The following is a 461,373-nucleotide window of genomic DNA, read 5'->3' as shown; positions in this document are numbered from 1 at the left end:
AATGATGGTGAATATCAAATTGATAATAGTTTTACAAACGTTGCCACATTAAATGATGGCAAAAAAGAACTAGCTGAAGATGATGCTTCTGTTAAATTTAGTCGAGACCCACTTTTAGAAAAATCGGGTACTTCTAATGTTGACTATGAAAACAAGACATTAAGTTGGACAATTGATGTAAACAGAGCGAAGCATCCACTTGGAAATATTGTCATCACAGACTTAATTCCAGAAGGACTGAGTATTTCAGAAGAAGACATTGAAATCACTAACCATGATGGAGAAGATTTCGAAGCTGAGGATATTAAGGTGACTGAACAAGATGACGGTAAACAAGAGGTTGTTATCGATCTTGGTGATATTGGGACACAGCATATAACGATAAAGTACACAACAGGGATTGAAGATTTTGATGTTAATAAATTCAGTAACACTGTTGGAATAGGCGGGGACGGCATTGGTGATGGTGACCATGACACTGGTCATGAAATAAGTCCTCGGGGCAATGGTTTCTACAAAGATTTTAAAGGTATTAATTATAGTGAAAGAACGATGGATTGGAGCCTTAAAGTTGATCCGATGAGAGAAGCGATAGAATCTCTTACGATAGAAGATACTTTCCCAAATAAAGGTATGATTCTAGACCCTTCAACTGTGGTGGTTAGTCATTCCAAAAATGGTCTTCTAACAGAAGGAGAAGATTTTACTTTAAAGCCGAGGACTGAAGATGGTTCAACAGGTTATCAAAAAGGTTTTATCATTGAACTTAATGAAGAGTTCTTACCGTTAGACGGCGGATATTTAGTGGTTGAATATACAACTTCTTATGATCCTCAATTTGAAGTTAATGGTAATACATTAGATCCCCATGTGAATTCAGAAGAGGAGCAAAGAGTTTATGTAAACCGTGCAACATATACTGGTACAACAGTAAATGGAAATGAAATCAATGTTAACAAAGAGGCCAAAACTACTGTAAGAGAAGATTCATGGAACAGTGGTAAGAAAGAAGGGCAACTCGTCCACGAAAACAGTGAAGGCAATTTAGTGAATGGTTGGCAAAGTGGTTCAGAAAGAAAAATTGCTTGGCAACTCTACACGAACTATCAACAACAAAACTTAGGTAGCGATGTACAAATCACCGACACTTTAAAGTATGCTGGCACGATCGATGAGGATAGTATCAAAGTATCTATTTATGATGTAAGTGCTGATGGTAAAACGACAATTACTGATAGTGTTTTAGATTCAGCTGCATATAATCTTGTAGTAGACGGTGACCAATTCACATTATCATTTAATGAAGAAGTATCTGACAGATATGTAGTAGAATTTTTAACAACTGTACCGGATATTTCACAGGAAAAATATACTAACGGAGCGACAGTTGAAGTTGGAGAAAAGAAATATCCATATACTGGAACAGTGAGCTATGTAAAACATAATCACTTCTTAGATAAATCAACGATTGGGCAAGAGGGTTCTGATGTCTATATTGGTGATGAGGTAAATTGGCAAGTTGAAGTGAACGATAGCTTATCCATTATCGATGATGCAAAAATAACAGATATCATTAGTGCTGGATTAGAATATGTTCAAGGCACACTTGAAATTTCAACAAGAGATGGTAACACATTAAGTGAAGGCAAAGATTACATCCTATCGAATACAAAAACAGAAGATGGTGAAACGGTTCTTTCAATTGAATTTAATGAAACATTAAACCAGGCGTTGACTCTAAACTATACAACGGTAGTTTCAGCAGAAGATGGAGATACAGTGAACAACGAAGTCATTTTGAGTGGTGAAAACATTGAAAACAAAACTGTAATATCTGAAGAACTCACTGCTGAACAATTCAGTTGGGTAGATGGAGAGTTTAATGTAAATCGTGGAGCATTAAAGATTGTTAAAAATGATTCTGAAACTGGAGAAGCTATTCAAAATAACGCTGCCACGTTTGAGTTGTATTATGATTTGAACGGCGAACGCGTACAATTTGGCGACCAGTTTCAAACGGGTGAAAATGGTGAAATCCTAATTGGCAACTTGCCACTTAGAACATATTACCTACAAGAAGTTCAGGCACCTACTGGCTATATCATCGATGGAGAAGTGCAAGAGATTGATATAACTGAACCATATGGTACTGCAGAACATGTTTATGAGGCTGAGTTTACAAACACGATAAAGAAAACAGACATCTCCGTGACAAAAAAGTGGGATGACGCAAATGATCAAGATGGTATCCGACCTAATTCCATTGATGTTCAATTAACAACTGATAGTGGATCTGTCGGTGAAACTGTCACTTTATCAGAGAATAATAATTGGACACATACTTGGTCAGATTTAGCTAAGCATCACTCAAACGGGGATTTAATTAACTATACTGTCCAAGAAGTTGATGTACCTGAAGAATATAAGCCAACAACAGAAGTGGACGACAGCAATGTTATCATCACGAACACGCATGCACCGGAGACGATTGAAGTTTCAGTTTCCAAAGTATGGGATGATGAAAACAACCAAGATGGTGTTCGTCCGAATAACATTACAGTTAACCTACTGAATGGTAGTGAGGTTGTGAAAGAAGCAGTATTGAATAAAAGCAATGATTGGAAACATACTTTCAGTGATTTGCCAAAATTTGCTGATGGTGAAGAAATTCAATACAGCGTAACAGAAGATACTGTAGAGAACTATTCACCAACGATTGAAACTACTAATACAGATAACGGTTTAAACAGTGTTGTAACGAACTCCTACACACCTGAAGAAACAACTGCAACCGTAACGAAAGTTTGGAAAGACGGAAATAACCAAGACGGCAACCGTCCAGCAACTATTTCAGTGCAATTGTTTGCAAATGGCGAACGTCATGGTGATCCAGTAGATGTTACAGCAATAGATAACTGGACATACACATGGGAAGGCCTTGACCTGAAATCTGGTGGAGAAGCAATCAACTATACGGTTGAAGAGCTGAATGTTCCTGAGGAATATGAAGTTAGTGTTAATAATAAAGACCATGGAAATTTAGTAATTACTAACTCTTTTGAACCAGAAGTAACAGAAATATCAGTAACAAAAGCTTGGGATGACAACGATAATCAAGATGGAGTCCGTCCAAAAAATGTACAAATTAATTTACTAGCTGACGGTGAAATTGATAAAACAGCTGTTGTAGACGAGGAAGGAAACTGGGAGCATACGTTTACAGATCTTCCTGTATATGAAAACGGAGAAAAGATTAAATACACAATTACGGAGAACAATGTTCCGGAATACAGTACTTCAGTTGAAGAGGATCCAGAAGCAGAAAATGGTTATGTTGTCACAAATACACATACACCAGATGAAACAAGCGTTACTGTTACAAAATCTTGGAAAGATGCAAACAACCAGGACGGTAATCGCCCGACTAGTATTGAAGTTCAATTAATAGCTAATGGTGAAGCCCAAGGTGAAAAAATAACCCTAACAGCTAAAGATGATTGGACATATACGTGGTCTGGATTAGATGAGAATGCTGATGGTGAACAAATCAAGTACACAGTAAAAGAACGTAATGTTAATGATGAGTACACTGTTACAATTAATGATACAGATCACGGAAATATCATTATAACTAACAGCTATACACCTGAATTGACTGAAGTTCCTGTTACAAAAATATGGGACGACGCTGATAACCAAGACGGAAAACGGCCTTCACACATTAAGCTTCACTTACTTAATGATAGTGGAAAAATTGTGAAGTCAGTAGTAGTCCAAGAGCAAGATGGCAATAAATGGCAATACACTTTCAAGGACTTACCGAAGTACGAGAATGGTGAAGAAATAAATTACGCTGTACAAGAGGACACAGTTTTAGATTACTCCACAACAGTTGAAAAGAACCAGGAAGTGGAAAATGGATTTGTCGTTACCAATTCTTATACACCTAAAGAAACAAGTGTGTCCGTAACAAAAGGTTGGAATGATGAAAACAACCAAGATGGCATCCGTCCAGAGAGTATTGAAGTTCAATTAACAGCTGATGGTGAACCAGTAGGAGAAACTATTAATTTATCAAAAGATAATAATTGGACACATACTTGGAATGGTCTAGATCTATATGCTGACGGAGAAGAGATTGATTACTCAGTGAAAGAAGTAAATGTTCCTGAAGGTTACACATCATCTATTAATAATGCAAATCATGGAAACATTATTATTACAAATACGCATACGCCAGAGTTAATAGATATACCTGTTACGAAAGTCTGGGATGATGGTGAAGACCGAGATCGTGTTCGTCCAGATAATGTTACAGTAAATCTGTTAAAGGATAATGGTGAAATTGTAAGACAGGCAATTTTAGAAGTTGAAAACGACTGGAAAATAACATTCGAAGATTTACCGAAGTACGATAATGGAAATGAAATCAAATATCGTGTTACTGAATATACAGTAACAGAATACTCTACTTCTATTGAAGCAGATGAAGAAAATGAACATGGGTTTATTATTACGAATGAATACACACCAGGAGAAACAAGTGCGACTGTCACAAAAGCTTGGGATGATGCGAATAACCAAGATGGTATTCGTCCAGATAGTATTGAAGTTCAATTGCTAGCAAACGGTGAAGCAACGGGAGATACAGTTGAACTTAATGTAGAGAACGACTGGACATACACATGGAACGGCTTGCCTTTAAATGAAGCTGGTGTCGCTATTGAGTATTCAATAGATGAAATTGAGATACCTGAAGGCTATGAAGTTAGCATTAATAATGAAAATCATGGAAATCTTGTCATCACAAATACTCATGAACCAGAACTTACTGAAGTAGCAGTAAATAAAATCTGGGATGATGCCGACAACCAAGATGGCATCCGTCCAGAAGCTATTACAGTAAACCTTCTTGCAAATGGTGAGCAAGTTGATTCTGAGACAGTGACTGCGAAAGATAGTTGGGAATATACTTTCACAGAGCTTCCGAAATATGCAGCTGGTGAAGAAATTGTTTATACAGTTGATGAAGCAGCAGTAGAAGGTTACGAAAAGCAAGTTGATGGTTATAATATCACAAATTCTTATACACCAGAGCTGACAGAACTGGTTGTTTCAAAAGTTTGGGATGATGCTAATAATCAGGACGGTGTACGCCCAGAATCTGTAACAGTCAACTTGTTGAATAACAGAGGCGCTATTATCGATGAAGCAACACTCAGCGAGGATAATGAATGGCAGCATACTTTCCCTGACCTGCCGAAATACGAAAACGGGATTGAGATCAACTATAGTGTCACAGAAAACTCTGTTACAGAATACTCAACATCAATTGAGAAAACTGAAACAGAGGAAGGAATAGAAAGTGTGATTACTAATACGCACACACCAGGAGAAACAAGTGTAACAGTGACTAAAGGTTGGGATGATGGAAACAACCAGGATGGCATTCGTCCAGAAAGTGTTCAAGTTCAACTGCTTGCAGATGGTGAAGCAATAGAAGGACAAAAACCTGTTAAGCTTGATGAATCTACCAATTGGACACACACATGGAATGGGCTTCCTGAAAAAGCTGACGGTGTAGCAATCGACTACTCAGTGGAAGAAATTGAGGTACCAGAAGGCTATGAAGTAACTGTACATGATGAGGACCACGGTAATATCATCCTTACCAATGCTCATACACCAGAAGCAATAGAAATAGCTGGCACCAAGACATGGGATGATGCGAATAATCAAGACGGCACGCGGCCAGATTCAATTACAGTAAATCTCTTAGCAAATGGTAAAACCGTCCAATCTGTTAAGGTAATAGAAGCAGATGACTGGAAATACAGCTTTACAAACTTACCGAAATACGAAGCTGGTGTCGAAATAGAATACACCATAACAGAAAATACTGTAGACGGCTATAACACTACAATTAACGGTTATGACATCACAAATACGTTATCTGCTGTAAAAGATGTAGGAGATAAAGGTGATTTAGCAAATTCGCCAACTGACTCCAACGACAAACCAGAAGCTCCTTCAAAAGGAAAATCAGGAACTACAGATTCCGAAACTGCAAGAAATAAATTACCTGATACAGCGACAAATACATTTAACATACTTGCATTTGGAGTTGGATTGTTAATCATTGGAATGGTCCTAGCAATTTACCGCAGGAAAAGAGAATTAAACTAAGCTTAAATTTAAAAGTACCAATCGTCGATTTCATTTCATGACGATTGGTACTTTTTTATTCGAGCTGATTTACTTTGCAACTCGTATCCACAACAAAGCCCATTCTCATCGTGCTATTTAAGTGGGTAAAAAATTAGAAGGTATCAGTTCGGTGGATTTTTTTGCACCAGCTTTTCATAATAACCTATACTTTTTCTTTACAACGGGAAATAATTACCAAATTATCCTGTAACCCCTTTACCAAGATAGAAAAAATGGCTATGCTAGATATATAGGAAATGTTCGGAAAACGTTTGAATAGAAGGCAGGGAAAAACAATGATGAAAGCAGTTCTAGTCGATGATGAACCACTTGCATTAGGCTTTCTTAAGCGGCAGCTTCAAAAGGTAAGCAACATACATATAGTAGAGACGTTCACCTTTTTCGATTCTTCCACCAGTACCGATGTGATAAAAGAAGCGGACATTGTGTTTATGGATATTGAAATGCCTGAGCGAAATGGCTTTCAGTTAGCGGAACAACTATTAGAAATCAATCCCAGCCTAGAAATTATTTTCGTAACCGCCTTTAACCAATATGCTGTGCAGGCCTTTGAAGTCCATGCACTGGACTATCTCTTAAAGCCCGTGCAAATAGATCGCTTAAAGAAAACCATCGAGCGCGCCGAAGCAAAAGTAAAAGCAAAACAACAGGACATCACTGAAGAAACAACAAAACTTCACATAAATGTAAGCAAAGAATTAGTATTCCATCTGACAAACAAGGAAGCCGAGCTCATTACGTGGCGAACGTTACGGGCAAGAGAACTGTTTCTCTACCTACTTCACAACCGAGGAAGAACGGTAAGCAAGGATGAGTTAACCGAATTATTATGGGCTGAAATTGATCAAGAAAAGGCATTTTCTCAGCTTTACACGACGATTTATCATATAAGAAAAACACTATCTAATTTTAAATCATACCTTACTCTGAAAAGTGTGCAGGGCGGATATATGCTTATCCTTTCCAATACGTTTATCGATTTATATGAATGGGAGCGCAGGTTGAATAGCCTTTCCGCAATAGACGAAGGGACCATTTCTCAGGCTGAAGAGAGTATGGCCTTGTATCAAGGGGGCTATTTAGAGGATTATGGTTATCTGTGGGCAGAAGGTGAACGCGTAAGGCTGGAGCAAGAATGGATAGAAACAGCCCAACTGCTTGCCGCACACTACCATGACCAAGGGGATACTTCACGAGCAGAGGACTGGTATCGACGGCTTTGCGATAAGCACCCAGATGATGAAATTGCCAACTACCAATTAATTAAGCTTTATGCACTCACTGGAAAAAATAAATTAGCAGAAAGACAATATACGCTTTTCAAAGAGGCACTCATTGAGGTAGGCACCACCATTCCTCACACCATGGAAAAATGGTATACCAATTGGAAACAGGGCTTGGCACGTAAAACGTCTATTTAAACGGGTAGGTTATCATTTACCATATTATTACTACCTAACCATGCATACCAATTAACAAATAATTGGTATGCATTTTTACAGTTATCAATGTTTATATGCTTATTTCTCATAAGGAAGTAAAAGTTTACACAAAAAAACAGCACGCTCCCAATAAGGAACGTGCTGCTTATTATCATTTATGATTTAATATCTGCAATCATGGAATGAACTTTCTGTATTTCTTCATCTGGCACTAGATAGTAATAAATGCCATCAATAGTGGTCCCACTGCCTTCTAACATGTAGTTATCGACGTTTTTACGGACATTTCGGTAATTAGAAAATAGGTTCTTCATATCCTCGAAGTCAAGGTTTGTCGCCATATTATTGCCAAGCACATCTATCACGCCACCAATTTTATTAACAGAGCCAACCGAAGCTCCTCTATCTACAATTCCTTGAATTACTTGACGTTGACGCTTCGTACGCCCAAAGTCTCCAGCATTATCCTGCTTTCTCATCCGTACATAAGCCATCGTTTTAGCGCCGTCCATCTCTTCAGGTCCTACTGTGAAATTATATTTTCCATCATTCCAGGCAATTTCATTATTCACTGTAATGGTTCCTAGTTCATCAACTAACTCTTCAAGCCCCTCCATGTTCATGCGGACAAAATAATCCAACTCAATGTCCAGGAAGTTTTCTACAGTTGCTACCGACATGTCCGGTCCGCCAAATGCGTATGCATGGTTAATCTTGTCTTCCGTACCTCTGCCAACAATGGTTGTACGTGTATCACGTGGAATACTAATTAATTGCATGCGATCTGAGTCAGGATCAAGTGACAAAACCATAAGAGCATCAGAACGCCCTTTGTCTGCTCCCCTTGCATCCACACCCATTAGCAAAATATTTAAAGGCTCTAAATCTTTCACCTTCTTCTTGGTGACAGCAGTATCAATCGAGTCTACCTGCTCATTCATCTTATCATTCACTGTATTTTTCGCATTATTATATAGCGAAAATGCATAAACGCCTACTCCCAGTACAAGCAACAATATAACAATTAAAGGTATTTTCAGCCACAATCTCCTCGGCTTCTTGCGCTCAGATCTTCTCATTCTCGTACCCCTTCTCTTCCTTTTCTTTTCCTTCGTGATAATATCCCGGCATCTACAAAAACTCTCCTCTATTATACCTACAAAACTAGACAGAATACAACATCAATTTCCAAATTCATCCTATGTTGCTTATGTCTTTCAAGTATGAGGAGTGCGACGTTAGGCGGAGTTCATGCTTTATCAGTGAGTATGCTCATCCTACACTTATTCCGCTGGCTCATCCTCCTGCAAAAATCTCTAGCTCTTCATCAGACTGTCCGAGTGGAGTAAAGCCTTCTAGCATAATTGTCGCACCCATAACTTGCTTACTGTTATACTTACAATTACGGCATCCTAGAGAGTATTGCTCTAGTAAACTCAGTTTGTGTCTTTAGATGAAATAAAGAAAGGAGCGAAGAAATGAATACATATTTAGCATATATTGTGGTTTTTTTATTAGGTGCCACACCTTTTTTTGAAGTGGTTGTAGTTATTCCAATTGGCATAGCAGCCGGATTACAGGCAATCCCTGTTACACTCGTAGCATTTGCTGGAAATATGGCAACCATTCTTATCTTAATTGCGCTTACAGATCAGACGAAACGCTGGTTAGAAAGACGCAAAGAAAAGAAGGGAAAGGGAAATTCGGAGAAAAAGCAAAGGCGTGCAGCCTTCGTATGGAAAAAATACGGCCTGCCAGGTCTTGCGTTAGTTGCACCATTTATCACTGGTAGCCATTTAGGTGCCGTGCTTGCTATGAGTTTCGGTGGTACAAAAAGGCAAATTTCCTTCTGGATGACCATCAGTATTGTCGCCTGGACTATCATTATGGGCGTTGCTTCACACTACGGGATTGATTACGTTTTTGACCGCACAAATAGTAATGGGTTCTTAACGAATTTGCTAGATTAATGACGATGGGATGACTGCTGTCTCCTTCGTCATTTTTCTTTTTTAGCTTGCTTAAATAAACCCCGGATAATTAAATAAAATAATAGAATCATGGAGACAATGACAATCGGAATCGTGACAGCATTCGGCTCACCGAGAACTCTCTCCAGCAACTCGCCACCAGATGGCAACCCTAGCCATTCTAGTATCATGGGTAGTAGAAGCACTCCCATCAATAAACCAACAATAAATATTAGAACGTTTTTCATTATCTGGACCTCCTCCTATCTCCTCTTAACTCTCACTTACAATTATCAGAATAATGATTAAACTAAAGTGTAACAGTATTTATAATCTGTGTCTAATCATTCTATTATTCTAAATAAGAGCGCAACATTTCCTTTTTCACAAGACAATTTTTATCGAAACGTCCTATTGCACTCCCAATACAAAAAGTACACATTACCTTATGTTTAAGGCAACGTGTACTTTTTATTAATATTTACTTAGGGCTTACCAATATTTTACATTCAGACTTATCTTCAATTAATTTATCAAAGCCTTCTTCAATAATGTCATCTAGTTTAATTTTATTTGTGATAACAGGACCAGCATTGATCGAGCCCTTCGCCAGAAGATCAATCACTTCACCAAAGATATGATTATATCCTAAAGAAGCTGTAATTTTCTTTTCCGTAACTAATTGAGTTGCAGGATGATAGGAAACCGGTTTAGAGAAAACACTTACGACCATAAACTCTCCATTCGGTTTTGTGCAATCCAATGCGCTATTGAATGTTACCTCAATACCTGCTGCATCGTAAGCAACATCAACTCCGCCATTTGTCATCTCTTGGATGATCTTCACAGCATCTTCCTTAGAAGGATCGATTACCACGTCAGCTCCCATTTCCTTCGCAAGCTCGCGGCGTTTTTCATTTACTTCCACCACAAAAATCTTGCTCGCACCAGCTGCACGTAATGTTTCAGATAACAACAAGCCAATTGGACCTGCGCCAAATACCGCAACTTTGTCCCCTACTCTAAATTCACTGTTACGCACTGCATGTAGCACAACAGCTGTCGGTTCAACTAATGCTGCAAGCTCATAGCTAAGACTCTCTGGAAGGACAAATACGTTTTCTTCTTTAACAACTATGTATTCAGCAAACCCGCCATCTTCATGGATACCGTAAGATTCCATGTTAGGGCACGTATTGTAATTTCCTTTTTTACAGGATGCACATTCTCCGCATCCCCAAATTGGTTCCACTGCTACACGATCACCTAATTTGAATCTAGTTACACCTTCTCCAGTTTCCACTACTTCCCCAGTAAACTCGTGGCCTAAAATCATTTTGTCAGCTGTAACAAAAGATTTGTGCATGTATTCATGTAAATCTGTACCACAAATACCCGCATATTCCACTTTTACTTTTACTGTGCCTCGTGTTACTTCTGGTGTAGAAATTTCTTCTACCTTGGCATTCTTTGTACCATAATAAACTAATGCTTTCATATTCCGTTCCCCCTATTGATGCTATTTAACTATATATGTTTTGTCTGACTAGGTAAATTTTACCGTTGCAACTGCTGTAGGGCAAGTAGATTGCTCCGATATCTGCCAATCTCCCTACTTCATCTGCCGCTTCTACCAAGATATTTGCTGCCTAGGCAATCTTTCAGCCTTACCCCCGAACACGACCAATCATGCAATTACTGCTTTCTATCACCTGTGTCCATACCCATCAATGTCTTCAATTCTTCCTCATTATGAATCAGGTCCTCAAGCGTGTATTCTTCCAGCACTTTAAAAAAGGCGCCGAGTGCTTTATTAATAATATGCTTCAAACTACAGCCAGGGGAAATCACACAGTGATTTACACCTTGATCAAAGCATTCTAGTAGCACAAAGTCTTGTTCCAACTCACGTACCAACATGCCAATATTGATTTCATTTGCTGGCTTGGCCAGTCTAATCCCGCCACCTCTACCCCTGGTGGATTCTACAAGGCCACGTTTCACTAGATCATGCACGACCTTTCGCACATGCTCTTGTGAAATGTTGTAGACATCGGAAATTTCTTTTATTCTAGCACGTTCCTCGCCATGTTTTAATCCAGTAAAAATTAAGACACGCAAGGAATAATCCGTGTATTTTTTTAAATTCATGGCAAGCACACCTCTTGTTCATCTTTTCACATTATTGTAACATACTTCTGCCTAAACCCCATTGTAAAAGACAGTGGAGCGTTCTACAATAAAGATGTATTCAAAATACACCTTTTAATAAGGAGCGAATTTTTATGACAACTCAAACACAATTATTAGATCAAAAAACGATGGACATTATTAAATCAACAGTACCTGTATTAGCGGAACATGGAGAAAGTATTACCAAACACTTCTATTCAAGATTGCTTGAAGAACATCCTGAATTAAAAAATGTTTTTAACCAAACAAATCAACGAAAAGGGGACCAGCCAAAGGCTTTAGCCAATACGGTGTATGCTGCGGCGGCGAACATTGACCGTTTGGAAGAAATCCTTCCGCATGTAAAGCAAATCGCACATAAACATAGAAGTTTAAACATTAAGCCAGAGCAGTACCCAATTGTGGGGAAATATTTATTGCTAGCTATCAAAGAAGTACTCGGTGATGCTGCAACAGACGACATTATAGAAGCATGGGGCAAAGCATATGGTGTCATAGCGGATGTTTTCATTTCAGTGGAAAAAGAGATGTATGACCAAACCGAGCAAACCCCTGGTGGTTGGCTGGGATTCCGTGATTTTATCGTAGAGAAAAAAGTTGTGGAAAGCGATGTCATTACATCCTTTTATCTAAAACCAGCAGACGGATTACCAATCCAATCCTATGAGCCTGGTCAGTATGTTACCGTAAAGGCACAAATCGAAAATGATCCATACGACCACTTGCGTCAATACAGTTTGTCCACCGCACCGGGCAATGACTATTATCGCATTAGTGTTAAACGGGAAGATGCTTTTGATAACCTTCCAGCAGGTGTTGTATCAACGTTCTTGCACACGCAAGTTCGCGCTGGTGACATTATTCCAATAACCGCGCCATCAGGTGATTTCACATTACAAAAGGATCAAAAACCACTTGTTCTTATTAGTGGTGGTGTCGGTTTAACACCACTAATGAGCATGCTCGAGACAGCTGTAAAAGAACAGCCAGAGCGCGAGGTCATTTTCATCCATGCAGCACAATCAAGCAAGCATCATGCGATGAGAGAACAAGTCGAGACATTAGCTAGCACGCATAATAATGTGACACATTACTTCATATACGATAATCCACAGGATCCTGTTTCTTGTGACAAACATGGTCGTATAGATGAGGAATGGCTAAGAAGCATTATCCCTACAACGGATTCCGCGTTTTATTTCTGTGGACCAAAAGGATTTATGCGTGGCATGTACCATGCACTGAAAAAAATGGACGTTGCAGATGAAGCAATTCACTTTGAAATCTTCGGGCCAGCTGCAGATATTACAGCCTAAGAAGCACAAAGCTGACTCCCGTTTCTAGGCAACTAAATCAAAAGTTGACCTCTTGCTCAGAGGTCAACTTTTTTTCATTTCATAACAGGCAAAGCAGAATAGTTCTTTCCCTTCTTGCACTCCTTCTAAAAATCCACCGTGACAGTAGACAACTTTTCCACAGTTTGCACACTCACTAACGATTTCTTTTTCCATTTCAATTCTCCTTTAGACCCCTTTTTCCCCTTTGAAAAGTGGAGCTAATCCACAAAGCTATTTCCAATACCAGCAAGGCTAGAACAATCCACATCCATCCTTGCATAAATGCATGTTGAAAGCTATATATTGGGCTATCTGGAAAAGCACTATGCATAGCCAAAGTAAACGCATAAAACATACCAAAGGTAAAATTCCTCGACCATTGGCTGATGTTATAAGTGAATATGCCCTTTTTCCAACCATATTTCTTAACTCTCGTTACCGCTCTTACAATTTCTATCCCTTCTACTATTAGTAGAATAGTAGAAACAGCAATCCAAAACACAACCATAACGAAGCCAGATAAAATCTGTGCATAAACCAAGGCGAGTCCTGTTATAGACAAAGCACCATGTAAAATGCAATTCGTATTTGTCCAGTCATCAACAAGGTCCCACTTCTGGCTTGTGTAACGTAACCCAATTAACACAACTCCTATCATGTAAAAACTCACCCCAACTATGATGAAGAGCGTCGCTAATCCTTTTGAAACAATATCAAAAGCCTGGAACCAGGAGATGACGATAGATTGTGTTGCAACGGCTGATAGCAAGATAACTCCATGAATCGTATAGGTTTGATGGTTCTTGAAAAGCTGTATGAACTGGTACAGACATAGAATGACAAAAATTCCCCATGCTACACTGTTAATTATCACGATAGCTTGCGTAAAAAAAGGAAAATTAGGGAAATACTTTATTATCACATCACATATGATGGAGATTCCCGCAATCCAGGATCCCACTATAAAAGAATTCACTGGGTTTTTTATAAATGGTAACAGAAAACCTTTACGAAAAATTTGCAGGGTTAACATGGCGTAAATAACGAACCCAAGCACTAGAAACGCAGTGACCAGTATTAATTGCATGACACGTGGTATTTGGAAGGTTTCTATAACAGAAAAGAGGAAAATCCCCAATGCCATTACAATGGTTCCGGATGCTGGATTGATCATTTTTAAATTGTCTTTAAAATACATGTATCACACCTATTTCTAGTTTTTACAGAAATTATTCTACCATATATATGTACGTTTCGTTTTAACAAAGCTAGATTACAATAGTAATTCTTTCTTTAGGCATTTTTTGGTATGATGATAGAAAGCTCACGTGTAGTTTGTAAAGTAGATGGAGGAATAATTATGACCAAAAACCAAGCTCTCATCGTCGCAAGATTTATCATTGTTATTATTTCCGTCCTGGCCATTTGTTGGATTGTCGCCTGGACATTTAAAATTTCCTATCCTTTTTGGTTCGCTGCCCTGCTTGTATGGATGTTTTATCCGCTTGTAAGGCTTATTCGATCAAAAATTCGCCTACCAAATTCGCTGGCAGTCTTGGTTGTGTTGCTATTCAGTTTAGCTGTAATTGGTGGTGCGATAACAGGCTTGGTCTTCTTAATTATTTGGGGTGTGAAGAGCCTCTCAAAAATATTGCCTGAGTGGGTTCAAAGTACAGCAGGACATGCGCAAGACTTTTTTAACAATTCCATCCTTCCCATATGGCAAAGAATGGATGAGTTAATGGATGTCTTTTCAAACGAACAGCAAGCAGCACTCCAGGAGAGCATCTCCTCGATGGGGACACGCGTCGCTTCCTCCATTACCGAGGTCGGAACGGGGTTAGTTAACGCACTTACGCAGCTTTTCGTCATGGTTCCATCCTTTCTGCTCGCCTTTCTTTTCGTTTTTATCGGTTTTTACTTTATCGGAAAGGATTGGGAGAAATTCACACGGAAGGTACATAACAAATTGCCGAAAAGTGTCTGGGAAAGGGCAAAACTCTTCCGAAATATTTTGAGGTATCGTGTTTGGGGCTTAATCCGTGCACAACTTTTACTAATGTTTGTAGCGTCCATCATTGTGTTTATCGGCCTACTTATCCTTGGCGCAGAGCATACCTTGGCTATCTCTATCGTAGTAGGGATTGCTGAAATTCTACCTTATTTAGGTTCTGGGACCATATTAGGACCTTGGGCACTATATATGATTTTCACCGGAGATATTGGAATGGGCGTCGGACTTGCCATCTTATATGGTGTTACAGCAGCAGTTCGCCAGGCAATTGAGCCGAAGATCATCTCCTCTAGTATGAACCTTGATGCTTTAGCAGTCTTGATTTCCTTATTTGTTGGCTTACAGCTATTTGGAATGGTTGGAGTATTCATAGGTCCGATCCTCCTTGTCATCTTTATAATATTGAAAGACATCGGAGTCGTTAGAGATTTAATCGTTTTTATTAAATACGGATTTAAAGAAGAGCCAGGTAATAAGAAATGAATACTCCCGCCACTTAATTTCCTAACGAAAATTTGAAGTGGGGGTTTCTTTCGTGTCGAACTTAGCGAACGATTAACGAAAGTGGAGTTGACACATTGATGGGCTGACTACCATCCAACCCCTCTATTCCATTTGCAAGTGCATTTGGAAATGCTTTTCTTAAAATATTGCAGGCTCCGTTTACATCTGCGTTTAGTAGTGTTCCGTTCGAAGAACGGTACAAACCTCGCTTGATGCGTTTCCCCGAAAACACAGGTTTGTCCTTTGTTTTCTTTCCATATGTTGGGATAACATCGTTATCCAAGAAACTCGCTTTTGAGGTGTAGGACTCTTCGCGTATTTCAACATTAATACCGTGTTCTGCAGCCTTATATTCGACCATATTTAATAACATTCCGTGCGGAATGCTGGTGAAGGATTGATTGTTCCTTTTGGACATATTTGTTTCCTGTTTCCATTGCTTGTTCAGTCCAATGACAATGGTTGATACATCCTCTCGGAGTGCAAGGTTAACGATATTACGGCTCGCCTTGTGGAACAAATCCTTTATTTTTCGTTGGCGTTTCTGGTACAGCCCTGTGAGGGCATTTGAAGAGAAAGAGCCCTCTTTCGCTCCCTTACCTTGGCGCAGGACGCCATATAAATGAGCTCTTTTTTTATTGTACAATTGATTAATGGATTTGATATTTTTGCCCTTTAACAAAACAGGTCGATGACCTGTGTTTGTAATAATGGTTGCTAAATTATCAATTCCCAAATCGATGGCCATGTACTTATTGTTGTCTGCTTTAGGTTCGTTCTTAGGCTGTGCTTCCTTTATCACTTCCACAACGTAATGGCCGTGTCGAGGGATAACTCGGACCTGTTTTAACTTACCTTCGGTAAGTCCTAACTTGCCAATATTCAAACGATCCTTGGTTTTAGGAAACTTTAAGAAACGTTGGTCTTTCACAACGCAATCTTGATTGCTAAAAACCACTTCTTTTTGCTTGGCCCGGGAGTAGTTTGGAATTCTTGGTCGGCCTTTGTATTTAGAAGGGTTCTTTTTATAGTCTTTCAGACTACTAAAAAACGACTTCCAGTTCTGAAAAACGTTCTTCATGACTGCTTGAGCCGATTGTGTTGGCAAAGAACGGTAATCATTCTGAACCATGGATTTGAACAAAGCATCCAAAAAATTGTAATCAACAAAAGGTTTTTCTTGAGTTGGACCTTCGAAAAGATTACATTTCAACTCTTTTCGTTTTTCTTTTGGTTTCGCCTTCTCTTTTTCTACTTTTCGAAGATAAGCAGCTAGCTGCACATCATTCATTTTAGGTAAGTGTTCTTGGATATTTTCCAGCACTTCGTGTTGAAGAGGTTGAAGTTCTTTATCGCTTTTCAACGCTGTGTAAGCCTGACGAATATAAAAATTAGCAGTGTTATACATATTCTTTGCATTAGAAGTGGCTTGTTCACAATAATTGAACATGCGATGACCTTTTTTAATTAAAATTTGATGTGTTTTGTACTGTTTTTCTGTTGTAGCCATAGCTCCCACCTCCCAATACGAATGTATGTTTGTAAGATAATATTACCAAAAACAAATTAAAAAGTCTTTGCTTTCGCCAGAAAATAAAAAAAGTCCATTCACCCCGCCACTTAGCAAGCTTGAAGTGGGGGTACTCTGGACGGATTTGATAGAGTTGGATGCGCGCGCTCATACGATGGGCGTTCGCTCTCGTCCGACATTTCCCCCTCTCAGACGCTGCTCTCGCCTTTTCTTGAAAAGAAACGAGCACATAATTTTCTCTTTAAAAGCAAAGATCGGTAGTTTATAATAGAGGTGAAATAAGGTGGAATAGCATGAATTAAACGAGATTCTGAAGGCACTTAAACTCTATTCCGAAGAAAACAACAAAAGATTTACTGAGCTGGAAAATCATATGGGTGACATGAAAAGCGGACTTGAAGCTCGAATGGATGAACGGTTTGACCCTCTAGAATAGATGGCATGCGTGTTGAATTGGAAACACAGGAAACGGTTGACTTTCTTTCCAGCAAAAGTGCCCAGCATGAGAAAAAACTTCGCAAGATCAACAATTCCTAATCTTCCTCCTTTACAAGGATATTCTTTCATCATTTATAACTCCCATCCTTCTCTAACAAAACACCCCACTCACACAAAACAAGGAGGACAACACCATGCAAAAACAATTAAATGCCAAGCAAGTTTTCTTTACTGCTGTGTTTGTTATGCTCATCCTATCAGCATTTTTATTTCTTCTACCTGACTTTCCCTATAAAAATATCGTTTTCATAGCCCTTGGTGGAATAGCTGCCTATCTTGGTGGCATCCTTTCCACCGCCATCATTAAAGACAAGTAAAAGACGATACTTCCACGCCCAGCACGGAAGTATCGTCAACTTATTCCTCTTCTTTTCCTGTCTCAGAGGTATGAAAGACAGGTTCTTCTACGGTAAGCCGCTCCATGCGATCTTCCTCCATCGCTCCTGCAGTATCTATTCCTCTAACTATCCATATCTCTTGCTGTTGATCATACGCTAAGTGGTAACGTGTCTCATCGTCTATTTGTTCCATCTCCGTCTCGGAGCCTTTTTCATACATCGCTTCCTCATAGTAAGTGATCGTATCCACTGTTAATTCCCAGAATCCCTCATAAGATTTTTCTAACTCGAAGGAATCTTGATAAAAATCCATACCATGAAAAGCTCCACTGTACACAATATCATTTTCCAGGTTATATGCTGCTTCCTCTACAATCCGCTCCTTTAAATCTGGTACAGCTGTGGTTAAGGAATCAGGATTAGCAGTTGAATAAACTTCCCCAAATTCCTCATTATAAGTCATTAACACATCCTGAATCTGCTGCTTAAACTCATCACTATCACCAAAGTTAAACTCCATGTATCTTTCCGTGAGCGGCTGGTCATTTGTTCGTACCGTCCCCCAAGGGAAATCTGCTTCAAATGAGACATGCATCGAACCATCCGTCAGCAACGGACCAACTCGTTCATCCTTTGTTAAGTCCATACCTGTATCTACTCCATTTACAAATAATTGAACGGAACTTAACTCATCATAGCCTTTCATCATTAAATCAAATGTAACATTATCTCCTTCTAGATAAAGGTCTACATATGACGGAAAACTAGGTTCACCTACTACGGTTTGATCCCTTTCCAGGTTAAAGAAACCTGTATCCAGTGCTGCCGTTATCGTAAGTTCCCCAGGTAAAAAGGGACCGATCTCCTGTCTGAAGTTTTCTGAATCTGCTGTGGTAATAACCTCATCGTTGACAATGATATCCGTATCTTTATAATTCGTCGCAACTTCAACATAAACAGGATTCACAATAAGTTGATAGTCATCAAATAATAGGAACTTTTTCCCGTCTTTTTGAAGATCCAGCGCGTACATTCCATACTGGTCCACCTCGCCACCTGCTTGGTATTCCAAGTGGTTCATTAGGACTTTAAATTCATTGGTTTTCGATTGATAATGCTGAATCATCCCTTTAACAGACGCTTCTGTGATCTCTAACTCATCATTATCTGCAGTTAATAAGGCTGCTAGTTTTTCAGCATCTTCGTCTTGAATTGCGGATCTAAATTCATTCAACACATGCTTTGGTGATGTCATTGTATTACCAACAACATAAGCTCCAATTAATAGTAAAATGAGTGCTGCAGAAGAAAAAAGCATGATTTTAGTCTTCTTATTTAATTTCTTTCGGTTTGCGTTTCCCTTAGGTGCTGTTGCCTGTTCCAATGGCTGCGTGTCATGTTGCCCAGGCTCTTCTTGCCCCTCCTGTTGACTATAATATGTATTGCTTGTGTGCTCACTGGATGCCCCCTCGTTTGATAAGGTTTCTCCACAATGCTTACAAAACCGTGCGTCTGGTGCTACTTCCCCACCACAATGCTTACAATATTCCATTTGCTTCCTCCTGTCATGTACTAAATTGGTCCCGTCAGCTCGGCATGAAAAAGAAACCGCCGCTCAAAGCTTGGTAAATTTTCCATACTTTACTGCTGTAAATCATCATTAGTATACAACAAAAAAACCGCCATTTGGGGGCGGAATGGATTTATGGGGGTTCCATTTTAAAAACAGGAATTTAGACCTATTGTCTGACTAGGAAGTACAAACTTTATCTAGTTATAAATTACCGGTAACATTTTACTAATCCACAATGGATTCACAAACCTAAGGAGCGTAGTAAAATTAAGGCTTTGTTGTTCCATGCAAAATTAAATCTACAAGTAAGGTGTATTGCCCCGTTAATGGCTTGGGTTGATTCTTCCAGTGCGACATGGTTTGACCCATTGTTAGCAAACAAAAACGAGCAGCATCTTCCGGCTGGATCGTTTCTCTTAACATCCCAGCTTCCTGCGCTTCTTCAAAAATTTCGATAAAAGGATCCAAGTACGTTCCTTTCCATAAATTATACACGCGCTTGCGGTTCTCCTCTTTAAATTCAACTAAAATATCATGTACCATCATCATCATGCTTGTAGGATGTTCAGCAGATAATACCTCTAACATTCCTTCCAAACGCTCCGCTATTGTCCCATTGTCAACTTCTTGTAATTTTTCTTTTATCTGGGTAACAAATCTCTCTAACATTGCTATGTATAGTGATTGCTTATCTGAATAATGGTAATAAAGAGCTGGTTGTGTTATCTCACACTGTTTTGCAATTTCTCTTGTGGTTACAGCTCGGTAGCCCTTTTCCATGAATAACTGCTCTGCCACACTTAATATACGGCTTCTCGTCCACTCCGGATCCTTGCGATTCATTTGTGATTTTGTCATCGTACCTCTTCCTTTATCTTTCATGCTACTTTTTATTTTAGCATGAATAAGGGCATTATTATACATTGAGCGACTACACTTAATCTCTCCTCGAGCCTTATTATTTATCATTACTATTTTTAGCTTCCCATCTACCTCTCACTATTCTCCTTCTAGATCATTTAACATCAAAATAGAATAATTATTTATTGTAAAGCGATAAATAATATGGTACATTCAAGTAGACCAAAATTTAGTGAGGTGTTCATTATGAAGCAAGGTTCAACGCTTCTTTTAAAGATTGCAGTAATTCTAATGGGGATACCGATATTTGCAATATGTGTCTTTTTTTTACCGAAAATTGTGCTGGAGGCAATAGATCATGCAAGTGATGGGGCGCAGTTAGGTTATATTGTCCTTGGCATTTTAGCTGTTATGTATTTTTCCGCAATTCCATTTTATTTTGCATTGTATCAGGCTTTCAAGCTTTTACGTTATATTGATCAGAACAACGCATTTTCTGATTTATCCGTAGTCGCTTTAAGTAAAATTAAATATTGTGCCATCACGATTACTGGATTATATATCCTTGTGCTACCCCTTGTCTTTATAGTAGCTCAATGGGACGACGCACCGGGACTTGTCTTAATTGGCATGGTCATTAGTGGCGCTTCCTTGGTAATTGCAGTCTTTGCTGCCGTTCTCAAAAGACTTCTACAGCAAGCAATTAACATTAAATCAGAAAATGATTTAACGGTCTGAGGTGATATTATGGCGATTATAATAAATGTTGATGTGATGTTAGCAAAAAGAAAAATGAGTGTAACTGAACTTTCGGAGAGAGTGGGAATTACAATGGCTAACCTTTCCATCCTAAAAAACGGAAAGGCAAAAGCAATTCGACTTACGACGTTAGATGCAATTTGCAAAGCATTAGAATGTCAGCCTGGTGATATTTTGGAATATCGGGAAGACGAGGAAAAATAAATCATGCGGAAAAAAGCGATAAGTGATTATCCGCTCACTCATGCTGTTAAGTGGAACAGGTTACTCCTGATCCACTTTCTTTTCTGTATTAGAAATTTTGTTCAGTCCTTTTCCATTTAACATAATTATAAGTAACCTCCAGTAAAAAGAGCACCAAAAAGGCCATGCCTAAAATAATGTATTCAGCTGTAGACAAATTGGTAACTAAATAAATGGCTATAGAAGCACCAATTATAATTGGAATCCCCCATACTAAATTCCATATGAACTTTCTTCGATATGATAACTTATTATAATTAAGCACAAATCCCTTATCAATCTTTTCCGTATCTTTATACATAAACACCGCTATTAACTGAAAAATTAGGACCCCTATAAAAGGGCCAATGAGATACGTTAATATATCCATCATGAGCCTCCTCTTAAGATAGGTGTCTGCCGCAACCACAAGCATAGAATGATGGCATTCTTCAATTCATCTCTATTTAATTTTCTTTTGCTGAATCAAACCTATAACAATTGGAATTAACGTGCTTATAATCATAAGTGGTAATAACCATCCCGGCAGACTGCTAATCCAACCTAATGCAATGGTGATGGACTCGATTAGAATGATACCGAAGAGGATAAAGCAAATGTTCTTTATTTGATTTGTCATTTTGCGACTTGATAAATAAAACGCTTTTACATTTTCTTGATTAAGCCGCGCTGGATAATTATGCCATTCTGGGAATCTTTCAAATACCTCCATCATTACTGCAATTAGAACCCCTATTGCAGGCAATAGGATTAATACAAACTTAGATTCCCAGTTATCAACTTCGCCCTGAGCATTATAATGGACTGGCACTTCATTCGGGAGGTTATTCCATTGATAGATTAAAAAGCCTACCGTTCCTAAAAAGAATAGATAGCCGATAATGTCCGCGGCCCATTCTATCTTCGTTTTAGGGATTTTTAGTTTAGGTCTTTTAAAATCTTGGGACATCCTCTACTCCTCCCGCTCGTAATTTTATGTTGTCATAAAATTATGTATTTTTATTTTATATAGTAATCGTACTATACCTGTTGGGAGAATTAAAGTGATTATCGAGTTAACAGGAGTGGGCTGGCCAGGAACTGCATTTTCGCTATGCTCTCTATCCTTTTTGCAGTTCATTAAGCTTCATTCTATGAGCACAAATCAAAAACCCTCCTGACACGGAGGGTTTTTTTCTTCGCTATAATTTAATCCAACTTATTCCAGATAAAATCGAATCTTCTCTAGCTCTTCTTGCGCAAAACCATTTGCGAATGACTGATTTATCCTGACAGCTTTACCGAAATGAAACGCCACGCTTCCTGTCTCCTGCTTGATTCTTTTGATATTTTCTGATGAAAGCCCAGCGCCTGGCATAATAGATGGCCCTTGAAGATCCCTGGCTAAACCAACTAATTTAATTAGTTGCTCTAAGCCCTCTTCACAACTTGCCTTTCCACCCGAAGTTAAAATGCGCTTCACATTCCGCTTATATTTAGATAAAGTTTCATAGGCTTCTACCTGTGAAACCACCTCATCAAAAGCGCGGTGAAATGTCATATCGATATCAGGAAAACGATGAAAAAGTTTACTCAGCATCGCTTCATTTACAGTGTGGTCTCCATTTAAAGAACCGAAGACAATTCGGTTACCACCAAGCTGTTGAATTGCTTGGATATCATCACATATTGCATGAAACTCTTCGTCTGTATAAAAGAAATGACGGCTGTGAGGGCGTATCATAATCTGAACCGGTATGTTCACACTCCCAAGTACGTGCTTGATCGTTCCGTAGCTTGGAGTAAGACCACCTTCTGAGATAGCTGATACGAGTTCCACACGGTCTGCACCCAGCTCCTCTGCCTGAATTGCTTCCTGTTTGTTTTGTACGATGACTTCTAGCTGCATGTTCGTTCACTCCCTCTCTACAAACTATTTCTTTAAGGAGGCGTACACCAAATCCAGCTGCCTCCTTTTTTTAAGAAAGGAGGTAGCCACCACCTTTATTTAGGCCCTATGATTTACTGACATAATAGACCAATTATAATGCTTTCATCCCATCAACAAAACCCTTCGTGATAAGCTGTGGACGCGTTATTGCCCCACCAACCACTACAAAAGCCGCACCAATTTCCAAAGCTTTTTTCGCTTGTTCAGGGCTACCAATATTTCCTTCAGCCACAACTGGGATAGAAACTTCTTGAATCAGTTCCTTCATAAGAGAAAAATCAGGTTGTGCCCTGTTTTGGGTATAAGAGGTATAACCCGATAAGGTCGTACCTATATAGTCACATCCTAAGCTCTCCGCTATTTTCCCTTCGCTTAGTGTCGAGATGTCTGCCATAACCTTTTTCCCGAGCACGTCTTGTATGTATTTCACCAATTCTTCTAGTTTTTCCGGGCGCGACTGATCGGTAGCATCAACTGCTATAATATCTGCACCAGCTTCCGATACGATCCTTGCATCTTCTCTAGTTGGCGTGATAAATGCCTCATATCCTTCATAATGCTTTTTCCATATGCCGATGATCGGTAAATCTACCTTTTCTTTGATTTGCAAAATATCACGAGGACCGTTTGCCCGAATCCCTACTGCACCGCCCTGTTTAGCAGCTAAAGCCATCGCTGCCATATGGCCGTTGCCATGTAATGGTTCATCTTCAAGGGCTTGGCATGAAACCACCAAGCCTCCCTTTAGTTCTTGCATGTAATCCTCCCTCTCCGTAAGCGGTTTTATTTATTCTGCATTATCTACTGACTTAATAATCTCCGCTAAACGCATCTCTTTCATCGAACCAATCTTTAAATGGTGATCCTCAAAAGGTAGACTTTCTGTAACTGGATTCGGCACAATAATTGTTTTAATGTTCGCTTTCCGTGCAGCAACCAAGCCGTTTAAGGAGTCTTCAAATATAATCGCTTCCTCTGGTTGTACATCCAATACCTCAATAGCCTTTAGAAACAAGTCTGGTGCTGGCTTTATTTTTTCCACATCATCTGAAGTTACAAAGTGATCAAAGTAATCAATCAATCCCAGATTGGTAAGGTGTGTTGTAACCCATTTTCGATCAGAGCTAGATGCTATTGCAATTTGGTATCCTGCATCTGAGGCTTCCTTTAGATAATCCTCTACACCTTCTCTGGATTCTGCTTCTTTCAAGCGTTCAGCGTGCATCACACTCACTTTCTCTTGAAAAACATCTGGTTGAAACGTCCCTTCTACTTCCTTTTCTATGTATTCAAGAAGCGCATCGTCTCCACCACCAACACCTTTTACAAACTCAGAAAGCGGAAGATCATAATCATGCGTTTCCTTTAAAATTTGTTTATACGTATCATACCATGCCGTTTCTGTATCCAAAATAAGTCCATCAAAATCAAAAATTACAGCTTTTATCATTGTTGTGCCTCCTTAATTTTCTAAACTATTCTCTTAGAATAACATGTAAACGAGAATTGTTAAGAATCAAAGGCTTGCACCGCTTTACACATCTATATAAATTCTAGTTCTTTATCATTTGAAAAGATACGGAATCATTCGGGGAAATATCGAAATACCGAATAGTGTGAGCTACACTTCCATACCTTCAGGCCAATGTAATGCAACGCCATTATCCTCTAGAATATCCTGGTAGTGTTTTAGATGCTCTGGATTATCTCTTATCTCACGTGTGGAAATATTATGCAACATAGCATATCCTGCTAAGAATCCTGCTGCTTCTCCTATATTCCACTCGACAGGATGTAGCCGACAGCACCCGTTTGTTATATGGGTGGTGCCAATATTTTTACAGGCTGGTAACAAATTTTTAACTCGAACAGTTAGCAAAGCTCCTAACGGGATTTCAAAAGGGTAACTTGGTATATAGAACGCTCTATTGGAATTCGTTGTGTGATGGAGGTCCAAATGATAACAACCAATCCCAACACTATCCTTATATTTCCGTATGCCCTTCTTGCCTCTTTCTTCCTTACTAACGTCCATTTCCGTAATAGTTTGGAGTGCCTTAATTCTTCTTGATTCTCGTATGTAAGGATACTTTGCGAACCCATCTTCTGTACCCAAAACATCTTTTCGCAAACGTAAACCTGGAAACCCTCTGCCGCCATCTAAACGGGGGGCTTCTGTCTGTAACCAATATAACAGGGAAAGGCTTAACTCCTTCGCTCCCTTTAAATGCTTTTTTCGTTCTTCATCTGTAACGTTCAAAATAGACCCTAAAAAGTAATCGTTTTGTGGCCAATTAATCAGGGATATATCTCCATCATATAGACCCTCTTCTACTTTGCTAACATCGAGAATTCGTCGATATGTAAAAAGTGAAGGTATTCCTTCATTATTTGGAAACATCGTAAATTCTTTTAATGTTGTTGTATCAGCTGCGTTCACTGCATGCCAATCAAGTAATGAATAGCTAGAAAAGCTCGGCACATAGTTTTTCCAGAATTCATATTGTTCGGGCTTATCAATGGTGAAATTTTCACCTTTCACATAATCAACTGCAAAAACGTAGGTTATAGCTTGCGTGTCTAAAGGATCCTTCATTTCTCGTGCATGGGGTTCACCAGTCTCTTGTTTAGACTCTGCCCCTACTACATATTCCACTTTTGCTAAAGGTAAGACATCTCCACATTCGGTAGCATCTAAAATATAAGTCCCTACCAATTTTAATTTCTCATTAGTGTGCAAGTGCTGGACGATTACTGACTCAATAATATCATTGTGCAACTCCGCATCATGGGGTTTATATCCGTAGAGAACTCTTATCTTGCCACTATTTATATATGGTGCAAGCATATCACTTAAAACACTTAAAGCAACTTTCGGTTCATGAGCCAACCTAGAAACCCACCCATTTCCGGGGTTTAAATAATCATCACTTAGAGCTTCCGTTGTTAACGGATAATTTTCTTTATAATAGTTACGTACCCGTTGCCGAAACTCTCGATATGATGCTGTTGCGCCAAACTCTTCAATCCATTTGTGTTCATCTGGTGGAACAGCTTGACTAGTTAATTGTCCTCCAAGCCAATCCGTTTCCTCAGTAAGAATGACACGGAAACCCATTTTAGCAACAGATAATGCGGCCATACATCCACCAAGACTTCCACCGAGAACTACAACATTCGCATTTTCTTCACGCATCAATCAACCACCTACTCTCATATTGGACATGTTCCGCTAGTTTCCTATTATAGTACTTACTATTTTCTATAATTTGCTGGGGACTGGCAATCGCTCCACCGACTCCTAAAACTATTCTTCCCACTGTGTTTCTAGTTCAATTCCACATTCAAACATTCTGTTCCAAGGTGCATTTGTACTTATGTTTTTAATACGTATGTTTCTAAAACTATTCTTTATCTCTTCATTAAACCGGCCCTGTAACAATCTTGTTCGTTCAGTGTTCACTCTTTCAGCCTGATTTTTTAAGTCAAAGTAACTGAGTTTATGCTTCATTAAAAGATCATCTACCATTTTCATGCGAATCTCTGCTTGGTAAAAATAATCGTCCATCAAATGATAAATAATATTTTCTTGTACCTTTACCTTATCTCCGGACCGACCAATTACTCCCTGTGAAATTGTTGTTCCTAAGGTATTACAGTTTGTGTTCCATCCCTTGTATGATATGAGTTTATCTAACATTTGCTGTTTATCCAACAGCAAAATTAAATCCCGATCTCCGCCGTTGGCATAAGCAGAATCTGCAACAATTACATCTTTCCCTAGGTTAATAAATTTCTTAATTTGTTCTGTAAACATTAACATATTCCGGAAAGTTGAATAGGTGATATCTTTTCTGGATTGATCCCATGATTCTTGCATGACCTTTCCAGGTGTATTATAGGCAAGAATGATATCAGCAGAATCTTGGTCGTCAACCAATGTACAGCCAGAGGCGAGAATATGGGCCTTCATTGACTCAGCAAATGGGCGATCTTCATACATAGGGATGACTTGAGGGCCGAGAGTACTACTCCAGATTGGATATATTGCAGGGCTATCCCCTGTTAAATCATTAAAAACCCGCGCTAGCAAAGTGGCCCCAACCTCGTCAGCTCCTGGATATATATGGACACTTTCATACAGACGAAGTTCGTCACGTTTTCTTACAATAATGTTTTGATCAATAGTTGTGTAGCCATATTCGGCACTATCATCTTGCGGGATAGAGAGAAAAGTAATTACTCCATCCATTACTAAATCTAATACTCCTTGGTTTATAAGTAAGTTAAAAGCTCTCCTCTTCTCATAATCTTCTACAATTTCTTTTGGCAATTTCTTTTCAATAACACTTAATTGTTCTGATTCTTCCTCTGATAACTTCTCCCGCACGCTTTTATCCTTTAAGTAGGAGTTTAAAAATATTTCTCTTCCCCATGTCCCATAATAATCTGGTTCCTCATCGTTCGAGCTATACTTAGGTGTCCGCATGATTAAATTGGAAGCATAAATAGGAATTCCTGGATACATCTTATGAAACTCACGTAATCTTTCTATCCACACTAAGCCCATTTCTTCTTGTAAATAATGAATCCTTGAAGGTACAATACCACCGTATACCAGCATATCTATACTTAATATAATAGCATCAGCACCCTTCGATTCATGGAATAACCACGCCCATATGCCTTCATTATTGGCTGGTCTCTTTTTTAATCCAAGCAGTTCTGGTGGAGGAGAGACAAAATTAATTTGGGAACAGGAAGAAGCTATTCTCTCTACAACCTGTGTATTGCAAGGGCGTTCATCTAACGGTATATAGATAATTTTCATGCTTTACACCTACTTTATAGCAAATTCATTACTATACTCTTTCATTGCAACCTGCAATTCCTTAAAAAAGACCTCGAGAAGATATAACGTGGAAATTTCATCAATAGAACTGTTTTCATTCTCGAACTCCTCTGTAGAATTTAACAAGACAATATCTGACTGAAGTGAAATAGGAGAATCATTTTGACTCGTAATAGCAATAGTTGTAGCACCCTTTTTCTTAGCCTCTTTTAACATATCGATAATTTCTGCATTATAGCCTGTTGCACTAATTCCGATAACAAGACTTTCTGGTTTTAATAAATGTTGTGACATTTCCATTTGATAGGCATTAGAGAAAGCATCTACTGGTATACCAAACTTCATTAATTTGTACTTAAATTGATTTATTAAAAAAGACATTTCCCCTGAACTATAGAGAAATATTCGATCGGTGAGGACCAATTTCTTTTTAAATAGAGATAAATCATTTGTGTGATTCAATGTTTCCAGCTTACTTAAGATGTTAATATAATCATTCTTCACTTCAATTAGGCTGCCTGAATCCTCTTTATCGTGAATACGTGTTCCAACAATTGCTTCTTTAGACATGAGTCTCAACCTACTATAGGAACCAATATCTAGCTTTTTACAAAAACGTGTAATCATCGACTCTGAAACATTAATTTTTTCAGCCATCTCAGAGATAGTATGATTAGGTACATCACTTAAATTCATCGTAATATAGTTAGCTATCATGCTCTCGCCTTTTGTTAACCTATGTTTATTCGACTCAATCATGGTGGTGATTTTGTTAAATGGCTGTAACGACTCTTGTAGTAAAAAGTAGCGCAGGGCGCCAATAACGCCAGCATCATTTAAATTCCCAGCAATTTCAATTTTTGTTTGATTTAAGATGGAAGGCATAATATCTATTTCAAGCTGCTTCATAATTCGTGGATACAGATAGTCCATTTGATTTGTAATCCCACCACCAATGACGATCACTTCTGGATTCATCATATATGTGATGGTAGCAATTCCCTTAGATAGGTAATAAACCAATCTTTCAATCTCGTTTTTACAAATCTCATCGCCTTCCATAGCTAGTTTAAATATTTTTTTACCATCTAGGGTCTTTTCTGGCATCTCTTTTTGCTTTGCGACATTTTGAATAAGCGTTTTAGTTGATGCTAACTCCTGAAACTGGCTTCCCTCAATTGGAATATAGCCAATCTCCCCTCCACTATAACTGTGACCAGTATGCAGCTTATTATCAATAATGTAGCTACCACCTATCCCTGTACCGATTGTTAAACAGAACATGCTTTTAGCATCTTTCCCTTTTCCGATCCAAGACTCCGCTAAACCTACACAATTCACATCGTTTTCTACCTCTACGGGTAAATTAAAATGATTCTCTAATTCCTTTTTAACATTTGTGCCAGTATAGTTAGGGATAATTGGGGAAGCATACAAAATTTCTCCTTTTTTTGAATCGACTTGCCCAGCTGTACTAATGCAGATACCAGATATATCATAAGTTAGGATTAATTCTTCACCTATTTTTTTAACTTTATTTAAAACCTCTGGTCCTCCAAGATGGGCTTCGGTATTAACTTCATTCTTCTCATGAAAAGTCCCTTTCTCCGTGACGACCCCATATTTAATTAATGAACCCCCTATATCAAAAGCTAAAAATTTTCTCATTTTACCTCTCCTCAGCTGCTAAGTCACACTAACCTTTCACTGCTCCATCTGTAGCACCAGATATAAAGTATTTCTGCAACCAGATAAAAATAAGTAGACTTGGAATGGTTGTTAGGATGGATGCCGCGCTAATTAGTTTCAGATTTCCACCATCAAAATTTTGCGACATTTGCGCAAGCGCAATCGATAATGTATACATTGTACTATCTGTTGTATTTAATAAAGGCCATAAGTAATCTCCCCACGTAAAAGTAAAGGTATAAATTGCTAGCGAAATAATGGTAGGTTTAACCAATGGCACTGCAATCTTCAACCAAACTTGAAAAGGATTTGCACCATCCATATAAGCAGATTCTTCTAATTCCTTTGGGATATTTAAAAAGGCTTGTCGCATAAAATATATACCAAAGGCTGTGGAAATTTGTAGGATTGTTAACCCGACATGTGTATTACGTAATCCCATTTCCCCTGCTATTTGAAAAAGTGGTGCCATGTAAAGTTGGAATGGAACTGTCATAGTTGAGATAATTAATGTTAGTACTAAGGTTCTTCCTTTAAAATTGCTCCTTGCCAACGCGTATCCTGCAAGACTGCTAAATAATAAATTAAGCGGAACAGCAATTCCCGTTACAATGACTGTATTCCATAAATAAAGCATAAAATCTGTCTTCTTAAATGCATCTACAAAGTTTATCAAGCTTGGATCTGTTGGTAATAACCCATCATAAATCCCTTGACTTGGTGACTTTAAGGCAATAAACAATGTATATAAAAATGGGCCAACAGTTATAACTGTAATCACTATCATTAAGAAATAAACAATTATCTTTTTATTTCTAGACTTCCCTTTCAATTTGCTCAACTCCTCTTATGCCCGTAAATCTTCCTCTCGTTTACTTGTCAATTTCATCTGAATTAAGGATCCTACTATTGCTAATCCCAGCAATACGAGTCCAGCTGCAGATGCTATGCTAACATCAAGGTTCATAAATTTATCATAAATATACATGACGAGTGTTGTCGTGGCCCCTGCTGGTCCGCCATTTGTAGTTAAAGCAATTTCTTCAAACACTTTTAGCCCATTTACAATGGTGAGTATGGAAACTAAAGTCATAGAAGGGACAAGCATAGGCATGGTAATTTTCGTGAACTTTTGAATACTGGTAGCCCCATCAATGCTGGCAGACTCATACAATTGATTAGGAATAGATTGTAGGTTTGCCAAATACATAATCATATAATATCCTAGCCCCTTCCATGCAGTAATAAAGGCAACAGCTACTAATGCTGTCGTGGAATTTGTTAGGAAGTTCATAGGTTGATCTAGGATACCGATGGATACTAGGAAACGAGACATGGCACCGTCCTGGGAGTAAAGCATTTTCCACATTAATGCTCCTACCACAATTGGAGTTACTACTGGGACATAATACATTACTCTAAAAGCACCAACAGCCTTAATCTTTTGATTAACTAGTGAGGCTAATACCATTGGAAGAAATATGTTCATCGGAAGTACGATTAGCACAAATAAAATTGTATTTATAAATGCTTTCCAAAACATTTCATCTGCAAATAACTCTCTAAAATTAGCCAATCCTATAAATTCACTTGTATCTGCTATTATCTTGTAATCTAACAAACTCCACCTAAACGCTTCTATAATAGGAATTATAAGAAAGGTAATGAGTATCGCAAGTGATGGTAGTAGGAACAACCAAGGTGTTAATGTTTTCATCATATTGTTCTTCGTTATCTTAGAAGGACTTTCACGCATTATTTTCCCTCCTGAAAGATAGAGACTAGCACTAGATTGCTAGTCTCCTATTTCTATTCATTTTAAAATGTAATATCTTCCCCTGTTTTTTCAAAGGATGCATCCCATTGTTCAGCAATTTTTTCTAATGCTTCTTCAGGAGTTAATTTTCCTTGTAAATTTTCTACATAAGCAATCTTCACCGCTTCCCGTAGTTCTGCACTATTTTCTACTACTGGTACTAATACTTCTGCACGTTCAAGCGATTTGGATGCCTCTAACATACCAGTAGCTTTCGGTGAATCTCCAGGATTTTGAAAATAATCATCCTCTAACGATTCCGTAGTGGACGGAAGTACCGTACCAGCCAATTCAGCAAATTCTAATTGATTTTCAGCATTTGTAACGAATTCCGCTAAAGCAACCGCAGCATCTGGATTTGATGTTTTAGAAGGTATAGAGAAGTTCATTACAGCAACATCCATAGGCGCGTTTACATCATTTAATGGTTGCCCGGCTTTGGAAACCTCATAAATAGCTGGAGCTCCTGACTCCATTGGCCCTAAAAATGTAACACCACTTTCGGTTAAAGATAGATTCCCCGCCATGAAAAGCTCTTGGGCTGTTGAGAAAGATCCTTCTGCATTTTCCTGAGGCATAATACCTTCTTGATACATTTTTTGTGTAAGTGTAAAGAATTCTATGATATCCTCGTTATTTTGTAGAACTGCTTTTCCGTTCTCTACAATTGGTTCACCGTTTGCCAGTGTGATCATTTTAGACATTACAGTGTCACCCTCGTTTATTATTTGATAGAAGGATGGTTTACCTGTTTCTTCTGTGATCGTTTTAGATGTATCGTAAATTTCTTGGGTACTAGTTGGCGTTTCTGTGATCCCCGCCTGTTCAAAATGATCGCCGTTGTACCAGCTAACAGTCGTAGTCAGATACCATGGCAAAGCATATAGTCCATCTTCAAAATGCCCTGATTCAAAAGGACCCTCAAGATAAGAACCTTTCACTTCATCAGATACGAGGTCATTTAATTCTAGCAATCCACCTTGTGCAGCGATATTAACCATGTATCTAGGTGCCAGGTTGACTAGATCTGGTACATCGTCTCCAGTAAGAGATGTTAATACTTTTTGTTCTATTTCATTTTGTGGAATATCTTCTATGATTACGTCTAACTCTGGATGCAAATCTTCAAATGCAGCTTCTAGGTCAGCAAAGTAAGTATCAAACGGTTCACCAGCTAGAGATGCCGTCCACATTGTTACCTCCCCCGAAAGTTCCCCTGAGTCAGCACCACTATCTGTCCCTCCAGCGTCCTCACTTTCACTATTACATGCTACTAACCCTATAAAAAGGCTTCCCATCAGAAAAATGAATAACATTTGCTTAAACTTTCTTTCCATGTTTTATCCCCCTTTTTTAAATAAAACCTTTAAAAAGAAAACGCTTACTTAGTTAAGTTTACTCATTTAACTTCAGAAATACAACACTTTTCTGAAAAATATTTTTATTTTATAGTTTATAATGAAAATTATTTCTAAACTCTTATTCACCTGAGTTCAGCCACTCCACAAACTTTTTTCAACTAGTAAACATGAATGTTGTAAATAGCTTTCTAACTGAAATTACATACTTTCCTAACGTCAAAAAAAGGCTATTGCTCAAATAAACAATAGCCTTTCAAATAACCCTATTTCGGTATCGTAATTATAACTCGACCATCTTTAATCTCCACTTCAGCTCCTAACACTGCATTTTCCAATAACCAATCACTTCCGTGTATGCTTAAAACATAGCCGTTATCAGGAATCTCCGAATTATTCCCGCCTCTTTTTATAACTTTTCCATTAACAACAGTTACTTCATAACCATATATGTTCGTCCTAGTAGTCTCACCATGCTCAGGTGTATATTGAATTAACTCATCAGCACCGCGTCCTTTATTAACACCATCTAACGGGCGTGAAAGAACATATTCTCCATATAATGCTTGAATTAAGAAGGGCTCAAGTGCGAATTCTCCCATCTTCTGTGGTATTTCATCCAATCTGTTCAACATTAAATGAAGTTTTTCTCTATTTTCACTTGACTCATCGTTTCCTTGTTTCTCGCTTGTTAAGAGGTCAACCGCTACAACGCCAGCTTCCCCGTAAAGCGCCAATTTATCCAAATACGGACTAATTTCATCTAAGAATTGCTTATTATCCAGATGAGTCCTTAAATTTTCAGGTGTGGCTTGTAGTTTTTGAAACTCGGATTTCAAGGCATTTGCTTCATCTTGAGCATCAGTATTAGATTCATATGCTTCCCAGAAATCATCCAACAGCGGATCAATGGTTAGCGACTCTTTATCGCTAATCCGTGATGAGTAGGAATTCTCTGCAAAAGTCTTCACATACGCAGTAGCGTCTCCCCCAAAATCCTGAACGCTGTTTTCCCAAGACTCCTCCGCATTATAGTGGTACGGATTCCATGTATAATCGGCAATCGTATATAGTGGGATTTTGGATGCTTCCGCTTCGTTCATCGGATTTGCAATTAAGCCAGTGACACCATTCTCTGTTAAATCCCTATCTCTTTTTACTAATGGTCCTAGAAATAAGCGATTACGATCAAAATCATTAACTGGATAGTTATCCCAAAGTAATAGTTCATGATTAAAAATCTCAGCTACTTGGCTTGCTCCTTCCGACGTGATTGATTCGGATACAACATCAGGTCCTGTCCACATCACAATGATATCCTTTGTTGTTAACGTTGCAAAACGTTCCCTGTACGTATTAGTATGTGTACCTGCATAATCTGTAGGGACTGTTATTAAAGGGTTAGCTCCTTCATGTGTATTAATAAATGCTTCTTTAAAGCGATTTAATAAGAAAGCTTGAGCTGCCGCAGTTGGATTCGGATCATCACCAAACATCTCCTCATCCTGATCACAATGAAGTTCATAACTAATATCATCTAAAAAAATTGCATAGGAACGAACACCTAAATCCCATACTGCTTCCATTTTATTCATTAGCAACTCAAAATCCTCATCGCCGGAATAGCATACGGTATTTCCTGGCGATAGAGAAAAGGTAAAATCAACATGATTTTCCTTTGATTGATCAACCAATTCTTGTAAGTCGTTCAACTTCTCTTCTGGGTAAGGCTCACGCCAACCCTCTCGATGATATGGATCATCCTTTGGGGCATATATATAAGAATTCAACTTGTTATCTCCATAAAAATCAATTTGACTCAATCGATCTTCATGAGACCACGGTGGTCCATAAAACCCTTCAATCGAACCACGAATCGGCATTTCTGGCCAATCGATGATTGCTACACTAGGAACCCAATTTCTTCCGGGCCTTTCTTGAATAAGTTGCTCAAATGTTTGGGTTGCATAATACGTGCCTCTTTTGTCTTTCCCCGCTAATACCATCACCTTCTTATCTGCATCTGTAGCAAGTACATAGCCCTCATCATTTATGGATGCTGGCTCTTTCAAATCAAAGCTTTTCAGTATCTGACTCGTGTTTTCATTTTCAGAGGGTCCTCCAAGAAAAATGGTTGTTGGTGTATGGGGCTTATCCTTCATATTCTCTTTTACTACAATACGTTTTACTTCATTCTCTTTCAACGTCTCCCTCAAATGCTGTAATGCATTTTCATTTGTATTATCCCCAACTACAATACCTACAACTGGTGTTAAAGGAAAACCCTCTCCTGTTACCTGCAAGTGCTGCGGCTTTGGGTTAATGGTTATCTTACCTTTTTCCCCTTCCTCAGCATTTGCTATTATCACCTTATAAAATACCACCGACACAACAACTAACATCATTAATACAAAAATCATCAAGCCGTTTTTCCATATACCAGGATACTTTCTTTTCGAATAATAATACAATGCATCACCTTCCTCCCTCTATTTAAACGCTTTCATCTATGCTAGCACCCTTCTTCTTCTCTTGTCCATGCTTCAATGGTTTTATTTTTTCAATTTTATATATATTTCTTACCATAAAAAAAGGAGACCGTTTGAAGCGTCTCCTTTTAACAAGAATAATAAAATAATCTGAATGTGGTGGGATGTTTCCTCAATTGAAAGTAGTCCTCTAGCGGTATTTTTTGAATTTTTTTATTTTTCGTGAAGGAATTATATATATATTGTCGAATTACTTAATAAGGTCAACTTAGTTTAATTAGAAAGGTAATAAAGAATGAATAATATACAGAATTTTATTGAAGAAAAGATTCCATGGTTGAGTGATGTTTTACTTATAATTGCAATATTACTTGTCTTAGTTTTATTAATAGTAACTATCACAAAGGTTTTAAAAGGTGAAGCAGAATTTTCTATTTTTGGTATTAAATTCTCCAACAATAGAGCTTACGATAAACTACAAAAACAATTTAATGAATTAAACGAACATAGCTCTCATCAACAACAAGTTATAATGTTTCTATTCCAAGTCAATAAGACAGTTTCGGATACTGGAAAGTTAACTAGGGATAAGTTTCAGGAAGGTGTTTCATCTTTTTATGACTTGTTTTTTGGGGGAATAATTAATATACTCAATACGTCAAAAGGAAACAGTTTTAGAGTTGCAATTTTATATAAGGCGACCGATGGATTGCGTATTTTACACGGGATTGGATACTCTCCGGATGGTAAATCGAATTTGTGTCTTGGTTTGAATAACACTAAGGCCGGGTATTGCTACACCAATAATGAAATTGTACATTATGATAAACTGAGTAATGACCCTACATTCAAACGAAATCCTCATTCTTCTAAGAAGAATTACGAGTCATTAATTTGCGTGCCTATCATATATAATAAAGAGGTAATCGGAGTATTAAATGTAGACGCGTATAAAGAAAATTCTTTTAACACCGATGATAAAGATTATTTAACATATTTTGCCACTTCGTTATCCCCTTTACTATATAAAGAATTTTTATATAGAGATATCAAAGACCAATTAGACACTTCTGATAAGGAGGTTAGGAAAAGAAATGTATGAAAAATTCGAGGAAAGAAAAGACGTCGAACTCAGAAGAAAATATGATAATGGAGAGATAAGTGTGGATGAATTTTACAATAAATTATTTTCTTCTAGAGTAGCTGATAGGGACAGAAGAAAAATCGTAAAAAAAAATGAGAAATTAAATAAGGAGTTCCAAAAAGCATAATGTCCCCTCGGGGGCTTTTTATTTTGGCTTCTAAACTGGATTGTTGCAAATCCGAAAATAAAAAAACGGGGTAAAACCCCCGCTGTCTCCTAAAGATATTTTGCTTCGAATTCTTCAGCTGTTTCAATATCCACCTTAAATTTATTGAAACATTTTTGTCAGAACACATGCATTTCTTATGTGTGGGCTTTTTACGACCCAGCTTGATCAAGATGATGTAAGAAATCAACCCATTGATTTGTAAGTGTAAATTGCTTCTAGCCTACCGCTATGAATCTCTAATATAACCTTCGTCAGCACAAAACTCCCGATTTGTCACAAAAACACCCAGATTGGGTGTTTTTTCTCCTTTCTAAAAAAACAGAGAAAATTTTTTCTATGACACCCCCTCCGACTACTTTCTTTCGATAGTAGTTATGGACACCTATATTATCGAAAAAGGAGTTTTTCAAATGAACTATATTAAAGAAATCAACGCATTCCACAAACGCAATATCTTTGATCCACTCTCTAGTTCTGCTGTCTCTCTTTGGTTTACCCTTATGCATTTTCAGAACCTTTGTGGCTGGAAAAAACAATTTTCCGTAGCTGCTAGCCAACTGCAAGCACAAAGTGGTCTGAAAAATACTAGTTTCAAGACTGCACGCAGAGAGCTACAGGACAAAAATCGAATTATCGTTACCAACCGAGGCAGCAATAGAGCTGCCATTTATCAAATGATTTCCCAAGTTGAGGATTACGACCAAGCAACAGGAGAAAATAATCCATTAAATAACACACCGACAAAACCACGCCCTGCAAAGAAACCGAAAGACGAATCAAAGCTATCACCTACTGAAACCACCTCTACTTCAGAAACATCCAACCAGAAACACACCCACAAAACAGACTGCAGTTCCGACCACACTCCCGACCCATTCATTAAACAAAACGAAATAAAAAACAAAAAAGATAAACAAGCCTATACAGCAGCAAGCCATTTCTACAAGACACACTTCAGTGATTTAACGCCCTATATTTCCAAGGAAATAAAAGAGTGGACTACTGCTATGAATGAAGAAATTTTGCTACATGCAATGAAAAAAGCGCTCGACCAGAATAAGATAACGTGGCGCTATGTAAGAGGTATTCTAAAAGCATGGGAAAAGAAAGGAATTCGGACTGTTGAGCAGGCGAGGAATGAAGAAATGCAATTTTCCAGGCAGCGTTCACGCTATACAGGAAACGTCCAAACAGAATTAGTGCCGGATTGGTTTTATGAACAGAAGAAAAAGCCAAAAACAGAGAAACCTGTAGTTGTTGTTGATCCGGAGAAGGAAGCAGCAGAATTGAAAGCATTGCTGGGAAAATATGCAGGAGGCGGGCGGTAGGTATAAAGATGCTTCAGCTTAACAACTTATAGCTTTTATGAATAACAAAAACAAACTACTTCGCAAGGACACAGATTAAGAGCAAAAAAAATAGTCTAATGTTTCTGCTATCCAACAGAAATTAGACTATTATACAATATTTATTTCACCTAATCCGGTCCGACCACACAAATTCTTTGAACCAGGCATGCTCTTATATCGAAATCCCTTATTACTTCCACATTTCCTCCACTGCACGGCATAATACGGACGATAACTGGATTGCCTATTTCGTCCGTACTCCAAACTAGAGTAGGGCAACGCCTTACAATGCCATTTTCATCCATATAGTTAAACAGATGTGCTAGTTGATTTAGTTCGCTTATTGTAGCAAGGCGGTAACCAGATCCTAAGTCTACACACTGATTGACTGCGGTTGCATACGTTACGTTTTCTGGAACGTAGGTATATATTAAACCACTCTCATCATCGTTATTATTTGCAGCAATCTGCATTCTAGTTGCTTGACATTGAGGCCCTTCACATGGTGTTAATTGCTGGGGACAATTTGGAGTTTCCTCTGGCTTACAACAGCACGGATAAGAACAGCAACAACAGCAAAATACCACTGTCTTTTTAACATATCTAGTCATCCTACTTCACCTCCCTACACTTACTATATTCACAGAGGGAGACAAGCGGGTGTGTCCTGCAACCAGACTATAAGTGGAATCCTATTAAATTTCAAATACACTTTCCGCCATTCTCGCAAACCAACCTAGTATAAAGGAACATTTTTCATCGCATGTGCTCATAATGCTTCTTCGTCACCACTAATAAAAGCATTAAAAGTAGCTCAAATCCGTTCGTGACTGCAGAACTCGCAAAATTAAATGGAATCACATTTAACACAAGAATGATACATAGAGACACAAACATCCATGGCCATTTCGTCAATTTCCACAGGATGATACTCGTTACGAGTAACAAGACCATAACCAATAAAATCATGATAGGTGGACCTGAAGAGGATTCTACTGTGTTATAGCGCAGCACTCCATATTCCCACACCGGCTCTAGCGTTTTGTTAAGGATCCCTGTTTGAATTTCATAGACGATTAAACCAACGGTGAACAGGATAAAGCTACCTAAGGCAAGCCCGCTTTTTCTCCATTTAGCACTTGTTAAACGCAATAATCCTAACGCATAAAGGACAAGTGTCGGTGTAATAAAGGCATGAATCCAATAGCGCATTTCGTTTAAGAATGCCAGAAATTCCCCTTCCCCGATAAACTTGCCACTTGCGATGACGGCATTATCAAAAATAAGCCCGATAATTACAAGATGAACGAAAGATCGTAAGGACCAGCGGAACTTAGATGGTGTAGAGCGCAAACTCCAAATAAGGATTATCACATAAGCCATAGTGTAAAAAGTGTAAAGAAACGTATCCATTTCCATCCTCCTTTTAGGCTGAATTAAAGAATACCTATTACATTAGTTTTCTGGTTCCTCTTGTTGGGCTAGCCATTCTGTGATCACCTGCATGATCTCATCCTGCTGCTCATCAACCGAAATCAATGCTTTCTCATCACCTTTTTGCGGCCCGTAAACGCCAAACTGTGCGTGATTTCCTCCCTTAATCTCATGCATGACTGCTTGTTCAGATAGGAGGTGTTTCGTATCATTTATTTTATCTGGAGTTGATAAGCCATCATGCTCTGCATAAATGGAAAGCATCGGCATGGCTACGTCCGAGAAATCTGTATTGTCACTCGGGTAGGATCCTAGTAAGATAACAGCCTTTACTACATCCTGATTGTCCATAGCGAAACTTGTTGCACCAATTCCTCCTAATGAGTGTCCAGCTAGATACCAATGTTCCAGTTTAGGATGCTCTTCCATTATTTGCTCCGCCTTGTTTAAATCCAAAATCGCGAGGTTTAAACGAAGGTTGGGAATGGCCACAAGGTAACCTTGCTCTGCTAATTGCTTACCATAATAGCTATACGCTTCTGGTTCCACCTTGGCTCCAGGATAAAGGACAATTCCTGTGTCGGCTTCTTCTTCAGGCTCGAATAAAAGCCAGTCTTCTTCAGATAGAATGTCCTCTTTGTTCACAAGTTCGTATAACGTATCTGAAGCATCGTAGGTTTGTTGTGCCCAATAATAAAAACCTCCTGCTCCAATTAGGAGTATCGCTAACAAAACTAAGAGGGAATTTTTCCATATCTTTTTCATTTGTATTCTCTCTTTCTTATTATTAGTAGATATTTCTAAGTTGCTTTACCTTCCTTAGTTATATCATAGCCAAAATAGCTTATCAATTGATAAGTTGATTACAAGAAAGAGGTTGGAGTTAATCCGAATTAGCCTACTCCCTTTCTTCGAATAGCCAACAAGACTCATTTTTTCTTTATGTAGGGATTATTACATTTACTTAACAGTAGGTTAATGAAGCTAATTTATACTATAAGGGAATCAAACTTTTGTTAGGAAGGTGATTATGTTGAAAATGAAGAAATTAGCTATTGCATCTTTAACAGCAATCCTATCCACTAGTTTATTAATTGGTTGCTCTGATGATGAGGACAACCAGGAGGACCCAGCAACAGAAGATTCTACAGAACAAGAAGATCAAGAAACAGGCGAGGATACAGAGGAAAACGAAGACGCGGAATAAAGTATAAGATAATAGAAAGGCCTTCACAATTAATGTGAAGGCTCTTTTTTTTAATAGATACAAGTGACTACTAAAATTATAAATACATTCCTGCATCAACGACTGCCACTATCATCAAATTACCATAGAGAGGTTACCAGAATAGTGATTAAAGTGACTAGATACAACTATTCGTTTCCGTTATAATCTAATGAAAAATGTTTGTTGTAACTGCAACTATTAAAGGAGGGAAAGGCTATGAACTATGATGTCATTATAATTGGTGCAGGGTCCATGGGAATGGCAGCGGGTTATTATTTATCCAAGAGTGGGAAAAGGACGCTATTATTAGATTCTTTTAACCCACCACATAATAAAGGGAGTCATCACGGGGACACAAGAATTATTCGCTATGCTTATGGTGAGGGAGAAGAATATGTTCCCTTTATCCTTAAAGCACACGAGTTATGGAATGACTTAGAAAAGGCTTCTGGAAAGCAATTATTCACCCAAACTGGCGTACTAAATGTAGGTAAGGAAGAATCTGCTTTTATCCAAAACATTATCTCTAGTGCTAAAAGTTATTCCTTGCCACTTGATGTAATGGATGCTAGCGCTGTGCACGATCGTTGGTCTAGCATTACGTTACCTGACGATTTTATTGGCTGTTTTGAACCAACTTCTGGGGTACTAAAAAGTGAGGAAATTATAAAAGCATATCGAGAACTTGCTGAATTGAACAGCGCTACCATTCTCACAAATAGTAGAGTAAAAGATATTTCCATTCGAGACGATAGTGTAACAATCAAGACAGACGAACAGACCTATTACTCCGATAAGTTAGTTATTACCGCAGGAGCCTGGTCAGGGGATCTACTTTCCATGGTAGATTTAGATCTCCCTTTGACAGCCGTAAGAAAGACATTTGCTTGGTTTGATGCGAATGAAACGTTCTATAATCATAACAATTTTCCAGCCTTTGCCTTCGATACAGTACAAGGAACGTATTATGGCTTTCCTAGTATCGAAGGGTCAGGATTAAAGGTCGGTCGTCATGATGGTGGAAACCCCATCCGTCCAGATGATTCACTCGTTGATTTTGGAGAAATGGCAGAGGACGAAGGTGATTTGGCACGATTTCTAACTCAATACATTCCTAATATTTCGCAATTGAAGTATGGTAAGACCTGTATGTATACACATACCCCGGATGATAAATTTATTATAGATCTGCATCCTAAGTACTCAAACGTCGCCATTGCAGCAGGGTTTTCAGGTCATGGATTCAAATTTAGCAGTGCAGTTGGACAGGCCTTAAGTAACTTGATTATTTCAGGAAAAAACGATGTAGATATTTCGCAGTTTTCGATTAATCGGTTTAGAGATTGATTTTTTGCTAGTGAATAGAAGGTCTTAATAAAGTGAAACTTCAATCAGTGGGGGTTTTCATTTTTCTCCCCACTGATTATTAGTTGAACGAATCGGGGTGTTAGCGTCCGTTTACTCCCACTTCATGTTTCGAAGTGGGAGTCTTACGGACGGTTGCTCCGGGAGAAATTCAATTACTAGCCCAACACCCACAGTAAGAATATAACTATATAAAGGAATATCGTAAAAAAAATCGAATTGCATAATTAATAATATATAAAGGAGTGGTATTGATGGAGTTGAAAATTTTAAATAGGGTAAGGACAAATAATTTTAATGATAAGCAAGTCCTGCAAAAAATTACAGATCTTTGGAAAGGTGCCTCTACCGATTTATCCAAGCATCAAGGAAATACATACGGTTTGTATCATGAATACGAATCCAATTATAAAGGGGATTATTCATTAGGGATAGCTATTGAAGGAAAAAGCGAAACAACGGTCGTTATTCCTGATGAAGCAAAATACGAGGTATTCCATGTCAATACAGACGAAGAGCAAGGGATTTTTAACAAATGGAATGAAATATGGAAAAAGGAAGAAAATGGCCAATTAAAACGAGCATATACATATGATTTTGAGAAGTATTATCAAGACGGCAAGATTGAAATTTATATTGCGATTGAGGAGGATTAGTCTCTTACAGAAGAGGGCATGGTGGTGACATAAAAAAGTCACCACTGCGCCTTTTAATAATTATCTGAACTCGTCTCCCCTATGTAGCATTACTTTTCCAATGCTTCCAGATTACCGTATATATACTAATCCCATATATTTGTTCTTTCCACACCCGCTGTACGCAAATAATCTAACAGTTGTCCCATGTGAACCGATTCATGATAAGCGATTCTGAGAAGCATATCCCCAAGTGTCCGAATATAACCTGCATCAGACCGATCTATTTGTATGTTTGATAACTCATCGCTACGGAGTGAGTTGATAAAATGCAAGAATTTTTGTCTATATGGCTGAGCAAACTCTAATTCTTCCTCAACTGTGGTAAAATCTTTTGTTCCATATGGATTATAAATGTCATCGAGATTTGAAGATCCTTTATTTTCTAATATGTGGTGATAGAGATACTCCCCCTCCAAGACGTGCCTTATCATTTCTTTGCAAGACATCGCTTCCGAATCTGGGCGCCAGTCTAGCATATCAGCAGGGATAGAGGTCCATACCTTTATACTACGTCGACGAACCTCCTCAAAATTCAAGACAATTAAATCATTACTATTCATTTCTTCTCTCCTCCTTACGTTTCTACTATACTATCATGTAGAAACTTCGGTTATAATCGAAGTATGAATGTTTTTAGGAGGAATGAAGATGGGAAGTAGACCAGATTTTGCCTATGTCGCAAAATTGATGGGAGATCCATCGAGAGCTGCTATGTTAGATGCCCTTCTTGGATTAGATGGACTACCAGCAACGGATTTAGCAAGAAAAGCGAATATTTCATTGCAAACAGCTAGCGGGCACTTAACGAAATTAGTAGAAGGAAACCTTCTTCGTGTCGAAAAGCACGGCCGGCATCGGTATTTTCGTCTTGCTAATGCTGATGTTGCCCAGGCACTAGAAACGTTGACTGTCATTGCCCCACCAGCACAAATTAAATCCTTAAAAGATTCTTCACGTGCAGACAAACTTAAAATTGCCCGTACGTGCTATGATCACTTGGCTGGAAAACTAGGGGTAACCTTGACCGAAGCATTTATGGACAAAGGATATTTGGTCGCGGATCGAGATGATTTCCTTGTGACGGATAAAGGTGAGAAGTTCTTTTATGACCTCGAAATCGACCTTCATGCTTTGAGACAAAAAAGAAGGGCATTTGCCCGAAAGTGCTTAGATTGGAGCGAAAGACGATACCATCTTGCAGGTGCTTTAGGAAATGCTGTTTTGTTGCGATTGTTGGACCAGGAATGGGTGGAAAGACTACCCGATAGAGCTGTAAAAATCACAAAAAAAGGCGAAGCAGCATTATATGAAAAGTTAGGTATAATTGCTGGCCAGTTGTAGGTAGGTAAACGGAAGTGCTATATTCATTAAGAAATAAACGCTTATTTTTTGGTTTCCTTAGAGGTTAGTCTAACGACAGTGAGCCCCTTAATAAAACACCGAAACCAATAGATTATACAAAGAGTGAATAATGATGACAGACCAGAGAGAATTAGATCGTTTGTATATATAACCAAATAACATACTCAACACAAAAGAAGTCGTGATAGCAGTCAAAATATAAGGGAATACAAATAAATCTTTATAAATCCATATGGGAAAATGAATGGAGACAAAGAGTAGACTTGTGACCACATTTGCATTCCAGAACCGGAAGGACTCCCTCAACTTTCTTAGTAAAAAGCCTCTAAATACGATTTCCTCTATAATCCCAACTAGTAAAATGGTATTGAGCCAATCATGAAGGGTTAGATTGAACGTAATACTCTTATTCAGAACTCCAAGATGAACGACAACGAAATAGAGAATTAGTGCTAAAGAAGCCAATCCAGCCCATGTTAACCCTTTTTTCCAATTACGAGATAGCCCTAAATATAACAATGCTTTCTCTCTTTCTACCGTTTTCACTAAAAACACCACAGGGAGAACCCAAATTACTATTTTAATGATAGCGGCTAAAATAGCCCTTGGTATAGGATCCAAAGTGTCTAAATACTGAACAAGCCATAATTCACGAACAGACCATAAAACGAAGAATGCAACAAAATATGCCCATACATAATTTAATTTCGTCTTTGTATCTATTTGGAGTTCCTCCTTATTTGAGAGTATAGTTAAATATTTAATTCTACACTATCTACCAAAATCCTGGTTATGTAATAAGTTATTTCCTCTGAACGAACAATGTAAAAACGAAAAGACATAAGCCCGAACACAATATCGGACTCATGTCTAACAACTGGAATAAATGGGTTAACTTTTTGGTAACTTCATAGATTTACTTGGTTCTCTCTTTATGTATTTCAAATTCATCTTGATTAGTTGCTCAGAAAATTAGGGGACTGCTCCTAATTTCCACCTTTTATTAAAACATCATAGTCTACTGTTTTAAACTTTTAATTAAGCGGAATATCTGGTTCACTGTAAACCTTAAGTTTTGAAAAGCAGTCTCCTCTTCCATCGCTTCTTTCAGAGACATTGGAGCATTTAAAATGGAATAACAAGTGGTAATTCCTTCATTGTTTAGAATGTATTCCTCTGTATTAATACTACCCGCCAAGCCAATAACAGGAATACCATGTTCCTTAGCCAACTTCGCTACACCTATGGGCGCCTTGCCCATTGAAGTTTGCCTATCGAACTTCCCTTCCCCAGTAATAACGAAATCTGCCTTAGATATATAATCACTTATGTTATTAGCTTCTAATATTGTGTCTACTCCTGATTGTAAATCTGCATGAAGAAATCCTAAAAAAGCTGCACCTAATCCACCTGCAGCACCTGCCCCTTCAATATACTGAATATCGATTCCTAAATCTCTTAGAACTACTTCAGAAAAATGTTTGAGTCCATTGTCTAACTCTTTAATCATTTCCTGTGTAGCTCCTTTTTGAGGACCGAATACATGAGCTGCGCCACTTTCCCCATGAAGGAAGTTATTTACATCGCAAGCGATGCGAAATGTGCACTGCTTCAAATGAGGATTTACATGATCTGTGTTTATTTTTTGAATATCTAATAATGCTTGCCCACCTAGACCAACCTCTTGGCCTTGAGCGTCTAGAAAACGAAATCCCAATGCTTGAAGCATACCGATTCCTGCGTCATTTGTAGCACTTCCACCTAATCCAATAATAAAATCACGACATCCTTCATCCATAGCATGGGAGATGAGTTCCCCAACTCCATACGTAGTGGCCTTTAACGGATTGAGTTTTTCTGGTGGTATAAGTGGAAGTCCACAAACCGTTGCTACCTCAATAATGGCTGTCTTACCGTTACCAGAGAGACCATACTTTGCTGAAACTTTTTCATTTAAAGGCCCAGTCACATTTTTTTCTAATATATCACCTGAAGTAGCCTGTACGATAGATTCTACCGTGCCCTCTCCACCATCAGCTAAGGGAAAAGTAAAGATAGTTGCTTCTTGAAAAATATCTCTAACTCCAAGAGAAATCGCTTCGCTCCCTTTAACAGAAGAAATGCTGCCTTTAAAAGAGTCAATGGCGATTAAAATATTCATATTATGCTCTTCCTTACTTCATTTTCGTTCAACAATAGTCCTTATTTAATCAAACAAAACACTAACAGAAGCATTATTGTGAATTCTTAATACCGCCTCAGCCAGAAGTGGTGCAACGGAAAGTATTTAAATTATTTTTCCCGGTAAATGTTGTAGACAGCTAAAAGACCCAAAACAAGAGAAACAAAAGGAAAAAGCCTTCACTCTCCCGAAGACTTTAAACTTATTCGAAAATCATACAATCAAGAAATAAATTTAACTAAATACGTCATAGAAACCCCAAATAAATTCAGAGAACTTCCTCTTTCCTCCGCTCTATCATCTCTAACACAACCTTGGGATTTGTTCCACCTGTTACTTTTCTTCTTTCAATAAAGTGTTTGGGATCAATGATAGACTGCCAATCTCTATCTTCTAATATAATATTCTCTAGCCATTCGTTTACTTTAGATAACGGAATTTCATAGAGTTCTTTATTTTCTCTATCTGACTGTTTTGCTATTATGCTTGCTTTTTTATGTGCCGTTCTAAAAGGGATACCATAATCCCGGGCTAGCACGTCTGCAAGCTCTGTTATTGTAATCAAATTTTCTCTTGCTTGCTGATAAGCTCGTTCTTTATTGAAATCTAATGTAAGAATAACAGCCCTCATTAAGCTTATAACTCTTGTCGCCTTTTCGTACCCAGCATACAAATGGGGTTGCAAATCATCCTCCGTATCGTTTATGTCTCCATAGGGTGTGTTATGAATCATATGAAGTACAGCCATTCCTTCAGCTGCAGCACTGCTGGCAATGGCACGGGAGTGTTCAATGGAAACCGGGTTTCTTTTTTGTGGCATAATGCTACTTACCTGTACGTATGCATTAGAGACTTTTAACAATCCAACTTCCTTTGAAGCCATTCGTAAAAACTCCTGGATCCACCTGCCCATGTTTGTCATAAGACTTATCAGCGTCTGGGCTGCTTCAATTAAATAATCCCCAGTACCGATTGCATCATAAGAGTTCTCTATTAATCCATCAAACTCTAGCAACTCTGCCATTCGTTCTCTATTTATTGGAAAGCCTGTGGTAGTGATGGCAGCTGCCCCCATGGGTGATTGATTTACAGTCTGATATGCGCGTTGCAACCTTGTAATATCTCTGGATAGGTTATCGTAAATGGCAACAAGATAGTGTCCAAAAGTAGTTGGCTGAGCAGGTTGGGTATGGGTGTGGGCAGGCATGATAGACTCTACATGCTGTTCTGCTTGATATAGAATGACGTGTCTTAACTTTTCTGCGTTTTCAATAGTCTGTTTTAGGTAGTTACGGATCACAATGCGATACATTGCTTCTCCCATATCGTTTCTACTTTTGGCGATATGCATTTTACCTGCTAATTCATCACCAATATGTTCGCCAATTTTGGATTCTACTAGAAAAAATAAATCTTCATATTGCGCTGAATACGTTAATTCCTCTTTTTCAAGGTTTTCAACCAGCTTTATTCCTTCTAGTATTTTAGTACATTCCTCTTTCGTAATAATTTTTTGTTCAGTTAGCATGATGGTATGTGCTTTATGTATTTTAAACATCGCTTCGAATAAATAGTCTTTTTGGTCTTGAAAGAGGGGTTTTAATAAATGTTCAACATACGTTTTTCCTGGAAATTCAATTCCTTCCGTCGATTCAAATTCGCTTTTTAAATTATCCATCCAAGCAACACCTCATCACTTTTAAAGAGATTTTAGTTTGTAAGATTTACTTACAAACAATTCCCCACCATTGTATATAAAAGCCCTTACATTGTAAAGAACTAATTATTTAGAAAAATTTATAAATTACAAATGTAAGCGTTGACATAAAATAACCAAACTAGTAATATATATTTTAATTAATAAGTAATCTTTACTAACTTATTAGAAATGAATAGTTAACTAACTTAGAGGGGAGGGAAAAATCATAATTAATCGTAACATCCAAGCAAATTTACCTAACATAAAAAACCTGAACAAAAGAAAAATCTTACATTACATTCAAAGAAATCAAGGAAGCTCACGGTCTGACATTTCTAAAGCTCTAAATATTAGTAAGCCAACTGTATCCAATTTTGTTGATGAGCTCATAGCAGAAGAATGGGTTAGAGAGAAAGAAAGTGAGAAAGGAAGTTCCTCAGGTGGCAGAAAACCATACCAGTTATTCTTTAATGAAAATGCATATTATCTAATTGGGGTAGATATAGGAGGCACCTCAGTAGAGATAGCCATTATGAATTTGGATGGAGTGATTGAAAACAAAATGTCTATTGAAACGCAACGGCATGTAGGTAGCCAACTTATCCCCCTTATAGCTGACACGATTAAAAGCATGATTAAAGATAGCCAACTTACGTATGATCAAATATTTGGAGTAGGTGTCGGCGTTCCCGGTATCACGGATGTAGATAACGGAGTGGTAATTGATGCTCCTAGTGTTGGATGGGAAAATGTACCCTTACGTAACCGACTTGAAGAACTCCTTCCCTTTCCCGTTTACCTTGACAATGATGTGAATATTGCTGCACTTGGCGAGTTATGGAAAGGAGTTGGAGAGACGAATAGCAACTTTTTGATGATAACCCTAGGTACTGGAGTTGGGTGCGGCATCATAATTAATAGCCAGCTTTACCGAGGTTCATCCTATGCTGCAGGTGAGATAGGTTATATGGTTACAGATAAGAAAACAGCCGAAAAAAATTATGAACACACTTTTACTGGGTACGGTTTTTTAGATAACCATGTTGGTGGCCCTTCCATTACAAGAAGAATGAAGAATTATTCTAGCGAAGCTGGTAATAGTGAAACTTGGTCAGCAAAAAAGGTGTTCCAATCTGCAAAAAGTGGAGATGAAATTGCTCTAGAAGCTCTTAATGAGCCTTTATCTCATTTGTCCTTTGCACTAATTAATGCGATTTCTTTACTTAACCCAGAAAGGATTGTTTTAGGTGGTAGGATTTCAAAATCTATGGATCAATTTTTACCATCTATATCTGCAACAATCGATAAACACATACCAATACAAACAGAAATTGAAACAACAAGCGTTACGGATGTTTCATTGTTAGGAGCAGGTTATTTGTTGCTAATGGAACACGAGTCTATATTAAAAATTTAATTATGTCCCACTATATGTGCAAAAAGATCCCCATTGTTACAGTAGAACCTTTCACCACGATCACACCTCTAATTATATAGAAAAAGGAGTACCAAATGCAGTCCAATTGCCCTTTGAAATTCTTGGATAAAAGAGCAGCAAGATTATTACCAACCTGTTAATTCACTAAAGAAAACTACAATCTTATTACCTTCACCCAACAACGTATCTTTGGGCTACAAGTTCAAGATAATGAGAGAGTAATACAGAAAGATTCTAAAGTATCTTTAATTATTTAAGGGAGGTTATTTAATGTTAAAGAAATGGAAATTTGCACTGTTGGGAATCCTTATTTTGCTTATACTGGCTGCTTGTTCAGGTAATGAAGAAGAAACTTCTGGAAGTGGATCAGAAGATGGTGAAGAAATCACTCTGACTTACTGGCAATATGCCTTTGATTCTAAGGTTAGCTTAATGGATGAATTAATTAAGGAATTTGAACAAGACAATCCCGGAATTAAAATTGAACAAACAACCTTTCCTTACGATCAATACAATGAGCAAGTAGCAGCTCAAGTACCAGCTGGAAGAGGACCAGATGTAATAAACTTATTTTACGGCTGGGTACCTTCTTATGTAGACGCTGGTTATTTACAACCTCTACCGCAAGATGCGTTCCCACATGAAGAAATAGAAGATGAATTTTTCCCATTGGTAGATGCTACAAAAATTGATGAAGAATACTGGACTATTCCTACTGCGGTAAGAACATTGGCCTTGTTCTACAATAAAGATCTGTTTGAAGAAGCTGGCCTAGATCCTGAATCTCCACCAGAAACGTGGGATGAACTTCAAGATTATGCAGTTCAATTAACGGAAAGAGATGATAATGACGTTTTAGTAAAATCCGGTATGGCATGGCAACCTGATCAACAAGGGCATCATTGGCTTAGAGACGGCTTAACTTATCAAGCTGGAGGAAGCGTTTTGAGTGATGACCGTAAAGAGGTAGCTTGGGGTGAAGGCTCAGAAGGTTTTGAGGCATTTGAATACTGGTTGAGTTTTCCTGGGGAACTTGGGACATCTGAGCAAGGATTCTATACGGATGATGTAACAGCTTTTGTGACAGAAAATGCAGCAATGAATATTGATGGGTCCTTCCGAGTAGGGACACTTCAAAAAGATGCGCCTGATTTAAATTACGGAATTGCACCACTCCCAGCTCAAGATGAGCAATCAACCAACGCATCATTCTGGACTAATGGTATCACTGCTGGTGTAGAAGGCGAAAAACTGGACGCCTCTGTTAAATTTCTTGAGTTTTTAACTAGTGATGAAGTAATGGAAAGATGGTTAGAGGCTACAGGCGAGTTGCCTGCAAAAGAAGCAGTCGCGATGCAGGATAAATTCGCCAATGACGAAATATATGGTCCATTTATTGAATCTTTACCTTATGCAAATGCACATTTCTTCGTCGATGAATCAAGAGAGCGAGATCTAGTAATTGATGCCGCTAATAAAGTCTTATTAAACGGAGAGGATCCTGAGGAAGCCTTTAATGAATTAGTTGAATCCACGCAGGAACTCTTTGATGACTATTGGAGCGATAAATAAACTTTTTTAAGGGATTGAAGGTCATTACCTTTGATCCCTATTTTCCAAAAGGAGGTGCACTATGGGCCAAGTAAACCCTACACCAGATTATGATGAACAGAAAAAGAAAAAGCCAGAGCGCAAAGACGGGCACAAACCTTCCATCTTCTATAAATTAAGGAATAACTATAAATATCAGAAGTATATTTTCATATTCAGTTGTTTACTGCTGCCGCTCATCTTTTTTATTGGCATACGGATCTTGCCCACTTTGTTCACTTTTAATGTTGGTTTTAGAGAATGGAACCTTCTTTCAACTGGCGATCGTCCCTTCGTTGGTCTTTCAAACTTTGTAACCTTATTTAAGGATGAAGTTTTTCTTAAATCTCTATTAAATACTTTTATATATATTGTAATTGGTGTAATTGGTCAATTAACGATTGGAATAATTGTCGCCCTTTTGCTTCATAAAATTAAGCGGTTTGTTGGTTTGTTTAGGGTTATTTACTTTATTCCATATGTAACAAGTATTGTTGCCATTAGCTGGGTTTTTCAATGGCTTTTCATGAGCAACGGGTTTATTAATGATTTCTTAATGAACTTAGGGTTTTCACAACAACCTTTCTTAAACTCACCAGACCAAGCAATTTTTGTAATATCAGCAGCTATGATCTGGCAGTCTATTGGATTTCAAATGGTTTTATTTTTAGCTGGGTTATCGAATATTCCAGATATGTTATATGAAGCGTCTGATATTGATGGGGCTACTCCTTGGCAGAAATTCTGGCATGTGACAGTACCATTACTCAACCCAACGATTGTATTTTCATCCATAATTGGAATGATTACGTTCATTCAAGTTTCTTTCACGCAAGTTGTAAACATGAGCATGGATGGAAGTGGTGGACCATTAAATTCCACCATATCCGTGGTAGTTTATATTTATCAACAAGCCTTCCGACAATATGACATGGGAACGGCTTCCGCTGCAACTGTAATATTGTTTCTATTTATTATGTCCTTGACCATTTTCCAAATGAAGGTACTAACAAAGAAATTTGATTATTAATAAGGGAGGCGGAGAAAATGAAACCGGGGAAATTTTTACCTTATATAATTCTAATAATAGGTGCAATTGTAATGATTTTTCCATTTATTTGGATGCTATCCACTTCCTTAAAAGCACCAATGGACATCTTTAACCTGAATATAATTCCTGAGAGTCCTACCTTAGCTAACTATATTAGAATCTTAGAAGAGAGTATGTTTGTTAAGTGGTTTTTAAATAGTCTTATCATTGCAGTAATCACGACAATTAGTGTCATTTTCTTTGATACACTTGTCGGTTACATTATAGCCAAATTCAACTTTTTTGGGAAAAAACTATTATTTATTTTAATTCTCAGTACTTTAATGGTACCTGTTGAAATGCTAATTATCCCTTGGTATATGATGAGCTCAGAATTAGGCTGGACAGATACATATTGGGGAATTTTGTTTCCAGGATTAATGACTGGGTTCGGTGTATTTTTAATGAAGCAGTTTATGGAACAGATCCCTGAAGATCTATTGAATGCTGCGCGAATTGATGGGATGAACGAGTTTTCGATTTTCTTTAAAATAGCCGTTCCCCAGGTCTGGCCAGCAATTTCTGCTTTAGGTATATTCTCATTTCTAAGTAACTGGAATGCATTTCTGTGGCCATTAATTGTAACCGAATCTCCTGGTATGCGAACGTTACCTGTCGGATTGTCATACTTTTCTTCAGGTGAAGCTGAGTCACAATGGCATTTAATCATGACTGGAGCGACCATTTCCGTGATTCCTTTAATTTTGGTATTTATCTTTCTACAGCGCCACATTATTAAAGGAATTGTATTAACTGGGATGAAGTAATTTACCAGTTCCCTAAAATAAAAAGGAGCATCTCCCCGGTAAATTTAACCTGGAAGATGCCTTTTTTTGTTACTCTGCTGTGTAGCTGATTAGGTTTGTAAAAATCCGGTAGGCACCGGGGACTTGATTATCAATTTGACGGTAAAATACTAAATTCGTATACGTATACGTACCCTTTCCATAATCCGCTGATAGTATCCCACTAGTAAATGGTTCTTCATTTGGGTCAGACATGCTGACAAAGGTTTCATAACGGTCATCCCAATTCATAGGAAAGTAAAGGCCTCTCTCCTGAACCCAATTATCCCAATCGCTATCCGTTATCGAGTTCGGATAGTTGAAAAACGCATGCTCTGGTTGAGTTACTGTCACATCAGCAGCCTCATCTGTAACACGCCATTCAATGGATGGACTTCCTATCTCTAATGAATATGGTGCCGTATTATCTGGATCCCAGTTATCGCCTGGTTTATGATATTGAACGACAAAATGCCCACCATTTTCTACATATTGTAGTAATCTTTCATTGTTTTGCACGAGATCTTCTCTGGAAAGGTAAGCCCTAATTCCCGAAACAATCGTATCGTATTGTGATAAGTCCCCAGATGCAAGATCCTCTTCTGTGAGTTTGGTTACATCAATACCTGCCTTAGACAAATAATCTGCCACTTCGTCAAATCCACTTTCAATATAACCAACTTTAAGGTTATCTGGCTTTAACAACTCGAACGCTACCGTATTAACAGTAGACGGATATTGATGATAGGCATCGTTAATATGGTCGTATTTTATTTCTTGAACAGTGGTATTATACGTTTCCCCATCTGCATGTGCCACCACATCCAAGGAAAAATCTCCTTCTTCTATATCAGCTGGTGGACTTATATAGAATACAACCTCTTTCTCTTCAAGTCGTTCTGTAAAGGATACTTCTTTATGTGCGGTGTCACTTGTCCAACCCTCAGGCAGACTTAAGGCAACTTGTGCATTCTTCACTCCGTTAAAATAGTTTTTCACATTAATCGTCACAGGAATATCTTGTTGTACGTCTGCTGTATTAATCGTTAGTTTATCTGGATCTGCCTCTAGACTAAGATCTGGAAGGACGGCAACAGTATTATCAAACTCCTGTGTTTTAGTTGTCGTTGTACCTTTTTCTTTAAATGAAATTTTTATTTGCAATACAGATTTTCCATATGGTTTGTAATATTCTTGGTCTTCCGCTACTTTAATGTTGAAAACAACTGTTTCGGACTGTCCAGGATCTAAGTGTTTAAAATTCTGTTCCTTTTCGACCACCCAATTTTCTGGGGTAAGCAAGGATGTATCAACATGTTTTATTTTTTCATTTCCTTCATTAGAGACGATCATGGTTACTTTCGTTTCTTCATCTTGCGTTAAAACGGTTGATTCGATCTCCGTGTTTATATGAAGTCCGGAAGATATAAAGCTTACTTCCTGTAATTGTTCTTTTTTAAGTGCTAGTTTATGAATTAAATCGTTTTTGGCATTCTCATGCATCTTACTTCGTTCCGTTGCTTTCAACAATTTATCTACATCTTTGAGAGCATGCTGGGTAACAGGTAAAATGTCTTCTTTATTTGGATAAAGTTCTACTATTTCATCAAGGTCTTGTTGCAATCTCTCTAGTTTTTTACCTAACCCTTTATTTGGCACTATCTCCGCCCAATCAGCCAAGTTATATGGAACACCAGAAAAGAACTTGCCAGTTTCATGATCTACTGCGGATGTAACGAGCTCTAGGTGGGTTTGCCTAGGTTCTGCTGGTATGTCTCTTCCCATCCCTTGACTCTTATGCATATACCTTGATTCTTCTCCAAGTTGTGGATAAGTCATGCCATAAATAGGGTCGTAATCACCTATTTCAATAGAGGTTGTTGCCGTTTCTTCAGAGGCAGCAGGCAGATATAATTTCTTTACTTGCCAAACATCCAATCCCTCTTCTAGCTGCTCAGGGTATACAGAGGGGTCTGCTGCATCTTCAAATGCCCGATGAGTCAGGACTGTGATTGCTCGATGATGGCCATGCTGACTTTCAACATCTCGGAAAGACGGCATCACAATATCTGGTTTATAGGTCCGGATTAAGCGAATGAATCGTTCATATGTCAGATCTTCTCCCCACTTTTCTAAGGTTTCTTCCGGAGACTTGGAGAAACCGAAGTCATAAATCGGATCAGAGGTGGTTTCACTTAAGTGGTATGCTTTTACTCCGGTTATTTCTGACGCTTCAATCATTTCATTTGATCGAATAATACCGAGTCCATTCCCTAATTCCGTTCCAATTTCATTTTGTCCTCCCTCGCCTCGGTTTGCTATCATACTAGAAGTTTGTACACCTAGACCACGAGATAGGTATGCAAGAAAGTCACTGCGTTCATCATCTGGATGTGCTCCGGTATTCAGGAAGCTAACTGTAGTACTTAGTGGTTTCACTGCATTCCATAGATCTACATCCGGGTTTTCTTGCTCCTCGTTTGCTAGTGAACTTTGCAATGGTAATAGAGATAAAACTAACAGTACGGACAAAAACACTAAGAAAAACTTTTTCATAAAATGAAACCCCTTTCATTTTTATTCACAAAGTAATTCTTATTTATTCTTACCTCCTTTCCTTATTTTTAGTTGGTTAGTAATTTTTATTTACTAAATATTCAAAAATTACCTTGTGCCAGAATCGTACCATTTTTTCGATTATTTAGTAAATATTATAAAAGAACTAATTAAAAAGACATTGTAGTTAGAAAGTGGCGGGGGAATTGGACTGGGGGAAATGTGGGGCACATAATGGGATGGAAAGCATTAAGATCCTCTGATTAATAGCCTATTAGATTACTGTTAATATTAAAAGAACTTCAGTCTCAAACTACTGAAGTTCTTTCTATGATCCCTTTTTATTGGTAACTATCATTAAGCTAACTAATCCACTTAATAATATCTTACTTTACCAATTGCTCTATATGCTCCACAACATTTTCCACAGTAAAGCCATATTCCTCAATCAATTTCTCACCATTCCCTGAAGCCCCGAATGTGTTTATCCCTAGTACTTTTCCTTCTGTACCTACATATCGTTCCCATCCGAACGGAGAGGCCATTTCCACTGCAAGTCTCTTCTTCACATTTGGCAAAATAACAGAGTCCTTGTATTCTTGGTTTTGTTCCTCAAATCGATCCCAAGATGGCATACTCACCACAAGCACATCGATATCTTTGCCTCTTAATTCTTGTTGCGCTTTTATAGCTAAGTGAACTTCAGATCCAGTCGCTAGGACTAATGCGTCTGGTGTATCTTTTTCAGACTCACTTACGACATAAGCCCCTCTTTTGACACCTTCATACGCTCGTTCTTTCGTACTTTCAAGTGTTGGGAGGTTTTGACGAGATAAGACTAGTGCTGTTGGCTTATCCTTCGAAACGACAGCTAGTCTCCACGCTGCTTGTGTTTCATTACCATCAGCCGGGCGAATCAATGATAAGCCTGGCATGGTACGATAGGATGCCAAATGTTCAACTGGCTCATGTGTTGGTCCATCTTCACCAACAGCAATAGAATCATGTGTCCACACGTACGTAACTGGTAATTTCATCAAAGCTGACAGTCGTACTGCTGGGCGTAGGTAATCACTGAAAACAAAGAACGTTCCACCGAATACATTTAATCCACCATGCAAGGCCATTCCGTTTAATGCCGCAGCCATCGCAAACTCGCGGACGCCAAACCAAATATTCCTTCCAGCATAATTATCTTTTGTAAAATCTTCTACATCATTAATTGTCGTTTTGTTAGATCCAGCTAAGTCGGCACTCCCACCAAAAAAGTTTGGTACCGTTTTAGCTATAGCATTTAAAACTTCACCTGAGGAAGCACGACTAGCAAGTTTTTTTCCAATCTCATATGTTGGTAAATCCTTATCCCAGTCACATGCTAATTCTCCATTTATCGCTAATTGAAGTTGTTTTCCTTCTTGGGGATAAATATCCTTATAATCTTCCACTAGTTGGTTCCATTTTGCTTCGGCTTGCGTGCCTTTTTTTACGACTTTTTCATTGAAATCGGTATACACTTCATTTGGAACGTGAAAAGGTTCGTGTGACCAGTTGTAATGTTGTTTTGTAAGTGTCACTTCATCCTCACCAAGTGGTGCACCGTGTGAAGCAGAAGATCCAGACTTATTAGGAGAACCGTATCCAATGACTGTTTTCACTTCAATTAGTGTTGGTTTGGAAGTGTCTTGCTTTGCTTGTAGAATAGCCTCATGGATTGCATCTAAATTATTCCCATCTTCTACGCGTATCACTTGCCAGCCGTAGGAGCGGAAGCGTTCTTCCGTATTGTCGGAGAACGACCTGTCCAAATCTCCATCAAGTGAAATATCATTGGAGTCATATAAAACGACTAGTTTTCCTAACCCAAGGTGACCAGCAAGTGATGCTGTTTCATGAGAGATTCCTTCCATTAAATCACCATCCCCAACAAGGGCGAACGTGTAATGGTCCACTACAGGAAATTTTTCTTTGTTATACGTTGCCGCTAAATGAGCTTCTGCCATTGCCATCCCTACGGCTGTCGCGACACCCTGGCCTAGCGGTCCTGTCGTTGTCTCTACCCCGTCTGTGTGATGCACTTCAGGGTGGCCTGGAGTTCGAGAACCCCACTGACGGAAATTCTTTAAATCATCCACGGTAACATCATAGCCTGACAAATGAAGTAAACTATATAACAGCATTGATCCATGACCTGCTGATAACACGAAGCGGTCGCGGTTAAACCATTTGGAATGCTTCGGGTTATGGGTCATGAAGTCTGTCCATAATGTGTATCCCATCGGTGCTGCACCCATCGGTAGCCCTGGATGCCCGGAATTCGCCTTTTCAATAGCATCTATTGAAAGTGTGCGAATGGTATCAATCGATAATTGTTTAATAGAAGTAGCAGTCGTCATACTCTCTCATCCCTTCTTTAAGAATGTGCATTAGAAGTCTTTGGAACCTTTTCCCAATCAGCTAAAAATTGCGCAATACCATTATCAGTTAATGGATGTTTCCATAACTTAGGTAAAAGTGAACCTGGAATGGTCGCAATATCTGCTCCAGCTAAAGCTGCTTTTTCTAAATGACCGATCGTTCTCACACTAGCTGTAATAATTTTAGCATCGTAACCATAATTATTAAGTGCTACTTTTAAGTTCTGTATAAGTTCTATCCCGTCTTCCCCCATATCATCTACTCTTCCGACAAATGGGCTAACATAGGTCGCACCAGCTTTAGCAGCCATTAATCCTTGAGCAACGGAGAAAATCAACGTGACATTCGTTTTAATTCCTTCATTTGATAAAGTGTTAACTGCCTCAAGACCAGCCTCAGTCATTGGGATTTTCACAACAACATTTGGAGCCCATGTTGCGATATTTCTAGCTTCTGCAACCATTTCTTCTACCGTAAGTCCAATAACCTCCGCGCTTACTGGGCCGTCTATTACACTACAAATCTCTTTTATCGTTTCCTCAAAATCTCGGTTCTCTTTTGCAATAATCGTAGGATTAGTGGTAATTCCATCTACAAGGCCTAAGCGATTAATTCTTTTGATTTCCTCAAGGTCTGCTGTGTCTAAATAAAATTCCATTTTAAAATACCTCCTGTTGTTCTAAAATAGTGTGTACACTTCATCATTCTCTTTTTGCTTACACCTTTAAACCGTCTGTAGTATTGGATACGTACTTTTAACATATCTTACTTGTTTATCCATTCCATTCACGAGTATAGAATGCGTAATATAGTTTTCGTGCTCGGTCTGAATTCCATTAACAATTAAATTATCTGTGATCCCTGTTGCAACAAATACACAATCATCCGTACTTACTAAGTCATTTTGAGTTAAAACGTTTTCAATATTCGTTATCCCCATCTCATGACATCTTCTTATTTCGTCATCGTTTCGGGGCAATAGCTTTGCTTGCATTTCTCCTCCCTGACAACGAACAGCTGCTGCTCCTAGTACTCCTTCAGGTGCTCCGCCGATTCCGAAGAACATATCCACATCAAAATTTTCAATACAAGTAGCTGTTGCGTAAATGACATCACCATCATGAAACAACCTAACCTTAGCTCCAGCTTTACGAATTCTATCAATATATTCTTTATGCCGAGGTCGATCCTGTATGAGAACATTTAATTCTTTCACGTCTTTACCTATTGCGTTTGCTACAGCTTTCAAGTTCTCTTCTATTGGAGCATCAATATCAATTTTCCCTTTTGCTCTCGGCCCTACAGCAAGTTTCTTCATATACATATCTGGGGCGTGGAGCAACGTACCTTTTGGCGCTGCTGCAATAACGGTTATTGCATTCCCTTGCCCATTCACAGTAGGAGTTGTTCCTTCAATTGGATCTACCGCTATATCTACTTCATGACTTCCGCCTTTTCCTAGCTTTTCTCCAATATAAAGCATTGGTGCTTCGTCAATTTCACCTTCGCCGATGACAATCGTACTATGCATTTTCATTTTATTTAAATTCTCTCGCATAGAATTTGTAGCAGCTGCATCAGCTGCAATCTTATCGCCACTACCAACCCATGGAATAGCAGCAACAGCAGCTGATTCGGTTACTTTTAAAAAATCTAACAACAAGGATCGCATATATTTCTCCCCTCAGTTAACAAATTTAGTTGACGCCGCAATTACTACCTGCTACTGCATCTTTATAATTTTGACTAACAAATTGCTGTTCTCTTTCCACAATCTTATCTACTTTGCGTTTAGAACCCTCTGCCCAAGCTACGTTTAGGTATGCATGCACAACTTTTTTCGCAACTTCTGGTCCGACAATTTGTGATCCAAGCGTAAGAATTTGTGCATTGTTACTTAGCTGTGCTCTTTCAGCAGAATATTCATCATGTGCTAAAGCTGCGCGAATTCCTGGATATTTGTTAGCTGTAATACATACACCAATCCCTGTTCCACAAATCAAAATACCACGATCTACCTTTCCTTCACTTACTGCCTCAGAAACGTCAAATGCAACATCTGGATAATCTACTGCATCTTCAGAATGGCATCCAAAATCAACTACCTCATGCTCTGTATCTTTCAAGGACTCTTTAATTGTTTCCTTCAATTGAAATGCGTTATGGTCACTACCGATTGCGATTTTCATTATTTAAAAACTCCTTTCATGATTTCACTAACTTATTTTCATTTTATACCATTTATTATTTTTGTTCAACTTTTATTTTCATTTACTTTCATATTTGACCAAAAAAATAGAACCTGTTTTAAAATAACTAGATTTGAAAGTAACTTAAAAACAACATCCGTTTAATATATTGGAACGAATTATAAATAAGAGAACAATCTATTAGGAGATTATTCTCTTATTTATATGACTTACCTATAGACTTGTGAATTAAGTGTATGAAGAATTACTCGAAAGCTTTCTATATCCCAGGCTGCTCTCCCAATAAACAAACCATTAACATCTTGTAGCTTACTATATTCCAAAAAGTTCTCTTTATTTACACTTCCACCATACAGAATAGGAATGTCGTTCCCCTTACTGTCGAAAAGGTCTTTCAACTTTTCTCGTAAAAAACCATGTATCTCCTCGACGTAGGCAGCATCAGCTGGAGTACCATCTTCTCCTATTGCCCATACTGGCTCATATGCTATCATTACATGTTTGACCTGTTCTGCAGTTAAGCCCTTAAGACAAACTATTAGTTGCGCAGCCAAGGTTTCTTTTGAAATATTGTTCTTTTTTTGGGTTGAATTTTCTCCAATACAAACTAGTGGTTTCATCCCATACTTAAGTGCTGCTATTACTTTTTTATTTATTGATTCGTCGGTTTCATTATAGTACTGTCTGCGTTCTGAATGGCCTAGCTCTACAATATTCATGCCAATTTCGTGTAGCATTGTTGGAGATATTTCTCCCGTATACGCACCTTCGGATTCCCAGTGCATATTCTGTGCCCCTATATGAATCTTGCTATTTTCAGTAAGCTCTTTAATGGATACTAAAGAGGTGTGAGATGGGATGATAAATAATTCAATATTACTGAGCTTCTCAGCAATTTTTTTCAGCTCTTTTGTGTAGAAAGATCCTTCAGCAATCGTTTTGGTCATCTTCCAATTAGTTCCGACCCAAAATTTATTCATGATTACCTACCCATTCTCTCATCGATCTAAAAATAATCCATACAGAGGTAGCTCCCGCATCCTGATGTCCTATCGCTCTTTCACCTAATGATTTCGACCTTCCAAACTTCGCAACATAATCCTTGGTGTTTTCTACACCGTTCGCTGCATTTACTTCCGCGCTCTTTAAGGCTTCTATAAGGCTATCAGAAGTCGTAGCGCTTTCTTTTAGTCCATTTACTGCTGGCTCAAGTGCATCAATCATGGTTTTATCACCAAGATTGGCTTTTCCACGTTCTTTAATCGCTACTAATGATTTTTCAAAGATACCTGCTAAGGTTGTAACATCTAATTTTTCTTTTACTTCTAGCTTCTTAACACCCCCAAGAAACATCGTGCCGAAAATGACTCCAGAAGCTCCGCCCATTGACTGAACCATAGACATTCCAGTTGTTTTAAAAACATCATTAATTGTATGGAATTCTTGCTTCTTTAAATTTTCTTCCGCTTTACTAAAACCAAGCGCCATTCCAATTCCATGGTCTCCATCACCAATTTCACTATCCACCTTAGTTAAAAAAGGTTTGCTTTCTTTCACTTTTTCCCCTACATAAAGAAGCATTTCTTTGACTTGTGAAGCATTTAATGTTTTAACAATTGCATCCGTTTTCATTTATGGCCCTCCCATGTATTATTTTTTATAGTATGGTGCGTTAGCTGGAGCATCATAGTATGCTTTTAACTCTTCATCAACCTTTAATAGACTAATAGAAAAACCACCCATTTCTTGCGTAGTGCAGTAATTATTAACATCCATATCATGGACGCCAATCCCTTTTTCATCTAAAATTTTCCCAACCCTACGGTTAACTATAAATAATTCCATAAGTGTTGTAGAACCAAGACCATTTACTAAAACACAAACCTCATCACCTGTTGTTACCTTGCTCTCTTTCAACAATTTCTCCATTAATTGATCGGTTAACTCATCAGCTGGGAGTAGCTTTGTCCTTTCCATCCCAGGTTCTCCATGAATACCCATCCCTAATTCAATCTCATCATCAGCTAATGTAAAAGTTGGTTCACCTGAGTCTGGAATAGTCCCTGGCGACAAGGCAACGCCAATTGAGAAAGTGTGGTCATTCGCTTTTTGGGTCACATTAGTCACTTCTTCTAACGATAACCCCTTATCAGCTGCAGCTCCTGCCACCTTAATCACAAACATATCACCAGCAATCCCTCTACGCTCGTCTTTTCTTTCAACCGGTGCAGAGACGACATCATCCGTAACCCTTACTGTCGTTGTTTCTACATTATCAAATTCTAACAACTCAGCAGCCATATCAAAATTCAAGACATCTCCTGCATAGTTACCATAGATGAAAAGTACTCCTTTACCAGCGTCAACTGCTTGGGCTACCTCTTGTACCGTATTTGGTGTTGGTGCTGCAAAAACATTCCCAATAGCTACACCATCAGCAAGCCCTTGCCCAACAACCCCGAAGAAAAGCGGCTCATGACCACTTCCGCCACCTGTCACAATAGCAACTTTATCTTTAAGCTTTCTATTGATGATTCCGTTTACATTTTCTAGCTTTTTAAACTGATTTTTATGAGCAAGCATAATTCCTTCCGTCATTTCCTCTACAACATCTGCTGGATTATTTATTACTTTTTTCAAAAAATCCCCCTCCTGCCTAACTATAAATGTTTTTATTTCATATCATTTTCTTTTGTTTTTAATTATAACGTTATTATTTGTTTGTGTCAATTTTCATAAATGCTTTATAACACTGATTTTCTGTTGCTTTTATCACCCTCAACAAGATCGTTTTTTGTTTAAAATGAACATTTTAGGTTGACTTTTTGTTTAAAAATAACATAATGGATGTATAAAGGAAATGTTTTATGTAAGTTGTTAACATAAAGGTAGGTGACATTTTGGGTTCTACTCAACAAAGAAGAGATTGGTTATTAAAAAGGATTGATGAGGATGGAAAAGTCTTAATTGAGAGAATTGCTGATAGCTTGAAGGTTTCGCCCATGACAATACGAAGAGATCTAAAATATTTAGAATCTACCGGAAAAGTTATCCGAATCCATGGTGGGGCAGTCTCCACAAACTCCTTAGTGGCGGAAACTCCCTACAAAAACAAAGAAAGTCTGCAAATCAACCAGAAAAAGAGTATTGCTAATAAGGCACTCTCTTTCGTTCAACAAGGCCAAACCATCATATTGGATGCTGGCACAACCAATTTGGAGCTAGCGAAATTACTTAAGAAACGAGAGAACATAACAGTTATCACAAACGATATTAAAATTGCCACCGAATTAGTAGATTGTTCACTTAAAGTTATTGTAACAGGCGGTGAATTGCAACAGAATGTCGGTACACTTTACGGGCCTCAAACTTATAATTTCATTAAAGATTTGCATGTCGATTTACTATTTTTAGGTGCACATGCAGTTGATATGGAGGCAGGAGTCACTTCTCCTACATTAGAGAAATCTTTGGTTAAAAAGTTGATGATCGACGCAGCGGAAACTAGCTGGTTAATCGCTGATTCTTCTAAATTAAACCAGAAGGCTTTTTCGAAAGTATGTGATTTGTCTCAAGTATACGGCCTGCTTACAGATGATGATATTTCAGTAGAAACAAAAAAGCGATATTCCAATGTACTAAAGGTACTGTAACAAGTTTATCAATAAGGGGGGAATGACATGAAAGTAGGCATAATTGCTGATGATTTAACAGGCGCAAACGCTACTGGGGTCCGTTTAAGTAAAGTGGGATTTACTTCTGCTACCATAGTGTATAGGGATAAAATTCCCGACTCTCATAAACTTGACGCAGTATGTATCGACACAGATACTAGATACCTTCCCAAGCAGCAAATTACCAATAGGATACATAAAGCAATGGAAAGTTTTCGAGAGTGGGATGCTAAAATAATTTGCAAACGGATAGACAGCACCATTAGAGGAAATATTGGGTATGAAATAGATACCGTATTACAGGAAGTTGGTGACGATAGTATCGCCGTTGTCGTTCCTTCCTTCCCTGATTCAGGAAGAATTACCTCGGGTGGTTATTTATTAGTAGATGGCATCCCTGTTCAAGAGACAGACGTTGCACAGGATCCGATAACCCCCATTGTAGATTCATGTGTTCCAAAGGTTATTCAGCAGCAAAGTCATCATAAGGTTGAGCATATTGGATTAGATAAAGTACTAGCTGGGATCGAATCCCTAAATCAATCTCTTTTAAGCGCCATCAATTCAGGTAACCGCATTATTGTAATTGATGCGGTTACGGACGAAGATATAGAGATCATTGCAGAAACAATGCTTACTATTAAGGGATTTAACTTAATTCCAACTGACCCTGGGCCCCTGACGGCTGCTTATTCCCAAGCCTTCTTTAATCAGCATGTGAATCCAGGGAAAGTTATTGTATCAGTTGGTAGCGTGACAGCACTAACGAAGAGTCAATTAAGCTATTTAAAAAGCAAAACAAACTCGACACCTATCTATGTATCAGCGGAAAAGTTAGCAACGTTTGGAGTAAGTTGGGAGGAAGAGGTCGAAAGAGCAACCTTTGAAGCTATGAATAGAATTCATCAAGATGATGTGCTGATCATTACTACAAATATAGAAGGAACAGAAAAACAGATTAACCTGAAGGCTATAGCAGAAAAGTATCATTCCACAGAAGATGCTTTAGCTAAACGCATTACTGATGGTCTCGCTAAAATTACTAGAATCGTGATGCAACAAACACGTTATCTTATTCAGGGCTGCTTTACTAGCGGTGGGGATGTAACAGCTTCTATGTGCGCCGTTTGTAATGCCTCTGGTATAAAACTAATCGATGAAGTTTTACCATTAACAGCCTTTGGTAAAATGATCGATGGGCGATTTCCTAATCTCCCCATCGTAACGAAGGGTGGTATGATAGGTGACAAGAAGTCAATTTACACAGCTGTGAAGTATTTACAAACTACCAAAACTAAAGGGTAAGCAGACATTTCTCCCCCCCAAACTTTTATATTTAAACAAAGGAGCGAATAAATGATGAAAAAAGCAATTGTTGCCATTCCAATGGGAGATCCCGCAGGAATAGGACCTGAGATTACGGCAAAAGCATTAGCAAATACGGAGATATATGACATGTGCAAACCTATCGTAATTGGGGATGCTAAGATTTTTGCAAAAGCGATTGAAATCGTTAACAAAAATATAAAAATTAATGTTATAGAGGAGCCAACAAAAGGTATTTATGAAGCTGGCACCGTCGACTTAATAGATTTAGATAACGTTAATGTGGAAGCTTTTCAATATGGAAAAGTTCAAGCTCAATGTGGAAAGGCAGCGTATGAGTATATTAAGACTGCTGTTAACTTAGCCACGAGTGGAGCTGTTGAAGCACTCGCAACAACCCCAATCAACAAAGAATCATTAAAAGCAGCGAACGTTCCATTCATAGGCCATACTGAAATGTTAGAGTCCTTAACAGATACCAAAGATCCATTGACCATGTTCCAAGTAAATAAATTACGTATCTTTTTCCTTACTCGTCACTTATCTTTAAAAGATGCGATTTCTCAAATGACCCAGGAAAGGGTACATGATTATTTAAATCGTTGTGATCAAGCCCTACGTCGCTTAGGAGTCGACTCTCGTAAACTAGCGGTAGCTGGCTTAAACCCACACAGTGGCGAAGGTGGATTATTCGGGTATGAAGAGGTGGAGGAGATTGGTCCAGGAATTGAGAAGGCTAAGGCTGATGGAATTGATGCGCATGGCCCCGTTCCGGCTGACTCCGTATTCCACCAGGCTTTAAATGGAAAATATGACGCAGTATTATCCTTATACCATGACCAAGGTCATATTGCAGCCAAAATGGCAGACTTTCATAAAACGATTTCCATAACAAATGGGCTTCCTTTCTTAAGAACTTCCGTAGATCACGGAACTGCGTTTGATATTGCTGGCGAAAACATTGCATCCAGTGTGAGCATGGAGGAATGTATAAAACTAGCAGCTCATTACGCACCAAAATTCACTAAGGATACTATGTAATAAAAAGCAGCTAATCACACTACATTTGTTTGGATACGAAAATCCGACCCAGCCAATGAGCATGGGTCGGATTTTTATTTTTTCTCTCGGATAGCATTGAAGATACCAGCTGAACTTTTCGAATAAAGGAAGAACTCTTCTATCCCCTAACAATTGTTCTTACACGTAGGATTTAGTGGTTAATTGGTTCTTTTAGGTGAAGCATATCACCAATTACTTTGTCCAATACTTCATCATCAAATACTCGTTTCCAATCTGGTTTAATAATTGCTTCTTTACCATGATCAATAGCAACCATACAAGCATCGGAAAAAGGATTTGTTCCTTTTAACGCTACAGATAATGCAATTTGAATATGGCCGTATAACATAGCTTTAGCAGCCTCTTCCGGAACACCTTTTTTAACTGTTTCATCAAGGCTTTCCTTAAACACTGTACCAATCATACAAGTAATCACTTCAGCCAAAGTCGGCTCTAAGATCGCCATTTGTTTCACCGTTATACGATGTATAGCACCTACTGGGGCATACATGTTTCTTACAACTTCTTGACCTGCATTAAACTTATCTTCTGCACCAGAATACTTAGCAATCACTACATCTTGTTCTGCTGCTACCCCACCAAAAAAGTCGGCGTGTTCTTCTTCAGTTAAGTATTTTCCGAATACAGAAGGATGGCAAGGGTGGGCTACAACGGACGTAATATCCTCTCGATCATACAATAACCCTGCATAAGCTGCTGCCGGATCTAATGTTAGCAGAACGGCTCCCGACTTCATTTGAGGTACAACTTGTTCTGAAACTTTCCCAATGACCGTGTCCGGAACAGCTAAAATGATAACATCACTTACTTCAACTGTTATTGACATATCTGAAAGTTCAAGACCCTTAGCCTCAATATCTTTTTTCTTCTGCGGAGAGTTTTCAACCAATCTCAACTCGTAATCTTCAACTTTAATAAGGTTATCCGTAATTCTCGCACCCATTTTCCCACCTGCACCGATTACCGCCACTGTTAATCTTTCTTTACTCATTTTATATTCCTCCTTAAATAATCTAAGCTTTTTTTCGTCCAAACTTTCTCTAAAGAAATTGTTTCTTCTATTGTATTTGTATAAGGAACCCAAAGTTCAATAATCGCGTTGACATCTTTGTTCTCTTTTTTTAATTCGCCTAACATATAGGTTAAGTCAAGTAATCCTTTCCCTAAAGGACATCCAATTAAGCTGAATCCAACCCAGCCATCTTTTCTAGAAAAAATAAAATCTTTCACGTGAAGATTGGTTACATATGGTGCCGAAAGTCTAACGACATCATTTGGGTGTTCTAGGGCAGCAATCGTGTTACCAGGATCTAAGCAAATACCTATATATGGACTGTTGATTTTTTCTATTACTTTTACAATATCACTTGTCTTAACCTGTTCATAAGTTTCAATCGCTAACTTGACCTCCACTTCCTCAAGCTTTGGCAAAACTTCCATTAAACGCGTATAAACTGCCTCATTGTCCGGCTTGTCATCCGCTGTATGGAACATCGTTCTAATTAATCTCACGTTTAGAATGTCAGCAATTCGCAGATAATTTAACAAGTGTTCCGGTTTTACCCCACGTGTTCCTAATTCTAATTCAATATCTAATTTTTTTGCAGTTTGAGCAATTGAGACTAGTTCGTCTTCCTGCATGCTCTCAATGAGAGGATAATCGCATATCTGAAAAACATCTCCCCCCAGGGAAGCAGTAGTTTCTAGCATTTCTTCTACTGTAATTGGAGAAGGATTATGTCCAGATATTTGCCAAAAAAACGCATACGTACTTAACCCAATATTCACTGCAAGACCTCCTTATAGATTCTTATAAGTCTTATATTCTACTAATTAGAAAATCATATCCGCAATCAAAAGTTCTACTAAGGCGATTGCCCAAATGATTGTCATTGGAACGGACCAAACCATTATTTGTTCTTTTACATTCTTGATTCCCATCATTCGGGTCATCACATGGAATCCACTATCATTGAAGTACGAGAAAACTAACGCTCCCAATGCTGCTGCCTGCGCAGCAAGAACCATATTTACATCCATAGTGGCCAATATTGGAGCTGTAATGGATGCAGACGTAATCATTGCAACTGTACCACTACCTTGAATCAGGCGAACCAAACTAGCAACAATAAATGGAATCAGGATCGCCGGAAGTGGCCATGACGCGATTACATTTGCTATATAATCACCTGTTCCACTTTCTCTCAGAATTGTTCCAAGTGCACCGCCACCACCTGTTACTAACAATATAATACCTGCTTGGGTAACCCCTTCTTCCATACGATCTAACGCTTCTGATCGCTTAATATCATTAAACAACGTATAAATCGCAACCAATAAACCAATTAAAACAGCTATTACTGGAGACCCTACAAATTGTAAGTATTGATATATACCATCATTCAATTCTAACGCGCTAAGTACGGTATTTATAAAGATTAATAGAATTGGTAATAAAATGGGGAGCACAGAAACAAAAAATGATGGTAGGTTTTTCTTTTCTTCCATTTCTACATACTCGCTAAAAGTTTCTGGCATGTTTGGACGTTTCCACCCAATTCCAGTTTCATCTGGAAGCTGATAGATTTTCTTTCCGATCCATCTAGCATAAAAAACACCGGCAATGATTAGTGGTATCCCAAGAATTATTCCAGATAGAATCATATATCCCATGTCAATTTCAAATATCCCAGCAACCCCTAAAGGGCCTGGAGTAGGCGGAACAGCATGGTGCGTTACGATTAAACCTACACCAAGAGCAATACCTAAGCTAACAATAGATTTACCTGTTTTGGTTGATAACGCTTTAATAAGTGGCGTTAAAATAACAAACGCAGAATCTACAAAGATAGGAATGGAAACTATGTAACCAGCAATAGCCATTGCCCATTCTTCTTTCCTTTTACCTAACCACTTTAATAACGTAAAGGCTAGACGTTCTGCTGCCCCAGATACTTCCAAGATTCTTCCTAGCATAACTCCGAATCCAATCACAATACCAATTGAACTTATAGTAGATCCAAAACCAGATGTTATTCCATTCACAACATCAAGCGCATCCATTCCGCCGATTAATCCAGTTAATGCAGCCCCAATAATTAGTGCAGGAAACACATGGACCTTTGTTTTAATTACAAGAAAAATTAAAACGAAAACTCCAATAACTAACCCTAATATCATTTGACCTTCTGCTGACATGAACTTTCCCCCCTAATTGTTTACTGATGTTTTTTCAAAAGTTAAAATAAATTAATTGTTTTTGGATCCGTACCTCCTCCAATTAAAGACAAACTTAATCATAAATCTTTAAACATTGCAATCGTTTTCAATGCGTAATTTTAATTTTATGTTATCATTTTTTATTTTTTTGTCAATATTGTTTTTGATTATTGTTATTATCTATCAGTTTTGAAAACGAAAATAAAAACAGTTGGAAAGATAAATGTTGATAAATATCCCTATTTGAAATAAAATGTTAATTAACTAGAAAAGTAAGGATGTAGAGTAAATGAAAATGTTTGTGGATGAAAGAAGAAATAAAATATTGCAATTATTAAATGACAAGCAGCGGTTAACTGTAAAAGAGCTTGCAAACCAGATTGGGGTCTCTGAAGCAACTTTGCGTACAGACCTTAATAAAATGGAGAATGAAGGGCTACTTACTAGGACTCATGGTGGTGCAATTTTAAAAGATAATATAGATCAAGAAACTAGCTTTTCTGCACGAGAAAAGAAAAATAAAAAAGAAAAGTCCTTAATTGGAAAAAAAGCGTTCCAGTATGTTGCGGAGAAGCAATGCATTCTACTCGATGCGAGTTCTACGGCCTTAGAATTAGCTCGCTATTTGAACAGCCAGCCCCTTCGATTAACTGTTGTAACCAGTGGTATTCAAACAGCATTTGAATTAAAAGATAACCCTGATATTACAGTTATAATGATTGGTGGAGTAGTAACAAAGAAGTCTACTTCTATTGAGGGAACTTTCGGATTAGGCGTTTTAGACCATGTCAACATTGATGTTATGTTTACTTCTGCTAACGGGTTCTCTATTGAGAAAGGCCTATCAGACTTTAACTTGTATGAAGTAGAGTTAAAAAAAGAAATGATAAAAAGAGCCAAGAAGGTAATTGCAATAATTGATTCTTCAAAAATTGGTAAAACATCAAGTGCTTTTTTTGCTACTATAGACCAAATTGATACGTTAATTACTGAAAAGGCTATTGAGGATGAATTACACTCAAAAATCCAAAACACGGGTATAAAGGTTATTTCAGCCGATTAATATCCGTATGATTTAAAACACCTACTTGATATGCTTTGCACGTATAATAAAATTTATTTTCAAGCCAAAAAAAGAAACCGCTAACAATTATACGGTTTCTCTTTTTTGCTTTTCGATTATGCTAGCAGCACCAAAACTATGACGTAATCTTATCTCTAGCAACTCTCTTAATATGTGGATTGGTAAAGATATCTGATGCGTCATCGCTTGGTGATGAGAACTCGGTAATAACGGCTCCTTCATTACCCGCTTTAAACCAATGCCGTGTATCTGGGTCGATGGTATATTGCTCACCTGGTGTTAACACAATTTCTTTACTTGCAGTATAGTAATCTTTATTTGTTTGAGGAAGTGACACTTGTATTCCATCCTCTTTGAGTTCCTGATCTCCCTCTACATATAAGAATACTTTTCCCCAACAACATCTAAAGGTCTCCTGCTTCCCTAGCCTCCCCTCTATAGAAGGATGCATATGTTCTGGACATGTCTGATTAGGTAACAACACCATTTCTTTTGCACAATATCTCTCATTATTTACATATACTACTAGATTTAGTGCTTCCTCTTGTACGTTATTAAGCCCAAAATCAGCATAGTCAATATTAGCAATCTCATTCTGAGTTAGGGGAATACCTGCTTTTTCATATAAGCTTATTACTCCCTTTTTATATTGTTCATCTACATTTGTCATTTTATCCCTCCACACTATCCGCTTTAAATTATGAGATTTTAACTGAGCTTAAATCAATATCAGCTTCCTTGTCGTCATCAAGTCTTACCTGGTTACGGTCAACAGGCTTCTTCAAAATAAAAAGTACGATTGCGGTCGCTAATGAACCAAGCAATAAAGCACCTAAGAATCCTAATGGGTGGGTCATTGTAACCATTGCGAGCATCCCACCATGTGGTACCGATGAATCTGCACCCCAGAGCATTGATAAAGCCCCACCTACTGCACCACCAACTCCTGTAGCGACAATACATCGAAAGAGATCGTTTAGAATAATTGGGTAACACCCCTCTGTAATCATTACTACTCCCATAGGAAACGCTGTTTTTAAGGTTTCTTTTTCGTTTTGTGTGTAGATATTTTTTCTGAATGGTTTCTGGAAGAAGTATGCCATGGCCATTCCAAATGGTGTAACCATCGATGCTAGCATTAAGACAGTTATTGGCTCATAAACCCCTTCTACTTGTAGACTTAAAACAAAGGCAAACACTACTTTATTAATCGGACCACCATAATCTATAGAAGCCAAGACACCAATGATAACTCCATATAGTATCTTATCTGAAGTATCTAATGAACTAAGATAATCTTGTAAGAATACTGTACCAATTGCTACTGGTTTACCAATAACAAAGTACATGATAAGACCGGATAAAACAGAAGATATTAAAGGGATAAGAAGCATCGGCTTTAATCCTTCTGCCCATTTTGGAACATTTAACTTTTCTGTAATATATTTAGTGAGATACCCGGTAATAAAACCTCCCAAAATACCTCCTAGAAAACCTGCTTGAATATTTATAGCAGCCAAACCAATAACCATACCTGGGGCTATTCCTGGCTTATCAGCAATAGAAAATGCGATTCCAGTCGCTATAACTAAAGGTAATAGCCCTAAAACTAAACCACCCATGGTAGTCAGGGTATCGAAAAAGCCAAAACCCTCTTCAATATCGCTAATTTGAGAACCTCCACCAATATTACCGATCGCCAGCATAAAGCCAGCACCCACTACAATAGGAATCAAGTATGAAATAGCAGTCATGATATGTTTTTTGAGTTGTAAATTTTTCATATCCATCTACCTTCCATTAAAGAGTTAGAATAACAACTTAGGATTGGACTTGGTTTGCTTCATCGATGAGGTTCTCCACTCTTTTAATTAATTTTTTTGGTGCTCTTATTACAATCTCAGTTGGAATTTCAATAATTTTTTTCCCTTCAAAACGTTCCTTCCCAGAAACCTTTACATCTGCGGCAATGATAACCACATCTGCTTCATTTATTTTTTCAGCAGATAACTCATCCTGACGACCAATTGTTCCTTGTGTTTCCATACAAATTTCATGACCTGCTTGTTGAGCTGCTTTTATTAATTTTTCTTTGGCAATGTACGTATGTGCAATACCAGCAGTACATGCCGCGATTCCTACAATTTTCATACGTATTCCTCCATTAGAAAAACATTTTTTATTTCTTTTACACTTTCTGCATTTAATAATGTTTCAACGGCTGCATCATTTCCTAATTTCGTAGCGAATTGTGCAAGTAATTGTAAATGTTCTTCAGCAGATTTACTGCCGTTATTCACAGCAAATAAACAAACTACTTTAACACCTTTGCCGTCAAGAGTCTCCCATTCTATCTCATTTTTGAACTTACCTATAGCAACGCCTATTTTGTATACGCTTTCACTTTGCCCGTGCGGAATAGCGATATAGTTACCTATTCCAGTAGACCCTTGTGTTTCCCTTAAATAAATATCCTTCTTAAAAGCCTCTACATCATGAATATAATTAGCTTCCTTTAGTTTTTGCGAAAGTATTGTAATGGCTTGATCTTTATTTTCTGCATCTAGGTTAACCTCCATTATCCTATCATCTAAGATATCTTCTAATCTCATACTAATTCCCCTAACAGTTTTTCTGAGTAATTCAGGCTGAAACATTTTGCTTTATTTGTTGTATTAAATATATCAAATTTATGGTTTGCTGTTTTCCTAGCCTCCACAATACAATCTGGAAAGATTACATTCGGTTCACGAATCTCCAAGTTATCACCATTTAATATTTCTCTTAATTTATTGGTAAACGAAATTTTTATATCACTGGAAATATTAATCTTAGCAATCCCTAACCTAATTGATTCCATAACTTCTCTATCTGGATTACTTGATCCTCCATGTAAAACTAACGGAATCTCAGTCGCTTTGGAGATCTCTTCAAGAATATCTAATCGTAGCTGTGGTTTTATATCTTTGGGATAAATTCCATGTGCAGTACCAATCGCTATTGCTAGTGAGTCAATATTTGTTCTGCTAACAAATTCTTCAGCTACATCGGGGTCAGTATAAATAACTTCTGAAACACCGCCTTCTACCGTGTTCCCCGTATCACCGATAGTACCAAGTTCTGCTTCAACGGAAACTCCTTCTGCATGCGCGATTTCAACTACTTTTTTCGTTGTTTTAATATTTTCTTCAAAAGATAAGTGAGAACTGTCAATCATAACAGAAGTAAAACCTAACTTAATTGCATGAATTACCTGTTCGATAGTAGCACCATGATCTAAATGAATAGCGATAGGTACTTTCGTATGGTTACACTCATAGATAACCTGTGAAATAAAACTATCACGTAGAAATTCTAATTCTAATGGATGAATTGCCATAATAAAAGGTGCTTGTTTTTCTTCAGCACTTTCCATAACTGCAGTCAACAACTGGCCACTCCCCGCATTAAAAGCAGGGACTGCAAACTTATTCGCTTTTGCCACATCGAGCATTTCTTTCCCAGTAATTAGCATGTAAATCTCCCATTTCTTTTTAGATTTTTAAAACAAACTGTAGAATTCATCTCCTTTCACTTAAAAATTAAAACGCTTTCATAATTCAATTGTTTATTTATCAAAAAATTTAAATTTCTTACTTTCAAGATACCAACCCGACTTTCTTTTGTCAATCATTTTTTTCTTTTTATTTCTTTATTTTTCTATTCATTGTTTTTTATATTTGTAGCGCTTATAATTACCTTAGGTAAGCGGTTAATATAATTTTTCTTAGGAGGAATTTTGTGTTCGCAGAAAAGAGAAGAAAATTAATCTTAGAGTTATTACAAGAGAAAGAATCTATCTCCGTAAACGAATTAGCTGAGTCCCTTAACGTTTCTCTTCCAACGGTGCGCGCTGACTTGGATTTTTTAGATAAAGAGAGAAAATTAGAAAGAACTCACGGAGGGGCAATTTTAATTAATGCTGCTCTTAAAGGACCTCGTGAACAGAGCTATGATACACGTGAGAAAATAAACATAGAAAAAAAGAAAGAAATTGCAAATAAAGCTTATGAATTAATCGGTAATTCGGAATGTATAATTCTTGACTCAAGTACAACTTGTTTTGAATTGGCTACTCTTCTTAAAGAAACCGATAAGGAGCTAACTATACTAACTAATGGATTTAAAACAGCTAACATCCTTAGAGAGAATTTAAACCTTACAGTAGTAATAATTGGTGGTATTATTAGAAAAAATTCAAACGCGATGGAAGGATTGTTAGGAGAAGAGGTCTTCAAAAAACTAAATGTTGATAAAGTGTTTTTCTCTTCTTATGGAGTATCAGTGGAAAATGGATTTTCTGATTTTAATTTATACGAAATTGAACTAAAGAAAAAAATGCTCAACGCCTCGTCCAAGAAGCTAGCTTTAATTGACAGCACAAAATTTAACATGAGTTCAATTGCCAGCTTTGCAGATCTAAATGACGTTTCAACTATTATTACCGATAAAGAGCTCGACTCGCCAGTACTAGATCATTATAAAAACTACACAAATATTGTTGTTTAGCACCGTTTAAGAGACGAATGTATAAAATATTTTCTTTAAATAATTTTGATTAATATAATATGAATTTGTTAAATTGTCACCCAAGTAAGTACCACAGATATATAAGGAAATAAACAGATGAGAATAATTCATGGTTAAAAAAGCTCTCTTTTTAGTGTGAGGGCTTTTAATTTAAGCTAATGTGAGGACTTGACTCAACAAAATAAGCACCCTCAAATGAGAATGCTCTACTACATTTCAATAAGCTTTTTTTATAACCAACTACCAATAAAAATCACCTTTTCTCCGTTAAAGTGTTATGACTGTCGTATAATCCCGCATATCTTTAGAGATGGCTTTTTGTAGCACTAACTAAGTGCATGATCCATTTCTGAGGTTTGAACCAAATTGTACCTTCTCGGCTATTAAAATTCCTTCCACTTCTTTAATTCGTCTTTTACTAAATTAAATTCTAAACCCCATTCAATTACGTTGGTAAATATTTTCTCTCTCCCCACAAATAATAAACAAGAAAGGAGGGAGGGTTTGCTTTGAAAATCAAAGGTGCAGGAGAAATGATTGAAGAAACAGCAGAGAGTTTAATGAAAAAAGGAGTTCCTGCAAGAACAGCAGCATATGCCTCTTCCATGGGATATTTTAGGCAGATGAAAAAGAAGTAAACACTAAAAAGGAGCAAATTTTACTTTTGCTCCTTTTATATGCCGGAGGTTTGTATTCAAGGATGTACCTTGAACAAATATCATAAGAAGTACTTTGAAAGAAACTATCTCTTAGTTGGTGTATTTCCCATTGCAATAGAGATCCTATTCAAATTGTTGATCTGATTAATAATGAGAACAAGGTCCACATATTGTTTCTCATCAAATTGCTCACGTACCCGATTATAAAGTTCTTCAGGAACTCCTTGGGTTGGGATTAACGTAATGTGCTCAGATAATTCTAATGCAACTCTCTCTTCAGGTGTATAGAAAGTACATTCCTTCCAAGCATTTAAACAATAGATTCTTTGCTCCGTTTCCCCCATTTTACGAGCATCAGCTGTATGCGTATCTATGCAAAAGGCACAACCGTTAATTTGGGAAACCCTGATTTTAATAAGTTCTCTTGTAGTACGACTAATGGAAGACTTTTTAGTGTATTTCTCCATATCCATCACAATCTTCATACCATCAGGTGCCGCATCATCGTAGGAAACCCTTTGACTCATATAGCACAACTCCCTTAACTTTGTTTAACCCATTATAACTTCATGCGAATGTTTGTTCCAATTTGCTGTTTGTATGGAAATTTAAATCAAGAAAAAATTCAAAAGCCCCCATCAGCATAATGATTGATGCTTTTAATTTATCCACGTTCTTTTTTACGACTAGTATTGTTAACTGATCAAACTAATCATCTTCATATGCAATTTATTTTGTTAGATCTTGAACTAATTTTCCATCTTTCCGATAATACCATTCTAAATATTCGTTGGGATCACCTTTAATGGTATAGCCAACGACAAAGTATTTTTCTTCGTAGTAGTTCATTTCGTCAATAAATTCTATCTCAAACGTTTCACCTTGAACTTTTTCTTCTATTACATCATACATTTCATTTTCTAATTTGTATTCCTGCAACTTCATAAAACCCAAAATTAGTAAAATAACTAAGCAGACTATTATTAATACCCAATGTCTAGTCCTTGTTTTGATGTTCTTTTTCTTGTTGTACCACGCTATTTCGATTATAGTTATCACCAAACCAAAGATTAAAAAGGGTACATAAATAGCGGTTATAGGAAACTCTAAAACATAAGATAGATATAAGCCAACTAAAAACAACAAAATGAACAGAAAAGTTTTTTCGAGTTTATACTTTTCTTCGTTAAATAAGAATTCAATTATTTTTGTCTTTATCAAAAACCCACTCCTTTTTTTCATTAAGTTAAGTTCTTATTAAACTCATCTCTCCTTATAGCAAGTGGGATTTCGTTAATAATAAATATCTTTCTTAGTTAGTTATAAGCCCAGTATTTAACAGTTTTATTTTACCATATATTTAAAATTTTTAAAAAACAAGCATTGAAATTATTGCAGTTAATAATATCCGGTTCCATTGCACCCTTTATAAAATAAAAATTATGATTCATGAAGCACAACTATTCTTTTTCCATTGTTATAAAAATATGAATATGGTATATTTTTCATCATATTAAAGCGTTTTAATAAGTGCTTATGCGGTGAACGTCATGAGGGTGATTGGAAAAAGGGGCTTTACATAGAAAGAATGGTACAAGAAAGAAACGATAAGGGGTGAGTCTTGAGAAATACTTTTGGTAGATTGCTAGTCCTGTTTGTCCAATTTTGTAAGCGCAGCCTCAACAACACTTCCTTTACAATGTACCCATTACAGAAAACGCAACAACAATTATAGTTTGGAGAAATGGAGTAAACATGACACTATTACTTTTGCTTGTTATTTATTTAGCTTTTATTAGTTTAGGATTACCTGATCCCTTATTAGGAGCTGCATGGCCCGTGATACAAGAGGATATAGGGGCTCCACTTGAGGCAGCAGGATACCTTTTTATGATCATTTCCGGTGGTACCATCGTTTCCAGTTTATTAAGTGGAAAGGTCATAAAACGATTTGGGACTGCGAAGGTTACCTTTGTTAGTGTTTTAATGACGGCAGGTGCTTTACTGGGCTTTTATTTCGCGCCGTCGCTTATTTGGCTGGTTGTATGTGCTATACCGCTTGGATTAGGAGCGGGCGCTGTAGATACAGCACTAAACAATTATGTTGCACTACATTATAAAGCACACCATATGAGTTGGTTACATAGTTTTTGGGGTGTGGGAGCAACCTTGGGACCAATTATCATGGCATCTTTCATTTCAGGACAACACGGTTGGAGAAATGGTTATCTAACCATTGCAGGAATCCAGTTCGCATTAGCAACTATCCTATTACTTTCCTTCCCATTGTGGAAAAAAGTAGCGCAAAACAGGAGTGTGACGCAAAATGAGGAAACAGAAGCAGACCAGGCTGAAGCTCAAGAAGACGCAAAACATGTAAAGCCCCTGCAAATAAAAGGTGTGAAGCTAGCATTGTTGTCCTTTCTGTTTTATTGTGGGGTGGAAACCACAGTGGGGCTTTGGGGAAGTAGTTTTCTCGTAGATGTCAAGGGTTTGTCAGCGGCAACTGCTGCTCAATGGGTTTCCCTTTATTGGGGTGGATTAACAGTTGGTAGATTTCTAACTGGCTTTGTCACATTTAAATTGAGTAGTCGTATGCTGATTCGAGTTGGCCAACTCACCGCATTAGTTGGTGCTGTACTTCTCGTACTGCCATTTCCAACTACATTCTCACTCGTAGGGTTTATCATGATTGGAATAGGTCTAGCACCAATTTTCCCATCTATGTTACATGAAACACCTACACGCTTTGGGAAGAAACATTCCCAGACTATTATGGGCTACCAAATGGCCCTAGCATATACAGGTAACACCTTTCTCCCACCTTTACTTGGTTTAATTGCATCTCATTCAACCATTGCAATCTTCCCGTTTTTTATTGTTTTATATAGTGTAGGGATGCTTCTATGCTCTGAGAAATTGAATACACTACTTCGTAAAAGGAATTTGAGAACGTCTAATTGATAGGAGAATGTGAGCAGTAGAAGTCGCGCGGGAACAACTGAAGTTCGCGTGATAGCTGCTGAAACTCGCGTGACAGCAACTAAAAGTCGTGCTGAGCATCGGCTTCAAAAAAGAGCACTCTCAAATGAGAGTGCTCTAACCATTACTTCATATACTCCTCAACTAATTCAGTGCATCGTTCTATCGTAAGGTCGTTAAGGACTGATCTATATACTAGGTGTTCTGCTGTGCCTCCCTCATATCCCAGGGATGCCTACTCTGCCGTGTTTTCGCGGTACTTGATCCATTCCCGTTGTTCCACTCTCAGCTGCTCCATTTCTTCTGAAGAAAGTTGATCTTCTAGAACTCCGTAAATTTCATTTATTAATCCGTCCCAAAGGTCATATAGATTTCCTTCCACACCTTTTAACTCGACTGTTATGCCATCTGCAGATTCTTCCCGCTGCTCATACGTTTCTTTTTTTACATTACTTAATTTCTGGCGGTATTCCTCCTTCCGGCTTACTAAAGTCGGGATAGTCGAGTCTTCTTCCTCTGTGATATTCACATTATCATTTGCTGCCTGCTCATCTACTGTTGTTTCTTTCCCCACTTCTTCCGTGGTACTTCCCTCCGCGTTGGCTTGAGTCGACTCATCTGAATTGGAATCAGACTCATTGTCTGTTGTAGAGCTAGACTCGGCAGAAGAGCTTTCACATGCTGCTAAAATGAGCAATCCTACTGATAAAATTCCAATTAGAAATCTACGCTTATGATTCATTAAAATCTACCTTTCTATGTATTCGATCTAAAATAGATTTTAAATAATTTAAAAAATTCTGCCATTTTATGAGATCGTTACAAAGTACTATCATGAAGAAACACATTTATAAGGAAATACTTCATTATTACATAACAGCCCCCTATAATATAAATAATTATTCAAATGAATATTGTTAGTGTCTTATTGAATTCGCTATTAATTAATTTGGAGATTATTGGTATTTTCTTATTGCTTGATATAGATTCAGAGGCTTTTACAGAGATTCTAGCAGGCGCCGAAGCTGTTATGAGGTTAATTAAATTATTTGTTGTAGGGAGTGCTGCTTACCAAGTTCTTCACCCAACTTTTATGCCAGCGTTGGACTTTCACCAACTAGCAACTAACAGCATGCGTTGGATCAAACTATACAAAAAAAGCTCACTACCTATTGGTAATGAGCGAATTCAAGTATTAGCAGGTTATAAAGTATTATGAGATTGGTAGCTTGCTAGAAACAAATAACTCTCTTTTTTCCTAGATGAACCAATCCTATTCCTTAAGAAACTTTAAACTAACTATTTCATTAGGCTTAATATTCGATACTTGTATCCTTCCAGTTCTGATCATCTCACCAGCTCCTTCATATTCTTCTCCTACATAATCAGATTTTTTCTCTTCATAAATTCGATCAGTGTCCATATGTTCTTCTAAAAGGTTTACTTCTGAATGTACATTGTATAGATTTTGGTTATATTGGAGTTCAATAGATTTTATTGGTTGATCAGTCATGTTTTTTATTCTCCAAATAATGCCATCCGAAAATTGACATTTCATAAGCGCGCTTGTACTTACTGAACTACTATTAGCAGAAAAAGTAGATAGTTCATCCGTTACATGGCCGGTATTACTCGGCTTGTGAATATAGTGACCAATTAGTCCATTTTGGAAGTCATCACTTGTCTTATAGATATCATCACATTGATTAAACAATAACATACGGAAGTTAAAGTTGTTCTCTCCCATCATAAGAGAGTCAGGTGTATGAATTTTCGCTCCAGACCTTCTTCCAGGCCTATATAATAAGTCTGTTTTCCCCATATAATCCATCGTTGTTAATAGGTGTACCTTTAAATCTTTTCCATTCTTTATTTCATAGCTTGGAATGCCTTTATTAAATACAGCAAGTTTTGAATTTTTGTCATACACATATCGTTGTGTTGAGTAGATAGGGTAATATAGTTCTTTCCATCCCTTTTCTAAAGAATTTGGCTCATCAACATAGTTCTCAGTTAGCACATCGCCAAAACTACCTTCCCGATAATGCATATTCTCTGAAAAATTAGGGATTTGTAAAGATAGTCTGTGGTTATAAGCAGTATTATCAACAAACATATTTACATCTATATACTCACTATCTTCCACAATTGTTAAAGTAATACGCACTTGTAATGGTATTTTTTCTTCACTTCTTTTTTCATGGTTTGTATATTTATTAATCATAAGAATTTGTGTTATCTGCATTTCAGCAGTATACGCATTAATCTTAGTTGTTTTTATTTCCGTTTTAGCATCTGTACTAGAAATACTTTCATCTTTTAGTGGGGGAGAAAAATCATAACTATCCCCTGCATTCCCCTCATCTATAATGCTTAAGAGATTGGTCATCTGCTTGTTTAAATTATGGTTTATATAATTAATTGTCCCATCTGGATTTGCTTGAATTTGGATTATATTATTTCCAATAGAATCATCCGTCACATGAATTGATGAATGTTGCTCGAAATTACGTCTCCTTTTTCCTTCTTGGAGATAGTACGTACGGTATCCAATTCCACCTACCTTCGCTTTAAACAATATCTTTGTTCTTGTTACATAATCATCTGGATTTTCTTTTAACCATAGACGATAATCTTTAAGATTAACAGTGGTCTCGCTGAGTATTTCATAAGCAATTTCATTCCCATAATTGTCTTCTAATGAGAATTTATCATACACATCAACTTCAACTTCTACAAATTCTTCACTACTATGCGAACTAAGGTTAAAAACAATTATTGGCCTTCGTTGAGTTGTATTTTGAAATCTAATTTTTTCTACTAAGTTGTTTACATTAGCCTTGTGTAAAGCTGAAATATTATCGTTTGCTTCACTGATTCGATGAAGCATATCAGAGTGCGTACTATCAACACATACAGAACAAATTGAGTCATGTGCATGATTTTCTATAATTCGTTTCCAGCAATGTGTGATAAGTTCTTGTTCATAACGTTGATCAAATGTATACCCAATCACACTCATAGGCTCCAGTAACTTTTCCATACGTGATTGAACATGATAATTTGCCTGTTTAATATCTGTTCTTGTCCCAGCAATAGAATTGTGAACTCGTTGTTTCTGAGCTTTTCTAAAGTCGCCTTTTAACTTCTTTAGTCCATGCTTATTTTCTTTTACTTTATTTATATAATCTTCTAATCCTACTAGCTTAAAATCATAATTTTTTTCGGAATACTGCTTATTTAATTTATTAAGTAATTTTGGCATGTATTTTTTAACTGTTGTTTGATCTGACCCAGCTAATAAAAGGATATTCTGATTATAAGAAGTATCTTGTAAATCGTTTAGATTTAATTGAATAAATTTATCGGTATGATCGAAGTCCTGTACCAATTGGGAACCATTATTATAACCTGACCAGAGTACGCTACAAAGAACTTGGTTCTCTGCTGTTCCTTCCCAAATAAATTCATTCGCATTAATTTCTTCTTTATTAAAACCTCTCATGGCAACAACGGTATCTATATTGAATTGATTTAGTATTTGGGGAATAAATCGTGATTGACCAAATGAATCAGGGAGATAACCAACATTCATTTTCGGTCCAAATTCTCTGGAAATCTGTTCCCCAATAAGAAGGTTTCGAAGTAATGATTCTCCACTTGGAAGAAATTCATCTGGTTGTACATACCAAGGGCCAATGGTAATTCTTTTATTCTGAATAAGTTCTTTAAGGCGTTGATGCATCTTTGGTTTAATTGACAAATAATCTTCGATGAGTGAAGTTTGCCCATCAAGCATAAATGTATGGAATTGGTCATCTTCTTCTAGAGTTTCGATTAAATTATCCATAAATTTAATTAGTCTCGTGCGATATTCATGAAAAGTTTTCTGCCATTCTCTATCCCAATGGGTGTGGTTAACAACATAAAAAGTTGTGGTATTCATTAGTAATCACTCCATACTTAATTTGTTAAATCTTGTTTGTTCAGGTGTTAACTATTATCCGATTTCTCTATCATTCATAAAAAGAAGGAGGAGCTAGCTTTTTAAAACCAGTCTCTCCACCTCTTTTTTATATTTAAATTGTAATTTCGAAATCTAGATCATCATCATTCTTTTCTTCACTAGAACTTGTTGGTTGTTTACGCTTTTTTAAAGTAATCTGCAATAGTACAGAGATACCTACACCTACAACGATAGATAATATAAACATAAATATGTTGCTAGCCATAGGAAGCCCAAAAATACCAGAAACGCCAGAAGTAGAAACTCCATATCCCATCATGATAGCTCCCCCAACTGCAGCGCCAATCATATTAGAACCAATAACTCTAATCGGGTCTTGAAAAGCATATGGTAAAGTAGCCTCTGTAATACCAACAATCCCCGATAAAATAGAAGGTGGAGCCATTTTAATCTCTTCATCACTAAATTTTGATTTAGCAATTAGTGCTGCTATGCCAACGGATAATGCCGGAACCATAATTCCTGGGAATACTGCGGCATTCACTACAAAGCCAATGCCGCTGGGATCATTCCATACAGCGAATACAAATGTAATAGCTATTTTATTAAGCGGGCCTCCCATATCAAATGCACACATTGCACTCAATATTGCACCTAGGAGAAATGCATACTGAGGTGCTTCAGATAATGTAATCAGATTATTAATAATAAATTCATTTAGTTCACCAATAGTCATTGCAACTGGATAAGTCATTAGCACATATACTATCCACCCGGTGATCACGGGAATAAACAATGTTTTCTTAATAGATTCAAGGAATTCAGGCACCTTAATTTTTTTAGAATAAGCAACTAAATATCCTGCTATAACACCAGCAACCATAGCACCCAAAAAACCACTAGCAGCAGTTCCTTCTATTAAAGGTTGAGATGCGATATAACCCCCTACAAATCCGGGCGCAATCGCAGCCTTATCACCGATTGCATAAGCAACATATGCTGCGAATATAGCTGGAATAAGATCCATAATAGTCCAAGCGAAACCATTTAAAGTATTAATTGCAACTGTATCTGGGTTTATATATTGCGTCCACATACCTGTAACAGCAATTGTCATACCAGCTATAACGATAAATGGGAGCATATAAGAAACACCAGTCATTAATGCTTGTTGTAATTTCTTCAACATAAAAACCTCTCCTCATTAAAAACTATTTTTGTGTATCCTTTAATTTTTCTTCTGTTTTACGAATTAGTGCTTCGGCACTTTTTATTGCTGTTGCAATAGGAATATTGACTTTCTTTATTGTTTCAAATCTCTCTTTCTTAGCTATTCCTACCTCAACTGCTAAGATTAAAATGTCTGCCTTTTTTACTTCTTCTTCCGTTATTTCGTTTTCAATACCTGTTGCGCCTTGTGTCTCTACTTTAATATTATGTCCAAGCTTAAGAGCAGCGTTCTCTAATGCTTTTTTCGCCATAAATGTATGAGCAACACCAGTTGGACAAGCCGTAATAGCAATTATATTCATCTCTTTACTCTCCTTCTTTTTTAAACATTTCTTTTATTAATTGCTTCATTTCATCTTCATTTCTGATTGTTGAAATTTTAGTTTGGTACGTTTCATCCATCAGATTATATGCCAATGTAGAGATTAAACGTAAATGTATATCAGATGAATCGTTGTCAGGCACCAAGATAACGAAAGCGTTTACAACCTTTTCATCATCTAGTGCTTCCCAATCTATTGGGTTAGCAAAATTATAAAATGCTAGGTAAGGTTCTTTAAGTCCATTTACTTTCCCATGCGGTATAGCTATGCCATTACCAAACCCTGTTGTACTTAGTCGCTCTCTTTCGTTGACTGCAGTTATTATGGAGTCTGCTAAATCTTGCACTTTCATTTTCTTAGATAGATCTTGAGCTATTTCTTTTATTAGGTTAACTTTTTCTGTACTACTATTTTCAAAGTTAAGGTTCACAAATGTTTCCACTCCCATTTCATATAGTTCACTCAAGATTGTTCCCCCCTCTTTTTTAATTAGTGCTTACAAAAAAAGTACCACACCGTTTGGCGTAGTACAATGGACCGAGATCTTTTTGAAACATTTGACACGATTTTTAATCCTCATTGATATATCTTATCGACCGTTGATACTTGTTCATATAGTCTTTATTTGCATCAATGAGACAACCTATTACAATATCGATCATTACATTTGTTATAAAAGATGGGTTAATCAGACTACTTAATTTTAGGTGAAGTGTGTTGGGAAGAACAATATAATTGTTGACTAATTTAATTATATTAGGATTGCCAAAGGAAGTGATCAAAAATGTATCAATTTTAAATTCTTTAGCAATGCTAAGTATATTAATGATATTGAAATTTTTAGAACTGTGAGTATTTAGGATTAATAAATCATCTTGGTTTAAATTTCCTAACAGCATTTTCATCTCTTCTACTGAATCAGTAGCCTCAGCTCGAATACCTAATCGTTTTAGTTGAGTTGCAAATAGTTGAGAGGACAGTGCCGAATGCCCTAAACCAAAAAGATAGATGTGATCCTTTTGCATGATAATATTAGCTAGTTTTTCAAATTCATCCATTGCACTGTACTTTGTGTAACGATTCAACAGCACACGATAATCATGAGTTAAATCATCCAATAAATTAGATATTTTTATTGTTTCTTCTTCATCTTCAACGAGCTCGGATCTAAGGCTATTTTTCAACTCTATAAAGCCGTCATAACCAAGCTTTGTGCAAAATCGTGCTAGACTTGATTTAGAAATATATAACTTATGAGCTAACTCTGTAATTTTCATTCTACTCACTTCTTGAGGGTGATTGACAATATAACGAGCAATTATTTCATCACTAGATGTTAATTTATCACTAAACTGATATACTCTCGCATTAAATGTATCTATATTACTCAAGATAACACCTCCCTCTATAAATTAGAATTCTATAATTACTCCGTTTTTCTCCCGTTCACTCCTAAATGAGAAAAAAGTTAGTATTTTCATCCTACAAACATCAAATTCATTTTATCACAAGAAAGTGAGTGTGTTGCAAACACATCTCTTAGGGTTTGCAAATCCCTATATTATACAAAACACAAATGTGAATATGTGACAAATCGATAATGCCGCCCTTTTGAATACGGCTTCGGTGCGACATCTTTACATAATATATTACTCTTTTTCGTTATAAAAGGATTATATAAGATATAATAGATTGAATAGTAATGGATTAATTCATGATCGAAGAAGGGCTAATACACAAAATATGACAAAACTTAACTCGCAAACATCCGAATACCTATACACCTACGCGCATGGTCTCGAAGAAAGGTCTCTCTGTGCATTAGAGCAAAGGGCATTCTTTGCACAAGAATCCGATAACCTGATAAAAAGCACTAGAAACATCGATCCAAGTAGGAGCCCGTTTATAAAGGGGAGGCTCTCGGTTCTTTTCTCAGGAAAATCAATTCAGACAATCGCTGAACAGGTTCCTCAAATCGAGCTTGGTGACCAAACCTTTAAGGTACTCTACATAAAAATAAATGACCTTTCCAATGAACAGAAAATAGACTTTGCAGAACAGCGGATTATTGAAAAAGAAATTGGCTGGAATATCATCGGAAAAGCTAAGATGAGAAATCCTGATGTCCTCTTCGGTATTGTACCGTTTAAAGGACAGTGGTACTTTGGCACATACGAGGAAAGCGAGTCCGTATGGCTTCATCATATGAAAAAACCTCAAGAATACTCGACAGCAATAAGCACACGTTTGGCCAGAGCTGTTGTAAATATCGCAGTTCCAGACCCATCAGGTGTCAGCGTGATTGATCCTTGCTGCGGAATAGGTACGGTACTTGTCGAAGCCCTCTCCATGGGAATCCAAATCGTTGGCTCTGACCGCAATCCCTTAGTAGTAAAAGGATCCAGGGAAAATATCACTTACTTTAACTATGAAGGATTAGTTGAAGTAAAAGATATTGCCGAGGTAGATGGCCATTATGATGTGGCAATCATTGATATGCCTTACAACATTGCTTCCCTAGCTACACCGGAAGAGCAGTTCGCTATTATCAAGCATGCTAGAAGAATAGCTGATAGAGTTGTGATTCTTACAATCGAAGACATGGATGAAGTGATTTTGATGGCCGGTTTTACAATAGTAGATAGATGCGCAGCACATAAAGGGTTAAAGGAGCTTTTCTCACGGCAGGTAATTGTTTGTGAATAGTGGAGGTTGAGACATTGAACTTTATTGATGAGAACCTAAATCAGTCAAGTCGTTCCTATCTTGTAATGCTTATTTCATACTATATATTATGAATAGATTCATAACCATCTCGTGTCAAAGGTAAGGTTTTAAATAAAGTCTTTTGACATATCGGTAAGTCAAGTAAAATATTCCTATTGCTAGGAGTATGATTAATGATGGCAGAGATTCTGTAGCCATCCAGGCCATCACATGTACAGGAGTTTCATGTGCAATAGCTATATCGTTGCTAGAACTCTCTTTTATCTATCCAAAAACCCCTTGTAAACGGAATGTTTACAAGGGGTTTTACATGCGTCCCATTCAGGCATTAAAGATGGCTACAATTATTTCTGTTGTTTAGTAGATTCTTCAACTATACTCTTTATTTTATTCGCTATCATTTTTTCTTGCCCCATTTTCAAATTACGTGGATCGATATCTAGTATTTCCTGTTGTTGCTTGTGATTCCGCAATACAATTGATGGATCATTTTCTTTTAGAGCTCGATATAATTCGTTAGCCGATATATTTATTTCATTTTCAATTACTTCTATACGGCCACGGTATATGTTTCGGCCTGCTTCATCTTGAATAATGGAATACCTTATACCTGGCGTTTCATCAACTATTTCCTTCATAACATCTAAAACTTTTATTTGCTCTTTTCGGGGCATAACTTTGTCTGGGTATTCAAGTAATGCTGCTGCCAAACCTGCCATTCCTTCTTTACCAATTTTCATCGTACGTGCAATTCCGTTATATTGTGCACGGCATGCTTCCATGTAAAATGATCGTCCGCAAATCATACCAGAAGTTGGGCCAGCCAGAGCTTTTGATCCACTATAAATTACAATATCAACACCCATAGAGATATATTTTTGAAAATCATATTCTGCTGCAGCATCGACTATCAAAGGTAAATCATTTTTATGCGCTATGTTAAGTAATTGTTTCATTGAAATCATACTATAGTTCTCTGTAGTATGAGATTTAACATACATAAGTGCCGCAGTCTGTGGTGTAATCGCCAATTCTATATCACGAATCGTAAGGGCCTCTTCTGTGCCGACCACAACTGGTACTCCGCCCCCAACAGCTATCATTTGTCGGATATCAGCACCAAAATTAATAATGTGCCCCCTTGGGATTAAGATTTCATTCTTTAATCCTTTTGAATGCGGCATATATGAGACTAGATCTTCTTTTCCTTCTGTAATAATAGCCGCGGTTGCGATTGAAATTCCCGCAGCCGCTCCCACTGTTGGACAGCCATCTTCTGCGCCGGTTACATCTGCAATTACGCCCCCAACAGCTATCATCATTTCATCTATATGAAAATAGTTTTGTAATGCATACCTAGCTGTTTCTGCCACCTCATCACTAACACCTGAAACACCCAGTTTAGTCATCTTTCCAGAAGCATTAATTACTTCTTTTAACTTTAACCTTTTATAAATATCCATTTTTCACATCTCATTTCATGTTAGGTAATGGGGAAGAAATAACCTAAAAGCATTGCTCCAAGAATTGCACCACCAATAATTGGTTTGTTCATACCATAAAATATTAGTGCTCCCAATATGGAACCGATGCCTATTGGTATTGAAGCTGCACAGGCACTGACTATAATAAGCGGTCCGAAAAAACGACCTGCTTGATTTCCTGCCCCCATCAGAATATCTGCTCCAAATGAAGAGCCACCTTGACCTATAGTATATTTGCGTATGGTTATAATAATTAACCCTATCGCTAACCCTAGTAAAGCACCTGTGATCAAAGCCACTGGAAAACTTGTTAAAGGGAGTGTAAACCCAGCAGCTAAAATAAGAGCTGGGAGACCAATTCCAATTCCGGTCATCATAGAACCGCCAATATCTAATATCCCTACAAGTGAACCTTCTAATATCCTAGCAAAGAGAAAACTTGCTCCAAATGCAGCAGCAGCTCCATATCCTCCACCTTCCATGCCTACTCTCAACATAGCGAGAATGGAAATTTCATTAAAAACACCTGTCCCGTGCACATAATACATATGGGTTCCAGCAAAGATTCCAGAAGCAAGAAGGGTTGTAAATATCGGGAATGACCAATCGGCATACCAAAAATCTTTATTTGCTAATTCTCCATTACTACTTTGATTTCCCATACTATTCCACCTCATATCCGAATATTTGATGTAGATCTTCTAACCAATTAGGAACTGTGATATTTAATGATTGCAACAATTCGATATCAAACCCGCGGAAGAATCCACTGAAAATAAAGAGTAATACAATTGCTGTAATTATTATTTTGGACATCCTGGACCACCCAGTATCATCCACGCCTTTACCAATCAAAATTCCTAATACAAGACCCGGCACTGCATTTCCCATTACAAGATGTGCTAATCCCCCAAATAATGTTCCGTATATCCCTGTTCTTCTACCCCCATCTATTGCCGCTAACCAGAAAATTGCTGGCATAACAGGGTTTAAAAACCAGTCTGCTGCGGGGACCAATACTTCACTAGCAACTTCTTGCAACGATGTTGGTATAGAGGATGCCGTTACATTAAGAAATGCAACCACTAATGCCCCAACAATGGCGCCAGTAATCGCCATCTTTTTTGGATTATGCAAAGTCTTTTCTGGATCCTTACCTTTTAAAAGCACAATTGCGGCTGACCAGTTTGGTATAACACGATGTCCAACATCACCAGTCAAGGCACCTCCTGCAACAGTATTCGCCCAGGCATTAAAGAAAACACCAAGACCAAACGAAAAGTGACTTGCTGGATCACCTTGACAAGCATTTAACTCTCCAAGGGTACGAAATGCTCCCATACCTTGTGTTTTGGGAATGTGATACATTCTAGCTGCACCAGCACTAACAGAAAACCCAACTAGCCCACCAATGATGAGTGACTTTATTAAAATCCAAATAGTCATTTATTCTTACCCCGCCCTTTTTTAGTTATAATCCCATCAAAAATAGGGAAACTGTTACCTTCAACTCGACATTCACACTTGTCTTTTCTCTTTTGAAGAAAAAGAAGAGAAATTTTTCTGTATACTTCTGCTCTTCAATATTAGATATCTCCACATCCATCGGCTCTACCCTAATAATCATGTAATCATGATATTTTCGCATAACTTCTGATTGAATTTTAGCAAGCGCTTGACTAACAGCTTGCTTTTTTGAAGAACCTTTTCCACTTACATAGATATAATCTTCTATCTTTTTATTCACCTTTGTTAACCTTCTTATTATAAGCTTCAACCAATGCTTTTCCTAAATCAGCCGAATCCATAAATCCAAAACCAAGGGCCTTTTTATCATTTTCAATTGCAGTAATTCCTTCTTGAATTGACCTCATGCCATATTTTGCAGGGTACTGATATTTTGTTTGAGCTGAAATCGCTCCAGCACCACCACTACCACAAAACGAAATCCCGAAATCTGCATCATGCTCATTCATGACGTCACCTAGTTTCATATCTGCACCGATCCCAGGCACAAGAATCACATTTGCGCCGGCTTCCTCTGCACCTCTCGCAACATTTTGCCCTTTACCTAATCGATCTGCAATTACAACTGTAATCATTTTCATACCCCTCATCTTTTTATAAAATATATTAATTTATTGATTACTCTTCCAAACTATTATTCCATTACGAATTGTTATTTCAGGCTTCATTAATTTTGAAGTCTTTTTCGTTTTTCCTTCTGCGTCTTTCAAATCAGACTCTTGTTGTATTATTCGGAAAATAGAAACGTCAGCAGTTGTTCCAATAGCAAATGAACCTTGGTCCTTTAACTGAAGTGCCCTCTTTGGCAGTATAGTGACACTCTTAACTATATCTTGCAGTGTGTATCCTAGTTGCAAGAGTTTTGTCATTGTTACCATAAGACTTCCTACCGAATCATTTATATTCTGACTGTGTATATCTGTACTGGTAGTAAATGTGTATGGGTAACGTTTTTTAAATTGCTCCAGTATACTGTAACTGAAACTAGCTGACCCGTGGCCAATATCGAAAAGCACACCGCGATCTAATGCATCTTTTGCTTCTGGAATAAGCTCGTTTTCTTCTAAAATTCCATGAGGTTTCCCATGAAAAGCATGTGTGACAATATCTCCTTTTTTTAGAATTGGAAAGACTTCCGGCAAATAAGGAGGTGGGTTACCAATATGTACCATTAAAGGCACATTAATTTGATCAGCTACTTTTCTTGCATGTAACAATGGTAGAACACCTTGATTTCCAACTACCGATCGACTCAATCTTACTTTAATCCCTACTAATGAAGGATTCCTAGAAAAAGCTTGTTTTGCCTCATAAATGGACATTAAATCTTCGGGATTATGTAATTCATGCGTACCTTCCACTAGCCCTTTACGAGAAATATTTAAAAAAGCCAGTACCTCTGTCTCACTTTTATAAATAACATCTTCTTTAAAAGTATTGTAGTAGTCCACACCTGAACTCCCAGCATCTACTATAGTAGTTACTCCTTGAGAAATCCCCACATCATCTGCCTTCACACCTAAAAAGGTACTATTCTCAAACACATGTACATGAATGTCAATGAATCCGGGAGCCACAAATGCTCCTTTCAAGTCCACTATTTCAGCTGAATCAGTTTCAATTTGAGATGGATCGACGAATTTCCCCTTTTGAATACCTATTACTCCATTTTTTCGTTTAGAGTTATCTGGGTCTATGATAATCCCATTAACCAACAAAAGATCTTCCATTCCAATCACCTCGTTTCTTTATAAGATTTGTTCTATAATGTTCATAGCCTTTTTCACATCCTCGATCTTTGTGAGTTTTGTTTCTTTATCAATTATTGAACTATAAATATGTGGTATAACTTTTGGTACGCCCTCTCTTAAGGCTACTTGTAATATTTCTCCAAGGTTATCCAAACCAATCCCACCAGTTGGCTCAAGTATAAAATCTTGTTCTGCACATTTTGCTGCCACCACGCTATATTCCTCCATCTTTTCTAAACCATTCATCGGAAAATATTTCAACGAGTTTCCACCCGCATCTTTAATCATTCCAATTGCTGTTTCTACAGGTACGATGGCTGGTGTTAATTCACTAGAAATTGCTCCAGTATTTACTTTGACGAACCCCTTCTTACCACTAGGTGAGACTAGAGAATTGATTATTGTACTTTCCTGACCTAGTAAAGATCTCGTAGCACCAACATTTGTAAAAACCTGGTTAACATGTTGCGGTTGTACTAATCCTGCAATATTTTCTACATTCTTTGCTTGGGATGGGTCTCCTGCACCTAATCCAATCGATATACGATTCCCAGTTACTTTTGCATATTCCCTCATAGCTGAGACAGCTTCCTCATTAGATTGATAGTCTCTTGATAAAAGTCCTATCAGGACGTTACCATCTGTTGCTTCACAAATATCAGCTGCATTTTCCTTTGAACCAGCTAGTACATTTAGACAAATTTTTTCTTTATAAAACTGTGGCGAATTTTTAAATGTTCGTTTATTAGGCAATGCTGTCATCTCCTTTTATTACAGTAATGATTCGTTCAGCAATAATGTCTTCTTGACCGATTAGCAATGGACGTGGGTCAACAGATAATACACCAATATTCACATAATGGTCACGCAAATAAATTGCTGGATCACCATTTTTCAGACGATACAATAACTGCTCTGCAGTTATTCCTGCTTTTTCTTTTACTTTTATTTGTGCACGATAAATGGAACGGCCCGCTTCATCCTGTTTGGTGACGCATGATAGTCCCTCTATCTCATTCAATTTCTGGCACATAGACTCCATACGAGAAAGTTGTTCTTCAGCACGAGGGACTTTTAACTGATATTGATTTAAGGCAACAATGAGTCCCAAAATTGATTCCTTTCCAACTTTCATTGCTCTGCCAATTCCTTTATACTGCTCACGACAAGCTTCCATTAAATTCTTTTTCCCACAAATAAAGCCGGATGTTGGACCTTCCAACGCCTTACCTCCGCTATAAACTACGATATCAGCTCCCATCGTAATATATTTACGAAAATCACTTTCTGCTGCGCCATCAACTATTAATGGGATCTGATGTTTCTGGGCGACTCTAACCATATTTTCTACCGTTTGCATTCCTTTTTGCACTGCATGATGAGATTTCACAAAAATTAGTGCTGCTGTCTTATCGGTAATTGCTTGTTCAATATGTTCCCTTTCTACTTTGTTGACACTACCAACTTCGATGACCTTACCTCCACCCATACGAATCATTTGATCAATAGTACCACCAAAATTAATGGTTTGGCCCTTTTGGATAACAATCTCATTTTTTAACCCATCTGAGTTAGGCATTTTTTCAATTAAGCTCCTGTTTCTTCCTGCAATTACTGCTGCAACTGCAATCGCAATTCCAGATGCGGCGCCAATAGTCGGACAACCGTCCTCAGAACCGGTATGATAAGCAATGACTTTACCTGCATATTCAATTAGCTCCTCAATGTCCACATATTCTTTTGCTGCAACCTTCAATGCACTGGCAACTTCTTCAGTGACAGAAGAAGCTCCCAAAGCCGTCATTTTCCCACTTGCATTAATTATTTTTTTTAACCCATATTCCTCAAATACATTTTTTCCCACTTTTTTCACTCCAATTTTTATGGTGAACTCTTCTTTAAACTTAAAATGATTTAAAGAAACCAACTAAGAAAATGGAACTATCTATCCTTTATCTATACAAATTTTCTTTTGCCGCTTCAAAATGAATTGACAATAGATAGATCTCATCCTCTTCCAATCCGTCTAGTAAATCTTTCACTTTTCTTGCTATAGATAATGATTCATCTGAAACACTAGCAAATATTTTGTGATCAAACCCAATTAACTTTTCACCTGTTAAAGAACGATGAACCATAGCAGAAATATGAGAAAGCACTGCCAATAGTTGACTATCTGTCATGTATATCCTTTTCTCTTTACATTGGTTTTGAGCTAGGTCAAATGCATGTTTGCACAATTCTTTATCGCCACTATTTATCATTAATTTTTCCTTTTCTTCGTATAAGCTGTTAATTTTCTTAAACCACCCTTCTTGGTTGTAACGTATAATTCAAAGACATAATGTATGATTTACATTATTTTTTGAAATATTGCAGCAATGCACTTTGTTCAGATTCATTAATATAAATACTATGGCTTTTTAAGATTTCATTTATTTCCCGCAACAAGTCCTCATTTTGATCTCCGTTTCTCTGATATATAAACTGATCATATTGTTTATGAAAATAATAACGATGAATCATAAGAAATAGATGGACAAAAAGCCCTTTCTCACGTTCTTCGATAACTTTATCAGTCAATTTTTCATAGATTTCATAAGATATCTCAAACCCCTTAATAATAATTTCTTGACTAGTTGACTCAAAATCTTTTTCATTCGGGTTATAAACATCCTTTTCTATAACCTTTGCATCGACTCTATCCTGCTGGTATAGGCTATGAACTTTTTCCCTTATAGCTTCGATATTATCTTCAGTCGGCACAGGGTCTACCACAATTACGGGAAAAGTAGTTTTAATCGGAAACATACTAATGATTAAATCAAAATTTTCATTTTTAGTGACGTTAGCTATTTCCATTACAGAACAGTAAGTCGTAATCTTGATATCGTTGATTTGGCTCTCAACTCGATTTTTGATAAATCGAGCAACTCCTCTTCCAGTTGAGCATACATAAAGAGCCCTAATTTCTGGCTTTCTATTTAGTACATTTTCATATGAATTAAGAAAGTGTAATGTAATGAAAGAAATGAATGAGTCCTCTACCGCTTCAGGAAAGTTCATGTGATTTACTACATCTGAAAAAATATTTTTAAAACCCTCTTTCACAGAAAAAAATAATGATGCGTTTTTTTGTTTAATCTCGTTAATAAAGGGGTTTATTTCTGTAACATATGTGGAGTGTTTTTCAAATCGTAATGAAAGATGTAACAATAAATTATTAAATAATCTAGTATCATTAGAATAGGGAGCTTGTTCTTTTTCACTTACGTAATGAATTAATTCTCCCGTTAAAATAAGTAGATCTATATTTTCATCTTCCAACAAAAAGTTACGGTGAATGTAAGAAAACTCATCCTCAAGTAATGGTAAAGCATTTTCTTCACATATAGCTCCTACTATTTTGGTCAAAAATCCAGCTAGATCATGAGATTTGTTTTGGTCGAGTTTTAGTAACCTATAGTTACCAATAGTAAAGCCGTATTCCATCCTTACTAAAAAAATAGTAAGACGTATAAGTGTAGATAAAATCTCTGAATGTGTTATGTCGTTTCTTCTATCGTCTTTCCATATCTTACGGAAGTGGATTATTACCTCGGCAAATTTCACATTAATTTCTGAGGTAAACCCGTGATTCCATTCCACTCTTTTGTCCGATTGAATTTGCGTAATAATGTTATACACATCAAAATTATTTAAATTCCTTTGGATGATATTCTCGAACAATAAACGAATATTAAGCTCTGGTCCCACTAATTTATAACCGACACGTGTTTTTCTCTTTAATTTAATTTCCCAAGGCTGGATGTATTGTTCCAAAAAGTTCAAATCACTCAGGATCGTATTTCTGCTAACTTGTAAATAATTTGAAAGTTGCGCTGCAGTTATATAGTCCCTTTGCGAAAAAAATATATATAGTATTTTTTCGATTCGTGTGTTCTGATCAGCATGAAAGGGTTTACTATCCTCACCCAATAATGTTTGATAGAGCATTAACCGTTCATTTTCTTCCGTATCAATCCAGTAACCTTTATTCGGTTGTGCGCACAACTCGATGTCATATTGCTGAAACCATACACGAACATTCTTTAAATCATTTTTTATTGTCCTTGTGCTAACATCAAGATAATTTGATAAATCCTTTGTCCTCAAAGTTTTTTCTGCTTCAAGTAATTTTGTGACAATTTGAATCTCTCTTGTTGTTAACAATTTTCTTTCACCACTCTTTAATTCGTTTTTTTAACTTAATCAGATTATACATTTATACTGGAAGCGTTTACAGACCAAATTCACTCACTATTATTAGTGCAATATTTTGATAATTAAATTTCCGAAGTAGATTTCAATGAATGTCTCATTCATTAAAAATCCTCTCTTGAAAATAAAAAGACTGCCGTCTGCAAACGACGACAGCCACTATTTAGTTATACTTATTTATACAACGCTCCAAAATTATCACATGCACGGAAATCGGCTGCCTCAACATTTTGCGTTCCAAACATCGACCAAACATGTGGACGGAAAGCACGTGATTCATCAATATTGTGCATATTAACGGGAATTCTTAGCATAGATGCTAATGTTAAAAGATCTGCACCTATATGTCCATAAGAAATAGCTCCATGATTAGATCCCCAATAGTCCATTACATCGTAAGCCGTCTTGAATGCCCCCTCACCTGTAAGTATTGGTGCAAACCATGTAGTAGGCCATGTTGGATCCGTTCTATTGTCAATTGTCTCATAAACTTCATCCGGCAATTCAACAGAATACCCTTCAGCAATTTGCAAAACAGGTCCAAGCCCTTTTACCATGTTCAACCGTGTCATTGTCAGTGGCATTTCTCCTTTTGTATGATAGCGAGTTGAGAATCCTCCCCCACGAAAATATTGCTTATTGGCTGGATGGAATGTAGTATTTTTCATCATTGCATCTACTTCTTCATCCGTGACCTCCCAAAACGGTTTGATTACAGGTTCACCATCTTTTGTTTGCTGGCCTGTTCCATCCAATGCAGAAGCACCTGAGTTTTTCAAATGAATGAGGCCATTCGCCGCTCTACCGGTCAGATCATATCCGGTAACTCGTTTAACTGCCTCCGGGCTCCAGTAGGTCCGAACATCGGCAAATATTTGCGGTGTATTTGTAAGTAGATAGTTAAACAACATCGATACACCGTTATTATTATCATTTTCTGTTGCCATAACATATGGTGCACGCTTTCCATTCCAGTCAAACGAGCTATTCAAAATCGTTTCCATGTAATCCCCATTAGGGGAATAATCAGTCCATTGTCGCTGACCCTGAAATCCTGACAAAATAGCATCATGACCTAGTGATTCTTCATCATACCCAGCCTCTGCCAGTTTTTTATTTCCCACCATCAAATCCCGACCAATCAATGTCATCTTAACAACTGTTTCCCAACTCTTTTCATACTCTTCTGTCGTGAATTTCAATTCATCTGGATTGTTATCAAAGCCTACAATAGCATTTTCTTTCGTCCATTTTAATGCTTTTTCGTATTCAGCTTTATCATAGATTTCTTCGTTTATTCGACGAACAAATTCAGTCATGTCAATGTACTCATTCCGCATTCCCAAGTATTCTTGGAAAAAATCATCTTTAACAATTGATCCAGCGATTCCCATGGATACATTCCCCATAGATAGATATGATTTACCTTTCATCATTGCGACAGTTAATCCAGCTCTTGTAAATTGTAATAACTTTTCAATTACATCTTCGGGTATTTCTTCATCATCTGCTTCCTGTACATGCTCACCATAAATACCGAATGCTGGAACCCCCTTTTGTGCGTACGCTGCTAGAACCGCCGCAAGATAAACGGCACCAGGGCGCTCTGTTCCATTAAATCCCCAGACAGCATGTGGCATTTTATTGTCCAAATCCATCGTTTCTGTTCCATAGCACCAGCATGGTGTTACTGTAATGGTCAATCCCACATTTTCCCGATGAAACTTTTCTTTACAATCTGTCGCCTCCTTGACTCCGCCAATTGTTGAATCTGCAATTACACATTCAACAGGGTTTCCATCCGGATACTTTAATGTTTCTCGAACTAACTTAGCAACATTTTCTGCCATATTCATTGTTTGTTCTTCCAATGATTCTCTTACTCCCTGTCTTCTTCCATCTATTGTTGGGCGTATACCAACTTTCGGCAATCTAGTCATATTTATCCTCTCCTGTTTAAGTAATGTTTCTACTAATCTAGCTAAACCAACCGAGCTCTATCTTTTTCTCAGCTTCTCATACATACTTCCTTTTTAATTCTCCAGTATGGCCTTAATATCATCATAATGTGTATTCCATTTTTCATGCTGTTCTGGATGATAGACTTTCACACCAAAGGATTGTTTAATAATCCCCCTGGCTTCCGGGACACTTTGGATTACGTTTTGTGAAATTAGCTGAACAACAGTATTGCCAATGACAGTCGCCTCAACAGGTCCTGCCAACACTTCAATATTACCTGCGTTCGCCACCATTTGACATAAAATTCCTGCCTGAGATCCACCTCCAACAATGTGCACCTGTTTAAAATGTTTACCTGTACATTCCATGATTTCTTCAAATACAGAACGGTACTTTAATGCAAGACTTTCATAAATAGTTCGGAAAATTTCTCCATCTGATTTTGGGATAGGCTGGTTTGTCTTTTTCGCATATTCCTTTATCTTCAAAGGCATATCTCCAGGCAACTGGAAATCTGGATGATCCGTATCAATGAAAAAGTTGAAAGCCTTTGCTTCTTCTGCTATTTTGGTAATTTCATCATACGAATAATTTCTTCCTTCTTTCTCCATTTGCCTTTTGGTTTCTTGAAGCACCCATAGACCAGTAACGTTTTTCATAAATAGTGATTTGTCGTTGAATCCGCTTTCATTTGTGATATTATAGCCCGCTGTTTTTGGAGAAATGACTGGTTCATCCAATTCAGTACCTACCAACGACCATGTCCCACATGAAATAAACAGAAATTCATCATTTGAGGCAGGCACACTAACAGCAGCACTCGCTGTATCATGTGAAGTTGTAGCGATTACCGGTATTTGTGGAATTCCTAATTCATTAGACAGTTCTTCTGAAACGGTTCCAATTTTTTCACCCGGTTTTACTAGTTCTTGAAAAATATCAATTGGAAAACCAAGTTTACGGATGATTTCTTCATTCCATCTTTTCTTATATGGATCAAAAAGCTGTGTCGTCGAAGCAATTGTCTCTTCCCCACGCATCACACCCGTCAGAAAATAATTAAACAAATCAGGCATCAATAGCAGTGACTCCGCTTCTTCTAATTCTTCTTCTTTATATTTTTTCAAATATGCCAGCTGAAAGATTGTGTTAAAAAAAATTATCTGGTTTCCAGTCATTTCATATAATTTTTTTTGTGAAAAAGACTTCTCTACTTCTTCCAAGATCCCTTCCGTTCTAGGGTCCCGATAATGTACAGGGTTATGGATCAGTTTGCCCTCTTTATTAAGTAAACCGAAGTCAACCCCCCAGGTATCAATACCAATACTGTGAATAGTTGTTTTCTTGCCAATTTCCTTAAGCACCTTCTTCACTTCATCAAAAAGTTTATCGATATCCCAGCAAAGTGTATTATTAAGGATGACTGGTTTATTCTCGAATCTGTGAATCTCTTTTAATTGGATAATATTCCCTTCATATGTCCCTAATATTGCTCGTCCACTCGATGCTCCAAAATCAAAAGATAAAACTTTTTTAACCAAAACATTTCACCTCTGTTTGTGGGGATTATAGATTCTAAACCTAGTACTACTTTTTCAACAGACTTGAACGATATGTTTCAGCCGATAGATTGCGTAAATCATCACACTCTTGTTCTGTTAGGGTTCTGGGATTTCCTACTGCTAAAGAAATTGCGTATACTTTTGCTGCTTCTTCAGTCAATTGCATATAAAAATATGCTTCTTTTACTGTAGTCCCTACTGTTAGAACTCCATGATTTCGCATCACGATAGCCTGACTGTCAGCAACAACTTCACCTACTTTTTCAGCAATAAGGTTTGTTGTTGGAATCACGTAATCAATATATGAAACACTTTTTACCATTGCTGGGTAATCAGGGAACATTGGAGGAATTTCTTTACCAGTTGATGATACTGCAACCGAATATGTCGGATGTGCATGTAGCACTGCTTGAATGCTTTGATCTTTTCTATAACATTCTAAATGCATTTCCAACTCAGAAGAAGGTTTCAAATCACTCAAAACTTTCCCGGAATCAATTTCAACTTTAACCCACTCATTTTCAGTAACTTCTTTTAAATCAAATCCACTTGGAGAGATATACATATACTTTCCTTTACGTGCACTTAAATTTCCACCTGCACCTACAACTAGACCACTATCTACTAGTTTCACGGAATATATCGATAATTCTTGTAAAATTTGTGTCATACTTAATTTCTCCTTATCTAGGTCAACTTTTGTTTACTTTGTTTTATATTGTTTTATTTTTGTTTCACTATTTTGCTTAACAGTATAACAAACAAAAACAAATGATGAAAGGGGTTTCCTGTTAAAAGATAAGTTTATTTTGAAAATTTGGCACATACCTTTTAAATTTAAAAACTCATAGAAATACTCGCTTATCGCAACAATAGAACGCCTCCCTGCCAAAATACAATTATGTTTTTTTCGTTGCTACTTTTTTCTAATTTATTTTTTCTTCCCTTGTTTCTTGCCCTGTAAAAAGTTCTTCTTTGTTTGGATCTATTCGTTTAATACCAAACCAATTTGTATATGGTCCAAGAATGGCCAAGATGGCAGAGAAGACAATACCGAACATATTAAATATCGCCCAAGGTGCATATTCAATAACACTAATACCAAGCGTTGTTGACATATAAATTCCTGCGACTGTCCAGGGAACTAATGCTTCAGGAATCATACCTCCATCTTCCATACTTCTGGATAAGTTTAGCCGATGCAAAGCTCTCTTTTTATATTGCTCTGCAAATGCATCTTTCATTAAGAAAAATGTAACATAGCTATTTCCTGTTGATAGTATAATAGCAAGTCCTGAAACAAGTGAAACTAAGATTGTATTTGTTGCTGACTTTATATATGAAAGAGTTTTAGACAAAACGATCTTTAGTGCTCTGGATACTTCCAAAGCTGCTGCAAAGAAAAATGCACAAAATACTGTTAATACAGGTTGGTGCATGCTGTAAATACCACCCCTGTTGAGTAAGGTTTGTATATTTTCGCTAATCATACCTAGTTGTAGATCAGGAATTACAGCTGTTAACATTTCTAAATTGAAACCTTCTACAGCTGCCTCTATTACTTGTGTTAAAGGCTCTTGTTGCATCAATGAGGATAAAACCATAGCAGATAATGAAGATAGGAACAGCACAATTAGTACTGGTTTTTTCATTAATGATCCAATGATCACAATGAGAGCAGGTATAATCAGCAATAAATTCATGTTAAATAAATCTTGTAGCGTGTTTGACACATTCATAATACTATCAGACTGAAATCCTGAAACATCAATTTTAAGTCCAACAATCAAAAAGACAGTTGCTGCTATAATCATAGAGGGGATGGAAGTGTACATTAAATGCTTAATGTGATCATATACATTCACTTCCGCTACTAAAGAACTCATTATTACCGTATCTGATAAAGGAGATAGCTTATCCCCAAAGTATGCACCAGAAATAACTGCCCCAGCTGTAATTGCCAGGTTTACATCCATCGCTGCTGCAATCCCCATGATTGCTACACCTATTGTACCTGCAGAAGAAAAAGAACTTCCAATACATACAGATACTATTGCTAGTGCCAAGAAGGCCATTATATACAGGTACTGAGGGTTAATTATCTCCAATCCCAAATAAATAAAGTAAGGGATGGTTCCTGACATCATCCATGTACCTATTATCAAACCTATACTATATAAAACTAAAATAGCTATTAACGCTGTTTTGATCTTCTCTGACATGACGTTCATGATACTACTCCAATTAGCACCATGAAGCATTGCGAAGATGGTAGCTAATACCCCTGCTGTGATTAAAACAGATTCAACAGGAAATCCGGCAATCATCACGCCGTAGATCATAACGAATAGAATGACAGCTATCAATAAAGCAGAAGTATAAAAGGATGCTTGTCTCTTTGTCTTCATAAGCATTTCACTCTCCTCATTTATTATTTTTTATAAACGATAGTCTCACTCAATGCACAAAAAGCTTTTTCTAAATCCTCGATTATCAATTCTGGTCCTTCCAAACCAACAGCAAGACGAATAAATCCATGTTTCTGAGTATCCGTTTCATGAGATTTAACAAATGAAATAATTAAGCTCTCATAGCCTCCCCAACTGACGCCTATTTGAATAATTGATAACGCATTCAAAAATGTTTCAATTTGCTTATAATTACCATACTTTATCTCGAAGCTTAGTAGCCCGGCATAACCCTGTAGCTGACTGTCTGAAATTTCCTTCGATTCACCTGTTAGTACACTTGGATGATTAATTTTCACAACTTCTTCTTTTGTTTTTAAGTAATCAATTACAGCTAAAACATTTTCTTGATGCTGCTTCATTCGAACGGGTAAAGTGCGTAATCCTCTTATTAACAAAAAGGCATCTTGTGGAGCAAGCGTTGATCCAAATAACTGATGACCGTATTGGAAAATTGGTTCCACAAGCTCCTTGTTTCCAATCACTGCTCCTGCAACTACATCACTGTGACCGCCGATATACTTAGATAGAGAGTGAATAACTAAATCTATACCAAAAGTTAGGGGTTTTTGAAATAATGGAGTTGCCCATGAATTATCTATTACGGTAATAATTCCTCGACTATTAGCAAATTTACTTATTGCTTTCAAATCAGCAATACTCATATCCATACTTGCTGGACTCTCAATATAGATCAACTTTGTCCGATCATTCACAGTTGCTTCTATAGCATGTAAATGATTTGAAGTTTGGTCAAAAGTTATTCCAAATGAATGAAGATGTTCCAAAAGTTCGACAGTTGGCCCATAGATCTGATTAACAAGTAATACGTGATCACCGCTTTTAAGGAGCGCCATCAATGTTGAACTGATAGCACCCATACCTGATCCGAACGCTTTACACATTTGACCTTGCTCCAAACCGGCAAGTTTTTCCTCTAATAAACGCACTGTTGGATTTAATCCTCTGCTATACACTAAATTTTCCCTTTGGTTATCAAGTGCGATTGAAAACTTTTTATAGTCTCTAAATGTATATAGACTTGTTTGATAAATAGGTGGAATAACTGCACCTTCGTATTTCGTATTATCTTCATAGCCGTGTGCACATATTTCTAAGTCTTGTTTGTTCATAGTTTGTAACCCCTTTCATTTTTATTATACCTATCAGACAGCATGATAGTTATACAGTATCAAATATTTTTCGTAAAATAAAGTGTTTTTTGAAAATTCTTGTATGATATGATTAATATGTGTGAATTTTACTGAAGAAAGTAGTGATTTAAAATGCAGAGAGTTTATTTATCAGATAGTGTGGCTAAAGAAATAAAGTCGTATATAAAAGAGCATAATTTAGAGTCTGGGGATAAATTACCAACCGTTTCTGAGTGGATGGAAATTTTACGAGTTGGTAGGTCCACACTAAGGGAAGGCGTAAAAAAGCTCGAAACAGAAGGAGTAGTTGAAGTAAAGAATGGGAAAGGTATTTATGTAAAAAAGGATAAAGCCTTTAGTATCTATACTTCCTTTCATGTAACAGATGGAGCTAAGCATTTGATGGAAATACTTGAAGTCAGAACAGCGTTAGAAGAAAAAGCTGTAAAACTTGCTGCTAAACATGCAACCGAAGAACAACTAGAAGAAATGCAATTTTATCTAGATAAATATGTAAAATATAGAAAATCTAAAGAATTCGTAAAAGCAAGTGAAGCAGATTCCAATTTTCACAGAGTTATTTATAAAGCAAGTAATAATCATATCTTATATGAAATCATTACAACAATACACGAAGAATTGTATGTGTTATGGGAAAGCCCATTTGGAAAAGAGCAGCTTTATGATGAAAGTTATCCTTACCATTTAAAACTATTAGAAGGTTTACGAGAAAAAGATAAAGATAAATCCATATCCGCTTTCCAAGCTTTAATAGATTCAGTAAGAAAAAACATACTAAAATTAAATAAAGAATAAATGTTCTTGAATATTGGCCTATTGAAGCGGAAGTTAAGGCCTAAATTTTGAGTCAATTGTTTAGGTGAGTGTAAACTAAATTGTTAGTTAAGAGGGTGATTTGTATTTATTCATAAAGGGCATTTACGAAAACAGGCACTCTTCTAAAATAAGAAGGCGCCTTTAGTTGGGTTTGGTATGCTTTTTACAATCCAAAAAAGCTGAAGAAACATCTAATCATCAGCTAACCTCTTAAAATGGAAGTGTTCCTTCCATATAGATTGGAGGATAAGTACATACCGCTACTTAGCCGTACTCGTGAGTTCCACCTGTTAGTGTTCGCCCACTGGGCAAACAAAAAGCGACCAACCAAAGTTGATCGCTAGCCCTATCATTCACTCAAACTTCCCTTCATAATATTCACGTAACTCCGGTCCATTTTCTTCCCATTCTACTGTCTGTCCATTAATTAATTGACCTAGGGCATCCAGACATCTATGCCAACCTGCAGCTGTATATTTAGCCATTGATCTATCATCAAACGTATGTCTAAACGACATAGTTGAGCCTTGATCTGCCGCCTGTATACTTATCTCTAACAGGTCGTCCATTTCCTTAAAACAAAAGGTAGATGGAGGATTGTATTCGGTAATAACCGCCTCATAGTTTGATCCTTCCCCATCATCGAACTTTATCTTTCCACCAACCTTAAGCTCCATATCGCCGGTAGCAAATGGATACCACTGCGTGAAATATTTGGGATTTGTTATAAATGGAAACACTTTTTCAGGAATCACTGGATAATTACGTTCAAAAACCAAAACAAATCTTCCTTCTTTTTCATAGAGATTGCCATCGTTAATCATATGTTCCCTCCTCCTTTCAAATGTTAAGGTATTACAGTTTCTTTTACTATTGTTACTTACAAGATGATTTCCTGTCCATTATTCTAACTTTCATCATGTTAACTATCTAGTAGATATACTTGTTTGTTGTTTAAGTCAAACCGTCCTCTACCGTTTAGATGTACTAAATTCCCCAAATTATTTCAATAAAATTTGGGTTGGATTTCCTCTTAAAGCATTCTTAAATTTTTCTCAAGTAACTTGTCACCATAAAATAAAAAACAATTATTTTAGGGGGCAAGAGGCTCATAACCGTAAATATATTTATCCAATCAACCATTCATAGTTTTTTCAAATAATAGATGGCTAACTGCGTTCGATCCCGTAGCTGAAGCTTTTCTAAAATAACCGATAACGTGTTGCGTACGGTGCCTTCTCCGATATAGAGATGTTCTCCTATTTCACGATTGGAGAGTCCTTGTGCAACTAGTTCTGCGATGTCTTTTTCCCGGGGGGTTAATTGCTCAAGGTTCTCCCCTTCAGTAGGCTGAATCAGTTGTTTAAGTACATCTGCACCTAATACAGTGGAACCGGACATAAGGGTACGCAGCTGTTGGGCCATATCGGATACCTCTGTTGATTTAATTAAATAACCCTCGGCTCCAGCTAGGATAGCTAAGCGTATATTTTTTTCATCCTTAAAAGTGGTTAACATCATGACACGAATGTTAGGCCAATTTTCTTTAATTTGCCTCGTTGCTTGGATTCCATCCATGACAGGCATCTGTATATCCATTAAGACAACATGTGGAACTTTTTCACAGCAGGCTGTAATTGCTTCGGCACCATTATTAGCAGTACCAATGACCTCCATGTCTTTTTCTCGGGAAAGGAGGACTTTTAAACTTTTACAAACTAAAGGATCATCATCTACTACTACAATATTCAACGTACAGACCTCCTCGCTCTCCTTATTCTAAAGGTAGGACACAGATTAATAAAAAGCCGTCGGTTGTGTCAGTGGATATACTTCCACCCACAGCCTTGGTTCGATGTCGAAGGTTACGTAGTCCTATTCCCAATCCTTTGTCGCTATTTTCCTTAAGGACCCCATCGTTATAGACGGATAATCTTAGAATATGAGGGCCCACATCCAACGTAATTTCAATCCCTGTCGGTTTTGCGTGGCGAATCGTATTTGTTAAAGCTTCCTTTAAGCAAGGGTACAGAATACTCCATAAGTGTGCGGGAACTTTGGAAGTATCGCCAAATACTTGGAAGTTAACCGGACATTGGGTGTATAGATCACTAATATTTTGCAATTCATCTATTCCAAGGTCTGTTATTGGCTTGAGGTTATGTACCGTTTCTCTCAGATAATCAGCACTATTATGAAGACGTTGCTGGGCTTCAGTAAACATTTCTTCCGCTACAGATTCGTCCTCTTTTCTTAGCTGTTCATAGGCTTGCAAGGCAAGAACGGAAGCTGTAAGTTCATGACCTACCTCATCATGAAGTTGCTGTGCAATTCGGTTTCTTTCCGACAACTCAGCCATTCGTGTCGCTTGAACATTAGCAAACAAAAGTTCTTCCTTTAAGTTTTCGAGTTCGTAACGATCTCGCCGCTGTTTATCCGCTTCCCGTTGATGCTTCTTTGTCTCCTGTTTCCAACCTCCAACAACTGCTCCCGTACAAGCAACATAAACAAAAATACCAACTAGCAGGAATGATGTTTCAGGATAAACGATAACAAAAATGATTGTGGGTAAGCTAAACAAGGGTTTACGCTGATACATACTTTCAAAAACGGGTAATATCAGAGCAAATGCAGCTAATGGCCAATATATAATTGCAAACAAGCAAGCTACTTGATCAAGGAGAACACTGCTTCCTGGTAGTTGAAATCGCCACCGAGCCAATGTCATTATTAATAGAAACAATAGAAGGATTATTCCAGCTTCTTCTCCACTGCTCTGTAGCCATAGCGAACAAAGTAAGAGTAACCCTAGTAGGCGTAAAAGGAAGGTCGCCGACTCAGAAGTCCAATTTCCCCATTTGTAATCCATACATATTCACGCCCTTATTTATGTTATCCCTATCATAACAAATTGGTGAAGATAATTTGTGCTTGATTACACACTTAAAGAACTATGTTAATCTTCTTCTACTTCCCAATAATAAAAATGCTATGCAAAATAGTATCATGACCACTAGTGGGGTGCCGAGATCCTTTGCTTGCGTTCCATAAGCCACGATAAGTGTGCTTTCTGCTGCCCAATAGGTTGGCAACAGCATTACGGCCTGCTGAAGGTATTCGGGCATTGCTTCGACTGGCCACATGACACCACCAAGCATCCCCATAAGGACGATGACTCCTCCTAGAATACTGAAGGCTGTTTCCATATGACGGAATAATGAATACCAAGCCAATGAAAACCCTAATGCCGTCATGGAAAAAACAGTATAGATAATAAAAAGTAGGATCGGCGATGGTAAATTCTCTCCATGTACGATAACTCCTAGAAAAACGAACACCAGGTTAACAACAGTCAAAATGACCGTGTAGGCTAATAAATTTTGAAACAAGTACTGGAAATGGCTAATAGGTGAGGCACTGAGACGCAATAATGTCTTATTAGTCCGGTCCTCTAATGTAATTCCTCCAAGCCGTGCTGCCAAGAGCAACAATAGTAGACTATAGTAATGAAAACCTAACGGAATTGGTGGCCATGCTGCTGTCGGGATAAATACCGATCCAATGGGTAAAACAAATAAAAAGACGATATTAGATTTTTTTCGAAAGAAACGTTTAAAAACAAAGGTAAATATGGTCATATAAGTTTCCGCCTTCCAAAATACACAGCTGTTATTGCCAAAACAAGAGCTAGGGCAATAAATATGACCAAACTAATGATAGCTTTCTCTATATTTTCACCTGTTATAGTTGCAAATATCATATTTTGTCCAAGAGAAAAGGGGTTGCTATATGTCGATAGAAAGGAAAAAAATGGACCATCCGGCAGTGGAAACCATACCTCGCCAAGCATAAGGCAAGCGAGCCCAAATCCAGTACCTAGTCGTTCAGCCGTTTTATATTTTTTCACCCCTAATACAAAATTAATAAACACGAGTTGAATAACAGCTGTTACAAGCAGAATGATGAAAAAGACAATCCCTAAATTTCCCCAATTAACGTTGTAAACAAAAATGGTATAAAAGACTACTAGTAAACTCTGTAGCACATTAAATAGAGAACACGAAATTAAAATAGCATAAGCATGGTTATGAATTCCATATGGGAGCGAGTAAATTCTCCATTTCATGGAAGACATAAGGTCACCTCTCACATATTCCATGGTATAAAATCCACCAAACATTATAAAAGCGAATACCATTGTCACGGCAACCTCATCCATCATGGGTATGCCAAGCGGTTCACTCACCGCACCATCTGCTATCAGTGCTAGGACAGAGATGAGGGCGATCGGCAATAGTAACAGTATGGCCATGCCAATATAATCACGGAGCATCCGACGAAAGATGAAATAACTAGCTTTCATCAGCATCATTCTTCTTCGCCTCCATCACGAAGTCGTTTTCCCGTTAGCGTTAAGAAAACATCTTCTAAGGTTGGCTTTTCTGCTGAGATGGAATGGATTCCACCAAACTCCCTAGCAATCGAAAGGACGCGATCAAGGTTGCCTGATTCTACTTGAGAAATGATATGAATTTCTTTTTCATTTTTGAGTACTTGTTTTACTCCATCCAACTTACGAAGTCTTTCTAGAAGATCATCCGTTGGCGCCGCTACTTCCAGTTTTATTTTTTCTTCATACTGAATCTTTTTCACTAGCTCGTCAATCGTGCCATTCGCGATGATATGCCCTTGATCCATGATGACGACGCGTGATGCGAGATTTTGAATTTCTTCTATATAATGTGTAGTGTAAAGAATAGTTGTACCTTGCTGATTCAGTTGCCGAATCGTCTCTAAGATATGGTTTCGAGATTGCGGATCAATCCCAACGGTTGGCTCATCCATAATAAGGAATTTTGGTCGGTGGACGAGAGCACAAGCAATATTTAGGCGACGTTTCATCCCTCCAGAAAATTTAGCAGGGAGTTTTCGGGCGTGCTCTGATAACCCTACAAATTCCAACGTTTCGTCAATTCTCTTTTTTAACTTCTCTCCTTTAAGACCATATACCCCACCAAAAAACGCGAGGTTTTCTTTTGCAGTCAGGTCTGTAAATAAGGTGATTTCCTGTGTGACAAGTCCAATTTGTCGTTTGATTTCTAACAAATTAGCTTTCTGTTCCTTGCCAAATACTTCGATAGCTCCAGAGTCAAATCCATGAATTCCTGCTAGCGCATGAATTAAAGTGGTTTTACCTGCTCCATTTGGACCTAATAAACCAAGGATTTCACCATAGGCAATATCCAGATCTATATTGTCCAAGACTATATGAGAACTATACCTTTTTACTATATCTTTCATATGAACAATTGCCATAAAATATCCTCCTTCAACACTTCATATTATCATCATAATTTTTTTATGTATTACCGGGGTAGTTACAAATGTAATGAATAACTAGAGTGTTTATTATACTCTTTGTTACATGCTTCAAAACCATAAAACCTTCCTATTGTTCCAACTTGTCCTATTACCTACTGCTTACCATTTTTCCTTACCCTTCTGCCAATATTAACGAATCGATATTTATTACGTAAAACATGTCGAGTAATTGAAATACTACTTTGCTATCATATAGACAGAAAGGAGGGATAACGTGTTAAAAGAATTAAACCAAGTCATTGAATATATTGAAGAACGGTTAACAGATGATTTGTCGCTTGAAACGATTTCTGATTATGCTGGGGTTTCAGACTATCATTTTAGAAAAATATTCTTTTACCTTGCAGGAATGACACTAAATGAGTATATAAAAAACAGAAGATTATCAGAGGCAAATAAAGAATTATTACAAGGTGAAAAAGTAACAGATGTTGCTTTTAAATATGGATATCAGTCAGTAGATGGCTTTACCAGAGCATTTAAAAAGTGGAATGGTTTTTTACCTTCAGAGGTAGTGAAAAAAGGAGTAAGCAAAACGTTTCCGAAGTTCACGTTTGTCATAACAGTTAAAGGAGGAACAACGATGGAATTTAGAATAGAAGAAAAGCCCGCATTCAACTTAGTTGGTGTAAGTAAACGGGTGCAGATGCAATTTGAAGGTGTTAATGACGCGATTGTCGAGCTGGCTAAGAGCATAACGGAAAAGCAAAAGGAAGAAATGCATGCACTAAAAAATATAGAACCGTATGAAATTGTGAATGCATCCTATGATGCTGATGCTCAGTTTTTAAAAGAAGAAGGCGATTTAACACACTTAATCGGTGTATTAACAACGGAAAATAAAGTCAGTAATCAATTAGATAAAGTAGCAGTTGATGCCTGTACATGGGCGATATTTCCTAACGAAGGGCCGTTTCCATCAACACTACAAGAAACCATGGCAAAGACCTATTCAGAATGGCTTCCCTCTTCCGATTATGAAGTCATCCCTGCCCCAACCTTTTCGTTTACTAAAATGGACGAACAGAAAAAGGATTACGCGTATAGTGAAGTTTGGATTCCAGTAAAGAAAAAAGAATCATGAAACATTTCAACCAATGAAGAGCAACGCTGATATGTTGGCGTTGCTCTTTTTGGATGGTCGAGCCGCTTTTACCTATTGATTAATCAATAGTTCTATAAAGCTAGTAATACATACACCCGTCACCCCTCACCCAGGAATGCGTAGCACATAAAGGACATTCGCAAGGGATATCATCACTTAACATAAAATGGGCTATGCCAATCCACATACTTCGTACTTACTTGATGGTTTTATTTTTGAAGGAAAACGTATTATGATGAAGGAGATCTATGTACTATTTGAAGAAAAATCTTATATGCACATATTGAACAGACCAGGAGAGATAAAGTAAACAAATAGCAAAACAATTGTTGTTTTAAATGCTGTAATCGGGCCATTTTGCGGCACAAGAGTTATATCATTTTTTAGATTGAATGAGGTGAATAAATGCTAAGACACATTATATTTTTCATAGTAGTATTTGGTGTTACTTTGATTCTGAATCTCACACTTCCTTTTTACAACCTAGATATATTAGAAATATTAATTTTCTCAATGGTCGCTACATTTTTTAATTGGCTAATAAGCTTGCCAACATCTAAAAAAAACAAATCGGGTGAAAAATAATTGTTTCGCTCTAAAAACTAAACGTTTTTTGAATCTACTAACCTCCTTCTATGAAAAAAGCCCCCTACAAACTGCAGAGGGGCTCAATTGGCATTAGCATTTCTTCTTTAGTAATTTTTCTGTAACAAGAAAAATGCAGAACGATGAAGTTTAATTAAAAGTAAGTAAGCAAATTTCTTGAATTACTACGCCTTTTTTAGGTGATATGTTGACTATGACATATATAAGTCCTATCTTCGATTTAACTATCCTTTTCCTTGAGATTTAAACCATTGTGCAAAAAACAGTAAAATAATTAACGTAATAACAGGGAAGATAATACTCCAACTGGATAATCCCCCCTCAAATAATATTAATTCCAACAAAATATTTGCTACTAAAGTAATGATGACTCCTAATGTAATTTTTTTAGTAATAAAAGCGCCCAAAAGGCCTAACCCTATAACAATAAAAGGTATTATTACTAATTGTAAAATAAACGGATCAACCCCAACTATCATAAAAATCCACCCTTTTCTAATACTATCTTTAATTGCATAAGAATAATATTTACTTGATTTTGCATCAACTTCTAAATTGTACAACAAAAGAGCAATAAATTATCTGTTTTTCTATAAAATTCCAGTAACAAAAGTACTTCTTAACTACTCTTGTTCTTTTAGCATTTTTTTCATGTTATATAGTAGAAAAATTGTTATTATATTTAAGCCTCCGGAAATCCCACAAATCATTGCTACAGTAGTACCCATTCATATACCTCTTAAATTTAAACTGTTTTCTATTCATCTAACCAATAAGGATTCTTCCGGGACAAGCTTATGCCAGTAACCATAATGGGCTCTTAAATAATCATATAGAGTCCAACTGAAACCACTTTTAAATTTTGAGGTGACCGTTAGATCAGTGGTTATATATTTTTCTTTCAACTATAAAATATGTGGATTCATTTTAGAATTCCTTCTTGACGGCTAAATCATTTTCGTGTATCTTTAATTCTACAAATTACATATCGCGAATTTTCTTATCCAGAGAGGTGGAGGGACTGGCCCTACGATACCTCGGCAACAGCTCTTTAAGAGTAATGTGCCAATTCCAGAAGCGTAACGCTTGAAGATAAGAAGAGTATTTTAACGGTGACGTTTTAAGGTCTCTTCTTGTTAAAGAAGAGGTTTTTTTATTTGATTAATAAAGTACAAGCTTTGCAAAAGGGGGATGTCGGTGTTATCAGGCAAAGCCGGTTTTAATCGACCTACCTCTAATTACCGAATCTATAAAGACTTTCACCGCAAGGGTACCTGTTTCATGAGTATCCACTAAGCAAAAACAAATCAAAGGAGGGTATATTTGATGGCTACTGTGAAAAAAGGTAACCTTTTTGCATTACTTCCATTATTTATTTTTATATCGCTATTTATTGGTACTGGTATTATTTCTGGAGACTTCTCCAATATGCCACTAAATGTTGCGATTATTATCGCATCAGCTTTTGCCCTCGCCATGAATAGAAAAGAAAAATTGTCTAATAAAATTGAGATATTTGCGAAAGGGGCAGGACACCCAAATATTATTTTAATGGCTGTTATTTTTGTAATGGCTGGTGCATTCGCTCAAACAGCTAGGGACATGGGTGCTGTCGACGCTACCGTCAACTTGGGCTTATCGGTTATTCCTCCTAATCTATTAATGGTTGGACTATTTGTGGTTGGTTGTTTCATCTCTGTTGCAATGGGAACATCGATGGGTACAGTGGCTGCACTAGCACCAATTGGAATTGGGATCGCGGAACAAACAGGCATACCGATAGCGCTTGCCATGGGCACCGTTATGGGTGGTGCAATGTTTGGTGATAACTTATCGATGATTTCCGATACAACCATTGCAGCAGTCCGGACACAGAAAACAAAAATGAGTGATAAATTTAAAACGAACTTTTTCATTGTGCTACCTGGAGCTATCGTTACAGCGATTCTTTTATGGACTATTACCGCTGGAGCTCAAATTGATACCATAGGCGTTTACTCGTATGATTTTGTTAAGGTTTTACCTTATATAGGGGTACTTATTGCCGCATTAGCTGGTGTTAATGTGTTAGTTGTATTAATTAGCGGAATCGTTTTTGCCGGTATCATTGGTTTAGTAGACGGTTCGTATACGTTGAGTAGTTTCGTTCAAGCTGTTTCTCAGGGAATCCTGAACATGGAGGATATCGCAATCGTTGCCCTATTAATCGGTGGTATGATTGGAATCATCCAACATAATGGTGGGATTCAGTGGTTATTAAACTTTGTAACGAGTAGAATCAAAACGAAAAAAGCTGCGGAACTTGGTATTGCAGGTTTAGTAAGTGCAACTAACATATCAACTGCCAACAACACCATTTCCATTATCGTCACAGGCCCATTAGCAAAAAATATTTCAGATGAATACAATATTGATCCTAGAAAATCAGCAAGTATACTTGATATATTTGCTGGTGGATGGCAGGGACTCGTCCCATACGGTGGTCAAATGCTTGCAGTATCAGGTTTAGCAGCTATATCACCAATAAGCATCTTGCCATATTCTTTCTACCCGATTGCAATCATCCTAAGTGGAATTGTTGCCATTCTAATTGGCTTCCCTAAATTCAAAGAAAAGAAAGCCAGCTCATAAAAATGGAAAAATAGCGTAACGAAACCCCAAATCTGGTAAAATGTATATAAATTCTGAAAAAATCATAATATTAGGAGTGGAAAACATGGTTAAAAAAATGAACGTAGAAAGTTTTAATCTTGATCACACAAAAGTGAAAGCACCTTATATTCGTCTAGCAGGCACAACAACTGGAGCAAACGGAGACGTTGTTCACAAATACGACCTTCGTCTAAAACAACCAAACCAGGAGTATATGGAAATGCCTGCACTCCATTCACTAGAACATTTAATGGCTGAGAATATCCGCAACCATCATAGTAATGTCATTGATTTAGGCCCAATGGGATGTCAAACAGGTTTTTACTTATCAGTTATTAATCATGATAACTACGATGAAGTATTAGATGCCGTTGAAGCAACGCTAAAAGATATTTTAGAAGCAACAGAAGTGCCAGCATGTAATGAAGTGCAATGCGGGTGGGCAGCAAGCCATAGCCTAGAAGGCGCTAAAGCATTAGCAGAAGAATTTCTTGCTAAACGATCAGAATGGCATATCGTATTTAATGAAGAATAAGAATGAGAGGTGAACAGTCAATTGGCTGTCCACCTTTTTTTGTTTATGTATCTGGGGATGTGTCAAACTAAATAAAAAGGGAAAATGCCAATCACTTAAGGTTAGAGTCAGTTTATCCTTTCATTTAATGAAAGGCTGTATTCATATAGATTGTTGCTTTCTTAAACACATTTTTAAAAGGTTGATATAATGGGGTTTTAAGAGGCGTTCAAGTATGTAGAAAGATGTATATGAAGGGTTGGATGGAACGTTTTCAAAGGGTGGCAACCATATACTTAGATAATTACCTCAACTGGTTCCGTTGGCTTGAAATAGGCAAGCAAGTAGCAATTGATGAAAGAGTCAAACAAATACTTGCTTCTGCCTGTCGAAAATCAAAGTTGAAATGTTGAGATGTACCTAACTAATTATTAGACTTATATTTATTGCTTCCTGGGAGTTTTTTGATGTGGTTCCAGGCTTCAATTGCTTCCTCACGACTTTTCCCTTGATTGTTAGAGTCGGCAAAAAAATCACGAATAAATTGATTGTATTCAAATTGAGGAGCGATTTTTTTCTTGTATGATGGGTCTTTCTTTCGTTCTTCTTCTTTATACCAAGCATCTACAACATCTCGATACGTTTTCCCATTGTTGTTTTTAAAATAGTTTTGAATATAGGTAGAAAAATGAAAATTAGGGATAACTGACTTGAAAAAGGCTCTTACATTTTGACTACAACGATGGTTATCCGAAATAACCGTATTAAGACTTAAATCGACCTGTGGCTCCGACTTATTATTTACCTTTGATTTTCTAATTGGCTTTTTTACCTCTCCCGTTAGAAGAAAGGTTTCAATTCTATCAGAAATCTCTATTTTTGAACCAGAAGCACTTATTCCATTTTCTTTGCAAAACGATTGTAATTCTTCTTTCAACCAATAGAATTCTTTAAAACTACTTACACTAATATCTCTTGTTAGGCTTGGTCTCATATTTCCCACCTCCATATACACTTATTTCCATTATAGAACAATTGTTCCTATTAATCAAAAATAGTTATAAGAAAAAGCAACAAATTTTACGAAAACAGCCTAATGAAACAATTGAATGCGTAGTAGCTTTGTACCCTTTATTGGTTATCGCCCTAAACTTTGTTATAATGCCTATCAATCTACTTAAATCACATAACCTCATCTTACCAGTGTGCTTGAAGTTTATTACCATTTGGATCAAAAAAATGAAAATATGCATGTCCGTTATCTTCCTAAATGCTGATTCATTGTCAATCGTAAAATGTGCAAATATTTCACAGTCGAAACTAAAATGAGTAAAAAATAGTCTTTCATCGCAAATGGATCCTCCGTTATGGATTTATATTGGAGAGGCTCTTATATATAAGTTTCTCCCTAAAATGAAACTTTCATTTTAGCACTACTCAAACTTATACTGCTCATTAAAGATTTACGTATTGAAAGAAACCGCTTAAATTATTGCACCTGTTTAATTAAGTACATTATGGAAATGATACAAATAATCGTTTTAAAAAAGAGGGGTTCCATATGAACTTTACAGTAAATGAGCCAATCAAGCTCTTTGATCAACTAGATGGCTATGGTGGTATACATAACGTATTAGGTTTAGGCGATCCACATGTTGTAAAAATTCAAAACCAATGGTGGATGTTTATTGGCGGGTTTCAGACTAATTTTAAGAATAATGTTTTTACAGCTAGCCTTCCTGAAGGGAAAACGCTCAGCTCTAATGAATGGCGAATTACGACTAAATCAGGGAATCCAAGTATGGCAAATCCAATAGTGGAAAATTCAAAGAAAGGGAGTTGGGATTACTTTGGTTTTCATACACCATTTTATGCTTCTGGAATAGATGCAAATGGGGATATAGTGGAACGTGTGTATTATACAGGAAGAGGCTCAAGAAAAGTGGTTGATAATACATCCCCTTATTCAATTGGACTGATAGAAAAAAGAGGAGGTGTTTGGCAACGTCATCCAACACCAGTTCTAGTGGGAACGACAGAGAGCATCAATGTTCTTGAACCAAAAGTAAGCTATATCGAGGGGAAATGGAGAATGTGGTATGTAACGACAAGGCAAGAAACTGGAAAGAAGGGGACCCCTCAATATAGTGTTAAATATGTAGAAAGCGATGATGGTTTACACAACTGGTCTCAACCTAAAACATTATTTACTGAAGATGAGAATTTCTACGATGCAACTGTCCATAAATCTAATAGGGGCGGGTATGAAATGGCTGTTTGTAGAAGTACAAATTTATATGGTAGGCAACCATTTCCTAAACAAGGTTTGTGGTTATTGGAAGGTTCCAAACCGAATGGAGACCGGGAAAACTGGTCTCGTGTACCTGAGTTAATCTTGGATTGTGATGAAGGTCTGGAATGGTATAGGAATGGAATTGGATATCCTAACGGTTACTATGGTGAATCCGAACATAATCAAGATACTTTATATCTATTCTTTACCGGGCTACACCAAAAACGTAACTGGTTGACTATTTCTTTGTCAAAATTAATAAAAAGAGAACTTCCGCCTTTCCCTTCGCCATTTTACTTTACTATTGGAAAAGTTGAACTTAAAAGGAATAATTCCCCATTGTAATAATCGACTAGTCGCATATCATTTTTGCTACCATTACTTCTACCTTCAAGTAACTGTAGGTTCGGAAATCTATTACGTATCCCACGCCTCCTTTCTATATCTTTTTCAGATGTAACTAATTATTATTTTCGTTTGTTAACTTCAATTATAATGAACTCCGGCATCGCTCAGCTAAAAATTCACCTTTCCCCCTAGCAGTCTATACCTACTTGTATTTTAAAAATATCTAGTGTTTCACTAAAAAGCAAGAATAGTCAAGAAATGTATTATAATGTTTGGTAAACTAATAATGAAAGGTAAATTTAATGAATGCTATCAAAAATAAGCAGTTGGAAGTTATTATCCCTATTCTTTTTTATATACAAGCAAATTTACATGAGATCTTAGATTTGAAGACGGTCTCACTCAAGCAAAGGGTGCTTAAAGAATTTCGCAAACAGAAAAAGTTTCCATTAATTTATTCTGCTTGCTTCACTTTTCAATAAGTAGGACAGTATGCTAATTCTTGTAAAAAATCTATTCTTAAAGAGTTAACATTTTTAACTGGGCAAGTATTATTGACCTTGTACTAAAATACTTAGAAAATAGGAGAGAGTAAATATGTATGAACCGAAGATGAAAGAAACCGAAAATAGTGTAATTAAGTTTATTGAAAGTGTGGAAAATGAGAAGAAGAAGGCAGATGCCTACCAGTTACTAGAGATCTTTGAAGAGGTAACTGGTTACGATGCAAAAATGTGGGGTCCTAGTATTATAGGCTTTGGCAGCTATCACTATAAGTATGCTTCAGGACGTGAAGGAGATGCACCATTAGTGGGTTTTTCACCGAGAAAGGCGAAAATTAGTCTTTATTTGTCTTATGAAAGTGAGGAAAGAGAGAATTTACTAGAATGCTTTGGAAAATACAAGAAGAGTAAGGCTTGTATTTATGTTAATAAATTAGCTGATATCGATACCAATGTATTAAAGGATTTAATTAAACTTACAGTAGAGACATATCAGAATCTTTATCCGGAAGAATAAAAGTTGGTGCATTGTAATAAATCCATACCCTACTAATTCAACAAAAAAGGGCGTAAACCCTTTATTGGTTAACGCCCTAAAAACTTTGTTATTATCTCTATCAAACTACTTAAACCACATAATCTCATCTTACCAGTGTACTTGAAGTTTATTACCATTTGGATCAAAAAAATGGAAATAAGCATGTCCGTTATCTTCTTGTATTTCCTCCACCTTAACACCATTATCAATAAGATGTTGATGGAAACCACTTAAATCTGGACTTGTAAAGCCAATGCTAAATGCTGATTCATTATCAATTGTAAAATGTGCAAATGTTTCATCTTCAGTAGGAACTAAAGTAATCAGAAAAGGCCCTTCATTAACTTTAAAAATCGCAAATGGATCCTCCGTTATGGATAACAACTGAAGCCCTAATACATCTTGATACCAGTGTGCAGACTGCTCTAAATCTCTAACAGGGATTCTAATGTAGTGAACTTGTTCTATAAATGATTTTCTCATCATTATATCTCTCCTTTATTTAATTAGATATAATAAAATATTCAAAATTAGAAGCCTGAATCAACTGATCCTGTGATTTAACACCAACGTCTATAGCAATTACCACTATTAGACGAGTTGAGTTTTTCATAGTTAACTAATTATTCCGCCTTTTGTTAACTTCAATCCTAATGAACTCCGGCAAATAGCTGGGGGTACATCCTTTTGATACTTTTTCATCTTTGTAAAGGCCCGTTTTCTCACCAAGTTTAATACAACGGGCACGATTATTTTCATCATATACGCCTATCCAGCCTGCGGTGAAATTCATAGCCCATTGAACTTCTGGTTCTTCCTGCGTAATATTAGCTTCCAATGCAGATAGCAAGTCTTCATTGTTATCAATTGGGGTTTTTCCAGTCCATCTCAATCGACCTTGATAATACCAGAAAGCTCGTCTTTGAAGAGCAGAAGGGCTATCTTCCCACGTCTCCATCAATGCAATTCTCTTCTTGTCTTTGGTGAGCTGATTAGCCATTAACCAATCAATTAAGTTATTCGCCTCTTCAAAAGTGTGCTTCTGCATATCCTTATCAAGCTGATTTAGCACATCTTCTGAAAGAAGTTTTTTGTCCATAATTAAGATTGCTAGTAGTCTGGGCAAATACGCTTCGGTTGACCAAAGTTCCATAGCTAGCTCGTGATCTTTTTTAATGTCCTTTGCGATTTTTCGTAAGTCGCCTAGCTTCGTTTTACTATTGATCTGAGATAGAATGTATTCTGCTTTTGAAGAGCGTTTTACTTCTGTATCTTTTTTTACATCCATTTTATACAACTCCTTTTTTAAAGCACTGTTTCATTGTGCTTGACGGTATATATAAGCAGTGGTGTGCCTCCAAAGTTTACCTTTTTTAATATTGTAGCATATGTGGGTATTAAAGCTTTCTCCACCTATAATAGATGAGCAACCATCTTTAATATAAAAATATATATTTACTTCCTTTTAATTGGATACGAAAAGAGTATTCCTTTTTAAAGAAACGCTCCCGTTACTTTAATAAAGTATTATCAAACAAAGATGTTAACTCATTAAGACTATGTATTACTTTTACATCACAATGTGTGATGTTATTTTTTCGGTTTAACCATATTCCCATCATCCCCGCGTTTTTACTTCCTATTGCGTCAGTTTCAAGTCTATCACCTACATAATAACTCTCATGAACTTGAACATTAGCTTGATCACACGCTTCTTGAAAGATATTAGGATTTGGTTTAGCCTCTCCTATTTCACTTGAAGTGATAATACATTCAAAATAACTATGTATTTTTATTAACTCTAACTTTTCTAATTGTTGATTATAATCACCATTACTTATAATCCCTAGGCGAATTCCCTGTTGTTTCAATTGCTGTAAGCAAGGAATTACATCTTTAAATGTTGACCAATTACTTTTGTATAAGTTCAAATAATTATTGAATTTAGTATCCGCTTTTTCGTCGTTTAAATGATGACCAAACAAATCTTTAATCCGCATTCTTCTTTGTTCTTGAAAGGACAATTCTTTCTCTAAAAACTGTTCAAAGTATTTTTTAGATAAAATATACCATAGATCAACAAATTCGCTTTCACTATATTCTAAATCCTTTTTATAAATTCTATAAAAATCAATTGCTCCCATTTTCTCTGCTAGGTCATGGTCAAGTAATGTTGCATCTATGTCAAAAAATATCACTATACTACTCCCCTTTGTTCCCATTATGAAAATCATGTTTTCTTCGTTTATTACACTATCTGCCCCGTTAGCTTAATAACCTCTAAACAAACACTAACATAATATTATAGAAATAAAATTTTAATCTTAGCCATAGTAAAAGGTAATTATACTTGAATCACCTTTTTTCAATATTGCACCCGTTAGCACAATAAGAATCGAGCTTCTATTAGCTAGTTTAGTTTGAGTACTTATTTTCACAAACTACAGGACCTAAAATAGAAAGTCCATATTTCACAATTGTTCCATTATTATCTTTTACAACCAAACATTTTTCTGATTGTTTAATTCTGTTCATAAGAAACTGACTTCTTCTGTTGCAATTAGCATAATGGAAGTGCTTCATTTATTTCCCCTCTCATTATGATACAATTTTTATAATAACTAAGAACTAAGAACTAAGAAGGTGATTATGTGAACGCAACAAAATTACTACTAGAAAATAATAACGGAGTTCTCTTATTAAAAAAAGATTTCAGTCAAGAAAGCAACTGGCGTACAGATGATTGTTATAAATTTATTTACTCTTTAAAGGGAACTATAGATTACCAAACGAACAGAAGTCAGATTACTCTTAATAACCAACAATTTATTTTATTTAATCCCCAAGATGAACATAAACAATTAGCAATAGATGATAGGAAGTTCTTAATTGAATTAAACCCTTCTTTTCTTAATAATATTTCTAAATCTCTATATCCCGTTCATACTGATATTCAGTTTGCTACAAATATCCAGAAAAATATTCAGATATCAAATTGGGTCAAGTTCGTATTAGATTTCGCACAACTTGAAAAAGATGATGAAAAATCCTTGGGGATATTTTTAGAACACAGTTTCACTCAATTGGCTTTAATGTTACTGAAAAGTGCTGTTGGAACCCATACACAGGATATAAAATTAAATACCTATAAAACAATAGATCCACAAATTTACAAAACAATACTAGCTTTAAAAGAGGATTATCAGCATTCTTGGACCTTGGATGAAATGGCAAAAGTAGCGAGATTAAGTAAATTTCAATTTGCCCATTACTTTAAAGACATCTTAGGGATTTCCCCATACTCTTGGTTACAAACTTACCGAGTTGTCAGAAGTCAGGAAATGCTTAAAAAAACAAATAAAACCGTATTAAAAATTGCAATGGACTGTGGCTTTTCATCTGTTACTGTTTATAATCAATTATTTAAGCGATTATATGGTATTACTCCTGGTGCTTTTCGAGAGATGTTTAATAGGTAAACTACTGAACAAATAACCATCATAATTCCACATATTACAAACAAGGTTCTTGGGGACAAGAATGAAGAAATGAATCCGAATACACCAAGAGAAATAGCATTTGATAAATATAGAAGAAATGCATTAAAACTAAAGCCCCTACCTAGTTTTTCTGTGGGAAGATATTTCTGTAACAAATATACTCGTGATAAGCCAGATAAAGGTAAGCCTATTGCTGCAACGACTATCCCTATAAAATAAAATGGAATGGTATACGCAAATCCTAAAAGGAGAATACCTATACCCCAAATCAATGAACCTAACAAACACTTAGATTCTTCCAAATTAATGGTATAAGCAGGTTAACTACAATAACGGCAGCACCATACCATCCTAAAAGTAAGCTATATAGTTCCTCTCCATTTGAGGTTGTTTCTATTAGTTGCAATAATAAACCAACTTGCCATACCCATGTATTGAAAAACACAATAATTCCTGTAACTATAAATAGGGTGCGAATTGTCTTTTGTTTTTTTACCCAAATGGAAAAGTCCTTTATTGAGATAAATATATCACTTACTTTTCTTTGGTTTGAACTTTCACTTGTTATACTTTTTTCCGTAAATTGAATTTTATAAATAAGAATCGCACTTATAAGGTATGTTAGTGCATCGAAAGTGAAAAAGTGTATAACATTAACTGTATTCATTAAACCTATGCTAACAATAGGTCCTAATACAGTAATGCCTCTTGTAACTGTGTCAAGCAAACTGTTAACAGAAGACCTTTCCTCTTCCTTTGTAATAATAGGTAATATAGCCCTATGGGCAGGATTAAAAAAACAGCCTAGGCACTGAATAAGAAAGCTCACAACTATTAAATGCCAATAGTTCAGCCACTCTAATTGGTGAAATAGCACTAGTGATAATGTTAGGGGTACTCTTATAAGGTCGAGTATTATTAATATCCTTTTTTTATCTACCCAATCAGCAATTACTCCCCCTACTAATCCAAATAAAAGATAAGGGACTACTTGTGACATTGCAACACCAGTTGTATGTATACTTGATTCCGTCATCTCATAAGCTAAAAATAGAAAGGCTAACCCAGATATAACACTCCCCAAACTAGAAGTCCCAGCTCCTAATAAGTAAAATAATATATTTCTGTTATTTTTTATAACTTTTAAATACACATTAAATCACCTCTTATTGAGTGTACTTTTTATTTGAGGTGATATCCTTACTTATATTGATAGATTTTCTTGCAAGAATATGATGTACTTACCATGTTTATGTAGCTTTAAAATAAAGATTAATCATAAGCACCTCCCAAACCAACATTTTACAATAAATAATAAGAATCCATTTTAAAATCAGATTGATTAAAATAAATTCTTATCCAGCAGATTTAAGTTTATCTCTTACCAGATGATAACGAATTATTGTTCATATTTTCCACCTTTAGGCAATCGTTGCTGCACAGTATCTAGTCTACTAAGAAAGACGCCCACTCAAAAAGTGATCGTCTTCTAGAATTTAAATTATAATACTTATATTGTCCTGCACATATGTAAAGTTGTTCTTCTTAAAGAGAAGCTCCCTACAAATCAAAAAGAGATAGGGGTTCATCCTTTAGATCTCCTTGCATATTCCACTAACTAGTTGCTATAACGCGCTGTTTTCTTTATTTTTCTGTCCAAGCCTATTACAACCGTTTGTTAACTTCAATCCTAATGAACTCCGGCAAATAGCTGGGAGTACATCCTTTTGATACTTTTTCATCTTTGTAAAGACCCGTTCTCTCACCAAGTTTTATACAACGTGCCCGATTCTGTTCATCATAAACGCCTATCCAGCCTGCGGTGAAATTCATAGCCCATTGAACTTCCGGTTCTTCCTGCGTAATATTGGCTTCTAATGCAGATAGCAAGTCTTCAGTGTTATCAGTTGGAGTTTTTCCAGTCCATCTCAATCGACCTTGATAATACCAGAAAGCTCGTCTTTGCAGAGCAGAAGGGCTATCTTCCCACGTCTCCATCAATGCAATTTTCTTTTTGTCTTTAGTGAGCTGATTAGCCATTAACCAATCCATTAAGTTATTCGCCTCATCAAAAGTGTGCGTCTGCATATCCTTATCAAGCTGATTTAGCACATCTTCTGAAAGAAGTTTTTTGTCCATAATTAAGATTGCTAACAATCTGGGCAAATACGTTTCGGATGACCAAAGTTCCATAGCAAGTTCATGATCTTTTTTAATGTCCTTCGCTATTTTTCGTAAATCGCCTAGCTTCGTTTCACTATTGATTTGAGATAGAATGTTTTCTTCTTTTGAAGAGCGTTTTATTTCTGCATCTTTTTTTACATCCATTTTTTTCAACTCCTTTAGTAAAGCACTGTTTCAAAAAACGCCCCCGTTAGTGCAAGCACAAAGTTTCACATACTTTGTACTGAAAAGCAGTAGAGCAGTCAAATCTACGGACATTACTTCATTGCTTTCTCTAATATCATAGCTATAAATTTAGTTTTTCCCTCGGTATACGTAGCTCGGTCTTTTGCAGTCTTTGCCAATTCATTTTTTAGCTGTTCATATTCCGTAACTGCCTCTGGATTGTTACGAAGATAATTTCGAAACAACAAATGTCTAGCTAATTCTTTACTATCTTTATTACACACATATAGGTGATGTTCCATCCAATGTGTATTTTTTCCATCCCAAGGAACTAAATTATCTTTTCTTCCGGAGGCTTCTCTCTCCTCAAAACTCTAATTTTCTTGATAATAATATCCTAGATTTCGGAGTCTTTTTATAACAGAAGGAAGAACGCCATAGCTTTCTATTACAACATCAATATCTAGAATTGGTTTCGCTCCTAATCCTTTCACCGATGTACTTCCTATATGTTCTACACATATTATTCAATCTCCTAAATTATTTTTCAGAATACCCTTTATTAATAAGAATGTTTTTTCCCATTTTTTATCGTATGGGAATATTTCAATACCAGACTGATAATTTTCTTTAAATGACATCTATACATAGCCTCCAAAAACTCTTCAGTGTTTTATTTTGAAAAACTAATCTTCGCCAAATAATAAAGGAATTTATTCTCCAACAATCCTGCCCCGTTACTTTAATAACTCTTATTCAAAGTTTCCCGTAAATTAGCACTTAGTGATATAAATTCTTCATTGAAAACTTCATTCTCTGGTTCCACCCAAGAAAACCCATCATTTAAAAAGCGTGGAATAATGTGCATATGATAATGTTCTACATCTTTAAAAATTCCATTGTTTTGCATTATTGTAATGCCGTCTGTGTTTAATAACTCTTCAAGAGCAGTAGCTATTCTTTGAGATGCAAGTATTACTTGTGTCAAACTTTCTTTATCAACTTCTCTAAACTCTTGATAATGATCCTTAGGAACTACTAAAATATGTCCCTTGTTGATAGGATATTTGTCCAAAAAACAACAAACATAAGCATCTTCGTAAATAATAAAGGCATCTTCTTTTTTAGAGATTATCTCACAAAAGATACAAGTATCCATACTATACCTCTCCTTATCCTCTTCTTCCACTCAACTGCCACTTTACTTCAACAAGAAAGGGTACTACTCCTGTATTGATCAGCCTTGTTGCACATTCGCACCCGATAGTGAAAGCGTGTTTTTGCTTAAAACGCTAGTTGATTTTAGACCTTTCATGTTATCAAAGCGTATTGATTCCCCTTTTAAATCGTGTCTTGGGACTGTTGTTAAATCCAATCGACAAATGAGACTTAACGTTCTACTAGTCTTCTTATTCACCTAGCTGTGTAAAGATTCAATTTACAATTAATTAACACTCTTAAAACATGAATGTGATAACATTTAGTTGAATTATACAGATAGATACAAATAGGGAGGAAGAAAACTGAGAAAGTTGTGAGCTCTATTATCCAACCCTTCGGCATTTACAAACCTAGTAAAACAAAATGAAAGTTAGTATTCGAACTAAACATCAAAGTTACTTGGTGCAGAAAACGATATGAAGTATTCTTGGTTTGCATCTAATCCCATTAGAGGAAGCATATCTGTGCATACCAGGATTCACTATATAATTTTTAACTTCTGTAAATTATTTGTAAAACTGAATTGTCAAAACGCTAAAGTATTGACTTGCTTTAGCGTTTTTCTTTTTACATCACATGGATAGGAGTTGTGTGAATGACTACAACCAAATTAAAAGTAATCGCCTTGATTGCAATGTTTATCGACCATGTTGGATTGTTTATTCCCAATACACCAGAATGGTTTGGGTGGGGAGGGAGAATAGCTGCTCCCATTTTTATTTATTGCGTTGTTATCGGATACAAACACACATCAAATAAAAGAAAGTACCTTACTTGCTTATACATATTTGCTGTTGGAATGGCTTTATTAAATCTGTTTATTAATCACCATGTTTATTACCTCTCTATGAGGGGAGTAATTGAGGATGACCAAGGTTATTATCTTTTAACTAACTTCTTTGCTCCTTTATTTTTTATTGTATTACTGCTGTTCCTTTTAGAATATAAAAAGATAAAATTGATTGTATTGTTATTTATATGGCAAGTTATTACAGCCGTTGTATTTACCTTAATAGTCGAGGTATACCCAATCCTCACTCTAACAAAGCCTATTCCAACATTGCAATTTCTTGGGTCCGTATTTGGAAATGCTTTGTTTATGGAAGGTAGCATAATATTCATTTTACTAGGGGGCATATTTTACTATATTGATAGAGAAAAAATAAATATAACGATTGGATACACATTGTTTTGTGGTATTGTTTTTTTGATTAGCCAAAAAATGAATCCAATGATGCCTATAATCCCTGCTTTATTTCCGTTTGCGGACTATCAGTGGTTGATGATATTAGCAACGCCACTTATCTTGCTATATAACGGCAACAAGGGAATGGGCTTGAAATACTTTTTTTATATATTTTACCCAGCGCACATTGTTATACTTTATTTTATTGGCTATTCGCTAAGGTTTTAAAAAAACTTACGGAATTACTGTCCAATTCACATTAAAGCACTAGTAAAAACACCGAAAAAATTAGTGAAGATTAAACGTTAATATAGACAGAAAGGAAGAGCTTGAATCGTTCTAATGATCCAAGCCTTTTTCTTGTATCCTTCTCTTTATAATCATTTTTTCCACTTCATTTCTTAAGCGAGAAGAGTTGACTAAATAGATCACCTTCTTCAACTCTTCCCCCCTTAAGTACAATTAGAAAAAGGATGCCTCTTTGTTGAAGATCCCACCCGTCAGTAAAATTCTATACAGGAGCAACAAGTTCTACTTTAATTCTATCTGGATCTTCAAAATAAACAGCATAATAATCATTTCCCCCAGCAAATGGGTGTTTATCTAAGTAAAGAATGTTGACTTTTCTTTCTTTCAATTTGTTCGTCATCTCGTCTACGTGTTGACGTGATAATGCGTGAAATGCTAGATGATTAAGGCCTACCCTGCATCTATGATATGGAACGTCTAGAAACCTATCTTCTGCCTGAACAAAAACGATATAAGTGTCACCCAGTTTCCAACTGTGCCCACTTTCCCATTCTTGAAAGGAAGCATAACCTAACTCTTCTAGAAACCATCCCCAAAATTCAACCGTTTGTTCTAAATCTGAAACATATATCTCTATGTGATGCATTAATCCTTGTGGCATATAAATCCCCCCTTGCTAGGTACTTATTAAATTCTCCCTTTAGTTTAATAAGCTAGCTTAATTTTAACATTAACTTCCATTCTATTCATACGAATTATTTAAATAATTAATTTATTTATCTAACTGGAAATACCATGTTATCTTTAACCGTAAAAAAAAGCTGAAGACCCCAGTCTCCAGCAACCTCTCGCTATGGTTTCACTATTTCCATATTCCCATATACTTTTTCTTGTACTTTTTGTCGTCCACCGTTTCAATCAAATCTAAAGCTGTCTGCTTGATAGACTCTTCATTATAATGATCATATAAATTCCGCATGTTTTGCAGGATGTCGTTTCGAATTAACGTATAATTCTTTTCACCTGTTCCTTTAAAGCGGTCCACCAAATATTCCATTACCATCTCTTTTTGCGGTGTACCAGCAATTCCGACCTTCCAGATGGATTGAAGGCTATGTCTAGCTGTCACGAACTTTTCATCCTTCGTTACCACCCATAACATTGGGAAATCATTCATCATTCTCGTCTCTGGATCGCTTTTAGCTAGGTTGGCTAGATATTGTGCTGCACGAGAGCGTTGATGATTATCTTTATGGGTTAAGTCCTCTAAAAGTTGGTCCCATACCTCATATGCCCAATCAACTTTTTGATCTGTTGCCTCTAAAATGGTTTGATAGGCTTCATAACGTTCCTCTTTATCACCTGATTTTGATTTTTCGAATGCTAATTCCATTTGACTATCCATAAATCTCTCCCCATTTTCCAAGTAAGCTTTTACTGCTCTATAATTTGAATCAGATTCCCACAAGTATCATCAAAAACAGCAATCGTGACATTGCCCATTTCTGTCGGTTCCATCGTAAACTGCACGCCTTTTTCCACTAGCTGTTTATACTCATCATGAATATCTGCAACCCCAAACATGGTTACAGGAATACCTTCAGCAAATAACCGCTGTTGATAATCCTTTGCGGCAGGGTGTTCATTCGGCTCAAGTAAAAGCTCTGTTCCGTCTTGGTCATCTTGAGATACAAGGGTGAGCCATCTATGTTCTCCTGCCGGCTCGTCATGCTTTTTTACAAATCCCAAGGTGTCGGAATAAAATGCTAATGCCTTCTCCTGGTCTTCTACAAAAATACTGGTAACAATAATTTTCAAAGTGGTTTCCTCCCTTATATGGTTGATTCTTAAACTACTCCAGCCACCCTTTCAGCAGATCTTTAAGTGGGGCGTTGTTGAAAATAAGTACTCGATATTTCCCCTTTCTTTTCGATTCAACGAGCGCAGCATCCTCTAGTACTGCAAGATGTTTTGCTATCGCTTGTCGTGAGATGGAAAGGTCATGCTTCATAATTAGTCGTGTTGTAAGTTCATACAACGTTAACTCATTACGCTCGGCTAGCTCATCTAAAATAAGCCTCCGTGTGACGTCACTAAGTGCTTTGAATACCGCGTCTTTGTCCCAATTCATGTACCTAGTATAAGCAACCTCACAGTTGCATGTCAATAATAAGCAACTAAATGGTTGCTTATCTAAATAATTACCTGCACTTCCCGTATTAATATTCTTACCATTAATCCCAACAAAAAAGCCCGCTCCCCAAAACTTTGAGAAACAGACTCATCTTATTATGCTCTACTCAACTTATGATCAATCTCCGTTGTATCTACATTCTCGCCAAACAAATCTCTTAATTTATTCTTGGCTTTCCTTTTCACTTCATCATCCACATATATTGCTACTTGAAGCAAGGCGAATATAACAACACTTAAATCATCGACATATCCTACTCCCATTGCAATGTCAGGTATCACATCCAGGGGTAAAATAAAATAACCTAAAGCCCCCACAATGATTGCTTTTACTTTCACCGGGACATCTGGCTTCTGCAGTGTGTAGTACAGTAACAGCACAGCGTAAACTACTGAAGTTCCAGCTTTCTTAGAAAACTTTTGTACCTTCTTCCAAAACTTCTCCTCAGAAAAATGCTCTTCGTGTTGTTTTATTTCTTCCGCATCCAACTTTTCTGCTTCGTGCTTTAAATCATCAACTAGCTCTTCTTCTATTTCAATTTCGCTTGTTTCCTCAATATTAGAAGACGATAATTCGTCTAGATGTTTTTTCTTCTTAAATGGATTCTTAAACATGAAATCCCTCCAAGTGGATTAGTATTGACACATCCATTTTACACCGTAATGATCGAGTTATCATCATTTTAAGTTAAAAAGTCTATTAGATTGATAAGGTATTAACAATGATCTCGCCTCTTTCCTTAATACGTAACTGGAATAATTTACTTTTATTTATTTTTTCTGTCAATAATTCGGTGGAAAGTGGTACCATAAAATAAACGTGCTACTACTACAAAAACATCAAATGTAGATACCTTGTGTGTACCCTAGTCTGCTGGCATGCAACACCCCGAATCACTATCCAACTTCGTAGATAACATGAACGTATAAGAAAGCGATATGCACGTCATTGTTTGATAACTTTTACCAAGGGATAGGAGTGTTTTTATGAACAAAAAGTTTAAAGTAGTTTTATTGTGCACCCTTTTTGTTTTGCTGCTGTTTTTTTTAGTGCCGTGGTTGAGATTTGAGTCATTTATTATAGGGTTGGAAGGTCCGTTTGCAAAACAGGATATTATGATTTCCCCGTTGTATTTGGGTTATTTGATCACACTGATATGTTTACCAATTGCTTATATTTTCAGTATGGGCAGATCAAAGAAAAGCAAATTCAGGATATGGGGAATTTTTATTATGGTACCAATTTCTTTACCCTTAGCCTATTCGCTTGGTATAACCTACTCTTTAATCGTGAGGAATCCTTGGGCAACAATGCTGATGTTCTATATATTCCCTTTGATATTTATCACAGGACTTATTTTGTTAGGTGTAGGGGTTTTTAAGAAAAATGAAGTAAGACAGTTTTAGGTCTACTGTTAACTAATAGAACAATTATCTTTCAACAAAGGAGCTTTCAATGGAAATTAGAAGTTATAACTCAAATGATGAAGTTGGATGGTTGCGTTGTAGGGTGTTGTCATTTCTGGATACAGCCTATTATGATAACGTACTCAAGGAAAAAGAAAAATACGAAAACCCAGCAATTGAATTAGTGGCAGTAGAGAATGATCAGATTGTAGGTCTACTGGACATTGAATATGATGATAAAGAAAAAACAGTATGCACAAAAGGTGAAGGACTTGGTGGTATGATCTGGCATGTTGCAACACACCCTGATTATCAAAGAAGGGGCATTGGAATCAACATGTTAAAAAAAGCAGAGCAGATTGCGAAAGACAAAGGACTGGATTACCTCGAAGCATGGACTAGAGATGATGACTGGGTAAATCAATGGTATGTAAAAAGTGGCTTTGAAAAGGTTAACTCCTATCTGCATGTATTTTTTGAGGGAAATAATGAAATTGAAAAAGTAATAAAAACAAATGAGTCAAAGTTTAAAGTTATACAAGCCTTCGCTCATTATTCAGGGGATGACTCTGACCATATAAAATCAGAATTTAAACGAGTCCACGAATGTCGGTGTTATCAAAAAAGTTTAAAGTGAACGCTTCACAAATTGGGCGCCTTCCTTTAAATAGAGTTAGCTTCAGAATCGGTTCATTTTGTTAATTGGGATTGGAGGGATATTAATGGGAGGTTCATTTATTGGGACTATCGTTCCTTGGATTATAGGTTTAGTTATTCTATATTTTGTGATTTTCACAGCAGTAAAAGATGGAATTAACAAGTCTCTAGTTGGTCAATTTCTCGAGAAGAAATATGATGTTAAAGAGGAAAACAAATCATTTCTCGATAATGATTTGGATAGTGACTGAAAAACGGTTTAGTTTAATAAAAAACGAAATTTAAAAACCAGAAAGGCGTGAAGGACTTGACATTCTTAGTAATATTTTTTTCTTATTTATACAATATCGGAATACCAATCGCTGTCATCCTCTTTTTAATATGGGTTTATAAAATTAAAAAGAACAGTGATTTAAACACTAAACAAAACCAAAGAATCATACAGTTATTGGCGGATAGTAACAGAAAAAATTGATTGCTATAAATGTATGTAATCATGTTAGGAGCATGAGATATGAGGAAAAAGTTAAGAAATTTAGGATACGTTTTATTTATGTCAGGTACCGTCTTATTTGGTATCATGCATCTTGCGATCGCTTTATATATACCTAATTTAGGTGGTTGGAGTGACCCACCCGGTTTGATGGTTACTACTTTATCTGACATTGCTGGGTGGGTTCCGTATACGCTAAGCATTGTTTTTATGATCATAGGGGCATTTTTAATAGTTATGGATTTAAGTAATAACTATAGCTGGTGGCAAAACCAAAACGTGGAGACCAATGAAGGAACTCAGGAGTTAGGTGCAGAACAAAATAAAGAAGGTTAAAATTGACTAAATAATCCGAAATAGTTATAGAACTATACTATTAAGTCACTGTTCTTAAATAGGACCAATTTGTTGACCAGTGAAACCTAAACATAGACCAACCCGTATTAAAGGGTACAATGAACTCTATTTTTACGTGAAGGTGAATGGTTAAATGTATAGAAAGACTAGTGATGATAACATTAAAAAAATAAACAAGACCAGAAAAATATCAATATCGCAAATAGTTATAGTCTTGCTCTCATTTGTTGTATCGGTAGCTATTGTAGTTGGTCTACTTCAATTAGCTAGTTACGTGATTAACGATCGACTACACCTAACAGGGTTGAACAAGTCACTCAGCCAACTTATTGCTGTTATTATTGCTTTGTATCCTGTTAAATTCACATTTGGTAGTATTGTTTATAAAGTAACCCGTGATATAAGAGCTAGCGAATAACTACCACACTCAGGCGCGCATCTGGGACAAGAATCTGCATCCGATTTAAATAATAAGCACAGGGAGTGAAGGTTTATATTTTTTTCTCGTTGGACTTTATTTCAAGTTATTATAATTGCTCTACTGGCCGTTATAGGTTTTATAGCAGATATATTTAAGAAAGATATAGGCATACCAGCTTCTTCAACAGCTGTTCTAAATATACAGCCGATGATGACAGCTTTATTTTTAGTTATCATAATAGGTCTACTGAGTCTTGTCATGTACTTTCAAGTGAAAAAAAGTGACACGTTCCTAAAGCACCGATTATGGGAGAAAATGTACATCGTTATGCCGGTAATCGTTTTTATGTCTTTGGTTATTGTTATGATTTTGTTTTTAACTGGTCCACTAAGTGAGGTAACACAGAGCAATCGATGGCTTATATATGTAGTAATGTATTACATGTTATTTGTTATAAATATAACTGTTTTAGCAGTTATACATAAAGTAAAACAGAATACTATATCCAATGAAAGTAAAATTGGTTATTCATTTGTTTGGACATCATTAGTTCTTATAGTCATTATTTTTATACTGTAACGGTCTTTCAAAAAGACCCGTGATTCAAATAAAGTTGTTGAACATTTTGGAGGGGATCAATATGGAATTTGATTTTTTATGGATTGGATTAGGAATTGCTGCAGCAGGATATTTTATAGGAAATGGGCTCAAAAACTTTAATAATCCGGATGCTACAGATAGTCTCAGCGAAATTTTTAGCGATGACGATGAACACGAATTGATCAAGGAAAATGAGGTCCATTACTTCATGGGAATTTCTAAAGAAGATGCGAAGAGCTTGATTCAGGAATACCCAAACATACCACACGTCTCTATAAATAATAAAATCTATTATCCTAAAGCGAAACTTCGTAAATGGTTATCTGATTTAGGGGCATAAGTTGTAAATCGATCAGTCGGACTTACAGCATAGGCGATTCCACCCATAATCGCAAATGGTTATTTTGGTGAACTTACACCTTTCCAGGAAAGGTGTGTACATATGTCTAAAACTATTACAAAAATATTTCTTCACCCAGTGTTTCGTTTTTTCATATTCTTAGTAGCTACCGTATGGCTTACTATGATGGGGATAGCAGAAAGTGGGTTCTTCCGTTGGGTTGATTTTATATTGGCTTTCATATTGTTGGGGGCAGCGATTGAAAATGGAGTAAGGTCTGTAGCATATTTTCAAAGAGATCAGCATGGCTAAAGTAGCGATTATTAAGCAATCGGGCGCTAATTCGGAAGAAGGGTTGGCGCCTTCTTCTTTTCCTTCCATAAGGAGCAGCATGCTAATTAAGGGGTGAAAAATTGTACAGAACAAAGGAAACACCGAAGTTGAATGGATCTACTGTCCAGCCAAAAGGGAAAGGAATCATCGGCTTATTTATTATTCTATGTGGAGTGTTACTTATGCACGGTTGTAACATAGAAGATGCAAGTAAGAAGGACATCGCAAGCAAAAAGGTAGGAGATTTGTTCCAAGTTGAAGATTTAAAAAAAGTGAAAGAAGACGGTTCCAGTAGGATAAAAGATTCAACAGACCAAGAAAAAATTAATGAAGCATTAGAAGCAATAGAGGAGATTGAAGTAAGTGACGAGGAACAGAGAGAAACCTATGAGTTTATATTCGGCCTTCGATCCGCTGTCGTTATTGCGCAAAATCAATTAAATGTACGGGATGCTGAACCGAAATCATCTGAAAACTTCGAATCACAAGACGAACAAATAGAAGAAGATTTACCAGACTATCAGCCAGATGAAAAGGATGTTGTTTGGAAAACTAATGAACTAAAAAATAAAGATATCCTTGAAGAATTTATGAAAGTCGCTGGAGAAAACGGCAAAAATAATACCAGTGAAATTAGAGTAGTGAAAGATGAAGGCTCACAAGGTGTGCTGATTTATGATTTAAAATCAATGTACGATAAAAATGCGGACCAAAGTTGGATTCGAGTTACGCCAGATGTGAGTCACTATAGGGCATTAGAAAATGAAGTGCAAAATGTTTTTAATAATGCGCCTCAGCAATGTGGATACATGTCAAAAGATGAAGCAGAGGGCTTTTATAAATTGTTTGAATGTCGAACACATTGGGAATATCATTTAATTCCTATTGCAAATCAACAATAAAATATAATAGTTTTCCCTAGTACGATTGAGCGCGTATCTGGAATTGTACGTTTTCACTGAACAAGCTTTGCGCCCAATAATGTTTCATAACTTCATTTAATTGAAAGAGGGAGAAATATGAATAAAAAAATAATATGGATATCCTTGAGGCTACTAATCCTTCTTATCATAGCATTTCCTTTTGGCCTTATTTATGTACTTAATAATGGAAACCCTTATACAAATCATCTAGCAGATAAAAAGGTTCCAGAATATTTACAGGGGATGGGCTACACGGAAGACGATATTGAAGATTCGCATTATGTAGAGCCAAAACACGTTATAAATAATGAATTTTACCATGGTCATTATATGGTCATTTTCAAAGCTGAACCAGACGTCACGTACTATTACGGTATAACTAAAAATGGAAAACGAGTTAAGCAATTTTGTGAAAAAGATAAATTATCATCTGATGGAGTTACGGAAATTATTGAAAATGAAACCATGTATAGTGAAAAAACTTGCGCTAACTCCCTTTAATTCGTAACGTAGTACATTTTTTCACTATGTCATATAAAAGTAGATTTACTGCACAGTTTAAGTCAATTAAGAAAGAAGGTCACCCAAAAAGTGATCTTCTTTTTATTACCAGTATGGTTGAACTGGCCCAACAAAGAGTTCCGTTGTAATAGAAGCTCTTTTTCAGCTAAAGTACTCTTTACTTTAATGATTCCTTTCAAAAGGTTATGCTTCGAAATTATTAATCAAGAATTTCTAACTTCTCCAATTCCAGTACATTTTTCCCCTCGCCTTTTTTAGTAAACCAGGAAACCGATACTTCTAATTCCTTTTCTAAATCTTTGAAATGAATGACATCCTCTAAGTGATTAATCATGCTGCTATTTTCAGTAACACGCAAATTTACTTGACTTGCTTCATCCTTCACCGTGATTTCCTTATCAGTATTTATCTCAGTAACAACACCCTTTAATATAACGTGTTCTTGATCCATATAAACAGTATCCTCTACCGTATTGGAATAACCACATGCACTCAGTAATAAGGATATACCTATTACTAAATGAAAGGTTAATTTTAATCTCACTTTTATTACCTCCTTCATCTAAGCCCATACTCAATCAATTTTGGTCAATCTTTCCCTGATGGCTTAATAACTACTATCTTAATACTAACATAATATTCCAAAAATAATATTAGCAATTAACCACAAGAAAAAGGTGACCTTCTTGGATCATCGTCTTTAAGTATTGCCTCTTTAGTTAATATAATTGCTGAAAAGTAGTAAAAAATGGATGATTTCTTTTTCTAAGCACATTAAAGTTCTTTCTTAAAGTCATTATTTCGTATCAATTCTAAAGCTTTATCAATACTAAGAAATCCAACAATCCGGTTCATTACAGTTCCCGCATTTCAATAAAGTATAGCCTACTTAGTACCAACTAATTGAAAGGAGGTAATTAAATTCAATGATTATTACAAAGGCTGTTTTGTTGCTTTTGTTTATGTTAAATTTTGAATAATAAGAACAAATGTTCTATAATGGAAATAAGTAATATGGAGGTGTAGTTTATTATGAGACCAAATCTAACAAAAGATATTAGTATTGAAAGTTTTAAAGAATTCTATTGGTTAAAGGAAGAATTGCAATCATTTTGCAGAGAAAATGGGCTAAATGCTTCTGGTTCAAAAATAGAGATTTCCGATAGAATCGAAACATTTCTTCGGACAGGTGAGATAAAAAAAACTATCAGAAATTCAAGAGCGAATAAGACGATAGTATCACAAGTAGATTTAAGTCTTGATACAGTTATTACGGAAAATCATCGTTGTAGCCAAGATGTAAGGGCGTTTTTTAAGACAGTTATCCCAAAATTCCACTTTTCCACTTATATCCAAGAATATTTTAAGAACAATGTTGGAAAAACATATCGTGATGCTGTAAATGCTTGGTTTAAGGAAGAAGAACGAAAGAAAGATCCATCGTACAAGAAAAACATTGCACCCCAATTTGAATACAATCAATTCATTCGTGACTTTTTCGCTGACCCGAAAAATCAAGGAAAAAGTCGTGATGAAGCAATTGAAGCGTGGAATGAAATCAAGAAACTTCCTGGGAGCAACAAATATACATCTAATAATTAGTTAAGCACATCGCAACATTTCTACTGTGGTGGGATTTGACTTTCGACAGGCAGAAACAAGCATTTGTTTGACTCGTTCATCAAATGCTATTTGTTTGCCTAATTCAAGCCAACGAAACCAGTAAAGGTAGTTATCCAAATATTTTGTTGCTACTCCTTGGCAACACTCCATCCAACTCTTCAAACGACTATGAGAGTTATTTACGTGTTGAATATGATATATGCCTTTTTTTACACGCTGTTTTTGTCGTTCATTAGACTGTTTCGTGTTGTAGCCCTTTTAGTTTGGCAAATTTCTTGTAATTCGTTGCTGTATCTGTGCATAACAAAACAGACGGGTGAATATACTCACCTATCACAGTGTCAATATCTTCCGCCCTTACACGGCCTGTATCTGCTTTACGAGCAATCATATTGCCATTGCGGTCTTGTGCCACCACAACTGCTATTTTAAGGTTGGAAATTCCTCTTTTCTTGTCTTTTTCCCCACGCTTCTTGGCTTTCCTATGAGCGATTTTTCTACCTTTCATAGACTCACGAAAAAAGGTTTCGTCACTCTCACAATACCTTGAAGTTGATTAAAGCCTCATGTACTCATCTCCCCCAGTATTAATTTTTATTTTTTCATAGACATTCCATGCACTCCAAGTCTCTACTAAATCACCCGTTAGTTGATTTTCTTTATTAATTCAATTTCATCCCTGATGGGGATACCATCATTACCAACTAAGGGTATCTCTGGTTTTATCTTCCTTGCTTTCTCAACCGCATTTTTTAAAATTTGGTACAATATGAAACCTCGTTTTTGATAAAACTTTAATGCTAATAGATTATCGTTAGTTGTTATAAGTTTAACGAGCTTACACTTTCTCTTAATAGCAAGATTTTCTACTTCTTGGACTAAGGTTGTACCTATTCCTTTGCCTTCTTCAATACTATCTAATGATATTATTTCGCATTCGTTATCTTTAATTATGTAAGTAATTAACCCAATAATTTTATTTTCTTTATTTATTATAGTAAAACCCTCTAATTCACTGCAATCATAGACTCCACTTGAAATAACCATTTCTGGACTTCCCCAATGCAGATTAAAAAATTCTATTATTTGATTTTTCGGCAGATCCTCAATTGCGTAGATTTCCATTATTACACTCCAATTCTAATAAAATCTTGTTAAACTCTACTGCCAGTTAAATAACTTCAACAAAAAAGGTACTTCTCCTTCTTAGAAAAGCACCAGTTAATTTACATCTAATAGTTCACATACTTTATCATTCTAAATCATATTCCTTCTACCTCACAAAGATAATACCTAATTTCTTGAATCAAACCAAGAAATTGGGATATTGTTCTACTACTCAAATATTACCTATATGAATTATGTTCTGGATAGAATAAATCTTCTTCTGTATTTCTTACAATGGAAAAGTTTTCAACATTGTAATGTCCATGAAGAGTTTCGTTATGATGATTTATAATTTGTTCAGCACTTAAAACATCCCCATCTGTTGTTGAATGTCCATCTCCAACTAAGGTCACATCCATTCCATTGATAGTTGCAGTTCGGACTGCACTATCTATGCAATGTTGGGTTGCACATCCCATTACAACAATATGTCCAATCTCTTGAGATTTTAAGTGATTTAGAAGTCCTGTACCATGGAAGGAATTCGTTGCAGTTTTTTCAAAGAAATTTGCATTTGAAGGTACATTAATTTTTTCATGAACTTGAAAACCTTTACCTATTCCCTCTGCAACCTCCAAGTCCCTTACAAAGACAATAGGTACATTAGAATTATTTGCTTTTTCAATCACTGCATTGATATTTGTGATGAGCTGTTCCTTTTTGTAAACAGCACTTTCTTCTTGATTCCCTTCAATTAACTCTTGCTGGGCATCAATGACTAACAATATTTGCTTCAAATAATTTTCCCCTCTCAAATTTTGGGAAACGTTTTATTTAATTTGACGTTTTCCCCTTCATGTTTTTAACGTCGATATATTTTTCCATTTTCATAATAACTACCTCCTACACTAAGATTGTCATCTAATTGAGTGTTGAAATTTTCAGATGTTTAAATGTTAACATATTATAGTTTAAATAACACCTTATATCGTCTTTTAGTTATTTCACTATCCTTCCCCTTTTGTACTAACAAGAAAACCGTCACATTGGGATGGCCCTCTTGTCAAAGTAAAGCACTAGTTAGTTTAAGTAAATTCATTCACTTAAATAACTTTCCACCTAAAATATAGATAAAAGGAGCTGAATATCAGCTCTTTTAAAACAATGAACTCATTGTGGTATTTTCACTTTAAAAGATTCAAACTCAACTGGTTGTAAAGAATCCCCTTTAAATTCTAACTCAATTTCCTCACCATTTTTGTCAATTCCTACTCCGCCGCCGCCAGTTGGGAGCGACAAATACGGTGTAATAGTTAGTTCGGTTACATCGGAGTCAATCGGATCAAATTGCTTATTGCTTGTATAGCTCATTTTATCTTTTACTCGTTTTCCTTCTACCCCTCCTGAGTGGCTCTTTATTTCATTTCCATTCTGATCTACCATCTTAAATTCTATTTTAGCTGCCCTGCCTAGTCCGTCATCCACTAATTTTGCGTTTTCCGAACTTTTAAATGAAACACTAGCACCAGAAGCACCATAGGAAAATTCAGTAACATCTAATTTAATTCCGTCAACGATTTCCGTATGTTGAACTGGAACTTTCTTTATATCTTTCACTTGGTTTACAGGGGTAGAGAAATGCCAGCTTTCTCCATTACTGCCTTTCAGCAATAATCCTAAATCAAATTCATTCGGCATTTCATCTGTTACCGTAATTGTTTCAATAGCTGTTCGGGAATTGGAAGATAGTACCTCTTCTCCATATGAACCAGAAGATCCATAAGGCCTCTTACCATCAATGGTAAAATCCATTCCAGCCCCAAAATATTCGTCATCAAGTTCTCTTTCTGATTCCATTTTTAATCCAATTGTTATATTGTTTTGATCATATAGCACTTCATCCAAAGTAATAGAAATACCATTAATCGTTTTCGTTTCCCCTATCTGGCTTGTTAATCCTTTTTCGTGTGCTTGTTTTAGTCCAATTAAATCTGAATCACCAAAGACCGAGCCAATAATAGGTATTTTAGATAAACTGCTTGCCAAAGCCGGGGAATAATGGGAAGTCCATACCAATATAATAAAAGCTGCTGCTACACTGCACACAGAATACAATACTTTGTGATTCCCATTTATGAGTGGACGCCGTTGCCCATTCTTTGATTTGCTGCTGATTTTCGTTTCCGCTTGAGTAATTCCCTGTTGGATCGCTGAACGAACTTGTTCTTTTGGAAATTCATTTAACTGATTATGTGAATTTTTCATTTAATTTATAACTCCTTTCCAACTCATTTTCCAATTTTTTCTTTCCTCTGCGTAAATAGGTTTTTATTGTTCCAACCGGTTTTTCCATAATCTCAGAAATCTCGTTAATTGGAAGGTCATGATAATAAAATAAGATGATAGATGTTTGATAAGAAGAATTAAGCTTTGATAAGGCCTCACCCAAATGAAAAGATTCTATGTCTTCTTCTTGCTTGCTGTCTAATCTCCTTAACAGCTCATTTTCCTCATAAGGAATGATTTGGTCACGCTTTTTCAATAATTTGTAGCACTCTCGTATTAGGATCCTGAACAGCCAAGTTGAAAAATACTCCGGTGTCCGTAATTGGCTTATGGACAGAAACGATTTGCACGAGGTCTCTTGAATCACATCCAAAGCATCTTCTTTGTTCCCCACATAAGAAAGAGCTTTATAATACAGCATCTTTTCTTCCAAAATAAGCAATTCCTCAAAGGCTCGGGCATCTCCGTTAATTGCCTTTTTTACTGTATATATATCATGTTTCACAGTGTAATCCCTCCCTTCATCAATTAGAGTGATCTAGACGTACAAAAAGTTTCAACTCCTTCATTTTTTCTAAGTTATTTTTGATTCTATTATTTATAAAGTTAATTTGTATTGTTACAAGCAGATAAAGATAAAAAAAGCATGCTTTGATTTGTAATCAAAACACACTATAATATTTCAGATTTCCTTGTAAAACCTTGTTCAACTAACCTGCTCTTTAGTTAAATAACTTCAACAAAAAAGGTACTTCTCCTTCTTTTAGAAAAGCTCTGTTACTTTAAGCACATTCTTGCACAAAAATTAGAACAGCAAAGAGTTATTCTAGTTTACTTGATAATTCAAGCAATATTTCTGGCCAGAAATCTACTTTTCCGGTTGTCTTTCCAGTACGAACTATTACAACGTTATTTTTAGGACTAACATAGATAACTTGACCATATTTGCCATGTGCAAAATAATCATAGTCTCCATCTTCACGATCGTATCCTAGCCACATATATTTGTAATATCCCTGGTCACGGTTGAAAAAGTCCCACTCGGTATAACTGTAGTAGGAATCATTTAAATTCTCTTTCCTTTTTGTGGAATCAATTACCCATTGGCTTGATATAATCTGTTCGCCGTTCCAGTTACCTTTATTTAAATACAAGTTTCCAAACCTAGCAAAATCGATAGCCCTGGCATTTATACCACTTTCCATTTTTTCAAATTCATGTTTTTTGCTATCAATACTCCATGTTGCTGAAAATTCCATTCCAACTGGTTTCCATAATGTTTCTTGCAAATATTCAGAAATAGTTTTTTGAGTTGACCTCTCTAAAATTATTCCTAACAAAAGAGGATTATAATTATTGTATAAAAATTTTTCACCTGGTTTATCGACTAATTTGGTTTCCTCTACAGCTAAACGTCTTAGATTAGGGGAATAATATGTTTTAGAATCATCGCCCCACAATAATCGTCCTTCATTATAATGAATTCCAGAGGACATCTTTAAAAGGTGTTCAATAGTAATCTCTTCAAAACCTTTATTACTCAATTCAGGTATATAATTAGTAATGGGTTCTTCAATACTCTCGATATAGCCATCCTCTATTGCTTTACCAATGAGAAACGATACAAACGATTTTGCTACAGAAAAAGACGTATTTATAGACTCTCTACTATAGTCGTTAAAATATTTTTCATATATTACTTTGTTATTTTTAATGATAATAAATGATGTTGTATCATTCTCAATAAAGAACTGTTCAGCATCGCCAATCGTATTACTTTTTTGCTTATAGTAATAGTTAATATCTATCAACAAGTCCTCGATATAACTTTCTTTCAAGTTATATTCGAACGGAAGGCTGTCATTCGCCTTTTCAATCTTCCTATTTGCAAACTTTTGGTGATCGTAAAAATCCGATTCCCCCCAGAGAACACCCCTACCTACATAGGTGAAGGATTTATAATCAGGTAATATTAACATATAAGAAAAAAACAATAGCGATAATACTATCGTTAAGATACCAATCTTTCTTTTCATAAATTCCCCCCTAATTCAGTTTTCTAATTTAGTTTTTATTTTCATTCTATGTTTTGGCGATTGATTTAATCTTAAGGAATATTTGCATAGCTTAAGAGGCAAACGTCTTATTCTACTATCGCGCCCTGTGGTGGGATATAAAATAATATTGTTTCTTTAATATCAATCGGCTCAATTAATAAAACTCACTCCACCATCTACAATTATATTCTGCCCTGTGATATAACTGGCTTCGTCCGACAATAACCAAATAACGGCTGCCGCAGCTTCTTCAGGTTTACCTATTCTCCCAGCTGCATTAAAGTTACTGTACTTATCTTCTAGTAACTTCGCTTGTTCAATTGTTAAATCTTGAAACTTACTTTCAATCATTGGTGTTCTAATTGCACCAGGTGTTAATGCATTTACACGTATTCCGTATGTTCCATATTCTTGAGCAACAGCTCTTGTTAAGGCAATCACTCCACTTTTCCCCGCAGCGTATGCAGTTGTACCTGCTGAGCAAATAAGTGCATCTAATGAAGAAGTGTTTACTATAGCCCCACCACCAGTTTTAAGCATTTCCTGGATCTCGTATTTCAGGCATAACCAGACCCCTTTGATTGTAACTCCCATCATCTTGTCAAAATCATCTTCGCTATACTCGTGTGTAAGAGCCGGTTTTCCTTCAGCATTTCCTGCATTATTAAACGCAACATCTAGCTTACCAAACGACGATACAGTTTTTCTCACCATTTTCTTAACATCATTAGAATTACTGATATCAACTGACAGATACATAACATCAGAGTGAATTTCCTTTAATTTTTGTATTGCTTTTTCTCCCTTTTCCACATTTCTACCAACAATAACAACCTTGGCCCCTTCTTTCATTAACCTTTCAGCAACAGAATATCCAATGCCTGAAGTACCACCGGTAACCAAAGCTACCTTATTATAGAACTTCAAAGATTACCCCCCTTTTAATATAAATTTCTACTTGGCTATCATTACAATTTTCACTAGATTAAAGCACCCGTTTGTTAAAGAAAAAAATAAAGTTTATTCAACAATCCCGCCCGATTCTGGAGTAGGCAGAAGGTCAAATCTAACAATCAAGATCCTCGTACGGTGGATTTAAATAGTGATCCACAAAGTCCTTTTTATAAGGGGTATTTGATTTAATAATTCTTTCTGAAGCTGCCTTTGTATCATATGTAGTAACTTTTAATTAGACTTTGGGGTCAAATAATGCCCAGCAAGCACCGTCTGCTCTACTTTGCAATCCAATACTTCCTGCATTGATAATACGTTTACCATCAATAGTGCGATCAAATTGAATATGGGTATGTCCACAAACAATAATATCTTGTGGTACATTTTCAATCATAGGTCGAATTTCTTCATCTGGAGTATTAATTTTTATCGCTTCTTCATCACTACGGGGGGAGCAGTGTAAGAATAAAACTTCTCCTAGACCATCGATATTTAAAACCTTTTTCTCCGGCAAGTTCTTAAGAAAGTTTATCTGTTCTTCTGTTAATTGATCTGCACACCAATGGTTTAACTTTTCTACAAAATCATCTAATCCCTGTTCTTTACCATGGCGATAAGCAACCTCTCGGTCAGCATTGCCCCTAATAAAAATAAACTCATATTCCTAATTCATTAATAGATCCATGACCTGTCTTTGCTCTGATCCCCAAGCTAGATCCCCACCTACTATAACTTCATCAACATTGCTTTTTCTAACCTCTTCTAAAACAGCCTTTAATGCGCAATAATTCCCATGATTGTCGTAGATAGCAGCTATACGCATTTAGTATGCCTCCCTTAAATCAATTTGTTTTCATACTAATTGAGTTATTTCTACGAAAAGAAACTCTCTCTATAAAATTCGTGTAGTTTACGAATTATCCTTTTTTTCTTATTCCATTAAATAGACCGATTTTTAAACAACATTCTTCAACTAACCTGCCCCTTTAACTTCATAACATCTAAATAAATACTAACGCAATATTCTAAAAACAAAATTTGTATTTTAGCCATAGAAAAAGATGATCATACTTGGATCACCTTTTTTCACTATTGCATCCTTTAACCTTTTAATAACACTTTTCCTTTGGTGCTATTTAAGGAGTCTACAACATGTACTGCCTCTTTTACATTCGATAAGTCATAATAAGAATTTACATTCCTTAAACGTAATCTCTTATCATTTATTAGAGTTATTACATGATTAAAAGTATCTTGCCATATTTCAGTCGAAACATTTTTGTTCCAATGTCTCAAATGAAAAATATTCGCTTTCACTTTCGCCTTATTTGATATTGCTCCCCAATCAACTGGTATCCCTGATAAAAGACCTATCGTTAAAAAAACACCGTTGTGATGAACAGAGAAAGCTAAGTTAGTACCAGGTAATCCCCCAACTGAATCAATCGCAGCATCAACACCAAGTCCATTAGTGAATTCCATAACTGTTTCATATAATGAGTTTTTCGAAGTATCAATTACATCGGAAGCACCAATTTGAAGTAAATCCTCTGTATGCTTATTATTTCTTGTAACTGCAATTAACCTAAAACCAATTACCTTTGATAATTGAGCAAAAATACGCCCAATGGAAGAACCACAAGCATTTACCAGTAAAACATCATCTGGTCTTAACTTTAAAACTTCCGTACATACTACCCACGCTGTAATTGGATTTATATATAACTGTGAAGCAGTAAAATCATCAATAGAATCCGGTACAACAACTGCTAAATCTGATGTTGTCTTAACATATTCTTGCCATGTTCCATCTCCTCGTAAAGGTAAGACACGTTTACCAATAAGACTTTGAGAAACGAAAGTCCCCACATCTTCCACAATTCCGACACCTTCATAGCCAGGGATATTCGGTAAAGATATACGATGAGAATATGACCCTCTAATCGGTATTAAATCAGAAGGATTGATAGGACGTGCTACCATACGGACAAGGACTTCGTTATCTTCTGGTGGTTTTAAGCTAATATTTTCAACTTTTAATACATCATGAGGACTTCCAAATTCGTAAAATTTAATACATTTAGCAACCAAAACTGTAAAAAGCTCCTTTATAAATAAGTATATTTTAATTTAACCATCTTTCACTAAATGCTCCTATTGCAGAAACGCACCCTCTACTGTAAGTACATTAATTCACAAAGTATTTTATTAACAATTTTCCTACGGGAATGCTACCTTGATAGTTTATTTATTTTTTCAAGGAAAACACCTAACTAATGTTAAAATTCAACCTACTCTTTTTTTAGCTTAACCCTTCTATGATTAAATTCCCCATTTCATTAGAAGTCCTACCTTATTGTTGTTTCGTCTTTAACTAGTCATTAGAATAACGATCTGATAATTTCTTTTTGTGTGACTGAAACACTTCTTCTAGTTGAATATTGTACTTGTTGGCAATTACTATTAAATTACCTAGTACATCACCTAATTCTTCCGTTAAATCCTGTTTATTTTCCTCATACGAACCTCTTATTTCGTCCGGCCTATCTCTACCAATCTCAAGAGCTCTTATAGCTCGCGCAACCTCTCCTGTTTCTTCTGCCAGAAAGCCAATACGAATAAATATGTCTAGCTCAGACCAGCCCCTACCTTCATAATAATCCTTTACCCATTGCTGAAATTCAGTTACATTCATAATCTTTTAACCTCCAATTCAATATTTTAAGTTTAACAAAAAAATAAAAATTTTGTATAATCATTAATAGTGTGACTTTCTAGGAGGCGATGATTTGAAAAAATTAGCAGTATTTTGTGGATCGAGTAACGGAGTATCTGATACATATATAGAAGGTGCAAAAATACTTGGTAAGGAACTAGCAATTCGAAATATTGCACTTGTTTACGGTGGAGCAAGTGTTGGTATTATGGGAGCTGTTGCAGATTCAGTACTGAATGAAGGTGGATACGTAATTGGGGTTATGCCAAGTTTTTTAGATAATAGAGAGATAGCTCATAAAAACTTGTCAGAGCTAATCATCGTAGACTCAATGCATGAAAGAAAAGCGAAAATGGCAGATCTTGCTGATGGATTTGTAGCTTTACCAGGCGGACCAGGAACTATGGAAGAATTTTTTGAAGTTTTTACTTGGGGGCAGTTAGGTTTACATAAAAAGCCTTGTGGCTTACTAAATATAGATAATTACTTTGATTTGTTGATTGATTTCTTTAACCAAATGAATAGACAAGAATTTCTTCAAGAGAAATACCTATCAATGCTAATGAATGATTCGGAGCCTGCGTCTTTGATAGACCAATTTCAAACCTATACTCCACCTTCAGTTAAAACCTATATTAAAGCCTCTCAAACTTAATCATTTTAGAAAGAAACCATCGCATTTTAGATGGTTTCTTATTGAACTATCCTGCCCAATTCTGGAGTAGGCAGAAGATCAAATTTAACAATCAAGGTCCTTCGGTGGATTTAAATAGTGATCAGCAAAGTCCTTTTTATAAGGGATATTTGATTTAATAATTCTTTCTGAAGCTACCTTTGTATCATAGTAGTAACTTTTAATTCGACTTTGGGACCAAGTAATGCCCAGCAGGCACCGTCTGCCCGACTTTGCAATCCAATACTTCCTGCATTGATGATACGTTTGCAATCAATAGTGCGATCAAATTGAATATGGGTATGGCCACAAACAATAATATCTTGTGGTACATTTTCAATCATAGGTCGAATTTCTTCATCTGGAGTATTAATTTTTATCGCTTCTTCATCACTACGGGGGGAGCCGTGTATGAATAAAACTTCTCCTAGACCATCGATATTTAAAACCTTTTTCTCCGGCAAGTTCTTAAGAAAATTCATCTGTTCTTCTGTTAATTGATCTGCACACCAATGGTTTAAGTCTGCTACAAAATCATCTAATCCCTGTTCTTTACCATGGCGATAAGCAACCTCACGGTCAGCATTGCCCCTAATAAAAATAAACTCATCTTCGTAATTCATTAAAAGATCCATGACCTGTCTTGGCTCCGGCCCCCAAGCTAGATCCCCACCTACTATAACTTTGTCAACATTGCTTTTCCTAACCTCTTCTAAAACAGCTTTTAATGCAGAATAATTCCCATGAATATCATAGATAGCAGCTATACGCATTTAGTATGCCTCCCTTAAATCAGTTTGTTTTCATACTAATTGAGTTATTTCTACGAAAAGAAACTCTCTCTATAAAATTCGTGTAGTTTACGAATTATCCTTTTTTCTTAGCTACTAAATGGAATAATTGTTAAACAGCACTTTGTACCATTAGCTCAAAAACTTCTCATCGTTAGATATTAACGTAATATTCAAAATACCCATCATAAAAATATAGACCATCAAATTTGATGATCTCTAATTGAACGAACGCATCCTATAGTTTACTTAGCATTTAGATAACTTAAGACAATATCAACTCTTTCATTTACTGTATAGTCCCCTTCAATTTTTAATATTGGACAAGATAAATCTGCCATCCAATGTTCGTGTAAAGATTTACTTCTAACTTCGAGTCCCGCACTATCATATAAAGATGCCCACTCTAAAAATGTCTTCGATTGTTCATATTTACTACCACCAGCTAATACTTCATTTCCATAACGCTGAAATTCTCTCTGTTGTAGCCTCTCAAGCCTTATATCTTGCGGAATCCACAAGAATATAACAAGGTCAAAGTAACTTTTAAACTTATCACCCCAACCACACACTGCTCCAGAAAGAATATAGTTTTCATTACGTGATAAATCTTTTTCAAGCAACCGCCTTCTTTCGGGTACTTCTCTTTGTTTAGTGAATTTAGTAGTCCAAAAATAATCGTCGGTATCAAGATATGTATGAGGCAAAACCTTTGATAATGAAAAGCCAAGTATTGAAGTTCCAACCCCGGAAGCTCCCATTATATGAATCTTTTCTTTCATTATTTCTCCTCCTTAGATATTTTTTCGTAACATTAAATTCACTATGCTTCTTCCACCTTTCTGTCCGACTAGTATAAGAGGGGGCTGATCTAATTTCACAACCGCCCCCTCAATAGACTTTATTTATTAACTATAACGGTTCCCAATTAGGATCTCTCACATCATTTTTATTAGGCTTTCTTACAAACTCAATACACCGTTGTTCACAAGCCCCAAATAAGAAATAGTTTTTCTGTGCTTGTCTTAAAGAAGGGATGTTTGCACCACCGTCATAGTCCGGATCATCATATTGAACTCCATCATCTTCCCAAAAGCAGATACTACATATGTCATATGTTCCAGGAGGTTCTTCATCTAAAGTCTTATAGCCACAACATGGACAAGTATATTTCATTTGATCTAATCACACCTCTCTTCCAAAAACTATTTAACTATTGCACCATAAATACAAGTAGGTTTCACAAAAAAATTAAAAAAGGAACACTATCATTTTAGGAATATAGCTTTAATAATTCCTGTTGAGGCAGACTATTAGTACGATCTGTCTCAATAAAATATTCCAATTGCCATTTTTGTGTTTTAATCGCTTGTTTGCTAGTGGGAGTATCCCATATAGGGTAAACTCTTATTGCCATTTTTCCTTTTGTAGTGGGGGTTTTAAGGATTTTTTGTTGTACAAGAACTTCTTTTGGAAAAACAAACTGTCCAAATCTATCATCTTTATTAGAGAAGGTATTTATAACCAATAAATCGGTAGCTTTTTCATATGAAAAGGCTTGGTTATTATGAGACGTATCTTTTTCCCAAAAAGATACAAACTGCCCTATCTTATTAGGTGTAATCTTTGCTACCCTAAATCTAACTGATTTCGAATTCATCTGAAATACACCAGCACCATAATCTGAATTTTGGCCTTCCTCTTGGATAGCTTCTATGACGAAGTGATTTGGCTCATAGACTTTCTCATTCACATACGTTAATGCCTCATAAAATTCATTCATTATTTCCCCCCCTTTTCATACTACTAGCTCTAATATCTCTTTTATCAATAGTAACTCGTATTTGTATTGTATAGTATAAATACGCCAAAACGGAACGCATGTTCTAGACCATAAGTAACAATTAGACCGCTTAATATTTCACAAACCTGTCCTATTATTTTAAGTCCTTATCACAACACAAAATCATATGTAAGTGAAGATTTAGTTCACAGTAAAAGTCAACTAAGAAAGACGACCACCCAAAAAGTGATCGTCTTCTAGATGTTTATACTATCAAAATTAAGTTTGAACTTTTAGCTCTTATTCAACTAAATCCCCCGGTAGTTCAACAAGGCTATATCTCATTTTCTTATTCTAAGGTGATAGTTAAGTTCTTTAAAAGGAGTAGCATAGGAATCTTTAAATTTCTTAATATGGTTTGTTAACACAGACCAATTACTTTCGTGGGATGGGTGTATCTGAGTGGTATCTGCAATGCCATAGAGTTCAATTAAGAAATAAAGGGTTTCCCATACTAAATAGTCATCATCTAACTTAAATAACATCTCAATTACATTTGGAATATAGTTAAATGCTTCTTCCGAAGTCATTTCCTTAGTAATTGATTCAAAAGAATTACTGAAATACCACTCGTCCTTATCTAATCTATCTTGCCATTCTTCATATACTTCCAATAACCTTTTATCCATTTTAATCACATCCCAATGTGTAATTTAGCTATAAATATTTTATCATTCCTTTTTTCACCAACCTGCCCTTTAGTTAAATAACTTCAACAAAAAAGGTACTTCTCATTCTTTTAGAAAACACCAGTTAGCCTAATAGCGTAAATTAGTAATAATAATTATTGTTAAATAGCTAATTATATTGTTATAAGGTTTATTAGAGGAGGTGATATTTTGAAAAAAGTATTAGTCAGCTTTGTAACATTATTTCTTATTGTGATGCCCTCAACTCCAACAATGGCTTCTAATCAATCCGATTTCGAAAAGGCATTGCTCTCCTTAATGTGGGAAGATATTGATAAAGCCGTTGATAACTACTATGACATAGAAGATGTTCATGTCCAATATTACGATCAAAAAGTAATAGACTTAAAAATGAAAAACGCACTTGATTTTGAGATCACAATCCAACTTAATGCATTTATAGGTGCACATAACACGATCGGCACTGATACACTTACTTTTGTAACAGAAGAACCTAACAAGCTAAAATTAGTTAATTACAAACATACCCCTACAAAAGAAAAAAAGGAAATATTAGAATGGTATCTTAAGAATCGGTAAATAGCCGATTTTTTTATGCTTCTTATTCAACCAACCTGCTCCATTAACTAAGTACATACTTTCAAAAACTCGATTAAAAGTGAATATTAACTGTCCAGCATACTTCAAATAGGAAGAAGGTGATGACACAATAATTTCCTACTTCTGCTTCATCTCCTTACTAAATATGCTAGAATATATTTATAAACTGTTGTTGGGAGAGTTAAAAATGGAGGTATTACACAAGTACATTAAAGCAACAAATACTCACAATTTTGACGAAGTTAGAAAGATACTTCATCCTAATGCTGCATTTTTCTTCTCAGATCAAAGCTGTACCACTTTAGAAGAAATAAAGACATACTTTGAAAATGCTTGGTCCGTAGTAAAAAACGAAAATTATGAAGCACATGATGTTAAATGGCTATACACTGAAAGTCACTCAGCAACCTGTATTTATACATATTTCTATGAAGGTTATGTTAACGGAAAATATATAAGTGGTCGTGGAAGAGCCACAAATGTCTTCGTCAAAGAATCAGATGAATGGCTACTAATTCACGAACATTTAAGCCCATTACCTAAATAATTTTTTGTAAGAGAGACGGTTCTAGGACACTAGACGTCTTTTTTTACTTAATACTTATTGCACCTTAAGAGTAAAATATGAAAAGAAGACCACTTAGAAACTAATTGTCTTTTGGGTAGGTAATTTTTCAAAAATATCCTTGTAGTGCAGTAAATAGAATCGGTTTTTATGGTCATGCTTTTTAAACATCCCCCTCATTAGAGATGATTTGTTACTTTAGAAAAAGATCATAAAAATGTTGCTATAACCTTAAAAGGAAAAATAAAAGTTAGGTTATATTTTTGCATCATTTCTATCTAATTTTTAATATTATTTTGCCTTTCGCCCTTCCAGATTCCGCATATTCCATCGCTTTTTGAGCATCTTCAAATAGCAAGACTCTATCAATTATAGGTTTGATTCTGCCAGTCTCAATATAGTTTGCGATTATACGTAATTGCTCTCCACTCGGCTTCATAAATAAAAATGTATATTGTGCGTTATGCTTTTTTTCAAGTGCAGTCAGTTTACGGCTTGCTGCTGCAAACAACAACGTTTTAAAATAGCCTGAACCATATTCTTTACCAAAACGGGCATTCGGTAATCCCGAAACAGAAACAATTCTTCCTCCACTTTTTATCACTTTGAATGATTTTTCGAGGATCTCTCCACCAAGTGTATCAAATACTGCATCATAGTTTTTCAGTTTCTCTTCAAATTTCTCTGTCTTATAATTTATTATTTCATCTGCACCAAGCGATTTTACTAAATTAGCACCAGCGTCACTGGCAGTTGTTGCAACAGTGGCACCCATTAACTTTGCCAGTTGAATAGCAAATGTACCTACACCCCCAGCCCCAGCTTGAATTAATATCTTGTGGCCCTTTTGTAATTGCAAAATATCTGTTAGGGCTTGATAGGAGGTAAGCCCAATAAGTGGAATCGAGGCTGCTTCTTCAAAGCTCAAATTTTTAGGTTTTAAGGCGATGTCATCTTCATGAATAGCGATATATTCAGCAAAAGTACCGATTTTACTCTTACGTGGACGGGCATATATTTCGTCACCAACTTTAAAACGAGTCACTTTTGAGCCAACCTTTGCAACAATACCAGCAAAGTCATTCCCTAAAATAAGAGGCATTTTATATTTAACTAACAATTTTACTTTCCCATCGCGTATCTTAAAATCAATAGGATTAATACTAGCTGCATGAATTTCTGCAAGCACCTCATTTTCACCAACTTCAGGTGTGGGCATTTCTGCTAAACGCATTGGCACTCGCCCATATTTATCAACAATCATTGCTCTCATAGTCTTTACCTCCAATTAATGTTGTTTCAATTCCCATTATTTTAATAAAAGTCCTGCATGAACTTATCAATATCCAGCACAAGATCTTTTAATAAACCTAATTCTGAACTTACATTAATATAATAAAAGTTTTTTGTCCCTTCCTTACGCATTAAAATAACACCGGCATCACGTAAAACCTTAAGGTGATAAGACACAGCAGGTCGAGAAAGATGTGTTTGTTCAGTGATTTCACCAACACGTAATCCTGTTTGACAATCCGTCCCCATTAGAACTAGCAAAATCGATTGTCGTGTTTCATCACCAATGGCCAATAGTACTTTTTGACAATTAATAAAATCCTCTTTAATCATATTTAGTTGTCCCTGTTTATTCATTCAATAATATTCCTCCAACAATTAGTTTTATGGTTTAATCTGATGAACCATACCGCGGAATACAACAATATACTATTGTTATGCTGGTTGCAATATTGAGAAAGCAAATCGAGACGAAGAATTTATATTACGCAGATCGACCAATAAAAAAAGACGATCACCGAAAAAATGATCGTCTTCTAGATGTTTATATTATTTGATGCGTAGCAAATACGTTGCTCTTCTCAACTATTTAACCATATAATTTAAGTAGATTTCTTCACAAAATGAAATTTAAAAAGGTATGCTATCATTTAGGAATATAACTTTAATAGTTTCGGTTGAGGCAGCTTATTAGCATGATCTGTCGCAACAAAATATTCCAATTGCCATTTTTCTTTTTGTAGTATCTGTTTTTAAGGGTTTTTTGTTGTACAAGAACTTCCTTTGGGAAAACAAAAATAATACCAGTGAAATTAGAGTAGTGAAAGAGGAAGGCTCACAAAATGTGCTACTTTATGAATTAAAATCAATGTACGATAAAACGCAGACCAAAGTGGGATTCGGGTTATGCCGAATGTTAGTCACTATAGGGCATTAGAAAATGAAGTGCATGATGTTTCATCATCGATGTGGATATATGTCAAAATATGAAACAGAGAGCTTTTATAAAGTGAAACTTAAATCAGTGGGAGTTTTCATTCTTCCCCCACTGATTGTTAGTAGAACGAATCGGGGTGTTAGCGTCCGTTTACTCCCACTAAAAACTAACGGTTTCTCTTCATGTTTTGAAGTGGGGGTCTTACGGATGGTTGCTCCGGGATAAATTATTTGAATCGAACACATTAGGAATACCGGTTACTTCCTATTGTTGATGGTAAGGAACATTTAAACTCGTTAAGGCCATCTTCACATGATAATACTTGAACACTATGCAAATTTTCTTCCTAGAAATAATATCAAAAGCATTCAGTCGGAAACCCATTTTTTTCTAATCAAATTCTAATCTTTCTCACATGGGTATTTAACATGATGTATTTAAAATAAAAGTAACTAAAACAAAGGAGAGAAAAGACATGAAAACATTCGTACTAACTACAGCAAGTGCACTACTTCTAACAAGCTTAGGTGTTGGTTACGCTTTTCACGCAAATCCAGACAAAACACCCGTATCAGAGAATGGCACTGAAATGAATCACCAAAAAGCTCAGATGAACACAGAAGACATTAATGATCTCCTTGAATACGACACACTCGATGATGTAGCTGATGCTGATAATTTTAATTCCGAAGTTGTAGAGGACAATCCTCACAAACGTATCATTCTATTAAAAGACGACAATGGGCAGCCACAGTTCAAGAGTATTTTTGTTAAGGACACAAACAGGTTGAAAATCATTAACCTTAATGAAGGACTGGTATTTAACGAAATCATCCAGTAAGAACTCTACCTTTCCTTATCATAGTTAAGATAAAAGCCAAATTCCTCTCTATTTCTAGTAAGGGATTTGGCTTTTATCTTTCGGAAATCAGACTTTAACTAACATCAAGCTGGGAGGTTACCTCTATAGTAAAATTATGCTAGCATCTCGTGCCCACCACATTATATTAAACTATTTTTGTACTGGTTAGGTGTTACCTCCGCAAATTTTTTAAATGTCTTTGTAAAGTAACTCTGATCATAAAAATTTAACAGCGTTGAGATCTTTAATAGTGAGTAATCTGTGAATTGCATTAATGTCTTTGCTTCTTCTATCTTCGCTTTTAGAATGTAATTCCTTAACGTAATCCCCACTTCTTTTTTAAAAATGGAGGATAAATAATTGGGATGGACTCCTGAATTATTCGCAAGTGTATCCAAATTTATTTTGTCATAAAGATGATTAAAAATATAATTGAGACAGTAGTTAACCGGTCTAGAATAACTTAGTTGTTTCTTTTTCTTCACTCGATCTGCAAAATCTCCTAAGATAAATTCTATGAATTGGTCCACATCTTTACTTGTCTGTAATTCTTCAATATTTTGGATATATAAATCACTTAATGTATAAGCCATTTCATGATTAATGCCGCCTTCCATTGCAGCCCTCGTAACTAGAGTAATGATAGATATACCGAGATTTTTTAAATGTCTAACATGACTTTTCCTTGATAATAAGCCTACTTCCCCTTGTGTGTTAGTTGTTCGCCAATTCTCTAGTACCTTTTCTTTATTCCCTTCTATAATACATTGGAATACCTTCTTTTCAGCTAAAAGATCATGATGCAAGCGAACTTCCTGCCGTCTTTTGGAAATATTATAGTTAGGATCCTCTATTTCAACTATTGTCGAGTTAATCGACCTATTCCTATTAATGACCTCTTCAGGTTGAAGCTGTTTTTGATATAACATATAAAATAAATGTAAACTTATATAGATAATTTTCATCTTATTCATATTCGGCAATTCTCTATAATAATTAAAGACTAGCTCCTTTTTATTGCTAGGAACTTTTAGGTCCAATAGGAGTGCTTCTACCATTTCTTCCGTTAAGCGAGAGTCTATTATAGGACCCATGATGATGACTCCATGAAAGCCTGAACTATCACTTAACTTAACAGATATAAAGTTTTCCAGATAAGAATTTATACGTAAAATTGGAAATTCATTACTGTCATCTGGATTAAATAATTGGTCAAAAAAATCCCCTTTTGATTGTAACAATGGGTTTAAGATAAAAGTAGAAAAGGATTCAAATTGTATTTCTCCTTCACTATCTAAAAAAGAAACGGGAATGTCATATGATTTATTTAGAATTTCACAGATATATTCTAACTGCCCCTGATTTGGTAACATATGATAATAGTCTCCTTTATACTTCCTTAACAAATACAAACATCAATACGATTTAACAGTTAAGCATCCCTGGCACAACGGAATCCCATATTTCCTGTGGAACTATCAGCTGTATTAGAACTACGTGCAGCTACACGATAACGATTACAATACGATTTATGGCAAAGATAGGAACCTCCTCGCATTACTTTAGGAGTTTGGCTATTCAGCTGACTTTCATTTATTTTTCGTTCAGGTCGATTTGTAAACCAATCTTCGCACCATTCCCAAACATTACCGGCCACATTATAAAGGCCATAGCCATTTGGAGGGTACGACGTAACTGGTGCTGTACCTACAAAACCGTCTTCCTCTGTGTTCACCCGTGGGAAATCTCCTTGCCATATATTACAATAATGCTCTCCATTTGGAGTCAATTCATCCCCCCAAGGATATTTCTTTTGTTCCAAGCCGCCACGTGCAGCATACTCCCATTCTGCTTCTGTTGGTAATCGCTTTCCTGCCCAATTACAAAAAGCAGCAGCATCATTCCAGGAAACATGAATAACTGGATGGTCCATACGACCTTCTATTGTACTGCCTGGACCTTCTGGCTGAAACCAGTACGCACCCTCCACCCCAAACCACCAAGGTGTATTCGGAACTTGTTGCACTTTACTCTTCAGGTCAGGTGAAATAAACTTGTAAAATACAAAAGACCAGCCAAATTTCTCTGCCTCTGTCTTATAACCAGTTTCCTTCACAAATTGACTAAATTCTGCATTACTAACGGTATAACGATCTATATAGAACGGGGCTACTTCTACCTTCCTTACAGGTCCTTCTCCGTCAGAAGGAAACCCTTCATCCGTATCGGTTCCCATTAGAAATTCCCCACCTGGTAAGTAGACCATATTCTCTTTTAACTTTATATTTTCTTTATTTGGCCTCTTCGTTTCAATAATGTGTTCGACCTGTTTAGGCGTGTTGCTCTCTCTTGTTGCACTACAGCACGGACGAATTTGTTGATCTTTACTCAATATTTCTCCTCCTCGGTAAATCTTTTAAACTATTATTTTCATATCATTACATTATAGGAAGAGGTGACATTCCTACATAATTATTCTATCTTTCACTACTAAATAGGTAGTAATGAATTATTATTATTCTAACAAATTATCATCAAAAATGAATACAAGTGCATCAAATTAAATTACCTGCCCTTTGAAGGGCAGGTAGTTATAGGTTAAACCTCTCTGTTAAAATGGTTTTTCATCATTAATCCTCTAAATGCTTGCTTAGCTGTGCTTTGCTCCTCTGGGAATTCTTGTGGATGCTTTTTCTTCAACTCATTAAATTGAGCTTCTCTCCCAGTTTCTACAAGACGTTTACCGTAATTCTTGAGGTATCCCTTAGCATGATATGGCCCACCTTCTTTTATAACGGTCCATAATGGATCCACATCATCGCCTGTTCGGAACATCATGTCATCATGCCATTCTTGCAAGTAATAGGCACCTTCCATACATTTATCCTTATGTTGTGCTGCAAGGTTGTTCTCTTCTCTTGGATCTTCTGCAAGATTGAATAACATTTCTTTATCAAATAAATGATATCCGTCATGATAGGTTCTCATATATAACCAGTCACCAAACCGTACACTTCTTTGGGCAACATGTGCACATTGTGATACGACTAAGTAGTCTCGTCCACAATCTTCACCGTCTTTTAATGTCGGTGCATAGCTTCTTCCATCCCAATCAGGTGAAGCAGGTAAATCCATCATCTCGGCTAAAGTAACGGGGAGATCCAGATGATAATGCAATCCCTCATCAACTACACCTTGCTTCATCCCTGGCCATTTAATAATCATTGGAATGCGACATGTACCATCGTCTGCAGTACCGTGTTCGCCATAAATTCCTAATTGGCCCATATTCTCTCCATGGTCAGCTGAGATGATGATAATCGTGTCCTCAAGCACGCCTTCCTCTTCCATTAAATCAAATAGTTTTCCTAGGTGCTCATCCACATATTTAATACCTGTATCATACCCATCAATCATTTTCCTATAGTCATCCATATTTTTAATTTCACCAGGGCTACGAGGGTATTTTTCTGATTGTTGATTCGTATATGTCATATTATTATGGTCTATTTCCAATTCATGAACTGTGTGAGGACCAACGGCTTGTTTATGTTTTTCAAGCGTGTCCTCATTTGCCCATTCAGGTAATGGCTCCTCCGCGAAAGGATTTCCAAAACTTTCAGGTGCGCGATAAGGCGTATGGGCATCCCAATAATTAATATACAGGAACCAGTCATCATTTTTCGCGTTCTTCTTCAACCAGTCTTTCGCTACAGGCGTCACTTTTTCAGCAGACTCCATACCGAACCCACCAGTGTTAAAAATTTCATTAAACCCTGCATAAAAGTTAAATGTTGCATGTCGTTGTGGAAAAGGACTAATCAATGCAGTATTTAGTCCTGCACCCATTTGCAAGAAAGAAGGTAGAGACCCACCGGTGGCAAGACTGCCAAACAATTCACGTTCCGCTCCTTCAGCTTTCATATCACCAGCTGTTCCACCATGGCCGACAAGACCGTTTTTAATTCCAAACTGACCAGACATTAACGCTGTTCTAGATGGGGCACACGGTGCATCGGATGTATAGTAATTATTAAATCGCACACCTTTTTCTGCGACTTTATCAATGTTTGGGGATGTATTACGTTCATAGCCATAACATCCTAAATGATGTGGGCTAACTGAATCCAAGTCTAGAAATAATACTCTCATTTTATCAACACTCCATTTCCCTTTTATAAATGTTAGCATTTGATAACCACTTTATCGATTATAAACTGCCTATTCTATGTCCTTAAAAACGCCCCCCCGACACAACCTCTATTTTATTTACTTAAAATTAAGAAACTTTCACTTCTTCATTTAACTGATTAATCATATCTGTCAACATCTCTTCTGTAAAGCTACCACCACTAAAATTAGCTAATGCGCGTAATGGCAAATATTTCATCATAGCTTCCATCATATCTGACATCCCTTCCGAGTCATCAGACATATTAAATAAAGGATTATCTTTATTCGCCTCTTTAAGAAGTTCTTTTGCTAGTGGAGCTAATGTAGGGTTAGACAAAATATCTCCAATATTTGTATTTCTATGAACCTGTTGTACCAGTTCAATCGATGACGTTACGTTAATCGTATCCTTTAAAACGATTTCTTTAGAAGATTTCCCTATTAAAATATCAAATTCCCCTGTTTCTACATGCCAGTCTTTTAAATCTACATTATAATAGGCAAATGCACCTTGATCTAGTGTGAAGGTTACCGTCTTTTCTTCCCCTGGTTGCAATGCTACCTTTTCAAACCCTTTAAGTTCTTTTTCTGGTCTAATCATGGTACTCTCTTGATCTCTTACATAAAGTTGAATCGTTTCTTTCCCAGCCATGTGGCCAGTATTCTTCACTTTAACAGTGACGGTTACAGTGTCTGTATCCTTCATTTCTTTGTTACTAACAGTTAAATTACTATATTCAAAGGAAGTATAGCTTAGGCCATAGCCGAATGGAAATAAAGGCTCTATTTCTTTCGTATCATAATAACGGTACCCAACAAAAATTCCTTCTTTATATTCGACTTTATCTCCCTCTCCTGGGAAATTTAAGTAAGATGGATTATCACTCAATTTGACAGGGAATGTTTCCGCTAGTTTACCGCTAGGGTTTGCGTCTCCGTATAATAAATCTGCAATGGCTCCTCCTAGTGCTTGTCCTCCTAAGTATCCTTCCAGTACCGCTTTTGCCTGGTTTAACCAAGGCATTTCAATCGGAGCACCGTTACTTAGTACAACAGTAATATTTGGTTGTACCTTTGCTACTTCTTCAATTAAATGACGTTGATTTTCCGGAATATGCAAGTGTGTACGATCATATCCTTCCGATTCATAACGGTCCGGTAATCCAATGAATAGAACAGCTGCATCAGACCCTTTAGCTGCATCCTTCGCTTCTTCTATTAATTGTTCATCTAATTTGTCACTGTCTAAGTGGTACCCTTGAGCGTACGTAACATTTGATTGTTTAGAAGCCGTCTTCTGCATTTCTTCATATATATTTTCAAGCTTTGTAGGATTGATGTGTGAGCTTCCTCCACCTTGATATCTAGGCTTACTAGCAAGCGCACCAATTACGGCTACCTTATTATCTTTAGACAGCGGAAGTGTATCATCCTCATTTTTCAAAAGCACCATACCTTCTCTAGCCACTTTCCTAGCAAGCTGATGATGCTCTTCTTTATCATAACTTGCGTCTTCTTTACGATGATCAACCGCCATAAAAATAATTCTAAGTAATCTTTCTACTGCACGATCGAGCTTCTCTTCTGAAAGGTTGCCATTTTTAATAGCTTCTAAGATTTTATTATCTCCCAATCCATTATTAGCTGGCATTTCTAGCTCTAAGCCTGCTTCTAATCCAGGGACACGTTCATTAACAGCGCCCCAATCAGAAACGACAAACCCTTCAAAGCCCCACTCATCTCTTAAAATGTCTGTTAACAATGTTTTATTTTCTGAAGCGAATTCGCCGTTTACCTTATTGTAAGCACACATAACCGTCCATGGTTGTGATTTTTTTACAGTATTTTCAAAACTTGCAAGATAGATTTCTCTTAGTGTACGCTCATCAATTACTGCGTCTGTTGACATACGGCGATGTTCTTGGTTGTTCGCTGCAAAGTGTTTAAGAGAAGTACCTACACCTTGGCTTTGTACACCCTTAATATGGCTAGTTGCCATTTCGGAAGAAAGATAAGGATCCTCTGAGAAATATTCAAAGTTTCTTCCACATAGTGGGGAGCGCTTAATGTTCGCACCTGGCCCTAATAATACACCAACATTCTCTGCTTGTGACTCTTCTCCCAATGCAACCCCGACTTCTTCAATAAGTTCGCGATCCCAAGAACTAGCCAATCCAACCGCGGAGGGAAAGCAAGTTGCAGGAACACTATCACTTAAGCCTAGATGATCTGCACTACCTGCCTGTTTTCTAAGACCATGAGGGCCATCCGTTACCATAATAGATGGGATATCTAAACGTTCTACCCCTTTTAGATGCCAAAAGTCTAAACCTGAACACATGCCTACTTTTTCTTCTAAAGTCATCTCTTCGATCAATTTCTTTATATCTCTTTCCATTTTACAACCCTCCAAATTTTGCATTAATCATTCTGTATATAATCTTAGCCTTTTACTAAAAAGGTTTCTGGGAATAAATTATTGATTTTAGTATTATTTTCATGTCTATTTCGAAATGCCTTCAGGGCCCGGAAATAAACTTTTCACTTTTGCCGTGTCATCTGCATCGTCACTCGCAAGATGCCAATATTTATTATTGATTTGCTTTGTTTGCTCTTCTCTCCGCTAATTCTGCTGAGAACTCTTCTGTACGTTTCTTATTTAACGGATAGAAGAAGAATAGGATAAAGAATACTAGCAAATAAATCAGACCTGGTACGAGTGTCCCAAGCATATAGATGCCATCTTTTACTTCTTCTGTTTGGGATGGAGCACCTGATTTATATCCAATATAAGCAAGCGCAAAACCTCCAAGCCCTCCTGCTAAAGCAGATCCAATTTTTCGTACAAAAGTGAATACGGCATAAACCGTTCCGTCCTCACGTGTACCTACTAAATATTCCTGATAATCAAGGGCATCTGTAACATAGGCCCACAAGATTAAATTATAGTAAGAAAAGCCGATCAAACCGATTGAGTATATTACAAGGAATGGAACTAAGCTAATGCCTTGTATAAAGAATAAGAGAACATATATGAACCCTGCGATAAACAATCCAGCCAGTCCAACTTCTTTCTTACCAAATTTCTTAACCAGTTTTGCTAATGTTGGCATTGCTAAGAACGTCGTTCCACCTTGTAATAAGCCAAATATACTCATTACACCTGCACTGCCAAAGTAATCTTTAAATAAATAAACATTTACCGTCATAACTAATAACATATTCATCATAAATAATAATGACGCAATTAATATGGTGATAAATGGAACGTTTTTCCCAATCCCTTTAAGCGTTTTAAGGATACTTTTTTCTCCTGGTTTGCTCTCCGGGTTGACGATTCTCTCTTGCGTTAATTTCACACAGCCCACATAACAAGCAAACGCTAATACTGCAAACACTACCGTAATCATGAATACGCGGTTCGCAGATAACTCATTATCCACGAATATAATAAGTGGTGCTAAGGCATTAATAGCCAGGTTTGCTGATGTCGCCCCCATTGTTCTCCAACCTGAAAGAGAAGTTCGGTGAACAGAATCTCCAGAAATCACCGCAGCCATGGAACCATACGGAATATTTACCCCGGTATACATCATTCCATATAAAATGTAGGTTACATAAGCATACGCAAGTAAAAATCCGTCGTTCATTCCTCCAATAGGTAAAAACAGTAAGACACATGAAATCACAACTGGAAGTGACATCCTCGCAATCCATGGCTTGAACTTCCCATTTTTAGTATTTTTTCTTGAATCAATAAAACGCCCTAATAAGACGTCTGTTATAGCATCCCAGAAGCGAGCAACCATGAAGAGTGTTCCGACTGCTGCAGGGTTCAGGCCGAAGATATCGGTATAAAATACCATAAGATAACCACTAACAAGTATGAAAGTGAAATCGTTACCAAAATCACCTAACAAATACCCAAATTTATCTTTGTAACCAAACGGGCGTGTTGCTCCGCCGTTTAAATTATTTAATTGTGGTTCTGATTTTTGTGTTTGCATTTTTTATTTCCCCCAATTTTTTGTCGTTCTACTTCTTCATATTGTCTTTACTTATGCGCAGCCCACCTATGTTATATAACGTTATTTCAATTATGAAACGAGTTTCACACACAATCGTTTCATAATTTGCTTCCTTCTTGTTCACTACTCTTTTCTGATCATTAAACTGTACTGTAAAGAGCGCTTGTTTACAATATTAGCTGTATAATCTGATCCTTCTATCAAAAAAGTAAAGCTATCAATGTGATCTATTTCCCTACCTTATATAGCACTTATTAATAAACTGTTTGAAAGCGGTTTTATAAGGGGGTGTTACAATTATATGTAGGTCGTTACTTTTTTTATTGTATTTACTTCATTTTTATAGTAAAAAATAGAGATTATTTGTAGAAAAATCTAACAACTCTTGTTACAACCATACTGTTCAACATGCTAGAGTTATTAATATAGGCCAACTAAAAAAGACGACCACCCAAAAAGTGATCGTCTTCTATACTGCACAAAAAAAGGAACTCATCCTTATTACAGATAATCCCCCGTTAATTTAATAATTCGCTAATCCAGATTTAGTTCCATGTTGTAAATCTTTTGAAACATCATCTAAAAATTCCTTTTCAAATTCTACATAGTAAACTTCATCGACCATTACAGACTTCATTCCATCCGTCATGGATACTGATTGAATGAAAGGAAGTTCTATTTGTTCCTCAAATAATTGCTCCATTGGTATCTTTCCTTCAACATTCGATGTAAGTCCATTTAATTGTTGGTGTTTCCCTTTCATCCATTATTCGATAATAAGCTGATACCCCCTCAGCAAATACTTGCTCAATATCATCACGCCAGCTCCAGTGCCACTTCTAACAAAAGTGAAATGAACTCATGTTTAGTCAAGAGTCCCTTATAACGATCATCTTGAATTAACTCAACAATCCAATTCATCCCACAACTATAGAAAAATTCATCTCTCGTTTCTACATTGCCAAACATAAATTTCAGCAATTGCTCATATACTTCGACTTCTTTAACCTATACAGCATTCTCCAGTGGTTCCTGATCATCCATGTTGACTGCATGGTACTCCAAGAATCTATATTTATAGATTCTACCTGTCCTGTTTCTTTAAAACATAGTATGGATTTTCTACTAATTCGATTCCTGCCGTTTCATACCTAATAAACAGACTTTCATAATCCCATTCCTCATTAACACACATTACCCTTCTGAGCCCTTTTTCATCTAATCTTTTATCTTCTTCTTTAGTTATAAGAGCTGTAAAGTAATACTTTAATAATCTGTTACCGATAGTGTCTTCATCCGGCGACTCTTTTTTTAATTCGTTTATTATGTCCTTGAAATATATGTTTTTGCATACTACGTGTTCCTTTATGTAAGAAGTTTTTTTACTACTTTCATACCTCTCTAACGATATCGGGGTAATATATTTATGTACCCCAATACGATTCCAATTATAATTAAGATCTAAAGTTTCTTTCGCAGCGGACCTTAGGCATCTATACACGAAACCTTGAATAAAATTCGTACTACTTTGGAAGGTATGTATAGATTCAGGATCCATTAATTTTATTGCACTGTAGTTTCTTACTAACCACTCCGCAGCCCTTTTATAAACTATCTTCTCGGCTGTTGTGGTATTATTCTTTAACATATTCACACCTCACTAGTACATAGGAAAATAATACTTACAATGCTCGCTTCATGATTTTAGCTAGATTGATTACATTGTATCTAGATTTCCCTCTTAAATGCTACTTCAAAATCTCTCCCTGATTATTTGCACCTTCTAATTCTAATATGTTAGCTCTGCTATTGACTAGCCCCCATAAAATTTTTGAAATATAACATCATTCCCCACAAATAAAGCCCGCTCCGAAAAACTTCAGATATATCCTGAAAAGATTTAAAAGAGATAGAATACAAAATTCCTACCTTCTTCCATCCTCTATCACACCCAAAACACCCACCTAAACCACAAAAAACACCCAAATTGGGTGTTTTTCCTATTATCCGAATTTTTTGTGGTATTTTCTAGGCGATAGAGAGGTGTTTACAGTGGAAGGGTTAGGTTTAAAATTAGAAAATCTTCGCGAAAAAGCTGGGTATACGCAGCAAGAGATGAGCTTTAAATTGGGGTTTTCCAAGAACACATTTGGAAAATATGAACGAGAAGATATTGATCCTTCCTTGGTAACGCTTGTTAGGATAGCAGACTTTTTTCAAGTACCCATTGAAATGCTTCTGCGAGACAAAGAACCAGCATATCTAAAGAACTACCACGACGTAAAAGAAATCCTTGACCTCTTGGAAGAAGCAGGGCTTAAGACACCATTCCTAACAGATGTAAACAGTTGGTCCCTTCTGGGAAAAAAGGAATTACAAGACCTTCACGAGTACTTCTACCGGCAAGTTCAGCAAGCAGCAAAGAAAGAAGACTAGCATCCCCGCTCTCCCTTCCCCATCAAGGTAGAAATGACATCCTCCCCCTCTCTAATCCACTAAAGGAGGCATTTCATGTCAAAACCCTATACCTTTGAAGAAATTTACGAACAGAACAAGCGACGCATCCATTACCACATCCACAAGCTTAACCTTCATGACCCCCACAAGGAATACTACCAAGAAGGCCTGATCGCCATGTGGCAGGCCTATGAAAAGTACAACCCCGACAAAGGCCCGATGGCCACTTACTTCAATTACACCATCCGCAATAAACTCATCGATATGCTTCGAAAGCAAACGAACGAATCTATGAAAATAACCACCTATCTTCAGCAGCAAGCTCCTTTATTACCCAAAACCACTGCCCCCATAACGTATAACGAAGTCCCACAACTATTAAATGAAATAAAATCCATCCTTACAGAAAAGCAATGGAAATGGTTTTATCATGCCGTTCTAATGGAAATGCCACTTAAAGAAATTGCCAAACAGGAAAATGTTAACATTGAGGCTGTGAAGAGCTGGGCGAAACAAGCGAGGAAAAAATTAAGAGGAACGCACGACTTTTTGCTTATGTAGTGAGTCAGCCCTTTATTATCTAATCGTCATCTTCTATTCGAGCATTTCGCATTGGTGAGAGACTGAACCATAGCCCACATAAAGTAAGTCCAGTTATCGAAATCCATAATGCCGTTGTGAAACCTAGTCCATCAGCAAGGGCACCTCCTAGTGGTGCGCCGATAACGACGGCACTACGGTTGATGGATCGCAGTGTGGCATTCATGCGACCTTGCAGTTGAGATGGCGTGACATACTGCCGATATCCCATTTCAAGAGGGCCCTCGATTCCCATGGCAAAGCCATAAAAGAGCTGCCCTAAAACCACAAAAAGGAGAGCTATATAGTGCGAGTCAGCGTTGTTAACTGCTGGAGCCAGAACCATCAGGATAACTGCTGGACCATAGAGAATTCGAGAAAAGGCCATAGCACGCCCGACTCCAAAGCGCACACCAAATCGCGGAGATAGAGAGGTTCCAGCGACAGCACCAACACCCGCTGCGGCAAGGATATACCCGAGAAGGGAGGCATCAAAGCCAAGCTCAATTAAAACAATCGATACGAGGATCGTTATCGTCATGCTATGAAAGAGAAACCAGGCGTGTGTATTTAAAGCGAGTGTGCGAAGGTATTGGTGTTGGTAGACCCATCGTAAACCTTCCTTGATTTGCTGACCAAGTGGTCCAGTCTTCATTTTTTTTAAGGGCTGATGTTTAATCGATGCCATTAATACACCTGAAAACAGATAGGATAAGGCATCAAAAAGAAGAGCAAATGGGGCCCCGATTAAGGAGACAAGTCCTCCTCCAATAGCCGGACCACTTGTTTCCGCAACAGCTGAACTTTGTTCTAACCGTGCATTCGCACGAGTTAATAAACGGCGTGGAACCAATTGTGGCACAAAGGACTGGTAGGCACTATCATGAAAAAGAGACAAGGCACCAAAAAGCACCAGCAGGAACATTAGCCAGCCAATACTGATTACGCCTGTGATAGACAATAAGCAAATGAAGGTAAGGATAATGCCGCGCCCCATATCTGTTATCACCAGTACAGTCTTGCGGTGAAAACGGTCAATTAAAACTCCCGCTATTAACCCCAAAAGAACGTACGGAATCCATCTAGATGCTGAAACCCAGCCAACATGAACAGCACTGCCTCCCATATTACTAACGACTAATACTTGTAGAGCCAGTGTTGTGATATATGTACCAAAGCTTGAAGTGGTCGATGCAATCCAAAAACGAACAAAGCTCCTGTTCTCTCGTAATTTCATGGGGCTCTCCCCCTCCTGCCCACTTATCCATCTTACAAATATAATAATCTATATTCGACAATCTAGTAATCTATACTCATCTTTTCTGATTTGATACACGTACTAGCAGCAGGCGAGGCGGAATTGAAGACAGGGGTGATTGGGCGTAGAAAATGGATGCTTCATAGGTGTCATACTGTAAATATGTTACTAAAAACAATACTAAAAATTTAGGAGGGCTAGTCATGCCAATTAATAAGGAAGAAAGATCTTTTTACCATGATATAGCACCACTTCCAGTAGAAGGTCATTATGTTGAAAAGAGGTATTTTTTATTAAGATAACGAGGGCATTATTTTGACGAAAGAGGAGCTCTTAAAAGCTAGAAAGGACCTGGCTTATACCATTCACCCCAAAGAGCTTGCTCCGAGGAGTGTGGGCAGCATATATGGAACGAGGTATTTTGAGATTGGATCTACAAAAATAATTATTAAGATGTGTTTGCGTTACATTTGTAATCCCCGTTTTTGTGGCCATTTAAAGAAGCTACGTCATTAGTTATTTAATTAATTGGTTTAGCTCATCTGTCATTTGCTTAACTAATTCAGGTCTCCCATGAAATTGAGCAGGAGTATCTTGAAAGAGCTCGACTTGCCATGCATTATTTTTCTTAACTGCAACCAGCGTTTGATGAGCATTTACCGAGGGCTCAATTTCTGTTTTTCCAGGTGGAATCATCCCTGCAATAGCATGCAAAATTGCAGCCTCCGACCCCAATGCACGAATATCTTTAACTTTCGTTATAAAAGGAGCAGTAGGATGGTTTTCAAAGATAGGTTCGAGGTGCGATAAGATTTCCTCTCTTCCAATTACCTTACTTCCATCAAAACCAATTTGGACTCCTTGTACTGCGAATTGTGCAGCCATTCCTTCTGCATCTCGATTGTTCCATGTATCTATTAGTTTTTGGTAAAGACTCTTTATTTCAACTTGAAATGAATTATTCATATTCTATTCCTCCTCATCCTTCAGCTTCTTTTCTATAGTACTGCTTTTCTTTCTTTGTACTACTAAATGTTTTCTGTGTTGGATAATGAGCTTTTGCAAACGAGCCACCACTCACATCCTTTACTGTATTTACAACAGTAAACGCCTCGTCATCGACCTCACGAACCAATTTTTTTAAATAAAACAATTGCTGTTTTGGAATGACCACATAAATCAGATTCTCGTCTTTTCCATTTTCATCATTTTTACCTTCCAAAATCGTTGTATGGGCACCAAGATTCCCTCGGATAGAGCGAGCTACTGATTCGCTGTAATCTGAGAATATATGAACGATCTTTTTGGACTCAAACCCTTCTAAGACGTAGTCCGTCACTCGTTTTCCAATAAACAAAGCCACTACAGTGTATAATGTTAAGATTGGACCAATAACTAATACTCCACCTGTCACAACTAATGCATCTAGGACAAAGTTTACAGTTGTTAGTTCCCAGCCAAATTTGTAATTTAGCATTTTTGCAATTGTGGACGTTCCACCAATCGTACTTCCCGAACGAAAAACGAAACCAAAACCAATTCCAGTGAATACCCCAGCATAAAGGGCAGCAAGAAGAGGATCACCCATCGCAGATCCTAAATCCTCCATCAGAAACAGAAATAGAGAAAATAATGAAATCGCAGCAATCGATTTTATTATCATCGCATTGGGTAAGTAACGATAACCAATTAATAAAATAAACCCATTTGCAAGAAAAGTCACCAATGCAGGAGACCAACCTAACCCAAAGTAAAGTAAGAGGGATAGCCCGGGGATACCGCCCTCCGCAAGCGAGTTAGGCATTGCAAATATAGCTACTGAAAAAGCAAAGAAAAAAGTACCCAGTACCATGAGTCCAAAATCTCTCATATCGCACTTCCTTTATCTCTCTGATTGATGATTAGTATATAAGTTTTTCCTTTATGTTGCACTAATTTCGTGAAAACTATTTGTGTACTATAATGGCTCTTAGAGAGATTGGAGCTTTAAATAGATTGGTATGGTCAACATTTACGGAGAGAGGAACTTCGGAATTGGGTATATGAAAAGAATTATCAAGACGTGAATAGTTACATAAAACAGCTAAAAAGCATCATAGCATTCACTATAACTACAGCGTCTCATCCAATTTTTGCATCGTTGAATGAGAAAGCAAAAACACATTGCCTACAATGTCGACCTTGTCTCCCTTCACACGCACTGCACAATCTTTGTTTGACACATAAACATCCATTTCTTCCGATAAGGGAGAGAGTTCGTTTTGAACCATCGACATATTATTTTCAAGATCAAAATGAGACAGTATGGAAAAACGGTCAAGACCTATGCCTTCGTAAACAGAGCTTGTTTCAACATTAAATCCAAGCTTTTCAGAGCACAACCATTTAGCGGACATGTTGAACGCACCAGCACTTGCTCCCATTACAACAGCTCCGCTTCTTTTTATCACATCCGACAACTCATAGTCCACCAAAAATTCATTCTGGTTTAACGGATTTCCACCCAGCAAGAAAATGACAGAAGCATGTTGAATTAACGTTTTCGCCTCTTCTTTTTGTACACAATAATTAATCACATGATATTCTTCAAACGTAATACCGGCCTGATCAAGCCATGAGCGTTCAGCAGAACCAATCTCATCATAAAGAGACGGATTCGAACTAATCATAACAAGCGATTTTCGATCCGTTATATCCTCTTGTAGCACCTTGACCAGGTTCTCTGGAAAAAAATGATTAAACCAACCTAAATAATAACGCGATTTCATATGTCCCCCTAGCAAAGTGCTTTCTATTCACGTGTCACCAAGACACTTCTCTGAATATGCACGTTCCAGCTATTTAATCCCTTTTTTTATATAAATTCAAACCCAAGTAAAAAAGCAATAGTAAGAAAGCAAACGGAACAAAATACCATATTGCTCTCCAATCTATTTGCCCATCTCTAATTAGACTCGCAATCATTAGACCTATGACGACGCCCACAATTCCACCAATCAATGACTTCCATCTTTTATTCAAATTACCCCTCCCTTATTTGAATTTTAACATTATTCTCTATTAAAGGTTAGCGCGGGATTGCTGTACAGTCAAATCAAAATGTAGAAGGAACTTAGCCATTTACCGAGAAACATTTTTAGCCATAAATAATAATCCCTCATGCACTCTAGCGGGTATGTGAGGGATTATTTTCCTAGCTACCAACCCCTCTTGTCGGGGTTCAGTCTATTGGCCGCTCATGTACCAGCATGGGCGGTCTTTAATTTTATGAATATTCTACATATAGTATACCACGCTCAATAAGGATGTACACATTTATAATAATAAAAAATAACAACATCTAATCGTAAGAAGATTGACTGCGTACCGCCTATAGTTACTGAATTGACAGGAATACCGATTGCTCAAAATTCCGAAGAAGTATACATATTTTTATAACAAGGGGAATCGACGAATTCGGATCGAGAAAAGTAAAATTTGATAAGTAATCAAAGTCATAGAATAATGGGCATAGTTGATAAAATCATTGCTTAGGAGATTGAATGACCCCCACTTAACGGACGCTTGAAGTGGGGGATTCCTAAGAACACCTTCGTAACCGAAAGTTATATTATTAGGCTATCCCTGCGCCCCCGCAGTTAGAAGTCGTAACGCTTCGTTTTTAAGATTCAAGCTTGCGTTCTTATCCCGGTCATGATGGGCGCCGCAATTTGGACAAACCCATTGGCGCAACCCGAGATTTTTAACGGCTTTATTTTGATAGCCACAATCCGGTGTGGAGCAAAGCTGACTAGACGGAAAATTCCTGGCAACGGTTATCACGTACTTTCCATACCAAGCCGCTTTGTATTCCAGCATCTGTCGAAATTGTGACCAGCTCACTTCGCTAATGGCTTTTGCCAATTTATGATTTTTCAGCATGTTGGAAACCTGCAAGTCTTCGATACCAATAATGTCGTGACTTTTAACAATAGCAGTAGAAATTTTATGCAGGTAATCCTGCCGTGCATTGCTGATACGCTCATGGAGACGCGCCACTTTTCGTTTTTGTTTTTGATAGTTCTTGGCGTCCTGTAAGGCTCGTTTTTGCTTTATCGCCAACTCTTTACGCCGTGATAGAATACGCTGTTCTTTCGCTAATCGGGACGCTAATGTACGAAAATGTTTTGTATTCTTATATACTGTTCCATCCGAAAGCACGGCAAAATCTTTGAGTCCGACGTCAATTCCAACAGCAGAATCTGTTTTGTCTAACGGTTGTACCTCCGTTTCAGCCAAAATAGAGACAAAATACTTCCCACTCGGATTGCGCCTTATCGTAGCGCGCAGGATACGTCCCTCCACTTCACGGCTCTTGGCAAATCTGACAAGACCTAGCTTTGGTAATTTGAGTTTGTTCCCCACAACCGCAATATTATGATTGGTACACTTTGTTGTGTAAGATTGTAAAGGGTTTTTTTTGGACTTAAAGCGTGGCGCTTTATTCTGTTTTTTAAAAAAGCGGTTATACGAATCAGCCAAGTGTTTAAGCGATGACTGCATGGCTATGCTATCCACTTCTTGGAGCCATACCAGTTGCTTTTTAAGTTGTGTCAGCTTGGCGGAACAAGCTTTATATGTCAAGCCTTTTCCCGTCGTATTGTAAGCTTCATTCCATTGATTTAGGAAATGATTAAACACAAAACGGGAGCAACCAATCGTCTTCGCAATGAAGACTTCTTGTGATGCATTTGGATAGATACGGAACTTATAAGCTTTGTGAATAGACATATTTTTCACAACTTTCTCACAGGAATATTACATCTATTATATCAGAAAACAACCATACGCACACCCGTTCGCATTATAATTAATACAGGAAAGTTAGACAATTCATGTCCACCCTAGCTAGGCTTGAGGATGGAGTCTTCTTGTCCAAAACCGATAAAAATATGAAATTAAAAGTATATACAGTAAATTCATTTGCTAAAACATTAGAAGGTGGCAATCCAGCTGGAGTTGTAATTGATGCGGATTCTTTATCAGATGAAAGTATGAAAAAGATTGCAGGTGCAATTGGTTTTAGTGAGACTGCCTTTGTCATGAAGTCAGAATCAGCAGATTTTAAAGTGAGATTTTTCACCCCTGAAGAGGAGGTAGACCTTTGTGGACACGCCACAATCGCGACATTTTATGTACTCTTAAGTAAGGGGTTAATAAAGCCTGGAGTATTTCTTCAAGAAACGAAGGCAGGAATTTTAAGTGTGGAGGTAAAGGAAGATTCATCTATTATGATGGAACAAAACACTCCAAGTTTTTATGAGACCATAAATAAAAAGGAAATAGCTGATTCCTTAAACATTACTGAAAATGAAATGATAGATGGACTTCCGGTGCAAATTGTTTCAACTGGCCTCAGGGATATACTTATTCCTGTAAAAAATATCGACACATTAAATTCAATTGAACCAAATTTTGAAGAAGTATCCCGAATTAGCAGTAAATATAATACGATAGGATACCATGTTTTTACACTTGAATCTCTCTATGGATCCAATGCTTACTGCCGGAATTTTGCACCATTATATGGTATATGTGAGGAGTCAGCTACTGGCACTTCTAATGGTGCCCTTGCAAGTTATCTACACAAGTACGGAAACACCAAAATGGGCAGTAATCACCAATTTGTAATGGAACAGGGTTATTCAATGAAAAAGCCTTCAGAGATAATAGTGGAATTACTAGTTGAAGGTCTAGAAGTAAGTGGAGTCAAAGTTGGTGGGAAAGTAATGAATTTAACGGAAGTTGAAGTGGATATATAAAAGTGTTCAGTTCTATCGAGAAAAGACTGTTTAATTAATAGAATGCTATTATCTTTTTGATGCCGCAAAACAAGATATGGACTCCTTCAGCTCTCCATACAACAAGCTGATCTGTTAATTTTTCATCTTACTTATTCAACAATATCGCCCTTTAATGGAATCATTATTAAACCAATTATTTCTTCCTTCACCAAAGCACCGGCACTTCAATAAGAAAAAGGCGACAGCTTTTAATTAGCTATCGCCCTTTTTATAACCATTTAGATTTTTGACTTTAAATTTTACTTTCCTTCATAAGTTATTACTAATGATGCATTACTTAAATATCTGCTATCGTGGGTTCTACAATATCCTTATTTCGATACACATTTAAAATGAGTCCTAAAACAGCAGCGTAAAAGAGGGTCGCACTTCCTCCATAACTAATAAACGGCAGGGAAACTTCCATGATTGGCACGATTCCAAAGCCCATCAAGATGTTCCAAATAGTAGGAACCGCAAATAATGCAGCACCACCAATTACGATCAATCTCCCAAAAAGGTCCTTTGTTTTAAACGCATTTTTTGAGATTCTTGAAATAAATAGCAGTAGGATCAAACAAAGAACGATTCCGAATATCCAACCAAGGGAATAGACGAGGAAGGGGAAAGCAAAATCTGTATGTGATTCTGGTAACAATTGAAAATTTAAATCATTGTATAGTCCATTACCGATCCATCCCGCTTCTGCAAGTACCCTCTTAACCGCCATATACATATACCCTGTTCCATTTGGGTCAGCATCTGAGTTTATAAAAGCAGATAATCTAGTAAACAAATAACTTTGGCTTGAGGTCATGATGATCATAATTACGAACATGGCACCAGCCATTAGATTAGTTACGACTAGTTTGATAGCTAATTTCTTATGAACTCGGGAAAAAGTAAACATTCCTAGTAAACAGAAGAAGTAAATGATACCAACCATAAAGTCTGGCACCATCATGTAGAGCAACATGGGAACCCAAAATAAAACAAAAAGAAAACCTTGTTTTTTCCAACTACGAAATTCATTAATTTTGCTAAAGATTCCCGCCCAAGCAAGAAATAAGAAAAATAAGCTCATTATAGTGCCATCGACCGTGAGGCCTGAAAGTGAAACCCACTTTTTTGCTCCGTTGACTATATTTCCAAATAAATGGAGATATAAATGGATCAACAAGCCGATAGTATAAAAATACATCCACCAGTTCATTATTTTTCGGTAATTAAAGAAAAGGAACACAATAATTACAGGAACAGATAGGGAGTACCAGATAGCCTGTCGCTCCATAAAATAGGTGCTTGATAAGGAAACTTCGGGAATCCCACCAACTAACGGAAGGAAACTAATACTAGCAAAAATAACAAATAAAACAATTAGAACCCAATCCATTTTTGGCTTATGAAGAGGGTTTAATTTCTCTCCGATGGTAAAAGGATTTCCCATTTCTTGAATGGCCTTTTCATCTGAAGCCTCCTTAGAAAACCCCCTTTCTTTGTAAGATTGGCTTAACTCCTGCAGATGATGAGTAAGCTCTTTTTTTATCATGGTGTGTGCTTGCTTAGATTTCACTTTGGAAGTAACTTTACTTAAAAATTCTTCAAATTTGGGAGAACTCATAAGGATGCCTCCTCTATTAAGTGTTCTAGGGATATCTTTTGTTTTGAGATATCTTCTTTATAAGTAGCTAAGTATTTTTTTCCTTTGGAATTTAAGGAGTAATATTTCTTTTTATTAATCCAATTAGAAGTAAGAATTTCTTTATTTTCTAATAGATGTAGAAGTGTATAAAGCTGCCCTTCGTTTTTTTGAAAAGTGTGTTCGTTCTTTTGAAAAAGTTGGATGGAGATATTGTAGCCATCCTTTGATTCATGCTGAACAGATTCTAATATAGCTATAATGGTTTCGCTATTCCAATTATCAAATTGTGATTGTTGATTCGTACGAATTGCTTCTTTCACGGCACTTTTTCTTTCATTTGAAAAAGAAAGATCCTTAAAAATTGATTTTTTCATCGAACTCTTCAGGTTCATAAATGGATCATTCATCTCCTAAACCTCCTCTTTCATCTTGTCTTTTAGTAATTCTTTCGCACGCTTTAATCTCGTTTTTAATGTATTTATATTTACTGTAGTAATCTTGCTTATTTCTCTTAAAGAAAGTTCTTCATAATAATGCAGAAATACGACTTCTCTGTACTTTAAAGGTAAACTCATGACAGAATTAGTTAAGATATCTTCTTCACTATTTTTGATAATTTCCTCTTCAAGCTGTTTTGTTTTTGAAGGAATATAATCCCATATTTTATCGCTAAGCATTATTTTTCGATAATGCCAGCTTCTTAAATAATCTTTACAATGATTACTAGCAATACGATATACCCAAGTCTTTATTGTTGCTTGCTGATTAAACTGATTTAACTTTTCATAGCACTTTATAAATATCTCTTGCGTTAAATCTTCTGCTGTAGATCGGTTTTTAACATATGTATATACGAGATGCAGGATATCATCGCTATATTCATGCATTAATTGATCAATTATCTGTTCTCTCTCATCCAGCATATCTTCGTCCCTCACTGCCAATTGTATTAGTCCCTTCATAGTACCACCCTCTCACATAGTATAGACGAAGCTAACCTTCATCCGGTTTGAAAAAGTAGAAGATTTTTTATGAGGTCTGTAAACTAGAGTATAAATAAAAAGGAACAACCTCTTATCAGATTGTTCCAACATGTTGAAGGTAGGTTAAATGGCTTATAAAATTTGTTATTAGAGAAGGATCATTGCCTTGTGGCAAGCCTTTAAAAGAACAACTTTGACAAGCTTGAGCGAGAGTTTGAATTTAGGGCACCTAGACTTAACGCAGTTACATAAATATACACGTTCCAAATGAAAAAGCCCCCCTCTTCATTGAGGAGGTACTTTCACCCAAGTCCTTTTCTGTTTTATTGTTTACTTCCTATTTATTATTTTTGTTAGTAAGCAGACTTACAATAATTAAAGTAAGTACCGATAAGGGAAGTGCAAATAATACACTGTTCCAGTCAAACGGTTTGTCCAAAACCACTTCCCAGAATATTGTACCTAATGCACCCATAAGCATAGATCCTAGTATCCCGGCTTTTGTAGCGCGTTTCCAAAAAATTGTAGCTAATATGGCTGGTGTAAGTGCAGCCCCATACATTGTGTATGAATACATTTGAAGTTCTAAAACAGTAGGAAAGTACATGGCTAATGCGTAGGCTAATACTCCAAGTACAACAACCGTAATCCGGTTATACTTTAGTAATTTTTGATCAGAGATTTCTTTTTTACTGTATCTTTTAAATAAATCATAAATAATATTTCCTGAAGCTGATAATAAATAGGAGGTAGCAGTTGTAATTATAAATGCAACTGCTGAACATAAGATAATTATTCCTAATGCTGCGGGTAATCCATTTATAGCTAAATGTAATACCGCTGTATCAGGGGCGATATTCGGGAATAAAACAATTGCAGTAGTTGCAAACACAATTGTTAAAGCGATAACAGAGATGCTTCCAAAGAAAAAACCTATAGTAGACTTTCTAGCAACAGTTGGATTCTTCGCTGCAGCGAAGCGCTGGTACATATTTTGATCTCCTAATACAAGGAGAAATAAAGGTAAGAAATATCCCAAAAGCTGTGGGATGCTAAGTCCACCATTCCATGATTTTGTAGTTTCAGGCAAGGACATTGCTAAACCCGAAAACCCATCAACTGCGTTTAACACAAATGGAAGGCCTAGCAGGAAACCGCCAACTATTAATAAAGCACTTATTGCATCTGTATAGGCAACAGAGAACAATCCGCCACTTACTGTTAAAAAGATTACCAGAATTCCCATAATGATGGCCCCTGTTTCTACAGGTAAACCTGTGGTGATCTGTAAAACATAGGCACCACCAGTAAATTGGTATGCAGTTATACCAATAAAAGCAAGAAGAATAATAATAGAGGAAATTAATCTGGTTGTAGTTCCGAATCTCTTTTCAATAATTTCAGGTACGGTATAAGCTTCTCCCTGTCGTATTCGTCCTGCTAAAAAATATAAAATGATTGCTCCTACAATTCCACCAGATAGGTTAAAAACCGCTGCAAAAGGGCCATATTGATAAATGAAACTAGCTCCCCCAACAATTGTCCCGGAACCCGTAAAGGTAGCTAAAAGTGTACCCGCAACTATCCAAAGCGGTAGGGATCTTCCAGCAGCCATAAAATCTTTGTTATCGCTAATGGACTTTCTGCCAAAATATATTCCTACCAATACCATAGCTAGCAGGTAGACACTAACAGCAACTAAATAAACCATTAATTTTCCCCCTCTCTGTACTTATAAGTCCTAAAAGATTAGAGAATCTAAGTCCCTTGGATATTCAGTAATTAAGTGAGACCCATCATCTTTCAGTACTACAGTATCGGAATGACGAAACCCTCCAACTTGCGGAATATAGATCCCTGGTTCAACACAAAAGACCATTCCTTCTTGAAGAATAAGATCATTATCATACCGTAAAGAAGGTTGTTCATGTAGGCCGATTCCGATGCCATGACCCGTTCGATGGAGATTGTATTCTTCCACACCTGCTTTTTTAAATATTTGTCTAGCAACTTCGTTTACTTCTTTAGCAGTTACACCAACTTTTATAAAATCTAATGCGGCCGCTTGCGCTTCTTGAGCTAATTTAAAAGCATCCCTTTGTTTTTCTGTCGGAGTACCTATAAAGAATGTTCGTTCACATTCAGCACGATATCCGTTTAGCCCTACTTGTCGACTGTGAATTACTATCTCATTTGCTTCAAATTTTCTTGTATTAGAAAAAGCATGCGGCAAAATACTTCTATCTAAGCCAGATGGTGACATTACAAAGAAATCAAGCATTGAATTAGGGTGTTTTTTCGCCACTTCATTAAATAATGCTTCCGTTCCAAATTGGTCAAATTCTATTTCAGTAATACCGTATCTAACATTTTCCAAGGATTTCTTAAGTGCTAAACTTACTAATCTACCAGATTCGGTAATTAAATCAATTTCCTCTTGATCCTTAATATATCTCATTTCTTCAAGATCCCGCTCAATATTAACTAATTCAAACCCTGCCTCTTTCAACATGTTACCAAGTAAAACTGGCATTGAAGAAAACTCCACACCTACTTTAATATTTTTGGGGTATTTAGAAATAAGCTTTTTTAATTGCTCAATATGTGAGCCACCATTTCCATCTTCTTTTAATGTTTCATGATATACATAAAGCTTATCGGCATTTGATTCATTTCTAGCATTTGTTTCTTCTAATGATGGAACGATTAGATTGATTTCCTTTGTATCTACTGTTAACACAATGGGTCTGGAATAAATAATTGCTTTATAACCTGTATAGTAATATTGGTTTTCAAAATTATTGATAATAGAAAGTTCCACTTCTTTGGCTGCCATGATTTCTCTTAACTTAGCAATTCTTTTAGTTACATTCATTCATATACTCCCCTTATAACAAAATTTTGAATTACACTCACTTGATATCGTTTACAATAAATAAGGAATTTAATGTTACATGAGGCAAAACACTAAATTTTTTAATTATTTTGGATTTTATATGATTTAAATAACTTTTTCATTGGTTTGAGGAAACAAAAATATCTACCATTTTTGTTTCTGGGTATAATTTCTATTTTAGAATTAGTAGATTATTAATGAAGCACTACTTATTTCTTTTCTAAAATCATATATAATTTTAAAGATGAGGAAAATAATAAATAGGATTCTGGCTCTTCAAGGTTTCTATCTTTATATAATTCCTTAATTTTATCTATTCGATACTTGACTGTGTTTTTGTGAATAAATAACTCTTCAGCACTTTTTTTGAGGCTGAAAAAGTTATCTAAATATACACTAAGAGTTAGTATTAATTCAGAATTAAATTTTTCATCATGCTCTATTAGGGGTTTTAGAAAATCCAAAGCGGATGTTTGTAGTATTTCATTCTGTTGAACTGCATAAAGATATTTGTCATAGCCAAGATCTTTCCATTCATTAATTTTTTGGCCTTTGTATCTCCCGACTTTCAACCCAAATTGGGCCTGTTCATACTTTTCACGTATACCTTCTTGTGTTGTACGATCAGTTTTTTCACTTATACCAATTAAAATATCCTCAAATCTATTGCTGATATTATTTAACAAATTCACAGGGATGCTATCATTAACTATACAGATTATCTGCTCATTAAAGATCCAAATTAATGAAGAATGACTCCATTTACTTACTTCTTTATAAATGAATTCAAAAGCTTTATGAAGATTCGTGGGGTTATGAAACTCTATTAAATAGATTTGTTGTGTAGTGCAAAATAGAAGTACAGAGATGTGCAACCAAAACGTACATAACTCTGCACTTCTTTTTTAGATAAAAAAAAGCCTTGCCAGCCATCCAAAATAACTCTACTGTAGTTGGTGTCGAATCAAAACAGTGGAGGTCGAGAGGATTGCTAGCAATGACTAAGATTAATCATATCAAAACTTTAAGAAATCATGAAGACATATCTATAAATAAAATTGCCCAAAGGGCTCAAGTGAATTGGCGTACCGCCAAGAAATATGCGGACGAAGACCAGGTTCCCCAAGAGAAACAAGTAATGAGAAAAGGAATGATGTATGAAGAACATTGGGGAGAGATTGTCACGGACTGGCTTATTGAAGATCAAAAACTAAAGCCAAAACTGAGAAGGAGAAACAAGACCATTTTTCAAGAACTTCAAACGCATGGGTTTACTGGTTCCTATAGGACCGTTTCCTACTTCATAGCTGAATGGAAAGAGGGAAAAGGAAATTCAGATGACGTTAAAGATAAGAATAGTGAAAGACTAAATCACCCTCCGGCTGAAGCTCAAGTGGATTTTGGAATAACAGAAGCTGTGAAAGATGGAAAATTCATCGATGTCCACTGTTTAATAATGAGCCTGCCTTATAGTAATGCAGCTTTTACCATCCCTCTTCCAGGGGAAAACCAAGAATGCTTTTTATATGGGTTAAAGAAAAGCTTTGAACTACTGGGTGGCGTACCACGAAAGCTTAGAATTGATAACTTGAAAGCCGCCGTAATAAAAGCAAGGAATAAGGATGGCGAAGCCATTTTTACAGATGAGTTTCTTCAATTCGCTAATTTCTACCGTTTTGAAATCCAAGCATGTAATGTACGTAAGGGCAATGAGAAAGGACACGTTGAAAATAAAGTAGGGTATGTAAGATATAACTTTGTAACTCCTTCTCCAGTCATAGAAAGCTATGAAGATCTAACTACTATTTTAAGTGAAAAACTGGCACAGGATCGGCAACGCATTCATTACGCAAAGGAAGTTCGTATTCAAGAACTACTTGATGAAGAATTGAATCATGCCTTAGCTCTTCCGGAGGAAGATTATCCGATTTTCAAAGAAACGAAAGTAACAGCTAACAAGTATGGAGAAATCACTATAGACAGTATGAAAGAACATATTCCAAAAGGATATAATTTCAGTTATCTTCATTTGATACTCTATTGGGATAGATATAAAGTGGTATCTCCTTACGGAGAGATTCTCCATTCAGACTATCGGCCATATATGAACAAAAACCGAAATATACCTTGGCTTTCCATTATGAGAGCCTGGGCTTCTAAACCAAGATCGGTTCCTTACTCAAGATATAATCCATATTTGCCTGGCCGAATAGCAGCTTATCTAAGCATAGAGCCTCTTACATTAAGGAAAGAGCGTCTACATTGGTTAATCAACTTATTAATTCAGTATGATATGGAAGAGGTTAATGACAAGTTTTATGATCTTCTACAACAACAACCAGAAAGAACCTTTGATTCTACTTCTCACCCGTATGACGTTGATTGGTCTAAATACGACCTACTACAACCAGTTGCGCAAGAGGATGGGGAGCAACGAGTATGAATATAAAAGAGATGTGTAAAAGTCTACGCCTAGCCTATGTAGCCGATATTTATGAAAAAATCCCGTTTGAAAATCAAACGCAATACTTGGAAACATTATTCCAAAGAGAATTTGAATTGAGAGAGGAAGCAAAAGCTGAACGTCTTATAAAAAAAGCAAAATTCTCCAATCACAAAAGTCTTGCAGACTTTCAATGGGGAGATCAGATAAGATTTCCCCCTCAGGTCGACCGTACTGAATTGAAAGAACTTCACTTTATATCTAAGAAAGAGAATGTCGTTCTTTCCGGTTCCCCAGGTACAGGAAAGACTCATTTAGCGACAGGGTTAGGCCGTGAGGCGTGCAAGAAAGGATATGAGGTGCGGTTCTATCGGGTATCCGATCTAGTTGATACGTTAGAAAGAATGTGGAGAGAAGGAAAGCTTCACCAGTTTAGGAATCGTTTTAAAAAAGTAGATCTTATCATCTTAGATGAAATGGGGTACATTCCATTCAGCAAAGAAGGAGCGGAGCTTCTATTTCAACTGATCACCGATTGGTATGAGCAAAAAAGCATCATCATCACTTCAAATTTGGAATTTAGTCAGTGGAATCGGATATTCGTGGACTCGAGGCTTACAGCTGCTTTAGTTGATCGCGTTATACATCACGCTCATGTACTTACCTTTACAGGAGACAGCTACCGTGTAAGCCACGCATTATCAAGACAAAATTAATTGAAAGTACCGGCTGGCAAGCTTATGTATTTTTTATTGCATTATTATGTACTTTTCTATTGCAAAACACATTTGTTTTAAATTTTTACTATATAGGGATGGGTTATTAAAATTTTCCGCTCTTTTACTTGGTGTGTGAAGTATGGTTTCAATTATTTTCATGTCATTATTTATGAAATACTTTTCCATCGTATTGCTTTTGATAGAGTCTAAAAGCAATACAGTTTTACCATGATTTATTACGGAATCCTCCAAAACAGAAAAGTCTTTTCTAAAAAACAAAATTAAACATCCATAAAAATTCATATTATCCATAATAGGTATTACGCGCAGAGAACTTATATTTCGTTTTTCTGAAGGTATATTATATGGAAATGTTCCCTCTTCCCTATAGAAATCCGCTTGTTTACTAGTTAATTGTTCTAGAATATGTTGTACTTCATTTCTTTTTATTAGCCCTTCAGACCAAAGGGATTTAATGTTTAGATACTTGTCTAAATGAATTAGTGGGAGATTTAAATATTTCCCCATTATAGAAACAATATATTGAGACCCCTTATCTAGTGCAACTGACCTTAGCATTTTTATATTTATCTGTTCTAACTCTAAACGTTTTTTGTTAGTATCTTCTACCAGTAGCTCAAAGTAAACTTGCATAATTTGTTGATATGAAACTTCCTCTGGTATCAAAAATATTGGTAAATTATTCGCATTTGAAAAAGAGATTACTTCATCTGGGATTTTCTTAATAAATACACTATGTATTCCAACAGCATGTATCTCTTTAGATAATAACCATTGTAAATGTTCTATGATTTTTTGAGAATCCGCAAATGATGCGAATGTTGTCATCAATACACCGTGTTTTTTTATTCTATTACTTTTCAAGGCAAATTCTTGAATATTGATATATTCCATTTTGTTATTAATTCCGTTTTCACCCGATATTAGTTCTACATTTAGAGGTTCTATTTGTTTTAGAAAAGTACTGACTGTAATTATTGTCTACACCTCATTCTAGTTAGATTACCCTTTAAATATATTCTATATTTTTATTGAAAAATAAGTAAAGTCTAATGTTGGTGTGTTTGAGAATAATTAAACCTGCCACAATATACCGCTGTATTCACTCTCGCTTTTAGTACCCCTTTATGGAATCTTTAATCTCTCTTGGATAATCTTCTTTTTGGATCCACCTTAACTCCTCTTCCGTTATATCAAACCATTCTCCTTTACATCTTTTCTCTCTAAAATATTTGTGAAATAAACTTTCTGTTTTAAATGGATTTTCACTTTTTATGAGGTGAACGATTTCGTGGTTGTGAGCTGAACCGGTGCTTAACTCCTTTTTACGCTGTTCAGGATCATTTGCTTTGCCTATTTTTATACGTTGCATACCTGACTCCCTTATAAAGTAAACATAACTAGTGTTTAACCCTCTTGAATCATACCGCTGACTTAAAGGGGCTAAATGGTGCCATTCTTGCATTTCAGATTTAACGGCTTTCTTTTCTTTAGATGTTGTATAAACTTTATAAATTATAATAATAATCAAAGTGACACTCGCTAAACCTAATAAATCTATTTTATTCATCCTCCTTGAAAAGAACCTGTGGGGAATAAACCCTATCTAAAGGATAGAAGCCACTTCTCTTTTTAAAAGTCACCATATGTTGATGTTTCTCTAGTGTACGCTTTGGACACCTTGTTTGTTTATGTTGCTCTCGTTCTACAACAAAGGATAAAATGGGCTGATGTTTTTCATAAGTACCACTTACACCATTAATAAACACTCTCTCACAAGGTAATACTGCAAACAAATCATTGATTATCTTGTTTAAACAACTGTATACATGATATTGGTATAAATCATAGCGCTTAGTTATCGGCATTTCATGGTAACTAATTTTCCCTCGTTTTGTTGTTTTTTCAACTTTGCTTGGAATTATTTTTTCTATCGTATGAAGAAAAATATCACATTCTACTGTCCTTGAATCGAAAACATATAAACTATAAGCTTGCCCGACATTACCTTTCTTATGGAAAGTAGCATGTGTTTTTACTGCTTCTCTCCATAGTTCTTGATGGCCATCCAACATTCTTTTTGCAAAAAAATAATTCTTTTCCCATTTTTGATATAGTAAAGTATCTCTTTTTCTTGCTTTGTTTCTATTTAATTTGTAATAACTATTAATAATTGAATTTATTCCTACTAATTTGGAAAAAAATATAACTTCAAATTTCTTCTCTTTCTGAATCCAAGTTCGTTCCTCTGGTCCAACAGAACCCCTCGAAAATGGTTCTTTGGTTTTCATTTCCCAATCAATAGTGCGGCACTCATCAAAATGAAATGCTTTTAACTCATCCAAAACCGCTTGTTGTCCTGGTGTTATTTTATATGTCACGATAATTCACCCATCTTAGTTTTGGCAGAAAACAGGAATGATATGTATTTTTGGAACCAATTTGTTCTGAGACAACCTTTATTTCTCATAGATTAAAGTAAATTTTCATTTAGAACGGGGGGGTTATATGGACATTCTGGAGGTCTCCTTGGATCAGATCGTATGGGATTTAGAAAACAGGTTTCATCCTGATATCACAAGCTTGAAGGAAAATATACAGCAAGTAGGTCTTCTTACTCCACTATATGTTGTTGGACCTGATAAACAGGGTAAGTATTATCTGATTGACGGGTTCCGAAGATATACAGCGCTAAAAGAGATAACTCTTTACAACCAGAAGTCTAAGATTGTAAAAGTCCTTCGTTTAAAAGAAATTGTCGGTACAAAACTGGAAAGAGAAACACTGCGATTTCACCTTCATAATACCTCCAAGAGAATAATTGGTGCTGAGATACAAAATGCTATTGAAACTATCCAAGAAGCAGGGCATTATTCTGATGAAGAAGTAATTGAAGTAGTGCAACCAAAACCGTCTCAAATTAAGCGAATGAAAAAAGCTCGAGAAATTGATAAAAGTTTACGTGATGAGGTCGCTGCAAAGAGAGCTAGTCAGCATTCTTTAGGAGTAATCTATAACATGTCAATTCCGGCTAAACAATTTTCAAGACTGTATGATTTATTACTCGACCGTAAATTGACAGGAACTGATGGGGATGCATTGAATAAGCTTGATAAGCATCCTCTTTTTCAGGAGTTAACAGATGTACAAAAATCCAGATCCATAAATAAAACATTACAGCAAGCAAGATTTACAAATAAAGAAGCAGAGTTGATTATTTTATCTGAAATAATGAAAGAAGCTCCAAATGATTATATGGATAATTCGTGGCACTGGATTAACTATTTAACAAGTTCGCTAACCGAGATATCTAGTTATATACATCCGGATATTGAACTTTCAGCTACCAATCTACAAAAACAGCAGTTTCGAACAGCTCTATTAAATTTAAACAACCTATTAGATTGGACTTGGAATCATAACTATAAAGAAAATCGATCCGGTGATGAATCGAACAAGTCTTTTTTAAATTTAGATTTAACAAGTGAAGAAACTCAAACAGGATATAAATTTCGGTTTCATTAATAAAATAAAAGCTAGATAGGAAACTCCTTCTTTCTCTATAAAACCCAACAATACAAGCAGAAACGATAATCCCAATATAATGTGATTTAGGTAATACAAGAAATATGGCTCAGCAGTCAAATGCTTTAATGATTTACAGTTATTATCATAATGAACTTGAGCATGTGTGTGCATATTATTTTTCCTAAGGGCCTAGAGGAAGTAAGAACGGCAAATTGTAATCAAGATAACTATGGATGTTACTATAGGTGTTTTGGGGAGGAGTATCTTGCTCTTCAGAATAATGACTAGGCAGATTAAGTCTTAGGAAAAGTAAAGGGAGCCAGTGCCAAAGTATATACGTAAGAGAAATAGAGGAAAACGATATCTCTATTTCTTTTTTTAATACCTATAGTTAAAAGAAGTTAATACATCCATTCTGGTACTCTCGATAACTTTAACAATCCCCCTGCCATACGAAAAATATAGAGTTTTTTTATCCCAATGGACTTTAACCAGAAAACTTAAATTTGTTAGAGAAACACATAAGAGCGTTTTGAAAATTCCCATCTAAGCTACTATCTACAAAAGGGACGATGATTCATAAGTATAAATATTCACGCCAAAGTTATTTAAATGTTACATGTTAAATATTTTACTATAAACCCCATTTATTAATCTATTGCATAATCGGGGATAAAAGACTTTTTATATTAACATTTCCTTTAGAGCTATAAACTGCCTTAAGCACTTTAATAACTGTTCTTACTTCTGCTGAGTCTTCACAACTAATTGTCACTATCGGCTCTACTTCCTCAAAAGGTTCTTCACCAATGATAATGATGTACTCCTCTTCAAAATAGACAACACTAACCCATTTCGGTATTTCTGAAATTGGCTCTTCAATGTATTCATAATCTCTTTTTAGATCATTGTACACCCACTCACCGTTTGTTGTATCAAGTTTTACTGCATTTTCCTTTCTTTTAATTTCTGAGTGACCAATTAAATAAAATAACTCACAAAATAACGACATACAAGTCCTTTCCATTCAAATTAGTATCTAATTAACTTAACTCCGGAAATAACTTGATTACAAGACGGGCAACGATATTTCAGCCCCATTTTCTCTTGAATCTCCTTTATAATAATTATCCATGGGTATAATTGTATCTCATGCATATTCCAATTACTTATAGCGTGACTATCCCTCAAGGCAGAATCATTTCTTTCACTACATTCTGGGCAATCGATCTGTTCATTAATGTAATATGTATTCCCGACAGCAGAATAAGCATACACGTTTTTGGGACATGCCTCACACATGTGTGACTGTTACGCCGTGAGGCTGAATAGATAAAAATACGCAAAATATTAATTGAATTATCCAACTCTCTACTCTATATCTTAAGGGCACTTGTATTAAGCACAATTACATAAATGTACACACTCTGCTTAACATGTGAAAGGACCTCTCATTTAAGAGGTCCTTTCATGATTCAAATTTGTCAATTATATTTGCATTCTATTAAGCAGTCTCATCTATCATTTCGGAACTCTGAATTTTATATTCTCCGTCTTCACGAACAAGCGTATGTTTAAAATGTCTTGCTGCTTCGTAAGTTGCTCTTTCTTCAAGAACTTCATACGTTGACGTTTGTTCCACTTCAATAACAACTTTATCTTCGGCAGCTTCTAAAACTTTAGTAGAATGAGTCTCATAACTTATGTAATCCGTTTCCTCAAAAGCCTGCGTATAAATATCTCGATTTTTTTCTGTTACATTATCACTAGTTAATGTCTCTAAGTAAGCATCGATGTCTCCATTAAGGGCGCTTTGCTCATTAGCTAGTAAAACTTCATAAGCTTCTTTCCCATAACCACTTTCAACTGTACCAATTTCTTCTTTTTCATCAATGTTTTCCTCAGCAGAATCTTCAACTTCATCAGACATTTCACTGCCTCTATTAATATCATTTTTTACTTCCTCTGTATCTTCTTCCTCTTTATTTTCTGTTTCATTTGCATTCTCAACTTTCTCTACATTTTTTACTTCCTCTTTATGATCTACATTACTTTCTCTTGAGTTTTCAACACTCTCGGCTTCCTCAAGGTCGCCACAAGCTACTAATACCATAGATAGTAAAATTAACACAGTTGTTACCCACATCTTCCCTTTCAAATCTTTCATCCCCTTTTCTAGTCTTTAATTTACTGTAAATAAAGTGAAAATCAATAAGATTTTATATAATAATTGTTCAAAAGTAAAATAGTGCTAAAAATCCATTATTTTTTCTTTTAGAGAAAAATTAACCGTTAACGTTTGAAGAGATTTATGAACTGAACAGAACCCTTCGACCAATTTAGAAAAAGTCTAAAAGTGCACAACTAGCTAAGCAAATTTAGATAGATATGACAAAATATTTATGTTGATATCGATGAAGCACATGTAAATAAAATGAAAATTATTAAGAGTGTATGAAGCTAATAAGGTACAAGACAGCAGAAGGCAGACCATTATTAGGTCTGCTCTTTATAATATTTACTCAAAAGTTACTTGCCCTTTAGTGTCCGCACATTTCAAGAGAGCTAACTTATTAGCAAAATTACACCAAAACAGTTCTACTACCTTTTTTTCTTGGAAATTGTTCTTCAACCATCGGTGATTCATCAAATGATATACCTGCTGGCACTGCCCGTTCACGACCCCAATTTCTAATTTGGTCAATTTGCTCAGGACTTGTTTGTGATAATGGGACAACATTCTCAAAGTTGCTAACAAAAGTTTGATCTGTTATCGACTCATCACCTCTTATAACAGCTTGTTTAACGACATCTCTTACTGCTGCTTCGATATCAGCTCCGGCAAATCCTTCTGAAAGACGCACTAATTTCTCTAATAAACTAGGATTAACTTCCTGTTTTAACCCTTTAGATATATAAATTTTAATGATATCTTCTCTTTCTTTTGGAGTTGGCAAATCAACAAAGAATAATTCATCAAATCGGCCACGTCTAAGTAGCTCTGGAGGTAATTGAGATACATCATTTGCAGTAGCCACAACGAATACTCTTGCTAAGCTCTCTTGAAGCCAATATAAAAATTGTCCAACTAATCGCGTAGATGTCCCCCCATCTCCCCCACCTAGCGCACCTGCTAAACCTTTCTCGATTTCATCAATCCATAAGATGCAAGGTGCTACATGGTCTGCAGTTTGTAAAGCCTCTTTTAATCTAGATTCACTTTGTCCTAAATATTGCCCATGGATTGTAGAAAGATCCAAGCGATAAAGCGGGAGGTTCCATTGAGATGCAATCGATTTTGCCGATAAGGATTTACCACAACCAGGAACACCTACTAATAGAATTCCTCTTGGTGGTCGAATTCCCCTTTTCCGCAAATCAGCTGTTAGCAACTTTTCATTTGCGTCTAACCAGAGCTTCATGCCCTCTAACCCACCTACTTCATAATCTTTTCGAACATACACACGTTCGATCCCTGAAATGTCAGCAAAGATTCTATCTTTCGCATGCATTAATTCTTTTAAATCATCATTTTTAATCTCACCATTAGCTAACAATGTAACAATGACATTTTCTGCTTCTATCTGACTGATCCCCGACAAAATAGCAGCAGCCTGCTTTTCTTCCTCTTCTCCCCATTCAATAGGGATTTCACCACGGTACGGAGAAATTTGACCTTGAATAATTTTCAGCATCTCATCCTCATTTGGGGGGGCCAATTTAATAGACATCCCATGACGCTGCAATGGCCCCCAAACAGGATCGTTGGTAATAACAATGATACTTCCTCCTGTTTCCGTTGCCATCATAGCTAAATCCTGGAATTGTCTGGCAGTTGGAGTGTCATCTCCCAAATCCTGTACTTCGGTAAAAATGTACGTGACATTCTGTTGCTGAGAAATTTTTTGATTAGCAAAATCAAGCCCCCCCATTACCGAGCGATCATCGTTCACTAGTCGATTGGAAACAATATCCCTAGTACCTTGAGAGATTGTGTGGTAAAAAACGGGAATTGTTAATTTATGGGCAATTTCAGCCGCTATTTCCAATGCTCGTGCTCGTTCTGAGGTACGAATAGAAATAAACGGTATTCTAGCTTTTAAATATCTTTCTAATGTCTCTAAACAAGATTGTAAATCATTCATGATAATATAACCCTTCTTCGATTCATTTTCCCATTCATCTGATTGCTTGAATCTTTGATTTGGTTGTCTTCTACCGAAGTTTTTACTGCTCCAAAGAGGTTTTCAACTTTATCAAACGTTGTAATAGGATTATTTCCTATCATCATACGAAGGCGTCCAGTTCGATCAGATTTGGCACTATCTTCTAAGGATTGCTGAGTATTTTTTGCATAGTCGATTAAGAGGTTTTCCATCGTATCTCTAACTTCTTCTGGAAAAGACCGAATAGTTGCTGCCCTATGAATAACGGCCAACCGTTTACGTGCAGATAAAAGTGCTTTTACTACCTCTGTTTCAATATCTCTACTATAATCTAAATCCTTCTGCAGTTGATTTGCAGACAAACGTAGCCGGTAATCAATTGCCTCATACAGACGCTGAGTTAAACGTTCCGCCACACCTTTTGACCAATTGATAACCCCACTCTCCATAGACTGAATGGTCTCTTCATCCTTCGCTCCTTCCTTGAATTGATTAAAACAAACCATCCATTCTGCGTACGTCTTTGGATTACTCATAACAGTTTTGTACTCCTTCTTTTTACTAAATTAACAGGTGGTTTTAAGTCCCACTGTGGAAATTGTGTTACTAAGGCAGTATTTGTTGTTTCTTTTTCTAACTCTTCCATTGCAAGTTTAAACTTTTGATCTCTCGCTTTATTACTGTCCAAAACTTTACTTTCATTATTCATCATTAGTCCTCCTAGTTAACCACAGACCTTGCCACATCGTGACTAGAAAATGTATATTGTTCTGGTGAAATGGAATCTAGAAATTCAGTAAATTTCACTGAATTTTCATCTTCTTTTTTATATTCCTCTCGCCAATCTACTACTTCGACTAAAGAGGCAAGCAATTCTTCTCTACAATATTTTAATAAATTATTATAATCTTTACGAATGTGATCCTTCCGTTTTGCTACATCCTTTTTCCCTATATAAAAATAACCAGCACAAATGAGTGCAAAAACAAATAAAAATGGCGTACTAAATCCAAGATATGCAAACATTAGACCACCTGCTAGACCAATCCAGTATTTTAATTTTAATTTCACTTGAGACAAAGCATCTTTTCTTCTAGTTTCGATATGATAATCCAACGATTGAATTAGCTCGTCTTCATTACTTCCATCCTGAGTGGTACCTTTCCACTGATCAATTTCTAAATCAATATCTACTGGAACTATTGCACGGTTCTTCACAGTAAGATCATCGTAGGCACTCTTAATCCAATTCTTCGATAAAGAAATAGAATACTTCTGTGTCGCTAAAGATGCATTTGAAACGTCTGCATGCATTGCAAAATTAGTAAGCAACTGGTTAAAACTAACCCGTTCCTCCAATGTTTTTTCATCATCAAATAATTGTTGAGCAGCAACCTTATCTCCATCATTCTCAATGATTAAAGATAATAAGCGCTCATCACGGCGATTCGGCAGCTCTTCTTCGTCAAATTTTGAAACCAACGTATCTAGTAATGCATCTACAGCATAGGCAATACCTTTATTCGGGGTGATTTCTTTACTGAAAATTTCTGAAAAATAATCAAAAATTATTTGATAAAGTTTAGCTCCTTCCAGGCTTTCTTGTAGCTTTGGCCATGACGTACTATTTTTCCTTAAATATGTATAATCATTAGCATTCAGCTTTTGTTGTTTTGATTTTAGTGCAATTTTCCATTGTTCATGTTGTTCTTCCACAAACCCTACTCTCTCGGATAATTCATTTATCCAAGTTTCAATTTCCTTACTAATTTTCGCCCGAGAGTCAGCACCAAATATTCCATTAGTGAACCCGTCAATTAATACAACAATTTCTCTTTCTAACTGGTGTGGATCCTGTAATCCAAAATAACGTTCTAACCATGCTCTGCTTGCTTTGTAGCGAGCACCACGTCGAGTAACCAAAGCAAAAAACAAGGACGTTTTTTCATCATCCCGACGAAGCGCTTCCATCATTGCTTTATCAGCAAGTTCATGATTATCATTTAACCATGCGGATAGAGCAATTAAACATGGGGCTAACCAGTATCTTGGTGCTAAAAGCATTTGCTCTTCTGTCGTGTTTTCGATTGTTCCCTTTTTTACAAGACCTACATCTGCCGCTTGAAGAATACCAGTTACTCGGCGGCGTACCTCTCCATAATGTCCAAATTTTGTTTCTAATTCTTGACGTACCTTAACTAACCTTGTTTCTGCAATCTGTATATTTTTTTCTAGTTGATCTTTTCTTACAAATAGATGAAATTCTTCTATTAGTGCATTTAGGCTAGCTTTTGAATCTAGCACTTCTCTATTTACTGTATCAATTTGGTTATATACATTGTCTAAACCATTTTCTAGGACTTCTACTCCATCCTCTAAGACTTTAAGGCCGTTCTCGATTCGTCCTAGATCAGCCTCGTAAATAATTCTCTCTGAAGACATTAGATATTCACTCCTCAATAACGGACACATCACCATGGATGGTCACTGCTCTTATTACATCATTGTAAACCTCTATAAATTCATAACTTGGATGTAATGCTAAGCTTCTGCCCTTTTCTAGTTGTTGAGGAAGACTTTCTCCTTTTTTATAATGCTTAACAATATCGAATATAACATCTAATGTATGAACTTCGTACGTTTTTCCTAAATAGCATCTCGCAATAATACCTATTGGAAACTGATATGGTTTAAGTTCAGGAAATTCGCTCCGTATTGCTTCTTTTAACTCATCAATTTGTGCTTGGTTATTCGTAACACTATGAGCATCCAACTTCTTTATTGATTCTACATAAGAAGACGAACGTTTTTTTCGTAGTCTTCTCTTTAATTCTAAACCTGTTAATTCAACAGTTGTTCGATTCCCTACTTGAGAAAGGACTTGCAAATCCGTTTTACTAGTTTTATCGACCTCAAAAATAGGTCTTCTCACCCTGCTCCCCCTCCTTTATACCTATGTGTAAGTAAATATTACTATAAGGATATTAAGTTTTCAATTAATTTTGGATACTCTTTTTCTTTATAGGGAATTAAAGGCCAATAAAGTTTATAAAACGGCTTCAAATAAATTGCTATATGTTCTAAATGGAAGTAATCACAAATAGCTATAACGTTTAAAGTAGCTTCTAGAGACAACATCCCAGACGAAATAGGGTTTGGTAACTCCTTATTTCTTAAATGGCTTGAATGCAGTATAATGATAATGGGAGTGGACTTCTTGCTTTTATGTCATCTATTATGTGGAATTACCATTATGTTATCTTGAATTCTGCTGGGATTCATGCTACATATAATTCTGTCTTTATATTTAAATGAAGGATGGTGTTAAGTTGATGACCTTGAATAACTTAAAAAAGAAAAAATATTTTATTGATAAATATGTAAATTACATGTTTGTTAAGAAAGCTAATTTAATCAAAGTATACAACTACGATAAAAAACGTTATGAGAAAATACCTCTAGAGGTTTTAACAAAAAAGAAAACCCTGGCATATAGCCATAGCTCCTTGGATAGGCTACACTAAGTTACAGATAGGGAGATTTCAACCAATACTCATCAAGCATACGCATCATAATTTTGTAGCTATTCTATTCAGTAAATGATTAGCTTCATTAATATGGTCTCTTTGACCCTTATTCTTAGATTGTGTTAGAATCTCTTGCAAACACCGTATTTTAATACCTGATTACCGGTTGTTATCCAAACCAAAAAGCAGATTAATTCCTATAACTGCTTCAACAAGTTTCTAGATTATATATATTATTAATAGACTACCCTTCCCTTGTCTATGAAAATCACTATCAGTCATTTGAACAAACTTTCTTACCCTTTCTAATGATGAAATGTCCAAAGACCTTTTGTAACGTCATAACATCTCCATTATTTTTAATTAGTATAGGGTAGGAATTGGGTTCAATACTTTCTTGAATAGCACCCCCGATACCTTCGCCAATCCTTGTTCATAGATTCACCTTTCCCCTACTTCATCCTACAAAAATCTACAAACCAGTCCGAAAACTGCTGTAGACCTTCTTAAATTGTTGCTTCAAGCATAAATCCACCTGCCTTCTTCAACTACATCTCTCAATACCATTTCGCCTAATTCAAAGCCTCCTGTGAGAACCAATCTACAAAGATTATCTCATCAGGAGGCTCCGTTGCATATGTTGGTAATGTGTCCACTTACTTCATTTACAGTATTGAATAGCGAAGAGCGTTATCAATTTAATATGAAATTAATAATAAAAATCTTCTGATAGAACCCAATTTCCTTTGCCAGTTTTTACTAACTCAACTTCCCCAGAATCTTCACCTAATAGAACTTCGACAACTGCTGTTGTATCAGTTTCCATTACGGTTTCTACTCTAACATTATCTACCCAAGTTCTTCCCATCTTTTCCTTGAATTCACTATTAAGTTCAACCAATTCATATTGAAAATCTGCTCTGGTTTCTAAATCCACCATTTTCGATATGTTCTTTGAATCTACACTTGCTATAGCCTCATAGATGTCTTCTGCTACCACACGAGGGTTTTTCCCTTCAATTACAATATCAGAAGCTATATCAAGCATCCATTTTCCGTTATCATCATTTTTAAATAGCATCATTTCATCACTATCATACTTTAAGTCTACTGCAATACTTGCAGTGTCTTCTAATTCTTCTATGGTTTGGATAGATAAATCTTTACTCCAATTATCTCCAAATTCATACGTTAACTCCTCGTTCATATTCCAAGCCCAAGTTTCCATCATAATTTCCGCAAATAGATCTACATCTTCATTAGCAATAGATTCAATAAAACTTTCTACTTTGTCTTCTGGTGAACCTCCACCTGTGAACTTAACAAATACTATTGCTACAATAAGTAAAGCCCCTATCCCAATCATGAAGCTCTTTTTGTTATTCTTGATACGTTGCATAAGGCTGGGTTTTTCTGTGCCTTCACTAATACTCATTTCTTTCCCACAATTAGAGCAAAATTTTTCATTTTCCTTTAAAGGATTTCCACAATTTGAACAAAACAATTTTAAACTTCCCCCTCTAAATAACTTTCTCTTTGTACGTTTCCACCGCATGTTTAAAACGTTAAAATGATATATAATTTCTATTTACGTTCGGCAATTTTCAGGATTTTGTTCTAAGTATTTTTGGCTCTTCGCTATTCAGTTTTTATAAACAAGTATACTAATACACATTTTAATCTATCATCTCTAGTCTTCTTTTCAGATTCTAATATAAATCTAAATTCATGATTGCAGAATGGTTTAATGATTATAGGGAAATTTCAACAATGTTTCTAATCATCCCCTCCAAATTGTAATATATGGATAATTTTGCACAGCAAATAAATATAGTAATATACTACCATGAATTTCAATATAATAGTAAAAAAGACTCAATCCAGTGTACATAAAAAGAAGACTCCCCTTCAAACAATACAAAGAGAGTCTCCTTTTTTATCACAATTTCTTTTAGTAAGCATAAGGTTTTCAGTTCCTTCTACTGAACTCTTTACAACTCATTATGCATGGCCCACTTCCACTCCTCAGTTTCTATTCCAAATAACTAACTTCATTTCCGTCATTTCTTCTACAGCATATTTTATTCCTTCTCGACCTGTACCACTTTCTTTTACCCCACCATATGGCATGTGGTCAACACGGAATGTAGGGATATCATTGATTAAGACACTTCCAACCTGCAATTTCTCTGTTGCATCTAGTGCTGTTTCAATATCTTTCGTATAAATGCCTGCCTGCAATCCATACCTTGAATCATTCACTAAATCAATGGCTTCGCTCACCGATTTCATTTTGTTGATAATGACGACTGGGGCGAACACTTCTTGACACGATACTTTAAGATTACGATCTGCTTCTAAAATAACAGTTGGATTTACAGTATTTCTATTTGCATCTCCGCCTGTTGCAATTGTTGCACCAGCATTTTTAGCTTCTTCAATCCAGTCTAAAGATCGCGTTACATCTTTCTTTGAAATTAATGCGGAAACATCCGTCTCAGGATCTAAAGGGTCTCCTGTTTTTAACCTTTTTGTGGCCTCAGTAAATTTCTCCACAAACGTTTCGTAAACTTCTTCATGGACATAAATTCTTTGTAGTGAAATACAGACCTGCCCGTTATTGGAAAATGCGCCTGTCACACAACGGGAAATTAACTTTTCATCGATAACTGTATCTTTGTCGATAATAACTGCTGCGTTATTTCCGAGCTCTAACGTAACTCGCTTTAATCCTGCTCTATTACGAATCCCAATCCCAACTTCAGGACTTCCAGTAAACGTGATCATATTCACTCGCGGATCCGTTACCAATTTATCCCCAACGAATCTTCCACTTCCAGTTACCACATTCAATACACCTGCTGGAAGTCCTGCCTCTTCTAACAATTGTGAAAGAAAGATAGAAGATAACGGTGTTTGTGTCGCCGGTTTTAATACAATTGTGTTACCAGATGCAATGGCAGGTCCAACCTTATGAGCGACTAGATTTAAAGGAAAGTTAAAAGGCGTTATTGCCCCGATCACTCCTAACGGCTCTCGCATGGTATATGCAATTCTATTTTCTCCTCCAGGCGCAGCGTCTAGGGGGATTGTTTCACCATGAATTCTTTTCGCCTCTTCTGCTGCAAATTTAAAGGTTTGAATTGTGCGGGCTACCTCCCCTTTTGCTAACTCAATGGGTTTTGCAGCTTCTAAGGCAATAATTTCTGCTGCCTTATCAAAGTTGTCATGATATAGCTGTGCAAGTTTTTCTAATATACCAGCTCTTTCATGTGCAGGCTTTTTGATCCAACTCTCCTTAGCTTTGTTAGCTGATTCTATTGCCATATTCACTTCTTCTTCATTTGCTAAAGGTACTTCAGCAATCTTTTCTTCTGAATATGGTGAATAAAGTTTTGCATATTCCTTAGTAGTAATCCAATTTCCATCAATGAGTAATTTGTCTTTTATTTTTCCCACTATTTCACCTCTAACTACGTTTTTCGCTCTTATACTTTAATCTATTTTTCTACGATTTCTCCATCATATGCAGCTTTGTATATTGCAAAAATATCCTGTTTTTCCAACAACATCGGACTGCGATCTAGTAAACGCTTTTGCTTCGTAGCATCGTCTGTTAAACCTTCAAGTGCATCCTCTGTTATTTGGAAGTCTTTTAGATTGGTAGGTATATTAACGTCTTTTACCATTGTTTTTATTTCTGCTACGCATTTGTAAGAAGCTTCTTCAGATGAAAGACCTGTAGCATTGTACCCCATTGCTTCAAATATATCCTTCAGTCGCTCTTCGCAACTTTGACGAATATAGCCCATTACATATGGAAGTAATACTGCATTAGAGTCACCATGAGAAATGTGGAATTGACCTCCGAGTGGATATGCTAAAGCATGTACTCCAGCTACTCCAGCATTAAAAAAAGCCAACCCTGCAAGATAACTGCCATAACTCATCTTAATTCTTGCTTCTTTATTTTCCCCTTCTAATACCGCAGTTGTAATCGAACTGCTAATTAATCGAATAGCATGTAAGGCCATTCCATCCGTAACTGGACTTGAATTTTTCGATACATAAGCTTCTATAGCATGTGTAAGTGCGTCAATTCCAGTAGCTGCTGTAACTTTGGGCGGTAATGATAATGTTAAAGCAGGATCTACGATGGCCACATCAGCCAATAAATAATCATGGGTAACAACGTCTTTCGTTGTCTCCAAAGATAATACCGAAATGTTCGTTACCTCAGAACCTGTACCAGAGGTCGTTGGAATTAATATTTTTGGCAACCCTTTATTCAAAATTTCTTTGGTCCCAGTTAAATTTAAATAATCCTTAACTTCACCTTCTTGTGTTGCTAGTACACCTGCTAATTTCGTTAAATCTAACGCGCTGCCTCCTCCAACACCAATCACCATCTCAAAATTGTGCTCTCGTGTGTACGTAACCAGCTTTTCACCAATTGCTAAAGGAGGCTCTGGAACGACATCTGTATAAATCTCAGTTTTATACCCAGCCTTATCGAGAGGCTTTACTACTTTATCTGTGACACCAATATCAACTAAAAAGGGATCTGAGATAACTAATACTTTGTTGACATTAAACCGTTTTACTTCATTTTCTAAATTAGATAATGAATTCCAACCAGTATAACTAATTGGAGTTAAGGTGATTTTTTCAGACATGTCTATCACTTCCTAGTCTAAGATTATAAAGCTATTTTTCACTAGCTTGACTTTCTTGTTTCTTCACTCGCTTCATCTACGTCTTTTAAGAACGTTTTATCTACTTCTCCTTTAAAGAAATCTTTCCCGTAGATTAAGGCACAAAGTATGATCCCTACTGCGAACGCCCAAGCAGCACCTTTAATAACAAGAACTGCACCAATTATTCCCGCGATTCCTAAATCCCGTTGACTTTTCGATTCTAGTATTCCTACCTTTACGCTTACATAACCTTGTATTAATAGAGTTAATGCCATTGCTACTCCTAATATCGGTTCTACTAAGCTTACGATTGGTAAAAGAAGTAAGCCTGTATTGGTACCCCAACGGAAAGAACCTACTCCACCAAATATAGAGTTCATTGCTTTACGTCCTTTTTTAAATCGTTCAATCATGACAACCTGCATTGCTGACCATAAAGGACCTGCCATGGTTACATCAGGACCAATTATACTCATCGAGCTATTACGGATACCAAAGACTAAGTGCGCTCGACTGGAATTATAATCCACTTTTTCATCTGGACGTCCAGCTACACCTTCGTCTATTAGTGCTTTTGTTTGTAGGACGTCACCGAATAATACAATATAAGCTGCAAGAACAGTTGGCAGCCCTGTTAAAAATAAAATTAATGGAGGGAAACCAATCCCAAACATGGTATATTCACTCCATAATGTAACAAAATCAGGTTTAGAAAATCCCCATTCAATAGTTGGCCAAGCTGCTTCACCAAATAACGGAGCAACGAAAACAGCTAAAAGGATTACGGGAAATACTCCTAACTTGGCTACCGTTTTCCATAAAATATTTTTATTCTGTAAGTTTATAAAGTGCTTTGAAAATAAAAGGTAAAAACCAATACCAATCGTAATTGTTATTGTCCATGGAAAGGATTCAAATCTACCACCAACTTCAAATACAGAGACTACCGCACCTAATCCTGCGCCTAGTATGATGCCTGATTTCAAAGCGGATGGAATCAATTTCACTACTTTGGTCGCTAACCCTGTGGAGCCAAGGACTATTGATAATATCCCTAATGTCATTTGAAAGGCAATTAAGGCATGGACACGTTCCGGCCCCTCAGGAAATTGCTGACAATACAGTATAATAAGAGGGATTGCAGGTGTAATCCATCCTGGCACAGCCGGGTCACCTAAAAGGTGGTGCAGTAAATAAAACAGTCCATTAAGTATGACGATTGCTAAAGCCACTTCAAATGGCATTCCTAACAGTTCAATTAAAATTGGGATTGCTGATAGATCTACCGCACACATTAGCAAGCCTTGCACGTAATCTGGATACTCGAAACGATAATGAACAAACGGCAATCTTACTTTAAAAGGTCCTGCTGGAATATAAGGTGATTCTTCCCCATATTTACGATTTTTCCATTTCATAAACTTTCCCCCTATCGCTTAATTGTAATTGTAACCCCTTACATTCTTGCGTAAATAAAAGCTGCCCCTCCAATGAATACGTAACCATTTTGCGGTATGGTTACGTATTCATTTTACAACAAAAATAACCTAAACTTCTCTTACTGTTTTTCTGTTAAATAGTTTAACAGACTCTGTATGTTTGATGCAACTATTTTCTTTATTTTCAATTAATTCTATTAAACGCTTAATGGCTACGAGTCCTAGATTTTGCTCGCTAATACTACCTACCGTCGTAAGTTGAATGAATTGATGCTTACTTATCCCTACATTATCAATTCCGATGATACTGACATCCTCTGGTACGTTTAAACCATTTTGTAAAGCAATGTCGATCGCATCCAAGGCAATAGAGTCAGAGCCAGCGCATATCGCTGTTGGCACATGCTCCCTGCTAGTTAATTCTTGAAATACATCTCGCATACTTTCAATGGAGGTGTCTGTGATAAATATATCTGAGTCAGCAAGGGAAAGGTGATTATCTTCTATTGCTTTATTGAAGCCCTTATATCGATGAAGGTACGTACTAACGCTTAAAGGCCCACCAATCCAAACAATATGTTGATGCCCTAAATTAATCACATGCTGTGCTGCAAGATATCCTGCTTTGTAATTATCAATTTCAACGAACCATTCATCACTTTTATGCTTTCGGTTATAAGTGATAAAGGGAATCTGCATACGCTTTAATTTATCGAAGATCGGATCATCCAGTAATATACATGACAAAATAACCCCATCTACTTTATTTTCAATGGCAGCTGCGTATGCTTCTGTAATTTGTTCATCATTGATAAATTGTACGTGAACACGGTACCCCAATTCATTTGCATATTTCACAATTGCTGATGTTGTATCGACAAAGAAAGGGTTATGTAATGGACCTGAAATGAGGGCAATCGTATTCGTTTTATTTTGCACAAGCGAACGTGCATGCCCATTTGGTACATAGCTTAATTCTTCTATTGCCTTCATAACTTTATCCACAGTAGGTTTTTTCACTAATTCCGGTGTATTTAATACACGTGAAACAGTCGTTTGAGAAACACCTGCCCGTGCAGCCACATCTTTTGAAGATACCAATTGAATGCCTCCCATGGTGATTGATTTGTTGAGTATTACTTTTTTAAGCAAAAAAGCTCCTTTGCCTCTTTTCTAATTATATTATAGATGGTTTTAATTGTACTAGGAAATGTAGGGAAGTTTTATCTGAAGGGCGGGAGACATTTTTTGTTTATTTATGTATAGAGTTTTCCTTAGCTAGCACCCTTCACTTCTGCTAACATCCAATCCATCAATTCCTTACGATCAACCAACCGAACATGATTAGAACGCGCTAACTTTTTAGCCTGTTCTGTATAAAAGCTGTTCGTCACTACCCAGCATTCATCTACGCTATAATAACTTCTAGCAGACACGACTTCTTGTACGGCTTTCACGCCAACGTTCTTCTTATACCGTTTTGCTTGTACCGCAACTTTATTCCCTTTACCTGTTAAAAGAAGATCTGCCCCATAGTCTCCTCTTGCAGGCGTCAATTTCACGGTGTACCCTTTACTCTTAAACAAGGTATGTAAAAATTCCTCAAACATTCTCCCGGACATTTTATCAACCTCTAGCATGCCGGACCTTCTTAGCTTCTTCTCTCTTATTACTCTTACCGTTAACCCAACTGCCAGTGAACCACCAAAAAACACTAAAAAGCTCACTAACAATATAGGCTCAGCAGTCAGAATAGACCAAAGCAGCTGCAATCCCTGTAGAAAGCCTTCAAAGAATTCTACCATTTCTACCCACTCCTATTCTCTTTTTATTCATATTCGTAGGAGGATTCTCGGGTTGTAATAAGCGCTGTTTTCTCCATTGAATACCTTATCTTTAAATAAAATCCCCACCCTACTATGAAGATGGAGATTTTCCAAACAATTTCCGTTCCTTCTAAGCCTCAACACCAACCAACGCTTCAACTCGACCCATTACATTCTGTTTCATCTCTTCTAAAGCCTTCTTACTAGCTTCCATTGTTTCTTCCTTTACACCAAAATAGAACTTAATTTTGGGTTCTGTTCCGGATGGTCTTAGGCAAAACCAAGCTCCATTGTCCAGTTTATATTTGATAACATTTGATTTAGGCAAGGTGATTTCCTCATACTGATTTAATTTTACATTCAGGCTCTTGCTGCTTTGATAGTCTTCAATCGCAACAACCTGCTTGCCTGCTATTTCTTTCATTGGGTTTGTGCGGAAATCAGTTAAAATAGCACCAATTTGTTCTACTCCAGCTATGCCTTTTAAAGTTAAAGATACTAGATCTTCTTGGTAATAACCGTATTGCTCGTATAGAGCGGTTAAACCTTCATATAAGCTCATTGTCTTGGATTTATAATAAGCTGCTACTTCTGCGATTAGGAGACATGATTGTACAGCATCTTTGTCTCGAACAAAGTCGCCAATTAAATAACCATAGCTTTCTTCGTATCCAAATAGGAATTTTCTATCCTTCTGTTCATGGAAGGCGTTAATCCATGCACCAATGTACTTATAGCCTGTTAACGTATCAATAGTTTCCAGTCCGTGTGCTGCTGCAATATCTCTACCCATTTCTGAAGTAACAATCGTTTTTAACACTGTTGAGGTGGGATGATTTTGTTTTTGGGTGATTAAGTAATGTAGTAATAGTGCACCAACTTGGTTACCAGTTAACACTTCATATTTCCCTTGATCATTCTTAACAGCGACACCAACACGATCCGTATCAGGGTCTGTTCCAAGTAAAATATCTGCATTATATTGCTCACCATATTCAATGGCTAAAGCAAATGCAGCATGTTCCTCGGGGTTAGGTGAAGTGACTGTTGAAAAGTTAGCATCTGGAAGTTCCTGCTCCTTTACTACTTCCACATGGGAAAACCCAATTGCTTCTAATCCTTTTCGCACTGGGATATTACCCGTTCCATGGAGTGGTGTATACACGATACGGAAATCATCTGCTACTTCCTTGATCATATCAGGATTAACAGTTATCGTTTGTAGGTTTCGTAAATAGGCTTCGTCTACCTTCTCTCCTATCATGGCAAGTTTTCCGTCTGCTTTAAGCTTTTCAGCATCTTCAACTGCAACTGTTAATTCGTTATCCACTTCATTTACTTTTGCAATAATTTCATCAGCTATGCTGGAAGAAATCTGCGCTCCGTCTGGACCATATACTTTAAAGCCATTATATTCTTTTGGATTATGACTTGCGGTAATGACGACTCCGCTATAGGCATGTAAATACCTAACTGCAAATGATAACTCAGGTGTTGTGCGTAGTGATTCAAAGACATAAGATTGGATGCCATGTGCACCCAGTGTTCTTGCTGTTTCCATTGCAAATTCAGGCGATTTAAAGCGCGAATCATATGCAATAGCGACACCTCGTTTTTTTGCTTCTTCGCCATTTTGTTCTATGTATCTAGCTAATCCCTCAGCTGCTTTTCGGACTGTATAGATGTTCATTCGATTTGTACCTGGCCCGATTTCCCCTCGCATGCCACCGGTACCAAATTCTAAATGCTTGTAGAAGCTTTCTTCTAATAACGAAATATTGTCTTCATTGTTTGCTAGTTCGAATGCTAATGATTCGTCTAATTGGTTGAACTGTTTCCATTTTGTGTAGCTCTCTTGCCAAGTCATTAAATACTCCCCCTTGTTTTAAAAAAAGACTTCAGAAAATAGGCTGTCGAGAATAACTCGACAGCCTTATCACTGGTTACTTCACACCATAATAATCTACATACCAATTAGCAAACTGCTGCAGACCTTCTTCAATTGTTGTTTCAGGTTTAAATCCAACAGCTTTCTGCAATTGCTCTGTTGATGCATAGGTTGCTGGTACATCGCCAGGTTTAATTGGTTCAAATACTTTCTTAAACTCTACTTCTTTACCTAAAGCATTACCTAAGCATTTCTCTAACGTGGTAATAAAAGTCATGAGCTTTTCTGGACTGTTGTTTCCGATATTGAATACTTTATGCTGTACATCGCCTTCTGGCGCGTTGCTGAGCAATCTTTCAATACCTTCAACGATATCATCAATGTAAGTGAAGTCTCGATATAGATCGTTCTCAAAATCACCGTTATTGAAGATCTTGATTGCCTCACCATTAAAGTATTTATCCGCAAAGCCAAAGTACGCCATATCCGGTCTACCCATTGGGCCGTAAACAGTAAAGAAGCGCAGCCCTGTTGCTGGGATATTATAAAGATGGCTATATGTATGTGCCATAAGCTCATTCGATTTCTTTGTAGATGCATACAATGATACTGGGTTGTCTACAAAATCTGTTTCCTCAAAAGGTACCTTCTTGTTGGCTCCATACACAGAGCTAGATGAAGCATAGACAAGATGATCAACTGGGTGTTGTCTACATGCCTCTAGTATGTTATAAAAACCAATCACATTGCTTTGCATATAGACGTCTGGGTTTTCGATAGAATAACGCACCCCAGCCTGTGCAGCCAGATTGACTACAATATCAGGATTATGAGTCGCAAATAGATTCATAATGCTTTCCTTATCAGCAATATCCCCTTCAATAAAGGTGAACTGCTCGTATGGCCGTAACAGATCAAGACGTGTGTGCTTTAATTTCACATCATAATAGTCATTTACATTATCAATCCCGATTACCTTGCAGCCTTGGTCTAAAAGTTTCTTAGATAAAAAGAATCCAATAAAACCTGCTGCGCCAGAAACAAGATATGTCTTTTGATTATCTAGCGTTTGGTACGGCATGGTTTTTCGTCTCCTTTATATCTTCTTTCGTTACTGTATTTCGACCTACAGAATGATACTCAACACCTGCAATAGCCATCTCTTGTAAATCATAGATATTTCTTCCATCAAAGACTAGAGGGGTACGCATTAATTCGCCATACTGCTCTGGAGTTACAGCTTTAACTTCTCCCCATTCGGTGAATACAAAACATACATGTGCATCTTTCAATGCTTGTTCGGCATTTGAAACATATGTAATGCTTCCTTTTGCTTTAGGCCCTTCTGGATGAACTTTAGCAAAATTCTCAGCACCAACAGGATCATACGCATAAATATCAGCGCCCTGTTCTAATAGAAGAGGAACATTTTCTAAGGATGGTGCTTCTCTTAAATCATCCGTTCCTGGCTTAAACGTTAGTCCAAGCACGGCAACCTTCAGACCATTAAATGTAATAAGACGTTTGCTTGCTTTCTTGTATAGTAGTGTCTTTTGTTCTTTGTTTACATCAATTGCAGCTTTAACTGTTTTTAGTTCGTAGCCATTTTGTTTCGCAATGTTCTCAAGTGCTTTGGTGTCTTTCGGGAAGCATGATCCACCATAGCCAATGCCTGCATTCAAGAATTTACTTCCAATCCGATCATCGAAGCTCATCCCTCTTGCTACATCCTGAACATCCGCACCAATTAACTCACAAAGATTGGCGATATCGTTCATGTAAGATATTTTTAAAGCTAGAAAATCATTGGAGGCATATTTGATCATCTCTGCTGATCTTCTATTAACAGATACGATTGGCAGGTTAAATGGCTCGTATAGACCCAATAACACATCTTCCGCCCACTTACTTTCCGTCCCAATAATAATACGTTCAGCTTGTAAGGTATCCTTCACAGCAGATCCTTGTGCTAAAAACTCTGGGTTAGATGCAACTTCTACTCGTACATCATTAACTAGGAAGTCATTGATGAATTGCTCCACCTTATCATTTGTCCCAACTGGTACAGTGGATTTTACGACAACTAGACAATCCTTTTCAACTGATTCTGCGATTTGTCTTGCAACTGTTGCAATATATGATAGATTAGCAGATCCATCAGCTTGCTCCGGAGTTCCTACTCCAATAAAAATGGCGTCTGCATCCTTATAAGCAGTTTGATAATCTGTCGTGTAATCAATTCTTCCAGCAGCATAATTCTTCTGCATCAATTCTTCCAATCCCTCTTCATAAATTGGAGAAATACCTTGTTTCATTGTCTTTACTTTATTTTCATCAATATCGACACAAGTTACGTTGTGGCCAACCTCTGAAAAACACGCTCCGGCTACAAGGCCTACGTAACCTGTTCCTGCTACTGCTATTTTGTGCATATAAACAATCCTTTCATTATTTTCTCAAACAGATAAATACTCTTAAATAGATGCTGTTCCCATAATTACTAACACAATCCTTTTTCTTAAAGTCTCAAATTAAAATATGTCTAATTAAATATATAATTAAATATATTTCTTAAAATAAATGAGGTAAGAATAATTATCAACGAATTAATTACTACTTTTATCACATAGCTTAATCGATTCACTTTCATTACTTTAAAAAGTACACAAAAATATGATATATGAATAATAGTAAACAGTATTACCATTAGTATTAAAGCTAAATATATACTATCAAATAAGTATTTTCCAACAATGAGTGAAACTATTATTCCAATCACTTGTAATAAATTTGCTATCATTGCATATTTTTGTTTTTCTATTGTTATTGCTAATCCTTGTACCGAACTTTGAAGAAACATAAAAAAGTATTGAAAGGCTAAAATCATTACAAAATGACCTGCAACAACCCATTCTTCCCCTAAAAAAAGAACAGTTACTATATCACCAAATGCTACCAATAGTATTATAGGAAGAACAGAAACCTTCATAGCCTTAAATATATTGTTTAAAACATATTCACCAATTTCTTCCCCTTGGCGCTTCATTTTTGTAACAACTTGGAAAAACACCCTACCTATAGCCTGTCCTAGTAAAGTTACTGGGATTTTTAATATTCTTATAGTTATTGAGTAGTAACCTAATACTTCGGATCCCCATAAAGAATTAATGAGTAATGTGGGTGTCTGACTTTTTAAATTATTACTGAAATTGGTCGGTGTTTGATAAAGTGCGAATTTTCGATTTTCTCTAATATATAGATATATCTCCTTAAAATCAAATGTTACTAAGCCCTTCGGTAATTTACTTTTCATATTTATTAAGGTTACAAACGAACCTAGAATATGTGCAATAAAAAAACCATATTGAACAAATCCTAAAAAACCTAACATTATACCAACTACACTATAAATGCTTTGATTAAGTATAGGATTTTTCATTAAAACATCATACTCTTCTTTTCTATTTAGCCATGTATAACATATTTGAACTTGCTGTGATAGGAAAGAAGTTAAAAATATCAATACAAAGAAAATACTATAACTAACCATTATATCTTCGTTCATAAATACATAAAATAAAGTTAGAATTAGACTTGACAATAGACTTATAAACAGGGATATAGTTGAGATGATTTTATAACCTTTTGGTATTTTATTATCTTTTTCTACCATTAAAGAATAGGATAAGCCAAAGTCAGAAAATGAATTAATAATAAGTGAAAGTGAATGTATTAAAGCCCATATACCAAATATTTCAGCACCGTATATCCGTGTAAGAACTGGTAGTGTTATTAAAGAAATTAGTTGACCTAACATCGTTCCCGTTGAAATCTTTGCAACATTCTTTTTGTTTTTTGAAATATTTACCCTTTTAAGTATTTTTCTAATCATAGTATTCAGGCGTCCGTTTTAAATTGCTTTCTAAGGTATTTATCATATACATATCTGCTGAATTTTTTATTCCTTAGTAACAGCTTTAATTTTTTTAAAGCAAAATATCTCATTCCATAAAAGTATGCTTTTAGCGGTACTTCAATATGTCTTTCTTTTAATTCTATATAAATTTCTTTATAATTTTCGTTCTTTTTATTAGCTATCATAAAACCTAAATATTTTTCTATTTTCTTATTAAATAAATCTACATCAAAAACATCACTATATAATTGTAGTTTATTTATAGAATAAAATTCTAAAATTGTTCTTTTGCACTTTTCACACTTACCACAATTATAATCCCCCTTCGCACAAACATTTAAATATTTATATGATTTCTTATACTCCGAAATTTGTTTTACTTTCTCTAAGCGAGATTCAATTAAACCAGTTGAATAAAAAGAAACATTATTATTTGATAGCGAATAAACATTTAATAAATCATAATAAGCTGTTGAATCTTCCTTTATTGAAAATTGATCTATGGGAAAACCAGAAGAATAATAATATACACCAAACAATTTTTGTAATGCCAAGACAGCAGATAATGACCTGAAAGTGTGAGTTTGAACGAATTCTAGCCTTAATATTTCACTGAGGTTAGAGTCAACAGAAACAAATTTAAACTCTTGTTCTTCAGCAAAAATTTTCGCCTTTTTCATTCTATTCCTGTATAGACTTCTTGCTTCGCTTCCTCCTTTTGACCCATGTGAACCAACATTAAAAAAGGTTAAGTGGGTAATATTATAACTACTTATTTCTAAATTGGTATTATTGTAAAGTGTATGAAATGAATCTACCCCCGCAGAAAAACCTGTACCTACAGCACCTTTATTTGGCAATTTTTTGTAACTAACTTTAGCCTCAACGTTTACAGTATTATAATTGGAAATATATCTTGATAATACTGGTATTAATATAGTCTTAATTTGATAATATAATTTTTCAGAAACCTCGTACTTGGAATAAATATCAAGATTATGTTTTAAAGCATACGGTAGTAATCCAATTAAAAAAGCATCTATTCTTTCAGTGCAAAGATACTTTTCATATTCATTTTCTACCTCATAAAACATTTCATACTTTTTATTATCTATAAAAACATCAGCACATAAACGGGAATATTCCCCATTTCTTTTTATATATGGTTCCTCAATAATAACCATTTATCAATCACTCCACTTATTCCGATTTAAATCATCTATATAATTTAATAATTTAAGCCCAACCAAGTTCTACATAAAAATAACTATTGAATGCCACCGTCTCAATTCTTATTGCTTAAGGGTATCAACATTACATGTAACTGAAGGAACAGATTTTAGACAAAAATTTTGAGTCTGACTTATATCATTTCCACTTACTATTAAGGCAGGTTACAATCCCTAAATTAAAAAGAGCTCTAATCTTAATCATAGGATTTTATAGGTAGTTCAAATAGTTACCAACTCTCTCTTAAAATTCAGGAGGATTAAACTTTCTCATTCCATTTTGATGAAAGAAAGTGACCTCACCAAAGATAACTCTCCTTAGTACTATAAAATTCAATTCTCGTGTGCAGAAATCCAGCAGAAAGCTTTTCAGCTAACCTTATCAAAATATCCAATTTACGTTTTTTTCTAATCTCAGTTTTCGTTTCTTTTGGATAAGATATTTCAGCATCTAAAAGTTTTCATTCCAAGTTATATCTTTCATAATCGTTGAGTCGGAAATAATAAACAGAGATCATCTAAATGTGTGAAACTACCAATGATACTTTTTACTTAACCTAACAATCGTATAGCTAATAACAGTATAATACAAAACTATTATAGGTAGTTTTTTTCTTGACATGTCGTCCCCTACGCTTCCCAAACTATATGACTGCTCTCTTCCATCAATTACCCCGAATCCCAGCAGAGTCATCACACAAGAATATATATAAAGCCCACCTAGTGCTAATAGATAAAATTTACGACTTTGCTTATCATTAATAAACACATAAAACGATAAGGCTAATCCGCCCAAAAGAATCAAAATCTCCACTTCAAGCAAAAAGAATCTATCCCAATTTACTAAACTAAAAGGATTCGGTGATGCAATCAGGTATGCCAGAGTGTTAAATATATTAACAACTCCTTTCACCCCAACATAATATGCTACAACTGCGGTAGAGCCTAATACCCCCATCCACATTAATTTTTTTGAACCTCTGTAAAACACATAGTAAATTGCAATAATAACAATTGAATATGGCCTTAACATGGTTGAATAAACGAGAAACAAAAAAAACAAAATGTATCGTTTGTCTAATAGAAAATACAATGAAATTATCGCTAACAATACACTAAATATGTCTTTTGAAAAAGTGGAACTCCAATACATAAGAGTAGGACTAATCAACAGCCCTGCTATAATTAATCTAGAAAATAAAGTGTTATTTACCTCTTGCCAAAAGTGTCTTTTTGTAATCAAATATGAAAAATAAGAGATTAATATCAAGTTGGTGGAATTAAATAATACGATTAATAATGGGCTATCAGTATTAAATAAAATATACATAGGTAAATAAACAATACCAAATGATGGATACGAAGACATCATTAAGTAATCTGTTGTAAAACTAGCCCAAAAGAAATCTAGAAACTGGTCAAAATTATGTTGATATTGAGCAACTTGGACGTAATATCTTGTAGCATCTAAAGTGGCCAAAGGGTCTAAAATAATAGCATACATTATTTTACCTAATATCATAATTACTCCAGGAATAATAAGAGCAATAATGTTTATATTCCTACCCTTCATTTCGTTTAACATCAAAATAAAGGGTAAGAGTGCTACTGTAAGTATAAGTATAGCAATCGTTTCATCAACCCCAAACAGAACCCTACCAAGTAAAACAAAAAGTATAGAATAAGCAAAAAAGAAAATAAAAGCTGCCGTTTTTAAATGCCTATAATTTTTTTCTATTTTATAAATATATTCCACAAACAAACACTCCTGAGTTGACTTCTGCTGTCATTCAACTTTTTTAGTAATTTTTATCGGTTTAATAGCAAACTTCCGTATTAGCATTATTAAACAAACGATTGCTCTCCGTTTTTTATTAATCGTTTGTTTAATAAGACTCTAAGATGTAAAGTTTGCCTATCTAACCAAGTGATTATGTCAAAACTAGAAGATGGAAAAATCCCCAGTTTTTCTCAAAAAAATATTATTGGGAGTACAAGTGTTATATGATTCCCATTGAGAGATATTAATTATACCATCCATTAAAATAAATATATTGATAAACTGAATTCAAGCTATAACGAAACAAAAATATAGTTAGTGTGAAATCTGCGCAAAAAATATTATAATTAAAATCCTTTGTAACCAAAAGTAACCCTAAACGCATAGACAAGCTATTAAAAAGGCCACTTTTAATTATTTGTATTAATTGAGTGTTTCGCTTATCCTATTCAGAAAGTTACAAGAACAAGACTGTAGATTACGCAATTGCTACCTTTAAATGCCTGTTTTATATAGAGATAAAAACTCATTGAAATAACAAAACATTGGAACCTCGTAATAGACTAATCTTTTTGACAGACGTATGTTAATTGACGGGTAATGAAACATATGAACTTATTCAAAAAGAAGAAAAATCTAAGTGACAGATTGGCACTGTTAATACATTCAGTGGTGAATAGTTTGTAAAAGGCCGTATTAGTCAGATCAAAAATCTAGTTTTAAGTACCAGAAAACCGAATACTTCATTAGCAAGTTACCCTAACAATGACCACAATGTTCCTATTTTACAATAATTAACTCCATTTATTCTTCACCACTATATATTTTCAACAACTTTTTCGAACTAATATTAATATCATATCCTGTATCTTTTAAAGCAGATTCTCTATTATCCCAGCTTGGACTTTCTATTTTTTTAACCTCATCTATTGCTTGCACCCACTCATCATTCTTATCAGAAAGGTTACGTCTCTGGGCTAGACCAATGTTTAGATCGGCTTCAACTGGAATTGTATCGGATATGAGACAAGGCACCCCTGCTGCTTGTGCTTCTATTAAAGCAATACCCAACCCTTCATATAATGATGGAAAAAGAAATAAATCTATTGCTGACAGGATCTTTTCAATATCCTCTCTTAAACCCAAAAAATGTACATTTTCTTCTATCATATTCTCATAGACTAATTGTTCAATACATTTTCTTTCCTCACCATCTCCTACTAATATTAGGTGAGCATTTGCATTTCGCTTTAAGTACTCGGTAAATACTTCTATTAGAAGAACATGGTTTTTTGCCTTTGTAAAACGACCAATATGTCCAATTATCAGCGAATCATCTGGTAATTTAAGTTCATTAGTAAGATAATTACTATCTTTTTTTAATGTTTTAAACCTTTTTGGGTCTATTGCATTAGGAAAGTGTCGCGTAATCCCTGCTTCTAGTGAATTATTTCCAAACAAAAATTCACAAGCTTCACTGGAGCACCCAATCAGGTGAGTAGCATTGTTAATTATTTTTTTTCTCATTATCCTTTTATACATTTTCCTCAAAAGTGAGTTATACTTGCTATTATTGGAAGTATGACTATGTGCAATTCTAATAGGTATATTTTCTTTATTTGCAATATCAATTACTACTCCACTAAAGAAAAGAACATGGCTGTGTATAACATCATATGGACCGTACTTTTTAATAGTTTCCTTAAGGGCCATTTTATACTTTATTAGATTATCACTTGGTTTGGGGTGTGGTATTATTTTTCCGCCTTTTTGAATAATTTCATCATCATAAAAACATTTTTCATTTGTTTGAACAGCAAAATCAAACTGTACCTTACTTCTATCCATGTTCCTGTATAAATTCATTATTAATGTTTCTAATCCACCGGCTGTCATACTCCCTACTACATGTAGAACCTTAATTTTCCTCTCCAAGACCTGCTTTGACAAAGTTTAACATCTCCCTTTTTTTGTCCTGGATATTTTTTGAAACTTTTATATCTAAGTTACCACTCTTTTGAAGTTTATTATGAATTGCTATTGCAATCTCATCTGTGTTCTCTTTAAAGTTAATCAAATAGTCTTCAAGTTCTAACTCTTTAAAAATGCTTTGTACCTTTATATCCCACTTAATTCCAAATGTATGTTTCATAAATGAAATAGAAGGTAGACATGCATGTAATCTTTGTGCAACAACTAAATCTTGCTGGTATATGACATCTATTAGTTCTTCATAATTGCTTGGGTACTTTCTAATAGATACCCCTTTTGTTTTTTCCAACTGTGTCTTTAAAAAATATTCAACAAAACCATTATCTGTGGGAGCTCCATTGGTAAATATATTAACTTCGTAACCATAGGATACTAGTTTTTCAGCTAAAGATGTCCACCACCTAGCACACTCTTTTCTGCTAACAAATGAATCATTACTTTTTTTAAATTCATTAGGATCCATAACTCCTAGTCCAATTTGCGTTTTTGAATTATTATTACTTTTAATAGAACACATTTCATTTAAAAACAAAGCGGGGTCGGACGTAATTATTACTTTTTTATTGAGTCCGGGATCAAGAGAGACTAAAAATGCTTTAGTATCGCTATCTCGGACAGAGATATAACTTGAATATTCTAGCGCTTCTAAAAAAAGGCTTTTAGCCCTTTCTCCCCAAGGTGCTCTTCCTCCTACAAAAGTAAAGATCACAGGTTTATTATACCGTTTAGCCTCATCTATTACATTTTTTATCCCTAGAGGGAAATTAAGACAATTATCGATTAATAATTGTCCCCCACCAATAACCACAATGTCTGATTCCATTACTCTCTTCTTTAGTTCAATCTTTAACCCTGTGTTTTTTTTATAATTTGAATATACTTTAAATCTTCTTAATGTATTAGGTGTAAATTTTTTAATTAGACTTTCCGAGTTTAATTTAATGTTAGGCTTTTTAGGTAAATCATCAATGCTTCCCATAGTAAAATCAAAATTTGTAATCCGGTATTGATTGTTAATCTTTTTTATAATTAGATTAACAGTCTCTGCAATTAAACGATCCCCTAAATTTTTTGAATTTCCTACACCACATACTAATATATTTTTCATATAAACTACCAAATCCTTTATTTTATAATCATCACAACTTAATGCTAATAGAGTTCTTACTAATAGTTCTTTTTTAAATTCTCCCAAAATAATCGTTAATTTCTCTGACAAATCTATTGTTAGAGAAATTTGTTTTACAAAATTCCTGTCCTTTCTGGCTCAGTTTAGATCTATAAACCTTATCCTCTTTTAATAGCTTGATACTGTGTATGAGCTCGTTTGTATTTCCTTTTCTAATTATAATGCCAAACTCATCACTTGGTATCACCTCTTTTGTACCACCAACATCCGTTGCTATTACAGGAAGTTTATGCCCCATAGCTTCTATCACTACTCTAGGCAACCCTTCTGAATTCGATGGTAAAACAAATGTATCCATTGCGCTAAATGCTTGACTCACATTTTTTCTAAAAGGTTGATGTGAAAATGCTACATCTTCGCTTTCCAATTTTTTCGATTGCTGTTCCCAATATTCTTCATAGCCGGTACTCACATCCCCTATTAATAGAAGGTGTAAGTCATTATAGATTTTAGAAACTTCAATATAACTATCAATAAGAACGTCCAGCCCTTTTCTTTCATTTATTGAGCCTAAGTAACCAATAACATGCTTGTTCGTTGATATTCCAAAGTTTATTTTTGATTCTTTTTTCTCATAAATTTTATATTGATCAAAGTCAAAACCCGTATAAATATTTGTTATTTTATAATTAAATTTTTCAATTTTCTCCTGAGGAATATGTTCTAATACCCCATGAGCAATTGTTATAATCTTATTTGAAAATCTAAGACCCAGGTTTGTAAGAAAAGAATTAGTAATATCAGCCCTGATATACCATACATTTTTTTTCCGTAACAATTTTGTTGCTATCACAGAATATAAAAAGGCCCTTAAATCATTTACATATACAATATCAATATTGTTTTTCTTAATATAGTGTATCAACTTTATGTTATATATAATGATTTGAAGAATGACTACAATTTTTTCAAAAATAGAGTAGTCTAAAACCTTTCCTCCAAAAACATTAGCTTTTTCCCCTAATTTCAACACATCAACTGGAACATTATTTTCTTCTAACCCTTTCATTAATTTACCGTCCCCAGTTGTCACTACTTTGTAACTGAATTTATTGCTATCAAGACCTTGTATAAGTTTTAGCATACTTTTTTGCGCGCCATAGAAGGAGTCATACCTTGACTCCAAGAACATGATTTTTTTCATTATTCAATACCATTACCTTCTTAGATATTTATTATTTGTTCTTTATACGCTTCAACAATAATTTGTCGATTAAATTCTGTCTCCACTTTGTTTCTACCACTTAATCCCAATCTTTTCTTTTTTTCATAACTTAAAGATATGAACTTTTCAATTTTAGCTATCAAATCTTTACTATTTTTCTGTTGAACAACAAATCCATTTATAGCTTCATCAACTATTTCTCTACAACCACTCCGATTAGTAGTAATAATTGGCCTCCCGCAAGCTGCGCTTTCAAGCAATACATTGGACATACCTTCGGGATAATAGGTGGGATGAACTGTACAATGCGATATTTTATGGAATTCCCTAACATCATTTTGTTTGCCATGGTATATTATAATACCTTTATTTTGCATTTCTTTAAGTTTATCTTCATATGTCTCCTCACAAAAACCTACTATATGAAAGGCTGTATTTGGATATTTCTTCTTTATATAAGTGGCAGCATCTAAATATTGATCAATCCCCTTTTCTTTCATTACTCGTGAAATAAATAAGAAATTTATATTATCGTCTGGTGGATAATCCAATAAAGAATAATGTTCAAGATTTACACCAGAACCCGGTAATATTTTATAATTGCCTTTAATTATTTTCTGTTCAGTAAGAAACTCTTTATTATCTCTATTTTGAAAGAACACACATTTCGCTTTTTTTAATGATATTTTATATAGGAATAAAGTGACTTTTTGTAATACCCCTCTATTTTCAACAGCAGTCCCTAAGCCTGTAATATTTGCTATATAAGGAACATTAGATAATCTACAAGCCAAGCCACCATAAACATTAGGTTTAATCGTATATGTTAAAACAACATCTGGCCCAATGCTTTTTATTAATTTTATATAATTAAGTAATAGCTTAAATTCTGTTAGTGGATTTGTCCCACGTCTATCTAAATGGATATCTACGAATTTGCATCCTAAACTTTTTAACTTTGGTACATATTCATCCTTAGGTAAAGAAATGTAAACATCATTATTCTGCTTAATCAATTCTTCTAATAACTCTTTTCTAAAATTATATAAACCCATACCAAAGTTTGCTAACACTAGAACTTTCATGCTTTAACTCTCCTCACTGGAACACCAGTATATGTTCCAGGTTCATCAATATCTTTAATTACAACCGATCCTGCACCAACTATACAACCACTTGTAATACTCACATTATTACTTACTACACTACCAATTCCTAACCAGGATCCTTGTCCCACTTTCACAGTACCCGCTAGATGAACTCCAGGTGAAATATGAACAAAATCCTCAATACAATTATCATGATCTATTGTAGAACCAGTGTTGATAATGCAACCTCTACCTATTTTAGTACAGCAGTTAATAACTACTCCTGCCATTACAACTGTCCCTGTACCTATATCCACTTGATTTCCGATTACTGCTTTAGGGTGAATTAAATTAGGAATACTGGTACCAAATGTTTCAAGCATTTCGTAGATCCTTTGTCTCGTATTATTATTACCAATACCTACAAATATTTCATACTCATCTATATGTGTAAAAACATCATTTGAAGTCCCAATGACTTCTAAACCCATTGATGATTTGATGCTCTTGTCGTCATCTAAAAAAGCAATACTCTGCCATTTATTCATTTTTATCGCAATGTCCGCAACAACTTTTCCGTGGCCGCTAGCACCAATTATTAAAAGTTTGTTTTTCATATTTCCATTTTTTCCTTTTTGGTTCCCTTAAAAGGCTCAATTGTTGCAGCAGTTTCTGAATTAATACCCTCTCTAACGAAAACCTTTTTTATGGTCAAAACTATTATCTTCCAATCCTCAATGAAACTTACATTGTGCACATACTCAACATCGAGATTAAATTTATCTTCCCAACTAATCGCATTTCTACCACTAACCTGCGCCAAACCAGATAGCCCTGGCCTGACTTCATGACGTCGTTTTTGATGATTGTTATACAACGGTAAATACTGCACCAGTAATGGCCTAGGGCCAATAATGGACATATCACCCCTCAAAATATTAAGAAGTTCCGGTAGTTCATCAAGAGATGTAGAACGTAGCAACCTACCAAACTTCGTCAACCTAACACTATCAGGTAATAACACCCCTTTATCATCTTTTTCATCAGTCATAGTCCTAAACTTATACATCATAAAAATCTCTTCATTAAGCCCTGGTCTCTTTTGCTTGAAAAGAACAGGGCTACCTAATTTCGTTCTCACAAGAATTGCAACTACTAGAAGTACCGGACTAAGAACAATAATGGCGATTAATGATAGCATAAAATCCATCGGTCTTTTTACAAATCTCCTATAAATACCACCATTGAAATTCTTCATTATTCTAACCACAACCCTTTAATAGTCTTAACCACTCTTTCTAAGTCTTCATCTGTCATCTTCGTATCAGACGGCAAACAAACACCATTTCCAAACAATTTCTCCGATACATCCGTTCCAACAAAATCATACTTCTCAAAGAAAGGTTGCATATGCATTGGTTTCCATACGGGTCTCGACTCGATATTTTCAGCTTCCAATGCTTCAAATATATCAATAGGCCTTACTTTACCAGACAATGTTATCGAGCTTAACCAATAATTTGGTTCATCCCATTCATTGCTAGGCATGAATTCAAGGCCTTCAAGCCCACCAAGCTCTCTTTTATAAAACTCAAAAATGTAGCTTTTCTTGGCAACTCTTTGATCCAACACCTTAAGCTGTCCTCTACCAATCCCAGCCACAACATTACTCATCCTATAATTAAATCCTAATTCACTGTGTTGATAATGTCTCGCTTGATCTCGGGATTGAGTGGCCCAAAATCTTGCCTTTGCAACTCGTTCTACATTATTAGAAACAAGCATCCCACCACCAGAAGTAGTGATAATCTTATTTCCATTAAAAGAGAAGATGCCATAATCCCCAAAAGTCCCAGTATGCTTACCTTTATAGTAAGTGCCCAATGACTCAGCAGCATCCTCTATAACCGCTACACTATGTTTCTTACATATATCCATTATCTTGTCCATATCAGCGGATAAACCATATAAATGAACAACGATAACTGCTTTCACTTCTGGATATTTTTCAAAAGCTTCTTCCAATGCTTTCGGACTCATATTCCAAGTTTCATAATCACTATCGATAAATATAGGAATAGCATTTTGATAGATGATTGGATTTGCAGTTGCAGAGAAAGTAAGTGTTGGACAGAATACAATATCCCCTTCCCCGACTCCTGCTGCTTTAAGAGCTAGATGGATAGCAGCTGTACCTGAAGACAGTGCTGCAGCAGATTTTGAACCGACTTTCTCAGCTAGCTCTCTTTCAAAGCCATTTACATTTTCACCAAGGGGCGCGATCCAGTTTGTATCAAAAGCTTCCTTAACATATTGCATTTCATAACCTTCATCACTCATATGTGGTGAAGAGAGGAATATTCTTTCTTTCACTTTTGTCGATTCCATTTTCCAGACTTCCTTCCCTTGTTAAGTTAATATTTTAGTAGATTAGGACTTAATTAGAAGACCCACCTCCAACCAACTACTAAACCACTAAAAATTGTTATCTACTACTAATAGCCACCTCGTAATATCTATTCAATCTACCAAGTAAATACGAATTAGATATTCCCTAAAAAACCACTCAAAACCGAGTTTCTTCCTATTATATATACCATTCAATCAATCTATAAATCTCACTAAAAACGCCTTAAACCCTTATCCCGCAAGGATCCCAGCGTTCAATCTAACTGCGATACTCAGTTCCTTAACTCCATTCAATATTTTCCATATTTTAGGTCTCTAAAAAGCCCGTTGAATCAACTTCAAAACACCCGATTTTAGACATATATTTTCATATACTAACAAAATAATATTATGTTATATAGATAAACATTTTTGCGATTATCAACTGTTTTCAACACAATATTGTGGTTATTTATAGACCATTTTGACTTCCTATATAATAACCAAAATGAGATAAAGTTGAAAAATCAACATATAGTATATCCCATCATTAAAAACACATTTTTAATATTTCATATTGTGTTTTTTATCGAATTCCAATACTCACACTGGTAATTTCTATTCAATCTATCAGCCATATACGAAATAGATATTCATTTCATAACCACCCAATCAATCTATAATTCTCACTAACAACGCAACAAACCTATACCGTAAAGATTCCAACACTAAATCTCTGTTTCCAATCCCTCCCCATTTTAATCACCGTTTTCACAAGAAAGGCACCCCCTCTTTTAATCCTTGATTAGAATCATCTAGATGCTTACTATAATTAACATCTCCATTCGCATAAGATATCTCACCAAACTGTGGACAAATTACACTATCCAACTTTCTAAAAGTAAACTCACTAAATTTCACTTCAGAATCAAATACACTTTCCAAATCTAAATACAACTCATAAGATCTTTGTAACCCAAATCTGTTGGAAGCACATACCTTCGCTTCACCTTTTTCAATAATTGATGAGATAACAGGAAAAACAATTAATAGAATAATACAGAATATCGTTAGCAGAGCAAGAATTTCAATTAAAGTAAAGCCTTTATACATCTTCATTTCACTTATTAACTTAATCAATTTAACACACCTCACATGATAGGAACTCTATAGCTCAATTCCTCTAGGTGTTAAATAAATTAATTAAAATTCAGGGCATCTAACCCACCTCACGCCACACTACTGACAACAAGTGTCTAAGGTTCTTTAACCCACAGCACAGCCGAGTGCCCCCATTGATAAAGGTAAGGAGACATCACCTTAATGTGAAAAGACTTTGGTAAGCCAACCAATTCTTAAAATAAATGTCACAATTATTAATTAAAGCATAAAAAGGGGGGCTACTTACTTAAAGCCCGACCCTATTGACACTAACCTTTTCTATCAAATACTGCAACAACTCATCTTTAATTTCTTCATTCTGTAAAGCCATCTCTATATTGGTCTTCACAAAACCTAGCTTCTCCCCAACATCATAACGCATGCCTTCAAAGTCATAAGCATAAACATTTTGCAACTCGTTTAGCATTTGTATCGCGTCAGTTAACTGGATTTCGCCACCTGCACCAATTTGTTGCTTGTCCAAGAAATCAAAGATCTCTGGTGTAAATATATAGCGACCCATAATAGCAAGATTAGAAGGTGCAGTACCTTGTTTCGGTTTTTCAACAAAGTTATTAACCTGATAACGACGACCTTCTATGGTGCTAGGATCTACTATTCCATACCGATGTGTTTCACTGTCTGGCACCTGCTGTACGCCTACAATAGATTGTTGTGTTTCTTCGTATTGTTGAATTAGCTGTCTGAGCCCAGGGGTTTCAGCACGAACAATGTCATCCCCTAATAACACTGCAAATGGTTCATTACCAATAAACTTACGTGCACACCATACCGCATGCCCTAAGCCCTTTGGATCTTTCTGACGGATGTAATGAATATCAACATTAGATGCATGATTAACTTTTTCCAAAAGCTCAAACTTCTCTTTTTTCACTAAGTTATCTTCTAATTCAAAGTTATGGTCAAAATGATCTTCGATTGCACGCTTTCCTTTACCCGTCACAATGATAATATCTTCAATTCCAGATTCAATGGCTTCTTCGACAATGTACTGAATCGTTGGCTTGTCCACAATCGGAAGCATTTCTTTTGGCATTGCTTTTGTAGCAGGTAAGAACCTTGTCCCTAACCCCGCTGCTGGTATAATTGCCTTTTTTACTGTTTTCATTACCCTTTCCCCCATCCAAATAAAAAATGACTAATAGTTTTATTGATATGAATTCACCTAACGGCTTAACTCCCTTTTACACTTAAATAAGTTTTCTCCATAAAGACTATGGTCATAAGCTTGTCCTTAAGCTCCTTTTTATCGTAACCTTCAAACCTATCAATCAAATCAAGGAACAGCTGTTTATCAACAACTGCCGTTCTCCCAACATAAATCTTTTCATATACTTCCCCTGGGTGAACTTCATCTTCCCCAAGTAGTTCCTCATACATTTTCTCCCCTGGTCTTATACCAGAAAATTGAATTGGAATCTCTTCTTCACTATAGCCTGATAGTTTAATAAGGTTACGGGCCAAATCTACTATCTTAACAGGTTCACCCATATCAAGGACGAAGATTTCGCCACCCTTAGCAAGCGTTCCTGCTTGAACCACTAATCTTGAAGCTTCTGGTATTGTCATAAAGTAACGCGTCATTTCTGGGTCAGTTACCGTAACTGGGCCACCCTGCTCAATTTGCTTCTTAAATAAAGGAATAACACTGCCTCGACTTCCTAGTACATTACCAAAACGGACGGCAACGAATTTTGTTTTACTTCTACTTGCTAGATCCTGAATAACCATCTCTGCAACACGCTTTGTTGCCCCCATAACGTTTGTTGGGTTAACGGCTTTATCTGTTGAGACAAGTACGAACGTATTAATACCGAATGTGTCGGCTGCTTCGGATACATTTTTCGTTCCAATAATATTGTTTTTCACCGCTTCGTGCGGGTTGTATTCCATAAGTGGCACATGCTTATGTGCTGCAGCATGGTAGATGATCGCTGGGTTATGTGTATTTACAACCTCGAAAATGCGTTCCCTGTCCTGGACATCTGCAATAACGGGCAGGATCTCAATGTCTTTGTCACCGTATTGCTTTCTTAATTCCATATCAATTGTATAAATGCTGAATTCTCCGTGTCCGACAAGGACGATTTTCTTTGGTGCAAACTTCATAATCTGGCGACAGATCTCCGAACCAATCGAGCCACCAGCACCTGTTACCATTACCGTGCTACCTGTTACATATTCTGAGATTGCGTTAATATCAAGTTTTACCGGCTCCCGACCAAGTAAATCCTCGACCTCTACATTTTTCAGATGACTGACAGATACTTTTCCAGTCATCAGATCCTCAATTTTCGGGATCATTTGTACCTTCGCTTTTGTCTTATTAGCTGAAGCAACAATCTTTTCCAGTTCTCCATTTTGTAGAGATGGGATTGCAATAACGATATGCTCGATATCGAGCTCCTCCACTACAGTTGGAATATCTTGCACTCCACCAGCAACGGGTAAATTGAATAGTTGCATCTTTTGTTTATGTGCATCATCATCCACAAAGGCCACTGGCCATAGTTCGGTGTTCTGCTGTTCATTTCTAAGTTGGCGAGCAATCATCGCACCCGCCGAACCAGCACCGACAATTAATGTACGCTTTTGATTCGTTGCTTGTTTTATGTATCTATCTCGGTAAATACGCCATACAAAGCGTGAACCACCAATTAATATAATATGAAGCATCCATGTCACAATAAGTGCTCTTCGGTAGAGTGCGAAGTCATTGAATAAGTACATGACAACCCCTGCTGCTAAAACCGAGAACGTGACTGCTTGTACAATTGTTACGAGTTCGCCAACACTGGCATAGGACCATACTTTGTTATATAGCTTATAAATAAATGCAAATAAATGATGAAATAATAAAAGTGCGATGGCGCTAATTATAATGGCATTAAAATTGATAACGGATGTAAATGGATAAACAACCCAAGATGCGATAAATATTGCAGTACTGACAATGATCGAATCTAATAAAATCAGCAGCAATAAGCGTGTCCGATAATTCATAAGCATGCCCCTTTCTTTTTATGTTTTAATTCCTTAAAGTAATGAATAAGATTTACTCGGCGTTTTATTCCCGTTTTTGTATAAATATGACTGATATGTACTTTTACCGTTCTTTCTTTTGTGTCAAGCAGGTACGCGATATCACGATTCTTTAACCCTTTCGTCATTAAAAAGGCAATTTTAATTTGCTTTGGCGTTAAATTAACACCACATGCAAGTAACCTATGTGCGAACGCTTCTTCTTCTACTTGACTCATTTCGACAATTTTATTCCTCAGTAATTGTAACAAGGTTATGGGCAAAATACTATGGTTCTTTTGTGCATTATTCACTCCTTCAACTATCGCTTGGAGCGAATGCTCTTCCATTATACTCATAAGTCCGGCTTTAACTAGACTCAGCAAATAAAGTGGTTCTTCCTCACCAGAGACGAGTCCAATCACCTTCACGTTTTGCTTATGTAATTCCTCTGTGCTGCTGACACCTTCGGTCGGTGAAAGATTTTCTAGGTCCAAAAATACGAGTTCACAGCATGTAGCCAGCATTTCGATTGATCCAACCATAACTGGTATATCATGTTTCTCTTCCATTTGTGTTGCAGTCTCTCTCACACTATCTCTTGGTTGATAAAACCCCACATAGAACATATCTGTACCTTCATTCTCAGCTGACATTTCGTATGTAAAAACTTTCCCGTAAACATTTTCCTAATCTAGGAAAATAAGCTACTCTAGTTATAATACTAAAGGCCTGGTCATAATAATAGTGACTTTTGGAAATAAAAGTCACAGTTAGCCTAATATATACCTAATTTTTCCTGTTAATAACATTCTGCAAGTAGTTGATAAGCTTCTTACGGTTTGGGATTTCAAACTTATGATAGAGTTCACTAATATAATTTTTAATGGTTCCTTCGCTAAGGAAGAGTTTTTCGGCAATTTGTTTATTAGTATGATAATCCATAAGCAAATAGGTGATATCCAGTTCTCTTTTTGATAAGGTGATATTGCGATTTTGAAGTTTACAGTCAAGGATTTGTTTTTTCGTGTAGGATTGTTCACGGATTTTTTCTGCCAGGATACGAGCAGCAGAACCAGATAAGACGATTTCATTCTCATAGACATCTCGAATACTACGGATCAAACTAGTTGAGCGGAGACTTTTTAATAGGAACCCGTCTGCACCTGCATTTATTCCAGCTAAAATGAGCTCCTCGTCAGCATATGTCGTAAGCAGAATCACCTTTACTTCGGGGTTCTTTTCTTTAATTTTGATCATTGCTTTTATTCCATCCAACTCTGGCATATGTATATCCATTAGGACGACGTCCGGTAAGTATTTCTTAAATGTAGCAATTGCTTCCTCGCCATTTGTAGCAATCCCCACGACCTGAATGTCATCAGTATTGGAGATTAATGCCTCTACCCCTTCGCTAAATAAGCGTTGATCCTCCACAAGCATAACGTTAATCATGATTACTGCCCCTTTTACTACATTAGTTATCTATTGCTTCTATTGTGCACGATGCTTTCAAGTCATGCTAAGAGGAACCCCTTCCCCGATTGCATGCTTGTTTAAAAAGAGAGTACGCTACCTGTACTCCCACCCCTTGTCTGTTAAAACAAGCCTAAAAACTTTTTCTTCTTAACCTTAAAAGGTTCCATTTTATTTACATTACTGTTATCTATTAATAATTGGCTGTTTTCCATAAACATATAAAAGTATTCACTACCGTATTCCTGTTTAATTTCCTGCATTGCTTCCTGTAAGCAAAAGCCACGTGTTGTGGTATTATGTGCATCTGTCGCAACAAAATGGGTTAAGTTAGATTCAATTAGCTGATGGGAGAACTTTTGAATATTTTTCCCGAATTTACCGATTACACTCGCTGCGGTAACTTGCGTTAGCGCCCCCTTGCGGACAAACTCGTACAGTTTATTCGGATCCTGGATTAGTTCAGCGTTTCGTTCTGGATGCACGATAATCGGTGTATAGCCAGCCAGTTGTATATCATATAGCATTTGCGCTGCATAGCGTGGCACACTACTTGATGGAAACTCCACAAACATGTATTTTGTCTCATTTAGCGGAAGGATGATCTGGTTTTCGAGTTCTTCCATCATATCACCATTAATACGTACCTCCTGCCCCGGAAGTACGGTTAACGGGATATCTTTTCTAACTAATAGTTCACTTAGTATCTCCACATTTCGCATAACAGTGTCGCGTTCATTATCGTATTTTCCATTTCTATGATGTGGGGTAGCTATGATCGTATGAATCCCCTGCTCTACAGCAGCCTTTGCCATTTCTATGCTGTCTGACTCTGTCTGTGCACCGTCATCAACACCTGGTAATATATGACTATGAATATCGATCATTCCATTCACTTCCCTTTACTATTTCTTTGGTGTTTTTATTCGTTTGAATTATTCAAATATTACTGTATATTATAGCAGATTTTGTAAGTCTCTACCAAATTAATGAATGTAAAAAATCATTAACTATTTTTAGGACTATTGACCCATTCCGATTGTACCAAAATATAAATGGTCTAGCTATGATTTGTTATTACAGATTTGCTGTTACAAAGAAAAAACTCCCTGCTCTTTTGATTGCAGGGAGTTCCCTCTATTAATTTGTACCATAGTAATAATGATAGTTTGATGCCTTCTTCTCACGATCATTAAGCACAGCACCAAGCAATTTCGCTCTTGCTGGCTCGAGTGCTTCTTTTGCTTTTTCAACCGCTTCGTCTTCAGTATGCTTACTGCGCACCACTAATAGTGCACCATCCACAATATTGGCTAAAATTTGCGCATCTGTTACGGCAAGGACTGGAGGCGTATCAAAAATCACCATATCATAAGACTGTCTTGCATCGATAAGAAATTGTTCCATTTTTCTAGATGCTAGCAATTCTGATGGATTCGGCGGAATTGGACCACATGAAATAACATCTAAATTATCAACATCTGAACGATTAACCGCTTCTTCTATCGTGTTTTCTCCAACTAGAATGTTGCTTAATCCCCGAAGGTTATCGAGACGGAAGGTATAATGTACCGTCGGCTTTCTTAAATCAGCATCGATAAGCAAGACTTTTTTCCCTTGCTGTGCATATACCACCGCTAAGTTAGCCGTAGTCATTGACTTCCCTTCTCCCGGGCCTGATGAAGTAACTAAGATAGAACGTAGTGCTTCATCTACTGATGCGAACTGCAGGTTGGTACGAATGGTACGATACTGCTCGGAAATAGGGGACTTCGGGTTGAGCTTGGCAATCAGGTGCCGCATTTTGTTCGTTTGTCTAGCTTGTTTTTTTCTGCGCGCCATCAAAGCCACCCCTTTTTTGTGATTTTGCCTGGAAGGAGAACTGATCTCCATGCAGGTCATCTGTATCGATATGTGCGATCACACCTAAAACGGCTAGACCATGTTTCTTCTCAAGGTCTTCTTCTGTCGTCACTGTGTTATCCAAGTATTCTAGTAAGAAGGATAATCCTACACCTACCATACCACCCAGCACGATCGCAATTGCAATATTGAGTACTGGATTTGGCGCAACTGGAGAAGGATTTTCGCTTAACTCAGCTTCTGACAAAACTTTTACATTATCAACATTCATAAATTCCGGAAGATTCTCTTGAAAGGTAGAAACAGTCGTATTGGCAATATCTACCGCCAGTTCCGGGCTCTCATCCGTTGCTGTCACGGACACCACCTGTGAATTTTCCGCATTGGAAACTTGAAGCTTGTTTCCTAATGTTGTGGAGCCGTAAGGAAGGTTTAATTCTTCTACTACTTCATCTAAAATAGCTGGACTTTTAATAATAACATTGTATGTATTTATAATTTCAACATTGGCTCGTATATCATTGACATTGTATTGAACTTCCGGATCCTGCTGCCCCTGGTTAACAATGAATTGTGAACTTGATTCATATGTCGGTGTCAGGACAAAATAACTCACTACTGCTGCGATCAACGCTGCCCCAAAAACAAAGGCAAGTATCAATAGCAAGCGTTTCTTGATGACCCCGAATATCTCCTTCAGGGAAATAGTCTCTTCCATGCTGGTACCCCCATCTTCCTCTTAATCTAAGTTTTTTTCTACCGTATTTCGACATTACAATATGAAATTATATCATAAATGCTAGTGTTTAAAATCTTTTTTTTATAATTTTTAACAATTTTAGAAGGGAGGAGGTAGTGCAGGTTACAGCAAGATTGGTGTGGAGAGGGGGGAATTAGGTCGTGACTAAATACCTATAATAGGAGTTTGTGTTTATTTATATTACAGTTACATTACAATGTTTCTAGTTGTCTATGAATCTTTTGTCGAAGGATATATAATAAAATTACTTTCTAGTAGATTATGGAAAGAAAACACAAATTATACAGGGGGATACGACTTTGGCCAATAAGAAAATGATCATGTCGATTACTGCTGGTGCAGCTATAGCAACAGCCATTGTCGGTGCAGAAGAAGCAGAGGCAGCGTCATATAAAGTAAAAGGCGGCGACTCACTTTGGACCATCGCACAGAAATACAACACGAGTGTTTCCGAGTTGAAATCAATCAACAAACTATCAGGTGACATTATCTTCCCGAACCAGGTTCTGGAAACATCTAAGAAATCATCCAATACATCTAATTCTAGTTCTAGTTCTAATTCTACTACTAATACATCTACATCATCTAACTCTACATACACTGTGAAAAGTGGCGACACATTAAGTGGCATTGCCTCGAAACACAACATTTCACTAAAGAATTTAATGGACTGGAATGGCTTGACTTCCACGCTCATCTTCCCAGGCAACAAATTCGTTGTTAGCAAAAATGGAGGATCCAGCTCAAGTTCTAGTGGCTCTAGTTCAAGTGGAAGCAGTTCAAGTTCTGGCGGAAGCAAATCTCCGTCAACAGGATCAGCTACGGTTTATACAGTTAAATCAGGTGATTCTCTATCACGTATCGCATCACAAAATGGTACAACTGTAGCGAACTTGAAAAAATGGAACAACTTAAAATCAGACTTAATCCTAATTGGTCAGAAGCTTAACATCGGATCAAGCAGCTCTTCTAGCTCAAGCAACAGCTCAGCTAGTGAAAAGCCAACTGCTAATGTGAGCTACAATGTTAGTAAACTAGTATCCACAGCGAAAAGCCAATTCGGTGTACCATATGTATGGGGTGGCTCCACTCCAAGCGGCTTTGACTGCAGCGGATTCATTTACTACGCATACAAAAAAGCAGGCATGAGTAATATTAGCCGCCTATCAACAGATGGCTACTATAATCGCTCATTCTATGTAAGCAAACCACAAGTAGGCGACCTAGTATTCTTCTCAGGCACCTACCGCGCTGGCATCTCCCACATGGGAATCTATGTCGGAAACAATGAATTCATCCATGCAGGCTCATCCACTGGCGTTACGAAAACAAGCTTAAACAACTCCTACTGGAAGAGCAAATTTGATGGATTTAAACGGTTTTATTAATATTGATTTTGGTTAATGGGGAACTCCAGCGGGGCTGGAGTTCTTTTTTTTGGGTTGTGGTGAGTTTATATTATTACGGTTCCTCATTTTGTTTTTGTTTAAACATGTTTTTTTGGGTTGGAGGCATTTGGTAGACGGTTTTATTAAATGAGGGGTTGGGTTTGGTTAATGGGAACTCCAGCGTGGCTGGAGTTCTTTTTGGGGGTTGTGGTATTTTTTAGCTGCGTCTCTTCTTGGGTTTGGTGCGTCTCTTCTTGGGATTGCTGCGTCTCTTCTTGGGTTTGGTGCGTCTCTTCTTGCGATTGCTGCGTCTCTTCTTGGGGCTGGTGCGCCTCTTCTTGGGATTGGTGCGCCTCTTCTTTGGGTTGGTGCGCCTCTTCTTGGGCTGGTGCGTCTCTTCTTGGGCTGGTGCGTCTCTTCTTGGGCTGGTGCGTCTCTTCTTGGGATTGCTGCGTCTCTTCTTGGGGTTGGTGCGCCTCTTCCTAAGATTGCTGCGTCTCTTCTTTGGGCTAGTGCGCCTCTTCTTGGGGTTGCTGCGTCTCTTCTTGGGATTGCTGCGTCTCTTCTTGGGACTGGTGCGCCTCTTCTTGGGGTTGCTGCGCCTCTTCTTGGGATTGCTGCGTCTCTTCTTGAGGTTACTGCGTCTCTTCTTGGGGTTGCTGCGCCTCTTCTTGGGACTGCTGCGCCTCTTCTTGGGATTGCTGCGTCTCTTCTTGGGATTAGTGCGTCTCTTGATTTTTACATTTAGTGTTTCCTCCATCTTCTTTTTTTCTTATCATATATTAAATAGTTTTGTAGGAGTTTTGTAGTTATATTCTTTGAAGAGATTCCAAGAAATTTTCTACACTCCCGATTGCTAATGCTGGGTTTAATTAAATAGAAGTAATCCAGCAATGCCCTCTTATGCGCGGCTTTACTTTTCACTTTGCACTTAGGGCACAGCCACGTCCCATAGATTCGTTGCATGCCAAGATATTTACATGCTGGGCAGTGAACACCTGGGAGTATATCTTTGGCTTGTATCCCGTATCGCGTCATGGGAAGATGGTATGTTTGTTTACATGCGCCCAGAATTTTGGCCCCTAGCTTTTGATGCTGAATGGGCGTATTTTTAGCAACCGCATTGTCCTGATGCATAATCTTCCCTGGTATATATGCAGCGTGCGCGACAACTTTGGCGATGTGCTCCTTTTCTCCTTCTACTTTAATAATAGTGCTCGGATTGCTGATCGCAATAAAGCAATAGATTGGAATAAGTGGGAGATTCTTTTCTTGCAGCCAGGCTTGGAGGCGTTGTTTCTGCAGCTCTGCTTGTTGGATGGGGTGACGGAAGCCTGTTTCTTGTGAACCATCATCGCGGGTGAATTGTTGGAGGAAAGTATCAAAAAGTATGGTGCCACTGTAATTTTTCACTTCTACTATATATGCTGCATGTGGAGAGATTAGGAGATTATCAATCTGCATATTCTTCCCATCAACGGATAGGTTGAGATCTTGTAAGATGGTCATTTCGGCTGCGAGTTCATCCAAATAATAGTCCACCTGCCTTTCGCCAATATAACCCTTATTGCGCCGTGCGAAATCACCCTCCATTTCTCTAAATTTTGGATGGTCTGGCCTAATCCTTGATAGTAGTGCCTCATATTGATCGAGCTCTGTTTTGTTTCTTTTTTTTATAATCATTTCGTTCTCCTTTTTACCTGCTATCATACCTTCTATTTGATAGTGTGAGAAATCTATAAAAATTAATTTTCATTATAGAAAGGACCTCTATTTCAAATTTTTCACTTAAGAGAAAAGGAAATTTGGGACCTACACGCTCAAGGAAAATCGAGTATTATCATCTTTTGTTAATTACCTGGTGTGTTATAATAAAGCTGAAAACAAGGAGGTGATGAACATGCAAAAAGAAGATCAAATCATTGGGATGCTTGGACAGATTGGGGATCGATTGGACAAGATAGACAACCGACTAGACAATGTCGAAAATCGGTTGGACAAGATGGACAATCGACTAGGCAATGCCGAAATTCGGTTGGACAAGATTGAAAATCGATTAGATAATATGGAAACCAAGTTAGACACCCATGACACCAAACTGGATGATCACAGTCAAATGCTTCGTGGTCTTTTGGCGGGGCAGGAGACATTGAAGGCAGAAATGGGTGGTTTAAAATTATCAAACGCTAAGGAATTTGGGGAATTAAAAGAAGAAGCTTACAATCAAGCCGCCCAACTGACGATGCTACGAGATGATGTGTGGGCAAATCGGACGGAGATATATCGTATGAAGCGCAATGCTGATCCCCAATAATCTCCAATTAAAAAACCCGGACAGAGTCCAGGTTCTCACCTAACCAAATATGCTTCTAAAATATAACGCTCAGGTGCTGAGCCAATAAAGTCGAATGGATAGCATGTGCTGACAGTTAGTGTGGCACGTGGTTTTGGTACGATAACGGTTCGGTCATCTGCGTCGACAATCCGCACCTTGCGTACCTTGTACGTGAACTCCCCTGCTTCTGTTGTAACAACAAGTTCATCCCCAACACCAACTTCCCCTAGCTTGCGAAATACCGTATCGCGATGGCCAGATAGAACGGAATTGTCTTTTTCTCCTGGTAGGACACTATCTGCAAAATGGCCGACACCCTTGGCTAGTTCATCTTCATCTGTCCCGTGGAAAATCGGCAAAACGGCCTTTAGTTTAGGGATGGAAAGTGCTCCGATTTCGTCGCCAATTTCTGGGCGAGTTGGATAAAGCACGTCGGAGTCTGCTACTTTTTTCTCTTGAGCAATTTCGACTTCCACAGGTTCAGCGGACACTTCATTCTCCCCTCCCCCACCAAGACTATATCCTGTTAAAAAGGTCCATCCACTGGTTGTGGTTAACCAGATCCCCCCTGCCATAAGCAGGAGGGCGCTGACTAACAGAAACAATCGCTTTTTACTTTTCAAGGTTGGTTGTCCTTGTTCTACGATAGAGCACAAAGCCTGCCCCGATAATAAATAATCCTGCAAGACTGTTCATGCCATAATTGGAAGCTGTTTTCGGCAGCTTTCCGCCTTTTACAGTCGTTGGCGTTGTTTCGTCTGTAGAGACCGCATTTTTGACTGGCTTAGACTCCGGTTTGTCGGTACCACTTGATAAAGCTTTTCCTGTATCATGTATGGTCTTGGATTCTACCATTTCCCCAGTAATTATCAAGTCAGCCAGAAATATGTCTTCTAGATTATAAAGTGAGATTTTCAAGTCTGCGTTCACAAGCTCTGTCATATTGAACAAGGCAGTTAAGGATAATGGCTTTTCTGTGCCATCTTTAATTAAGCTAAATTCTACTTTCAACTGGAAAATGGAAATGAATTCTTTGTAAATGGACAGTAATTCGGCTGCCTCTTTTGGTGTTAATTCTGTTGCTGTGTCAAAGTCTTCAAATGCCATCATGCGCTCAGCCAAATTAAAAATGCGCTCTAGCATTTCGTCATCCATCGTTTCAAAAATAGAAAGGAAATGTGCTTCCAAGCGTTCAATTTCTTCCATGGTCAACCCATACTCTTCCATTAATACGCTTAATTCATCGATGAGGTACATGTCCTCAAAATAACCACTTATATCCTGATCAAGATCATCAATAAAAATATAATCATTGATATCAAGCCCGTTTTCATTCAAAAGATCGAGCAGCTCAGATTTACTCACGTCATAGAAGTCGGCAAAGTAATCAAGATTGCTCAAATCTTCTTTAATAATTTCGCCTAGGAAGTCGAAAAGACGATCTATCGTTTTAAAATTATCCAGTGATTCTTCATATCGGGCTAGTGATGCCACAATATCCTCACGGGTAACCGTGAAACCTCTTATTTTGCTAACTTCTTTTAAACGAATCTCTAGATTTTTATCAAAATCTGGGTCGCGTACAACCTTTTCTTCTACATAAAAGTCGATCGCTTGGTAGAGGTCATCTATAAATACATAGTCTTCCAGTGTTTCCCCATTTTCAGCTAATAGAGCTTCTAAGTCTGCTTTAGTAAATTCATAACTTTCATATACACTACGTAAGTTCCGGCCATCTTTTCGAATGACCTCTCCTAACCAACCTTCTAAGTCTTCCACTGTTTCAAAGTTGTCCAATGTATCTTCATATAATGTGAGGGAATACTCGATGTCTGTTTGTGTCACTGTAAAACCTCTCTCTTTGCTGACCCTTTCCAAGTATTTGCTTAAATCCTTTTCAAATCCAGCGTTCTGCCCTGCACTTGCATAGCCTGGCATAACAGCGACAACGAATAGTACAAAAGCCAATAAAGCCAATGCCCATTTTTTCATTTCTTCTCCTCATTTCCTAATTTTGCTAATCTTCCTGAAATGATTATAGCCTTGAACAGGTGTTCTGGCAATCTATTTTTTAATAATATTTTTTTGTAAAGATTTGATTAATAAAAACTGTTAGAATGGGATGAGGAGGTGCCTCATGAAACTATTACAATCTAAGGGAGAAAGAATCTTTTATCTTATATACATAACGTTGATGCTCGTTTCCTATCTCGGCTATGTTGCGCTGGATAATTATCGTGTCACTACAAGAGGGAGTGGCTCCATTACCGGAGAAGAAGCACAATCTATCGCACAAATTGGCATGTGGACATCGAATGTTGAGTTAATCTTTATTGTTTTGTTCGTTATCGTAATGATTGTGATGTATTTACGTGCTTTTAAAAAAAAGGAAGTTATCAAATTATTTATCATTATGAATAGTGTTCTCTTTGCTGGGATTATTGTTTTGAGCTTCATTTTATTGCTGGTGACATCCCTGCCGATTGGCAATTTACTTCAGCCTTTGTTCTTCCCTGTCTTTCTACTTGTCATCCTATTACCATTTGTAAAATTAATGAACAAGAAGAAAGAGCAATCGTTTTAAAGTTGGATTTTGCCGGGAATAGTTCCTTAACTTACATTTCAATTGGGAGATGATTTTATGGGACCGGAAAGATACTCGGAAAACTGGTTGTATCAGCAAATAGATGATACGTTAGCTTTTTATTATCCGACCTGCATGGATTACGAAAATGGCGGGTATTATCATAGTTTCTATGACAATGGTGAGCTTAGTTCCGACACGACGAAACACTTAGTCGGGACCTCACGCTTCATTTATAACTTCAGCATTGGCGCTATTCTTGGCCGTGGTGATTTTTGTATAGAAGCTGCCGAACATGGCTTGCGTTTCTTGCAGGAGCATCACCAGGATAAGGAGAATGGTGGTTATTTTTGGACATTGGATGGCCAGAAAGTCACCGAGGATAAGAAGTATGCCTATGGTCATGCGTTTGTATTGCTTGCAGCTTCAAAGGCATACTCGGCTGGAATTGAGTGGGCGCGCGAAGTGATAGAATCTGTTTATCAGGTGCTTGAGGAACATTTCTGGGAAGCAAAGCATCATTTGTATGCGGATGAACTGACTGCTGACTGGTCTGAAATGTCAGCGTACCGCGGGCAAAATGCCAATATGCATATGTGTGAAGCAATGATTGCCGCATATGAAGCAACCTCTGAAAAGGTGTATTTAGAGCGAGCTTATGAGATTGCGGACGCTGTAACTGGTCGTTTGGCGGCTCAAACAAAGGGACTCATTTGGGAGCATTTTACTCCTGATTGGCAGCCAGACTGGACCTTCGTAGAAACAGAAGAAAGCAAGCAGGAATTCCGCCCAAATGGCTTTATACCAGGCCATTCCATTGAGTGGAGCAAGCTGCTGATGATGCTTGATCGGCATATAAGTGAGCCATGGATGTTAGACAGAGCAATTCACTTATACCAAGAAGGCTATCAAAAGGGTGCGGATACCGAATATGGTGGCATCATTTATTCCATTTCCGCAGACAAAGTCATGATGGATACCGATAAATATTACTGGGTCCAAGCCGAAACATTCGGAGCCTCCGCCCTACTTGCGGTGAAATTAGGCAAACCCGCCTACTGGCAACGCTATGAAGCCATGCTGGATTATTGTTCGGAGAGCTTTATTGACCAGAAGCATGGTGGTGGCTGGTTTAACACCCTATTCCGCGATAATCTGCGGCAAAGCGCGATTAAAAGCGAAAAGGCAAAAGCCGACTACCATCCAATCGCGAATTACTATGAGACATTGCGCGTGCTGGCCGGCGCTTGATGAGTGGCGCATCACATTTGGTAGTGCGCCTCTTTTTGAGGTGCTGTGGTTTCACTTTGAGGTGCTGTCTTGTCACTTCGGAGGGCTGTCTTGTCACTTTGGGGTGCTGTCTTGTCACTTCGGAGGGCTGTCTTGTCACTTTGCAGCACTGCCTTGTCACTTCGAGATGCTGTCTTGTCACTTCACTGTCCTCTCGATTTACTTCAAAAAAACAAGGCTCCCAGTTAAGAGAGAGCCTCTGATTTACTAATCTTTATATAAATATTCGCCATTTGTTTCTATTACTTTTTTATACCAGTCGAAACTGTCTTTTTTCATTCTTTTTAATGAACCGTTACCATAGTCATCTTTATCTACATAGATAAAGCCATACCTTTTTGCCATTTGACCTGATCCGGCACTAACGATATCGATAGGTCCCCAATACGTATAACCTAAGATTTCACATCCATCTTCAAGTGCTTCATGCAATTCGACTAGATGCTTGCGTAAATATTCAATGCGATAGTCATCATGAATTTTTCCATCTTCAGCGATTTCATCTTTGGCACCAAGCCCATTTTCTACGACAAAAAGTGGTTTTTGGTAACGATCATAAAGCTCGTTACACACATACCTTAGCCCCTTAGGATCAATTGGCCAACCAAAATCTGAGTTTTCCAGATATGGGTTTTCGTATCCAATGCTACCGCCCGTTGATTCATAAATCGGCGTCCCCGCTTTATAAGTAGAGGTCAGATAGTAACTAAATGCTAAGAATGAGCACGTATATTCCTTAAGTAATTGTTCATCCCCTGCTTCTTTCTCAATCGTAACGTTGTGCTCTTTAAGTATACGATTTACATAAGTTGGATATTCTCCTCTTAGCATAACATCTGAGAAAAAGAGGGATTTTCTTCTGTTTTCATATGCACCAAACACGTCATCAGGATGACAAGTATTTGGATAAAATGCACTTAAAGAAAGCATACAACCTACTTCATTCTCTGGCATGATAATTTTTCCCAGCTTGACCGCCATGGAATTTGCTAAGAAGAGGTGATGACTTGCTTGGTACACCCTTTGTAACTTGTCGGGTCCATCCTCAATACGGCAAGCACCTGCTGCATAAGGAATTTTATGCATATTGTTTACTTCATTAAAGGTCATCCAGTATTTAACTTTATCCTTGTATCTTTGGAAGATGACTTCACAATACCTGCTGAAGAAATCTATTAACTTACGATTTTCCCAACCGCCATATTCATCCAATAGATGTAAAGGTGTTTCATAATGTGATATAGTCACCATTGGCTGGATACCTTTACTTATTAATTCATCAAAAAGGTCATCATAAAATTGTAACCCCGCTTCATTTGGCTCCTCCTCATCACCATTTGGAAAGATTCTTGTCCAGTTAATTGAAGTTCTAAACAGTGAAAAGCCCATTTCAGCGAACATTGCAACGTCGTTTTTGTATTCATGATAAAAGTTAATGGCTTCATGGCTAGCGTAGTATTTTTCAGGATCAATCTCCCTATCAGCTACACCAGAAATAATACCGCCTCTTACTACATCTGCAATGGAGACACCTTTGCCATCTTCATTCCATGCGCCCTCTGCTTGGTTAGCCGCAATTGCCCCACCCCACAGAAAGTCATTAGGAAATGCTTTTTTTGTTTGTTTCAACGCTCTCACTCCTCTATTTTGCTACTTTTTTGCAACTTATTATCTGGCATCTATGCATCAGCAGTTGTCGTTTCTTCGTCTAAAGCCTTTTTATCTATAATTTTGAAGAACGGCCAGTAAATAAATATGTTAATAACGATTAGAATAGCCTGTAATAAAATGAGCATTACAGATCCCGCTAGAATGGAGTTCACAAATACTGGTGTACCTACTGGCATATGAAGTCCGTTTACTAGTGGGAATACTCCTAGGTTCATTAGCGTGTATGAAATAATACCATTAACTAATGGAGCCAGTATGAAAGGTATTGCTAAATATGGATTCAAAACAATTGGTAATCCGAAAATCATAGGTTCATTAATATTAAAGATCCCAGGTACAATAGCGAGCTTACCTAATGTTTTATACCGTTTACTCTTCGCAAAAAATGTTAATAAAATTGAAAGCGATAGGGTAGCACCTGCTCCACCAATAATGATGGCAATAGCTAAGAATCCAGTGTTAACTATGTTCTCTGGTGCGTTACCAGCAGCTATAGCATCTAAATTTTCAAGACCAAGCGGGATCCAAACTCCATAAAGAATAGGCAAGATTGCTAAGGTACCATGAATACCGAATAGCCATAACGTATGAACCACAAGAATAAGGACGATCATGGACCAAAATCCGCCACCAATATTTTGTAATGGGGCTTGGACAAATGAATAGACAAATTCGTGTGCGCTTTCAAAACTGGTTAATTTAAATAACCCACTTATAATCGTAAAAAGGATTACAATGAGAATTCCTGGAACTAGTCCAGCAAAGGTTTTTTCTACAGTTGGAGGAACCCCAGGGGGCATTTTAATCGCCCAACCACTCTCTACAATAAATACATACAATCTAGCAGACAACAGTCCGACTATAATGGCTACAAAGAGCCCTTGGGCACCGAGAAACTCAACAGGTATCGTTGTGGCGTCATCTACCACTAAGAAAGGTGTAAGGACAAAGAAAGATATTAAAGCAATAATCCCTGCTACTACGCCATCTTGTTTATAGAAGGTAGTTAATTTATAAGCTATACAAAACACTGCATATAGTGCTATTAACGAAATCGTAACCTGTGCTGGCAGGTTTAAGACTCCTTTTAACCCGGTTTCCGTTATAAAGTCTTGGTATGCCGTGATATTAATATTTGCAATTAATGTGGAAAGAGCCCCGATAATTATAACGGGTAGTGCAAGGAGCAATCCTTCAGATACTGATTTTAAGTATCTATTCTCTCCTATCTTTCCTGAAACACGCTGCAATTTAGCCTGAAAAGCTTCACTACGTGAACTCATATTTAACACTCCATTCATCAATAGATTATCATTACATAGTTAGAACGAGCTATTTAGATTCAATTAAATCCAATGCCCAATCTAGAACCTTTTGTCCATTCATCGTTCCATAATCTAGGCTATTAATGACTTCTACAGGAATGGAGTCATATTTTTTCTGGTAATCACCTTTCAAATAGGAAACCTGTGGACCTAGCAAGAGCACATCAGCATCTTGCACATATTTTTCTAAATCTCCACCTGATGTTGCGTTAATTTTAATTTCCTCTTCTGAACCTTTAGCTGCTTCTTCCATTTTGTTAACAAGCATACTTGTAGACATTCCTGCTGCACAAACTAGTAAAATATTTTTCATAATGAATTCCTCCTAATTTTTAATTATTCATTTTTTGATATACATCAATAAGCTCTGTTGCTAGTTCCTTCACTGTCATGGCATTCATAAGATGATCTTGAGCATGTACCATCAGTAACGTTATTTCTGACTTTTCACCTCTAGTTTCAGCCTGAATTAAATCAGTTTGAACACGGTGTGCCTTGCTAAGATCTTGCTCTGCAAGTTCTATTAGCTCTTTCGCTTTGGTAATTTCGCCGTTCTTTGCTTCTTTAATACCTAATAACGCATTACTTCTTGCATTACCACCGTTTACGATGATTTCCATGATAATCTGTTGATAATCCAATATGTTTGACCTCCTTATGTGAACCGTTAACGTTTGTTCTTCTTTATTTTAAGCCCCCATCTCATCCAATTAAAGAGGATGTTTTTCCGTTACAAAGGAAGTTGGTAAGCGTTTCCTTAGGAAAGGTTTTAATCAGGGTGTTAAAAAGGCTGTAATGAAGTTCTTAAAATAGAAAAAGCGCAAAGGCGGCCCTTTACACTTTTCTTAAGATCGTTATAACGTCTGTTGGTGACTTGCTTGCAACTAATTGTTGAATAATATCTTTATTGTCGACTAGTTGAATGATTTTTTGATACATGGGACCTAACTCTTCTTGGTTGTTTTGTGCAACATGAAGTAAGAATACAACCTGCACTTTATTCTGGCCCCATTCTATCGGTTCTTTTAAAATACAAACCGACCAAAACGTTTGATCTGACTGTGGATTCATTGGATGAGGAATAGCTACCAAATTTCCATAACTAGTAGAAGCAGCTTCCTCCCTACTCATCACAGAAGATACAAAGGTATCTTTAACGATTTTCTTTTCCATTAGTTTGTTACCAAGAAATGTGATGACCTCTTCAGGATTAGTAAGCTCTTGGCCTAGGAAAATACGCGAAGGCTCTAAATATTTGGCTACAATGTCTTCTCCACTTTCTTCTAAATGATTACTTATATTTGCCAAATCCTTGCTATCCAATATTGTACTTACTACCACATGAGGAATTGTAATATTGTCAGGCAAAGGAACGGTACTTATAATTAGGTCAATGTTTTGTTCTGAATAACTATCTAAATTGTGTAGTTCTGTCGTCCCTACAATTGTTAGATGCTCTCCCATTTTTGCTCTTAATTTGTAAAATAACAATTTGGAGCTTCCCATCCCTGTTGTACACACAATCAAGCAACGGGTTGGCCAAACTTTTAACTTATTCCGTTCGATCGCAGCACCAATATGCATGGCAATATAGCCAACTTCATTTTCATCTATTTCAATTTGATGGCGCTTTTCGATTATTTTACCCGCGATAATACCGGCTTCAAAGGCAATAGGGTGGTTTTCTTTTATCGCATTAAGAATAGGATTTCTCACATTCATCCCATTTTGGTAACGGTAGATTGCTGGTTTCAGATGAATCGCGATACTATAAAAAAGCTCCTCATCCTTTTCAATATCTAATTGCATTTCATTGCTTACTTTGTGAATTACTTCCTTAACTGTTTCAATAATCTCTTTATTGAAGCGATCTAATGTGGTATTTGTATCATTTGGCAGAAATAGTTTAGTTCCTAATAAATGCATAGTTACATAGTAAATTTCAACTTTAGGAAACGTAATAAGCAAGCTTTCCTCAATCCCTTTTATAATAGAACTTGCTACTTGATATTCCTTTGAGTTGGTTATGTCTTTCTCCTCGTTTTTTATGGATGAAACATAATAATTGTTTTTAATTCGTTTACTTGCAATCGCTATATGGATCACTAAGTTACTTAAGGCCATATCTGATAAACTTAGATTGAACTTTCTTAAATTTAGTAAAATGGTTGACTTGATTGTTTCCATTATTTCTGTTGGCAGTAACCAGGAAGCCTCACTAGTTAAATTTAACAGGGACGTTGAATCTCTTTTAAAAACCTCTTCAGATATAGCATACCTAATTTGTTGCTCTTCGCCCTCTATTTTTAAACCATATTTAGGTTTTGTTATCAACTGAAGCTGATATTTTTCAATAATATGTTTCATTTGTTTTATATCATTTTGTAATGTTGATCTACTTATAAACAACTCGTCAGCTAAAGCTTCCATCGTTATATAGTCATTCTGTAATAAGCAGCGCTTTACTAGATATCGTACGCGTTCCTCAGGCTCAACAGGAACGGTAACATCTTTTAACATGACAGATTCAAGTAACGATTTAAATTTTTGATCATCTATAATTTCTAATTGGTATCCATGACCACGGAGTGATTTTATATAGCCACCTGACTTCTGGAGTATTTCGTCTAATAATTTAATATCACTTCTAATCGTTCGAGAGGTTACTTGTAATAGCACTGCTAGCTGTGCACTGGTAATGACTTCTTTTCTTCCTATCAATTGCCTTAACAGCTCTTGCAATCTTTTATTCATATCAAACACCTCTTCTTTTGTTGCTTATACTTTTCTATTATAATAGCGCTTGCATTGTTCAGACATACATTTCATTTCCTAAGCTAAGGAAAAAAAGTACTATAAAACGTGATTCTTCGACAATATTCGATAATCTATCATAGCACAAATTATCTAATTAATTAGTTCTATATACTCGACAGTTACTTTTCACAGAACCATACAGTATTGCAGGATTTAAACCAATAATGTCGAAAATAGATAATAGCTATCTTAAAGTGAGAAATGGGGATATCACTATGTGCAAAATTAGAGGGATTAATAAAGCCGATATTGAAGAAGTTTCCACCTTCATTTCCAAACTAAATAATCGTGAGGAATCACATATTGGGTATTGTGGAACGGATCAAAAAGAGGTTGCAAAATACATGCAAGAGGAAATCACAGATGTACCGTATTTCGATAGCTTTGTTGGTGCATATGAGAATAATCAGCTTGTAGGTGTATTGGGATTTGATGCTGACCTGGAGGATAAAAGCGCGGAAATATGGGGTCCATTTATCAATAAAGATAAGTGGGATATTGTTTTTTCTATGTGGGAAAAAGCTATTTCATTGCTACCAAAGGAGATAGATTCCCTGGAGATGTTCCCAAATTTGAAAAATACTAGAGTGTGCCAACTAGCAAGAGACCTCTCCTTTAATAAATATAGTGATGAAACAATATTGGTTTTCTCACGTAGTAATAGTAATAAGTTGGAGGGAAACCGTCTGGAGGAATTAACTCCAAAACATCACCATACAATGAAACAGCTTCATAATGAAGCATTTCCTAATGCTTATTATGATGGTGAGCAAATAATGAAACGGTTGAACGAAAATAGGAAAGTTTTCGTCATAACCAAAAATGAAGAACTCTCTGGCTATATTTATGTAGAAGCAGAGCCAGAGTTTGGTGAAGCAAGTATTAAATTTTTTGCTGTTGCTCCAATCGTGAGAGGAAAAGGAATTGGAAGACAATTATTAGCGGGATCCTTAAAATGGTTATTTACATTTGAGAGCATGGATTCCATTACACTGTGTGTTAACTCCACAAATCAAAATGCCATTAATTTATATAAAAAAGTTGGTTTCCAGCATCAGCATGACTTGATTTCATTTACTAAGGATGTAGGAAAGAAGTAGGTAATATCACAACAACTTCAACCTACGTAGAAGAAATGAATAATGGTTATATTATTGCAGACTTCATTTTCAATTATTTTTTTTGAATTTATTTTAATAAGCCTCCAAAACACCCATCCTACCTTAAAGGTGATTTTAATTGGTTTTTTGTACTAGATGAGGAGGACTAAATTTGAATATAGATACTGATTCATTGGTTACCTTCCTTATTACGTGGGGAATACCAACTTTCATGATTGTTCAAGCTTATTTAAAAATGGATACAGCTGATAGGAACTCTGCCAAGAAGGATTTTAAATCGCCACATTTTATTTTCACTATCGGCTCCCTTGTAATTGGTTGTTTCTTCGCTTCTCTTGGAAATCTACTGACACTAACTATCATTAAGTTAATTGGAATTTCCTTAATGGTTATAGCAGGCCTTACAATTACGGTTGATATGTGGAGGAAAAATAAAATGAAAAGTATTGTAACACCAGTGCTTATTGCAGTGGCAATTTACTTTTTAATATAGTTATAGAAACTCTAGGGATATTGAGATTCAATGGGTGCTGTGGTTTCACTTGAGCGGAGAGTTTGTATTACGGTGCTCACGCTAGTTTTATATTGGATTTAATAAATTGTATAGAGAATACCAATGAAATTAACCTAAAAACCCTGGCAAGTATTGAAAGAGCAATAAGAATAAGGGGGAGTGAATTGTCTTAATGATTTATGCAGAAATCTTACGTACGATCTCCGTAGTAATACTTATCATAAGTTCTTCCTTTTATTTACGGCAATTGGCAAAAACAAAAAAACAAAGGAAGCTTTCAGCCTATGAATTTACCATGTATATAACCATTCAGATAGCATACCTCTTTTTCGCAATAAGTTTATTGATCTTTATTTTTGCAGAGGTGTGATATATGAAAAAAATATCTCTTGTCGGGAAAATTAATTTTGTGCTAGGAACCATTCTTTTATTATTAGGGATTTACTTTTTTATCCAAGAGCTTTCTGAAGGATTAACATTAATAGATTTTCCTCTATCCATTGCTTTTATGCTTATTGGAATATCTATAATTTTATCATCATTTATTTACAGGAAGGATGTTTAAATGGAAAATATTATAAAACAGGGGATGGCGAACCTATGGAAAGGTAAGGAAGCCGTTGGGGGCAAACTATACTTAACTTCTCACCAGTTAATACATAAGCCACATAAGATCAATATCCAAAGTGACCAAGTTGAATTGAATCTTGTTGATATTGACCACGTAGAATTATACACCAATAAAATTTTCGGGCTTTCCCTTATGAAAAACGGGTTAACAGTCGTTGATAAGGATAGAAATGAATATAAATTTGTGGTGAACAAAAGAGAAGATTGGAAGAATGAGATTGAGAAGCTACTAGGAAACTAGTTAGAAACAAGGGCTGCAATGGCAACCCTTGTTTTTCTGCTGATATTTCTCCGTAAAGGTTCTATTATACAAAAAATCCGCCTTTTTGAAGACAAGGCGAATTTTTCGTTTAAAACTATATTTTTATAGAGAAGCTGATACGCCACCATCAATAAGAAATTCAGAACCTGTTGAATAACTGGATTCATCGGATGCTAAAAATGCTACCATATTAGAAATTTCTTCTGTGTCAGCAGGTTTTCCTAATGGAATGGACTCTTCTAATTTTCTGTACTCTTCTGGGTCTGCATTTTCTAACATTGCGGTTTTAACAGCTCCCGGATGAACGGAGTTTACTCGAATCCCATACTCAGCGAAATCCAATGCTGCACTCTTTGTCATTCCCCTAACAGCATACTTAGATGCAATATAAGCTATCGGTGCATCTCCGGATACTTGAAATGCTTCAACAGAGGAGATATTGACAATGGATCCTTTTTCCACCTGCTTCATGGATGAAACGACTGCTTTCATACCTAAGAATGTTCCAACTTGGTTAACGTCTATGACTTTTCGATACTCTTCTTCAGAGCAATCTTCAATTCGACTTCTTTTACCAAAGGCAGCATTATTTACTAAGATATTTACATTACCGAATGTTCTTTCCGTTTTGTTGACTACATTTTCCCATTCTTCTGCATTAGAAACGTCATGTTTAATAAATTTCACATTTTCGCCTAGTTCACTTTCGAGCTCTTTACCTTCGTTCTCCAAAATATCTGTAAAAACGACTTTAGCTCCTTCATCAACAAACTTACGAACGTGTGAAGCGCCCTGTCCACGTGATCCACCTGTTACGATAGCAACTTTTCCGTCTAATTTACCCATTACATATCTCCTCCTCTGTTATTATTTGTACTTACATTACTAATTGTAACTAATCACCAAATACTTGTAAACGGATTCAATTTACTAAGAAACGTATAGTAACCAGCAGTATTTATATAAAACAAGTTATATAGATTTTTTAAAAACAAGGGCTGCAATGGCAACCCTTGTCTTGTTTATCTACATTTAAAATAATGAATATGCTCCATCGATCGGTAGGATAGCGCCTGTTACAAAGGAGGCTGCCGGTGTGCAGAAGAATGCCACTGCCTGGCCAACTTCCTCCGGTTTTCCAAGTCGCTTCATTGGTGTACGTTCGATAATCGTCTCTGCTTGTCCCTCTGGCAAACTGTCCATTAGTGGCGTGTCGATCCAACCTGGTGCAACTGCATTTACTCGAATGCCTTCATCTGCATATTCGATTGCGAGGGATTTCGTGATTTGACCGATCGCACCTTTACTTGCACTATATGCTGGTGCCATATCAGAACCGAAAATAGCGTACATGGATGAGACATTTATAATGCTGGCAATGTCCGATTTTGCTAAAAGCGGGCGCGCTAAATTACTGATATGGAAAGCAGAATTGGCATTGATGTCCATCACTTTTTTATACGTATCATATTTGTACTGATCTGGCATATTCACACCAGCACCATTAAATAAAATATCTAATTGGGTAAGATCAGAGAAGAATTTCTCGATTTTCTCTTCATCTGTAACATCCATTTCAATTGCTTCTACATCCAAGACATTCGGAATAGTTGTTTCATCTGCTTTCAATCCTAGTGTATAAACCTTCGCACCTAGTTCGGCTAAATGAAAGGCTGTTGCAGTACCTAGTCCTCCATTTGATGTACCCCCAGTTACGACAGCTACTTTATCCTTTAGTATATCTTTTTGATACGTTACATTAGCCATGTTCATTCCTCCTATGTTTATTAGTTCCATAAATGAATCTTCCCAAACTTTTTATAATTAAACCTATATGCCTAGTTCTAAAGCTTGAGTGGGAGAAAAGATATATTGACCCGGAGTCTACTTAGTACTATTTCAGCCCGCCGAAACAACCTCCCCTCACTCGGCAATACTTTTCCGTAAAAAACTTCGTTACGTCCCTTCAACTTTTCATATCACTCCTAATACCAATCTCGCTTATTTTCTAAAAATTCGAATGAATAAAATGTAATTTAATGTTAAAATGAAGCTACGTTCTATTGGGAGGTAACAATATGTTAAAAATACTTAGAAACATTTTAAGTGTAATAACGATATTACTAGCTGCTTATGGATTAATTACAGGAAATTTTGAGTTCCAACCATTTATGATTTTATCTTTGGGATTATTGATGTTGGTAATAGGACTGATTGAATTTAGAAAAGGGAGAAAGAATTATGGTTGGATAAGTATTTTTACTTTCTTCTTTTTATTATTTGTATCAATTCAAACATTTTTATGGAGATAACTGGTCAGGAAAGGGATGGATTTTTTTGTTTAAAACGGAGAGATGTTATATAAATAGCTTTAAAGAAACAGATTTTGCCGATGTACAAAAACTATTTGTGAATCAGGATGTAAGAAAATACCTTGGAGGTATACGGGATGAAGAATCGATTATAGGGCAATTACAAAGCATGCTAAATCCGTCTGATAGTGCTTTTTATTGGGTCATTAGAGAGAAACAAACAGACAATTTTATTGGTTTAGTATCTCTGGATCCTCATCATGAAGGTGCTTTTCTTGAGGTTTCTTATCAATTTTTACCAGTTTGGTGGGGGAAAGGTTATGCAACAGAGTCAGTTCTTCCAATTATTCAATTCGCTTTTAATAATTTAAATCAGAAGAAGTTACTTGCTGAAACACAAACTGCAAATAAAGGCTCTTGTAGACTCTTGGAAAAATTGGGTATGCAATTAGAACGCAAGACTATTAGATTCGGTGCTGAACAATCAATTTATTCAATAAAACCATACCAGAATATTGAATTCTAATTATGAGTTTAGATTGTGTTCTATTAAAACTATAGGGTGCTTCATTACAAAGTGAGCTCGTTCATACTAAAACTTAAACAGTGAACTTTTAATATAATTTAATAAATGTTACTTGAAGGTATCACAATGGGATATAGAAGGAGAAAATCTATGTTTAAATTTGCTGTGATTTTTGTACACGGATTGATATTCATATTTGCAACACTTATTAGCTTAGGTGGACATATTAGCATTGCTCCACCTGACCCAAGTAGAATGCCCGCTGTTATCTTTACCGCGTTTGCGACTTTTAATGTCATTGTAATTATATCCATTTTTGTACAACTAAAGGTTAAAAAAGTATGGGTGTTTTTAGTTACAGCTTTAGGTTTAATGGTTTTATTATATTTCTTACCACATATAGTGCTTTACATTGAGGACATTTTAAGAGGTTAGCTCACCAAATATATATTGAAGTACAGGGTGTTTTAACAAACAAGAAAATCGTCAACTTGGCGGGAACTCTTAACAAAATGCTCAGTATAGTTGAACAAGCAAAAATATTAGAGGTGAAAATATAAGTGGATATTAGACTTGCTGAAGCAAGAGACATTACTCAATTAATAGAAATGCGATGGGATAATACCATTGAATTTGATGAGAGCAAAAAAGACGCGTCCTACGAAGAATTTGAAAAGGAGTGTCAGACATTCTTAGAAAATGCACTAAATAGCAATCAGTGGTTTATTTGGGTTGCTGAGGATAACAAGAGAATTGTTTCTCATATATACATTGAATTAATACATAAAGTGCCAAGGCCTGGTAGGGTTACTCACCCATTTGCATATATGACCAACGTATACACGATTCCAGAATATCGAAATGGAGGACTCGGAAGTAACGTATTAAGTACAATAAATAATTGGATAAAAGAGAATAAATATGAATTTGTAATTGTGTGGCCGAGTGATGAAGCCACTAATTACTACAAGAAAAATGGTTACGTTCATTGCACTGAGCCAATGGAATACTATCCTTCTTGAACGGTGGCGTTTGCTGAATAAGAGCCTTCCTATGTTCAAGTAATGTGGCTATAGTTAAATAAAAAAGATATGAAAAGTTAATCCATTTGCAGGTTATTTAGAAGAGGTGGTTAGAATATGGATGCAGTTTTGGATTTAATACGCTCAGTATCCACGATAATTTTTTTCTCCTTAAAGGATATAACGGAGGAAGATGTAGAAAAGAATCTAGAGTATTTAAAGCATAATAAGTGGTTTCAAGATTTCCTTGATGATGAAGAATATAGTAAATTGATTCTTAATAATACGGATGTTCGCAAAGTAATAGGAAGTATTGACACTAAAAAAATGTCAAAACCAAAATATAATAAAAATCAGCAAAAGAGGCTTAAAAGAGAACTTGAAAAACAACTAGACAACAAACACTAACTTTAGAGTCTTTTGTTATGTCGCTATCAGATGCTTTAACACAATAAGCAAATCGTCTATACTTTGCACTATTTTAAGAAATACAGCAGGTTAATGAAATGTAATATGTTAAAAAAAACAGGGGGACCAGGTGAATAAATACCAAAGACTTTCTGTTTATATTTCAATTGTAGCACTTGCCTTCTTCTTAGTATATCTTTAATGACACACCATTGGGGATACTTTTTATGGAGTTTATTACCTGTTTTTATGGTTTTAATGGCTACGTTTTTCATTAAGAAAGATATGGAAAATAATAGAAAATAAAGAATTCTTTTTAAGTGATGGTTTGCATGCGTTAAACAACGCGATTATTATCACAATCGTTTTTTTCCGCTTTATATCTTAGAACATTATGTCATTATCTGAATTAAGCTTCTTTATCTATAATAGTAGCTTCATTGAGTAAGAAGGTATTTCATATATATAACTTTTTATTTTTCCTTTTGTTATTGTCGTTTAACGCGATAGCCTTGTTTGGAGAGGAATCTGTGAAGGTGGCGTACTGTTCAATTCAGTTTGCAGCTTTTGTTAATTTTAATGAAATTACCTGTTGGTCTAGCCCAAATCATGTATTAGTCGTAATATTTTTTTCATATCTTGACCAGTAAAATCGGCCATAGACTGATCTACAGGCATCCTATTTTCTTCATAAGCAATAACAGGAATCTTCGCTGCTTTTGCTGCTAGTATTCCTGAATAAGAATCTTCAATAGCAATACTCTCTTGTGGAGACACTTTTAATTTATTCAACGTATGAAGGTAAATTTCAGGATTTGGTTTGCTCTCAGGGAAATTCTCTCCACTAACAATAATATCAAAATAGGTAAAAATATTGCATTCCTTTAATATTCTATGAATATGCTTTTCTGGAGAAGAAGACGCCACTGCCAATTTAATCTTCTTTGATTTAGCATAGCTTAATATACCTAATATATCTTCTCTAAATATACTTATGTAATTAATTTCCTCATATCTTTGTTCTATAAATATAGTAAACTTGTCTATTAGGTCTTTCATTGAACACTTATTACCAATCAGTTTAAGCATATTTCCATATAAGTCGTTGTATGATTTCCCAATCAGTTCACTTAACTCCTCTTCATTTGTTGAACCGCCCTCCTTTAATATAAACTCTTTTTGAAATTTATAATCAAGAATCTCCGAGTCTACTATGACGCCATCCATGTCAAAAATAATAGCCTTCAGCAAAAAATCCCTCCTGTTTCTACATATTAATTTGATCAGCATCAACTATAGGATGCGTTAACACAATAAGCAAATCGTCTATACTGTGCTCTATTTTAACAAATACGGCAGGTTAATGAAATGAAATACATTAAAATAAATCAGAATATTTTAATCCTTTAAAAAGGGGGTATTTAAAGTGACTAAATACCAAAGACGTTCTGTTTATATTTAAATTGTAGCACTTGCCTTCTTCTTAGTATTATCTTTAATTACACACCATTGGGGATTCTTTTTATGGAGTTTATTACCTGTTCTTATGGTTTTAATGACTACGTTTTCCATTAAGAAAGATAAAGAAAACAATAAAAAATAAAGATTTCCTTTTTAAGTAATGGATTGCACGCGTTAAACAACACGATTACCATACGATCGCTTTTTTATCAGAATTATATGTTAGAATATTATGGTAATACCCAGTTCTTGGATACGGTCTTAAATTAATAGTTAAATAGGAGGTTTACAATGAAAATAAAATCAGTATTACTTTTAGGTACTGCAGGGGTGCTTGCATTTTCAATTGGGTTCTTGAGTGAATCGGAAAATGCGGAGGCCAAAGAACTACCGAAACTGGATGGTTCTGCTTTAGAGCTGACAGACTTCAATAACGGCGATCAGTATCGTGTTGTAACTGCCACAGAACAGGAAATATATGAAGCTAAGGGCCGGAACATTACGATAACAGCTGAAGAACAACATATGGTAGAAAATTCATCGGATGTATCAGGGTTTATATCACAAGAACATGGACAAGGCTTCTATTTTAAAAAGAAATAAATCCTTATACACGAATAAAACCATTTGAATAGTTTTCTCTTTGTTTAAAATATGTGCTTTTAATTATTTTATTACAGTTGTTACTTCCAAATTCAATGAAAAAAGCTGCCATCAAGGCAGCTTTTAAATTTCTAAACTTAATCCTTATTATACAGATAGGTAAGCATTTGAAGTTGTCGTTTCATTTCCACCTTCCTATTATTGATCACCCTGCAGCTGTTCAATAACATGCTCAGTAGCTTTTTCGATTAATGTATCATCAAAATCTGCATCTGTTGTATCACGACTGGAGAGGATGGCAATAACAATTGGCTCTTTCTGATTAGGAGGCCATATCACAGCGACATCATTTCTTGTGCCGTAACCCCCTGCTCCGCTCTTATCTCCTACTTTCCAGTCTTCCGGAACTCCAGCGCGAATCAACGTATCTCCAGCTTCATTTCCTGTTATCCAATCAGTTAGCAAATCTCGCTTGTCCTTAGGAAGCAAATCACTTAGTACATATTTTTGCAGACTTTCAGCAAGTGCTTGTGGGGTGCTCGTATCTTGAGTATCTCCCGGTGCTGCTTCATTTAAATCTGGCTCTATTCGATCTACTTCTATTGTTTCATCACCAATTTCTCTTAAAATTTCTTCCAGTCCCTCTGGTCCTCCCAGCTCTTCCAATAAAAGATTTCCTGCTGTATTATCACTGTAGCGAATAGCAGCTTCCATGATTTCTTTTAGTTCCATCCCATCATCTACATGGTTCTCCGTCACAGGAGAGTATGTTATTAAATCATCTTCAGAATAAGTGATTACCTTCTCCAATTCCTCCTTTGGTTTTGTTTGTAAAATGGCTCCTGCTGCTAAGACCTTAAAAGTCGATGCATAGGCAAATCTTTCATTTGAACGATAGGTAACTGTCTGATCAGATTCTGTATCAATAGCATACACCCCAAGCCTTGCATCAAATTCAGCCTCCAGTTCTTTAAAAATTTCCTCGCTTTGAGGTGCCTGTTCTGGAACTTCAGAACTTTCCTCACTGTTCTCCACCTCATTAGAGCAGCCTGCTAACCCTATCACCATAATAAATAACAATAAGGATAATAACCTCTTATTAAAAATATCTTGAAAATGTATCATCTAAAATCCTCCTAAATTCTCTTTGACTACAATTGTAATACAATACTACATTTGTAGTCCGAATGTGTCAATTCTTATTTTCACCTTTATTCTCAGAAGATTGATAGCTTCGCTTTAGAGTGCTAGAATTTAATGTATTACAAATGTAATTCAAAATAACTTTCGGTAAAAAGTTTATACCACAATGAAGAATGGAGACGAAGCATGTTTATTACCACGCTTATTACTGGTTTCATCATTTCTTCCATTACAGTTGGGTTTATTTTGCTTATTAAAAAGCTATTCCAAAAGCATTTATCTGCTAAATGGCAATATAATCTATGGTATCTATTGCTTGTTGCTTTAGCCATTCCATTTATACCTAGCCGCTTCATTCCTGCAGGCAATCTATTCAATGCATTTACGGGCAGTCAGTCTATAGAAGGTAGTCCCGATTCCATAAATAACACAACGTCCGGAAACGGGGTGACAAACGCAAATTGGTTGCAGGATTTTTCCGTAACGGTTACCCAGACAAATACGGAGCTGTTAAATGAGATTGTCGCTGGAATATGGATTGCTGGTGCTATCGTGTTCACCGGGCTTTCTATACATGCATGGTTGAATTTAAAAGGAATTAAAAGGTCTATTTCTCAAGTGGAAAATAAAGACATCCTTGACCTTTTCAAAACATCTAAACAACAGTTAAATATCTCGAAAAATATATTATTAGGCGTTTCAGATGAAGTACGTTCGCCTCTGACATTCGGGTTACGTAGAACTTTTGTTATATTACCGGCAAATTTTGAAGAATGGTTGTCTAAAGATAACATCAAACATATCTTCTTACATGAATTAAACCATTATAAATATAAGGATATCCCTACCAACTATTTGATGGTTTTCTTTCAAATCATCTACTGGTTCAATCCTTTAGTTTGGATTGCATTTAAAGAAATGCGCCAGGACCGTGAGATCGCATGTGATTACGCTGTATTAACCTCTTTGGATGACCAAAGCTATAAGAAATATGGAAAGACAATCATTCATTTTATCGATAAATCACCCAGTCACAAGTACAATAAACTGGCAAATCAATTAAATGGATCTAAAAAGCAAATAAAGAAACGGATTATAGAAATTGCCTCCTTTAAAGAAGACTCTAAATTATTGCATGCCAAAAGCATTGGTATTTTCTTGCTGGTCGGAATATTTGTAGTCACACAGATTCCGCTTGCTTCTGTGATGGCAAATGACAATAATCGTTATACAACTTTTAACCATGAACAGACAAACGAAGAAGATCTCAGTGCCTATTTTCAAAATTACGATGGCAGTTTTGTTCTATATGACATGCAGGAAGATGCTTATCATATCTACGATAAAGATCAGAGCACGTTGAGAATTTCTCCTGATTCTACCTATAAAATCTATAGTGCATTATTCGGATTAGAGGAGAACATCATAACACCGGAACAGAATACCATCGAATGGGATGGGACCGAACATCCTTATGATCAATGGAATGAAGACCAAAATTTAGAAACTGCTTTAAATCGTTCTGTTAATTGGTATTTCAAGCAGTTGGATCAAAAAATGGGTCTAGATAGCATTCAATCCAATCTAAACCAAATCCATTATGGAAACCAGGATGTTTCTGGAGGACTTGAACAATACTGGCTGGAATCTACTTTGAAAATTTCACCAGTGGAACAAGTGGAGCTATTACAGTCACTCTATAACAAAAGTTTTGACTTTCAGGAAGCCCACATTGTGGCTGTCAAAAATGGATTGCAAATGGAAGAAAAGAACGGCGCTACACTCTATGGAAAGACGGGAACAGGTAATGTGAATGGCAAGGATATAAACGGCTGGTTTATTGGTTTTGTCGAAACAGAAACAAACACGTATTTCTTTGCAACCAATCTTCAAGATGAGGATAATGCCTCTGGAAGTGTAGCAACAGAAATAACCTTAGCTATTTTAAATGATAAGCAAATTTATGATGAATAAAACCGAGGTGAGACACATGACGGAAAAAGTACCCAGCATTTCTGAAGCAGAATGGGAAGTAATGAATGTACTGTGGCAAAAGTGGCCGCAAACAGCCAATGACGTGATTACCTCCTTGCAGGGGCAAAAAGATTGGAAAGCCAAGACCGTACGCACACTTTTAGACCGATTGGTGCAAAAAGGCGTTGTCCATGTCGATAAAGAGCATCGGGTGTATACTTTCTATCCTCTTTATTCCCAGGATGATTGCCAGCGCGCAGAAGCAGAATCCTTCATTAAACGTATATATGGCGGTACTGTAAAATCAATGCTTGTCCAGTTTATTGAAGAAGATTCTTTATCCGAGGAAGATATTGAGGAATTAAAATCGATTTTAGATGAAAAACCGAAAAAGAAAAAATAACCATTAATACACGTCCCTTCAATTCTTTATCTAACTCCCAGATATTTCGGATAGTTACATTTTCCGATAATAACAAAGGAATTAATTGGAAGTTAATGTTAAAATAAAGATACATTTTTGCACTCCTTGTATAAATTAGTTGAAATGGGGATTAAAGATGAAATTGAAATACCATACTGCGTTTGGTAAGGTACTTTATTGGTTAGGTTTTCTATTTTTTATTTCTGGATTATTATTTTTTAGTAAGGATGGCGTGATGGCAGAAGATATTCCTGAAGCCCTCTATCCTTTTGCATTACCAGCAACCATTATAGGGATAATCCTCTTGCTTAGTTCTCATTTCTTTAAAAAGAAGAACGATTAGTGGCTTAATTTGGTAACTCCCCCTTCCTTTAAATACATTTTCCTGTATTGACTTGACTAATTTTAAGAAACAGATATAATTAGTAACACTTAATATCTGCATAACAAAGATTTGTTTAAACATTTCGGAGTATAAGAACAAAGGCTATGAAAAGAAAAAGTAGTAATCATGTAAACGGACAGAAAGTTACCGGTTGATGAGAGGTACACGTTGAACGATTATGAATACGTCTTGGAGCTGTGTACCGAAAGGGATTTCCTTAGTAGGCTACACCGGTGTAGCACCCGTGATCATGTGCTAAAGTATCGTCACATGACTGTACTTACTGAGGTAAGCAATGTAAATTGCTTATAAATTAAAGGTGGTAACACGAGATAATCGTCCTTTTGGTTAATCCAAAGGGGCGTTTTTTTTTATCCTTTGTTCTTATAGAACTTGCAATGTTAGAAATAATATTTCAAGGAGATGTTAATATGTTAGTAAAACCTGAAGAACAACTAAGAATCATCATGAAAGGTGTTCATGAAGTAGTAAACGAAGAAGAATTACTGGCTAAAGTGAACTACTCCCACCACTTACCACCCTTATGGGTTGCTTGAAGTGGGGGCTTCTTGGGTAATCGCCACTTTTGATAGCTGACGAAATGGGCCAAGCTAACCCTCTTGTTCCAAGAGTTTGTATTTTCATTAGGTAGTTGCTAATAAGCGAATGCCTTCTTTTTTGATATTGCGTGCTGCATTATAATCTCTATCGAGATTTAGTCCACACGAACAAGTGTATATCCTCACTTCCATAGGCATTGGTTGGATCTTTCCGCAACTTGAACACGTTTTGGTAGATGGGAACCATTTGTCAATTTTAATAAGATGTTTCCCTTGTTCTTTGAGTTTGTACTGTAAGAAAGAAGTGAACATTCCCCATCCATTATCAGCTACGCTTTTACCAAATTTAAGTGCTTGTGCCATTCCTTTCATGTCTAAATCTTCCATCACGACAGCATCATATTTAGAAACTAACGCCTTTGATTTATGGTGAAGAAAGTTCTTCCGTTGATTTGCTACTTTCTCTTGGATCTTAGCTACTCGAATACGCTGTTTATTCCAATTTGAAGAGCCTTTCTTTTTACGGGAGAGTTTACGTTGTTCTTTTGCTAATTTTTCAAGCATTAGTCGATAAAATTTAGGGTAATTGGCTTTCTCACCCTCGCTATCAACAAACAACCCATCCATCGCAAAATCTAATCCCACCACTTTTTCAATTTCTTTGCTTTCTATCTCCTTCTCATATTCTGTAAGAATAGAAATATAGTATTTTCCTGATGCAGTCATAGATACGGTACAAGATTTTATTTTGTATTCTGATGGTATCTTTCTATGTTGTTTCATTTTGATGCTTTTCAATTTAGGTAATTTGATATGACCATCCAACAACTGAATATTTCCATTGACGACATTCGTTGTATAGCTTTGTTTATGGCGTTTACTTTTGAATCTTGGAAACCGAGCATTGCCTTTGAAAAAGGCTTTATATGCCTTATCTAAATTTAATTGTGCGTTTGCCAACGCTAAAGAATCCACTTCTTTTAGCCATTCGTATTCTTTTTTGTATTTAGCAGGAGTAGGATGTTTTACTTTTTTCCATTCTTCTTTATTCTCTTTTAAGGTTTCATACGTTTCTTTTCGTTCTGCTAACATTTTATTATAAACAAAGCGAACACAACCAAAGGTCTTTCGTATAACGAATTCCTGTTCTTTTGTTGGATAAAGACGAAACTTATACGCTTTATGTTGTTTAGCCATATCAAATCACCTCACTTTACCCCTTGATTTTCAATGTATTTTTTCACCACTTCAATAGGAGAACCACCAGTCGTTAACAAACAAAAACTTCTTGACCAAAACATTTCTTTCCATAACTTTTTACGAACATGAGGAAAGCCCTTCTTGATAAGTCTTGAACTGGCACTTTTATAGGCATTGATAAACTTCGATATTTCACTATTGGGTTGTGCTTTGAACAAAATATGAACATGGTCCATATCGTGGTTCCATTCCACCAATGTAATATTATATTTTACACACAAAGACACAAATTTATCTTTGGCATAGTCTGAAATCGTATCATCTATTACTTTTCTTCGATATTTCACAACTAACACAAGATGGTAATACATCAAGAATACCGAATGATTATTGCTGTCTAATTTCATTGTTATATCAGCCCTTATACTTTATATGACTGATTATACCATGTTAAGCCAAAAGCTAGAAGAAAAGGCATTTGGGCTATCGCCCAAACGAAATTCATCTCCCCCTTACCGTTGGGCTATGCCCTTCACACGTTTGAAGAAGGGAGACTTCTTTCGTAAATACGTTAAAAAAGTCATACGAATCACAGACTTCGCTTACTATTAAGTTAGGGCTTGATCCTTCTGCTCCTGATATTCACTTAGGCCATGCCGTTGTATTAAGAAAAATAAAGCAGATGCAAGATCTCGGTCATAAGGTTGTCATTATCATTGGTGACTTCACAGGTCGTATTGGGGATCCAACAGGAAAAGCAAAAGGTCGAGTTGCTTTAAGTGATGAACAGGTGAAAGCAAATGCGAAAACATACTTTGAACAAATCTTTAAAGTGTTAGATGCAGAAAAAACAACGGTCCGCTATAACAGTGAGTGGTTATCCAACTTAACATTTGAGGAAGTCATAAAATTGGCAGCAACAACATCTGTTGCAAGAATATTAGAACGTGATGATTTTCAAAAAAGATATAAAAATCAAGTGCCGATCGGGATACACGAATTTTTCTACCCACTCATGCAAGCGTACGATTCTGTAGAGATACAGGCAGATATAGAATTAGGCGGTACAGACCAAACATTTAATGTGCTAATGGGACGTACACTTCAAAGACATTGGGAGTTAGAAAAGCAAATTGCAATTTTTATGCCATTGCTTGAAGGTCTTGATGGCGTAGAAAAAATGAGTAAAAGTCTAGGGAATTATATCGGCGTAAATGAGCCAGCAGAAATAATGTTTAAAAAGGTTATGGAAGTTCCCGACAGCCTCATCATGAAATACTTTGAGTTAGCAACAGATGAACACCCAGATGAATTAGAAAATATTCAACAGCTTCTTAAAAAAGGAGCTAATCCTAGAGATATTAAACTTCAATTGGCTGAGATTATTACGAACTTATACTGGGGAGAAGAAGAAACGAAAAGAGCGGCTTCCTACTTTGAAACGGCTTTTAGTAAAAAAGAAATACCGGATGACATCCCGGAATTATTAATAGAAGATGGAGCTGAAACAGTCGGAGCTGTCATTCCTCAGCTAATCCAACTCGAACTTGTAAAAAGCAAAAGCGAATTTACGCGCTTAATAAGGCAACATGGTGTTCAGCTCAATAAAGAAAAAATAAAGGAAGACGACTTAGACCGTGTATTGAAGAATAAAGATGTATTACAGATTGGTAAAAAGCGATTTATTCGTTTCATTAAATAAGAGTAATTTTTCCGAGCGTTAATTAGTATTTTTACTAATTAGCGCTTTTTTTAGCTAGTTGTGTGAACGGGGTGAGATAGTTAGAGAAGGAATCATTCTAATTCATATAGAATACTAGTATTATAAAGTATTAGAAGACCAACTACATTACCATTACACTTTAGCAAAGGAAATCATTAAGTTTCTTCTACATAAAAAGCACCCAGAATAGGGCGCTTTTTAGAGATAATTACAAAAGGTCTTTAAAACACTCGGTTAAGTAACTGTCAATTTCATTCACTTTAAATGGACCATGTTTACAATTAACTATGCCATTTGAGATAATTATTTCATCAATAGGCGTTACGCTTTCATCTTCATCTATTCGTTTTACATAGATAATTTTTTCATTAAGATTAAATTGTAACTTTCTGTTTTTAAACATAAAAAAGCCCTCAGATATAGAATATGCCGTGCCCGATTTTAGTCCATCATAGGAAGCGTTTAAACTAATATCTTTGTAACTAAACGCCCTAACATAATCCATAATATCTAAAAAAGTCAATTGCGCTAATTCCTTATCCTCATCTCTAAGGATGTCGGACATTCGTTTTCCTAATTCTTCTTTATTCAAAATTAGCTCCCCCTCTCTACTTTTATATCATACTACAAGCAAACAAGGATTCAATTAATTCATGTAGAAGTATTGTACTAACAGAGAAAATCAATAGTAAAAAAGGAGGAGAAACCGTGCCAAAGTTGTTAAAAATAATGTTATTTTGGACGCTAGCATTTCCAACCATCATTACCATCCTTCGTATTATTACCGATTACCTTTTGGGCAAGGACATTGAATTGCTATCATATTCTGCTGTTTTCTTAGGTATAGCTGCTGCGGGATTAATTTTTGGTGGACCATTATATTATTTAATATATAAACACAAATGAAAATAAAATTGTATACTAACACTGTTATACAAACAGGGCAGGTTAATACAAAAAAGCAACGCTGATAAATCAGGTTGCTTTTTCCATATATTCAATTAAATTGTACCTTATATTTTCTTTAATTATCAGACTTCATTTTTTCCATTTTACTGGTATTGTTGTATTTAAAAGTAAAATGGAGGTAGATTGATGATTACTTATAGTATAAAATCAAATGAAAATTTTTCCGATAAAATCGGAGAACTTGTATGTATGCTTGAACATTCTAGGGAAGTTACATTGAGTGAAATATCTAATTTAACCCAAAGTGAATTAGATTATTTACCACATCATAGTTCGAATTCAATAGGATCTCTTCTATCCCATATTGCATCCATTGAGTTTGTACATCAAGTTGCCTCATTTGAAAAAAGAGATTTAACGAAGGATGAGTATGAGAAATGGGGAACAGCCTTGGAATTGGGAGATAAGGCAAGGAAAGTTATTAGAAATCATGGTATTGACTGTTACTTAAATAATTTATCACATGTTAGAGAGAACACCCTAACATATTTTAGAAGCATAAAAGATGGTTGGCTATTTGAAGAGAATAAATGGGGTAATGGCGTTTCTCACAATAATTATTATTTATGGTTTCACGTTATGGAAGACGAAATTAATCACCGTGGACAGATCAGAACAATGAAGAGACTGTTAGAATATAGGTGAGTCTTGTTGGACTGTTAGTTAAACAAATTATTCAAAATATAAATAATTAAATAATGATAGAAAAGAAAGTAATTCAAAAAAAGGAGGTATAAAAGGTGGACTTACTACTCTTGATAACTATTATTATTATAATTACCGGATTTGTTGTTCTCTTTTCTATGAAAAAAGGGATGGAAAGTAAGGTCGCTTTTATAAAAGCAAATCCGGAAGACGAAGAAAATACAACAAAAGCTAAATCTGTCATTTGGTGGATAGTAAGTGCAACAGCTTGGGGATCAGTGAGTATAATTCTTGTTGTTTGGTGGTTTAATTATTACTTTGGATAACGGTTGGCTTCAAATGTACATCAACTAATTCAATAATGGAAGCTGCGCCTATTTATCTATCGGGGCATTGGATTGCAGGAAAAAACATAAAAAAATAGAATACTTTAAATAACAAACTAAGTAAGTGAGGAGATAATACTACTTTGAACATTTTAACTCTGATTTTAAGTTATGTAATAGGCTCAATTTCATTTGCTTTAATAATCGGTAAAATGTTTTATAGGAAAGATATTCGTCATTTTGGTAGTGGAAATCTTGGTGCAACGAATGCTTATAGAGTATTAGGCTTGAAAGCAGGATTAATTGTTGCAATTGCTGATATATTAAAAGGTACATTTGCATGTTTTCTTCCCCTACTACTTAGTTCTACAGTTAATCCTATTATTTGTGGATTATTAGCCATACTAGGGCACATATTTTCAGTTTTTGCTAATTTTAAAGGTGGAAAGGCTGTGGCAACAACCACTGGCGTTTTCTTGTTTTTGACTCCTCCAGGCGTTTTGGTTGGTTTTGTTGTGTTTGTATTAACTTTGCTATTTTCAAAGTATGTATCACTTAGTTCAATGTTGGCTAGTATAGCATTATTCATCTACAGCATTATCTTTGAGGATAAAGTCATCATTTCACTTTCTCTATTAATAAGCGTATCCATCATCATTCTACATCGACAAAATATAAAAAGAATTGTATATGGAACAGAGAGCAAAATAGTTAAAAATTAGTGCAAATGGGTGGCTTAATCTTAATCGAGAAGGCTTTCTCTATTGAAGAAAAGCTAGCATCCTTAGATTCTTTAAAACTACGGTATACGTCCCTCCCCCCTACTAATTATGATTAACATTTTTTCCAGATAGTCGACTTTATAAAAATAGTTAATGGTAAACTTAGCTAAGTTATTGAATTTATGAGGCAGTTAATGAACTAGACGTGGCTTTATGCAAGCAGCGGAAAAAAGGGGGTTATTCAACTATAAGCAGTACTGTTCAACAAGGTTAATTTTAAAAAGAATAAGGAGATACACGATGTTTTATTTTAAACTAAATGATGAATCAGAATTACGTTTATTAGAACCAAGACACGCTGAAGATATATTCATGTTAACTGATAAATCAAGGAGTTACCTTAGGCAATGGTTGCCATGGGTTGATTTCACAAAAGAAGTTAGCAATTCAGAAGAGCATATTGAAGGTGCATTAAAGCAATTTGGCGATAATAATGGCTTTCAAGCTGGTATTTGGTATAGAGGGAAACTAACAGGAGTTATTGGGTTACATGGGATAAACTGGGCTAACAAATCTACATCAATAGGATATTGGTTAGGTGAAGAATTCGAAGGTAAAGGGTTAATGACCAGTGCTTGTAAAGCTGTTATAAATTATTGTTTTAATGAACTAAAATTGAAGAGAATTGAAATCCGTGCGGCAACTGAAAATCATAAGAGCCAAGCTATTCCTGAAAGGTTAGGCTTTCAAAAAGAAGGTTGTTTAAGGAGTGCCGAATTTTTATATGATCGATACGTTGACCATTATGTATATGGGTTAATAAAAGAAGATTAGGAGGAATGGAACATTTGAAGAACACCTTCAAATCAAGTGTTTTTTTATTATTTTTCGGAGCATTATTATTAACTGGTTGTAGTGAGAATGAGCCTACCATACAAGATGGGGATGAGCATATAACCGAAAAAATGGATGAGGTCATTTCTGATTATATTATTCAAAAACACGCTTCCTCCTATTATGATACAGAGAAGCAATTTGAGGTCCACAAAGTATACGGCACGGATGAAACAGATAGTGTAATAAGCGTCTATATGTGGTCTTATTATGGTGGTTTTAATAAATCGACTGGAACAGAAAGCCAAGCAGGACATTCATTACCTGCCGTAATTCGATTAAATAAAAAAGAAGAAAATTATTCTATTATAGATTACTCCGAACCGCAAGACGGTAGTTTGTATCAGTCATCTCTTAAAGAAATGTTTCCTAAGAAATATTTGAAATTAGCTCAACAAGATAGTGGAAAAATTGAGGATTTACAAAAAGAAATGGATATAAAAGTAAAAGAATGGTTAGAGCAACAGGAATAATGGTGAGTAGGAATGGGTGCTCACCTTAAAGAAGGCGCAGCATATTAAATTATTGAATTGGTGGTAGTGATGACAGATATTATAATTGAGAGATTACAAGGTGCAGATTTTAAGACGTTATTCGAATTTGAACTTGAAAACAGAGCTTATTTTGAGGAAATGGTTCCAAACCGTGGGGATGATTACTATAACTTTGATATATTTAAACTTAAAAACAAATCCTTGATGGATGAACAAGATCAAGGGTTATCTTACTTTTATTTGATTAAGGATAAAGAAGGCTTAATTCTTGGAAGAATGAACGTAGTAGATATCGATAAATCAACGGGGCTTGGCCATATCGGTTATAGAGTGGGAAAAGCACATACTGGAAAAGGTATTGCGAACAGAGCATTGAATCTATTATTGGAGAATACACCCCTTCTAGGCATAAGGCAGATTTTAGCGAAGACAACAACAAATAACATAGCATCTCAAAAAGTGCTGGAGAAAAGCGGGTTTCAGTATGTAGCATCAGATGATGAACAGTTTAAAATGAATGGCCAATTATTATCTTTTGTTTATTATAGATGGGAGAAATAACAAATATCTAATTCAATTAATGAGACTTATTTGAAAGGAAGAAAAAATGAAACTAAGAATAGAATTGTTTGTGGAAAATTTAGATAGGTCAATGAAATTCTATAGTGACGTGCTAGGTTTTAGCTTGCCTAACGATACTAATAGTAGTTACATTCCTGTTAGGAAAGGTAATGTAGTTTTAGGCTTAGCTGAAATGAAAAAATTACCTAAAAGTCACCCTCTTAAAGGTTCTGATGGTCAACAAATTGGTTTAGGAGTTGAGATAGTCTTAGTAGTGGAAGATGTAAGAGCTATTTATAATAAAGTAGTTTCAGAAGATTATCCGATTCAGGCTGAATTAACAAAAAGGCCTTGGGGATTGGAAGATTTTAGAATAGTTGACCCAGATGGATACTATCTAAGAGTTACCTCTTAAAACGGCAAGTGACCAGATTCAAATGCTGTGCTGACGGGGCGATTAGTAGATCAATAATATTAGTGCCTCATAATAGAATATATGCAAAGGCATCTTTATCATCTACTCCCCAAATGAAAAATGCATTAGGGCTTACAAACGACCAGACTTCACTTTAAAAGAGCAACGTAGCCCCAACAACGTTGCTCCTTTAAACCCTACTTTTCTTGAAGTAGCTTCATCGCTTCCTCTATATCTAAGTCTTTATTGATATGTTCTGGTGTCCAAGGGATGTAAACATCAGGCTTAATCCCTTGTTCAGCATCGGCTTCACGCGTATCCAAACTATCTAATCGAGATGTTGCATACATCAATTCGAACTGATCATCCCATTGCATTACTGCTAAGTTAGAATAATCATTCACTCCCATTGTTGGTCTGCCAAGAACCGTTACCTTTGGTGACTGCTTACATAAGTAAACAAATATATCACCTGCACTTCCGCAATAATTATCCGCTAAAACAATCACATTTTCAGGGACCTCAAGACCAGTTATTTCATATTCTTCCATAGCGTTTTCTTTATTTAAATTAACAAAACCCATTCCTCGATGTTTCTCCCAGGTCTCTTCTTTCCACTGCTTTAATTCTTCTCGGTATTCAGAGTCCTCCATTTTTTCCAGTTCTTCCTCAATACTATGAATCATTAAATCAGCATTTGTATTTGTGCAATTCACTTTCATATTGTAATAACTTAAGTCGATTTTATTTACACCGCTGGGAAAAAGATATTTTTGTAGATTGTTAAAAGAATGATCGCTGCCACCTAAGTTTAACCGGACATCAATGATAAGATTCTTCGTATTAGCTAAATCCTCTCGATGCTTTTCCAGTAGATTATCAATGGGTGCATGATCCCAAAAATCTGATAGCGTCATATGTAAGATGTTAGTGTCCATTCGCTCTATGGTATGTTGGGCATTATATCTTGCTTTTTCATATTTCTTTAGTTGTATAGTACGAATTTCCCCTTTCGTATTGATGACTTCAGCAACGTTATAATGTGAAATAACTTTTCTCCAATCTTCTCTCTCTGCTTTCGTCTCCATTAATTCACGCTGATGTTTATCAACTAATGTTAAAACTGGAATTTCGTCCAATGATAAGATGGCGTCCCCTCGGTTTAAACGATCTTCATTTGTACGTGACGTGACATACAATTTATCTTCATATCGTCTAACTTTAAACCCGTTATCGTATTCTTTTTGGGAGTCGGTTTCCATGATATTAAAAAATAAATGGGGGTCTTTAAAATCCAGTAAATAATCTTGAACAATTTCTGAAAATAGAGCCGCTGTTAGCTCCCCTCTACTCTCCAATTCTTGTATTTTAGTCTCATAAAAATTAGGATTATCCCAACCTTTTTTATCTATGTATCCTGCATAATCATGGTGCATGATTTTAACTAATTCTTGAAAAATTTTAGTGTGCATACTATTTACCCCTTTTTAGTAATATTCTAAATTGAGTTTATATTAAATGGGATGCACATTCAATGTCCTTCAGATTGAGATGTGGTAGGTCTAGCGACGGAGGTGAGATATTTTTATGGAGAATATAGTAAAACAAGGATTGGCGAATTTATGGAAAGTTTTCGCTTGCTCTTAAGGAACCTTAGTGGTTTCTCTTTCGCTCCCTTCCTTTTGCCTGCTCACTTTTCGCATTCTTTCTGCACTCCCCTCGCTTCGCTTGCCCCACATTATATTTTACCTCGCACCAGAACGCACATTCGTGTTATAATTATTTTAATATTAAAAATATAGGAGGCTTATATGAGTTTAAAAGATATAGACATTCCAAAACGAATGAAGCACTATAACGTGCCGGGTTTAAGTCTGACCTTAATTGAAAATAATCAAATGATTTTCACAGAAAATTACGGTGTCCTGGATGCAAGAGATAATAAAATTGTAACAACAGACTCTATTTTTAGCGCCTGTTCCATTAGTAAATTCCTTACAGCAATGCTTGTGACGAAATTAACGGAACAAGGTCTCCTTGATTTAGATGAGGATGTAAACGTAAGCCTTGTATCGTGGAAAGTACCTTCTAATGCTTTTACTGAAAATAAAAAAGTTACATTACGAAACTTGCTTAGCCATCAAGCAGGGATTATCGACCCTAAAGGTAGTTTTACAGAACTTGATTTAACTATAGGAACTCCTTCGATGTTTGATCTATTAGCGGGGAACACTCCTTATTGCAAAGAATCTATCGAGGTGACGTACGAACCTGAAAGTGAATTCCACTATTCAGACGCAGGTTACTGTATCATCCAGAAACTAGTAGAGGATGTAACGGGAGAATCCTTTCAGAATGTTGTTGACGAATTTCTTTTTAAACCGTTGACAATGGGAAACAGTACATTAGACATGAAACAATTAGCAACGAACAGTGAAGTTTTTTCTTCCGGACATCACAAAAACGGCGAATTAGTAGAAGGAAAATATCCTATATATCCTTACCCAGCCGCTTCAGGACTATGGACAACTTCTATCGATTTAACAAAGTTGGCGATTGAATTAATGAATGCACTTAAGGGAGAAAGTAAAATCGGCATTTCTGCCAGGAGAGCAAAAGAAATAATCTCTCCACAGGGAGGAAAAACTTGGAGTGGACTTGGTGTATTTTTGGAAGGATCGGAAAAAGAACTTGAAGTAACATCACTCGGTTGGGGAATAGGCTTTCAATGTATGATGGTACTTTTTCCAAATATGGGGAAGGGCGCGGTCATCATGACAAATGCAGAATTAGGTGTTCATCAAATGGAAGGCATTATTGGGGAAATATATACATCTCTGTAAATATAAGAGAGGTCTCTTTTACTATTATCCTTTGTAAATAATAGGATACATAGTTAGAAATATTGTATTAAGGCACATTATTTTTAGAAGAGGTGAAAGATGAACAAGCGAGTACAGAAAAAAGTGGCGAGTAAGTATAATTTCTTAAAGAGAGCTGATCGACAAAAGCGCAAACGAAGAGGAAGACGATGCATAGATTACGCGCTTATCCCTATGGGAAAAACAGATAAATCAAGGTTCGTTGAGGAAGGAGATGCCGTGGAGTACCCCTATGCTACCCATTGGTTTATTGAAATTGCACCTCATGATACATATTATTATAAGCATCCTTACATCATTTACGTTTACCCATGCACAAGTAAAGCGACCAGCGATACAAATCATTTTCTAGAAATAATATATGCAGGACAGCTACATGACGTAATGATGGCCTTCAAAAACACGGTAGAAGATATGAAAAAGGATCGGCATGTGGAGAATTTTTGGGATTCTGATTCGCCTTTATTTTAGTTAACTAAATGTGGTTTGTTCAACAATCTAAAATGCTCGCTGGGCTGACGATTCACTTCCCGGTGCTCTCTTGTCACTTTGCTGGGCTGTCTTGTCACTTTACTGTGCTCTCTTGTCACTTCCACCTCCCCCGCTCTCAAACGAAGGCTGTGTCTGCTATAATGTAATCAATAACAGCAGAAATGAGGTATACATCATGCATATAATTGAAAATGATTATCTAAAAGTGAGCGTCAGCCCTGAGGGTGCGGAGCTTCGAGAAGTTTGGAGCAAGAAAGTTGGTATCCAATATATGTGGGAGGGTGATCCAGCCTATTGGGGTCGCGTTTCGCCTGTACTTTTTCCTATTGTGGGACGGTTAAAAAATGATCGCTATCAAATTGACGGGAAGGAATACGCCATGAACCAGCACGGCTTTCTGCGTGATGTGACTTTTGACCTTCATGAACATCGCTCAGACCATGTAAGCTTTTCCTTTTCATCAAATGGTCAGTTTACTGCGCAATACCCTTATGAATTTCAGGCCATCATTTCGTATACACTTATGGAGGACAGCCTCTCCGTCAGCTGGAAAATCATCAATGAGAATGAGGAGAGCATGTATTTTTCCATTGGGGGGCATCCTGCTTTTCGGGTTCCTTTATTGGAAGACGAGTCACTCGAAGATTATGAGTTGGAATTAACGGAAGATGAAACGGTGACACAATTCGAGTTGAAAGATGCACTTATACATGTGAAAGACAGCAATGTAAAGACACCAATCACACCTGTTCTTTCGGATAATCTTTTTAAAAATGATGCGCTCATCTACAGTAATATCAAGCATGCTAGTCTCAAGTCAGCTAAAACTGGAAAAGGAGTCGATGTGAGTTGTGAAGGATTTCCATTCCTTGGCATTTGGAGCAAATACAATGAAGCAACCGGCAAGATTGCTCCGTTCATTTGCATTGAACCTTGGTATGGGATTGCTGATATGCATGACACAACTGGCGAACTAAAAGAAAAAGCTGGAATAAACAAGCTACGTGCTGGGGAAACCTTTGATCGCTCCTATACTATAACTTTTAATTAATGTACAAGGCCCCTCTGATCAACGAGGGCCTTTTTACTATTCGGAGAAAATTATCGCATAAGGTAGCGCTCCTCCGCTTCTACCTACCTCCTGCTTTATCCTTTTTCAACACTTTAAAAAAGGATAAACACATCAGTATGATAATGAGTGAAAACGGAAATGCGGCCGAGATAAGTACATTTTGTAAGGCTTGTAGCCCACCAGTATAAAGTAAAACAGCAGCAATTAAGGACTGTGCGATTCCCCAAGTGAATTTAACCGCAGTGGAAGGTGATAATGATCCGTTCGTTGTTTGCATTCCTAACACAAACGTTGCAGAATCCGCAGATGTAATAAAGAACGTGGAGATCAATAAAATCCCTAGTATGGAAAGAATGAACCCTAAAGATAATTGATCAAACATGCCAAACAATACTTGCTCATCAGGCAAGCTAGCCAAGTCCACGCCACTGTTTTGGACGTCTATTCCGGACATACCGAACGTTGTGAACCATAAAAAACACACAATGGTCGGAACAAGAAGGACGCCTGATAGAAATTCTCGGATGGTACGTCCTTTGGAGATACGGGCAATAAAGATCCCAACAAATGGCGACCAAGCGATCCACCAGGACCAGAAGAATACAGTCCAATCCATGACCCATTGCCTTTCTGACTCATTATTAGGAGCAATCCGAACTCCCTCCACTGGCAGGCTAATGATGTATGTGCCCACTGAATTGGTTAGTGAGTTGAGAATGTACAGGGTTGGTCCAAATATTAAGGTTGCGATTAACAAGGTTCCTGCCAAGATCATATTACTGTTACTTAAATATTTAATCCCTTTTCCTAAACCAGAATAGGTAGAAATCATAAATAAAACGGTTGCCACAACAATAATAAGGAGTTGCACCCAAAAATGACTTTCCACTCCAAAGAGGTAGGTAAGCCCACCATTAATTTGCGTAGCACCAAAGCCAAGCGTAGTAGCTACCCCAATCACGGTTGCAAAAACGGCGATAACATCGACAGCCTTGCCCCATCCTCCATTCATACGTTGACCTAAAAGAGGTTCTAACGTCGCGCTAACCAAGGCTGGTTTATCATGGCGAAAAGTGAAATAAGCCAAAATTAAAGCAATGGTTGCATAAACCGCCCATGCATGGATGCCATAGTGAAAGAAGGTAATACGTAAAGCATCCTCCAATGCCTCGACGGTGCCAGGCTCTGCTTTGGGTGGCGTTTTTATATAATGCGATAATGGGGAGGCAACACCATAAAACACGAGACCAATTCCCATACCAGCACTAAATAACATCGCAAACCATGAAATATAACCAAATTCAGGACGATCTGTTGGCTTTCCAAGTCTTATTTTTCCATAGCGACTAAAAATTAAATAGATACAAAATATAAGGAATAAGGATACCACAAGTAAGTAATACCAACCAAAATGAACTGATATAAAGTTCATCAATATACCTGAATAGTTTTCAAATAACTTTGGAGCCACCGTTCCCCAAATAGACATGGCTATTGTGATCGCCAACGTAATCCAAAAAACGGCTGATACCTCTGATGTCACACGTTTCATTTCATTCTTCCTTTCCACTTCATGCTAACTCATGCTAGTAGTCCTTTTAGTATTTAAACTGAGGCATAAAATATACAGAATATATTTTAATGGTGAGCGTGATGTGTTAGATAGGCTTGGGGCTGGAGTGTCTCTTCTTGGGGTGGTGCGTCAATTCTTGGGGCTGGTGCGTCTCTTCTTGACGGTGTGCGTCTCTTCTTGACGGTGGTGCGTCAATTCTTGGGGCTGGTGCGTCTCTTTTGGGGATTGTTGCGTCTCTCCTTGAGGGTGACGCGTCTCTTCTTGGAGGTGGTGCGCCACTTCTGGTAGTTTCACTTCCTATGGTTGTCGTGTCACTTTTCATGGCTGTCGTGTCACTTCCTATGGTTGTCGTGTCACTTCTTATGGCTGTCGTGTCACTTCCTATGGCTGTCGTGTCACTTCCTATGGCTCTCGTGTCACTTCTTATGCTTGCCTCTCACGCGACTTCTCATGCCTCACACGCGACTCCCACAATGCATTTTAATTAAGAAAGCGCTTGAAAGATTATGGAAAACAGGTTAAGCTTAACTTAATTAATTAATTTAATAAACTATATAATTAGAGGAGGATACCATGCATGAATTTAGCCGCAGAGTTTAAAAGCGTTTTTCCTACATCCGGCAACCCGCGCACTTTTTTCGCCCCGGGCCGTATTAACTTGATTGGGGAGCATACGGATTACAACGGCGGGCATGTTTTCCCTGCTGCGATTTCGTTTGGCACGTATGCGGTTTCCAGCAAGCGCTCGGATCAAAAGTTACGTTTCTATTCGATGAATTTCCCAGAAACTGGGGTGATCGAATGTGACTTGAATAATCTTGATTACAACGAAGCTGACAACTGGGCCAACTATCCGAAAGGGATGATCCGCGCCATCATCGAAAAAGGCCACCAACTAGAATCAGGGGCTGATATTTTATTTTACGGCAACATACCGAATGGAGCGGGGCTTTCATCCTCAGCATCGATTGAAATGGTAACAGGCGTACTTGTGGAAGAACTATTCCATGTAACGCTCGACCGAATTGACATGGTGAAGCTCGGACAGCATGTGGAAAATAACTATATTGGGGTAAACAGTGGCATTATGGATCAGTTTGCAATTGGCATGGGCAAGCAGGATCACGCAATTCTATTAAACTGTCAAACGCTGGAATACCACTATGCCCCGCTCGTGCTCGCCAACCATTCCATCTTAATCATTAATACGAATAAACAGCGTACATTGGCCGGTTCAAAATATAATGAGCGCCGCAGTCAATGTGAAACAGCACTTGCTGACTTACAGAAAGAGCTTGATATGACAAGTTTAGGGGAGCTTTCCAAGGAAACATTTGACCAAAATAAACATCTAATCAAAGATCCCATTCATGCAAAGCGGGCAAAGCATGCTGTTTTTGAAAACGCTCGCACATTAGAGGCAAAAGCAAAGCTAGAAGAAAACGACTTAAAAGCATTCGGCAAACTCATGAACGCCTCCCACCTCTCCCTAAAAGAGGATTATGAAGTGACCGGTGAAGAACTCGACACATTAGTTGAGACGGCATGGGAATTAGACGGCGTAGTTGGCGCACGCATGACAGGCGCAGGCTTTGGTGGGTGTGCGATTGCGATTGTTGAAAATGCGAAGCTAGACATGGTAAAGGAACAAATCCAATTCACCTATAAACAGAAAATCGGCTATGAAGCCACCTTTTATACTGCAAGCATTGGCGACGGGGCAAAGGAAATAAAAGAAGGAGTGATGAGATGAGCATTCTTGTGTTAGGCGGAGCAGGCTATATCGGTTCCCATGCGGTCTATCAATTAGTTGAAAGTGGCAAGGACGTAGTGGTTGTAGATAATTTGCTAACAGGTCACGAGGCGGCTGTTCATCCAAAAGCTACCTTTTACCAAGGGGATATACGTGAGCGCGACTTTTTAAACGAGGTTTTTTCCAATGAATCCATTGAATCCGTCATTCATTTTGCTGCAAGTTCGCTTGTCGGAGAATCGATGGATAAGCCATTACAGTACTTTGACAACAATGTGTATGGCACCCAGGTCTTACTCGAGGAAATGGTCGAGCATGGTGTAAAAGAGATTGTTTTCTCCTCTACTGCTGCAACTTACGGAGAACCAGAAGCCGTGCCAATCACGGAGGAAATGCCGACAAACCCGGCAAGCACATATGGGGAAACGAAACTGACGATGGAAAAAATGATGCGTTGGACTGCACAGGCTCATGACATCAGTTATGTCTCCTTGCGCTATTTTAATGTAGCTGGGGCTCGCGTGTCAGGGGAAATCGGCGAAGATCATCGTCCGGAAACACATCTTGTTCCGATCATTCTCCAAGCCGCCCTTGGCCAACGCGACCATATTACGATCTTTGGTGAGGATTATGACACGGCTGATGGAACGTGTATCCGTGATTATGTACATGTCGAGGACTTGATCGAAGCCCACCTGCTTGCACTAGATTATTTAAAAAATGGCGGAAGTAGTGACATTTTTAACCTTGGCAGTAGTCATGGCTTTTCCGTGAAAGAAATGATTGAGGCAGCACAATCGGCAACAGGGAAAGAGATCCCCACACAATCTGGTCCACGCCGTGCCGGAGATCCAGCTGCGCTAATTGCGAGCCCGGAAAAAGCGAAGCGCATCCTAGGATGGAGCCCAAAACGCACTGCCATCCATACCATTATGCAGGACGCCTGGAACTGGCATACATCCCACCCAAACGGGTACGAGGAGGCTGACAACAAATGATTTATGAAGACATTTCATCCCTCGTTCAGCAAGCCATTACCGAAAAGTTAATTGAGCCCGCTGATGAGATTTATGCACGAAATCAAGTGATGCAGATTTTGAAGCTCCCATCCTTTCCGGAAATAGAGCCAGTTAATACAGATCGTTCCATTCCCGATATCCTGGAGGCGATCACTTCCTACGCCATCAACGAAGGCATCATTACCGATGTGCTAGAGGAAAAAGAAATGCTATCTGCCAACATCATGAATTGCTTTATCGCACGTCCCTCTGTCGTGAATGAACAGTTTTATAAAAAATATGATATGTCTCCAGTTGAGGCAACCGACTATTTTTATAAGCTCAGTAAAAACAGCAACTATATCCAAATGAATCGAATAAAAAAGAACGTTCATTTTAAAACCGAAACCAAGTACGGGAACTTGGATATTACGATTAATTTGTCCAAACCAGAAAAAGACCCCGAGCAAATTAGGCGCGATCGGGAAATGAAGCAGGTGCTCGATTATCCAAAATGTGTGCTTTGCATCGAAAACGAAGGCTATGCTGGGCGTACTGGACACCCGGCAAGGGCAAATCATCGGATGATCCGGGTACCACTTAGCGGAGAAACATGGTACTTTCAGTATTCTCCTTATGTTTACTATAACGAGCACAGCATTTTACTTGCTGAAGAACATCGTGATATGAAAATCAGCAAAGAAGCGTTCGCCCGCTTACTGGCGTTCACGGAAATTTTTCCACACTATTTTATTGGATCAAATGCAGACCTGCCGATTGTTGGCGGCTCGATCCTGAGCCATGACCATTACCAGGCAGGCCGTTATGAGTTTGCCATGAGCAACGCGACAGAATCCTTCCCCGTGTCGCTTGGCGATTTTCCAGATGTTGAAGCAGCTGTTTTGAACTGGCCACTATCCGTAATTCGCTTAAAAAGTGAGCACACAGCACAGCTACTGGATGCTGCTGATCATATTCTTCAAACATGGCTCAGCTATTCAGATGATTCAGCTGCCATTCAGGCGTTTACTGGTGATGTGGCCCATAACACCATTACCCCAATTGCGCGCAGGCGTGATGGCAAATATGAGCTAGATCTTGTCCTGCGCAACAATCGAACATCTGCGGAACATCCAATGGGGATTTTTCACCCCCATGCTGATGTGCATCATATTAAAAAGGAAAACATTGGCCTGATTGAAGTGATGGGCCTTGCCGTTCTACCAGCTAGACTAAAAGAAGAGCTTGTTGAATTAGAAAAAGAGCTGATGGGTAAGGATGCTTTGGTGAATCCGATACATGAGCAATGGGCCACGGAACTTAAAGAGACTTATGGTACGATAGAGTCAGCATCAGAAGCGGAAAACATCATACAGCACGAGCTTGGTAAAAAATTCGTCCGGGTTCTCGAGAATGCCGGCGTCTTTAAAGAGAAGGATGCTTTTCAGCGGTTCCTTCACACATTATAGAAAGGTGGGAGTAGATTGAAAATAGAAGTTAGGGATTTGGAGAAATCATGGAAGGAATATACCCTTACGAATGATAACGGGATGCAGGTTAATGTACTAAACTTTGGCGGCATTATTACGAAAATGCTCGTCCCTGATAAAGCTGGCAACCTGGAAAACATCGTGCTTGGCTATGCCGATTACAAGGATTATCAAACGAACCCCAATTATTTCGGTGCCTTGATTGGCCCAGTTGCTGGGAGGATTGCAAACAGCCAATTCACACTGGATGGCCAGGAATACAAGCTGGAAAACAATGAAGGCACGCATCACCTCCATGGTGGCTCAACAGGATTTCATCAGGTCATTTGGGATGTAGAGCCCTTTGAAAAGGTCGATGCTGTGGGTCTTGTGCTTTCTTATAACAGAGATGACGGGGAAGGTGGCTATCCGGGAAATGTGGACGTTCAAGTCACTTACACCTTACATCAAAACAATCAATTCGAGATTAGTTATACGGCATCAACTGACAAAACGACGCCTCTCACGTTAACCAATCATTCCTATTTTAATTTGAGTGGGAATTTGCGGCATAGCTTGCATGAGCAGCATGTGTCGATTGATAGCGATCAGTTTGTAGAGCTTGATGAGGAGCTTATTCCGACAGGTGAGCTGCTTCCTGTGGATGGGAGCCCGTTTGATTTTCGAAGTGCGCGTCCCCTAGGAGATGGATTTAACGCGAGTACAGATCAAAATCGTGTCGCTGGAAAAGGCATTGATCACTATTTTATTTTTAACGAAAATGATAAGGAAACAAAGGTAACAGCAGCTGATCCGGTCTCAGGTAGAAAAATGACAGTTCAAACAGACCAGCCTGGCATGGTGATGTATACATCAAATAATTTGGCAGAAGGACTAGAGTTACAGGAAGGAATGTCGCGCCAGTATCTTGGTGTCTGCTTTGAAACACAAGCCTCCCCCGCTTCCTTGCATCACGAAGGATTTCCGGGAGTAGTATTGAAGCCAGGAGAAGTTTATCAGACTAGGACTTTATTTGAGTTTGGGGTTTTGTAAATTTAGTGGGGGATGAAGCGTCCCCCCACTTCTTTAAATTCCTGATTCTTTACCTAGCTATTATAACGTCCCTATAAATTCTAGCTCAGCTACATTTTTAGAATCTAAAGATCCATTCATGATCTCTTTCACATCACGCAATGTCTCTTTCAGGCTAACAGCATGGCCAGGCTTTTTGGTAAAGGGCTCTGCAACATGAAAAGGCTGTGTTAAATAGGCTTCAAGTTTCTCTCCTCGTTGGTATGTTTGTAGCTCAGATTTAGGAATTCGCTCCATTCCACTAGCATTCACTAAAGAACGGAGTTCCCTATAGCGACGAAGCATTTTTAAGGCTTTTTGTTGAATAGTGAAGTGTTCTTGATCTAGATGAGCCCCTTCGAGAACTGATGATGTTGAACTTAGAGGATTAACGGCTGGAAAGCGATGCCTTGCAGCAAGGTCTGCATCGAATTGCCATAAGGTTTCAAGTGGTCCATATGGTAAATCTTCATCCACAACTTCGCCTGTTAAATCAACAAGGAACGTTGTAACAGAATGAATTCCAGCCTCTTGGAGATCTTCTTGGAGTTGGTGAATGCCTCCTGTTATAACATGGGTTCTGTCTGCAACGAACATCATATCCTGCCCGTCACCAATCTCTTCCATGCGCTTATAAGACTCTTCAATCGTGTGTGTCATCATTTCAGTATTTTCAACGATTTCATTTAATCCTTGTTGTTCACCTTCAGGCATGAGAAAGATTGTTTTATAACCATCCTTTTTAAACCGATAGAGTAATTCTGCTAACACAGCGAGCTGTCCCATCCCAGGGCGTGCAACCAAACCAACCGTACCTCCCTTTGCTAAAGGAGCAAACATATCTAGCGTTTTTACACCGGTTTCAATCATTTCGATCTTCTCCCCTCTAATAATCAGATCATCCAAGCTGCAATCGGCTAATGATGCAAGCGCAGCTAATGTCCGAACCTCCGCTCTCCCTACAGGTATTTTTCCCGTGCATAGATTGGAAACAGTGGCTGGCCGCAAGCCAACCTGACGTGCTGCACTTGTGAGATTCGGTACTTTTCTGCGTAACAAACCTACATTCAAAATTAAGTCATCCATTATTTTCACCTCCCTTACTTTATATAGTAATTTAAAGTACGTTTAAAAGCAATAATTAATTACGTTTTAATTTTAATTTTTTACTCTAAGAAGTAATTGAAAAAGACCTTATTGCCGCCTGCATAATTTATGAAACAAAAAAGGAGCAGCAATAATTATATCACTACTCCCTTTTCTCCTATTTTTCAACAGCTTGGAAAAACCGTGGCAAATGTTCTTTATGTGCTTCCAGCATTTCATCCAACAGTACTTTTCCTATTTTGTCAGAAGGAACGAGCGGATTGATTGTCATAGCAAGTAACGCCGTATCATAGTTACCCGTCACTGCCGCCTCTGCCCCTACGCGTTCAAATGATTTAATTTGTTGTACTAAACCTCTTACGGCGACTGGCAGGTCCCCATTTACAATCGGCTTAGGCCCTTCTTTGGTAATAACACAGCTTACTTCCACTGCCGAGTCATCTGGGATGCTTGCGATCGATCCATTATTCTTTGTGTTAACCGGTTGAATATCCCGCTTATCATTATACATGGATGAAATCAATCGAACCGCTGCATCACTGTAATACGCCCCGCCTCTCTCCTCTAACTGTGGTGGTTTGATGGAAAGGTTAGGATCTTTGTATAGCTCGAATAATTCTGCTTCTAATTTCTTCACTACTTCTGCTCTCGTCGTGCCCTCTTTAAAGTTTTTCAGCTCTTTTTCCAACATTTCATCACGCTTGTAATAATATTGATGATAAGGACAGGTTAGGGCATTTAATGCGCGAATAAATTCTGGTTCCCATCCTAGTCCCTCTACATTCTTCACAAAGCTGCTATTCTTTGGAGTAGCCAACAATTCTATTACTCTCTCTTTAACACTTACACCATCTACATACACGTCTAATCCGTATACCATGTGGTTTAAACCAGCGAAATCAATTCGAAGACGGGAGTGATCTACATCCAATAGCTTTGCTGTGCCCATTTCCATTCCAATTGGCACATTACATAACCCAACCACTTTTTCGTGATCTGTATAGCGAAGGATTGCTTCTGTTACCATACCAGCAGGGTTGGTAAAGTTAATTAACCAAGCATCTGGGCAGAGCTCCTTCATGTCTTTTACAATGTCTAAAATAACGGGGATCGTACGCAATCCCTTAAAAAGTCCACCAGGTCCATTCGTTTCCTGACCTAACACACCATGCTTTAGCGGAATTCTTTCATCTTTAGCACGTGCGTCCAATTGGCCAACGCGAAACTGGGTTGTAACAAAATTAGCATCCTTTAATGCGGCTTTTCTATCTAATGTTAAATGAACTTCAATTGGCAGTCCTGCTTTTTCAATCATTCGTTTTGCAAGGTTTCCCACTATTTCTAGCTTTTCTTTCCCTGCTTCTATATCCACTAGCCATAATTCACGTACTGGTAACTCATCGTATCGTTTTATAAAGCCTTCTACCAGTTCTGGCGTATAACTTGAGCCTCCACCGATCGTCGCAATCTTCAATCCTTTACTCATAATTCATCCTCCTAAATAGATAATGAACGTACAAATCCTATTTTATAGAAGAATAAAAGATTCTGATAGGCTTATGAAAGCGTTAGATTTTTGTTTCAACGAAAGCAATTTGTTTCATGTTGGTAACACAGTGTTTCCTCTTTAGTTTATACTAAAAGCATAGACTATTTCGAAAGGGGCTAAGCCTTTGTTTACAAATGAGGTTATCGCATCGTTTAATGATCTAGAAATGCTTCTATATAAATTTGTCATGCAGCATAAAGAAAAAGTCGTTTATATGCGCATTCGCGACCTTGCGGATGAAGCACATGTCTCTACGTCCACTATCATGCGTTTCTGCAGAAAATTAAATTGTGATGGCTTCTCAGAGTTTAAAGTAAAGTTAAAGCTCTTACTTGATGAAAAGCCTAGCATGAGGGTTAAAAGCGGACAGCACGTGTTAGCAGAGTTTTTTGAACGCACCCAAAATGAGCGCTTTACTTCCAAGCTAGAGGATGCTGCAGAAGCTGTCTCTAAAGCAAATCATGTATATTTTATAGGGATTGGCAGTTCAGGGGCGCTTGCAGAATATGGTGCTAGGTATCTATCGAGCTTAGGTACTTTTTCCACGTATCTAAAAGACTGGTATTTTCCCATTCACGCCGACTTACATGACAGCATTACCGTTGCTTTGTCCGTTTCCGGTGAAAGCGGGATTACCTTATCTCACATGCACAAACTCAAAGAAAAAGGCAGCAAAATTTTAAGTATCACGAATAACATGCAATCCACGATAGCCAAAGCTTCTGATAACAATGTATCCTATTATGTGACCGAAGAATTTTTTGCCGAGTCAAATGTAACGACACAAATCCCCGTTATTTATATATTAGAAGAGTTAGCAAGGAGAGTTTATGAAAAGAAATAGAAAGTAATGTTGACTTGATACGGCTTACTTTTAACAATTGATGCTACTCTTACAATAAATCCTTCTAACTTATGTGAATGGAATCTTTTTGGTATGGGAATTATCGATTTTTACATATGCTCCGTTCTTCTCTAATGCCCGCTACTTCCCAATAACGATCGATAATTTGTAGTTTGCGTGCTCGTTTAACTCTTCCAAAAAAGTATTTAGTATTTCATTCGAAGGAAATTTACATTCAAGAAGGTAACAGCCATCCCCACTAATTTTATAGTTACGGACTATGTTACCTTCTTGTGTTTTGATGAACGACAAATAAGGAGCATGGTGAGTACTTTCCGTAATGATTGTTATAAATGCATGTACAAAATATCCTAGCTTAACTTGATTCAATTTAATTGAATATCCCTCTATTACACCCTCATCCTCTAGCTTCATAACCCTAGCTGATACAGCAGGCCCGGTCAAATGGACTTTTGCACCTAGTTCCTTCATGGAAAGTCTACTATTATTACTTAATTCCTCTAAAATACGCATGTCGGTATAATCCAGCATTTATTGAACTCCTTTCAAAAATAAAGCGAAAGAGGCAAAAGACTTTATTTTATCTGTTTATCTATAAGTTCGTTCTATTATAAACTATACAGGCTTTACTAATAATCTCAAAACAAGGGAGTTCAAAACATGAATATACAGTTAATTCGTAATGCAACCATAGTGGTAGAATACGCAGGGAAAAAGTTTTTAATCGACCCGTATTTAGGGGGAAAAGGCGCCTATGCTCCTCTGCCAAATTCACCTAGACAGGATCAGAACAATCCGTTGGTAGCCTTGCCGGTATCTGTGGAGGAGATCGTTCAAGACGTGGATGCTGTGATTGTCACACACCTGCACCCCGATCATTGGGACGAAGCAGCGGTTGAACGATTACCGAAAGGAATTAAATTATTTACCCAAAATGAAGAAGATGCCAAAGAAGTTAGAAACAACGATTTCCAAAATGTTGAGGTATTAAGAGAGGACACTGTGTTTAAAGGGATCCAATTAAGTAAGACCAAAGGCGAGCATGGGCGCGGAGAAATTTTAAAACTTTCTGGCCTGGTTTGTGGCATTGTTTTCAAGCATAGTTCAGAAAAGACATTATATATAGCTGGAGATACGGTTTGGTATGAAGGCGTTCAGGAGGCAATTGACACGCATAACCCTGACATTATTGTCGTTAATGGCGGTGATAACCAATTTTATGAGGGCGGTTCTTTAGTAATGGGGAAAGAGGATATTTACGAGCTACACAAGGCAGCACCTAATGCTCAAATTGTTTCTGTTCATATGGAAGCAGTAAATCATTGGACATTGTCGAGAGAAGAGTTAAAGAACTTTGCAGAGGAAAAAGGGATCGCTTCAAATATATTAGTTCCAGATGATGGAGAAGATTATACATTTTAATAGGAAGAAAAGTCTCTTGGTCCACTACGGGCAAGAGACCTTCTCATTAAATATGCCTTTCCGCAGGGAGAGGCATATTGTCTTATTTTTTCAGGGCATAATGCACATAGAATCCCTACCCAACCGGATCAAACAACTCAACAAGCAAGAGTGCAACAGCTCCCAGTAATGTTGCATGATCACCAAGTTTTGTGACAGATACGTTGGTTTCTTTCGCATCCGTTGTTAAACCTCTATCGGAAATGGTTTCTTTGACCGTTGGCAGCATGAATTTTTCGCTTTTCATCACACCCCCGCCAAGGACAATCTTTTCTGGGTTGACCAGATGAATGAGGTTAACTAACCCAATGCCGATCAGCTTACCTGTTTCTTTAAGAAGATCCTTAGCTTCCTTGTCCCCGCCTTGAGCAAGCTTAGCAATTTCTTCACCAGTTACCCCTTCCTTTTGGGACCGAGCTGTTATGGCTGGTCCTGCTACAAAGGCTTGCAAGCATCCCGTATTTCCACACGTACAGACGGGACCATTTAAATCAATGGTCATATGGCCGATCTCACCAGCTATATCCCTGTCACCATGATATAGTTTTCCGTTTATTACTAACCCTGCACCAACGCCTCGTCCAATATTAACGGCCACCATACTACTGGAAGCATGGCCACCAAACCACGATTCTCCTAATGCCATGGCTCGTGCATCATTTTCCACTTTCACTTTAAGCGAGAATTCTCTTTCCAATTCTGCTTTAATAGGGATGTTTTTCAGTTTTAAGTTTGGCGCAATCAGCGAGGTACCACTGTCTATATTGACTACCCCATGCATGGCGACACCAATGCCGATTATATCCCGTTTTTCTCGGCTGGGTGCAAGAATCGTTTCCCTTATCGCATCTTTTAAAATTCCCATAAACTGTTCATTTGTTATGGGTGTATACAGCTGACTATCTGCACGGTGAACTATGTTTCCAGCCAAATCTGTAAGTATACTTGTGACGCTTTCTGGACCAGCATCCACGCCAACGATATAAAATGCATTGGGATCAATGTGTAACATGGTTGGCTTTCGGCCACCTTTTGACTCCCCGAGGCTGCTTTCTCTCACAATCCCCTCTTCCAGAAGCTCCTTCACAATACTGCTTACTGTTGGGGGTGTAAGCTTTGTTTCCTTCGCAATTTGCGCCCGCGAAATTGGTTCGGATGTTCTTACTTTATTTAATATGATCGATTTATTTACGGATTTCATTAATTGAAAAGTACCACGTTGCATATTTCCTCTCCTGTTCTTTTTCATGATTCTTAACCGCTCCATTATTCAACATAATTATAGCATATTTAATTAAATTAATTTAGATAAGAAAGAGTAGAAACTATTATGTGGTGCCGTTTTTAGCTGAGAGGCTCTCTGGCCATGTGAAGTCGCGTGTCACTTACCCAGTGGCGCGTAACAACCACGCTAACTCGCGTGCCAATCACCCAGTGGCGCGTAACAACCACGCTAACTCGCGTGCCACTCACCCATTGGCGCGTACCATTCATGCTAACTCGCGTGCCAATCACCCAGTGGCGCGTAACAACCACGCTAACTCGCGTGCCACTTTCTCAATGGCGCGTACCAACCACGCTAACTCGCGTGCCACTTACCCAGTGGCGCTTGCCAACCATGCTAACTCGCGTGCCAATCACGAGATCGCGCGTACTAGCCATACCAACTCGCGTGCCACTTTCTCATTCTCATCCGATGTCCTTCAAAGCGGCATACCATTCCCTATCTCACTACCGCCTCACGCCTCAAAAAGAGCAGAAAAAGCCGAGTACGCGCAACCAACACGTATCGGCTTTACCCTTACTTGTTTTTGTTCAATACATCAAACGCAACGGCAGCGAGTAGTACAAGGCCTTTAATTGCTTGCTGCCAGTCGATGCCAATTCCCATTAAGGACATTCCGTTATTCAGAACACCCATTACGAGTGCACCAATGACCGCACCAAATACCGTTCCGACTCCTCCTGTAAAGGAAGCACCACCAATTACGGCTGCTGCGATGGCATCTAGTTCGAAAAGGTTACCTGCTTGTGGTGTTGCAGCATTTAATCTTCCTGCAAAAATCATTCCACAAAGTGCTGCAAGAACACCCATGTTAACAAATACCCAGAACTTCATTTTCTTCGTTTTAATACCGGAAAGCTGTGCAGCATTTGCATTGCCACCTACTGCGTAAATATGCCTTCCGATGACTGTTTTGTTCATCACAAAGGTGTATCCAATAATAAGCACAAATAATACAATCAACACATACGGTATTCCTTCGTATTGCGCCAGTACGTATGTAAACAGATTGATAACGATTGTAAAGACAACAAGTTTTACAATAAATAACGGAAAGGATATGGTTTTGAAATCATACTTTAAATCCGTTCTTCTAATCTTTAACTCTGATAAAATATAAACAACCGAAAGGACAATTCCAACAACTACTGTAAATAGTTGAATTTCTCCCTCTCCACCAAACACATCTGGGACAAAGGCTGAGCTTAGACCTCGAAATCCATCAGGGAATGGTGCAATAGTCTGCCCTTGTAGGACGACTAAAGTAAGACCCCTGAAGATGAGCATTCCAGCAAGTGTAACAATAAAAGAAGGTATGTTTACATATGCTACCCAGAAACCTTGCCATGCTCCAATAATTGCCCCGATAGCAAGACATATTAGAATACCAGCAAACACGGGAAAGTCCATGGTAACCATTAATACTCCGGCTACAGCTCCAACGAAGGCTGCTACGGAACCAACGGATAAATCAATTTCCCCTGTAATAATGATAAGCATCATCCCAATTGCAAGGACGATAATATAACTATTTTGCATGATAATATTTGTTACATTTAGCGGGGTTAGCAAGATCCCATCTGTTAGGATTTGGAATAATAAGGCGATACCTATAAGTGCAATAATCATTCCAAACTTTCTTACGTTGTTACTAAGAAGCTGTTTTAATCCCTCCACGTTAAGACCTCCCTTTCTCTGTCATATAGGTCATTAATGTTTCTTGTGTTGCGTCTTTTGCAGCGATATCTCCTGTGATTTCTCCCTCACACAATGTATAAATGCGGTCACACATTCCCATCAATTCTGGTAATTCTGATGAGATCATGATGATGCTTTTTCCTTTTTCAGCCAGGTCGTTAATAATCTTATAGATTTCGAATTTGGCTCCAACATCAATTCCTCTTGTTGGCTCATCCAAAATAAGGACATCTGGATCCGTGAAAATCCATTTTCCTAACACCACTTTTTGTTGATTCCCACCACTAAGATTTACGATTTTTTGTTGAATAGAAGGGGTTTTTACATTCATTCTCTTTTTTATTGATTCCGCTTCAACCACTTCTTTACTTGTATTTAATACATTGTTTTTGGAGATTCTATCCAGGTTTGCTAGCGTTAAGTTGTTCTTTACATCATCAATTAAGATGAGCCCAAATTCTTTCCGATTTTCCGAAACGTAGGCAACACCACTTTTAATAGCTTGATCAACCGTTTTAAAAGAGACTTCCTGCCCGTTTTTCTTAATTGTCCCGGTAATTTTCTTTCCATAAGACTTCCCAAATAAGCTCATAGCAAGCTCAGTTCGGCCAGCCCCCATTAATCCGGCTATCCCAATTATTTCGCCTTGTTTAACATGTAGGTTCACATTATGAAGGATTTGTCTTTCCACATCGAGTGGATGGTATGCTGACCAATCCTTCACTTCAAACACGACATTGTCCTTTATATTATGGACTCTATCGGGAAATAACTCTGTAAGGTCTCGTCCTACCATTTCTTTAATAATCATCGTTTCCGTAACTTCTTCTTCTGTTCGACGGTATGTACGAATCGTCTGCCCATCTCTTAACACCGTGATACTGTTGGAGACTTTAAGAAGTTCCTTTAATTTATGAGAAATTAAGATGGAGGTCATACCTTGTTCTCTAAACTCTTTCAATAATTTTAATAGATTTTCACTATCTTCCTCATTCAAGGCAGCTGTAGGTTCATCCAGAATAAGCAGCTTCACCTTTTTAGATAAGGCCTTGGCAATTTCCACTAATTGCTGCTGACCTACCCCTAGGTTTTTAATTTTTTCCTCAGGTTCTACGTTCAGGCGCACCTTTTTCAGTAATGCTCGTGTCTCGATAATGGTTTTGTTCCAATTAATGACACCTTTTGTAGCCTGTTCATTGCCTAAGAAGATATTTTCTGCAATCGATAGTTCCGGGATTAACGCTAATTCTTGGTGAATAATCACAATGCCTAGCTCTTCACTTTGGTTAATGTTTTTAAATTCACAGCGTTTATCTTGAAATAGAATATCTCCCTCATACGTACCATAGGGGTGCACGCCACTCAACACCTTCATTAGTGTTGATTTTCCAGCACCGTTTTCTCCAATCAGTGCGTGTATTTCACCTTTTCTTACGTCTAATTTGACGTCATCTAATGCCTTTACACCGGGAAAAGTCTTTGTAATACTTTTCATTTCTAGTATTCTTTCAGACATTCTGAGACTGCCCCTTTCCTTTAAACAAACAAGGTCGTTTGGCAGCACCACATGAAACGTGCTGCCAAACGGCATGATTAGTTAAGTTCTTCTTCGGTATAATACTCTGTATCTACTAATTCTTCCTTGTAATTGTCAGCATCAACGGAAATTGGTGCTAGTAAGTAGGATGGTACTACTTTTGCTTCATTATCATATGTTTCGGTATCATTGATTTCTGGCTCTTCCCCGCTCAACACAGCTTCTGCCATGTTAACTGCCTGCTTGGCTAACTCTCTTGTGTCTTTAAAGATCGTTTGCGTTTGCTCACCCGCTATAATGGATTTTACGGAAGCAAGCTCTGCATCCTGCCCAGTAACCAATGGCATTGGCTTGTCACCTGAACCATAACCTACAGCCTTCAATGAAGAAATGACACCTCTACTAATTCCGTCAAATGGTGAAAGGACTGCATCCACCTGCTCACCGGAATAGTGGGCACTAAGTAGATTATCCATACGTTCTTGTGCTTTTGCGCCATCCCATCTTAGTGTTGCTCCTTGTTCGAACGTGTTTTGACCACTTTGGACAACAAGCGTTCCTTCATCAATATATGGCTGAAGTACTGACATTGCTCCATCCCAGAAGAAGTAAGCATTGTTATCATCTGGAGATCCTGCGAATAGCTCTATGTTTAAAGGCTCGTCTGCATTGTCTAAATCAAGCTTTTCGACCATATACTCTCCTTGTAATACTCCAACCTGGAAATTATCAAATGTTGCATAATAACTTACATGATCACTGTTCATAATCAGACGATCGTATGCAATAACCGGGATTTCCTGATTTTTAGCTTTATCAAGCACATCTGATAGTGCTTCCCCATCAATTGAGGCGATTACAAGAATATCCACGCCTTTGGTAATCATATTTTCAATCTGTGACAATTGGTTTTCCACGACATCTTCTGCATATTGTAAATCAACGTTGTACCCTAAATCCTCAAATTGACTTTGCATATTTTCTCCATCTTTAACCCAACGTTCAGATGATTTTGTTGGCATTGCGATCCCAACTGTTTTATCCCCTTCGCCATCTTCTCCACCAGCACTGCTACTACAAGCACTTATGGTTAAAACAATTAATGTTAAGACTACAAACCAGAAACCTTTCTTCATCAACGTCATCCCCCTTGTTTTTATGTACTAGCTTTAAACCAAAATAGTTAACGCTTACATTTCTAAATTGATTTCATGGCCAATACCAGAATTCATCTGCACGAGTTATAAAGAGCTTACAACTTGTACGTACGTATAATTATAATTGAACTGTTTTATGATTTCAACCTAATTTTCAAAATAAAATGAAACTTCATTCGATGAAGGCGTCCCTACCGCCTCCACCAAATGTTTGTTGAACAAATTATACCTATTTATTTCTCACTCATCAGAACGGCAGAGCTCCCTGCTGTTTTATTCCGTAGCGCCCCAAAACTTATTCGTATAAGTTTTAAGCACTCCTCTACCCTTTGGCCCTTTTTCAGCTTTCCCATAAGTATAGAGAAAAGGAACCTTTATTAAAACCTGGGATGAACCATGAAAATATGATTCATCCTAGACATCACGTTATTGCCATCTAGTCTCTTCTGGATCCGGGCACTGCTTATACGCAAGCCTTGCTCTAAATTGCACAAAACAACCACAGTGGCCACACGTCGTTTCATTTATAAGAAAGGGACAATTGGCACATTCAGCAAGACGCTCCTCAAATATCACGTCATCCACAAGATTGGTTTCAAGTGCAAGTTGTTCTTCTAATAGCTCATGTAAATCATTTGCTGGAACTGCAATGGAACGGTTACAACTTTTGCACGTCATTTTAACCAATTTCCATTTCTTCTGGTCGATATGAAATGCGTGCTTGCTTTTGCTTATTGATTAACAGTAGACCCGTGCAACGGTCCCGTAAATGATAGGCCTCATTAAGACTTTCTTCTACAATCTTATCTTCAATCCCCAGCTCTTCTGGTGTTCCCGGCCCACCTGCCTTCTTCAGCAATGCATCTAACTCATCAGGCGCTGGTAGTTGCTCTATCGCACCCTTAATTACAGACCATTGCTCGCACAGTTTCTGTATAAACAGATCCTCTTTTGCTACATTGCGAGAATTAAATTGGTTCGCAAACTGCTTATATAGCCTTGTGATAATAATGGTTGCGACACCAACCTTAGCACCGTGTAGAATTTGGCGTTCTTCTCTTCTTAGAAGATCCATCTCCCAAAAGTGTGAAAGATGATGCTCTCCACCTGAGGCAGATCTAGATGAATTAATCAACAGCATAACCAGCCCTGATTCAATTAGAGCTTGCATCAGCACAGATATACCTGTATCATCCGCTACAGCAATCTCATCCACATGCATGACACACGTTTGAAGCGCTTTTTCCGTCAGTTCTGCTGCAATATGGTTATATGGCTCTTCGCCAACCAAGTTGGATATTTTCCAATCTAAGAGGGATGTGTACTTTCCAAGCATATCACCAAACCCTGCAGCCGTTAGTTCCGTTGGTGCATTCTTTATAATGGTGATATCAGCAAAGACAGCAATTGGCGATGCTGTTTGTATCGTTTTCTTCACCCCTCTTAATATTAAAGGTGCCCCTTTCGATGTGAAGCCGTCTACTGAAGCAGCTGTCGGTATTGATATAAAAGGAATACCCATCTTATAACCACAAAATCTTGTAATGTCATGTATCGTTCCTGCCCCAACTGCCAGTAACACGTCAACGTTTTGGGGTGTCTCCACCATAACTTGCATCAATGTTGCTTCATCTGCATTTACTTGTCCCTGCTCATTTTCCTTAAGAAGAATAATGGATGAATCGACACCTTCAAGATCCAGCGTTTGTTGTACTTCCTCCCCCGCTACCTTCGTTGTGTTTTGATCTGCAATAATCACGGCTTTTCTCAGCCCCATCTTTTGTAAATAGGGACCAAGATGTTTTAGGCTCCCAGCGGATATGTCGATCACCGGTAACATTTTCTTATCCACTTTTAGCTCTTCTGCAAGTTGGTTCCATTTCTTTCCCATCTCCATATGTAATCCTCCTCTCTTCATGCAAAGAGCCAGTAGACTATTAACCTACCGACTCTCCAAAAACATTACTTTACTGTTAAAACAACGACAGACATTTTTGGCAGTGTAATAGCCAGTGTGTTTTCTTTAGATGTAAACCCTGTAAAATCAGTAGGTTTCACTTGCTCTGGTGCTTCAAATGTATTCCGCGCATTCATTTCATTGGCGGTTATGACACGTCCTGTAATGTCGGCAGTATCTATTCCCCGTAGCTCCAACGTAATATCCGCCTGGGCTGCTTTATCCATGTTACAAAGGCTAATGTTAATCGAACCATCCTTTGCTTTAGATGCAGAAGCACTCACTTGAGGATATGCATCACTTTCAACATTTTCAGACGTTAGATCAAGGCTTAACTTCTCTGCATCCTGATGCACTTTGTACATTTCAAACACATGGTACGTTGGTGTTAGGATCATATCTTTTCCTTCTGTTAAAATCATTGCTTGCAACACATTGACCGTCTGTGCAATATTTGCCATCTGAACACGATCGTTGTGGTTGTTGAAAATATTAAGGGAGACTCCTGCAACAACCGCATCACGAATTGTATTCTGTTGATAAAGGAAACCAGGGTTTGTCCCCTTTTCCACATCAAACCATGTACCCCACTCATCGATAATCATGCCGACACGCTTTTCTGGATCATATTTGTCCATAATGGTGCCATGCTTCATAATGAGCTCTTCTATAAACAGAGCTTTTTTCATCGTGATGTCCCATTCATCCTCTGTGAAGTCAACAGCAGATCCTTTGTTTTCAAATCCACCTGGATGTACATAATAATGCAGGCTTAATCCGTCCATTAATGGTGCAGCCTCTCGCATCAGCACCTCTGTCCAGTTAAAATCATCTACATTAGCCCCGCCAGCAATTTTGTATAATGTGTTGTCTCCATAGTTTCGGCAATATGTCTGATATTGACGATACAAATCAGCATAGTATTCTGGACGCATATTACCACCACAGCCCCAGTTTTCATTGCCAACACCGAAGTATTTCAGCTTCCATGGCTCTTCCTGACCATTTTCTTGTCGCCAGTTTGCCATAGGAGATTCTCCATCGAAAGTCATATATTCTACCCATTCAGACATTTCCTGAACAGAGCCACTGCCTACGTTTCCACAAATGTATGGATCTGCTCCTAATAATTCACATAGCAGCATGAATTCATGTGTACCAAAATGATTATTCTCCACTACACCACCCCAATGGGTATTGACCATTCGTTTACGATTCTCAGCAGGCCCGACTCCATCCTTCCAATGATACTCGTCTGCAAAACAGCCACCAGGCCAGCGCAGGACAGGAATATCAATATTCTTTAACGCTTGCAGGACATCATTCCGAATCCCTTTCGTATTTGAAATACTTGAATCCTCACCGACCCAAATTCCTTCATAGATGCAACGACCCAAGTGCTCAGCAAAGTGTCCGTAAATATTTTTGTTAATCGTTCCTTCCCCTACGTCCGTATTGATAATAATGTTGTTCATCGTAAAACTCCTCCATATATGGTTTCAATCTAAGCTTCGTTTCCTACTTCCGCTGTCTTTTTATCTAAAGCTTTAAAAACATACATTGCAGCCCACATCCACATGATGGCGATGGCGCTAAATAGAAAGAACGGAATGAAAGCGGGATGTTCAAGAGAAAAATAGATGCTAACAAAACCGAGTATCCCTATTCCTAGCGAGATATGCACTTTAGAAAAGCCAATAATAAATGCATTTTTTAAATGCTGAAATATATTCGTCTGATAATGTGCTAAAAGAGGGAAGCTCCAAATAATCACTAAAACATACACGATGATGATAAAGTAAAAGGCAAATGGAACAAGGAATGAAACCGTTTCTTGTAATCCCAGTAAGACACGGTAATTAACATAGAGCAAGGATCCAACAGCTGTTAATATCCAACCTAAAGCATTAGCTGCTTTAAATTCAGTGGAATATCCTTCTTTAAAGGTTTTCCATATTTTTATATCCTGTTCACCAGAAAGCCATTTCCTGGATACCCCAAGCGCTGCAACGGTAGCTGGAAAAACCCCTGCCAGGAAGAGCCCCCGTAAAGAAAACAGCAACCATAGCAAATTTAGATAGGCTAATCTGGCGACCCAATTCATCATTTTTTCTAATGTTGTTACCACACCATTCACATTCACCTTGCAACCCCCTCTTTAACTAGACTTTCGCCTATCCTTTTACGCCACCTACTGTAAGCCCTGAAACAAAATAGCGTTGGAAAAAGATAAACAAAATAATAATCGGAATAATCGTCATAACCGAACCAGCAATTAACACATCGTAATTGTTTCCATAAGGTGTCAGCAGTGTCGCGAGACCTATTGGTAACGTGAACATATCGTTAGACCGAAGCACGAGCAATGGCCACAGGAAGTTATTCCAACTTGCAAGACCTTGCAGGATTGCCATTGCAGCCAACGAAGGACCCATTAGTGGCAGCATGATCCGGAAAAATATTCCATACTCAGTAGAACCGTCTATTCGTGCTGCATCCATTAATTCCTTAGGTAAACCCAGTGCATATTGTCTAAAGAAAAACACAGCTACCGGAGCTACCACTAATGGTAAGATGACTGCCAAGTATGTATCGACTAATTGCAGATTTATCATCATGCGGAATAGTGGAAGCATTAATATTTCAAACGGTACCATTAAGATAAATAGCACGAGGATAAAGAAAAGGTTTTTCCCTTTAAAATCGTACAATGCTAACGCATAGCCTACCATGGACGAAAAGAATAGTGACAGGACAATCGTCACGGCTGAAATTATTAAACTGTTTCCATACCAAGCCCAGTACTCGGGAGCCTGCGTGAAAATATAAAGATAGTTATCTAAGTTTAACTGATCGAAACTTATATTTAAGGAAATGCCGTTTCTCATCAATTCAGAGGAAGGCATAAAAGATGAAATGACAAGACTTATAATTGGAAAAAGCGCTATCAACGCTGTGATAGATAATCCAATATTGATAACCCATTTTAGTAGAGGAAAACGCTTTTTATTCATCTACTCATCCCCCTTTTTGAAAGCACCAGTTAAGATGAGGTTAATAATACTAACTACAAATATGATGAGCATTAAAACGACACCTACAGCTGCTCCGAAACCAATATTATTCTGCTGGATACCTTGTTGATAAATATACCCAACTACTGTTAAACCGATATTCCCTGGTGATCCTGCTTCCCAAAATACGAAGCTCTCCTCAAACATTCTAAATCCATTAATGATCGTAATCGTTGTAACGAATACTATAATTGGTTTTAATTGTGGCAATGTAACATACCAAAACTGCTTTAATTTGGATGCCCCATCTATTTCAGAAGCCTCATATAATTCTGTTGGAATATTTTGCAATGCCGCCAAGAAATACAACATGTTTACGCCTATCCATCTCCATGAAGCTAAAATTACCATCAGGAACATTCCGGACCATGCAGTAAATCGCCAGTTAACAGTATCCATTCCCAAAAATCCTAATACCTGATTTGCAATGGCGGTATCTTGCTCACCAAACATTAATCGAAAGATCATACCACCAACTATGGTTGATGTTAATGCTGGTATAAAGAAAGATGCCCGAAAAACAGTCTTCATCTTAACAAACTTCGAATCTAAAAATACTGCCAATACCATCGGAATGACGGTCAATATAATAACCGTTAGCACAACATAAATGGTCGTGTTCGTTAACGCTCTAAGAAATGTGCCATTTGTAATCCTCGAGTAATTCTCCAGACCAACAAATGTTACCTGTCCTGGAAGCACACTTTGAAAACTCATCAAGATCCCTTGTATAGCTGGATATAAGGTTAACACGAGAAAGGTTATGATAAATGGTGAGACAAAAACATATGGTACTACTTTCTTTGAATTAAGAAATTTAAGGAATTTATTGGGTCCTTTTTTCTTCCCTTTAAATTGCGGTCCTTTTTGATTTGGCCGTCCCTCATTTTCTACTTGTAACTGTACATTGCTAGATGCCGGTTCCATTATTTCCCTCCTTTTAACTATAAACCCTTAAGCGTTTACATTTTTCAATCGAATCATGTTCCATGACGCTTTAGTTAGCCTTGATTCCAATACACCATTATCTATTTTGGAGTAACCGACATTGTGTGGAGTGACCTTCTCATCTCCTGGTTTATTTACTGCCTTTAGATCCTCATTCTCTAAAACAACATGCTCCACGACTTTGTATCCTTCAAAGGATCTTACATCCGTTGTAATGGAGATATTCTCCTCGAGATTTTTGTTTACGATAAAGAGAACCACTTCTTCTGCTTCATTATTATAAACTGCTGCACAATCGATATAGTTAACATCCGTAAAATCTTTCGAGTCATATTTTGGTGACGAAAGAATCGGTTTAAGTGCTGTCCCTCTTCCATATAGTGATGTATACATATAAGGGTAATAGATCGTTTGCTTCCACGATCGTCCGTTATTTTCCGTCATAATTGGAGCAATGACGTTCACTAATTGTGCCATACAAGCCATCTTCACTCGATCTGCATGATTGAGAAAGGTGATTAACATGCTGCCAACAAGCAGGGCATCTTCAAAGTTATAGACATCTTCCAATTGTGGAGGAGCAACTTCCCAGGCATCAATTTGTTTATCCGCATCATTCGAATGATACCAAACGTTCCACTCATCAAAGCTTAAGTTGATCGTTTTTTTGCTTCGATGTTTTGCTTTAATATAATCACAGGTAGAGGTAACCGTTTTGATAAAATGGTCCATGTCCATTGTTTTTGCCAAATAGTTGGCGGTATCGTCCGATCTGTTCCCATAATATTGATGCAAGGAAATAAAGTCTATTTCCTCATAAGCTATATCTAGCGTTGTTGCTTCATATTCCGGAAAGGTTGGCATTCCCGTATTCGAACTGCCACAAGCAACTAATTCGATAGAGGGATCTACTAGTTTCATAGCTTTTCCCGTTTCCTTTGCAATTCTCCCGTATTCATAAGCTGTCTTTTGTCCAACCTGCCACGGGCCATCCATTTCATTCCCTAAACACCATGTTTTAATATTGTGCGGTTCTGCGTATCCATGTTCTTTTCTCAGATCACTCCAGTAAGTTCCGCCAGGATGGTTCGTATATTCTATTAAGTTTCTTGCTGCATCGATGCCTCTAGTCCCTAAATTGACAGCCATCATGACATCTGCATTTACTTTCTTAGCCCAGTCCATAAATTCATTTGTACCTATCTCGTTAGTTTCAATGGTGCGCCACGCTAATTCAAGTCTTTTCGGGCGTTCACTTTTTGGCCCTACTCCATCTTCCCAATTATAAGCAGACACCATATTCCCACCTGGATAACGGACGATTGGGACATGTAGTCCTTTTACTAGATCAATAACATCCTTGCGGAAACCTTGTTCATCTGCTTGAGGATGATCTGGTTCATAAATCCCTCCATAGACTGCCCTGCCCAGATGTTCAATAAAAGAACCATATATTCGGTTATCTATTTCGGAAATACTATAGCTTTTATCTAATACCATTTTCGCCTTTAGTTCATTAGACAATGTAATTCCTCCCATTTATAAGTAAGATGTTACCTATGCCCCTCTCCTTCATTCACTCCTATGTGTGTAACTATATTCCGCTATAATTTGTACGTATAAGTTGATTATATATAAAATTATTTTACTTTTCAATCACTTTGGAAATTTGATTGCCCTTAATAAAAGAACAAAAGCAAGGAGATTCTCCTTGCGTCTCCTCACTCTTGTTCTCTTCCTTTACTGCATCTCTCGAATTTTTTCTGCAGCCTCTTTTAATGCTTCTTCTGGTGTCTGAGCCTGCTGTCTGAGTACATTTTCTGCTACATTTGTATTGTATTCTGTAGCCACATCAGGAGTATTTTCCGTTATATTCAGTTCATGTATTTCATCTTTCATCTAATAGTGTGTCAAAAATACCTTCCCCAAAATATTGATAATATTTATTGTCTTCTCTCACCTCTTCACTTTCCCAAACTTCCCAGCGTGGAGGGTCAAAACCAAGAACTGTCCAAAGGTTAATGTTTCCTTCCTCTGATAGTTTTGTATAGGCAAGAAATTCTTTTGCTAGATCGGTTGCTTCTGATTGATTTGTTACAACGGTACCTGTTCCACCCATACCGGCAGAGCGATTGCCTCCTTCTTCCCATGCAGGCATTGGACGAATTGCAATCTTACCTTCCAAATCTGGCATACTATCGATGAATCTTCCCATATACCATATTGGCGCTAAAACAGACCCTGCTCCACCATCATTCATATAGCCATAAAATTCTTCTGATTGATTCATAGCTCCTGGTGTAAGTTCGGCGATCTCTTCTTCATAAAGGACATCATGTAAAAACTGTAGTGTCTCAACATTTGTTTCATTATCAAGCGTTACATCGCCATTCCCGTCAAAAAAGTCAGATTTTCGTTGAGAAACCATTGGCCAGAAGTCCATTAAAAAGTCAGTTGTTCCTACGTTCCACATAACAGAATCTGTATTCTCGACAACTTGCTTTCCTGCTTCCACATAGTCATCCCATGTTTTAATTGCATCTATATCAACGCCTGCTTGATCCATAATCTCTGTATTATAATACATGACTGTGGCTCCTACATGTGTTGGTATTCCGTAGTAATTCCCATCCTTAGCATAAAGCTCAAATCTTGAAGAAACAGATTCTCCTAAAACCGGCTCTACATATTCATTCATTGGCTCTAACTGTGGTTCTCCTTGCAAGTAGTTGGCATAACGTCCGAGCTCAATATCTGAAATGTCTGGTGCCCCTTTGCCTGATTGTAAGGCTAACAATAAGTTATTGTGCATCTGATCATATGGATATGTCTCAGCAACTAGTTTAATTGGTCTGTCTGGATTTTCCTCATTCCATCTCTCAGCTGAATCTCGGAACAAGTCAACATGCTGTCCTACAAAGGTCCAATATGTTAATTCTGTCGCTCCTTCTATGTCTTCTCCAATAACCTCTGTTTCTTCTGCTTCACCACTTGCCTCATCACTACCCCCACATGCTGCAAGTATTGCAGGGATAAACATGAGAACTACCAACAATAAGAACTTTTTCATTTAATTTCCCCCTCACTTTTATAAAGCGCTTCCATAAATAACACTTAATGCTATTGATTATCCAACGATGAATTGTTTCCTCCACCTCCTACTTTCTTTTTATGATTATAATTTTTGATAACGCATTCATTTTCTTCTTTTGTACGGACATGTTCGAGCTTCGTCTAATCGGTTTCAAACATGCCCTCTAGTCTCTGTTAATGAAATAGTATCACTACTCTTATAACTAGTCAATAACTTGAAAGAATATTCTAAACAAACTTATACGTACAAAATTTTTCAATAAAATACAGCGAAAATAAGGAGAAGGTTATTGGCGACCTAGTTCACCACCACTTTGGCTACCACAGTCGTCTCGCCCTCTAGCATGTCTCCAGGCACTCCAAAATATGGTGTTCCATCTGTTTTCCATAGCAATGGCTGTATTCTTGCATGACGATTATGATCATATAACGGGTTTCCACTGATCTCCTTGTATGGCCTTGCATGATATACAAGCAGGTCATTCCCCTCCTCGTCTACCGTAAAGCTATTATGACCTGGGCCATACTGCTTCTGCTGCTCATTTGAAATGAAAATAGGTTCGGCTGCCTTTTTCCACGAGAGTGGATCCAACAGATTACTATTTTCATCAGCGGTAAGTAGTCCCATAACGTAGCGGTCATCTGTGGCACTTGCAGAATACGAGATAAATAGTTTTCCATTACGCTTCAGCATGGCCGGCCCTTCGTTTACATAAAAACCCTGTTGCTCCCATTTGAATTCAGGGGTTGATAAGAGGACTTGCTCCCCTTCCAGTGTCCACGGATTTTTCATTTTAGCGATATACATATTGGAGATCGTATCCTCCGCCACTTTTTGTGCCCAGACGAGATACCTAGATCCACTATGCTCAAAGGTAGTGGCATCAAGGGAAAAGCTTTGAAAAGCCGTGTTAATTTGTCCTTTTTCCTCCCAGGTTCCTTCTAGCGGATTAGCAGAACTTGTTTCCAATACATATGGTCTAATCGCCCATACGTCCTCTTTATCCCCTGCCGCAAAATGGATATACCATTTTCCATTAATGAAATGGAGTTCTGGTGCCCAAATATGTTCTGACAGGATCCCCTCCTGACGTTTCTCCCACACAGTAACCTCTTTAGCCTGAGATAAGCCTTCTATCGTTTTAGCTCTACGAATTACAATTCGATCATAAAGTGGATAGGACCCTGTGAAATAATAATATCCATCCTCATGTAAATAAATATAAGGGTCTGCACGTTGCTCAATTAGCGGTCTTGGGTATTGCTTATAGTACAGATCCCCTTTAATTTCATACTCACCTTTCTTTTGAAAATCCATGTTTTCCTCATTTGACCATGCCACATTTATTTCTACGTTATTCCCATCAGTAAGCTCAACAGCCACCTTCGAAGGTAGAGCAGGCTTTGTACCCACTGTAGTGTGCACCATGACAGGATTTACTTGTTTTACTATCAACGTTTCACCCTCCTGGCTCAAAGGAAACCAACTAAGTAAATAGGTCTCACTTATGAAGTAACTTCAATCTTTTTTAACTCTTTGGTCGAGCTGCGCAATATAAGTTCAGGCTGATAGACAGTAGACTCTACCTGCCCAGGACCATTTACTTTGTTACTATTTTTCCTTTTAATAAGATCAAGAATGGTCTTAGCTGCAGCCTGACCCATATCGCTCTTCGGATGTGCAACAGAGGTAAGCTTCACCTCTGATACTTCTGTATAGAAGGAATCATCATACCCCACAATCGATAAATCATGAGGGACTTGCATGTCTTTCTTGCGCAAAAGGTTCAACACGTTGATCACCAGTTCATCGTTATAAGCGACTAACCCAGTAATCCCACGTGCTTCCCCAGAGAACAACATTTTTTCCAGATCTTTCATAGGCTTGGTATGCTTTTCTTCCGTATTATAGGTAATAATATTTTTCGGGTTGAGTGGAAGCCCATAACGACGATGCGCTTTCAAAAAACCCTTCATTCGCTTTGTACCTTGTAAATCATCTGTTTTAAATATACCAGCAATTTCTGTATGCCCTAATTGTATAAGGTGCTCCGTCTGGATGAATCCACCTTTTTCATCGTCCATCACAATGCTTGTAGGTTCAAGCTCATCATAATAAGCATTAATCATAATATACGGAATGGATAGACGTTCCAAGTTAAGATAATAGTTAATATTTGGGTTAGAAAACGCACTCTTTGTCGGCTCCACAATCACCCCATCAAAGGGTTGGCTCAAAATCTTTTCCAAAATCTCGCGCTCTTTTTCATGATCGTTATTGGTACTAAAGATACTCACATGATAGCCTTCTTGACTTAAAACACATTCCGCTCCTCTAATGATAGTGGGGAAAATATAATCTGAAATATAGGTCGTAATAATCGCAATGTTTTTTCGGTCTACTACTTGTATGGTATCCTGCTCTTCTCTTCTATCCGTAACGAACGTTCCAGCTCCTTGTTCACGATATAACCAACCCTTTGCTACTAAGTCGCCAATTGCCAGCCTAACGGTATGTCTACTGACTCCAAATTGCTTCATCAATTCACTTTCCGAGCTGATTTTTTGGTGCGGTATATAGGTACCGTCCAGGATATCGGATTGAATCGCTCGTTTCACCATGCTGTACTTTGTTTCCATGCAACCACCTCAACTTATTCGTATAAGTTAAGGATACCATATAATCATGCGCTTTCCTATGCTCCTATTTTCCCTGGATCTATTGCCAAAATGCCTCTCCCAAACGTAATTGCTGCCTTATATTGCGAACAGTGGAAGTGCTATCAATAACCACACATTCTATTTCTGCCATCTCTGCAAAATCCATTAATTGTTCAACTGATACGTCATAGGAAAAGACCGTATGATGCGCTCCTCCTGCATAAATCCAGGACTCGGTTGCCTCACTTAATGATGGTTCAGGCTTCCATAATACTTTTGCTACAGGTAGATTTGGGGTTTCCTCTGTTACTGCCTCTGCTTGCACTTCATTTACAATCAAACGGTACCTTCCACCTAATTCAACTAAAGAGGCGACAAGCGCTTTTCCTGCTCTCCCGTCAAAAACGAGTCTTGCTGGATCAGCTTTATCTCCTATAGAAAGCGGATTTACCACAATAGCTGGCTTTTCGGCTGCAATTGTTGGGCAAATCTCCAGCATATGGGAGCCTAATATCATTTCATTTCCTTCTTCAAGGTGGTACGTATAATCCTCCATAAAGGACGTCCCTTTATTGTCTGCCATAATCTTCATGAGACGTAAGAGTCCGGCAGTACGCCAATCCCCTTCTCCAGCAAATCCGTAGCCTTCAGCCATTAAACGCTGTGCAGCAAGGCCTGGGAGTTGTTTCATGCCATGAAGGTCTTCAAAGTTCGTTGTGAATGCATTATACTGATGCTTGGTTAAAAATGCTTTTAACCCTAGCTCTATACGGGCTTGTTCACGTATAGACTCGCGGACTTCCCCTGGCTCAGCTGCTTCTGATGGAAGCGTATAGCTAGATTCGTATTCTTTGTAAAGGGTATCTACTTCTTCTTCTGAAAAAGCATTTATTTCCTCTACCAAATCGCCAATTCCATAATAATCAACGGTCCAGCCAAATTTGATCTGTGCTTCAATTTTATCCCCATCCGTCACCGCTACATTTCGCATATTATCTCCAAATCTAGCGATTCGAATAGAGGTGCCCTCTGTTACCGATACTGCAGTATGCATCCAGTCGCCAATCTTCTGTTCCACATCTGCGTTTTGCCAATGCCCCACTACAACCTTTCTCGCAACATTCATACGCGTACCAATAAATCCATACTCTCTGTCACCATGGGCTGATTGGTTTATATTCATGAAGTCCATGTCAATTTCTTTCCATGGTATCTCCCTGTTGTATTGCGTGTGCAAGTGAAGCAAAGGCTTCTGTAAAGATTTCAATCCTGCAATCCACATTTTTGCTGGTGAAAAAGTGTGCATCCATGTGATGATGCCAGCACACTGGTCATCATTGTTTGCCTCAAGCATAAGTGCATGAATGTCTTTGGCGTTCGTTAATGTTTTCTTAAATTGAACTTCATAGTTTAAGCCGTCTTTCTCGTTTAACCCTGCAACTATCTCCTTCGAATGCTGCTCCACTTCGAGAAGTGCCTCGTTGCCATATAATTGTTGGCTTCCGGTTACAAACCAGAATTGATGTGTTTTTTCTAATAGCATCTATTTACCCCCTGAATGTATAGTATCTTTCTATGAAACTGGTATCGTGGATTGTATACCCTCTTGTTTGTCCGCTCCGTCGCGAATAGTGCGGAGGCGCTTCATTACGTTGTTTTCACCTCTGCCAAAATAATCATGAAGTCTGTCGTACTCTTGGAAAAGCTTTTCATAAACCGCCACATTTTCTGGTATAGGACGGACAACCTCATCCTTCACTCGCCCCATCTGTTTGGTAGCATCTAAGATATGGTCAAACCCGCCATTTTCTGAGCCTGCAGCAAGTGCTCCAAACATAGCAGCACCTAAAGCAGGTGTTTGAACAGAGTCGGCAATGCGGATTACACGGTTTGTTACGTCAGCATAAATTTGCAGGAGGAGCTTGTTTTTCTGTGGTAATCCACCACAAACATAAAGCTCTTCTACTTCTACTCCGTTGTTATGGAAAGCGTCTACAATTTTTCTTGTACCAAACGCGGTTGCCTCCAGTAGTGCACGATACATTTCCTCCGGCTTTGTCTGCAAGGTCATACCAAACATTACGCCACTGAGCTCTGTATCGACTAAAACGGAGCGATTTCCATTCCACCAATCAAGGGCAAGCAGTCCTGTTTCACCAGGCTTATATGCAGCTGCCTTTTTCTCTAAAAATTGGTGAATGTTCTCGCCTGCTTCCTCCGCTGTTTTCTTAACATATTCCGGAACAGCCTGATCAACAAACCATGCGAAAATATCTCCTACAGCCGATTGGCCAGCTTCATATCCATAAAACCCAGGAATGATTCCATCTTCTACAACACCGCACATTCCTTCAATTTCTTTCTCTTCATCGCCTAGAATCATGGAACAAATCGATGTCCCCATCGTCATCACGAGTTTGCCAGGTTCAGCCACACCCATTGCTGGGACGGATACGTGTGCATCGACATTCCCTACAGCCACTGATGTTCCAGGTAAAAGCCCTGTTCTTGCCGCCATCTCATCTGTCAGCCCACCAGCCCTCGTTCCAAGTGGCACAATGTCTCCTCGTAACTTTGTTTCTGCTAGATTTTCAAGTCGTGGATCTAATGCAGCAAAGAAGTCCTTGTCCGGATACCCCTCTTGTTTATGCCAGATGGATTTATATCCTGCCGTACAGCTATTGCGTACATATCGACCTGTCAGCTGGGAAATCACCCAGTCCGTGGCTTCTGAAAAGCGGTCTGTTTCTTCATAAATGTCAGGTGCTTCATTTAGGATTTGCCAGATTTTCGCAATCATCCACTCAGAAGAAATTTTCCCACCATACCTGGCAAGGAATGCTTCTCCCCGTTGTTCGGCGATTTCATTCAGGCGTGTCGCTTCCTCTTGTGCTGCATGGTGCTTCCAAAGCTTTACCCAGCTATGTGGGTTATCTTTTAAAGAAGGATCAAAGCTAAGCGGCTTTCCTTTATGATCTAATGGGAGCATCGTACATGCTGTAAAATCAATACCAAGCCCGATAACGTCAGCTGGATCAACCTTAGATTCTTTCAAAATTGCTGGTATGGACTGTGCCAAGACATCCAGATAATCCTCAGGATGCTGCAACGCCCATTCATTCCCGAGTAGCACATTTGATTCCGGTAATTTTTCATCAATGACACCATGTTTATATCGGGTAACATGGTCCGCTATCTCCTGCCCATCGGCAACACGAACCAATACAGCCCTACCTGATTCTGTTCCATAATCTACTCCAATTGCATAGTTTGCCATGAAACAACACCTCCTTATTTTCCTTGACCGTAATACGCCTTTGCTCCATGTTTTCTTAAGTAATGTTTATCGAGTAGCGCCTGGTTCATGTCTTCTGTACCAGGTTTTAATTGGAATGTGTTGTATCCCATCTTGGCCACTTCTTCAAGCACTACCGCATTATGCACTGCTTCAGCGGGGTCTTTCCCCCAGGTAAATGGTGCATGACTATGTACGAGCACACCTGGTATGGCGTTAGGGTTAATCTCCTTGTTGTGGAATGTTTCCACAATGACATTCCCCGTTTCTAACTCATACGCACCATTAATTTCTTGATCTGTCATTTCCCTTGTACATGGAACACTTCCATAAAAATAATCTGCATGGGTCGTGCCAAGTGGCGGAATCCCTCTTCCTGCCTGTGCCCAACTCGTAGACCACGGGGCATGTGTATGGACAACTCCCCCTATGTCAGGAAAGTTTTTGTAAAGGACAATGTGGGTCGGCGTGTCTGATGATGGGTTCAAATCACCTTCCACTACGTTTCCATCAAAGTCAACGACTACCATGTCTTCCGCTTTCATATTTTCATAGTCCACACCACTTGGTTTAATAACGATAAGCTTCTCTTCTCTACTGACACCGCTTACATTTCCCCAAGTAAACGTTACAAGATTATGCTTAGGTAACTGTAAGTTTGCTTCCAACACTTGGTCTTTTAAATCTTCAAGCACTTTACTCACCTCTCATCCATTTAACTTGTACGTATATTTAACTTATGTGATCTATATTAATATAATTTGTACGTACAATCAATATGTTTTGGTAAACTTTTTGAAGTTTTTTGATTTTTGTATGCGTAGGGCGCGAGCTGGGGAGGGTCTCAGCGGAGCGACATGCGGTGTAGATTGATTGGAGTATTGCTTTGGTTGATTTTTTTGGATTGTTGGTTGATTTTTTTGGATTGTTGGTTGATTCTTCCTGACTCTTGGTTGATTGGAGCGCATCCTTGGTTGATTCTCAGGGATTGTTGGTTGATTCTTCCGGCTTCCTGGTTTATTCCCTCGGCATCCTGGTTGATTCTCTCAGCATCTTGGTTGATTATCCACTGTTTTTGGTCGATTAATAAGCTCCCTCTTTAAGAGGGGTGCGTTGAACCAATACTCTCGCTCAGCCCCCGATGAGTATGATACGAGGAGCAAGGCTAACACCCCTGCTCCTCGCTCATAGCCTCGGCCACACCATCCCGGCCAACGCTCACATATAGACTAACAACTAAACCTCTTCATTCATCAAAACCTTCGCACAGCTTTCTCCCGCAACTTCGAGCCATGTCTTAGCCATAAGCATATTGCCCTTTGAATTCATATGTACGCCATCTGTAGTCAGCGCAACTCCACTTCCAGCCTGTAAATAAGTTAAGAATGCTTTATTGGTTGGCACTACTTTCGCCTGATATTTTGCTCCGAGTTCACGAACGATCTCTACATAGGCCGAAAGCATTTGGTTCCCAACTGCGTCTACGTCTTCCTCAATAATCGTCGGCTCCATTAACACAACTTCCAGCCCACGAAGCTGACCTAGAAGACCTTCATAAACTTGCGCAAACATATCGGGAGTTACCTGGTCAATATCAGTTTGGTCCAACTGTCGCCATACATCATTCACACCAATGGAAATCGAAACCAGATCCGGCTTTTCCTCTAGCACATCTCTGACCCATCTATCTGCTAAATCCGTGACGCGGTTTCCACCAATGCCTTTATTAACAACACTGAATCCCGTCGTAGGATAGGTAACCCGTAAATAATCATTCAAGAGACGAACATACCCAATCCCTAAGTCTTCCGGGTCCTCCGGCTTTCCCCACTCTGTAATACTATCACCGATAAAAAGTATTTTTTTCATGCTTTTTCCCCTTCCTAAATAAAGAAAAGCACCAGCCGCTCTGGCTGATGCTCCCTAAAGATTACATGCGGTATCTACTTAAACTATCATTTAGCTGCTTCGTCTGTCCATACACATCTTGATAGATTGCAAACAATTCTTTATATTTCACTACATTCTCCTGAAATGGATGATAGATTTCATCCATTTCTAAAAAGCTATCTGCACAATCCTGTAGTGAAGCAAACCAGCCACAGCCAAAAGCAGCAAGCATTGCAGCACCCATGCCCGGCCCTTGTTCACTGGATGGGCGAACGATCGGTGTTTGGAAAATATCTGCCTGCATTTGTAGCCATTCTGAGCTTTTACTTCCCCCGCCGATGGAAACAATGGTGTCCATCTCTTTTCCATTTTGGCGAAATACTTCCAAGGACTCGTTTAAGGAAAAGGTAATACCTTCCATGACAGCACGCACAAAGTCCTTTCTTTCATGTCTGCTATCCATCCCGATAAAACTTCCGCGAATCATGGCATCAGCATGGGGCGAACGTTCTCCAGATATGTATGGAGTGAATAGTAATCCATTCGAGCCGACCGGAACAGTAGCAACTTCAGACAAAAGCACATCAAAGGATACATCTGTAGCAAACACGTCCTTAAACCAGCTTAAGCTATGACCAGCTGCCAACGTGACACCCATTGTATAATAGGCTTCAGGTGCTCCGTGGTTAAAATAATGCACTTTACCGCCAAATTCCTTTGTACCTTCCTGCTCATAGGAAAGGACTACCCCTGATGTGCCAATACTGCAAAGCGTTTTTCCTTCTGATAAAATGCCTGCGCCTATCGCGCCACATGCATTATCTGCTCCTCCTGCAAACACACGGGTTGCGGAGGAAAGTCCAGTCTTTTCTGCCATCTCTTCGGTAACATGGCCAACTTCCTCATGGGACCCAACCAATGGTGGACACAGATTAACATCAATATCCAGCACATCACATAGCTCCGAACTCCAATTCATGTTGGCAACATCCAACAACAACGTACCCGCTGCGTCGGAATAATCCATGTGCAATGTGCCAGTCAACCTGTAACGCACATAGTCCTTCGGTAAAACAAACGTCCTCGCCCTTGCGTATATTTCCGGTTCGTGTTCCTTCACCCATAGTAGCTTTGGAAGCGTAAAGCCTTCTAATGCTGGATTCTTCGTAATGTCCAACAGCCGCGCTTCTCCGACCTTATCGTAAATTTGCTTACATTGCGCGGTTGTTCTCGTATCATTCCAAAGGATAGCAGGACGCAACACGTTCTGTTGTTCATCTAATAATACAAGTCCATGCATTTGACCAGAAAAACTGATCCCTTCAATCGCTGTCACCTCGCCATGAAACCCTTCAAGCAATTCAGCAAGTCCTGCAATCGTTTGCTCCAACCAATCCTCTGGACGTTGTTCACTATATCCTGGTTTTTCCTGGATTAAGGCATACTGCTTGGTAACCTCCTGTGTTACGTTACCGTTTTGGTCAACGAGTAGGATTTTCACGGCACTTGTTCCTAAATCAATCCCGATTACGTATTTCATCTTTCCACCTCATCTTTAAACAGATCTATTCTCCCGCATATGCCCTTAGCAAGTACTGATTGAGCGTTGCTTTTATTTTTTCAAGACGGCCAGAAGAATGCGTCACTCCATTCATCTCTAACGCATGCTGTTCTAATTTATGAAAATCGGTTTTTCCTTGGACAATCTCTAAACCAATTCCATCTGTATAGCTCTGATAGCGTTCTTCTAGTACACTTTCAAACACTTTATCATCAATCAGTTTCTGGGCAACACGAAGACCAACTGCAAAAGCATCCATCCCTGCAATGTGCGCGTGGAATAAATCTTCTGCTTCAAATGATCCTCTGCGAACCTTTGCATCAAAATTCAAGCCCCCACGGCCAAGCCCACCGTTTTTCAGAATCTCATACATTGCTAGTGTTGTAGAGTACAAGTCTGTCGGGAATTCATCTGTATCCCAGCCGAGCAGTGGATCTCCCTGGTTTGCGTCAACGGATCCTAGCATATTGTTTACTCTAGCATATCGTAGTTCATGTTCAAACGTATGCCCTGCTAAGGTAGCATGGTTTGCTTCAATGTTGAATTTGAAGTGATCTTGTAGATCATAGTTTTGCAGGAATGCATAGCCTGTTGCCACATCAAAGTCATATTGGTGTGTCGTTGGTTCTTTTGGTTTTGGTTCAATTAGGAATTGAGCATCAAAGCCAATTTCCTTCGCATAGTCAACAGCCATGTGGAAAAAACGCCCTAAATTATCCATTTCCAATTTCATATCTGTATTGAGCAGTGTCTCGTAACCTTCTCTACCACCCCAGAAAACATAATTCTCTGCACCGAGCTCTTTTCCGATCTCCAGTCCTTTTTTCACTTTGGCAGCCGAATAAGCGAAAATATCCGCACTATTTGAGGAAGCAGCCCCATGAATAAAACGTGGATGGGTAAAGTTGTTTGCCGTATTCCAGAGTAGCTTTGTTTTGCTGTCTTTCATATAATCTTTCATTAAACTCACAATGGTATCAAGGTTTTTATTCGTTTCTCGCAAATTACTTCCTTCAGGTGCAATATCGACATCGTGAAAACAGAAGAAAGGGACATTTAATTTTTCAAACAGCTCAAAAGCCGCTTCTAAACGTGCTTTTGCCAAGTCCATTCCAGAATACTTATCCCATGGGCGTTGCATCGTTCCCACACCAAATGGATCAGAACCATCCATTGTAAATGTATGCCAATATGCCACTCCGTAACGAAGGATTTCCTCCATCGTTTTTCCGCCAATTTTTTCTTCCGGATTGTAAAATTTGAATGCGAATGGATTTGTAGAAACAGATCCTTCGTACTTGATTTGATCAATGTTTTTAAAATAAGCCACTATACTTCACTCCCTATTTAATTAATTAGTTTAATCATTAAACAAAGTATAATTTTATATGTAAGCGATGTCAATATTATTTAACTTGTATTCGATAGAAAAACAAGTTTCATATAAACATTCAAAACTATGATAAAATGGTTACACTATATTTAAGCATTAAACAATGAAGGGTAGTAGGGAAACAATGAAAACAGGCGACCAAACACTGGTAAAACAGATTAATAAATCAATTGTGTTAAGCACCATTGAAAAGAAAAGTCCTATTTCTAGGGCTCAAATATCGAAAGAAACAGGATTAAATAAAGCCACTGTCTCGAACCTGGTCAGTGATCTTATCGCGGATGAGCTTGTTAACGAATTAGGTCAGGGACAGTCTAGTGGCGGAAGAAAGCCTGTCATGCTCTATTTTAATACACATGCCGGTTATGCGATTGGCCTCGACCTTGGAGTTAATTATATATTAGCAGTACTAACAGAATTGAGTGGCGAAATAGTGGAAGAGATATCCGTACCTCTTTCTGGTAAAGATGCAGAGCACGTTATTCAGACTTTAAGTTCGCTCGTGAGTACATTGATCGGGAAAGCACCACAGAGTCCATATGGTGTAGTCGGAATAGGAATTGGAGCACCAGGCATTGTCGACCCAGAAGGTCATATTCTCTTCACCCCGTACTTAGAGCTGAGTGAGGTGAATTTGAAACAAATTTTGGAGGAGAAATTTAACATACCAACTGTAATTGATAATGAAGCCAATACAGGAGCGTTAGGAGAACACCTTTATGGTGCAGGAAAAAATGCAATAAATCTCATTTATGTAAGTGTGGGAATTGGAATCGGGACCGGGATTATTATGAACGGGCAGCTTTACAAAGGAGCAACAGGTATTTCAGGCGAAATGGGACATCTAACAATCGAAGTGAATGGAAGAAAATGCAGCTGCGGAAATCGTGGATGCTGGGAACTATATGCATCTGAGAGTGCGTTGTTAAAGGAAGCAAAAAAAATGGAGTTGTTTAAGAAAGACGATTCTATCACACTGGAAAGCATAGAGTCAGAAGCGAAAAAAGGAAATAAAGACGTGTTGCGGTTGCTCCATTCTATTGGAGAATATAACGGAATCGGCTTAGCTAATATAATAAACACCTTTAATCCAGATATGCTTATCATCGGAAACCGAATGGCTCGCTTCGAAAACTGGATCACCAATCCGATTAAAAGTGTACTTGATGAGAGGCTGTCCTCCTTTCACCGTAACTCTGTTAACTTAAAAATCTCCTCGCTTGGAAAATATTCAAATGCTTTAGGTGCGTCTGCCATTGTTAGCTCAAGATTCTTGGATATAAATCGTGTTGAAGTGATATAAGCGGATGCTAAGGACATAATAAAGCGCTTGGATAAAGTCCAAGTGCTTATCATTTTGAAAACTACCACTTTCCAAAAGTCACTTAAACTCTGTGATGGTCCTTTTCTTGTTCCATTCTCTCCTTTAATTCTCCCCGGCGTTTTTCTAATCTCTTTACCTTTTTAAAAGTCACGAATGAAAACAGTGTCACCACAATGTATTTTAGTATAGCCTCGTCTTTATTTTGCTCGATGATCCTCTCCATTACTTTCCTCACCTCTCCCTTTTGAAAATTAAACGGCTACTCAGCATTACTAACATGCAGATGCTTCACTTTTTACTATTTCACCACTCTGGTCATCTATATAGTCTATACCAAAATTGCAATCTGCATCAATTTCCCATTTCACTTTATATTCTCCAGAACTATGACTCACTGATTTTATTCTAACTTTATCTGAGCCTCCAGGATGATCTTCTATAACAATGGATTTTGCCTCCTCTTCCGTTATTTTAGGATCTTTATGCCAATTATCACAGCCAGTGAAAGTTAGCAAAATAAACACACACATTATCGTAAGGTTATATTTTTTCATACAAACCACCCTTTACAGCTCATCCCGCACATTTATCCGGTTAGCAAACATCCCAATAATACCTATCGGCACACCAAACACTATAAACATTGTTAAAACAGGGATGAAGCCTTCCATTGTCATCGTGTTGTTTAAGATAATCACTGAAAGCAAAAATAATGTTATAAATGTGAAAAACAACCCTGTTCCGATGGTTTTATTGCGAAAGGACGTGATCCCAGACACTAACATACCAGCGGTTACCAACCCCAATATAAATTGGATGGGCGGGAGTAATAGTAAGTCAGCATTATGAGTCAGCAAAGCGAAACTTGAAAATATCATTGTGAGAATCCCGACAATAATAGATACAGTTTGTTTGGTTAACAATGATATACCTCCCCGTCTATTTCCAGGTAATTGTTGACCATAGCAATTCAGAAAAGCTATTAAATATTTAGCAGATACTAATTAATAAAAAGTAAAAAAATAGCAAATAAAACAATATAAAACGTATCTATAATTGCAAGATATAGACCGATACTCGACTTTTTAAGTTTTTCAATGCTGTAGTTAAATATCGTATCATAGAGACCATATAAAAATAAAACCACTGAGATAATAAGGATAAATATACTTTCCGTCATTACTACTGCAATTATATACAACATCCATCTTCTGAAAAAATTAAAAACAAGAGAAAAAAGCATCACCACAAGACTATCTGGCGACAATATCATTTCTTTTTCATCCTCTGGAGAAATAGAACCTAAGTTTTCTTTTATCTCCTTATGTTCCCTAAGATAACTAATATTAACATACAGAATAATACAGCAATATAACAGGATAAAGAAAATTTCATTTCCCTCTACAATCTCTGATAAGTTGATTAGGTTCACTTCCTCTCTTATCTTATTTCCAATACGTTTCAATCGAAGGATATGTTCCATTTTTTAAAAAAATCATTATTTAAAAGCAAAATCACCTTGGAAAAGCTCTGCTAAAATGCAGAGCACGATGTTTCTCAACAAGAAAAAAACACCAGTGAATCACCAGTGCTTCTTTCTACTTCACATCAATCCTGTTTTAATTCCAAAATAACTTACAATGCGATTGGTAGAATAAATTGTACGAAAATCCCTTATCCTACTTTAAAACAATCGCTTAAATACTGTTTTCAATGGAGGCATGTCAAAGTTACCTTCACCCTCTATGAGCTTTTTAAACATATGCTTGGAATAGGATCTTGCTTGGCTCCATTCAATTTTTCCTGGTAATGGAGCGCGTTCTTGAATATCCACATCGATAATCGTTGGTTGATTATTTGTTGCAGCGTCCGCGAGGGCTGTTTGCAACTCTTCCTGGGTGGAGACTTTGAACCCTTTACCTCCACAAATTTCTGCAAATGCTGCATAATTCATCGTTTGTAAATCCGTTTGGTATGGAATATTTCCCATTTGTTCTTGTTCGTATTTAATCATCCCGATTTTCTCGTTATTAAACACTACAATATTAATCGGTAAATCATATTTAACTGCTGTAAGGTAATCCTGCATTCCCATGGAAAATCCGCCATCGCCACAAATTGCCCATACTTGTTTGTTCGGGTTGGTTAATTTTGCTGCAATAGCTCCTGGTAGACCGCACCCCATCGTTGCCAGCCAGCTTGAAACAATAAAGTCTTGATTCGTCATACGGAAAAAGCCTGCATGCCATGAGGTGACATTTCCTACATCAACAGAAAGTATCGCATTATCCTCAACATAATTATTCAAAGCATGCATTACATGGGGGCCTTGTAAGGGTTCTCCTTCCTCTACCTTTACGATTTCATCCAAATGCTCCCACCAGTTTGCCATGTTTTGTTGGCATGCTTTAAGGAAAGTACGATCTTCTTTATAAAACAACTGCTCATTAAATCGTGCTAGAATTTCTGCTGAAGAACCGACTAATCCTACCTCTGTTGGATACCACTTCCCAATTTTCGAAGGGTCAATATCAATCTGGATGGCTGGGACATCATCTGGCAAGAAGTCGCGATACGGAAAATTCGTGCCAACTAATATAAGTAAATCCGTTTCTTCCATGGCTTCATAGGATGGTTTGGTTCCTATTTGACCTAGATTCCCTAAATTATATGGATGTTCATCCGGAAGTACGCCTTTACCACGTAAAGAAACGACTACAGGGGCTGCTATTCTTTCTGCAAATTCTTCAAGTTCGCTTTGCGCAGATAAAGCTCCCTTCCCAGCTAGAATGACAGGCTTTTTCGCTTGCTGTAAAAGTTTAGCAGCCTGCTTTAAATCTTCTTTATCCGGGAAATACCGATAATTGCTTTGGACGGTTGAACGCAGCTTATCCTCTTTAACCGTTTCTTCAAAAACATCGTCTGGTATGGTTAGAACAGCAACCCCGTTATGTGTCGTTGCTTCCTTAAATGCCTGTTTAAGTAATGGTTGTACCTGTTCTCCAGATGTTACGCGCTTATTAAAAATGGCCACATCATCAAACATCCGCTCTAAATTTACTTCCTGAAAATTATCTGTGCCAATTACTTCATGGGAGACCTGTCCCGTAATGACAACTAGAGGAGCCCCATCTTCTCTGGCATCATACATCCCATTCAATAGATGCACAGCTCCGGGTCCACCGATTGATAAACAAACACCAACATGACCCGTCAGCTTCGCTTCTGCTGCGGCAGCAAGCGCACCTACCTCTTCATGACGCACCTGTATAAAACGGATATCATCCTCTGCTTTGCGCAACCCTTCAATTAAATTATTAATAGAATCACCTGGGTATCCGTATACATGCTTGATATTCCAGTCTCTTAATATGTTAATAACTGCCTTTGATGCTTTCATTGATAAACTCCTCCCTGCACTTAAATCGTGCGCTTAATCGCTATTAAATCTGTTCCCTATCACGTGGGAATAAAACCTTGATTATGTAAATGGGTGGGACTTTGGTTATGCTGGCGAAACCACGAAGCGAAGGACGCGTATTACCAATCTTCATCTTGTTAGCTCTTCCCCCCGTAAAGCGTGATTAGGATTTTCTAAAAATCACTTTTGACAAAACGACTACTCTGTAATACTATATACTAGTAATAAGTATTACAGAGTACTGAAGTGAATAATTTTAGTGAAATACAAACGAGGGATGAAATTGGAAAATATTACGGAAATGCTAAAAGGAGTGCTCGAGGGCTGTGTACTCGAGATCATCAGTCGCGGCGAAACGTATGGCTATGAAATCACGCAACACTTGCGAGAACTAGGATTTACCGATGTGGTAGAAGGCACTGTATATACGATTACAATCAGGCTCGAAAAAAATAATCTGGTTGACATTGAGAAAAAGAAGTCCACTGTCGGACCGCCTAGAAAGTTCTACACCCTTACCGAAGCAGGCCGCGAGCAGCTTGAGGTTTTTTGGACCAAGTGGGATTTTATTACAAGTAAAATGGTTGAGCTCAAAACGATGGAAATTAAAAGGAGAGGTTAAAATGAGTCTAATTGATAAAATTATTGGAAACATCGAGGATAAGAGGGAATGGAAAGCGTTAGAAGCACGTGCCAAGACACTACCAACGGAATACTTTAACGCTTATAAAGCAATCCAAAAATACATGTGGACTACTGGTGGCCTTACTGACTGGGAGGATACCAGTCGAATCTTCACTGGCATTGTCGATCTCTTCGAGGAAGGCGCAGCGAATGGTAAGAAGGTCACTGACCTCACAGGCCAGGACGTGGCAGCCTTTTGCGATGAGCTAGTGAAAGACACAAAATCGTGGCAAGATAAACATCGCGAGAAGTTGAATGATTCGATTGGTCGTGATTAATCTGAATGCCATTCTGGAAAATGAGTCCTCTGAAACCAGTTTGTATAGCCTACATTTTTATTGTAAAGATGTAGGCTTTTGGTTTTTTATTTAAAAACAAGATACTCAACAGCTAAGTATCCACTCTACACCACATATAATTCACTATTACCTCTAAATAGTGAATGAAATACGTTCACTATCTCAATTTTTCTCCAGAGACAATATGCCAATGTAGATGTTTTGAATCCTGATAATCACCTAAGTTTGTGATAACTCTACAGGCTCCATTTTCCTCTGTAACCGTAGCAGCAACTTTCCTAATAACTCCTAGTAATTCTATTAATAATTCATTATCACTATCTTCCAATGTAATTAAGGAAGGGATATGTCTCTTTGGTATGGCAACAATATGAATTGGCCAAAAAGGTTTTGTGTGATAATAAGCTAGTACATTTTCAGTCTCCAACACTTTATTAACCGGAGTTTTCCCGCTTAATACTTCGTCGCAATAAAAGTCTTCAGTCATAATATCCTCCTAAAATTTGAAGTGACCTAAATGCCCTTTGTTACACCTAATAAGATTAAAACCAAATTTAACTTCAGAAAATTTAATACTTTAACCTGAAATATTAAAGCACAAGGCCCGCACCCTGTGCTCTAAACTCACCTCTCTACTCCTTCATCGACCCTGAAGTCAAAACTGATTAATATTTTTCAATAACAATTTTTTTTACTCGAAATACTTTTCTTAACGGGCCCTCTTACCTACCCCGCTTAATTTTCATTTCCGTAACTATCGGTAGATGATCTGATGCTTCGGTATAGATTACCCGCTGGTTGGATAGCTCTATGGACGGCGAATGCAGAATATAATCTATCCTTTTAGTCGGTTCAATTATCGGGAAAGTATTAGCATTCTCTTCCCCTGCAAAACTATCTATAAAGTTCCCTCCATCGAGTAAAAACTGAAATTCCTCACTATCGGGTTCTGCATTAAGGTCACCCGTCAAAATCCGTGGACCACTAAATGATGACGTAACATCAATAACTTCTTCTACTTGTGCCATGCGACTAGGTACATCCAACCCTAAGTGTGTATTGTACACATTTACATGGATGCCTCTAACATTAACCTTTGCCCGAAGAAGGCCGCGCTGCTCCTTACCAAAGCTACTGAGAAAAATATTTTCTGAATCAATGATAGGATACTTGCTTAGTATAGCAGTACCATATTGTCTGTTGTTTTTTTGCCCTTCACCAGGTTCCAAGTCAAGATTTGCACCATACACATAATGGTAGTTAAGTAATTCAGCTAATTCTTTTGCCTGGTCCTGAAAATCACTTCTCTCACCATAAAACCTATCCACCTCTTGTATCCCTATAATTTCTGCTTCCGCATCTCTTATGACATCTGCGATTCTTTCTAAACTAAGTGTCCCATCCAGTCCTACACCGTGATAAATGTTATAGGACATGACATTAACTCCAACTGCTTTTCCATATCCCTTCCCATCTGCAAATGCACTTGTTGACATGGAGAATACCAATAGAATACTTAAACCAATTCCGAAAAGATACTTTCTCATTTAAATCTCTCCCCTTCTCCTTGTAATTTTTAAAACTTTTAGTTTCACCACACTTTCCTTGGGAGTCTTACCAAGCATCTATAAATCATTCATGATGTACATAATTAATGGGTACTATATTTTTATTTAATTCTGACTTTTAAATACGTTCTATCATCAAAAGATATATTGTTTTTAGTTACACCTTTTGTACCAATATTTTCTTTAATGCAAAGTGGGTCTATTAAAAGAAGCCTGGCCAGCTCCTCTTCCGACTTTTCCAGGTTTTCATAAATTCTAGGGTATCCATCTGATGCGAGTGAAATAAACTCTGTTTGCTGGGATACTTCGAGTGTTTTTATTAATTCGGGAGGAATGGAAAAACCATTCACCACCCCATAGCTCAAAGTACTAATCGGTGTCGCATTCTGGAAATTATACTGTTTTTGAATCAAAGGTTTAATCAATTCAAAACCGATATCTTTTTCTAATAATTCCTCAAGCCGCTTGCCAGCTTGTAATTCCCCTTTTAATATAATACTTCGGACTTCTTCAAATACTTGATCTACCCGCTTAATATTTTGGTATAGTGTATCATTATAGAAACATTGGCAGTCGCCAATCATCCATACTTTATTATGAAATTTACTAAAAACAATCATAGCAGCACTAGGGCGTATGTATGGCTTCTCAAGTATTTCAGCTTCTATATCTAATGTTTTATACAACTCTTGAAAATTTAAATTAATCGATTGAATGATAGCTATAATATCTTCTTTTCCATTCAATTGTAGGAAGGTATCTCTAATGGTAGCTGCGGCTAGTTGCCCAGGGGTCTTCCCGGAAAACTGTCGTCCAGAGACATTTGTTGCTCCATCAATGACTATTGCAAAATGTTCATTACAGTAAAATGTATCTTCACATTGATCAATATTTCCAGATTTGGATTGAATGAATTGCTCAACTATTTTCATAGCACACCTCCATCTTAGTCAAAATAAATGTTGCCGCTATCTTTTCTGGCAAGATGTAATGCTTTTTTTATTTGCCAAGTCATTATTCTTTCACTTGAAAGAGAGGGTAGCTCGTTTTCATTAAAAAACGCTACATCTTCCGTTTCAATACTATTTCTTAACTCCCCACCAATTAACTCGCACTGAAAATAAATGGTATAAATATGTTGCATTGTTACGGATGAACGATGTTTTGTTTGATCAAACAAGCAAAGAAGTCTAGTTGCTTTTGTTCGTAAACCTGTTTCTTCTTCTATCTCTTTTATAGTATTTTGACTTGGAGATAAGCCAGTGTCACACCAACCCCCTGGGAGGCACCATAATCCGTCTGCTGCTTCTTTAACCATTAATAACTTTCCCTTTTTTAATACCACACCCCTTACAGCTATTTTTGGTGTGCTATAACCTGTTTCTATGGGAAGCAATTCCCTTATTTCTCCCATTTTTTTACCTGAAATGAATGAGAGCATTTGTGTAGCTATTTCGTTCATTTGATGATACCTTTCCCGATCAAAAACGTCTGTTCCATAGGCTAAGCCAGTTTGTGCGATATCTTTTATTTGTCTTGCCCAAAGCTTTATCTGCTGAGCCGTTTCCACCGTAAATCCTCCTCAATAGTCACTTTCTATTTTATGAGCTTTCTTTTTAATATCGATCTGTTCGCTTTTGGCATTATTCGTAGGTTTCTTCCCTCTAAAATTTCCACTGTATTTTAGTAAGGAATTTAAATGTTTTGCCATCGGAAGCTCATGTAAAATTTCTGGTTTGTCCCACAGGGATTTCTGTGTAGGAAACCAGCCTGTCTTACTCAAAATCTCCGTTTGTATTTCGTCACTACTCATAAATTGGAAGAGTTCTTTTATATGTTTACTATTTTTAAGAACCACAAGTCCATTCCCTGATACTAGAATAGGATCATTGTTATTTTGAATAAAGGGAAGTACTTCAAATTCAAAGCTATTACCAATTAGGTGTTGAATAGTTTGTAACTGCTGAGAAGTAGTTATTAATACACCAACCTCCGTATTTGCAAATCTCGTAATTGCCATATGATTATCCAAGGGGGGAACTAGTTCGTATTCTACAATCAATCGCTTCCACATATCAGCAAAGGAATGCGTATCTCTATTCCCATGGGAGTATAAGTAAGAATTCCAATATAACGGTATATTATTATCTAAATGAAAAAACCAAAACGGCTTTGTATTGTCGTTCCTATCAATCTTGTCTTGTATACGCTTATATTGTACAAGTTGGCTTTCTGAAGCAAATGGATATAAGCTCAGATCTGTACTTATTTGGTTATTTATGATTGTACGATTTATCAAAACCAGCGGTATTTCAACGCCAACTGGAAAGGCGAACAATGAATCATTGTGATAGAAATTAAGACTAACGGAATGATAAAATTGATCGGGTAAACTTTTTGAAACTTCGCTGAGTGGAACAATATTTCCAAGTTCTGAAATTTCCTCCATCCCAAAATTGGAGTCCGTTTCTACGATATTAGGATATTCATTATTATCTGTATCTATTAATTCTAATTCTTCGAAAAGCGCTTCTGTATCCTTAAATTCTCTCACATTCATTCTATTATTCGATTCTGTCTGAAATTGTTTCAAAGCTGAAACTAATCCTGGGGTAGTTATCCATACATTAATTGTAGAATTGTAATCGTCATCTTTGTTTAATATAAAGTCCTGATTTAATAGATTTATTATATAAACGGTGGAAATAATAACGATACATATTGACAAAGTTAATAAAAATTTAATTTTCAATGTAACTACCCCTAGAAATGTTTTATGGATTATTCAGCAACACTTTATTTTCAATAATACTTATTACATTCTGGATAATAGAATCTATCTCCTGCTTTCTGGGTGATTCTACCATAATTCTTAATAAAGGTTCAGTTCCCGAAAATCGGACTAAACACCACGTTCCATCCTGCCATTCCCATTTCACACCATCATAAGTCTTGTAATTAAGTAGTTCATCTTTGTATATTTCTTCAGCTTTCACTTTAGTGATGATAGATTCAATAAATTCTTTATCATCTGCTTCATACGTATAACTATATTCTTTAAAAAATCTTCTCCCAAACTTAGATACAATTTCTTCACGAATTGTTCTAAGCGACATTTTTGTGTGAGCAAGCATTTCGAGCAATATACCTGCAGATAATATTGCATCTTTTTCCAATAGATGACCTCTGATTGTAATTCCCCCTGAGCTTTCTCCACCTAGAATGGCATTCGTTTCCAGCATTCCTTCCGCTATATGTTTAAAACCAACTGGCTTTTCGTAGCATTGATGGCCATAGCTTACTGCTATTTCATCCAGTAAGTGGGTTGTTGATATGTTTCGTACTACATTACCCTTCTCCTTTTTATATTCCAAGAAATAATAATATAATATAGTAAGAATTTCATTAGCGTCTACATAATTTCCTTCTTCATCTATAATAGCAATCCTATCTCCGTCCCCATCTGTTGCAATACCAATATCGTAATCTCCTTCTTTCATCATTGCCATTAAACGCCATAGTGTGCTTTCAGTTGGAGCAGGTACACGTCCACCAAAAAGGGGATCCACTTCATCATGAATAATTTTCACATTAGAACGGGTATCCACAAGTAATGTAAGCAGTGCGTTCACACCTGTACCAAACATTGGATCATACAACACTTTAATAGAAGATTCCTTTATTAAATCCATATCCAATTGGGATTCTATAAAGTTAATAAACTCGTCTGTGTAGCTTCTTCTGGTTATTAACTTTGTTGATAGAGACTTCTTATAAGACAACTTTTTAATATCCTCAATAGGTATATTATTAATTGATTTTTCCAAGTTTGTTGTAATCTCTTCGGTAGCTGGAAATCCACCTTCACACACATATTTAATACCGTTGTATATATGGGGGTTGTGACTGGCTGTAAAGGTTAGACCTGCAGCTGCATTTTCCTCTTTTGTAACAAAATTAACTAACGGCGTTGGAACAGATGGTGTTAACAGAATTACTTTAATATTATTTCCTGCAAAAACTTCTGCAGAAGCTTTCGAGAATTCCTCTGCCATAAAGCGATTATCGTACCCAATTACAACCCCCTGCCCTTTTTTCCCTTGTTGAATAATTTGTTCTGCAACTCCTTGCGAAAACCTTCTTACATTATCAAAGGTAAAGTTTTCCCCTATTATATCTCTCCAGCCCCCAGTACCAAAACGAATCATGTAATCCCTCCATATATTAAAATTATCTATCCAACTCCAGACCTATAACTAGCACATTCATATTTCTCCCCTTATCTACTTTCCTCCCTTATCATATATTAATATCCTTCTTCCCAGTCAAAAGTGTAATGATGATCAGCGATATGATAGTGGCTAATGACAAAATGGATGCTAAAGCAGCTGCAGTTCCAAAATTGGCTGTAAAGACTTCACTGTAGATCGACACCGTAATGGTGGCGGTTGCACCATAGTAAAGGACAATGGTTGAACTAAGTTCATTAATAGTCGTTACCCAACTCAATATCGCCCCAGACAATACACCAGGTATCATCAAAACAGCTGTTGTCTTAAAGAAGGTTTTCATCGGCGGTACACCTAAGCTAATAGAAGCTTCCTCTACGCTCTTATCGATTTGATGCAATATTGCTGTACTCGAACGCATGGTATAGGGTAACTTTCGAATACAATATGCTACAACTAAAATTATCCAAGTACCAGTAAGTTCAATAGGTGGTTTATTGAATGCAATAATCAAGCTGATTCCTAGTACCGTACCTGGTATTACATATGGAATCATAATGAGCGCATCTAAAAGAGAAGTAAGTTTTGATGGCCTTCTAACGACGACATAAGATAGTAACAGCCCGGCTATAACCATGAAAACAATTGCTAGACTCGCATAGGTAAATGTATTTTGAATTGCTTGTGGGACTTTATACAACACCTGCCTGTAGCTATCCAAGCTAAACCCGCCAGCAAATACTGGTCCATTTGTTTTAAGAAAAGAAGTAGTAATGACGGTAGCCTGTGGAATAATGGACAATGTAACAACAGCCATTACCAATAATGTTGCCATTACTCTCTTTGCAGGTTTTAGTTTAATGATTTTGGGTGGCCGTAATGCACTCATCGTATATGTTTTTTTTGCAACTACATACCTCTGCAAAAATAAAACCATTGTTGTTACGGTTAATAAGATCATACTAAGTGTGCTAGCCATGGCTGGATTTGATCCCATTTCACTTATGAATTGTTCATAAGCTAAGATAGGCAACACCTTTTCCCCTTGACCAATTAACATTGGGGTTCCAAAATCTGCAAAAGAAGCCATGAATACCATTAAAGCACCAGTAGAAACAGTAGGGAAAATTAAAGGAAGTGTTACCTTACGAATTCTCTTCCAACCAGATACACCTAAGCTGGCAGAAGCTTCTTCCAGCGAAACATCGATTGTTTTCAATGCGCCTGATACATATAAATATATGTGGGGATAAAACTGTAGGGTAAAAACCCATATCATTCCATGCAAACCATAAATCGAAGGAATATCCAATCCTAAGTCTGCAAAAAAGTTCTTTATAAAACCATTGTTACCTAACATTAAAATCCACGAGTACGCTCCAATAAACGGTGGAGAAAGCAGAGTTAAAATAATTAAAATATGAAATAAACCCTTAAACGGTATATTAAATCTCGCCATAGCATAAGCTACCGGTATCCCTAGGCAGCACGCAAAGAAAGTTGCCGTAGTGGACACAATAAAACTGTTCAAAAGAGCTGAATAGTAATATTTATATGAAAAGAATTCTTGGTAATTTTCCAATGAAATCTTCCCATCCTGCCAGAAACTATTAACAAATATGTTGAACAAGGGGTAAATAAGGAAAAAACCTATAAGTATAAATGCAATAATAACCACATAATTCCAAAATCCTAACTGAATGCGAAAAGGGTTTCTGTTACGAATGCCTGATGTTTTTATGCTCATTTATCACTTCCTCCCCGCTTTCATCAAAAATAACCGCTTCGTTTGGATTTAAGTCAACTTTAACTTTGTTTCCTTCCTCCCTTAACATACCAAATCTTATAGAGTGCTCATGGACACTGATGGTATAACCGGAGTTAAAAATAATTTTATATACAACAGATTCACCTAAGAAAGTGGCATCCACAATCTCTCCTTCCAATAAAGTGGGGGAAGTCTCTTTATCATCCATAATTTTGACTTGTTCAGGACGAATGGAGTATAGCACTTTACCTTGAAACGGTCTTCCAAATTTAGTAGCCAACGTAACTCCCTCTACCGTTACCATTGCATTTTCACCTTCTTTTCCTGCTTCAACCTTTCCTTCAAGGAAGTTTGTACTTCCAATAAAATTAGATACAAATTTATTAACTGGGCTTAAATAGATTTCATGGGGTCTACCAATTTGCTGTATTTTCCCATTGTTAAGCACTGCTATCCGATCAGATACAGCTAATGCCTCTTCTTGGTCGTGGGTAACATAAATAGTTGTAATGTTTAAGCGTTTTTGTAAGCTTCTAATATCCTCTCGCATTTTGACACGGAGTTTTGCATCCAAATTTGATAATGGCTCATCCATTAATAACAAACCTGGATGAATTACAATTGCGCGGGCAAGAGAGACCCTTTGTTGCTGTCCACCACTGAGCTGGGATGGTTGACGATCTTTTAGATGGGATAATTCAACCATTTCTAGTGCTTCATTTACACGTACAATAATCTCATCTTTTTTTACCTTTCTAGCTTTAAGGCCATAAGCAATATTTTCAAAAACTGTCATATGGGGGAAGATTGCGTAGTTTTGAAATACCATTCCAATATTACGTTTATGTGCGGGAACTTCGTTTATAAAAGTATCACCAAAAAAAATGTCTCCCTCTTCTTGTTGGTAAAACCCTGCCAACGTCCTGAGAAGAGTGGTTTTACCACAACCACTAGGTCCCAATAAGGTGAAAAATTCCCCTTGATTAATGGTAATATTAATATCATCTATTGCTTTGGTGTCTCCAAATAATTTACTTACATTATGTATCTTTATATGCTCCACTTTATTATTTCCTCCTTTTTAAAGGGACCCGTGTATCAGATCCCTTTTTTTGTTATTACTCATTTATTATTGTGCAATTATAATTTGGTGAAAATCATCCATAACCTCATCTTTGTTCTCTGCAGACCAGCCAAAGTCATAATCTAGCATTTTTATTTCATCTGAACTGATTAACCCTTCTGGAGGAGACACGTCTTCTCTGATAGAGCGGCGGTTAAAATCTTCTACAATCATTTCCTGCACATCTTTACTTACTAGGAAATCAATAAATTCTTGCGCATTCTTATTGTTTTTTGCCTCTTTAATTAAGGCTACACCGTCCGGTACAGCTGATGTCCCTTCTTCAGGGTAATTCACATCGACTGCAGCTCCTCCTGCAATATATCGATAAGCAGCCTCTTCTAACGTAATGCCGACAGGAAACTCACCATCTGCAACACCCTTAGGAACCATACTAGAACTCGATAAGATTGCACCATCTAGGTTAGCTACAAAGTCTTTAACAAATCCCCAGCCATCTGAACCATCGTCTTGATAGGCAAACAACATCGTTACTAATTGTGTGTATGCTGAACCTGACTTACTTGGGTCGACATATGCAATTTTTCCTTTCCATTGTTCATCTAGTAAGTCCTCCCACCTTTTAGGTGCATCGCCTTCAGCTACCATATCTTGGTTATACATAATTACCATAGGCAGTGCCGAGAATCCGGTCCATACATTAGAAGGGCTTTTAAAATCCGACGAAATAGACTCATCGCTTTCGGTAACATAAGGTTCAAAACTGCTCCCATATGCCTCTAGCGATTCGGCGCCTCCGCCCCAAAAAACGTCCCCCCCAGGATTTCCCTCTTCTGCTGTAACGCGATTAAGGAGTTCTCCCGTACCACCTGTTACCATATCAACTTTAATCCCTGTTCTATCCTGAAATTCTTTTATAATTGGATTAATAATTTCGTTTTGGTGTGGTGAATAAACTGTCAGCGAATTTGAATCCTCATCACTCCCTGCTTCACTCCCACCTGAACTGCATGCACTTATAAAACCAAGTAATAATGCGACACTCATCATTAATAGAATCTTTTTCACTATTAAGCCCCCTGATAAAATTTTTATGATACACTACTGATATTAGCAATATATGAAAACGCATACAATGCAATTTTTTTCATAAAGAGTATGTAATTTTTCATGATTGAAGGTGAAGCACATAATAAAAAAATTTCTTAGTAAAAACTTACGAGCAAAGTTAATTATCGTTATCCTTTTTACATCAATCATTCCATTATTACTTTTAGGTTTCTTCACCTATAAATATATATCTGGACTGCTACAGGAAGAAATAAGTGCAAACGAATTGGAAAGGATTACAGCTGTTAATAACCAATTCACTTATTTTCTCAAAGATATAGAACAAATGTCTTTATTCTTTTACAAAAACGACCAAACTCAACGTATATTAAAGGAAGATACAAATAGAAACTTAAAAGAAAAATACGCTGACTATGAAACAATAAACGAAGTATTTGATACAATTACTGGAATAAAAGACTGGGATATAAATATTTATATTATTGGCTTAAATGGAGATCGTTACTTTTCCAATAATTACTTACCTGCAGATTATACGAACATCCGTGAAAATTGGGGGGTATTTAGAAAGGCAAAAGAGGCAAATGGGATGATGGTGTGGGATACAAAATATACAACCGATGAATATGACAATCAAGATGTCGTACTAACAGCAGGAAGATTACTTGTGGATTCGGATAACGATCAAGATCTCGGATATATCATGATTGATATCTACGAATCAGCTTTTACTAGTATTTATGAGGATAATAACTCTCTTGAAAGTAAGCAATATTTTCTGCTTGACAACCAAGGGTATGTTATTTCAAGTCAACCTGATAAAAGTAATATTGGGACTATCTTGGAATCAGATTATATTTCAAGAGTGATGATTGGTGAGAATGGCTTCTTTAAGTTTACTAGAGATAAGGAACCGTACGTTCTCACCTATCACACTTCAGATAAAACAAACTTCAAGCTAATAAGCACTACTCCTTTGGATGTTATTCAGAGTAAGAATAATTTAATCAGAAACTTAACATGGAATTTCGCATTACTAGGAATCATTTTATCAGGCTGGCTAGCCTATTACCTTTCTAAGACCATCACGATGCCTTTATATAAGCTAATGTCTCTTATGGGAGAAGTTGAAAAAGGGAATCTTGATGTAAGATTTTCCAGCAAATATAATGATGATATAGGAATATTCGGCAAAAGATTTAATCGTATGTTAAAAAGGCTGAAGACCCTTATCCAGGAAAGCTATGAAAAACAGGTGCGTTTAAAGGATTCGGAATTAAAGGCGTTACGCGCACAAATAAACCCACATTTTTTATATAATACTTTAGAAACCGTCAACTGGTTGGCACGCCTGAAGGGTGTTCATGATATTAGCAGAATCGTTGTCTCCTTAAGCGAAATTATGAAATACTCCGTAAAAAAGGGAGATGATTTTGTTACAATTGAACAAGATATTAAGCAATTGGAGAATTATTTGACGATACAGGAATTCAGGTATAGAGATAAATTTGATGTCCATTTGCATGTTGATAAATCTATTCAAAATGGATTAATTCCCTCCCTTCTTTTACAGCCAATAGTCGAGAATGCAATTATCCATGGGCTGGAAAATAAACTAACCAAAGGGAATATTGAGATCTCTATTACCAGTTTCCAAGAATATATTAAGATTTTTGTTATAGACGATGGAGTAGGGATGGATAACCATACACTTGAGGTCGTTAATCAAAAAATGGAAGAGGCTTTATCTCTGGATGAATTAGGAATTGGCATAGAGAATGTACGAAAACGATTATTCTTATGCTATGGAGACGAATATGAATGGAAGCTTTCTTCTATAGTCAATGAAGGTACCAAAATCTTGATCATAATTCCTTATAAGGAAGGTTAGAATATGTTAAAGCTATTAATCGTTGATGATGAATGGGTAATAAGGGAAGGATTGGAAAAAACAATTCCTTGGAAAGAGTGGGGGATAGCTGTTACAACAACTGCAAAAAATGGCAATGAAGCGTTGCAGATATTGGAGCAACATAAGCTGGATATCCTTTTAACAGATATTAGAATGCCAGGAATCAACGGTTTAGACTTAATTGCTTCATGTAAAGATAGGTATCCAGCGCTAAAAATTGTTATTCTAACAGGCCATAATGAATTTGAATATGCACAAAAAGCTCTGCGATTGGGAGCAGATGATATCTTATTAAAACCCACAAATGTAGATGAGCTAAAAAGGACCATGTTACATGTTGCTCAAGTATTAAGAGAAGAACAAATTGAAGATTTACACCATCTTTCTTATTTAGCCAAAAGTGTAATTGAAGATCCGACACAAGACAAAATCCAAAAACTAAAATCCCACGATAGACTCAATCCTAACTTTTGTATAATCATCATTAAAAATGAAAATCATGTGGTAGAAAGCATACCTTCAGAAAATTGTGTTCTACTGGAGCAGACAGCCCACAAACACATTTACCTTTTTCATCATGTTGAAAATGAAAGTGACTTTGAAAGACTAATTAATGAACAAATTATCAATATAAAACAAAAGGAAACGAATATATTTATTAGTTTGTTAACAGAAGATTTAGCTGATTTATTAAAAATATACAAACAATCGAGTGTTGCAACCTTCACTTTTTATAAAAATGAGACACTAACCATTTATAAATATAGAGATGAGAAATATACACTTGGTATAGAAGATGCTATTAGATATATTAACAGTCATTTTAACAGTTCAATTAGCCAAGTTGACATGGCCAATCAGTTATATATGAGCAATAGTTACTTTAGCAAATTATTTAAACAACATACTGGTATGAACTTCGTGGATTATATCACACTAAAGAGGATAAACGCTGCTAAGCAAATGCTACGAGCAACCAATTTAAAAACGTATGAAATTGCTAAAGAAGTAGGATATGAAGAATCCAGATACTTTAGTCAATTATTCAAAAAGAAGACCTCCTATACACCAATGGAATACAGAGAAAGACATAGTTAGTGAAATAAAGTGGTGCAAATTCGAATTGATATTTTACATTTTATCAGGTTAACAAAAAAACTCATCGAAAGATTGCATAAGTCATATCCTGTTTGCACCCCATCGTGCGAAATTGAGGCCTAATACAACCTGTACATACCATACAATCTAGAATAGTTTGTTCTAATAGTTTTGCTATAAGACTTACATAAGAATCGGGATAAGTATTTTAATCCAAATAAACCACTATCTCATGTAAGTCTCTCTAGCTTCCTTTATTAACACAAGCTTAACTACATATCGAACTCCAGTACTAACCTTCTTGTAAAAGTATGCTTACTTCTAATTAGCTCCACCTTGAAACTTCTTCATACAAGCAATTTTAACTCTAATATGCTATTCATGTTTATCATTAATAATAGATCGAATTGCAACCTGCCTCTTTATAATTAATTATTCTGGAACCGTTATTTAGAGGTATCGCCTGTTTTTCCTTTACTATCTCTTAATTGGAAGCTCTATGCATATCTCCTACCCGGACCCCCATACATGTAAAAAAGTACAGAGGAATCCCCCTGTACTTTTTCATCCTATCACCCTACTCCTTCATCGACCCTGAAGTCAATCCAGATACAATCCTCCGTTGGAAAAATAGCACCAGTATCACAATCGGAATTGTAACAATAACTGTCGCTGCTGAAATATCTCCCCATGGCACAGAATATTGGCTCTGGTACATAGAGATCCCAACTGGAACAGTACGCCACATATCATCACTGTTAATCGTCAATGCGAATAAGTATTCATTCCATGCAGCGATGAACACCAAAATCCCTGTAGTAAATACGCCCGGTGCTGCCAAAGGAAAGATAATTTTCCGGAACGTCTGGAACGGGCTTGCCCCATCCAGCTTGGCAGATTCTTCAAGCTCAAATGGAATCTTTTTAAAGAAGGTTGCTAGAATCCAGATTGCTAGCGGTAGACTGATTGTAATATACGGAATTACTAATCCTAAATAGCTGTTACGTAATCCCAAATCTGTTACCAAATTAAAAATTGGTGAAATAATCGCGATTTGGGGGAACATGGATGCTGCAAGCACAAGTCCTAGGATTAGGCCCTTCCCTTTAATTGGCAGCCTTGTTACAGCATATGCTGTTAAGGATGCGAAAGCGATGGAAAGAAGTGTTGTCAGCCCAGATACCACAAAACTATTCAACATATATCGTAACAATGGCCTATTTGTCAGCGCAGCATCATAAGAATCCAAGGTCGGTGATGTCGTAAACCAACGGAAGGATGAGAAGATCTCCCCGACTGGTTTAATGGAGGTAAGAAAGACCCAGATAAACGGGAACATTACGAGAAAGACAAAGGCGACCAAGAAGACATAAAATCCTATCCCTGCTTTTTTATTCATCTGTTTCCCCTCCTCATTTTGTACGACCTGCAAATAGATCGGATCCAATTAATTTAACAAAGATAAAGCTAATAAGCGCTACACATAGGAAGACGATAACGGATAGTACCGACCCTTCCCCAAAGTTTTGCTGGGCAAATAGTGTCTTATAGGCATAAACCGAGATGGACTCTGTCGCATTCGCCGGTCCACCGCCTGTTAGTACATAGATTAAGTCGAACACTCGAAACGCATCTAGCGTTCTGAACAATAGTGCTACAAGAACAGAAGATTTCAAGAGTGGCAATGTGATGCCCCAAAATTGTTGCCACTTATTTGCTCCATCCACGTTTGAAGCTTCATATAGTGAACCTGGTATGGTTTGCAACCCTGCCAAGAGCAGCAAAGCCATATAAGGTGTCGTTTTCCAGACATCTGCTAATATAATAGAGAACATGCCTCCATCTGCAGTCGAGAGCAACCATGACGACCCTGGAATAAGATTAAAGGTTTCCATGTAATGGGCGACAATACCAGATTGGCCGTCATACAAAAAGCCCCACATCATTGCAGCAACAGCTGTTGGTATTGCCCACGGAATTAGGACAGAAGCTCTAACCAGGCCTCTTCCTTTGAAGGCACGGTTAATTAAGAGTGCTACTGCTAAACCGATCATGAGCTCAAGCGCTACGGTAACCAATGTAAAAAACGCTGTGTTCCCCAGTGCCCCCCACATTCTTGAGTCCTTTAAGTATTTCCCATAATTAGCTAACCCAATAAAATTTGATTCCAATATGTTAGCGGATGTTGCACCAAGTAGATCTGCAGTTTGCGTGATCGTTGATGCTACCTCTTCATTTGGTGCCTGTTCTGCTGCAGCATCCAATTCTTCCTGTGCATTCGTTAATGCTTCTCGATAATCTGCTGCAAAGTCATTTTCTAAATCCGCATACTTCAATTCATTGTCTCTGACTGGAGTATAGCTTGCCAGCATTTCATCAATTTTTTCGACCTTTTGCCTCATTTCTTCATCTTGAATCAATTCCGCATGATACCCTTCAATTTCCTCTTGAATAGCAGTTGCGGTGGCAGCTAGTTCCTCGTCCGCACTTCCTAGCGTTTCTAGCTGACCTTCAATATAAAAGTGATTATCCACATAACGTTCTAAATCAATCGTAGATCCTAGCATAAGCTGCGACCTAGTAGGGTCATTAAGCCGATAATCAAACAAGCTATTATAAAAGGATTGTGCAACCGGCCATAGTACGACAGCAATAACTAATAAAAGTGATGGAAGCACCATGGCATAACCGAGTTGTTTTTCATTTAGCTGAAAGCCACGCCGATTGTTCTTTTTCATCCTGATCCTCCTTACCATGATAGCTTAATAGAAAAGCAAGATGAGCAACTGCCCCCCATCTTGCTTTCTTCATGTTACTCAGCCATGGCGGCTTCCATTTTTTCCTGCATATTCGCAGCTGCTTCTTCTGCAGACTGTTCTCCTGTCAATGCTTTCGATAGCTCAATTTGCATAATATCTGAGATTTTCGGATAGATTGGTGTTACCGGACGCGGTACCGCTGTTTGTAATACTTCTCGGAATTCTGGATTAGCAAATAACGAACTCACTTCCTGAACTTCTGTATCATCATACAATTCTACTAAAGTAGGGGCACGCGATCCTTCCACCGCTGAAATCTTTTGCCCTTCTGGTCCAGAAATAAATTTAACAAACTCCCACGCTGCTTCAGGATGCTCTGAATAGCGATTAATCATCGTCATCCAGCCACCAAGTGCAGCTGCACTTCCTTCGTCACCTGCCGGAAGTGTTGCCATTTCTACATTATCGACAATTGTGGAACGTTCTCCATCATTTGATGAGGACATTAGATACGGCCAGTTTCTAGCAAATACTGCTTTCCCTTCAATCCAAGCATTTTCCGTTTCTGTTTCCATGAAATTAAGAATGTTATCTGGTACAAAATCTGAACCGACTACTTCTTGCATTTTTTCAATTGCTTTTACTGTTTCTGGGCTGTCTACTACAACCTCGTTATTTTCATCTACAACCTGACCGCCGTATGAAGCAATATATTCAATTGCGTTTGTAATCAATCCTTCATATTGCGCTGCCTGCATAAGGTAGCCGAACTCTGTTCCTTCCTGCCCCTGAAGCTCTTGCGCCTGGCTAATCAGTTCATCCCATGTTTCAGGTGGTTCTTCGACAATATCAGTACGGTAGTAAAACACACCTGCATCGGTAAACTGTGGCATCGCCCATTGTCTGCCATTAAATTTACCTGCAGCTACTGTACCTGGGAAATAAGCATCCATATCAATGCCATCCTGCTCAATAAAACGATCTAGCTCTAGTGCATAATTTGCCTGCGCAAATTCAGCCGGCCAAATTACATCTGCATTAAACACATCGATCTCCGTACTTTGCGAACTAAATGCGGTTACATATTGGTCATGAGATTGACCTGTATCTGCTGGCATCTCCCGCTGTTCTACTTTAATATTAGGATGTGCGTCTTCAAACGCTGCAATCACAGCATCTGTTGCTGGCGTTGTATCTACACCACGTGCATAAACGATGGTAACCTCTTCATCCTCTGTTGCTTCTTCTGTGTTTTCACCAGTTTCAGTGCCTTCTTCTTCACCAGAACCTGATGTGTCTTCCCCTTCGTTGTTACATGCTGCTAAAAAAACCGCCAATGAGATAATTAATAATAACCAAATGACATAACGTTTGAGTTTCATTTTTTAACCCCCTTTGGTTTAGTAAACGTGCGTTTCTCACCATTGGTGAAAACGTTTACATTTGACTTTATAATAAACATAAACGCATGGGCTGTCAACCTGAATTTCGAATTTTTGGTTAATTAGGATTGTACATTTGAGAGGAGTGAATCTATTGGACTATAAAAAAGAGTCGGCCCCAAAAAAGGAGAGCTTTTAATTGCGAAAAAAGCCTCCTTCTGAATTAATCACTTGCCCTGTAATCCACTCTGCTTCTTCGCTGGCAAGAAAGGCAATAAGCCGCGCTGCATCGTCTGGCATTCCAATTCGTTTCGTTGAAAACTTAGGCGCCAGCTCCTGTTTCAGTTTTTCAGACATCCACCCTGTATCAGTCGGACCAGGGTTCACAGCATTCACCGTTATGCCAAGCTCTCCAATTTCTGCCGATAGTGCTAGGGTTAAGGCAGATATCGCTCCCTTTGTTGCGACATATGCCAGTTCATTTACCATTGGGCCTTGTGCCTGCCCTGAGGTCAAATTAATAATTCTCCCCGCCTGCATTTCTTTCTCCTCAAACCTACGGGCAAATTCTACACACAAAAGAGAGACTGATCGAATATTTACAGCATAGTGGGCATCCAATGTCTGTGCATCCAACAGCTTGTATCCGTCATTCGTTGAGTATGCTGCATTATTCACCAAAATACTCGGGAATCCCAACGCTTCCTCCACGGTATCAAGCACTTCTTTAGCTGCATCAGGGTTCGCTAAGTCAATGGACGCTCCATTACTCCTTACGCCATACTGTCTTATCTCTTTATTAAATTGCTCTTCCCAATTCTTATCAGCTTGCCAGTGAGTAAAAAAGATATCGTTCCCCGCCTGAGCGAGTCGCTTACACGTGGCAGCACCGATTCCTTTTTCATGGCTAACCCCTGTTACTATTGCAATCCCTTTTTCCATAATTTATCTCTCCCTTTATGTAGAATCTCGACAAATTAACTGATGGTCTAGCACCCTGCTTTTGACTGCTATACCATTAATCTTGTCCATGATCATTTCAGCTGATATACACCCCATTTCATACATCGGCTGCGCAATGGTTGAAAGGGTCGGAAATGCCATATCCGAAAATATGATTTTATCAAATCCTATTATGGCAATATCCTCTGGCACCTTTTTCCCATGTCTATGAATCTCCTTTAAGGCACCAATTGCATACACATCCGACACAGCAAAAACTGCTGTTGGCTGATCATCAAGTTGTAAGAGTTTCCTTATAGCATTCTGACCAAGTTTAAAGTCGAGCTGTTCCGCATGATAAATCCATTCCCCCTTGATCGGTAAACCATGAGCTTCCATCGCTTTCTCATATCCATTTCGTCGCTGACGGGCATATAAAAAGCGTTCATCAGAATTAATAAGTGCAATTTTCTGGTGACCTGACTCGATGAGATGGGTTACCGCATCATAGGCTGCTTGTTCACTATCGATGGTCACATACGGAATGGGACTCTCCGTATCATATTCACTGCATTGCACGATTGGATAGCTCTCTGATAGTTCATTTAACTTATTTTTATTAACAGAGGGATCCATTGAAATAATCCCCTCGGCAAGCCTGTTGCGAAGAAGATTAAAATATATGGCTTCCCGTTTTGGATTAGAATCTGTTTCACAGAGTAATATATTGTATCCCCTTGCTATTGCTGTGTCTTCAATTCCATTAATTATCTCTGTGTAGAACGGATTTGAAATACTCGGAAGCAGGACCAGCAGCAAATTACTTTTCGAGGTTCGTAGATTTCTCCCTAATACACTTGGCGCATAATTTAATTCGCGAATAGCCCACTCCACCTTAACCCTCGTATTCTCGGCTACACGCTCATTGTTATTCACTACCCTAGACACGGTCGCAACCGAAACACCTGCCAGCTTTGCAACATCGTGAATTTTCACCATTGACTTCACCCACCATCTGAAAACGTTTTCACTTAGCGTAATTTGTAATCCAAAATATGTCAATAGGTGATTAGGCGGAGAAGTGATGATACTGGGGTTATATTACAGCAATAAACTCTGGTCGATTGCTGTTCCCCATATAGCAAGCACTCACCATGTCTCTACAAATGATCCGCGATAAATTCCAAGGTTTTATCTACGTGGATGTTCATCGACATATCATGTCCTGAAAAAGGATACACCGCTATGCTTTTCGGTGATTGTATTACATTATAGACACCATAACTAGGCTGTGGAGGGCAAACGACATCTCGCAAGCCAATTGCTAATCGTGTTTGACATGTTATTTGCTCGGCCAGGTTAACATGGTCAAAATATGACAATGTTTCATAAACACGCTCGGTATGTTGAGGGTTCTGTCGCAAAAAGCTTTCTACAATGGTGAGAGACCCTTCCATTTTCTGCTCCATTGCCAATGGTATATCACACATATTCGGCATATCTGCAACAGCAAGCCTAGGCCGATTATCAAGTGCTGCTACTGCTAGGGTGATTCCACCACCCATGCTTCCACCAATTATGCCAATACGATCTTGATTGATTTCCGCCCTCGTACTAAGAAAGTCGATAGCTCTAATGGCATCAACATATACATTTCGATAATAATACTCATATTTATCTAGAATTCCTTTGGTAACCCAGCTACCCGATACGTCATTGGAATAGGATGCGGCGTCCCCGCTATGCCCGTGTCCTCTTGTATCAACTGCCATGACAGCATACCCTTGAATTAACCACTGCATATAGTGGGAAACTGTACTTTTATTCATGCCATACCCGTGGAAAAAGAGCAGGCAAGGCATCTTTCTCTCCACATTTCTTGGCAATATGTAATGCGCGTGTATCGGTGTTCCATTAAATCCTTGATATACGACATGAAAAACCTTTATTTGCTTAATCGGATATTCTTTTTCTGCAATCGACACAGATAAAGGCTGTCTGTTTGAATCCTCCAATGTCTCCTGCCAAAATGCAGCATGATCAGCTCGTTTTGTTGAAGCAGGTATGTATGTTTTTAATTTTTCCATTGTATGTTGAATATGTTCCATGTTCTGGCATCCTCTCATTCTTATTTCGACATATCGCCAAAAAATATTACCCGGGAAATAATTAGCGAATATTGTTCGCAATATTTCCGTGAATCACTAACTTATTAATACAATTCGACTTTAACAGCTATAGAACCTCCCATTAAAAAATTCTATTAAATATCGCATAAAATTCATTAAACACTGATTTCTCTTTCCTTCAAAAGGGTAGTATACTAAAAGCAGGCTGTTGGGAAGGAGAATTACATTGCTAAAAACATTTCAGATTAAAACCAAACGTCACGCAGAAATGCAAGATATTACAAGTAATCTAGAAGAATGGATTTACGAATCAGGTGTCGAAGAAGGAATCCTTGTTGTTACTTCCTTGCATACCACAGCGGGAATTACCGTAAATGAAAATGCAGATCCGGATGTTAAAACAGATATGCTTATGCGTCTTGATGAAGTTTACCCATGGGATCATACAAAAGATCAACATGCAGAAGGAAATACAGCTGCTCATTTAAAAACAAGTACGGTCGGCCATGCACAGACCTTGATCGTTTCAGAAGGAAGATTAGTCCTTGGCACTTGGCAAGGTGTCTATTTTTGTGAATTTGATGGTCCACGTGATAGAAAGTATCAAGCTAAATTAATCGCGTCAGAATAGATAAAATCGCATGGGCACAAGGGCGCCATGCGATTTTATTCATTTATTTAAGTCGTACAGAAGTTCCTGTCTCACTGCTTTTGTAAATGGCTTCGATAATGCGGGAAACTTCTAGCGCTTCTTCTGGTTTCACAACTAATTCTGCATTTCCTAGACAGCTGTCGACAAAGTTGTGGGCCTGGGCGAAACCTGCCTCTTCTTCGTTATGATCGGCTTTAGTCGTTGTCGTCATAAAGGTACCATGTTTTGGTTCATAAAATTCCAATGGATAAAGGTTGAGACCCCCGTCCACACCTGAAATACTTAAATGGCGGGTATCTTCCTTAATATTTGCCGACCAGGAACATTCTAAGAACAAGGAAGCTCCATCCTCAAATGTAATATATGCCGAAACATGATCATCTACATCAAACGTCTCTGTATCGAACACACCCCAGTCATTGATCTGATTTGGTGTTTTACTTAAGCGATTATAGGTCCTGCCACTAACTTCCACAGGTTTCGAGTCACCAATGAGCCAAAGTGCTAGGTCAAGCATGTGACAGCCATAATCAATTAGGCTTCCACCACCTTGTAGGTCTTTGTTTGTAAAAACTCCCCAGCCAGGAACCTTACGACGACGCATTGCTTCCACACGAGTCACAAGAGGGTCGCCCACTTCCTGATTAAGTATAGCTTTTTTCGCAACCTGTGCCGGGTCTGTGAACCGATAATGATAGGCGATAGCTAGCTTTTTCCCTGATTTAAGTGAAGCATCCAGCATACGCTGGCACTCATCCGTGGTCATTGCCATCGGTTTTTCACATAATACATGAACGCCTGCTTCTAATGCTGCCACAGCAATGTTGGCGTGAAATTTATTTGGAGTACATATGGTCACCGCATCTACCACATCAAACATTTCTGTATAGTTATGAAAAACATTTGCTATGCCATGTTTTTCTGCTACTTCTTCTGCCCTTTCTTTATTTACATCCTGTACTGCTGTAATTTCGACTTTCTCTTGCATTTGAAGATATGCTGGAATATGCCTTCCCTGCGCAATTCCACCAACTCCAATGATCCCCATTTTAAGCATGTATGTTAACCCCTTTTTTAAAAAGTATAGCAGTAATAATTTTGGGCTGAACGTTGTTCTTTAACAGAAATGGCCAAGTCCAGCTACAGCGCCTAGAAACTAGGCATTTACGCTCCGCAAATACGTTTTGTTTCAGCTGACTCTAGTGCATTTAAAATGACTTCTAATGATTTTTTCCCATCTTCACCGTCGATTGGTGGGTTCGTGTTTTCAGCAATACTTGTAATGAAATGATGAATAACCTGTGTTGACGTTTGTCCCCCACTATCATTTGTCTGAATCCCACCAAGTTCATATTTCACGACTTCACCGCTCACATATTGCACGATAAGGGAGAAGTTCGGATCATCTTCTAGTCGTAGGGTTGCTTTTTCTCCATAGATTACTGTCGAATTATCTTCTTTAGCAGAATAAGCCCAGCTTGCAGCTAGTGTTCCGACAGTCCCATTCGCAGTTTTTAGGATACACACTGCGTTATCATCCACGTCAGAGCCTTCCTTTGCAGAACTTTCCACAAATCCTGCTACCTCTGTAAACTCTTCTCCAAGTAAATAACGCATTAGGTCTGCTTTATGGACACCTAGGTCACCCATCGCACCGATAAAAGCCTGTTCCTTTTTAAAGAACCAACTATCTTTTCCATCGACACTCCATCCTTCTGGTCCACCATGGCCAAATGCAGTGCGGAAGCTGTATACTTTTCCAACTTCCCCTTTTTCAATCAATTCTCTTGCCTTCTGATGTGATGGCACAAAACGCTGATTATGAGCAATCATAAGTTTCTTATCGTTTTTGTTAGCTGCATCAATCATCTCCTGTGCTTCCTCACGAGATGTCGCCATTGGCTTTTCACATAGCACATGACAGCCTGCTTCCAATGCAGCAATGGATACAGGTGCGTGTAAGTAGTTTGGTAGACATACACTTACGGCATCAACGTTTTCTTCTTTTAAAAGTGTTTTATAATCTGTGTAAGCTGTTGCTCCATATTTGTCTGCTGCCTCGTTTGCTCGCTCTTCGACGATATCGCATACCGCTACGATCTCTACTTCTGGCTGGATATCGTACTCGATTAAATGGCGATGTTTTGCAATACTTCCACACCCAATTACCGCTACTTTTATTGCTGACATATTCTCTCTCCTTTATTTTTCCGTGATTTTTTCCAATGGTTGGTGGTTTCCACGTACTGGATTAGGTGTATTCGTATTCGCTGCCCATTTCACGCCATTAGTGATAACTTTTTGAATCTCTTTATTGTGGTAGGTCGGATAGGTTTCATGTCCAGGACGGAAATAAAAAATCTTCCCACGCCCACGCTTAAAGGTTGCGCCACTACGGAATACCTCTCCACCTTCAAACCAGCTAATAAAAATTAGTTCATCAGGTGCTGGAATGTCAAAGTGTTCTCCGTACATTTCCTCTTTTTCCAAATCAATATATTCCCCAATGCCTTCTGTAATCGGATGGGTTGGGTCCGCTACCCAAATTCTTTCCTTATCATCTGCTTCTCGCCATTTCAAGTCACAGCCAGTACCCATCAGCTTTTTAAATACTTTGGAGAAGTGACCCGAATGAAGCACAATAAGGCCCATGCCATCAAGTACACGCTGCTTCACCTTTTCAGCGACCTCTTCTGTAACCTCATCGTGCGCAAGATGCCCCCACCAAATTAAGACTTCGGTTTCATTTAAGACTTCATCTGTTAGTCCATGCTCCGGCTCATCTAGTGTTGCTGTTTTTGTATCAAGACCAGCTTCTTCCAAAAAGTATGCAATTTGTCCATGTATTCCTTTAGGATAAATCTCAGAAACTATCGGATTCTTTTTTTCATGTCGATTCTCATTCCAAACCGTTACTTTCATAGTAAAATCTCCTTCCATTTAATATAGCGCTTTCAATATTTGTCTATCATTATAGCATTTCTTTCAATGCTTCAACATTTTTCTTCGCACTTTCTAAAGGGTCGCCTGTAAAATGCTCTTGTTCTATAATAAACCATTCGACATTGTGATCAAGACCTGATTGAATCAATGTTTTCATGTCCAATGTGCCGTTACCTATTTCGGTTGAGATCTTTTCCCCGTTTTCTTCTCTAATATCTTTTAAATGTAAGGAAATACAACGAGTCTTATAATCTCTCATAATCTCGTTTGGGTCATATCCAGCATATGTTGCCCAAAAGCAGTCAAGCTCCATTTTCACTAAATTTGGATCTGTATTTTCAAAAAGAAGTTTAAAACCAGTAGTATCCTCTATTCTATCAAATTCAAAAGCATGATTATGATAGGCAAATTGAAAACCGGCCTGCTTTAGCTCCTTACCAATTTGATTAAATAATTCTGCCGTTTGTAGGTAGCCTGCTTTATTTTCGCGCATGGATTCAGGCAGGTATGGACAAATGATTAAGTTATTTCCGATAGCCTTGTGGTACTGGATCACATCCTGGAGGTGATGCTGCAATTGTTCAATTGGTACGTGCGCACCAGCCGGAGTGATACCCACGCTTTGTAATGTGTCAGCAACATCCTTAGCTTCTGTATCATAAAACCCTGCAAACTGTGCACCTTCATAACCTATCTCCCCAACATCCCTTAACAATTGGTGAAAGTTGGCTTCAGCAGAATCTCTAACCGTATAAAGTTGTAATCCTATTTTTCCCATACAGTCCTCTCCTTCTTTTTTTATTTTTAGTTTAACAGAAGGATCTTGAGGGTAATAGTATAATACCCTTTTAACCTTCCCTTTTTAAATAATGTAATAGAGAAAACCGGACGATACATATTGATCGCCCGGTTTTCTTTTTTGGTCTGTAACTAAATTGTACGGGCTGCTTACACGAATACCTCAATTGTATTGCCCTCAGCTTTGAGTGCTTCATCCAGCTGCGCACGCGGTATGCGAATTCCTCCACTGCGGTACGGGTTAATCAGCTCCGTTGCCTCCATAATCGCGCCATTAATTAGCACCTGTTGCTTCTCAGCATTTAAATGGTACACAAACGTTACCGGTTTACCATTCCACGTATAGGTGAAACGCATTCCATCAAGACGTCCTGGTAGAACAGGATCCAGAATAAGATCACCAGCAAATTGACGTACGCCTAATGTGTTGGCGATTAGCTGGTTCATATAAATTCCCGGGCCGCTTGAATAAATGCGCCAGCCGCCTTTTACCTGTACAGACCCATTTCGTAATTTTCCAAATTGCTCCTGTGCTTCATAACGTGTCTTAAAATCTCCATCTGAACTACTGAAGTAGGCATTGCTTTGACGCAACGCTGCAGTTGGTACAACATCCTGGATTGCAATTGGGTTAATGACAGCAAGACCGTCCCATGTTTCGTCACGATAGCCAAGCTTCGCCATTGCTTCTACATAACGGATATGTGCATGCACATATTGCAGTCCTATCTCTCTTCCAAAGTTAGATGCCTGCTCTGCCCGTTTGAAATGGGTACTTACACCACCTTTGTAATTTGCCGGACGATTCATTAGGCGAACGCCGTCCGGGAAGAAAAGATGTTCTTTTATAATGTCATAATGGGATTCCGCCTGTGTCAATGTAAACAGTTCACTAATGATGCTCTGTTGCATTGGTAAAAGACGATAATTTATGCCCGTTTTTTCATCTGTAGGGTGCAGCATACGCTCTACTTCTCCTGGCTCCTCCATATACACAAAGCCTGGAATAATATCTGTTTGCATCAGGAAGTCATTGAAGTCACGCTTGATTCCTTCTACCATTTCCTGTGTTTGACTTGCCGCTTCTGCATCCACTTCTTTCAGTACATTGGTCATCTTGCGTAATGCTTCGTATGTTAAAGCAACAGTCCAGCTGCTGGACATGTATTTTTTCAAGTTCTGGTTAGCAGGCTGCAGCGTGTCATCCCAATCCCCATCATCATAGGCTGACAAGTACGTATCATGGAGGAAATGTGCTTGTATATAGTCGATCTCTTTTTTCAAATGGTCAAGCAATGTTGCTTTTTCTTCCGTAAACTCATACGTCTTACGATCTGTATAGGCAATCTTCTCATTCAAAATTGCTGTATCACCTGTTGCTTCAATGTAATCACATACAACCTTCATCGGCCACACAATGATGTCGCCATGGCTATGGTCCTGCTGAATTTTATTATATTTATCAAACATGAACCATTGTGGCCAGTTACCTGTATCCTCATATTGATGGGAAAACATGGTCGTAATAATCTCTCTTACTGTTTCATAGTTCTGTGTCGCCATAAAGTATTCGAAAGGTCCCTGGCTGACATCCCTGGTTCCCCATGCGGCTCCACCATATTGCTCCAATCCGTGTGGAACTGAGAAATGGACAAGCATATTATGGGTATACCACCATGCGAGGGCATTTACCTTTTGAATCTCTTTAACATTCTGCTTGTTCTCCTGTTCTAGATGGAAGCCTTGCATCACGTTTTTGTAATAAGAGCGGTAATCCTCTACTACTTCCTTAAAGGTATGTGGCTCTGGTGTACGCTTTTCCCCATATAGATCGCCAGAAATTAGCATCGTCAACTTAGAAGTAGCTTCTACCTCCAGTACAACAAGGGAGGCACTGCCTGGTTCAACATTCTCTGTGAGGACTGTCTCATCTTTTACCTCGATTGCTGCTCCTAGAACCTGCATCGTGTATGAAAGATCAGGATATGTTCCTTTACTTCCAGCCTCTTCACTCGCCGTAAAGGTTAGGATATTGCCCTCAACCTCCATATTATAAGAAACTTCATATTCGTTGTTTTGCATGGTCGCCTGGTTTGTTACAAGAAAACGATAAGCTTTTCCTTCTTTTGATGTTACATCAAGCTGGACATCTGCTGAATCAACCACCGTGAAGGTTGTTACGGTCACAACATCATCCTGTAGCTTATATATCCAACGTGCATAGTTAAAGCCAATCTCGAATAAGGAAGGCATTGTGAGTAGACGGAACTCCCCATCAACTTCCAAATAAATCCGTTGCCCAGATGTCTTCATTCGATTTAGTGGGTTTCTAGCATTGGACAGCATTTTATTCATATTGGTATTTCCAATGGAAATTTGCGAATTAAATAATCCGTACATATAAACGTTCGTTGTGATCGTCGTATCTTTTACCACATCATTATGACCACTCATTAAAATATGACCATGTGGACGCTCAACTGCTAATTCCTTTTGTTGCAGTACTACATGCTCATGAGTTGGTGTGAAAAAGGAAAGAAGCCCAGCTTCCGTTTTTTCCTCAAGGCGACGTTCTGGATAGTATGCTGCAACCTCTTCGTCTGTCATTTCCTCTGCAGCAAGAGGTGCACCAATCGCGCTAGTCTTTTTCACTTTCGCAAGCTCTGTACCTGGACCGACTTCTTCAAGATTATCCCACGTTTCTTGAACAAGGTCAGCGTTAATCGGTTCAGTTACGGCCGCTTCATGGTTTTCTTGGAAAAAGCCGTAGAAAACAAAATGTTGTTTTCCGTTAAGCTCCATTTTTTCAGATTGTAGTGCAATGTAGGCAAACTCGTATTGATACACTTCATTTGCCAAGCTTTCTTTATTTAACACTTCGGCTTTGTTTGTTTTTCTGTAGCTTTTACCGAAGAACTGAAATCCATCTGTAGAATATCCAACTGTTTTACCAAGAGCACCCTGCTGGATAAATGGAAAACCACTTTGCATTGGCTGGTTTTGTCTTGTAGCGATGGTATAGCCGTTTTGATTTTCAAAAACTTTATGATCCATGTACTGGGACATGTATGACTCATTGGAACGAACGGCTGCTTTATCAGCAAGGCCCAAATCCTGACCATAAACAAGATCAACCAGCTCGCCATTACCATCTAATTCTACATTCCAAAACCACATGTTATCTGTCGCCAACTGGAAGGTGACCGTGTAAGCAATTCCTGACACTTCGCCCTTCCATTGTATTGCACTTTCCTGCGTGCTAACCGTGCTGGATGATTCCACGCCAAGTAATGGAAATGCCTGTATTTCGCTGCCTGTATAAACCCGTAGGTAAATATTATTTAACGACCCATCAATTGGGTTTGCCATCAGCTGATTAATTAATGTTTGGTTATGCGTCATTTCGAAAATATCCCCACTGTTCAGGAAGGTGAATTGAAGATCTCCTTTTTGTACAGGAATGTACGTTTTCGTTTGGTTCATCAAGCATTCTCCTTTTCATATCTCTTGTCGTTGGGTGGAGTGGTGTTTTAAGTTGTGCGCGCACTCGCGATCTCTCTTCGCTTTTCTTTCTATACTAATTCAAAGGTTTGTTCTTGAACTTCTGCACTGCTTGGTCCTACATATACCGTAAATTCCCCTGGGTCACTTGTGAGGCTCAAATCAGCATGGTGATAGCGCAGCTGCTCTTCCGTGATGGTAAATTCAACTGTTTTTGACTCGCCAGGCCCTAGATGAATTTTTTCGAATCCTTTTAACTCTTTAAGTGGTCGGACCACTTCTCCGACTTTATCTTGAATATATAATTGCACAATTTCATCCCCGGCTACTTTGCCTGTGTTTGTTACGTTCACCTGTGCGGTCAATGTTTCACCTGCATGCAGTGTGTTCGCAGAAAGAGAAAATTGATCATATGCATATGTTGTATAACTAAGTCCATAGCCAAATGGGAATAAAGGCGAGTTCGGACTATCTAGATACTGGGAAACATAGCGGATTTGTGCATCTGGTGCTCCTTTTGGACGGCCAGTATTGAAATGATTATAGTAAACAGGCACTTGTCCTACATTTTGCGGAAATGACATTGTCAATTTACCAGAAGGGTTAACATCCCCATAAAGTAAATCAGCAATGGCTGCTCCACCTTCTGTTCCAGGGAACCATGCCTCCAGGACCGCATCAGTCTTATCGATCACACCTTGAAGATCTAGTGGTCTACCATTAAACAGAACAGCAACCGTCGGCTTCCCGAGCTTTGAAATTTCTTCTACTAATTTTAACTGTGCATCTGGTAGTTTTATGTTTGTTCTTGAACCTGCTTCCCCGCTCATTTCAGACGCCTCGCCAAGTGCAAGCACGATAACATCAGCCTCGTTTGCAATGTTTATAGCTTGTTCAAGATCCGTACCTTCTCCTGCTTCAATGTCACTGCCTTTTGCAACCTTCACTTTTTCTCCCAGCTTCTGCTCCATCCCAGCCTTTACCGTGATTGCCTCATCGGTAGATCCTAGGAAGGACCACGGCCCGAGAATATCTTTGCCTTCAGCAAATGGACCAACTAGTGCAACTTTCTGCTCTTTTTTCAATGGAAGAACGTGTTCATTTTTTAATAGGACACATGATTTAGCTGCCAACTCTTTTGCTGTGTTGCGGTGTTCCTCACTAAGGAGTAATTCTTTTTCTCGTTCTTCATCAGCACCTCGGTAAGGATTTTCAAATAATCCAAGCTTGTCTTTTAATTCAAGGATACGCATTACAGCCTCATTTAGTAAACTACCATCCACTTTGCCTTCCTCAATCAATTCTTTTAGATGGCTTGCATACGTGGTGGTCATCATTTCAATGTCTAAGCCTGCTTTTATCGCTTTTTCGGCTGCCTCTTTTTCATTCGCGGCAATGCCATGTGGAATCATCTCTTTGACAGCTCCCCAATCAGAGATTAGTACACCATCAAAGCCCCATTCTTCCCGTAAAAGATCACGCATCAATTTTTTATTTCCGGTAGCAGGAATGCCATCAACTGTATTAAATGCCGTCATGACCATTTCACTTCCCGCATCCAAGGCTGCTTTGTATGCAGGTAGGTAATATTCTCTAAGGTCACGTTCTGACATGTTCACGGTATTGTAATCACGTCCACCTTCTGCAGCACCGTATGCTGCAAAATGTTTCACACAGGCAGCAAGTGCTTCCATATCGTCTTTTAAATTCTTACCTTGGAACCCTCGTACCTGCACTCTTGCAAACTCTCCATTTAAGTAAGGATCCTCTCCTGTTGATTCCATTACCCTTCCCCAGCGTGGGTCACGCACGAGATCAACCATTGGGGCAAATGTTACATGAATCCCGGCTACTGCTGCTTCCTTCGCCGCAATCTGAGCACTTTTTTCTGCAAGCTCCAAATCCCACGAGCTGCCAATCGCAAGTGGTACCGGAAAAATCGTCCGATAACCGTGTATCACATCTGCCATCATTAAAAGTGGAATACCTAACCTGTTATCTTTTAGGTGGCGTTCTTGAATTGCTTTTATTTCCGCAGCACCCCAAGCTCCAAGGACAGACCCTGTATTTTCTACCAGTTCATCTGTTATGTTCATATTTACCATCGGACCTGTAATTTCCCCACTGTTCGATGCACCTTTAAAGAATGGTGTAGCAAGCTGCATAAGCTGTGCCACTTTCTCTTCCGTTGTCATTTTTTTCAATAAATCATTTAGGAATTGATCTGTCATATGACTTCCTCCATTTTCAGTTATATTTACGACCTTTATTTGGTCGAGAATTTCTTTTGAAAACGCGCATTGTCTCATCATTCAGCAAAAGTGTATGTCTCTCTTATACTGGTTACCTCAACATTTCAACCACGGTGCTTTTACTTCTTAGTTCATATTTTTTGCCTTTCCCAATGTAAAAAATAAATTAATAGTTGCAATCGGTTTCAAATACTACTATAATCGATTTGTAGAAACGTTTCAACAAAAACATAAAATTTTCAACAGGGGAATTTTAATCACCTCCCCTTAACAACCGCCACAACAACAAGAATTAACTTCAAATTCTAGTAAGTGTGAGTATTTTTTTATTCTTACTTGAAACCGATTTCAAAGTGTTTTATGCTATTTTTTAAGAAACGTTTCAATAAAACTCTCTGATAAGGAGTGATGGTGTAAACAACCAAAACATGGAGAACACTGAAATATTCTATTATAATAAAAAAACTATATCTAAGGGGTGTATGTATGAATAACAAAAAATTTGCATGGCTTTCAGCAATTTTACTAAGTGTAGTATTAATATTAGGAGCTTGTTCATCTGATGATGAATCAAGTAGTGAATCTTCAGGCGACGCTGATACAATCTCTGTTTGGACAATGACAAGTGCTTTAGATGAATTCGTAACAGAGTATGAAGATGAGTCTGGTGTAACAGTTGAAGTACAGGCTATTCCTTGGGACAACGCACATGATAAATTATTGACTGCTGTTGCATCAGGTAACGGTCCGGATGTATTACAAATCGGAACAACATGGGTGGCAGAATTTGCCGATGCAGGAACCTTCCTTGATATTTCGGACAAAATTGGTGACTATGAGAACTTAGCAGCAGATAACTTTTATGATGCTGCAATTGGCACTACTAAATATGAAGACACTACTATCGGAGTTCCATGGTATGTAGATACACGTGCTTTATACTATCGCACAGATTTATTAGAAGAAGTTGGATATCCAGAAGGCCCGCAAACATGGGATGACATGCTAGATGCTTCTCGTCAATTGGCTGATCGTGGTGATGGACAATATGCGATTGACTTACCGATGGAAGACCGTCAATATCCTTTTGTATTTGCATGGCAACAAGGTTGGGATTACGTAATAGAAGAAGGTTCTTCTAATTTCGATAAACCTGGCTTTAAAGAATCCATCGAGCTTCATAATACGTTCTATGATGAAAAATTATCACAGATGGGAGAAGGAAAAGAATTCTTCCAGGCATTTGAGGATGGCTCTAAACCAATGTTCTTTAGTGGACCATGGGATATTAAAACCATCACAGAAAGAGCTCCTGACATTGAAGGACAGTGGGATGTTACAACAATGCCTGAAGCGGAAACAAATGAATCTATGATGGGTGGAGCACACTTAGCTGTATTCCACAACTCAGAAAAAGTTGATGAAGCTTTAGATTTCATTAATTGGATGGCAGCCCCTGAAACACAGGTAAAGTGGTATGAAGAAGTTAACGAATTACCAGCTAACCTTGAAGCATGGGAAGATTCGGCTTTAACTGACAATGAAATGGTAGCTACATTTGGTGAACAGTTAGAATCTACGAAACCACTCCCATTAATTCCTGAATACGATAGAATTGTTGGAGAGATCCTAGACGTTCTTGAAGAAGTAAATCGTGGTGGAGCAGACATTGATGAATCAATTGATAGCATGCAAAGCGAAGTATCAAGAATTCTTGGTGAGTAATCGAAACTGCAAAACCGATTAATAACACAGAGGCTGGGACATAAAATACTTTTTAGCGTCGCTTCAACAGAACACTTCGCTTTCCACGGGCACGGCCTCAGCCTCCTCGCGGAAAGGGCACCACTGCGGGGTCTTCGGACTCGTGCTGTTCCCGTTGGACAAGAAAGGCTACGTCAGCTACGCATCGCACGCAGAAAATGTTATAGCATTTTCAAGGAGTCTCCGCGTTCTGCCTACGCTAAAATAAGAAAACCCGAACTAGGCAATCCTTTATTCAAGGAATTGCATGATAGTTCGGGTTTTAAAATGTTAAGAGAACTTTTGTCCCAGGTTCTTTTCTTTAACAAAACGCTACGTCTTTTATTTTTGCCGCCCCTCTTCCTTCTCAATATGTTCTCTTTATCTATCCTAGTTAAAATTGCAAGAAAAAAGACATTTCTTCTTGCAATCGATTTCAATACCAACTATAATCATATTATAGAAACGTTTCGACAACCTAAACTTTACTTAGGAAGTGGAAAGTCTTCACAATATAATAGTTATGATATTACCAGTTAGAGGTGTTCCTCTCATTCTATGGCGGTTAGTTGAAAACGATTCCAGTATTTCGGTTGCATCGGTTTAATAGAAACGTTTCAACTTATCTGACCATGTTTGGACAAAATTCCTCACAGGATGTAGATCAAGTACACACAAATGGAAGGAAATCCTAGACCTTTCGAAATGTAAAATGAAGAGGTGAATGAAATGAATCGCTTTAAAAATAATTTAACACCGTATTTCTTTATTATGCCAGCTGTTATTCTTCTCAGTATCTTTTCTTTCCTACCCATTATCGTATCGTTAGGTATTAGTTTCACAGATATGAATCTGAGAGGGCTAGCAAACTGGTCGACTATTAACTTTATTGGATTTGATAACTTTGTCCAATTATTCCAAGATAAAGTATTCCTTAAGTCAATGGGCAATACGTTTATCTACGTTATCATCGGGGTGCCAATGGCTGTAATTAGCTCTTTTGTCATTGCATACCTTCTAAAGCTTGTATCTGACTGGATGTCCACGACCTTTCGTGTTATCTATTATATTCCTTCTGTAACGAATATTGTAGCAATCGCAGTCGTATGGAGCTTCTTGTACAATCAGGAATACGGTCTTTTTAACTATCTATTGTCACTCGTAAATCTTGACGCTATCCCATGGCTAGAGGATCCATTTATTGCTAAACTTTCGTTGATTGCAATGGCCGTGTGGAAAAGTAATGGTGTTAGTATGCTAATTTTCCTAGCAGCACTACAATCCATTCCGAAAATGTACTATGAAGCTGCAGACATCGATGGCGCAAACCGCTGGCAGAAGCTTTTCAAAATCACACTGCCTTCTATGAGCTTTGCTACCTTCTTTGTTGTTGTCACAACCTTAATTGGCTGGCTGCAATTCTTCGAAGAACCGTTTGTTATGACAAATGGTGGTCCTTTAAACGGTACAAATTCACTTGCTCTATTTATCTATCAAGAAGGTTTCCAATATAGCGAGTTTGGCTACGGGGCCGCGGCATCATTTGTACTGTTCATTATTATTATTCTAGCAACACTTCTACAATTTAAACTAAGAAAATCTGAAGATAAGTAAGGAGGCAGCTTCCATGGACTTAAAAAATAATTTCGAACGCGCAATTGTCAACACTGTTCTATTCATTGGCGGTCTGCTTGTATCATTACCATTTGTTTGGATGATCCTTAGCTCATTGAAAAACGAAAGAGAAGTATTAAGCATTCCACCAACCTTGTTCCCAAATGCTCCTACATTTGAGCATTATATCAATCTATTTACGAATTTAAACTTTGACGTTTACTTAGTAAATACATTGATCATCGTATTTTTCTCTATGGTTGGCCTCTTGTTAAACACAATGGCCGGCTATGGGTTTGGTAAGTTTCAGTTTAAAGGAAAAGAAATTTGGTTTGCAGTCGTGCTACTTACCATGATGATTCCTGGTCAAGTTACCATGATTCCTACTTATTTAATTTTAAATGAAGCGGGATTAACAAACAGTATGACAGGAATTATTCTCCCAGGGTTAATTGCTGCATTCAACATCTTTCTAATTCGTCAATTTATGGTTACCATTCCAGATGATTTGATAGAAGCAGCAAGGCTTGATGGTGCTGGTGAACTGTATATCTTTTTCAAGCTGATTATTCCGTTAGCAAAACCAATTCTTGCCGTACAGGTTATCCTTACATTTATTGGCTCCTGGAACAGCTTCCTATGGCCGTTGATCATCGCAAACGAAGAAAGGTTATACACCTTATCAGTAGGACTTGCCCTACTACAGGATCAGAACGTTTCAAACTATGGGTTGCAAATGGCAGGCTCCACTTTTATGGTTGTCCCTGTACTGATCATCTTCATTATTTTCCAGAAGCATATTGTCGAAGGTTTTAATGTTTCGGGTATAAAGTAAACGAAGGACTTAGGTGGAAGGTTTCGCTTGGTGGCGGGCCTTCTTCTTTAATCACAAATAGAAAGGAATATAAAAATGGCACTTTTTCAATGTGAATTTTCTTCAGAAGTTTTATCACGATCTGTTTCCATGAATGTGATCTTACCACAACCCTCTTACAAGGACGGCAACACCGCAAACAAGAAATACCCGACTCTCTTTCTTTTACATGGTTTTAGTGACAACCACACAGCATACATTAGAACAACATCGATTGAGCGATATGCTGCAGATTCAGGACTTGCCATCGTAATGCCAGGGGTTGATAACAGCTATTATACAGATATGGCACATGGTGGAAAGTATTGGACATTTTTAACGGAAGAGCTACCAGCCGCTGCGAGATCTTTCTTCCCCCTTTCAGAAAAACGAGAGGACAACTTTGTAGCAGGTCATTCAATGGGCGGATTTGGAGCATTGAAGTGGGCATTGAATTTCCCCGAACGCTTTGCTGCAGTAGCTAGCATGTCTGGTGTTACCGATATGGTTTATCATTTAGCAAATGTGCGTAACGAACCTGGTGATAAAAAGCGGTCGCTCGAACTTGTTTTTGGTGATAAGGATGTAAGTAAAACTGAAAATGATTTAATTCACAAGCTGGAACGGTTAAATGAATCATCCAGTGAGAAACCAAAAATTTACCAATCTTGTGGTACGGAAGATTTTTTATATGAACATAATTTACGTTTTCATCGTATATGCAAAGAAACGTACCTTGACTATACGTATGATTTTGGACCTGGAGACCATAATTGGGAGTATTGGGATGATAAGATTCAAGACATATTGAAATGGCTCCCTATCCGGTAAAATTCAGGTAATTCCTAGCATATAATATATGATAAGCTATTAGTAATCAATCCTTGGAGGAAAATGACATGGCAACTATAAAAGATGTAGCAAAACGTGCTGGGGTCGCAATATCCACTGTTTCCTACGCCTTAAATAACAGTCCGAGAATTAGTATGGCAACAAAGAAAAAAGTAGAAGAAGCGGCGAAAGCCTTAAACTATAAAAAAAATGGCTTTGCATCTGATCTGAAAAGAACAAAGACAAACACCATCGCACTGCTTTTGAGCGACCTTTCTGGACCCTTCTATTCAGATCTGATTCAAGGGGTGCAGGATGTCACATCTGCTAATGGATATGATCTAATTGCTTGTAGTTCGATTGGTGGCCCACAATCGACTGCTGTAAAATTCCTCACAGAAAAACGCGTGGATGGGGCCATTATTCTTGCCCACAATATTAGTGACGCCATCACCCTGGATGCGGCGCGGCACGGCTCTCCACTCGTTGTACTCGATAGGTACCTTGAAGATGATTCGGTCTATCATGTAGAAGTGGATAATATACATGGAGGTTATCACGCTACAGAATATCTAATCAATCATGGCCATAAGCAAATTGCTTTTATTAGCGGTCCAGCGGCCTCTCAAGATAACGTACAACGGTATGAAGGATATCGAAAAGCATTAGAAAATTACAATATTACCTACCAATCTAAATGGGATATCGCCAGTGATTTCACACGGGAGGGCGGTTACCGGGCAACCAAACTGCTCATTGCACAACGCAACCTTCCCCAGGCTATTTTTTATGCGAATGATGAGATGGCAGTCGGGGGACTTCAGGCCTTTAAAGAAAACAATATCAGCATCCCAGATGATATTTCTATCATTGGCTATGATGATATACAATTAGCTGAATATGTCTCCCCACCGCTAACAACCATTAAACAGCCCAAATATGAGGTCGGCGCTCTTGCTGCCCACCTTATATTCCAGCTGTTAGGCGGCGAAAAAACCGATCATCATTACAAGCTATCAACAGAGCTTGTAGAGCGTGAGTCTGTGAAACATGTGAGAGAATAGATTAGGGAAGCTCTGGCCTTGCGGTTAGAGCTTTTTTTATGGGGTGCGCGGTTGTGGGGCGCCATACGCGGGTTGACGGTGTGGTTGATTTGAGTCTCATCTTGGTTGATTCGAGGCCTGACTTGGTCGATTCGAGGCCTGACTTGGTCGATTCGACTCCCATCTTGGTTGATTCGACTCCTGACTTGGTTGATTCGACTCCCGACTTGGTTGATTCGACTCCCGACTTGGTTGATTCGATTGCCATCTTGGTTGATTCGATTGCCATCTTGGTTGATTCGAGACCTGACTTGGTTGATTCGCTTCCCGTCTTGGTTCGACTGGATCCTAAAACAAAAAGCTCCTCACCAACGAGGAGCTTTTTGTATCTATATAAATTTATGCTTTTAACTGTTTCATTTCTTCTAGCTGCTTCATGATACTTTCCACCAAAGGACTACCTGCTTCTAAGCCAGCAACCTCTTCTAATGTTTTTTCATAGCCTTGCTGTTCAATTTTCTCTTGCAATTCTGCCGCTTCAGCATCTTCATCAAATTTATATGAAAGTGCAGCTGCAATTGTTTTTGCTAGGAATACCGGTTCTTTGCCTGTTGTTTCGAAGTACACGCTAGCTGGGCGAATAAGACGGTCTTTAGCACCAAGCTTACGAATCGGACCACGAGCAACACGTGTTACTTCATCGGAGATATACGGGTTTTGGAAACGACCAATTATTTTCTTAATGTATGTCTGATGCTCATCTCTATCAAAACCGTAAGTCTGAATTAACGCTTCACCAGACTCGTTTAATGTACCGCTAAGGATATTTAACACTTTTTCATCGTGCATCGCTTCATTAATGGTATTGTAGCCCATGTAATGACCGATATAAGCCGGAACAGCATGTCCAGTGTTTACAGTGAACAATTTGCGCTCGATGTATGGAGTTAAATCCTCTACAAATGTGATGCCATCAATGTTTGGTGTTTCACCTTTAATCATCGAACGATCCACAACCCACTCATAATATGGCTCCACAGATACTTCAAGCAGATCCTCATTAACCTGGTTCGGTACAATACGATCCACAGCAGCATCAGGAAAACCTACTAGCTGAGAGATTTTTTCTTGCTCGTCCGCTGGCACATGCTCCATTACTTTTTCTTTTAAAAGCGTGCTTCCACCAACCATGTTTTCACATGCAATGACATTCAGTTCTGTTGGATTGGAAGCTAGTCGTGCCCTTACACCTTTGGCAATTAACTCTGCGATAATTGGCAAGATATTTGGCCCAACTGCAGTTGTGACAATATCAGCCTTTTCAATAGCAGCAACAACACTTTCTGGATCCTGCATACTGTTTAGCCCAGAAACATTTTTCACAGTCAGCTGCTCTTTGTTTTCTGCTGCCAAAATAACATTATACTGCTGTTTACTGTTTAGTTCCTGAATGACTTGGTCATTCACATCGACAAATGTAGTGTGATAGCCTGCTTGATAAAGGAGAGCGCCAATAAAACCGCGCCCAATATTCCCTGCTCCGAAATGTACGGCTTGCATTTAGTTCACCTCACTGAAAATGCGAATGATGTCATCTTCTGATTCAGCGTCAAGAATGGTTTGAATGTTTTCCTCTTCTGAAAGAACAATCGCAATTTTAGAAAGTACCTCCAAATGCTCATCACCTTTTCCAGCAATACCGATAAGAACTTTAACGATATTTCCATCACCAAAATCAATGCCTTCTGGTACTGTTACAACAGAAAGACCTGTTTCTGTAACCATGCCTTTTGCATCTTCCGTACCATGAGGGATGGCAACGTTATTCCCCATAAATGTTGATGTCAGCTCTTCACGCTCTAACATTTTATCAACATAAGATGATTCTACATAGCCGTTATCTACTAAAATGCCACCTGTGTAACGAATTGCCTCTTCTTTACTGTTTACTGATACATTACGTTTAATATTGTCTTTGCTTAATACTTCTTTTGCCATAGCTTGATGCACTCCTTATAATAAATTATTTTTGTGTAGTAAATTTTGAAATTCCTCTATAAAAAGCTGCTTTATCGCTGCTTCCTCCCCGGACTCAAATAACTGAATCCGTTCCCTACCTTGGATGATCAAACCACTTAACAGGCTCATGACCTCCAAGGTCTCCTGTTCTGCTGCTTCTGGTGCTAACATAAGCAGGATGGTCGTCATTTGCATTTCTTGATCATCCATCCCCTTTATGGTAACGGCATGTTCAAGATGATGGATTGTAAAGCTCGGTCTGTTCACACCATTGGACCTGGTGTGATATAGTCCAAGTGTTGTGTCTGGTATACCAAGACCACTTAGTTTTTCTCTTTCAACTAACTTTTGAAAAACATAATCTGGCTCTGAAAGTAACCCCTCTTGTGCCAATTCCGTGCAGACGATGTGCAGCATATCTTTTGTTGTTCGCTCATTCGTTATTTTCTTTACCGAAAAATGATCCAAGATCTGTAACATAACCCGTGAATAAACCTCCACTTTTCGGAGTTTCCCGGTAAATGTCTCAGCTGAAGCGCTCGATGTTTTTACGTCCTGCTCTTGCCTTTTTCGTTGCTTCGAGCTAACAGTAAGCTTTTTTTGTCGTATTGCTTTTTTAATGCGATGTACTTCTTGCTTTGTCAGGATGGGTGAAGCAAGGACGTATTCTCCCTCAAATCCCTGAAGCGGAATGGTTGAAACGATTATATCATATCCACCTACCGGCATATCCTGAAGATCGAACATGGATTTATTGTCTACATGTCTAATTTCAGGTATGCGTTGCTGCAAGGTTGTAGCAAGCATCTTTGCCGTCCCAATTCCACTTGAACAAATAACTAATGCCTGCAAGTCCGTTTTGGTATCATCATGCAACAGGATTGCTGCAAAATGAAGAACCAAATAGCCTATTTCATCATCTGGGAAGGGAGTGTCAGGGAATACCTCCAGTACACCTGCCCGCACAACGTCAAATAGATCTCGATAGTCATCCATTATTTCTTTTAGTAACGGATTTTTAATATTCATTTCTTGCTTCAATCGATACATCGTCGGCTTTAAGTGTGCCACTAAATCATTTAGCATCACTGCATTTTTCGTTAGATCTACATCCAACTGGTTGCCAACATGGTCAATAAGAGCTTTTGCTTTATAGGCAATATCCATACTCGTATCTTCAATTAGGTAATTCTGGTCGGCGCGAAGCTTGGCACCTAATAGATGCATGGTAATATAGCCAATCTCGTCCTCTGGTATGTCCATATTTAATGAGACTTCTAAGTCTAAAAGCATCTTTTTCGCAATTGCAAATTCCCTTGTACCTTGAAGTTGCTTCCATGATGTTGGGTCAAAACGAATCTTTTCTCCTCGGTTCAGTCGTTCCATCGCCAAAGCAAGGTGGACAACCAACCCGACATAGGCACTATCTGCCAGATCATTAGGCAACTCATGTCTCGCCTGTTCTACTCTTCCTTCAATAGCATGCAGTTTATCTGGATCTACAAGGCCAAGTAGTCTATTTGAAATCTTATCTGTCTGAATGGCCGACTTTTTCTGGATGTTTTGTTTGATTAAGCTAATAAAATCATAAGGCTCTACGTACTGGGAAATTAGATTACTAATCGCAGCACGCTTGTTGGCTTCTTTACCTGTTATTTGAACACCTGACCCTCTTTTTCGAATAAGCTGTAGGTTATACCTTTCTAGTTCAACCTCAAGTTGGTCAAGGTCATTTCTAACTGTGGCAGTGGTGACGCGTAATTCACTGCTTAGTGCATATAGCTTAATCGGCTCTTGTGCTTCAAACAAAATCGACAGGATGACGGCCTGCCTTTCATCTGAAGAAAGATCAAGCTCCGCTGTCTGTACAAGCTCCCGGTTTAGCCGGTCTTTATCTTCCTTTTTCCCTTCAAGTGAAAGCCCTACACCTGCACGCTTTACTAAATTCAGCTGAAATTCCTTTGCCAAATCCTCTAGTTCTTTAAGGTCTCGGTGAATGGTCCGCTCACTAACATCGAGTGTCGCTGCAATTTCCTTCACTGTTATACCTTCATATGCCTGAAGCAGTACTTGAAGCATTTTCCGAACTCGTGCTGTGATATACAAGCCATTCACCTCCCTTGTTATTGTGTTTAACATTAAAATGCATAAGAGGGCAAGGAGTCGCCCCCTGCCCTGCTTTTATCTTACTGCTTTTTTAATCTTTCTACCAGTTCATCATACTTTGGACTGTTCAAGAAGTTTTCAACTGAAATATGCTCAGCTGATGGAATTTTAGTCATTGCACGCTCTGTTAGATCTTTATGTGTAATGACCACATCTGCATCATCTGGGATTTCATTAATTGCATGGTTATTGACATAAATGTCGATGTCTGCTTTTTTGAATTTATTCTTCAATAAAGAAGCACCCATTGCACTTGAACCCATTCCTGCATCACAGGCAAAGATAACCTTATCAACCTCCGCTGCTTCTTTTTCTGTATTGACTGGCGTTTGGTTCAATGCATCTGCCTCAGCAGTTTCACCGGCGTTTAGTGTTCCAGCAACAGAGCTTTTCTTCCCTTTCATAGCTTCCATTTGGCCAGTAGCTTCTGCTAGGTCGGCTTCTGATTTGCTTGTTTTCAAGATTACTGAAGCAATTAAGAAGGAAACAACTGCTGCTACAAGTACACCAAGTGTTACACCTAGATAGCTATCTGGTGTAGCCATCGCATAGACTGCAAAAATACTTCCTGGTGAAGCTGCAGCTCTAAGTCCTGCATCAAATAAAGATAGTGTGAACACACCACTCATACCCCCACCGATTACTGCAAGAAGCAACATTGGCTTCATTAGGATGTATGGGAAGTAAATTTCATGAATACCACCAACAAATTGGATTAGTGCTGCGCCTGGAGCAGATGCCTTTGATGCACCTTTTCCAAAGAAAGTGAATGCTAGCAAGATACCAAGACCTGGTCCTGGATTTGCTTCCAATAGAAATAGGATTGATTTTCCAGCATTTGCTGCTTGTTCGACCCCAATTGGGCTTAAGATACCATGGTTGATCGCATTGTTTAAGAATAGAATTTTTGCTGGCTCAATAATAATACTTGCTAATGGTAGTAAACCTGCACCGATAATTGCTTCTACACCAGTAGCAAGGCCTTTGTTCAAACCTTCTACAACAGGACCGATTGCTAATGCAGCGAGTATCGCAAGAATCGCTCCGATAATACCAGAAGAGAAGTTATTATAAAGCATTTCAAATCCGGATTTCACTTTATCTTTAAACACTTCATCAAACTTCTTCATAATGTAACCAGCAAGTGGTCCCATTACCATTGCGCCAAGGAACATTGGAATGCCTGCACCAACGATAACTCCCATTGTTGCAGTTGCCCCTACAACCCCACCACGTAGATCGTAGACCATTCGTCCACCAGTAAAACCAATCAATAGTGGTAGTAAGTATTTAATCATTGGGTCAACCATTGCCGCAAGACTTTCATTTGGGAAATAGCCATCTGGAATAAACAGAGCCGTGATAATCCCCCACGCAATAAATGCGCCGATATTTGGCATGATCATGCCGCTTAAGTAACTGCCAAAGCGTTGTACCTTGGCGCGAAAACCTTTCTTTTCTGCCATTTTCGTTTCCCCTCTCTCAAATTATAATGAATAAATAAATGAAAACATTCTACTACCTTTATTCTATTCCCCTATTTTAAGCAGTACAACGTAATCTAAATACAACTTTGGCAAAAGACATGTTGACATGATTTGTGGAAGTAGGGTGTGGGCGGGGTTTTTAGTTAGGAGCTAGCGAAGCTAATTGGTGATTCACTCACTATGTTGGTCGATTCTCTCCACGTCTTGGTTGATTCGTTACACACGTTGGTTGATTCGCTACGCATCTTGGTTGATTATCTCACCATGTTGGTCGATTCCCACTCCTACTTGGTTGATTTCCACACTAACATGATTGATTATCTCCACATGTTGGTCTTTTTAAAAAAGATATACATAAAAAACAACTCGAAAATGGAAGGGATTTGCTACAATATAGAGAACTTAATACTTATAAAGAAAGGCGGGATAAATTTGATTAGTAAACCACGCTTGAAGTCCTATCAGCTCTTAGCGTATGAGGCCTTATACCGAAAATTAAAAAAGGAGTACAAAGATAACGAAGTTTTTCTTCAAGATTATAGGAAGTACTATGCGGGATATTTAGGGGAGAAAAGAGTTGACTACACGTTATCGAATTTTCGAGAAGAAAAGATTTTCATAATTAAAGATCTTCGTTTGAAAAACCATAATAACTACTTTCAAATAGATACACTCCTTATCACTCCCTACAATCTAGTTATATTAGAAATCAAGAATTTTAAAGGAGAACTGCGTTATGACTCACTTCAAAAACAGTTTACTCAAAATGCCGATGGGAAAAAGACGGTTTATAAAGATCCTATTCAACAGGCAAACACACAAAAGAGGAACCTTGCATACTGGCTGCAAAACTTTTCTTTGAATCTGCCAATAGATACTCTAGTTATATCGAGTAACCCCGCAACTTCTATTCACAATATTCAAGAAGATCCCCAGATTTATAATCAATTCATTCACTCAGAGAGCATTCACTTTCATCTTGAAAGAATTTTTAAAGGATATTCAGAAAATAGATTAAACTATTCTTCACAAAACAAATTATACAAATTACTGCTTTCCCACCACCAGCCTTTCACCCCAAACCTGATGGAGTATTACAAAATCCCCCCTGACTTCCTAATTAGCGGTGTACCTTGCGAGAAGTGTACTGACGTTGTAATGCATAAGCGAAAAAACAAGTGGATTTGCCCAGGCTGTAAGAGAAACTCTACCTCTGCACATAGGCAGATTATCTTGGATTACTTTCTACTGTTTAAGAATACAATTACCAACATGGAATGCCGACAATTATTAAATATCTCCTCTCCAAGATCCGCTTACCTTCTTATAAAAGGCATGAATTTAAAGTACACTGGTGATAACAGGGCCAGAAAGTATTTTGCCCCTCCCATTGAGTCTTATCCGCAAGATAATGGCATTCCATTTACTAGTAACCATATATTTTTATAAAATTACAGAAATTAAGTTTGGACAAGGTTGATTGATCCGGCATGTTGGTTGATTCTCTCACCATGTTGGCTGATTCTCTCTCCAACTCGGTCGATTCTCTCTACATCTTGGCTGATTCCCTATCCAACTCGGTCGATTCTCTCTACATCTTGGTTGATTCCCTATCCAACTCGGTCGATTCTCTCTACATCTTGGCTGATTCCCTGTCCAACTCGGTCGATTCTCTTACATCTTGGTTGATTCCCTATCCAACTCGGTCGATTCTCTCCACGTCTTGGTTGATTCGCTACACACATTGTTCGATTCGCTACGCCTCTTGGTTGAATGTACCCACAGCAATCAGTAGTCGTACTACTTCCATTTGGCAGTCCCCCTCCCCAACTAAAAAACCGGAACTCCTCTAAAAGAAGTTCCGGCTTCGTTCATTCCTTCAGTTTACCTGGTAATCCATGAATCGAATCGATGAGCAGGTTTAGTTTCCCTTCAATGCGATGCAGCAAATAAAAGGTGACTGCAATGGGAAAACCGACTTCTGTCAGAAAAGGAATCCATGTCTCCATTTTAAACCTCCTATCCTAAATTACTATTTGACTCTCCTCTCTTAGCAAAATGTTTCTGTTCTTCGCACTCCTTAACCTGAAAAACAGACCAGAGGCATGGCCACTGGTCTGCTCCCAATGTTGTTATAGTCCGAGATCGATTTCTTCTACTGTGCGGTCAACGACGCGGGCACTTTTCTTGGAAACAATGTCACCACCTCTAGAAGTGAACGCGTTTTGAGCGATGATTTCGTCCATTGCTGCATTGACTGTCACTGGGTCAACTGGTTCTACTGGTTGGTCTAGTGAGTAGGTAACCGTTTTACCATCAAAGTTAGTGAATTTAAGCTCAAGCTTTTTCATGAATTTCCCTCCTTTCTATTTTATAATGTTTAACTTCTTATTCTTCAATGATGTCAGAGCTGTCGTTACGCTCAATGTTATAAAGTGGTAGCTCTTGTAACCCTTCCACTGCTTTTGCAATGGCATAAAGTTGGTCAGCGGTCGCTGATGCTTTTACATTGGTGAAGCTTTTTGTCTTGTAAGATGGGTTACCTGTTTCTGGGTCAATGCCATGATTGAAGACAAGTCGCAACGTGGAACTCATTAATTCTGCTACTGCCATGTGTGTCACCTCCCTTCACCTCTATAATCGAGGTACTGAACGTGGAGGGGGCAAAAGCAGCAACAAAAAAACACCTTCGATAAGAAGATGTTTTACTATGATAATTTTCTTTTTCGTTCAAATCTCAGATAATGGAGCTCATTTTCATGTGTCACAATCACTTTTTTCAACCTGACTAAGGTCTGCTTTTCTTCACGAATTCTAGCTTTTAACTCACGGATGGTTTTAACTAGTTGGTCATTATAAATAGGAGAATCAGTAGCAGGAAGTTCCGCTATATTAAGAGATTGAAAAATCTCCTCCTGCTTCTTTTTGCATATGTTGCTATGTTTTTTGGGAATATATTGAGGGGATTGTATTTGCTTGTATTCTTCCATATAGTCATATAAATGTGTAAGACCTAAAGCTAAATCCTCTAATTCATCTCGCTTTGCACTTAATTGTTGTTCCACACGATACAGTGTTTCTTCTGTCTTGGAGATTTGTCTATTAATTACGATAAGAGAACTCATGTTTACACCCCATCAAAAAAGTATACATTGATTAGTTCCATTTCATTATAGGGGATGGAATTCGGTTTGATAAGAGTAAATATTACTGAATTTTCCTTCTTATTATGCAACTTGAGGTAGAAAAGTGTAGGTATATGGAATTAGTTGCTTCCAATATAGACAAAATTGTGGCTCTGCAAGGGGCGCCGAGTGAATTTGTACATTACTCATTTTCAGGTGGTGTTGCTTTTAAGTTACGTAAATACTGCTTTTTCACTACCCGTTTTAATGATAACGCCTAATATATGATATGATAGGTTTAAGTAGTATTTACGGAGGGGATTGCCATTGAAAAGAGTAATCACATACGGAACTTTTGATTTACTCCACCCTGGCCATATCAACATTTTAAGACAAGCTAGGGAATTAGGTGATTATCTTGTAGTAGGAATATCTACAGATCATTTTAATAAGATTAAAAACAAACAGGCATATTACACCTTTATTGAACGAAAAGCTATATTGGAATCTATCAGGTATGTTGATATGGTAATATCTGAAAATTCATGGGAACAAAAAGTAAAAGATATCAAAAAGCATTCTATAGATACTTTTGTGATGGGTAGTGATTGGCAAGGAAAATTTGATTATTTAAAATCTTATTGTGAAGTCGTCTACCTTCCAAGAACTACAGGGATATCCACCACCAAAATTAAATCTGACCTAAGGTTTAAGAATAATAAGTTGTAACCTTTTTCTGATTCATTCGTCTCATATATTATTAGGAAAGATGTCTCAGCGGAATATAAAAATACATTTACGAATAAGTTGTTTCATAGTAAAATAGAAATGGTTTCTATTTTATAAATAAGCTCTATTAATTAGTTAGAAATCAAAGGAGAACAACACAAAATGGATAATAAACAAACACGAACTCGTGTGGTTAAAAGAAGACGCAAAAAAAGGCTCCGTAAAAGAGCTTATTTTATATTAATACCTGCTCTGTTGATCGTTCTAGGAGTCAGTTATTTCACCTATCTGTATACGAAGGCAGACTCCGTATTTTCTGATTCTTATCAAGATGATGGAAGAGAAAAATCAGATTTACGAGAGACTAAGGTTGACCCCAATATTGATAATGTGTCTGTCCTTATAATGGGTGTGGACGAGAATGACCACAGATCTAATGAAGGAAGTTCCCGTACTGATGCGCTAATGGTTGCAACCTTAAATAAAGATGATAAAAGTGTTAAGTTACTGAGCATACCTCGTGATTCCTATGTTTATATTCCTGAAGTCGGGTACGAAACAAAAATAAATCACGCTCATGCTTATGGCGGTCCACAAGCATCCATTGAAACGGTTGAAAATCTACTCGATATTCCAATCGATTATTATGTCAAGGTCAACTTCCATGCATTTGTCGATGTAGTAGATGCTTTGGGCGGTGTAACGGCTGAAGTTCCATATGAATTCAAAGAATCCAATTCCATGGACAAAAAAGACTCTATTCATTTAATGCCTGGAGAGCAGGATTTGGACGGAGAAGAAGCATTAGCTTTAGCACGTACAAGAAAGCTGGATAATGACATCGAACGCGGGAAAAGACAACAAGACCTTATCAAAGCTGTTGTTAAAAAAGCTGCATCTGCTGGATCTGTCTTAAAGTATGATGAAGTAATTGAGGCTGTTGGTGAAAACATGACGACAAATATGAGCTTTGATCATATGAAAAGCTTTATCTCATACGGTACAAGTGGATCAAACCTAGACATTGAAGCACTTACTTTAGAAGGTTATGACTATCAACCTTCAAACACGTACTACTGGCAATTAGATCAGACAGCATTAGAACAGACAAAAACACTATTGCAACAGCACCTAGAAATTGCTAATCCTAGTTCTACCGTTGACCAGAGCGGCACTTCACAAAGTTCGGAAGCTAGTACTTCCTCAGACTTAAACTAAACCAATTTAAAAAACTGCTAATCTTATCATGATTGGCAGTTTTTTGTTTGAGTTATGATTATGTAAAGAAACAGGCATCCGCCAATTTATAGCGAATGCCTGTTATTTATTTCCCTCAGTTACTTCGTTAACTTCTCAATTCCCATGATCCTCTTAAAGCTATCAAGGATAGGCTGACGGTTATGATAAGTCATACCAGCTAATTCAGCAATTAATTGAATTCCTAAAACGATCACCACGAATGTTAAAAGAGATGATAGTAATGTTGCACTGTTAAAAATAATTGCCATACAGCCAAAGAAAAGACTAAAAGCATAAATAATTAAAACAGCCCCGCGATGTGAATAACCCATTTCCATCAATTGATAGTGAATATGCTTGTTATCAGCCGTTGCAATTCCTTGATTATTCATTGTCCGGCGAATGATGGCAAGGATCGTATCAAATACCGGAACAGCAATGACAATGATCGGCACAATAAAGCTAAAGAACGCTACGTTTTTAAATAACCCGAGCATGGCTACAATGGCGATAGAATACCCTAAAAACAAAGCACCCGTATCCCCCATAAATATTTTGGCTGGGTAAAAATTGTGGTACAAAAAGCCGATACAGCTTCCAATAAGTATCGTACATAGATAAACAACAACAATTCTGTAATCAAGAACTGCCATCACAAGAATACTAGATAGCCCTATCGCAGAAACACCAGCTGCTAGCCCATCTAGGCCATCAATAAGATTAATTGCGTTCGAAGCTGCAACAATCCAAAAGATCGTAAGGACAATCCCCACAAAATCATTAAAATAGACTGTCCCCATAAACGGTACTGTTAATTTTTCTATCACAAGCCCAGAAGACACCACAACACTTGCAGCAGCGATCTGACCTGCAAGCTTGTATAATGCCCTGATGGCAAAAATATCATCAAGTATGCCTGTCACTAAAATAATAATCGCTCCAACCACAATTGCAGTCATTTGAGAAGAAACAGGTTGCAAGTAAATGAAACCCGCTGCAGCTCCAATGAAGATTGCCAGACCACCAAGGCTTGGGATTGGTGTAGCATGCTTTTTTCTGTCATCAGGTATATCTATTAATTTTAATCTAGTTACAAGTTTAATAAGAATCGGTGTAACAAGTAATGTCGTTACACAGGATATAATAAAGGCAAGAACTAATTCTGTTATATTCCACATACGTCCACCTACTTATATATCTAGTAATTTGACAAAGTCTAGTATATTTTAACATATCCCTTTAAAAAGTACAGTACCTAATGATAGATGCAATATAATACTAAAGTAGTGAAATAAGTTTATTTACCTGAGATTGAATCCCTTGATCCATAACGGGATTATAAATTGTAAGTTTTAATGACAAAAAAATGAACCGAGTGGAATCATTTATATGCTTAATTCCCTCAGTTCATCTTTTTCCAAACTGCTTAAACTATTCTTTTATTTATATTCAGGTATATCTAAAAGTACATTTGTAATGCCAATATCTTGATAAAGATTATACATCGTATAAATTTGCTTACTTGCCCAACCTATATCTGTTGCGTATTGATGACTCGCATAACCTAAGTTGTCCATAGCATTAGGGTTCCAACGCATTTTATATAGCGTATTTTGGCCAGCTTTTACATAATTATTACCTATAAAACTAGCTCCACCGACTATAGCCTTGTAGGGAGTTGTCCAGCCATTTCTATACGCTGTTTTAGCACCATCTTCTCTAGCTGTGTTATCATATGCACCAATACCAAACATATTATAGACCATTTCAATATCCGTTAAACTATCTCGGTTGTATTTTGTTACAAGAACGGGTTCTTCTTTACCGTTCTTTCCAACTTCTATCCCTGTAGCTAACTCTGAAGTACCATGTCCTGTCTCTAATAGTGCATGGGATAATAAATAGATTTCGTTTACACCATGTGTCCTACTCGCATCCATAAATGCTGTACCCATGTTTTCGAGAATTCCTTTACCATTAAGATAACTGTTCAGGGTTTCTAGCGTGATACCAGTTGTTCTCCCCAGATCTAAAAATTGGAACCTTTGTTCCTTATGATCAAGGAAATTATTGGGGTCAAGATAATACTTTACATCTTTTTGACTGGCAATCACCCAATCACCGTGATTAAAATCTATCTGATACCAACCATCTAAATCACTTTTAATATTAACTTTAGTACCTTTTGGTAGACTTCCAACAATACTATTAGAAGTTCCTGGTCCAGACCTAACGTTTAAAAGATTTGCTGTTACTTCACCATTTTCGATAAAGCTAGCAGAGACATAAGCATACTTTTTATCTGTTTTTGCCTTGGCTGCCATTTGCATTTCTACTGCTTCTTCAAGTGTAAGATCGTACGTCGTCTTTTTGGAGGAATTTGCGGCTAGCTCTAGCGCCTCTACCGTAACCACATCGGCTATCCCACTAACTGGCAGCTCGTAAAGTTCTTGAAACTCTTTTATTCCTTCTTCTGTTTTTGGTCCATAATATTCATTTGGATTAACAAAGGAAGAAATACCTAACTTCACTAAATTTTCTTTTATTTTTATTGTATCTTGATGACTCTTTCCTTTTTGGAATGGAGATGAAAGAATTTCTTCTATTTTTGCAAAAGTGTTTGGTTCTGCAATTCCTGAAACTGGTAAATCAAAGTGTTCTTGGAACGCTTTTACTCCCGCTTCAGTTGAAGATCCATAAAATGTAGTCGGATTATCAAAGCTTACAAAGCCTAACCTTTCAAGGTCTTCTTTCATTCCAATTGTCATTTCATGCCTTTCACCATTTTGAAAGGGACTTGACAAGATCTCTTCTATTTTTTCTATGGTGCTCTCTTCTACTATACCTGTTACAGACAAGCTATAATAAGCTTGAAAGTCTTCAACTGCCCGTTCTGTTTGACTTCCAAAGTAAATGTTCGGATTACTAAACGAAGCAAATCCTAAACGAACTAACTTCTCTTTCAATTCTATAGCGTCTTCCCGGTACATTCCCTTCTTAAGTGGCCCTGTTGCTTGAGCCTCCACTTCTTGACGAGTAACTTCTTCATAAATACCGGATATCGGTAGGCCGTTGGCTTCTTGGAAGGCAATTACAGCTGCCTCCGTTACCGACCCAAATAATGTAGTGGGATTATCAAAACTTAAGTATCCTAGTATCGCTAGGTCTTCCTTCATTTTGATAGTTCCTTCGTGACGTTTCCCTTTTTGAAACGGACTAGCTAAAAGCTCTTCAATTTTCCCTATTGTTGATTTATCTGCTACACCTGTTACAGGTAAACTATAATAATCTTGGAAGTTTTCTACGGCTTGCTCTGTCTGGCTTCCAAAATAAGTGTTCGGATTACTAAAGAATGCAAAACCTAGATGCACTAAGTTTTCTTTAAGTTCGATAGCATCTTCCCGGTACATACCTTTTTTCAACGGAGCAGTTGCTTGGGCTTCGACTTGTTGCCTGGTTACCTCTTCGTATATCCCCGTTACAGGTAGGCCGTTTGCCTCTTGAAATGCTTTAACTCCGGCTTCGGTAACGGAACCAAAATAAGTGGTAGGGTTATCGAAACTTAAATAACCTAAGATAGCGAGATTTTCCTTCATCTTGATCGTTTCTTGATGCCTTTTTCCTTTTTGAAAAGGACTGGATAGGACTTTTTCGATTTTTTCTAACGTCGGATTGTCTGCCACACCTGTTACAGGTAGACTATAATATGTTTGAAAATCTTTAACGGCTTGCTCTGTCTGACTCCCAAAATAGGTGTTAGGGTTACTGAAGGATGCAAATTGCAAACGCACTAAATCTTCTTTCAATTTAATAGCGTCTTCTCGATACATCCCTTTTTCTAAAGGAGCAGTTGCCCGGGCTTCCACATATTGCTGAGTTACCTCTTCATAGATCCCTGATTCTGCTAAGCCATTTTCTTTCTGGAATGCTTTAACTCCAGCTTCTGTAATAGATCCGTAGTATGTTGTAGGATTACCAAAGTCCAGATAACCCAAAATTGCTAGGTATTCTTTCATCTTAATGGTGTCTTCGTGTCTTTTCCCTTTTTGGAATGGACTAGCTAATACCTCTTCTAGCTTTCCTAGTGTGGTCTCATCTGCCAGTCCTGTTATAGGTAGACTGTAATACTCCTGGAAGTCCTCTACAGCCCGCTCTGTCTGACTTCCAAAGTAGGTGTTAGGGTTACTAAATGATGCAAATCCTAGGCGAACGAGCTGCTCTTTCAGTTCAATCGCGTCTTCCCTGTACATTCCTTTCTTCAAAGGGCCCATTGCCTGAGCTTCGACAGTTTGTCGTGTCACCTGCTCGTAAATCCCAGAAACGGGTAGCCAGTTTGCTTCTTGGAATGCTTTAACTCCAGCTTCTGTAACAGAACCATAATACGTTGTCGGATTATCAAAGGCTAGATATCCCAATATCGCCAGATTTTCCTTCAACTTAATAGTACCTTCGTGTCTTTCTCCATTCTGAAAGGGACTCGATAATATTTCTTCTATTTTCTGTAGAGTAGTTTCATTTGCTACCCCGGTTACAGATAGTCCGTAATACTCTTGAAAGACTTCTACAGCATCTTCAGTAGCTTCACTAAAATAGTCATTTGGAGAGTCAAAAGTAGCAAAGCCCAATTTAGATAAATTTTCTTTTAACTTTATTACCCTCTCATCATGGACACCTTTTTTCAAAGTTGGAACTTCCTTGACAGCATTCAAGTTCACATTACTTTTCTTACTTAGCGTTTGATCCTTTTCAACCTCGTCTGTACTCTGGTTCTCCTCTTCTTTTTCTTCAATAGATTCCTTTCCATTATCTTCCTCTACTTCAGCCTCACTCGTTGCTTCATTTTCAACGCTACCGTCATTGGCATATGTAGTGTGTGGACTAAAGTGGAAAAGAGATATTACAAGTAAAAAGGTTAGAATAGTATATCTACTTATCTTCACTCTAGTTTCACCTCCTTAATATATATTTAGTCTTACTAGTTTAGTATCGACTAAAGCCTCATGGATTTCAATACGTATTTGGAAATTTTAGTGAAATCTCTATAAACATTTGATACTAAAAAAGGAGGAATCCTGTTTTAGGAATCCCCCTTTAAGCTATTCAACTATCTTCTCTTTAAGTTATACGTATTGGCAATTGCATCTGCTGTAATCTTTCCTAGTATGTTACGATATGCTTTATTTTTTAAAAGACTATTTTCTGTATAGTTATCTATGAAGAGATATTCTAGTAAGATAGAAGGCATATTAGAATTACGCAAAACACTAAAGTTCGCTGATTTTTTTCCTCTATCATACACATTTAATTCTTTACTAATATAATCATGCATTTCATTTTGCTTAGTTATTGTTTCATTAGAGACGTTCCCATTAAAGATAAAGCTCTCAAATCCATTTGCACGTCCATTAAAAGCGTTATTGTGTATGCTTACGAAATAGTCTGCTCCCCATTGATTAGCCATTTTCGCCCTGTCTTCTAGTTTTAAAAACACATCATCTGTACGAGAAAGCTTTACTTTCACTCCCGTATAGTTATTAGTTAGAATTTCTGATGCACGCAGAGCGATATCCAGTACTACATTTTTTTCATATAGCCCATAACCTTTTCCACCTGGGTCATGTGCTCCGTGTCCTGGGTCTAGGAAAATTTTAACAACTCTATTTTCCACAGCTGTATTAATTTGTTTATGTGTAACTGAATCTACTAATCCATTAACAGTTAAGTTTTTATCTTTTTGGAATTGACTTACAGCTTTCTCGGTAATAGAACCATAATACGTTGTAGGGTTGTCAAAATCAAGATAGCCTAGTGCTGCTAAATTCTCTTTTATTTCTATAGTATCTTGATGTCTCTTACCGCTTTGGAATGGTGTCGACAGGATTTTTTCCATTTCCGCAAAAGTATTTGGCTCTGCAATCCCTGAAACTGGTAGATTAAAATACCTTTGGAATGATTTTACTCCCGCTTCAGTTGTGGAACCAAAATAGGTAGTAGGATTATTAAAGTTTAAGAAGCCTAACCTTTCTAGATCTTCTTTCATGTTAACTGTCTTTTCATGTCTTTTTCCATTTTGAAATGGACTATCCAAAATCTCTTTGATTCTTCTCAATGTTGTTGCATCCACTATACCCGTGGCAGATATGCTGTAATAAGATTGGAGAGTTTTTACTGCCTTTTCAGTCTGACTACCAAAGTAGGTATTGGGATTGGCAAAAGATGCAAATCCTAGACTCACCAAATTCTGTTTCAATTCAATCGCATCTGCCCTATACATCCCTTTCTTTAGGGGGCCAGTTGCTTGGGTTTCCACATGCTGTTTAGTTACTTCTTCATAAATTCCTGAGACAGGTAGGTTGTTTGCTTCTTGGAATGCTTTAACACCTGATTCAGTTACAGAACCATATAGAGTTGTTGGGTTGTTAAAGCTTAGGATACCTAAAATAGCTAGGTCTTCCTTCATCTTGATAGTACCTTCGTGACGTTTCCCCTTTTGGAAAGGACTAGCCAAGATCTCTTCCATTTTTGCTAAAGAAGCTTCATCCGCAACACCTGTTACAGATAGACTGTAATATGCTTGGAAATCTTCTACTGCTTTCTCTGTTTGACTTCCAAAGAAAGTGTTCGGATTATGGAATGATGCAAAACCTAGACTCACCAAATTCTCCTTCAATTCAATGGCATCTTCACGGTACATTCCATTTTTTAAAGGGCCAGTTGCTTGGGATTCCAATTGCTGCTTGGTAACTTCTTCATAGATCCCTGAAACTGGTAGGTTATTAGCTTCTTGAAATGCCTTTACTCCAGACTCTGTTACAGAACCATATAGAGTTGTAGGGTTATTAAAGCTTAGGAAGCCTAAGATGTCAAGGTCTTCTTTCATTTTGATAGTACCTTCGTGACGTTTCCCCTTTTGGAAAGGACTAGCCAAGATCTCTTCTATTCTTGCTAAAGTGACTTCATCAGCTACTCCTGTAACTGATATACCATAGTACTCTTGTAATCTCTCTACAGCTCGTTCTACCGTATCGTCAAAATAATCGTCTAGAGAATCAAAAGGACCAAAGCCTATTTGAGTTAACTTTTCTTTCAATTCTATAACTCTGTCATCATGGACACCTTTCTCCAAGACAGCTGGAGTACTACTATTTTTCAGATTCACAGTCTGACTCCTATTTATTTCTTCAAAAGATTCTCTCTCTTCTTCCGTAGCTTTTTCTTCCTGAGCTTCTAACGCATCTACTTCTGTTTCATTATCATTTATTTTATCTTCTTTCGCACTTTGCTCATTAGCATATGTAGTGTGCGGACTATAGTAAGAGAGAGAGAGTAAAAATATTAGAATAAATATAGTGAATTTAGTAATCTTCAATCTCTTTTCACCTCCTTGGTGTAATAAAAGACATGGTGTACCTTTCTTATTTAAATAGGCTATAGGAGAAAATGCTACTAACTTTTATTTAACTAGGTTTATTTTGTAAATAAGATTTCTAGTTCTCGACATCAGATAAAGTAGATAAAATAACTTTTTCGTCCCCCTTAAAAAGGTGGAACGAACAAATAAATTTAACTATAGTTTATTAAACCCCTGCTCATTTCTTACGGGATTGATTTCTTCTATGGATAGGATGCTTTTTGTTTGAATCTCCTCTCCTACATTGGCTTCAATTAAAAACTCTTTTATTTTACTCTCGCCTCCTTCTATTTCTATATCGACCTTTTTAACTAAATTGTTAAAGTCTAATTTTCCGGTTAAACCAAGTTCATTAGCAACATTAGCAACATGCTCTATATACATTTTACGTTGGTCGCGTGGAATACTCGCCATGACCTTATACCTTCTACTGCCTTCATTAACTTTTATATTATCTTCAAATTTTAGTACATTACCAGAGGTTTTACTAAAACCTGCCAGTTTCTTTGCATAAAGCATATTGGTATTTCGGATATCATAATATATATTCGAATCACCAATTTTTGTAGCTAGAGAATCATCCGGATACCTACTGTTTATTTCTATAATCCAAACTTTGTGATTTTTATCAATCGCTAAGTCAAAAGCTAACTTTCCTAAATTCAAACCAGTCTTTTCTAAGTATATAGAAGCATTTTTAGCAATAGATATGAGTTTTTTTTCATATTCTATAACCTTTTCTTCATCCATTTTATAAATTTCCTTTAGTGCCTCTGTTACTCTTATAATACTTCCCCCACCTGCGGCCCTGTTACTAACTATACTACTATCGCCACTTAGCCTCGTAACTAGCATCATATTTTTCCATTCGCCAGATTTATCTTTTTCCATTCCAACCCTAAAGTCCATTACTTTATTATCTATCTTAAGGTCAATAGTTTCTTGTATAACAAACTTATCCTGTAAAAGCTTTTCTTGAATAAAGGCATAAAATTCTTCTTTGTTATATGTCCATTTAAGGTTTTCTTGGTTCTCTCTAGTTTGGACTTCTATATCATTATCCTTGATCGCTATGTTATATATTCCTAGCCCCTTCTTACCGCCAATTGGTTTAACATAAAGGTTCTGATGTGTTTCTAACATATCTAATATATTATTCGGGCTTTTATAAAGAACAGTTTGGGGCATAACATTTATCATTTCAGGAAACTGTTTGAGTTTCTCATACATTTCCCATTTATCAAAAGGCTTAAAATTAAATATATTATTACCGTAGATGGCCTTAAAATGTTCTCTCCATTCAATATTCATTGTATTTCTTAAGAAGATAGATGAAGGATATGGTAATGTTGCCTCTTCCCAACAGTCCATATTCGGATTATAGAAGTACCCTTTAATCGTTAAATTGGACTTCTGTACGTTATCTAAAGTAAAAGCAAAAATCGTACCGTTAACAGATGTATACTTCGAGGCAAAGCTATTAACTAGCCGTAACTTCTTATGCAACGTAGCTTGTTTTCTCCCCATATATATCCCAATAAATGGACCAATAACAAATTCTTTACTTTCGTTCATCATTAATTCATAGTTACAACTAGTAGGGATGTTTAATTTGTCTGCCACGTTTTTGGCTATTAATAATTCATCCTCACTTATATGTTTATCAATGATTATTTCAATCTCAGCGACTTTTAATCCAAACCTTAATACTGAAGACTTTATAAACGTAGTGCCTAATTGATCACTAAGTTTTTGGCTTATAAATACTACGTTTGAATGATCTTCAGTTAGTTTTACACTTATTAAACCCATATTGATTACCTCTTTCTATTATAAGTAACTGCTAAATACACACCATATTTTAATTGTTAATTGATAGACCTATCCAAGTAACTTAGCAAGAACTGGCTGAATCCATTATACGATAAACATAATCTATCTGCACCCCTCTATATATTTTGTTATATATATATTCTCCATAGTTTCGTTCTTTAAATAAAAGTGAAAACATCATATATGACTTAAGTTAGTATTATTTTATACAATGGGCCAATCCTAGACTATAATAAAGTACATCATTATCAGTTAATAGAAAAAGAAATACAAAAAGGAATTTTGCGTAGGAGTAATTGGGGTAAGTTTAAACTAGCTGTAAAAATATTAGTACAAGGAGTTAAATAAATGGATATATGTTATATGAGAAACTATAAACAACCCGGACAATTTGTAACATTACTAAGCAAGGCTGCCCACTATTATAATGTTCGAGTCATTTACTGCCAACCTACTGATGTTGATATAATAAGTAAAACAGTATACGGAAAGGTTCTTATTAAAAATAAATGGGTAGATATAGAATTACCAATACCTTATTATATAGACCTTAACACCTATTGTTTTAAATATAAGGAGATAACGAACTTCTTAAAAGCCAATTGCTTTTTACTCTGTCAAGGAAGCTATGGATCAAAAAGTAAAGTATATGATCAGCTAGAAAAGGACGGAGAATTCAAGCATATCTTGATACCAACGTTTCAAGTAGATTCGTTTTCAGCATTTTTAAGTAAACTAAAAGAGAGCAAGCAACTTATTTTAAAACCAAGAAGGGGCCATAAAGGGGAAGGAATTTATCTTATTGACTATACAGATACCCAATATATGATTACAGAGAATGATGCAGAAACTAAAGTAAACCTTCATGAACTTGAACAATTTCACCTCGAAAAAATCAATTCGACAAAGTATTTAGTTCAAAAATACATTTATTCTAAGACGCGCTCTGGTCATCCATTTGACTGTCGGGTGCGGTTAGAAAGGGATGGCACTGGTAAATGGAAAGTGGTAATTTACTTAGTCAGAATCGGGAATAACAACAAAGTCGTATCGAATTTATCTCAAGGAGGAAGCATTAGTAAATTAACGCCATTCTTAAAAGCAAACTATCCTTCAAACTGGCAAGAAATCAGTTCTTCTATAAAAGAAATATCGACTAAACTTCCTGATAAAGTAGAGGAACTGTTTAATAAACAGAATGCCTCCATGGGCATAGACCTAGGAATCGATAAAGACGGAAAAGTATTTTTATATGAAGTGAATTCTGCCCCCGGTTCACAATTTGCAGAAGGAGAAATTGCTAATCTAAAAGCAGATTACTATGCTTACCTCATGAAATCGTAACTTTTAAAACGGAACAATGTATCGTTAATAGGTTCTTAAATCAAACCAATATATGATATAATAAGCATATCTATCTACAAACCTTATTGTCTAACATAGACTAGAAAGGATATGCAAATGAGTAAACAAAACGATATCTATTTAAATCACTTAATTGACTGTATTCCCCCTAAAGCAAACAACTATATGCTTAGTACGTATAGTATTATTTTAGAAGCCTGGCGAAGAGGGATTGAAGTTTCCGTAAGAATTGTAAAGGAAAAATCAGGAAATATTGAACCTTATTATTCTCTTAAACATGGTACAAAATTTCATAATTTCAGTGTTACGAGGGGCGATTTAGTTTCCGTAGAAGCTAAAGAACTAACAAAAAATAAGCATACAACAAAAGAGTACTTACAAAGTAATAATGTACCAACACCTATTGGAAAAGAATTCAGTAACACAGCAACAGATGAAGACATTATTAAATATGCCAACGAAATTGGTTATCCTGTGGTAGTGAAACCATTAGCGGGTACCGGTGGAAAAGGTGTCATGAGCAATATTCAGAATAGAGATGAATTAGTCGAATCCCTTTTATACGTTAGGCAACAATTAAAATTTTCTCATGTGATACTCGAGAAATATTTTGAGGGGGCAGATTACCGACTATACGTTCTTGATGGTGATGTTATAGGTGCAATTAAACGAGTTAGAGCTCATGTAATTGGGGATGGGAAAAAGACAATTCAACAGCTTATTAATGATAAGAATACAGAGAGAACTAAACTCCCCTCTCTATCCAATCGACCAATCAAAGTGGATTCCGAAACAAAAACACTTCTGAAAAGAAGTGATTATACATTGCAGTCCATTATTCCAGATGGGGAAATCTTTTACTTAAAAACAAAGAATAATGTTTCTGCAGGTGGAGATTCCATTGATATAACTAACCAAGTCTCAGATAACATTAAAAAAATAGCTATTGAGGCGGCAAACAGTTTTCCTTCATTGCCTCACTGTGGTTTAGACATGATTGTGGATGAAGAAAACGATACTGGTGTTATAATTGAATTAAATTCAAGGGCACATATTACACAACATCTTTTCCCAATGGAAGGTAAAGCCCAAGATATCCCTTCTTATATAGTGGATTATTATTTCCCTGAAACGAAAGGGTATAATAGAGAAGAAGCAAACAAGCTATTTATCGATTTTGATTTCATCTACACTGCTTGTTTATCAAGGTCAGCTGCTGAAATCAAGCTTCCAACTATACCAAAATCTCCATTGGTCCTGAAAAGATATGTTATTACTGGCTGTTCTGAAAGTCAGAAGTTTGCCGCTAGAGTGCATAGACTAGCGTACAATAACCAGGTAAACGGGTACGTTAAACCTCTCACCGAAGGGAAACTGGCAATCATTATGGGGGCAAATAGTGACAAGGTTATGAAGTTTGAAAGTCAACTAAAAAATTATATTAATAAGAACTTTCCCGAGGTTAAGGTTGAAGAGAAAAACAGGACAAGTCCTATAAAACATGGATTCTATATTGAAAAAGATACTGAAGAACTGTCAGGTAAGACAACAAATTCTCAAAGTAATACGATTGAATCTTATGCTAAAAAGTATAGTGATTTAAGGACTGATTACCAGAAGCTTGTACGTAAACTAAGCGAGTATGAGCAATCAGAGAATCTGACTCGACTAACTGAACGGCAAAACAAGCAGTTAAAAAAGCGACTTAAACAAATGGAAAGTAGCACCTCTTGGAAGATTACGAAACCTATTAGAAAATTAATGGGCATACGTAAACGATGATATAGTAACGAAAAGGCCACATCGTATAAAATAGCGATATGGCCTTTTTCATTACTATTTGATTTCCATTTCTGGCATCCAGTCTTTAAATCTGTTGGCTATTTCACTATAAACTTCTAAAGAATCAAAGTTGCCATGTTCTGTTTCAATATAAGGGTTTTTTTCAATATAATCTAGCAAGTTATGCATTTGATAATCCTTTTTCCTATTAGCATCTACATAGGTGAGCTTTAGGCTTGGATTCAACATTTCTATGCCATTGCCTCCAGATTTTTTCTTAATATCGAGAGAGAGCGCTCCTCCTATTTGTCTGTATAAACCTTTTTGTCCAGAATAGAAGTTACCCAATGAGTAGATAACAAATGTTTTCTTCCCTCTGGAATTAAGAATCCACTCAGCTGGTTGTAGAACGTGTGGATGGTGTCCAATTATAATATCTGCCCCTGCATCAGAGATAGATGCTGCAATTTCCTTTTGAGCAGCTACTGGGTATAACGGATATTCCCTACCAAAGTGCACAGATACAACCACCACATCTGGGTTTTTCTCTTTTTTAATTCTCTCAATATCTTGTCGTACAAACTTGGTTTGCCCTTTTACAATTGTGTTTAATAAATATCCCTTATTCTTAGGAGCATTATTCCCGAGCGTAACAGCAGTATAAGATAAAAAGGCAAACGTTATATTATTTTTTTCAATTAACCGTATTTCTTTTTGGTCTGCTTTTGATTTATGAGAGCCAACATACGACAATCCGATCTTCTCTAAATTCTCAATCGACTTTAAGGCACCTTCTTCACCCAAGTCCATCGTATGGTTATTAGAATTGGTAACAATGTCTGTACCAAATGACTTTAAGTTTTCAGCAAGCTCAATCGGGTTATTGAATTTAGGGAATGACATTAATCCTAGCTCTTCTCCAGCTACTAAAGACTCTAAATTCACAATTGAAATATCTCCCGCCTTTAAAATATCTTCAGCTGGAGCCATTTTTTTAGTGAAATCGTACTTTCCTGATTTAGTTTTGCTAATATTATATATTCTGGAATGTAACAGAACATCTCCTGTAGCGACCAAGTTAACCTTTGCCATACTTAAACCCCCTCCTCTTTTTAAATTGACTAAAGCTCTATTTCTTCCTTCTAACTAGAGATCCTACCTTTCGCAATGGTTCTGTATATTTCCAAGAAGTACTTTGCTCTATATAACGATTGTCTTTTTCCAGTCTATTTTTTTGTCTCGTCAGCTGCGTTACTTCCTTTTCCATTTTTCGAACAGCATGCTGTACTGATTTTAGACTGGAGGTATTGTAACGTTCATTAATTTCAAAGCCAATTGTAATCGGGGACTCATGTTTTTCTTCTTCAATTTTTTTAACCTTAGATCCTTGAGGATACTGGCTTATAAGTTGTTTAAATTCCTCAATGGCAGATTTACTCGTACTACCAACAATAATTTCAATTTCATCAAACACCATATTATTAATACATCCATGTAAATCTAAATTCATTGCATGCTTCTTCAGAAAACGATGATAGCTATTTTTTTGCACATCTCCTGAAACTACAAACCTTTTAATGGTTAGCTCTTCCATCGGGGCAGGGCTTACTTCTACCTCAAGGGCGGATCGGTTTTCCAACGGATCAAGTATCTTGATCAAGTCAAAATAGATCTTTGATTCTGATGTGTCCATTCCCTCCGTTTCAGGAAAATAATAATCAATCAGTGCTGCTGGTATATTTCTTGCTTTCCCTTTAAGTGGATATAACGCACCACCAATTTGAGCAGTAGGGTTTAATTCAATCACAACGGCTGAAGCTTCTAAATTCCGATTTTCATTTACTATAATATCCACCCCACCGTGAAAAAGATCGGGTACTGCTTTTATTGCATTTATCGCAATTGATTTGAACTCTTCAGATATCGTATCTGTCACATCAATAGGATCTCCACCCGAGGATACATTCGTTTTTTGTCTAAGATAAATTTGCTTTCCCTTTTCCGGGATACTTTGGAGCGTGTAGCCCGCCGATTGAATAAAATCAAGTATCTCTACATCCATTTCAATTAAACAGCTATTTAACCTTGCATTTTTCTTACGTTCCCTATTTTTTAGATTAATTAACTCTTCAATGGTATGTGTCCCATCACCAATTATGTTTGCTGGTACTCTGTTATAAGCAGCAATGACCTTATCCTCTACTACATAAATACGGTATTCTTTTCCTGCTACATGCTGCTCTACCACCACTTCAGGGTACTCAAGGTCATGTCGAACGTATTTAATAGCTTTTAGAAGAGCTTCATCACTGTCTATATTGGTCACTACACCATTTCCCAAACTGGCATTTGTAGGCTTCAGTACAAGAGGGTAGTTCAATGTTTTACTGTACGTAACAATTTCTTCATCTGTTACGTGTTCATCAAACCCTTTACCAAGCGGCACAGGTACTCCTGCTTTCGCAAGCCATTCTTTTGTGTCATCTTTCTCGGAACCGATCTCTACTGCTCTACTGGTTACCTTATCACCACGTGTACGAAAAAAGTAATGTGTTCTTTCCTCTGAGCTGAGAGAGAATAATCTTCCAGGAGGATTAACGCCGAATATTACCATGTCTTTAAAATGTTCAGAATCCCTTGTATACCATTTAAGCTTTAGTCCCCTTCGCCAGCCTTCTAATGCTACGGCAAATGCATCTAGCCTTGTTTTCCTTGCGTTTTTAACAATTTCATTTGGAAGTTGAGGCAACGAAATGCCCTGTTGTTCCTTCATCATGATTCCTCCCGAAAAATTAGCTCTGCTTGGTTTTCTTGAAAAGAGATCCTAGAACGCGGATTGGTTTTGCTGCCCTCCAAGATAAACTCTGGTGGTATTTTCTATTTTGGACCTCAGCCCTTTTGATCGCATAATCCAATAATTCTATATCTTGCTTAAATTGCTTCAAATCTTCTATTTGTGTTTTCAGATCTGTTTTAATTTCAAACCCTACTTTAATTGGTTCGAAATGCTCTTGTTCTAGCACATCTACTACTTGAGCCCGTTCTTCATCTTCCCATAATGCTTGCTTAAAATCATTTACCATTTCCTGATCAGTACCTGCGACTACCACCTCTAAATCGCCATCTTCGAGATTCATTACATAGCCGTGTAAGTATCTTTCGAAGGCTTGTTTTCTTAAACCGCGGTGATAACCTATTTCCTGAACTTCACCACTTACGATGTAACGCTTCATATACAGCTTTTTCTTAGGTGCTAGTGTAACCGTCGTTACAGAAGCATCTCTGGATTGCAGAGGATCAAGCACGTCATGAAAGTCAAAGTATGCTTGTTTTTTATTTGCTTGCTGTCCCATTGTTTCAGGGAAATAATAATTAATAATCTCCGCGGGAATATCCCTTGCTTGTCCTTTTAGGGGATATAGTAACGCTCCGATTTGCGCTGTGGGGTTCAGCTCAATAATGACACCTTTTTGTGAAGAATCAATTATTAAATCAACTGCACAATGCGGCAACCCATCGACAGCTTTCACAGCTTTCACAGCAGTCTCTTTAACCCCTGCAGACAGTTCATCCAACACATCTATTGGATCTCCACCAATAGATATATTGCTTTTATCATTCAAGTAAATCTGCTCCCCATGACTAGGAACTGTGTGCAATGAATAGCCAAACCTACCTATATAATTTACTAAATCTTGATTAATCTGAATTGGGCAGCTTATTAACCTTGGATTCAGGCTTCTTTCCTCATTTTTTTGTTCAATTAACGCTTTTATGGAATGTAAGCCATCACCTTGTACATTAGCGGGTATTCGATGTACTGCTCCAACTACCTGGTTTCCTACCACATACAAGCGATATTCATTACCAGGTACATACCTTTCTACTATCATATCCGTGTAGTTATACTTTTCTTTAATAAAGTTCAAAGAATGCTCTAACTCACCAGAACTCGTAATGTTGGTTATAACCCCTCTTCCGAAACTACCGTCAGTAGGTTTGATTACAACTGGATAGCCGATAGCGTTGGCAAATTCCATCATCTCTGTTGTATTCTCATCTGTAAAACGGCGACCTTCTGGTATAGCAACACCAGCTTTTTCTAAAACTCGCTTTGTCTCATCCTTGTCTTTTCCAATACGAACCGCTTCATTTGTAACACGGTCTCCCCTCGTACGGAAAAAATAATGTGTTCGATCTTTTGAGCTTAGGGAAAATAATTGACCAGGATTGTCTACAAACCACGTCGTCATCTCTTTAAACTTCTCTGAATCCTTCACGTGCCATCTTAAGGTAAGGCCACGTCTCCACCCTTCTAAAGCTACAGCATAGGCATCTAGTAGATATCCATGAGCGTCTGATACAATTTCATTTGAAAGATGTGGTAACCACTCTGTGTTCTGCTCTTCCATTTTCATTTCTTCCTCCCAAACGAAGACGATTATTTTGCTATTGTTTTAATAGTATTTCTTTATACTTTTCAAATTGTTTTCCATGTAACAGGTCTTCATCCAACCTGCCTTGTGCTTGCAGGAATAGATCCCCTAAAAACATGTCAGTTTCTTTATCAAATTCATCATAATTTCCCGGCTTTGGTGTAAATTCTCCGAATACTAATCCATGTTCTGAACGAAGAAAATCAATTCTAATAAAAGGCGCGGGAATTTGTTTACTTATTTCTACGGCCATTTGTACTTCTTCTTCAGAAACACCAATGCCGGCAAACGGATTTTCATCATATTTCCCGGTTCGAATTCTTTCCCCGTTCGGTGCCCACCAACAATATTTCGTTTCAGGATACCTTACTATTTCCAAAACTAGTCCTATTTTACCATAGAAACAATAAAATTTAATATCACTAGCTATCCTATTTTCTTCTGTGTTTTCTAAAATGAGCTCTTCTGTAAACCATTCATTCTGACTAACCCAACCCATCATGACATCTTCTTGCATCCTGTCTAATAAATCGTCCCATTTTGTCAGTTTTTCTGCGCGCTTCACATCAATTATATCATTTATATGATGAATCAGGTACACACCTCTGGAACCAGCACCATCAGCGGGCTTTACTACCATGCCATGCTGCTGTGGGAGACTTTCAATACGGTAGGTTTCATTAGAGGTCCATGGTCTTCTTACCTGAAGCGCATCCATAAACTGGTATGCCAGCTGTTTATCATCAAGTAACCATTCAGGTAAAGCACCTGTTAGTTGCAGCTGTCTCATTCGCATTGTTAGGCTAGATCTAAAAGAAGATGCAGGAGATAGAGAAACCGCTTCTTCTTCTAACCCGGCTCTAACCATAAATTCTGGAATTTCCTCCGCAGCCAATCCTTTCAATACCGCATTATAAACGAATTTTTTGTAGTCATCTTTTTCATCGCTAAATAATCTAGCTCCATAACGCAATGCCTCTACATAATTTGCCGTGTGCTTTTCTTTTTGCTCTGCTACTTGCTCTAAGTATTCAATGAGGCTGCCATCTAACTTTTTAGTGCGTAACCAGTCGATTAACTCATGGCTCTTAAGTGTGTGTTCATCGAGTAATCGATCATCTATCAGCCTTCTTGCATGAAAAAGCTGTGATTGGGTATAAGCTAATTCTCTTTCTAGTTGCTGTATGGACGGTTTTCTATTTTGCATAAAAGACATCATGCTGTTTAAATTTCTCAAAGGGGAGAGATATCTCCAACTTCTACTCTCTTTTATACTTTTAAGTTCTTTTTTAAAGGATTTATTTTCAATCTCTGCCTGAGTTAATTTTGCTTCTTTTTCTATTAGCTGCTTCAATTGAAATTCTTCTGCTATGGAAGGAGAGGTTAGAGCTGTTTTGTTATTATCGTTCTGTACGTTTTGCTTATCTTGATCGTTAGTATTTTTCACTCTTAACAACTCCTTTATCAGACTTTTGCTGAACAACTAAATCTTTTAATTGGGGTATAAAAGAATCATCCTTTTCTGTAAGAAACCAGTTTTTCTTAGATAACTTAATATATTTTAATACAGCAGGATAATTTTTTTTGAATACTTGTCTTTCTTTATTCGTTTTCGGAAACCAATTTCCTCGCCTGCCAAAATGGGTAAAAGCTTGCTGGCTACATTTTCTCATAGAATTAACTGGGTTCTTTTGTACCCTTACTTTCTCAAAAAATGACTGGTCGATAATAAAGCTAACTGTTTTTGCTCTTATGTCTGGGATAAAGGACTGTTTTTCTAGCAATACTTCCGCTGTTCTTACTAAGATTAGCTCACAGTTTACTTGTTCACCGAACACTAGCATCGATATATCCTTTTCTTCCATCAAGGCGCGAATAGAATAGTTTACCTGCTTAGGCATGGAGAAATCAAAAACGTCTAATTGCAAAAGAGCCACATTGTAACCATGATCTGCTAATTGTTTAATTTCTTCAGTTATTTCTTTCATTCGCTTATCAGGATAGCGGTAATCACTCGCTATGACAATATCATATCGCTGAGTCTTGTTACGCTGTTCACCTACTCTCATAGCATATGGAACAGGAAAAAGCCTTTCTTGTTGTGCATAAGGAAAGTAAAGTGTGTTTGCTTTTTTATGGTAATGACGAAAAGCTTGGGCATATTCTTTTCGAGCACCTTTCAAGTGACCATTGTAGCCAAACTTATTGCTACCAGTTAATGAGTTGGTTGTCTGCCTCACAAAGGAAAGAGGACCTGTTTCTAGGTTTACCATCGATCCATTTCCGAATGCATACTTTAGCCGATTGATAAACTCACTATCACCCGCAAATCGCACCTGATCCCAGAACCCTATTTTCTCCATTACAACCTGTCGTCTAAACATAAGGGATGACATATTCGAGAAAATATATCCCCCTGCCACACCTCTTCTAGTAAAAGTAATATCCTCATAAACCCTTGCCTGTTGACTCGTATTTGCTACAACTTTATCATTTGCTAGTAGATGCTTTGCTTGCAACTGTATTTTCTGTGCATGTGACCAGTCATCCGCATCATTAACAGTAACGAACACACCTGTCGCATGGTACAGACCCCTATTTCGGGACACATACGGACCACTGTTAACCGGATTTTGAAGCAACGTTATATTCTTACACGTTTGTATGTATTTCTCTACTACTGAAATTGTTTGATCAGTACTTTTGTCATCCACCACGATTATCTCTACATTCTCCCATGTTTGGGCAAGCAAAGAATCAAGGGTTGTAGATATTGTGTCTTCTGCATTAAATACAGGGATGATTACACTAACAAGCGGATAATTCTCTCCTTTTGTTTTGTTCCCAGAAATTGTTTGCAGTCTGTCATAATCTGTCGGCTTTTCACTAGTCGAGAGGGAAATCCCCATTAGGTTATATGACTTCAAGCATTTGTTTATCCATTCAACTCGATCATCTAACTTCTTCTCCAGGTTAGCAGCAGTTAGGTATTGATCTGCATGGTCACCTCGTTGAATCGAAGAATAAAGAAACCATTGTGCATCCTCTTGTCTATCTAATCTTAAGAGGATCTCTATTTCTAATATATTGATTTTACGTAGTCTTGTATTGTCTTTCTCTTTCTCTCTAGCTGATTGTACAAAATTTAAGGCTTGAGCTGCTCCAATGACTGTATGTTTATTTGCAAACCAAAGAAGCAGCTCCCATGCCGCTTCTTTCTTTACATAGCGATTCTTTGAGGTAGAATAGATAAACATTAACTCAGTTATAACTTTCTCCTCAAAACCTAAGCTATAGAGGTAATAGCTAAAGTTTTTCATCATGTTTTTCGCTTTTTTGTCTTTATATGCCTTACTGTATAACTGTCTTCTATCTCTTCTTCCAAGTATATACGCGATGGTGCTACGGATAAACCGTTTGACTGACCTAATTGATGTTAGGGCATTCACCTGATTGAAATCATGTCTCGCCTGAATTAATTCCCTTTTTAATAGCTCATTTTCCTTATTTATCCTTTTAACCCGTTCATCTAACTCTCTTAACTCTGTCTCGTAGTAATTAGAAATCTCCTGTGTTTCATTGTTATTAGCTTTATCCCTCATACCCTTTACGTTCCTTTCGGATATCCTCTGGTTGATAGACCTCTATCTCTGGAAGGCTATCAGCTAAAACTTGCTTGATTGCTAAAGAAGTCGCATACCATGTGGGTGTCTTTCCAAAATACCCCATCACTCTATCTTCCCAGCTCTTGATGACATCTAGTTTTTCTTCCTCGACTTCAGGAACTGTATTAATTAAGATTTTTATTGTTTCCGTCTCAATTTCTGGAACATATTGCTGCTGTTCCTGTAAAACATGGTGGTTGAATATTATCAACTTACCTGCTTTAATCCTCTCACCAAACACAAGCATTTGTACTTGTTCACCATCCATAAGCTTACGATTTTCTAAGCTTACTTCCTTAGATAGTGCGAAGTCATAGCTATTCAGTTGGACAAGTCCTATTTTCATATTTTGCTGCTTAAGTCGTGTTACCTCTTCCTGCAATTCTTCGTTATTAATACGAAGATCTGTTGCAAATACGATATCAAATGAGCGATCTTGTTTCCGCTCTGGCCACATTGGCACTGGGACAGGGAAAGGCCTAGAATCTTGTGGGTATTCATAGTATAGGGAAGCAGCTTGCTCGTGGTGTGCTTCTAAGCTCTCAACATATTCCCTGCGAACTCCCATAAAGAAGCCATTATACCCAAAAGCAGAACTACCTGTTAATGAAGTCACTGATTGCCTCGGTAACGACAATGGTCCTGTTGGTAGATCGACATACGCCTGTTTGCCAAAGGTTCTTATAATTCTCCGCTTAAATTCTCCGTCTGCAGCAAAGCGTACACTATCCCAATAACCAATCTTCTTGAGTACCTGTTCTCTTCTAAACATTATGGAAGACATGTTTGGAAAAATATATTTTCCGGGTGTCCCTCTTCTATAAAGCTTTAACTCCTCTTCAGTAAGTCTCGAATGCTCGGAGGTGTTTGCTATGATTTGTTTATTATGGAGGAGATGCCTCACTTGCTTCTCTAATTTCTCTGCATGTGACCAATCATCCGCATCGTTAATCGTTACAAATTCTCCTGTCGCTTCCTTTAAGGCAATATTTCTCGCCACATATGGGCCACTATTCACAGGTGTACTGTAAAGTTTAACCCTAGCATCTTGTTCAACATATTTTTTTACAACCTCTACTGTATTGTCAGGACTGCAATCATCTACAACCAACAATTCAAGATTTGACCATGTTTGAGACAAAATTGAGTCAATCGCTGTGCCGATTCCTTCCTCTGCTTTAAATGCTGGTAAAATTACGGACACTTTAGGAGATTCTTCAACGCCTCTTGGTAACGGGTGTGTTTTCAGTCCATCATATGTGTAGTGACCACCTTGGTCTGGCTCAATGGTGATAGGTGCTAGCTTGTACATCTCCATTACTTTATTGATATATTGGATTCTTTCATCTATATCATTTTCGAGATTTGCTAAGGCTAAGTACAAATCAGGATGCGTTTGCACGTGAAGCATCCCATTTATCGCTTCCTTTGCATCCTCTCTTTGTCCTAAAACCTCATAGCATTCTGCTTTAATGATCGCAATTCTCCTACGTTGATCAGCATCTTTCTCTTTCTCAAGCTTTGGCGCGTGAAGAAGGGCTTGTTCAGCACCTTCCTTTGTCCCTTTATTAATATGCCATAGAATAAGCTCCCATATTGCAAGTCTCTTAATAAATGGATCCTTGGTTTTTTCTATAAATTTTTCTAAATCTGTAAGCCCTCTTTCGACAAACCCGAGATTATATAGGTGGTATTTAATCATCTTTAACTCTTGTCGTTGTTCATTTTTTCTTCCACTTAAAACTTTAATTAAAAGCTCTTTAAGTTTTGGAGAAAATATACTACCAAGTGCTTTTCGTTGCCTATCATCCATTAAAGAATATAGAACCCAATCCATTGGTGCGACTAGTATTTTTTTTATTTTTCCCATGCAAGCACCTCACCTACCCTACACAATGTACCGACGTCTTATAACAACTTTACTTACTCGAAACGTCTGTTGTATTCTTTGCTACCTTCTTGTGTTTTAAATTCTTTTTCTTTGCGACACCCTGTGACTCTCTATATTTAGCTACAGCTTCTTCTGCAGAACCGTCAAATTTAACTTGACCTTTTTCCATCCAGATCGCCCTTGTGCAAACCTGTTCGATGAAACCCATACTGTGGGAAACAATAATTACAACTTTAGCATGGTTGATCATATCCTGGATTCGCTCACTGGCTTTTTGTTGAAAGGCCATATCTCCTGTAGATAAAGCTTCATCAATAATAAAGATATCCGGCTTTAAAATTGCAGCGATACTGAAACCAAGACGTGCTTTCATCCCGCTGGAATAATCCTTGACTGGTTTATTAATATTTTTCCCTAGACCTGAGAACTCTACAATCTCATCGTATTTTTCTGCTACTTTTTGCTTTGGTATTCCTAAAAGCATAGCATTCAAGTATATATTATCACGCCCATCTAGCTGGGCATTGAAGCCTGTGCCATATCCAAGTAAGGCAGATGTTTCCCCTTTGAGTTCAATCGATCCTTCATCTGGAAAGAGAATCTTAGTCAGAACCTTACAAAGCGTACTCTTACCCGCTCCGTTATGACCGATAATACCAACTACTTCTCCTTCATTAATTTCAAAGTTCACATCTTTCAAGGCCCAAAACTTACCAGTATTTAATTTAAAGGAGACACTTAAATCCTTTGCACTAATCACTTGGTTGTCTTTAACATCTGCTTGTGTTTTTTCAAGTTGAAGATTACGTTGCTTACGCGGAGGTCTAGCGGGAACGGTTGCCTTGTAGCGTTCAATAATTTCTTTCGGATCGCCTGACTCTCTCACTTTTCCATTCTCTAACCAAAGTAACCTATCACAGTTTCGCTGGGCATACCGCAGGCTATGCGTCACAATAATAACCATTTTTGCCCTTCCTACTAATTCTTTCATCTTCTGTGCAGCTTTACGGCTAAATTTTGCATCCCCTGTATTTAATGCTTCATCTAGTATTAAGATCTCTGGCTGAAAATGAGAAGCGACACTAAATCCAAGCCTTGCTTTCATCCCGCTAGAATAATATTTCATCGGTTGGTCAAAGAAATCCTCAAGATCTGAAAATTCCTTAATATCACCAATATAGTAGTGTATTTTTTCTTTTGCTACACCTAACATCATCCCATTTAGAAAGACGTTCTCCCGACCGGTTAGCTCTTTATTAAAACCCATTCCAAAGGAGAACAAGGCGGTGACATTTCCGTCAACCTTAATCGTTCCCTTATCTTCCTTTAAAATACCGGATATAATTTTACTTAACGTCGTTTTTCCAGCACCATTCGAACCGATAATTCCAAGAATCTCTCCTTGATGACCAGTAAAGTTTATATCGTGCAAAGGCCAAACCTTTTTCTGTTTTTCTCGGTTTGCTTTTCCTTGGAAGACACGAAATAAAAGTGATTTATAATCGTCTCTACCCCCGCTATTAAAAGAAACACCAAGGTTTTTTGCTTTAATAATATCTTTTGTGTTTGTTTGTTGTGTTGTTTCATTTGTACTACTCAATGTAGATCCCTCTTTATCACTCTAACCTGATATACGGTTTAGAGAGCTTTTATAATTTTGTGCTCGTTTTTACTATAGTAGTAAAGCATATACACAACTACTGCAGAAGAGAGCAGCAGAATAATAAATAAACCTAGAAAATTTGGTAGGCTATTGTACATTAGTACATCCCGGTATGCATTTACAATAATCGCAATTGGATTATAGTCCACAGCCCAACTAAACTGTGTACCTTCAAGCCTTCCCCCTACCCAAATAATTGGAGAGGCGTAGAAAAAGATACGGGTAACATACGTGATCAGGTTGTCTATATCTCGAACAAATACAGTAATATACCCAAGCAATAGCCCAACCGCTAGTAAAAAGACTGTCTGTATCAATATAATTAATGGTAGGAATACTGCCTCCCATCCTGGCATTACTCTGTAAATTGCCAAGAAGATAGCAATCACTACAAATCCAAAGGCAAAGTTAAATAATTGAGTGATTGTAAACGATAACGGAAATATAGACTTTGGTAAATAAACCTGATTAATGATCGAGCTATAGCGCATGATCGATTTACTTGAGCTATTAATGCTTGAGCTAATACATCTCCATACAACAAGTCCGATTACGAGGAAAAGTGGAAAATTCGGTATATCCCCTCTTTCCAAAATAACTACTACTAAAAAGTAGTAAACAAGTACGTTCAATAATGGATCTAACAACCACCAGAAATAGCCTAGCCAGCTGTTTCGGTGTTCTGCTTTGAGACCCGATTTTACAAGGTAAAAAAGTAAATCCTTACGTTTTATGATTTCCTGCAAATAATTTTTCATCAATGTATATTACACCGCCTGCAAATTATAATAGCAATGTTTGTTATTATAATTTTGAATTAATAAGTATTTATTTCAGCATTTGATTTGAAGCAACATTTAAAGTTAATTCAACTTAACCCCTCCGCTTCCGGTAAATAATCTGTTTCACAGAATTAATCGCATAGTTAAAAAAGTACCACATAGCTTTCCACAAAGGTTGCGCTTCAATGTGACGATAAACATGCCAGTTGCGCTTGGCTGCCTTAATTTTATTACTTGAAATCGAGTTTTCTACCAGTCGATATTTAGCAAGTACTTCAGGCAAACCATAAGCAAGATGCCCACGTTTTACAATGTGGAGCCAATACACATAGTCTTGGCGGGTTCTAATATTATACATCTTCAAATCGCCCATTTTTTCTTTATCAAGCATAACAGTAAGGCAGCCCATTACACAATGCTTCATCAATCGGCTATAGTCTACCTTCTTTGGAGCCTTGGACGTGGCATTGGTCAGTGTACCATCTTCCTTCATCCACACATACTTTGTAAAAGAAAAGGCAATATCTTTTTCTTGCATAAAAGCTACCTGACGCTCCAGTTTTTCTGGCATCCAAAGGTCATCACTATCTAAAAAGGCAATGTACTTTCCCTTTGCCAATTCCATTGATTTATTACGTGCAATAGCTGAACCACTATTTTCCTCTAGTACGTGTAGCTTTATTCGTTCATCTGTTTTACTCATTTCGGTAATGTATTCTACTGTACGATCCTTTGAACAATCATCTACAATAACCATTTCCCAATTGGAATAGGTTTGGTTCTGGACTGAACCTATTGTTTCTCTAATAAACCGCTCTGCATTATACGATGGTGTAATCACAGAGATGAGAGGTGTCTGATTATCCATCAATATCCCTGCCTCTTTTTTGTTTTAATAGTTGGTCGTACCATGTAATTAGTTTATCAGCTTGACTATCCCAATTCAGCTCCGATTTTACTGCTTGCTTTCCTTTGTCACCCATCTGTTTGGCGATTTCAGGGTGCTCCCTAAGATATTCAATTGCTTCATTTATTTCATTATCATTACCGGGATCTACTGTAAGCCCGCATTCATATTTATCGATAAACTGCTTCCACACTGGAAAATTCGAACAAATAACAGGCAATCCTGCCGCCATGTACTCAAAGAACTTGGTTAGCTCTTTTTTCTTATAATGCTCTGTCGGCGGAAAAAAGGCAATGCCTGCAAGCCAATTCGTATTCACATACGCATCCTCTATAGCTTCCTTTTCAACAAAGGTGTCGATTCCCTCAAAGGTTAGATTGGATTTATGCTCTCCTGCAACTTCTTTCATTTCTTCAGCTAATTCCTTAGGGCATTTCCCAATAAAGTGAACTCCTACGTGTTCATTAACCTTTGGTATTTTAGCGTGCTCTAACGCGCCCCGTACATGGGAAACATTACCTGTATAGAGCAATTTATCTTGAATCGTATCTTTATCGTGTTTTGCGTTCAATAATTTTTCACTTATGGTTGGATAGTTTAAGACCTTTATGCCAGATGGATAAAAATCCTGGTAGTACTTCTCTGCCAAACAAAGCTGCATTTTTCTAATAAAAAATTTTTCCATATACCTATACGTAGAAGCAACAATCTTTTTGAATGGCTTAGGCAAATAATCCTTTTGAAGAATACTTGTTATGTAATCTTCATGAATATCATAAATTACAACATTATTCTTCCTTTTTAATAGCCAACCAACTGGAAGCAATTCTGGGTCATGGAAATGGTATACATCTGCCTTTAGGCTTTTTGCCTTTTTGTAAGCCTCAATTGAGCCTAGCACCATCCGCTTTATCCTACTGGCATGTGATTTAATGGTAATATGGTCAATCTGTCTGTTTGTGCCAGCTTGAGTATTTGCCTTTTGGGCTATAAGAGTCACTTTATACCCAGCTTTTTGTAGAGATGTGCATTCTTTATGATAAATTCTAGGGTCATATGGATGATGGACAGTAGTTAAATGAACAACCCGACCTGTACGAGACATCCGCTACACTCCTCTTTTCATATTTTTAACGCTTACGTTGTAATACATCTTCAAATACTGCTTCATACAGCTTTACAATCTTTTCGGCAGCAAATTGCTCTGCGCGGTGGTGTCCTTTTTCTACCATTCTTTCTCTTAAAGGAGGATCAAGAGTTAAGACTTCGACAATCCTATCCGCCATTTCCTCGGCATTTCCTACAGTACACATAGCACCATACTCGCCATTATTCAAGACTTCTTGAGCGCCTGGTTTGCAATCCGTGGAGACAATCGGTGTCCCTACCGCAAGTGCTTCTCCTAGCACATGGCCAAACCCTTCCCTTTTTGAAGAAAGCACAAAGACATCAGCCTTTTTGAAAAAGGAGTATGGGTTCTTTTGAAAGCCAATAAAATGCACACTGTCGGCTATCGCTAAGTTAGTAGCTTTTTGCTTCAACTTTTGCTCAAGCTCGCCTTCCCCCATAATGATCAGACGGCAATCTACTTTTTCCTGCACTTTTGCAAAAGCATCAATTAGCGTAGCGTGGTCTTTATCATCTACGAGCCTTCCTGCTGTCACAATAGTCTTTTTTTCTGAAGAAAACATGTGATAATCCCTTCCGGGTAACACCTTGTTTTCCGCAGCGGTTTTAATGCCTTTTATGTCAATTGGATTATAAATAACATTTATTTTACTTTCTTTCACATTATATCTTTTTACAATGTTACCCTTTACTCCTTCTGACAATGCAATAACACGTGAAGATAACGTATAGAGTAAACCGTAGACTTTCAGTTTCAAGTTTGTTTTAAAGTCTCCACCTAGGTATGCTGCCTCTCTAACCACGTTTTTAGCGTTGGTAAATGAAAACAACCTTCCTAAAATGGCAATGGTATTATAATTTGGGATAGTGCTAAAAACAATGTCTGCTTTTTCCCTTCTAATTAGCTTGGCTAAAGGGAAAATTGCAGATCGTAGACGTTTGGTATTAAGTTTTATGAAACGGATATCTTCATTTAAATAACTCTCGTAATCTGCTTCATAGTCTAAGGTAACAAGTAATGGATCAAATTTATCACGATCAAGGTTATTTATAATATTTAAAAATGTTCTTGCAGCACCGCCTGACCCCATTCTATAGATAAAAAATATAACTTTTATTTTCTTCATGATTCGCCTTCCTTCACGACCTCGCAGTTTACAAAAATAAAAATAACAATATAAAATTATATCATAGGAAGAATAATAAATAAATTGTCAAAATAGGACGGGAAATTTGCTGAAAAGCGCATGGTAACAGTGGGCCAAGGTTTGGATTTTTTCGTGTAGCCGTTTTCTTTTAATTAGGAAGTGTTTTACCAAACTCCTTGTGAAGTACCTCATTCACCAAAAAACAAACACCCCCAAACCCAGAGATCCAGAGGTGTTCATGTATTAATTAGCCTTTTCAACAGGTCTTCCAATCGAATGATATTCTATTCCTGAACCGTTAATTTGCTCTATGGTGAAACAGTTTCGCCCATCAAATAAGACAGGCTTTTTCATATATTGCTTATACGCCGATAAAGGGAAATCCTTTATTTCCTGCCACTCTGTCAAAATGATCGCCATGTCAGCATTCTGCAAGGCCGACTCAATGTTTGAACAATATTCTACCTGTCCGGAAAGTACTTTTTTGGCATTCTCTATCGCCACAGGATCGTAAGCATAAAGGTTCGCCCCTTGTTCAATTAAACGCTCTGTGATCTGGATGGAAGGTGCGTCTCGCATATCATCTGTGTTTGGCTTAAAGGCAAGACCAAGCACAGCAATCTTTTTACCGGAAAGATCGGCATAATTTGCTATCACTTTATCAGCAATAATGCTTCGCTGCTTGTCGTTTACTTTAATGACACTTTCTAACAAAGGCATCGTGTAATCTACTTCTTTTCCTATGGAAATAAGAGCATTGGTATCCTTTGGAAAACAAGAGCCACCAAAACCTGCTCCAGCGTTTAGAAATGCTCTTCCAATTCGTTTATCCATCCCTATTCCGTCTGCGACTAAATCAACATTAGCTCCAACTTGTTCGGAAAGATTAGCTATTTCATTAATAAAGCTTATTTTAGTTGCCAAAAAGGCATTGGCTGCATACTTAATCATTTCGGCGCTTCTTAAGTCTGTTTTCACAATGGGCAAGTTAAAGGGAGCATTTACTTCTGCTATCGTCTCTAAAGCCTCCGTGTTATCTGATCCAATTACAATACGGTCACCGTTAAATGTATCGTAGACTGCAGAACCTTGTCTGAGAAATTCTGGATTTGATACAATTTTAACTTTGATGTTGGATGACAACTTTTCCTCGAACCTACTTTTTATATACGAATTTGTACCGACTGGTACGGTGCTTTTTGTAACAATGATAGCGTTTTGTTGAAGGGAAGCTGCTATAGAGTCACAGGCTTTATCAATATAGGTTAAATCAGCTGATCCATCCTTACCTTGTGGAGTACCTACTGTAAGATAAATGATGTCCTTGCCTAGCATTCCTTCGTCATAATCTGCCGTGAAGGTTAGAGTCCCTCGTTCTAGGTTCTTTTCAAGAAGTTCTGTCAGTCCTTCTTCATAAATGGGACTAACTCCTTTGTTTAATGTATTTACTTTTTCTTTATCAACGTCAACACATGTAACTTGATGCCCAATTTCGGATAATGTAACACCTGTTACGAGTCCTACGTATCCTGTTCCTATTACTGCAATTTTCATTTCTTACACCTCTATTTTTTTCCTAAGTCAAACAACTTCGCTTCCATATATGCTCTTACATCTTCTCGCAAGTCATCTCTATGCAGAGCAAAATCTATGGTCGCTTTTATAAAGCCTAATTTCCCTCCAATATCATGTCTTGTACCGTCAAATCGATAAGAGAAGACGGGCTCTGTTTCGTTCAGTGTTTTAATCGCATCAGTTAACTGTATTTCATTATCTTTTCCTGGAGCTTGGTTATGAAGCACCTTAAAAATATTTGGAGTTAATACATATCTTCCCATAATAGCTAGATTTGATGGTGCATCTTCAATGGAAGGTTTCTCGATTAAAGATGCTATTCGACGTACGGGGTCCCCATAATCTTCGCTACTTAATGGCTCAATAATACCGTACTTTGATAAATCTTCCTCTGGTACTTGCTGGACTCCGACTACTGAATGTTCATTCTCTGCAAATACATCCATTAACTGGCCAAGGCAAGGCTGTTCAGATTCGACAATATCATCACCCAGTAACACTGCAAAAGGCTCATCCCCAATAAAACGTGCAGCACAGAGGATAGCATGACCTAATCCATTTGGTTCTTTTTGTCTTATATAATGGATGTTTGCTAATTTAGAAATGGACTGTACCATTTCCAGTAGCTCGTTTTTTTGCTTTCTTGCTAACGTCTCTTCTAACTCGTAGGACGTATCAAAATGGTCCTCAATTGCCCTTTTTCCTCTTCCAGAAACAATAATAATATCTTCTATACCAGAAGCAACAGCTTCTTCCACAATATATTGAATGGTAGGTTTATCCACTATTGGCAGCATTTCTTTAGGCTGTGCCTTCGTGGCAGGTAAAAATCTCGTTCCTAATCCGGCGGCCGGAATTATAGCTTTTTTCACCTTCATATATATATCTCCTTTATCTTTAACAAGTCGAGATTAATTGTGTTATTTTGTCATTATAAGTTTATCATATGCTGTATAGCAGTCCAATTTTTACTCCAAAATAATCGTAATAGCTCGATTAAAGATGTATAATATAGGATAGCTTGTCATTACTAGTTCTAACGAGTATAAATAGCGATTACCAAATTGGTAATGAAAGAAGGAAGGTTATTAGTATGAGTTTATTTAAAGAGATACAAAACAAAGATGAGAAAATATCTGTAATCGGGTTAGGATATGTAGGGCTACCCCTGGCTATTGAATTTGCTAAAAAATATGATGTGGTAGGCTTTGATATAAGTGAAGAAAAATTAAACCAATATCGCAATGGCCATGATGTTACTGACGAAGTCGGGGATGAGATGATCCGAAAAACTAGCATGACATTTACAAATAATGAGGAAGAATTAAAAGCATGTAAGTTTCATGTTGTAGCGGTACCGACTCCTATCAACACGGATAAAACGCCTAACCTAAGCCCAGTCATTGGTGCGAGTGAGACAGTTGGGAGAAACCTTACAAAAGGCTCTTATGTCATCTATGAATCGACTGTTTACCCTGGTACAACAGAGGAAGTATGTATTCCTATACTTGAAGAAGTATCAGGTCTTAAATACGGTGAAGATTTCAAGGTTGGCTATTCACCAGAGCGAATTAACCCAGGCGATAAAGTAAATACACTCACTAAGATTGTCAAAATTGTTTCTGGTTCTGACAAAGAAGCACTAAGGGAAATTTCTGAAGTATACGGTTCTATTATCGAAGCAGGCGTTCATGAGGCAGAGTCCATTAAAGTAGCAGAAGCTGCCAAAGTTATTGAGAACTCTCAGCGTGATATTAACATTGCTTTTATGAATGAGTTATCTATGGTGTTCAACAAAATGGATATAGACACAAATGCTGTTCTTAAGGCCGCCGGAACAAAATGGAATTTCTTAAAGTTCACACCAGGTCTTGTTGGTGGGCATTGTATTGGAGTTGACCCATATTATTTCACCTATAAGGCTGAACAATTGGGTTATCATTCTCAAATTATACTTTCTGGAAGAAAGATAAATGATGATATGGGTAAATATATTGCAAGCAATATTATCAAGAAAATGATTAATGCGAAACAAAACATCGATGGAGCAAAGGTTGCTATCCTAGGTATCACATTTAAAGAAAATGTGGGGGATGTCCGCAATACAAAAATAATTGACATTATAAACGAGTTGAAAGAATATGGAGTCGATGTTCTTGTTCATGACCCTGTCGCAGAAACAGAGGCGGTGAAAAATGAGTTCGGAATTGACTTGGTAAAACAAGGAGACCTTAAAGACCTTGACTGTTTCGTATTCGCTGTACCTCATGAAGAGCTGAAACAAAGCTATAATTTGGAAACTATTTCTTCACTCTTCAATGAGCAAAAAGTTCTTATTGACGTTAAAAGTATTTTTAATAGGGAAACCGCCGAAGAAAAAGGCTTTATTTACTGGAGTTTATAATAATACTTTATATAAAAAATGCATTCCCAAACTGGGAATGCATTTTTATGATACTTATTAACTCCGATTCTCCGCTTCAATTTCTTTCGAACCAGTAATGAGATAGTTAAGTTCCTCTTTAGGAATCTTATTAAATTCTTTCCTTTTTATTAGGTAGAAGATAAGACCTAAGACAATCCAAGCCCCTAACGCAACCCTAGATTCAATTCCAAGAAAAGCTGGTGAGCCAGGAATTAGTAGTAACCCAAGGAATACAAGACTTGCCAGCATTCCAATAGCAGCCACTGTCTTTTTCAAAGGAGAGACAGTATGTTTTTTCTCATTAAAGTTTGCATCTTTCTTCGTTCTAAACAAAGAAAATGCTGTAAAGCAGGTGTAGAAATAGGCAATGGTCACACCGATAGAAGACATGTCCACAACCCATAATAATGCTTCACGACCGAACCAAGGTGCAAACATAGATACAATTACTGTAAAAATAATACCAACATAAGGAGTTTTATGTTTAGGATGAAGCTTAGAAAATGCTTCCGGCAATATTTTCGCACGAGACATCGCGAACAGTAATCTACTTGATGAGATGATGAAACCGTTAAGTCCAGTGAACACGCCCATTGTTAAGGCTGTTACAAGTAAGACAAGACCCATCGTTCCTAATAATTCCTCGATTGCGGCTCCTGTTCCCCAAACATGGGTTTCAGCGACAAGCCCTTCCCATGGTCGGATCATGGCTGTGGCAAGAATCATTAAACTATACAATACTGCTGCAAAGAAAATAGCTAAAATGATTAAAGAAAATGCTTTTTTAGAGGAAAAGTGAAATTCCTCTGCTGCCTGTGGCACATTGTCAAAGCCAACATAAGCCCACGGTGCAATTGCTACAATTGATATAATCGCTGCAAATGCTGTTGTTTCTGCTGGAAAACTTGGTTGCACATTAGACAGGCCGGCCCCTGGGTGCCCGCCGACCATAAAGGTGATGGCTACAATACTGAGAATCATAATACTACAAAAGATAAATTGCATACGTCCTGAAATGCCAGTACCTCGGACATTAAAATAACCAAACACACCTAGTGCGACGGATGCGATGATAATTTCCATTCCATAAACATCCCAGCCCGCAATCTGGTATAAATGAAGATTTTCTATAAGTGCAGGGAAAACAAATTTAAACATTAAGGCAAATGCCGAAGCATTTAAAGCTACAATACATATGTAACCGAGCGTTAGAAACCATCCGCTGATGAATGCATGTGTTCTACCGAGACTAATAAAAGCATAGGCGAACTCCCCACCAGATACTGGAAAACTTTTAATAAGAAAGCCGTAACTTACCGCAATTAACATCATTAGAACGGCACCAATTCCAAAACCGAGGATAACCCCCATTGGTCCAGCAGTTGACATCCACGTAGTAGGCTGCACAAATGCACCCCATCCGATCGATGAGCCGAGGGCAATTGCCCAAACCCAATGTGCCTTTAATGACTTTTTCAGTGTCGTTCTTTCCTCCATAATTGGTCTCCTTAAATATATTTTTAGGCAGTTACTAATCTGCCTACTATCTAAAAAATTATACCAAACATATAATTTCTAAGCTATTTCCGCATATGTAAGCATGTGACAGTATCAAACAACATATAAGGGCATTTTACATTTGTGATTTTACTTAGCGTAAATTACAAGCAATTTTATTTATATTTGCCTGAATTTAATCTATTCGACTCCCTAATCGCAAAATAAGCGATGAATGTTGGTGGCACTGACCTGATCAGATTGATTAGTGGAACTGTAGGTTGATAGCTTGTCCATCTTGGTTGATTCTCTCTCAAACTTGATTGATTCTCTCCCCAACTTGGTTGATTCTCTTCCCCCCACCCTTAGTTATCTTAATCTCTCCAATTCCTTACACGTAAACCAAAGTAAAAAACCAGCACCCAAGTAATTGGAATGCTGGTTTTCACTATTACCTATCCAAAAATGCTCCAAAGCTTGCCGATAAAGGAGAATACTCGCTCAAAGATATAGCCAACAAAATCGTACTTCTCTTTGTCCTTATCTTTTCCCTTGTCCTTCTCTTTTTCCTTTTTAGCTTGCTTTGTAATCACGACTTCTTCCACTGTCTCATGACCAGCTAGGTCTACTACTTTGAATTCGAAAACATTTTCTCCGTCCTCTAGATTAAGCTCAATGTCTTCGATTGTCTCTTTAAAGCGTTTTTTGCCATATGGTGAGGAGATGTCATGTGTAAAGACATGGTTCCCATTTACATATAGATTAATATCATCAAAATTGTCTTTGATCGTTGCTGAAACCGTTACGCTATCCTCTTTCGTTTTCTTTGGTGCCTTAACTTTTATTGTGGCTGCTTCTGTGTCAACGAAATATCTTCTGCCGATTTCTGTTTCATTTCCGGCATTGTCTACTGCTTTAATGTGACGGAAGTAGAAGTCATCCTTTTTATGTGAAAGAGTTAGAGAGAAGTCATAACGATCCTCTTCTTCATTGTAGACAAGTTCAGCTTGTTGCCCATCTACCGTGACCTCTTTCACCCCTGATTCATCTGTTACATAACCAGAGAAGAGCACTTCTCTTGAATCATACGCCTCTAACAGTTCCGGTGTGAGTAAATGTAAATCTGGTACAGTTGTATCTGCTGGCTCTTCAACTACTGCCTCTTCTTCCTGCTCATTTCCTGCATAGTCTGTTGCTACCACGGTTACAGTGCTTTCAGCATCAAAATCTGTCAGTTCATGTTCTGTTACACTTTCTGTATAAGGTGTTTCCAGCACAGATTCACCGTCCACAAGCACGTCCCATGTAGCAAGTCCACTACCTTCACCATCATCTACAGCCACTGTTAGTACTTCGCCGTCTTGATCAATGGTTGCATCTACTTCAGGAGCTGTTGTATCAAGAATTACTGGTAGATCTAATGTTTGTTTTTCCGCATCTTGATAATCAATAACTGCTTCTACTTGCAAATAGTACTGTCCATCTTCAGCTAACTTGTTGTTAATTTTTCCATCCCAAGCCCGGTTTGCTGACAAGGAATACTCAGGGGCACGCCCACCATCGTAGTAGTTTTTACGTAAATCTGATTCTAATCGGATAGTCCGTACGACCTTTTTGTCTTCGTCTAGTACATTAAATTTCGCTTCTTTTGCATTTCGCAGGAAGGAAAGAATAAGCAACGCATTGTCTTGGACTCCATTCCCATTTGGTGAGAAGGCTATCTTTTCCGGATCAAATTCGCCAGTTTCTAAGTTTTCACCAAGGAATCCATAGCTACCTCCACCAGTATCCGTAGCGATACCTGTCATGCCATAGAATGAGCTTGCATCCCATAATGGTGTATCAAAGATTGGTGCATCATCCCAAGCGCCTTTGAAGCCTACATACGGTACGGTTAATTCTGGGTTCATATCAGTTGGGTCTGTAAACGTAACAAACCCTTCTACCCAATACCCATTAGTGAAAATTTCTGCAAGTGAAGCGTCTACTCCACTAAGATCAATGCTTACTTCAAGGCTTGTCTGTCCATTAGCCGGAACTTCAATTGTTGATAGTGGCTCGCCGTTTACAGTAGCGATGTCACCAAGGTCATTTCCACCAAACATATTTGGTGCTGTAACAATGGCGCTTCCACCATTAACGGGTGTATCTGTTTGTGCATTTGCCGACACATCGTACGTAACAGCTTCATCCGAATAGTTTTCTGCTGTTAATTCAAATGTCACTTCATTACTATTAATCTCTTTTAAAGCTACTTTCGCTTCATTAGATGCTGATTCTGTCACCACTACTGGCGTTGATAGTGCAGCATGGATTTGCATCAATCCAGCACCCTGGCGTCGTGGTGAGACAGGAGCACCATCAAAATCAACTGGTGTTGACGTATTTAGCATTAAGTTTTTCGCATGATTAACCCGGTTTGCATTCCCATAGCCAAACTCCTCATCCACACGCTGAAGTACAAGCGCACTTCCGCCTGATACATGTGGTGCTGCCATGGACGTTCCACTCATTAGGCCGTACTGTCCATCATTTAATGTGGAAAGAATTTGACCACCTGGTGCTGTGATTTCTGGTTTAAAATCAAGGTTTGGAGTTAACCCCCATGAAGAAAAAGCACTCATTTTTCCAGCATCTGTGTTTTCCATTTGGGTCTTTTCTCCGTTAAATGCTATCGTAACTGCTTGTCCATTTTGAGCCGCTTCTGCAAGTCTGTCCCCATCACTCTTTAACATAAACAAATACGGGATTGTGATGGATGGATCTGAAGCCATATTTACAATTCCATCTGTGTTATTGTATACAATTACCCCTACTGCTCCTGCGTTCTGTGCGTTAATTGCTTTTTCTGTAAAAGCAAGCTCGCCACGCTGAATTAATGCATATTTTCCTGTGAAGTCTTTACCTTCGAAGTCTCCCGGATGCCCAAGTCCCGCTGTAAGAACTTCGATTTGTTCTCCATCAGTGGAAGGTAAGGTGTTACCAGCAGAAAAGAATGCTGCTCTTCCAGCTTCTCCGTCAATGCTATACTGAAGTGCATCAACGTCCATATAAGTGTTTTCAAAGGATGCTACTTGTGTAGAATCATTTGCAACCCCTGGTGAACCACTTACCCCATAGTCTGGGTTGGATGCATATGGGTAGAAAAATCCATCGCCAAACAATGCGGAGTTACCAGCAGAAATGGACATCAAAATACCATTATCTACTGCACGAGATACCGCGCGTTGTTCTGGAGCATCTGCATTCACATATCCTGATGGTGACCCAAGACTCATGTTTAGAACATCTGCACCAAGCTTGATGGAATCATCGATTGCTTTAATGTAAATGTCACCATATGTTGTTTGAAGTTCTGGATCATTTCCGAATACTTTCAGTGCTAACAGTTGTGCTTCTGGAGCGATTCCAAGAATACCACCGTTATCCTCGTCCCCGTTCGCGGCAACTGTTCCGCCTACATGCATCCCGTGATAACTAGCACCACTATGGATTTCACGCACTTCATCATTTTCATCCATGTAGTTGTATCCGTAAGGTACTTTTTCTGTATAGAATTTCCCTGGTAAATCTTCCTCACTAATGGTGTCCTCAACAAATTTCTTGGAAAGGTCACCCTCTATGCCATCAGAAAGGATCATATCTTGGTGGGTATAGTCGATACCAGTATCGATAATACCAACTACCATCCCTTCACCTTTATAACCATAATCCCGCCAAGCCTTTTGTGCTTCTACGAGTTCTTTACTATATTTCATTTCTGGTTTAACCTTTGGTTGTTCGTACTCTGTCACGATTGAGACTGTTTTTACATCGGGAAGTTCTCTAATAAGTTCAAGGTCTCCCTGCTTTACTTCAGCACTAAAGCCGTTAACGACTGTTGTAAACTCTTGTAAGTATTTTGCTTTTACTTTCTTTTGTTTCATTTCGTCTTTTACTGCCTTTTGTTTCGCTTTAGCAGCCTTGTTTAAATTCTTCTTTTCTTTTTCAGGCATTTTATTAAACATAATACCTTTTTTGGTAGCTTTTTCGACTGGAGCTTCATCATCCATCTCAACAATGACTCGGACTTCCTTGTCAGGATCTTCTGTTTCCTTTATTTCTGTGGTTTTGGCCTTGTCCTTTTTCTTGGCATTCTGTGGTAGTGTTTTCTCAGCCGCACTAACCGTGGCAAAGTTACTAAAAGCTAACAATACTGCTAAAAATATAATGGCAATCTTCTTTCGCATTTCTCTCCCCCTCTAAAATAGTAGTCTACTAAATGAACAATTCCTCCTTCTCTGAATTTTTCGTGACATAATATTCAGATATTAATATCATACAGAATTTCCTTAGATTGGAATAGCGCCAATAGTCCTGGGTAAATAGGTCTTGTTTTTTCAGAATTTTAGATTTATTTCTACATTATTCTCCACATTATGCTGCAGAAAAACAAAAAAAGAAGGCGAATCTTCATTAGTTGAACTAACAAAGGAGCCTCCTTCAAAAGACCTAAACTATAAACTGAAACTTCAATAAGTAGTTAACGTTTTTCTCCACTTAGTATTAGTTGAACAAAACGGGGTTTTAGCACCCGTTAACTCATAAAAATAAATAGATAGTTAACCTCTCACATAATCTATCATTAATTAGTATACGGTTTGTTGAACAATAATTCGAGCCATCTCAATAAATTACCAATATAATCCTATAATAGTCAAACCTTTTCCTAAGGTAATTCAATACTTTTCACCCTCTTTTGTAAGCGGTATCTTTGCTTGTAAAGGCTTTTTATAGTTATTACCGTTTGTAAAAAACGTACAGTTTTACTTGTTCATTTCGGTTGCTACCATCACTGCGTTATGTTAAAAATAGAAAGGGCGTTCTATATAGGTTTTTTATAAAGGAAAGATTATTTGGTACGTAATTTTGGACTATGTTATTAACTTTTATAAAAGATGCCTTACTAACCTATACTATATATTGTTTTGATTATACGTTTTGAAAGGAGATAGAATTGTTTATGGGTAAAATTGGACAAGTCTTTTGGATATCGTTGCTTCTATCCGCCGTTTTTGTTTTATGGGGCGTACTTGCACCATCAAATCTAGAAAATATTACAACACAAGCACAAAGCTTTTTGACATCAAACTTCGGGTGGTTTTATATTGTTTCTGTCTCGACATTTTTGATATTTTCTATCTACCTAATCTTTAGCCGTTTTGGAAAAATGCGTTTAGGAAAACAAGGTGATAAGCCTGAATATAGTAAAATCACTTGGTTTGCCATGCTGTTTGGTGCAGGAATGGGAATCGGTATTATCTTTTGGGGTGCTGCCGAGCCTTTAGCCCACTTTGCTGCTCCTCCTGAAGCAGATCCAGAAAGCGTAGAAGCAGCTAAAAATGCACTTCGTTATTCTGTGTTTCACTGGGGATTACACACATGGGCTATTTATACCATTATCGCATTATCTATTGCTTACTTTAAATTTAAAAGAGGTGCACCAGGGCTTATTAGCGCAACTTTCGAACCCCTACTTGGTGTAAGAACAAAAGGTTGGGTTGGAAAAACGATTGATGTGATTGCAGTATTTGCTACCGTTTTTGGTGTGGCTACCTCACTAGGATTAGGAGCTTCACAAATTAGTGGAGGTATATCCTTCGTTTCTGGTATAGAGAATAATTTCACGACACAGCTCGTTATTATCATCATTATAACCATACTGTTTATGTTTTCTGCCTGGACAGGCATTAGTAAAGGTATGAAATACTTAAGTAATACAAACCTAATTCTAGCGGCATTATTGCTTTTGTTAACTTTAATTATCGGTCCGACAAATTTTATTCTTAATACATTTATTTCAACGGTTGGTTCCTATCTGGAAGCATTGCCGGGTCTCAGTTTCCAAACTGGTTCCTTTGATGAGAATTTTAATGGTTGGGTTCAAGACTGGACTGTTTTCTATTGGGCATGGTTTATTGCATGGTCCCCATTTGTTGGAACATTTATTGCCCGAATATCAAAAGGGAGAACAATTCGTGAATTTGTTATAGGCGTCCTCTTCCTCCCAACTATTGTTTGTGCACTATGGTTTGTCGTTTTTGGTGGTTCCGCTTTATTCCAAGAACTCCATGGGGTAACAAATGGGTTAACTGATTTAGCACAAGAGGAGACATTGTTTGCACTATTTGACTCCTTCCCTTTTGCTTCCGTATTGACCGTGCTAGCGATACTGTTAGTCACTACCTTCTTTATTACGTCTGCTGACTCTGCAACCTTCGTTCTGGGCATGCAAACGACAAATGGTAGTCTAAATCCACCAAGCAAAATTAAATTGGTTTGGGGACTCATCCAGGCAGCAACCGCTTCTGTACTACTTGCTTCAGGAGGATTAGATGCATTACAAACCGCATCGATCGTCTCGGCGTTTCCTTTCGCCTTTATATTGCTGTTTATGATGATATCTCTGTATAAAGCATTGAATGAGGACTATAATAAAGAAAAAGGTATTAGTGAACGGAAAAAACAAAACTAGTACCACACTTCCTACATCCATTAGCGGTGGTAAAGAAGTACAAAAATGAAAATGGCCTATCATCTTACGAAAGATGGTAGGCCTTTTGCTATTGCGGTATTTGAGCATTTGCTTGGTTCTTTTGTTCATCTTTCCTACTAAAAACCCGACAGCTGCTTGGACGCAGTTGTCGGGTTTGCTTTATGCTTTTTATTTTAGAACCAGCTATGGTGGAATACGCCTTCTTTATCTTTTCTTTCAAACGTATGTGCACCGAAGTAATCACGCTGTGCCTGGATAAGGTTTGCTGGAAGATCCTCACTACGGTAGCTGTCATAATAAGCAACAGCACTGGAAAGCGTCGGAACAGCAATACCATTTTTAATTGCAACAGCAACAACTTCACGTAGTGCTGACTGATAACCTTCGACAATTTCCTTGAAGTATGGATCAAGCAGAAGGTTTTTCAATTCAGCATCGCGGTCATAGGCTTCTTTAATTTTTTGCAGGAAGTGTGCACGGATGATACAGCCTCCACGCCAGATCATTGCAATATCGCCATAGTTTAAGTCCCAGCCATTTTCATCAGACTGTGAACGCATTTGAGCAAATCCTTGAGCGTACGAACAAATTTTGCTCATGTATAATGCTTTGCGAATTGCCTCAATAAGCTCTTTTTTATCCCCTTCATAAGGTTGAGGTGTCGGTCCTGAAATTGTTTTGCTTGCATGGACACGTTCTTCTTTTAGTGATGAAATGTAACGAGCAAAAACAGATTCTGTAATCAATGGAAGTGGAACACCTAGGTCAAGTGCATTTTTGCTTGTCCATTTCCCAGTACCTTTTTGGCCAGCTTTATCTAGAATAACGTCTACCATTGGCTTACCTGTCTCATCATCTTTTTTCGTAAAGATATCTGCTGTAATTTCGATTAAGTAGCTGTCAAGCTCACCCTTATTCCATTCTGTAAATACCTCATGTAGCTCTTCTGCCTCTAAGCCTAATACATGCTTCAGAATGAAGTATGCTTCTGAGATTAATTGCATGTCACCATATTCAATTCCGTTATGCACCATTTTTACGTAATGACCAGCTCCATCTGGGCCAATGTACGTCGTACAGCTGTCGCCATCTACTTTAGCAGCAATAGCTTCAAAGATTGGTGCTACTAAATCATAAGCCTCTTTTTGCCCACCTGGCATAATAGATGGACCCTTAAGTGCGCCTTCTTCTCCACCTGATACGCCTGTACCGATGAAATGGATGCCAGATTCGCTTAAGCTCTTATTACGACGGATAGTATCTTCAAATAGTGTGTTACCACCATCAATTAAAATGTCGCCTTTTTCCAAGTGAGGTTTTAATGATTCAATGGTTGCATCCGTTGCTGGACCTGCTTTAACCATTAGCATAATTTTACGAGGCTTTTCCAGTGATTGAACAAATTCTTCAATCGAGCTGCTACCGACAAAGTTCTTGCCCTTTGCCTCTTCGTTTAAAAACGCTTCTGTCTTCTCAGGTGAGCGGTTAAACACTGCAACCGAGTAGCCTCTACTTTCAATATTTAAGGCAAGGTTTTTACCCATTACTGCCAAGCCGATAACACCAATTTGTTGTTTTGCCATTAGAATTCCTTCTTTCTGTTAAATATATCTATGCTTTCTATAGCATATACTACGTAAAGTCTTCCGTCATCTAATCAACCTTTAGAGTCTACTTTCTAAGTTGTAATTATTCAACTCTTTGATTTTTGTTTCCTTTTAAATAGTCTCCTAATCGAATCAAGAACTGGTCTTTTTCCACCCATCACGATCCCAGCAAGCTCTGCAAATATATGTAAAAGTGCAAGCACGAAAAGTGTAATTACAAATGAAATGGTAATATTCGCATTCGAGAAAAGAATCGCCATCGCTCCAAACAACGCACTAAAACCATATATGATCAGTACCGTAGTACGGTGGCTATAGCCTGCATGAAGAATTTGATAATGGACATGTTTATTATCTGCCATCATAATATTTTCTTTGTTGTAAGCCCTTCTTACGATAGCAAAAAGGGTGTCAAATATCGGCACTGCTAGCACAATAACTGGAATAATAAAACTAAACAAGGCGATATTTTTAAACAAACCAAGCATGGAAACCACAGCGATCATATATCCGAGAAAATTAGACCCTGAGTCCCCCATATAAATTTTTGCAGGGTAAAAGTTATGGACTAAGAAACCAAGATTCGCTCCAATTAGAACGATACTTAAATAGGCAACTAGTAGTTGTGCGTCAATCAGCGCCATGATAAAAATACTAATTAAGGCAATTGTCGTGACACCTGTTGCCAGCCCGTCCAATCCATCAATCAGATTTATCGCATTCGTTATCCCAACAACCCATAGCACAGTAATAAGTACACTAACAAAACCTAACTCGATTGTACCAATAAATGGCAAGGTCAGCTTTTCAATAATAAGACCTGAGGAAACGAGGAATGAGGCTGCGACGAGCTGGCCGGTCAGCTTAACTACTGGCCTGATGCTAAACCGATCATCCAATGCACCTGTCAGGAGTATTACTAATGCACCTATTAAAATTTCGGGTAAGTGCGGGTGACTAGGTTGTAAATAAAGGGCACCCAAAAACGCACCAAGGAAAATGGCAATACCACCTAATCTTGGTGTTACACTCTTATGTACTTTTCGGTGGTTCGGCAGGTCCACTGCCCCAATAACGTTAGCAAGTTTTATAACGGGATATGTTAAAACTAGGGATGATACAGCAGCAATTAGAAACGCAATAGTGAAGTCGACATAATTAAACATATATTTCTCCTATTATTCATGATGACTGAGACAATTAATATTGTGTAGAACTTTCTTAGATTATATCGAAAATAGGAAGCTTCAAGCAAGTATCTTTTTAAACCAGTGCTCCTCCAGTTGCTATTCACAGAGAAAAGTGAAACCTTTATTGCCGCTTATCGTATTATCACGTGTTAGAAAGGAGGTGTATGAAAATGGCCTATTATTTTGTCGCAGCCGCAGTACTAGCCGTTATCCCAATTCTTACTCTATATAAAGTGTTAGTGGGAAAACTGAAAGAGAATCCTAGCTCACAGCAAAGCATCCAACAGAAATTTATTATCGGCGTTGCACTCTGTGAAATAATTCCACTATTGTTGATAGTCTATGGCTACATAAATCTTGCTCCCGTTAACACAATAAACGAGCTTTATATTCCCGGTTTCATTGTTCTTTTTCTTATGGCTTATGCTATTTTCTTTATTTTCCTGCAACGAAATGTGGATGTCACTCCTGAAGCGAAGCCAGTTGTACAATCTTTTACACTTATTAGTTTAGCTTTAGCTTTAGGCATTCCGATTATTGCATTAGTTTCATTATTTATGATGGCACCATAAATTATTCGTTATCAAAAGCCTGTAGTAAGGACACTCGAAAAGCGTGTCTTAACTACAGGTATTTTTTTGTCTTTTCTTTATGATCACAACCCCTTATACTTTTATCATATCAATAAATGAAAGTGCGGTAATCAAATGGATGAACGGAGAGTAATTTCCAATGTATGTATACTTGCAGGGAAAATTATGCTTGAGAGCGGTGCAGAGACCTATCGTGTAGAAGACACAATGAACCGAATGGCAGGTGCTTTTGAATTGACCGAGGCAGAAAGCTATGCAACCCCGACTGGGATTAATTTTTCTACGGACAGTGAGGAAGCCTCCCACTTCAGACGTATCTCGAAACGTTCCACAGATTTACATAAAATAGCGGAAGTAAATAATATATCTCGGCAAATTGTGGCAGGAGGACTTGACCCACGGGAAGCTCTTTTATTATTAAAAGGCGTTTCATCTTCAAAAGAACAGTATCCATCCTGGCTCCTGATATTAGCTGCTGCTTTAGTTAGTGGCAGCTTTGCCATTATGTTTGGTGGACTATGGCATGATTTTCTGCCAGCTTTTTTAGCTGGTGGAGTTGGATTTGCTGCAATGATTGGGTTTGAAAAGCTTGTCGAAACCCGTTTTTTTGCAGAGTTTTTCGCCTCCTTTGTTATAGGCATTCTTGCCGTAGGTTTTCTGCATTTTTCAATTGGAATAAACCTGGATAAGATCATTATTGGGGCTGTCATGCCACTCGTCCCTGGTTTGCATATTACAAATGCAGTGAGAGACTTGATGGCTGGTCACTTGGTAGCTGGTGTGTCAAAGGGTGTAGAGGCAATGCTAACAGCCTTTGCTATTGGCGCAGGAGTAGCTGTGGTCTTTGCTTTTATATAACGTGAGTTTGATTAGAATGAGGTGATTTTTATGATTTTGGCACAATGTATTACAAGCTTTATAGCCGCAGCTGGTTTCGGTATTTTATTTAACGCCCCGCGAAATGCTCTAATCCAGTGTGGGCTTGTCGGTATGTTCGGATGGCTTTTATATTATATTTTAGTAGCAGAAGGAATTGACGTGGTACCAGCAACGGTTTTTGCAGCCATGCTCGTAGCTGTTCTCAGCCATATTTGTGCAAAGCTGTACCGCACTCCTATTATTATTTTTAATGTTTCCGGCATTATTCCACTCGTGCCAGGAGGCATTGCATATGATGCAATGCGCAATTTTGTAGAAAATGATTACTTCCATGCGGTTCAATTATCCGCAAAAGTAATGTTGCTAGCTGGTGCCATCGCCATCGGGCTGATGTTTTCTGAAGTAGTAAATCAATTATTTCGTAAATCGTGGGATTGGTTGAAACCATAGGCTAGCTACCGTTTTTACTGCATAGGTTTTAAGGCTTATGTACAAGCTAAAATGCAGCCACCTCGAAAATAATAGCATGAGCACCAAGCTCATTTCAGTCTCACATAATACGCTTTCATAACGTGTGATTCGACAACGTCCGGTTTGATTAGTTGATTTATCATTTTTTTCCTTATAAAATTATGTATTATCTCACATGAAATGGAGAGGCTTTTTTTGACTAACTTACACACACCTAAAGCAGTAATTGTTATATTCGGCGCAACAGGGGATTTAGCGAAGCGAAAGCTTTTTCCTTCCATTTATAAACTATATAAAAGTGGTAAAATCGGCGATGACTTTGCGGTCGTTGGCTTGGCAAGAAGACCATGGACCAATGACGTATTTCGCACGAATGTGAAAGAGTCCTTGCAAAATTCTCTTTCTATAGAAGATGATGCAGAGGAATTTACTTCACACTTTTACTACCATTCGTTTGATGTAACACAAGCTGAATCCTATACGGAACTTAACGGTTTAATTACCAACTTGGAGTCTACATATGAAACTGGTGGAAACAGGATCTTTTATTTGGCCATGGCACCGGAATATTTCGGCTCTATCGCCCATCGTCTTGAGGAAAATGGTTTGAAAAATAGTGATGGTTGGACACGACTTGTTATTGAAAAACCATTTGGTCATGATCTCAAGTCAGCAAAAGAGTTGAACAAAGAGATTCGGGTAGCATTTGACGAGGATCAAATCTATCGTATTGACCATTATTTGGGCAAAGAAATGGTGCAAAACATTGAAGTTATTCGTTTTGCTAATGGTATATTTGAACACTTGTGGAATAATCGATCTATTTCCAATGTGCAAATCACCTCTAGTGAGGAGCTAGGTGTAGAAGATCGCGCTCGCTATTATGATCATTCAGGTGCAGCACGAGACATGGTCCAAAACCATATGCTGCAAATGGTAGCATTGCTTGCAATGGAACCACCGATTAAACTGACCACTGATGAAATACGTTCGGAAAAGGTAAAAGCATTACGCGCACTACGCCAGCTTGAGCCAGAGCAAGTAGATGATTATTTCGTTCGAGGGCAATATGGCAAGGGAACAATGAAAGGAAACGAAGTAGCTGGTTATCGTGAAGAAGTAGAAGAGCTTCATGACTCTAACACCGAAACATTCGTGGCTGGTAAGGTAATGATCGACAATTACCGTTGGGCTGGTGTTCCTTTCTATATTCGCACAGGAAAACGCATGGCGGAAAAATGCACCAAAATCGTAGTAGAATTTAAAGATATTCCGATGAATCTTTACTATAAAGAGGAGGCGGAAAAGCATCCTAATTTGCTTGTCATTAACATTCAGCCAAATGAGGGCATTACCTTATACTTGAATGCGAAAAAATCTGGCATGGGATCCATCGCCGAGCCAATCCAGCTCTCTTACACAAATAACGGTGTAAGTGGCATTAATACGCCAGAGGCTTATGAGAAGCTTCTATACGATTGCATGATAGGTGATACAACCAATTTCACCCACTGGGATGAAGTAGCTCATTCTTGGGCTTTCATTGACACTGTTCTAAACAGATGGGAAGAAGTAAAAGCTGACTTTCCTAATTACGCTTCTGGCTCCATGGGACCTGAAGCAGCCAACCAGCTTTTAGAAAATGACGGCTTCCACTGGTGGGACGTTGCAAAGAGTGAATAAAGTATGATGAAGAGCAGCCCCGCAAAATGCGGGGCTGTTTTTTGTGCGTGACACTGGTCTAATTGATTGATGCAGGTCCGCTAATGTGATATTCCCCCATATTGGGTGTTATCTCCTCCAACCGGCTGATATCCTCCCTCTCTCCGCCGATACCTTCTCCTGAACAGTCACTTCCACACATCTAAAAAAAAGACTCCCCGCCAACTGCGAGGAGCCTTGTTAATTATGCTTGTTTCTTTTTCCTTCTTTTCGTTATTTTTGCTGTTAGGTCGTCAAATAATGTGTACACAACTGGTATGAGTAATAGTGTAAAGATACTTGATACTCCAAGTCCAAAGATGATCGTTACTGCGAGCGGTTGTTGCGTTTCCGCTCCTTCCCCTAATGCTAGGGCAAGTGGAACCATTGCTAAAATGGTTGTTAATGTTGTCATCAAAATTGGACGTAGCCTGCTTGGTCCCGCTTCTAAAATAGCCTCGTAACGATCTTTACCGTTTCGTCGCAAAATATTAATGTAGTCAACCAGTACAATAGAATTGTTTACCACGATACCGGCGAGCATGATAATTCCGATAAACGCTGGGATACTTAGCGGAATACCTACCACAAATAAACCTAGTAACACCCCGACAACCGTCGTAGGCATTGCAAACATAATGATCAGTGGAAACAGGAAGTTTTCAAACTGAATTGCCATTACCGCATAAACCAGAAAGATGGAAAATACCAGGGCTAATGCCAGATCACTGAATGACTCTGCCATATCTTGGGCCTGACCGCCGATGGAATAATTATATCCCTCAGGTAAATTCATTTCATCCATTGCAGTTTCCACATCAGCAACGACGCTTCCGAGGTCACGATCTGCTATTTGACTCGTTACATTCATTTGCGGTTGCTGATTTTCCCGACTTAATGCAGCTGGCCCCTGCATGCTCTCAAAATCGGCTACCTCTTCAAGTGGAATGACATCCCCAGAAGGAGTTTGTATTTTGGTATCCTGTAAATCGTTGATGCTAGAACGTTCGTCCTCAGGATAGGTCATTGTAACATCCATTTCCTGACCTGCTTCACGATACTGTGTCGCGACCTGGCCAGTAAATTGTAACTGGATCTGTCCGGTAACCTGTTCCTGTGTTAGTCCATACATTGCTGCTTTTTCTTTATCCACTACTATATTCATTTGTGGAATACCTTCATCTGCAGCACTTTCAGGATTATAGACACCATCTACTTCAGAAATCCTGTTGACCACTTGCTCTGAAAGCTCCGTGAGCACCTCATGCTCTGGACCGTTCAGTTTAATCTGAATTGGGTCACCTGTGCCCATACCTGAGTCCATTGAGCTGACTGTTATTTCTGCACCTGCGATGTCTTGTAAAGCTTTATCCATGTCTTGCACGATATTTGCAGTGGAGGCATCACGATCACCTGATGGAATTAACTGCATGGTGTACGTAGCAGTATTGCCGCCACCACCACCGAAGCCCATGCCAGAACCTCCACCAATGCTGACATAATTGGTTTCAATATCACTTTCAAATTCAGTTAGTCTTTCATTCACCTGCTCTACAATACTTTCAGTTTGTTCAAGGGTGCTTCCTAATTCTGTTTCGACTCGGACTTCTACTTGTCCTTGGTCAGCAGATGGAATAAACTCTGCTCCAATAAACGGAATCAGACCTAGACTTAGAACAATTGCTAGCACAGAACCAATAATGGATGTCTTTCTATGGCCAAGCACCCATTTTAATACACTACGATACTTATTGTTCAACCAGCCTAGGAATCGGTCAAACCAGTATCTTCTACCATTGTCCTCCATTGCTTTTGAAAGCAATTTAGATGAAAGCATTGGAACGAGCGTAATCGCCACAACAAGAGAAGCAATTAAGGAGAACGATACTGCTAAGGCTAATGGTGTAAAAAGATCTGACGCAATTCCTTCTACATAAATAATTGGCAAAAATACTACTAATGTCGTCGTAGTAGACGCAATTACAGCTGGTGCCAGTTCAGATGCGCCCTTCGTTGCTGATTCCACAAGACTATACCCTCGCTTACGGTAAGAGTATATGTGCTCTAAAATAACGATGGAACTGTCCACCATCATACCGAGACCTAATGCCAATCCACCTAATGTAAGGATATTTAGTGTTTCTCCTGTAAAATACATCAATGTAAAGGTTGCAATAATGGCTATTGGAATTGATAATCCAATAACTAATGTCGCTCGGAAACTTTTTAAAAATAGCAACAGGATAAAGATGGATATAAGCCCACCTATAAGAATGTTTTGTACGACAGAATCAATCGACATCTGAATAAACTCTGATGTATCTATGATCACGTCTAACCCGACATCTGCTGGTAGGTTATCTCTTATCTCTGCTAAACTATCTTCCACAGTTGTGGCAACATCTACGGTATTGCTATCTGTCTTTTTAAGAATGGATAGTACGACAGAAGGCTTTCCATTTACAAGCGTTGTACTCGACTCCTCTTTAAATGAGTCTTCCACTTCTGCCAGGTCTTCTACATGGACAGTGCTGCCGGATTCTGTTTGGATAATTGTTTTTTCAATATCTTCTATTGATTCGAATTGGCCGGTCATTCGGAGCTGTAGATCTTTATTCCCTTGTTCCACCGTTCCGACCGAAGCATTTTGATTCGTGTTCCCAAGTGTCTGGGCAATCGTTTGGGCTGATACACCATATTGCTGCAATCTTTCTTGGTCTAAAACAAGTTTAATTTCTCTTTCTTTGCTACCTTCAACGTTTACAGAACCTACGCCATCCTGTCTTTCCAAAAGAGGGACTACTTGCTCATCGGCAACTTCTGTTAAAGAGGCTGTATCCTTTCCTGTCAATCCTACCCACATGACGGGAAGTTGGTCAGGGTTAAAACGCATGATTCTAGGATCCCCTGATTGTCCAGGTAAGGAACCGCTAACCTGGTCAATACTTTCCCTAACATCCAACAATGCCTGATCAAGGTTTGTGCCATTACTGAACATCATGACAACCAAGGATGACCCGGCCTGGGATTGTGACTGTACTGTTTCGATACCTTCTACTGTACTAACTGCAGATTCAATTGGCCGACTGACCAAATTCTCTACTTCTTCTGGCGCAGCATCTTGATAGGAGGTGGCGACTACAGCCACGGGTAAATCTATTTTGGGAAACAGATCGATTGTTAGACTTCGTAAGGAAACTACTCCTAGTGCAATGATTGCCAGCACAATCATGATAACGCCAACCGGGCGTTTAACGGATGTATTTACTATTTTCAAAACTTACTCCCCTCCCGCGATGCTCACTTGGTCACCATCAGTTAGCCCTAAATGGCCGCTTACTATAACTTGGTCACCTTCTGAAACATCACCTTCAATTGCCGTGTTCTCTGATTGGGTTTGCAAAATCTCCACAACGACGCGCACTGCTTTATTTTCTTTTACTACATAAACAAAGGATTCTCCGTTTCCTTCATTAAGCGCCTCTGTAGGTACAATGATCGCATCACTAATGGTCTCCTCAGGGATTTTCATAGATACAATGATACCCGGTAATAAGTCAGCTTCTTCATTATTAAACGTGGCTTGAACAGGATACAGCCCGTTTTCACCTGGCATGGAATCGACAGAGCTAATTTCTGCTTCATATTCCTCATCTCCAGAAGCGACCTGACGTTTGTCTCCTGTGCTTAGATGTGGAACTAACTCCGATGTAACGGTAAAATTAACTCTTAACTCAGCAAGGTCAGCAATGACAGCAAACGGTTCTTCCGTACTTACCATATCGCCCTCCGCAGCGTTTAGCTGTGTAACTTCCCCATCACGAGATGCCCTTATATTTTGGTTACCTGCTGGTGTAGTCAATGTGGCGATCAAATCATCTTCTTCCACCATATCCCCATTTTCAACTTCTAGTGAATCTACTTCTCCAGCATTTTGAACCATGATTGGTGATGTTGCTCCTGGTGCTGTTCTACCGTATAAAGTCTTTTCTATCACAAGGTTATCATTCACTGCTTCCTGTGTTTCTACTGGAATAACTCTTTTCTCATCCTCCTGTGTGTCCTCCTCTTGATTACAAGCAGCAAGTAATCCAATTAGGAAAACTGCAGTAATACCTATCATCCATCTTTTCATGTATGTAACTCCTCTCCATTAATTAACAATTTATTATAGAAGTTTAATGCCAGCAATTTTGCTTAACATATAACTTTCTTTGTTTAAGCTTGGGTAATTTTTAAAATGTGCAAGTAGGCCTTGGATAACCACTGCTTGTCGTTCCTTTTTCTGAAATTCACTTTCCAATACTTCTAATACTTCTCTTAGCCTTTGTATTTCCTCTTTTGGGGCTGATAAATCTGATAGCTTATCTCTCATTATGGTTATCAACGATTCGGAAGATGGTTGACCTTCTTCTGTATCTTCCGTTTGTGTGTATTCTTCTGGAATTTGTTTAAACGTAACTAATGCCATTTCTTGTTGATCCAACATCCCCATCATAAGATCATCAAGCCTTCTAACAAGAAAAGCCCCTGCTTTTTCCTTTTCAATGGATACATGATCGAGCACAATCCACTTGAAATAGCCATCTAATAAACCACCTAATTGGATAACTAAATCAATTAGGAAAGGTTGAGCAGATTTACCGTAAATGGCTGTAATGTTGCCTTTTAGCCAGTTAAAATTCTCTACTTTAAAATGCTCCATCAGTTTATCTGTATCTTCACCAATCGAGATGTTTTCACGAATAAACATCATAATACTGTCCTTATGCTTATATAAGTAATCAAACAAGACCGTTATTTGATTGGCAAGGCTCTTTCTCGGGTCGTCGCTTTCTTCCATGACCTCTTCTAATTTTTCCGAAAGGTTATGATGGAAATATTCAAATGAAGTGGCTATAAAATCTTCTTTTGATTTGAAGTGAATGTAAAACGCACCTTTTGATATTCCGGATTCGCTGGCAATTTCCTGAATGGACGTATTATAATATCCTTTTTGAGCAAACAGCCTCATGCCACACTCTATCAGCTTCATCTTTTTTTCATTCATTTAAACACCTGTTCCTTTGTACGATTACATATATAATTGGTTTCAGTTATTTTAATGACTAACTGGTCAGTCACTCCTTCTTTATCTACTTTACTAGTTGAAAGCGGTCTTATACAAGTTTTAAATTGTGTCTATTTTATGACAACAAAAAAGCACCATACATTTATGGCGCTTTCCGTTTTAGAACGACCTTTTATCCTTAAATTGTTGGAAAGGCTGCTCTTCCAAAAATAATACTACGATTCATATGGACGATGAGCTGACTCGTCCTTTTGTATTGCATATCAAAGGAGCTTTTTGTTGTGGCGGCATGGATGCCTGTTCCATCCAAAAAGGTGATATACGTCTTATCACCCTGCTGTTCGTAAGAAGCTACCTGGTGGTAGGAAATCCAAACACAATCTTTGTTCTTGGAAGAAGCAGTAGGAATCATGTACACACCAACCTGTGGGATCACAGGGAGCGGTAGCTTACTTGAAGCTCCGAGGATGTCTTTAACGGACTTCTTTCTACCCTCACGACTGGCACCGAATATGAGACAATTATTGTCAATTATTTGTGTTGGATTATGAATAGAATGTCGTTCTTCCCCTGTCTCGTAAATTAATGATTTGTAATAAGCAGATTCATGGCTAATAATTGCCTTTGTATGTGGTGTAATAATGTAAACTGATGTTATCGTATCCCCCATCTGTTACCCCTTCCTTTCAACAATTTTATGTGTCTATTTTACTATGATTTTTAATCATTTGGTAATAATTTTTCAGATAAATCTAAAATATTTAGATTTGATACTAAATTACGACCAAAGTAGCTTTCCTGTTAATTCTTTCTGCAATCGTAATAAAGAAATGTTTCTATGAGAGAAAAACGGGAACAACTAATAGTGAGATTAATTTGTAAGGAGGACTAAACATGGCAGACAAACAAGAACCTAAGAAAAAAACCGATAATATTACAAATGATCATAAGGATAGTGAACAAGGCTCCCAGCTACAATCCAACGATATGGAATCAGCTCAGGGGAATGAGGAAGAAAAAGAAAAGAAGAAAAAGGATGAAGACGCTTAAGTTTTCTGACTCAGTAAACCACTCCTCCTTGTGTATGCTATAATCAAACTAACATAGCTTGGGGGGGTTATATGGATATTGCAGCACTTTCCATGGCAATGGCAAATCAACACGTTCGTTCAAATGCTGGCATTGCCGTGATGGACAACTCAATGAAAATGATGGAACAGCAAGGGCAAGATTTGATGAAAATGCTTGAACAAGACAGCCCTGCTGCCCCACACCCTTCTCTTGGTAAACAAATTGATTTTAAAGGGTAAGGGAAAGAACGGATGATACGTTAGATCCACATAGAAAAAGCGTGACTCTCGCGATTAGGCGGGATGTCACGCTTTTTTGTCTATTTGTAACACAGAAAAGCAGAATCACCTCTCTATGATAAACTACTGACATTGTCATCATGAAAGGGTTCTGCTTTTAACTTAAAATGAACTGACGAAAATAGAGCTATTGGTTTCCTGCACCCATGTTCTCTTCTTCATCTGTTTTATTGCGGTCCTCTGTATCCATACCATCTTCTTGGTCTGTTCCTGGATCTCCCTCCATACCGGAGCCGTCACCATTCATACCGCCTTGATCATTGTTATCTTCTTCCATAGGATTCTCGTTGTTATTATCGTCTTCTTGGTTCATTGGAGCTTCCTCATCAGCAGGATCATTTCCATCATCTGTTCCACATGCCGCAACCAAAGAAAGTGCTAATAACGGGGCACCTAGCTTCAATAAAAATTTCTTATCCATGTCAATTCCTCCTTTAAAATGTATGCTATCGCGTTTAGCATAACCATTTTAAAAGAAGTGATACATGTCCATAATAATTTTTTTAAAATTGTTTTTTGTTGAGAGTACAGCTCAGGAACATCTCTTTATTTACTTTATGGCAAACGTAATTTCTGCTTCACAAGCTACTTCACCGTCAACCTTTGCAATCCCTTTCCCTTTGCCAATTGGGCCTTTTAATCGAGTAATTTCCACATCTAATTCAAGCTGGTCACCAGGTCTTACTTGACGTTTAAAACGGCATTTATCTACACCTGCAAGAAAGCCAATTTTTCCTTTGTTTTCTTCCATGCCAAGCATCGCCATTGCTCCTGCTTGTGCAAGGGATTCAATAATTAGCACCCCTGGCATAACAGCATATTCTGGAAAATGTCCTTGAAAGAATGGTTCGTTAATACTAACGTTCTTTAATGCTTTAACATGTTTTCCCTCTTCCATTTCAACCACTTTATCAACTAATAAAAATGGATAACGGTGGGGAATTGTCTCTTTTATTTGTTCAATTTCCATGTTCATTCTCCTATCTTTTAATGGGGTTATGTATATAGTATAGCAAAGAAAAGTTTAAAACCGCTTAAAATAAGGTATTAATCAAAGTAAACAATTAATAATAAGCAACAACACCTGAAAGGAGGACAACCTCATGCTTTGGACGATTTTAATTATACTACTCATTTTATGGGCTATCGGGTTTGCATTTGATGTAGCAGGCGGATTAGTTCATATCCTACTTGTAATTGCCCTGGTTGTTTTAATTTACCGTCTCGTAACAGGGAAAAAAATAACCAAGTAACAAACAAAAGCGCAGAGAGCCGTTTAGAAACGTAGCGAATGGACCTTAGTAACTGAGATAAAGGAATCACGATGAGGTAACGAATCGATGATGACTTATCGCAAAGCGCTAAGGGAAGTCGCCTAGTTTCTGGCTCTTGTAGCTAGACGATCAAAAGCGCAGAGAGCCGTTAAAAAAAACAATAAATTGGTGACTGTTATTCTGTGTTTCGGAAAATACTTCGCCTTCCGTGTGCACGGCTTAGAATCCTCACAAGCAAGAAGTCGCTTCTTCAGGGTCGTTCTACTCGTGCTATTCCCACCGGAATCTGCGCATTTTCCTACGCTATAACAGTCCACTCTATCAAAATGGCAAAAAATATCCGGACAATAAACTCAAATTTTAGCAATAAAATTTAGGTGATTGTCCGGATTTTTAGTTTATAAAGGGTCTTTATGTCTCTTATTCTGTTTTTGTGACAATATCGATTATATGTCGCCAGGTTTCGGTTTTCAATGCGTCTAAAGGTGTTCCATCTCCTATCAAGCCATAGCCCACCATAAGACCAGCAACGAGAGCGATCGCAGCTAAAAGCAGGACGACGATGATACGCAGCCAAATTGGGAATATGCGCAGTCTAACTCTTTTTTTCTTTTTAGCGCTGTTCTTCTCAGCCTTTTGTTTCTTCCTTGATTGTTTGGACTCGCTCGCCTCCATCGTTGCCTCTTTTTTAGCACCCTTTTTGTATGCTTTGCGGGTTTGCTGCTCCTTACTTTGTTTCGCCTCTCGTTCCGTTGACATGGTTTGTTTCTCCCTACTTCCTATTTACATGATTAGCCTATGCCTTTCTTGCATTTTAACATAGCAAATCATAGCTTACATAGTGTTATGACCTTAGCTGATTAATCAATCCAGACATTTGGTCACCCATCGAAATGGTTCGTGAATTAAACTGGTAGGCTCGTTGTGTTGAGATAAGATCCGTCATTTGCTTTGATATGTCCACATTAGAATTTTCTAACGCTCCACTTTTTACTAAGGTTTGGGTGGCAGGAGCTTGTACCACTTCATTCATAGCAAAACCTAAACCAGCTAAATCAGGAAGCCTAAAGCCATTTTCCCCTGCTGCTTCAAGTAAACGCGGTCTTACAACTTCAACAACACCAAGTGAACCGGCATTTTCTACTTGGTTCCCACGCTGTACATTTATTTGTCCAGATTCATCAATAGAAATCGAATCAAATCCTTCTGGGATAATAATATTCCCATTCTCGCCCTGAATCGGATTACCTTTCCCATCTGTAAGCATAACTGCTTCGTTATTATTAACTGGGTTTAAATAAAAAGCCCCATCACGGGTGTAGCGTGTTTCCGGGATACCATTCTCTGTCACTTGAACCTGATAGAAATGGTTATCCTGTAATAATGCAACGTCCAGCTCTCTACCTGTTTCCTTTATACTACCCGTTGTAAAATCCATGTTAATGGAGCCAAGCTTGGCTCCATTCCCTACACGGATACCATCTGGAGTCGATCGTCCTTCTGCTCCAGCCGGGTCAGTCATATTATTAATTTGTTGGAATAAAAGGGATGAAAATTCAGCTTGCCGATTTTTATATCCTGTTGTCTGGCTGTTCGCCATATTATTCCCAATCAAATCAAGTTTGTTTTGCAACTGATTCATCGTTACTGCTGCTTGGATCATTGTTCTGGACATATGTACCTCCTACTCCGACTATGTAAGCCTTCCAATCTCACTAACAGCTTTTCCCATGCTCTCATCATAAGCTCTTAGCACACGTTGGTTTGTTTCAAACAATCGGTAAGATTCCATCATACGTGTCATAGATTGAAGGGAATCAACATTAGACCGCTCCAGAAATCCTTGTTGAACGGTATAGGTTGCGCCAGCTGGAACAGCACCTGCATCGCCGTTATAAAGGCCATTCCCCTCTTTCGCTAACCCATTGGCATCGTCTGTATACGAAATCCCAAGTACACTTTCTCCTGCTTCTGTTTGAACGAGACCATCTTCTGTCACAGTAAATTCCATACCATTTGTCTGAATTGTGTTCCCTGCCTGATCAAGGACATAATACCCCTGATTTGTCACAAGGAATCCTTGTCCATCCACAGTGAAATTACCATTTCTCGTGTAGCGAACATCGCCATCTTCGTTCTGTACGGAAAACAGAAGAGCACCAGCTTCATCAGGTAATATGCCGTTAACTAGTGCCAAATCCGTCGACACGGACGTTTCACGAATATCTCCTTGCATGAAGTTAGGCGCTGCTTCCTGTACATATACTCCGGTGTTCAATGGACCGATTGGGTTTTGAACAGGGAAATTTAAAGAGTTGGAGGTCGGAATTGTTTTTCCGCCCATTTGCTGCATTAACATCTCTGGAAATGCCTTTAAGGATGTCTGATCTGCTTTATAGCCAGGTGTATTAGCATTGGCAATATTATTAGATAAAGCTTCCTGTGTACGCTGTTGGGCAATCATTCCACTTGCTGCGGTGTAAAAACCTCTTAGCAAACTGCTCCCCCTCCTCTCGTTAAAAATATTATGGTTTAAACTTTTTTATTTAAGGGTATTCTTTTTTATCGGTATAAGCTTGCCGCTTTATAAGTTAAACGACCTTTTTTCTTTCAAGTTTATCAATATTTTCTAGCATAATACCTGTGCCTTTTGCTACACAGTGCATTGGTTCCTCTGCTACTAAGACTGGAACCTTCAATTCTTCAGCAAGTAGCTGGTCTATACCATGTATCATAGCTCCGCCACCTGTTAAAATGACACCTCTGTCAATAATATCAGCAGATAGTTCAGGCGGTGTTTTTTCTAAAACAGATTTCGCAGCCTGTACTATAAGGAAAACAGATTCGCGTAATGCTGCTTCGATTTCAGCAGAATAAACGGTAATCGTTCTCGGTAAACCGGAAACCATATCACGGCCACGAATTTCCATTTCCTCATTTCGGGAATCTCTGAAAACTGTGGCAACATTTATTTTAATATCCTCTGCTGTGCGTTCTCCAATCAGAAGCTTATACTGCTTCTTTATGTATTGAAGAATTTCGACATCGAATTTATCCCCAGCCATTTTAATGGATTCCGAGGTAACAATATCCCCCATGGACAAAACAGCAACATCTGTCGTTCCACCACCAATATCAACGACCATGTTACCGCTTGGTTGGAATATATCCATTCCTGCACCAATTGCAGCTACTTTTGGCTCTTCTTCAAGGTAAACCTTTTTCCCACCAGATTTCTCTGCTGCTTCTTTAATTGCCTTTTGTTCTACCTTTGTAATGTTGGTCGGGCAGCAAATTAGCATCCTTGGCTTTGAAAGGAGCCCTTTAACACTAATTTTATTTATGAAATGCTTTAACATTGCTTCTGTTACATCAAAGTCTGCAATTACTCCATCTTTTAATGGACGGATGGCTTCAATGTTTCCTGGTGTACGTCCAACCATGCGCCTTGCTTCCTCGCCAACTTCGAGTACCTTTCCAGTATAGCGGTCCATTGCAACAACTGATGGTTCGTCTAAAACGATACCTTTTCCTTTTACGTGAATTAAAACATTGGCAGTTCCAAGGTCAATTCCAATATCCCTAGAAAACATGAATCAAGATCCTCCTACTATAAATTAATTCAATTTTTACATATTCCTACAAGAGGTTGCTCAAAGAGTCCGGTAAAAAGGACACATCGTTCCTTTTTCATCCTCTTTTTGAGCACGGACTTCTAATATTATATTTTACCACAAAGTTCAACAATTAACTGCATAGTATTAGAAAAAAATGGGGGTTTTGTGTGATTTTTATGGAAAAAATTGTTTCTTTTAATGTTTTTTTAGTACGTCTTTACTACATTTACTAATTTACTGCCAACGTAAATATGGAGAAAACGAACCTTTCTAGGTCTGTTTTCTCCTCCAACATTATTTTGCCGTAGTAAAATAATTACACTTATCCTACCGGTTTTGGTTCCGTCTCTTTTACCTGTGGTTCAATCTTGTACTTTTTCCTAGTTGCTTCCCCTCCACGTAGATGTCTAATAGCTTTGTGATATTCAAGAATTTCCTTTACCTTTAACGCAAGTTCAGGATTAATTTGTGGCAAGCGCTCTGTCAAATCCTTATGGACAGTGCTCTTAGAAACACCAAATTCTTTTGCTATTACGCGGACAGTCTTTTTTGTCTCCAATACATAATTTCCTATCCTGATGGTTCTGTCTTTGATGTAGTCGTGCACACCGTTCGCCTCCCTATGTTGGTTAATTCCGAGGTGTCTATCGAGACAAGGTGTTCATCTTAAGTGGCTCACATTGGAGTACTGATATTCTGTTGTTTGTTCATCAATATGTATATTGAAGCGAAAGGTCCTAACCACCTTCCACTCAATATTGACCTAATATTCTGTAATTTTTCCATACAAAACGAGGATACTTCGCATAAGTAACGTTAAGCCACACAAGCTCTCACCTCAGAAATTACTGAATGCTTGGTTTGTAACATTTTATTAAGGAGATGGCGGGATTATGATTAAAATTGCATCTTTGTAAAAGTAGGACGAGAAGTATTTATTCAGGAGATCTAAAAGGGAGTTTGTTTACTATCTAAATCGAGAAGAATTAATCACTTCATTAAAAATAAGGCTCAGCTTTTCTTTTATCCGATAAAGCATAAAACCGTTGAAGTTCCTATGTGAATCTCTCTCTTTTTACCTACAGAAGACAGATGTTAATCCATGTCACCTAACCCAGGATCGTATACATCCATATCTCCAAGCCCAGGATCGAGCAAAATCGAGATGTTTGTAGATAAAGTGCCAGAAACCAAGGAAATCAGAACCGTTAAAACTGCCATCAATAGAAAAGAAGTTAACTTTTTCATTTTATTGCCTCCTTAAGGGATTTTAGCAGTAAAAGAAAAAGCTGAACCTTTTAAACAAATAAAAATCACTATGGATGACTGATGTGAGGGGTAAAAGAATGTGGGTGAGGGGCAGCCCCCCTCAGGCTTAAAGTTTTCTTAATAACGTAAGTGGTAACTTACTAAAGAAGTAGTCACTTCGTCTTTCGATAAAAAAATTATAGGATTGAAGAAGGAGATCTTTATCTTGTTTCGCTTTCCCAAGATAATATAGCTGAAAGGGACTGTCTAAAGGTAGGTCATGCAATAATTCAATTGCTTTTTGAGTGTTTCCTTTGGCAATTTCAATGTGTGCCTGTTCACTCGGATCTGGGGAAGATATATTCCCAACTTGATTAAAGTGTGCTGAAAGAAAAGGAATATTTCGTTGTTCTACAAGCTTCACTACTTTTTCCAATCCGTATTGCTTTGCAACCTTTAACGCTTCGTTAAGATGATACATGCCCTGTAAGTATGTATCAAAGGTATAGGATAGACCCAGTTTTATATGCATGCTCGCCATTGTCCTTGGATTTTGGGTTTGATTTAAGACCCTAAATGCATATTTGCGAGCCATAATAAGTTCATTTCTTGTAAGATGATAGGTAAGCAGAATTTGGTTTAAACGTATTTTGAAAAAAGACAGCAATAGTCTATCTTCAACCCCCGCAAACAATTCTTGTTGTATATCGAGAAAATTCCCTAATCTACTGAATTGATTAAGCTCATAATACGTTGTTACCTTGAAGAACTCCACAAGACATTTCAACTCAGGGTCGTTTGTCTCAATACATTTTATTCTTTGGAGCGATTCATGGGGCAGGCATTTTTTTAGCCTTCTATCCAAAACATGTTGATAGACTAATGCCCACTTACGGGTCGAAGCGTTGAGGGAATGATGGTTTTTCTCTATCAGGGTCTCTAAGTCTGTATAAAACCCATTCATATAGAGAAACTCCATCCCCTTCTTGAGGATGTCATTGGAATTTGAGTGCAAGCAATATTCCCTTGTTAATTCTATTACACTTTCTTCCGGGTGTTCTTGATAAAGTATTTCTACAAGTTCTCTTAGTGATAGGTTATCTTTTCCTTTATCTGAGATAAATATTGAGGGCATAACCATAGTAGGGAATCTCCTTTCTACCATCCTTTTACGTTTATTTTAGAAGAAGACTACTATTTTTTTCGCTAATTAACAGCAAGAAATTCTATTAATACTTATAATAACACATTTATCTCCTAGAATATTAGCTATCGTTCGACAAATTTTGCATCATTATAATCACTTTCTTTTTTAAATAAAAACTTAGTCAACAACAAAAAAAGACCCTAGACTCTATTAAAGTACTAGGATCTTTCTTACTTTTCTTATGCACTCTCAGATGAGTCGGTTGCATCATTGGATTCTTCGTTTGATGCGTCATCTTCCTCTTCATCAGCAGGCGCGTCTTCTTCTTCAGTCTTATCTTCATCATCGGCATTCTCTTCAGAAGCTTCATTTTCCACAGCCTCTTCTTCAGATGATTCCGTTGCTTCATCTGATTCAGTGCTGTCTACCGCTTCTTCAAGAGCACTCTCTAGACTACTTACTGGTTGATTAAAGAAGTCTTCTGGGTTCACATGCTTATCTTCTTTTCTGAGTTCAAAGTAAACGTGTGTTCCGCTATCTTGACCAAACAAGTTCTTTCCTGCAGTTCCTAGTTGATCACCTTGTTTCACTTCTGCCCCTGCTTTTACACTTACCTTTTCAAGGCTTGCATAGTATGTCTTAACATCATTCTCATGTGACACTACGACAACATTACCTAAAAGCGGATCTTCTTTTACTTCCTCAATTGTTCCAGTTAGTGCAGCAACAACATCAAATGTTTCACCACTTGCTGATGCAATATCTACACCAGTACTCTGGTAATAACGGTTGTTATATAGAACCAAAGCATTTTCCTGATCTTCTTGATCTGCGTTGTAATCATAGAATTTAGTTACGATTTCTGCTTGTTCTTGATCCGCTAATGGCATTTGAATAACTTCTTGATGTTCTAAAACAGGCTCTGCTTCCTCTTCATTTGGTGTTGGAACATAGTTTTCCTGGTCTTCCTGTGCATCAGGAATCTGGTTATCCATGTTTTGGTACCATACGACAACGGAAAGAAGCAAGGCAGCAATTGTCAGATAGACTGCTGGGAAAAACCACTTTTTCTTGAAAATACGGCTCCATTTGTTTTTTGAAGCTTTGTTTTCTTCATTCATTGATCATCACCTCAACAACCATTCTGATCAGAAAATGGAAGATCTATACATGAAGAGAAAAAAATTTTATAAAAAGATGCATTTTTTTTTCGAAGACGGGAATAGTAAGAGGTTCCTTTATGCAAACCTTAGAGAGCGCTGGCTTCCCTTGTGGGATGACCTTACAGCGAACCTGATACGGAGGCGCTCTTTGAGATACTTGCTCCACTCACGATTAAAGTTAAAATAAAAAAAACCCTCGCTTTATTTTACAACGAGGGCTGGTGCTGTATCCGTAATCGTACTGATTTCAATATCCTTATAATAATAATTCACTATGTCTTTGTAGGTTTTCCCTTCCTCGGCCATGCCGTTTGCGCCGTACTGGCTCATGCCGATTCCGTGGCCATAGCCTTTCGTAGTAAAAATGAGGTGGTCATCTTTTTGCTCTATAGTGAAGTCACTGGAACGCAGCTTCAACTTCTCTCTTACTTCCCGCCCGCTAAATGTATCTTCATTTAACGTCAGTTGCTCCACCCGTTTTCCATCTGTTCTGGTAATCTCAATGGAGAGCGCTGTATCATTTGGGAGATTTGTAGCGAGTGCTTTCCCAACATGCTCGATCGAATATGTTTCCTGGTTAAGGAATTTTGGTGTAGCTTCATCCCAATGGCTCTCTACACTACGCAGATATGGTAGTTCATTCTCCCAATAATCCTCTGAGTTTTCTGTAAACCCATTACTTGTGGAGAAAAATGCAGGTGTGATCAGATCCTTTTTATAGGTAAGCACTTCTCCTTTTGTCGCATTCACTGCTTCTTTAATTTTATTCATCTTTTTTTCATACTCATCACCAAAGAGCTTTTGTAATTCTGTTTCATCCTTATACACCTGGTGCTGAACGGTATCCGTTACATCTGCTTCTTCTGTTATATCTCCGTGCAGCTTATAGTTTACGATATAAGTACGAGCAGCAAGAGCTTGTGCTTTCAATGCCTCCATTTCAAAATCTGCTGGCATTTCTGAAGCTACTACTCCAGCTACGTATGTCTCTAGCGGAACATTATCCACTTTGTCTAAATCAGAGCGCATAACTGCCACGGAAAAGGGAGAAGATTCAAGCTCAACCGATTTGTCTGTTTCCTTCTCCTGACTTGTTGCTTCATTTCCTTTATCATCCCCAAATGTAATGACAATCATGGTGGGGATAAATAGGATAAGGCAAAATAGACCTGCGAGAAAGATGGCTGTGGGTAGCTTCCACTTTTTTGTTTGCTTCCCTAAATAGTAATTTTTCTTATGCTTCATTAAGAAGGGGTTGTTTTTCTTCGTTTCTTTTCTAGGATTCTGTAGTGTAATGGCCGTTTTCTGTTTCGCATTTATTCGTTCTTGTATGGACTTCTTTTTTAGTTTAGTTGTTTTTCCAAGTTTATAGTTCCCTTTTTTCATCACAATCCCCCATCCTCTGTAAATGATATTGCCAATCAAATCTAGCAATCCTACTATTAAACGTATACAGAAAGGGAAAACAATAGAACACAAGAATGAAAAAAACCTACGCAATTTTACGTAGGCTTGAATTTTTATAAGCTAAAGAGATATTTACTGATGTATAGCTGGGTCTTTCAACGGTGTCTTGTCTTCTATTTCGTTATTATATAGATGGCAGGCAACGTAATGCCCTTCTTCTACTTCTTGCCAAATCGGGGTTACTTCAGCACACGCTTCCATTGCGAAAGGGCATCTTGTACGAAAAACACAGCCACTCGGAGGGTCAATCGGACTAGGTAACTCCCCTTCAAGGATAATGCGCTCTCGACTTTCCTCAATATCCGGGTCAGGGATAGGGATGGCAGATAGAAGTGCCTGTGTATATGGATGCAATGGCTCCTCATATAATGCCTCACTTGTAGTAAGCTCCACAAGGTTACCTAAATACATTACCCCAATCCTGTCAGATATTTGCTTTACCATGGAAAGATCATGGGCGATAAATAGGAAGGTCAGCCCCTTCTCCACTTGTAGTTCTTTCAATAAATTGACCACCTGTGCCTGTACAGATACATCAAGCGCGGAAATCGGCTCATCCGCTATAATAAATTCTGGTTCCAAAGCAAGGGCTCTGGCTATCCCAATCCGCTGGCGCTGTCCTCCGCTAAATTCGTGAGGATAACGATTAGCATGGTCTCGGTTTAATCCCACTTCCTCTAGCAATTCATATACACGCTCTAGTTGTTCCTTTTTGGACTTGAATAAGCCATGCACTTCCATTGGTTCACCGATTACCTCACGCACAGTAGAACGAGGGTTCAGGGAGGCATATGGATCTTGAAAAATCATCTGCATTTTACGATAAAGATTAAACTTTTCTTTTTCTGTTAAGCTATGCACATCTTTTCCATCATAAATCACGTTACCTTCCGTTTTATCGTAAAGCCCCAAAATGGTACGACCAATGGTAGATTTCCCACAACCCGATTCTCCTACTAATCCAAAGGTTTCACCGGGCTTCACATAAAAGGAAACATCATTAACTGCTTTTAGAACTTTTCCTTTTCCTACATCAAAATGCTTTTTCAACTGGTTGACTTCTAGTAGTTTCTCGTTCATAAACTATTTCTCCTCTGTCTCGAGCCAATAACGTCTTGCAGCACAAAGCTCTTTTTCGTAAACCGTACCGGCCAGTTCGATTATCTCTATTCCTTTTCCTGTTTGTGGAGAATGCAGCATCTTGCCATTACCATAATAAATACCTACATGGTGTAAGCGCCCTTTCCCTTCTTCATAAGCAAAAAATAGTAAGTCGCCTGTCTGTAATTTGTCGAATGTAACTTCTTCCCCCGCTTTAGCTTGGTCCCCTGCATCTCGGGCAATTTGATAACCGTTCGCTTTATGGGCCGCATACGCTAGTCCGGAGCAATCATAACCATATGCACTCATTCCACCCCAAAAATAATCTAATCCTTGAAAGTCCTCGACCGCCTTCACTATCTTCTGGCCATTTCCTTTATTCAATCCTTTTTCTGTTGGAAATACGATTACTTCTTCGGCTTGTAAAAAGCGATTCCCGTGTGGGGTTTTCACTTCGACAAGGGTCTCTCCAACCTTGACTACTGGCAGCATGGTAAGATAGCTTAGTTCCATCTCCCGTTGACCTGATTCCGTCTGTAACCATGCCTTCTTGCTGCTAACAGCCGCCGTGTGTTCACTTTGCCAGTCGCTTTTATTTACCTCACGTAATTGTGCGTGTGGCATCCACCCTGGATAGCCTCTTTCGTCTTTCTTGGATGGCTGATCTGGAATGACAACATGTGCCCAATCCCCTTGTGTTTCCGTAATGATTACCGGCTGTCCATATAGCAACTGAGATTGAACTCTATTCTCTTCACATAAGGCAAGGTTTTGTTCGTAGGTCAACCCATTTATCCACTCTTGCATATCAGCTGGAACAGTTACCCCAAGTTTGTCGATAGCTCGAGCAGAATCAGGTGAGGTCCAAACTGTCGCGACCTGTACTGCTGTTACATGTAACGTATTAGAAAATTGATCAAACGATTGTTTAACCATACTATTCTCCTTTCTATCTTTAGTTCATTGTAATTTTGGATTGCAAAAATGCTTCATTTATCCCTGTTATGCCGAGTCCAGGCTCATTTCCCAGATTAATAGTGGATTGTTCGTACGTAATTCCCCCTTGAAGGAGATCTCCTGTAAGCATTAACGGAGCATCAAAGTCATAGCGCGTAATATTAGGTTGGCTTGCTGCGAAATGAGCTGCAGCTGTAATGCCTAGCTTTGTTTCAATCATACTACCTACCATACATTCCACATTGTAAATGCCAGCAAGCTTTGCTATTTTCATAGCCTCGTGTATCCCACCAGATTTCATAAGCTTAATATTTATGAGATCTGCCGCCCCCGTCTCCAGTACCTTTTTGGCATCGACGGCAGTAAAAACACTCTCGTCAGCCATGATTAAGGTATCAGTATGTGTTGTCACTTGGCGTAATCCTTCCAAATCGTTCGCTTTTACGGGTTGCTCTACTAGTTCAATATCTAATCCGAGATCTTCCATTTTTTGAATAGCTCTAACTGCCTCTTTCGCCTTCCAGCCTTGGTTTGCATCTAAGCGAATTTTTATATCTGGACCTATTTTTCCGCGGATTGCTTGGATCCTTTTTATGTCGGTTTCGATAAGGTCCTTGCCAACTTTGACTTTTAAAATTGAAAAGCCGTCTTGCACATAGCGTTGTGCATCTAGAGCCATCTCCTCTGGTGTGTTCACACTTACCGTATAATCGGACTCAATAGTATCCTTATATCCACCTAGAAATGAAGATAGCGTCATGCCTGCCTCCTGCGCCAAACAGTCATACAATGCCATGTCTACTGCAGCTTTTGCGCTATAGTTCCCCACAAGTCCTTTTCCTATCATCTCAAAAATATGCTCCCGCTTTTGCAGGGAAGCACCCGTAATGATTGGCTTCAATATACCATTTATCGCAAATTCTACTCCTGATAGGCTGTCACCTGTAATAACATGGGTCGGGGGAGCTTCACCCCAGCCAGTAATCCCATCGTCGCACGTGATTTTTACAAGGACTGTTTCTGCCACAGTAACTGTACGTAACGCGGTTTTAAAAGGCGTATGGAGCGGAATAGCCGCCCGAAAGGTTTCTATATCTTTAATGTTCATTGTATCTCCTCCACTTCCTTAACGAACACCCGGCTCTATCTTAAGTGTTTTTTTATTGCTGGAAAGCTTTGCAGTAACACCAAATGGTACGGCAACATGTGGGAAGCAGTGCCCTATCTTAAATCCGGAAAGCACAGGTTTTCCCAGTGCATGAAAATAATCATCCAAAACCTCTTGTAGCGTGAAACTAGAATCGAGGGTTGGTGTTGCATTTGCGAAGTCACCCACCACAATCCCAGCAACTTCTTCAAGCTTTCCAGCTACACGGAGATGGTTCAGCATCCCATCCACCTTGTATGGTTCTTCACCAATATCTTCTATAAACAAGATTTTATCCTTTGTATCTATTTCGTAAGGAGTTCCTAATGTACTAACTAGTAAGGAAAGGTTCCCACCAACAATCTCACCTTCTGCTTCTCCAGGTGAGATAACATGTAGGGGGGAAATTTCCTCTGTGTACGTGTAAGTGTCCGATTTAAACAGTTGGCTAAACCGGGAAGCAGAAAGCGAATCAAACTCGTTCCTCGCTATATCTGAGACAACCATTGGTCCATGAAATGTTACGAGATCTGTTTTTTGCCTTATTGCTGTATGTAAATAAGTAATATCACTATAACCCCAAAAAATTTTAGGGTTTTGCTTGATTAGCTCATAATCAAGGTTTGCAGCGATTCGTCCAGTACCATATCCTCCGCGTGCACAAATGATCGCTTTAATACTAGGGTCTGCAAACATGTCATGTAGATCTTCCAACCGTTGTTGGTCGGTTCCAGCAAGGTAGCCATTTTTTTGCTGTATATACTTCCCAAGTATTGGTTGGAGTCCCAACTTTTCAAAAAAAGGAACTGCAACCTGTATTTTTTCGTTATCTATTGGGCCAGCTGGTGCAATTATCCCAACGTGATCACCTTTTTGCAGCTTTTCTGGACAAATCATGATACCCCAACTCTCTTTTCCTTTTAGAATTCCTTAACTATATCCTCAGAGCGATAATCAATTATGAACTACTATTATAGTTGATTGCTATGTTTAATAGAGAACGGCTAACAACCGCCAATTATGAATCCTTATGTATTATGTATGTATGTATAGGTTTGAAGCTGGGACGAATGAACTTGGAGAAAGCAAACGCCGAACGTATTCGAAGACTATTATCTAGTGTTCGAATTCGCTCAGCGTGCTAAACCAATCCCATGACGAAACACTATTCAGCTGAGAAAATATGTAGATTCCTTGGGGAGGTAAGGCCTCGGTATGCCCCCGTATTGTGTAACATACACAGGCATACCAGCCGCCCCAGGAATGCGCAGTATTTTCCTTAGGTTCCTAATGCTTTGTTAATTATTCGTCTCAGAGGTAATAGTGAAAAACTTTATTGCAACCTTAATCTTTTTATAAGATAAATTATTCGCTTTTATCTGCCCATTTTAGTTCTACATAGCCTACTGGGTGACGCACAATACCTGAAACAGGATCACTGTACATATGCACCTGGTTATAGTAGTGGATTGGGAAGATTGGCATTTCTTCAGCTAATAGTCTTTCTGCTTCATACATATATTCCCAACGTTGTTCCTCATCTGATTCCGATTTTGCGTTGGCAATTAACTCATTATATTCCTCGTTTGACCAGCCAGTACGGTTCATAGAAGAATCAGTTATAAAGCTTTCTAGGAAGTTTACCGGATCACCGTAGTCAAAGATGAAAGAACTTCTGGAAAGCTGATGATTTAATGCTTTTTGATCATCTAGGAACACACTAGCTTCCGTATTCTCTAATACAACATCAATACCAAGATTCTCTGAGAATGCACTCTGCATTGTCTCTGCTATCGCTTTATGGGCATCACTTGTGCTGTAGGATAGTGTAACTTCCGGAAGCTCATCATAGCCTTCCTCCTCCATCCCCTCTTCTAACAGCTGTTTTGCCTCTTCTGGGTTGTACTCAACTAAATCTCCATTTTCATCTCGGAAATCATTACCAGAAGGGCTCTCGAAACCAGGAGATACAAATGCTGTTGCGGCTTCTTCACCATTTTTCGTTACATATTCCACTATGTCCTGTTGGTTAACAGCCAGCGCGAAGGCTTTACGGATCTTCGCATTTTGGAAAGGCTCTTCTGTTACGTTAAAACGATAGAAATATAATCCAGCTTGATCTTTTATGACAACATTCTCTTCGTCTATTAATTGTTCCGCCATCTCTGATGGAAGTTCGGTTACATCAAGTTCCCCTGCTTCAAACATTTGGTATTCTGTATTCGTGTCATTAACCATTGCCCAGTGAACTTTATCTAACTTCACAGTATCTGCATCCCAATATTCTTCGTTTTTAACGAAAACCATTTCACTATCATGTTCCCATGATTCCAAAGTAAATGGCCCGTTTGACACAAACGAATCTGCTTCTGCAAACCATTCTGAGTTTTCCTCTGCAACAGCAGCGTTTACTGGGAAGAAAGCAGGATTGGATATGACGTGTAGAAAATACCCAGTTGGTTCTGCCAAGGTTACTTCGAATGTTTTCTCATCTACTGCTTCGATTCCTAGGTCTTCTGCAGAACCTTCTCCACTGTTATATGCTTCTCCACCTTCAATAAAGTAACCTAAGAAAGCAGCTGCTGAACCTGTCTCTGGGTTTAGCAAGCGTTCCCAAGCAAAAACAAAGTCTTCGGCCACAACTGGGTCGCCATTAGACCAGTTGGCATCTTCACGAATGTGAAAAGTATAGACTGTTCCATCGTCTGATAAATCCCAGTCCTCTGCAATCGCAGCCTGAGGAGTATCATCCTCACCTAAACGTGTTAATCCTTCCATTAAGTTATTTAATGGATTCCATGAAACGGCATCAAACCCTACTGCAGGGTCAAATGAAGTTGGCTCTGTTCCGTTATTCATGTACAATACTTTTTCACCTGAAGCTGTGTTTTCCTCTTCTCCAGTATTTTCCTCTTCCTCATTCGTCTCTGTTCCTGCATCTTCATTTGCAGTACATGCTGCCAAAACAAATATTGCCATAGCAGCCATTAGAAAAACTAGTAACTTCTTTTTCATCTTTATTGCCCCCTTTGTCTTATTTTTCGGCAGTTGCCAATAACTGCTTTGCCCTTTCATCCTGCAACCAGCAGTCCACCTTATGTGAATCAGACCGAGCTGTAGTTACAGGGTAAACATTATCACACACCTCCATGGCGAATGGACACCTTGCAGTAAAAGGGCATCCCTCTGGAGGCGAGAATAAATCAGGTGGTGTTCCATCAATAGGCGTTAGTTTCTCGCCTTGTAGGTCGAGCCGTGGTACCGAGTTGAGTAGCCCCTTCGTATAAGGATGCTGCGATTCATAGAAAATCTCTCTTTTAGTTCCAACCTCGATAATCTTTCCGGCATACATCACGGCAACACGATCAGCTATTTTAGCTACTACACCTAAATCGTGTGTAATTAAAATGATCGATACGCCTGTAGACTCTTGTATTCTTTCGAAAAGCTCCAAAATCTGTGCCTGAATCGTAACATCAAGTGCAGTTGTGGGCTCATCTGCTATTAAAAGCTCTGGATCACAAATGAGAGCCATCGCAATGACAATCCGCTGGCGCATACCCCCACTAAACTGATGTGGATACTGTTTCAAACGTTCCGTAGCGTTTGGAATCCCAACAAGCTCTAGCATATCAAGTGCCTTTGCCTTGGCCTCAGTAGGTGAAATCTTTCGATGTTGTTGCAGCCCCTCAACTAACTGTGTGCCAATGGTTAAGGTAGGGTTTAAGGCAGTCATCGGGTCTTGAAAAATCATGGAGATATCCACACCTCGAATTGACCGCATCTGTTTCTCTGACAATCTCGTAATCTCTTTCTCTTTGAATCGAATTGATCCGTTTGATATTTTGCCAGGTGGGTTAGGGATAAGTCGCATAATTGCATTCGACGTTACACTTTTCCCACAACCAGATTCCCCTACGATTGCGAGTGTTTCGCCTTTATTTAAATGAAAATCGACACCTCTTACTGCTTTTACCGTTCCACCATATGTACGGAAGGTTACATGTAGGTCCTTTACCTCAAGTATTTTTTCCATTTCGTCACCTACTTCCTCAGTTTTGGATCCAGGGCATCCTGTAGTCCATCACCTAATACATTAAATGCAAACATCGTAAAGGATATGAAAAATGCTGGGAAGAACAAGGTCCACCAATTCCCAGACAGGATGGCACCTAACGAATCATTTGCCATTACACCCCAGCTTGCAAAGGGAGCCTGTATACCAAGACCGAGAAAACTTAGGAAAGCCTCTGCAAATATGGCACTCGGAACCGTCAGTGTCATTTGAACAATAATTGGCCCCATTGTATTCGGTAACAGGTTTTTTCGGATAATCCGAGGTGTCTTTGTACCAAACGACTTGGAAGCGAGGACAAATTCATAGTTTTTAATCTGCAGAACTTGCCCTCGCACTATTCGGGCCATTCCAACCCACCCTGTTACCGTCAATGCAATGATAATCGTACTTAAACTTGGACCTAATACAACTAACAAAAGAATAACAACTAGTAAATAAGGTAGCCCGTAAAGGACTTCAATGATACGCATCATAATATTATCTGTGCGGCCACCCTTGTATCCAGAAAGACCACCATAAATTATTCCGATTGATAAATCAATAAGTGCTGCCATCAAACCAACGAACAAGGAAATACGAGCACCATACCATGTGCGTGTGAACACGTCTCTTCCTGCGTTATCTGTTCCAAACCAATGGTCGGAGGATGGTGGCTGATACTGGTTTGGCAAATCCTGCTTGTTTACCTCGTAAGGAGATAAGATAGGGCCAAATATGGCAAAAAGTGCAAGCAAAACTAGGAATAGTAACCCAGCCATAGCCAGTTTATTTTTTACTAGTCTGCGCCATGCATCTTGCCAATATGATAGGGATGGACGAGCAACTGTTTCAGCAGCTTCGGTATCCTTTCCCTTCCATGAAAACCATTCATCAGGGATGTTACCAGGAGAACGCTTCATATTGTTTTGTTCCATACTAAGCCCCTCCCTTCTTGTGCAGCTTAATTCTTGGATCTAAAATACCGTAAACGATATCTACTAGGAAGAGCATGAATATTAAAAAGGCGCTGTAAAAAACGGTTGTTCCCATAATTACCGGATAATCACGTTGATTTATGCTTTCCACAAAATAGCGACCCATTCCAGGTATCGCGAATATTTTTTCAATAACAAACGTACCCGTTAATATTCCGGCAAGTAGAGTTCCCATGATCGTTACAACAGGCATTAATGCATTACGCAATGCGTGCTTTAAGACGATCTTCCAAGGCGATAGACCTTTTGCTCTTGCCATTTTAATATAATCCTGTGTCAGAACCTCCAGCATAGTGGAGCGAGTCAGCCGTGCAATAATTGCCATTGGACCTGTTGCCAACGCAATAACTGGTAACACCATATGCGCTGGGCTTGACCATGTAGCAGGTGGTAATATGTTCCAATCTACAGCTAATTTTTGAATTAATAATGTTGCTAGGACGAAATTGGGAATTGATATACCTAGCACTGCTAGACTGATTGCCAGATAATCAATGATACCGTTATGACGTAATGCTGCAAGAATTCCAAGCGTAATTCCTGAAATTAATGCCACTATAATCGTAATAATGCCTAGCTCAAAGGAGATTGGAAATCCCCTGCCTAGCAAATCATTTACTGTCTGGTTCGGCTGTTTAATAGATGGACCAAAATCAAAGGTTACAATTGATTTTATGTAAAGCATATATTGTACGTAGTATGGCTCGTCGAGATTATAATGCGCTTCTAAATTTGCCTGTACAACTTCATTTGTGTTTCGTTCACTGTTTAGTGGCGAGCCTGGAATAGAGATCATTAATATAAAGGTAAGCGTAACAATGACCCAGAGTGTAACAGCCATAATCAGTAATCGTTTTGCTATGTACTTCAGCATATGTGCCTGCCCCCTCTAGGAAAATGTTGTATTCATAGCTAGCTCTGTCATCACAAGCATTGCCTGATATGCTTCCTTCATATCTTTAGCTTCAAATCGTACAATGGTGGTTCCTTTCTCTATCTCCGTACCTGGCATCAGGTTTGCCCATTCCGCTTGTCCGTAGTTCGTAAACTCTATTCGAAGCACAGGTTTTTCTGGTGGGATAAGAGGCTGTACCTTTTGCCTATTTTCTAAAGCAACTCCTACCTGTTTAGTTAAAAGTTCCCCTGCTTTTTTCGGAGAAAGACTTTTAACCGCAGAGCGAGAAATGGATGACTTTACTGCAGCAGTACTAATTCCCTGAATAAGATCTTCAGCTTCCTTAGCTGCCTGATCATCTCCTGTCACCATAAGTAATGGTACATTATAATAACCGGCTAAATAAGCATTCAGTCCCATTTCACCGATGACATGGTCATTAATATAAAAATTTCGAACCGCATGTATCATCGCATGAGACATTACACCGAATTGGCCAGCCCGTGCATGATACCCGACAAATATTGCTCCATCAAATGACTCATCTAGCCCTTGCATCATAGAATATGGTTTTACATCACCTGTTATTAAATAAGCCTCAGGATGAAGCGCTTCAATTAATAGGTTATTCATTTTAGAATGGCTATCATTTACCACAATTTCCGTACACCCTTGTTGAAAAGCTGCTTCAATTACGTAATTTGTTTCCTCGGTCATTATTTTTCTAGCACGTTCATAATTATGTTTACTTGAATCTACATATGTATAGTCAGGTAGACCGGTAATCCCCTCCATATCTACCGATAAATATAACTTCATGAAGTCTGCCCCTTCTTTTTGAATTGTTATCAATTTTCTCTCAATTTTAACATATATTTAACAAAAATAAAAGACAGAATTCTGACAAATATTTCGTTTATGCAACAACCTTTATGTATTGTGGTCCAGCTAGTTCTTCTTCTAAGCACATGATTTAAACACTCATAATGATTAAGGATACCTTTTATTAAATTAAAATTCACACTATTAAGAATAATTTAATTAAAAATTTTATCATACAAAAAAGCAGAAGAAATAAATTCTCCTGCTCTACATATTTTGGATCCTATATTTGATTCGTATTAAGACAGTTTAGCCACGTAATCATTTTCTTGAACCTCTACCTGTACAAAAGGTTCGATGGAATTACCATTTTCATCCACTCGATCAATATCTGCACCAAGTGAAGCAAGCTTACCGGCAAAGTTTACATAGCCACGATCGAGATGCTTGAGTTCCGTAACCCTTGTGTAGCCATCTGCACGTAATCCAGCAAGAATTAATGCAGCAGCAGCACGAAGGTCAGTTGCAGCGACTTCCGCTCCTTGTAAGTCACTAGGACCTTCAATGAATACACTGCGGCCTTCTATTTTCATCTTTGCATTCATTCGGCGAAACTCTTCTACATGCATAAAGCGGTTTTCAAAGACCGTTTCCGTAATAACACTTGTACCTTCTGCACATAACATAAGTGACATCATTTGGGATTGCATATCAGTAGGAAAGCCTGGATGTGGCAACGTTTTAATATCCGTTGCTTTCAAAGTCTTTGGACCAATTACTCGAACGCCACCATTTTCCTCTGTTACGGTTACGTCCATCTCCTCAAGTTTTGAAATAACAGAACGTAAATGTTCACTTTCTGCATTTTCAATTAAGACATTTCCTCCAGTAATTGCTGCTGCAACCATAAACGAACCAGCTTCTACTCTGTCAGGAATAATAGCGTGTTCCGTACCGTATAATTTTTCTACGCCTTCAATGCGGATCGTTTCCGTACCTGCACCGATAATTTTTGCACCCATTTTGTTCAGATAGTTAGCTAGGTCTACGATTTCTGGTTCTTTCGCACAGTTTTCAAGAATGGTCTTTCCTTCAGCAAGCGCAGCGGCCATCATAATATTCTCTGTGGCACCAACACTTGGCATATCGAGGTAAATTTTTGCACCTTTAAGACGTCCGTTAACATGTGCTTCAACGAAACCATTTCCAACATGGACTTCAGCTCCCATAGCTTCAAAACCTTTTAAATGAAGGTCTATCGGACGAGACCCAATCGCACACCCACCTGGCATTGCTACATTCGCATGGCCATATCGTGCAAGTAATGGTCCAAGTACTAATACAGATGCGCGCATTTTTCGAACATACTCAAAAGGTGCCTCTGTCTTTAATTTTTGGGAGGCATCTACCGTTACAGTGTTGTTCTCAAATTTCACATCAGCATTCATATTGCTTAATACTTGATTTATAGTATATACATCAGCTAGTTCAGGGACTTCTGTAATAACGCTTTTCCCTTCACTTGCAATAAGGCTTGCGGCTAGAACAGGTAATACGGCGTTCTTCGCACCTTCCACTTTAACGGTGCCGTTCAATTGGTGTCCGCCTCTTACGATGATTTTTTCCATATTTCAAATCTCCTTCAGATCCAATTTCATAATATTAATATTCATTTATTAGGATAGGTGTTCCTATCGTATAAGTAAGATGTCCTTCTGCATTCTCCGTGACAGCTACTTGTATGTTCATTGGTGTATTGTCTAGACTTATTTCCTGGGTCCATAGTGGTGTATACCCGTAAAAAATAAAATTATGCGCTGAATTTTCGTTGTTGTCGAATTGCTTACTTTGATGTTGAATATCGAATTTTTTTGTAAAATCTTTGAAAAAATAATCACTACTAATTATAGCATCATCTGTTGTTGTTAGACAAGCGAATGTTTGTGCCATATCTGTGAATAAATTGTTTTTCACATTAACGATCTTCTCAACATATGTGTCCAACGTTTTTTCAGACCAACCTTGCCCTTCTATTACTGCAATTAACTCCGCTTTCCCACTATGAACAATAACATTATAATATACGTCGACGTCAGTAGAATTCTGTATGTCATGTAGCAAATAGTTTACACTACTTGCTTTTTCCTTTTTTGTCTCCTTTAAACCCTCTTTTTTCATTTTTTTAATTAAATCTGTAGCTTTCTTAGCAGACACTTGTTCTCGAATAGTGACGCTCCAGTCATTTATAGGTAGATTAATGGATTCTGTATAATGTATTATATCAAGTAATTCATCGTTATAGTCTGCCATTGTGGCTGTTCTAGTCGTTAATAGTAAAACAAATAATAGAAGTAGTGCTGTTTTTCTCATAAAAAAACCCCCGTATTCATACTATAGTAACTATAGTATGTACAGGGGAAACTACTAACATACACTACAAATCACGACAATTTACTAGATTAAGAGAGTCTCTGTTTAAAACAAAAACATTAGGTCTCTTGACCATTGAAGAATTTCCAGGAAAAATCTACTTACTCCTGAACCAACTACTATGGTTATTAGAAGTAGCAACACTCTCGCCTCTCCGGCTCTTCCTTTTCTGATGAGTGGGTCAAAATTAATTGCTTGAACCACCCTCCAAGTCAAGTAGATGAAAATTAAATGCGATAACATACTAACGATTGCCAGTTGTCCTATAGAAAACATATATACCACCTTATAAAACTGATTTATTTCCCTATCTTACGTCAATTTCCTCCGGCAATTTCCCGGGAAATACGACATAATAAAGTACATGACTATCTTACAGGTTTAAATGGGGTTTTTCCAGTTATGACTAATATAAAATTTTCTTGTTATATATGGCATAATACACAACCCTAAATAGGTAAAAATCCCCCACAACATAATTGTTGTGGGGGATTTTCTTATATTTGCTTATTGACTAATGTCCAAGCGATTTAATGCTCTTTTGAGTGCTAATTCTGCCCGTTGGAAGTCAATATTGTCCTGTTTAGACTGTAATCGGCTTTCTGCTCGAGATTTCGCTTCCTTTGCTCGCTCAACATTGATATCTGTAGGCAATTCAGCAGATTGAGCAAGTATGGTTACTTTATCTGGTCTTACTTCCATAAAGCCACCGTTAATAGCAAGCTTCTCTTCCCCATTATTACGCTTTAGTCGTACAGCGCTAATCGTTAATGGGGCGACGAGTGGAATATGGCCTGGTAATATTCCGAGCTCGCCAGTTTCAGCTTTACAGCTAACCATTTCAAAGTCATCTTCCAGTACTGGACCATCAGGAGTAACAACACTCACAGTTAGAGTTTTCAATGTAACCCCTCCTTAGACAGACAAGGTTTGTAATAGCCATGTATTTCATGGCTAATCACCAATCTTGCCACTTGTCTTTTATTGCATGCCTTGTGCTTTTTCAACTACTTCTTCAATACGTCCAACTAAACGGAATGCGTCCTCAGGAAGGTCGTCATATTTACCATCTAGAATTTCTTTAAATCCTTTTACCGTTTCTGCAACTGGTACATAGGAGCCTTTTTGTCCTGTAAACTGTTCTGCAACGTGGAAGTTTTGAGACAAGAAGAATTGTACACGACGGGCACGAGATACGACTAGCTTATCTTCGTCACCTAGTTCATCCATACCAAGAATAGCAATAATATCTTGCAATTCCTTGTAACGTTGAAGTGTACGCTGAACTTCACGTGCTACTTCATAATGTTCATCTCCAACAACTTCAGGGTCAAGAGCACGAGAAGTTGATGCAAGAGGGTCTACCGCTGGGTAAATACCTTGCTCGGATAATTTACGATCAAGGTTAGTCGTAGCATCCAAGTGAGCAAACGTTGTAGCTGGCGCCGGATCTGTATAATCATCCGCAGGTACATAGATTGCCTGGATAGAAGTAACGGAACCTTTGTCAGTTGACGTAATACGCTCTTGAAGCTGTCCCATTTCTGTTGCAAGTGTTGGTTGGTAACCAACCGCTGATGGCATACGGCCTAGTAGGGCGGACACCTCAGAACCTGCCTGTGTGAAACGGTAGATATTATCAACGAAGAAGAGAACATCTGCGCCTTGCTCATCACGGAAATATTCCGCCATAGTCAACCCTGTTAGTGCTACACGCATACGTGCACCAGGTGGCTCGTTCATTTGTCCGAAAACCATTGCTGTTTTTGCAATAACGCCGGAATCTTTCATTTCGAAGTAAAGGTCATTCCCCTCACGGGTACGCTCTCCTACTCCTGCGAATACTGAAAGCCCACCATGCTCCTGGGCAATATTATTAATAAGTTCTTGGATAAGTACTGTTTTACCAACACCTGCTCCACCAAACAAACCGATCTTACCACCCTTAATATATGGGGCAAGTAAATCAACAACTTTAATCCCTGTTTCTAGGATTTCTGTTTGTGTTGAAAGGTTCTCAAACTTCGGTGCCTCACGGTGAATAGGATCAAGCTTGATGTCTTTAGCTAAAGGCTCATCAAGATCAATATTTTCACCTAGTACGTTAAATACTCGACCAAGCGTTGCTTCCCCTACAGGGACAGAAATTGGTCTTTCTAGGTTTTCTACTTCCATACCACGCTTCACGCCATCTGTTGATGACATCGCAATCGTACGGACACTTTTATCACCGAGATGAAGTGCAACTTCCAATGTTAGGTCGATCGCTTGTATGTCGCCTTCCGCCTCAGATCTTACTGTTAACGCGTTATAAATAGCTGGAAGCTGTCCGTCTTCAAATTTTACGTCAACGACTGGCCCCATTACTTGAGTAACGTGTCCTTTGCTCATCGATTTCCCTCCTATCTTACTTGAAGAAACCCTACTATATTTCCAAAATTTGACTGAAATCAGGGAATCCTAATTCGATATCTTTTAAATTGGCTGCCTATTCTAGTGCTGCTACGCCACCAATTATCTCTGTAATTTCTTGAGTGATTGCTGCCTGACGTGCACGGTTATAAGATAATGTCAAATCACCAATTAGTTCATCAGCATTATCTGTTGCACTTCTCATTGCTGTCATTCGAGCAGCATGCTCACTTGCCTTACCATCAAGTAGTGCACCATAAATAAGGGCTTCTGCATACTGTGGTAAAAGTACATTTAAAATTTGTTCTTGATTTGGCTCATACTCATACTCACTAGTGGAGCCAGTTGTTTCCATGTCTGTAATTGGCAGCAACTTAGTAGTTGTTACCTGTTGAGATATCGCACTTACGTAGTGATTATAGAAAATGTTCAATTCATCAATTTCTTCATCACTGTACATTTGCACTGTCTCGGAGGCAAGTTCTTTGATTTCTGAAAAATTAGGTTGGTCTGCTAAGCCAAGGATACTTTTGGCTACAGGTATCCCTCTTTTTCTACAAAAATCAAAACCCATACGCCCTACTGCGATGACAGTATATTCATCTGTAGATTGATGTCTACTTTGAATCGTTTGATACAAATTCCGTAACACACTACTGTTATAAGCACCAGCAAGTCCTCTATCTGAGGTGATGACAAGATACCCCGTTTTCTTGACTTCACGCTTTTCCAACATTGGATGCGTTGCGTCTGGGTTATTTGCCGCAATACTTTTAACAACTTCCTGTATTTTCTCACCATAGGGAACGAATGCCTTCGCATTTTGTTCTGCCTTACTCATTTTAGATGCTGAAACCATTTCCATCGCTTTGGTTATTTGTTTTGTTTTTTTGGTGGAATCGATTCTACCTTTTATATCTCTAAGTGATGCCAAGCTCTTTCACCACCCTTTCGTAACAGGAATAGACACAGGACAGAAGTAGCGGTTTGTTACTCCTATGCCTGCTTATTTTCACTGTTCATTTTTAAAAATGCTGCTATTTTAATGTTCTACTCTGTAGGTAGGAACGTTTTCTTAAATTGTTCAATTGCACTGTTCATATCTTCAGCTTCAGGAAGCTTCCCTGTATCACGGATTGATGCAAGTAGCTCTTTGCTATTTTGATCAAGCCATACGTGTAATTCATCCTCGAAACGTGTAATATCTTCCACAGCGATGTCATCTAGGAATCCTTTTGTTAATGCATAGATGATCATTACTTGTTTTTCTACGACTAAAGGTTTATGCAAGCCTTGCTTCAATACTTCAACAGTTCTTGCACCACGGTTTAGCTTCGCTTGTGTCGCTTTATCCAAATCTGAACCAAACTGAGAGAATGCCTCTAGCTCACGGAATGAAGCAAGATCAAGTCGTAGGGTACCTGCTACCTTTTTCATCGCTTTAATTTGTGCTGATCCACCTACACGTGATACGGAAAGACCCGCATTGATTGCTGGACGAACACCTGAGAAGAACAAGTCTGATTGTAAGAAGATTTGACCGTCTGTTATCGATATAACGTTTGTCGGAATATAAGCTGAAATGTCCCCTGCCTGTGTTTCTACGAATGGTAGTGCAGTTAGGGATCCACCGCCTAGTGAATCATTAAGCTTTGCTGCACGTTCTAGTAAACGAGAATGTAAATAGAATACATCACCTGGGAATGCTTCACGACCCGGCGGGCGGCGTAATAGTAAGGAAAGTTCACGGTAAGCAGATGCCTGTTTAGAAAGGTCATCATAAACGACTAATACGTGTTTCCCGTTATACATAAATTCTTCACCCATTGATACACCCGCATATGGAGCAAGGTATAACAATGGTGCAGGGTCAGATGCACCAGCAGATACAACAATTGTATAGTCAAGTGCTCCGTAACGGCGGAAGGTTTCCACCGTATTTCTTACTGTTGACTCTTTTTGGCCAATCGCAACATAGATACAAATCATATCCTGGTCAGCCTGGTTCAAAATTGTATCGACAGCTACTGTTGTTTTACCTGTTTGACGGTCTCCGATAATAAGCTCACGCTGTCCTCTACCAATTGGTACAAGGGCATCGATCGCTTTAATTCCTGTTTGTAATGGCTCATCAACTGACTTACGATCCATTACTCCTGGTGCTGCACCTTCGATAGGGCGCGTTTTTGATGTTTCAATAACACCTTTTCCATCAATTGGTTGTCCAAGAGGATTTACCACACGTCCAATTAATTCCTCACCAACCGGCACTTGCATGATTCGTCCTGTACGGCGAACTTCATCGCCTTCTTTGATTTCTGTATATGGTCCTAAAATTACGATACCTACATTGCTTTCCTCTAGGTTTTGGGCCATCCCCATTACCCCGTTTGAAAACTCAAGAAGCTCTCCGGCCATTACGTTATCAAGTCCGTGAGCACGTGCAATCCCGTCACCGATTTCAATAACTGTGCCGACATCACTTACTTCAATATCAGAATCGAAACTTTCGATTTGTTGTTTTATCAACTTACTGATTTCCTCAGCTTTAATGCTCATACCATTTCACCCCTGTCATCATTTGTTTGCAGATACAATATTTCGTTCGAGCCTTCTCAGCTTCCCACTAATAGAACCATCATAAATCGTGTTACCGACACGGATTTTGACCCCGCCAATCATCGTAGGGTCCACAACATTATGAAGTTTAATGGCGGACTTTTTGAATCGCTTAGCGAAAGAGAATTCCAATTCACGGCGTTCTTGATCCGTTAATTCACGAACAGAGTATACTGTTGCTTCTGCTATTCCTTTGGCATCATTTACTAAATGGATAAAATGATCGATAATGGCTGGAATTATCTCAACCCGATGACGTTCCACAAGTAGATTCAGTGTGCTTACGATATCTTTATGTAGACCTTGAAAGGGTACTTCCACAACCTTTTTCTTGTCCTCTTGCTTAATACGAGGATGCGTCAGGAATGTATAAAGTTCTTTGTTCTGTTGAAACACTTCTTTTACTGTAAGCATCTCTTCTCTGAATTGATCCAATACAGCCTTCTCAATACCTAGCTGGAAAAGAGCCTCGGCATAACGCTTCGCTACCGTTGTTTGATTGCTCATAGCTCTTCTCCTGCCTCTTTGATGTAATCATTGATTAGCTTTTCTTGATCTTGTTCACTAATTTCTTTTTCAATAACCTTGCTAGCAATAAGTACAGATAAAGAAGCTACTTTATCCTGTAATGCCTGCAACGCTTTTTCTTTTTCGTTTTGAATATCTGCTTGTGCGTCCTGCTTAATTTTCTCAGCTTCTGCACGAGCTGCTGCTATAATGTTCTCTTGCTGCGTCGTACCTGCCATTCTAGCATCTTCTATCATTTTTTGTGCTTCTTGCTTCGTCTGTTTAAGCTGTGCAGCGGCTTCCTTGGATGCCTTTTCTGCATCCAATCTACTTTTCTCAGCAGATTCGATCTCGCCTGCTACATATTCTTCACGTTTTTGCATCATATTCATAACAGGGCCCCAAGCAAACTTCTTCACAAGGAATAGTAAGAGGAGGAAGAAGAACAATTGTGTTAGCATGTCTCCTACTCTGAAACCTCCGACGCTTGCCCCGATTGTCAATACGTCAATATATGAGTACACTCATTTCACTCCTTTCACAGTTTTCCACATCTGTTTATGCTATCGTTGTTTATAGACATACATAAAGCAATGGCGAAGACTCTTGTTACTAATCCTCGCCATTTAAATCCTATGAAGGACGTCCGTTTACATGAAAATAGCCATGAATGCGATAACTGCTGCTATAATAGGAATCGCCTCTACTAGTGCTACCCCAATAAACATTGTACCTTGTAAAGAACCTTTTAGTTCTGGTTGACGTGCAATACCCTCAACTGTTTTACTTACGATCATTCCGTTACCAAGACCAGCGCCTAATGCTGCCAATCCAATTGCTATTGCTGCTGCTAAAGCTGCCATTTAAACTTCCTCCTTTTATATTAAACCTTTTTTTATGTTTTTATTAATGGTCACTGCTCACCTTATGTGACATGTAAACCATTGTTAACATCGTGAATACAAATGCCTGAATAGCTCCGATAAACACACTGAATCCTTGCCAAACAATCATTGGAGCAGCGGCACCTAAGAAGCCAAGCACTCCAGACATAGCTAAACTTACTAGTAAACCTAGTAGTACTTCACCTGCATAAATGTTACCAAACAAACGAAGACCTAACGTTAATGTATTGGTAAACTCTTCAATTATCTTAAATGGTAACATCAGCGGTACTGGACTTACATATCCTTTTAAATAATGCTTTGTCCCCTGGATTTTAATACCATAAAAGTGAGTCATTACAACCACCATTGCTGATAGTGTTAATGTTATTCCAGCGTCTGCTGTAGGTGACTTCCACCATAAATCGTGTCCCCAAACTCCTACTGTTGCAACCCCTAGTAAATTACTTACTAAGATATACGTAATAAGAGTCAGACCAAGTGGCAAAAACATTTTACCTGTTTTCCAGTCCATGGTATCATTTACGATACCTTTAACAAAGTCAACTATCCACTCCATGAAATTTTGTAATCCGGTAGGCTTCATTTGTAGTCTACGGCTGGCTAGTACACTTAAAATAAAGACGATTGCTGAGGATACAGCGATCATGAGAACGTTTGCCAGATTAAAATCAAGCCACGATATACCGAACACATTTTCAACTATTGGAGCTGTATGATTCAAATTCATCACCCCTTTACTATCCCATCATTGAAGCTAAAAACACTACTTATCTTTATTCTCCTTATGCTTCTTTTTATAGGAGAACATCCGCAACGTCAAATCCAGTCCTAATACGACATAGGAAGTAACAATCCCAACTACTAATGCTATAATGTGGAAATGCTCTTCAAAACGAATGGCGATTAAAACTGCTAACATGACTGCAGCCAGTCTTGAAAAAGTACCTAGTCCACCTCTAATTTTACTATTTGATGCAACAGCATTTGCGAGATATGTCGTTTTATGCTGTAGCAACCATAAGTTATAGAAGCTAACAACCGTACCTAAAAGAAGACCATTAAAAATTCGTGGATGGGGCAAAAATCCGGCTCCAAGCACCATTATTGCAAGAAGATAGAGCATCCATTTACGCTGACGCGTAACCATACTTTCGTAATCAAACATATTACTCTACTCTCCTAAAAATCCAAAACCGCAAATCGTTGATATACCAGCGTTCAAGCAAATGGTTTCGTTTTCACAGCATGCTATACTTTTGCGAAAAATCCCGTTCCCCAAGCCTATCCACGTAAAGATGATTGCTATGTAATAGATTAAGAGAAAAAAAGGAAGCTGGAGAATTGCGCGCATGGCGGAGTTTTGGACGTTTTGCAGTGATTGTGAAATTATCACATCCCCCACACTAAGCAAGTGTACAATAGCCCCTACCTATTGTCAATTAGTTATTAGAATGTTTTTTGATTTAACTATAATTCCCAAATTAATACCATTTTTGATTGATTTTGTGTCTATTCCAGAGGAACTTATTTAAGGAATAAACAGAGATAAATTCTCACTATATCGTGAATGTGGACAATCTATTCACGTACTAGATGAACAACCTTCATTTCGACAAAAGGTTTCCAGATTTGTTGGGTGGACTTTCAGTTATGTGATTGTAACTGACATTTACCCATTATGATTATATGCGCATGCTGTGGAAGATTCAGGAAGGAGGCAAAGATTTTCCTGAATGCCTTCCTTCCTATTATATATCATTTCCAAGCGTGATTTCGTGACATTTTTGTGAACGTACAAAGAAACTATGGCTTGATGGTTATTTCTGTCTGATACGAAGCAAAACTACCATCATCTAACTTAACTGTAATGAGCGCTAAATAGTGACCTGCTTCACCAATTTCTTTCTTTGTTAGCTTCCCTTTATTCTCACCTGTAGTAACTTCGTCCAGATTTAAAAAAGTACGTTCAAATAATAGACTATCTGGATCATACAGATCAATTTTGACACTGGTCGCTGTTTCCGCAAGATAGATTTGATACGTATACGCTTCGCTAGAAAAAGCCTCAAGTGAAAATTCAAAGCCCATCGCTTTTGGATCATCCGCGGTTTTATTTATAAATAAGTAGGGAAGTTGATAGGTTGTTTCTCCTTCTGCTATACTCAACCATCCTTGATGCACGCCTTGATTCAACAATTCTGACGTAATAGCAAGATTAACTGGGACTGTTTTTTTCTCACCTGGATTTAAAGAGAACCTTTGCGGCAAACTCCATTGTATGCCGCGTTGCTTTTTTGGAATAGCAAATGTGTACGTTTTTTGCTCATCGGATTGGTTTGTGATGGTCAGCTGCTTTGTTTTTTCTTCTCTGTAGGATATAAATTTCCCATAAGAAAGAGCAGGATCCTCAATAATAGTAGAAGCGTGTATAGCCTCGTCCGGGTTCATCACACCAGAACCTTGCATAATTGGCTCTATTGCTTTATCATCCTGTTCCATCTGCCATGCGGTTGTTTTTAAAGCACCAACAATCTGATCATTTGACCAATCAGGGTGTGCCTCCTTCATTAAAGCAATCGCTCCGGCTACATGAGGTGCTGCCATACTTGTACCTTGTAAGGCTTTATAACCGCCCGGGACAGAGCTCATGATATTCGTCCCTGGTGCCAGAATATCCGGTTTAATATCCCAATTGATTGTAACCGGACCGCGGGAGCTAAAATCAGCAACAGAAACTGGTAGTTGATTATACTGGGTCTCCAATTGCAGATTATCTTTTTCCGACATGGACTGAAGCCATTCTCCATCCTCTTTTGATATAGACGCTACTGGTATGGTAACCGGATCCTTTGCATTTTCTATAGAACCTTGAAATGCTCCTGCCTCACTATTAGCGATGACCACAGCAACAGCACCTTCCTCTTCAGCTTGTTTTGCCATGTCATAAAAAGGAACTTTCCCACGCTGCAATACTGCAATTTTTCTTGACGCATCCTGCCCAGCTACTGCTATCTGGTAAAATGTGTCCAACTTCCATGGAATGGATCCGACCATGGGAGTTATCCCAATTCCCCTATCTTTCCATCTTGCGTAAAGGTATGGATTTTGTCTGGCAGGACTAGTAGCACCGACCGAGATTGCTTTGGACGCTGTGGCTGGTGATCCAACAGTCCATTCTGCCGGTCCGTTATTTCCATTTGCAATGACAACTGCTACTCCTAGTTCAGCCGCCCTGTTAACAGCTAAACTTGTTGGATAGTCCGGCCCATTTACATTATTCCCAAGTGATAGATTCATCACATCCACACCATCCTTGACTGCCTGCTCCATTGCGGCAATTACTTGGACAGATGTACCACTTCCCCCAGGACCAAGTGCGCGATACGCATAAATCTCGGCATCTGGTGCAACACCTTTCATCTCGCCATCCGCTGCTATAATCCCAGCCACATGGGTACCATGTAGTGTCGGAATTCCCTGATTCGGTTTTGTCTCCATCGGATCATCATCAAGATCTACAAGGTCGTAGCCTTTTACATAGTTCGTCTTTAAGTCAGGATGGTTGTAATCGATCCCTGTATCAATTACACCGACCTTTACACCTTTTCCTGTATAGCTCGTATTATTAAATGTTTCTGGAAAAACAACATCTTCCGGTAAAGAGTCGTCTTTCAATTGGTTGTTTACCGTCACATCGTACTGCTGGACTGTATGGACGGATTTTACAAAGGGCATTGCTTCCATTTTGGCAAGTCTTGCTGGTGTTCCTTTTATGGCTAAACCCTTAAATAATGTTTCATATGATGCAACCACCTCGACAAATGGATGGTGTGCTTCAATATATTCTTTATGTACGTTGGGATCACCGTCCACTTCTATGATTAGCGACTGTGTTTCGCTTCTCTCAGCAGAGATCGGTTGTGGGTAGGCCAGCATTAAAACGACTATGCTAACGAAGTATAAAACGCGACGCATTCCAAGCCCTCCTTTTCAGATTAGTTTTTGAAAAAGAAGGAGAATTTATGCAAGAGGGAGAGTGTTGGCTTTTCATAGTGATGAAAAACCCGACAAACGACATAGAAAAAGCCACCCAGTTCGATGGGTGGCCATTCGGTTATTTAAAATACGTTAAAATTTCGTCTGCTATTCTTCTGGAGGCTTGTCCATCACCATAAGGATTAGAAGCTTTCGCCATCTCCTTATGAGCCTCGTCATTAGATAGGAGCTCGTTCGCCATGGCAAAGATGTTTTCTTCATCTGTACCAGCAAGCTTAAGGGTACCTGCCGCAATCCCCTCTGGTCGTTCTGTTGTGTCTCTTAATACAAGAACAGGTACGCCAAGAGATGGCGCCTCTTCCTGCACACCACCGGAATCAGTCAGAATGAGATGTGATCTGGAAGCAAAGTTATGAAAATCGACTACACCAAGTGGCTCGATTAATTGAATGCGTTCATCATCGCCCAATATAGTATTTGCTGTATCTTGCACAACTGGGTTTAAGTGGACAGGATAAATGACATGAATATCTTCATGTGTCTCTACCAATCGCTTAATTGCCCGAAACATCTGCTCCATGTTGTTCCCAAGATTCTCCCTGCGATGTGCTGTCATAAGCACCAAACGCTTATCCCCAATAGCGTCAAGGAGCGGACTAGTGTACGCACTGTCTACTGTTGTTTTCAATGCATCAATAGCCGTATTACCCGTTACTGCAATCCGTTCATCAGGCTTACCTTCATCTAGAAGATTTTGCTTTGATTTGTCTGTTGGTGCAAAATGTAAATCTGCCATGACACCAGTTAGCTGGCGGTTCATTTCTTCTGGGTACGGAGAATATTTATCCCATGTACGCAAACCAGCTTCCACGTGACCTACTGCAATTTGGTTATAGTAGGCAGCAAGAGATGCCGCAAAGGTAGTTGTCGTGTCACCATGTACAAGCACGATATCAGGTTTGGTCTGCTTCATAACCTCATCCAAGCCTTCGAGGGCTCTAGTGGTTATTTGCGCAAGAGACTGCTGCTTCTTCATAATATTCAAGTCGTAATCTGGTTTTATGTTAAAGATTCCAAGAACTTGATCAAGCATTTCCCTATGTTGTGCCGTTACCGTTACAATCGATTCAAATTCCTCTGGACGCTTTTGTAATTCCAAAACAAGCGGGGCCATTTTGATCGCTTCCGGTCTAGTTCCAAAAATAGTCATTACTTTTATACGATTCTGCATAACAGGCACTCCTATCCTTGTTTACTTAGTACCAAATAAACGGTCACCAGCATCTCCAAGACCTGGAACAATATAGCCTTTCTCATCAAGCTTTTCATCTAAAGCACCTAGGTAAATATCAACGTCTGGGTGTTCTTCTTTAATCATTTCTACACCCTCTGGTGCTGCGATTAGACACATTAGACGAATGTTTTCCGCACCACGCTTTTTCAAGGAATGGATCGCATCATTTGCTGAACCACCCGTTGCAAGCATAGGGTCAATTACGATTAACTCACGTTCATTTATATCAGATGGTAATTTAATATAATATTCAACTGGCTGAAATGTTTCTGGATCACGATAGAGTCCAACATGGCCAACTTTTGCAGCAGGAATTAATTTCAAAACCCCATCAACCATTCCAAGGCCGGCACGCAAAATCGGAATGAGACCAATTTTTTTACCCGAAAGCACCTTCGCCTGTGTTTCTACTACAGGAGTATGAATTGTCTTATCCTGCAATGGAAGATTTCTTGTAATTTCAAAAGCCATTAGCATTGCGACTTCATCCACTAGTTCACGAAATTCCTTTGTTCCTGTTTCCTTATTCCTTATGTAGGTTAGCTTATGCTGGATTAACGGATGATCCAGTACGAATACGTTACCCATTTTGCCGATCACTCCTTTAGTATTAATACATCCTTCAAATTGTACTGAAAAAAAGCGCTGCTTTCAAGTTAAAAAACAAAAGCGCATCTCCTTTTCATTGTTGGCTAAAAAACATTCAAATAAAAGGATGCCCAAAATGGACATCCTTTATATTAAGCATAGAGAGGTAATTTAGACGTAAGCTTTGCTACACGTTCTTTCGCTTCTTCTAATTTGGAAGTATCTTCATGATTCTTTAATGTTAAGGAAATAATGGAAGCAATTTCCTTCATTTCTTCTTCACCAAAACCACGTGAGGTTACTGCAGCAGTTCCCACGCGTACCCCGCTTGTAATAAATGGACTTGAAGTATCAAATGGAATGGTATTTTTATTTGTCGTAATCCCAATATCATCTAGGACTTTTTCAGCAACCTTTCCAGTTAAATCAAGTGGTGTAACATCTAATAGTAATAGATGATTGTCCGTACCACCAGAAACGATGCGAACACCTTCTTCATTCAATGCTTTACTTAGTGTCTTCGCATTTTGAATGATTTGCTTCGTGTATGTTTTAAAATCATCAGACAACGCTTCTTTAAACGATACTGCTTTCGCTGCAATAATATGCATAAGTGGTCCACCCTGCATTCCTGGAAAGACAGATTTATCGATTTTCTTCGCGTATTCTTCTTTACAAAGGATCATGCCACCCCTAGGTCCGCGTAGCGTCTTATGGGTAGTTGTGGTTACAAAGTCAGCATAAGGTACTGGATTTGGATGCAAGCCTGTAGCAACAAGTCCAGCAATATGCGCCATATCAACCATCAAATAGGCACCTACAGTGTCTGCAATTTCTCTAAATTTGGAGAAGTCAATAATACGAGAGTATGCACTAGCCCCAGCAACAATTAACTTTGGTTTTACTTCCATTGCTTTTTCAAGTACAGAGGCATAATCAAGCTGCTCGGTTTCCTTATCTACACCGTAATCTACAAAATTATACAATGTTCCACTGAAATTTACAGGGCTCCCGTGAGTGAGGTGTCCTCCATGATTAAGGTTCATACCTAGCACTGTATCTCCTGGCTCAAGTGCAGCAAAATAAACAGCCATATTTGCCTGCGCACCCGAGTGTGGCTGTACATTCACATGTTCTGCCCCAAAAAGGTCTTTGGCACGATCACGCGCTAAATTTTCCACTACATCAACGTGCTCACAGCCTCCGTAATAGCGTTTATCAGGATAGCCTTCTGCATATTTATTAGTTAAAACAGACCCCATTGCTTCCATTACGGCTTCAGAAACAAAATTCTCAGATGCGATTAATTCAATCTTATCCTGCTGGCGGGATTTCTCCGCCTGAATTGCTTCAAAAATTTCCTTATCTGCTTGTTTTACATGCTCCATACGTAAAGCCCCCTATGTACATTTATTTACAGCTAGTATTAGCTTGTATACGTTCATACTGTGCACGTTGACCACCAATCAATTTAGGTCTTGTGATGGCAGTAGTTACACGTGCTTTCCCAACAAAACGTTGCTTGAACCTTAGCGGTACTGCAACATGTTTTAGGTGCATACCAATCATCGTTTCTCCAATATCCATTCCAGCATGGGCCTGGATTGTTTCCACTACAACCGGGTTTTGAAAATGTTGAAAGGCATAGGTAGCCATTGCTCCACCTGCCGTTTTCACAGGAACAACTGACACTTCTTCCAATTGAAGTCGTTCCATCACTTCCCGTTCCATGACAAGTGCACGATTAAGATGCTCACAGCATTGAAAAACAGGAACAATTCCCGTTTTGGCCTGTAAATCCTTAACAGACATAAAGACTTCTTCTGCGATTGCTTCACTTCCTGAAGTACCAATTCGCTCTCCAGCTATTTCACTAGTAGAACAGCCAATGACGAACGGCAGAGCTTCTCGCAAATACTCCCCGGTACTCCACTCCTGGACAATTTCTGACAACTCTGCTTTCAAACTCTCATAAAAACTCGTCATGTTATCCACCTCTGTTCATTGGACCATCAGGCATCTTTTTCATAGGTGCCGATTTTACCAATGCGATTTTCATGGCGACCACCTTGGAAATCTGTTTCAAGCCAAACTTTAGCTACTTCACGGGCAAGGTCTGGACCAATTACGCGCTCTCCAAGTGCTAGTACATTTGAGTCATTATGCTGCCTGGTTAATTTAGCTGAATACATATCATGTGTTAACGCACAGCGAATGCCTTTCACTTTATTGGCTGCAATTGACATTCCAATTCCTGTCCCACAGATGAAAATCCCACGATCAAATTCCCCATTTGCTACCCGCTCTGCGGCAGGTAACGCATAATCAGGATAATCAACTGAAGATTCACAGCTGCATCCCGTATCTTCATAGTCAATGCCCATTTCCTCTAACAAATCCTTTACTACATTGCGCACCGTTACGCCAGCATGATCTGCCGTGATAATTACCTTCATTAAAAATCTCCCCTTATGCTTAGTCTGTGCGTTTTCGTTTAAACAGTTTAGGTTTAATTCTAGGTCATCTTCTTCTTTAAAAGATCAATGTATTCTTCCATCTCATTCAGTGTTTTTTGGTAGACTTCTACACTGCCACCAAATGGATCAGAGATATCATAATTAATCAGCATTGCTTCAAGGCTTCTTATATGCTCAAGGTCCTTTGCCAAAAAGTCCCTAAGTTCCTTATCAAGACGTATGTTATCTAATTTATGTTGGTTCTTTTGGATAAATAAAGAACGCTTCTCTTCATAATCAGCATACGCTTGCTTTAACTCATTCCAAATTTTCTTATCTGACTCGGAAACATATTCCTTTAAAGTAAAATACTTTTCCTGAAAGCCTGGAAAAGACATAATTAAGGACTGTTTATGCTGGGTCGTCATTGTTAAAACCACATCCGCCCAGTGTAGCAAGCTCTCTGTAACAGGTTGCGAGTTATGATGTAGTGTGATTTCACGCTGTTTTAACACCTCTACAGCATTCACATTTGCCCGTTCACCAGCACCTGCATAAACCCCTGCTGATTGCACTTCCGCTTCAGGTATTTTATATTTAACAAGCGCCTCAGCCATTGGACTTCGGCATGTATTCCCTGTACAGACAAATAATATCTTCATAAACAACCTCCGCTTAGAAAAACGCGCACTCGCTCGACTCTTAGCGAATGTTTACGTTTTCCTTATACTTGGGACTTCAAAATTTTAACTATGTCACCGTTGCTTCCTAGCTAAAATTTTATACGTTTCTAACGTGAAAAAAATCTCTAGTATAAATATAGCACATTACAAGAGGACATGTCAGTTACATGAAGTAAAACATGCTTGTGAAAATAAAAAAACCCTGGCGATATACCAGAGCCTAAACATTTTCCTCTAACCAAATATTATTTTCATTCCAAACGCCACCAAAATACTGCCACCAAGTATTTCACTATAAGCACCTAATAAGCCACGGACCTTTTTTCCAATTAACATTCCAACCCAGGAAAGAAGCATACTAGCTGCTCCGAACATGAATAACACAAGTGCTGTTTTAACACCAGACATCCCTAGACCAAGCCCAACAGAAAAACTATCAATGCTGATACCAAATGACATGATCAACAGTCCTGTGCCAACAGGTTCTATAACTTTTTTCATTTCATGGTTAAAAGCAGAAAAAAGCATTTGGGCGCCAATTCCTACTAGCAGGAGGCCACCTAATAAAATGGTAATCTGCCCAATTCCTTCTGAAATGAATTGCCCCAACACTATGCCAATAAATGGCATCATAATATGAAAAAGACCAACTACAATACCTATCAAGGCAATACGCTTTAGCCGCAGACGCTGCATTCCAAGACCTAGACCTACGGAAAATGCATCCATGCCAAGCGCAAAGGCCAAAAATAAAATTGATATGAATTCCCCAACATATCCTGACATCAATATCCCCCTTGAACATGCTTCTAAACTATATGCATGTCCAAGAGGGATTATGAGGACAACCTTTATTTGCTACTGAATATATTGACTAGCAGCTTTTTTTAATCGATTCATAACTGCCTGTCCTATTCCTTCTTCCGAAAAAGATTCACATATTATAAGGTCCACATTGTGTTTGTTAAACTCTCGTAAAGCGTCGTAAATGGTGGAGGCGACTGTTCCCATATTACCGCCCAAATCTTTTTTCACATCAGCTCGGATTGCCGACACAGTGTCACTAGCTGCCATCACCCCAATAAGGTGACCTTTTTCTTTTTCTGTGTCAATTACCTGTTGTAGCTTTTCAGCAGACCCCTTCACTATCCATAAAGGGGCATCTGGGGAATAATGTTTGTATTTCATTCCAGGAGATTTCGGGTGTTCTTTTTCATTAGCTAAACCAGGATCAACCATTACGGTCCCCACCACTTCCTCAAGTTGTTCCTTTGTAATTCCGCCAGGGCGAAGAATAATCGGGATAGCCTGTGTACAATCAAGCACCGTTGATTCCAAGCCTACACCCGTGGCGCCACCATCAAGGATCGCTGAAATTCTCCCATTCAAATCCGACCAGACATGATCTGCAGTTGTTGGGCTTGGCTTCCCAGACAAATTCGCACTGGGTGCAGCAACAGGTATAGCTGCTTCTTCCAATAATTTTAATGCCAATGGATGACCAGGCAACCTAACCCCAACAGAATCTAATCCCGCCGTCACATTTTGAGCGCATCGACCATTACTAGGCAATACGAATGTTAGTGGGCCAGGGGTAAATGCTTCAATTAATTTATCCACATAGGCAGGAACGGCTGATACAAGTTCTTTTAGCTGCTGAGCTGTCGCCACATGAACAATTAGGGGATTGTCCTGTGGACGGCCCTTAGCCTGAAATATCTTATTAATTGCCATTTCATTTGTCGCATCTGCTCCTAGCCCATAAACCGTTTCAGTAGGGAAAGCAACCGCCTCCCCGGCCTTTAACAATTCCGCCGCAAACCGAATTACGCCCTGTTCATCTTGTTGTAAATCTTTAGCATACCATCGTTTCGTATCCATACGTGTCCCTCTTTTCCTTACCTCATTTTAGTAGATTACCCCATATTTCGCAAAGGCACGCGTTGCAACTAAAAGGGCTATGAAAGAGGAAACTGCTAATTTACCCAAGCTTAGTGGATACCCACATCTTTTCCACAACAGAAAAGACCTGCATTTATCCACAGGCCACCTCCTTATTTTATGCTATTTCTCTTTTAAAAATGAAAACTTATAAACAAAATTCACGACTTATACACAGTTTTTAAACAGGTTATCCACTGTTTTTGTGGATAACCTTATATTAAATCAGGAAACATGGTATAACCACCAATTTCCTTCTTCTCTCCTGTACTTATCCACGAATAACTTTTCCTTTTGTGGATGGAACTGCAGTGCTTCTAATAAAATATCCACCACTGGCTGGTGACTGTGTACATAAACACTTTTAGCCTGTTTTTGTTTTGCTAAAGTTAAAATAGACTCTAAAAGAACTGGAAGTTTAGAAGCATTTGTTTGATTAATATATAATTGCTTTAACCAATAAATCCCTTCCTCCATTGTTTCCAAAGAAAAACAACCCACAATTTCTTCCGCTACTTCTACGACATACCCAGCCCTTATTAAGCTAGCTTTATTTATACTCTCATTCTTTTCCAGAAACAGTTCTAACTTCTTCTCATCCGCCTGATTTGCTAGAATTAGCTTCATACTTGATCACCTCTACTATTTTTAATAGTTTTTGTTCTATTACTCTAGTGTATGCCGAGACGAAGAGATTATGACCAGCCAAACCATTCAAACAGGAAAAACTTTACCTCTGTTTTTTCCTCTTCCACTTGTTGGCCCTCGTCCACACTTTCTTCAGCTGCGGCTACCGTAGTACCATTAGAGAAATCAAGAAAACAAAGGGGTGGAAATAAAACACACCACCAATTATCTCCCTTTCCTTCTCCAATCGTGATCAAAACTGCCTCATACTCTCCTGCTGGATAAACAAAGTCGCCGTAAAGCTTGGCAGGAAAGGTGATATTTGAGCCATATTCTACTTCGAAGGATCCTGTAGAACCTTCACTTTTCAGTACCTCTTTAACTATTTCATTTATTTCTGGAATACGCGATTCTATTAATTGGCGAGCTTCCTCAATATCCGTTATATCAGCTACCCACTCGGTAATAACTTCATTTACTTCATCACGAACGGTTCGCTTTAACTCTTGATCTGCTTCATTATCACTGTTCGCTAGAATCCTCAATCGAATTGCATCATCAGGGATAACCTGATAACCTTGTTCATCCTGCTTTTCACCAAGCTGACTCATTCCTACTAGCGGAAATGTTATTAGTAAAAAAATAAATATAAATGCAATAAATAGTAGTTTTCTCATCATTCAAGCCCCTTCCAACTTTGTCTACTAGCAACAGTATGGGCAAGCCATTATGATTTTAAACTAGTAATCTTAAATAGTTTTAAAAAAAGAGATTTATAGATTGAAGGATAAGATTCACTCTCTTTAATGGTCGGTCGGTCGGCCGGGTGGGAGGGGAAGTAGGCTGGTGATGGTACTGGGGGCGATGAAATGCATTTTATTTTGTTAGTGCGCAGGGTTTGCAGTTCATCGGCCGTTACAATTCCTTTTAACGGCGTGCTTTTATATAAGTGAACAATTAAGGTTAATAACTCTCGGTAAATTCACCAAAAAAGCAGCCCACACTTAGCGGGCTGCTGAAATAATACGATCTTTTCCATTTATATCTTTTATGGTCTGTACCTTATAGGAAGGAAACTCCTGTGTTATAAGAGAAGTAATGGCTTCTGCTTGGGTATGTCCGATTTCCATAGCCAGTCTTCCATCTGATTTCATAACGTTTTTTGCCTGTTTCACAATTTCCTTATACGCTGCCAATCCTTCTTCTTCCGCAAAAAGAGCCAACTCTGGATCAAAATTTTTCACCGTGTCCGATAAAGTAGTTGCTTCTGATCTGGCAATATAAGGAGGATTTGAGACAAGCACATCTATAGATATGCCGACATCTTCCAAAGGACGGAGGAAATTCCCTTGAAAAAAAGTTACGTTTGCGTCGAGCAATGAAGCATTACGCCTGGCAACTGCTAAGGCTTCCTCCGAAATGTCTGTTGCATAAACGGTCGCATGCGGTAATTCCAAAGCTAGCGAAATCGCTATAATCCCACTTCCTGTACCGACATCCACAATTGTCAAAGGGGCATTTGCAGGTAAAGACTTTATGATATGTTGTACCAGCTCTTCCGTTTCCGGACGGGGTATCAACACATCGCCAGTAACAACAAACTCTCTGCCATAGAAGGACTCCTTCCCCATCAAATGCTGCACAGGAATACCGGTTTGAGCATGCTCTTTTATGTCCTTTGCAAATGACGCAGCAATCTCTTCAGGGACAATCTCTTGCATGTCTGCATAGAATTGCGATCGACTTTTACCAAGATGATGCTGGAGCAATAATTGCGCCACCCCAACCTCACGTTGCGATTCTTCTAAAAAAAGAGAAGCCCAATTAAGGACTTCGTATTGTTTTAGATTATTCATACTATTCACCTAGCTGTTCCAACTTCTTCGTCTGTTCTTCAACTAAAAGAGCATCAACAAACTCATCCATCTTACCTTGAAGTATTTGATCAAGCTTTTGGATAGTCAAACCAATCCGGTGGTCTGTAACCCGATTTTGTGGAAAGTTATATGTTCGAATACGTTCCGAGCGGTCCCCTGTACCGACAGCTGATTTACGGTTCTCATCAATTTCTGCCTGGGCTTCCTGTTGGTATTTATCATATATACGAGCACGAAGAACCTTCATCGCTTTTTCTTTATTCTTAATCTGCGACTTTTCATCCTGGATGGAAACGACAACTCCTGTAGGTACGTGCGTTAGTCGTACAGCTGACATGGTAGTGTTAACACTTTGCCCACCAGGTCCACTTGATGCAAAGGTATCGACACGAATATCCTTTTCATTTATATCAATTTCCACTTCTTCTGCCTCGGGAAGCACAGCAACTGTAGCAGTAGATGTATGAATACGTCCGCCAGATTCCGTCTCAGGAACACGTTGTACACGATGTGCGCCGTTTTCATACTTAAGCTTGGAGTAGGCACCACTTCCATTTATCATGAAAATAATTTCCTTGTATCCCCCAACACCTGTGGAACTTGCTTCCATAACCTCTGTTTTCCAGCCATACTGCTCTGCATAACGGGAATACATTCTATATAGATCTCCTGCAAATAAGGCCGCTTCATCTCCACCTGCAGCACCACGAATTTCCATAAACACGTTCTTGTCATCATTTGGATCTTTCGGCAACAAGAGAATTCTCATTTTTTCTTCTAGCTCTTCCTTGGATTCCTGCAGTTCTGCAATTTCAAGCTTCACCATTTCCTGCATATCACTATCAAGGTTATCCTCCAGCATTTCTTTCGCATCCTGAAGTTGAGAATTTGTGTCCTTGTATTCACGATAAGCCTGGACTACATCCTCTAGTCCTGATTGTTCTTTAGAATACTCACGTAGCTTAGTCGTATCACTTATAATTTCAGGATCACTTAACATTTCATTTAATTTATCGTAACGATCTTCTAATGTTTGTAGACGATCTAACATCACGGTCACCTCTTTCAGATTAACAGTATAATTATAATACACTCATATAGGAAGGTCAAAATTATATTCAAAAGCACTGAGGTAGAAAATGTAATCGCTCGCACGTTTACCATGAAAAAAACGCCTAGAAAGGCGCTTTTACTTTAATGGGTTGGATAATCCGGAAAGGATTTGATTTGTCGGTTTGTTTGGTACTTCATGGTGATGACGGCAACGTGGCTCGTACGATTCAGATGCACCAACAAGTATGATGGGATCATCGTAGGATGCAGGCTTTCCATCTATTAAACGTTGCGTACGGCTTGCAGGCGATCCACAAACCGGGCATATCGCATTTAGCTTTGTAACGGATTCGCTCAACGCCATTAACTTAGGCATTGGTCCAAATGGCTCCCCGCGGAAATCAGTATCCAAGCCTGCTACGAGTACGTGAATCCCTTGGTTAGCAAGTTCTTCCACAACTTCTACAACATTTTCGTCAAAGAACTGCACTTCGTCAATTCCAATAATGTCTACACCCTTGTCTACATATTGCAACATTTCATCAGAGCTTTTTACAGGGCGTGCAATGATTGACGTCCCATTATGGGAAACGACAGATTCTTTATCATATCGGTTGTCAATGGCAGGTTTAAATACACGAACGGTCAGATTTGCATATGTCGCACGGCGCACTCTTCTAATGAGCTCCTCTGACTTTCCAGAAAACATACTCCCACAAATCACTTCGACCCAACCACTTTGTTTCATCACGTACATGAGCGACGCGCTCCTTTCCATTTTATCCAAATCAGTCAGCTAAAGCACCAATTGGAATAGGTGCTTTAGCTTTTGAATTTATGTAATAATAAAAGTAAAAAAACAGGCAAATTTATAGACGATTTGCCTGTTTTCCTGCATGAAATGTGTGCCTGTCCTGTAAAAAGGACATGGTTATCATTTCACGATTAATTCATATTATATTTTTTCTTGAATCGGTCAACACGTCCGCCGACTTTGTCAGCTTTTTGTTTACCAGTGTAGAAAGGATGAGAATCTGAACTAATCTCAACACGGATTAATGGGTATGTGTTACCATCTTCCCATTCAATTGTTTCTTCTGAGCTTTGTGTAGAACCACTCAAGAATTTGAAATCTGAACTAGTATCAAGAAATACTACTTTTCTGTACTCTGGATGAATATCCTTTTTCATTTCTTCTTCCACTCCTTTTTGCCCTGAATCTATTGAAACAGAGTTATTGTAAGAGCCGTCATAGGTGCAATACCTTATCAAAACTCACATAAAAAGATTATAACAGTCAGGGTATTTGATTGCAATAGTAAGCAATTAAAAAATCATTTCCAATCTAAGGGGATAACTACTTTTTTGTCCCCTTACGCTTCATCTCTTCGTCCATTTGCTTAAAGAATTCCTCATTATTTTCTGAGGCTTTCAATCTTCTTAGGAAACGTTCAAGAAATTCATTTGAGTCCTGCATCGTTTTGCGGATAGCCCAGATTTTATCAAGGTGACCTTTACCTACAAGCAACTCTTCTTTTCGTGTACCTGAACGAAGAATATCGATGGCTGGGAAAATTCGGCGTTGTGCAAGATTGCGATCAAGGTGAAGTTCCATGTTTCCGGTACCTTTAAATTCCTCGTAAATGACGTCATCCATTCGTGAACCAGTGTCCACTAATGCCGTTGCCAGAATTGTAAAGCTTCCGCCCTCTTCAATATTACGCGCTGCCCCGAAAAAACGTTTTGGACGATGGAAGGCAGCAGGGTCAATACCGCCGGATAGTGTACGTCCACTTGGAGGAATAACTAGGTTATAGGCTCTTGCAAGTCTTGTAATACTATCCATTAAAATAATAACGTCTCGTTTATGTTCTACTAGGCGCATCGCCCTTTCAAGAACGAGCTCAGAGACCTTTATATGGCTTTCTGGAACTTCATCAAATGTTGAGCTTACTACATCAACATCAGGGTGTACCGAACGCTCAATATCCGTTACTTCCTCTGGTCGTTCATCTACAAGCAGAATAATTAGCTTCGCTTCAGGATGATTCTTGGAAATGCTGTTTGCAATTTCTTTCAACAGGACTGTCTTACCAGCCTTTGGTGGAGCTACAATAAGTCCCCTCTGCCCAAATCCAACAGGTGTCATTAAATCAATAATACGCGTGGAAAGGCGACTCGTTGGGTTCTCCAATTTCATAAAACGGTCTGGATACAATGCCGTCAATGCCGGGAAATGTACACGCTCTTTTGCTGTTTCAGGATCTTCCCCATTTACTGCGTCTACGTGTAACAAACCATAGTAGCGTTCATTTTCTTTTGGAGGTCTAACCTTCCCTGAAACTTTATCTCCGTTTCGCAAATCAAATCTACGAATTTGTGATGCAGATATGTAAATGTCCTCTGCGCTCGGAGAATAATTTATTGGACGCAAGAAGCCAAAGCCCTCTGAAGGAATAATTTCCAACACGCCATCCATAAATAAATAACCATCCTTTTCCGCCTGTGCTTTTAGAATTGAAAATATCAATTCTTTTTTCGTTAGCTTTGCGTAATAGGATACTTTATACTCTCTCGCCAGGTTATAGATTTCTTTTAATTTTAATGTTTCCAAATGAGAGATTGTTAATGCTGCCATAAAATCACCACGCCTATTTGTTTTTAAAATAAAAATAATAATAAATAAATTGCTTTGCACAGCGGAAGGTCTTCTGTACAGTTATAGTTTAAATTGAGAATTGCACACTTCTTTAGTTGGAAGGTCAAGCTTCGTAGAAATGAAGAAGTTACTGTAGTTGGATGTGAAGTTCATATCCTTATTCTGTATTAAGCATATTCCATATTACTCTTTTGAATACTATTATTCAACTCTATTTTTTACGTTTTCTTAATTTAATAGAAAAGGAAGCCGAGATGGTATGGCTTCCTTTAATCATACACTTAATAATAGTTTACCCAAAGCTTAGCAGAATTACACCTTATCCTTTCATTACAAGGCGCCTGCTACTGCTTTTAGTCCATTGAATTTTCGGTGAAGTGGAAAATAGTTCACGGGTTTTTTGATAGGGAAAAGGGCTGTTTTGCAGGAAAAGCCCTCTTCCTAATCTAATGCCATGCTAAGAATTCTGAAATTGAATAATTTCCGCCTCTGTCATTTCCTCGCGCCACACTTTGGCTCCAAGCTGGGTAAGTTTTTCCGCAAAATGATCGTAGCCTCTATCGATATGCTCCAGACCTGTAATTTCAGTGATCCCGTTGGCCATAAGTCCTGCTATAATAAGAGCGGCTCCTGCGCGTAAGTCTGAAGCTTTTACTCTAGCCCCTTCTAATTGAACAGGTCCAGACACAATCGCTGATCCGCCCTCTACTTTAATGGCAGCATTCATACGTCTAAGTTCATCAATATGCTTTAAGCGAGCCGAATAGATCGTATCGGTGACCACACCTGTATTGGCTGCTTTGGTCAGCAGAGAAGTAAACGGCTGTTGCAGATCAGTAGGAAATCCTGGGTATACCAATGTTTTAATGTCCACGCTTTTCAAAGGGACTCTTGGGGCAATAAGGAGCTGCTCATCACTCTCTTCCACCGTAACACCCATTTCCCTTAGCTTAGCCAGCAGTGACTCTAAATGCTGTGAAATGACATTGTCAATAACAACCTCTTTTCCCTGTGCTGCTGCAGCGATTGCATAAGTCCCTGCTTCAATTCGGTCAGGGATAATAGTGTGTTTACAGCCTTTTAACTCTGAGACACCTTCAATGCGGATGACGTCTGTTCCTACACCCTTAATTTGTGCACCCATACTCGTGAGTAAAGTCGCAACATCAATAATTTCCGGTTCCTTAGCAGCATTTTCAATAACGGTTCTTCCTTTAGCCTTGACTGCTGCAAGCATTATATTAATCGTTGCGCCGACACTAACGACATCAAGGTATATTCTTGCTCCTCGCAATTCATTTGCACGCAAATAGATTGCACCTTGTTCATTCGTTACCTCAGCCCCAAGTGCTTCGAATCCTTTAATATGCTGGTCAATTGGACGTGGACCAAGAAAACAGCCACCCGGAAGACCAATAACGGCTTTGTTAAACTTACCAAGCATAGCTCCCATAAAGTAATAAGAAGCTCTTAGTTTCTTAACTTTTCCGTTTGGTAAAGGCATTGCAATCATCTTCTCTGGGTTAATATGCACTGTTTGTCCATCCCAAGAAACAGAACCACCAATCTCCTCGAGTAAATCCCCTAGTGTATAGACATCCGAAATTTCCGGTAACCCTTCAATGGTCACCTCTGAGTCGGCAAGAATTGCTGCTGGAAGTAAAGCAACGGCACTGTTTTTTGCTCCACTAATACGTACTTGGCCATTTAACAGATGGCCACCTTCTACTAACATTTTCTGCATGATAAAAATACCCCGCTTTTTTGACGTACAGACGTACGATTACCAGTATTATAAGAAAAAACTACCGTACACTGGGCTCTTCGTTGAATGTGTGCGTTCTTCTATACTGGAAACTTCAAAATTTTATACTACTTTACCTTAACAATAAGTCCCTCTAAAAATGAAAGGATAAACAGCTGCAGTTAAAGAGATCGACGAAAGACTTCCCTACAAGAGTTGTAATACACATTTTTAGAAGGACTTTAATTCACTGGCTTAACTTTGCACGTTTTTAGATTGCGCAGGTTTTACCAATTTTATGCAATTATTTTTTGTTCCAGTCTGTCAAAAATTTCTCAATGCCTTGGTCTGTCAACGGATGTTTGACAAGCTTTTCTAAAACATTATATGGAATCGTTGCGATATGAGCGCCATTTAATGCCGCATCAGTCACATGCAATGGGTGACGAATGGAGGCAGCGATAATTTCTGATGGGATATCATGCCGGTCAAAAATTTCTGCAATGGTTGCAATCAAATTCATCCCGTCATGTCCAATATCATCGAGACGTCCAAGAAATGGTGAAACATAAGATGCTCCAGCCCTCGCTGCTAATAATGCCTGATTTGCATTAAAAATCAAAGTAACATTCGTCTTGATATTAAGGTCACTTAGAGCTTTTACCGCTTTAAGTCCTTCTAAAGTCATCGGAATTTTCACCGTGATATTTGGCGCTATTGCCGCAAGTTCTTTGCCTTCTTGAATCATACCTTCTGCATCCTCAGCAATTACCTCTGCACTAACTGAACCTGAAACTTCCTCTGTAATCTCACCAAGTCTGTCGTGAAAAGAAACTCCTTCTTTCGCCACTAAACTCGGATTGGTTGTTACACCAGCCAGAATGCCGAGTTCGTTAGCAGAGCGTATTTCTTCAATATTGGCCGTATCAATAAAAAACTTCATTTTCAGTCGCCTCCAGTCTCCCCATGCTAAAAATTCATATATTAATTAGGTTGTTTACGCTTGGTTTGAAGAACCAAATTCACGCATTTTGCCAATTACTGTTTGCTTAATAGCTTCACTACCAGGTCCAAGATACTTACGTGGGTCATACTGATCCGGTTGCTCTGCAAGTACTTTACGAACAGCCTCTGCTTGTGCGATTTGGTTTTCAGTGTTTACATTTATTTTAGCTGTTCCGTAAGAAATAGAACGTTGAATATCCTTAGTCGGGATTCCAGTTCCACCATGAAGAACGAGTGGCAATTCAATCGTTTTAGAGATTTCTTCCATTTCAGCAAAGCCTAAGTTTGGCTCTCCTTTATATGGTCCGTGTACAGATCCAAGAGCAGGTGCCAAGCAATCAATTCCTGTTTCATTAACAAGTTTTAGACACTCTTTAGGATCAGCATAAATAACGCCTTCAGCGATTACATCATCTTCTTGTCCACCAACAGTTCCAAGTTCCGCTTCAACAGAAACTCCGTGGATATGTGCTAGTTCTACTACTTTGGAAGTAACTGCAATATTTTCTTCTAGTGGGCCGTGAGAAGCGTCGATCATTACAGATGTGAAACCAGCATGGATTGCTTGTGCACATTTTTCAAAGCTTGAACCATGGTCAAGATGGATAGCAACAGGAACAGTTGTTTTATACTCTTCCATCAATGCTTTTACCATTGTTACTACGACTTTAAATCCACCCATATATCTTCCAGCACCTTCAGATACGCCAAGGATTACCGGTGATTTTTCTTCTTCAGCTGCTTTAAGAATTGCTTGTATATATTCCAAGTTATTGATGTTGAACTGTCCAACTGCATAACCTTTGGCTTTTCCTTGTTCAAGCATTTCTTTCATTGATACTAATGGCATTACTATGTCCTCCTCTGAGATGAATGGTTTCATCTTCATTAAATAAGTTTTAACTACATTATAAGAATACCAACAACAACTCGCCTGCGCAACAATAGTGGCTAAGAACCTAGTGTCTTGTTGATAAGTTTTTGTACATCAAATATGTTGAATGGCTTTCCTAGTACTTGTCTGACGTTGGAAAAACCGCTGATTTCGTCTTTTACTTGATCGGATAAGCCACTCATCACGATGACCGGTACTTCAATCTGCTGAATTTCCATTTCCTTTAGAACTTCTCCACCGTTCAAAATGGGAAGATTATAATCCAATAGGACAAGGCTATATGCGTATTTTTGTAGTTTTTCTACTGCTTCTTGGCCCGTTACGGCCGTAGTCACATGATATCCTTCACCCATGATTATATCTGTCAAAAGCAAACGTATTCCGGGTTGATCATCGACTATTAGGATCTTTTTTTTCACCACATAACCCTACTCCTTTCTAGTAAATTACCTGTCTCTTCTACTTTATGTATTTCGCTAAAAGATAGAAATATCCTTCTTCATTACAGAATTTTGTTAGTGATAGCCTCTAACACACAGGATAACATTTCTTTTATATACAAAAATTACCATTTATGAATATCGATGACTCTTAGCTTTCCCTGCTTATTTTTTTAGTTATACGAAACGTATTACTTTATTTCCCGCTAGTTTAGTTGATTTCAACGCTCGTGAGGTCAAAAATACAACCAAAAAACAAGAAAAAACCGAATAGCCTTCGCTACCCGGTTATTTGTCTAAAAGGTCTATTTTGTCTGGGATTGGTTTTCCACAGATGCTCCAATGAAACCTTTGAAAAGAGCTTGTGCTCTCGTCGGACGAGATGTGAATTCAGGGTGGAACTGACATGCTACAAACCAAGAATGGTCTTCAATTTCAATGGTTTCCACCAATCTTCCGTCAGGGCTTGTCCCAGAGAAAATAAATCCGTTCTCAGCCATTTGCTCTCTATAAGCATTATTGAACTCATAGCGATGACGATGACGTTCTTCAATGTAATCTTCCCCACCATATGCTGCTTTGGTTTTTGTTCCGTCAGTTAATTTGCATGGATACAATCCAAGTCTTAATGTTCCACCAAGATCCGAGATGTCCTTTTGCTCAGGCAGTAGGTCAATAATCGGATATGGCGTAGTCGGATCAATCTCTGCAGAATGTGCACCCTCAAGACCCAGAACATTTCGCGCAAATTCAACGGTTGCAAGCTGCATACCGAGGCATATTCCGAAGAAAGGTACATTCTTTTCTCTAGCATATTTAATAGCTTCAATTTTCCCTTCAATTCCTCGATCACCAAAACCACCTGGTACCAGAATACCATCCACATTATCAAGTGCTTCATGCATTTGTTCTTTATCTAGTTTTTCTGAATTAATCCAGTGAACCTTAATATCAGTGTCATAAGCGAAACCTGCATGCTTTAATGACTCTACAACGGAAATATAAGCATCAGGAAGCTCCACGTACTTCCCAACAAGGCCAATGTCTACTTTTTTCGAAAGCGATCTTACTTTGGTAACAAGTTCTTTCCAGTCTTCCATCTCTGCGGGCTGACATCCTAAACCAAAGTGATCACATGTAATTTGGTCAAGATTCTGTTGCTGTAAGGAAATTGGCACCTGGTATAAGGTGTCTGCATCCATCATTTCGATAACAGCTTTTTCGTTAATATCACAGAACAAAGCAATTTTCTCTTTCATTTCCTTGCTGATAGCATGTTCTGTCCGAAGTACAATAACGTCAGGCTGGATACCTAATGAGCGAAGTTCCTTTACACTGTGCTGGGTCGGCTTTGTTTTCATTTCGCCTGCAGCTTTAATATATGGAACGAGTGTGCAATGAAGGTACATGACACTATCTTTGCCAACCTCATTTTTAATTTGACGAATGGCTTCAAGGAAAGGAAGTGATTCAATATCCCCAACAGTACCGCCAATCTCCGTGATAACAACATCCGCTCCTGTTGCTTCCCCAGCACGGAAAACCTGATCTTTTATTTCATTCGTAATATGTGGAATAACCTGTACGGTTCCTCCCAAATAATCCCCACGACGTTCTTTCCGGATTACACTAGAGTAAACTTTTCCTGTTGTAATGTTACTGAATTTGTTTAAATTAATGTCAATAAAACGTTCATAGTGACCTAAATCCAGATCCGTTTCAGCTCCATCTTCAGTAACAAAAACCTCTCCATGCTGATACGGACTCATTGTTCCTGGGTCCACATTGATGTATGGGTCAAATTTTTGAATCGTTACCTTTAGTCCACGGTTTTTAAGTAAACGGCCCAGTGAAGCAGCAGTTATTCCTTTACCAAGTGATGAAACAACACCACCAGTTACAAAAATATAGTTTGTCATTCAACTACCTCTTTCTATTATTTATTCATTGCCTATATGGCATTACTAGGAAACGCTCAAGAATTGTATTTTCTATCTACCTCTTACTGTGCCTCTATTTCACGCAGGTATGCTTTTCCTATACCTATTAATGAATGGCATCAGAAAATGGCCAATACGTACAAAATAAGAAAAGCGCCTCCCCCACATGGTAGGGGAAACGCTTTGAAAGTTAATTTAAAGAGCCCAATAAGAATTGTACCCATCCTTCATTGAAAAGTCAAGATGGATTTAGCAGCGGAAGCTTTACTTATCTTCTTCTTTATCGTCTTTAGAATCATCATCAAACTCGTCGTCATCAACTTCCTCGTCTAACTCTTCTTCAAGATCTGTGTCAAATTCATCCTCTTCATCATCATCGAAGTCATCAGCCATTTCCTCAATGTCTTCATCTACAATGTCCAGTTCTTCTTCCACTAGATCCACTGATTCTTCTTCTTTCTTTTTCTTCTTCGTTTTCTTTTTCTTCTTCGGTGCGGCGGCGACTTCTTCATCCATTGTTTCTACAGGATACCAACGTTTCAATCCCCACATGTTAGAGCCGATTGTAATAAAGCGACCATCCACATTTAAGTCTGTGTAGAACTGAGCAATGTTCGCTTCCTTATCCGAATCAGAGAATTCCTTGATTTCCGCAATCTTTTCAAAGACATCTTTAAAATTCATTGCCTTTTTTTCATCAAGCATAATAGCATTTGCAAGTTCAATCATGGATAAATTCTTGCTCTCTTCGTGGCTGTAATTCTGCAAGCTCACGGTAACGCACTCCCTTTACTTATATATTTCAAGGCTTCATTAGCCCAGTGCATCTTCATAACACTTTTTTCCAGCATGGATTGGTAATAAAATTCATTATACTATAAACAAGAATGAGGTATAAAGTAAAATGTTGTCTTTATGTATTATAAACTGTTAGATATTAGTTAACACCATTTTCTTTCACCACGTACTGTCTACTTTTCTTCCATTGCTGCGGGAACCAAGAACCGTACCATTCATTATAAACAAATATCCTGTCTTTATGCTATAGAAAAATAGAAAAAGACGTGTTTTCTTATGAGTAGCACATCTTTTTCTATTAACCCTCCAAATTAATTATGGTCCCTGAGGTTCTAATTCACGCCGACGTGGACCCAGGACGTGGCGTTCTTAGTCGGCCTTCCTTATTACGTGTGCTCTTCGCTTTTGATTTGATCTTACATATTTCTTCTGTATTGGCCGCCTACTTCGTAGAGGGCGTTTGTGATTTGGCCGAGGCTTGCTACTTTTACGGTTTCCATTAATTCTGCAAAGATATTGCCACCAGATGCAGCCACTTCCTTCAACTGTTCTAGCGCCTTATCCGTGTGGTCTTTATGCTCATTTTGGAATCGTGTGAGCTCTGCAATTTGGTGCTCTTTCTCTTCTTTGGAGGCCCTTGCTAGCTCCATCGAATTGATTTGATCTTCAGAAGGAGGGGTAGGATTTAAATACGTGTTAACCCCAATTATAGGCAATTCTCCTGAATGCTTCTTTCCTTCATAATATAGCGATTCCTCTTGGATTTTACCGCGTTGGTATTGCCTTTCCATTGCTCCAAGCACTCCTCCGCGGTCATTCATTTTCTCAAATTCCTCAAGCACAGCCTGCTCTACTAAATCCGTCAATTCATCAATGATAAAGGAACCTTGTAGAGCATTTTCATTTTTGGCAAGCCCATATTCTTTATTAATGATTAATTGAATCGCCATCGCTCTTCGTACCGATTCCTCTGTTGGCGTAGTAATTGCCTCATCATAGGCGTTTGTATGCAAAGAGTTCGTATTATCCTGAATGGCGAGCAATGCTTGCAGTGTCGTACGAATATCGTTAAAATCAATTTCCTGCGCATGAAGGGATCTTCCTGAAGTCTGAATATGATACTTTAACTTCTGACTTCGCTCATTAGCCCCGTATTTATCTCTCATCGTTATCGCCCAGATCCTTCTCGCAACCCTACCGATCACGGAATATTCCGGGTCTAATCCGTTAGAGAAAAAGAAGGAGAGATTTGGCGCAAATTTATTAATATCCATTCCCCTACTCAAATAGTATTCTACATACGTAAAACCATTTGCCAAGGTAAAGGCGAGCTGTGTAATTGGATTAGCACCAGCTTCTGCAATATGATAGCCGGAAATCGAGACAGAGTAATAATTGCGTACATTTTTATCAATAAAGTACTGTTGAATATCCCCCATCATTCGTAAAGCAAACTCTGTGGAAAAAATACAGGTATTCTGTCCTTGATCTTCTTTTAA

At 37.8% G+C, this 461,373-nt stretch carries 435 protein-coding genes, 5 pseudogenes, 1 riboswitch and 1 other annotated feature (2 of these 442 only partly in view); of the genes and pseudogenes, 122 read left to right on the top strand and 318 right to left on the bottom strand.

The annotated features are described in order from the left end of the window. Both BN985_RS06875 and BN985_RS06870 read left to right on the top strand, forming a co-directional pair. Positions 1-6,186, top strand: the 3' portion of a protein-coding gene (locus tag BN985_RS06875; protein ID WP_052360631.1) for a Cna B-type domain-containing protein. It extends 1,779 nt beyond the left edge of the window; 6,186 of the gene's 7,965 nt are visible here — the last part of the coding sequence; the start codon falls outside the window, past its left edge; it ends in the stop codon at positions 6,184-6,186. A 317-nt stretch (positions 6,187-6,503) separates the two neighbouring features. After that, positions 6,504-7,649 (top strand): response regulator, encoded by a 1,146-nt coding sequence (locus BN985_RS06870; RefSeq protein WP_052360630.1) that lies wholly within the window; start codon positions 6,504-6,506, stop codon positions 7,647-7,649. Positions 7,650-7,825: 176 nt separating this feature from the next. Here the strand turns inward: BN985_RS06870 and BN985_RS06865 are convergent, their stop codons facing one another. After that, positions 7,826-8,749: an LCP family glycopolymer transferase gene (locus BN985_RS06865; protein ID WP_042222041.1), complete on the bottom strand. Its 924-nt coding sequence runs from the start codon at positions 8,747-8,749 to the stop codon at positions 7,826-7,828. Between the two features lie 399 nt (positions 8,750-9,148). Between BN985_RS06865 and BN985_RS06860 the strand changes: the two genes are divergently transcribed. Continuing rightward, positions 9,149-9,640, top strand: a complete 492-nt coding sequence (locus tag BN985_RS06860; protein ID WP_042222040.1) for a small multi-drug export protein — start codon at positions 9,149-9,151, stop codon at positions 9,638-9,640. Between the two features lie 29 nt (positions 9,641-9,669). Here BN985_RS06860 and BN985_RS06855 read toward each other — a convergent pair whose 3' ends face one another. From BN985_RS06855 to BN985_RS06845, 3 genes are all read right to left on the bottom strand, one after another. Then, positions 9,670-9,888: a hypothetical protein gene (locus BN985_RS06855; protein ID WP_042222038.1), complete on the bottom strand. Its 219-nt coding sequence runs from the start codon at positions 9,886-9,888 to the stop codon at positions 9,670-9,672. 233 nt (positions 9,889-10,121) lie between these two features. Then, entirely contained in the window at positions 10,122-11,138 is a 1,017-nt protein-coding gene (locus BN985_RS06850) for a 2,3-butanediol dehydrogenase (protein WP_042222036.1), read from the bottom strand. 197 nt (positions 11,139-11,335) lie between these two features. Further along, the gene (locus tag BN985_RS06845) at positions 11,336-11,791 is read right to left on the bottom strand and encodes an RrF2 family transcriptional regulator (RefSeq protein WP_042222035.1); all 456 of its coding nucleotides are present in this window, start codon (positions 11,789-11,791) and stop codon (positions 11,336-11,338) included. A gap of 134 nt (positions 11,792-11,925) precedes the next feature. Here BN985_RS06845 and hmpA point away from each other — a divergent pair, with 134 nt between their 5' ends. Continuing rightward, positions 11,926-13,149: an NO-inducible flavohemoprotein gene (hmpA, locus tag BN985_RS06840; RefSeq protein WP_042222033.1), complete on the top strand. Its 1,224-nt coding sequence runs from the start codon at positions 11,926-11,928 to the stop codon at positions 13,147-13,149. Positions 13,150-13,212: 63 nt separating this feature from the next. On the opposite strand, the gene BN985_RS19485 is transcribed toward hmpA, so the two are convergent. Both BN985_RS19485 and BN985_RS06835 read right to left on the bottom strand, forming a co-directional pair. Beyond that, a complete protein-coding gene (locus BN985_RS19485) occupies positions 13,213-13,344 on the bottom strand; it encodes a hypothetical protein (protein ID WP_269635264.1) in 132 nt (43 codons plus the stop codon). Between the two features lies 1 nt (position 13,345). Continuing rightward, entirely contained in the window at positions 13,346-14,368 is a 1,023-nt protein-coding gene (locus tag BN985_RS06835) for a TDT family transporter (RefSeq protein ID WP_042222031.1), read from the bottom strand. Between the two features lie 162 nt (positions 14,369-14,530). Between BN985_RS06835 and ytvI the strand changes: the two genes are divergently transcribed. Beyond that, the gene (ytvI, locus tag BN985_RS06830) at positions 14,531-15,667 is read left to right on the top strand and encodes a sporulation integral membrane protein YtvI (RefSeq protein ID WP_042222029.1); all 1,137 of its coding nucleotides are present in this window, start codon (positions 14,531-14,533) and stop codon (positions 15,665-15,667) included. A 61-nt stretch (positions 15,668-15,728) separates the two neighbouring features. Here the strand turns inward: ytvI and BN985_RS06825 are convergent, their stop codons facing one another. Beyond that, positions 15,729-17,198 (bottom strand): RNA-guided endonuclease InsQ/TnpB family protein, encoded by a 1,470-nt coding sequence (locus tag BN985_RS06825; protein ID WP_042222027.1) that lies wholly within the window; start codon positions 17,196-17,198, stop codon positions 15,729-15,731. Between the two features lie 653 nt (positions 17,199-17,851). Here BN985_RS06825 and BN985_RS06815 point away from each other — a divergent pair. Continuing rightward, positions 17,852-18,034 carry a hypothetical protein gene (locus BN985_RS06815; RefSeq protein ID WP_042222022.1) on the top strand — a complete coding sequence of 61 codons (183 nt, stop codon included), beginning with the start codon at positions 17,852-17,854 and terminating at the stop codon, positions 18,032-18,034. A 40-nt stretch (positions 18,035-18,074) separates the two neighbouring features. On the opposite strand, the gene BN985_RS06810 is transcribed toward BN985_RS06815, so the two are convergent. After that, complete coding sequence (locus BN985_RS06810; RefSeq protein WP_042222020.1) at positions 18,075-19,607, bottom strand: zinc ribbon domain-containing protein; 1,533 nt, start codon at positions 19,605-19,607, stop codon at positions 18,075-18,077. Between the two features lie 288 nt (positions 19,608-19,895). Further along, positions 19,896-20,486 (bottom strand): TetR/AcrR family transcriptional regulator, encoded by a 591-nt coding sequence (locus BN985_RS06805; RefSeq protein ID WP_156960088.1) that lies wholly within the window; start codon positions 20,484-20,486, stop codon positions 19,896-19,898. Positions 20,487-20,735: 249 nt separating this feature from the next. On the opposite strand from BN985_RS06805, the gene BN985_RS06800 reads away from it, so the two are divergent. Next, a complete protein-coding gene (locus BN985_RS06800) occupies positions 20,736-21,227 on the top strand; it encodes a DUF2975 domain-containing protein (RefSeq protein WP_042222018.1) in 492 nt (163 codons plus the stop codon). A 9-nt stretch (positions 21,228-21,236) separates the two neighbouring features. Beyond that, positions 21,237-21,452: a helix-turn-helix domain-containing protein gene (locus tag BN985_RS06795; protein WP_042222015.1), complete on the top strand. Its 216-nt coding sequence runs from the start codon at positions 21,237-21,239 to the stop codon at positions 21,450-21,452. Positions 21,453-21,540: 88 nt separating this feature from the next. Here the strand turns inward: BN985_RS06795 and BN985_RS06790 are convergent, their stop codons facing one another. The 12 genes from BN985_RS06790 to BN985_RS06735 all read right to left on the bottom strand — a co-directional run bounded on the left by BN985_RS06790 (position 21,541) and on the right by BN985_RS06735 (position 35,607). Then, positions 21,541-21,861 carry a hypothetical protein gene (locus BN985_RS06790; protein ID WP_042222013.1) on the bottom strand — a complete coding sequence of 107 codons (321 nt, stop codon included), beginning with the start codon at positions 21,859-21,861 and terminating at the stop codon, positions 21,541-21,543. Positions 21,862-21,933: 72 nt separating this feature from the next. Beyond that, positions 21,934-22,440, bottom strand: coding sequence for a DUF1648 domain-containing protein (locus BN985_RS06785; RefSeq protein WP_042222012.1), 507 nt, complete (start codon positions 22,438-22,440; stop codon positions 21,934-21,936). Between the two features lie 249 nt (positions 22,441-22,689). Beyond that, positions 22,690-23,379, bottom strand: a complete 690-nt coding sequence (locus tag BN985_RS06780; RefSeq protein ID WP_042222010.1) for a copper homeostasis protein CutC — start codon at positions 23,377-23,379, stop codon at positions 22,690-22,692. Positions 23,380-23,512: 133 nt separating this feature from the next. Beyond that, positions 23,513-24,208, bottom strand: a complete 696-nt coding sequence (locus BN985_RS06775; RefSeq protein WP_269635283.1) for an N-acetylmannosamine-6-phosphate 2-epimerase — start codon at positions 24,206-24,208, stop codon at positions 23,513-23,515. After that, positions 24,209-24,871 (bottom strand): HAD family hydrolase, encoded by a 663-nt coding sequence (locus BN985_RS06770; RefSeq protein WP_042222007.1) that lies wholly within the window; start codon positions 24,869-24,871, stop codon positions 24,209-24,211. A 171-nt stretch (positions 24,872-25,042) separates the two neighbouring features. After that, positions 25,043-26,617: an FAD-dependent oxidoreductase gene (locus tag BN985_RS06765; RefSeq protein WP_042222005.1), complete on the bottom strand. Its 1,575-nt coding sequence runs from the start codon at positions 26,615-26,617 to the stop codon at positions 25,043-25,045. Between the two features lie 111 nt (positions 26,618-26,728). After that, the gene (locus tag BN985_RS06760) at positions 26,729-28,252 is read right to left on the bottom strand and encodes a DUF4127 family protein (protein WP_042222003.1); all 1,524 of its coding nucleotides are present in this window, start codon (positions 28,250-28,252) and stop codon (positions 26,729-26,731) included. Between the two features lie 9 nt (positions 28,253-28,261). Further along, on the bottom strand, positions 28,262-29,941 hold the full coding sequence (locus tag BN985_RS06755) for an ROK family protein (protein WP_084157464.1): 1,680 nt from the start codon (positions 29,939-29,941) through the stop codon (positions 28,262-28,264). Between the two features lie 28 nt (positions 29,942-29,969). After that, entirely contained in the window at positions 29,970-30,794 is an 825-nt protein-coding gene (locus BN985_RS06750) for a carbohydrate ABC transporter permease (protein WP_232225550.1), read from the bottom strand. 15 nt (positions 30,795-30,809) lie between these two features. Further along, a complete protein-coding gene (locus BN985_RS06745; protein ID WP_042222001.1) occupies positions 30,810-31,718 on the bottom strand; it encodes a carbohydrate ABC transporter permease in 909 nt (302 codons plus the stop codon). Positions 31,719-31,780: 62 nt separating this feature from the next. Beyond that, complete coding sequence (locus BN985_RS06740; protein ID WP_042221998.1) at positions 31,781-33,115, bottom strand: ABC transporter substrate-binding protein; 1,335 nt, start codon at positions 33,113-33,115, stop codon at positions 31,781-31,783. A gap of 287 nt (positions 33,116-33,402) precedes the next feature. Continuing rightward, on the bottom strand, positions 33,403-35,607 hold the full coding sequence (locus tag BN985_RS06735; protein WP_232225549.1) for a beta-N-acetylhexosaminidase family protein: 2,205 nt from the start codon (positions 35,605-35,607) through the stop codon (positions 33,403-33,405). Positions 35,608-35,920: 313 nt separating this feature from the next. Between BN985_RS06735 and BN985_RS06730 the strand changes: the two genes are divergently transcribed. The 3 genes from BN985_RS06730 to BN985_RS06725 all read left to right on the top strand — a co-directional run bounded on the left by BN985_RS06730 (position 35,921) and on the right by BN985_RS06725 (position 38,266). After that, on the top strand, positions 35,921-36,727 hold the full coding sequence (locus BN985_RS06730) for a GAF domain-containing protein (RefSeq protein WP_042221996.1): 807 nt from the start codon (positions 35,921-35,923) through the stop codon (positions 36,725-36,727). Beyond that, positions 36,720-36,896, top strand: coding sequence for a hypothetical protein (locus BN985_RS18995; RefSeq protein WP_156960087.1), 177 nt, complete (start codon positions 36,720-36,722; stop codon positions 36,894-36,896). The genes BN985_RS06730 and BN985_RS18995 overlap by 8 nt, the downstream gene beginning before the upstream one ends. Before the next feature lie 452 nt (positions 36,897-37,348). Then, positions 37,349-38,266, top strand: coding sequence for a DnaD domain-containing protein (locus tag BN985_RS06725; RefSeq protein ID WP_052360628.1), 918 nt, complete (start codon positions 37,349-37,351; stop codon positions 38,264-38,266). 149 nt (positions 38,267-38,415) lie between these two features. Here BN985_RS06725 and BN985_RS06720 read toward each other — a convergent pair whose 3' ends face one another. The 3 genes from BN985_RS06720 to BN985_RS06710 all read right to left on the bottom strand — a co-directional run bounded on the left by BN985_RS06720 (position 38,416) and on the right by BN985_RS06710 (position 40,486). Further along, positions 38,416-38,898, bottom strand: a complete 483-nt coding sequence (locus tag BN985_RS06720) for a hypothetical protein (RefSeq protein ID WP_042221994.1) — start codon at positions 38,896-38,898, stop codon at positions 38,416-38,418. A 145-nt stretch (positions 38,899-39,043) separates the two neighbouring features. Then, positions 39,044-39,700 carry a hypothetical protein gene (locus BN985_RS06715; protein WP_042221992.1) on the bottom strand — a complete coding sequence of 219 codons (657 nt, stop codon included), beginning with the start codon at positions 39,698-39,700 and terminating at the stop codon, positions 39,044-39,046. A 42-nt stretch (positions 39,701-39,742) separates the two neighbouring features. Beyond that, positions 39,743-40,486 (bottom strand): alpha/beta fold hydrolase, encoded by a 744-nt coding sequence (locus BN985_RS06710; RefSeq protein WP_042221990.1) that lies wholly within the window; start codon positions 40,484-40,486, stop codon positions 39,743-39,745. Positions 40,487-40,751: 265 nt separating this feature from the next. On the opposite strand from BN985_RS06710, the gene BN985_RS18990 reads away from it, so the two are divergent. From BN985_RS18990 to BN985_RS06700, 3 genes are all read left to right on the top strand, one after another. Continuing rightward, entirely contained in the window at positions 40,752-40,928 is a 177-nt protein-coding gene (locus tag BN985_RS18990) for a hypothetical protein (protein ID WP_156960086.1), read from the top strand. Between the two features lie 237 nt (positions 40,929-41,165). Then, positions 41,166-42,296 (top strand): N-methyl-L-tryptophan oxidase, encoded by a 1,131-nt coding sequence (gene solA, locus BN985_RS06705; RefSeq protein WP_042221988.1) that lies wholly within the window; start codon positions 41,166-41,168, stop codon positions 42,294-42,296. Between the two features lie 272 nt (positions 42,297-42,568). Continuing rightward, positions 42,569-42,970, top strand: a complete 402-nt coding sequence (locus tag BN985_RS06700) for an effector binding domain-containing protein (protein ID WP_042221987.1) — start codon at positions 42,569-42,571, stop codon at positions 42,968-42,970. Positions 42,971-43,095: 125 nt separating this feature from the next. On the opposite strand, the gene BN985_RS06695 is transcribed toward BN985_RS06700, so the two are convergent. Next, positions 43,096-43,572: a DinB family protein gene (locus BN985_RS06695; protein ID WP_042221984.1), complete on the bottom strand. Its 477-nt coding sequence runs from the start codon at positions 43,570-43,572 to the stop codon at positions 43,096-43,098. An 88-nt stretch (positions 43,573-43,660) separates the two neighbouring features. Here BN985_RS06695 and BN985_RS06690 point away from each other — a divergent pair, with 88 nt between their 5' ends. Continuing rightward, positions 43,661-44,353: an ArsR/SmtB family transcription factor gene (locus BN985_RS06690; protein ID WP_042221983.1), complete on the top strand. Its 693-nt coding sequence runs from the start codon at positions 43,661-43,663 to the stop codon at positions 44,351-44,353. An 87-nt stretch (positions 44,354-44,440) separates the two neighbouring features. Here the strand turns inward: BN985_RS06690 and BN985_RS06685 are convergent, their stop codons facing one another. The 3 genes from BN985_RS06685 to argH form a co-directional block, all read right to left on the bottom strand. Beyond that, a complete protein-coding gene (locus BN985_RS06685) occupies positions 44,441-44,920 on the bottom strand; it encodes a CPBP family intramembrane glutamic endopeptidase (protein WP_198029981.1) in 480 nt (159 codons plus the stop codon). Between the two features lie 472 nt (positions 44,921-45,392). Continuing rightward, on the bottom strand, positions 45,393-46,535 hold the full coding sequence (locus tag BN985_RS06680) for a glycerate kinase (RefSeq protein ID WP_042221979.1): 1,143 nt from the start codon (positions 46,533-46,535) through the stop codon (positions 45,393-45,395). Positions 46,536-46,824: 289 nt separating this feature from the next. Continuing rightward, positions 46,825-48,234 carry an argininosuccinate lyase gene (argH, locus tag BN985_RS06675; protein WP_042221977.1) on the bottom strand — a complete coding sequence of 470 codons (1,410 nt, stop codon included), beginning with the start codon at positions 48,232-48,234 and terminating at the stop codon, positions 46,825-46,827. 244 nt (positions 48,235-48,478) lie between these two features. Between argH and BN985_RS06665 the strand changes: the two genes are divergently transcribed. The 4 genes from BN985_RS06665 (at position 48,479) to BN985_RS06650 (ending at position 53,140) form a co-directional block, all read left to right on the top strand. After that, complete coding sequence (locus tag BN985_RS06665) at positions 48,479-49,672, top strand: ROK family transcriptional regulator (protein ID WP_332257479.1); 1,194 nt, start codon at positions 48,479-48,481, stop codon at positions 49,670-49,672. Positions 49,673-49,963: 291 nt separating this feature from the next. Further along, on the top strand, positions 49,964-51,265 hold the full coding sequence (locus BN985_RS06660) for an extracellular solute-binding protein (RefSeq protein WP_042221974.1): 1,302 nt from the start codon (positions 49,964-49,966) through the stop codon (positions 51,263-51,265). Positions 51,266-51,326: 61 nt separating this feature from the next. Next, on the top strand, positions 51,327-52,313 hold the full coding sequence (locus tag BN985_RS06655) for a carbohydrate ABC transporter permease (RefSeq protein ID WP_084157461.1): 987 nt from the start codon (positions 51,327-51,329) through the stop codon (positions 52,311-52,313). 17 nt (positions 52,314-52,330) lie between these two features. After that, complete coding sequence (locus BN985_RS06650; RefSeq protein WP_042221972.1) at positions 52,331-53,140, top strand: carbohydrate ABC transporter permease; 810 nt, start codon at positions 52,331-52,333, stop codon at positions 53,138-53,140. Positions 53,141-53,209: 69 nt separating this feature from the next. Here BN985_RS06650 and BN985_RS06645 read toward each other — a convergent pair whose 3' ends face one another. The 8 genes from BN985_RS06645 to BN985_RS19200 all read right to left on the bottom strand — a co-directional run bounded on the left by BN985_RS06645 (position 53,210) and on the right by BN985_RS19200 (position 62,979). Beyond that, the gene (locus tag BN985_RS06645; protein ID WP_042221970.1) at positions 53,210-55,714 is read right to left on the bottom strand and encodes a PIG-L family deacetylase; all 2,505 of its coding nucleotides are present in this window, start codon (positions 55,712-55,714) and stop codon (positions 53,210-53,212) included. 386 nt (positions 55,715-56,100) lie between these two features. Further along, positions 56,101-58,107, bottom strand: coding sequence for a transketolase (gene tkt, locus BN985_RS06640; RefSeq protein WP_042221968.1), 2,007 nt, complete (start codon positions 58,105-58,107; stop codon positions 56,101-56,103). Between the two features lie 17 nt (positions 58,108-58,124). After that, positions 58,125-58,787 (bottom strand): fructose-6-phosphate aldolase, encoded by a 663-nt coding sequence (fsa, locus tag BN985_RS06635; RefSeq protein WP_042221966.1) that lies wholly within the window; start codon positions 58,785-58,787, stop codon positions 58,125-58,127. 66 nt (positions 58,788-58,853) lie between these two features. Beyond that, a complete protein-coding gene (gene glpX, locus BN985_RS06630; RefSeq protein ID WP_042221965.1) occupies positions 58,854-59,801 on the bottom strand; it encodes a class II fructose-bisphosphatase in 948 nt (315 codons plus the stop codon). 25 nt (positions 59,802-59,826) lie between these two features. Next, complete coding sequence (rpiB, locus tag BN985_RS06625) at positions 59,827-60,318, bottom strand: ribose 5-phosphate isomerase B (protein WP_042221964.1); 492 nt, start codon at positions 60,316-60,318, stop codon at positions 59,827-59,829. Between the two features lie 230 nt (positions 60,319-60,548). After that, complete coding sequence (locus BN985_RS06620; protein WP_042221962.1) at positions 60,549-61,319, bottom strand: triose-phosphate isomerase; 771 nt, start codon at positions 61,317-61,319, stop codon at positions 60,549-60,551. After that, positions 61,312-61,971, bottom strand: coding sequence for a dihydroxyacetone kinase subunit DhaL (gene dhaL / locus BN985_RS19205; RefSeq protein ID WP_042221961.1), 660 nt, complete (start codon positions 61,969-61,971; stop codon positions 61,312-61,314). Before dhaL ends, BN985_RS06620 begins: the two co-directional genes overlap by 8 nt. Before the next feature lie 18 nt (positions 61,972-61,989). After that, on the bottom strand, positions 61,990-62,979 hold the full coding sequence (locus BN985_RS19200) for a dihydroxyacetone kinase subunit DhaK (protein ID WP_198029980.1): 990 nt from the start codon (positions 62,977-62,979) through the stop codon (positions 61,990-61,992). A 260-nt stretch (positions 62,980-63,239) separates the two neighbouring features. On the opposite strand from BN985_RS19200, the gene BN985_RS06610 reads away from it, so the two are divergent. Genes BN985_RS06610 through pdxA form a run of 3 tightly spaced genes read left to right on the top strand, consistent with a single transcriptional unit; the run spans position 63,240 to position 66,380 of the window. After that, a complete protein-coding gene (locus BN985_RS06610; RefSeq protein ID WP_232225548.1) occupies positions 63,240-63,992 on the top strand; it encodes a DeoR/GlpR family DNA-binding transcription regulator in 753 nt (250 codons plus the stop codon). A 27-nt stretch (positions 63,993-64,019) separates the two neighbouring features. Beyond that, positions 64,020-65,318 (top strand): four-carbon acid sugar kinase family protein, encoded by a 1,299-nt coding sequence (locus BN985_RS06605; RefSeq protein ID WP_042221957.1) that lies wholly within the window; start codon positions 64,020-64,022, stop codon positions 65,316-65,318. 51 nt (positions 65,319-65,369) lie between these two features. Then, positions 65,370-66,380: a 4-hydroxythreonine-4-phosphate dehydrogenase PdxA gene (pdxA, locus tag BN985_RS06600; protein WP_042221956.1), complete on the top strand. Its 1,011-nt coding sequence runs from the start codon at positions 65,370-65,372 to the stop codon at positions 66,378-66,380. A 172-nt stretch (positions 66,381-66,552) separates the two neighbouring features. Here pdxA and BN985_RS06595 read toward each other — a convergent pair whose 3' ends face one another. Genes BN985_RS06595 through BN985_RS06585 form a run of 3 tightly spaced genes read right to left on the bottom strand, consistent with a single transcriptional unit; the run spans position 66,553 to position 69,620 of the window. Then, entirely contained in the window at positions 66,553-67,413 is an 861-nt protein-coding gene (locus BN985_RS06595) for a phosphogluconate dehydrogenase C-terminal domain-containing protein (protein ID WP_042221955.1), read from the bottom strand. Further along, positions 67,410-68,210 (bottom strand): sugar phosphate isomerase/epimerase family protein, encoded by an 801-nt coding sequence (locus BN985_RS06590; RefSeq protein ID WP_042221953.1) that lies wholly within the window; start codon positions 68,208-68,210, stop codon positions 67,410-67,412. Before BN985_RS06590 ends, BN985_RS06595 begins: the two co-directional genes overlap by 4 nt. 45 nt (positions 68,211-68,255) lie before the next feature. Then, positions 68,256-69,620 carry a GntP family permease gene (locus BN985_RS06585; RefSeq protein WP_042221950.1) on the bottom strand — a complete coding sequence of 455 codons (1,365 nt, stop codon included), beginning with the start codon at positions 69,618-69,620 and terminating at the stop codon, positions 68,256-68,258. Positions 69,621-69,930: 310 nt separating this feature from the next. Here BN985_RS06585 and BN985_RS06580 point away from each other — a divergent pair, with 310 nt between their 5' ends. Further along, positions 69,931-70,704 carry a DeoR/GlpR family DNA-binding transcription regulator gene (locus BN985_RS06580; RefSeq protein WP_042221948.1) on the top strand — a complete coding sequence of 258 codons (774 nt, stop codon included), beginning with the start codon at positions 69,931-69,933 and terminating at the stop codon, positions 70,702-70,704. Between the two features lie 136 nt (positions 70,705-70,840). Here the strand turns inward: BN985_RS06580 and BN985_RS06575 are convergent, their stop codons facing one another. From BN985_RS06575 to BN985_RS06555, 5 genes are read right to left on the bottom strand one after another with little or no spacing between them, the layout of a single operon-like run. Then, positions 70,841-71,395, bottom strand: a complete 555-nt coding sequence (locus BN985_RS06575) for a D-lyxose/D-mannose family sugar isomerase (protein WP_042221946.1) — start codon at positions 71,393-71,395, stop codon at positions 70,841-70,843. Positions 71,396-71,423: 28 nt separating this feature from the next. Further along, entirely contained in the window at positions 71,424-72,509 is a 1,086-nt protein-coding gene (locus BN985_RS06570; protein WP_042222981.1) for a PTS fructose transporter subunit IIC, read from the bottom strand. Positions 72,510-72,546: 37 nt separating this feature from the next. Next, a complete protein-coding gene (locus BN985_RS06565; RefSeq protein WP_042221944.1) occupies positions 72,547-72,876 on the bottom strand; it encodes a PTS fructose transporter subunit IIB in 330 nt (109 codons plus the stop codon). After that, entirely contained in the window at positions 72,873-73,337 is a 465-nt protein-coding gene (locus tag BN985_RS06560) for a PTS sugar transporter subunit IIA (protein ID WP_042221942.1), read from the bottom strand. Before BN985_RS06560 ends, BN985_RS06565 begins: the two co-directional genes overlap by 4 nt. Then, entirely contained in the window at positions 73,334-74,239 is a 906-nt protein-coding gene (locus tag BN985_RS06555; protein WP_042221940.1) for a ketose-bisphosphate aldolase, read from the bottom strand. Before BN985_RS06555 ends, BN985_RS06560 begins: the two co-directional genes overlap by 4 nt. Positions 74,240-74,505: 266 nt before the next feature. On the opposite strand from BN985_RS06555, the gene BN985_RS06550 reads away from it, so the two are divergent. Both BN985_RS06550 and BN985_RS19480 read left to right on the top strand, forming a co-directional pair. Beyond that, positions 74,506-75,273, top strand: coding sequence for a DeoR/GlpR family DNA-binding transcription regulator (locus tag BN985_RS06550; protein ID WP_042221939.1), 768 nt, complete (start codon positions 74,506-74,508; stop codon positions 75,271-75,273). Between the two features lie 530 nt (positions 75,274-75,803). After that, a complete protein-coding gene (locus BN985_RS19480; protein WP_269635263.1) occupies positions 75,804-75,932 on the top strand; it encodes a hypothetical protein in 129 nt (42 codons plus the stop codon). Between the two features lie 104 nt (positions 75,933-76,036). Here BN985_RS19480 and BN985_RS06545 read toward each other — a convergent pair whose 3' ends face one another. Both BN985_RS06545 and BN985_RS19195 read right to left on the bottom strand, forming a co-directional pair. After that, entirely contained in the window at positions 76,037-76,480 is a 444-nt protein-coding gene (locus BN985_RS06545; protein ID WP_042221936.1) for a carboxymuconolactone decarboxylase family protein, read from the bottom strand. 202 nt (positions 76,481-76,682) lie between these two features. Next, a complete protein-coding gene (locus BN985_RS19195; RefSeq protein ID WP_042221934.1) occupies positions 76,683-77,174 on the bottom strand; it encodes a hypothetical protein in 492 nt (163 codons plus the stop codon). A gap of 534 nt (positions 77,175-77,708) precedes the next feature. Here BN985_RS19195 and BN985_RS06535 point away from each other — a divergent pair. Then, positions 77,709-78,917: an MFS transporter gene (locus tag BN985_RS06535; protein ID WP_042221932.1), complete on the top strand. Its 1,209-nt coding sequence runs from the start codon at positions 77,709-77,711 to the stop codon at positions 78,915-78,917. Positions 78,918-79,170: 253 nt separating this feature from the next. Here the strand turns inward: BN985_RS06535 and BN985_RS06530 are convergent, their stop codons facing one another. Continuing rightward, on the bottom strand, positions 79,171-79,677 hold the full coding sequence (locus BN985_RS06530) for a lysozyme inhibitor LprI family protein (RefSeq protein ID WP_052360625.1): 507 nt from the start codon (positions 79,675-79,677) through the stop codon (positions 79,171-79,173). Between the two features lie 165 nt (positions 79,678-79,842). Between BN985_RS06530 and BN985_RS06525 the strand changes: the two genes are divergently transcribed. Then, positions 79,843-80,154 carry a hypothetical protein gene (locus BN985_RS06525; RefSeq protein WP_156960084.1) on the top strand — a complete coding sequence of 104 codons (312 nt, stop codon included), beginning with the start codon at positions 79,843-79,845 and terminating at the stop codon, positions 80,152-80,154. A gap of 54 nt (positions 80,155-80,208) precedes the next feature. Here BN985_RS06525 and BN985_RS06520 read toward each other — a convergent pair whose 3' ends face one another. The 5 genes from BN985_RS06520 to BN985_RS06500 all read right to left on the bottom strand — a co-directional run bounded on the left by BN985_RS06520 (position 80,209) and on the right by BN985_RS06500 (position 85,846). After that, a complete protein-coding gene (locus BN985_RS06520) occupies positions 80,209-82,881 on the bottom strand; it encodes a glycoside hydrolase family 38 N-terminal domain-containing protein (protein WP_042221928.1) in 2,673 nt (890 codons plus the stop codon). Between the two features lie 133 nt (positions 82,882-83,014). Beyond that, positions 83,015-84,091, bottom strand: coding sequence for a PTS fructose transporter subunit IIC (locus tag BN985_RS06515; RefSeq protein WP_042221926.1), 1,077 nt, complete (start codon positions 84,089-84,091; stop codon positions 83,015-83,017). Positions 84,092-84,113: 22 nt separating this feature from the next. Continuing rightward, complete coding sequence (locus BN985_RS06510) at positions 84,114-84,434, bottom strand: PTS fructose transporter subunit IIB (protein ID WP_042221924.1); 321 nt, start codon at positions 84,432-84,434, stop codon at positions 84,114-84,116. 4 nt (positions 84,435-84,438) lie between these two features. Beyond that, positions 84,439-84,921, bottom strand: a complete 483-nt coding sequence (locus BN985_RS06505; RefSeq protein ID WP_042221922.1) for a PTS sugar transporter subunit IIA — start codon at positions 84,919-84,921, stop codon at positions 84,439-84,441. Positions 84,922-85,024: 103 nt separating this feature from the next. After that, positions 85,025-85,846: a MurR/RpiR family transcriptional regulator gene (locus BN985_RS06500; protein ID WP_042221921.1), complete on the bottom strand. Its 822-nt coding sequence runs from the start codon at positions 85,844-85,846 to the stop codon at positions 85,025-85,027. Between the two features lie 352 nt (positions 85,847-86,198). On the opposite strand from BN985_RS06500, the gene BN985_RS06495 reads away from it, so the two are divergent. Beyond that, positions 86,199-87,161 carry a TRM11 family SAM-dependent methyltransferase gene (locus tag BN985_RS06495; protein ID WP_042221919.1) on the top strand — a complete coding sequence of 321 codons (963 nt, stop codon included), beginning with the start codon at positions 86,199-86,201 and terminating at the stop codon, positions 87,159-87,161. Positions 87,162-87,526: 365 nt separating this feature from the next. Here the strand turns inward: BN985_RS06495 and BN985_RS06485 are convergent, their stop codons facing one another. The 15 genes from BN985_RS06485 to BN985_RS06415 all read right to left on the bottom strand — a co-directional run bounded on the left by BN985_RS06485 (position 87,527) and on the right by BN985_RS06415 (position 103,329). Further along, the gene (locus tag BN985_RS06485) at positions 87,527-88,645 is read right to left on the bottom strand and encodes a DgaE family pyridoxal phosphate-dependent ammonia lyase (RefSeq protein ID WP_042221916.1); all 1,119 of its coding nucleotides are present in this window, start codon (positions 88,643-88,645) and stop codon (positions 87,527-87,529) included. Between the two features lie 20 nt (positions 88,646-88,665). Then, a complete protein-coding gene (locus BN985_RS06480; RefSeq protein WP_042221914.1) occupies positions 88,666-89,328 on the bottom strand; it encodes a DUF4310 family protein in 663 nt (220 codons plus the stop codon). 1 nt (position 89,329) lies between these two features. After that, the gene (locus BN985_RS06475) at positions 89,330-90,112 is read right to left on the bottom strand and encodes a DUF4311 domain-containing protein (RefSeq protein ID WP_042221912.1); all 783 of its coding nucleotides are present in this window, start codon (positions 90,110-90,112) and stop codon (positions 89,330-89,332) included. A 25-nt stretch (positions 90,113-90,137) separates the two neighbouring features. Then, positions 90,138-90,413, bottom strand: coding sequence for a DUF4312 family protein (locus BN985_RS06470; protein WP_042221910.1), 276 nt, complete (start codon positions 90,411-90,413; stop codon positions 90,138-90,140). Then, entirely contained in the window at positions 90,406-90,768 is a 363-nt protein-coding gene (locus tag BN985_RS06465; RefSeq protein ID WP_042221908.1) for an SFCGS family glycine-rich protein, read from the bottom strand. Before BN985_RS06465 ends, BN985_RS06470 begins: the two co-directional genes overlap by 8 nt. Positions 90,769-90,804: 36 nt before the next feature. Then, positions 90,805-91,923 (bottom strand): amidohydrolase/deacetylase family metallohydrolase, encoded by a 1,119-nt coding sequence (locus BN985_RS06460; RefSeq protein ID WP_042221906.1) that lies wholly within the window; start codon positions 91,921-91,923, stop codon positions 90,805-90,807. 18 nt (positions 91,924-91,941) lie between these two features. Then, a complete protein-coding gene (gene dagF, locus BN985_RS06455) occupies positions 91,942-92,697 on the bottom strand; it encodes a 2-dehydro-3-deoxy-phosphogluconate aldolase (RefSeq protein ID WP_232225547.1) in 756 nt (251 codons plus the stop codon). After that, positions 92,690-93,808, bottom strand: a complete 1,119-nt coding sequence (locus BN985_RS06450; RefSeq protein ID WP_084157459.1) for a DgaE family pyridoxal phosphate-dependent ammonia lyase — start codon at positions 93,806-93,808, stop codon at positions 92,690-92,692. The genes dagF and BN985_RS06450 overlap by 8 nt, the downstream gene beginning before the upstream one ends. An 88-nt stretch (positions 93,809-93,896) precedes the next feature. Next, positions 93,897-94,208, bottom strand: a complete 312-nt coding sequence (locus BN985_RS06445) for a PRD domain-containing protein (protein ID WP_042221902.1) — start codon at positions 94,206-94,208, stop codon at positions 93,897-93,899. 94 nt (positions 94,209-94,302) lie between these two features. Continuing rightward, a complete protein-coding gene (locus BN985_RS06440) occupies positions 94,303-96,156 on the bottom strand; it encodes a BglG family transcription antiterminator (RefSeq protein ID WP_042221900.1) in 1,854 nt (617 codons plus the stop codon). 221 nt (positions 96,157-96,377) lie between these two features. Beyond that, positions 96,378-98,144, bottom strand: a complete 1,767-nt coding sequence (locus BN985_RS06435) for an L-fucose isomerase (RefSeq protein ID WP_042221899.1) — start codon at positions 98,142-98,144, stop codon at positions 96,378-96,380. A gap of 93 nt (positions 98,145-98,237) precedes the next feature. Continuing rightward, entirely contained in the window at positions 98,238-99,707 is a 1,470-nt protein-coding gene (locus tag BN985_RS06430) for a rhamnulokinase (protein WP_042221897.1), read from the bottom strand. A 46-nt stretch (positions 99,708-99,753) separates the two neighbouring features. Further along, a complete protein-coding gene (locus BN985_RS06425) occupies positions 99,754-100,398 on the bottom strand; it encodes a class II aldolase/adducin family protein (protein ID WP_042221895.1) in 645 nt (214 codons plus the stop codon). Between the two features lie 256 nt (positions 100,399-100,654). Then, complete coding sequence (gene nhaC / locus BN985_RS06420; RefSeq protein WP_198029978.1) at positions 100,655-102,136, bottom strand: Na+/H+ antiporter NhaC; 1,482 nt, start codon at positions 102,134-102,136, stop codon at positions 100,655-100,657. Between the two features lie 23 nt (positions 102,137-102,159). Further along, positions 102,160-103,329 (bottom strand): trans-sulfuration enzyme family protein, encoded by a 1,170-nt coding sequence (locus BN985_RS06415; protein WP_042221893.1) that lies wholly within the window; start codon positions 103,327-103,329, stop codon positions 102,160-102,162. 180 nt (positions 103,330-103,509) lie between these two features. On the opposite strand from BN985_RS06415, the gene BN985_RS06410 reads away from it, so the two are divergent. Beyond that, positions 103,510-104,166, top strand: coding sequence for a FadR/GntR family transcriptional regulator (locus BN985_RS06410; protein WP_232225546.1), 657 nt, complete (start codon positions 103,510-103,512; stop codon positions 104,164-104,166). A 374-nt stretch (positions 104,167-104,540) separates the two neighbouring features. Here BN985_RS06410 and BN985_RS06405 read toward each other — a convergent pair whose 3' ends face one another. From BN985_RS06405 to BN985_RS06380, 6 genes are all read right to left on the bottom strand, one after another. Continuing rightward, positions 104,541-105,011, bottom strand: a complete 471-nt coding sequence (locus BN985_RS06405; protein WP_042221890.1) for an SRPBCC domain-containing protein — start codon at positions 105,009-105,011, stop codon at positions 104,541-104,543. Positions 105,012-105,330: 319 nt separating this feature from the next. Next, positions 105,331-105,939 (bottom strand): response regulator transcription factor, encoded by a 609-nt coding sequence (locus BN985_RS06400; protein ID WP_042221888.1) that lies wholly within the window; start codon positions 105,937-105,939, stop codon positions 105,331-105,333. Positions 105,940-105,961: 22 nt separating this feature from the next. Continuing rightward, positions 105,962-107,056 carry a sensor histidine kinase gene (locus BN985_RS06395; protein ID WP_042221887.1) on the bottom strand — a complete coding sequence of 365 codons (1,095 nt, stop codon included), beginning with the start codon at positions 107,054-107,056 and terminating at the stop codon, positions 105,962-105,964. An 82-nt stretch (positions 107,057-107,138) separates the two neighbouring features. Continuing rightward, positions 107,139-107,825, bottom strand: coding sequence for an ABC transporter permease (locus BN985_RS06390; RefSeq protein WP_042221885.1), 687 nt, complete (start codon positions 107,823-107,825; stop codon positions 107,139-107,141). After that, positions 107,822-108,559 carry an ABC transporter permease gene (locus BN985_RS06385; RefSeq protein WP_232225545.1) on the bottom strand — a complete coding sequence of 246 codons (738 nt, stop codon included), beginning with the start codon at positions 108,557-108,559 and terminating at the stop codon, positions 107,822-107,824. Before BN985_RS06385 ends, BN985_RS06390 begins: the two co-directional genes overlap by 4 nt. Further along, positions 108,556-109,503 (bottom strand): ABC transporter ATP-binding protein, encoded by a 948-nt coding sequence (locus tag BN985_RS06380; protein WP_042221883.1) that lies wholly within the window; start codon positions 109,501-109,503, stop codon positions 108,556-108,558. Before BN985_RS06380 ends, BN985_RS06385 begins: the two co-directional genes overlap by 4 nt. Positions 109,504-109,783: 280 nt before the next feature. Here BN985_RS06380 and BN985_RS06375 point away from each other — a divergent pair, with 280 nt between their 5' ends. Next, entirely contained in the window at positions 109,784-110,653 is an 870-nt protein-coding gene (locus BN985_RS06375) for an AraC family transcriptional regulator (protein ID WP_042221881.1), read from the top strand. 851 nt (positions 110,654-111,504) lie between these two features. Here the strand turns inward: BN985_RS06375 and BN985_RS06365 are convergent. Then, positions 111,505-111,759, bottom strand: a complete 255-nt coding sequence (locus BN985_RS06365; protein WP_052360624.1) for a hypothetical protein — start codon at positions 111,757-111,759, stop codon at positions 111,505-111,507. Between the two features lie 518 nt (positions 111,760-112,277). Next, positions 112,278-112,379: riboswitch (SAM riboswitch) on the top strand. Between the two features lie 227 nt (positions 112,380-112,606). Here BN985_RS06365 and BN985_RS06360 point away from each other — a divergent pair. The 3 genes and pseudogenes from BN985_RS06360 to BN985_RS18980 all read left to right on the top strand — a co-directional run. Next, on the top strand, positions 112,607-113,911 hold the full coding sequence (locus tag BN985_RS06360) for a Na+/H+ antiporter NhaC family protein (RefSeq protein ID WP_042221879.1): 1,305 nt from the start codon (positions 112,607-112,609) through the stop codon (positions 113,909-113,911). A gap of 85 nt (positions 113,912-113,996) precedes the next feature. After that, positions 113,997-114,467, top strand: a complete 471-nt coding sequence (locus BN985_RS06355) for an S-ribosylhomocysteine lyase (protein ID WP_042221878.1) — start codon at positions 113,997-113,999, stop codon at positions 114,465-114,467. 230 nt (positions 114,468-114,697) lie between these two features. Continuing rightward, a pseudogene (locus BN985_RS18980) lies at positions 114,698-114,859 on the top strand (IS1595 family transposase); the annotation flags it as partial. A gap of 11 nt (positions 114,860-114,870) precedes the next feature. On the opposite strand, the gene BN985_RS06350 reads toward BN985_RS18980, so the two are convergent. Further along, entirely contained in the window at positions 114,871-115,440 is a 570-nt protein-coding gene (locus tag BN985_RS06350) for a DUF6434 domain-containing protein (protein WP_042221874.1), read from the bottom strand. Between the two features lie 567 nt (positions 115,441-116,007). Between BN985_RS06350 and BN985_RS06345 the strand changes: the two genes are divergently transcribed. Both BN985_RS06345 and BN985_RS06335 read left to right on the top strand, forming a co-directional pair. Further along, positions 116,008-117,084 (top strand): hypothetical protein, encoded by a 1,077-nt coding sequence (locus BN985_RS06345; protein WP_042221872.1) that lies wholly within the window; start codon positions 116,008-116,010, stop codon positions 117,082-117,084. A 600-nt stretch (positions 117,085-117,684) separates the two neighbouring features. Continuing rightward, complete coding sequence (locus tag BN985_RS06335) at positions 117,685-118,107, top strand: DUF1801 domain-containing protein (protein WP_042221867.1); 423 nt, start codon at positions 117,685-117,687, stop codon at positions 118,105-118,107. 129 nt (positions 118,108-118,236) lie between these two features. Here the strand turns inward: BN985_RS06335 and BN985_RS06330 are convergent, their stop codons facing one another. From BN985_RS06330 to BN985_RS19190, 4 genes are all read right to left on the bottom strand, one after another. Continuing rightward, positions 118,237-118,611, bottom strand: coding sequence for a VOC family protein (locus BN985_RS06330; RefSeq protein ID WP_042222975.1), 375 nt, complete (start codon positions 118,609-118,611; stop codon positions 118,237-118,239). 136 nt (positions 118,612-118,747) lie between these two features. After that, positions 118,748-119,416, bottom strand: a complete 669-nt coding sequence (locus BN985_RS06325) for a DNA alkylation repair protein (protein WP_042221862.1) — start codon at positions 119,414-119,416, stop codon at positions 118,748-118,750. A 223-nt stretch (positions 119,417-119,639) separates the two neighbouring features. Continuing rightward, positions 119,640-120,326: an HAD family hydrolase gene (locus BN985_RS06320; protein ID WP_042221861.1), complete on the bottom strand. Its 687-nt coding sequence runs from the start codon at positions 120,324-120,326 to the stop codon at positions 119,640-119,642. A gap of 217 nt (positions 120,327-120,543) precedes the next feature. Further along, positions 120,544-120,711 (bottom strand): GNAT family N-acetyltransferase, encoded by a 168-nt coding sequence (locus tag BN985_RS19190; RefSeq protein ID WP_198029977.1) that lies wholly within the window; start codon positions 120,709-120,711, stop codon positions 120,544-120,546. A 68-nt stretch (positions 120,712-120,779) separates the two neighbouring features. Between BN985_RS19190 and BN985_RS19330 the strand changes: the two genes are divergently transcribed. After that, entirely contained in the window at positions 120,780-121,607 is an 828-nt protein-coding gene (locus tag BN985_RS19330; protein WP_232225543.1) for an AraC family transcriptional regulator, read from the top strand. On the opposite strand, the gene BN985_RS19325 is transcribed toward BN985_RS19330, so the two are convergent. The 5 genes and pseudogenes from BN985_RS19325 to BN985_RS06290 all read right to left on the bottom strand — a co-directional run bounded on the left by BN985_RS19325 (position 121,544) and on the right by BN985_RS06290 (position 125,166). Further along, positions 121,544-121,900 (bottom strand): MFS transporter, encoded by a 357-nt coding sequence (locus BN985_RS19325; RefSeq protein WP_232225576.1) that lies wholly within the window; start codon positions 121,898-121,900, stop codon positions 121,544-121,546. The two genes, BN985_RS19330 and BN985_RS19325, sit on opposite strands and share 64 nt — an antisense overlap. A 5-nt stretch (positions 121,901-121,905) precedes the next feature. Then, positions 121,906-122,781, bottom strand: coding sequence for an MFS transporter (locus BN985_RS06305; RefSeq protein WP_232225542.1), 876 nt, complete (start codon positions 122,779-122,781; stop codon positions 121,906-121,908). A gap of 512 nt (positions 122,782-123,293) precedes the next feature. Further along, complete coding sequence (locus BN985_RS06300) at positions 123,294-123,956, bottom strand: DNA alkylation repair protein (protein ID WP_042221859.1); 663 nt, start codon at positions 123,954-123,956, stop codon at positions 123,294-123,296. Between the two features lie 113 nt (positions 123,957-124,069). Next, positions 124,070-124,504, bottom strand: a pseudogene (locus tag BN985_RS06295) (GrpB family protein). A gap of 215 nt (positions 124,505-124,719) precedes the next feature. Beyond that, on the bottom strand, positions 124,720-125,166 hold the full coding sequence (locus tag BN985_RS06290; protein WP_232225541.1) for an HIT family protein: 447 nt from the start codon (positions 125,164-125,166) through the stop codon (positions 124,720-124,722). Positions 125,167-125,793: 627 nt separating this feature from the next. Between BN985_RS06290 and BN985_RS06285 the strand changes: the two genes are divergently transcribed. Next, the gene (locus tag BN985_RS06285; protein ID WP_042221856.1) at positions 125,794-126,612 is read left to right on the top strand and encodes a TraX family protein; all 819 of its coding nucleotides are present in this window, start codon (positions 125,794-125,796) and stop codon (positions 126,610-126,612) included. 283 nt (positions 126,613-126,895) lie between these two features. On the opposite strand, the gene BN985_RS06280 is transcribed toward BN985_RS06285, so the two are convergent. The 5 genes from BN985_RS06280 to BN985_RS06260 form a co-directional block, all read right to left on the bottom strand. Continuing rightward, positions 126,896-127,294, bottom strand: a complete 399-nt coding sequence (locus BN985_RS06280; protein ID WP_042221850.1) for a VOC family protein — start codon at positions 127,292-127,294, stop codon at positions 126,896-126,898. Between the two features lie 201 nt (positions 127,295-127,495). After that, positions 127,496-128,038: a hypothetical protein gene (locus BN985_RS06275; RefSeq protein WP_042221849.1), complete on the bottom strand. Its 543-nt coding sequence runs from the start codon at positions 128,036-128,038 to the stop codon at positions 127,496-127,498. 29 nt (positions 128,039-128,067) lie between these two features. After that, positions 128,068-128,451, bottom strand: coding sequence for a VOC family protein (locus BN985_RS06270; protein ID WP_042221848.1), 384 nt, complete (start codon positions 128,449-128,451; stop codon positions 128,068-128,070). A gap of 34 nt (positions 128,452-128,485) precedes the next feature. Further along, on the bottom strand, positions 128,486-128,764 hold the full coding sequence (locus tag BN985_RS06265) for an ArsR/SmtB family transcription factor (protein WP_042221847.1): 279 nt from the start codon (positions 128,762-128,764) through the stop codon (positions 128,486-128,488). A gap of 158 nt (positions 128,765-128,922) precedes the next feature. After that, complete coding sequence (locus BN985_RS06260) at positions 128,923-129,315, bottom strand: YkvA family protein (protein WP_408634672.1); 393 nt, start codon at positions 129,313-129,315, stop codon at positions 128,923-128,925. A gap of 498 nt (positions 129,316-129,813) precedes the next feature. On the opposite strand from BN985_RS06260, the gene BN985_RS06255 reads away from it, so the two are divergent. The 10 genes from BN985_RS06255 (at position 129,814) to BN985_RS06210 (ending at position 134,858) form a co-directional block, all read left to right on the top strand. Further along, positions 129,814-130,233, top strand: a complete 420-nt coding sequence (locus BN985_RS06255; protein WP_232225540.1) for a hypothetical protein — start codon at positions 129,814-129,816, stop codon at positions 130,231-130,233. 49 nt (positions 130,234-130,282) lie between these two features. Next, positions 130,283-130,870: a GNAT family N-acetyltransferase gene (locus tag BN985_RS06250; RefSeq protein WP_042221846.1), complete on the top strand. Its 588-nt coding sequence runs from the start codon at positions 130,283-130,285 to the stop codon at positions 130,868-130,870. Positions 130,871-130,955: 85 nt separating this feature from the next. After that, positions 130,956-131,141 carry a hypothetical protein gene (locus BN985_RS06245; protein ID WP_042221845.1) on the top strand — a complete coding sequence of 62 codons (186 nt, stop codon included), beginning with the start codon at positions 130,956-130,958 and terminating at the stop codon, positions 131,139-131,141. A gap of 263 nt (positions 131,142-131,404) precedes the next feature. Next, the gene (locus BN985_RS06240; RefSeq protein WP_042221843.1) at positions 131,405-131,719 is read left to right on the top strand and encodes a hypothetical protein; all 315 of its coding nucleotides are present in this window, start codon (positions 131,405-131,407) and stop codon (positions 131,717-131,719) included. A 235-nt stretch (positions 131,720-131,954) separates the two neighbouring features. After that, positions 131,955-132,158 (top strand): hypothetical protein, encoded by a 204-nt coding sequence (locus BN985_RS06235; protein WP_156960083.1) that lies wholly within the window; start codon positions 131,955-131,957, stop codon positions 132,156-132,158. A gap of 318 nt (positions 132,159-132,476) precedes the next feature. Then, complete coding sequence (locus BN985_RS06230) at positions 132,477-132,740, top strand: hypothetical protein (protein ID WP_198029976.1); 264 nt, start codon at positions 132,477-132,479, stop codon at positions 132,738-132,740. Positions 132,741-132,801: 61 nt separating this feature from the next. Next, a complete protein-coding gene (locus tag BN985_RS06225) occupies positions 132,802-133,101 on the top strand; it encodes a hypothetical protein (RefSeq protein ID WP_042221839.1) in 300 nt (99 codons plus the stop codon). A gap of 102 nt (positions 133,102-133,203) precedes the next feature. After that, the gene (locus tag BN985_RS06220) at positions 133,204-133,413 is read left to right on the top strand and encodes a hypothetical protein (protein WP_042221837.1); all 210 of its coding nucleotides are present in this window, start codon (positions 133,204-133,206) and stop codon (positions 133,411-133,413) included. Between the two features lie 101 nt (positions 133,414-133,514). After that, positions 133,515-134,336, top strand: a complete 822-nt coding sequence (locus BN985_RS06215; RefSeq protein WP_042221834.1) for a hypothetical protein — start codon at positions 133,515-133,517, stop codon at positions 134,334-134,336. A gap of 117 nt (positions 134,337-134,453) precedes the next feature. Further along, on the top strand, positions 134,454-134,858 hold the full coding sequence (locus BN985_RS06210; RefSeq protein WP_042221832.1) for a DUF3139 domain-containing protein: 405 nt from the start codon (positions 134,454-134,456) through the stop codon (positions 134,856-134,858). Between the two features lie 220 nt (positions 134,859-135,078). On the opposite strand, the gene BN985_RS06205 is transcribed toward BN985_RS06210, so the two are convergent. Next, on the bottom strand, positions 135,079-135,423 hold the full coding sequence (locus tag BN985_RS06205; RefSeq protein WP_042221830.1) for a putative periplasmic lipoprotein: 345 nt from the start codon (positions 135,421-135,423) through the stop codon (positions 135,079-135,081). Positions 135,424-135,911: 488 nt separating this feature from the next. On the opposite strand from BN985_RS06205, the gene BN985_RS06200 reads away from it, so the two are divergent. Then, positions 135,912-136,481 (top strand): DUF6434 domain-containing protein, encoded by a 570-nt coding sequence (locus tag BN985_RS06200; RefSeq protein WP_042221829.1) that lies wholly within the window; start codon positions 135,912-135,914, stop codon positions 136,479-136,481. Here BN985_RS06200 and BN985_RS06195 read toward each other — a convergent pair. The 11 genes and pseudogenes from BN985_RS06195 to BN985_RS06150 form a co-directional block, all read right to left on the bottom strand. Next, a pseudogene (locus tag BN985_RS06195) lies at positions 136,482-137,066 on the bottom strand (IS1595 family transposase); the annotation flags it as partial. A gap of 81 nt (positions 137,067-137,147) precedes the next feature. Next, positions 137,148-137,627, bottom strand: coding sequence for a GNAT family N-acetyltransferase (locus BN985_RS06190; protein ID WP_042221827.1), 480 nt, complete (start codon positions 137,625-137,627; stop codon positions 137,148-137,150). A 221-nt stretch (positions 137,628-137,848) separates the two neighbouring features. Next, the gene (locus tag BN985_RS06185; protein WP_042221826.1) at positions 137,849-138,406 is read right to left on the bottom strand and encodes a cysteine hydrolase family protein; all 558 of its coding nucleotides are present in this window, start codon (positions 138,404-138,406) and stop codon (positions 137,849-137,851) included. Positions 138,407-138,779: 373 nt separating this feature from the next. Then, a complete protein-coding gene (locus BN985_RS06180; RefSeq protein WP_042221824.1) occupies positions 138,780-139,874 on the bottom strand; it encodes a DUF4179 domain-containing protein in 1,095 nt (364 codons plus the stop codon). Continuing rightward, entirely contained in the window at positions 139,858-140,400 is a 543-nt protein-coding gene (locus BN985_RS06175; RefSeq protein WP_042221822.1) for a sigma-70 family RNA polymerase sigma factor, read from the bottom strand. Before BN985_RS06175 ends, BN985_RS06180 begins: the two co-directional genes overlap by 17 nt. Positions 140,401-140,716: 316 nt before the next feature. Next, complete coding sequence (locus BN985_RS06170) at positions 140,717-141,931, bottom strand: serine hydrolase domain-containing protein (RefSeq protein ID WP_042221820.1); 1,215 nt, start codon at positions 141,929-141,931, stop codon at positions 140,717-140,719. A 171-nt stretch (positions 141,932-142,102) separates the two neighbouring features. Next, positions 142,103-142,879: an SDR family NAD(P)-dependent oxidoreductase gene (locus BN985_RS06165; protein ID WP_042221818.1), complete on the bottom strand. Its 777-nt coding sequence runs from the start codon at positions 142,877-142,879 to the stop codon at positions 142,103-142,105. Positions 142,880-143,141: 262 nt separating this feature from the next. Beyond that, on the bottom strand, positions 143,142-143,552 hold the full coding sequence (locus BN985_RS19320; RefSeq protein ID WP_232225575.1) for a metallophosphoesterase family protein: 411 nt from the start codon (positions 143,550-143,552) through the stop codon (positions 143,142-143,144). Positions 143,553-143,570: 18 nt separating this feature from the next. Beyond that, positions 143,571-143,729, bottom strand: coding sequence for a metallophosphoesterase (locus BN985_RS19315; RefSeq protein WP_232225539.1), 159 nt, complete (start codon positions 143,727-143,729; stop codon positions 143,571-143,573). A gap of 278 nt (positions 143,730-144,007) precedes the next feature. After that, positions 144,008-144,997, bottom strand: coding sequence for a zinc-dependent alcohol dehydrogenase family protein (locus tag BN985_RS06155; protein WP_042221816.1), 990 nt, complete (start codon positions 144,995-144,997; stop codon positions 144,008-144,010). A 283-nt stretch (positions 144,998-145,280) separates the two neighbouring features. Continuing rightward, complete coding sequence (locus tag BN985_RS06150) at positions 145,281-145,601, bottom strand: MazG nucleotide pyrophosphohydrolase domain-containing protein (RefSeq protein ID WP_042221815.1); 321 nt, start codon at positions 145,599-145,601, stop codon at positions 145,281-145,283. 94 nt (positions 145,602-145,695) lie between these two features. Between BN985_RS06150 and BN985_RS06145 the strand changes: the two genes are divergently transcribed. Continuing rightward, entirely contained in the window at positions 145,696-146,277 is a 582-nt protein-coding gene (locus tag BN985_RS06145) for an LOG family protein (RefSeq protein ID WP_042221813.1), read from the top strand. A 173-nt stretch (positions 146,278-146,450) separates the two neighbouring features. Here BN985_RS06145 and BN985_RS06140 read toward each other — a convergent pair whose 3' ends face one another. The 5 genes from BN985_RS06140 to BN985_RS06120 form a co-directional block, all read right to left on the bottom strand. Then, entirely contained in the window at positions 146,451-147,068 is a 618-nt protein-coding gene (locus BN985_RS06140) for a metallophosphoesterase family protein (protein ID WP_232225538.1), read from the bottom strand. Positions 147,069-147,331: 263 nt separating this feature from the next. Continuing rightward, a complete protein-coding gene (locus BN985_RS06135) occupies positions 147,332-147,868 on the bottom strand; it encodes an ATP-binding protein (RefSeq protein ID WP_042221811.1) in 537 nt (178 codons plus the stop codon). Positions 147,869-147,998: 130 nt separating this feature from the next. Continuing rightward, entirely contained in the window at positions 147,999-148,262 is a 264-nt protein-coding gene (locus BN985_RS06130) for a CPCC family cysteine-rich protein (RefSeq protein WP_042221810.1), read from the bottom strand. A 97-nt stretch (positions 148,263-148,359) separates the two neighbouring features. Continuing rightward, entirely contained in the window at positions 148,360-148,869 is a 510-nt protein-coding gene (locus tag BN985_RS06125) for a MepB family protein (protein WP_042221808.1), read from the bottom strand. A 341-nt stretch (positions 148,870-149,210) separates the two neighbouring features. Beyond that, positions 149,211-149,558, bottom strand: a complete 348-nt coding sequence (locus BN985_RS06120) for a hypothetical protein (protein ID WP_042221806.1) — start codon at positions 149,556-149,558, stop codon at positions 149,211-149,213. A 210-nt stretch (positions 149,559-149,768) separates the two neighbouring features. Between BN985_RS06120 and BN985_RS06115 the strand changes: the two genes are divergently transcribed. Together BN985_RS06115 and BN985_RS06110 are read left to right on the top strand one after the other, a co-directional pair. Continuing rightward, a complete protein-coding gene (locus tag BN985_RS06115) occupies positions 149,769-150,158 on the top strand; it encodes a DUF3888 domain-containing protein (protein WP_042221804.1) in 390 nt (129 codons plus the stop codon). Positions 150,159-150,366: 208 nt separating this feature from the next. Continuing rightward, a complete protein-coding gene (locus BN985_RS06110; protein ID WP_042221802.1) occupies positions 150,367-150,726 on the top strand; it encodes a YybH family protein in 360 nt (119 codons plus the stop codon). 292 nt (positions 150,727-151,018) lie between these two features. On the opposite strand, the gene BN985_RS06105 is transcribed toward BN985_RS06110, so the two are convergent. Both BN985_RS06105 and BN985_RS06100 read right to left on the bottom strand, forming a co-directional pair. After that, positions 151,019-152,017, bottom strand: a complete 999-nt coding sequence (locus tag BN985_RS06105) for an NADP-dependent oxidoreductase (RefSeq protein ID WP_042221801.1) — start codon at positions 152,015-152,017, stop codon at positions 151,019-151,021. Positions 152,018-152,058: 41 nt separating this feature from the next. Further along, a complete protein-coding gene (locus BN985_RS06100; RefSeq protein ID WP_042221799.1) occupies positions 152,059-152,394 on the bottom strand; it encodes an ArsR/SmtB family transcription factor in 336 nt (111 codons plus the stop codon). A gap of 1,055 nt (positions 152,395-153,449) precedes the next feature. Between BN985_RS06100 and BN985_RS06095 the strand changes: the two genes are divergently transcribed. Beyond that, positions 153,450-153,815: a hypothetical protein gene (locus tag BN985_RS06095; RefSeq protein WP_052360622.1), complete on the top strand. Its 366-nt coding sequence runs from the start codon at positions 153,450-153,452 to the stop codon at positions 153,813-153,815. A 161-nt stretch (positions 153,816-153,976) separates the two neighbouring features. On the opposite strand, the gene BN985_RS06090 is transcribed toward BN985_RS06095, so the two are convergent. The 7 genes from BN985_RS06090 to BN985_RS06060 all read right to left on the bottom strand — a co-directional run bounded on the left by BN985_RS06090 (position 153,977) and on the right by BN985_RS06060 (position 163,685). Further along, positions 153,977-155,209 carry a helix-turn-helix domain-containing protein gene (locus tag BN985_RS06090; RefSeq protein ID WP_042221798.1) on the bottom strand — a complete coding sequence of 411 codons (1,233 nt, stop codon included), beginning with the start codon at positions 155,207-155,209 and terminating at the stop codon, positions 153,977-153,979. Positions 155,210-155,268: 59 nt separating this feature from the next. Then, on the bottom strand, positions 155,269-156,228 hold the full coding sequence (locus tag BN985_RS06085; protein WP_042221796.1) for a formylglycine-generating enzyme family protein: 960 nt from the start codon (positions 156,226-156,228) through the stop codon (positions 155,269-155,271). A 206-nt stretch (positions 156,229-156,434) separates the two neighbouring features. Next, entirely contained in the window at positions 156,435-157,988 is a 1,554-nt protein-coding gene (locus BN985_RS06080) for a sulfatase family protein (protein ID WP_042222965.1), read from the bottom strand. Positions 157,989-158,115: 127 nt separating this feature from the next. After that, on the bottom strand, positions 158,116-160,407 hold the full coding sequence (locus BN985_RS06075; RefSeq protein ID WP_042221795.1) for a glycoside hydrolase family 3 C-terminal domain-containing protein: 2,292 nt from the start codon (positions 160,405-160,407) through the stop codon (positions 158,116-158,118). A 193-nt stretch (positions 160,408-160,600) separates the two neighbouring features. Continuing rightward, a complete protein-coding gene (locus BN985_RS06070) occupies positions 160,601-162,016 on the bottom strand; it encodes an MFS transporter (RefSeq protein WP_042221794.1) in 1,416 nt (471 codons plus the stop codon). Positions 162,017-162,560: 544 nt separating this feature from the next. After that, positions 162,561-162,740 (bottom strand): hypothetical protein, encoded by a 180-nt coding sequence (locus BN985_RS06065; protein ID WP_198029975.1) that lies wholly within the window; start codon positions 162,738-162,740, stop codon positions 162,561-162,563. A gap of 381 nt (positions 162,741-163,121) precedes the next feature. Further along, positions 163,122-163,685 carry a hypothetical protein gene (locus tag BN985_RS06060; RefSeq protein ID WP_042221791.1) on the bottom strand — a complete coding sequence of 188 codons (564 nt, stop codon included), beginning with the start codon at positions 163,683-163,685 and terminating at the stop codon, positions 163,122-163,124. 404 nt (positions 163,686-164,089) lie between these two features. Between BN985_RS06060 and BN985_RS06050 the strand changes: the two genes are divergently transcribed. After that, positions 164,090-164,473: a helix-turn-helix domain-containing protein gene (locus tag BN985_RS06050; protein WP_042221787.1), complete on the top strand. Its 384-nt coding sequence runs from the start codon at positions 164,090-164,092 to the stop codon at positions 164,471-164,473. Positions 164,474-164,548: 75 nt separating this feature from the next. Continuing rightward, on the top strand, positions 164,549-165,055 hold the full coding sequence (locus BN985_RS06045; RefSeq protein WP_042221785.1) for a sigma-70 family RNA polymerase sigma factor: 507 nt from the start codon (positions 164,549-164,551) through the stop codon (positions 165,053-165,055). A gap of 19 nt (positions 165,056-165,074) precedes the next feature. Here the strand turns inward: BN985_RS06045 and BN985_RS06040 are convergent, their stop codons facing one another. From BN985_RS06040 to tnpB, 6 genes are all read right to left on the bottom strand, one after another. Then, a complete protein-coding gene (locus tag BN985_RS06040) occupies positions 165,075-166,310 on the bottom strand; it encodes an MFS transporter (protein WP_042221783.1) in 1,236 nt (411 codons plus the stop codon). A 537-nt stretch (positions 166,311-166,847) separates the two neighbouring features. After that, a complete protein-coding gene (locus BN985_RS06035) occupies positions 166,848-167,297 on the bottom strand; it encodes an SgcJ/EcaC family oxidoreductase (RefSeq protein WP_042221781.1) in 450 nt (149 codons plus the stop codon). 13 nt (positions 167,298-167,310) lie between these two features. Then, positions 167,311-168,201 carry a YitT family protein gene (locus BN985_RS06030; protein ID WP_042221780.1) on the bottom strand — a complete coding sequence of 297 codons (891 nt, stop codon included), beginning with the start codon at positions 168,199-168,201 and terminating at the stop codon, positions 167,311-167,313. A gap of 241 nt (positions 168,202-168,442) precedes the next feature. Continuing rightward, the gene (locus BN985_RS06025; RefSeq protein WP_042221778.1) at positions 168,443-169,099 is read right to left on the bottom strand and encodes a Type 1 glutamine amidotransferase-like domain-containing protein; all 657 of its coding nucleotides are present in this window, start codon (positions 169,097-169,099) and stop codon (positions 168,443-168,445) included. A 73-nt stretch (positions 169,100-169,172) separates the two neighbouring features. Beyond that, positions 169,173-169,352, bottom strand: a complete 180-nt coding sequence (locus tag BN985_RS06020; RefSeq protein WP_042221776.1) for a hypothetical protein — start codon at positions 169,350-169,352, stop codon at positions 169,173-169,175. A 597-nt stretch (positions 169,353-169,949) separates the two neighbouring features. Continuing rightward, entirely contained in the window at positions 169,950-171,101 is a 1,152-nt protein-coding gene (gene tnpB, locus BN985_RS06015) for an IS200/IS605 family element RNA-guided endonuclease TnpB (RefSeq protein WP_042221775.1), read from the bottom strand. A 140-nt stretch (positions 171,102-171,241) separates the two neighbouring features. On the opposite strand from tnpB, the gene BN985_RS06010 reads away from it, so the two are divergent. Next, on the top strand, positions 171,242-172,132 hold the full coding sequence (locus BN985_RS06010) for a PhzF family phenazine biosynthesis protein (protein WP_332257442.1): 891 nt from the start codon (positions 171,242-171,244) through the stop codon (positions 172,130-172,132). A gap of 319 nt (positions 172,133-172,451) precedes the next feature. Here the strand turns inward: BN985_RS06010 and BN985_RS06005 are convergent, their stop codons facing one another. The 6 genes from BN985_RS06005 to BN985_RS05980 form a co-directional block, all read right to left on the bottom strand. Further along, positions 172,452-173,774, bottom strand: a complete 1,323-nt coding sequence (locus tag BN985_RS06005; RefSeq protein WP_042221773.1) for an FtsW/RodA/SpoVE family cell cycle protein — start codon at positions 173,772-173,774, stop codon at positions 172,452-172,454. Beyond that, positions 173,771-174,202 carry a PadR family transcriptional regulator gene (locus BN985_RS06000; RefSeq protein WP_042221772.1) on the bottom strand — a complete coding sequence of 144 codons (432 nt, stop codon included), beginning with the start codon at positions 174,200-174,202 and terminating at the stop codon, positions 173,771-173,773. Before BN985_RS06000 ends, BN985_RS06005 begins: the two co-directional genes overlap by 4 nt. Positions 174,203-174,205: 3 nt before the next feature. Continuing rightward, positions 174,206-174,757: a sigma-70 family RNA polymerase sigma factor gene (locus BN985_RS05995; RefSeq protein ID WP_042221770.1), complete on the bottom strand. Its 552-nt coding sequence runs from the start codon at positions 174,755-174,757 to the stop codon at positions 174,206-174,208. 358 nt (positions 174,758-175,115) lie between these two features. Beyond that, positions 175,116-176,489: a sodium:solute symporter family protein gene (locus tag BN985_RS05990; protein ID WP_042221768.1), complete on the bottom strand. Its 1,374-nt coding sequence runs from the start codon at positions 176,487-176,489 to the stop codon at positions 175,116-175,118. 30 nt (positions 176,490-176,519) lie between these two features. Beyond that, positions 176,520-177,653, bottom strand: a complete 1,134-nt coding sequence (locus tag BN985_RS05985; protein ID WP_042221767.1) for a M24 family metallopeptidase — start codon at positions 177,651-177,653, stop codon at positions 176,520-176,522. A gap of 230 nt (positions 177,654-177,883) precedes the next feature. Next, positions 177,884-178,366 carry a helix-turn-helix domain-containing protein gene (locus BN985_RS05980; protein ID WP_198029974.1) on the bottom strand — a complete coding sequence of 161 codons (483 nt, stop codon included), beginning with the start codon at positions 178,364-178,366 and terminating at the stop codon, positions 177,884-177,886. Positions 178,367-178,671: 305 nt separating this feature from the next. On the opposite strand from BN985_RS05980, the gene istA reads away from it, so the two are divergent. Together istA and istB are read left to right on the top strand one after the other, a co-directional pair. Beyond that, positions 178,672-180,117: an IS21 family transposase gene (istA, locus tag BN985_RS05975; protein ID WP_232225537.1), complete on the top strand. Its 1,446-nt coding sequence runs from the start codon at positions 178,672-178,674 to the stop codon at positions 180,115-180,117. Next, a complete protein-coding gene (istB, locus tag BN985_RS05970) occupies positions 180,114-180,833 on the top strand; it encodes an IS21-like element helper ATPase IstB (protein WP_042221761.1) in 720 nt (239 codons plus the stop codon). Before istA ends, istB begins: the two co-directional genes overlap by 4 nt. A gap of 33 nt (positions 180,834-180,866) precedes the next feature. On the opposite strand, the gene BN985_RS05965 is transcribed toward istB, so the two are convergent. From BN985_RS05965 to BN985_RS05955, 3 genes are all read right to left on the bottom strand, one after another. After that, positions 180,867-181,781: a PucR family transcriptional regulator ligand-binding domain-containing protein gene (locus BN985_RS05965; RefSeq protein WP_269635279.1), complete on the bottom strand. Its 915-nt coding sequence runs from the start codon at positions 181,779-181,781 to the stop codon at positions 180,867-180,869. A gap of 190 nt (positions 181,782-181,971) precedes the next feature. Further along, entirely contained in the window at positions 181,972-182,427 is a 456-nt protein-coding gene (locus BN985_RS05960; protein WP_042221758.1) for a GIY-YIG nuclease family protein, read from the bottom strand. After that, entirely contained in the window at positions 182,420-183,202 is a 783-nt protein-coding gene (locus tag BN985_RS05955) for a hypothetical protein (protein WP_156960081.1), read from the bottom strand. The genes BN985_RS05960 and BN985_RS05955 overlap by 8 nt, the downstream gene beginning before the upstream one ends. Before the next feature lie 163 nt (positions 183,203-183,365). Between BN985_RS05955 and BN985_RS05950 the strand changes: the two genes are divergently transcribed. Then, positions 183,366-184,382: a ParB/RepB/Spo0J family partition protein gene (locus BN985_RS05950; RefSeq protein WP_042221755.1), complete on the top strand. Its 1,017-nt coding sequence runs from the start codon at positions 183,366-183,368 to the stop codon at positions 184,380-184,382. 658 nt (positions 184,383-185,040) lie between these two features. Here the strand turns inward: BN985_RS05950 and BN985_RS05945 are convergent. From BN985_RS05945 to BN985_RS05775, 34 genes are all read right to left on the bottom strand, one after another. Next, positions 185,041-185,397, bottom strand: coding sequence for a hypothetical protein (locus BN985_RS05945; RefSeq protein WP_042221752.1), 357 nt, complete (start codon positions 185,395-185,397; stop codon positions 185,041-185,043). 492 nt (positions 185,398-185,889) lie between these two features. Then, on the bottom strand, positions 185,890-186,543 hold the full coding sequence (locus BN985_RS05940; protein ID WP_042221751.1) for a hypothetical protein: 654 nt from the start codon (positions 186,541-186,543) through the stop codon (positions 185,890-185,892). A 424-nt stretch (positions 186,544-186,967) separates the two neighbouring features. Continuing rightward, on the bottom strand, positions 186,968-188,530 hold the full coding sequence (locus BN985_RS05935; RefSeq protein WP_042221749.1) for an AAA family ATPase: 1,563 nt from the start codon (positions 188,528-188,530) through the stop codon (positions 186,968-186,970). Beyond that, positions 188,527-189,087 carry a hypothetical protein gene (locus BN985_RS05930; RefSeq protein WP_042221747.1) on the bottom strand — a complete coding sequence of 187 codons (561 nt, stop codon included), beginning with the start codon at positions 189,085-189,087 and terminating at the stop codon, positions 188,527-188,529. Before BN985_RS05930 ends, BN985_RS05935 begins: the two co-directional genes overlap by 4 nt. Then, complete coding sequence (locus tag BN985_RS05925) at positions 189,084-189,260, bottom strand: hypothetical protein (RefSeq protein WP_232225536.1); 177 nt, start codon at positions 189,258-189,260, stop codon at positions 189,084-189,086. The genes BN985_RS05930 and BN985_RS05925 overlap by 4 nt, the downstream gene beginning before the upstream one ends. An 11-nt stretch (positions 189,261-189,271) precedes the next feature. Then, positions 189,272-190,993 (bottom strand): hypothetical protein, encoded by a 1,722-nt coding sequence (locus BN985_RS05920; protein ID WP_042221744.1) that lies wholly within the window; start codon positions 190,991-190,993, stop codon positions 189,272-189,274. Between the two features lie 7 nt (positions 190,994-191,000). Then, positions 191,001-191,483, bottom strand: a complete 483-nt coding sequence (locus BN985_RS05915; protein WP_042221741.1) for a hypothetical protein — start codon at positions 191,481-191,483, stop codon at positions 191,001-191,003. A 1,304-nt stretch (positions 191,484-192,787) separates the two neighbouring features. Then, the gene (locus BN985_RS05905) at positions 192,788-193,582 is read right to left on the bottom strand and encodes a zinc-ribbon domain-containing protein (protein WP_042221738.1); all 795 of its coding nucleotides are present in this window, start codon (positions 193,580-193,582) and stop codon (positions 192,788-192,790) included. Between the two features lie 521 nt (positions 193,583-194,103). Then, positions 194,104-195,537 (bottom strand): aldehyde dehydrogenase family protein, encoded by a 1,434-nt coding sequence (locus BN985_RS05900; protein WP_156960080.1) that lies wholly within the window; start codon positions 195,535-195,537, stop codon positions 194,104-194,106. A gap of 41 nt (positions 195,538-195,578) precedes the next feature. Next, positions 195,579-196,754, bottom strand: a complete 1,176-nt coding sequence (locus tag BN985_RS05895) for an iron-containing alcohol dehydrogenase (protein WP_042221734.1) — start codon at positions 196,752-196,754, stop codon at positions 195,579-195,581. Positions 196,755-196,795: 41 nt separating this feature from the next. Further along, positions 196,796-198,193 (bottom strand): membrane protein, encoded by a 1,398-nt coding sequence (locus BN985_RS05890; RefSeq protein ID WP_042221732.1) that lies wholly within the window; start codon positions 198,191-198,193, stop codon positions 196,796-196,798. Between the two features lie 129 nt (positions 198,194-198,322). After that, complete coding sequence (locus BN985_RS05885; RefSeq protein ID WP_042221731.1) at positions 198,323-199,315, bottom strand: LacI family DNA-binding transcriptional regulator; 993 nt, start codon at positions 199,313-199,315, stop codon at positions 198,323-198,325. Positions 199,316-199,488: 173 nt separating this feature from the next. Continuing rightward, positions 199,489-200,019: a restriction endonuclease gene (locus BN985_RS05880; RefSeq protein ID WP_042221730.1), complete on the bottom strand. Its 531-nt coding sequence runs from the start codon at positions 200,017-200,019 to the stop codon at positions 199,489-199,491. A gap of 151 nt (positions 200,020-200,170) precedes the next feature. Next, a complete protein-coding gene (locus tag BN985_RS05875; protein ID WP_042221728.1) occupies positions 200,171-201,907 on the bottom strand; it encodes a phospho-sugar mutase in 1,737 nt (578 codons plus the stop codon). A 76-nt stretch (positions 201,908-201,983) separates the two neighbouring features. Next, positions 201,984-203,009, bottom strand: a complete 1,026-nt coding sequence (locus tag BN985_RS05870) for a GDP-mannose 4,6-dehydratase (RefSeq protein ID WP_042221726.1) — start codon at positions 203,007-203,009, stop codon at positions 201,984-201,986. After that, positions 202,987-204,360 (bottom strand): UDP-glucose dehydrogenase family protein, encoded by a 1,374-nt coding sequence (locus tag BN985_RS05865; protein ID WP_042221724.1) that lies wholly within the window; start codon positions 204,358-204,360, stop codon positions 202,987-202,989. The genes BN985_RS05870 and BN985_RS05865 overlap by 23 nt, the downstream gene beginning before the upstream one ends. Positions 204,361-204,470: 110 nt before the next feature. Continuing rightward, a complete protein-coding gene (locus tag BN985_RS05860) occupies positions 204,471-205,820 on the bottom strand; it encodes an oligosaccharide flippase family protein (protein WP_042221723.1) in 1,350 nt (449 codons plus the stop codon). A 5-nt stretch (positions 205,821-205,825) separates the two neighbouring features. Continuing rightward, positions 205,826-207,028, bottom strand: a complete 1,203-nt coding sequence (locus BN985_RS05855) for a hypothetical protein (RefSeq protein WP_042221721.1) — start codon at positions 207,026-207,028, stop codon at positions 205,826-205,828. 577 nt (positions 207,029-207,605) lie between these two features. Continuing rightward, positions 207,606-208,829, bottom strand: a complete 1,224-nt coding sequence (locus BN985_RS05850) for a hypothetical protein (RefSeq protein WP_042221719.1) — start codon at positions 208,827-208,829, stop codon at positions 207,606-207,608. A gap of 828 nt (positions 208,830-209,657) precedes the next feature. Further along, positions 209,658-210,803, bottom strand: a complete 1,146-nt coding sequence (locus BN985_RS05845; protein WP_052360621.1) for a glycosyltransferase family 1 protein — start codon at positions 210,801-210,803, stop codon at positions 209,658-209,660. Then, positions 210,772-212,040, bottom strand: coding sequence for a polysaccharide pyruvyl transferase family protein (locus BN985_RS05840; RefSeq protein ID WP_198029973.1), 1,269 nt, complete (start codon positions 212,038-212,040; stop codon positions 210,772-210,774). The genes BN985_RS05845 and BN985_RS05840 overlap by 32 nt, the downstream gene beginning before the upstream one ends. After that, positions 212,027-213,178 carry a glycosyltransferase family 4 protein gene (locus BN985_RS05835; protein ID WP_042221715.1) on the bottom strand — a complete coding sequence of 384 codons (1,152 nt, stop codon included), beginning with the start codon at positions 213,176-213,178 and terminating at the stop codon, positions 212,027-212,029. The genes BN985_RS05840 and BN985_RS05835 overlap by 14 nt, the downstream gene beginning before the upstream one ends. A 20-nt stretch (positions 213,179-213,198) precedes the next feature. Continuing rightward, a complete protein-coding gene (locus tag BN985_RS05830) occupies positions 213,199-214,284 on the bottom strand; it encodes a glycosyltransferase family 4 protein (RefSeq protein ID WP_042221713.1) in 1,086 nt (361 codons plus the stop codon). Further along, positions 214,281-214,904 carry an acetyltransferase gene (locus BN985_RS05825; protein ID WP_042221711.1) on the bottom strand — a complete coding sequence of 208 codons (624 nt, stop codon included), beginning with the start codon at positions 214,902-214,904 and terminating at the stop codon, positions 214,281-214,283. The genes BN985_RS05830 and BN985_RS05825 overlap by 4 nt, the downstream gene beginning before the upstream one ends. Beyond that, positions 214,901-215,545: a sugar transferase gene (locus BN985_RS05820; RefSeq protein ID WP_042221709.1), complete on the bottom strand. Its 645-nt coding sequence runs from the start codon at positions 215,543-215,545 to the stop codon at positions 214,901-214,903. Before BN985_RS05820 ends, BN985_RS05825 begins: the two co-directional genes overlap by 4 nt. After that, positions 215,545-216,660 carry a DegT/DnrJ/EryC1/StrS family aminotransferase gene (locus tag BN985_RS05815; RefSeq protein ID WP_042222960.1) on the bottom strand — a complete coding sequence of 372 codons (1,116 nt, stop codon included), beginning with the start codon at positions 216,658-216,660 and terminating at the stop codon, positions 215,545-215,547. Before BN985_RS05815 ends, BN985_RS05820 begins: the two co-directional genes overlap by 1 nt. Before the next feature lie 786 nt (positions 216,661-217,446). After that, positions 217,447-217,815 carry a type II secretion system protein gene (locus tag BN985_RS05810; protein ID WP_042221708.1) on the bottom strand — a complete coding sequence of 123 codons (369 nt, stop codon included), beginning with the start codon at positions 217,813-217,815 and terminating at the stop codon, positions 217,447-217,449. Positions 217,816-218,083: 268 nt separating this feature from the next. Beyond that, positions 218,084-218,965, bottom strand: coding sequence for a UTP--glucose-1-phosphate uridylyltransferase GalU (gene galU, locus BN985_RS05805; RefSeq protein ID WP_042221707.1), 882 nt, complete (start codon positions 218,963-218,965; stop codon positions 218,084-218,086). 65 nt (positions 218,966-219,030) lie between these two features. Beyond that, a complete protein-coding gene (locus BN985_RS05800) occupies positions 219,031-220,860 on the bottom strand; it encodes a polysaccharide biosynthesis protein (RefSeq protein WP_042221705.1) in 1,830 nt (609 codons plus the stop codon). Next, positions 220,857-221,534 carry a LuxR C-terminal-related transcriptional regulator gene (locus BN985_RS05795; RefSeq protein WP_042221703.1) on the bottom strand — a complete coding sequence of 226 codons (678 nt, stop codon included), beginning with the start codon at positions 221,532-221,534 and terminating at the stop codon, positions 220,857-220,859. The genes BN985_RS05800 and BN985_RS05795 overlap by 4 nt, the downstream gene beginning before the upstream one ends. 133 nt (positions 221,535-221,667) lie before the next feature. Continuing rightward, a complete protein-coding gene (locus BN985_RS05790; protein WP_042221701.1) occupies positions 221,668-222,333 on the bottom strand; it encodes a response regulator transcription factor in 666 nt (221 codons plus the stop codon). A gap of 143 nt (positions 222,334-222,476) precedes the next feature. Beyond that, a complete protein-coding gene (locus BN985_RS05785; RefSeq protein WP_042221700.1) occupies positions 222,477-223,241 on the bottom strand; it encodes a tyrosine-protein phosphatase in 765 nt (254 codons plus the stop codon). Between the two features lie 253 nt (positions 223,242-223,494). Beyond that, a complete protein-coding gene (locus BN985_RS05780) occupies positions 223,495-224,196 on the bottom strand; it encodes a CpsD/CapB family tyrosine-protein kinase (RefSeq protein ID WP_042221698.1) in 702 nt (233 codons plus the stop codon). Continuing rightward, a complete protein-coding gene (locus tag BN985_RS05775; protein WP_042221696.1) occupies positions 224,171-224,935 on the bottom strand; it encodes a YveK family protein in 765 nt (254 codons plus the stop codon). The genes BN985_RS05780 and BN985_RS05775 overlap by 26 nt, the downstream gene beginning before the upstream one ends. Before the next feature lie 341 nt (positions 224,936-225,276). On the opposite strand from BN985_RS05775, the gene BN985_RS05770 reads away from it, so the two are divergent. Together BN985_RS05770 and BN985_RS05765 are read left to right on the top strand one after the other, a co-directional pair. Next, positions 225,277-226,365 carry a C40 family peptidase gene (locus BN985_RS05770; RefSeq protein WP_052360620.1) on the top strand — a complete coding sequence of 363 codons (1,089 nt, stop codon included), beginning with the start codon at positions 225,277-225,279 and terminating at the stop codon, positions 226,363-226,365. Positions 226,366-226,570: 205 nt separating this feature from the next. Continuing rightward, positions 226,571-227,113 (top strand): hypothetical protein, encoded by a 543-nt coding sequence (locus BN985_RS05765; RefSeq protein WP_042221694.1) that lies wholly within the window; start codon positions 226,571-226,573, stop codon positions 227,111-227,113. On the opposite strand, the gene BN985_RS05760 is transcribed toward BN985_RS05765, so the two are convergent. Next, the gene (locus BN985_RS05760; protein WP_198029972.1) at positions 227,110-228,048 is read right to left on the bottom strand and encodes a nuclease-related domain-containing protein; all 939 of its coding nucleotides are present in this window, start codon (positions 228,046-228,048) and stop codon (positions 227,110-227,112) included. The genes BN985_RS05765 and BN985_RS05760 overlap by 4 nt on opposite strands. A 211-nt stretch (positions 228,049-228,259) precedes the next feature. Here BN985_RS05760 and BN985_RS05755 point away from each other — a divergent pair, with 211 nt between their 5' ends. Continuing rightward, on the top strand, positions 228,260-228,679 hold the full coding sequence (locus tag BN985_RS05755) for a hypothetical protein (RefSeq protein WP_156960079.1): 420 nt from the start codon (positions 228,260-228,262) through the stop codon (positions 228,677-228,679). A gap of 35 nt (positions 228,680-228,714) precedes the next feature. Here the strand turns inward: BN985_RS05755 and BN985_RS05750 are convergent, their stop codons facing one another. Both BN985_RS05750 and BN985_RS05745 read right to left on the bottom strand, forming a co-directional pair. Continuing rightward, entirely contained in the window at positions 228,715-229,275 is a 561-nt protein-coding gene (locus BN985_RS05750) for a class D sortase (RefSeq protein ID WP_084157504.1), read from the bottom strand. Between the two features lie 37 nt (positions 229,276-229,312). Further along, complete coding sequence (locus BN985_RS05745) at positions 229,313-230,692, bottom strand: processed acidic surface protein (protein ID WP_052360618.1); 1,380 nt, start codon at positions 230,690-230,692, stop codon at positions 229,313-229,315. A 145-nt stretch (positions 230,693-230,837) separates the two neighbouring features. Between BN985_RS05745 and BN985_RS05740 the strand changes: the two genes are divergently transcribed. Together BN985_RS05740 and BN985_RS05735 are read left to right on the top strand one after the other, a co-directional pair. Beyond that, positions 230,838-231,284: a hypothetical protein gene (locus tag BN985_RS05740; RefSeq protein ID WP_042221689.1), complete on the top strand. Its 447-nt coding sequence runs from the start codon at positions 230,838-230,840 to the stop codon at positions 231,282-231,284. 57 nt (positions 231,285-231,341) lie between these two features. Continuing rightward, positions 231,342-232,535 carry an AGE family epimerase/isomerase gene (locus BN985_RS05735; protein ID WP_042221688.1) on the top strand — a complete coding sequence of 398 codons (1,194 nt, stop codon included), beginning with the start codon at positions 231,342-231,344 and terminating at the stop codon, positions 232,533-232,535. A gap of 246 nt (positions 232,536-232,781) precedes the next feature. Here the strand turns inward: BN985_RS05735 and BN985_RS05730 are convergent, their stop codons facing one another. The 5 genes from BN985_RS05730 to BN985_RS05710 form a co-directional block, all read right to left on the bottom strand. Beyond that, a complete protein-coding gene (locus tag BN985_RS05730; protein ID WP_042221686.1) occupies positions 232,782-234,203 on the bottom strand; it encodes a glycoside hydrolase family 1 protein in 1,422 nt (473 codons plus the stop codon). A gap of 50 nt (positions 234,204-234,253) precedes the next feature. Further along, positions 234,254-235,528: a PTS sugar transporter subunit IIC gene (locus BN985_RS05725; protein ID WP_042221685.1), complete on the bottom strand. Its 1,275-nt coding sequence runs from the start codon at positions 235,526-235,528 to the stop codon at positions 234,254-234,256. Positions 235,529-235,577: 49 nt separating this feature from the next. Beyond that, positions 235,578-235,883 (bottom strand): PTS sugar transporter subunit IIB, encoded by a 306-nt coding sequence (locus tag BN985_RS05720; protein WP_042221683.1) that lies wholly within the window; start codon positions 235,881-235,883, stop codon positions 235,578-235,580. Between the two features lie 19 nt (positions 235,884-235,902). Continuing rightward, positions 235,903-236,211: a PTS lactose/cellobiose transporter subunit IIA gene (locus BN985_RS05715; protein ID WP_042221681.1), complete on the bottom strand. Its 309-nt coding sequence runs from the start codon at positions 236,209-236,211 to the stop codon at positions 235,903-235,905. A gap of 193 nt (positions 236,212-236,404) precedes the next feature. Next, on the bottom strand, positions 236,405-238,324 hold the full coding sequence (locus BN985_RS05710) for a BglG family transcription antiterminator (RefSeq protein ID WP_042221679.1): 1,920 nt from the start codon (positions 238,322-238,324) through the stop codon (positions 236,405-236,407). Between the two features lie 278 nt (positions 238,325-238,602). Between BN985_RS05710 and BN985_RS05705 the strand changes: the two genes are divergently transcribed. The 4 genes from BN985_RS05705 to BN985_RS05685 all read left to right on the top strand — a co-directional run bounded on the left by BN985_RS05705 (position 238,603) and on the right by BN985_RS05685 (position 240,893). After that, positions 238,603-239,487 (top strand): GNAT family N-acetyltransferase, encoded by an 885-nt coding sequence (locus BN985_RS05705; RefSeq protein WP_042221677.1) that lies wholly within the window; start codon positions 238,603-238,605, stop codon positions 239,485-239,487. 172 nt (positions 239,488-239,659) lie between these two features. Further along, the gene (locus BN985_RS05700; protein ID WP_042221675.1) at positions 239,660-240,001 is read left to right on the top strand and encodes a hypothetical protein; all 342 of its coding nucleotides are present in this window, start codon (positions 239,660-239,662) and stop codon (positions 239,999-240,001) included. 394 nt (positions 240,002-240,395) lie between these two features. Further along, on the top strand, positions 240,396-240,587 hold the full coding sequence (locus BN985_RS05690) for a hypothetical protein (protein WP_042221671.1): 192 nt from the start codon (positions 240,396-240,398) through the stop codon (positions 240,585-240,587). After that, positions 240,588-240,893 carry a GRAM domain-containing protein gene (locus BN985_RS05685; RefSeq protein ID WP_042221669.1) on the top strand — a complete coding sequence of 102 codons (306 nt, stop codon included), beginning with the start codon at positions 240,588-240,590 and terminating at the stop codon, positions 240,891-240,893. 123 nt (positions 240,894-241,016) lie between these two features. Here the strand turns inward: BN985_RS05685 and BN985_RS05680 are convergent, their stop codons facing one another. Continuing rightward, positions 241,017-241,760, bottom strand: coding sequence for a glucose 1-dehydrogenase (locus BN985_RS05680; protein WP_042221667.1), 744 nt, complete (start codon positions 241,758-241,760; stop codon positions 241,017-241,019). Between the two features lie 186 nt (positions 241,761-241,946). Further along, positions 241,947-242,711 carry an SDR family NAD(P)-dependent oxidoreductase gene (locus BN985_RS05675; RefSeq protein WP_332257441.1) on the bottom strand — a complete coding sequence of 255 codons (765 nt, stop codon included), beginning with the start codon at positions 242,709-242,711 and terminating at the stop codon, positions 241,947-241,949. Between the two features lie 281 nt (positions 242,712-242,992). Here BN985_RS05675 and BN985_RS05670 point away from each other — a divergent pair, with 281 nt between their 5' ends. From BN985_RS05670 to BN985_RS05650, 5 genes are all read left to right on the top strand, one after another. Then, a complete protein-coding gene (locus BN985_RS05670) occupies positions 242,993-243,226 on the top strand; it encodes a DUF3953 domain-containing protein (protein WP_042221663.1) in 234 nt (77 codons plus the stop codon). Between the two features lie 25 nt (positions 243,227-243,251). Next, the gene (locus BN985_RS05665; RefSeq protein ID WP_042221662.1) at positions 243,252-243,752 is read left to right on the top strand and encodes a GNAT family N-acetyltransferase; all 501 of its coding nucleotides are present in this window, start codon (positions 243,252-243,254) and stop codon (positions 243,750-243,752) included. A 150-nt stretch (positions 243,753-243,902) separates the two neighbouring features. Further along, positions 243,903-244,187: a hypothetical protein gene (locus tag BN985_RS05660; protein WP_042221660.1), complete on the top strand. Its 285-nt coding sequence runs from the start codon at positions 243,903-243,905 to the stop codon at positions 244,185-244,187. Positions 244,188-244,312: 125 nt separating this feature from the next. After that, positions 244,313-244,774 carry a GNAT family N-acetyltransferase gene (locus tag BN985_RS05655; protein WP_052360617.1) on the top strand — a complete coding sequence of 154 codons (462 nt, stop codon included), beginning with the start codon at positions 244,313-244,315 and terminating at the stop codon, positions 244,772-244,774. Between the two features lie 117 nt (positions 244,775-244,891). Then, complete coding sequence (locus BN985_RS05650; RefSeq protein WP_042221658.1) at positions 244,892-245,182, top strand: hypothetical protein; 291 nt, start codon at positions 244,892-244,894, stop codon at positions 245,180-245,182. Positions 245,183-245,779: 597 nt separating this feature from the next. Here BN985_RS05650 and BN985_RS05645 read toward each other — a convergent pair. After that, a complete protein-coding gene (locus BN985_RS05645) occupies positions 245,780-246,433 on the bottom strand; it encodes an HAD family hydrolase (protein ID WP_042221657.1) in 654 nt (217 codons plus the stop codon). A 501-nt stretch (positions 246,434-246,934) separates the two neighbouring features. Between BN985_RS05645 and BN985_RS05640 the strand changes: the two genes are divergently transcribed. Then, a complete protein-coding gene (locus BN985_RS05640; RefSeq protein ID WP_042221656.1) occupies positions 246,935-247,246 on the top strand; it encodes a hypothetical protein in 312 nt (103 codons plus the stop codon). Positions 247,247-247,444: 198 nt separating this feature from the next. Here BN985_RS05640 and bla read toward each other — a convergent pair whose 3' ends face one another. Further along, positions 247,445-248,371 (bottom strand): class A beta-lactamase, encoded by a 927-nt coding sequence (gene bla, locus BN985_RS05635; protein WP_042221654.1) that lies wholly within the window; start codon positions 248,369-248,371, stop codon positions 247,445-247,447. Positions 248,372-248,575: 204 nt separating this feature from the next. Between bla and BN985_RS05630 the strand changes: the two genes are divergently transcribed. From BN985_RS05630 to BN985_RS19475, 4 genes are all read left to right on the top strand, one after another. After that, a complete protein-coding gene (locus tag BN985_RS05630; protein WP_042221653.1) occupies positions 248,576-250,363 on the top strand; it encodes a BlaR1 family beta-lactam sensor/signal transducer in 1,788 nt (595 codons plus the stop codon). 16 nt (positions 250,364-250,379) lie between these two features. Next, entirely contained in the window at positions 250,380-250,766 is a 387-nt protein-coding gene (blaI, locus tag BN985_RS05625; protein ID WP_042221651.1) for a penicillinase repressor BlaI, read from the top strand. A gap of 157 nt (positions 250,767-250,923) precedes the next feature. Beyond that, positions 250,924-251,130, top strand: a complete 207-nt coding sequence (locus BN985_RS05620) for a hypothetical protein (protein ID WP_042221649.1) — start codon at positions 250,924-250,926, stop codon at positions 251,128-251,130. Positions 251,131-251,267: 137 nt separating this feature from the next. Beyond that, positions 251,268-251,519: a binding site (T-box leader), on the top strand. An 84-nt stretch (positions 251,520-251,603) separates the two neighbouring features. Further along, positions 251,604-251,729 (top strand): hypothetical protein, encoded by a 126-nt coding sequence (locus BN985_RS19475; RefSeq protein ID WP_269635261.1) that lies wholly within the window; start codon positions 251,604-251,606, stop codon positions 251,727-251,729. An 87-nt stretch (positions 251,730-251,816) separates the two neighbouring features. Here BN985_RS19475 and BN985_RS05610 read toward each other — a convergent pair whose 3' ends face one another. Together BN985_RS05610 and tnpA are read right to left on the bottom strand one after the other, a co-directional pair. Continuing rightward, entirely contained in the window at positions 251,817-252,929 is a 1,113-nt protein-coding gene (locus tag BN985_RS05610) for an RNA-guided endonuclease TnpB family protein (protein WP_042221645.1), read from the bottom strand. Positions 252,930-252,940: 11 nt separating this feature from the next. After that, positions 252,941-253,339, bottom strand: a complete 399-nt coding sequence (gene tnpA, locus BN985_RS05605) for an IS200/IS605 family transposase (protein WP_042221644.1) — start codon at positions 253,337-253,339, stop codon at positions 252,941-252,943. Between the two features lie 170 nt (positions 253,340-253,509). Here tnpA and tyrS point away from each other — a divergent pair. Continuing rightward, a pseudogene (gene tyrS / locus BN985_RS05600) lies at positions 253,510-254,634 on the top strand (tyrosine--tRNA ligase); the annotation flags it as partial. A 229-nt stretch (positions 254,635-254,863) separates the two neighbouring features. Here the strand turns inward: tyrS and BN985_RS05595 are convergent. Further along, positions 254,864-255,247 (bottom strand): hypothetical protein, encoded by a 384-nt coding sequence (locus BN985_RS05595; RefSeq protein WP_042221643.1) that lies wholly within the window; start codon positions 255,245-255,247, stop codon positions 254,864-254,866. A 116-nt stretch (positions 255,248-255,363) separates the two neighbouring features. Here BN985_RS05595 and BN985_RS05590 point away from each other — a divergent pair, with 116 nt between their 5' ends. From BN985_RS05590 to BN985_RS05555, 8 genes are all read left to right on the top strand, one after another. After that, the gene (locus BN985_RS05590; protein WP_042221641.1) at positions 255,364-255,561 is read left to right on the top strand and encodes a hypothetical protein; all 198 of its coding nucleotides are present in this window, start codon (positions 255,364-255,366) and stop codon (positions 255,559-255,561) included. A 189-nt stretch (positions 255,562-255,750) separates the two neighbouring features. Next, positions 255,751-256,269, top strand: a complete 519-nt coding sequence (locus BN985_RS05585) for a DinB family protein (RefSeq protein ID WP_042221640.1) — start codon at positions 255,751-255,753, stop codon at positions 256,267-256,269. A gap of 95 nt (positions 256,270-256,364) precedes the next feature. Further along, positions 256,365-256,595 (top strand): hypothetical protein, encoded by a 231-nt coding sequence (locus BN985_RS05580; protein ID WP_042221638.1) that lies wholly within the window; start codon positions 256,365-256,367, stop codon positions 256,593-256,595. A gap of 143 nt (positions 256,596-256,738) precedes the next feature. Then, entirely contained in the window at positions 256,739-257,317 is a 579-nt protein-coding gene (plsY, locus tag BN985_RS05575; RefSeq protein WP_042221637.1) for a glycerol-3-phosphate 1-O-acyltransferase PlsY, read from the top strand. 300 nt (positions 257,318-257,617) lie between these two features. Continuing rightward, positions 257,618-258,151, top strand: coding sequence for a GNAT family N-acetyltransferase (locus BN985_RS05570; protein ID WP_042221635.1), 534 nt, complete (start codon positions 257,618-257,620; stop codon positions 258,149-258,151). Positions 258,152-258,165: 14 nt separating this feature from the next. Beyond that, entirely contained in the window at positions 258,166-258,684 is a 519-nt protein-coding gene (locus BN985_RS05565) for a hypothetical protein (protein ID WP_052360616.1), read from the top strand. Positions 258,685-258,753: 69 nt separating this feature from the next. Next, positions 258,754-259,266 (top strand): GNAT family N-acetyltransferase, encoded by a 513-nt coding sequence (locus tag BN985_RS05560; protein WP_042221633.1) that lies wholly within the window; start codon positions 258,754-258,756, stop codon positions 259,264-259,266. A gap of 46 nt (positions 259,267-259,312) precedes the next feature. Continuing rightward, positions 259,313-259,681, top strand: coding sequence for a VOC family protein (locus BN985_RS05555; protein WP_042221632.1), 369 nt, complete (start codon positions 259,313-259,315; stop codon positions 259,679-259,681). A 197-nt stretch (positions 259,682-259,878) separates the two neighbouring features. On the opposite strand, the gene BN985_RS05550 is transcribed toward BN985_RS05555, so the two are convergent. Then, positions 259,879-261,153: a S41 family peptidase gene (locus BN985_RS05550; RefSeq protein ID WP_042221630.1), complete on the bottom strand. Its 1,275-nt coding sequence runs from the start codon at positions 261,151-261,153 to the stop codon at positions 259,879-259,881. 339 nt (positions 261,154-261,492) lie between these two features. Between BN985_RS05550 and BN985_RS05545 the strand changes: the two genes are divergently transcribed. The 3 genes from BN985_RS05545 (at position 261,493) to BN985_RS05535 (ending at position 264,106) form a co-directional block, all read left to right on the top strand. Then, positions 261,493-262,524, top strand: coding sequence for a serine hydrolase domain-containing protein (locus BN985_RS05545; protein WP_042221629.1), 1,032 nt, complete (start codon positions 261,493-261,495; stop codon positions 262,522-262,524). 99 nt (positions 262,525-262,623) lie between these two features. Further along, entirely contained in the window at positions 262,624-263,034 is a 411-nt protein-coding gene (locus tag BN985_RS05540) for a hypothetical protein (protein ID WP_042221627.1), read from the top strand. 196 nt (positions 263,035-263,230) lie between these two features. Continuing rightward, positions 263,231-264,106 carry an aldose 1-epimerase family protein gene (locus tag BN985_RS05535; protein ID WP_042221626.1) on the top strand — a complete coding sequence of 292 codons (876 nt, stop codon included), beginning with the start codon at positions 263,231-263,233 and terminating at the stop codon, positions 264,104-264,106. A 79-nt stretch (positions 264,107-264,185) separates the two neighbouring features. Here BN985_RS05535 and BN985_RS05530 read toward each other — a convergent pair whose 3' ends face one another. After that, a complete protein-coding gene (locus BN985_RS05530; RefSeq protein ID WP_042221624.1) occupies positions 264,186-265,679 on the bottom strand; it encodes a BCCT family transporter in 1,494 nt (497 codons plus the stop codon). Between the two features lie 239 nt (positions 265,680-265,918). Between BN985_RS05530 and BN985_RS05525 the strand changes: the two genes are divergently transcribed. The 5 genes from BN985_RS05525 (at position 265,919) to BN985_RS05505 (ending at position 270,973) form a co-directional block, all read left to right on the top strand. Then, positions 265,919-266,188: a hypothetical protein gene (locus tag BN985_RS05525; protein WP_042221622.1), complete on the top strand. Its 270-nt coding sequence runs from the start codon at positions 265,919-265,921 to the stop codon at positions 266,186-266,188. A gap of 89 nt (positions 266,189-266,277) precedes the next feature. Then, positions 266,278-267,453 (top strand): galactokinase, encoded by a 1,176-nt coding sequence (locus BN985_RS05520; protein WP_042221620.1) that lies wholly within the window; start codon positions 266,278-266,280, stop codon positions 267,451-267,453. Beyond that, complete coding sequence (galE, locus tag BN985_RS05515; RefSeq protein ID WP_042221618.1) at positions 267,450-268,451, top strand: UDP-glucose 4-epimerase GalE; 1,002 nt, start codon at positions 267,450-267,452, stop codon at positions 268,449-268,451. Before BN985_RS05520 ends, galE begins: the two co-directional genes overlap by 4 nt. Beyond that, positions 268,448-269,920, top strand: coding sequence for a UDP-glucose--hexose-1-phosphate uridylyltransferase (galT, locus tag BN985_RS05510; protein ID WP_042221616.1), 1,473 nt, complete (start codon positions 268,448-268,450; stop codon positions 269,918-269,920). Before galE ends, galT begins: the two co-directional genes overlap by 4 nt. A gap of 15 nt (positions 269,921-269,935) precedes the next feature. Then, positions 269,936-270,973: an aldose epimerase family protein gene (locus tag BN985_RS05505; protein WP_042221614.1), complete on the top strand. Its 1,038-nt coding sequence runs from the start codon at positions 269,936-269,938 to the stop codon at positions 270,971-270,973. A 60-nt stretch (positions 270,974-271,033) separates the two neighbouring features. Here the strand turns inward: BN985_RS05505 and BN985_RS05500 are convergent, their stop codons facing one another. Both BN985_RS05500 and BN985_RS05495 read right to left on the bottom strand, forming a co-directional pair. Continuing rightward, positions 271,034-272,077 carry an ATP synthase beta subunit C-terminal domain-containing protein gene (locus BN985_RS05500; protein WP_042221612.1) on the bottom strand — a complete coding sequence of 348 codons (1,044 nt, stop codon included), beginning with the start codon at positions 272,075-272,077 and terminating at the stop codon, positions 271,034-271,036. Between the two features lie 178 nt (positions 272,078-272,255). After that, a complete protein-coding gene (locus tag BN985_RS05495) occupies positions 272,256-273,584 on the bottom strand; it encodes a 6-phospho-beta-glucosidase (protein ID WP_042221611.1) in 1,329 nt (442 codons plus the stop codon). Between the two features lie 187 nt (positions 273,585-273,771). On the opposite strand from BN985_RS05495, the gene BN985_RS05490 reads away from it, so the two are divergent. After that, on the top strand, positions 273,772-274,491 hold the full coding sequence (locus BN985_RS05490; protein WP_042221609.1) for a MurR/RpiR family transcriptional regulator: 720 nt from the start codon (positions 273,772-273,774) through the stop codon (positions 274,489-274,491). 141 nt (positions 274,492-274,632) lie between these two features. On the opposite strand, the gene BN985_RS05485 is transcribed toward BN985_RS05490, so the two are convergent. Further along, positions 274,633-275,043, bottom strand: coding sequence for an Lrp/AsnC family transcriptional regulator (locus tag BN985_RS05485; protein ID WP_042221608.1), 411 nt, complete (start codon positions 275,041-275,043; stop codon positions 274,633-274,635). A 129-nt stretch (positions 275,044-275,172) separates the two neighbouring features. On the opposite strand from BN985_RS05485, the gene BN985_RS05480 reads away from it, so the two are divergent. Further along, a complete protein-coding gene (locus tag BN985_RS05480) occupies positions 275,173-275,934 on the top strand; it encodes an MBL fold metallo-hydrolase (RefSeq protein ID WP_042221606.1) in 762 nt (253 codons plus the stop codon). Between the two features lie 115 nt (positions 275,935-276,049). Here BN985_RS05480 and BN985_RS05475 read toward each other — a convergent pair whose 3' ends face one another. The 20 genes and pseudogenes from BN985_RS05475 to xylA form a co-directional block, all read right to left on the bottom strand. Beyond that, on the bottom strand, positions 276,050-277,198 hold the full coding sequence (locus tag BN985_RS05475) for an ROK family transcriptional regulator (protein ID WP_042221605.1): 1,149 nt from the start codon (positions 277,196-277,198) through the stop codon (positions 276,050-276,052). A 576-nt stretch (positions 277,199-277,774) separates the two neighbouring features. Next, on the bottom strand, positions 277,775-278,935 hold the full coding sequence (gene mmsB / locus BN985_RS05470; RefSeq protein WP_042221603.1) for a multiple monosaccharide ABC transporter permease: 1,161 nt from the start codon (positions 278,933-278,935) through the stop codon (positions 277,775-277,777). Between the two features lies 1 nt (position 278,936). Further along, positions 278,937-280,472: a multiple monosaccharide ABC transporter ATP-binding protein gene (gene mmsA / locus BN985_RS05465; RefSeq protein ID WP_042221602.1), complete on the bottom strand. Its 1,536-nt coding sequence runs from the start codon at positions 280,470-280,472 to the stop codon at positions 278,937-278,939. A 77-nt stretch (positions 280,473-280,549) separates the two neighbouring features. Continuing rightward, on the bottom strand, positions 280,550-281,629 hold the full coding sequence (gene chvE / locus BN985_RS05460; RefSeq protein WP_042221600.1) for a multiple monosaccharide ABC transporter substrate-binding protein: 1,080 nt from the start codon (positions 281,627-281,629) through the stop codon (positions 280,550-280,552). A 447-nt stretch (positions 281,630-282,076) separates the two neighbouring features. Continuing rightward, positions 282,077-282,328, bottom strand: a complete 252-nt coding sequence (locus BN985_RS05455; protein ID WP_042222945.1) for a DUF6171 family protein — start codon at positions 282,326-282,328, stop codon at positions 282,077-282,079. A 1-nt stretch (position 282,329) separates the two neighbouring features. Next, positions 282,330-283,547: a sn-glycerol-1-phosphate dehydrogenase gene (locus tag BN985_RS05450; RefSeq protein ID WP_052360615.1), complete on the bottom strand. Its 1,218-nt coding sequence runs from the start codon at positions 283,545-283,547 to the stop codon at positions 282,330-282,332. Positions 283,548-283,612: 65 nt separating this feature from the next. Then, the gene (locus BN985_RS05445; RefSeq protein ID WP_042221598.1) at positions 283,613-285,082 is read right to left on the bottom strand and encodes an alpha-N-arabinofuranosidase; all 1,470 of its coding nucleotides are present in this window, start codon (positions 285,080-285,082) and stop codon (positions 283,613-283,615) included. A 29-nt stretch (positions 285,083-285,111) separates the two neighbouring features. Next, positions 285,112-285,750, bottom strand: coding sequence for a YesL family protein (locus BN985_RS05440; protein WP_042221596.1), 639 nt, complete (start codon positions 285,748-285,750; stop codon positions 285,112-285,114). A gap of 31 nt (positions 285,751-285,781) precedes the next feature. Then, entirely contained in the window at positions 285,782-286,621 is an 840-nt protein-coding gene (locus BN985_RS05435) for a carbohydrate ABC transporter permease (protein ID WP_042221595.1), read from the bottom strand. Further along, positions 286,622-287,608, bottom strand: coding sequence for a carbohydrate ABC transporter permease (locus BN985_RS05430; protein WP_042221593.1), 987 nt, complete (start codon positions 287,606-287,608; stop codon positions 286,622-286,624). It lies immediately after the preceding gene. 27 nt (positions 287,609-287,635) lie between these two features. Continuing rightward, positions 287,636-289,129 (bottom strand): arabinosylfuranosidase ArfA, encoded by a 1,494-nt coding sequence (gene arfA, locus BN985_RS05425; RefSeq protein ID WP_232225571.1) that lies wholly within the window; start codon positions 289,127-289,129, stop codon positions 287,636-287,638. 240 nt (positions 289,130-289,369) lie between these two features. Continuing rightward, a pseudogene (locus BN985_RS05420) lies at positions 289,370-290,699 on the bottom strand (ABC transporter substrate-binding protein). 321 nt (positions 290,700-291,020) lie between these two features. Beyond that, the gene (locus tag BN985_RS05415; protein ID WP_052360614.1) at positions 291,021-292,178 is read right to left on the bottom strand and encodes a family 43 glycosylhydrolase; all 1,158 of its coding nucleotides are present in this window, start codon (positions 292,176-292,178) and stop codon (positions 291,021-291,023) included. Between the two features lie 50 nt (positions 292,179-292,228). Continuing rightward, positions 292,229-293,362: a GntR family transcriptional regulator gene (locus BN985_RS05410; protein ID WP_042221590.1), complete on the bottom strand. Its 1,134-nt coding sequence runs from the start codon at positions 293,360-293,362 to the stop codon at positions 292,229-292,231. 79 nt (positions 293,363-293,441) lie between these two features. Next, complete coding sequence (araA, locus tag BN985_RS05405; protein WP_042221588.1) at positions 293,442-294,926, bottom strand: L-arabinose isomerase; 1,485 nt, start codon at positions 294,924-294,926, stop codon at positions 293,442-293,444. A 30-nt stretch (positions 294,927-294,956) separates the two neighbouring features. Beyond that, a complete protein-coding gene (locus BN985_RS05400) occupies positions 294,957-296,660 on the bottom strand; it encodes a ribulokinase (protein ID WP_042221586.1) in 1,704 nt (567 codons plus the stop codon). A 14-nt stretch (positions 296,661-296,674) separates the two neighbouring features. Then, entirely contained in the window at positions 296,675-297,373 is a 699-nt protein-coding gene (araD, locus tag BN985_RS05395) for an L-ribulose-5-phosphate 4-epimerase (RefSeq protein ID WP_042221585.1), read from the bottom strand. Positions 297,374-297,914: 541 nt separating this feature from the next. Next, on the bottom strand, positions 297,915-298,547 hold the full coding sequence (locus BN985_RS05390) for an SGNH/GDSL hydrolase family protein (RefSeq protein ID WP_042221583.1): 633 nt from the start codon (positions 298,545-298,547) through the stop codon (positions 297,915-297,917). Positions 298,548-298,608: 61 nt separating this feature from the next. Continuing rightward, positions 298,609-300,108 (bottom strand): xylulokinase, encoded by a 1,500-nt coding sequence (gene xylB / locus BN985_RS05385; RefSeq protein ID WP_042221580.1) that lies wholly within the window; start codon positions 300,106-300,108, stop codon positions 298,609-298,611. A gap of 25 nt (positions 300,109-300,133) precedes the next feature. Next, entirely contained in the window at positions 300,134-301,459 is a 1,326-nt protein-coding gene (gene xylA / locus BN985_RS05380) for a xylose isomerase (RefSeq protein WP_042221578.1), read from the bottom strand. 187 nt (positions 301,460-301,646) lie between these two features. Here xylA and BN985_RS05375 point away from each other — a divergent pair, with 187 nt between their 5' ends. Beyond that, positions 301,647-302,825, top strand: coding sequence for an ROK family transcriptional regulator (locus BN985_RS05375; RefSeq protein WP_042221577.1), 1,179 nt, complete (start codon positions 301,647-301,649; stop codon positions 302,823-302,825). An 82-nt stretch (positions 302,826-302,907) separates the two neighbouring features. Here BN985_RS05375 and BN985_RS18970 read toward each other — a convergent pair whose 3' ends face one another. The 5 genes from BN985_RS18970 to BN985_RS05355 all read right to left on the bottom strand — a co-directional run bounded on the left by BN985_RS18970 (position 302,908) and on the right by BN985_RS05355 (position 306,246). Continuing rightward, complete coding sequence (locus BN985_RS18970; protein ID WP_156960078.1) at positions 302,908-303,069, bottom strand: hypothetical protein; 162 nt, start codon at positions 303,067-303,069, stop codon at positions 302,908-302,910. A 49-nt stretch (positions 303,070-303,118) separates the two neighbouring features. Continuing rightward, positions 303,119-303,400, bottom strand: a complete 282-nt coding sequence (locus tag BN985_RS05370; RefSeq protein WP_042221576.1) for a PepSY domain-containing protein — start codon at positions 303,398-303,400, stop codon at positions 303,119-303,121. A gap of 12 nt (positions 303,401-303,412) precedes the next feature. Beyond that, complete coding sequence (locus BN985_RS05365; RefSeq protein WP_042221573.1) at positions 303,413-303,769, bottom strand: hypothetical protein; 357 nt, start codon at positions 303,767-303,769, stop codon at positions 303,413-303,415. Positions 303,770-303,846: 77 nt separating this feature from the next. Beyond that, on the bottom strand, positions 303,847-304,329 hold the full coding sequence (locus tag BN985_RS05360; RefSeq protein ID WP_232225535.1) for a hypothetical protein: 483 nt from the start codon (positions 304,327-304,329) through the stop codon (positions 303,847-303,849). A gap of 201 nt (positions 304,330-304,530) precedes the next feature. After that, a complete protein-coding gene (locus tag BN985_RS05355; protein ID WP_042221571.1) occupies positions 304,531-306,246 on the bottom strand; it encodes a pyruvate oxidase in 1,716 nt (571 codons plus the stop codon). Positions 306,247-306,550: 304 nt separating this feature from the next. On the opposite strand from BN985_RS05355, the gene BN985_RS05350 reads away from it, so the two are divergent. Next, positions 306,551-306,889: a PadR family transcriptional regulator gene (locus BN985_RS05350; protein ID WP_042221569.1), complete on the top strand. Its 339-nt coding sequence runs from the start codon at positions 306,551-306,553 to the stop codon at positions 306,887-306,889. A 1-nt stretch (position 306,890) separates the two neighbouring features. Continuing rightward, entirely contained in the window at positions 306,891-307,229 is a 339-nt protein-coding gene (locus tag BN985_RS05345) for a DUF1048 domain-containing protein (protein ID WP_042221567.1), read from the top strand. Between the two features lie 178 nt (positions 307,230-307,407). Here BN985_RS05345 and BN985_RS05340 read toward each other — a convergent pair whose 3' ends face one another. The 9 genes from BN985_RS05340 to BN985_RS05300 form a co-directional block, all read right to left on the bottom strand. After that, complete coding sequence (locus BN985_RS05340) at positions 307,408-307,737, bottom strand: HIT domain-containing protein (RefSeq protein WP_042221565.1); 330 nt, start codon at positions 307,735-307,737, stop codon at positions 307,408-307,410. 235 nt (positions 307,738-307,972) lie between these two features. After that, a complete protein-coding gene (locus BN985_RS05335) occupies positions 307,973-308,797 on the bottom strand; it encodes an endonuclease/exonuclease/phosphatase family protein (protein WP_042221564.1) in 825 nt (274 codons plus the stop codon). Positions 308,798-308,919: 122 nt separating this feature from the next. After that, entirely contained in the window at positions 308,920-309,750 is an 831-nt protein-coding gene (locus tag BN985_RS05330) for a hypothetical protein (RefSeq protein ID WP_042221562.1), read from the bottom strand. Between the two features lie 14 nt (positions 309,751-309,764). Continuing rightward, positions 309,765-310,388: an NUDIX hydrolase gene (locus BN985_RS05325; RefSeq protein ID WP_042221560.1), complete on the bottom strand. Its 624-nt coding sequence runs from the start codon at positions 310,386-310,388 to the stop codon at positions 309,765-309,767. A 12-nt stretch (positions 310,389-310,400) separates the two neighbouring features. After that, a complete protein-coding gene (locus BN985_RS05320) occupies positions 310,401-311,570 on the bottom strand; it encodes an extracellular solute-binding protein (protein WP_042221559.1) in 1,170 nt (389 codons plus the stop codon). Positions 311,571-311,592: 22 nt separating this feature from the next. Further along, positions 311,593-313,026: a phosphohexomutase domain-containing protein gene (locus BN985_RS05315; RefSeq protein WP_042221556.1), complete on the bottom strand. Its 1,434-nt coding sequence runs from the start codon at positions 313,024-313,026 to the stop codon at positions 311,593-311,595. Positions 313,027-313,117: 91 nt separating this feature from the next. Then, complete coding sequence (locus tag BN985_RS05310; protein ID WP_042221555.1) at positions 313,118-314,794, bottom strand: ABC transporter permease; 1,677 nt, start codon at positions 314,792-314,794, stop codon at positions 313,118-313,120. Beyond that, on the bottom strand, positions 314,766-315,878 hold the full coding sequence (locus BN985_RS05305; RefSeq protein WP_042221554.1) for an ABC transporter ATP-binding protein: 1,113 nt from the start codon (positions 315,876-315,878) through the stop codon (positions 314,766-314,768). Before BN985_RS05305 ends, BN985_RS05310 begins: the two co-directional genes overlap by 29 nt. A 66-nt stretch (positions 315,879-315,944) precedes the next feature. Further along, positions 315,945-316,967: an ABC transporter substrate-binding protein gene (locus BN985_RS05300; protein ID WP_052360613.1), complete on the bottom strand. Its 1,023-nt coding sequence runs from the start codon at positions 316,965-316,967 to the stop codon at positions 315,945-315,947. A 112-nt stretch (positions 316,968-317,079) separates the two neighbouring features. Here BN985_RS05300 and BN985_RS05295 point away from each other — a divergent pair, with 112 nt between their 5' ends. Together BN985_RS05295 and BN985_RS05290 are read left to right on the top strand one after the other, a co-directional pair. Further along, complete coding sequence (locus BN985_RS05295) at positions 317,080-318,861, top strand: cache domain-containing sensor histidine kinase (protein WP_198029970.1); 1,782 nt, start codon at positions 317,080-317,082, stop codon at positions 318,859-318,861. A 3-nt stretch (positions 318,862-318,864) separates the two neighbouring features. Further along, positions 318,865-319,980 (top strand): response regulator transcription factor, encoded by a 1,116-nt coding sequence (locus BN985_RS05290; RefSeq protein ID WP_042221551.1) that lies wholly within the window; start codon positions 318,865-318,867, stop codon positions 319,978-319,980. A 577-nt stretch (positions 319,981-320,557) separates the two neighbouring features. Here the strand turns inward: BN985_RS05290 and BN985_RS05285 are convergent. The 6 genes from BN985_RS05285 to BN985_RS05260 form a co-directional block, all read right to left on the bottom strand. Next, entirely contained in the window at positions 320,558-321,379 is an 822-nt protein-coding gene (locus tag BN985_RS05285) for a carbohydrate ABC transporter permease (protein ID WP_042221549.1), read from the bottom strand. A 13-nt stretch (positions 321,380-321,392) separates the two neighbouring features. Beyond that, the gene (locus tag BN985_RS05280; protein WP_042221547.1) at positions 321,393-322,718 is read right to left on the bottom strand and encodes a carbohydrate ABC transporter permease; all 1,326 of its coding nucleotides are present in this window, start codon (positions 322,716-322,718) and stop codon (positions 321,393-321,395) included. 74 nt (positions 322,719-322,792) lie between these two features. After that, positions 322,793-324,121, bottom strand: coding sequence for an ABC transporter substrate-binding protein (locus BN985_RS05275; RefSeq protein WP_042221545.1), 1,329 nt, complete (start codon positions 324,119-324,121; stop codon positions 322,793-322,795). Positions 324,122-324,316: 195 nt separating this feature from the next. Continuing rightward, complete coding sequence (locus BN985_RS05270) at positions 324,317-325,063, bottom strand: SDR family oxidoreductase (protein ID WP_042221543.1); 747 nt, start codon at positions 325,061-325,063, stop codon at positions 324,317-324,319. A 15-nt stretch (positions 325,064-325,078) separates the two neighbouring features. Then, positions 325,079-326,062: a LacI family DNA-binding transcriptional regulator gene (locus BN985_RS05265; protein ID WP_042221541.1), complete on the bottom strand. Its 984-nt coding sequence runs from the start codon at positions 326,060-326,062 to the stop codon at positions 325,079-325,081. A 161-nt stretch (positions 326,063-326,223) separates the two neighbouring features. Continuing rightward, entirely contained in the window at positions 326,224-327,171 is a 948-nt protein-coding gene (locus BN985_RS05260; protein ID WP_042221540.1) for an acetylxylan esterase, read from the bottom strand. A gap of 247 nt (positions 327,172-327,418) precedes the next feature. Here BN985_RS05260 and BN985_RS05255 point away from each other — a divergent pair, with 247 nt between their 5' ends. Further along, a complete protein-coding gene (locus BN985_RS05255) occupies positions 327,419-327,823 on the top strand; it encodes a secondary thiamine-phosphate synthase enzyme YjbQ (protein WP_042221538.1) in 405 nt (134 codons plus the stop codon). Between the two features lie 43 nt (positions 327,824-327,866). Here BN985_RS05255 and BN985_RS05250 read toward each other — a convergent pair whose 3' ends face one another. The 6 genes from BN985_RS05250 to BN985_RS05225 form a co-directional block, all read right to left on the bottom strand. Next, a complete protein-coding gene (locus BN985_RS05250) occupies positions 327,867-328,901 on the bottom strand; it encodes a Gfo/Idh/MocA family protein (protein ID WP_042221536.1) in 1,035 nt (344 codons plus the stop codon). 107 nt (positions 328,902-329,008) lie between these two features. Continuing rightward, entirely contained in the window at positions 329,009-330,034 is a 1,026-nt protein-coding gene (locus BN985_RS05245) for a Gfo/Idh/MocA family protein (protein WP_042221535.1), read from the bottom strand. A gap of 12 nt (positions 330,035-330,046) precedes the next feature. Further along, positions 330,047-330,766 carry a ThuA domain-containing protein gene (locus BN985_RS05240; RefSeq protein ID WP_042221533.1) on the bottom strand — a complete coding sequence of 240 codons (720 nt, stop codon included), beginning with the start codon at positions 330,764-330,766 and terminating at the stop codon, positions 330,047-330,049. Positions 330,767-330,815: 49 nt separating this feature from the next. Beyond that, on the bottom strand, positions 330,816-331,565 hold the full coding sequence (locus BN985_RS05235) for a sugar phosphate isomerase/epimerase family protein (protein ID WP_042221530.1): 750 nt from the start codon (positions 331,563-331,565) through the stop codon (positions 330,816-330,818). A gap of 170 nt (positions 331,566-331,735) precedes the next feature. After that, entirely contained in the window at positions 331,736-335,068 is a 3,333-nt protein-coding gene (locus tag BN985_RS05230; protein ID WP_042221529.1) for a GH36-type glycosyl hydrolase domain-containing protein, read from the bottom strand. An 89-nt stretch (positions 335,069-335,157) separates the two neighbouring features. Further along, complete coding sequence (locus BN985_RS05225) at positions 335,158-337,317, bottom strand: glycoside hydrolase family 3 N-terminal domain-containing protein (RefSeq protein WP_042221527.1); 2,160 nt, start codon at positions 337,315-337,317, stop codon at positions 335,158-335,160. Positions 337,318-337,824: 507 nt separating this feature from the next. Here BN985_RS05225 and BN985_RS05220 point away from each other — a divergent pair. The 6 genes from BN985_RS05220 (at position 337,825) to BN985_RS18965 (ending at position 343,862) form a co-directional block, all read left to right on the top strand. Continuing rightward, positions 337,825-339,063, top strand: coding sequence for a sugar ABC transporter substrate-binding protein (locus BN985_RS05220; RefSeq protein WP_042221526.1), 1,239 nt, complete (start codon positions 337,825-337,827; stop codon positions 339,061-339,063). Between the two features lie 747 nt (positions 339,064-339,810). Beyond that, positions 339,811-340,695: a carbohydrate ABC transporter permease gene (locus BN985_RS05215; RefSeq protein ID WP_042221524.1), complete on the top strand. Its 885-nt coding sequence runs from the start codon at positions 339,811-339,813 to the stop codon at positions 340,693-340,695. Positions 340,696-340,708: 13 nt separating this feature from the next. Beyond that, positions 340,709-341,530 (top strand): carbohydrate ABC transporter permease, encoded by an 822-nt coding sequence (locus tag BN985_RS05210; protein ID WP_042221522.1) that lies wholly within the window; start codon positions 340,709-340,711, stop codon positions 341,528-341,530. 75 nt (positions 341,531-341,605) lie between these two features. Further along, on the top strand, positions 341,606-342,379 hold the full coding sequence (locus BN985_RS05205) for an alpha/beta hydrolase (RefSeq protein WP_042221521.1): 774 nt from the start codon (positions 341,606-341,608) through the stop codon (positions 342,377-342,379). A 68-nt stretch (positions 342,380-342,447) separates the two neighbouring features. Continuing rightward, positions 342,448-343,443, top strand: coding sequence for a LacI family DNA-binding transcriptional regulator (locus BN985_RS05200; protein ID WP_042221519.1), 996 nt, complete (start codon positions 342,448-342,450; stop codon positions 343,441-343,443). A 53-nt stretch (positions 343,444-343,496) separates the two neighbouring features. Continuing rightward, complete coding sequence (locus BN985_RS18965) at positions 343,497-343,862, top strand: hypothetical protein (protein WP_156960077.1); 366 nt, start codon at positions 343,497-343,499, stop codon at positions 343,860-343,862. Here the strand turns inward: BN985_RS18965 and BN985_RS05190 are convergent. The 4 genes from BN985_RS05190 to BN985_RS05175 form a co-directional block, all read right to left on the bottom strand. Then, positions 343,822-344,982 carry a mannitol-1-phosphate 5-dehydrogenase gene (locus BN985_RS05190; protein ID WP_042221515.1) on the bottom strand — a complete coding sequence of 387 codons (1,161 nt, stop codon included), beginning with the start codon at positions 344,980-344,982 and terminating at the stop codon, positions 343,822-343,824. The genes BN985_RS18965 and BN985_RS05190 overlap by 41 nt on opposite strands. After that, complete coding sequence (locus tag BN985_RS05185; RefSeq protein WP_042221513.1) at positions 344,983-345,420, bottom strand: PTS sugar transporter subunit IIA; 438 nt, start codon at positions 345,418-345,420, stop codon at positions 344,983-344,985. 15 nt (positions 345,421-345,435) lie between these two features. After that, on the bottom strand, positions 345,436-347,556 hold the full coding sequence (locus tag BN985_RS05180) for a BglG family transcription antiterminator (protein WP_232225534.1): 2,121 nt from the start codon (positions 347,554-347,556) through the stop codon (positions 345,436-345,438). 71 nt (positions 347,557-347,627) lie between these two features. Next, positions 347,628-349,073, bottom strand: a complete 1,446-nt coding sequence (locus BN985_RS05175) for a PTS mannitol transporter subunit IICB (protein ID WP_042221512.1) — start codon at positions 349,071-349,073, stop codon at positions 347,628-347,630. Between the two features lie 453 nt (positions 349,074-349,526). On the opposite strand from BN985_RS05175, the gene BN985_RS05170 reads away from it, so the two are divergent. Then, on the top strand, positions 349,527-350,543 hold the full coding sequence (locus BN985_RS05170; protein ID WP_198029969.1) for a nuclease-related domain-containing protein: 1,017 nt from the start codon (positions 349,527-349,529) through the stop codon (positions 350,541-350,543). A gap of 422 nt (positions 350,544-350,965) precedes the next feature. On the opposite strand, the gene BN985_RS05165 is transcribed toward BN985_RS05170, so the two are convergent. The 4 genes from BN985_RS05165 to BN985_RS05150 all read right to left on the bottom strand — a co-directional run bounded on the left by BN985_RS05165 (position 350,966) and on the right by BN985_RS05150 (position 352,219). After that, positions 350,966-351,103, bottom strand: coding sequence for a YvrJ family protein (locus BN985_RS05165; protein ID WP_084157451.1), 138 nt, complete (start codon positions 351,101-351,103; stop codon positions 350,966-350,968). 123 nt (positions 351,104-351,226) lie between these two features. After that, on the bottom strand, positions 351,227-351,445 hold the full coding sequence (locus BN985_RS05160) for a DUF2922 domain-containing protein (protein WP_042221508.1): 219 nt from the start codon (positions 351,443-351,445) through the stop codon (positions 351,227-351,229). 37 nt (positions 351,446-351,482) lie between these two features. Beyond that, complete coding sequence (locus BN985_RS05155; protein ID WP_042221506.1) at positions 351,483-351,707, bottom strand: DUF1659 domain-containing protein; 225 nt, start codon at positions 351,705-351,707, stop codon at positions 351,483-351,485. A gap of 95 nt (positions 351,708-351,802) precedes the next feature. Further along, entirely contained in the window at positions 351,803-352,219 is a 417-nt protein-coding gene (locus tag BN985_RS05150; protein ID WP_042221504.1) for a hypothetical protein, read from the bottom strand. 327 nt (positions 352,220-352,546) lie between these two features. On the opposite strand from BN985_RS05150, the gene tagD reads away from it, so the two are divergent. Both tagD and BN985_RS05140 read left to right on the top strand, forming a co-directional pair. Then, a complete protein-coding gene (gene tagD, locus BN985_RS05145; protein WP_042221503.1) occupies positions 352,547-352,948 on the top strand; it encodes a glycerol-3-phosphate cytidylyltransferase in 402 nt (133 codons plus the stop codon). A gap of 162 nt (positions 352,949-353,110) precedes the next feature. Then, complete coding sequence (locus BN985_RS05140; RefSeq protein ID WP_042221501.1) at positions 353,111-354,166, top strand: LCP family protein; 1,056 nt, start codon at positions 353,111-353,113, stop codon at positions 354,164-354,166. Positions 354,167-354,285: 119 nt separating this feature from the next. On the opposite strand, the gene BN985_RS05135 is transcribed toward BN985_RS05140, so the two are convergent. The 4 genes from BN985_RS05135 to BN985_RS05065 all read right to left on the bottom strand — a co-directional run bounded on the left by BN985_RS05135 (position 354,286) and on the right by BN985_RS05065 (position 363,410). Then, positions 354,286-355,365: a glycosyltransferase family 4 protein gene (locus tag BN985_RS05135; protein WP_042221500.1), complete on the bottom strand. Its 1,080-nt coding sequence runs from the start codon at positions 355,363-355,365 to the stop codon at positions 354,286-354,288. A gap of 261 nt (positions 355,366-355,626) precedes the next feature. Further along, positions 355,627-359,127, bottom strand: coding sequence for a peptidoglycan-binding protein (locus BN985_RS18960; protein ID WP_052360612.1), 3,501 nt, complete (start codon positions 359,125-359,127; stop codon positions 355,627-355,629). 164 nt (positions 359,128-359,291) lie between these two features. Beyond that, entirely contained in the window at positions 359,292-361,556 is a 2,265-nt protein-coding gene (locus BN985_RS05070) for a peptidoglycan-binding protein (protein WP_052360611.1), read from the bottom strand. 198 nt (positions 361,557-361,754) lie between these two features. After that, positions 361,755-363,410, bottom strand: a complete 1,656-nt coding sequence (locus BN985_RS05065) for a YheC/YheD family endospore coat-associated protein (RefSeq protein ID WP_042221498.1) — start codon at positions 363,408-363,410, stop codon at positions 361,755-361,757. 369 nt (positions 363,411-363,779) lie between these two features. On the opposite strand from BN985_RS05065, the gene BN985_RS05060 reads away from it, so the two are divergent. Both BN985_RS05060 and BN985_RS05055 read left to right on the top strand, forming a co-directional pair. After that, positions 363,780-364,775, top strand: coding sequence for a YheC/YheD family protein (locus BN985_RS05060; RefSeq protein WP_042221496.1), 996 nt, complete (start codon positions 363,780-363,782; stop codon positions 364,773-364,775). Positions 364,776-364,892: 117 nt separating this feature from the next. Further along, on the top strand, positions 364,893-366,578 hold the full coding sequence (locus BN985_RS05055; RefSeq protein ID WP_042221494.1) for an ATP-binding protein: 1,686 nt from the start codon (positions 364,893-364,895) through the stop codon (positions 366,576-366,578). 54 nt (positions 366,579-366,632) lie between these two features. Here BN985_RS05055 and BN985_RS05050 read toward each other — a convergent pair whose 3' ends face one another. The 13 genes from BN985_RS05050 to galU (BN985_RS04990) all read right to left on the bottom strand — a co-directional run bounded on the left by BN985_RS05050 (position 366,633) and on the right by galU (BN985_RS04990) (position 384,651). Beyond that, positions 366,633-367,670, bottom strand: coding sequence for a CapA family protein (locus BN985_RS05050; RefSeq protein WP_042221492.1), 1,038 nt, complete (start codon positions 367,668-367,670; stop codon positions 366,633-366,635). A 37-nt stretch (positions 367,671-367,707) separates the two neighbouring features. Further along, on the bottom strand, positions 367,708-369,351 hold the full coding sequence (locus BN985_RS05045) for an acylphosphatase (protein ID WP_042221490.1): 1,644 nt from the start codon (positions 369,349-369,351) through the stop codon (positions 367,708-367,710). Between the two features lie 19 nt (positions 369,352-369,370). After that, positions 369,371-370,996 carry an acylphosphatase gene (locus tag BN985_RS05040; RefSeq protein ID WP_332257440.1) on the bottom strand — a complete coding sequence of 542 codons (1,626 nt, stop codon included), beginning with the start codon at positions 370,994-370,996 and terminating at the stop codon, positions 369,371-369,373. A 31-nt stretch (positions 370,997-371,027) separates the two neighbouring features. Next, entirely contained in the window at positions 371,028-372,461 is a 1,434-nt protein-coding gene (locus BN985_RS05035) for an ATP-grasp fold amidoligase family protein (protein WP_232225533.1), read from the bottom strand. Continuing rightward, positions 372,448-374,616, bottom strand: coding sequence for a glycosyltransferase family 2 protein (locus tag BN985_RS05030; protein WP_052360610.1), 2,169 nt, complete (start codon positions 374,614-374,616; stop codon positions 372,448-372,450). Before BN985_RS05030 ends, BN985_RS05035 begins: the two co-directional genes overlap by 14 nt. Continuing rightward, entirely contained in the window at positions 374,606-376,549 is a 1,944-nt protein-coding gene (locus BN985_RS05025) for a glycosyltransferase family 2 protein (RefSeq protein ID WP_042221488.1), read from the bottom strand. Before BN985_RS05025 ends, BN985_RS05030 begins: the two co-directional genes overlap by 11 nt. 49 nt (positions 376,550-376,598) lie before the next feature. Beyond that, on the bottom strand, positions 376,599-378,170 hold the full coding sequence (locus BN985_RS05020) for an ABC transporter ATP-binding protein (RefSeq protein ID WP_042221486.1): 1,572 nt from the start codon (positions 378,168-378,170) through the stop codon (positions 376,599-376,601). Positions 378,171-378,208: 38 nt separating this feature from the next. Next, positions 378,209-378,991 carry an ABC transporter permease gene (locus BN985_RS05015; protein ID WP_042221485.1) on the bottom strand — a complete coding sequence of 261 codons (783 nt, stop codon included), beginning with the start codon at positions 378,989-378,991 and terminating at the stop codon, positions 378,209-378,211. Positions 378,992-379,106: 115 nt separating this feature from the next. Then, positions 379,107-379,883, bottom strand: coding sequence for a glycosyltransferase family 2 protein (locus BN985_RS05010; protein ID WP_042221483.1), 777 nt, complete (start codon positions 379,881-379,883; stop codon positions 379,107-379,109). Then, positions 379,876-381,027, bottom strand: a complete 1,152-nt coding sequence (locus BN985_RS05005) for a glycosyltransferase (RefSeq protein WP_042221482.1) — start codon at positions 381,025-381,027, stop codon at positions 379,876-379,878. Before BN985_RS05005 ends, BN985_RS05010 begins: the two co-directional genes overlap by 8 nt. 25 nt (positions 381,028-381,052) lie before the next feature. Further along, the gene (locus BN985_RS05000) at positions 381,053-382,177 is read right to left on the bottom strand and encodes a glycosyltransferase (RefSeq protein WP_042221480.1); all 1,125 of its coding nucleotides are present in this window, start codon (positions 382,175-382,177) and stop codon (positions 381,053-381,055) included. 264 nt (positions 382,178-382,441) lie between these two features. Then, entirely contained in the window at positions 382,442-383,752 is a 1,311-nt protein-coding gene (locus BN985_RS04995; RefSeq protein ID WP_042221479.1) for a UDP-glucose dehydrogenase family protein, read from the bottom strand. An 11-nt stretch (positions 383,753-383,763) separates the two neighbouring features. Beyond that, positions 383,764-384,651 (bottom strand): UTP--glucose-1-phosphate uridylyltransferase GalU, encoded by an 888-nt coding sequence (gene galU, locus BN985_RS04990; protein ID WP_042221477.1) that lies wholly within the window; start codon positions 384,649-384,651, stop codon positions 383,764-383,766. 215 nt (positions 384,652-384,866) lie between these two features. On the opposite strand from galU (BN985_RS04990), the gene BN985_RS04985 reads away from it, so the two are divergent. After that, positions 384,867-386,177: a nucleotide sugar dehydrogenase gene (locus BN985_RS04985; RefSeq protein WP_042221475.1), complete on the top strand. Its 1,311-nt coding sequence runs from the start codon at positions 384,867-384,869 to the stop codon at positions 386,175-386,177. 57 nt (positions 386,178-386,234) lie between these two features. Here the strand turns inward: BN985_RS04985 and BN985_RS04980 are convergent, their stop codons facing one another. Then, positions 386,235-387,695: an APC family permease gene (locus BN985_RS04980; RefSeq protein ID WP_042221473.1), complete on the bottom strand. Its 1,461-nt coding sequence runs from the start codon at positions 387,693-387,695 to the stop codon at positions 386,235-386,237. Between the two features lie 455 nt (positions 387,696-388,150). Beyond that, on the bottom strand, positions 388,151-391,924 hold the full coding sequence (locus tag BN985_RS04975; RefSeq protein ID WP_042221471.1) for a S8 family serine peptidase: 3,774 nt from the start codon (positions 391,922-391,924) through the stop codon (positions 388,151-388,153). A 773-nt stretch (positions 391,925-392,697) separates the two neighbouring features. Here BN985_RS04975 and BN985_RS04970 point away from each other — a divergent pair. After that, positions 392,698-394,209: a glycine betaine uptake BCCT transporter gene (locus tag BN985_RS04970; protein ID WP_042221469.1), complete on the top strand. Its 1,512-nt coding sequence runs from the start codon at positions 392,698-392,700 to the stop codon at positions 394,207-394,209. Between the two features lie 194 nt (positions 394,210-394,403). Here the strand turns inward: BN985_RS04970 and gndA are convergent, their stop codons facing one another. After that, positions 394,404-395,813 carry an NADP-dependent phosphogluconate dehydrogenase gene (gene gndA / locus BN985_RS04965; protein WP_042221468.1) on the bottom strand — a complete coding sequence of 470 codons (1,410 nt, stop codon included), beginning with the start codon at positions 395,811-395,813 and terminating at the stop codon, positions 394,404-394,406. 110 nt (positions 395,814-395,923) lie between these two features. After that, positions 395,924-397,003 (bottom strand): glycosyltransferase family 4 protein, encoded by a 1,080-nt coding sequence (locus BN985_RS04960; RefSeq protein WP_042221466.1) that lies wholly within the window; start codon positions 397,001-397,003, stop codon positions 395,924-395,926. A gap of 194 nt (positions 397,004-397,197) precedes the next feature. On the opposite strand from BN985_RS04960, the gene BN985_RS04955 reads away from it, so the two are divergent. The 4 genes from BN985_RS04955 (at position 397,198) to zwf (ending at position 400,653) form a co-directional block, all read left to right on the top strand. Continuing rightward, complete coding sequence (locus BN985_RS04955; RefSeq protein ID WP_232225532.1) at positions 397,198-397,599, top strand: hypothetical protein; 402 nt, start codon at positions 397,198-397,200, stop codon at positions 397,597-397,599. A gap of 135 nt (positions 397,600-397,734) precedes the next feature. Then, the gene (locus tag BN985_RS04950) at positions 397,735-398,478 is read left to right on the top strand and encodes a threonine/serine exporter family protein (RefSeq protein ID WP_042221463.1); all 744 of its coding nucleotides are present in this window, start codon (positions 397,735-397,737) and stop codon (positions 398,476-398,478) included. Between the two features lie 30 nt (positions 398,479-398,508). Next, positions 398,509-398,949 (top strand): threonine/serine exporter family protein, encoded by a 441-nt coding sequence (locus BN985_RS04945; protein WP_084157450.1) that lies wholly within the window; start codon positions 398,509-398,511, stop codon positions 398,947-398,949. Between the two features lie 201 nt (positions 398,950-399,150). Continuing rightward, positions 399,151-400,653 (top strand): glucose-6-phosphate dehydrogenase, encoded by a 1,503-nt coding sequence (gene zwf, locus BN985_RS04940; RefSeq protein WP_042221461.1) that lies wholly within the window; start codon positions 399,151-399,153, stop codon positions 400,651-400,653. A gap of 223 nt (positions 400,654-400,876) precedes the next feature. On the opposite strand, the gene BN985_RS04935 is transcribed toward zwf, so the two are convergent. From BN985_RS04935 to BN985_RS04920, 4 genes are all read right to left on the bottom strand, one after another. Then, entirely contained in the window at positions 400,877-403,948 is a 3,072-nt protein-coding gene (locus tag BN985_RS04935; RefSeq protein WP_042221459.1) for an efflux RND transporter permease subunit, read from the bottom strand. 3 nt (positions 403,949-403,951) lie between these two features. Further along, positions 403,952-404,806, bottom strand: coding sequence for an efflux RND transporter periplasmic adaptor subunit (locus BN985_RS04930; RefSeq protein WP_042221457.1), 855 nt, complete (start codon positions 404,804-404,806; stop codon positions 403,952-403,954). A gap of 33 nt (positions 404,807-404,839) precedes the next feature. Next, positions 404,840-405,721 (bottom strand): TetR/AcrR family transcriptional regulator, encoded by an 882-nt coding sequence (locus BN985_RS04925; protein ID WP_042221456.1) that lies wholly within the window; start codon positions 405,719-405,721, stop codon positions 404,840-404,842. A 199-nt stretch (positions 405,722-405,920) separates the two neighbouring features. After that, positions 405,921-406,412, bottom strand: a complete 492-nt coding sequence (locus BN985_RS04920; RefSeq protein WP_042221455.1) for a competence protein ComK — start codon at positions 406,410-406,412, stop codon at positions 405,921-405,923. A gap of 224 nt (positions 406,413-406,636) precedes the next feature. On the opposite strand from BN985_RS04920, the gene BN985_RS18955 reads away from it, so the two are divergent. Both BN985_RS18955 and BN985_RS04915 read left to right on the top strand, forming a co-directional pair. After that, positions 406,637-406,792 carry a hypothetical protein gene (locus tag BN985_RS18955; RefSeq protein ID WP_156960076.1) on the top strand — a complete coding sequence of 52 codons (156 nt, stop codon included), beginning with the start codon at positions 406,637-406,639 and terminating at the stop codon, positions 406,790-406,792. A 71-nt stretch (positions 406,793-406,863) separates the two neighbouring features. Then, positions 406,864-407,052: a YjfB family protein gene (locus BN985_RS04915; protein ID WP_042221453.1), complete on the top strand. Its 189-nt coding sequence runs from the start codon at positions 406,864-406,866 to the stop codon at positions 407,050-407,052. Between the two features lie 187 nt (positions 407,053-407,239). Here BN985_RS04915 and BN985_RS04910 read toward each other — a convergent pair whose 3' ends face one another. Beyond that, a complete protein-coding gene (locus tag BN985_RS04910) occupies positions 407,240-407,533 on the bottom strand; it encodes a hypothetical protein (RefSeq protein WP_052360609.1) in 294 nt (97 codons plus the stop codon). Positions 407,534-407,662: 129 nt separating this feature from the next. Next, positions 407,663-408,082, bottom strand: a complete 420-nt coding sequence (fabZ, locus tag BN985_RS04905) for a 3-hydroxyacyl-ACP dehydratase FabZ (protein WP_042221452.1) — start codon at positions 408,080-408,082, stop codon at positions 407,663-407,665. Between the two features lie 133 nt (positions 408,083-408,215). Between fabZ and BN985_RS18950 the strand changes: the two genes are divergently transcribed. Continuing rightward, the gene (locus tag BN985_RS18950) at positions 408,216-408,365 is read left to right on the top strand and encodes a lmo0937 family membrane protein (protein ID WP_106898006.1); all 150 of its coding nucleotides are present in this window, start codon (positions 408,216-408,218) and stop codon (positions 408,363-408,365) included. A 441-nt stretch (positions 408,366-408,806) separates the two neighbouring features. Here the strand turns inward: BN985_RS18950 and BN985_RS04900 are convergent, their stop codons facing one another. From BN985_RS04900 to icmF, 53 genes are all read right to left on the bottom strand, one after another. Further along, positions 408,807-409,145, bottom strand: a complete 339-nt coding sequence (locus BN985_RS04900) for a DNA-directed RNA polymerase subunit beta (RefSeq protein ID WP_042221451.1) — start codon at positions 409,143-409,145, stop codon at positions 408,807-408,809. A gap of 85 nt (positions 409,146-409,230) precedes the next feature. Further along, entirely contained in the window at positions 409,231-410,061 is an 831-nt protein-coding gene (locus BN985_RS04895) for a flagellar hook-basal body protein (RefSeq protein ID WP_042221450.1), read from the bottom strand. Between the two features lie 18 nt (positions 410,062-410,079). After that, entirely contained in the window at positions 410,080-410,883 is an 804-nt protein-coding gene (locus BN985_RS04890) for a flagellar hook-basal body protein (RefSeq protein WP_042221449.1), read from the bottom strand. Positions 410,884-410,977: 94 nt separating this feature from the next. After that, positions 410,978-411,979: a rod shape-determining protein gene (gene mreB, locus BN985_RS04885; RefSeq protein WP_042221448.1), complete on the bottom strand. Its 1,002-nt coding sequence runs from the start codon at positions 411,977-411,979 to the stop codon at positions 410,978-410,980. A gap of 346 nt (positions 411,980-412,325) precedes the next feature. After that, positions 412,326-412,610, bottom strand: coding sequence for a sporulation transcriptional regulator SpoIIID (spoIIID, locus tag BN985_RS04880; protein ID WP_042221447.1), 285 nt, complete (start codon positions 412,608-412,610; stop codon positions 412,326-412,328). Between the two features lie 488 nt (positions 412,611-413,098). Next, on the bottom strand, positions 413,099-413,251 hold the full coding sequence (locus BN985_RS18945) for a hypothetical protein (RefSeq protein ID WP_156960075.1): 153 nt from the start codon (positions 413,249-413,251) through the stop codon (positions 413,099-413,101). 127 nt (positions 413,252-413,378) lie between these two features. Further along, positions 413,379-414,392, bottom strand: a complete 1,014-nt coding sequence (locus BN985_RS04875; RefSeq protein WP_042221446.1) for an AimR family lysis-lysogeny pheromone receptor — start codon at positions 414,390-414,392, stop codon at positions 413,379-413,381. Between the two features lie 245 nt (positions 414,393-414,637). Next, a complete protein-coding gene (locus tag BN985_RS04870; RefSeq protein ID WP_042221445.1) occupies positions 414,638-415,519 on the bottom strand; it encodes a M23 family metallopeptidase in 882 nt (293 codons plus the stop codon). 243 nt (positions 415,520-415,762) lie between these two features. After that, positions 415,763-416,947, bottom strand: coding sequence for a stage II sporulation protein D (gene spoIID, locus BN985_RS04865; RefSeq protein WP_042221444.1), 1,185 nt, complete (start codon positions 416,945-416,947; stop codon positions 415,763-415,765). 153 nt (positions 416,948-417,100) lie between these two features. After that, positions 417,101-418,108, bottom strand: coding sequence for an ABC transporter ATP-binding protein (locus tag BN985_RS04860; protein WP_042221443.1), 1,008 nt, complete (start codon positions 418,106-418,108; stop codon positions 417,101-417,103). A gap of 3 nt (positions 418,109-418,111) precedes the next feature. Next, positions 418,112-419,065 carry a C40 family peptidase gene (locus tag BN985_RS04855; protein ID WP_042221442.1) on the bottom strand — a complete coding sequence of 318 codons (954 nt, stop codon included), beginning with the start codon at positions 419,063-419,065 and terminating at the stop codon, positions 418,112-418,114. A gap of 19 nt (positions 419,066-419,084) precedes the next feature. Then, entirely contained in the window at positions 419,085-420,194 is a 1,110-nt protein-coding gene (locus tag BN985_RS04850) for a mandelate racemase/muconate lactonizing enzyme family protein (RefSeq protein WP_042221441.1), read from the bottom strand. 18 nt (positions 420,195-420,212) lie between these two features. Then, positions 420,213-421,130 (bottom strand): S66 peptidase family protein, encoded by a 918-nt coding sequence (locus BN985_RS04845; protein ID WP_198029968.1) that lies wholly within the window; start codon positions 421,128-421,130, stop codon positions 420,213-420,215. A gap of 468 nt (positions 421,131-421,598) precedes the next feature. Beyond that, positions 421,599-423,248, bottom strand: a complete 1,650-nt coding sequence (locus BN985_RS04840) for a peptide ABC transporter substrate-binding protein (RefSeq protein WP_042221439.1) — start codon at positions 423,246-423,248, stop codon at positions 421,599-421,601. Positions 423,249-423,267: 19 nt separating this feature from the next. Next, the gene (locus BN985_RS04835; RefSeq protein WP_042221437.1) at positions 423,268-424,269 is read right to left on the bottom strand and encodes an ABC transporter ATP-binding protein; all 1,002 of its coding nucleotides are present in this window, start codon (positions 424,267-424,269) and stop codon (positions 423,268-423,270) included. 8 nt (positions 424,270-424,277) lie between these two features. Next, a complete protein-coding gene (locus BN985_RS04830; protein WP_042221436.1) occupies positions 424,278-425,225 on the bottom strand; it encodes an ABC transporter permease in 948 nt (315 codons plus the stop codon). Position 425,226: 1 nt separating this feature from the next. After that, positions 425,227-426,159, bottom strand: a complete 933-nt coding sequence (locus BN985_RS04825) for an ABC transporter permease (RefSeq protein WP_042221435.1) — start codon at positions 426,157-426,159, stop codon at positions 425,227-425,229. Between the two features lie 15 nt (positions 426,160-426,174). Beyond that, positions 426,175-426,999, bottom strand: coding sequence for a M55 family metallopeptidase (locus tag BN985_RS04820; protein ID WP_042221434.1), 825 nt, complete (start codon positions 426,997-426,999; stop codon positions 426,175-426,177). A gap of 302 nt (positions 427,000-427,301) precedes the next feature. Then, on the bottom strand, positions 427,302-428,630 hold the full coding sequence (gene murA / locus BN985_RS04815) for a UDP-N-acetylglucosamine 1-carboxyvinyltransferase (protein WP_042221433.1): 1,329 nt from the start codon (positions 428,628-428,630) through the stop codon (positions 427,302-427,304). Positions 428,631-428,664: 34 nt separating this feature from the next. After that, entirely contained in the window at positions 428,665-429,372 is a 708-nt protein-coding gene (locus BN985_RS04810) for a YwmB family TATA-box binding protein (protein ID WP_042221432.1), read from the bottom strand. Positions 429,373-429,477: 105 nt separating this feature from the next. Then, positions 429,478-429,675: a DUF1146 family protein gene (locus tag BN985_RS04805; protein WP_332257478.1), complete on the bottom strand. Its 198-nt coding sequence runs from the start codon at positions 429,673-429,675 to the stop codon at positions 429,478-429,480. Positions 429,676-429,939: 264 nt separating this feature from the next. After that, entirely contained in the window at positions 429,940-430,335 is a 396-nt protein-coding gene (locus BN985_RS04800; protein WP_042221429.1) for a F0F1 ATP synthase subunit epsilon, read from the bottom strand. Positions 430,336-430,413: 78 nt separating this feature from the next. Continuing rightward, entirely contained in the window at positions 430,414-431,823 is a 1,410-nt protein-coding gene (gene atpD, locus BN985_RS04795) for a F0F1 ATP synthase subunit beta (RefSeq protein WP_042221428.1), read from the bottom strand. Positions 431,824-431,920: 97 nt separating this feature from the next. Then, entirely contained in the window at positions 431,921-432,778 is an 858-nt protein-coding gene (gene atpG, locus BN985_RS04790; protein ID WP_042221427.1) for an ATP synthase F1 subunit gamma, read from the bottom strand. A gap of 116 nt (positions 432,779-432,894) precedes the next feature. Further along, a complete protein-coding gene (gene atpA, locus BN985_RS04785; RefSeq protein ID WP_042221426.1) occupies positions 432,895-434,403 on the bottom strand; it encodes a F0F1 ATP synthase subunit alpha in 1,509 nt (502 codons plus the stop codon). 18 nt (positions 434,404-434,421) lie between these two features. Continuing rightward, positions 434,422-434,970 (bottom strand): F0F1 ATP synthase subunit delta, encoded by a 549-nt coding sequence (locus tag BN985_RS04780; RefSeq protein WP_042221424.1) that lies wholly within the window; start codon positions 434,968-434,970, stop codon positions 434,422-434,424. Next, entirely contained in the window at positions 434,967-435,494 is a 528-nt protein-coding gene (gene atpF, locus BN985_RS04775) for a F0F1 ATP synthase subunit B (protein ID WP_042221423.1), read from the bottom strand. The genes BN985_RS04780 and atpF overlap by 4 nt, the downstream gene beginning before the upstream one ends. A gap of 126 nt (positions 435,495-435,620) precedes the next feature. Further along, entirely contained in the window at positions 435,621-435,833 is a 213-nt protein-coding gene (gene atpE, locus BN985_RS04770) for a F0F1 ATP synthase subunit C (RefSeq protein ID WP_042221422.1), read from the bottom strand. Between the two features lie 43 nt (positions 435,834-435,876). After that, a complete protein-coding gene (gene atpB, locus BN985_RS04765) occupies positions 435,877-436,599 on the bottom strand; it encodes a F0F1 ATP synthase subunit A (protein WP_042221421.1) in 723 nt (240 codons plus the stop codon). Positions 436,600-436,641: 42 nt separating this feature from the next. Further along, entirely contained in the window at positions 436,642-437,043 is a 402-nt protein-coding gene (locus BN985_RS04760) for an ATP synthase subunit I (RefSeq protein WP_042221419.1), read from the bottom strand. Positions 437,044-437,681: 638 nt separating this feature from the next. Further along, a complete protein-coding gene (locus BN985_RS19470; protein WP_042221418.1) occupies positions 437,682-439,853 on the bottom strand; it encodes a S8 family serine peptidase in 2,172 nt (723 codons plus the stop codon). A gap of 139 nt (positions 439,854-439,992) precedes the next feature. After that, a complete protein-coding gene (wecB, locus tag BN985_RS04750; RefSeq protein ID WP_042221417.1) occupies positions 439,993-441,105 on the bottom strand; it encodes a non-hydrolyzing UDP-N-acetylglucosamine 2-epimerase in 1,113 nt (370 codons plus the stop codon). A 21-nt stretch (positions 441,106-441,126) separates the two neighbouring features. Beyond that, positions 441,127-441,756, bottom strand: a complete 630-nt coding sequence (gene upp / locus BN985_RS04745; RefSeq protein ID WP_042221416.1) for a uracil phosphoribosyltransferase — start codon at positions 441,754-441,756, stop codon at positions 441,127-441,129. A 152-nt stretch (positions 441,757-441,908) separates the two neighbouring features. After that, on the bottom strand, positions 441,909-443,144 hold the full coding sequence (locus BN985_RS04740) for a serine hydroxymethyltransferase (protein ID WP_042221414.1): 1,236 nt from the start codon (positions 443,142-443,144) through the stop codon (positions 441,909-441,911). Between the two features lie 22 nt (positions 443,145-443,166). After that, positions 443,167-443,742, bottom strand: a complete 576-nt coding sequence (locus BN985_RS04735; RefSeq protein ID WP_042221413.1) for a TIGR01440 family protein — start codon at positions 443,740-443,742, stop codon at positions 443,167-443,169. A gap of 26 nt (positions 443,743-443,768) precedes the next feature. Further along, on the bottom strand, positions 443,769-444,212 hold the full coding sequence (rpiB, locus tag BN985_RS04730; protein ID WP_042221411.1) for a ribose 5-phosphate isomerase B: 444 nt from the start codon (positions 444,210-444,212) through the stop codon (positions 443,769-443,771). Positions 444,213-444,271: 59 nt separating this feature from the next. Continuing rightward, positions 444,272-444,874 carry a low molecular weight protein arginine phosphatase gene (locus BN985_RS04725; RefSeq protein ID WP_042221409.1) on the bottom strand — a complete coding sequence of 201 codons (603 nt, stop codon included), beginning with the start codon at positions 444,872-444,874 and terminating at the stop codon, positions 444,272-444,274. A gap of 255 nt (positions 444,875-445,129) precedes the next feature. Next, positions 445,130-445,681 (bottom strand): manganese efflux pump MntP, encoded by a 552-nt coding sequence (locus BN985_RS04720; RefSeq protein WP_042221407.1) that lies wholly within the window; start codon positions 445,679-445,681, stop codon positions 445,130-445,132. A 72-nt stretch (positions 445,682-445,753) separates the two neighbouring features. After that, positions 445,754-446,776, bottom strand: a complete 1,023-nt coding sequence (locus BN985_RS04715) for an L-threonylcarbamoyladenylate synthase (protein WP_042221406.1) — start codon at positions 446,774-446,776, stop codon at positions 445,754-445,756. 285 nt (positions 446,777-447,061) lie between these two features. Further along, a complete protein-coding gene (locus BN985_RS04710; RefSeq protein WP_042221405.1) occupies positions 447,062-447,463 on the bottom strand; it encodes a GNAT family N-acetyltransferase in 402 nt (133 codons plus the stop codon). A gap of 68 nt (positions 447,464-447,531) precedes the next feature. Continuing rightward, positions 447,532-448,140 (bottom strand): stage II sporulation protein R, encoded by a 609-nt coding sequence (spoIIR, locus tag BN985_RS04705; protein ID WP_042221404.1) that lies wholly within the window; start codon positions 448,138-448,140, stop codon positions 447,532-447,534. A gap of 327 nt (positions 448,141-448,467) precedes the next feature. Beyond that, positions 448,468-449,319, bottom strand: coding sequence for a peptide chain release factor N(5)-glutamine methyltransferase (prmC, locus tag BN985_RS04700; protein ID WP_042221403.1), 852 nt, complete (start codon positions 449,317-449,319; stop codon positions 448,468-448,470). A gap of 1 nt (position 449,320) precedes the next feature. Next, positions 449,321-450,391, bottom strand: coding sequence for a peptide chain release factor 1 (prfA, locus tag BN985_RS04695; protein ID WP_042221402.1), 1,071 nt, complete (start codon positions 450,389-450,391; stop codon positions 449,321-449,323). Positions 450,392-450,529: 138 nt separating this feature from the next. Further along, positions 450,530-451,150: a thymidine kinase gene (locus BN985_RS04690; protein WP_042221401.1), complete on the bottom strand. Its 621-nt coding sequence runs from the start codon at positions 451,148-451,150 to the stop codon at positions 450,530-450,532. Between the two features lie 188 nt (positions 451,151-451,338). Beyond that, a complete protein-coding gene (locus BN985_RS04685) occupies positions 451,339-451,584 on the bottom strand; it encodes a type B 50S ribosomal protein L31 (RefSeq protein WP_036578508.1) in 246 nt (81 codons plus the stop codon). A 166-nt stretch (positions 451,585-451,750) separates the two neighbouring features. Continuing rightward, positions 451,751-453,031 (bottom strand): transcription termination factor Rho, encoded by a 1,281-nt coding sequence (gene rho, locus BN985_RS04680; RefSeq protein ID WP_042222921.1) that lies wholly within the window; start codon positions 453,029-453,031, stop codon positions 451,751-451,753. Between the two features lie 478 nt (positions 453,032-453,509). Further along, on the bottom strand, positions 453,510-454,796 hold the full coding sequence (locus BN985_RS04675; RefSeq protein ID WP_042221399.1) for a UDP-N-acetylglucosamine 1-carboxyvinyltransferase: 1,287 nt from the start codon (positions 454,794-454,796) through the stop codon (positions 453,510-453,512). A gap of 304 nt (positions 454,797-455,100) precedes the next feature. Next, positions 455,101-455,739, bottom strand: coding sequence for a fructose-6-phosphate aldolase (gene fsa, locus BN985_RS04670; RefSeq protein ID WP_042221398.1), 639 nt, complete (start codon positions 455,737-455,739; stop codon positions 455,101-455,103). 54 nt (positions 455,740-455,793) lie between these two features. Continuing rightward, a complete protein-coding gene (locus BN985_RS04665) occupies positions 455,794-456,651 on the bottom strand; it encodes a class II fructose-bisphosphate aldolase (protein WP_042221397.1) in 858 nt (285 codons plus the stop codon). Between the two features lie 101 nt (positions 456,652-456,752). After that, complete coding sequence (locus tag BN985_RS04660; RefSeq protein ID WP_232225530.1) at positions 456,753-457,118, bottom strand: response regulator; 366 nt, start codon at positions 457,116-457,118, stop codon at positions 456,753-456,755. 323 nt (positions 457,119-457,441) lie between these two features. Then, positions 457,442-459,055, bottom strand: a complete 1,614-nt coding sequence (locus BN985_RS04655) for a CTP synthase (protein ID WP_042221396.1) — start codon at positions 459,053-459,055, stop codon at positions 457,442-457,444. Between the two features lie 285 nt (positions 459,056-459,340). Beyond that, positions 459,341-459,850 (bottom strand): DNA-directed RNA polymerase subunit delta, encoded by a 510-nt coding sequence (gene rpoE / locus BN985_RS04650; RefSeq protein WP_042221394.1) that lies wholly within the window; start codon positions 459,848-459,850, stop codon positions 459,341-459,343. Positions 459,851-460,290: 440 nt separating this feature from the next. Further along, a protein-coding gene (icmF, locus tag BN985_RS04645) for a fused isobutyryl-CoA mutase/GTPase IcmF (RefSeq protein WP_042221393.1) crosses the window boundary here: on the bottom strand, positions 460,291-461,373 show its end. It continues 2,157 nt past the right edge of the window; 1,083 of the gene's 3,240 nt are visible here — the last part of the coding sequence; the start codon falls outside the window, past its right edge; the stop codon is at positions 460,291-460,293.

The organism is Oceanobacillus manasiensis (assembly GCF_000724085.1).
Classification (GTDB): Bacteria; Bacillota; Bacilli; order Bacillales; family Amphibacillaceae; genus Oceanobacillus_B; species Oceanobacillus_B manasiensis.
The sequence above is the reverse complement of the archived record's forward strand: the minus strand, read 5'-3'. Positions and strand labels throughout refer to the sequence as shown.

Coding starts and splice junctions, on each gene's coding strand:
- BN985_RS05760 (WP_198029972.1), bottom strand. CDS start 228,048: ATGATTATAAAAAAAAGAAACAAAACAGAGCTCGATCAATATGAGGCA.
- BN985_RS06585 (WP_042221950.1), bottom strand. CDS start 69,620: ATGTCAGCAGAAGGTCAAATGATATTAGGGTTAGTTATTGGAGTTTTC.
- argH (WP_042221977.1), bottom strand. CDS start 48,234: ATGGATAATTTAAAAAGCGAATTTGAATCGACGGAAGGAATTGAATTT.
- BN985_RS06255 (WP_232225540.1), top strand. CDS start 129,814: ATGAACAAAAAGTTTAAAGTAGTTTTATTGTGCACCCTTTTTGTTTTG.
- spoIIR (WP_042221404.1), bottom strand. CDS start 448,140: ATGAGAAAACTACTATTTATTGCATTTATATTTATTTTTTTACTAATA.
- xylB (WP_042221580.1), bottom strand. CDS start 300,108: ATGAAATACGTAATCGGGATTGATTTAGGAACAAGTGCCGTGAAAATC.
- BN985_RS05475 (WP_042221605.1), bottom strand. CDS start 277,198: ATGCAACGTGGTACTTTTCAATTAATGAAATCCGTAAATAAATCGATC.
- BN985_RS06695 (WP_042221984.1), bottom strand. CDS start 43,572: ATGAATAGTAATGATTTAATTGTCTTGAATTTTGAGGAGGTTCGTCGA.
- BN985_RS06560 (WP_042221942.1), bottom strand. CDS start 73,337: ATGAGATTAGAAGATATCTTAGATGATAGGATAATGGAGGTTAACCTA.
- BN985_RS05230 (WP_042221529.1), bottom strand. CDS start 335,068: ATGAACCAAACGAAAACGTACATTCCTGTACAAAAAGGAGATCTTCAA.
- BN985_RS04960 (WP_042221466.1), bottom strand. CDS start 397,003: ATGTTTAATTATGTCGACTTCACTATTGCGTTTCTAATTGCTGCTGTA.
- BN985_RS06485 (WP_042221916.1), bottom strand. CDS start 88,645: ATGGATATTTATAAAAGGTTAAAGTTAAAAGAAGTAATTAATGCTTCT.
- BN985_RS05375 (WP_042221577.1), top strand. CDS start 301,647: ATGAAAACAGGCGACCAAACACTGGTAAAACAGATTAATAAATCAATT.
- BN985_RS05220 (WP_042221526.1), top strand. CDS start 337,825: ATGAATAACAAAAAATTTGCATGGCTTTCAGCAATTTTACTAAGTGTA.
- BN985_RS05010 (WP_042221483.1), bottom strand. CDS start 379,883: ATGGATAATCAGACACCTCTCATCTCTGTGATTACACCATCGTATAAT.
- BN985_RS05030 (WP_052360610.1), bottom strand. CDS start 374,616: ATGAGGGATAAAGCTAATAACAATGAAACACAGGAGATTTCTAATTAC.
- BN985_RS05830 (WP_042221713.1), bottom strand. CDS start 214,284: ATGAAAGTTCTAGTGTTAGCAAACTTTGGTATGGGTTTATATAATTTT.
- BN985_RS06595 (WP_042221955.1), bottom strand. CDS start 67,413: ATGAGTAAAGAAAGATTAACAGTGGCGGTAATCGGTGCAGGTGGGAAA.
- galT (WP_042221616.1), top strand. CDS start 268,448: ATGATTTATGAAGACATTTCATCCCTCGTTCAGCAAGCCATTACCGAA.
- BN985_RS06780 (WP_042222010.1), bottom strand. CDS start 23,379: ATGCAGCTAGAAGTCATCGTACAAAACAAACAGGAAGCAATTCAGGCA.
- BN985_RS06280 (WP_042221850.1), bottom strand. CDS start 127,294: ATGCCACAAGGATTAATGCATCACATAGAGATATATGTTTCAGATTTA.
- BN985_RS04850 (WP_042221441.1), bottom strand. CDS start 420,194: ATGAACATTAAAGATATAGAAACCTTTCGGGCGGCTATTCCGCTCCAT.
- BN985_RS06730 (WP_042221996.1), top strand. CDS start 35,921: ATGAATAATATACAGAATTTTATTGAAGAAAAGATTCCATGGTTGAGT.
- BN985_RS05550 (WP_042221630.1), bottom strand. CDS start 261,153: ATGCACACTAAAATTTTTCAAGAATTAGTTAAAATCATGCACCATGAT.
- BN985_RS05995 (WP_042221770.1), bottom strand. CDS start 174,757: ATGAAGGGACTAATACAATTGGCAGTGAGGGACGAAGATATGCTGGAT.
- BN985_RS05785 (WP_042221700.1), bottom strand. CDS start 223,241: ATGATCGATATTCATAGTCATATATTACCAGGTGTTGATGACGGTGCA.
- BN985_RS06515 (WP_042221926.1), bottom strand. CDS start 84,091: ATGTTGAAGAAATTACAACAAGCATTAATGACTGGTGTTTCTTATATG.
- nhaC (WP_198029978.1), bottom strand. CDS start 102,136: ATGAAGACAAAGAGACAAGCATCCTTTTATACTTCTGCTTTATTGATA.
- wecB (WP_042221417.1), bottom strand. CDS start 441,105: ATGCAGAATCGTATAAAAGTAATGACTATTTTTGGAACTAGACCGGAA.
- BN985_RS05150 (WP_042221504.1), bottom strand. CDS start 352,219: ATGAGTTCTCTTATCGTAATTAATAGACAAATCTCCAAGACAGAAGAA.
- BN985_RS04955 (WP_232225532.1), top strand. CDS start 397,198: ATGGCCTATTATTTTGTCGCAGCCGCAGTACTAGCCGTTATCCCAATT.
- BN985_RS19190 (WP_198029977.1), bottom strand. CDS start 120,711: ATGAAGCACTTCCATTATGCTAATTGCAACAGAAGAAGTCAGTTTCTT.
- BN985_RS05345 (WP_042221567.1), top strand. CDS start 306,891: ATGAGTCTAATTGATAAAATTATTGGAAACATCGAGGATAAGAGGGAA.
- BN985_RS19485 (WP_269635264.1), bottom strand. CDS start 13,344: ATGGAAAAAGAAATCGTTAGTGAGTGTGCAAACTGTGGAAAAGTTGTC.
- BN985_RS05865 (WP_042221724.1), bottom strand. CDS start 204,360: ATGCACAAAATAGCAGTAGCAGGAACAGGTTACGTAGGCCTTGTAGCC.
- BN985_RS05215 (WP_042221524.1), top strand. CDS start 339,811: ATGAATCGCTTTAAAAATAATTTAACACCGTATTTCTTTATTATGCCA.
- BN985_RS05920 (WP_042221744.1), bottom strand. CDS start 190,993: ATGTCTTCAGAGAGAATTATTTACGAGGCTGATCTAGGACGAATCGAG.
- BN985_RS04655 (WP_042221396.1), bottom strand. CDS start 459,055: ATGACAAACTATATTTTTGTAACTGGTGGTGTTGTTTCATCACTTGGT.
- BN985_RS04805 (WP_332257478.1), bottom strand. CDS start 429,675: ATGTTATCGCATTTAATTTTCATCTACTTGACTTGGAGGGTGGTTCAA.
- BN985_RS06035 (WP_042221781.1), bottom strand. CDS start 167,297: ATGAATAATTCATTTCAAGTTGAAATAAAGAGTCTTTACCAAAAACTA.
- BN985_RS05280 (WP_042221547.1), bottom strand. CDS start 322,718: ATGAAAAAGAACAATCGGCGTGGCTTTCAGCTAAATGAAAAACAACTC.
- BN985_RS06760 (WP_042222003.1), bottom strand. CDS start 28,252: ATGAAAATTATCTATATACCGTTAGATGAACGCCCTTGCAATACACAG.
- BN985_RS06000 (WP_042221772.1), bottom strand. CDS start 174,202: ATGAATGATCCATTTATGAACCTGAAGAGTTCGATGAAAAAATCAATT.
- araA (WP_042221588.1), bottom strand. CDS start 294,926: ATGCTATTAGAAAAAACACATCAATTCTGGTTTGTAACCGGAAGCCAA.
- BN985_RS05855 (WP_042221721.1), bottom strand. CDS start 207,028: ATGGTTATTATTGAGGAACCATATATAAAAAGAAATGGGGAATATTCC.
- BN985_RS05870 (WP_042221726.1), bottom strand. CDS start 203,009: ATGCCGTACCAAACGCTAGATAATCAAAAGACATATCTTGTTTCTGGC.
- BN985_RS05660 (WP_042221660.1), top strand. CDS start 243,903: ATGTTTAAATTTGCTGTGATTTTTGTACACGGATTGATATTCATATTT.
- BN985_RS05740 (WP_042221689.1), top strand. CDS start 230,838: ATGAAACTATTACAATCTAAGGGAGAAAGAATCTTTTATCTTATATAC.
- BN985_RS04875 (WP_042221446.1), bottom strand. CDS start 414,392: ATGGTTATGCCCTCAATATTTATCTCAGATAAAGGAAAAGATAACCTA.
- BN985_RS06210 (WP_042221832.1), top strand. CDS start 134,454: ATGAATAAAAAAATAATATGGATATCCTTGAGGCTACTAATCCTTCTT.
- BN985_RS04985 (WP_042221475.1), top strand. CDS start 384,867: ATGAGTTTATTTAAAGAGATACAAAACAAAGATGAGAAAATATCTGTA.
- BN985_RS05640 (WP_042221656.1), top strand. CDS start 246,935: ATGAAAATAAAATCAGTATTACTTTTAGGTACTGCAGGGGTGCTTGCA.
- BN985_RS05155 (WP_042221506.1), bottom strand. CDS start 351,707: ATGGCAGTAGCAGAATTAATGAGTTCCACGTTGCGACTTGTCTTCAAT.
- BN985_RS06710 (WP_042221990.1), bottom strand. CDS start 40,486: ATGAAAAAGATATGGAAAAATTCCCTCTTAGTTTTGTTAGCGATACTC.
- BN985_RS04725 (WP_042221409.1), bottom strand. CDS start 444,874: ATGAAGATATTATTTGTCTGTACAGGGAATACATGCCGAAGTCCAATG.
- BN985_RS05370 (WP_042221576.1), bottom strand. CDS start 303,400: ATGAAAAAATATAACCTTACGATAATGTGTGTGTTTATTTTGCTAACT.
- BN985_RS06230 (WP_198029976.1), top strand. CDS start 132,477: ATGTACATCGTTATGCCGGTAATCGTTTTTATGTCTTTGGTTATTGTT.
- BN985_RS06460 (WP_042221906.1), bottom strand. CDS start 91,923: ATGGAAGATCTTTTGTTGGTTAATGGGATTATCATAGACCCAGATAAC.
- BN985_RS06220 (WP_042221837.1), top strand. CDS start 133,204: ATGTCTAAAACTATTACAAAAATATTTCTTCACCCAGTGTTTCGTTTT.
- BN985_RS04835 (WP_042221437.1), bottom strand. CDS start 424,269: ATGGAAAAAATACTTGAGGTAAAGGACCTACATGTAACCTTCCGTACA.
- BN985_RS06365 (WP_052360624.1), bottom strand. CDS start 111,759: ATGATAGTTGGGGTTGATCCGTTTATTTTACAATTAGTAATAATACCT.
- BN985_RS06425 (WP_042221895.1), bottom strand. CDS start 100,398: ATGACACAAATTTTACAAGAATTATCGATATATTCCGTGAAACTAGTA.
- rho (WP_042222921.1), bottom strand. CDS start 453,031: ATGGCAGCATTAACAATCTCTCATTTGGAAACATTAAAATTAAAAGAA.
- BN985_RS06240 (WP_042221843.1), top strand. CDS start 131,405: ATGAGGAAAAAGTTAAGAAATTTAGGATACGTTTTATTTATGTCAGGT.
- BN985_RS05430 (WP_042221593.1), bottom strand. CDS start 287,608: ATGGAACCGGCATCTAGCAATGTACAGTTACAAGTAGAAAATGAGGGA.
- BN985_RS04710 (WP_042221405.1), bottom strand. CDS start 447,463: ATGAAGCTAATTCTAGCAAATCAGGCGGATGAGAAGAAGTTAGAACTG.
- BN985_RS06345 (WP_042221872.1), top strand. CDS start 116,008: ATGAACTTTACAGTAAATGAGCCAATCAAGCTCTTTGATCAACTAGAT.
- BN985_RS04675 (WP_042221399.1), bottom strand. CDS start 454,796: ATGCAGAAAATGTTAGTAGAAGGTGGCCATCTGTTAAATGGCCAAGTA.
- fsa (WP_042221966.1), bottom strand. CDS start 58,787: ATGGAATTTTATTTAGACACAGCAGACCTTGAGGAAATCAAAAGAATT.
- fsa (WP_042221398.1), bottom strand. CDS start 455,739: ATGAAGTTTTTTATTGATACGGCCAATATTGAAGAAATACGCTCTGCT.
- BN985_RS05480 (WP_042221606.1), top strand. CDS start 275,173: ATGAATATACAGTTAATTCGTAATGCAACCATAGTGGTAGAATACGCA.
- BN985_RS06100 (WP_042221799.1), bottom strand. CDS start 152,394: ATGAATAAACAGGGACAACTAAATATGATTAAAGAGGATTTTATTAAT.
- BN985_RS06800 (WP_042222018.1), top strand. CDS start 20,736: ATGAAGCAAGGTTCAACGCTTCTTTTAAAGATTGCAGTAATTCTAATG.
- BN985_RS06855 (WP_042222038.1), bottom strand. CDS start 9,888: ATGAAAAACGTTCTAATATTTATTGTTGGTTTATTGATGGGAGTGCTT.
- BN985_RS06815 (WP_042222022.1), top strand. CDS start 17,852: ATGCAAAAACAATTAAATGCCAAGCAAGTTTTCTTTACTGCTGTGTTT.
- BN985_RS05800 (WP_042221705.1), bottom strand. CDS start 220,860: ATGAATTATCGGACACGCTTATTGCTGCTGATTTTATTAGATTCGATC.
- BN985_RS06835 (WP_042222031.1), bottom strand. CDS start 14,368: ATGTATTTTAAAGACAATTTAAAAATGATCAATCCAGCATCCGGAACC.
- BN985_RS05860 (WP_042221723.1), bottom strand. CDS start 205,820: ATGATTAGAAAAATACTTAAAAGGGTAAATATTTCAAAAAACAAAAAG.
- BN985_RS06565 (WP_042221944.1), bottom strand. CDS start 72,876: ATGAAAATTGTAGGAATCGCGGCATGTACTGCTGGTATTGCACATACG.
- BN985_RS04690 (WP_042221401.1), bottom strand. CDS start 451,150: ATGTACGTGATGAAACAAAGTGGTTGGGTCGAAGTGATTTGTGGGAGT.
- BN985_RS06350 (WP_042221874.1), bottom strand. CDS start 115,440: ATGAGACCAAGCCTAACAAGAGATATTAGTGTAAGTAGTTTTAAAGAA.
- BN985_RS04895 (WP_042221450.1), bottom strand. CDS start 410,061: ATGTCCAGAACAATGATCCAAGCAGCAGTAACGATGAATCAGTTGCAA.
- BN985_RS05875 (WP_042221728.1), bottom strand. CDS start 201,907: ATGACTTGGCAAGAGAGCTACACAAAATGGAAACAGTTCAACCAATTA.
- BN985_RS06655 (WP_084157461.1), top strand. CDS start 51,327: ATGGGCCAAGTAAACCCTACACCAGATTATGATGAACAGAAAAAGAAA.
- dhaL (WP_042221961.1), bottom strand. CDS start 61,971: ATGAAAACGGATGCAATTGTTAAAACATTAAATGCTTCACAAGTCAAA.
- BN985_RS05530 (WP_042221624.1), bottom strand. CDS start 265,679: ATGAAACGTGTGACATCAGAGGTATCAGCCGTTTTTTGGATTACGTTG.
- BN985_RS18945 (WP_156960075.1), bottom strand. CDS start 413,251: ATGAAAAAGTTAACTTCTTTTCTATTGATGGCAGTTTTAACGGTTCTG.
- BN985_RS05265 (WP_042221541.1), bottom strand. CDS start 326,062: ATGGTGAAAATTCACGATGTTGCAAAGCTGGCAGGTGTTTCGGTTGCG.
- BN985_RS04925 (WP_042221456.1), bottom strand. CDS start 405,721: ATGAATGAAAAAAAGATGAAGCTGATAGAGTGTGGCATGAGGCTGTTT.
- BN985_RS05360 (WP_232225535.1), bottom strand. CDS start 304,329: ATGGAACATATCCTTCGATTGAAACGTATTGGAAATAAGATAAGAGAG.
- gndA (WP_042221468.1), bottom strand. CDS start 395,813: ATGGCAAAACAACAAATTGGTGTTATCGGCTTGGCAGTAATGGGTAAA.
- BN985_RS04830 (WP_042221436.1), bottom strand. CDS start 425,225: ATGGAACAAAACAATATGAAGCGTTCTCCTGGTAACATCCCTGATGAA.
- BN985_RS05935 (WP_042221749.1), bottom strand. CDS start 188,530: ATGAATGATTTACAATCTTGTTTAGAGACATTAGAAAGATATTTAAAA.
- istA (WP_232225537.1), top strand. CDS start 178,672: ATGACTAAGATTAATCATATCAAAACTTTAAGAAATCATGAAGACATA.
- BN985_RS06660 (WP_042221974.1), top strand. CDS start 49,964: ATGTTAAAGAAATGGAAATTTGCACTGTTGGGAATCCTTATTTTGCTT.
- BN985_RS05455 (WP_042222945.1), bottom strand. CDS start 282,328: ATGACGTGCAAAAGTTGTAACCGTTCCATTGCAGTTCCAGCAAATGAT.
- BN985_RS05200 (WP_042221519.1), top strand. CDS start 342,448: ATGGCAACTATAAAAGATGTAGCAAAACGTGCTGGGGTCGCAATATCC.
- BN985_RS05555 (WP_042221632.1), top strand. CDS start 259,313: ATGAAACTAAGAATAGAATTGTTTGTGGAAAATTTAGATAGGTCAATG.
- BN985_RS05055 (WP_042221494.1), top strand. CDS start 364,893: ATGAGTAAACAAAACGATATCTATTTAAATCACTTAATTGACTGTATT.
- BN985_RS04825 (WP_042221435.1), bottom strand. CDS start 426,159: ATGCTGAAGTACATAGCAAAACGATTACTGATTATGGCTGTTACACTC.
- BN985_RS05390 (WP_042221583.1), bottom strand. CDS start 298,547: ATGAAAAAAATACTTTTTATCGGTGATAGTATTACAGAGTGGGGAAAG.
- BN985_RS06335 (WP_042221867.1), top strand. CDS start 117,685: ATGTATGAACCGAAGATGAAAGAAACCGAAAATAGTGTAATTAAGTTT.
- BN985_RS05025 (WP_042221488.1), bottom strand. CDS start 376,549: ATGGGAAAAATAAAAAAAATACTAGTCGCACCAATGGATTGGGTTCTA.
- BN985_RS18950 (WP_106898006.1), top strand. CDS start 408,216: ATGCTTTGGACGATTTTAATTATACTACTCATTTTATGGGCTATCGGG.
- rpiB (WP_042221964.1), bottom strand. CDS start 60,318: ATGAAAATCGCAATCGGTAGTGACCATAACGCATTTCAATTGAAGGAA.
- BN985_RS06510 (WP_042221924.1), bottom strand. CDS start 84,434: ATGAATATAATTGCTATTACGGCTTGTCCAACTGGTGTTGCTCATACA.
- BN985_RS05335 (WP_042221564.1), bottom strand. CDS start 308,797: ATGAGAAAGTATCTTTTCGGAATTGGTTTAAGTATTCTATTGGTATTC.
- ytvI (WP_042222029.1), top strand. CDS start 14,531: ATGACCAAAAACCAAGCTCTCATCGTCGCAAGATTTATCATTGTTATT.
- BN985_RS06620 (WP_042221962.1), bottom strand. CDS start 61,319: ATGAATAAATTTTGGGTCGGAACTAATTGGAAGATGACCAAAACGATT.
- BN985_RS04975 (WP_042221471.1), bottom strand. CDS start 391,924: ATGCGAAAGAAGATTGCCATTATATTTTTAGCAGTATTGTTAGCTTTT.
- BN985_RS05500 (WP_042221612.1), bottom strand. CDS start 272,077: ATGGATGACTTAATTTTGAATGTAGGTTTGTTACGCAGAAAAGTACCG.
- BN985_RS04980 (WP_042221473.1), bottom strand. CDS start 387,695: ATGGAGGAAAGAACGACACTGAAAAAGTCATTAAAGGCACATTGGGTT.
- BN985_RS05985 (WP_042221767.1), bottom strand. CDS start 177,653: ATGAATGTAACTAAAAGAATTGCTAAGTTAAGAGAAATCATGGCAGCC.
- BN985_RS06130 (WP_042221810.1), bottom strand. CDS start 148,262: ATGAAATATACTTGTCCATGTTGTGGCTATAAGACTTTAGATGAAGAA.
- BN985_RS05890 (WP_042221732.1), bottom strand. CDS start 198,193: ATGAAATGGAAAAATCGTAAATATGGGGAAGAATCACCTTATATTCCA.
- BN985_RS05755 (WP_156960079.1), top strand. CDS start 228,260: ATGAACATGCAAAAAGAAGATCAAATCATTGGGATGCTTGGACAGATT.
- BN985_RS05650 (WP_042221658.1), top strand. CDS start 244,892: ATGGATGCAGTTTTGGATTTAATACGCTCAGTATCCACGATAATTTTT.
- BN985_RS05410 (WP_042221590.1), bottom strand. CDS start 293,362: ATGGAAACAAAGTACAGCATGGTGAAACGAGCGATTCAATCCGATATC.
- prmC (WP_042221403.1), bottom strand. CDS start 449,319: ATGAATAATCTAAAACAATACGAAGTCCTTAATTGGGCTTCTCTTTTT.
- BN985_RS06745 (WP_042222001.1), bottom strand. CDS start 31,718: ATGCGTGAAAGTCCTTCTAAGATAACGAAGAACAATATGATGAAAACA.
- BN985_RS06275 (WP_042221849.1), bottom strand. CDS start 128,038: ATGGATAGTCAAATGGAATTAGCATTCGAAAAATCAAAATCAGGTGAT.
- BN985_RS05185 (WP_042221513.1), bottom strand. CDS start 345,420: ATGGCAAAAGAAGTATTAAGCAAAGACAATATTAAACGTAATGTATCA.
- BN985_RS04860 (WP_042221443.1), bottom strand. CDS start 418,108: ATGAACGAGAAACTACTAGAAGTCAACCAGTTGAAAAAGCATTTTGAT.
- BN985_RS05450 (WP_052360615.1), bottom strand. CDS start 283,547: ATGGAGATGGGAAAGAAATGGAACCAACTTGCAGAAGAGCTAAAAGTG.
- mmsA (WP_042221602.1), bottom strand. CDS start 280,472: ATGTCTGAAAGAATACTAGAAATGAAAAGTATTACAAAGACTTTTCCC.
- BN985_RS06250 (WP_042221846.1), top strand. CDS start 130,283: ATGGAAATTAGAAGTTATAACTCAAATGATGAAGTTGGATGGTTGCGT.
- BN985_RS06070 (WP_042221794.1), bottom strand. CDS start 162,016: ATGCAAACACAAAAATCAGAACCACAATTAAATAATTTAAACGGCGGA.
- BN985_RS06325 (WP_042221862.1), bottom strand. CDS start 119,416: ATGGATGTAAAAAAAGATACAGAAGTAAAACGCTCTTCAAAAGCAGAA.
- BN985_RS05950 (WP_042221755.1), top strand. CDS start 183,366: ATGGACATTCTGGAGGTCTCCTTGGATCAGATCGTATGGGATTTAGAA.
- hmpA (WP_042222033.1), top strand. CDS start 11,926: ATGACAACTCAAACACAATTATTAGATCAAAAAACGATGGACATTATT.
- BN985_RS05210 (WP_042221522.1), top strand. CDS start 340,709: ATGGACTTAAAAAATAATTTCGAACGCGCAATTGTCAACACTGTTCTA.
- BN985_RS06755 (WP_084157464.1), bottom strand. CDS start 29,941: ATGAGAAAATTTTTAGCTTTTGATATAGGGGGTTCATTAATTAAATAT.
- BN985_RS06865 (WP_042222041.1), bottom strand. CDS start 8,749: ATGAGAAGATCTGAGCGCAAGAAGCCGAGGAGATTGTGGCTGAAAATA.
- BN985_RS05000 (WP_042221480.1), bottom strand. CDS start 382,177: ATGAAGAAAATAAAAGTTATATTTTTTATCTATAGAATGGGGTCAGGC.
- BN985_RS06265 (WP_042221847.1), bottom strand. CDS start 128,764: ATGAATTGGGACAAAGACGCGGTATTCAAAGCACTTAGTGACGTCACA.
- BN985_RS05015 (WP_042221485.1), bottom strand. CDS start 378,991: ATGAAAAATTATTTGCAGGAAATCATAAAACGTAAGGATTTACTTTTT.
- tnpB (WP_042221775.1), bottom strand. CDS start 171,101: ATGTCTATTCACAAAGCTTATAAGTTCCGTATCTATCCAAATGCATCA.
- BN985_RS04910 (WP_052360609.1), bottom strand. CDS start 407,533: ATGGATAAGAAATTTTTATTGAAGCTAGGTGCCCCGTTATTAGCACTT.
- solA (WP_042221988.1), top strand. CDS start 41,166: ATGAACTATGATGTCATTATAATTGGTGCAGGGTCCATGGGAATGGCA.
- BN985_RS06360 (WP_042221879.1), top strand. CDS start 112,607: ATGGCTACTGTGAAAAAAGGTAACCTTTTTGCATTACTTCCATTATTT.
- BN985_RS05725 (WP_042221685.1), bottom strand. CDS start 235,528: ATGAGTTCACGTAGTGAAGCTTTTCAGGCTAAATTGCAGCGTGTTTCA.
- BN985_RS04685 (WP_036578508.1), bottom strand. CDS start 451,584: ATGAAAAAGGATATTCATCCAGAGTACAGAAAAGTAGTATTTCTTGAT.
- BN985_RS04720 (WP_042221407.1), bottom strand. CDS start 445,681: ATGTCAGGATATGTTGGGGAATTCATATCAATTTTATTTTTGGCCTTT.
- BN985_RS05720 (WP_042221683.1), bottom strand. CDS start 235,883: ATGAAAAATATTTTACTAGTTTGTGCAGCAGGAATGTCTACAAGTATG.
- BN985_RS06005 (WP_042221773.1), bottom strand. CDS start 173,774: ATGAGTTCTCCCAAATTTGAAGAATTTTTAAGTAAAGTTACTTCCAAA.
- BN985_RS06480 (WP_042221914.1), bottom strand. CDS start 89,328: ATGGGAAATCAAAGTAGTAATGGAGAATTAGCAAATAAAGATTTTTGG.
- BN985_RS05135 (WP_042221500.1), bottom strand. CDS start 355,365: ATGTGGAATATAACAGAATTAGTTCTTGCCTTTATTATATCCTGTGTA.
- BN985_RS05355 (WP_042221571.1), bottom strand. CDS start 306,246: ATGAAAGCATCAAAGGCAGTTATTAACATATTAAGAGACTGGAATATC.
- BN985_RS05570 (WP_042221635.1), top strand. CDS start 257,618: ATGTTTTATTTTAAACTAAATGATGAATCAGAATTACGTTTATTAGAA.
- BN985_RS06850 (WP_042222036.1), bottom strand. CDS start 11,138: ATGAAAGCATTAGTTTATTATGGTACAAAGAATGCCAAGGTAGAAGAA.
- tkt (WP_042221968.1), bottom strand. CDS start 58,107: ATGACGACTGCTACTTCTATTAAACAATTATCGATTGATACCATTCGC.
- BN985_RS06525 (WP_156960084.1), top strand. CDS start 79,843: ATGAATATTGTTAGTGTCTTATTGAATTCGCTATTAATTAATTTGGAG.
- BN985_RS05495 (WP_042221611.1), bottom strand. CDS start 273,584: ATGAGTAAAGGATTGAAGATTGCGACGATCGGTGGAGGCTCAAGTTAT.
- BN985_RS06770 (WP_042222007.1), bottom strand. CDS start 24,871: ATGATAAAAGCTGTAATTTTTGATTTTGATGGACTTATTTTGGATACA.
- rpiB (WP_042221411.1), bottom strand. CDS start 444,212: ATGAAGGTAATTATCACGGCAGATCATGCTGGCGTAACGGTGCGCAAT.
- BN985_RS05545 (WP_042221629.1), top strand. CDS start 261,493: ATGAGTTTAAAAGATATAGACATTCCAAAACGAATGAAGCACTATAAC.
- BN985_RS06810 (WP_042222020.1), bottom strand. CDS start 19,607: ATGGAATATTGTAAGCATTGTGGTGGGGAAGTAGCACCAGACGCACGG.
- BN985_RS04735 (WP_042221413.1), bottom strand. CDS start 443,742: ATGACGAGTTTTTATGAGAGTTTGAAAGCAGAGTTGTCAGAAATTGTC.
- BN985_RS06120 (WP_042221806.1), bottom strand. CDS start 149,558: ATGGATAAAAGGTTATTGGAAGTATATGAAGAATGGCAAGATAGATTA.
- BN985_RS05160 (WP_042221508.1), bottom strand. CDS start 351,445: ATGAAAAAGCTTGAGCTTAAATTCACTAACTTTGATGGTAAAACGGTT.
- BN985_RS06765 (WP_042222005.1), bottom strand. CDS start 26,617: ATGCGTGAAGAAAATGCGAATGTTGTAGTTCTCGGTGGAAGTCTTGGT.
- BN985_RS05315 (WP_042221556.1), bottom strand. CDS start 313,026: ATGATTCGTTTTGGTACTGGGGGCTGGAGAGATATAATAGGGGAAAAC.
- BN985_RS06795 (WP_042222015.1), top strand. CDS start 21,237: ATGGCGATTATAATAAATGTTGATGTGATGTTAGCAAAAAGAAAAATG.
- BN985_RS06535 (WP_042221932.1), top strand. CDS start 77,709: ATGACACTATTACTTTTGCTTGTTATTTATTTAGCTTTTATTAGTTTA.
- BN985_RS05780 (WP_042221698.1), bottom strand. CDS start 224,196: ATGGCGCGCAGAAAAAAACAAGCTAGACAAACGAACAAAATGCGGCAC.
- BN985_RS06225 (WP_042221839.1), top strand. CDS start 132,802: ATGGAATTTGATTTTTTATGGATTGGATTAGGAATTGCTGCAGCAGGA.
- BN985_RS05560 (WP_042221633.1), top strand. CDS start 258,754: ATGACAGATATTATAATTGAGAGATTACAAGGTGCAGATTTTAAGACG.
- BN985_RS06435 (WP_042221899.1), bottom strand. CDS start 98,144: ATGACTAGATTGCCGAAAGTTGGTATACGCCCAACAATAGATGGAAGA.
- BN985_RS05270 (WP_042221543.1), bottom strand. CDS start 325,063: ATGGAAAAAGGGATTGCAATAGTAACAGGGGTTAGCCATGAAAAAGGA.
- BN985_RS06135 (WP_042221811.1), bottom strand. CDS start 147,868: ATGAAAGAAAAGATTCATATAATGGGAGCTTCCGGGGTTGGAACTTCA.
- BN985_RS05190 (WP_042221515.1), bottom strand. CDS start 344,982: ATGCAAGCCGTACATTTCGGAGCAGGGAATATTGGGCGCGGTTTTATT.
- BN985_RS05235 (WP_042221530.1), bottom strand. CDS start 331,565: ATGGGAAAAATAGGATTACAACTTTATACGGTTAGAGATTCTGCTGAA.
- BN985_RS05435 (WP_042221595.1), bottom strand. CDS start 286,621: ATGAATAAAAAGCGTTTTCCTCTACTAAAATGGGTTATCAATATTGGA.
- BN985_RS06390 (WP_042221885.1), bottom strand. CDS start 107,825: ATGACCATATTTACCTTTGTTTTTAAACGTTTCTTTCGAAAAAAATCT.
- BN985_RS05610 (WP_042221645.1), bottom strand. CDS start 252,929: ATGGCTAAACAACATAAAGCGTATAAGTTTCGTCTTTATCCAACAAAA.
- BN985_RS05680 (WP_042221667.1), bottom strand. CDS start 241,760: ATGGGTAAATTAGACGGAAAAGTTGCTATCGTAACAGGTGGATCACGT.
- BN985_RS05445 (WP_042221598.1), bottom strand. CDS start 285,082: ATGAACAACATTATTATCAATACGGACGTAGGGGAAGGAACGATTAAC.
- BN985_RS05330 (WP_042221562.1), bottom strand. CDS start 309,750: ATGAAAATAGTTGAGCAATTCATTCAATCCAAATCTGGAAATATTGAT.
- BN985_RS06580 (WP_042221948.1), top strand. CDS start 69,931: ATGAAAATGTTTGTGGATGAAAGAAGAAATAAAATATTGCAATTATTA.
- BN985_RS05825 (WP_042221711.1), bottom strand. CDS start 214,904: ATGAAAAACAAACTTTTAATAATTGGTGCTAGCGGCCACGGAAAAGTT.
- BN985_RS05225 (WP_042221527.1), bottom strand. CDS start 337,317: ATGACAGATCAATTCCTAAATGATTTATTGAAAAAAATGACAACGGAA.
- BN985_RS06700 (WP_042221987.1), top strand. CDS start 42,569: ATGGAGTTGAAAATTTTAAATAGGGTAAGGACAAATAATTTTAATGAT.
- BN985_RS06415 (WP_042221893.1), bottom strand. CDS start 103,329: ATGAACAAACAAGACTTAGAAATATGTGCACACGGCTATGAAGATAAT.
- BN985_RS04780 (WP_042221424.1), bottom strand. CDS start 434,970: ATGAGCAATCAAACAACGGTAGCGAAGCGTTATGCCGAGGCTCTTTTC.
- BN985_RS05485 (WP_042221608.1), bottom strand. CDS start 275,043: ATGCTGGATTATACCGACATGCGTATTTTAGAGGAATTAAGTAATAAT.
- BN985_RS04915 (WP_042221453.1), top strand. CDS start 406,864: ATGGATATTGCAGCACTTTCCATGGCAATGGCAAATCAACACGTTCGT.
- BN985_RS05340 (WP_042221565.1), bottom strand. CDS start 307,737: ATGACTGAAGACTTTTATTGCGACGAAGTATTAAGCGGGAAAACTCCG.
- BN985_RS05820 (WP_042221709.1), bottom strand. CDS start 215,545: ATGAAGAATTTCAATGGTGGTATTTATAGGAGATTTGTAAAAAGACCG.
- blaI (WP_042221651.1), top strand. CDS start 250,380: ATGACGGAAAAAGTACCCAGCATTTCTGAAGCAGAATGGGAAGTAATG.
- BN985_RS06805 (WP_156960088.1), bottom strand. CDS start 20,486: ATGACAAAATCACAAATGAATCGCAAGGATCCGGAGTGGACGAGAAGC.
- BN985_RS06725 (WP_052360628.1), top strand. CDS start 37,349: ATGAACTATATTAAAGAAATCAACGCATTCCACAAACGCAATATCTTT.
- BN985_RS05675 (WP_332257441.1), bottom strand. CDS start 242,711: ATGGAACTAATAAACATAGGAGGAATGAACATGGCTAATGTAACGTAT.
- upp (WP_042221416.1), bottom strand. CDS start 441,756: ATGGGTAACGTATTCGTACTGGATCATCCGTTAATCCAGCATAAGCTA.
- murA (WP_042221433.1), bottom strand. CDS start 428,630: ATGGAAAAAATCATCGTAAGAGGCGGACACCAATTGAACGGCACCGTT.
- BN985_RS06385 (WP_232225545.1), bottom strand. CDS start 108,559: ATGATGCTGATGAAAGCTAGTTATTTCATCTTTCGTCGGATGCTCCGT.
- BN985_RS06080 (WP_042222965.1), bottom strand. CDS start 157,988: ATGAGAGTATTATTTCTAGACTTGGATTCAGTTAGCCCACATCATTTA.
- atpA (WP_042221426.1), bottom strand. CDS start 434,403: ATGAGCATTAAAGCTGAGGAAATCAGTAAGTTGATAAAACAACAAATC.
- BN985_RS05835 (WP_042221715.1), bottom strand. CDS start 213,178: ATGAAAAAAATCATGTTCTTGGAGTCAAGGTATGACTCCTTCTATGGC.
- BN985_RS05750 (WP_084157504.1), bottom strand. CDS start 229,275: ATGGCAGGGGGGATCTGGTTAACCACAACCAGTGGATGGACCTTTTTA.
- BN985_RS05945 (WP_042221752.1), bottom strand. CDS start 185,397: ATGTCGTTATTTTGTGAGTTATTTTATTTAATTGGTCACTCAGAAATT.
- galE (WP_042221618.1), top strand. CDS start 267,450: ATGAGCATTCTTGTGTTAGGCGGAGCAGGCTATATCGGTTCCCATGCG.
- BN985_RS06110 (WP_042221802.1), top strand. CDS start 150,367: ATGGAGGTATTACACAAGTACATTAAAGCAACAAATACTCACAATTTT.
- pdxA (WP_042221956.1), top strand. CDS start 65,370: ATGATGAAAAAAGCAATTGTTGCCATTCCAATGGGAGATCCCGCAGGA.
- BN985_RS06825 (WP_042222027.1), bottom strand. CDS start 17,198: ATGGCTACAACAGAAAAACAGTACAAAACACATCAAATTTTAATTAAA.
- BN985_RS06140 (WP_232225538.1), bottom strand. CDS start 147,068: ATGCGTATAGCTGCTATCTATGATATTCATGGGAATTATTCTGCATTA.
- BN985_RS06845 (WP_042222035.1), bottom strand. CDS start 11,791: ATGAATTTAAAAAAATACACGGATTATTCCTTGCGTGTCTTAATTTTT.
- BN985_RS19470 (WP_042221418.1), bottom strand. CDS start 439,853: ATGCGTCGCGTTTTATACTTCGTTAGCATAGTCGTTTTAATGCTGGCC.
- BN985_RS05735 (WP_042221688.1), top strand. CDS start 231,342: ATGGGACCGGAAAGATACTCGGAAAACTGGTTGTATCAGCAAATAGAT.
- BN985_RS06575 (WP_042221946.1), bottom strand. CDS start 71,395: ATGACAAATGTAGATGAACAATATAAAAAGGGAGTAATAAGCTTATAT.
- BN985_RS04845 (WP_198029968.1), bottom strand. CDS start 421,130: ATGATTTGTCCAGAAAAGCTGCAAAAAGGTGATCACGTTGGGATAATT.
- BN985_RS04970 (WP_042221469.1), top strand. CDS start 392,698: ATGGGTAAAATTGGACAAGTCTTTTGGATATCGTTGCTTCTATCCGCC.
- BN985_RS05165 (WP_084157451.1), bottom strand. CDS start 351,103: ATGGAGACATGGATTCCTTTTCTGACAGAAGTCGGTTTTCCCATTGCA.
- BN985_RS05705 (WP_042221677.1), top strand. CDS start 238,603: ATGTGCAAAATTAGAGGGATTAATAAAGCCGATATTGAAGAAGTTTCC.
- BN985_RS06860 (WP_042222040.1), top strand. CDS start 9,149: ATGAATACATATTTAGCATATATTGTGGTTTTTTTATTAGGTGCCACA.
- BN985_RS06200 (WP_042221829.1), top strand. CDS start 135,912: ATGAGACCAAATCTAACAAAAGATATTAGTATTGAAAGTTTTAAAGAA.
- BN985_RS05775 (WP_042221696.1), bottom strand. CDS start 224,935: ATGGAAGAGACTATTTCCCTGAAGGAGATATTCGGGGTCATCAAGAAA.
- BN985_RS04820 (WP_042221434.1), bottom strand. CDS start 426,999: ATGAAGTTATATTTATCGGTAGATATGGAGGGGATTACCGGTCTACCT.
- BN985_RS06545 (WP_042221936.1), bottom strand. CDS start 76,480: ATGAGTCAAAGGGTTTCCTACGATGATGCGGCACCTGATGGTATGAAG.
- BN985_RS06785 (WP_042222012.1), bottom strand. CDS start 22,440: ATGTCCCAAGATTTTAAAAGACCTAAACTAAAAATCCCTAAAACGAAG.
- BN985_RS05045 (WP_042221490.1), bottom strand. CDS start 369,351: ATGAAGGAACAACAGGGCATTTCGTTGCCTCAACTTCCAAATGAAATT.
- BN985_RS06650 (WP_042221972.1), top strand. CDS start 52,331: ATGAAACCGGGGAAATTTTTACCTTATATAATTCTAATAATAGGTGCA.
- BN985_RS06125 (WP_042221808.1), bottom strand. CDS start 148,869: ATGAATGAATTTTATGAGGCATTAACGTATGTGAATGAGAAAGTCTAT.
- BN985_RS06380 (WP_042221883.1), bottom strand. CDS start 109,503: ATGGCAATTGTTCATATGAAAGATATAGTAAAAAGGTATAGTTCTCAT.
- galU (WP_042221707.1), bottom strand. CDS start 218,965: ATGAAAACAGTAAAAAAGGCAATTATACCAGCAGCGGGGTTAGGGACA.
- BN985_RS19475 (WP_269635261.1), top strand. CDS start 251,604: ATGTTAGTAAAACCTGAAGAACAACTAAGAATCATCATGAAAGGTGTT.
- BN985_RS04920 (WP_042221455.1), bottom strand. CDS start 406,412: ATGGGGGATACGATAACATCAGTTTACATTATTACACCACATACAAAG.
- BN985_RS06075 (WP_042221795.1), bottom strand. CDS start 160,407: ATGGAAAGAGATATAAAGAAATTGATCGAAGAGATGACTTTAGAAGAA.
- BN985_RS05310 (WP_042221555.1), bottom strand. CDS start 314,794: ATGAGCATAAAAACATCAGGCATTCGTAACAGAAACCCTTTTCGCATT.
- BN985_RS05690 (WP_042221671.1), top strand. CDS start 240,396: ATGAAAAAAATATCTCTTGTCGGGAAAATTAATTTTGTGCTAGGAACC.
- BN985_RS04760 (WP_042221419.1), bottom strand. CDS start 437,043: ATGTTTGATTACGAAAGTATGGTTACGCGTCAGCGTAAATGGATGCTC.
- BN985_RS06570 (WP_042222981.1), bottom strand. CDS start 72,509: ATGAAAAATTTACAACTCAAAAAACATATCATGACTGCTATTTCATAC.
- BN985_RS05290 (WP_042221551.1), top strand. CDS start 318,865: ATGTTAAAGCTATTAATCGTTGATGATGAATGGGTAATAAGGGAAGGA.
- BN985_RS06065 (WP_198029975.1), bottom strand. CDS start 162,740: ATGGAGCAATTATTTGAGGAACAAATAGAACTTCCTTTCATTCAATCA.
- BN985_RS04930 (WP_042221457.1), bottom strand. CDS start 404,806: ATGAAAAGATGGATGATAGGTATTACTGCAGTTTTCCTAATTGGATTA.
- tnpA (WP_042221644.1), bottom strand. CDS start 253,339: ATGAAATTAGACAGCAATAATCATTCGGTATTCTTGATGTATTACCAT.
- BN985_RS04740 (WP_042221414.1), bottom strand. CDS start 443,144: ATGGAGCATGTAAAACAAGCAGATAAGGAAATTTTTGAAGCAATTCAG.
- chvE (WP_042221600.1), bottom strand. CDS start 281,629: ATGAAGAAAGGTTTCTGGTTTGTAGTCTTAACATTAATTGTTTTAACC.
- BN985_RS06530 (WP_052360625.1), bottom strand. CDS start 79,677: ATGAATCATAAGCGTAGATTTCTAATTGGAATTTTATCAGTAGGATTG.
- BN985_RS06645 (WP_042221970.1), bottom strand. CDS start 55,714: ATGAAAAAGTTTTTCTTAGTGTTTTTGTCCGTACTGTTAGTTTTATCT.
- BN985_RS05880 (WP_042221730.1), bottom strand. CDS start 200,019: ATGGTAGAATTCTTTGAAGGCTTTCTACAGGGATTGCAGCTGCTTTGG.
- BN985_RS04665 (WP_042221397.1), bottom strand. CDS start 456,651: ATGCCATTAGTATCAATGAAAGAAATGCTTGAACAAGGAAAAGCCAAA.
- BN985_RS05520 (WP_042221620.1), top strand. CDS start 266,278: ATGAATTTAGCCGCAGAGTTTAAAAGCGTTTTTCCTACATCCGGCAAC.
- mreB (WP_042221448.1), bottom strand. CDS start 411,979: ATGTTTTCTAGGGATATTGGAATTGACCTTGGAACTGCCAATGTTTTA.
- BN985_RS05895 (WP_042221734.1), bottom strand. CDS start 196,754: ATGTCTGAAAAAATCACCTTAACTCCAATTAGTTATACTGGTTGGAAT.
- arfA (WP_232225571.1), bottom strand. CDS start 289,129: ATGGTATTAGATAAAAGCTATAGTATTTCCGAAATAGATAACCGAATA.
- BN985_RS06095 (WP_052360622.1), top strand. CDS start 153,450: ATGAAAACATTCGTACTAACTACAGCAAGTGCACTACTTCTAACAAGC.
- BN985_RS06790 (WP_042222013.1), bottom strand. CDS start 21,861: ATGGATATATTAACGTATCTCATTGGCCCTTTTATAGGGGTCCTAATT.
- BN985_RS06465 (WP_042221908.1), bottom strand. CDS start 90,768: ATGATTACAGTTGTAATTGCAGATCGATTAGGTAAAGGGCAAAATGTT.
- BN985_RS05060 (WP_042221496.1), top strand. CDS start 363,780: ATGGATATATGTTATATGAGAAACTATAAACAACCCGGACAATTTGTA.
- BN985_RS18990 (WP_156960086.1), top strand. CDS start 40,752: ATGTTGAAAATGAAGAAATTAGCTATTGCATCTTTAACAGCAATCCTA.
- spoIID (WP_042221444.1), bottom strand. CDS start 416,947: ATGAAAAAAGGGAACTATAAACTTGGAAAAACAACTAAACTAAAAAAG.
- BN985_RS06285 (WP_042221856.1), top strand. CDS start 125,794: ATGACTACAACCAAATTAAAAGTAATCGCCTTGATTGCAATGTTTATC.
- BN985_RS06105 (WP_042221801.1), bottom strand. CDS start 152,017: ATGAGAGCAATGATTGTTGATAAATATGGGCGAGTGCCAATGCGTTTA.
- fabZ (WP_042221452.1), bottom strand. CDS start 408,082: ATGGAAATTGAACAAATAAAAGAGACAATTCCCCACCGTTATCCATTT.
- BN985_RS05710 (WP_042221679.1), bottom strand. CDS start 238,324: ATGAATAAAAGATTGCAAGAGCTGTTAAGGCAATTGATAGGAAGAAAA.
- BN985_RS06025 (WP_042221778.1), bottom strand. CDS start 169,099: ATGAAATCGCGTTATTATTTAGGTTGGTTTAATCATTTTTTTCCAGAG.
- BN985_RS06395 (WP_042221887.1), bottom strand. CDS start 107,056: ATGGATTACAAATGGGGAAATTGGACTTCTGAGTCGGCGACCTTCCTT.
- BN985_RS05285 (WP_042221549.1), bottom strand. CDS start 321,379: ATGAATAAAAAAGCAGGGATAGGATTTTATGTCTTCTTGGTCGCCTTT.
- BN985_RS05275 (WP_042221545.1), bottom strand. CDS start 324,121: ATGAAACTCAAACGTTATGTCATTTGGTTATTATTAATTATCTCATTG.
- BN985_RS06330 (WP_042222975.1), bottom strand. CDS start 118,611: ATGAGAAAATCATTTATAGAACAAGTTCACTACATTAGAATCCCTGTT.
- atpD (WP_042221428.1), bottom strand. CDS start 431,823: ATGAGCAAAGGACACGTTACTCAAGTAATGGGGCCAGTCGTTGACGTA.
- BN985_RS06355 (WP_042221878.1), top strand. CDS start 113,997: ATGGTTAAAAAAATGAACGTAGAAAGTTTTAATCTTGATCACACAAAA.
- BN985_RS05960 (WP_042221758.1), bottom strand. CDS start 182,427: ATGAATAAAATAGATTTATTAGGTTTAGCGAGTGTCACTTTGATTATT.
- BN985_RS04950 (WP_042221463.1), top strand. CDS start 397,735: ATGGATGAACGGAGAGTAATTTCCAATGTATGTATACTTGCAGGGAAA.
- BN985_RS05005 (WP_042221482.1), bottom strand. CDS start 381,027: ATGTCTCGTACAGGTCGGGTTGTTCATTTAACTACTGTCCATCATCCA.
- BN985_RS06720 (WP_042221994.1), bottom strand. CDS start 38,898: ATGACTAGATATGTTAAAAAGACAGTGGTATTTTGCTGTTGTTGCTGT.
- BN985_RS06715 (WP_042221992.1), bottom strand. CDS start 39,700: ATGGATACGTTTCTTTACACTTTTTACACTATGGCTTATGTGATAATC.
- BN985_RS06555 (WP_042221940.1), bottom strand. CDS start 74,239: ATGCTAATTACTGGGAAAGAAATGCTCGATGTGGCAAAAGCGAATAAG.
- BN985_RS06090 (WP_042221798.1), bottom strand. CDS start 155,209: ATGTTACCAAATCAGGGGCAGTTAGAATATATCTGTGAAATTCTAAAT.
- BN985_RS04900 (WP_042221451.1), bottom strand. CDS start 409,145: ATGTCAACGGAACGAGAGGCGAAACAAAGTAAGGAGCAGCAAACCCGC.
- galU (WP_042221477.1), bottom strand. CDS start 384,651: ATGAAGGTGAAAAAAGCTATAATTCCGGCCGCCGGATTAGGAACGAGA.
- BN985_RS05040 (WP_332257440.1), bottom strand. CDS start 370,996: ATGAAAATGGAAGAGCAGAACACAGAGTGGTTACCACATCTTTCAAAT.
- BN985_RS06170 (WP_042221820.1), bottom strand. CDS start 141,931: ATGAAAAGAAAGATTGGTATCTTAACGATAGTATTATCGCTATTGTTT.
- BN985_RS06475 (WP_042221912.1), bottom strand. CDS start 90,112: ATGACTATTTGGATTTTAATAAAGTCACTCATCATTGGTGGGCTAGTT.
- BN985_RS05205 (WP_042221521.1), top strand. CDS start 341,606: ATGGCACTTTTTCAATGTGAATTTTCTTCAGAAGTTTTATCACGATCT.
- BN985_RS04870 (WP_042221445.1), bottom strand. CDS start 415,519: ATGAATGAAGAAAACAAAGCTTCAAAAAACAAATGGAGCCGTATTTTC.
- BN985_RS05400 (WP_042221586.1), bottom strand. CDS start 296,660: ATGGCAAACTATGCAATTGGAGTAGATTATGGAACAGAATCAGGTAGG.
- BN985_RS04840 (WP_042221439.1), bottom strand. CDS start 423,248: ATGAAAAAGAAGTTACTAGTTTTTCTAATGGCTGCTATGGCAATATTT.
- BN985_RS05745 (WP_052360618.1), bottom strand. CDS start 230,692: ATGAAAAAATGGGCATTGGCTTTATTGGCTTTTGTACTATTCGTTGTC.
- BN985_RS04995 (WP_042221479.1), bottom strand. CDS start 383,752: ATGAAAATTGCAGTAATAGGAACAGGATACGTAGGACTCGTAACAGGT.
- BN985_RS05990 (WP_042221768.1), bottom strand. CDS start 176,489: ATGGTTTATTTAGTTGCTGTTAGTGTCTACCTGCTAGCTATGGTATTG.
- BN985_RS04855 (WP_042221442.1), bottom strand. CDS start 419,065: ATGGTTAAACAATCGTTTGATCAATTTTCTAATACGTTACATGTAACA.
- BN985_RS05790 (WP_042221701.1), bottom strand. CDS start 222,333: ATGATTAACGTTATGCTTGTGGAGGATCAACGCTTATTTAGCGAAGGG.
- BN985_RS06740 (WP_042221998.1), bottom strand. CDS start 33,115: ATGGAAAGAAAGTTTAAGCAAATGTTATTCATTTTTCTGATGGGAAGC.
- bla (WP_042221654.1), bottom strand. CDS start 248,371: ATGATACATTTTCAAGATATTTTTAATAAGAGGTTATTATCCTTATTG.
- BN985_RS05065 (WP_042221498.1), bottom strand. CDS start 363,410: ATGGGTTTAATAAGTGTAAAACTAACTGAAGATCATTCAAACGTAGTA.
- BN985_RS06495 (WP_042221919.1), top strand. CDS start 86,199: ATGACAAAACTTAACTCGCAAACATCCGAATACCTATACACCTACGCG.
- BN985_RS06605 (WP_042221957.1), top strand. CDS start 64,020: ATGAAAGTAGGCATAATTGCTGATGATTTAACAGGCGCAAACGCTACT.
- BN985_RS05670 (WP_042221663.1), top strand. CDS start 242,993: ATGTTAAAAATACTTAGAAACATTTTAAGTGTAATAACGATATTACTA.
- BN985_RS05240 (WP_042221533.1), bottom strand. CDS start 330,766: ATGAAAGTAACGGTTTGGAATGAGAATCGACATGAAAAAAAGAATCCG.
- BN985_RS05620 (WP_042221649.1), top strand. CDS start 250,924: ATGAAATTGAAATACCATACTGCGTTTGGTAAGGTACTTTATTGGTTA.
- BN985_RS05260 (WP_042221540.1), bottom strand. CDS start 327,171: ATGGAACATATTCAACATACAATGGAAAAATTAAAAACATACATACCT.
- BN985_RS06045 (WP_042221785.1), top strand. CDS start 164,549: ATGTCAAAACCCTATACCTTTGAAGAAATTTACGAACAGAACAAGCGA.
- BN985_RS06040 (WP_042221783.1), bottom strand. CDS start 166,310: ATGAAATTACGAGAGAACAGGAGCTTTGTTCGTTTTTGGATTGCATCG.
- BN985_RS06405 (WP_042221890.1), bottom strand. CDS start 105,011: ATGATTAACGATGGCAATCTCTATGAAAAAGAAGGAAGATTTGTTTTG.
- BN985_RS04715 (WP_042221406.1), bottom strand. CDS start 446,776: ATGGATACGAAACGATGGTATGCTAAAGATTTACAACAAGATGAACAG.
- BN985_RS04810 (WP_042221432.1), bottom strand. CDS start 429,372: ATGAGAAAAACAGCACTACTTCTATTATTTGTTTTACTATTAACGACT.
- BN985_RS18955 (WP_156960076.1), top strand. CDS start 406,637: ATGGCAGACAAACAAGAACCTAAGAAAAAAACCGATAATATTACAAAT.
- BN985_RS05535 (WP_042221626.1), top strand. CDS start 263,231: ATGCATATAATTGAAAATGATTATCTAAAAGTGAGCGTCAGCCCTGAG.
- BN985_RS18970 (WP_156960078.1), bottom strand. CDS start 303,069: ATGGAGAGGATCATCGAGCAAAATAAAGACGAGGCTATACTAAAATAC.
- BN985_RS04945 (WP_084157450.1), top strand. CDS start 398,509: ATGATTTTGGCACAATGTATTACAAGCTTTATAGCCGCAGCTGGTTTC.
- BN985_RS06300 (WP_042221859.1), bottom strand. CDS start 123,956: ATGGATGTAAAAAAAGATGCAGAAATAAAACGCTCTTCAAAAGAAGAA.
- glpX (WP_042221965.1), bottom strand. CDS start 59,801: ATGCGATCCTTGTTGTTAGATTTTTTAAAAGTAACCGAATCAGCTGCT.
- BN985_RS05050 (WP_042221492.1), bottom strand. CDS start 367,670: ATGGCAAAGGTTAACTTGGTCGCTACAGGAGATGTTCTGTTACATTCC.
- BN985_RS05630 (WP_042221653.1), top strand. CDS start 248,576: ATGTTTATTACCACGCTTATTACTGGTTTCATCATTTCTTCCATTACA.
- BN985_RS05795 (WP_042221703.1), bottom strand. CDS start 221,534: ATGTCAGCTGAGAATGAAGGTACAGATATGTTCTATGTGGGGTTTTAT.
- BN985_RS05540 (WP_042221627.1), top strand. CDS start 262,624: ATGAACAAGCGAGTACAGAAAAAAGTGGCGAGTAAGTATAATTTCTTA.
- BN985_RS06060 (WP_042221791.1), bottom strand. CDS start 163,685: ATGTTAAAGAATAATACCACAACAGCCGAGAAGATAGTTTATAAAAGG.
- BN985_RS05245 (WP_042221535.1), bottom strand. CDS start 330,034: ATGTCAGCAATAAAAGTAGCGGTAATTGGGTGTGGAAGTATTGCAAAA.
- BN985_RS06245 (WP_042221845.1), top strand. CDS start 130,956: ATGGGAGGTTCATTTATTGGGACTATCGTTCCTTGGATTATAGGTTTA.
- BN985_RS05685 (WP_042221669.1), top strand. CDS start 240,588: ATGGAAAATATTATAAAACAGGGGATGGCGAACCTATGGAAAGGTAAG.
- istB (WP_042221761.1), top strand. CDS start 180,114: ATGAATATAAAAGAGATGTGTAAAAGTCTACGCCTAGCCTATGTAGCC.
- prfA (WP_042221402.1), bottom strand. CDS start 450,391: ATGTTAGATCGTCTACAAACATTAGAAGATCGTTACGATAAATTAAAT.
- BN985_RS05930 (WP_042221747.1), bottom strand. CDS start 189,087: ATGAGTAATCCAAAGACGTACGCAGAATGGATGGTTTGTTTTAATCAA.
- BN985_RS06190 (WP_042221827.1), bottom strand. CDS start 137,627: ATGGAAATCTACGCAATTGAGGATCTGCCGAAAAATCAAATAATAGAA.
- BN985_RS05140 (WP_042221501.1), top strand. CDS start 353,111: ATGGATAATAAACAAACACGAACTCGTGTGGTTAAAAGAAGACGCAAA.
- BN985_RS06520 (WP_042221928.1), bottom strand. CDS start 82,881: ATGAATACCACAACTTTTTATGTTGTTAACCACACCCATTGGGATAGA.
- BN985_RS06680 (WP_042221979.1), bottom strand. CDS start 46,535: ATGAATATTTTAATCGCCATTGACTCTTTTAAAGGCAGCATTTCTTCT.
- BN985_RS05175 (WP_042221512.1), bottom strand. CDS start 349,073: ATGGCAGAAAAGAAAGGTTTTCGCGCCAAGGTACAACGCTTTGGCAGT.
- BN985_RS06870 (WP_052360630.1), top strand. CDS start 6,504: ATGATGAAAGCAGTTCTAGTCGATGATGAACCACTTGCATTAGGCTTT.
- BN985_RS06150 (WP_042221815.1), bottom strand. CDS start 145,601: ATGAATGTAACTGAATTTCAGCAATGGGTAAAGGATTATTATGAAGGT.
- BN985_RS05250 (WP_042221536.1), bottom strand. CDS start 328,901: ATGCTTAAAATGGGGATCATTGGAGTTGGTGGAATTGCGCAGGGAAGG.
- BN985_RS05585 (WP_042221640.1), top strand. CDS start 255,751: ATGATTACTTATAGTATAAAATCAAATGAAAATTTTTCCGATAAAATC.
- zwf (WP_042221461.1), top strand. CDS start 399,151: ATGGAGAGGCTTTTTTTGACTAACTTACACACACCTAAAGCAGTAATT.
- BN985_RS05925 (WP_232225536.1), bottom strand. CDS start 189,260: ATGAATAATGAAAGTAAAGTTTTGGACAGTAATAAAGCGAGAGATCAA.
- BN985_RS06180 (WP_042221824.1), bottom strand. CDS start 139,874: ATGAAAAATTCACATAATCAGTTAAATGAATTTCCAAAAGAACAAGTT.
- BN985_RS18995 (WP_156960087.1), top strand. CDS start 36,720: ATGTATGAAAAATTCGAGGAAAGAAAAGACGTCGAACTCAGAAGAAAA.
- BN985_RS06445 (WP_042221902.1), bottom strand. CDS start 94,208: ATGATAAATAGTGGCGATAAAGAATTGTGCAAACATGCATTTGACCTA.
- BN985_RS06690 (WP_042221983.1), top strand. CDS start 43,661: ATGGGAAGTAGACCAGATTTTGCCTATGTCGCAAAATTGATGGGAGAT.
- BN985_RS06030 (WP_042221780.1), bottom strand. CDS start 168,201: ATGAGAGATTTTGGACTCATGGTACTGGGTACTTTTTTCTTTGCTTTT.
- atpE (WP_042221422.1), bottom strand. CDS start 435,833: ATGGCAGCTTTAGCAGCAGCAATAGCAATTGGATTGGCAGCATTAGGC.
- BN985_RS19315 (WP_232225539.1), bottom strand. CDS start 143,729: ATGCGTATAGCTGCTATCTACGACAATCATGGGAATTATTGCGCATTA.